Source organism: Micromonospora chokoriensis, assembly GCF_900091505.1.
Classification (GTDB): Bacteria; Actinomycetota; Actinomycetes; order Mycobacteriales; family Micromonosporaceae; genus Micromonospora; species Micromonospora chokoriensis.
The window spans coordinates 4,210,056-4,666,291 of the sequence record NZ_LT607409.1; the positions used below are offsets into that span (position 1 = coordinate 4,210,056).

Consider the following 456,236-nt stretch of genomic DNA (forward strand, 5'->3'; position numbering starts at 1 on the left):
GACGCGTCCGGCGCGCAGCTCGCGCCCGCACCCGGGTGCCCCGGGGTCGGGTGCGCCGGCGCGCCGAGCGCCGGCGCCGCCGCGAGCAGCGAGATCGCCGCCGCGGCGGACGCGACGGCCCGGGCCCTTCGGGAAGTGGTACGCACATTGCCTCCAGCATCGAGTCGACGGCTGTTGCCGCCGGGCCGATGCAAACGGCCGCCGCTCACCACAGTGGAACCCGGACCGGAACGGGGGCTGAACAACCGGTGCACGATCCCGCGAGCCGTCGCCTCAGGGGTGCATGGTCGTGCCCTTGAGCACCGTGTCCACCACGGTGCGGGGCGCGTGCAGCGCCAGGCCCACCAGGTCGAGTTTCTCCCGACCGACCGCCGGCACGGCGGCACGGTTGTCGCGGTCGCTGCCGGTGGCGAACAGCTCGGCGGTGAAGATGGACAGACTCAGCCCACGGGCGAGCGCGCGCGAGCCTGCCCGCGTACCGCCGATTGGTCTTGTACGCCGCACGACGGTCGCGCCGTCACCGCCGACGGCTTCCGCAAACGGGTTCTCTACCTCGACACCTCGGCTCTCGACGCGGAGCTGACCGGCCGGGCGGTCGACCAGCCAGGCATCGTCGACCCCCGGGTGCGCGACCGGAGCCACCTCCTGCACCGGGCGCTGGCCGCGCCCGGGGGACGAGTTCGAGGCCGAGGGTCGACTCGCGCTGATCCTGGACCGGCCGCAGGCCGGCTTCTTCGACCAGGCGCACCTGACCCGCCACTTCCGGCGGTACCTGGGCGTCAGCCCGGCCCGCTACCTCGGCCCGCCTCCCGGGATCAGACCCGCTGGGCCCTTCAGACCCGCTGGGCGCCGATGACGGAGAGCAGCCGCAGCTTCTCGTCGCTCGACGAGCCGGGAACGGCGGTGAAGACCAGCAGCGTCTGGGACTGGTCCGGGTCGACGAGCGTCTGGCAGTGCAACTCCAGCGCACCGACCTCCGGGTGCAGGAAGTGCTTCGCCGGGCAGTAGCCGGCCGGCACCGGATGCTCGCGCCACAGCTGCGCGAACTCCGGGCTCCTGGCCAGCAGGTCGTCGACGAGCGTCGCGGCCCGCGAGCCGCGCCCATCCCGGGTGTACGACGCGTGCAGGTGCCCCACGAGCAGGCGGCTCCGCGTGTGGTGGTCCTCGACCGGGTGCAGCTGCCGGACCGCCGGGTCGGTGAACCAACGGTGATGGGCGCTGCGGGCCAGCCCGGTGTACCGGGTCTCGTCACCGAGCAGGGCGACGGCCGGGGCGGTCTGCGCCAGAGTCTCGCCGAGGTGGTTCACCACCTGGGCCGGGGTGTCGTGCATCCGGTCGAGGATCCGCATCATGCCCGGGTTGACGTGGTCGGCCCGTACGGCGCGGTGCGGAACGGCGTGCCCGGCCAGCCGGAACAGGTGGTCCCGTTCGGCCAGCGAGAGCCGCAGGCCACGGGCCAGCGCGGCGAGCATCTGCTCGGAGGGGCGCGGCCCGCGCTGCTGCTCCATCCGGCTGTAGTAGTCCGTGGACATACCACTCAACGCGGCCACTTCCTCGCGTCGCAGCCCACCGGTGCGCCGGCGTCGACCCCGGGGCAGCCCGACGTCCTCGGGTTGCAGCGCCTCGCGGCGGCTGCGCAGGAAACTCGCGAGTTGGGCGCGGTCCACGGTGTCTCCGTTCGGTGGTCGCCGACGGTGGCCGGCACGTCGAGTGCAACAGTCAAACCAGGTAACGGTGTTCCAGAACCGCCCCGCCGCCCCCCACCCCCGCCTCCCACCCCCCACCCCCGCCCCCACCCCCCACCCCCGCCCCTAGCCCTGTCGATCATGGAGTTGTGGTGGTCGACAAAGTGTCTGAAATGGGTGCTAGTCAGGCACCACAACTCCATGATCGACTGGGCAGGGGGTGGGGGCGGGGGCTGGTGGCGCGGTTAGCGTTGGATGGACTTGGTCTCCAGGAACTCCTCCAGGCCGAAGCGGCCGAACTCCCGACCGTTGCCGGACTGCTTGTAGCCGCCGAAGGGGGCCAGGGGGTTCCAGTGGCCGGCGTTCACGTCGACCTGCCCCACGCGCAGCCGTCGGGCGACCGCCAGTGCGTGCTCCGGCTCGCCGAAGACACCGCTGGTCAGGCCGTACGACGTGCTGTTGGCGATCGCCACGGCCTCGTCCTCGTCGGCGTACGGGATGATCGTCAGCACCGGGCCGAAGATCTCCTCCTGGGCGATGGGTGCTGTCGGGTCGACGTCGGCGAAGATCGTCGGCTGGACGTACGCGCCGGTCGGCAGACCCTCGGGCCGGTCCGGGCCGCCGGCCACGAGCCGGGCGCCGTCGGCGATGCCCCGCTCGATGTACCCCACGACCTTCTCCCGGTGGGCCTCGGACGCCATCGGGCCGATCCGGGTGGCCTCGTCGGTCGGGTCGCCCACTGTGTACTGCTTCGCCGCCTCGACGGCCAGCGCGACCACCTCGTCCTGCCGGGAGGCCGGCACCAGCATCCGCGGCCACGCGCCGCACACCTGACCACCGTTGGAGAACGCCATCATCAGCCCTCGGTTGACCGCCTCGGGCAGGTCCGCGTCGTCCAGGATGATGTTCGCGCCCTTGCCGCCCAGTTCCAGCGCGACCCGCTTGACGGTCTCCGCGGCCACCGCGCCGATGCGCTTTCCGGCGCGGGTGGAGCCGGTGAAGGAGACCATGTCGATGTCCGGGTGGGCGGAGATCGCCTCGCCGACGACCGCCCCGGTGCCGTACACCACGTTGAACACGCCGGCCGGCACGCCCGCGTCGGCAGCGACCTCGGCGAGGATCCGCGCGGTCAGCGGGGCGTTCTCGGAGGGCTTGAAGACCATCGTGTCGCCCGCGAGCAGCGCCGGCGCCAGCTTGGAGACGATCTGCTGCAACGGGAAGTTCCAGGGGGTGATCGCGCCGACGACGCCGATCGGCTCGCGCACGATCAGCGAGTTGCCGATCTCCTCGGTCCAGGCGAAGCCGTCGGCCAGGCCGGCGACGGCTTCGACCACCGCCGCCGGAAAGGCGACCTGGGCGGTGCGGGACATGCCGATCGGCGAGCCCATCTCGGCGGTGATCGCCTGGGCGATCTCCTCCTGTCGGGCGCCGAGGCCGGCGCCGAGGCGACGCAGCACGTCCGCCCGGTGCTGCGGCGTGGTCGCCGCCCAGGCCGGGAAGGCCGCCCGGGCCGCGGCGACGGCGCGATCGACGTCGGCGGCGGTGCCGGCCGGGGTCTCGGCGACGACCTCGCCGGTCGCCGGGTTCACGACGGGAATGGTGCCGGCCGTGCCGGCGACGGTCTCGCCACCGATCCAGTGGCCGGTGACGGTGTACGTGGAAGGTGTCATGCACCGACCGTCGCACCGGCCCGGAACCCCAACCAGGTGCGCCTTGTCCAGGGTTTCGTGGTCCCTGGCTGGGGCCGACCGTCCGGTCCGCATCCGACGGCCGTTCGGACGCGAGGCCCGGCCGTCACGAAAAGCGGCGGCCAATCGTCACATCCTCCGGTTAGTCTTCCTCCGCGCGTCGTCGTCCTGGTACGACGCGCTTCGCGCCTGGTCGGCGCGGCATCGCCGCCACCGCCCACCATCGGCCGGCTCAATCGACTTCAGGAGAGTTTGTGACACAGCAATCCGTCGCGACATCGGACAAACTCGACGCCGCGGTGCTCAAGGTGGCGGGTGTCGTCGTTCTTGGCGCGATCATGTCGATCCTCGACGTGACGGTGGTCAGCGTGGCGCTGCCCAAGTTCCAGAGCGAGTTCGACGCGTCCTACGCCCGGGTGGCGTGGACGATGACCGCGTACACCCTCGCCCTGGCCACCGTGATCCCGCTCAGCGGGTGGGCGGCGGACCGGTTCGGCACCAAGCGCCTCTACATGGTGGCGTTGGCGCTGTTCACCATCGGGTCGGGGCTCTGTGCCACGGCCGACACGATCGGCGAGCTGATCGGCTACCGGGTGCTGCAGGGCCTCGGTGGCGGCATGCTCATGCCGTTGGGCATGACCATCATGACCCGGGCGGCCGGCCCCCACCGGATCGGCCGGCTGATGGCCGTCCTCGGCATCCCGATGCTGCTCGGCCCGATCGGCGGCCCGATCCTCGGTGGCTGGCTGATCGACACCGCGAGCTGGCACTGGATCTTCCTGATCAACCTGCCGATCGGTGTCGTCGGGCTGATCTACGCGCAGCTGGCGCTCCCGAAGGACGCCCCCGAACCGTCGGAGTCGTTCGACTTCGTCGGCATGCTCATGCTCTCGCCCGGTCTCGCCCTGTTCCTCTACGGCGTGTCGTCCCTGCCGGAAACCGGCACCTTCGCCGACGCCAAGGTGTGGGCCCCGATGCTGGTCGGCGGAGCGCTGGTGGTGGCGTTCGTGCTCTACTCGTTCAAGCCCCGGCACCCGCTGCTCGACCTGCGACTGTTCCGCAACCGCAGCCTGACCATCGCGTCGGTGACGATGTTCGTGTTCATCATCGCGTTCATGGGCGCCGGGCTGCTGTTCCCGAGCTACTTCCTCCAGGTGCGCGGTGAGTCGACGCTGGCCGCCGGCCTGCTGATGGCCCCGCAGGGCATCGGCGCGATGATCACCATGCCGATCGCCGGCACGTTGGCCGACCGGGTGCCGATCGGGCGCACCGTCCCGTTCGCGCTGGGGCTCATCGTCGTCGGGTTCTTCGGCTTCACCCAGGTCGACGCGCAGACGCCGTACTGGGTGCTCGGTGGGTCGCTGTTCGTGATGGGTCTGGGCATGGGCGGCACGATGATGCCGATCATGACGTCGGCGCTGCGGACGTTGCAGGCGCAGGAGGTGGCGCGCGGCTCGACGCTGGTCAACATTCTCCAGCAGATCGGCGGGTCGGTCGGCGCCGCCGTGATGTCGGTGATCCTCACCAACGAGCTGAACGGCTCCCGGCCGATCCCCGCCCCGGACGGCACGCAGACCACCGAGGCCGCACTGGCCATCGCCTCCCAGCAGCTGCCGGAGCTGCAACAGCGGCTCGATCCGTCGCTCATCGAGCGTGGGCTCGACTTCGCCGCCCAGTCGTTCGCCAACACGTTCTGGGTGGCGTTCGCGCTGGTCGTGCTCACGATCATCCCGGCGTTGTTCCTGCCGCGCCGACGTCAGCCGGCGCAGCTCGACGACCCGCAGGGCGAGCAGGTCAGGACGCCCGTTCCCATCCACTGAGCGACCCGCCCGCCGCGCCCACCATCCTCCGACGGTGGGCGCGGCGTTGTCGGGCGGTCGTCAGCGCAGCGGGCCGTCGCCGGGCCCGTCCGGGTCCTCGATCACGTGGATCGCGGCCTCCTCGGCGCTGGCGGCGCCCGCGTCGATCCCGGCGTCCCACGCCACCGACTCGGCCTCGTCGTCCTCGCGGACACCCTCGTCGTACGCGACGAGACGGCCGGCGCGCGCCTCGGCCTCGTACCCCCGACGGGTCAGCTCGTCCTCGTCGTCACCGTCCTCGGCGTACGGGTCGACGTCCGGCACCTCCTGGGCGAGGTGCTGCTCCAGGGACTCGCCCGCCCGCTCCTCGGCCGGCGTCGTGCCGAACCGGTTCGCCGCCGTCCAGTGGTCCGCGGCGACGATGCCGGTGTCGAGAGGGTCGCCGACCCGGTCGTCGTCAAGCGTGTCGGAGGCGTCCAGGACCCCGTCGTCCTCGGCAACGTTCCACTCGTCCACGGAATCCATCCGTTCGGTCTGGCTCACGGCGGTCTCCTCCTCGTCAGGGTTCAGCAGGCGGTCAGCCTAAGACCGTGTAACGCGCCAGCGCCCCGAGGCCTGCCCGCTGTGACGAACCGACCTCGGGGCGCGGGCCGAGCCGGGCGCCGGCGCACCGGATCAACGCTTCAGCAGCTCCACCACGGCCTCGGTGAACTCCGCCGGCTGCTCGATGTGCGCGAAGTGCCCGCTGCGCTCCAGCCGGACCAGCCGCGAGTCCTTGAGGCCCGCGTGCAGCTGCTCGGCCCACCGCGGGCCACAGATGAAGTCGTACTCCCCGACGATCACCACGACCGGCACGGTGATCTCCCCGAGGGTGTCCCGCACGTCGAAGGGCGTGGGGTCCTGCGCGCCCGCCGGCGCCGCCGAGACCCGTACCGCGGCCTGGAACGGGGCGAATTCCTCCTGTCGACCCCAGAAGTCCGCGAAGTACACCGGCACGGCGGCGCGCAGGGCGGCGCTCAACGACTCGTCGTCCGTCGCGCCGCCGATCTGCGCGAAGGCAGCCGGGACCGCCGCCGCCTCCGGCCGGTCCGGGTGCCGCTGCGGGTACGCGGCCAGCCCGGCCATCGCCTCGGCCCAGAACTCGGCGCCGGTCACGGGGGAGGTGTCGTAGAGGGCGAGACCGGCGACCCGGTCCGGGTGGTCGAGGGCGTAGCGCTGGGCGACGAAGCCGCCGTGCGAGTGCCCGAGGAGATACACCCGGGGTACGCCGAGGTGCGCGACGACCGCGTCGAGGAACCGGACATACGTGGCGAGACGGTAGTCAGCGGGGTCGTCGAGTCGTCCCGACGCGCCGGTGCCCACCGGTTCGACGTACACCATGGTGAAGTGTTCTTCGAGGCTGGGCGTGCGCAGGTACGCCCAGTCGATGCCGGGGCCGCCGGAGTGCGCCACGCACACCGGGCCGGTGCCGGCGACGTGGTAGACCTGCCGGACGCCGTCGACGGTGAACGTGTGGGCACCCGGTGCGAGGTTGCCGACGTCGTGGCTGGTGGAACCCATGAGCTATCTCCCGATTCGAGATCCGTGCGGCGTCCGCCGGCACGGCACTGAGGTAGGACGCACCACCAGATGCGTGGTGCGACGGGAAAGTTCGCTCGATCGGGAAAGTTTTTCTCAGAGCAGCGCCGGCTGACGGATCTCCCGCGCCGGGACGGGGTGGAAGAGGGTGAGCTGGCGCACCCGTCCCTCGCGCAGCACCTGCAACCACAACGCCGACGGCGGGCAGTGCTCCGGGTCGTCCGGTGGGCTGATCAGGTCGGTCTCCCAGAGCAGCACGTCGCCGCTGGACACGACGTTGCGCAGCCGTTGGCGTACCCCGGCCGCCAGGTCGCAGTTCATGCCCTCGACGGCGGCGTCACGACCGACGCGTGGGCCACCCGGAACGACCAGCTCGGCATCCGGCCACCAACTGTCACGGACCACCCGGTCGAAGTCGCCGTCCATCGCGGTGGCGATCATGTCGCGACCCTCCCGCCACCGCGATGCGTTCGACGCGGTGACGTCGGCGTGTGCCGCGTTCGCCGCCGTCCGTAGCCCGTCGGAGAGCGCCCGGCGGGCGTGGCTGAGGCGGCTGCGGACGGTGCCGACCGGGATGCCGCAGACGGCAGCGATCTGGTCGTACGACGACGCGTCGCTGAAGTACCGCAGCAGGGTGACCAACCGGTCGGGCTCGGACAACTGCCCGATGGCGTGCCACACCCAGTCGCGCATCGCGCCCCGGTCCAGAGCCTCCTCCGGGGTGGGTGTGTCGGCGGGGCGGGCGAACCACTCCGGCTCGGCCACCGGAACGGCTCGGGGCCCGCGTACCGTCGTGCGGCTGTTGTTGCGGACGATGGCCCGCAACCACGGGCCGACGGCGGACGGGTCGCGCAGGTCACCGATGCGACGCAACGCCATCAGCATGGCGTCCTGCACCGCGTCCTCGGCGTCCGGTCCGTAACCGAGGATGCTCACCGCGACGGCCCGCATCCCGGCCTCGTGCCGGGCCAGCAGCGTGCCGAGCGCCGCGGCGTCTCCCGCCTGCGCCAGCGCCACCAGCTCTGCGTCACCGTGCGTCACGCGACTGTCCTCCCGTAACCCCTGGCGCGTCCTGTTCGAGGCGTTTCGGGGTGAAAATCGATGCCGCCTCCGACGCCAAGCCTACGGCGGGTGAGGGGTACGGCCGCCGGGCGGTGGGCGCGCGTGCACCCTGGTCGATCAGCTGGTCGACGTACCCGAACCGGCCACGGGTGCGGAAAGTGACAGACGTCGGTCGTAGCGTGAGCCGCATGAGGACCTGTGCCGCCGACGTCAGGTGCGCGTGCCCGAGCGACCTTGACGGCGCCCCGCGATGACCGAGCTGACCTGGGAGCAGGTGTCCGCCCGGCGTCTTCGCCGGCACCGGCTCGACACACCGGCGGCGGGCGGGGAACCGGACGCGGGACAGGTCGCCGACGTCGTGTCGGCGATGTGCGGCGCGCACGCCCAGATCGCGTCGGCCGCCGAGTTGTCCATCGGGCTGCGGGTGCCGGGCGCGACCCGCGCCCTGGTGCGCCGGGCCCTGTGGAGCGACCGCACGTTGGTCAAGACCCGTGGGCCGCGCGGCACCGTGCACCTGCTCGCCGCCGCGGACCTGCCGATGTGGATCGGCGCGCTGAGCGCGTTGCCGGCTCCGCCGCTGGAGCGGAGCGTGGTCCTGCTGACGCCCCGGCAGACCGAGCAGGTCCTCGCGGCCATCGCCGAAGCGGTTGCCGACGCCGACCTGACCACCGCCGAGTTGACCGAGGAGATCGTCGCCCGCACACCGGCCCGTGGGCGGGTGACCTGGTCATGGAGGCGTTCCAGGACAGGTGGCCCCGGTGGTTCGCCGCGATGGCCGCCGCCACCCGGGCCGGGGTGGTCTGCTTCGGCGCGAATCGTGGCCGGGCCTCGACGTACACCAGCCCGACCCGGTGGCTGCCCGACTTCGCGCCGATGGCCGGGCGCCCCGCCCTGGCCGCCCTCGTCCGCAGCTACCTGTACGGGTACGGTCCGGCCACTCCGGCACAGTTCGCCCGGTGGATGGGTGTGCCCCCGGCATGGGCGACGTGGCTGTTCGACTCGCTCGACCTGACCGAGGTGGCGGTGGAGGGGGCCCGGGCGTGGGTGGCCGCCGACGACACCGAGTTCCCCGACGACCGCCCGTCCGGGGTGCGGCTGCTGCCGTACTTCGACGCGTACGCGGTCGGCTGCCATCCCCGCGAGCGGCTCTTCCCCGGCGCCGCCGCCGAGCGGGCGCTCGCCCGTGGGCAGGCCGGTAACTACCCGGTGCTGCTGGTGGACGGGGTGGTCGCCGGGGTGTGGCACCAACGCCGCTCGGGCCGGGCGATCCACGTCACCGTCGAGCCGCTGCGACCGCTGGACGCCGGGCGGCGGCGGAAGCTGGACGAGCAGGTCGAACGGCTCGGCGAGATAGTGGAAGGCAGGCCCACGTTGACCATCGGCACGGTGAGTGTCGGCCCGCACGCCTGAGCCGGGGTGAGGGCGTGGACATCGAACCCGTCGACCACGAGGTTCGGCCCGTCGGTGGCGGCCCGGCCGCGGGGCGCCGGGCCGCCGGAGCGTCAGTAGCGGCCACCCTCGGGTGCGGGCAGCGCGTCCAGGTCGGCCAGGTCCTCGGCGCCGAGCCGCACATCACCGGCGGCGCAGTTGTCCGCCAGGTACGTCGGGGTCTTCGTGCCGGGGATCGGGATGACCTGGTCACCCCGGGCGATGACCCACGCGAGAGCCACCTGCGCGGGGGTGAGGCCGACCCGGTCGGCGATCTCCCGGACCCGGGCGACGATGGCGAGGTTGGCGCGCAACGCGTCCTGCTGGAACCGCGGCAGGCCACGGCGGAAGTCGTCGGCGGGCAGGTCGTCGAAGGACGTGAACCGCCCGGCGAGGAAGCCGCGACCGAGCGGGGAGAACGGCAGGAAGGCGATGCCCTGCTCCGCGCAGTACGGCAGCACCTCGGCCAGCGGGTCGCGGGTCCACAGCGACAGCTCGGACTGCACCGACGCCACCGGGTGTACCGCCTGCGCCCGCGCGATCTGGTCGACGGTCACCTCGGACAACCCGATCTGCCGCGCCTTGCCCGCCGCGACGACCTCCGCCATCGCACCCCAGGACTCCTCAAGGGGCACGTCGGGGTCGACCCGGTGCAACTGGTAGAGGTCGACGTGGTCGGTGCCGAGCCGGCGCAGGCTCTCGTCGATGGCCGCGCGGATGTGCTCCGGCCGCCCGTTGTTGCCGATCGTCGGGGAGTTGCCGGGGCCGCCGGTGGGGGAGGTGGCGACCAGGCCGACCTTCGTCGCCAGGACGGCCCGCTCCCGGTGGCCGCCGGCCAGCGCCCGCCCGACCAGCTCCTCGTTGGTGTACGGCCCGTACACGTCCGAGGTGTCGATCACTGTGGCGCCGAGGTCGAGGGCCTGGTGGATGACCGAGATCGAGGTGTCGTCGTCGCGGGGGCCGGTGATGTCGTAGCCGTGGCTCATGCCCATGCACCCGAGGCCGATGACGCCGACCTCGGGACCTGCGCTGCCCAGGGTGGTGGTTCGCATGCGCCCCACGCTACGCCGGACGGACCGCGGGATCGGACGGCACGTAGCGTCACGACGGGCAGACCGTTGACCGCCGACCGACGGGGGAGAACAGCCGTGACGCACGTTCGCGCGTTCGCCTGGCCGGACTACGACAGAGTCGCGGCACTGTGGACCGCTACCGGGCGGGACGTGCTGAGCCGGGCCGAGTTGACCGCCAAGCTGACGCGGGATCCGCAGTTGTTCCTGGTCGCCGAGGTCGACCAGACGCTCGCCGGTGTCGTGCTCGGCACGTACGACGGCCGGCGCGGGATGATCCTGCGGCTGGCCGTCGATCCGTTCGGCGACCACCGCCCGGCTCACCCGGCACCTCGCCGTGACCGCGACCACCGTCGGCTGAGGCGCTATCCTGCGCCGGTGGACGTGACGGCGCAGGGCGAGCGGTTGGCCGCCGACCTGGGCCGCTGGCTGACCGACCTGACCTTCGTCGACCTGAACACCGACGAGGTCACCGCGCAGGTGATCGACGCGGTGGCGCGGTGGGCGGAGGCCCAGGGTTGGCGGGTCTACCGGCGCGCGCCCAGCGTCCTGCCGTTGCCGCCGCCACTGGAGAAACGACACTCGGTCCTCGACGTGGCGTGCGCCCGCCCCGACGGCCCACCGGTGGTCGTCGAGGTCGACCACACCGACCGGGCCCGGACGGTGCAGAAGCTGCGCGCGGAGGCGGACGCGGGCCGGATTCCGATCTGGGTGCGCTGGGGTGCCGGGCGTTTCACCGCGCCGCCACCGCCGGTGCGGATGGTGACCGTCGAGGTGACCAGGCGTGCCGGGCCGGCCGGGCAGGGGCGGCTGCACAGCCGCACCGGTGACCGCCCCGCCCCGGCGCACTCGACCGGCGGTGGCACGGCTGCCGCGCAGGCGCTGCCGATCCCGCTTCCGGCCCCGCTTTCGGAGCCGGGCAAGAGCACCTGAAGCGAATCGTAAGCGGGGCCCGGCAGAGTTCTGGGTGTCACCGAGGCACCTGACCAACACCCAGGAGATTCCGATGCGCAAGCTCATCAACTCGACCTACGTCACCCTCGACGGCGTCATCGAGAACCCGATGTGGACCTCGCCGTACTTCGACGAGGAGGCGATGGGCCTCGCCGGCGAGCAGACCGACGAGGCGGACGCCATGCTGATGGGCCGGGCCACCTACGACGGCATGTCCGTCGCCTGGCCGAGCATGGACGAGAGCGACCCGAACACCGGCGCCGCGTACTTCAACAACGTCAAGAAGTACGTCGCCTCGACCACCCTCACCAACCCGACCTGGAGGAACACCGAGGTGCTCCAGGGCGACCTGGTCGAGGCGGTCACCGCGCTCAAGGCCCGGGAGGGCAAGAACATCATCCAGTACGGTTTCGGCTCGGTCACCGCGCAGCTGATCAACGCGGGTCTGGTGGACGAGGTCCGGTTCTGGATCCACCCCGTCCTGGAGGGTGCCGCGAACCTGACGGCACCGCTGACCGACTTCAAGGCGTCGTTCGACCTGGTCGACACCCGGGTGCACAAGAGCGGCGTGATCGTCGCCTCGTACCGGCCGAAGACGACGGCCTGACCGACACACTCAGAGCTGGGCTCGGGCCTCGCCCGGGCTCAGCTTCGCGCCCTCGGCGAGCAACGCGTCGAACCGCTCCGGCCCGAGTTCGGCCCGCAGGCGTCCGGTCACCCGCTCCACGTCGTCGCGTTCGGCCGGCGCGGCCGGGGACTGCGTGGCGAGCCGGGCCGCGGCCGCCGCACCGAGCAGCCGGGCGGCGACCTCGGGGGAGCGCACGGCCGCCGCCATCCCCTCCAGGGGGCCGACCGCGTCGCGCATCGTGGCCATCGCCTCGGCGGCCTCGAACGCCTCGACGTGCAGGGCCAGCGCGGCGTCCGGGTCTCCGCCCAGCTCGACCGCGTAGCCCAGCTCGACCAGCACCATCGGCAGGTAGAGCGCCGGCTGGCTCTCGCCCCGGCCCAGCTCGACGAGGTGGGTGAGATGGGTGACGGCCAGGTCGAGTTTTCCGTCGCGGCGGGCGGCCAGCCCGAGGCTCATCTCCGCGAAGACCAACGCACCGGGCGAACCCTGCTCCGCCGCCAGGCCGTACGCCCGTTCGGCCAGCTCCCGGCCCTGGGTGTAGTCGCGGGTCTGCACCGCGAGCCAGGCCAGCCAGGACAGCTCGGCGCAGACCTGCGGCCACAGCGCCAGCTCCTCGGCCCAGCGCAGCCCCTCCCGGTGCAGCGCGGCGGCGCGCTCGTGCTCGCCGCGCATGTCGGCGAGCCCGCCCACCCACTCGGTCGCCCGGAGTCGGCCCCACCGGTCGCCGATGTCGGCGAACAGCGCCGCGCTGCGAGTCGCGGTGCGTTCCAGGGCGGCCTGGTCACCGTTCGCGTGCGCGATGTGGGCCCGGGAGGTGAGCACCGCGGCCTCGGTCCACCTGTCGACGGGTGCGGTGGGCAGCAGCTCCGACGCCAGGGCCAGGTCGCCGTGCTCGATCACGGCGTTGGCCGCGAACCAGGCGGCGTGGCCGTCCGGGTCGCCGGCCACCGCCGCGCGTACGTCGTCCGGCGCGACCGGCTCACCGAGGGACAGGGCGAAGCCGACGCGCCACGGGGCCGCGCGGGCCTCCTGTTCCGGGTCGCCGGCCACGGCCAGGGCCCGCCGCGCCTCGGTGAGTCGGCCGCGTAGGTGCCAGTACCAGCTCAGGGCGACCGCCAGGCGAAGCCCAGCACCGTGGACCAGTGCCGAGCGCAGGTTCGCCATCTCGGCGTCCAGCAGCGCCAGCCACCGTTGCTGGTCGGCCCCGCGCAGCTCCGGGTCGGCGCGTTCGGCCAGGTCGGTGTAGTAGGCCGCGTGCCGTGCGCGTACCTCGTCGGGGTCGGTCAGGCGGTCCAGGCAGTAGGCGGCGACCGATTCGAGCAGCCGGTAGCGGGGGACGGGGCCGGAGTCGTCGAGCACCACCAGCGACCGGTCCACCAGTCGGGCGAGGGTGTCCAGGTCGGTGCCGCAGACGTGTTCGGCGGCCTCCGGGCTGCCGCCGTCGCGGAACACCGCCAGCCGGGCCAGCACCGCCCGGTCGCTCTCGTCGAGGAGGTCCCAGCTCCAGCCGATCACCGCGGTGAGCGTCCGCTGCCGCAGCGGCACGTCCCGCTGTGCGGTGCTGAGCAGCCGGAACCGGTCGTCGAGCCGGTCCACCACACCCTGCACCCCCAGCGCCCGTACCCGGGTCGCGGCCAACTCCAACGCCAGCGGGAGGCCGTCGAGGCGACGGCAGAGCTGGGCGATCGCCGACGCCGTCCGCTCGTCGAGGCGGAAACCGCGCTGCTGGGAGGCGGCGCGGGCGGCGAACAACCGGGCCGCCGCCGAGCGCCGGACCGCGTCCAGGTCGCCGCCGTTCGGCACCGACAGCGGGGGTACCTCCCAGAGCAGCTCACCGGTCAGCCCGAGGGGCTCCCTGCTGGTGGCCAGCACCCGCAGCCCCGGCACCTCGCGCAGCAGCCGGGCGACCAGCGTGGCTACCGGCTCGATGACGTGTTCGCAGTTGTCCAGCACCAGCAGGAGCTGACGGTGGCGCAGGGCCGCGACCACCCGGTCGGTGGCGGACAGGCTCGTGCCGGCGGTCTCGTGGGCGCCCAGAGCGGCCAGCACCCGCTCGGCGACGAGCGTGTCTCCGGCCGGTAGCGGGGCCAGCTCGACCAGCTGGACGCCGTCCGGAACGGACTGTGCGCGGGCCGTCTCGACGGCCAGTCGGGTCTTTCCGACGCCACCCGGCCCGACCAGCGTGACCAGCCGCTGCCGGGGCAGCAACGCGCCCAACTCGGCCAACGCCTCGCCCCGCCCGACCAACTCGTCGAGCTGGGCCGGCAGGCCGTTGTCGCGAGCGGTCGCGCCTCTCGGCGGCGGGGTCAGGCTGGCGTCCTGTTCGAGGATCCGGCGGTGCAGCGCGGCCAACTCCGGCCCGGGGTCGAGGCCCAACTCGTCGGCGAGCCGGTCGCGCAGATCCGCGTAGCTGTCCAGCGCCTCGGACTGGCGGCCCGCCGCGTACAGCGCGCGCAACTGCACGGCCCGCAGCCCCTCCCGCAGCGGGTGCCGGGCGACCAACTCGGCCAGGTCGGCGGCGGCCAGGTCGTGCTCTCCCCGGGCGACCCGCGCCTCGGCCAGCCGCTCGTGCACGGCGAGGCGCTGTTCGGTCAGGCGGGTCGCCTCGGCCCGGACGAACTCGGCGTCGGCCACGTCGGCGTACGCCTCGCCGCGCCACAACGCCAGGGCCTCGCGCAGCCGGTCGGCGTCGGTGCTGAGCGCCAGCTCGCCGAACCGGTCCGCGTCGACGGCGTCGGCCCGCAGCAGGTAACCGGGCGCCCGGGACTCCACCAGGTCCCGGGCGCCCGGCTCGGCGTCGTTGAGCGCCTTGCGGAGCTGCGACACCCGTACCTGGAGGGCGCCGGCGGGATTGGCGGGGGAGTCCTCGCCCCACAGGTCGTCGATGAGGCGGTCCGCCGAGACCACCTGGTTGCGGTTGGTCAGCAGGTCGGCCAGCAACGCGCGGACCTTGGTGCCGGGCACGACCACCGGCTCGCCGGCGTCCGTGGTCACGGCGAGCGGCCCGAGCACCCCGAACTGCACGGCGGCCATCCTATCGCCGGTCGGGCGGCCGGAGACGCACCGTGAGCGCGGTGGCGGGGACGGTCAGCGTCGTCGTTCGGCGCCGCGGCGGACCGCTGCGAGCATCCGTCGTACGCCGAGCACGTGACCGCCCGACCTGAGGAGCAGCTGTCGGTAGAGGCCACCGGCCAGGCCGGGGAAGACGGCCCGGGTCTCCGCCCGGAGCTGCGATCGGCCGGGCCCGGCCCGTTCGAGTCGGAAGATCAGCGCGTACGTCGAGAACCGGTGGCTGCCCCGCAGTGTCAGCTCCCGCCCGGGGATCGCGGTGGTCACCCGGAACCCGGGGATCGTCGCGCCGTCGGCGAGCGGTCGGGGCCCGGACGCGACGGGGTCGGCGGCGCCGACCAGGCGGGCGTACGCGCCCGTGCCGGGGCCGCCGAACGTGGTCTCGACGACGCGCACGAGGTGCGGCCAGGCTTCCTCGGGTTCGGCCTCGATGACGGTGGCGTGTTCGTCCACGTGCGGCAGTGCGTCGATTCGCATGGGTGCCTCCCCGTTCTGCGCTCCATTCTCACCGACCGACCGACGTTTGCCGGTCCCGGCAATGGCGTGGGGCCGGTTCGCCAGGTAGAAACAGGGGCGAGAGAGCGCTCTCACCGCCCTAGACTGTGCCGGAGTCCACTCCGGCCAGCGGAGAGGACGAACCGCATGTCAACCCCGTCCCGTCGTACCCTCATCCTCGCTCTGGTGGTGGCCACGACCGTCACCGTGAGCGGCACGGCGGCAAGCGCCGGCCGCCCCACGTACGGCGCACCCGACTTCGGCCCGAACGTGACGATCTTCGACCCGTCCATGCCGGTCGGTGCGATCCAGCAGACCCTCGACGCGGCACACGCCCGACAGGTCGACAACGAGATGGGCACCGAGCGGCACGCCTACCTGTTCAAGCCGGGCACGTACGGCACCGCCGAGCAGCCGTTGCAGGCCAAGGTCGGCTACTACACCGAGGTGTCCGGCCTGGGCGCCTCGCCCACCGACGTCACCGTCAACGGCAAGCTGGAGGTCTACAACCGCTGTCTCGCCGACGGGGGCACCGGCAACTGCCTGGCCCTGGTGAACTTCTGGCGCACCCTGTCCAACCTGTCGCTCACCATCAACGCCGCCGGCCAGGACGACTGCCGGTCGTCGGCGAACTTCTGGGCGGTGTCGCAGGCGGTGTCGATGCGCCGGCTGAACATCGGCGGCGGTGGTCTGTCGTTGATGGACTACTGCACCGCCGGCCCGCAGTACGCCAGCGGTGGCTTCATCGCCGACTCCCGGCTGCCCGCCACCACCAACGGCTCGCAGCAGCAGTGGCTGACCCGCAACAGCGAGGTCGGCGGCTGGTCCAACGCGGTGTGGAACCAGGTCTTCGCGGGCGTCGAGGGCGCACCGGACGACGCCGCGTTCCCCGACCCGCCGTACACCACGCTGGAGACCACCCCGCTCAGCCGGGAGAAGCCGTACCTCTTCGTCGACGGCAAGGGTCGCTACCAGGTCCGGGTGCCCGCCGCGCAGCGGAACAGCCGGGGTGTCTCCTGGGCGGACGGCATCACCGCGGGTCGGACCATCCCGATCGGTGACTTCTTCGTCGCCAAGCCCTCCGACCCGGTACGCGTCATCAACGCCCAACTCGCCCGCGGCAAGCACCTGCTGCTCACCCCCGGGGTGTACGACGTCGCGCGCAGCATCGAGATCCGGCGCGCCGACACCGTCGTGCTCGGCATCGGGCACGCCACCCTCACCGCGGTGAACGGCGCCGTCCCGCTGGACGTCGCCGGTGTCCCCGGCGTGATCGTCGCCGGCGTCACCATCGACGCCGGCACCGTCGAGTCGCCCGTCCTGCTGCGCGTGGGTCGAGAGCACGGGCACAACGACAGCAGCCGGAACAACCCGACCACCCTGTCCGACGTGTACTTCCGCGTCGGTGGCCCGCACATCGGCCGGACGGACACGGCGCTGGAGGTCAACAGCGACAACGTGCTCATCGACCACACCTGGGTCTGGCGCGGTGACCACGGCGTCGAGGGCTTCACCGAGGGCGTCAACGGCGACACCGACCGCTGGCGGACCAACACCGGTCGGTACGGCGCCGTCATCAACGGCGACCACGTGACCGCGACCGGCCTGTTCGTCGAGCACTTCCAGCGCTACAACACGGTCTGGAACGGCGAGCACGGCACCACGATCCTCTACCAGAACGAGCTGCCGTACGACCCGCCGACGCAGGCCGACTGGATGAACGGCCCGGTCGAGGGCTGGGCCGGGTACAAGGTGGGTGACCGGGTGCGTCACCACACCCTGCACGGTGGCGGGGTGTACGTCTTCAACCAGAACAACCCGTCGATCCGCACCGAGAACGGCTTCGAGGTGCCGAACCGGCCGGGTGTGCGGCTGCACCACGTCATGACCGTGAACCTCAGCGCCGGGACGATCGACCACGTGGTCAACGGCGTCGGCGAAGCGGCCGACATGACCAGGGTCGGCGCGCCGGTCTACCTCACGCGGTACCCGAGCCCGTAGGGATCCCGGGCGTACCGACGGGGCCGGAGCCGCTGTGGCTCCGGCCCCACCGGTCTCACCGAGGCGTGGTGGAGGTGGGTCGCGAGTGCCGGGAGCGCCCCGACCGGGCGTGCGACGCCGGCTTACTCGTCGGGGCGGTCGGCGTCTGCGCCGTGGCCCGTTCCGGCACTGCCAGGAACGGTATGGCCTCCTCCAGCGTTCGGGGGTTGCTGAGCGTCGCGGTCGCCGTGGTCGGGCTGATCTTCGTCGAACGGCTGTGCCGAGCACCGGCCCTGCGCCGTCCGATGCCGCCCCGGTCCGACCGCGAGCCGCTCTGCGGAACCGTCACCGGGCCGGCGATCGGCAGGGCGCGCGCGGTGGTGGCGCGCTTGGCGAGCCGGTGCCGGGCGCGCATGCTGCCGGTCTTGAAGCCGAGGGCCGGGCGCTCCACCAGGTGCCAGGAGAGCACGGCGAAGACCAGGGCGCCGAGCAGGCTCAACAGGATGTAGCCGATCATCCCGAACCGGGCGCCCCCGAACAGGGCGATCATCTGCTGCACCGGGAAGCCGTAGATGTAGAGGCCGTACGTGTAGTCGTTCGTGCGGCTGATCGTGGACCAGCGCTTCGGCAGCGCGACCGCTGCGAACAGCACGAGGTAGGCGAACGCCGGCAGACCGACGGCGAAGAAGCCGCCCAGCCACAGCGAGCCGACCAGCACGACCGAGGCCAGCACGGCCAGTTCCCTGTTCATGGGTACGCGGTGCGCGTAGAGCCGTGCGGCGGCGCCAAGCAGGAACAGGAAACCGAGCATCAACGTCCAGTCGGCGGCGAACGCGCCGATCAGCGGGAACGGCCCGATCGCGCCGTGCTGCGGCGGGCGGGAGCTCCAGGTCGGCGCCGCGAAGAAGTCCGCCAGGATCAGCGCGTACGAGACGCCGGTCAGGACCAGCACCGCACGCGGTGCCCTGTGCAGGACCGAGGTCACCACGAGGATGCCGACGATCCCGTAGAACGCCAGGTCGTACCGGAGCGTCCACAGTGAGCCGTCGAAGGCGCTGGGTCCGCCGACGACCTGCCCGTACGGGGTGTCGGCCAGCAGGCCGGAGATCGGGAACTGTTCCATCGAGGCGGCGATGTTCGTCAGGACGTAGTCGAACGGACCTTCCGGGTGCCCCCAGAAGCCGTCCAGGTTGCCGTTCTCGTACAGCGCCGCCACGGGGGCGAAGACGAACGCGGTGACCAGGAGGCATGCCCACAGCCCGGGGAAGACCCGCAGGATGCGGGCGCGGACGTACTGGCGCAGTGTGGAGCGCAGGGCGCTGTCGGTGATGAGGTAGCCGGAGATCAGGAAGAATCCGTAGAGGCACATGGTGCCGAGGTCGCTCTGCTGGCCGAACGACGTCGCTCCGACGTTGCCCTCCGCGAAGCCCAGCGGTCCGGCGTGCGCGACGATCACGCCGCACGCCATCGCCAGACGGAGCACGCCGAAGGCGTTGTGCTGGGCCGAGTATCTGCCCTGCAGCGTCGAGGAACGGTGTCCGTTGAACCACGCCTGCACTTGACGACTCCTCTGGTCACTGAGTTGGTGGCATCGACAGGGAAACGCCGCCGATCGATGTGCCAATTATCAGTGGGCTAGAGGAGTTTGTCCTGGTTATTGGATGATTGTCCTAGTTGTCCGAAACGCTGGCTGTCGAGGAGACGACCCGGCGGCGTTGGACCAGACGGCCCGTCGGCAGGTTCAGCAGCCCCGCCATGGCGACAACCGACCGCTCACTGGCCCGCCCGTCGCCGAACGGTGAGGTGGCCACGGCGACGCGCGCCGCGTCGAGGTGCCGAATCCCGGCCGCCACGATCCGTTCGGGATCGGTGCCGACGAGTTCGCCCCCACCCGCCGTCAACGCCTCCGGCCGTTCGGTCGTGTCCCTGGTGACCAGCAACGGAACGCCGAGGGTGGCGGCCTCCTCCTGGAGTCCACCCGAGTCGGTGACGACCAGGTCGGCGGCCCGCAGCAGCCCGACCATCTGCGCGTAGGGCAACGGTGGGACGACCCGGGCGTTGGCGACGCCCGCCAGGCCGGTGGTGACCGCCTCGCGTACCTGCGGGTTGGGATGGGCGACCAGCACGATCTCGACATCCGCGCGGCGGCGTGCCAGGCGGCGCAGCCCCTCCACCGTCGCGGCGACCCCGTGACCCCAGTTCTCGCGCCGATGCACTGTGGACACGACGAGTTTGCGACCCGGGTCGACCCACGTCGGTGGTGGCGCGGTGCCCCGCGCGATGAGGTCGTGCAGAGCGTCCACGACGGTGTTGCCGGTCACCACGATGGCATCGGGGGAGATGCCCTCGCCGACGAGGTTCGCCCGGGCCGTCCGGGTCGGCGCCAGGTGCAGCGCCGCGATCCGCGCGAGCATGGCCCGGTTGGCCTCCTCCGGGAACGGCCGTTCCAGGTCGTTGGTCCGCAGCCCGGCCTCCAGGTGTACGACGGGGACGCGCCGCCAGAACGCGGCCGTCCCGCCGGCCAGGGCGGTCGTGGTGTCCCCCTGCACCACGACCGCCGCTGGACGGTGGTGTGTGAGCAGATCGTCGATCCCCGTGATCAGTGCCGCGGCCAACTCCGCGAGTGAGCCGGTACGCCGTTGGGGGCGCAGACTCAGCTCCGGGTGGAGACCGAACGGGGCGAGTGCCTCAGCGACGCGTCCCGGCTGTTGACCGGTATCCGCCACCCGCACCGTGAACCTCGGATCATCGAGGAGACGGCGGATCAGAGGCGCGGTCTTGACCCCTTCCGGCCTGGTGCCGGCCAGGATCAGGACCTCTCGTGACGTTGACCTGCTCGCACACATGTCGGGTCAGCTCCGGGCAGCCGCGCGGCGACGCCGGTAGAGCGAGAACCCGCCGGTGGTGCCGGCCACGAGCGCGCCGATGCCCAGGGCGATCGGTGCCCCGGCGAGCGGGATCACCGGGATGGGCGGCGCGACCGCGTTGGCGCCGCAGCTCGACGTGCCGACGGTCACCCCGGCCAGCGCCCCGCCGAGCGCCGTCAGGTTCAGCGCGGTGACGGTGAGCTGACCGACGCCCGAGCTGCTCTGGTCGTTGAGGGTCAGGTCGAGCAGACCCGGCACGCTCAGCCCGGTGTTCGGCGGCGGGTTGGCCGGCAGGTTGAGCAGCGTGGTCTCGATGCCGAGCAGCGTGGAGGTGATCCGGGCGTTGACCAGGCTGGTCGTGCCCGTCGCCGACGGGCTGCTGGTCGCCGTGCAGGACGAGGTGATGGCGTCGGCGACCAGGGCGATGGTGGCGAGGCCGTTGGTGCCCAGCACCAGCGACACCCCGGCTCCGGGCGTGACGAGGCAGGAGCCGCCGGGGCCGATGGTCACCGTGCCGCCGACGCCGAGCACGCCGGCGCAGGCCGCCGAGGTGCCGTCGTTGAAGGCCCGGACGTTCTGGACCAGCACCCCGGCGGTGATGACGGTCTGCGCGCCGAGGACGGCGAGTGGGGGATTCTGGTTACCGGAGATCGACTCGGTGGTGCCGTCGTTCGTGGCCGACGCGGTACCGGAGCTGGCCAGGCCACCGCCGAGCAGGCTGATCTGTAGTGCGGAGGCCGAGGACTGGGAGGTGTCGGCCATGGCCGGAGAGGCCGCCAGGACGGCCATGGCGAGGCCGCCGGCCAGCACCGCGGCGGTACGGGCGAGGCCGGATCTAACTCGTGGCATAGATGTCTACTTTCTGACGTGGGCGATTGTGGGGCGGTCTGTGGTGGGGGTGGCGAGGTGCGCCAGGTGGGCGAGGTGCCGGGGTGGCCGGATCGAGCGGGGCCCGTCGGAGCGGCCCGACCTGCGCGGTGGTGGCGCTCTGCGCGGCTGGGCCGGCACGGCCACCCGTCCCACGGCCCGGGTCGGGGCCGGTTGGGGCGGCGGATCGGCGGCGCGAGCGGTCTTCTGCCAGTCGGTGCGGGCGGTCACCATGCGGGCGAAGGCCAGCCAGACCGCCAGCGACTGGGCGTAGCTGTACAGCCAGTGGCAGACGCCGAGCAGCAACGCCCTGGACACCGACAACTGCGGCTCACACCGGGCCCGGTAGACGATGCCCCACAGGGCGAAGGGCCCGATGCCGAAGACGAGCACCAGCGGGGGTACGCCCCAGCCGCCACTGCTCCACCAGCCCGACAGGCCACCAGTGGTGTTGTCGATGTACCAGGTCATCACGATCAGACAGGCGAGATAGACCGGCGTGCCGAGCAGTTGGGTCCACGGGGCGGCCAGGAAGTGCGCGATCTCCAGGGTGGCGGAGTTGCGGATGCGCGGCGAGCGCAGCACCCGACCCAGGTAGCGGCCACACTGCATCGACCCCTGCGCCCAGCGGGTGCGCTGGCGCACCAGCGGACCGATCCGGGTCAGTGCCTCCTGGGCCACCCAGCTCTCCGCGCAGTACTCCGTACGCCCGCCGGCGAGCAGGATGTGCAGACCCAGCTCGAAGTCCTCCAGCAGAGCGCCGTGCCACGGTGTGCCGTGCTGGTCGGCGATCTCGTTGAGCAGGGACAGCCGGGTGAACTGCCCGTTGCCGCCCATCGCGACGCTGCCGGTCCGCCGACGCAGTGACTGCATGGCGGCGATCGGCGCGCGGAACTCCATGTCCTGCAGCCGGATCAGCAGTCGTCCCCAACCGCTGACCTCGGTCGTCGGGGCGTACCGTCGCGGCGCGCACTGGAGCATCCGCACCTCGACCTGCACCGCGCCGACATCCGCCGAGCCGAAGTACTGCCGTCCGGAGAGGGCGACGGGGCCCTGCGGGTCGAGTCGACTGTCCGCGTCCAGGACGCCGACGATGACCCGGGTGCGGTCCACGTGCGCCGGCAGCCACTGCTCGATCCGCCGCCAGGCGGCGTTGAGCGCGGCGCCCTTGCCCTGCCGCGCGTCCGGCAGGTGCCGCTGAATCACGTGCACGCGAGGTTGGTCGGCGAAGGCGGCCAGTTCGGCGAGCGTGCCGTCGTCGGAGGCGTCGTCGACGCACCAGACGGTGACGCTGGGAAAGTCGCTGAGCAGCCGCCGGACCGTGTCGCCGATGACGGAGGCCTCGTTGCGGCAGGGCACGATGATGTGCCAGTCGAAGCCGCTCGGACTTCCGCCCCGGCTACGTCGGGTCTTCAGGTGGAACACCAGGATGCTCAGCACGTACGCGCAGAAGCTGACGCACAGCAGGAATGCCGCGGTGTTGAGCAGCGCGAGGGACTGCGTCTCAGTGGACACCGGCGGCCGCCCCCCGGGTTCGCTTGGTACGGCTGACCAGGACCACGAACAGGATGGTGACGGCGATCAGGCCGGCGGTGGTGATCACCGAGCCGATCAGCACGTGACTGCGTTCGTAGCCGAGCCGGAAGCCCCAGGTCTGCATGGAGACGACCACCGCGGCGAGTCGGAGCTGGTTCACCGTGACCAGCAGCACGACGGCCATCGCCAGGGCGTTCAGTCCACGGGACACGGTGATGCGTCGGAACCCGATCAACGTCGACGCCAGCACGATCGGCGGGATCAGCAGCATGGCGACCGAACAGCCACTGGACACCATGAAGCCGACCCAGCGCTGGTCCAGCGGGAAGATGACGGCCGCGCCGATGGATTTGGTGTCCGCCAGCCCGACGGCGTTGACCAGGTGGGCGTTCAGCCATGCCTCCGCGCTGGCGATGTCGTGCCACCGCCAGAGCGTGGCGACGGCGATGGCGACGCCGACCAGGGCGCCCACTGTGGCGCTCAGCCACGGCCCCCGTCGGGAACCGGTCATCGCTCGCGGCCCAACATGGCCACCAGCCACAGCGCCAGACCGAGCACGACCAGCCCGACGCCGACCAGCAACCAGGACTGGACGGCCACTCCGGTGGCGGCGAGACCGCCGCCGATGTGCGGCCCCTTGGTGGGTACTCCGTACATGTCCAAACCCCCTCGCTAACCCGGAGGCCAGAATGGCACCGCCAAATCGGGCAAAGAGGATAAAAAGCCATAGAGACCCTAAAGAGTGATTAAATACCCACGAGTGAGTGCATCCCTTGCCCCGCAACGGGTGCAGGTGTCCCGACAGGTCGTTCAGAGGTGGTCGAGATGGTGACCGAAAACCCGCGCCGGGTGGCCGCGCCGGCGACGTCGAGGTGGCGGGCCATGGCGGGCTGGAAGAAGGCCATGATCGCCCTGGTGCTGATGGTCGGCGTGCTCTGCGCGGGCCTCGGCGCGGTCGGCTTCGGCCTGAAGCAGCGGTACGAGGGCCGGGTGCAGCGGGAGGACATCCTCGGCAAGGGCACCGTCCCCCACGACGAGCGTCGGTGGGAGTCGGGACCGCTCAACCTCCTGCTGCTCGGATCGGACTCCCGCGACGGCGAGCCGGACCAGGCCCTCTATCCGGGGCAGCGCTCGGACACCATCATGCTGGTGCACCTGAACGCCGGTCGGGACGCGGCCACCGTCGTCTCCATCCCCCGGGACAGCTACGTCGACGTGCCGGCCGCGGGGGAGGTCTGGTCCGGCGGACCCAACAAGATCAACGCGGCGTTCGCGTTCGGCGGTGCCGCGCTGGCCGCCGAGACGGTCGCCAAGCTCACCGGCCTGCCACTGGACGGCGTCCTGGTGGCCAACTTCGCCGCCGTCCGCAAACTCGTGGACGCGGTGGGGGGCATCAACGTCTGCCTGCCCTACACGGTCACGTCCTCGGACACGGGCGTCACCTGGCCCGCCGGCTGCCACGACCTGGACGGCAGGGCGGCCGACGACCTGATCCGGCAGCGTCACGGCGTACCCGGTGGCGACTTCGGCCGTATCCACGACCAGCAGCTGGTGGTGCGGGCGCTGGCCGAGCGGGTCACCGCGACCAGCCTGCTCACCAGTCCGACCCGACTCGACCGGGTGCTCACCACGGCCGCGGAGTCGCTGATCGTCGACCGGGACCTCGATCTGGCCGACCTCGCCCTCGCGCTGCGCCGCGTGCGGCCCGAGACCGTCCAGTTCGTCACCGCCCCCTTCAGCGACCCCAACCTCCAGACTCCGGCCGGGTCGGCGGTGCGGCTGGACGAGGTCCGCGCCCCGGCACTCTTCACCGCCCTGCGCGAGGACCGCGTCGCACAGTGGCTCGCGGCCAACCCGCAGACGCCACCGGCCAACTGACCCGACGTCATCAGACAGCGGGAACACCCGAACGACGACGGCGGGTGGGAGGTCGGTCCGACCTCCCACCCGCCGCTCGTCGCGAACAGGCCTACCGCGACCGCTGCCAGTAGCGGCACGTCCAGTCGACCTGGTGCAGTTCGTCCACAATGCCGTGCTCGGCGCGGAAGTCGTCGACGGCCTGCTTGCAGCCGCGTACGGCGTGGTAGTCGTCGATGATCACGTAGCCGCCGACCGACAGCTTCGGGTAGAGCGAGCGGAGCGCCACCATCGTCGAGTCGTAGAGGTCGCCGTCGAGGCGCATCACCGAGATCTTCTCCACCGGCGCGTCCGGCAGGGTGTCGGAGAACCAGCCCTTGAGGAAGCGGACCTGGTCGTCGAGCAGCCCGTACCGCTGGAAGTTCGCCTTGACCTGCTCCAGGGACACGGCGAGGAAGGGCACCTGCCACAGCGCGTCCTCGACGTCCTCGACGCGACGCGGGTCCGGCTTCGGCAGGCCACGGAACGAGTCGGCGACCCACACGGTCCGCTCCCGGTCACCGTAGGCGCGCAGCATCCCCCTCATGAAGATGACCGCACCGCCCCGCCACACGCCGGTCTCGATCAGGTCACCGGGCACTCCCCGCGCCAGCACGTCCTTGACGCACCGCTCCAGGTTGTCCAACCGGCGCAGCCCGATCATGGTCTCGGCCTCCGGTGGCCAGTCCCGACCGGTGGCCCGTGCCTCCTCGTCGAACGGGAACCGCAGCACCAACTCCAGGCCCTTGCGGTGCAGCAGGTGTCGGCCGCGCTGGTAGAGCCGACCGTGCAGGGACCCCTGGCGGGGGTGGTAGGGCATCCACGTCTCGCGGAAGACGTACCGGGTCAGCGCCTTCTTGAGCAGGTCACAGTAGAGGTCGCGGGGGTCGTCCAACACCGGCGCGGACGCCTGGGTCGGCACCAACATCTCACTCATCGGCAAATCTCCTTGTTCGGTGTCTCGGGTAGTCATGGGGCGGTCGGGCCGCCGTTCGCGGCCGTCGACCGGCCGACGTCAGCTCCAGTGGTCGGCTCGGCCGACGTCAGCTCCACCGCTCGGTGTCGCCCACCGCCACCGCTCGGCGCAGCACGATGGATCCGGAGGAGGGGCGCGGCGTGCTCGCCAGCCCGGAGGAGGGGCGGTCTGTGCCCGCCAGCCCGGGGGACGGGCGGTCCGTGCTCGCCGGCCCCGGGGTCAGGCGCTCCGGCCCGAAGACCGGCCAGCGGTCCGTCAGATCGGACGTGGGAACGTCCGGGGACGGGTTCGGCGTGGCGTCCTCGGCCACGGGCGGCCGGCGGGGCGTTTCGGGCTGGGCCAGCGGTCGTCCGAGGACGCCGACGGTGGTGGGCCCACCCCAGGTGGACGCCGCCCCGGCGGAGTCAGGGTGGACGTTCGGCATCGGCCCGGGATCGGGTTGCTCCGGCACGTCCGTCACCACCGGGTTGGGCTGGGTGATGGCATCCTCGATACGGGTCGACACCGCCGGAGCCTCGACCGGCACGGGCACCTGCTCGACGGGCGCTGTCCGTTCGACGGGCGCTGGACGTTCGACAGCGGTGCCGTCGACGGTCCTGCCGCTACCCGCCCCGCGTCGCGTCGACTCACCCGGTTCCCGGCTCTGGCGGCGGTGCCGACCGGGAGTACCGGAGGAGTCCTCGACGAGGGCGCTGACCAGCTCACGGATGACGGCGCCCTGCGCGCCCGCTCTCGCCGACGGCAGCGCCAGCGCGCTCTGGGCCGGGTCGGGCACCAGAGTCGGCTGCCCACCGCCCGGTCGGTTGTCGGTACGGGCCACCGCGCCGATCACCACGACCCCCGCCAGCGGCAACCCGAGCTGTTGCACGAGCCGGGCCGCCCGCGTGCTGTCGTCGAGGTCCGTCCGACCGGCCCGTACGACCAGCAGCACACCGTCCGCGTGCTGGGCGAACGCCGAGATCTCCCGTCCGGCCAGGATGGGTGGCGCGTGCACGATCACGCAGTCCTCGTCCTCGCCCAGCGCGTTCAGCAACCCGCCCAACTCGTGCAACGCCTGGGTGTCGGCGCCCTCGCGGGGTTCGGCCGGCAGCACGCTCAGGGTGGGGAAGTCGGCCAGGCGCACCGGTGCGCACTTCTGCGCCAGCACCTGCTGCCAGGTGTGCGGCGCCTCCGGGAAGTGCCCCGACAGCACCGGATCGCGGACCGCCCCGTCCACCAGCGTGGCCCGGCAGTGCTCGTCGGCCATGCCGAGACCGAGCAGCGCGGTCACCAACGCCTTGCCGTCGTCGTCGTGGGCGCTGGTCACCAGCAGCCTCCGACGCGGCAGCGGAGCGGTGAGCACGCTGAGGGTCGAGATCACGCTGCGGACGGCGTCGGCGACGTCGGTGCGCGCGTACAGGGCGGCGGCGTGGTGGCGGGCGAATCGGCGGGGCAGCTTCGGCAGCACCCCGAGGACCGGCAGACCCAGGCGGGCCTCGATCTGGCCGACGTCGCGCAGCCGGCTGTCGAACCTGTCGCGCAGGAGGGTCGCGCCCCAACCGGCCAACAGTCCGGCCAGTGCCCCGAGCACGCCGTTCAACAGCGGCTTCGGGAAGGCGGGCGTGGTCGGCGGGCTGGCGGTGTCGAGCACCCGGGCGTTGATGCTCGTCGAGCCGCCCATGTCCAACCGGCTCAGCTGTTGGCTGACCGCGCGGGACGCCGCGTTCGCGATCGCGGCGGCCTGCGTGCCGGTGCCCGCGCTGGCGTGCACGGTGATGATCTGGAGACCGAGTTCGTACTCACCGCTGACATGGCCGAGCACCGCCTTCTCGGGTAGCTGGAGTGCGCGCGCCGCTTCGAGCGCGACCTCCCGCGACCCGACCAGGCGGGCGATCGTGGGTGTGAGGTTCTGCGCGAGAGCCAGATCCGCGGGCCGGTCGTCCTCGGTCTGCTCGGCGCTGACCAGCACCGACGCCTCGGCCTCGTAGCGCGCCGGCAGGAGTTGGGTGACCCCCTGGGCGGCCGCGAGGCCCGCGCACAGACCGATCAGGGGTACGCCGACCCGGCGCCAGGAGACACCGAGCAGACCTTTGACATCTATCGACGCGCTCATCTCGCGTTCGCCTCTCTTGTCGGTTGCCCGGTCTCGGCGGGCGTTGTGCGGGGGAGCCCGGTCGGGGACCGCAGCCCGCGCCAGGTCGTGCAGAGGGTGTCGGCGATGCGGTCCCAACCGAAGTCCAGGCCGGCTCGGCGCAGCCCTCGGTTCGCCAACTGGCCGGCGAGGGCGGGATCGTCGCGCAGCCGCGCGAGGCGGTTCGCCAGCGCGGGGACGTCGCCGGCGGGAAAGACGAGGCCGGCGTCGCCCACCACGTAGGGGATCTCGCCGACGTCGCTGCCCACCACGGGTACGCCGCAGGCCATGGCCTCGACCAGGACCCGGCCGAACTGTTCGCGAAGGGGGATGCCGATCCACGGCAGGGTGTTGCGCTGCACCACCTCGACCGACGGCATCGCCAACGCGTCCATCCGGTTCAGCAGCGCGGGCAGGTCGGCGTGCCCGGCCCAGCCGTGCCGGTGCACCCGGCCGGGGCGACGTGCGGCCGCCCGGTCGATCTCGCCGCTGAGGCTGCCGTCCCCGACCAGCGACACGTCACAGTCGATCAGCTCGGCGGCGCGCAGCAGATCAGCCACGCCCTTGTGCGGCTCGAACCGTCCGACGAACCCGACCGTGAACGGGTGCGCGGCCGGATCGGTGGGCATGGGGCGGAAGACCCGGGTGTCCACGCCGAGCGGCACGATGGTGGCCGGACCCCGGTAACCCTTGACCCGCAGCACCCGCAGCGCCGCGGGGGTGATCGGGAAGGCGTGGTTGACCGACAGGTAGGACTGTCGCTCGATCCGGGGAAACGGGACCGGGAACCGGGTGACCACGTTCTGCGCGGCGTACAACGTGGTGGGTACCCCGGCCCAGCACCGTTGACGCAGCCGCAGCGCCTGCCAGGTGGTGAGGTACGCCGCCTCGCCGATCACGTGCAGGATGTCGGGGCGGGTGGTGGTCACGTCGTGCTGGCCGGGGAGCCGGAACAGCACCGAGGCCATGTGCCCGGTCAGCGACTCGCCGAGCAGGTGCGGGACGACGTGGTACCGCAGCCGGTGGTGTCGGCGGGCCAGAAGGGCCAGCTCGCGTCGTGTCGTCGGTGACACGTCGGCGGCGAGCACGGTCAGGGTGATGTCCGGCTGTTCGCACAGGATGTCGAACAGGTCTGTCCAGTGCTCGGTGCGCTTACCGACGACGGTTGTCAGGACGTGCATCAGGCGCCTCCTCTCGTCTCGAAGCGGGTGGCCGCGATCCGGCCGACGCGGGTCCAGGCCCGCAGTCGCGCCGTCCCGGCCCGGGGTTGGAGGGGCATCCGGACTCCGGCCAGACCGATGCCGATCAGCGCGCGCAGCAGCACAACGCCGCGCACGGCGTGCAGGGTGCCGGCGCGGTGGCGGGCGAAGAACCGCAGCATGCTGCGGTACAGGTGGGGCCAGATCCAGGCCGGGTCGGAACTGCTCGCGCCGCCGGTGTGCACGGCGGTCACCGAGGGCACGTACAGCACCTCGGCGCCGCGTCGGGCAGCCTGCAGGCACAACTCCTCGTCCTCGTAGTACAGGAAGTAGCCCTCGTCGAGGCCGCCGATCGCCGTGAACAGGTCGGTACGCACCGCCAGGCAGGCGCCGGACAACCAGTCCACCGCCACCGGCTGTGCCCCCCGCGTGCAGGCGTCGTAGGCGGCCCTGCGCTGTCGGCCGCTGAGCAGTCGTCGCAGCGCGACCGGCACCAGCGCCCCACCGAACCGGCTGGCCAGCACCGTGACCAGGGACTCGAACCGGTGGGCGCTGATCGCGACCCGGCCGTGCGCGTCGGTGATCCGCGGTCCCACGATGCCGACCGACGGTCGACTGCGCATCACCCGGACCAGCTCGGCCACGGTGCCCGGTGTGACGACGCAGTCCGGGTTGACCAGGAGGACGACGTCGGTGTCGACTCCGGCCGCGCCCCGGTTCACGGCGCTGGCGAATCCGGTGTTCGTCGGGCTGACCAGGACCGTCACCTCGGGGAAGTGGCGTCGGACGAGGTCGACGGTGCCGTCGGAGGAGGCGTTGTCCACCAGCCGGACCGGCAGGCCCTCCTGCCGTAACGCGTTCAGGGCGGCGACGATCTGTCGCTCCGAGTTGTGGGTGACCACGATGGCGGTGGCGGCGGCGTGGCTCATGCCGTGACTCCCGTCCGGGTCAGCGGCCGGCTCGACAGCGCAGGCCGGGCAAGCCGCCGGACCCGTTCACCGCCCTGCCGCACGGTGAGGAGGGTCAGCGCCGGCAGCAGACCCAGCTCCCAGTGCCCGTCGGTGGGCGCCGCGAAGACGGCGGCAGCCAGGAAACCGCAGGACAGCGCGGCGAACGGCAGCGCGATCCCGTTCCGGTCCCGCAGGCCGACGCGGACGCCACGCAGGATCGGCCAGAGCACCAGCAGGAGGCCGACCAGACCGAGGTTGGCCAACACGGTGACGTAGAAGGCGTGGTAGACCGGGCCGACGTCGGTGAAGGTGAAGCCGGACAGGTAGATGTCCGGCGTCGTCTGTCCGAGGCCGGCCCCGACCAGCGGCTGGTCGGCGAACACGTTCAGGCCGACCGAGGACTCCACCCCCCGGTACCCGGCGGACTGCGTCAGCCCCTTGCTGATCTCGCCGGCCCGCTCCCGTACCCCTGGTTGCAGGGCGAGGACCGCTGCCACCGCGACGGCGGCGACGGCGGTGGCGGCGAGCCCCGCGCGGACGGTCCGACCACCGCGAACCAGCATGATCAGGATGGTCAGCGCGGCGGCGAGCCAGATTCCCCGGTACGACGCGAGGAGCACGTCGACGGCGAAGAACCCGCCGAGCAGGAGGACGCCGTTCCGCCGCCAACCCCGCAGTCGCCCGGCGACCCAGATCAGCGCGGGGATCGCCATGAGCGTGATGAGTCCGCCGTGCCGCCCCGGGGCCGAGACGGAGATGGCGGTGAAGACCGCCGCCAGGGCCACGTACAGGATGCCGGCGGCCAGGATCCGACGACCCGAGGTGAGGGTGTACGTGGCGACGAAGAAGTACACCGGGATGGTGGCCACCTGGTAGGCGGCGACCAGCACCTCCTCCGGTTGGTTACCGACGGCCAGCCCGTAGGTGGCCGCGACGACCGTCAAGCCGATCAGGCTCAGCATGCCCACGTCGGCGGCCGTGCGTCGGGGCCGCTCCTCCACCCGCAGCCAGTGGCGTACGGCGAGCGCCGCACCGCCGGCGGCCAGCAGCAGCACCTTCACCGCGATGTACCCGCGCACGTCGCCGCCGCTGAGCACGGCGCCGACCACGGCGCCGCCGATGATGCCGACCGGCAGCACGGTCCAGGGCCAGAGCAGGAACACGCCCCAACTCAGCACTCCGACGGCGGCGGCCAGGCCGATCGGCCCGGGCAGCACGGTGACCACGGTGACCACGGCGCCCAGCCCGGCGCCGCCGATCAGCACCGTGGGCGCGACGATGGGTATCCTCATCGGGGCAACCCCGCGAGCAGGGAGCGCAACTGCACACCCCGGGTCGACCAGCTGTTGCGGGCGGCGACCGCGCGGCGTCGGGTGGCCTGCTCCACGCAACCGCCGCCGTCCAGCGCCACGCTGAGCGCGGCGGCGAAGCTTCGCGGGTCGCCGGCGAGCGTGACGATGTCGGCCAGCGGGCGCAGCGCCGGCAACGGCGTCGCGACGACGGGCTTGCCGAGGGCGAGATACTCGTAGCACTTCTTCGGATGCACGTAGTCCACCAACCCGCCCACCCGGTACGGGATGATGGTGGCGTCGCAGGCCCGCAGGACGGCCGGCACGTCCGCGAAGCCGACAGCGTCGACAAACTCCACGTTGGACAGCCGTGCCAGCGGGGCGCGACCGGCCCGGGTGGACGGACCGATCAGCAGGAAGGTCCACTCCGGGTGGGCCCGGGCGACCTCGGCGACCAGATCCGCGTCGAAGGCTCGGGTGTCGACAGCTCCGCTGTACCCGATCAGTGGTCGGCGCAGCCCGGCCAACCAGGGAGCGACCGGGCCGTCGGGCGAGAAGTGCTCCGGGTCGCATCCGTTGGCCAGCACCACCGGGGCGGGTTCGAGGGCGGGCATCCGTTCCGGCAGCGCGCTGGACGAGGCGAGCACCAGGTCGGCGGCGCCGACGGCGGACCGCAGCGCACGGCGAAGGTGCCGGCGGTTCCAGCGTCGGGTGAACGTCCAGTCCAGGTCGGTGGCGTCGTACACCACGGCGGCCGCGTCCAGCTGGCCGGCGACGGGCGCGGCCAGGTCCTCGTCCAGCCACAGCAGTCGTGGCGACTCGGCCCGCCGCCGGAACCAGCGGCCGAGCAGGAGCGCGGCGAACCAGCGGTTGGCCCGGTTGACCGGCGGCAGGTGGCGACCGAGCGGAAGCAGCGCCGGCCCGGCGCACTGCCACAAACCGTCGGCCACCTGCCGGACGCGGGTACGCCACCGGGGCAGGTGCCCGGTCGGGTCGACGAAGAGCACCCGGTGGTCGACGGTCAGCTCCCGAGCCAGCGCGTGCTGACGGTGCGCGCCGTTCGCCCACGGGGTGCCGCTGAAGACGACCACCCAGTCCCTGTCGTCGGTTGCCGCCGATCCCACCGACGCCGCCACCCGGCGGGCCGAGCGCTCAGCCACGACCCGACCGTTCCAACGGCCGTGGCGCTCCGGCCGGCAGCACCTCGTCCTCACCGAGCCGGCCGAGCACCGGACGGGCGCGCTCGTCGTCGAGCCGCAGCAGGCGCGCGCCGGCCTGCCGGTCCAGCCAGGCCCGCAGCACACCGGCTGCGACCCGACGGTTGATCCAGTTGACCGGCGGCAACCAGTCACCCAGCGGCAACGCGGTCGGCGCGACAGCACGCCAGGCCGTCGAGCCGATCGGGGTCATCTCGGACCGCCAGCGGGGGCGGCGCCCCGGCGGGTCGACGAAGAGCAACCGCTGTCCGGATTCCAGCTGCTCCAGCACCGTCTGGTGCTGTGGCACCGACCAGCGGGTGCGGCTGAACAGCACCACCCAGTCGCGGGTGTCGCCGTCGGGCAGCGGACCGACGTCGCCGCGCAACGCGGCGAGCAGGTCGGCCAGGTCGAGCTGTACGGGTCGCCCGAGGAGTCGCTTGACCAGGTGATCGGCGAGCAGGGCGGCCCGGAACGCCACCATCCGGTGCCGGGGCTGGGTCAACCGCAGGTACTCCACCATGCTGCCCAGCAGGTGTCGGAAGCGGATGGCCGGTCCGAGCAGCCGGCACGACGCGCCGCGGGTGTGCGTCACGACCGCGTCCGGGATCATCCACAGTTCGTGCCCGGCCTGGGCGAGCTGCCGGGCGAGGACCGCGTCGTTCCAGTAGACGGGGAAGGCTTCGTCGAAGATGGTCTGCTGCCCGAGCACCGCACGGCGCAGCAGCATGCAACTGCCGGAGGCCAGTTGCCGGGGACGGCTGAAATCCTCGCCACGCATCTGGAACCGGTGCAGCGCCTGGCGGAAGCCGGGCAGTCGGCGCAGCGCGGTGACCAGCGCGATGGTGGCGGCGAAGCTGGGCTGTTGGACGTAGTGCTGCTGGAAGGTGCCGTCCGGGTTGAGATACAACGGGCTCACCCCGGCGACGTCCGGCCGCTCCCGTAGGTAGCCGATCATCCGCGACAGCGCGCCCGGGTGGAACCTGACGTCACTGTTGAGCAGCAGGACCAACTGCCCGGTCGACCGGCGGTACGCCTGGTTCACCGCGGCGGCGAAACCGGTGTTGTGGCTGTTGCGGATCAGCCGGACGCGGGCCTGGTCGGCGAGCAGGTCGGCGGAACCGTCGGTCGAGCCGTTGTCGACGGCCACCACCTCGTAGTCCAGGTCCGGGTCGGCGGTCGCGGCCAGCGACTCCAGACACTGCCGGGTCTGTTCGCGGGTGTTCCAGCTGACCAGCAGCACCGACAGCTGCGGCGTACCCATCAGGACACCGCCCGGTCGTCACGTCGGGCGAAGATGCGCAGCAGGTCGCCGAGCTGCGGGTGTGTCACCCGGGGTGAGCGGCTCGCGGCCAGGTCGGCGACCAGGAGGTCCCGGGCGTTGCGCAGCCGCCCCGCCGGCCGCCAGTAGAACCGCGAGAAGACGGTGTCGTGCGAGATCACCCGGAATCCGGACTCCACGAGCATCCGGCTCAGCGTGTCCGGGGTGAAGTGCCAGCGGTGGTACGCGGGGGCGATCGCCGGCCAGGCGGTGCCGAGGCGTCGGGCGGCGGCGGAGGCGATGTTGGGTACTTCGAGGGCGAGCCAGCCGCCGGGGGTGAGGGTGGTGTGGGCGGCGTGGAGGAAGGCGCGGGGGTCTTCGACGTGTTCGAGGACGTGGAAGGCGCAGACGACGTCGGCGGTGAGGGTGGGTGCGATGGTTTCGAAGTAGCCCTGGCGTACGGGCATGTGGAGGTGGTCGCGGGCGAATTGGGCGGCGGCGTGGCTGACTTCGATGCCGCTGGCGGTGATGCCGGCGTGGTGGGCGGCTTCGAGGAAGTAGCCGCCGGCGCATCCGGCTTCGAGTAGGACTGTGGGTCGGACGGTGGACAGCAGCCACCGCAGCCGCCGGCTGGCCTCGAAGCGGCGTTGACCCGCGGAGGCGAAGTAGTCCTGGTAGCCGTCGGTCGTGTAGTACGCCTCGTCGTACAACTCCTCCGGCGCCGGGGCGCTGCCGGCGGTCCAGACGAAGCCGCAGTCGGGGCAGCTCCACAGCAGTTCGCCGAGCGTCGGCGTGTGTCCGCCGGCGCGGCCGCAGAGCTGGCAACGGACCAGCTCCATCCCATCGAGTTTCATCAGGTACTCCGTCTGGTGTGTGGCGTCCGGGCGAGCACCCGGAGCAGGTCGCCGAGGCGTGGATGGGTCAACCGCGGTGAGCGGAGGCCGATCAGGTCGGCGGGCAGGAGGTGTCGTGCGTGCCGCAGCCGGTAGCGCCGCGGCATGTAGTAGCGGAAGACGGTGGTGTCCTGCCGGACGACCTCGAAGCCGGCGTCGGTCACCAGCCGGACCAGGCTGTCCGGGGTGAAGTGCCAGCGGTGGTAGCGCGGTTGCAGGCCCGGCCAGGCGGTGCCGAGGCGTCGGGCGGCGGCGGAGGCGATGTTGGGTACTTCGAGGGCGAGCCAGCCGCCGGGGGTGAGGGTGGTGTGGGCGGCGTGGAGGAAGGCGCGGGGGTCTTCGACGTGTTCGAGGACGTGGAAGGCGCAGACGACGTCGGCGGTGAGGGTGGGTGCGATGGTTTCGAAGTGACCCTGGCGTACGGGCATGTGGAGGTGGTCGCGGGCGAATTGGGCGGCGGCGTGGCTGACTTCGATGCCGCTGGCGGTGATGCCGGCGTGGTGGGCGGCTTCGAGGAAGTAGCCGCCGGCGCATCCGGCTTCGAGTAGGACTGTGGGTCGGACGGTGGACAGCAGCCACCGCAGCCGCCGGCTGGCCTCGAAGCGGCGCGGCTCGGCCCGGAAGTAGTCGTCGTAGCCGCCCGACGCGAAGTAGTCCTCGTCGTAGCTGTCGTCCACAGCGGTCTGGTCCGGCGCGGTCCAGCTGAACCCGCACCCCTCGCAGCGGCGCAGCAGCCCGCCGAGGAGGGGCCGGTGAGCCCGCGTGGGTCCGCACACCAGGCACCGCGTGGTGCGGTGGTCGACGCTCATCGCGGGCCTCCGGCGCTCGACGTCAGCAGGGAGGCGCGGGCACGGAGCAGCCGGTGCAGCCGTGTCCGGTCGTTCGCGCCCAGGTGTCCACCGGCGGCCAGCAGCGCACCGGCGACGAGCAGAGTCAGACCGGTCCGGGTGGACACGGCCAGCGCCGCGTCGAGCCGTCCCGGGCCGTCGGGCAGGAACCGGCCGGCCGCCGCGGTGACCATCCCGGCCGCGGTCGCGGCGGCGACCGGTGGCCAGACCGCCCGCACCAACGGGGCCAGCGGCCGGGTCGTGGCCGAATGGAAGTACGCCAGGAAGTAGCCGGTGCTGAGCACGACCGCCAGCGCTGTCGACAGGGGTACGCCGAGCGGCCCGCACAGCAGCAGCGTCGGCACCGTCAGGGCGAGGTTGAGCACGACGGAGAGCAGCACGTAGCGCGTCTCCAGACCGGGTCGTCCCTCGGCGCGGGCGACGATCGTCGCGGCACCGGTGATCAGGTTGAGGGCGTAGGCGGGCGCGAGGACCACGATGTTCGCCGCCGCCCAGGGGACCTGGTGCCCCAGCCACAGTCGGACCAGCGGATCGGCGCTCACCATCAGGGCGGCGGTGGCCGGGGCGAGGAACAGTGCGAGGTACCGGGTGGTGGTCAGGTAGAACTGGTCCAACCAACCGGCGCCCCGGGCGGCGGTGCGGGCGACGGCGGCGGGGAACAGCACGATCAGGGCGAAGCCCGGGGGCAGACGGAGCAGGTTGAGCAGGCGGCTGCCCAGGTCGAAGCCACCGGCGACGGCGGGACCGAAGGCGCCGCCGAGGACGAGGCGGTCGAGTTCCACGTTGACCATGCCGGCGCCGCTGGAGACCTGCACCCGAAGGCCGTAGCCGCCGATGCGGCGGACGTCGCCCAGACCGAGCCGGCCCCATCGAGGGCTGAGGTCGGGGCACTGGCGTCGGGTGGCCGAGGCCAGCAGCAGGGTGCGGATCGTCGCGGTCGTGGCGGCGGACGCGGCCAACGCCACCAGGCCGCCGCCGAGGCGTACCACCAGGATGGACAGCGCGGCCGTGAGGATCGCGGTGCCGGCGGTGATCGCGGCGAGCGATCCGTACCGCTGGGTGCCTTCGAGCACGGCCCGCCACGGCAGTTCGACGGCTCCGGCCACCAGGCCGACGATCAGCCACAGGGTGGCCTGCCAGGCTTCGTCGGCCAGCTCACCGAGGCGTAGCAGCCCGGCGAGCCAGGGCCAGCAGACACCGATCGCGCCGATGGTGAGCAGGCCCAGCAGCACGGCCCACCCCAGCCCCAGCCCGAGCAGCCGTCGGACCAGGTCCCGGTCCGCGGTGCTCTCGGCCCGGGCCACCTCGCGGACGAGGGCGGAGCCGAGCCCGAGGTCGATCAGGGCGGCCATCGCCAGTAGGCCGGCCAGCACGACCCAGATCCCGAACTCCTGCGCCCCGAGGTGCTGGTAGATGACCGGCACCGAGACCAGCCCGGACACAGCCATGATCACCCGCGCGGCCAGCATGCTGGCCGTGTTGCGGGTGACGCGGGTTCCGACCGCGTTGGCGGCACTAGCCACGGGGGAACCCACGGAACAGCTCGACGACGGTGAGCAGGAGCAGGGTCAGGTCGACCCGCATCGAGCGGCAGTTGAGGTAGAGCAGGTCACAGCGGAGCTTGTCCTCGACGGTGGCCGCGTATCCGCCGGTGAGCTGCGCGATGCCGGTCAGTCCTGGCCGGATGAGGTGCCGCAGGTCGTAGTGCGGCAGTTGGCGGAAGTCGACGATGAACTCCGGCCGTTCCGGGCGCGGCCCGACCAGGCTCATGTCGCCGCGCACCACGTTCCACAGCTGGGGGAGCTCGTCGAGGCGTGAGCGTCGGAGCCAGCGGCCGACCCGGGTGATCCGGGCGTCGTTCGGCTGGGCCAGGACCGGGCCGGTGCTCTGTTCGGCGCCGACCCGCATGGTCCGGAACTTGACCACCCGGAACAGCCGGCCACCCGCTCCGACGCGCTGCTGGAGGTAGAACGGCGGGCCGGTGAACGACACGACGGCGGCGATCATCGTGATCAGCGGGATCACCAGGACCGCGCTGAGCAGGACCATGCTGAGGTCGAAGAAGCGCTTCAGCCGTTCCCCGCGGGGGCGACCGACACCGGATCGCAGCCGGATCCACGGCAGTCCACCGAAGCGGGCCATGGCCGGGGCGCGCAGCAGGCCGTAGACAGGTCGGGCCAGCACCATGATCTCGACGTCGGCGCTCAGGCATCTGGTGATGATGCGGTCGTCGATGCTCTCCAGCGAGTGCTTGAGCAACAGCAGCCGGGGGCGTACGCGGCCCAGCAGCCGGGCGAGCTCGTCGGGGCAGCCCGGCACCGGGAGTCGGGCGGCCACGTCGAACTCCTCGTCGAGGCGGTCGGGTGTGGTGGCCGTGTCGTTCGGTTCGAGCACCACGACGCGCTCCCGGCGTCTGTTCTGGTCTGCCCGGCTCGTCCGCACCGGGCGGCCGACGGGTTCGTGGAATCGCACCGGGATGGTCGGGCTGTCGGTGCTCAGCCCCACAGACGTGCCTGCTGTCACGGGGCGCGAGGTCTCTCGCATGCGTCGACCCTCCCTTCTCCGTCAGGTGATTCAGGGCATGCCGACGAGCACCCCGGAGATAAATTAAGGCCCAAAGCTGCCTTACAGGCATGAATCGGACTTTTAACACCTAAGACCCCATTTCCCACCAAACGTTGAGCCAAAAGTCCCTTTCGTGGTGTTTGCCTGCGTTAGGGTCGGCCCGGCCGTCTTGGTTGCCGAAACGGGCCGACAGGCCCGTCGTTCCAAGGAGTTCCGACATGGACCAGCCAGTTACCGCCGTCGGCGTCGCGCCGTCGGCCGACCTGACGCCCCGGCGCGTCCTGGTCACGGGAGGCGCCGGCTTCATCGGCGGTCACGTGGTCGCCCGCCTGATGTTGATGGGCAGTCAGGTGCGGGTGCTCGACAACTTCTCCACGGGCCGGTTGGAGAACCTGGCCGACGCCGCGTACGGCGGGCTGACCGAGGCGGACGTCATCTCGGGCGACATCCGTACGCCCGAGGGGGTCGAGGTCATCCACCAGTGGCAGCCGGACGTCGTGGTCCACCTCGCCGCCCAGCCGAGCCTGCCCGCCGCCCGTCGCTCACCGCTGTACGACGCCGACGTGAACGTCTTCGGCACCGTCAACGTGCTGGACGCCTGCGTCCGCAGCGGCGTACGGCTGGTGATCAACGCCGCCAGCAGCGCCATCTTCGGCAGCGTTCCCGCCCACGACCTGCCGGTTCGCGAGGACCACCCGATCGCGCCGGCGAGCCCGTACGGCGTCAGCAAGGCCGCCGGCGTGCACTACCTCGAGTGGTACGGACGCCAGCACGGCCTGTCGTACACCTCGATGGTCTTCGGCAACGTCTACGGCCCGCGGCAGGAGGGCGGCGACTGCGGCGTCGTGTCCCTGATGGCCGATGCCCTGCTCGGGGGTCGGCAGGTGGTGATCTACGACGACGGCACCCAGACCCGGGACTTCATCCACGTCAGCGACGTCGCCGAGGCGGTGGCGGTGGCCTGTCACCACCCGGGGGCGGGGTTGGTCAACATCGCGTCCGGGCGGCAGACGAGCATCAACGAGGTGTTCGACACCGTCCGGGAGGCGTCCGGCGTCGGCAACGCGGCCCGGTACGAGCCGTTGCCCTGGCCGGGCGAGGTCCGCAACATGGCGCTGGACACCAGGAAGGCGCGGGAGCTGCTCGGGTGGCACCCGAAGCTGGGCTTCACCGAGGGCGTGCGGATGACGGTGCGCGACGCCCGCCGTCGCCAGGCGGGCGGTCAGCTCCTGTCTCCGGTGCGAGCCCTGGACCGGGCTACCGAGGCGCTGGCGGTTAACGCGTAATTCCTGTCACCTGACGCAGAATTTCATCGATCAGTCTGACTCTTGCGGGTCGGCATCCATTGCTGCCACGATGGCCGCCAATGCCTTCCGTCGAAGAAGGAGTGGTCGTCATGGCGGTCTCCCGCCGCAGGTTCGTCACGTCCGTGCTGGCGGGGTCCGCCCTCACCGCCGCCTCCAGCACCGAACTGCTCGTCACCACGTCCAGCCCCGCACACGCCGCCAGCCCTCCCGGGGACGTGGTCGGCAAGGTGACGGTCGGCTACCAGGGCTGGTTCAGCGCCCCCGGCGACTCCGCGCCGATCGGCGGCTGGTGGCACTGGAGCCGCGACAGGTTCCAGCCGCCGTCGCCCGCCAACACCACCATCGTGTCCTGGCCGGACATGCGGGAGTACACCCGCCCCTATCCCACCGCGTACCCCAACCTGGGCAACGGCCAACCGGCGACCCTGTTCTCCTCCTACGACCAGCAGACGGTCGACACCCACTTCCGGTGGATGCAGGAGTATGGCTGCGACACCGCGGCGCTGCAACGGTTCAACCCGACGGGCGACGAGGGCCCGACCCGCGACGCGATGACGCAGAAGGTGCGCTCCGCCGCCGAGCGCTACAACCGCAAGTTCTACATCATGTACGACGTCACCGACTGGTTGACGTTCCAGTCGGACATCAAGACCGACTGGACGACGAAGATGTCCGCGCACACCGCGTCCAGCGCGTACGCCCGGCAGAACGGCAAGCCGGTCGTCTGCATCTGGGGCTTCGGCTTCAGCGAGCCCAGCCGCCCCTTCACCCCGGGCCCCTGCCTGGAGGTCGTCAACTGGTTCAAGGCGCAGGGCTGCTACGTCATCGGTGGTGTCCCCACCTGGTGGCGGCAGGGCATCGAGGACTCCCGCCCCGGCTTCCTCGACGTCTACCACGCGTTCCACGCGATCTCCCCGTGGATGGTCTACCGGACCAACACGCTGGAGGGGCTCGACTCGTACTACCACAACGTCAACATCGGCGACATGGCCGACTGCGTGGCCCACGGCATCGACTACCTGCCCTGCGTCATGCCCGGCGACCTCGCCGGGGGCCACCGTCGGCACGGCGACTTCTACTGGCGGCACATCTACAACATGGTCCGGCTCGGCTCCCAGGGCCTGTACGTGTCCATGTTCGACGAGTACAACGAGGGCAACCAGATCGCCAAGACGTCCGAGACCCAGGCCACCACCCCGGCCGGCGCGAACATCCGCGCCCTGGACGAGGACGGCGTCGCCTGCTCCGCCGACTACTACCTGCGGATCACCGCCGACGGCAGCCGGATGCTCAAGGGCCAGCTCGCGCTCACGGCCGTCCGCCCCACCCCGCCGATGGTCGGCACCCCACCTCCGACCGGCGGCGACCTCGCGGCCGGCCGGCCCACCTCGGCCAGCAGCCAGAACGGCCCCTTCGTCGCGTCCAACGCGGTGGACTCCGACGCCGGCAGCTACTGGGAGAGCGGCGGTGGCGCGTTCCCGCACTGGTGGCAGGTCGACCTCGGCGCCAGCCAGCAGGTCGGCCGGCTCGTGGTGCGGCTCCCCGCCGGCTGGGGCGCGCGTACCCAGACCATCACCGTGCAGGGCAGCGCCGACGGCAGCTCCTTCTCGACCATCGCCGCGGCCTCCGCGTTCACCTTCGACCCGGCCACCGGCAACACCGTCAGCCGCACGCTGACGACCACCACAGCCCGCCACATCCGGCTCAGCATCGCCGGCAACACCGGCTGGCCGGCGGGCCAGCTCGCCGCGGTCGAGGTGTACGCCGGCAGCACCGTCCCGGACAACCCGCCGACCGCCCCGAGCGGCCTCACGGTGACCGGTCGCACGTCGAGCAGCGTGTCCCTGGCCTGGACGGGATCCACCGACGACACCGGAGTGACCGGTTACCAGGTACGCCAGGGCGGCACCGTCGTCGCCACCGTCACCGGCACCACGGCGACGGTGAGCGGGCTCAGCGCCTCTACCGCGTACACGTTCACGGTCACCGCCCGCGACGCCGCCGGCAACACCTCCAGCGCCTCCAACGCGGTCACCGTCACCACTGACGCCCCTGCCAACTCGGACCTCGCCCGGGGCCGACCCACGTCGGAGAGCAGCCACGTGCAGAGCTACGGGTCGGGCAACGTCGTCGACGGTGACCCGAACAGCTACTGGGAGAGCGCCAACAACGCGTTCCCGCAGTGGGTCCAGGTCGACCTGGGTGCGACGCGCACGGTCGGACGGGTGGTGCTGAAGCTGCCGCCGTCGTCGGCGTGGGGCGCTCGGACGCAGACTCTGTCCGTGCAGGGCAGCACGGACGGGGGGAGCTTCGGCACGCTGGTCGGCTCGGCGGGGCGGACGTTCGACCCGGCCAGCGGTAACCAGGTGACGCTGACGTTCAGCGCGGCGCAGGCGCGCTACCTCCGGATCACCGTCACCGGCAACACCGGCTGGCCGGCCGGGCAACTGTCGACACTGGAGGTCTACGCCAGCTGACCGGGGCGCGGGCGGCCGCCGGGGGAGCGGCGGCCGCCCATCCGAAGGGCAGCACACTCCGAGGGCCAGAACTCAAATTGGCTGGGAGTGTACTCCTGCCGCGACGAACATCGCCATGAAAGCCCCTTCGGGAATCCCGGATAGTTCCCTGCCTGCATCGAGAGGTAGGGATTCGAACTGCTGGCCCCTTGGCCCCCTGAGATCGGCGGCCCAGTCGGGTTCGATTCGCGCCGCTGATCGACGGTCCAACGGTGGTCATCGTGTGGTGTGGTCGGTTGCTGTACTTTGCTGCTGTACCTCGCGGCCTGCGGTCATACCCCAACGAACTGCGCATGCCCCGGCTGCCCTGATCCGATCCGAGCTACAGCTAGCCAGCAAGAGGCCTTGCCTCCAGCGCCAACCCGCCGACGCTACGGGGCTGCCCAAGAGATCAGCCAGGACACGGTACCGTGGCTCGTGCTTCCCAGCCTTCAGTTCAGCGAGTTTCACAAGTTCCTCGTGAGCGCTGGCGGCTTGTCTCTAGCCTCCGCCGTTGCGCTCCCCGTGCTGTTGCTGCGGTCTCAAAAAGCCGTCATGGTGACACAAAAACAGCTTGCCGATTTGAGCCCGGATTCCAGGTCTGCTGTCCTTGAGCAACAGGGGCAAGCTTTATGGGTGATCAACCATTGGCCCTACGCCTCGACAGTCCTCGCAGTGGTGGGCCTCCTCCTGATCCTCGTTGGCGGCACCGTATGGAAGAGGCGACAGGACCGCCTGAACGAGCGAGAATCCGCAGACCTGAAGTCAGTGGAGCTAGACCACGAAAAAACTAGACACGAAATTCGAGGTTTGATCCGCCAGAACAAGGAGGCCGACGAAGAGACGGTCGATGCGATCGACCAGTCTCCAGAAGCAGCAGAAATTGCTCCACCAGAGGACAGGCAGCAGGGCAGCGAGGCTGAGGAGGTGCCCAACCAGCGGCAGCCAACCAATACGGAAGCCCATACGATGTCGGGCGGCACTCGCGCAAACATCGAGGCGCTGCAGATCGTCAAAAAGAACGCGGGGACTAGAGAAATCCGCGGCATGGTCGCTTACATTCAAGCGCAGGAAGAAGCTTTGCTGTACTTGGAGCGTCTTTACGAGGGCAAGCTCGACTACGTCCGCGGCGTCCGGATCGGTCGAGATAGGGCAGACTTTATCGTCACCTCCGATACCGATGAAATGCCAAACTTGGCCGTAGATGTCGCCCCCCTCAGCGGCCTGAGCTCCACTGCCGTACGTAGGCGAGTCTCCCAGGCAATCGATTGGGCGCAGGGCGCAAGCTACGCGACTCAGAAGGAGTTCAGCGGGCCCTTCCGCCCGGTTATCTTCTTCATTTCGCCTGACCTGCAGAATTCAAGGCTTCGTAATGTCGCCTTTCAGGAAATCGAACGAGCATTGGATCGACGCGACTTGGCGGATGTAGTCCCACCCATGACGATCATCCTGGTTAGGTCTGATGGGTTCGACACGCTGCCTCTGGACAAGTCCCTGTTCACGGGTCCGACACCAACTTTCTTGCAGTGGACCGCCGCCTCGCAAACTGCCCTCTAATTCCTGTCTCGTAGATCTTGGTGGTCGGTGACGGGGCGTAGCCAGTCAAGGGTTTCGACCAGGTCGAGGATGGCCTGAAAGTGGGAGCCGAGCTTGTCGTAACGGGTGGCGAGGCCGCGCCAGTGTTTGCGTCGGTTGAAGCCCTGTTCGACCTGGTACCTCGTTCCAACAGTAGTACAGCGAGGATCTCGGACCGGGCAGGGAGTCGACGGTCGAGAGTCGGGCGCCTAGGAGCGGTCGTGCGGCCGACATGGACGATCCACGAGGCACTTCCGCGCCTACTTCTTCGCGAACTACGCGAAATCCGCAAATCGGCCGCCGGATGTACCGCGAAACTTGTCCGTAATGCCGGAGAGCACATGCCGGTTATGAAATGCTCAGGCGATGACCAGAACACCGAAGACCCTAGACCTCTGGCTGAACCTCAAGATCACAGACGGCATGGGTGCCCGGGATTCCAACGGCACCAAGCGCAAGGTGATTTAGAATGGAAATTCGGCGTTACCGCGAGGAACTCCGAAACTCCTTCGACGAGACTTTGCGGTCTCTGCGCATGCAGGCGGAAAACCTGAGTGGCCTTGGGGCAGGTCCTCAGCCGGAGGCGGGCATCCGGCTACGGCAAGCATTCCTGCGTTGGCACGACGACGTCGAACAGTTCTTGCTGACGCACGTGGAGAGTGCTCCCGAGCTTCCGATGTCTATGCGCTACCGAGCTCTGCTGGAGGATACTGTACCTGCGGACCAAATGTACCGTGTTATGAACGCTGAAAGGCAGCGCATCCTCATCCAGCTTTCAACGGTGGAACAGCAAGTAGCATCGCAGCTGGCTGAGCAGATCGGACCGCAGGATTCTACTGCGCCGCCCGCGGTGGTACACGCCGACGTGCCGCCGCTTGTTTTCATCAGCCACTCAAGTGAAGACAAGGCACGATTTGTGGTTCCGCTCGCCGAAAAGCTGCGGGCGAGCGGCGTGAACGCATGGCTCGACCGATGGGAGATGCTGCCTGGCGACAGCTTGGTGAATCGGATCTTCGAAGAGGGTATCGGCAGGGCGCGTGCCATTATTGCCGTTATCTCGAAGAATAGTTCGGCAAGCAAGTGGGTCCGCGAGGAACTTAGTGCCGCGACGATTCGCCGAATTGGTGGTACGTCGCGGCTCATCGTCGTTCGCCTCGACCAGGCCGACATGCCTCCGGCACTTCAGGGAATCGTATGGGAGGACATCGACCCCGAAGGCGAATGGGAAGCGGGGCTAGAGAGGGTGCTCCGGGCCATTTTCGAGGTGCCAGCAAGGCCTCCGCTGGGGCCGCCGCCCGCCTTCGTGAGGCAGGCGCTTGGCACTCCGTACAGCGAGAGTCCTGGGACTAGTGTTGATTTGGCCCAGGCCGCAGCCTCGACTGGCCCTACGATTTCGCAGGACTCCGCCCTTGCGATTGTTAAGCTCGGCATTTCTGACGACTCCTATAAGATCCGCATGGAAGAGGCAGTCAAAGGCCTGACTGATGCGACGATCTCAATGCTAAGTCGCGACAACTACCCTTGGTCAATGGAGCAGGTTGCCGAAGACAGAGTGCTGGAACTACTGCAAGAGCGCCTTGCTTCTTTTGATCATGACACCACGGAACTGGCCGCCACTTTGGCAACCGGGATCTACTTCGGCGCTGCCAAGCATGACAACATCTGGAGCCGCTCTATTAGCCGTGTCACCACAGCCATCTGGAACGACCATCCCTCCAGCTGGAACGGCTTCTGGGCTAATGCTGCCAGGTACCCCTCGCTGCGCCTTTTCTATGCCGCTGGGGTCGCAGCGGTAGCCTCTACGCGAGAGCACCTGATCGAAAAGATGATGGGGATGGGCCCCTTCGAAATTGTGGGACGAGAAGAGCAGGAGTTGTGGCAGGTTATATACCCTAACCTCGTAATTCGAGACGAGGAAATGAAACTTCTTCCAAAGTGGGAGGGCACCCGCTACTACCATTCACTGTCGAAGCACCTCCGCACTTCAACTTGTCACGCGTTCGATGAACTGCTTGATGATGCTGAATTTGCAAGAGCCTTCGAACGTTTTGAGTACCTTCGCAGCCTACTTGAGATAGACAAAAGTGGATACTCGGCCCTAGGTGAATACTCGTGGTACGTTGCCCACCGGCGGTCGAAGGTCCACGATCGGGTCCGAAAGGATATTGAGGCCGCAAGGCAGGACTGGCCTCTGGTTAAGGCGGGTGCATTCAAGGGCGACTATAATCAGGCGATTCGAGCCACTGAAATACTCTTTGAGCAGTTGAGTAGCAGAAGCTACTGGGCCTAGAACCGAGGTCGGGGTGGCCCCTGCTACCCAAAGCAAGTGCTACCCCAACCACTCCTTTCCATACTTCGCCTGCCCTCGTATGCTTATCGAGTGTTCACGTTGAGAGAACGAGCAGCGAGAGCCGCAGAGGAGCAACTTGCCGCAAGTCTCCCTCGGCGGTGGCGACATGTTCAGGGTGTCGCTGCCAAAGCGACCTTGATCCGTGCTTTCGTTGGAGAAGACGCTGAACTTCTGGTGGCTGCGGCTTGGCTCCACGACGTCGGCTACGCACCCGATGTCGTTGAAACCGGATTTCACTCCCTGGACGGTGCGCGATGGTTGCTGCGTTCTGGCTTCAGCATTCGTTTAGCTGCGCTGGTGGCCCATCATTCCTGCGCTTCATATGAGGCCAGCGAACGCGGCTTGGGCGACATTCTATCGGCTGAGTTCCCGTTTGAGGAATCTCCGACATCGGATGCGCTCTGGTTCGCGGACATGACGTCCGGCCCAGACGGCCAGGACCTAACCGTCGAGGAACGCCTAATCGAGATCCGTGAACGCTATGGCCCGGAGGATTTGGTGACACGGTTTTGGCTGAGGGCGGAGGCGTCGCTGCTGGCGGCCGTTAATCGGACCCAATCCCGGTTGAGGGCTCACCCGATGTAGGGAGCACTGAACGGCTCAAAACCATGATCAATGCGTAGCCGCATCGAAGGATGGATTGGGAGGCCATCCAACTCATCCCGTCGCGTCCATCGCACAGCCGACGACTCGTCGCTGATTCGCGGCTTTCCTGCGATGTACCGACCCCGGAAGCAGATCGAGAACTGCTGCCGTACCTCACCGTTGCTGTACTCCATCACGTGGCTCGGGTTGGTGTAGATGCCGACCACGCCAGTCACCTCGACCTCGACGCCGGTCTCCTCGCGCGTCTCCCGCATCGCCGTCTCGGAGATGTACTCGCCGAAGTCCTGGGCGCCGCCGGGCAGCGCCCAGAGGCCGTTGTCGGTCCGCTGGATGAGCAACACCCGCCCCTGCTCGTCCTGGACGAAGGCGGTCACAGCTACGACGATGCTGTTCGGCTTTGGGGCATTCGGGTTGTTGAAGTGGTCGATCCGGGCCATGACTCTAGCCTCTCAGCGGCGGGCGGCTCAGTGTTCAGGCCAGACGGCTCGCTTCTTGCCGAGGACTCGGTTGAAGCTGGCGACGTAGCTGTCGAACAGGTCGCCGCCACCGAGGCGGCGCAGGTGCAGCACTGGCGCGTACGCGGCCGGCGTGCCGTAGAGGTGGGTGTTGACCAGCATCTCGTCATCGAAGCGGTAGATGGAGTTGTAGAGGATCGTGTCGTGGTAGTAGATCCCGACGTTGTCCAAGTCCCGTAGGTCCTTGTAGAACGCCAACGCGTTCAGAATCTTGTTGGACATCGCTGGGCCGATGCCCTCGGCGTCCCCCCGCTCGGCGATGTGCTCGCCGTCCGGGTCGCCGAATAGCAACTCCACCTGCGCCCCGGCCAACGCCTTCTCGCGGAGCGTCGCGATCCAGCGGTGGTTGAACTCGGGCAGGAACAGTCCTCCGTAGACCAGGACGCCGACCTGTCGGGTGGCCTGCTCCAGGAGTCGCTGCCAGAGGTCGGTGGGAACCGCTCCGCGGCGAGGGTAGATGTGGACGAGTTCCGACTGGCTGATCTGCACGGCTCGCTGCGTCGGAAGCGCGTCCGGCCAGAGGTACGACTCACTCTCGTTCAGCAAGTCGGCAATGGTGTGGCGATAGCGCGGGTACGGGTTGCGGGTCTGCGTCACCCACCGCTCGACAGTCTTCGGGTCGACACCGAGCTTTTCGGCCAGCGCCGATGCCGTCAGACCGTTCTTGAGCATGCCGTTGCGAAGACGGTCGTTCGGCATCGCGTCTCCTGCTCAGTGGCTTGGGGGACGGCATGGGGACGAATCAGCCTAGCAAGGATGTCCCCAGTCGTCCGTGACTCGCGGTGAAGTTGTCACTACCAATCGGCGGAGCCTGGTTCCGCAGGAGAGGTCATCCAGACAGGACGCGAGAGCCCTCGCCGAAGCTCGGCGAGTCCAAGCGTCGGCACCGGCTGACGGAGGTGGGCATGCAAAACGACGGGTCGACGAACAAGCTTGAGCAGTCCGAGGCGGCCGAGCGGGAGGCTGCCAAACAGCGCCTCCTCGCCCAGGCCGAGTCGGAGCGCGTACCGGTAGAGGAGACGACCCGTGCGGTCCCGGACCGGCGGTGGCGGCGTGAGCAGCGATGACATCCCGATCGGCCGGCGGGTGGCGAGTTGGCGGGTGCGGCGGTCGATGACGCAGCAGATGCTCGCGGACCGGCTGCGGAGGTCGAAGAGTTGGGTGGACAAGGTGGAGCGGGGTGTGCGCGCCCTGGACCGGTACTCGGTGATTCAGGAGCTGGCTCACGTGCTGCGGGTCGACCCGGAGGTGCTGCTTGGCCAGCAGTCCAGCACCCCGGCGGGCGCGCCGGATGGGGTGGACGGCATCCGGGCCGCGCTCGCCCGCTACGACATCCCGCCTGCTCCGAAGCAGACGACGGACGAGCTGAGAAGGCAGGCCGGGTACGCCTGGCTGAGCTATCAGCACGCGCACTACGGGCAGTTGGCGCGAGTCCTTCCGGGCCTGCTCGACGCCGCCCAGGGCGTGCGGTCGGCGGAGATGTTGGTGCAGGCGTACCGAATCACCTCGTCGTTGCTGGTGAAGCTCGGCGAGGCCGACCTAGCCTGGTTGGCCGCCGATCGGGCGATGTCCGCCGCCAGCGACGACCCGATCCTGGCCGCATCGGCGACCATCTCAGTAGCCCAGGCGCTCCGCGCGTCAAACCGCAACCGCCCAGCCCTAACCGCGACCCTAAGGGCGGCGAACCGCATCCTCCCGGCCCTCTCCCACTCGGCTGATCATGAGGTTGGCGGGCTTCGTGGAGATCAAATCGCCCGTCAACCTCATGATCAACGAGGCGAGGGTGAGGACGCGTCCTGGCGACAGCGACCGTTGGGGGAGTGGGCGGTGGGTGGGACGTTGCTGGTGCAGGCCGCTCTCGCCGCCGCTGGCTGCGGTGAGCACCGTCGGGCGGACGCGCTGATCGACAGGGCGGCAGGCGTCGCCGCCAGCCTGAGGGGGTACGACGATCCGCACCGCACCAGCTTCGGCGCAACCGCCGTCGAGTTGGCCCGTGTTCTGGTGGCCGGGCAGCGGGGTGACGCCGTCGAGGCGCTGCGACGGCACTCGACGATCGTGCGACGGGAGGGGTGGCGGCGGTTGCCGGCCCAGTATCGGGGTGCGTACCTGGTCGACGTCGCGCGGGCGTACCTCCAGGTGGGTGACCTGCCCGGGGCTGCTCGCGCGCTTGTGGACGCGGACAGTGTCGCGCCGGGTGAGGTTCGGTGCCGGCCGTTGGCGCGTACCGTGATCGCCGATGTCGCCCGCGTGCAGCCGGCGCCGGCCGGCGTGGCGCGACTGGCCACGGTGGTCGGCCTCACCCGCTGACGGACGAGCGCCGGCGCAGATCGTAGCCGGATGTCAGTGCTCCCAGAGGTTTTCCGAGCGGAAGTACCTGGCGGTGAAGGTCTCTTCCAGGGAGCCGGTGTCCGTCTCGGCTGTCCACCAGCCTGGCCATACGTCGACGCCGGAGGGTGCGCTGATGGCCGTCAGGACGGCGGAGCACAGGTGGCAGCGCCGGGGCGCCGAGTCCCGGAACCGCCCGCCGCAGTCGCAGGGCCGCAGCCGTGCCTCAAGTGCCGCCATCAGCGTCGAGTAGGCGTCGTCCCGGGACGGCAGCGCGTCCGCGATGGTCGTACACGTGCTGTCGTAGTAGCTGATGTCCACCCGCATCGGGCAGCTGTCGCAGTAGAGGAAGTAGCAGTCCAGAAGCGGCGAGTGGTCGAGGCGGTAGAGCCGTTCGTGGCACTCCGGACAGGTGATGTCCTCACCGTTCAGCCAGTTGTCGTCGACGTCGTCCACCTGGTCCATCGGTTGATCATTTCATGGGTCCGACGCCGTGGCGCGTCGGCGATTCGCGTTTCGGCCCGGACGGCGCCGGTCCGCTGTGAGACTGGGCGAGTGCCGGCACCGTCGACGCGTCGGCGCTGTCCGACTCGACGTGACGAGGTGGGGAAGATGTCCAACAACAACGAGGTTCGTCCCTTCCGGCTCGACACACCGGAGGACACGATCGCCGACCTGCGTCGCCGGATCGCCGCCACCCGCTGGCCCACCCGCGAGTTGGTCACCGATCGCTCCCAGGGGGTGCAGCTGGCGACGATCCAGGAGCTGGCCCGCTACTGGCTGGCCGACTACGACTGGCGCGCGTGCGAGACGAAGCTGAACTCGCTGCCGCAGTACACGACGACCATCGACGGCGTCGAGATTCACTTCATCCACGTACGGTCGCCGCACGAGGACGCCCTGCCGCTGATCATGACGCACGGCTGGCCGGGTTCCGTCGTCGAGCTGCTCGGGGTCGTCGGCCCACTGACCGACCCGACAGCGCACGGCGGCGCCCCCGAGGACGCGTTCCACCTGGTGCTGCCGTCGTTGCCGGGCTACGGGTTCTCCGGTGAGCCGACCGAGCCTGGGTGGAGCTCCGCGCGGATGGCACAGGCGTGGGCGAAACTCATGGACCGCCTCGGTTACCCGAGCTACGTCGCGCAGGGCGGCGACGTCGGCGCCGCCGTCACGGACGCCATGGGGCGTCAAGCACCCGAGGGGCTGCTCGGCATCCACGTCAACCTGCTCGCCGGGGCGATCGGCATCAAGGACCGGCTGCCGGCAGACTCCGAGCAGGAGCGCGCCGCGCTCGACGCGCTCAAGTTGTTCTCGATGGACGGGTTCGGCTACTTCCTGGAGCAGTCCACCCGGCCGCAGACGATCGGCTATTCCCTGCTGGACTCACCCGTCGGGTTGGCGGCCTGGATGCTCGACCACGACACGGACAGCTACTACAAGATCTCCCGCGCGTTCCTCGACGACGACCCTGCCGGCGGTCTCACCCGGGACAGCGTCCTCGACAACATCACGTTGTACTGGTTGACGGGCACCGGCGCTTCGTCCGCCCGTTGGTACTGGGAGCAAGGACGGTTTCAGGCCGCTGCCCAGGCAGCCGGTCAGGCCCCGCCGCCGGTCACGGTTCCGGTCGGCTTCACCACCTTTCCCGGCGAGATCTGGGCTGCTCCGCGTAGCTGGGCCGAGGCGGTCTACCCCGGCATCGCGTACTTCAACGAGGCTGATCGCGGCGGGCACTTCGCGGCCTGGGAGGAGCCGGACCTCTTCTCCGCGGAGGTGCGGGCCGCGTTCCGGCCGCTGCGGAAATCCTGACGACCTCACCCGCTGACGGACGGATGCCGACGCCCGTCGTCGGTGGTGGGGTGGGTGGTCGAGCGCTTCGTGGGACCTCCGGTAGCCCGCATATCCGCCGACCCGACGGGAAAGCGCTGACGTCCGACAGCCCGAGACCGGAGCAGGAGTCAAACATGCCTTTCATCACCGTGGGGACGGAAAACTCCGCGCCCATCGACCTGTACTACGAGGACCACGGTTCCGGTAAGCCGGTGGTGTTGATCCACGGCTTCCCGTTCAACGGCGCGACCTGGGAGAAGGTGACCACCCAGTTGCTCAACGCCGGATACCGGACGATCACCTACGATCGGCGCGGTTTCGGTAACTCCGCCCAGCCGACGTTCGGGTACGACTACAACACGTTCGCGGCGGACCTGGACGTGCTGATGACCGAGCTGGACCTCAACGAGGTGACCCTGATCGGTCACTCGATGGGCACCGGTGAGGTGATTCGGTACCTGGGCAACTACGGCTCGCAGCGAGTGAGCCGGGCCGTGGTGCTGAGCCCGCTGCAACCGATGCTGGCCAAGGCGAAGGACAACCCGGAGGGTGTCGACACGAGCCTGTTCAAGGGTTTCCAGGACGCCATCATCAAGGACCGGTTCGCCTACCTGACCCAGTTCTGCGACGCGTTCTTCAACTACAGCGAGAACAAGGGCAAGCTGGTCAGCGAGGAGGCGTACCGGGCGCACTGGCAGATCGGCGCCATGGCCTCCGGCAAGGCCACCCACGACAGCGTGGACGCCTGGCAGGAGGACTTCCGCCCCGACCTGCCGAAGATCAACATTCCGGTGCTGATCGTGCAGGGCGACAAGGACAACGTGCTGCCCTTCCCGGTGACCGGCCAGCGGCTCGGGCCGATGATGCCGACCGGTCAGCTCATCACGCTCAAGGGCGCGCCGCACGGTCTGCCGTGGACCAACGCCGACGAGGTCAACAAGGCCATCATGGACTTCATGAAGCAGCCGGCCAAGGCTCGCGCCTGACCCGTACCGGTAGCCGATCGGACATCGGCGTCGTGACGGCGCCGCGACACCCGGCCCACGGTTCGCACCGGGGCCGGGTGTCGTCCTCGGTCAGGCCCGGCGGGCCACCACCGCACCGTTGGCGCCGGGCGCGTCGAACGGCACCCTCCGTACGTCGACGAAGCCGGCGTCGGTGAGCCAGGTGGCGTACTCGGCGCCCGAGTAGTTCCGGCCGCCCTCGGTCTCGACCAGCATGTTCATGCCCATCAGGGCCGCCTCCGGTGGCCCGGTGCGCTCGTCGTTGAGCAGCAGCTCGCAGACGACGATCGCCCCGCCCGACGGCAGCGCCGCGTGGCAGCGGGCCAACAACGCCCGGTTCGTCGGCTCGTCCCAGTCGTGCAGGATCATGCTGAGCAGGATGACGTCGTGCCCGTCCGGCAGCGCCGGGTCGGCGAGGAAGTCACCGGCCACCGCGTCGATCCGCCCGGTCAGGCCGGCCTCCGCGATCCGCTCCCGGGCCCGTACGCACACGTGCGGCAGGTCCAGGACGGTGGCCCGCAGGTCGGGCAGTCGGCGGCAGAACTCGATCGGGAACGCGCCGGCCCCGCCGCCGACGTCGAGCAGCCGGCGGTGCGCCGAGAAGTCGTACGCGTCGGCCAGCGCGCTGGCGGTGAAGCTGGACGTGGAGAACATCGCGTCCCAGAACTGCGCCAGCATCTCCGGGTCGGCGGTGTCGAACATCGACTGCTGGGCCTCCGGGTCCCAGGTCAACGGCCGATCCGTGCGCAGCGCCTCGCCGATGCGGTGCCAGGGTAGGTAGGTGCGCAGGTCCGAGTAGCGCACCTGCGCACCGAAGTAGTAGGGGCGGCCCTCGACCAGGAACTGCTCGGCCAGCTCGGAGTTGCGGTAGCCGTCGCCGGCCTTCTCCAACAGGCCGAGCGACGCGCTGGCGGCCAGCAGCAGGTCCGCGGGCCGGTCGGGCAGACCGAACTCGGCGGAGGCTTCCTCGACGGTCATCGTCCGCCCGCCGGCCAACCTCGTGAACAGGCCCAGTTCGACGGCGACCGCGAGGGTCTTGAACCCCCACACACCGGCCACCAGGCGCATCAGGGGAGTCGGAGAGATCATGCGGTCATCAGATCACGATTCACCTCCGTCCACGATGGTCGATCACGCCCGCAGCACTGTGACCAGCCCGTCGGCCGGCGGCTTGAGCTAGCCCGTGTTTCGTAAGTGGGCGTGGGCCGGGTGAGGTCACGGCGTGGCGGTGATCGATAACTGAAGAGGTCTCCGGTAAGTGGGTTAGCGACCAAGCAAACCTGAATACCGGAGACCTCGTGGCCAGCCTAGCGGCGGCGGCGCGGCATGACCTGAGCGACATCCAGTGGCAGCATCTGCACCCGTTGCTGCCTGCGGAATCGGCGCGGGGAAGACCGTGCAAGTGGACCAGACGACAGATCATCGACGGCATACGGTGGCGGGTACGCACCGGTGCGCCATGGCGTGACGTGCCCGAGAACTACGCCCCATGGCAAACGCTGTACCGGTGGTTCCGCCGCTGGCAACGTGACGGCACCTGGGCCCGCATCCTGGCCGGGCTCCAAGCCGCCGCCGACACGGCCGGGCGCATCGACTGGAGCGTCAGCGTCGACTCCACGATCAGCCGCGCCCACCAACACGCCGCTGGCGCCCGCCGTGACGGCGACCAGCAGAAAGAACCACCCGGCGGGATCCTCACCGAGCCTGCCGATCACGCGCTGGGCCGCTCGCGAGGCGGATGGAGCACCAAGACTCACCTTGCCTGCGAACAGGGCCGCAAGGTCTTGGCCACCGTCGTCACGGCCGGGCATCGCGGTGACAGCCCGCAATTCACCACGGTCCTCGACCGTATCCGCGTTACCCGGTCCGGGCCCGGTCGGCCCCGGACCCGCCCGCAACAGGTCCTCGCAGACCGGGCCTACACGTCCAGGGCCAACCGCGCCTACCTGCGCCGACGCGGAATCAAGGCCTGCATCCCGAGCAAGCGCGACCAAGACGCACACCGCCGCGCGAAAGGCTCCCGCGGCGGCCGGCCACCCGCCTTCAACCCTGAGACCTACCGCCAGCGCCACGCCGTGGAGTGCGGCATCAACCAACTCAAACAACACCGCGCCATGGCCACCCGCTACGACAAACTGGCCGTCCGCTACGAAGCCACCCTGACCATCGCCGCCATCAACCAGTACCTCCGAGCCTTATGAAACACGGGCTAGGCGGCTCGGCCGGCCGGGCGTCGGCCGACTCGCCGTGCGGCGAGGCTCACCGCCGTGCTGCCGGCCGCCGTCCCGACCAGCACCAGCACCGCCCCGACGGCCCACAGGCCGCTGTCGTCGGTGGACGCCGCCTGCCACGTCCAGGCCGCCGTGAAGGCGACGGTCATCACCGGCACCACCAGCCACGGGCTGAGCCGTCTACCGGCGAGCGCGGCCAGCAGGACGAGCGTCAGCACACAGCCGATCACCTGCCACGCCTCGTACGGGCCGCTCGTCGCACCGGTCTCCGCGTCGACCGTGTGCCCGTTGTCCCAGCCCAGCCAGAGCAGCCAGGCCCCGACCGTGGCCGCCGCCAGGAACAGGACACCGAGCAGTGCGCGCGTACCCCTCGTCGCCGTCATCGGACGATCATGCCCGGCCCGGCGGGGAAGCGGAATGAGCACCGGTACCCAGACGCGGCGGCGATTCGGGCCGGACTGTTGCCCCGGCCGGTGGTGATCCTCTACGGTCGGCTCAGCGGTGGGCGGTGCGGTCCGCATCCGACCGGACACCGCCGGTTGCCCGTCGTGCGGGCCGGGATGGTGGAGTCCCGGGTCGCCCCGTCGGCGGGAGACTCGGCGGTCGTGTGACCCCAGCTCGTACCCCGGGCAATGCTGCCCGGCGCGGCCCCCTGCGGGCCGACGGCGAGCCGGGCACGCCGATCCCACCGGGAGAAGCCCCGTGTTCCTCAGCCCGCACGAGCAGGACCGCCTGCTCGTCCACGTGGCGGCCGATGTCGCCCGCGCCCGCCGCGAACGCGGCCTGCGCCTCAACTACCCCGAAGCCGTCGCGATCATCACCGCGTTCCTGCTCGAAGGGGCCCGCGACGGCCGGTCCGTGGTCGACCTGATGGCGGCCGGCCGGACCGTGCTCGGCCGCGACGACGTCCAGGACGGCATCCCCGAGCTGCTGAGGGAGGTGCAGGTGGAGGCGACGTTCCCGGACGGCACCAAGCTGGTGACGGTGCACCACCCGATCCCGTGATCCCGGGGGAGATCCTGCCGGCGGCCGACCCGGTCGAGATCAACGCGGGCCGGCCGGTGACCACACTGCTCGTGGTCAACACCGCCGACCGGCCGGTGCAGGTGGGCTCGCACTACCACTTCGCCGAGGCCAACCCCGCGTTGTCGTTCGATCGGGACGCCGCCTGGGGGCAGCGGCTCGCCGTGCCGGCGGGCACCTCGGTCCGGTTCGAGCCGGGCATCAGCCGCAGTGTCGAGCTCGTCCCGTTCGGCGGGGCGCGCGTCGTGCCGGGGCTGCGCGGCGAGTGCGCCGGCCCGTTGGACCGGTCACCGGCCGACGGATCGTCGCGGTGAGCGCCGTGCGGCGCGACCGCTACATCGACCTGTACGGGCCAACGACCGGCGACCGGATCCGCCTGGCCGACACCAACCTGCTGATCGAGGTGGAGACCGACCACTGCGTCGGCGGTGACGAGGCGGTCTTCGGCGGCGGGAAGGTGATCCGCGAGTCGATGGGCCAGTCCCGCGCGACCCGCGCCGAGGGGGCGCTGGACACCGTCATCACCGGCGCCGTGGTGCTCGACCACTGGGGCGTGGTCAAGGCCGACGTGGGTCTGCGCGACGGACGGGTCGTGGCGCTCGGCCGGGCCGGCAACCCGGACACCATGCCCGGTGTCCACCCCGACCTGGTGATCGGCCCGTCGACCGAGGTGATCGCCGGCAACGGCCGGATCCTCACCGCCGGCGCGGTGGACACCCACGTGCACTTCATCTGCCCGCAGATCGTCACCGAGGCCCTCGCCAGTGGCATCACCACACTCGTCGGCGGCGGCACCGGGCCGGCCGAGGGGACGCGGGCGACCACCGTCACGCCGAACGGCTGGCACCTGGCCCGGATGCACGAGGCGCTGGACACGATGCCGGTCAACGTGCTGCTGCTCGGCAAGGGCAACACCGTCTCGGAAGAGGCGCTGTGGGAGCAGCTGCGGGCCGGCGCGGGCGGTTTCAAGCTGCACGAGGACTGGGGCACCACGCCGGCGGCGATCGACGCCTGCCTACGGGTGGCGGACGCGTCCGGGGTGCAGGTGTCGATCCACACCGACACCCTCAACGAGGCCGGTTTCGTCGCCGACACCCTGCGGGCTATCGGCGGCCGGGCCATCCACTCGTACCACACCGAGGGGGCCGGCGGCGGGCACGCGCCGGACATCATCACGGTCGCCGGCGAGCCGAACGTGTTGCCCTCGTCGACCAACCCGACCCGGCCGTACACCGCGAACACGCTCGCCGAGCACCTGGACATGCTGATGGTCTGCCACCACCTCAACCCGTCCGTGCCGGAGGACCTGGCCTTCGCCGAGAGCCGGATCCGGCCGTCCACCATGGCCGCCGAGGACCTGCTGCACGACCTCGGCGCGATCTCCATCATCGGCTCGGACGCGCAGGCGATGGGCCGGGTCGGCGAGGTGATCCTGCGGACCTGGCAGAGCGCGCACGTGATGAAGGACCGGGTGGGCGCGCTGCCCGGCGACGGCGCCGCCGACAACCACCGGGCCCGGAGGTACGTGGCGAAGTACACCATCTGCGCGGCCATGGCGAACGGGCTGGACCGGGAGATCGGCTCGGTCGAGCCGGGCAAACTCGCCGATCTGGTGCTGTGGGATCCGGCGTTCTTCGGCGTACGACCACACCTGGTGCTCAAGGGCGGCATGATCGCGTACGCCCAGATGGGTGACGCGAACGCCTCGATCCCCACGCCGCAGCCGATGCTGCCCCGGCCGATGTTCGGGGCGTACGGTGCCGCGGCGGCGGCCACCAGCCTGGCGTTCGTGGCGCCGGCGGCACTGGACGCGGGGCTGCGCCTGGACGTCCGACGCCGGGTCGTGCCGGTCAACGACGTGCGCTCGCGGGGCAAGGCCGACCTGCCGGAGAACAACGCCATGCCGCGCATCGAGGTCGAGCCGGACACCTTCACCGTACGGATCGACGGTGTGGTGGTGGAGCCGGACCCGGTGACCCGGCTCCCGATGGCCCAGCGGTACTTCCTGTTCTGATGGCGACGCCGAGCCTGCTGTTGCTGGTGGCCGACGGGCGCTTCCCGGCCGGGGCGCACGCGCACTCCGGAGGTCTGGAAGCGGCCGTCGCCGCCGGCCGCGTCACCGACCTGGCGACGCTGGAGCAGTTCCTGGCCGGTCGGTTGGCCACCGCGGGGCTGGTCGGTGCGGCGTTCGCCGCCGCCGCGCACCGCGCCGCCGTGGCCGGAAGCGCCGAGGCCTGCCGGTCGAGCGTGTTGGCCCAGCTCGACGCGGAGCTGGACGCGCGTACCGCCGCACCGACCCTGCGGGAGGTCTCCCGCCGGCAGGGTCGGGCGTTGCTGCGCGCCGGCCGGACCATCTGGCCGGACGCACCGTTCGGAGACCTGCCCGCGACACCGTGCGGCGTGCACCAACCGTTGGTGCTCGGGCTGCTCTGCGCCGCGGCCGGGCTGTCCCGCCTCGACAGCGCCACGATCGCCGCCTACGGGGCGGTGACCGGGGCGGCCAGCGCCGGCGTACGTCTGCTCGGCCTCGACCCGTACCGGGTCCAGGCCCTGCTGGTCGCCCTGGCCGACGCCTGCGACGGCACCGCTGCCGACGCGGCGCGGGCCGCCGACGGTCCACCGGAGCGGCTGCCGGCCGCCGCCGCTCCACTCGCCGACATCCATGCCGAAATCCATGCCACCTGGGAGGTGCGTCTCTTTGCGTCCTGACACCGCTGTGCCCACCGCCGAGTCGACCACACTGCTGTCGACCGCCGCGCCGCACGACGAGACCGTTCCACACACCCATCCCGAGCCGGGGGTGGATCCGCACCCGCCGCTGTCGCGTCCGGGCCGTGCCCTGCGGGTCGGCATCGGCGGCCCGGTCGGGTCCGGCAAGACGGCCCTGGTGGCCGCGCTCTGCCGTGCCTTCGCCGACGAGTTGCGGCTCGGGGTGGTGACCAACGACATCTACACCACCGAGGACGCCGACTTCCTCCGACGGGCCGGAGTGCTGGACCCGGCGCGCATCCGCGCGGTGGAGACCGGTTGCTGCCCGCACACGGCGATCCGTGACGACATCGGCGCGAACCTGGACGCCGTCGACGAACTGGCCGAGGCGGTCGGCCCGTTGGACCTGGTCCTGGTGGAGAGCGGCGGCGACAACCTCACCGCTACCTTCAGCCGGGGGCTCGTCGACCGGCAGATCTTCGTGGTGGACGTGGCCGGGGGCGACAAGGTGCCCCGCAAGGGCGGCCCGGGCGTCACCGCCGCCGACCTCCTCGTCATCAACAAGACCGATCTGGCGCCGCTGGTGGGCGCCGACCTCGCCGTCATGGACCGGGACGCGCGGGCGCGGCGCGGCGACCTGCCGACCGTCTTCCTGTCCATCGTGGGCGACCCGACGGCGAGCAGCGTCGCCGACTGGATCCGGCACGAGGTGGCCCACCACGCCGCCCCGCACCCGCTCGTCGCGCCGGCGCAGTCGCTCTGATGCGTGCGCTCGCCCGGCTGGTCGCCCGGGCCGACGGCCGGGGCGGCACGACACTGGTCGAGCTGCGCGGCGAGACGCCGCTCCTGCTGCGTCAGACCCCCGCCGACGGTGGTGTCGCCACGGTGCACCTCGTCGGCGGGGCGGCCGGCCCGCTCGCCGGCGACGATCTGCGGCTGGAGATCGAGGTGGGCCCGGGCGCCGCGGTGCGGGTGCACACCGTCGCCGCGGCGATCGCCCTGCCGGGCCGGCCGGGCGCGGTGTCCCGGATGACGGTACGGGCGGTGGTGCACGCCGGAGCCACCCTGCACTGGCTTCCCGAGCAACTGGTCGCGGCGGCCGGCTGCGCGCACCTCGCCGAATCCCGGGTCGATCTGGCCGCGGGGTCGCGCCTGCGGTGGCGCGACGAGCTGGTCTGCGGCCGGTACGGCGAGTCGCCCGGCGGGGCGGTCGTGCACACGCAGGTCGACTACGCGGATCGGCCGCTGCTGCGTCAGTCCCTCGCGGTGGGGCCGCATGCGCCTGGCTGGGCCGGCCCCGCGGTGCTCGGTGGGGCGCCGGCCACCGGTTCGTTGCTGGTGGTCGACGAATCGCGACCCGTCGAGCCGGCGGCGGTGGACGGGACCGTCGCCCGACTGCCGCTGGCCGGCGGACCGGCGACCCTCTGGACCGCCACAGCCCCGGACGCGCACACCCTGCGCGCCCACCTCAGCCCGTAGGGAACGGCGGTCCCGGGCCCTCGATGTTCGGCATCCTCGCCCGAACCGGGACCGCCGCCCCATATGGTCGAGAACACCCGCGACTGTCGGTCGCGCGCGACGGTGCACAGGAGGCCGTGATGAGTGGAAGTGATCGACCCGAGGGCATCAGTCCGACGGCGGTGGAGGGAGCGCCGGGGCTGTGGCGCGTCGACCTGCAGAGGCACGACCTCAGCATTCCCGGGCGTGAGGTCGTGCAGAGCCGGGTGGAGTTCACGCCGGACTCGCCACCGTTCAAGCACTTCCACCCGGGCGAGGAGATCATCTGCGTGCTCCAGGGATCGCTGGAGTACACGCTCGAGGGTCAGCCACCAGTGGTGTGCAACGTGGGTGACGCCCTCACCGTGCCGTACGGGGTTCACCACCAGGCGAGGAACGTCGGCGACGGTGTCGCCGTCGAGCTGGCCACGTACGTCGTGGAGAAGGGCAAGCCGCTGCTCACCAAGGTCGAGTGAGGCGGCGCGGGTCAGCGGCGTGAGCCCGTCACGCCCGCGCGGTCGCCACGACGCGCCGGGTCGAGGCGGTCGACCAGGTCGTCAAGTCGCTCGACCAGGCCGGCGTCCGTCGGGATGCCCAGCTCGGCCAGGCTCGCCCGGACCCGCTGGTCGAGGCGTTCGTGCTCACGTCGGCCGCGCGCCGTCAGGTACGCGCGGATCCGTCGACGGTCCAGTGGGTCGATCCGGCGGAAGACGAGGTTGCGGTCGACGAGGTGGTCGACCAGTTTGGTGAGGGTGCCCGGAGGCAGCGACGCCTCGGCGGACACCTCGCTCATCGGGTGACCCTGGCCGTCGGCGAGGAGGCAGAGCACCCGCCACGCCTCGATGGTCAACGCGTCGTCGGCCAGCACGGCGCCCAGCCGGCGGGAGAGCAGCCGTTCGGCGCGGGTGAGCGAGCGCAGCAGGTCGGCTGGCGCCCCGGGCACGTCTGACATGCGACTCCCTGGTGCGGTGGCCCCGCCATGGTACCGAGTCGTCCCGGTCCGTGGTGAGCTCTGGCCTTCGGTCGTGGGTCGGGCAATCATGTGCTCATGTCCGCTCCGGCACCGCCGTGGCTGACCGTCGACAGTGCCGTGGTCAGCATCGCGCTGGTCTACCCCATGCGCGGGCCGGGCGGGATGTTCGGCCCCACCTGCGAACTGTGCGCGCAGCTCGCGGTGGAGGAGATCAACAGCTGTGGCGGGGTGCTGGGTCGTGAGCTGCGGCTGGTGCCGGTCGACGGTGGCGCGCCTCCGGCCGAGGTGGCCGCCGAGGTCGAGGCGTTGGTGTCGGTGGGGGCCGTGCAGGGGGTGACGGGGTGGCACATCTCGTCGGTGCGCCAGGCGCTGGCGCCCCGCGTCGCGCACCGGGTGCCGTATGTCTACACCGCACTCTACGAGGGCGGTGAGCGTACCGAAGGGGTCTTCCTGACCAGCGAGACGCCGGACGCCCAACTGTGGCCCGCGATGCGGCTGCTCGCGGGAGAGCAGCGGGTGCGTCGGTGGTTCGTGGTCGGCAACGACTACGTCTGGCCCCGCCGGACGGCACGGGCGGCGGCGCGGTACGCGGTGCGCGGCGGCGGGCAGGTGGTGGGCCGGCACTTCCTGCCGTTGGACGCGCACGACTTCGGCGAGGTGCTGCGGCGCATCGAGCACAGCGACGCGGACGCGGTGCTGATGCTGCTGGTCGGAGCGGACGCGGTGCGGTTCAACCGGGCGTTCGCCCGTTCCGGGTTGGACCAGCGCTGCCTGCGCCTGAGCACGCTGATGGACGAGAACATGCTGCTGGCCAGCGGTGCCGGCGCGACGCGTCGGTTGTACAGCACGGCGGGTTTCTTCGCCGGTCTGGTGACCCAGGAGAACCTGGACTTCCACGGCGACTTCGCCCGTCGCTTCGGGGTGGAGGCGCCGCCGCTGGGCAGCCTGGGGGAGTCGTGCTACGAGGGCGTGATGCTGCTCGCCGCGCTGATCGGCCAGGCCCGCACCCTCGACGTCCGGGCCATCGAGACGGCAGCGGACACGGTCGCGTACCACGGGCCGCGCGGGCGGTTGCAGCTGCGCGGTCGGCACGTACGTCAGCGCATCTATCTGGCCGAGGCCGACGGGCTCGACTTCACGGTGCTCGCCCAGCTCTGAGCCGCCGCGCCGGGAGCGGCCCGGTCCGGGTCGGCCGGACCCTTGACAGCCGCACCCGACCCGGACCTAAGATACTTCCTGCGTGAAGGATCTGCCCTCGGGGTCGGATTCCGCCAATGCGCGTCCCCGGTCGGTGAAATCGTCTCCCGACCTTTCTGGTGACTCCTTTTCTCAGCCTCTCTGAACGGCCGTAACCGTTTCTCCGACGGTGCCGGCCGTTTTTCGGTGTGCGCCCGTCCGGCAGCGCGGAAACAGTCAATTAAGGACCGGGAAACACTCGCGCAATGATGCCGGTCGACGCTTTCGGTGCCCATATCCGAGTCGATGCCCCGGGCCGACGTCCACCCGTCAGCCCGGCATCGCCCACGTCAGCTCCACCGGACCGCACCGACCGTCCTTTCGCCACTTCCTCAGTGCACCGCAGGGAGAGTAGATGTCACTGTTCCCCGGCCGCCGCATCCTGGCGGGTGCCATGACCCTTGTCGCCGCGGCCGCGTTGACCGCGTGCGGCAGTAAGACCGACGACGCGGCCAACGCGGCCGGCGTCACCGCCGACGTCTCCGGCGACACCGTCAAGGTGGGCCTGCTCAACTCGCTCTCCGGCACCATGGCGATCAGCGAGGTCACCGTCCGCGACTCCATCATGCTCGCCGTCGAGGAGATCAACGCGGCCGGCGGCGTCCTCGGCAGGAAGGTCCAGCCGGTCGGTGAGGACGGCGCCTCCGACTGGCCCACCTTCGCCGAGAAGGCCGAGAAGCTCATCTCCGAGGACCGGGTCGCCGCCGTCTTCGGCTGCTGGACGTCGGCCAGCCGCAAGGCCGTCAAGCCGGTGTTCGAGAAGAACAAGGCACTGCTGTTCTACCCCGTGCAGTACGAGGGGCTCGAACAGTCCCCCTACATCTTCTACACCGGAGCGACGACCAACCAGCAGATCGTTCCCGGGCTCGACTACCTGAAGGCGCAGGGTGTCACATCGGTCTATCTGGTCGGCAGTGACTACGTCTTCCCCCGTACCGCCAACAAAATCATCAAGGCGTACGCGACGGCGAACGGGATGACAGTTCTCGGCGAGGACTACGCGCCGCTCGGATCCACCGAGTTCGGCACCATCGTCAACAAGGTCAAGTCGTCCGGGGCAGCCGCCGTGTTCAACACGCTCAACGGCGACAGCAACGTCGCGTTCTTCAAGGAGTACAAGTCCGCCGGCCTGACCGCCGCCACCATGCCCGTGGTGTCGGTGTCGATCGCCGAGGAGGAGGTCAAGGGCATCGGCACCCAGTACCTGGAGGGTCAGCTGACCGCCTGGAACTACTACCAGACCACCCCCGGGGCGGCGAACTCGACGTTCGTGGCCGCGTACAAGGCGAAGTACGGCGCGGACAAGCCCACCAGCGACCCGATGGAGGCCGCGTACGTCGCCGTGCACCTGTGGAAGGCCATGGTCGAGAAGGCCGGCGCCTTCGACGTGGAGAAGGTCCGCGCCGCCTCCGACGGGATCACCTTCGACGCGCCGGAGGGCCTGGTCACGGTGGACGGCAAGACCCAGCACATCGCCAAGACCGCCCGGATCGGCAAGATCGGCGCGGACGGTCTGATCACCGAGGTGTGGAACTCCGGCAAGCCTGTCGTACCGGACCCGTACCTCAAGACCTATCCGTGGGCGAGCGGCCTGAGCTGACGACGCCGGCCCGGGTGGGGCGCGTCGCCGCGCGCCCCACCCGGGCCACCCGACCAGCAGTTCGGAGACCCACAGTGACAGTCCTCTTCGGTCAACTCTTCACCGGTATCAGCATCGGCGCGGTGCTGCTGCTCATCGCGCTCGGCCTCGCACTGACCTTCGGCCAGATGAACGTGATCAACATGGCGCACGGTGAGTTCATCATGGCCGGCGCGTACACCACCTACGTCCTCCAGCAGAGCATCACCGGGGCCGGCTGGTCCCTGGTGGTCGCGCTGCCGGTGGCGTTCGTGGTCGCCGGCACCATGGGCGCGCTCCTGGAGCTGCTGCTCATCCGCCGGCTGTACGCCCGACCGCTGGACACCCTGCTGGTCACCTGGGGCGTGTCGCTGATGCTGCAACAGCTGGCCCGGGACATCTTCGGCAGCCCGAACGTGCAGACCCGCGCGCCCGAGCTGCTGACCGGCAACGTGGCGCTCCCCGGTGGGCTGACCATCGCCAACAACCGGCTGTTCATCCTGGCCCTCGCGGTGGCCGCCGTCGCGGCCCTCACCCTGGGACTGCGGCTCACCCCGCTCGGGCGTCGCATCCGCGCGGTGGTGCAGAACCGGGACCTCGCCGCGGTGTCCGGCATCGCCACCTCCCGGGTCGACCGGACGACCTTCTTCGTCGGGTCCGGGCTGGCCGGGCTCGCCGGGGTGGCGCTGACCCTGCTCGGCCCGATCGGCCCGACGATGGGCACCAACCTGATCATCGATGCCTTCCTGGTGGTCGTGGTCGGCGGGATCGGCCAGCTCAAGGGCAGCGTGATCGTCGCCTTCGCCCTCGGCGTCCTGCAGGCCACCGGGGAGTACCTCACCACCCTCAGCGTCGCCAAGGTGATCGTGTTCGTGGCGATCGTCGCGTTCCTCCAGTGGCGGCCACAGGGCCTGTTCACCCTGCGGACCAGGAGCCTCGCATGACCGCCGTCACCCCCGCGCCGCCCAGCACCGCCGTCCGCCCCGCGCCCGCCGGCGCCGCACCACCGCACCCGCCGCGACAGCGGTCGCGGCTGCGCGCGGCGGCCGGCTTCGCGTTCGGCGCGGCCCTGCTGTTCGCCGTCGCACCCCTGGTGCTGTCGGACTTCCGGCTGTCCCTGCTCGCCAAGTACCTCTGCGTCGCCATGGTCGCCGTCGGCATCGGGATCGCCTGGGGCCGGGGCGGCATGCTCACCCTCGGCCAGGGCGTCTTCTTCGGCCTCGGCGGCTACGCGATGGCCATGCACCTCAAGCTCGCCGACGCGGGCCCGGGCGGGATGCCCGACTTCATGCAGCTGTACGGGCAACTCGACGAACTGCCGCTGTGGTGGCGACCGTTCGCCAGCCCGTGGTTCGCGCTGCCCGCGACGGTGCTGCTGCCGATGGCGGTCGCCTTCGGATTGGGCTCGCTGGTCTTCCGCCGCCGCGTCCGGGGCGCGTACTTCGCCATCCTCAGTCAGGCACTCGCCGCCGCGATGGTGATCCTGCTGATCGGCCAGCAGGGCACCACCGGTGGCACCAACGGCCTCACCGACATCAAGGGCTTCTTCGGGTACGACCTGGACGACCCGGTCAACCAGCGGATGGTCTACTTCGTCATCGCCGGCACCCTGTTGGCGTTGCTCGCGCTGGCCCGTCAGCTCATCCACAGCCGGTACGGCGAACTGCTGGTGGCGGTCCGCGACGCCGAGGAACGGGTCCGCTTCCTCGGCTACGACCCGGCGTCGGTCAAACTCGTGGCGTACGTGGTCGCGGCCGGGATGGCCGGGCTGGCCGGAGCGCTGTTCGTGCCGGCCGTGGGCATCATCTCGCCCGCGTTGATCGGGATCGTCCCGTCGATCGAGTTCGTCATCGGCGTCGCGGTGGGCGGCCGGGCCACCCTGCTCGGCCCGGTGCTCGGCGCGGTGGCGGTGGCGTGGGCGCGTACCGCCCTGTCGGAACGGTTCCCGGGCACCTGGACGTACCTCCAGGGGCTGCTCTTCGTGGTCGTGGTGGCGTTCCTTCCCGGCGGCCTGGCGTCGCTGTGGGCGCTGGCCCGCCGCCGCGACGGCAGCGGGACACCAGCGCGGCGGTGGTGGTCGCCACCGCGCCGACGACGCGTCGAGCGGGAGGTGACGACGGCATGAGCGGTGAACGATTGGACGGGTTGTCCGTCCGTGACGTGCGGGTCAGCTTCGACGGTTTCACCGCCGTGGACGGCGTGTCCCTGGAGGTGCCCGCCGGTGACATCCGGTTCCTGATCGGGCCGAACGGGGCCGGCAAGACCACCCTCGTGGACGCGATCACCGGCCTGGTCCGGGCCACCGGCTCGGTCCGGTTCGGCGCCGACGAGCTGTTGGGCCGCCCGGTGCACCGGATCAGTCGCCTGGGCATCGGACGGACGTTCCAGACGTCGGCGGTCTTCGAGGAGCTGTCGGTGGTGCAGAACCTCGACATCGCGGCGGGCGCCCGGCGCGGCTGGGCGACCCTGGCCCGCCGTCGGCGGGGTGTCCCCGACGACGTGGCCGCCGCGCTGGAGACCATCGGGCTGGTCGACCGGGCCGACCACCTCGCCGGGACGCTCGCGCACGGCCAGAAGCAGTGGCTGGAGATCGGGATGCTGCTGGTGCAGGACGCGCGGCTGCTGCTGCTCGACGAGCCGGTCGCCGGCATGAGCCACGAGGAACGCGACGCCACCGGAACGCTGCTGGAGACGGTGAGCCGGGACCGCACCGTGGTCGTGATCGAGCACGACATGGACTTCCTCCGCCGGTTCGCGCGCAGCGTCACGGTGCTGCACGCCGGACGGGTGCTCAGCGAGGGCACCGTGGCGCAGGTCCAGGCGGATCCGCGCGTGCAGGAGGTCTACCTCGGCCACCCGGTCGACGCCGGGTCGGCCCCCACCGGCCGGGAGGCATGATGCTGACGTTGCGTGCGGTGCACGCCGGGTACGGGCGCAGTCGGGTGCTGCACGGCGTCGACCTGGCCGTCCCGCCGGACGGGGTCGCCGCGGTGCTCGGGCACAACGGCGCCGGGAAGAGCACCCTGCTGCGGGTCGCCGCCGGGCTGCTGCGCCCGAGCGCCGGCACCGTCGAGCTGGACGGTGAGGACGTCACCCGCCTCGGGCCGCACGAGCGGGTGGCCCGGGGGATGGCGTACGTCCCGCAGGGCCAGCAGTGCTTCCCGCACCTGACCGCCGCGGAGAACCTGCGGCTGGTCGCCGACGGTCGGCGCGACGGCGCGGTGGCCACCGCCGAGGTGCTGGACCTGTTCCCGGCGCTGCGTCCGCTGCTGCGGCGGCGGGCCGGGCTGCTCTCCGGAGGTCAGCGTCAGCAACTGGCCATCGCCCGTGCCCTGATCACCCGGCCGAGACTGCTCATGCTTGACGAGCCGACCGAGGGCATCCAACCGTCGGTGGTCGCGGAGATCCAGGAACGGATCGTCGAGCTGACCCGGCAGTCCGGGTTCAGTGTGCTGCTCGTCGAGCAGCACCTGGGTTTCGCGCTGCGCGTGGCGGACCGCTACCAGGTGCTGGAGTCCGGCCGGGTCACCTCGCACGGCGACGGGGGTGTCACGGCGGAACGGGAGGTCCGGGCAGCGCTGGCCGTGTGAGTCGCCACCGGAGCCGACCGCCGACATCCGCGCGGGCACCGGCCGACGCGGCTAGACCGCTCCGTAATGGAGAGACAGCCCGGTGGCGGCCCGGTCGGCGGTGATCTGCAGCATGCTGCCCAGCATCGTCGCCCGGTCCGTCACCAGGGCCGTCCCGTCGGGCGCGTACGTGATCCGGTCGCTGATGAGCACCGGCGCTCTCTCGGCCTCGTCCAGATGCCGGGCCACGTCCGCGCTCAACACCTCCGGCCGGATCGTCTCCGCCGCCCGGGCCACCATCACCCCCAGGTCGGCCAGGGCCGCGTACAACGACGTGCCGGTGAAGTCCACGTCGTGCAACCGGCTCGCGTGCGGCTCGCGTACCCAGGAGATCTGGTGAATGGCGCGGCGGCCCGCGAACGCGCGGACCCGCTCGAGACGCAGGGCCGTCTCATCCTCGCGGACCCGCAACCGGGCCGCGACGCGCGAGGGCACGCGGCGCAGCGAGCGGGAGATCACCGTGGTGTGGACCTCGTGGCCCTGCTCGCGCAGGTCGTCGCCGAAGCTCCGCAGAGATCCCAACTGGTACGCCGCAGGGGACGGTGCGACGTAGGTGCCCTTGCCGGGCTTCTGGACGATCAACCCTTCGGCGCTCAGTTCGCCCAGGGCCTGCCGCAGCGTCATCAGGGTGACGCCGTACGCCGTGCTCAGCTCGCGTTGCGGGGGCAGTGCCTCGCCCGGCGCGTACCGACCCTCGCGGATCCTGGCGGCGAGGTCGGCGGCGATGGCCCGATAGCGTGCCACTGGTCTGCCTCCCGATGCGTCGACTGTCGCTCCCGTCGTCGACGGCCACCGCCGATCATCGCACGGAGGCCCCCCGCGACAGCTCGGCCCGCAGCGCCGCCACGAAGGCCCCGACCTCGGCCGGACCCGCCCCGTCGAGGATGCGCCGCATCACGGCCGCGCCGACGATGACCCCGTCGGCGACCGTCGCCGCCTCGCCCGCCTGCTCCGGGGTGGAGATCCCGAAGCCCACCAGCACGGGGAGGTCCGTGACCTGCTTGAGCCGGGCGGCCAGCGTGACGGCCGACGGTGCGAGCCGATCGCGTTCGCCGGTCGTCCCCATGATCGAGACGGCGTACACGAAACCCTGGCTGCGCCGACCGATCTCGGCGAGCCGGTCGTCCGGTGTGGCGGGCGAGGCGAGCAGGCTGACCTGCACGCCCGGCACGGCCAGTCCGTCCAGCTCGTCGAGGGGCAGGTCGGGCACGATCAGCCCGGTTACCCCGGCCGTCGTGAGCGCGTCGCCGAAGCCCGGCCGCAGCGCGATGTTGGCGTACGTGCTGGCGACGAGGGGGATTCCGACCCGCGCCTCGGCGAGGTCGTGCAGGACCGAGGTGGGGGTCGCGCCCCGGGCGAGCGCCGCGTCCGAGGCCTCCTGGATGGTGGGACCGTCGACAGTGGGATCCGAGAACGGCAACCCGACCTCGATCAGGTCGGCTCCCGCGTCCTCGAAGGCGTCGAGGAACGCGGTCCAGCCCGGTACGACACCGCCGGTGATGTAGGGCATCAGCAGCTTCATCCGAGATCCGCCTCCGCGATCAGGGTGGTCACGTCCTTGTCGCCGCGTCCGGAGAGGGTGACGAGCACCGTCGAGCCGCTGGGCAGCTCCGGGGTGCCGGCGGCGCGAACGACCCAGGCCACCGCGTGGGCCGACTCGATGGCGGGCAGTACGCCCTCCGCCCGCGCCAGGCGGACCGCGGCGCCGACCGCCTCCCCGTCGGAGACGGTGACGTAGCGGGCGCGTCCCAGATCGCGCAGGTACGCGTGTTCGGGGCCGACGCCGGGGTAGTCCAGCCCGGCCGCGATCGAGTGCGCCTCCCTGATCTGCCCGTGCTCGTCCTGGAGGAACAGCGACTGGAAGCCGTGCAGGACGCCGACCTCCCCGTTCGCCGCGCCGGAGCCGCCCTCGGCCTCCACCCCGACGAGCTTCGCCGACGTCTCGACGAAACCGGCGAAGGTGCCCGCCGCGTTGCTGCCGCCACCGACGCAGGCGACCACGTAGTCCGGCGTGGCGGTGGGCAGTTCGGCGGCGCACTGCCGCCGGGCCTCGTCACCGATGACGCGCTGGAACTCGCGGACCATCGTGGGATAGGGGTGTGGACCGATCACCGAGCCCACGCAGTAGTACGCCTCGTCGACGTCCGTCACCCAGTGGCGCAGCGCCTCGCTGGTGGCGTCCTTCAGCGTGCGGCTGCCGGTGGTCACCGCAACGACCTCGGCGCCCAGCAGCCGCATCCGGAAGAGGTTGTGCGCCTGGCGTTCCATGTCGCGTTCGCCCATGAACACCGTCACCGGCAACCCCAGCAGGGCGCCGGCCGTGGCCGTCGCGACGCCGTGCATGCCCGCTCCGGTCTCGGCGATCAGCCGCGTACGCCCCATGCGCCGGGCCAGCAACGCCTGGCCGAGCACGTTGTTGATTTTGTGTGACCCGGTGTGGGTCAGGTCCTCCCGCTTGAGCAGGACCGTCACGCCGAGTTCGGCGGACAGTCGCCGCGCCGGCGTCAGCGGGGTCGGCCGTCCCACGTGCGCCGACAGCAGCGCGGCGAAGCCGCCGCGGAACCCGGGATCGGCCCGCGCCTGCGTGAAGGCCTCGGCGACCGCCTCGCAGGCGGGTATCAGGGATTCCGGCACGTACCGTCCGCCGTAGCTCCCGTACCGACCCACCGTCGCTGTCCGCACTGTTATAGAACTCATGACACTGTTATAGAACAGTGGTGGTCATTCTGGCAATGGCGGATCCTCCGCGACCCGACCCGACCCGACCCGACCCGAGCCGAGCCGAGCCGAGCCGAGCCGAGCCGACCCGGACGGTGCGGTTGGCTTCGTACAATTCCTGCCATGCCGGAGATCGTCGAGTTGCTGGCCTCGCCCGTGCACCGCTTCCTGGGCCGGCCCTCCGACGGCCCGGCGCCGGCACCGCCCGGCGAGCTGGTCGACGCGGTGCGGATCCGGGCCGGTCTCGGCATCGTCGGCGACCGCTACTTCGGCCAGCAGGCGCACCGCGACGCCAGCGTCACGGTCATCGCCCAGGAGTCGCTGCCGGCCGACATCGGCCTGGCCGAGGTCCGCCGCAACATCCTCACCACCGGGATAGCCGTGGACGAGTTGATCGGCAGGGTGCTGGTGCTGGACTCCGGAGACGGCCCGGTCAGCCTGCGGGTCAACCGGGCGGCCCGACCCTGCGCCTGGATGGACGTCACCGTCGGACCGGGCACGTGGAAGGCCCTGCGCAGCACCGGCGGCGTCCGCTGCACCCCACTCAACGACGGCACCCTGCGCGTCGGGCCGATCGAGGCCGTCGTCACCTGACGGGCTGGCCGCGCTCGACGAGCTGGGGGTGACGGCCCGGCTGTCCGAGCAGGTGAGCCGGCCGCTGGTGGGACCGACGTCAGACCGGGCTGATGTGCGCGGCGAGGACCCGCCAGCCGTGCGGGTCGTCGTGGATCCAGGTGCGGGTGTAGCGGAGGCGAGCCGCGAACGGCGCACCGTCGACGGTCCCGGCCACCCGACCCAGGAAGAACGTCACCCCGGTCGTCCCGACGACGAGGAGGTTCAGCTCCTCCTCGACCAGCTCCTGCACCACCGAGCGGCGCTCCCGGTGGGCCGCCAGGTCATCCTGCTTGGTGTACGTACGCCCGTCCGGGCCGACGCAGATCAGCTGGTCGACGAGCAGCTGGTCGAGGGCGTCGGCGTCGCCGGCCCGCTGGGCGGCCTGCAGGGTGCGCTCGGCGTCGAGCAGCTCTGCCTCGCGTGCGCTGTCCGGCATCGTGGCGTCCTCCCGGATCGGGCCGACCCGGTTCCACCGTCGGGCCGGTCTGTCCGCATTGTGGCAGCTCCCCTCGCCGAGAAGGGCATGGATCGCCGCCGGCGTTCACAGGGCCAGGCGAATCCGTACGACGGTCTCCCTGGCCCTGGTGAGCACGGCGACGTCGTCGCAGATCTGCTCCACGATCGCCAGCCCACGACCCCGTACCGCGTCGGTGGCCGGCATGCTGCGCCCGAACGTCCGCGTCGGGCCCTGGTCGACGACGTCGCAGAACAGGTGGCCCGACTCGGCCCAGAGCAGGACCCGGCCGCCGCCGGTGGTGTGCTGCAACGTGTTGGAGGCCAGCTCGCTGACCGCCAGCGTCAGCACCTCCACCCGGTCCGGTGGTAGCCCTCGGGCCAACGCGGCGGCGCTGACGAACGCGCGAAGGGCCCGCACGTCGGTCGCCACCTGGTAGGTCATGGTGTCCGTGAACGGGGCGGGGGCGCTCTGCGCGATCACGGTGTCCCGTCGTTCGGCCGGCATCAGCCCCCCGGTCGCGGGTCGCCGGTCGGCGTCACCACGATCGGGCCGGTCGCCGTGGACGTGCGAGCCCCGAAGTGCGCCATCGGACAGCAGCAACCCTTCCCGTGCCGGAGCCGTTGTCGCCACATCATGTCATCCGCGGCGCCGTGCCCGTTCGTCCGTTCGGCGGTCGATCACCTGCGGGCCGGTCCGAACCACGTCGTCGGTCCGGTACTCAGGGGGCCGCGTCGAAGGCGACGGACTCGCTCACCTCCCGCCACCGCGCGTCGGACGCCGCGAGGGCCTCGGCGGCTGCCGAGGCGCCCGCCACCGCGTCGGTGCCGAGCAGCAACCGCAGGGGCGGGTCGTCGACGGTGGTGATCCGGATGATCGCCTGGGCGGCGCGTGCCGGGTCGCCCGGCTGACGGCCGCTGCCCTCACGCAGTCGCTGCACGGCCGGGTCGATGACCGGGCGGTACGGTTCGCTGATCGGCAGCTCACTCATCGACGAGCCGGCCCAGTCGGTGCGCAGCCCGCCCGGCTCGACGCTGGTGACCCGGATTCCGAACGGCGCGACCTCCCTGGCGAGCACTCCGGAGAAACCGCTGACCGCCCACTTGGCGGCCTGGTATGCCCCCAGGCCGATGCTGGCGACCCGGCTGCCGACGCTGGAGATCTGCACGATGTGCCCCCGACCCTGCTCCCGCATCGTCGGCAGTGCGGCGCGGGTCAGGTTGACCACCCCGTAGAAGTTCGCGTCGATCTGCGCTCGGAAGTCCTCCTCCGAGATGTCCTCGATCGCGGCGACGTCGGCGTACCCGGCGTTGTTCACCAGGACGTCCAGGCGTCCGAACCCGTCCACGGCGGTGCGGACCGCGTCGCGGGCGGCGGCCGGGTCGGTGACGTCGAGGGCTATCGGCCGGACCCGGTCGCCGTACTGGTCGCTGAGGGCATTCAGCTGGCTGGGGTTGCGCGCGGTGGCGACCAGGTGGTCGCCGTCGGCCAGCACGGCCTCGGCGAGGGCCCGGCCGAGACCTCGGGTGCAACCGGTGATGAGCCATACTCGCGGCACGTCGCTTCTCCCGTCGGGTGAAATCCTGCGGCTACGGGCGGATGTCCAGGGCGCCGATCAGGCCGTCGCGCAGTGTGAACCGGTACCGCAGCTCGACCGGGCTGCCGGGGAAGTCGCCGGAGACCCGGGTGAGAGCCAGGTAGGAGTCACCCGCCTGCGATGTCACCCGGACCGGCTCGGCGGTGTACGAGTAGGCGTCCATCGTCTTCTGCCGCCACGCGCGGATCGAGGCTCGCCCGTCGTACAGCCGGTCCTCGTCGGCGACACTCGCGGTGTCCGCGAAGCAGGCGACGAAGGCGTCCAGATCCCGGTCGTTGACGGCCCGGAAGTACCTGTCGATCACCTCGGGCAGGTCGAGGGCCATCTGCTCCTCCTGCGGCACGGGCCGCCGTCGGGCAGCCGTCGGGTTCCCGGTCCGACCTCACCGTACGAGACGTGAACCGCGCCGCGCGGAGCAATCGGCAGAAGGCATCCCGCTTCCGCTGCCGGGTTTGCTGCCGGTGGGCCCGGGTAGCCACGCCTTTCCGAAGGCGAAGGGCGGGGGCATGGCCGAGCTGGCGTTCGTCGACAAGGTTGCGGCACGGGCGGGTCTTCCGCCGGAGCAGGCGCGCCCGCTCACCGAGGCGGTCCTGCGGACCCTCACCGAGCGGCTCAGCGGCGGCGAGGCGGGCGCGTTGGCCCCCCACCTGGCCGACGAGTTGAGCCCGTTGCTGGTGAAGGCCGCCGAGCCACCCGAGACGTTCGGCTACGACGAGTTCCTGAGCCGGGTCGCCGACCGCGCCGGAATCGACCGCCCGGCCGCCGAGCGGGGCACCCGGGCGGTGCTCCAGACGATGCACCGGGTGGTGGGGCACCGGGAGTTCGAGGATGCCCTGGCCCAACTCCCGGCGGACCTGCGGGCACTGGCGCAGCCGCTGCCGCACGGCCCCTGACCGACGCGCCTGATGCGTCGGTGACCGTCCCGGGCCACCTCGTCGGTGCCCGGGGGAAACGGGCCGGTGCTGTTCCGCTGAGCGGAGATCTTGGCGCGGGGTGGACGGGCGGGGCGTGGCCGGACCCGGCGGTCAGACCACGCCCCGTCGTCCGAGGTCAGCCGGTTACCCCGCTACCGACCACCCACTTCTGGTGGGCGCTGCCCGCGTACGTGCCGAGCTGGATCTGGGTGCCGTCGCCGGTGTTACCGCCGGCGGCCTCCATGATCTTGCCGGACTGCGGATTGCGGATCGACCCGTCGCTCTGCGGCTCCCAGACCTGCGCGCCGGTGCCGTTGCAGGTCCAGAGCTGGATCTTCGTGCCGTTCGCGGTACCGGCGTTGTCCACGTCCAGGCACTTGCCCAGCACCCGGTACGTGTTGCCGACCCGCGTCCAGGACTGGGCGGCGGTGCCGTTGCAGGTCCAGAGCTGGATCTTCGTGCCGTCGGCGAAACCGGAGTTGTCGACGTCCAGACACTTGCCGCCGACGCCGGTGATGGTGCCGCCGGTGGGTGGTGGCGGACTGCCCGGGATGGAGTTGAGCGTGTACCACGCCTCCGTGCTCCACAGTGACTGGCCGCTGGTGGAGGTGAACGGGCGCGGCGAGCGCAGGTGCACCACCCGACCGGCCTTACGACCCGCCACCACGAGGCTGACCTTCTTCCCGTCCGCCGACAGGGTGGCCGAGGTGACGGTCAACGTCTCCTCGTCGACCTTCGGCCCGCCGTAGGCCGCCGTCGCCACGTACCGCCATTGCTTGATCTTGTAGTGCGACGCCAGTTCGGCGGCGGTTGCCGCCGAGACGGGCTGGGTGTACTCCACCTCGAAGCCGGTGGTGGTGGCGCGCATGGCGAGCATCTCGAACGTCGTGGTGCTGTTCGGGGTGAGTTTCTGCAGGCCGTACGCCAGCTTGCCGGTCTGACCCCAGTTGCCGCCGGCGCCGAGCCCGCCGACGTAGATCGCGCCGTCCGGGCCGATGTTGACCTCGGAGACGCCCGCCTCCAGGCCCTGGGTGAGTCGGAACAGGGCGCCCTGGTACTCGCCGTTGACCTTCTCCACGGTGGCACGCTGCAGGCCGCCGTACGTCACGTCGCCGATGACGAACTGCCCGGCGTAGCGGCCGCTGGTCAGGTACAGCGGGGTGCTGGGGGAGTTCGCGATCTCGTTCTGCGGCATCCACAGCACCGGCGGGGTGACCAGGGCCCTGTCGAACGGGCCGGCCGGGTTCGTGTAGTGGTTGAAGAACCGGCCCTGCTTGATGTGCACGAGCTTTGACGAGGGCAGCCAACCGCCCTGGTTGTCGGTGACGAAGATGCCGCCCTCCGGGCCCCAGCCGATGCCGTGCGGGGTACGCAGACCGCCGGCGACGTAGCTGATCGCGCCGGTGTCCTTGTTGACCTTGAGGGTGGTGCCCCGGTTGCCGGCGGGCTGCGGGTTGGTGGTGGCGCCGCCGGAGTTGATCGACACTGACAGGTTCAGGTAGAAGAACCCGTCGGCGTAGAGCAGGCCGAAGGCGAACTCGTGGAAGTTGCCCCCGTACGGCCAGGTGGCGACTGTCTCCAGGCGTTCGACCACCTCGTCGCCGCCGGTGTTCACCAGTCGGGTGAGCCGCTGCTTCTCGGTCACGTAGACCACCCCGTCGACGACCTTCAGCCCCATCGGCTCCTTCAGGCCGCCGGCGATCTTCTTGGTGGTCACCGCGCCCGCGGTGGTCGCGCCGCCGGTGTTGCCGAGGATCCAGACCTCACCGTCCTGGGAGGTGCCGGACTGGTCGCTGCCACCCCAGGTGGAGACGACAAGTCGGCCGTCGGCCAGCCAGTCCATCCCGGTGACCTTCGGCTGGAACCCGCTGGGCCGCAGGTTGGTCAGCGTGTACCCGGGGTGCACCCCGGTTAGCGGCAGGCCGTCGCCGGGAGTGTCGGCGACGCCCTCGCACTCCTTGCGGCCCGGCGCGGTCACCCGCACCACGCCGGCGTCGGTGCTCAGCGCCGAGTTCGGTACGACCACGAAGGACGACGAGCCGGGCGTCTTCCACTCCAGGGTGATCTGCTGCCCGCCTCCTCGTTCGAAGTGGTCGATGCGCAGCGGGTGCAGCCCGGCGGTGAGGGTGACGGTGCCCTCCTTGGGCGGGGTCGCGCCGTGCAACCCGTCGTGGTTGATCACCACCGTGTTGTCGATGGCCAGCTTGGACCCGTCGTCGCTGCTGAGCCGGAACGTGTAGCTGCCGGCCTGGGTGGTGGTGATGGTGCCGAGCACCTGCGAGACGAAGTTGTCCTCGAAGCCGAAGTCGGCGGCCGAAGTCCAGTTGATCGTGGACATCAGCTTGTCCACGTTGGGGGTCTGCGCCGGCTTGAGGGTGCAGATCTCGGAGAGTGGCACCTGCACGTCGAAGACGCGCAGTGTGACGCCCGGTTCCTGGGCGGGTGCGGCGGCGGCCGGAGCGGCCCAGGAACCGGCGGTGAGGACGAGCGCGAGCGTACCGAGGGCGGGGGTGCGGAGTCGGCGTAGCAGGGGTGTGCCCATCGTTCCTCCAGGAGGCGGTGGAGTGTCCGGCGGCCGGGCGAGGATCAGCGGTGAGGGGAGGCCGTCGGGCCCGGCGCCGTAACGTCCTCGACGCCGACGAGTGACGTTGCGGAAACACCGGGTGGTGGATCGAGACATTAAGGTGCTTCGATCAAAGTGTCCATGTCTTCGCCTCGATTCATCAAAAGTTGCCGATGTGCGTGCGAAAGTTCGTGGTGGTTGACACGGGATGTCCGCATCCGGTGCCTCCGTCGCGGGCTGGACCCGGCGTCGGGCCGCTGCCGTCCGCGCGCCAGGATGGGCGCGTGGACTCCGACCTCCAGCGCTACCTTGACGACCTGGTCGCCGCCGCCCGGGAGGTGCTCGGGGCCGACCTCATCGGCGCGTACGCCGCCGGCTCGGTCGGGCTCGGCGCCTACCAACCCGGCCGCAGCGACGTGGACGTGGCGCTGGTCAGCGCCGGGCCGCTCGCCCGGGCGACCGGACGGGAGCTGGTGGCGCGGCTGCGACACGAGGCGCTGCCCTGCCCGGCACGGGGACTGGAGCTGGTGGTCTACGACCGGGCGGTGGCCGCGTCCGGAACACCGGAGCCCGGGTTCGAGGTCGAACTGAACACCGGCGCCGCCATGCCGTTCCGGTGCACCCTCGACCCGGCCGACCGACCGGCCGCCGACGGACGCTTCTGGTACGGGTTGGACCGCAGCATCCTGCACCAGAGCGGTCTGCCGCTGCTCGGCCCGCCGGCCGGGGAGGTCTTCGCCGACCTCACGGCGGCCGACCTGCGTCGGCTGCTCGTCGAGGCGCTGTCCTGGTGGCTCGCCCTGCCGACCCCACCGGACGACCGGCCCGCGCCCGGCACCGAGGACGCGGTGCTCGGCGCCTGCCGATCGCTGGTGCGGCACCGCGACGGCGTATGGCTCGCCAAGGTCGCGGCCGGTCGACGGCTGGTCGACGCCGGTGACCGGGCCGAGGTGATCCACCGCGCGATCGCCGCACGCCACGGCGGGCCGCCACCGACCGGCGCGCAGGCCCGCGCCTTCCAGCAACGGGTACGCGACGAGATCGCCGGACAGCCGGTGGTCAGCGGACCGGGCGGGACTGCAACGAGGCGAAGAGCAGGTTGAGACCCTCGGTCATCGTCGGATGGGTGATGACCGCGTCGCGCAGAGCGGTCCACGGCATCCCGGCGAGCATGGCCAGCTGCACCGACGTGATCACCTCGCCGGACTCGGGGCCGAGCAGCGCCGCACCGAGAATCCGGTCGGTGCCGGTGTCGACGACCGCCTTCCACATGCCCTGGGTCTGCCGCAGGGTGCGTGCCCGGGGGATCGCGGCGACCGGTAGGCGGGCGACCTCGACGTCGTACCCGGCGCGACGCGCCTCGGTCTCGGTGAGCCCAACCCGGGCCAGCTCCGGGGTGGTGAAGACGGTGTACGGGACGAGCCGGTCGGCGGTGCTGCGCTGTCCACCCGCGAGGTTCGCCCGGATGATCCGGTAGTCGTCCAACGAGACGTGGGTGAACTGCGGGCTGCCGGCGACGTCTCCGGCCGCCCAGGTGCGCTCGGCGGTGGTGCGCAGGTGTTCGTCGACCTCCACGAAGCCCCGCTCGCTGAGGCGTACACTGGCCACGTCCAGGTCGAGGGAGTCGGTGACCGGTTCCCGGCCGGCGGCCACCAGCACGTCGTCCCCGGTCACCAGGCTGCCGTCGTCGAGCGTCACCCGGATCGTGCCGTCGACGTCCCGGTCGACCCGCGCCACCGCGACACCCACCCGGACGTCGATGCCGTCGTCGACGAAGACCCGCATCACCGCGTCACTGACGTCGGGATCCTCGCGGGTGAGCAGCCGCGGCCCGCCCTCGACCAGCGTCACCGCGCTGCCGAACGACGCGAACATCTGCGCGAACTCCACCCCGACGGTGCCGCCGCCGAGCACCACCAGCCGGGCCGGGAGCCGGGTCAGGCGCAGCAGGGTGTCGCTGGTCAGCACCCCCGCCTCGACCATCCCGGGGACCGAGGGCAGGTGCGGACGCGTACCCGTGTTGATCACCACGTCCGCGCCGCGCAGCAGCCGCTCGCCACCGTCGGCGAGCGACACCCGCACCGTCCGGGGGCCGACGAACCGGGCCTCGCCGATGACCAGGTGCAGGCCGGAGTCGAGGAACTGCTGCCGGTTGGCGGCCACCATCCCCTCGACCACGTCCTGCTTGTGGGCCCGCAGCAGATCGACGTCGACCTGGCCGCCCTGCACCACCAGGCCGAGCGCGCCCGCGTCGCGCAGGTGGCGGGCCGCCCGGGCGCTGGTCACCAGCGCCTTCGTCGGGATGCACGCGACGTTGATGCAGCTGCCGCCGATCATGCCGCGTTCGACCATCGCGACCCGCTGCCCGGAGCGGGCGACGTCCATGCTCAACGTCTTGCCGGCCTTACCGCCGCCCACGACGAGCAGGTCGAACTCCTCCGGTCGGTCGGTCACCGACTGCTCCTCTCGGCGGGCGGGCAGGCTGGCACACGCCGCTGGTACGCGACGGCTAGCCCAGCCTGCCAGCTCCGATGTGTGCGGCGACCCGGTTCTCCGCAGAATCCGCCCCGGCCACCACCCGTCCTTGATCAAGTGATGAAAAGAAGGTCTTCCGGCCCTTTCCGAGCTCCTTTTCATCACTTGATCACCGCTGGTCACCGGGGTGTCCGGGGCCCGGTCCCACCGCCGCGAAGGTCAGTGGCGGGCGGCGCCGTTCTCGCTGACCGGCTGTCCGAAGGCGAGGAACGGTACGGGCGTCGGCGCGTCCGTGCCGATGTGCCGGGGGAAGGTCGGCTCGGGGCGTACCTCCTGGGTCGCCGGGCGGTCCGCGGCCGGTTCGTCCGTCGGCTCCGACGCATCGACAGGTTCGCCGCTGGGCCGCTCGGTGGGCTCGGGTTCGGCCGCGACCTCATCGGAAGAGTGATCGGGGGAGTACGCCGATGCCTGGTCGTGGGACCGGTCGGCCGACGCCGGGTTGGCGCCCGCGTCCTGGTTGGTGGGCCGCTCCGCGACGACCGGCGGCACGCCGTTGCGCTCGACGGTGAGCCGCTCGACCTCCGCCCGCTCGACACCGGGTCGGTCGGTGCCGGACCGGGAGCCCACCATCGGGTACTCGGCGGTCTCCGTCCCGCCGGCAGCCGCGGCCATGACCGCGGCGGCGGCGAGGTCGGCCACCCGCTTCGCCTCCCGTTGCACCCGGGCGCGAACCTCCTTGGCGTGTCGCTCGGCGGAGTCACCGGCCCGTCGGGCCTCCTCCAACCGGGCGCTCTCGGCGGTGAGGTCCCGGCGGACCTCGCTGAGACGCTGCTGCATCCGCGACAGCTCGTCCTCCAGCGTCTCGCCCTCCTGGCGGATCTCGGCGAGCTGCTGACGGGCGGCGTCCAGCTCGGCGTTCAGCTCACTGGACTCCTGCTGGCGCTCCGCGATCTCCTGTTGGAGGGCGGTGAGCTGCTCCTGGTGGATGGCGGCCTGCTCGTCGGCGCGGTTACGCAGCTCGGTCACGTGCTGCTGCGCCTCGGCCAGCAGCGCGGCGATCTGCTGCTCGGTCGCGCTGCTCTGCTCGGCGAGTTCGCGTTCGGCGGCGGCCTGCTGCTCGGCGATGTCCCGTTCGGCGGCGGTCCGCCGTTCGTTGACCTCCCGCTCCACGCTGGCCTGCCACTGGGCCATCTCCTGCTGGTTCTTCGCCCGGGCCGACTGGAGTTCCTGCTGGATCTGGGTGCGGGCCGACTTCATCAGCGCGTCGGCGGCGACCCGGGTCTGGTTGAGCTGCTGAGCGCTCTGCTCGGTGATCCGCTTCGCCTCGTGCTGGGCGCGCTCGTGCGCCGCCTCACCGTCGGCGCGCAACTGCTCCGCGTGCTCGCGGATCGCTGTCAATTCGGCCTCGGCCAGCGTGCGCCGCTCCTCGTGCGCCTGCTCCTGCTCGGCCCGCCGGGTCGCCAACTCCTCGGCCAGGTCCTGACGTGCCTGCGCCGCGCGTTCCCTGGTGTCGGCGAGGATCTGCTCCGCCTCGCTGCGCAACTCGTTCGCGTGGTCGGTGGCCGACTCGGTGATCATGGTGGCCTGCTTGTCGGCGAGTGCCATGATCTCGGCGACCATCGGGCCCAGGTCGTGGATCGTCGCGCGGTCCACCTGCACCGGTTTCTCCTGGAGGTCGGCTAGTTCGGTCCGCAGGCGCTGCACCTCGGCGGTCAGCTCACGGACCCGGACGGCGGAGCGCCCGTGCTCGCCACTGAGCATCGCGATCTGGCTGTCGAGTTGCTCCAGGTGCCGATCCACCTGGCGTTTGTCGTAGCCGCGCAGGGTGACATCGAAGTCCGGCCGTGAGGCCGCATCGTCGCGCCCTGCGCGCGGCTCAGCGCCGATGGACATGCGCCATCCTCCGTACGATTGGGGGGCGTGAGGGTCGGCGGTTGCCTGCCCCGCGGGCCGTCAGTGTGGCGCAACGCTACCGCCGAGCCGACCTGATGCGAAGTCCCGCCCCACCACGTCTCACGTTGTCGCAGCGCGTCCCGCCCGCTCCCGCGCCGATCATGGATGTGTGGTGCCGGAAAGCTGTGGACTCACCACCTTTTGTCATCCCGGGCCACTCCATGATCGACGCAGGTCGCCGGCTATCGGCGGCGAGCCAGGAGGACCGCGTCGTGAATGGTCACGTCGTTGCCGTCCGGGTCGGTGGCCGGGCGGGGACGGGCCTCGGCCGTGAGCACCTTCCAGCGCGACGGGTCCAGGCCGGCGGCCACGTCCTGCGCGGTGTACATCATGTCCGGCATGTGCATCCGACGAGCCGTCGTCCACAGGTCCGACGGGTGGTGCCCGACGATCAGCAGAACGCCGCCGGGGGCCACCGACGCGGCCAACCGGTCGAACAACTCCCGCCGTTGCTCCGGCGGCAGGTGCATGAACTGCGCGGACACCAGGTCGTACGCCTCCTCGGCGGGCGGCTTGTCGCGCAGGTCGGCGTGCGTGAACTCGATCCGGTCGCCGACGCCGACGGTCTCGGCGTTGGCGGCGGCCCGGGTCAGCGCGGTGGCGGAGATGTCCACCGCCGTGACCTGCCAGCCGCGCTCCGCCAGCCACACCGCGTCGGCGCCCTCCCCGCTGCCCACGTCCAGCGCGCGCCCGGGGGCCAGGTCGGCGACCTCGGCGACCAGTTGCGGGTTCGGCCGGCCGCTCCACACCGCCGGTCGGGACTGGTAGCGCTCCTCCCACGCCGGCTCCTCGAACGCGGTGGCCACCACCTGCCGGTACTCGGCGACCGCGACACGGGTGTCCTCGGCGATCAGGTCGGCGTTGATCGCCGCCGCCGCGTTCAGGCCGGCCCCCGCGGACGTGATCACCTGAGCGCGGAGATCGGCCACGTTGCCCGCCACCCAGACACCCGGGACGGTCGTCGCGCCGGTGGCGTCGGCCGGGATCTGGGCACCGATCACGTGCTCACCCATCATCACCTCCTCCGGGGCCAGCCCCAGCCCCACCAGCAGCCCGGCGCGAGGGGTCAGCCGCGTCGCCACCACTACCGCGTCGAGCGCCACCACCCGGCCGTCGGCGAGCCGCACACCGCTCAGCGCGTCGTCGGTCACCTCGACCTCGGCGACCGGCCCCGGCACCACCGCGATGCCCCGGGCGGCGAGCCGCTCGGCGACCTCCGCGCCCGGTGCGGGGGAGCCGTGCAGCAGGAGCAGCACTGTGGGGCTCCACTGTCGCCACATCTCCGCCTGGTGCACTGCCAACGGTCCGGTCGCCAGGACGCCAATGCGCTGGTCCCGGACCTCCCAGCCGTGGCAGTACGGGCAGTGCAGCACGTCGCGACCCCACCGCTGCGCCAGGCCCGGCACGTCGGGCAGCTCGTCGGTCAGGCCGGTGGTCACCAGCAACCGCCGGGCCCGCACCGAATCCCCGCCGTCGAGGCTCAGCCGGAACCCGTCGTCGTCCCGGGTCGCGGCCTCCACCCGCCCGGTGCGGAACTGCCCGCCGTACCCGGCCACCTCGGCCCGACCGATTGCGAGCAGCTCGCCCGGCGGCGTCCCCTCCCGGCCCAGGTAGTTGTGGATCCGGTCGGCGGGCGCGTTGCGTGGCTCACCGGAGTCGACCACCAGCACCGACCGTCGGGCCCGGCTCAGCGCCAGGGCTCCGCTGAGCCCTGCGGCGCCGCCGCCCACCACCACCACGTCGTATGTCTCGTCCACTGGTCTCTCCTCTTGCTTGTCGTCTGGGACCACCATCCGTCGCCACCCGCTCGGTGGCAACTATCCTTGCCGGTATGGCAAAAGACGACGCCGTCGCGCTGGCCGGGGTCGGTCCCCGGCTGCGCGCCCTGCGCACCCGACGAGGGATCACGCTCACCCAGCTCGCCGACCTCACCGGCATCTCGGTGAGCACCCTGTCCCGGCTGGAGTCGGGTAACCGCCGGCCCACCCTGGAGCTGCTGCTCCCGCTGGCCCGGGCGTACCAGGTGGCGCTGGACGAGCTGGTCGACGCACCGGACACCGGCGACCCTCGGGTACGCCCCAAACCGATGGTCAGGCACGGCATCACGTTCCTGCCGCTGACCCGCCGACCGGGGGGTCTCCAGGCGTTCAAGGTGATCTTCCCGCCGGATGCCCCCACCGGCGATCGGAGCCAGCAGACCCACGAGGGGTACGAGTGGCTCTACGTTCTCTCCGGCCGGCTGCGTCTGCTCCTCGGCGAGAACGACCTGATCCTGACGTCGGGCGAGGTGGCCGAGTTCGACACCCGGGTGCCGCACCGCGTCCTCAACCCCGGCCCCGGCCCCGCCGAGGCCCTGATCCTGTTCGGGCCGCAGGGGGAGCGGCTGCACGTCCGGGCGCGACCGTCCGCGCCCGACGCAAGGCCTTGATCAACGCGGGTTCGCCGACATCGGGGTATCCGAGCCAGGACAACCCGACTTCGTCGATCTCGTGTCGGTCGACCGCAGCCCCGGACTGGTGCGAGGATGGGCCGATGACCGATGCGGCATCCCGGCGGTGGCCCGACCGGATCGAGCACCGCGACATCGTCGTCAACGAGGTCCCCGGCTTCCGCCCGCTGACGTTGGACATCGTCGTGCCGGTGGCGGCGTCCGGACCGGTCCCGGTCCTGGTGTGGATCCACGGCGGGGCGTGGCTGTTCGGCTCACCCAAGCAGCCACCGGAGTGGCTCATGGAGGCGGACCCGTTCACCGCCGCCATCGATGCCGGCTTCGCGGTGGCCTCCGCTCAGTACCGGCTCAGCGGGGAGGCGCCTTTTCCCGCCCAACTCGACGACGTCACGGCGGCGGTGCGCTGGCTGCGCCGACACGGCGGCGCGGTGGGCGTGGACGGCGAACGGATCGGGGTGTGGGGCGAGTCGGCCGGCGGACACCTGGCCTCCATGGTCGCGCTGCGGGGGAACGACCAGGACGACAACGTCGTGCAGGCGGCCGTCTGCTGGTACGCGCCGTCGAATTTCTCCACCATGCAGTCGCAGGCACATCCGTCCGGAACGATCGACCACGACGCGGCCGACTCGCCCGAGTCGCTGCTGATCGGCGCCCCGCTGGCCGACAACCCGGAGGTGGGCCGGGCGGCCAGTCCGATCACCTACGTCACCGAGCAGGCCCCACCGATGCTGCTGATCCACGGCGACCAGGACCGGGTCGTACCGGTAGGACAGAGCGAGGAACTCGCCGCAGCGTTGACCAAAGCGGGTGCCGAGGTCGAATTGTCGGTGGTGCGGGGGGCCGACCACTGCTTCGGCGGAGTGCCGCTGGAGCCGCTGATCCGCGACACCCTGGCGTTCTTCAGCCGGGTCCTGACCGCTTAAGGCGTGGAGTCGCGGGCCGCGACGGCTTGCTCTCCGAAGGGATCTACTCGGCGACGAAGACGCCAACGCCGGGAAGCGTCTCGGTCATCCCTTTGATGCGCAGCACCTGCATGGCACGATCGATCACCGGCTCGGTGACACCGTAGTGCTCGATCAACTCTCGCCGGCTGGGCAGCTTGGAGCCAGGCTGGAACTCGCCGGACTTGATGCGGTCGGCGAGGTCGTCGGCAATCTGCTCGTAGCGGTAACGCGGCGGCACGTGGCTCTCCTCGGTTGGCAACACGAGTAGACCACCTATGCCAGCTCTTGACTACCAACGGTACCTGTGGGAGGTTTCCGAGGAGGTCGATTCCCTCGGTTGGCGCTGTGGGCCGTCCTCGTCGGCGTGGATGTTCGGCGCGTCCCCCGCGTCCGGGCATCCACGCCCCCAGACTGCTCCGGCGCAAGGAGACGGCAGTGCACCCTTCTCAACAGGCGGGGCAGACCCTGACCCGAGCGGGCGAGGCGAGCCGGTGAGGCGAGTCTTGTACGACGAGTATTTGCTGGCGGTGGCACTGACTTTGGCTCGCCGGCACCGGGCCGTCTGGTCCTGGCGACACTGGCGGCGCGTCTGCCGCTGCGGAGGCGAGCTGCCATGTCGAAGCCGCCATCGCATTCCGATCAGCCGCGGTCATTGGCCCAGCCAGGACGGCCCGGAGTGACTACTCACAACCCGATCAAGCCAGCGTGGACGTGCGGCGGGTGTGCGGGAGAGTGGCCATGCCACACCCGTCGCCGAGAGCTGCGAGCCGAGTACGACCGTGCCCCGGTGTCACTGGCCCTCTACCTGGCCGCCCAACTGGTCGACGCCGCCCAGGATCTGGTCTACGTTCCCGCCGGCAACCTGTATCACCGCTTCCTCGGCTGGGCGCGATGAGCATCCTGCGGTCGGGTGACGAAAAGTTCCACTACAGCGACGGCTCGCACAGGTGGATCCCGCCGGACCCGGAGTACGACCAGGAGGTCTGGGACGAGCAGGTTCGCCAGCACAAGCACGGCCACCTCAGAAACGAGCGCCCGAAGATTCGCATCCAGCGCCTCGTTTGAAGTCAGCAGTACAGCGGCGAAGTGCAGCGCGAGGGCCGGACCGGTTCCCCTCCGGTCCGACCCTCGCGAACGGTCCGCGCTAGGCGCGGGTCCTGCGCTGCCGGACGATCAGCAGCAGAGTGGCGCCGAGGAGCACCGCCAGCACGCCAGCGCCCATCCATCCGCCGATCGGGAACGACTCACCGATCACCGGCCCGATGGCCTCGTCGACCGCCGCCCAGCACGGGATTGAGCCGGCATCACGCCCCCGTTGGTTCTGATGTGCCAGGGGAGCATATAGGGGCATAAGCACAGTTATGCCCATTTTGTCCGAAATGGAGATCAGTGGGGACGGCTTCGAACCGCGCACACCGTAGCGCCGTGTTTATGATCGACGACCCCGACCGGGGTGGAGACGCCGGACCGTCGGGTCCGGCCGGAGCAGGAGACGAGGTGTGCGACGGTGAACCGCGAGGCGTACGCCTGCTGGGTGCGCGAGCCCGGCGCGGCGGAGATCCGCCGGGTGACGCTGCCCGTCCCCGGGCCCGACGAGGTCCTGGTCCGAGCTCGCTACTCCGGCGTCAGCCGGGGCACCGAGACGTTGGTCTTCGCCGGCCGGGTGCCCCCCGACCAGTACGCCGCGATGCGCGCGCCCTTTCAGGACGGTGACTTCCCCGGCCCGGTGAAGTACGGCTACCTCAGTGTCGGCGTGGTCGAGCAGGGCCCCGCCGACCTGCTCGGTCGCACGGTGTTCTGCCTGCACCCGCACCAGAGCGCGTACGTCGTGCCGGCCACCGCCGTGGTGCCCGTGCCGGACAGCGTGCCTCCCGCCCGGGCGGTGCTCGCCGGCACTGTGGAGACCGCCGTCAACGCGCTGTGGGACGCCGCGCCGCTGATCGGCGACCGCGTCACCGTCATCGGTGCGGGCATGGTGGGCTGCTGTGTCGCCGCGCTGCTCGCCCGGTACCCGGGCGTGGACGTCCAGCTGGTCGACACCGACGCCCGTCGGGCCGGGGTGGCCGGCGCGCTCGGCGTCGAGTTCGCCCAACCGGCCGACGCGCGCGGCGACCGTGACCTCGTCGTGCACGCCAGCGCCACCGGCGCCGGCCTGCAACGGTCGCTGGACCTGCTCGCGCCGGAGGGCACAGTGGTCGAGCTGAGCTGGTACGGCGACCGCCCGGTGCAGGTGTCGCTGGGTGGGTCGTTCCACTCGGGCCGGCTGACCGTACGCAGCAGTCAGGTCGGCATGGTCGCGCCCGCCCGGCGGGGACGACGCAGCTACGCCGACCGGCTGGCGCTGGCCCTGGACCTGCTCGACGACCCGGCCTTCGACGCCCTGATCACCGGGGCGTCCCGGTTCACGGAGCTGCCCGACGTGCTTGCCCGACTGAGCACGGGCGACCTGCCCGCGCTCTGCCACCTCATCACCTACGACGACGGGGAGTGACAGTGTTCAGCGTGACCGTTCGGGATCACATCATGATCGCCCACAGTTTCCGGGGCGAGGTGTTCGGCCCGGCCCAACGTCTGCACGGTGCGACGTTCGTGGTGGACGCGACGTTCCGCCGGCCCGACCTGGACGCCGACGGCATCGTGGTCGACATCGGCCTGGCCACCGAGCAGCTGAGGGCCGTACTGGGCGAGCTGACCTACCGCAACCTGGACGACGAGCCGGCCTTCGCCGGGCTGAACACCACCACCGAGGTGCTGGCCCGCACGATCGCGGACCGGCTGGTCGAGCGCGTGCAGGCCGGCGACCTGGGAGCGGGAGCGCGGGACCTGACCGGCATCACCGTCACCCTGCACGAGTCGCACATCGCCTGGGCCAGCTACGAGCGGTCGCTGTGATCGATGCCGGGCGGGCGGCGCCCGCCGACGGGTCGGACACGACCGGCCGTTCGGTGTACGTCGTCCTGCCCGGCGACATCGACGATCCGGCAGCTCCCAGCGGGGGCAACACCTACGACCGGCGGATCTGCGCCGGGCTCGGCGCGCAGGGCTGGTCGGTGCGCGAGCACCCGGTGCCCGGCGCGTGGCCGGACCCCGACCCGCTCGACCGGGCGAAGCTGGCCGGCGTCCTCGCCGCCCTGCCCGACGACGGCGTGGTGCTGCTCGACGGCCTGATCGCCTCGACGGTGCCGGACCTGCTCGTCCCGCACGCCCGCCGGCTGCGCCTGGTCGTCCTCGTGCACCTGCCCCTCGACGACGAGGCGGAGGCCCGCGCACTGGCCACCGCGCGGGCCGTGGTGACCACCAGCGAGTGGACCCGCCGCCACCTCGTCACCCGCCACCCGACCCTCGCCGACCGCGTCCGGGCCGCGCCGCCCGGGGTGCGACCGGCGGCGGCGGCACCCGGCTCGGTCACCGGCAAACGGTTGCTCTGCGTCGCGGCGGTCACCCACCACAAGGGGTACGACGTGCTCGTCGACGCCTTGTCCACGGTGGTCGGGCTGCCCTGGACGATGGTGTGCGCGGGCACCCTGCACCGGGAGCCGGATCTGGTGCGACGACTGCGCGAGCGGCTCACCGGCGCGGGCCTCACCGAACGGGTGCGATTCGCGGGTCCGCTGACCGGTGCGGCGCTGGACGCCGCGTACGACGACGCCGACCTGCTGGTGCTGCCGTCCAGGGGGGAGACGTACGGCATGGTCGTCACGGAGGCGCTGGCCCGCGGCCTGCCGGTGCTGGCCACCGACGTCGGCGGGCTTCCGGAGGCGCTCGGGTACGCGCCCGACGGGGACCGGCCGGGCCTGCTGGTCGCGCCCGACGACGCGGCCGCGCTGGCCGGGGCGTTGATCAGGTGGTTGACCGACGACGCGCTACGCGTCCGGCTGCGGCGGGCCGCCCTGGCCCGGCGCGACACCCTGACCGACTGGCCGGTGACCACCGCGTTGCTGGCCGCCGCGCTGGAGGAGGTGGCGGGATGACCGTCGAGGAGACCCTGTCGTTCGCCGACTGGCTGCGCCTGCGCGAGCCGGCCGACGCGGCGGCGCGGGCCGAGGACCTGCTGGACGCCGTCCGCCCCCGGCTGGCCGGTGCGACCCCGACGGTGATCCACGACCTGGGCAGCGGCACCGGCTCGATGTGCCGTTGGGTGGCCGCCCGCCTACCCGGCCCACAGCACTGGGTGCTGCACGACCGGGACGCGGAGCTGCTCGCCCGGGTCGCCGAGGGCATGGCCGGGGTGGTCGCCGCCGACGGCGCGCCGGTGACCGTCAGCACCCGCTGCGGTGACCTCACCCGGCTCGACGCCGCCGACCTGGCCGACGCCTCCCTGGTCACCGCGTCCGCTCTGTTGGACATGCTCACCGCCGACGAGATCGAACGGGTGGTGGCCGCCTGTGTCGGCCGGCCCACCCTCTTCGCCGTCTCGGTGACCGGGCGCGTCCTGCTCACCCCGGCGGACCCGCTGGACGCCGAGGTCGAGGCCGCGTTCAACGAGCACCAGCGGCGGACCGTCGACGGTCGACGACTGCTCGGCCCGGACGCCGTGGCCGCCACCGTCGCCGCGTTCGCCCGCCACGGCGTCGACGTGCGGGAACGGCCCAGCCCGTGGCGGCTCGGCCCGGAGCAGGCCGACCTGGCCGCCGAGTGGCTGCGGGGTTGGCTGGGCGCGGCGTGCGAGCAGCGCCCCGAGCTGGCCGGCCCGGCCCGGGCGTACGCCCGTCGTCGGTTGGACGAGGCGGCGGCCGGACAGCTCACCGTGCTGGTCGAGCACAGTGACCTCCTCGCCGGTGGATGAACCGTTCACGCCCTGGGTACGTGGACTAGGGCAAGTGGACGATCTTCAAGGGGAGGGCCGACGCCGATGTTCTGGGCCTGGGCACGAGTGGTCGGTGGGGTGGGTCTGCTCGCCGTCCTGGTGTGGCAGGTGGGCAGCGGCCCGTTCCTCGCCGGGGTGCGGCTGATCGACGCGCCCGCGTTGGGCGCGGCGCTGGCCATCGGGGTGCTCACCACTGTCTGCGCCGCCTGGCGGTGGAGTCTGGTCGCCGGCGGCCTCGGCGTACGGCTGCCGCTGGCGACAGCTGTGGCGCACTGCTACCGGGCGGTGTTCCTCAACGCCACCCTGCCGGGCGGGATGCTCGGCGACGTGCACCGGGCGGTACGCCACGGCCGAGACGCCGGTGACGTGAGCCGGGGCATCCGCGCGGTGGTGTGGGAACGTACCGCCGGGCAGGTGGTCCTGGTCGGCGTCGCGCTGGTGGTGCTCGCGGCCTTCCCGTCGCCCGTGCGGCAGTATCTGCCGCTCGCCGCCGCGGTGCTGGTCGGAGGCGGGCTGGTCGCCGTGCTGGTGGCCCGGGTCGTGCCGAACGCCGGCCCCTCCCGGTGGGCACGGGCGCTGCGTACCGCCGTGGCGGACGTGCGCGCCGGCCTGCTGGCCCGGCGGACCTGGCTCGGCGTGTTGGTCGCCTCCGCGGTGATGGTCGCCGGTCATCTCGCCACCTTCCTGGTGGCGGCACGGACCGCCGGGTCGGACGCCCCCCTGTCGCGGCTGCTGCCGTTGACACTGCTGGCCCTGCTCGCCATGGGCCTGCCGTTGAACGTCGCCGGCTTCGGGCCCCGCGAGGGGGTGGCCGCGTGGGTGTTCGGCGCGGCCGGGCTCAGCGCGGCCGAGGGTGTCGCGACCGCGACCGTCTACGGCGCACTGGTGTTGGTCGCCAGCCTGCCCGGAGCCGCCGTGCTGCTGGCCCGGCGATCCCGGACCCCGGCCCCCGCCCGGGAAGCCGCCTCCGCTGGCGGGTGTTGAGTGGGTGGTGAGACGAACGCGTCACCGTGTGTCGGTGACGCCGGACAGAGGAGTCCCATGCCCGAAGCATTGCCGGTAGCCACGATCCGTACGCAGGTCACGGTGCCGCTGACGTTCCCCAACGGCTACGCCACGACCGCGCGGGTGTTCACCTTCAAGGGTCTGGTGGACGGTCGGGAGCACCTGGCCTTCGGCCTGGGCGACTGGGCGGGCGCACTGGACCGGCTCGCCGGCGGCGGAGAGCCCCCGCTGGTCCGCCCGCACAGCGAGTGCCTGACCGGCGACGTGTTCGGCAGCCAACGCTGCGACTGCGGGCCGCAGTTGCACGAGGCGGTGCAGAGGATCGCCGAGACCGGAGGTTTCCTGCTCTACCTGCGGCAGGAGGGCCGGGGCATCGGCCTGTACGCCAAACTCGACGCGTACGCGTTGCAGGACGCCGGGCTGGACACCTACCAGGCCAACGTGGCGCTGGGGCGCGGCGAGGACGAGCGGGACTACACGGTCGCCGCGCAGATGCTGGCCACGCTGGGCGTGCCGCGGGTCCGACTGCTCAGCAGCAACCCCGACAAGGCCGAGCAGTTGACGCGGTTGGGCGTGGACGTCGCCGAACGGGTGCCCACCAGCGTGTTCCTGTCCCCGGCCAACGCCGGTTACCTGGCGGCCAAGGCGGCCAAGGCCGAGGCGGCGGAAGCGCTCACGACCCGCACCTCCGACCGGCCCGCCTCCCGATGAGCGGCCGGTCGGAGTCCACGCGGCCGTACGTGCTGCTCAGCTGCGCCGCGTCGATCGACGGATACATCGACGACGCCTCCGACCACCGGCTGCTGCTCTCCAACGAGGACGACCTGGACCGGGTCGACGCGGTCCGGGCCAGCTGTGACGCGATCCTGGTCGGCGCCGGCACGGTCCGCCGCGACAACCCTCGGCTGCTGGTGCGCTCGGCGGACCGACGTGCCGAACGGGTCGCGGGTGGCCGACCCGAGTCGCCCGCCAAGGTCACGGTGACCGCCCAGGGTGACCTGGACCCCACCGCGCGCTTCTTCACCGCCGGCGAGGCGACCCGGCTCGTCTACTGCGCCACCGGCGCGGCGGAGAAGACCCGGGAACGCCTCGGCCGCGTGGCCACCGTTGTCGACGCGGGGGAGCCGGTCGACCCCGACTGGATGTTGACCGACCTGGCCGCGCGGGGCGTACGGCGGCTGATGGTGGAGGGCGGCGGGACGGTCCACGCCCAGTTCCTCACCGCCGGTCTCGCCGACGAGCTGCACCTGGTGGTCGCTCCGTTCTTCGTCGGTGACGGGCGGGCGCCCCGGTTCGTCGGCGAGGGTCGTTTCCCCTGGCACCCGGGCCGTCGCGCCCGGCTCGCCGAGGCCCGCCAGATCGGCGACGTGGTCCTGCTCCGCTACGCCCTCTCCGACCGCTGCCCCGCCGCCTGATCGTTCGCGCCGGCTTGCGGGCCGGAGCGGTATTCACCGCGAGCGTGATGCCACTGCGGCATAGTGATGCCACACCGGCATCACGCTCAGCGCGATTATCCTGTCGACGGCGACGCCGTCGCGAGATCTTGGACAGTTTCCGTTACGCGTGGACGGAAACTGTCCAAGATCTGCGGTGTCCGGCAGGATAGCCGGATGTCCGTACCTTCCCTTGCCCTCCTGCGCTGGCAGTTCGACCTGGCCTGGTCGCTGTTCGAGTACCACCTCGACCGACTCGCGCCCGACGACTTCCTCTGGGAGCCTGCCGCGCACTGTTGGTCCGTGCGGTGTGGCGCTGACGGCAGTTGGACCCCGGACTGGGCCGACACCGAACCCGACCCGATTCCGGTGCCGACGATCGGCTGGCTGACCTGGCACCTGGGCTGGTGGTGGACGGTCACCATCGATCATCTCCGGGGCCGACCGCCTCGGGAGCGCGTGGATGTCGCATGGCCGGGCGCGGGGGAGCCGGCCGTCGTCTGGCTGCGGGGGATGCGGACCGAGTGGTTGGGTGTTCTCGACAGTCTCACCGAGACCGACCTCGACAGCGTCGCCCCGTTTCCGTGGCAGAACGACACCGACCACACTGTCACGCACACGATCGGCTGGGTCAACGCCGAGTTGATGAAGAACGTCGCCGAGATCGGTCAGCTCCGGCTGATGCGTGCCGCACAGTCCATCTCTGCTCACCAGACTCCCGGGAGGTTCTGATGGGCGCGGATGGCTTCTCGTTGCGTGGTGGTGTCCGGGTCGTCCCCAGGACTGGTGGTGGTGTACGCGCCGACTCGGGCTGGCCGATGGCCCGACTCCGGGCGGACCGGGACTCCATCGTGCTGCGGGAGATCTGGGCGGGCACGTTGGTGGTCACCGCCGACAACCTGGTCGCCATCCGACGCCACGGAAACACGGGTGTGGAGTTCGAGGTCAATGATCACGATGAGCTGTGGCTGTTCACGGCACTTCGCGTCGATCGATTGACCAGCGGGTTGACGGCGCTCGGATGGCGCGTCGGACCGTCCGGTTGAACGCTGTTCGACATCGGTGACCGGTCAGCGTCCGGGTGGTCGTACCGACAGGTCGTGGTGGAAGACGTCACGGGGATCCCAGCGGGCCTTGACCTGTTGCAGCCGGGGGTAGTTCGCGCCGTGGTAGAGGTCCGCCCAGGGGCGGGCCGCGCCGACGAGGTCCACGTCGGGGTAGTTGATGTAGGCGCCACCCGGGGGTACGCCGTCGGTGTCGGCGTACATCTCGCTGTAGAACTCCCGGATCCAGGCCAGGTGCCGGGAGTCGGCGGTCGGGTCCGCCCAGCCGGCGAGGTAGAACAGCAGCATCGACGCGTCCCGGCGCACGCTGGCGGTGGCGGTCGCAGGCACCGCGTTCGTCGCTCCGCCGTAGGTGTTCAGGCTCAACGAGCCAGCCGGCAGGTCACCGTCGCGGGTGAGGTGCCGGTAGGCGACCTGTAACTGCCGTTCGGTCAGCGGCGCGCGATGGTAGGCGGACTTGACCTTCAGCCGCCAACCCTTGCCGTCGTCGCTCTCACCACCGAGTGTGGCGGCCAGCCAGGGCAGCGTCTCCGACGTGACGGTGGGGGTGACGCCGACGCCGTCACCGCAAGCGGCGACGAGTTCGTCGAACAGGTGTCGGCTGTCGTGCGGCACCTGCCCGGTGAGAGTGTGACCGCCGGCCTGCGGGCGGGCGAGGACGAGCTCCGCGTACAGGTGCCTGCCTCGGGAGCCGGGTGCGCTGTGGTGGGCGCACCAGCGGCCGAAGGTGCCGACGAGCCGGCGGAATCCCCGCTCGGACATGCCGGCCCACGGCCAGGTGACGGTGAAGTCGAGCACCCGCGCGGGTGGTGTGGGCAACGTGCGGAACCAGTACCTGGTGACGACCCCGAAGGTGCCGCCGCCCCCGCCGGTGTGCGCCCACCACAGGTCGCGGTGCGGATCGGTGGGCTCCCGGGTGGCGACCACGGCGCGAGCGGTGCCGGCGCGGTCCACCACGACGACCTCGACCGCGTACAGGTGGTCGACCACGAGTCCGTGCAGCCGGGAGAGCCGACCGTAGCCGCCACCGGCGATGTGACCGCCGACGCCCACTCCCGGGCACGATCCACCCGGGAAGGTCACTCCCCAACCCAGGAAGAGCCGGCGGTACGCCTCACCGAGCGTCGCGCCCGCCTCGACGGCGAAGCCGAACCCGCGCGGATCGTGGTACACGTCGGTCAGGCCCGACATGTCGATCACCATCCGGACCGCCGGATCGTCCACGAACCCCTCGAAGCAGTGCCCGCCGCCGCGTACCGCCACCCGCCGGCCGGTGCGGACCGCGTCCTGCACGGCCGAGACGACCTGGTCGGTCGAGCCGACCACGCGTACCTCGTCGGGTGTGCCGACGAAGCGTCGGTTGCCGCGACGGACGAGGTCGCCGTACCGGGGATCGTCCGGCAGCACCCGGACCGGGCCGAGTGGTGGCGCGCAACCCTTCGACGGTGGAGAGGCGGAGGCCGGGGACGGACAGAGGACGGCGGCGGAGGCGACCGCGCCGGCACGGAGCAGGTCCCTGCGGCTGGGCGGATTCATGCCGTCGATCCTGTCGTCGCAGGCGGACCGGGTGGAGTACTTTCGTCACACGACGTGCCGTGACGAAAAGGGAGGCGGCCACGGGTGAGCGTCCGGTGTGTCGAGTGCGGAGCCGACCTGCCCAGCGGCCCGGGCCGTGGTCGTCCCCGCCGCTACTGCTCCCGGCGTTGTCAGGCCCGCGCGTACCGCAGGCGTCGCGAGCACGGCCCGGCCACGACGCCGCGTCGCATCCCCGACCGGCCCGCTCCCGCCGGGGGCGACCCCCGCGACCGGCTGGTCGGCCTCGCGGTCGAGCTGGCCGACTCCGGCGGCCTGGACGCCGTCTCCATGCGGGTGCTCGCCCAACGGGCCGCCATGCCCGCCCACGCGGTGTACCGGCACGTCCGCAACCGGGCCGAACTGCTCGGCGCGATGGCCGAGCGGATCACCGCCACCAGCGCGCCGAGCGCCACGCCACCGCCTCGGGAACCCCGCCAGCGGCTCGAACGTCTGGCGGACGACGAGTGGGCGATGTACCGCCGCCACCCCTGGCTGCTGGCCGTCCTCGCGACCGACCGGCCACCGACCGGACCGGCGGTCCTCGCCATGGTCGACCGCGTCGTGGCAGCCTTCACCAGCGCCGGATACGACCCCGCCGACGCGTTCCGCGCCTACCTGGCGTTCAGCGGCTACATCCAGGGCATGGCCCTGCTCATCCGCCGGGACCCCGACGACACCACCTACCCGGCGTGGTGGTCGGCGACCCGCCGCCGGCTGGAGCGCACCGGCCGCACCCGGACCCGGCCCTGGCTCGCCGCGGCCGGGCAGACCACCCCCGACACCGACCTCGACGCCTGGTTCCACTTCGGACTAAGTGGGCTGCTCGACGGCCTGCTGGCGGATCCCGCTGGGTATGGTGTCGAGCGTGCCCACACTGGTGACGATCACTGAACACAACGTGGAAGCCGCGTGCCGGCTGACCGTACGACCCGACCAGGAGAAGTACTCGTCTCCGGTCGCCTGGTCCCTCGCCGAGGCGTACGCGCAACCCGAGATCGCCTGGCCACGTCTGATCATGGAGGGTGACGAGATCGTCGGCTTCCTGATGGGCTTCTTCGACATCGAGTGGGACCGACCGGACGACAGGCGCTCGGGCCTGTGGCGGCTGAACATCGCCGCCGAGCAGCAGGGCCGGGGGTACGGCCGCTACGCCGTGGACGCCGTCCGCGCGGAGGCCCGCCGGCGAGGACACGACCGGGTCTACACCACCTGGGAATCGGGAGAGGACGGCCCGGAGGGGTTCTACCTCAAGCTCGGGTTCCGCCCGACGGGGGAGACCAGCGGAGGTCAGATCGTCGCCGCCCGCTCCGCCCACTGAGCCGGGATCACCGGCCTCCCGGACCGAGTGCGCGGTCAGGCGGCGCGGCCTGCGTACGATGCGCTGTCGAATTCCCCTCGTCTCGGCGGAGGTAACGGGCAGATGGCAGGCCAGCACGAGGGTTTCGCCCTCGGCGTCGACCTCGGCACGTCCAACACGGTCGCGGTGCTGCGCTGGCCGGACGGACGGACCCGTCCGCTGCTGATGGACGGTCAACCGCTCAGCCCTTCGGCCGTGTACGCCGACCCGGACGGCACCCTGCACACCGGCTGGGACGCCCGACGGCTGGCGCAGACCGACCCGGCCCGGTTCGAGGCGAACCCGAAGCGTCGGGTGGACGAGCCGACGGTGCTGCTCGGCGACCGCTCGTACCCGCCGGCCGACCTGCTCGCCGCGGTGCTGGCGGCGGTCGGGCGGGCTGCGGTCGGTGCCGTCGGATTCCTGCCCCCGGCCGTCCTCACCTGCCCGGCCGCCTGGGACGCGACGCGACGGCAGGTGCTGGCCGACGCGTTGCTCCTCGCGGGCTGGCCGCAGGTCGCCGAGCACACCCTCGCCGGGCCGACGCCGCCGGGCACCCGGCTGCTGCGGGAGCCGGTGGCCGCCGCCCGCTACTACACGCAGGTGTTGCAGAGGCCGGTGCCGGTGGGCGGCGCGATCGCCGTGTTCGACTTCGGCGGCGGGACGCTCGACGTCGCGGTGCTGCGCAACGAGGGCGCCGACCCGTGGGGCGACTCCGGGTTCCGCGTCGTCGCCGACGGTGGCCTGCCCGACCTGGGCGGTCTCGACCTCGACGCCGCGTTGGTGCGGCGGGTCGGCGAGGTGGTCGGTGCGCGGCACGCCGCGCAGTGGGCGAGGCTTCTCCGACCGGCGGACCCGGCGCAGCGCCGCGACCAGGTGCGGCTCTGGGACGAGGTACGGGGTGCGAAGGAGACGCTGTCCCGGTCCACTGTCGCACCGGTGGCGGTGCCGGGGGTGGCCGAGGCGGTCCAGTTGACCCGGGCCGACGTCGAACGGGTGGCCACGCCGTTGCTGCGCCGGGCGGTCGAGCGTGCCCGGGAGGTGATCGCCGAGGCCGGCCTGCGTCCCGATCAGCTCGCCGGGTTGTTCCTCGTCGGTGGCTCGTCCCGGATCCCGCTGGTGGCCCGGATGCTGCACGCCGAGCTGGGGATAGCGCCGACGGTGCTGGACCAGCCGGAGTTGCCGGTGGCCGAGGGCGCGTTGACCGACCTGCCACTGCGCAAGCCGCTGGCTGTCCCGGCCCACGCGGGACAGCCGCCCGCGCCGAGCCCGCCCGCGCCAGGCTCTGCGAGCCCGCCCGCGCCGAGCCCGCCCGCGCCCGCCGCGCCCGCCGCCGCGCCGGCCGTACCGTCGCCGCCCTGGCCCGGGTCGACCCCTCCGGCGGGCCCTCCGCCCGGGCCGGACCGGGCCGGCGTCACGGTGCCCTCGGCCGGCGGCGCGGCCCGCCGGCCCCGGGCGCGCTGGCTCGTGCTCGGGGCGGTGCTGGCACTGGTCGGGGTGGGTGCCGCGACGGCGCTCTACCTGACCCGGGACCGCTACCCCGACCTGGAGTTCCGGTCGTTGCGCGAGCTGTCCCGGCCGGCGGCCGGCGCGGAGCGACCGACCGACATGTGGACGGCGGTCCTCGGTGACCGGGCCTACCTGGGGTTCCCGCTTCCCGACGACCGCATGGAGGTGGTGGCCGTCGACGCCGCCACCGGCGACGAGGTGTGGCGCGAGCGGACCGACGCCCGGGCGGCCGGCTGGGAGTCGATCATCGCCGTACCGGGAGGGGTCGCCGTGCTCGCCGACGCCCCCGGCGACAGCACCCCGCGCCCGCTGGCCGTGCTCGACGGTCGGGACGGCCGGCAGCGGTGGCAGCGCGCGGTCCGCGGCGACGACGACGTCTTCTTCGCCGACGACACGGCGGTGCTCGTCGACCGGAACGCCGGCCAACTCGTCGGCCTGCGGCTGAGCGACGGCGCGCAGAAGTGGACCCGGGCCAACCCCGGCGACCAGTACGGCGGCAATCGCACCGTGGTCCGGCCGGTCGGCAGTGCGGAGGCGGCGGGAGGGTCGGCCTTCTTCGACGGCACGCCCCGCGATCCGTGGACGGGTCGTGGGCGGCGACTCGTGCAGGTCGGTGCGGACCGGTCGGTGCGACTGGTCGACATGGCCTCCGGTCGGGTGCTGCGCCAGTGGGGGAGCGTCGCCGACCTCGACGACCTGGTGGTCGCCGACGGGGACCGCCTGTATGTGGCCGCCAACGAGGGCGGGTACCAGTTGCTGGCGTACGACCTGGGTTCCGACGCGGCGCCGGTGGTGCTGCACCGGGCCGGCAACGACCGGTACCGCCCGAAGGAGCTGATCGCCTGCGGCGAGCGGCGGGCCTGCCTGTTGCAGGTGCCCGACAACGATGCCGAGCGCACCGAGGTGGTGACGGCAGCCGAGGGCGAGCCGGCGAGGCGCTTCCCGGCGCCGAGCGCAACCGGCCTGGTCGCCGTAGGTGAGCAGCTGCTCGCCCAGCGGGAGCACCCGGAACCGGCCCTCACCCTCTTCGACAGCGACGGCAAGCCGGTGCTGCGGGACCGCGACGGGGTGGGGGTGCGGCTCGACGCGGGCAACCTGCTGGTGTTCGCCGAGGCGCCCAGCACGGTCACTGACGACCGCGCGCTGGCCGGCGTGTGGGCCGAGTCCGGCGAACCCGACGAATTGGGCGAGCTGAAGGACGTCCGGAGCGCGTCCTGCTCGTGGAGCACCCACGTGATCGCCTGCGGCGCGGAGAAGGACTTCGTCCTGTACCGCTTCGCCGACGACTGACGTCGGCGACCGAGGAACCGGCCCGTACGATGCTCCGGTGAATCTTCGGGGTGCGGTCCGGGCCGATCGTCCGCTGGTGGTGCTCGCTGTCGGGGAGGAGGCCCGTTACCTGCCGCCCGACCTGCCGGTCCTGCTCACCGGCATGGGCAAGGTGAACGCCGCCAGCGCGGTGGCCGCGGTGCTCGCCGCCGGGCCGCGTCCCTCCCTGCTGCTCAACCTGGGCACGGCCGGGGCGTTGCGGCCCGGGTTGGCCGGCATCCACGAGGTGGCCACGGTCCTGCAGCACGACCTGGACACCGAGTTGCTGCGGTCGCTGACCGGCGAGACCTACGGGGCGCCGCTGTCGCTGGCCTCCGAGGGCGCGGTGCTGGCCACCGGTGACACGTTCGTGGCCGACGACGCGGCGCGGGACCGGTTGGCGCAGCGCGCCGACCTGGTCGACATGGAGGGGTACGCGGTGGCGTGGGCCGCCGCGCGGGCCGGCGTGCCGTGCCGACTGGTCAAGCAGGTCAGTGACGAGGCGGGCGACGGCGCGGCCCGGACCTGGCGGGAGTCGGTCGACGCCTGCGCCCGGGACCTCGCCGAGTGGGCCGGTCGGCACCTGGGCTGAGGCTCACCCGAGCGGTCGCCGCACCTGGAGGCCCGGCCTGGTCTCCCGGACCGCCCCGGGGATCAGGACGTGACCTGCCAGCCCCAGCGCGACGGCCACGACGACCAGCACCGGCGGCCAGTCACCGGCCCAGGGCAGCATCAGCAGCGGCAGGACCAGGCAGGAGATCCGCCACCACGGCACGTGCATGGACACCAGCAGGGTGAACAACGCGCGGCCCACCACGAACAGCGCCGGGCCGCCCACGAGCAGCACGAGCCACTGGACCGGCGTCGTCCCGGTCGGCCGGGAGACGACCAGGTCGAACGAGGCCGCCGTGGCGACCACGCCGGCCAACATCACCAGATGGGTGTACGGGGCCACCCGCGCCGGACGGCCTGCCCTCGCCCCGGCCTCCAGCAGTTCACCGGCCCGGAAGACGTAGACCTGCCAGAGCAGCAGCATGACGGCGAACGCGCAGAACAGCGAGGTGATCCGGATGCCGTCGAGGTCGGTGCGGCTGACCCGCATGGTGGGCACCAGGATGATGTCGCCGAGGGCCAGGATGACGAACTGCTGGTACCGCTCGCCGAGGTGCCCGGTGGTCCGCTCGTACTGGTCGATCGGCACCCGGCCCAGCCAGGGCGTCGGATAGCGGGCCGCCGCGGACAGCAGGTCGATCACGATGGCGATGCTCCAGAGCGTCCAGTTCACGTCGCCGTCCGCCGCGCCGGTGATCCAGAAGACGCCGGACACCACGAACCAGAACAGGAACCGGGTGGCCCGGATGGTGGCCGCCCGGTGGCGCTGCTGATACAGCGACGTGATCAGGATGATGCCGCGGAGCACGTGCGTGCCGACGTACGCGACGGCGAAGATCAACGCGTGCCCGTCGGTGACCACGGGCAGCGACGCCGCCATCCCCACCGACCCGACCATGGCGATCATCAGGATGGCCTGGATGGGGCGTTGCTGCGGGTCGTAGAACTCGGTGGTCGTGGAGGTGACCGACCAGGTCCACCAGATGGCCGTCAACAACAGCAGCACCTTCGCGCCGCCGGACCAGGAGATGCTCTCGGTCAGCAGCGTCGAGGTCAGCGCGAGGGCGGCCACGAACACCACGTCGAAGAGCAGCTCCAGCAGCGTGGCCCGGGTCGACCCGTCCGGCCGGCGTACCAGCGCCGCGGTTCCTGCGGTGGTCATGCCCGGCCTCCCGCCGCCGTTTCCGAGGATTATCGGCGGCGGCGACGCGGGGTGTCCCCGGATCGACGATTCCCACCGGTCGGGGAAGAGGACGGCCGGAGGTTGCCACGGCGTCGGACGCCGGACGATGCTTGACCGCATCCACCGATCTCGATCTATCCGGAGGTTCGGATGCGCCGCTCCCCGCTCGCCGCCGTCGTCCTGACCGTTCTCCTGCTCGTCGCGCCCGGAGCGGCGCAGGCCGCCGTCCCCGACCGAGCCACCCCCGCCGACCCGGCGGCCGTGCTGGCCCAGGTGCGCACCGCCGGCACCTCCTGGGGCCACGACCCGGCCAGCGGTCGGATGACCCTCACCGTCGACGAGACAGTGGCCCCCGCCGAGCTGACGGCACTGCGGGCGGTGGCCGACCGGGCCGGGGCGCTGCTCCGCCGCGAGCCCGGAACGCTGCGCCCCCTCATCGCGGCCGGCCAGGGCATCTACGGCGGCGGGGCGCGTTGCTCGCTCGGTGCGAACGTGCGCAGCGGCAGCACCTACTACGTGGTCACGGCAGGGCACTGCACCAACGCCGCCAGCACCTGGTACGCCGACAGCGCCCAAACCACAGTGCTCGGCACCCGCACCGCCACCAGCTACCCGACCAACGACTACGGCCTGATCCGCTACACCGGTCGGATCGCCCACCCGAGCGCCGTCTACACCTATCCCGGTCTGCTGACCGTCTACGGTGCCGGCAACGCGTACATCGGGCAGGCGGTGTGCCGCAGTGGTGTCACCACCGGGGTGCGCTGCGGCACTGTCACCGGGCTCAACCAGACCGTCAACTACGCCACCGGCGTGATCTACGGCCTGATCCGCACCAACATCTGCGCCGAGCCGGGAGACAGTGGCGGGCCGCTCTACGTGGCGTCCACCGGCACCATCCTCGGCATCCTCTCCGGCGGCACCGGCAACTGCACCGCCGGCGGCACCACCTTCTACCAGCCGATCTCGGAGGTGCTGGCCGCGTACGGGCTGACGCTGCCCTGACCGGTGACGGGGCGGGTTGCCCGTCTCGCACCTGACACCTAGGCTCGGCGACGCCCAGGACCCCGCCGCGAGGACGTGTGCCCGATGCCGACCGACCCCCGACAGGTTCGCTCGACCGCCCCGGCCGGCCGTACGCCGGTCGAGGTCGCCGCGGTGGGGGAGACGATGGTGGTGCTCTGCCCCGCCCCCGGTGAGCCGTTGGAGGACGCCGACCGGGTCGCCGTCTCGGTGGGCGGCGCGGAGTCCAACGTGGCCGGTTACCTGGCCCGCCTGGGGCATCAGGTCACCTGGGTGAGCCGCGTCGGCGACGACCCCTTCGGCCGGGCCGTGGTCCGGCACGTCGCCGCCGCCGGCGTCCAGGTGGACCAGGTGGTCGTCGACCCCACCGCCCCCACCGGCCTGTACCTCAAGGACCCGGGTCCGGAGGGCACCGCCGTGCACTACTACCGGGCCGGGTCGGCGGCCTCCCGGATGGACCCGGGCACGCTCGCCGACCCGGGGCTGGCCGGTGCCCGTGTGCTGCACCTGTCCGGGATCACCCCGGCGCTCTCCGCGTCCTGCCGGGCGCTCGTCGAGCACGCGGTGACCGCCCGCCCGCTGACCGGCGCACTGGTCAGCTTCGACGTCAACCACCGGGCCCGGCTGTGGTCCGCCGAGCAGGCCGCACCGGTGCTGCGTGACCTCGCCGACCGGTGCGACCTGGTCTTCGTCGGTCAGGACGAGGCACAGACGCTGTGGGGCACCACCGACCCGGCGGCCGTACGCCGGCTGCTGCCCACCCCGGAGACGGTGGTGGTCAAGGACGGCGCGGTGGGCGCCACCACGTTGCGCCGCGACGCCGAGCCGGTCTTCGTACCCGCGCCCCGGGTGACTGTGGTCGAGCTGGTCGGCGCGGGAGACGCGTTCGCCGCCGGCTACCTGGCGGGTCTGCTGCGCGACCTCGACCCCGTGCGGCGGTTGCGCCTCGGTCACCTGATGGCCGCGCAGGCGTTGACCAGCAGCGGCGACAACGCCCCCGTCCCGCCGTGGGCCTGGTTCGAGGATCTGCTCGCCGCCCCCGTCGAGGCCTGGTCACCGCTCGACCTGACCGCCACCCCGGTCTGAGTCGTCGGGATCCGGCCGGACCACCAGGCAACCGTTTCACCGCGACATCGGATGGAGTGCACCATGACCACAGCGGACTTCGACCACATCTTCGGCGGCGCCCGGGTGATGGCCATCCTGCGCGGCCTGCCGGTCGCCGAGACCGTCCGGCTCGCCGAGCGCGCCTGGGACCTCGGCATCGACGTGGTGGAGGTCCCGGTGGCCACCGCCGACGCGGTGCCGGCGCTGCGCGCCGCCGTCGAGGCGGGTGCCGACCGTGGCCGCATCGTCGGCGCGGGCACCGTGCTCGACGTCGAGCAGGTCGCCGCCTCGGCCGACGCGGGTGCCGCGTTCACCGTCGCGCCCGGCCTGGACCTGGCGATCGCCGACGCCGCTGCGGCGCGGGGCCTGCCGCACCTGCCCGGTGTGGCCACCCCCACGGAGGCCCAGCAGGCGCTGCGGCACGGCCTCACCTGGCTCAAGGCGTTCCCCGCGATCACCCTCGGCCCGGCCTGGTTCAAGGCTCTCGCCGGCCCGCTGCCCCAGTTGCGCTTCGTCGCGACCGGCGGCCTCGACGCGGGCAACGCCGCCCCGTTCCTGCAAGCCGGCGTACGGGTGGTGGCGGTCGGGTCGGCCCTGTCCGACCCGACCCAGCTCGACCACCTCGCCGAGCTGGCCCTCAAGCCCCCAACCCCGTAACCCCCAACCCCGGCCCCGGCCCACCCTCGCCCCGTCGATCATGGACTTGTGGTGGGTTCGAAAGCCACATCTGACCTGATCTCGGGCACCACAACTCCATGATCGACGGAGTGGGGGGTGGGGTGGCGGGTTTGTGCCATGGCTCAAACGCGCCGCGGGTTGGTGGGGGACGAGAGGTGGGCGTGGCGTCGATGCTGTGCTGCGTACCACTTCTCGACACAAAGAGGTCATCTTGGCTCTGTCTCGCCGGCGTCGCCGATCCGGGCTGATCGCCCTCGGCGCCGCCCTCACCCTGGCGGCCGGGTTCACCCCACCCGCCGCGGGGGCGTCCGCCGCCCCGCCCACCAGCCCCGAACGCCCGCTCGGGACTCCTCCCGCCGCCGCCGGACGCGCGTCGACCGTCACCCTGATCACCGGTGACACGGTCACCGTCACCACCGGCGCGGACGGCAGCACCGTCTCGACCGTGCGCCGGCCGGACGGCAGCACGCCGAGCTTCCACCGCACCGTGCTCGACGGCGACACCTACGTCTACCCGGACACGGCGCTGTCGTACGTCACGAGCGGTGTGCTGGACCGGCAGCTGTTCAACGTCACCGACCTCATCGCCGACGGGTACGACGACGCGCACACCGACCAGTTGCCGCTGATCGTCACCATGACCGACGCGGCGGCCCGGGCCCGCACCCGACCCACAGTGGACGGTGCCACGCTGGTCCGACCGTTGGACAGCGTGCAGGGCGCGGCGCTGACCCGCGAGCGTTCCACCGCCGGCCGGTTCTGGGCCGCGCTGACGGCCGGTGCCGCCCGCCGCACGGGCGACGCCCCGGTCCTGGCCAACGGCATCGCCAAGGTGTGGCTGGACGGTCGGGTGCACGCCGACCTGGCCGAGTCCACCGCGCAGATCGGCGCGCCGAAGCTGTGGGCCGAGGGGAACACCGCGGCCGGTGTCGACGTCGCGGTGCTCGATTCCGGCGCGGACGCCGAGCACCCGGACCTCGCCGGTCAGATCGCCGCGTCCAGCAGCTTCGTGCCGTCGGAGCCCGACATCCTCGACTACAAGGGCCACGGCACCCACGTCGCCTCGACGATCGCCGGCACCGGCGCGGCCTCCGGCGGTGTCGAGAAGGGCGTCGCCCCCGGCGCCCGGTTGCACGTCGGCAAGGTTCTCAACAGCGAGGGCAGTGGACAGGACTCCTGGATCATCGCGGGCATGGAGTGGGCGGCCCGGGAGCAGAAGGCCCGGGTCGTCAGCATGAGCCTGGGCGGTGAGGCCACCGACGGCAGCGACCCGATGAGCCAGGCGGTCGACCGCCTCAGCGCCGAGACCGGCGCGCTCTTCGTGATCGCGGCCGGCAACAGCGGCCCGGCGAGCATCGGCAGCCCCGGTGCCGCCAATTCCGCGCTGACCGTCGGTGCGGTCGACGCCACCGACCACCTGGCTGACTTCTCCAGCCAGGGCCCGCGTGCGGGCGACGGTGGCCTCAAGCCCGAGGTCACCGCCCCCGGTGTGGACATCCTGGCGGCCCGTTCCCACCTGGTGCGCGGCGGCTCGGGGGACTACACGCTGATGAGCGGCACGTCGATGGCCACTCCGCACGTGGCCGGCACGGCCGCGTTGGTCGCCGCCGCGCACCCCGACTGGACCGGTCAGCGGATCAAGGAGGCGCTGGTCAGCACCGTCAAGGCCACCCCCGGGTACACCCCGTACCAGGCCGGTGCCGGCCGGGTGGACGCGGTCGCCGCCGCGCACGCCACCGTCTTCGCCACCCCGAGCGCCTACTCCGGTTTCCAGGGCTGGCCGCAGCAGCCGGGATCGACCGTCGACCGGACGGTCACCTACACCAACGTCGGCGGCGCGCCGGTCACCCTGAAGCTGGCCGTCGACGCGGCCACCGCACCGGCCGGCCTCTTCGCCCTCTCCGCCGACACGGTCACCGTGCCGGCCGGCGGCACCGCCACCGTGACGGCGACGGCGGCGTACGACAAGCTGCCGGTGGAGAAGCAGGTCAGTGGCATGATCGTCGCCACCGACGACGCCGGGACGGTCCGTGGCCGCACCCTGATCGGGGCGGGCAAGGAGGGCCAGCGGCAGAACCTGACGCTCGTCGCGAAGGACCGCGACGGTAAGCCACTCGCCGGCAAGGTCATCCTCACCACCGACGGTCTGTTCACCGCCGTGGACCTGCCCGAGAGCGGCACCGCCACACTGCGGCTGCCGGTGGCCACCTGGTCCGGCTGGATCTCCGCCGACGTGCGCGGCGTGCACGGGCCGCGTTCCAAGGGCATGGCGATGCTCAGCTTCACCGACGTCACACTGGACCGCGACCGCACCGTCACCCTCGACGGACGGGGTGCCCGGCAGGTGCGGGCCGTCGTGCCGCAGGAGGCCACCGCCACGTCGTTGCGGATGGACATCCACCGGTCCTCCGGGGCCAGTCTCACCGAGAGCCAGGTGCTGCCCGACGACTCGTACGACAGCATGTGGGCGTTGCCGACGGGCCGTAAGGTCACCGACGGCGAGTTCGAGTTCGGTGCCCGGTGGCGCCTCGAACAGCCGGCGTTGACCGTCTCGGCCGGCGGCCGCTCGTACGACGATCTGATGGTGAAGCGTTCGACCCCGGCGCTGCCGGCCGGTCGTCACCAGCTGGACGCGGTCTACGTCGCCGACGCGTCGGCGGCCGGATTGGCGAAGCGGCCGGTCCGGGACCGGGCCGTGGTGGTCCGGCGCAGCGACACAGTGGACATCGCCACCCAGGCGCAGGCCGCCGCCGCGGCCGGAGCCAAGCTGCTGCTGGTCGTCAACGACGGTGTCGGGCGGCTCCAGCCGTGGGACGAGTTCGTGTGGAGCCCGGAGAACCCCGCCCCGGTGACCGTCGCCACCGTGGGCGCCGACGAGGGTGACCAACTCATCGCCTCGGTGCAGCACGGTCCGGTGCGGCTGACCGTCGAGTCGCACCCGGAGACCAGCTACCTGTACGACGTGGCGCACCACTGGACCGGCGCGGTGCCGGGCGACGTCACCTACCGGCCGGCGAAGCGGGACCTGGCCCGGGTGGACGTGGAGTTCCGCAACTACCGGCAGGGCAAGGCGTTGGAGTTCCGCACCGACATCTGGCGGGGTTGGGCGTCGAGCAACCAGGAGACCGCCCCGGCGCAGGGCCGGCGCACCGACTGGGTGAGCGCCGACCAGCGGTGGGTCGACGACGCGTACATCGTCGGTGAGACCGGGCAGCACCTGATGGGGGTGACCGCGTACCCGGCGGGCAAGCCGAGCGCCGTCACCTGGTTCGGCCCGATCCAGCGCCCCCGGATGGGTGGGAGCTACACGCCCGTGCGGTACCTGGACACCGTCTACCTGCCCGCTCCCGGCTGGGGCGACGGTGGTGGTCACATCGGTGACGCGTACGCCAACTTCGACATGGTCAACCGGACCACCCTCTACCAGGGGGACAAGGAGCTGAGGTGGGGCAACGCCGAGTACCTCCAGGTCGCCGGCCTGGCTGAGCAGCGACTGCCGTACCGGCTGGTGGTGGAGAACGACCGCGCCGCCTGGACCAACCCGTACTCGCGGAAGACCCGCACCGAGTGGGGCTTCAGCTCGGCGGTCACCGGGGAGGAGTCGGCGGAGGTGCTGCCGATGATCCAGTTGGACTACCGGGTGGACATCGACCGGGACGGAAAGGCGTCGCGGCGCGCGCCGCTCACCGTTGTCGCGTCGCACCTGCCCGAGGTCTCCGGCACGGTCGGCGCGGTCACCGTCGAGGTGTCCTACGACGACGGCGCGACCTGGCAGAAGCCGCGTCTGACCCGGCACGGCGACGGGTGGCGTCTGTCGCTGGCCGCGCCGGCGAAGGCCGGCTTCGTCAGCCTGCGGACCACCGCGCGCGACGCCGCCGGCAACACCGTGGACCAGAGCATCACCCGGGCGTTCGGCCTGCGCTGACGCCACGGTCACTGGCCGCCGGTCGGACTGCCTCACGCAGCCCGACCGGCGGCCGGCCCGTTTCAGCCCCCCGGTCGGTCCAGGAAGAGTAGGCGGGCGCGCTTCTCCGGCAGGTCGATCAGGGGTCCGGGCCGGAATCCGGTACGCAGGAACCGGTTGATGGCCCGCTCGTTGCGGGCGTCCGGCTCGATCACGACCCGCCGCCGGTCCGGGTCGGCGAGGACGAAGTCGAGGATCGCGCCGAACAGCGCGCCGGTGAACCCGCGTTCGACAGTTGTCGGGGGCCCGACGAGCAGGTGGACCCCGACGTCGCCGGGGCGTACGTCGTAGCACTCGCCGACCGGGTCCGCCTCGGGCTGGTAGGTCTGCGCCAACGCGGCCGGCACCCCGTCGCGGTGCACCAGGTACGCGTGGTGCGTGACCAGCGAGTCCAGGTACGCGTAGATCTCGCGCACCCGTTCGCGGCTCGCCTCCCGCATCCCCCAGAAACGGGCCCGGTCCTGCGTGACCCAGGCGTGCAGCAGGTCGACGTCCTCGTCCGGCCGCACCGGGCGGATGGTGACCGTCCCGAATCCGTCGACCTCGCTGTGGTGGTGGCGATCAGTGCTCATCCGGCTCCTCGACGAGTCGGTCCCAGTCGGTGACGATCGGCAGCAGGTCGCCCGCCAGCCACGCGGGGCTCTGGTCGGCGTGGTGCGTGTCGCCGGGCACCCCGCACGCGCCCAGCGGCACCACCCAGCGGCTGTCGTCGCGCCGCGCCAGATCCCAGACGAAACGCGCCGCCGGCCCCCGGAAACACCAGTGGGTGACCCCGGGGACGCTGGACGTGGACAGCACACAGTCGTGGTCGCCGTCGAGGCGGGGGCCGGGGCCGGCGTCCGGGTCGGGCAGCGCCCGCCAGGCCGCCAACCGGTGCAGGTCCCCCCAGCGCGCCGGCCCGGCCGTCGCCTCGGCGACCTGCTCGGCCGCCGCGCGCACCACCGCCGCCGGGTCCACGCCGGGCAGCGCACGTCCCCCGAGCAGGTGCTCCAGCGCGTAACCGACGCGCGGCGTCACCGCCAACCAGGGCGCTAACACCTCGGGGTACGCGGGCGGCTCGGCCAGCGCGGCCAGCGCCGGGTGCGCGGCGATCCGCCGTACGACAGCTGTCCGCAGTGTGGCGAAGGCCGCCGCGTCGACGCTGTCGGCGGTCATCCGTCGGTCCCAGCGCAGCAGCCGGTCCCGCAGCGCGGCGGCCTCCGGGCTGAGCCCGTCGACCTCGGCCAGCACCGTCAGCAGTGGCCCGGCCGAGCCCAGGTACGTGTCGGTGTGCACGGTGGCCATCCCGTCGGCCGTCCAGCCCTGCCCGGCGTCGAGCAGGTCGGCGATGCGGCGTGCCCGGTGCGGCGCGGCGAACTCCACGCCCAGCGGCGTCGCCAGGCCACGCTCGTTGGCCATCACCGCCCGACCGGTCACCTCGGCGCGGGGCATCGGCGCGTACCACCCCTGCCAGGTGTACGCGTCGTCCCACCCGGGGACGACCCGCCGGCCGTTGTCCGGATGGCGTACCGGGACCGTCCCGGCGACCCGGTGCAGCAGCCCTCCGGCGGTGTCCGCCGCCTGCACCACGTTGACCGGCTCCACCCAGTGCCGCAGCGCGTGGTCCACATCGGTCACGGTGCGGGCGCGCAGCAGCTCCGGCAGCGCCGCGAAACCCAGCTCGGCGCGGACCCTGGGCGGGTAGCGCAGGCTGATCGCCGCCTCGTCGCCGGGTCCGCCGACGATCACCGGACCCCGGTCGGTCTCCAGCACCTCGACCTCGACCGGCTCCGCCCCGGCCACCTCGATCGTCTCGACGTGGCGGTGCACGGACCGCCAGCCGTCCGGGCCGAGCGCCTGCACCTGCCCGTCCTGGCGGCGCAGCCGCTCGGCGTACAGGTCCTGGTAGTCGGCCATCGCGTTGGTGATCGCCCAGGCCGCCGCCCCGGTGTGCCCGAAGTGCGCGATGCCCGGGACACCGGGCACCGCCAGCCCGATGACGTCGTACTCCGGGCAGGCCAGCCGGATCTGCTGGTAGACGCCCGGGTCCTCGATGAACCGGTGCGGGTCGCCGGCGAGCAGCGCGCCCCCGGTGCCGGTGCGGTCGGCGGTGAGCAGCCACCCGTTGCTGCCGGCGACGGTCGGTACGTCGGTGGCGAACGCGTCGACCAGGTCCGGGCCGAGCCGCTGTGCCACGTGTTCGCGCCACAGCTTGCCGGGGAACCCGGCGAACAGGATGTGGTGGCCCAGCCAGACGGCGAGCGGGGTCCACGGCTCCCACCGGCCGGGGCTCAGCCCGGTGGCGGCGAACTCCGGCGCGCGGGCCGCCCCGGCGGCGAGGCCGTCGTTGACCCCGTCGACGTACGCGCCCACCCACTTCGCGGTCGCCGGGTCGAGCGCGGCGTGGCAGCGACGCGCGGTGTCGTCGAGTCGTACCCGTCGGGCGAACCGGTCCCAGTCGAGCGCGTCGATGCCGAGGAACGCCGCGCTGGTGCCCTGGGACCGGTGCCGTTCCACCTCGATCTGCCAGGCTCGGTCGTACGCTGTCACCCGCCCCTGGGCCGCCGCCAGCGCCAGGGGGTCATCGGCCCGCAGGTGCGGAACGCCCCAGGGGTCGCGGAAACGTTCGGCGCTCATGCTGGCCGCCGGGCGGTGGTGGCGGAAGGCAGATCGGCGCGTGCCGCCTGGTGAGGGGGGTGGGCCGGGGTGGGGGCCGTGCCCGAGGTGGGCACCGATGGTGCCGGTCTGGTCACGGTGGGTGTGGCGTCCAGTGTGGGCTCCGGGGATTCGTAGGACTCGGCGAACCGCTGTTGACAATATCGGAGGTTAGGCTAACCTAACTCAGCCCCGCCAAGAAGGTCAGCTGAACGGCGGCACCGCCCCCGAGGCGCGCGAGCGCCCGGGGCGGTCTTTGGCTGCCCTCGTCGAGAACGTGGAAGGACACCCGTGACCGTGCAGACGTACCCCGTCGAGACCACCGCGCCGTCCGCGGTGCCGGCCGCCGCGCGGGCCCACCTGCTGCACGACGGTTCGGTCGAGCAGTACCGGCGGATCATCGCCGACGGCGTCGACCGGGTCGCCCGTCGGGTCGCCACCGTCGACCGTCCCGTCACCGGGATCACCCCGGCCGAGCTGGGCCCAGTGGTCGACCGGGTGGACCTGGACCGGCCGTTGGGCGACGCCGGCGCCGCGCTGGACGAGTTGGAGGACGTCTACCTGCGCGACGCCGTCTGGTTCCACCACCCCCGCTACCTCGCCCACCTCAACTGCCCGGTGGCCATCCCGGCGCTGCTCGGCGAGGCGGTGCTCACCGCCGTGAACTCCTCACTGGACACCTGGGACCAGAGCGCGGGGGCGACCCTCATCGAGCGGCGGCTGATCGACTGGACCGCCGCGCGAATCGGCCTCGGCCCCGACGCCGACGGTGTCTTCACCAGCGGCGGCAGCCAGTCCAACCTCCAGGCGCTGCTGCTGGCCCGCGAGGAGGCGTGCGTCGACGCGGTCGGCCCGGCGGCCCGTGCCGAGCTGCTGCCCCGGCTGCGGGTGCTCACCTCCGCCGCCGGTCACTTCAGCGTGCAGAAGTCGGCCAAGCTGCTGGGGCTCTCCCCGGACGCGGTGGTCGTGGTCCCCACCGACAGCCGGCGCCGGATCCGCTCGGCGGCGGTGCGCGCGGAGATCGCGCGGTGCCGGGAGGCCGGGCTGGTGGTGATGGCGGTGGTCGCCACCGCGGGCACCACCGACTTCGGCTCGATCGACCCGTTGACGGAGCTGGCCGCGATCTGCACGGCGACCGGCGTGTGGCTGCACGTGGACGCCGCGTACGGCTGCGGTCTGCTCGTCTCGCCGACGCGCCGACACCTGCTCGACGGCATCGAACGGGCCGACTCGGTCACCGTCGACTTCCACAAGTCGTTCTTCCAACCGGTCAGCTCCAGCGCGCTGCTCGTCCGCGACCGGCGGACCCTGCGGCACGCCACGTACCACGCCGACTACCTCAACCCGGCCCGGATGGTCGAGCAGCGCATCCCCAACCAGGTCGACAAGAGCCTGCAGACGACCCGCCGCTTCGACGCGTTGAAGCTCTGGCTGACCCTGCGGGTGATGGGCCCGGACGCGCTCGGCGCGCTCTTCGACGAGGTGGTCGACCGGGCCGCCGACGCCTGGCAGCTGGTCAGCGAGGACCCCCGGTTCGAGGTGGTCACCCGCTCGGAGCTGAGCACCGTGGTCTTCCGCTACCTGCCCACCGGCCCCGGCCGGGAGCTGGCCGACGCGGCGAACCTGCACGCCCGCGAGGCCCTCGCGGCGTCCGGCCTCGCCGTGGTCGCTGGGACCCGGGTGGACGGCCACCACTTCCTGAAGTTCACACTGCTCAACCCGGCGACCACCGTCGACGACGTCGACCACGTGCTCGAACTGATCGCCCACCACGCCGGCCGGTACGTGCGCGAGCACACCCCCGCCGACCTGACCTGCACCGTCGGCTGACGCCGACCCGACCTGCACCGTCGGCTGACGCCGAACACGAAACCGCGCCTGGAGACTCGCATGTCCACCCACGACTTCGTCGCCATCGGGCTGGGCCCGTACAACCTGGGCCTGGCCTGCCTCACCGCGCCGATCGACGACCTGGACGGGGTGTTCCTGGAGGCCCGTCCCAGCCTGGCCTGGCACCCCGGCATGCTGCTGGAGTCGGCCCGGTTGCAGACCCCGTTCATCGCCGACCTGGTCAGCCTCGCCGACCCGACGTCGCCGTACTCCTTCCTCAACTACCTCAAGGAGATCGGTCGGCTCTACCCGTTCTACATCCGGGAGAGCTTCTACCCGTTGCGCAGCGAGTACGACGCGTACTGCCGGTGGGCGGCGGCGAAGCTGCCGAACCTGCGCTTCGGCCGGGCCGTGACCACAGTGGAGTTCGACTCCGCCGACGAGCGGTACGTGGTGCGGGCCAGCACCGGCACGGGGGAGACCGTGGAGTACCGGGCCCGGCACCTGGTGCTCGGCACCGGCACCCCGCCCTACCTGCCCGACGCCGTGGCCGCGCTGCCCGGGGACGCCGTGCACAACTCCCGCTACCTGGAGCACCGCGACGCGCTGCGCACCAAGCGCAGTATCACTGTGGTGGGCAGCGGGCAGAGCGCCGCCGAGATCTACCACGACCTGCTCGGCGACATCGACCGGTACGGCTATCAGCTCAACTGGGTGACCCGTTCACCGCGGTTCTTCCCGCTCGAATACACGAAGCTGACGCTGGAGATGACCTCACCGGACTACGTGGACTACTTCCACGCGCTGCCCGAGGCGACCCGCTACCGGTTGGAGTCCGAGCAGAAGGGGCTGTTCAAGGGGATCAACTCGGACCTCATCAACGACATCTTCGACCTGCTGTACGCGCACAGCGTCGACGGGCCGGTGAACACCCGCCTGCTCACCAACACCGAGCTGGTCGGCGCCGACCACCAGGACGGGACGTACACCCTCCGGTTGCGTCAGGTGGAGCAGGAGCGCGACGCCACGCTGCGGACCGAGGGGCTCGTCTTCGCCACCGGCTACCACTACCGGGTGCCGGAGTTCCTCGACCCGGTGCGCGAGCGGATCCGCTGGGACGCGCACGGCCGCTTCGACGTGGCTCGCAACTACAGCATCGACCACAGCGGGCGGGGCATCTTCCTGCAGAACGCGAGCACCCACACGCACAGCATCACGTCGCCGGACCTGGGCATGGGCCCCTACCGCAACTCCTGGATCATCTCCGAGCTGCTCGGCCGGGAGCACTACCCGATCGAGAAGAGCATCACGTTCCAGGAGTTCGGGGTGCCGTCGTGAGCGTCGTCTTCGCCCGCGTCGACGACCGGCTCGGCGAGTTCGCACTGCGGACGCTCGACCCGGACGCGGACGCCGCGCTGCTGCATTCCTGGGTGACCCACCCGAAGGCGGCGTTCTGGCTGATGCAGGACGCCGATGAGGCCCGGGTGGCCGAGGAGTACCAGCGGATCGTCGCGCACCCGCACCACGACGCGTACCTCGGGCTCTGGCGGGGGAGTCCCGTCTTCCTCGCCGAGCGCTACGACCCGGCCCACGTCGAGCTGGTCGGCCTCTACGACCACCACCCCGGTGACGTGGGCATGCACTTCCTCTGCGCCCCGGGCGGCACGCCGGTGCACGGCTTCACCCGGGCGGTGCTGACCACCGTCATGGCGTGGCTCTTCGCCGACCCGACGGCCCGGCGGGTGGTGGTCGAACCGGACGTCCGCAACACCGCCGTGCACGCGTTGAACGCGGCCGTCGGCTTCGAGGTCGTCGGGCCGATCGCCAAGCCGGAGAAGGACGCCCTGCTCAGCGTCTGCACCCGCGCCCAGTTCGAAGCCGCCGTCGACCGTCCCGCCACCACCCGAACCGAAGGAGCCCCGGCGTGACCGTCACCGCCGTCCCCACCCCGACGTCCACCTTCACCGGGCACGCCGCCGGCAGTCCGGTCGATCACCTCACCCCGCAGCGCTGGGCCCGGGCCAACCGGTTGCTGGTCCGCAAGGCGCTCGCCGAGTTCACCCACGAACGCCTGCTCAACCCGGTGCCCGTGCCGGGCACCGACGACCGCCGGTGGTACGAGGTCAGCAGCGACGACGGCACCGTCACCTACCGGTTCGCCGCGCGGGTGCTCGCCCTGGAGCACTGGCAGATCGACGCGGACAGCATCACCCGGCACCGCGACGGCACCTCGACGCCACCCGACGCGGTGGACCTGGTCATCGAGTTGCGCGACACCCTCGGGCTCTCCGCGCGGGTGCTCCCGGTCTACCTGGAGGAGATCACCTCGACGCTGGCCGGCATCGCGTACAAGCTGGCCCAGGCCGCGCCGAGCGCCGTGGAGCTGGCCGAGGCCGACTTCCAGACCATCGAGACGTCGATGACCGAGGGCCACCCCTGTTTCGTGGCCAACAACGGTCGGCTCGGCTTCGGCGTCGACGAGTACCACAGCTACGCCCCGGAGGTCGCCGCACCGATCCGGCTGGAGTGGCTGGCCGCGCACCGGGATTACTCGACGTTCAGCAGCGCCGCCGACCTCGACTACGACACCCTCATCGCGGGTGAGCTGGACGCGCAGACCCGGGCCCGCTTCGCGGCGACGATGGCCGATCTCGGGCTGGACCTGGCCGACTACCACCTGATCCCCGCCCACCCGTGGCAGTGGTGGAACAAGCTGGCGGTCACCTTCGCCGGGGAGTTGGCCGAGCGCCGGCTGGTGCACCTCGGCCCCGGTCCGGACGTGTACCTCGCCCAGCAGTCCATCCGCACGTTCTTCAACGTCAGCGAGCCGAGCCGGCACTACGTGAAGACCGCGCTGTCGGTGCTGAACATGGGCTTCATGCGGGGGTTGTCGGCCGCGTACATGGCGGCGACCCCGGCGATCAACGACTGGCTCGCCGACCTGATCGCGGGCGACGAGGTGCTGACCGGCACCGGGCTGACCGTGATCCGGGAGCGGGCCGCGGTGGGTTACCGGCACCGGCAGTACGAGGCGGCGACCGACCGCACCTCCCCGTACCGCAAGATGTTGGCCGCCCTGTGGCGCGAGAGCCCGGTGCCCGACCTGGCGCCGGGGCGTCGACTGTCCACCATGGCCGCGCTGCTGCACGTGGACAGCGAGGGTGGGTCGCTGGCGGCGGCGCTGATCACCCGGTCCGGGTTGACGCCCGAGGTGTGGCTGCGCCGTTACCTGGACGCCTACCTCACCCCGCTGCTGCACAGCTTCTACGCCCACGACCTGGCGTTCATGCCGCACGGCGAGAACGTCATCCTCGTCCTCGACGAGAACGACACCGTCGAGCGGGTGATCTTCAAGGACATCGCCGAGGAGATCGCGGTGATGAACGCCGACGTCGAGTTGCCGGAGGCGGTCGAGCGGATCCGGGTCGAGGTGCCCGACGACACCAAGCTGCTGACCATCTTCACCGACGTGGTGGACTGCTTCCTGCGCCACCTCAACGCGGTCCTGGTCGAGGCCGGCGTAATCGGTGAGGACGACCTCTGGCGTACGGTCGCGGCCTGCGCCGCCGACTACTTCGACCGGGTGCCGCACCTGGCCGAGCGGGTCCGCCACTACGACCTGTTCGCACCGGAGTTCACGCTCTCCTGCCTCAACCGGCTCCAACTGCGCAACAACCAGCAGATGATCGACCTGGCCGACCCGTCGGCGGCTCTCCAGTTCGTCGGCACCCTCACCAACCCCCTCGCCGCCCACGCCCCGGCCCGCTGACCGTGCCCGGGTCTGGTCAGGGGGCGTGCCAACGGGTGCAATGGGGCCCATGGGATTGTTGAGTACCGTGAGCCTGGTCGCCGCCACCGTCACCACCGGCCTGACCGCCGGGCTGTTCGCCGCCTTCGCGTACGCGGTCATGCCGGGGCTGGGCCGTGCCGATGACCGGACGTTGGTGCTCGCCATGCAACGGATCAACGAGTCGATCCTGAACGGCTGGTTCGCGGTCTGCTTCGGTGGCGCGCTGCTGTTCACGCTGCTGGCGGCGGCGCTGCACCTGGCCGCCGACCGCCGGGCCGCGCTGCCGTGGGTCGTCGCCGGGCTGCTGGCCTACCTGGTCGTGCTCGGCGTCACCGCGGTGGTCAACGTGCCGCTCAACAACGTGCTGGCCCGGGCCGGGGACGTCGACCAGGTCACCGACCTCGCGGCCCTGCGGGAGCGCTTCGAGACCACCTGGGTACGCGCCAACGTGGTCCGGGCCGTCGCGTCGACCGGGGCGTTCGGCCTGCTGGCCTGGGCCCTGGTGGTGGCGGGACGGCACTCCGGCTGAGTCGTTCCCGGCTCAGCCGGTCGTCTCCGCCGCACCGGCCTGCCGGAACGCGCGGGCCAACCGGGCCAGGTCGTGTCCGTCGAAGTGCTGGAGGAACCGGCGGCGTACGGCGGCCAGGTGGCTGGGCCAGGACTCTTCCAGGCGGGCGAAGCCCGCGTCGGTGAGGACGGCGTTCCAGCCCCGGGCGTCCTCCTCGCAACGCTCCCGCTTGACCAGACCCTGCGTCTCCAACCGGATGATCGTCCGGGTCATGCCACTGAGCGAGAGGTAGCAGAGCGCGGCGAGTTCGTGCATGCGCAGCCGGCGGTCCGGTGCCTCGGACAGGTTCATCAGGGCGGTGTACTCGGTGAGTGGTAGCTGACGGTCACCGACCATGTCCGCGTCGATCGTGCGGGGCAGCACGTACATGACCTGGCCCAGGGCACGGACCAAGGCCTCTTCATCAGGGGTGAGGGGTTGCGGAGTCTCTGCGGAGAGGTTGGACATCCTCATATCATACTTGTTTGACTGAGCAAATGGTTACCCTCCGTGTGACAACGACCATAGGCCGAGTATTTGCTTGACCAATCAAGCACCGGTTAGCGTTCTCGCCGTCAGGTAAGGACCCTCTGAAAGGCGCCACACATGACCAGGATCGGGATCATCCTCGGAAGCACCCGTCCGGGGCGTAACGGGGAAGCCGTCGCCCGCTGGGTGCTCGAGATCGCCAAGCAGCGCACCGACGCGGAGTACGAGCTGATCGACCTGCTCGACTACCAGCTGCCGCACCTCGACGAGGCGTACCCGCCCTCGATGGGCCAGTACTCCCAGCCGCACACCAAGCGGTGGGCCGAGACCATCGCCTCGTACGACGGCTTCGTCATCGTCACCCCCGAGTACAACCACTCCACCTCGGGTGCCCTGAAGAACGCCATCGACTTCCTGTACGCCGAGTGGAACAACAAGGCCGTCGGCTTCGTGAGCTACGGCTCGGTGGGCGGCGCGCGCGCCGTGGAGCACCTGCGGCTGATCTCCGGTGAGCTGCAGATGGCGGACGTGCGCTCGCAGGTCGCGCTGTCGCTCTTCACCGACTTCGAGAACTTCAGCACCTTCAAGCCCGGCCCGTTCCAGCAGGACGCGCTGACCACCACGCTCGACCAGGTGGTCGCCTGGAGCGCCGCGCTCGCTCCGCTGCGCAAGGCCTGACCGCTCTGCGTTTCCCGGAAACGGCCGTGGGGGATCCCCCACGGCCGTTTCCGTGCGTTCGGCAGTCGTGCCACCATCCAGTGCCATGAGTACACCGACCGCTGGCGCCGCTGGTAGGGCTCCGCTGTGGCGGGACCGCACCTTTGGCACGTACTGGATCGCGCAGTCGCTCTCGGCGGCCGGCGACTCGTTCGCCTACCTCGCGGTGCCGCTGCTGGTGCTCCAGGCGACCGGGTCGGTGGCGCGGATGGGCCTCCTCACCGCCGTCGCGGGCGCGGCGTCCGTCGCCGCCGGGGTCTTCGGCGGGGTGCTGGTCGACAGGTACGACCGCCGCACCCTGATGATCGTGGCGGACCTGACCCGGCTGGTGCTCTACGGCCTGGTGCCGTTGGTGTGGCTCGCCGGCCCACAGGTGTGGCTGCTCTTCGTCGTGCTGCCGATCTGCGAGGCGGCCGGCATGGTGTTCCAGGTCGCCGCGGTGACCGCCGTGCGCAACCTCGTCGACCGGGATCGGATTACCGAGGCCAACGGCCGGTTGCAGGCGACGTACGCGGCTGCCGCCGTCCTCGGGCCGCTGCTCGCCGGTGTGGTGGCGGCCCGCTTCGGCCCGGCGACCGCCGTCGCCGTCAACGCGGCGAGCTTCGCGCTCTCCGCGGCCGGACTGTGGCTGATCCGTCTGCGACCCGCGCCGGTCGACACCGCCCCGGTGGCCCGGGAGCGCCCGTTGGCCGAGTTCCTCGCTGGGGCGCGGTTCCTGTGGGGACAGCCCGTCCTGCGCGCGCTGACCGTTCTGTTGTCGGTCTTCATCTTCCTGACCTACGGCTTCGTCGACGTGCTGATCTACCACGTCACCCATGACCTGGGCGGCTCCGAGGGCACCGTCGGCACGGTGCTCGGTCTGGCGGCGCTGGGCACTGTCGCCGGCGCGCTGCTGGTGGCCCCGCTGCGCCGGCGACGCGGATTCGGCGCGACCTGGATCGGCGCGCACGCCGTCTGCGGTTTCGCGGTGGCGGGCGTCGGCATCGCGACGAGCGTGCCGGCGGTCACTGCGCTGACAGCGGTGTACCTGTGCTGTCTCAGCATCGGCGGGATCTGTTCGATGTCGCTGCGCCAGGAGATCACCCCCGACCACCTGCTCGGCCGGGTGACGTCGGCGTTCTGGAGCACGCACTACGCCCTCGGTCCCGCCGGCGCTGTCGTGCTGACCTGGGCCGCCGCCCGGTTCGGGGTCGCGGCCGTCACGCTCGCGGCGGGAGCGGGATGCCTGCTGGTGGCGGTCGCTGGCCTGTTCACCCCGGTCCGTCGTGCGGGCGTCTCGCCGGCTGCGGCGCAGCCGGGAGTCCGCGTCGCCCCGGCCGCCGGCACCGCAGGTGGTTGAGGCCCTTTCGAGCTGATGTCGCAAACGAATCACCCGGCGGAGGCGGCTCGCCCGGCTGGCAGCGAGCCGCCGGGCTGGCAGCGAGCCGCCGGGCTGGCAGCGAGCCGCCGGGCTGGCAGCGAGCCGCCGGGCTGGCAGCGAGCCGCCGGGCTGGCAGCGAGCCGCCGGGCTGGCAGCGAGCCGCCGGGCTGGCAGCGAGCCGCCGGGCTGGCAGCGAGCCGCCCGGTCGGCAGCGAGCCGCCTGATCGGACGCGACTCGCCTGGTCCAGCGAACCGCTCGGTCGGCCAGTGACTCGCCTGGTCGGCCAGTGACTCGCCTGGTCGGCCAGTGACTCGCCTGGTCGGCGGCGAGCCGCCTGGTCGGCGGCGAGCCGCCTGGTCGGCGGCGAGCCGCCTGGTCGGCGGCGATTCGGTTGTCGTGAGGGCGACTCGGTCGACGCCGGCGGGCACTGATTCGTTTGCGACATCAGCTCCAAAGGCGCCGACCGGCGCACTGCGGTCCTGAGCGGAGCGCTCCGGTCAGAACTCCTGGTACATGACGTGCAGGCCGACCCGGCCGAGGGTGGGGTGACGGAACGCCCCCGGCACCGTGCCGATCACCGCGAAGCCCTCCCGCCGGTACAGCTCCACCGCCGAGCGGTTGCTCTCCGCGACGGCGTTGAACTGCATGCCCGCGTACCCCTGCTCGCGGGCCCACCTCAGGGTGTCGCGGCACAGCGCGGTACCGACGCCCCGGCCCCGGGCGTCGGCGGCGACCATGAAGCTCGCCGTGGAGACGTGCGCGCCCGGCCCCGGTTTGTTGGTGCCCATCTTCGCGGTGCCGAGCACCCGCCCACCGTCCACCGCGACGACGGTGCGCCCCGGCGGGGCCTCGACCCACACGGCGTACGACTGCTCGGCGGTCATCGCCGGGTCGTAGGTGAAGGTCTCCTGAGCTCCAATCACCTCCTGGATGATCGGCCACACCTGCGACCAGTCCTCGTCGACGAACTCCCGAATCAGCACCGGGGGAGGTTAATCCCGCGACGATCCCTCGACAATCGGTTATCCCCTGCCGCCTACGAGGCGAGCGCGGCGATCTCCTCGTCGAGCAGACCCGCCAGTCGGGCATGCCGCCCCGGGTGGCTCTGTGCCGTCATGCCGCGGCTGGGCATCTCCACTGTCATCAGCAGGTAGAGGTGCAACCGGTACAGACCCAGGCGGGCGCGCGCGGAGGCGTCCAGCAGCAGCGGCTCGGCGGCGGCCGCCCGGTAGCCGCGCAGCAGCGGGTGCTCCGGTTCGTCCTCGACGCGCCGGAAGAGCAGCGGCGAGACCAGGTCCAGCAGCGGATCGCCGTAGAGGAAGCGCTCACCGTCCACCAGGCCCCGCAGCCGCAGCCGGCCGTCCGCGTCGGGCGCAGCCAGCACGTTGCCGTCCCAGCAGTCGAAGTGCAGCAACGCCGGGCGACGCACCTCGTCCAGCACGTCGGCGTGCCGCTGCACGAGCGCGTGCAGGCGCGCGGGCGGGAAGGGCAGCCGGACGTCCCAGTCGGACGCGTCGGCGAGCAGCGCGTCGAGCATCGCCGTGAACGCGGCCCGCCAGGTCGACCCGGAGGGCCGGTCGCCGGTGTAGCCGAACCGGTCGCCGGTGACCCGGTGCAACGCGGCGAGGGCCGCCCCGAGGTCGTGGCGCGCCGGGCCGTCGTCGACAGTGGCCGCGCCCTCGGCCAGGTCGGACAGCGACCGGCCGGGCAGCATCGTGGTGACCAACCATTCGCCGTACGTCGGGTCGACGCCGTGGTGCAGCACGACAGGCGTCGGCACCTCAGGGGCACGCCCGGCGACGATCCGGAAGTAGTCGGCCTCGGCCACGCAGAGCCCACGCTCGTAGCGCAGCAGCGGCGTCCCGGCCGGCGGCGCCAGCTTCAGCACCACCCGGCGGTCGTCGTCGAGCAACGCCCACCAGACCGTCGCGTATCCACCCCCGGTCAGTGGACCGGTGTCCCGCACCCGGGCGTGTGGCCCGAACGACGCGCCGACCAGGTGCCGTACGTCGGCGCTGGTGATGCGTCGTTGGGTCGGGCTGCCCCCGGTCACGTCGTCGTGTCCCCTCGCCGTGGGTGCGGCGTCGAGCCGGCGCTGGCACGGACGGAGGGCGGGACGGGCCCGGCGGTGTCCCGGCGGACCAGCTCGGCGGGGAGCACCTCGACCCGGGGCGTCGGCGCCCCGACGCCGAGCACCAGGGACATCGCGCGTGCCCCCATGTCCACGAGGGGCAGTCGCACAGTGGTCAGCGCCGGTGTCACGTCCCGGGCGATCGGCATGTCGTCGAAGCCCACCACCGAGGTCTGCTGCGGCACGGCCAGCCCGCGCGCTCGCAGGGTGGCGAGCGCGCCGATGGCCATCGAGTCGTTGAGCGCCACGATCGCGGTCAGCTCCGGGTCGGCGTCGAGCAGCCGGGCGGTCGCCTCCGCGCCCCCGTCGCGGTCGAACTCCGCGTACCGGATGCGCTGTTCCGGCAGCTCGCGGCCCTGTTCGGTGAGGGCCTGGCGGAGACCGGCCAACCGGTCGGTCGTGGTGGTCAGGATCCGTGGGCCGGCGACGACGCCGATCGCCCGGTGCCCCAGGCCGCACAGCTCCCGACCCGCCAGGTAGCCGCCGGTCCGGTTGTCCGGCATCACCGCGTCGCCGGAGTGCTCGTGCCGGCCGATCACCGCGACCCGCCCGCCGGTGGCCTCGTACGCGGCGAGCTTCTCGTTGAGCTGCCGGGTGAACGCCTCGTCGTGGTAGCCGGAGCCGGCCAGGATCAACGCCGCCACCTGGTGGCCGCGCAGCAGCTCCACGTACTCCAACTCACGGTCCGGGTCGCGGTAGCTGTTGCAGATCATCAGCAGTCGGCCCTGGTCGGTGGCGACGCGTTGCAGCCCACGGGTGATCTCGGCGAAGTACGGGTCGGAGACGTCGTGCACGATGACGCCCACCGCGCTGCGGTGCGAGCGGGCCAGCAGTTGGGCGTGCGCGTTCGGCACGTACTGCAACTCGGCGACGGCGGCGAGCACCCGCTCGCGCAGCTCGTCGGTGACCGGTTTGCTGCTGCCGTTGATGACGCGGGAGGCGGTGGCGGGTGAGACGCCCGCGCGGCGCGCCACATCGGACAGGGTCGCCATGGCCCGCCCCCTCGATCTGTTGACGGCGTTTCGTCGTGCCGGCTAGCGTCACGGTACCGCAGAGAAAGCCCTTTCCCGCAGGGAGGCCCGGCCGTGTCCGACAGCTTCGCGGTACTCCAACTCGACGAACTACCCGCCCGACGCTGCTCGTGTGGGACCACCCGCCGAGGCTTCATCGCCGAGAGCGACGGCCAGGCCAGCGTGCACCTGCTCCAGGTGCAGGACGCGGTCACCCACCACCACCGGGTCGCCACCGAGTACTACATCGTGCTCGCCGGTGAGGGCGAGGTCGAGTTGGACGGCGTCCGCCATCCCGCCCGACCGATGTCCGCGTTCCTGATCAAGCCGGGTTGCCGGCACCGGGCCATCGGCGACCTGACCGTGCTGCTGGTGTCGCTGCCGGCGGCGGACGACACCGACGAGTACTTCGATGACTGACCGGTCGGCTCCGCTGCCCGGTGGGATCGGGGTTTCCCGGCTGCGCGTCTACGACACGCTCGCCCCGGACGGGCTGGTCGGCGGCACCCCGCACGTGCACCTGTGCTGCACCGAGGGGTACGTGGTGACCGCCGGTGAGGGCACGGTGCAGACACTGACCGCCGCTGGTTTCCGGGAGACGCCACTGCGGCCGGGCGCTGTCGTGTGGTTCGAGCCCGGCACCGTGCACCGCCTGGTCAACGGGGGAGGGCTGACCATCGTGGTGCTCATGCAGAACAGCGGGTTGCCGGAGGCCGGTGACGCGGTCCTGACCTTCCCGCCCGACGTGCTGGCCGATCCGGCCGCGTACGCCGCCGCGGCGGCACTTCCCGACGGGGGAGCGCCGGGGGCGGACGTGCGGGCCGCGTACCGCCGACGTGATCTGGCGGTGACCGGGTTCCAGGCGCTGCGGTCCGGCGGGCCGGCGGCGCTGGCCGCCTTCCACGCCGCAGCGGTCGCGTTGCGCGAGCCGCTGCTGGCGCGGTGGCGGCAGCGTTGGGAGTCCGGCGCGGGTCGGGCCGCCGCCGCCACCGGCGCCCACCTCGACGCCCTGGAGCGGGGGGACCTGCGGCACCTGGGTGAGGCCGGGGTGTACGCGGTGGACGAGCCGGTCGAGCGGGGTCGGCTGGGCATGTGTGGCCTGCTGGACACCTACCCGGCGGCCAGCTGACGCCGTGCTTCGCGACGGTCCGGATCGGACCGCGGGTGCTCCACTCGGCTTCGTTGGAGTCGGGGTGTCCGAAGGCCGCCGACAGCCCGGTCCTCCGGATGCCGAGTCGATCTCGGGCGACGGGCGCCGGCTGGGTCGGCGATCGATGAATACATCGAGGAAAGGCCTTGCCTGGTGTGTGGGTGCCGCCTACGCTCCCAGGAAAGCGTTTGCCTGATCCGCCGACCGGCCCCGCTCCGCGAGCGCGCTGCCGGGACCCGAGGAGGTTCCGCGTGATCGAGAACTCTCTGGACGCGGCGGGCCAGCGGGCCGCCGCCGATCAGGCGGCCGGCGGACGGGAGGCCGGCTCCCCGTCGTCGCCCGGGTCGACCGCCGTACCCAGCGGTCGACCGTCCACGATGGCCGGTACGGCGGATGGCCGCCCGCCCCGCCCGACGCTCGGCCGTCGGGCGGCGGTCTTCGCCGACTCGCTCTGGCGTCCGGCGCTGGTGCTCGCGGTCCTGTTCGCCGCCTGGTGGTTCGTGGCCGCCCAGGAGTACGTCCCGAACTACCTGGTGCCCACACCCGGCCAGGTCGGGGAGACGATGACCGCTCAGTGGTCCGAACTGGCCCGACACACACTGGTCACCCTGTACGAGACGGTGCTCGGCTTCGTGCTGGCCGCCGCGTTGGGCCTCGCGACCGCGGTCGCCATCGCGTACTCCCGCACCCTGGACAAGGCGCTCTACCCGATCGTCCTGTTCGCACAGGTCATCCCGAAGATCGCCATCGCGCCACTGCTGGTGGTCTGGTTCGGCCTCGGCCTCACCCCGAAGATCATCCTGGCGGTGCTCATCGCGTTCTTCCCGGTGGTCATCTCCGGCGTGGCCGGCCTGCGCTCCACCGACCCGGAGCTGCTCGACCTGGCCGCCACCATGGGCGCCGGGCCGTGGCGCACCTTCCGCAAGATCCGCTTCCCGAACGCGTTGCCGCACCTCATGGCCGGTCTCAAGGTGGCGGTCACCCTCGCGGTGGTCGGTGCCGTGGTCGGTGAGTTCGTCGGCGCCAGCGAAGGACTCGGCTACGTCCTGTTGCTGGCCAACGGCAACCTCGACGCCCCGCTGCTGTTCGCCGACCTGATCCTGATGTCCGCCATCGGCATCGTCCTGTTCGTCCTGGTCGAGATCGCCGAGGCACTGCTCATCCCGTGGCACGCCAGTCGCCGGGCCGGCGTGTCCCTGACCACCTCCTGACCGACCCCATCACGGAGGCACCGATGAAACGCACCGCCACCACCATCCTGGTCACCGCCGCCCTCCTGGTCGCCGCCACCGGCTGCGGTGGGGACGACCCCGCCGGCACCACCGGCGCGGACGGCAGGAAGCAGGTCACCCTGACCCTGAACTGGGTGCCCTACGGCGAGCACGCCCCGTTCTACTACGGCCTGCAGAACGGCTACTACTCCGCCGAGGGCATCGACCTGAAGATCCTGCCGGGCAACGGCTCGGGCAACACGGTCAAGCAGGTCGCGCAGAAGCAGACCGACTTCGGCTGGGCCGACAGCCCCGTGCTGCTCAAGTCGGTGGCCACCGGGATGCCGGTGCGCAGCCTCGGCGCGTACCTGGAGAAGGGCCCCTCCTCGGTGGAGTTCTTCTCCGAGAAGACCATCAGGACCCCGGCGGATCTCAAGGGCAAGACCGTCGGGGGCACCCCCGGCGACGCCCTCTACGCGACCTTCCCGGCCTGGCTGGAGAAGAACGGCCTGAAGAAGGACGACGTCAAGGTCGTCAACGTCGACGCCGCCGGCAAGATCGCCGCCCTGGCCGAGGGCAGGGTCGACGCCATCATGGGCTTCTTCCACGACCAGGCGCCCACCATCGAGAGCAAGACCGGTAAGAAGGTCGACGTCCTGCTCTTCGCCGACTACGGGATGAACCTGCTCGGCACCGGTCTGATCGCCAACACCCAGACCCTGCAGAAGGACCCGGAGTTGGCCCGCAAGTTCGTCAGGGCCACCCAGAAGTCCTGGGCCGACGCCGCCCGCGACCCGGCCGGCGCGGTGACCGCGATGGCCGCGCTCGCCGAGAACGAGCCGGCGCCCGAGGTGCTCACCAAGCAACTCACCCTCGTGCTGCCGCTGCTCGGCGGCGAAGGACCGCCCGGGGTGAACACCGAGGCCCAGTGGACCGAGACCATCGACCTGATGTCCCGCTACGCGGAGCTGAAGGACCCGGGCGCGCCCGACGCGTACTGGGACTCCTCGTACGCGAAGCAGGGGTGACCCGGTGACCGCCGCGCCGGCAGCCACCGGCACCGCCATCGGGATGTCCGGGGTGACCGTACGATTCACGTCCCGCTGGTCCCAGACCACCGCCCTGGACGACGTGTCGCTGGACATCGAGCCCGGCGAGTTCGTCACGATCGTCGGCCCGTCCGGCTGCGGCAAGTCGACCCTCCTGAAGATCGTCGCCGGGCTGGTCACCCCGACCAGCGGCGCGGTGTCGCTGTTGCAGCGCCCGGTCCGCGGCCCGCAGAAGGAGATCGGCTTCGTCTTCCAGAAGGCCGCGCTGCTGGAGTGGCGCGGTGCCCGGGCCAACATCCTGCTCCAGGCCGAGATGCGCGGCATGGACCGGGCGCAGGCGTCCCGCCGGGCCGACGAGCTGATCGAGATGACCGGTCTGACCGGCTTCGAGAAGGCACTTCCACACGAGTTGTCCGGCGGCATGCAGCAGCGGGTGGCGCTCTGTCGTGCGCTGCTGCACTCCCCGCCGGTGCTGCTCATGGACGAGCCGTTCGGCGCGCTGGACGCCCTGACCCGGGAGCAGATGAACGCCGAACTGCACCGGATCTGGCGGGAGACCGGCACCACCGTCGTGCTGGTCACCCACTCCATCGCCGAGGCGGTCTTCCTCGGCACCCGGGTCGTGGTGATGAGCCCCCGGCCCGGCCGGATCATCCGCACCTTCCCGGTCGACCTGCCGGCGCACCGCGACTACGCGTCGGTGATGTCGGATCCCCGCTTCGACCGGCTCGCCACCGACCTGCGTGGGTTGCTCGGCAGCGCGGCCGCCAACCACTGAGCGCGGATCGGCACGACCAGCACGACGGAAGGAACACCATGACCCGCAGGTCGATCGGCATCATCGTCAACGGTGTGACCGGAAGGATGGGCTACCGCCAGCACCTCGTCCGGTCCTTGCTGGCCATCCGTGCGTCCGGCGGCGTGACGCTGGCCGACGGCACGACCGCCTGGCCGGAGCCGGTCCTGGTCGGGCGTAACGAGACGAAGCTCCGCGAGATCGCCGAGCGGCACGGGCTCACCGAGTGGACCACGGACCTGACCTCCGCACTGGCCCGCGACGACGTCGAGATCTACTTCGACGCCCAGGTCACCCAGCAGCGCGAGAAGGCGATCCGGCAGGCCATCGAGGCCGGCAAGCACATCTACACGGAGAAGCCCCTCGCCGAGGACACCGCGGCGGCGCTCGACCTGGCCCGGGCGGCGGACGCGGCCGGGGTACGCACCGGCGTCGTGCAGGACAAGCTCTTCCTGCCGGGTCTGCGCAAGCTCAAGCGCCTCGTCGACGGCGGCTTCTTCGGCCGCATCCTCTCGGTGCGCGGCGAGTTCGGCTACTGGGTGTTCGAAGGTGACTGGCAGCCCGCCCAACGGCCGTCGTGGAACTACCGGGCCGAGGACGGCGGCGGCATCGTGGTCGACATGTTCCCGCACTGGCACTACGTGCTGGAGGAACTGTTCGGCCGGGTGCGCGCGGTGTCCTGCGTGACCGCCACCCACATCCCCGAGCGCGTTGACGAGGCCGGTCAGGCGTACCCGGCCACCGCCGACGACGCCGCGTACGCCGTCTTCGAACTCGACGGCGGGATCATCGCGCAGATCAACTCGTCCTGGAACGTGCGGGTGTACCGCGACGAGCTGGTGGAGTTCCAGGTCGACGGCACCGAGGGCAGCGCGGTGGCCGGGCTGCGCAACTGCCGCGCCCAGCACCGGGCGGTCACCCCGAAGCCGGTGTGGAACCCGGACCTGCCCGCCACCGAGGACTTCCGCGCCCAGTGGGCCGAGGTGCCCGACAACGAGGAGTTCGACAACGGCTTCAAGGTGCAGTGGGAGGCGTTCCTGCGGCACGTCGTCGCCGGTGAGCCGTTCCGCTGGGACTTCATGGCCGGCGCGCGCGGCGTCCAACTCGCCGAGGTGGGGCTGCGCTCCGCCCGCGAGGGCGTTCGGGTCGAGGTGCCGGAGCTGCGCTCATGACGGCCGGGGTGGTGCCGTCGGTGACGGCAGAGGTGGTGCTGCCGGGCGGCCGGCGGCACCGGCTCACCGGAGGCGGCGGCTTCGCCCGCCCGGCCGCGCCGGCGACCAGCCGGATCGCGTACGCCGCCGCGCACGTGGTCGCCGACCCGTCGGCGGAGAACGTGCCGGGTGCCCCGGCGGCAGTGGACTGGGACACCACCCTCGCCTTCCGGCGGCACCTCTGGTCGTACGGGCTGGGGGTCGCCGAGGCGATGGACACCGCGCAGCGGGGGATGGGTTTGGACTACCCGGCCACCCGGGAGTTGATCCGCCGCAGCGCCGCCGAGGCCCGCGCGGTGGGAGGCCGGATCGTCGCCGGGGTCGGCACCGACCAGCTGCCGGCCGGTCCGGCGACACTGGCGGCGGTCACCGCCGCGTACCTCGAACAGCTCGGCGACGTCCGCGCGGCCGGCGCCCGCCCGGTGCTGATGTGCAGCCGGCACCTGGCCGCCGCCGCGCGCGGCCCGGAAGACTACCTCCGGGTGTACGACGAGCTGCTGAGCGCCGCCGACGAGCCCGTGGTGCTGCACTGGCTGGGCCCGATGTTCGACCCGGCGTTGACCGGCTACTGGGGTGCCGCCGACCTGGACCTGGCCGCCGACACGGTCGTGCAGCTGATCAAGGCACACCAGTCGACTGTGGACGGCATCAAGGTGTCGCTGCTGGACGCCGACCGGGAGGTCGCGCTGCGCCGCCGGCTCCCCGCCGGGGTGCGCCTCTACACCGGTGACGACTTCCACTACCCGGAGCTGATCCGGGGCGACGAGATGGGGCATTCCGACGCGCTGCTCGGGGTGTTCGCGGCCATCGCGCCGGCCGCCGCCGCCGCGTTCGCCGCCCTGGACCGGGGGGACCTGGCGGCGTACGACGAGATCTTCGCACCGACCGTGCCGCTGGCCCGGCACCTGTTCGCGGCCCCGACCTGGCACTACAAGACGGGGATCGTGTTCCTGGCCTGGTTGGCCGGGCACCAGGACCACTTCACCATGGTCGGCGGCGCGCAGTCCGGCCGGTCCCCGGCGCACCTGGCCACCCTGCTCACCCTGGCCGACGCGGCCGGGCTGTTGCCGGACGCCGACCTGGCGGCGGCCCGCGCGCGGGCGTTCTTCACAGTTGCCGGTGTGGCCCAGTGAGCGCGAGGAGTGAGCCGGGTTTGCGAGCCCCGCAGTCGGGAGCGGAGACCAGCCCAGTGAGTCTCGCGCGCTTCTCGTTCAACCAGGCCACCGCCCAGCGGTGGCCGCTGCCGGACGTGGTGGCCGGTTGCGTGGCGGCCGGGGTGCCGGGCATCGGGTTGTGGCGCGAGCCGGTCGTCGGGTACGGGTTGGCCCGGTCGGCGAAGCTGGTCCGCGACGCGGGTCTCGCCGTCACCTCGCTGTGCCGGGGTGGTTTCTTCTCCGCCGACGACTGGCGTGCGGAGAACCTGCGGGCCATCGAGGAGGCGGCCACACTGGGCGCCCCGGAGCTGGTCCTGGTGTCCGGTGGGTTGCCGTCCGGCAGCCGGGACATCGACGGCGCCCGGCAGCGGGTCGCCGACGCGATCGGGGAGTTGGCCCCGCACGCCGAGGCCGCCGGGGTGCGGCTGGCGATCGAGCCGCTGCACCCGATGTTCGCCGCCGACCGTTGCGTGATCGCCACCCTGGGCCAGGCGCTCGACATCGCCGAGCGGTTCGACCCGTCGGTGGTCGGCGTGGTCGTCGACGCGTACCACGTCTGGTGGGACGACACGGTGTACGCGCAGATCGCGCGGGCCGGCGAGTGGATCGCCGCGTTCCAGGTCTGCGACTGGGTGACGCCACTGCCGGAGGGGGTGTTGCTCGGCCGGGCGCTGCCGGGCGACGGGTGCATCGAGTTGCGCCGGTTGCGCGAGGCGGTGGACGCGGCCGGTTACGTCGGCCCGATCGAGGTGGAGGTCTTCTCCGCCGAGGTGTGGGCGCGCCCGGGTGCCGAGGTGTTGGACGCGGCGGTGGCCGGCTACCTGCGTCACGTTGCCTGAGACTGCCGCGCGGCGTTGGCCGGCGGCGGTCGGCGCGTGGCTGGGGATCGGCACCGCACCCGCCACGCTGGTGCTCGGCGCGGCGATGGCCGCCCGGCACGGCGGGGCGGTGCCGGTGGCGGGTCTGCTGGTCGGCGGGGCGCTGATGGCGGCACTGCTCTGGGGGCAGGGCCGCATCGGCCTGCGTCGGCCGCTCGGTGACGGCGGGACGCTGACCGCGGTGCTGCCCGCGTACCTGGGGACCACCTCGCGGGTGCTGCTGGCGGCGGTGCTGGCCGTGTCGATGGTCGGGTGGAACGGCTTCAACGTCGGGCTCGGCGGTGCGTCGCTGGCCGCGTTGACGCACCTGCCGGGCTGGGCCGGGCCTGCCCTGTTGGAGGTGGCGGTCCTCGTGGTCTCCTGGGCGCCGGCCCGACTCGGCAACCGGATCGCGGTTCTCACCACGCTCAGTGCTGTGGTGCTGGTCGGCTGGTGCCTGGCCGTGCTGCCTCCGCCCGGCGCGCCCGTCCGGCTGGCCTTCGGTGGGTTCGCCGACGCCGCCGCGTTGATCGGCTACGCGGCGGTGTTCGCGTTGCGCGCGCCTGACTTCAGCGTCGGCCTCGCCCGGCGGCGGGACCTGCTGTGGTGCGTGGGGCTGCTGATCGGGCCGGCGCTGCTCGGGGTGGTCGCCGGTGCCGGCCTGTGGCTGCGCACCGGCGAGGCGGACGTGGTCGCGCTCCTCGCCGCCGGATCGGGCCTGGCCGCGTACGCGAATCTGTTCGTCGCGGTGGCGGTCTTCGCCGCCGCGCTGACCACCACGTACTCCGGTTCGTTGGCGTTGCGTGGCCTGACGCCCCGGGTGCCGGCGCGGGCGGCGATGCTCGCCGTCGCGGTGCTCGGCGGGCTGCTGGCGGTGGCACGCTTCGACCGCCTGGTGCTGCCCTGGCTGACGTTGCTGGCCGCCGCGCTGCCGGTGCTGGTGGTGCCGATGGCGACCGAGGCCGCCGCCCGTCGGCGTGGTCGCGTGCCGCGGACCGTGCCGGCCTGGTGTTGGGTGCCGCCGGCGCTGGTGGCGGTGGCCTGCACGATCGCCGGTGTGGGTGTCGCCCCGCTGCTCGGGCTGGCCCTGGCCGGGGTGTGCACGGTGCTCTGGCGGGGCCGGTGCGCGCGGTGATGTCGGTCAGGAGCCGCCGCGGCGGTCAGCCCACTCGTGCTCCAGGATGGACATGTCGTGGGCGTCGACCCAGTCGCCGTCGAAGCACAGGGCGTCGCGGCGAGTGCCCTCGTGGACGAAGCCGATCTTCTCGTAGACGTGTCGGGCGCGGGGATTGAAGTCGAAGACCTCCAACCCCACCCGGTGCATCCCCAACTGGTCGAAGGCGTAGCCGAGCACGAGCCGGGCGGCCTCGGTGCCCAGTCCACGACCGCGGCCCTCCGGCCCGACCATGGTGCGGAAGTTGACGCTGCGGGCGTCGGGGTCCCACGAGTTGAGGACGACCTCGCCGACGACGCGATCTGTTGCGTTGTCCACGACGAGCAGGTCGAGCCGGTCGTCGGCGGCGCCCCGTGAGCCGTACCAGTCGCGGCTGCGCTCCAACGGTGGAGGCACTCCCAGATCCGCGCTGCTGGTCACACTGCCGGTCAGCCGGGCCACGTCGGGATCGGCCATGACCGCGGTCATGGCTTCGGCATCGTCGGCGGTCGGCGGCCGCAGCGTGACCAGGCGTCCGGTCAGGGTCGGCTTGTGGCTGAGATCGGTCATCGGGTTCTCCCCCGTGGACTCCCGGATGTCACGGCCTGGCCGCCTGACCTTAGCCGGTCGGGGGCGGGGGTGGGGGCACGGGCCAGGCGCCACCGGCTCAGGCGGCACCCCGGTTCGTGGCCACCCCGTCGCGGGAAGCGGTGAGCTTCTCCACCGGATCGCCGACGACCTGCCATGGCCACTCGGTGACCATCCGGTCGAGCAACGCGAACGGCGATGGGCGCTGTGCCGGCGGCTTCGGCAAAACATGATCTAGGCGTGGCCCGTAGAACGTGATCTTATACGCACCAGCGATCCGAAACACTCTCCGAACCATCGATTAACCATCGGCGGCTTAGGTGGGGGAGCGCTCCCATGAGCGGGTCGCGATCGGAACAGCGCTCCACAAAGGAGCCATCGAAAGGAGCCTCGTGGCTACCAGCACGAGCGGAACAACGGTGCGAAGACTAGCGATACCGACGCTGGTCCTCGCTCTGGTCACCGGTACCACCGGCGTCGCGGGTTCGGCGTCGGCGGCACCCGCAGGGCCGTCGGGTGGCGGCAGCACCGGCTACTTCACCGCCGGGTCCGACAAGAAGGTCACCCTGACCGACGGCGCCGACCGCCGGCCGGGCGGCCGGAAGGCCGCCGACCAGCAGGCCGCGGCGGACGACACCCGCCCCGGCATGTACATCGTCGAGCTGGCCGAGGAGCCCCTGACCTCGTACGCCGGTGGCTCGGCCGGGCTGGCGCGGACCCGCCCGCAGGCGGGGGACCGGCTGGACGTGACGTCGGCACCGGCCCGGGCCTACCGCGGTCACCTCGACGCCCAGCGCAGCGCCGTCGCCGCCGCCGCGAAGGTACAGGTCACCGCCTCGTACACCACCGCCTTCAACGGGTTCTCCGCGAAGCTGACCACCCAGCAGGTGACCGCGTTGCGGGCGGACAAGCGCGTCCGCGCCGTCACCGCCTCACGGGCGCTCGGCACCCCGACGCCTCCGCCGACCGCGCCGGCCCCCGGCGCCCCGGCCACGCCGGCTCCTGGCGAGCTGGAGCAACCGGCAGGAGCGGATTCCGCCGGCAAGCCGGACAAGCCCGGTAAGCCCGGTAAGCCCGGCCCCGGCACCGGCGCGGGCATGGTCATCGGCGTCCTGGACACCGGCATCTGGCCCGAGAGCGCGTCGTTCGCGAGGAAGATGCCCGCCCCGGCGAACTGGCGCGGCACCTGCCAGATCGGTGTGGCCTTCGTGGCCGAGCACTGCAACGGCAAGATCGTCGGCGCGCGGTACTTCGCCGACTCGTGGCTGGCCTACGGCGGCACCGTGCCCGACGGTGAGATCCTGTCCGCCCGCGACGTGTCCGGGCACGGCACGCACACCGCCTCCACCGCTGCCGGTCTGCCGCAGCCGAACGTCACGATCGACGGCCGCCGCTTCGGCCCGGTCTCCGGGGTTGCCCCGGACGCCCAGATCGCCGTCTACAAGGTGCTCTGGGGTGGCATGGGCTACGACGCCGACATCATCGCCGGCATCGACGCCGCCGTCGCCGACGGCGTGCAGGTCATCAACTTCTCGATCGGCTCCCAGCTCGGCGACTGGGAGGCCAACACCCCCATCGGCATCGCGTTCCTCAACGCCACGCTGGCCGGGGTGTTCGTGGCGGCGTCGGCGGGCAACACCGGCATCGTCAGCGGGGCGATCAGCAACGCGGCGCCGTGGGTGACCACCGTCGGCGCGGCCGTGACGAAGCTCGACGAGGCGACGGTCAAGCTGGGCGACGGCACGAAGCTCGTCGGCGGTTCGCTGGACGCCCTGCCCGGTGGCGACTCGCGGCCGATGGTCTTCGGCGAACAGGCCGGCTCGCCCGACCTGGGTGCGGTCTACTGCGAGCCCGGCAGCCTCGACCCGGCCAAGATCAAGGGCAAGGTCGTCGCCTGCGCGCTGTCCGACATGTTCGGCTCCGCCGCCGAGATCAAGGCCAAGGGCGGCGCGGCGATGGTGGTGTTCGACCCGGTCGGCAACTACCGGATCAACTCCATCTTCAACTTCCCGGTGGTCTACCTGCCGACCGAGAAGCAGGCCGGCACGCTCTTCAACTACCTGATGCGCCACCCCACCGACGCGAAGGTCTCCCTGCGCAGCGGCGGTGACGGCTCCAGCGTCCCCGGCCTGCCCAGCGTGGCGGACTTCTCCTCCACCGGCCCGGACAAGGTGACCCTCGGCGTCTTCAAGCCCGACCTCGTCGCGCCCGGGTCGAACATCATCGCCGCGGTCTCACCGGCCGGCAACTTCGGGCGGAACTACGACGCGTACTCCGGCACCTCGATGGCCTCGCCGTACGTGGCCGGCGCGGCAGCGATCCTGCGCGCCACCCACCCGGAGTGGTCACCCGGCACCGTCGCCTCCGCGCTGCGGACCACCGCCACCGACACCGTCGGCACCAGCGACCCCCTGGAGCAGGGCAGCGGGTTCATCAACCTGGCCAAGGCCACCGACCCCGGCCTGGTCATCCAACCGACGGCTGCGGAACTGGTCACGTTCAGCGAGACGGCCCAGCCCGACGGCAAGGAACTCAACCTGCCGGCCGTCTCGTTGCGCGAGTACGACGGCACCCGCCCGGTGACCGTCACCCGCACCCTGACCAACGTGGGCAAGGCGAAGGAGACCTACCGTTCGTCGGTGTCCGGCCTGCCCGGCATGAAGGTCACCGTGTCCCCGGCATCGGTGACGCTGGAGCCCGGCACGTCCAAGACGGTGACCATCACCGTGCGTCGGGGCAGCGCGCCCTGGGACCGCTACGTGACCGGATCGATCACCTGGCAGGGCAAGGCACACAGCGCCCGGATCCCGGTCGCCGCCCGCCCGTGGGGCATCTCCCCCCGACCGTACGCCGACGACGGCGAGGAGTTCGGCCGGATGACCAACGGTGCGTTCGGCTCGCTCCAGCCCGGCTTCACCGGACCTCTCGTCGGCCGCAGCACCGGTTACACGCCGATGCAGCGGACGTCGTACTCGATGCCGGCCGGCGTCTACGGCGGCGTGTTCGACCCGACGGCCACCGGAGTGAAGACTGTCGACTTCACGGTGCCGGCGAACACCGCGGGCATCGTGGTCGAGACCACCACCGACGACCCGAACACGAACCTCGACCTGTACCTGTACAAGGGCGACAAGCTCGTCTACAGCAGTGACAGGTACTGGACCAGCGCGGAGCAGGCCTACAAGTTCCTGCCCGAGCCGGGGCGCTACACGGCGTACGTGTTCGCACAGTATCCCGGCGGCCCGGTCGTCGACTTCGCACTGAAGCACGCCATCATCGGGCGAAACGGCACCTACGCGGGTGCCACGCTGGAGGCGCCCACCAGTGTGGAGCGTGGTCTGACGTACGGGTTCACGTTGAAGCCGAAGAAGCCGCTCGGCGACGGCGACTTCTGGGCGTACACCGAGTGGAACACCAACGGCACTGTCATTCCCGGCAACCTCGTCTACACCCAGCAGAGTTCCTGGGAGTAGACCGTTGTGAGCTGTGGGGCGGTGCCGTCGCGCACCGCCCCACAGCCCGGTCTGACGATCAGAGTGTCAGTCGTTCGACGAAGGTGCGGCGCGAGGTGACGTCGCTCAGCGGCAGGGCAGTCAGCTCGTAGCCGAGCTGGGTGTAGGCGGCGGCCATGGCGTCGTGGGTGCGTACCGCCTCGGCGAAGTCCTGGTGGCGCTCGCTGTCGTTGGCGTATATCTCCGGCCAGGGCGGTGCGATGAAGACGCGCCGGTGGTAGCGGAACAGCCGTGCCGCCGCCGCCAGGTGGTCCGGAACGGGCCAGCCGAGCAGCAGGTGGTAGCCGACCAGGTCCGGAATGCCGCGATCGAAGAAGACCGGGCCGGTGTGCTGGCCGGCCTGACGGTAGGACCGGATCTCCCAGCTCAGCGTGATCTCGGCGTACAGCCGGGAATCCCCGCCGTGCACCGCCTGACCGCCGATCTGAAGCTGGTCCTGGGTGATCTGTCGCCCCGCCTCCTCGACGCAGACATGGCCGGCAGCGCGCAGGCTGTCGAGCACCGTGGTCTTGCCGGATCCCGGCCCACCGGTGATGACGACGTATCGATTGCTCATGCGGGCTCCCTCAGTCAGGCATGTCAGGTGTCCCGACCTCTCTCCCGGCACGGTCGGCGAGGCTCGCCCGAACAGCTTCACCCACGCCACAGCGTAGATCTTGGACAGTTTCCGTTCTGGCGTAACGGAAACTGTCCAAGATCTACGCTGTCGGCTCGCTGATTGGCGTCACCGGTGCGGTCGGGGACCATCTACCGCGCCGCGCCGCGCCGCGCCGCGCCGCGCCGAGAGGCGCCGCGCCGCGCCGAGAGGCGCCGAGCCCGCGCCGCGCACGCCGCCGGCCGGCCGGCCGGTCAGCGGGACCACCGATGTCTGCGCCCGGGGCACGGCCGGTGGAGTAGATCGTCTGGGCGCGCACCGTTCGGTGAGCAACACCGTCGTGCGACCGCCCGGTCGGTGCGCCCGCGCTGCTCGGCGAGTGCGGGCAACTCGGTGTTGCCGGCGAGCTGCCGACCGGTGGTGGGCGGAGATCGACCCCGCCCACCACCGGTGGACGGTCAGCTGACCGTGACGGTCAGGTTGATCGAGCGGGTTTCCCCGCTGGTGTAGGTGGTCGTCACCCGGGCGGTGAAGGTGCCCTTGCGGGGGTACGTGTGGGCGATCGACCGCAGTGTCGCCCCGTGGGTGATGGCGCTGTTGTCACCGAAGTCCCACGCGTAGTCGGTGATGCTCTGCCCGGACGGCGCTGTCGCGGTGGCGGTGAGCGTGGTGTTCAGCGTCCCGGTGCCGCCGGCCGGGTTCGCGGCCAGAGACAGGGTGCCGCCCGGTTCCTGTTTGACCCCGGCGCCGTTGAACCGCAGCCAGTCCAGCGCGAGCAGGTCGGGGGTGCCGCCGGTCTGGGCGGCGTTGACGAACCTCGCGTACAGGGTGGTGGTGCCGGTCGGCTTGTTGGTCAGCGTGACGGTGGGGGAGACCAGGTTGTCCCACCCGCCGGTCGAGGCGACGGCGGCCGTGCCGATGAGCGTGCCGGTCGGCGATCCGGTGCGTAGCTCGATGGTGCCGCCCAAGCCGCCGTTGGTCAGCCCGAGGGTCACCGAGCCGACGTTGCGCAGGTCCACCGGCCCGTACGCGACCCAGTCGTTGTGGTCGACGTCGCCGAGCCGCTTGCCGGCGCGGGCGGTGGCCCGGTCGTTGACGGTGACGCCGGACTGGGCGCTGAAGTGCTCGGCCTCCTTGCTCTTGGGTTGCAACTGCACGCGGGTCGAGCCGGTCAGCGCCGGTGCGCCGGCCGCGCCCCCGTCGGTGTACTGGGCGGTGATCAGGGTGTAGAGGTTCTGCCCCGGCCCGTGCCCGTCACCGGCGTCCGCCTCCGTGGAGAGCAGCCCCGAGCAGCCGGTGTAGACGTCCAACGGGTGGGCGTGCGAGTCGTGCCCGAGCTGCGTCTGCACCGTCACCCTGCTGCAGTCGACAGTGGTGTCCTCGGGGTCGGTGACCGTAACCGTGAACGGGATCTTGTCGCCGAAGTCGAAGAAGCCGCCGTCGGGCACGCTGAGGGTCACCGTGGGTCGGGTGTTGCCGACCACCACGTCGGTGACCGCGGTCGCGGTCAACCCGTTGCCGCTGTTGCGGACGGTCAACCGCGCCGTGTACGTGCCGGCGGTGCCGTAGGTGAAGCTCGGGTTCGCGGCGGTCGAGTCGGTGGTGCCGTCGTTGGTGAAGTCCCAGGCGTAGCTGAGCGCCGTGCCGTCACCCGCCGTCGTGCCCGCCGAGGAGAAGCTGACGGTGAGCGGCGCGCGTCCGCTGTCCGGCGTGGCGGCGATCTTCGCGGTCGGTGGTCGGCCGTTCGCCACGTAGTCGATCCGGTAGATGCCCGCCCCGGCGTTGCTGCCGCCGCGACCGCTACCGGTGCCCTCGCCGAAGTCGATGACGTAGAGCGACCCGTCCGGGCCGAACTCCGCCTCGAAGGGCTGGATCCAGCTCATGGTGTCGAAGATGCCGTTGATCGACTGGAGGTCGCCGACGGCGGTCGGCCCGAAACGCGCGTTGCCGAACGTCTGCGCCGTCTTGTGGATCGAGAGCGTCTTGAACCACCTGCGCGTCAGCTCATAGGTGATCCACTTGCCCTCGAAGTACTCCGGGAACTTCGTGGTGCGGGTGTTGGCCGGGTCGTAGTCGTAGACCGGGCCGCTCATCGGCCCGCCACCACCGGTGCCCAGCTCCGGGAACTGGGTGGACGCGGAGTACGCGTACCAGACCAGCGCCGACCTCGACGCGGGCAGGTTGGTCAGGCCGGTGTTGTTGGGGGAGTTGTTGACCGGCGCGGCGCAGTTGAACTTGGCGCCGGAGGTGTTGGTGGCGAAGTTGTAGTCGTTGAACGGGATGTTGTTGCCCACGCAGTACGGCCAACCGTAGTTGCCGGCCGCGGTGATCCGGTTGAACTCGACGGTCCCCTCCGGGCCGCGGTTGGCGTCGGCGGCGCGGGCGTCCGGGCCGTAGTCGGCTACGAGCACCGCGTTGGTCTGCGGCTCGACGGTGATCCGGAACGGGTTGCGCATGCCCATCGCGTAGATCTCCGGTCGGGTCCTCGCGGTGCCGGGGGCGAAGAGGTTGCCGCTGGGCACCGTGTACGTCCCGTCGGACTGCGGGGTGATCCGCAGGATCTTGCCGCGCAGGTCGTTGGTGTTGCCGGCGGTGCCCTGGGCGTCCCAGGCGGCGCGGCCGGAGCGCTCGTCGATCGGGGTGTAGCCGCTGGAGGCGAACGGGTCGGTGTTGTCGCCGATCGCCGCGTAGAGCCGCCCGGCCCCGTCCATCGCCAGCGAGCCGCCCATGTGCGAGTTGGCTCGGCCCTCACCCCGGTAGGTGGGGATGGTCAGCAGGCGTTTCTCCGAGGAGAGCGCGACGCTGTTGTTGGCGACCGTGAAGCGGGACAGGTTGAGCTGTTTGAGGGTCTTGTCCGACCAGAGCAGGTAGATCCAGCCGTTGCTGGCGAAGTTGCGGTCCAGGGTCATCCCGAGCAGCCCGTCGGACTGGTCGGTCATCGCCGAGGTGTACGCGAAGTCCAGCAGCGTGGTGACCTGGAGAGTGTCCTGGTTGACCACCTTCAGCGCGCCGGTGCGCTGGATGTAGTAGACCTTCCGGTCCGGGGCGACGGCCAACTCGAACGGGTCGGCCAGGTTCTCGGTGACCAGACCCACCCGTTCGAAGTTGCTGGTCCTGGTGGCCGAGCAGTCGCCGGCGACCGCGCCGGCGGCCCACTCGATGCCGTAGCGCAGGTGCTCCAGGAAGGTCGCGCTGCTGAACTGCGAGCTGGCGTGCCCGCCGGCGGTGAACCAGGACCGGCCGCCGTCGTAGCGCTGGCACCAGGAGTACGCGTGGTCGACGCCCTCGTCCAGCCCGTTGATCCCGTCGCGCACCTTGATCTGCGCGAGGGTGTGCACCTTGCCGGTCGGGTTGGTCCGCCAGTTGTACCACTCCTCGCTCTGCTCCCAGAGCTCCGGCAGGTTGCGGGTGGAGGGGTGCGCCCGGTCGAGCACCTTGACCCGGCCGGGGAAGGTGCCGCCGGTGGACGAGAAGTCCGGGTGGTAGTCGAAGATCGTGCCGACCAGGCCCTCGTACCACGGCCAGTCGCGTTCGCTGGCCGAGGCGGCGTGCAGGCCGGCCCAGCCGCCGCCGTTGCGGATGAAGGTCTGCAACGCGGCCCGCTGGCCGGCGTTGAGCAGGTCACCCGAGGTCGGGAGCGAGTTGGTGTTGTTGAAGACCAAGGCGTCGAAGGTGGCGAGGTTGGCGTCGGTGAACGCGGCGGCGTCGGTGGTGGCGACGACCTCGAAGTTGTGCGCGGCGCCGAGCTGCTGGATGGCGGCGATGCCGGCCGGAATCGAGTCGTGGTAGAAGTTCGTGATCTTGGAGAAGACCAGCACCCGGAAGCGGGGGGCGGCCTCGGCGGGCAGGGCGGTGGTGGTGCTCACCACGGCGACGACGGCGAGCAGGATGAGGCAGAGCGAACGGAGGGTTCGGGGCATAGGGGCGCTCCCTGTTGGACGGTGAGGGGCCGGAAAGCGCTTTCTCGCTGCCCGCACCACGGTACTGACAGCCAGTGACGAGCGTCAATAGCACGGAGGCAAGCGGTTTCCTGGCGAGGGGTCACCGCAGCGCAGTTCTTCCCCTACGATCGGTGGCGGTCGACCTGGGGAGGTCACGTGACGACACCAGCACCGTCGGACCGGATCGACACCAGCGTGGTGCACCCGGCCCGCCGCTACAACTACTGGCTCGGCGGCTGCGTACCCCGGGGTAGACGGGCCGGGCGGTGCGGTTCCTCGCCCGGGAGGCCGGCGTCCGGCAGTTCCTCGACATCGGCACGGGCATCCCGAGCGCCGACAACACCCACGAGGCGGCCCAGTCCGTCGCCCCCGAGTCCCGGGTGGTCTACGTCGACAACGACCCGATGGTGCTGGTCCACGCCCGTGCGCTACTGACCAGCGATCCGTCCGGTGCCACCGCCTACCTCGACGCCGACCTGCGCGACCCGGAGAAGATCCTCGCCGACCCGCAACTGCACGCCACGCTGGACCTGTCCCAGCCGGTGGCCCTGGTGCTGATCGCGGTGACGCACTTTCTCACCGACGACGACCGCCCGCACGAGCGGGTCGCCCGGCTGCTCGACGCGCTGCCGTCGGGGAGTTGGCTCGCCCTGACCCACTTCACCACCGACCACATTCCCGTCGAGATCGTCAGGCGGATGGAAGCCGAGTTCGCCTCCGGCCGGATGAAGCAGGACGCCGTGTCCCGCGACCGGGCCGAGTTCGCCCGCTTCTTCACCGGCCTGGAGGTGGCCGAGCCGGGCATCGTCCCGGTCACCGAGTGGCGGCCGCAGGTGCCGCCGGAGCAACGGCCGCCGCTGGCCGACGCCTCCATCTACGGTGCGGTCGCCCGCAAGCCCTGATCGGGGGGTGCTGTTACCCCTGCTGGAGGCAACACCTACTTCTTCGTCGGCGCGGTGCTGCTGGTCGGAGCAACGATCTCCCACGTCCGCCGCTCGGCGGACCTGGCGACGTGATGAGTGAGGGCCCGACGGCCCTCACTCATGGCCGACGTGCTCCGGCGTTCAGTGCGGGAACGCGCGGGGGATGCGGGTGTTCAGGAACTCCTCGCGGAAGGCTTGGATGCGCGTGATGACCTGCCGTCTGCCGACGGTGTTCTCGATGCGGTCGAGGTACAGGCATCGGGCGGCGAGTTTGTCGAGGTCGACCGTGAAGTACATCGCCATCAGCGGGTTGACGAACAGGTCCCCGCCGCCGGTACGCCGGGTGAACCGGACGTCTCCGAACGCGCCGCTGGTGGCGGCGGCGATCTGTCCCTGCACGATGCTCGGGCGGTCCGGGGTGGCGGCCTGGGCGTCGGCGACCGCATCGCGGTAGAGCGCTGCCTCCCGGCTGGAACCGGGGATGGACAGGGCGCCGAGGTAGCCGCCGTCGCGGTCGAGCGCGGCGAGGTTCTCCAGCACCTCGACGTGGTTGACGCCGTCGTAGGCGTCGATGCCGAAGCCGAGGCTGGTCACCAGCTTGATCGGGACATCCAGCGCGGTCACCGCCGCCAGGCTGGTGATGTCCTCCACCGGCGTGCCGAGATTGCTCTCGTCGCCGTGCAGCAGGATGTCGGTGCCACCGTCGACGAGCACGACCGCGTCGATGTCGAGCTTCTCGACCAGGTGCCGGTACGCGGCCCGGAGCGGTTGGACACCGAGCGGTGGGAAGGCGTACACGGTCGACGGCAGATCCTGGGCGGCCAGCCACCGGGCGAGCGTCCGTTCGGGGAAGTACCAGTCCGGGCTGGTGGTGCCCGGCTGCACGGCAGCGACGTGCTCCGCTCTCCACGCGTCCTGGTCGATCAGTTCGAGTTCCGAGAAGGACAGACTGGCCAGGTGCACCTGCGCGCCGCCGCGCCACAGGGCGAGTGCCAACGGCAGGCCCGCGTACACGTCGAAGCCACCGCCCGCCCCGGCGATGAGGACGTTCCGCGCCGGAGCCAGCGCGGCGAACAGTGGGGGTACGGCCAACGAGAAGACACCGAGATCGGTGGGCGGTGCGGCAGGGGTCGTCACCGCTCAATGATGAGGGGTGTCCAGTCCAGGGAGAGGAGCGCACACGGTGTACGTCAGTCTGTCGACGAGCGCTGGTAGGCCCGGTCGATCGAACGAGGACTTCGTCGGCGCGGTACCCGGTGCCGTCGTCCTGCTGGACGGTGCCGGCATCCCGGGAGCCGAGTCGCTCTGCTCCCATGGTGTCGTTTGGTACACGCGCCGCCTCGGTGCCGCGCTGCTCGCGCACCTGTCGTACGACGACGGGCGAGATCTTGCCGCGGCCCTTGCCAGCGCCATCGACGAAACAGCCGCCGAGCACTGCGACACCTGCGATATCGCGGATCCGCGTAGCCCGCAGGCCACCGTCGCGATGGTCCGCGCCGCCCGTGGCAGTCTGGACTATCTCCTGCTCGCGGACTGCTTCCTCGTCCTCGACGCGGCCGACGGCAGCCCTCAGGTGATCACCGACGAGCGTGAAGGGCTCGCCAGGCGGGAATGCTCAGTGCCCCTGGACGGTCTCGCACCGGGAAACCCGGAGTACGACCGCGTCCGCGACTCCTGCGCCGAAGCACTGCGTGCCCGCCGAAACCAGGTGGGCGGGTACTGGATCGCCAAGGACGACCCGCGCGCGGCCCAGGAAGCGGTGACCGGCAGCGCATCCCTCGCCGACCTGAACGGTTTCGCGCTGCTCAGCAACGGCGCCAGTCGGATCGTCAGCCCGTACGCCGTAACCGACTGGCCCGGCGTACTGGAACTGCTCGCCGCCGAAGGCCCGACCGGTGTCATCCGTCGCGTCCGACAGACCGAAGCCCGCAGCGGTGGACCCGACGTTCGGATGCAAGACGACGACGCCACGGTCGCCCACTGCACGCGTTTGTCGCGCTGAGAGTCGGAGAGCAGGGTCCGTCCCTGGCTTCCACGGCAGGGACGGCCCCTGCTCGGCGGGCCGGCGCATCGACGCCGGCCCGCCGAGCGGTGTCAGCTTCCGGTGCAGGTGGCGGTGGTGCCGCTGCCGTTTCCGGTGCCCTGGAATCCGAAACTGGTGCCCTGACCGGCGGCCAGGCGTCCGTTGTAGCTCTGGTTGGCGACGGTGACGGTGCCGCTGGTGCCGCTGGCGACGCCGTTCCACAGCGAGGTGACCGCCGCCCCGCTCGGCAGGGTCAGGGTGACCCGCCAGCCGGTCAGGGCGGCGGCGCCGGCGGTGACGCTGACGTTGGCGACGAATCCGCCGTTCCACTGGTCCTGGACGGCGTAGACCGCGGTGCAGGCGCCACCGCTGGGCGGCGGGGTCGTCGGCGGAGGCGTCGTCGGCGGCGGGGTGGTGGGCGGAGGCGTCGTGGGCGGCGGGGTGGTGTCGAGCGTCAGGTTCTTCTGTTGGACGGTCCACTGGGTGCGGCACAGCCCGCAGTTGGCGCCGACGAAGGTGGTGCCGGCGGTGTTGTCACCCTTGAGGCGCCACTTGAAGTACAGCGTCGCGACCCGGCCGAACTCGCCGCCGTTGGTCTCGTGGTAGGTGCCACCGTGTCCGACGTTCAGGTTGCCCATGAAGGCGGGCAGCCCGGCCGGCAGTTTGCCCCAGTCGTCCATGGCGTTCGGGTAGGCGATGTCGCTGGGGCCACCGACGAAGTAGGCGATCGGCTTGGTCAGCCTCCGGAGCTGGTAGTCGTCGGCGTCGTTCAGCAGACCGCTGCTGAAGATGCCGGTCGTCGTGACGCGCGGGTCGTTGGAGACGGCGTACGCCTCCAGGCCTCCGCAGGAGAAGCCCGCGACGGCGACCTTCGTGGTGTCGATCTTGTTGTAGTACTTGCTGCCCTGTCGGGAGTTCTCCGCGAACGCCCAGTCGATGGACTGGGTGAGCATCTGCGACGTGGTGGAGCCGGAGCCGTTCGGGGCCCCGTTGGCGATGGCGAGGAAACCGTGGGAGGCGATCTCGCGGAGGAAGTTGCCCTGGGAGAGCCCGTTGCCCGAGCAGCCGCCGTTGCCCCACACGACGATGGGGAGGCGCTCGGTCGGGAGGTTCTGGGGCCGGAAGATGGTGTGGTTCGCCAGGCTGGCCGACGTCTCGTAGTCGGCGGGGTAGGGGCCGGATCCGCCGACCGCGGCGTTGGCCGGCGTCACGCCGACCGCCATGATCATCGAGGTGACCGGGACGAGGATGGCCGCCAGGCCCGCGTAGATCTTCGACGTTCTTCTCATTCGCCCTCCAGCGGATGTCACGACGGTGCTCCCGGCCGCGGCGGACGTCCCGTGCGCGTCCGAGCACGGTGGTGGCGGTGGCCGCGGGCCGGGTGGAGGTGGGCGGGGTCCACCACCCGGCGGTACGACGGGAGCTGTGCAGTTACTATCACTGCCGCAACGAAAAGTGTCAATGTGGGGGGTGTGTGGTCGGCTCGTCCCCCGAAGCCTGGAAGTGCGTGACCCACGAGGCAGCGTCCGGCCAGTGCGGGGTGGCCACCTCGACGAGACGTGCCTGGGCCAGCGAACCGAGCGCGCAGTGGATGTCCAGGAAGGTCTCCCTGGCCCGCCGGCGAGGCCAGGGCTGCGGCAGGAGATGCTCGGGCAGGTCCGGGTCGATGTCCGCGAACCTGCGCCAGGAATCCATGGCCGAGGTCCGCGCCACCAACGCCCCGGTGGGATCCAGCGTCCCGTCGCGGGCGGCCACCCGCAGGTCCGCGTACCGCTCGATGAAATCCGAGTACGCCGAGGCGAGGCTGGTCAGGTCGTACGCGGAGGCCGGACCGTGCGGCCCGGACTCCTCGTCGAACCGGACGTGCATGATCGACCACCGGGCACCCGCGACGTGCTGCAACAGGTCGTCGAGCGCCTCCCGCACCGGTGCGGCGTCGGACCCCGGCCGGATCCACACGCTGTCGTACAGGCCCACGAACCCGAGCGCGCCCAACGATCTGCGGACCGCGTGCCGGGCGGCCTGGCCGGAGCTCGGGATCGAGAAGGACGCCTGCACCCATGCACCGGTCCACTGCGGCGGGTGGGCACCGAAGGTCAGGAAGTGCCGCATCCGGGTGCGGTGCCGGGCGATCGCCCAGGGTGTGAGGTGGTACACCGGTGGCCGTCTGTTCCCCCGGGTCGCGATGAGACCACGCTTGACCAGTCGGGACAGGGCGGAACGGGCACTCGGTTCGCTGATCCCGAACTCCCGCAGGATCGCGATGGCCGCCGCCGACGGCAGGTCGGCGTCCGAGGAGTCGAGGTACTCGCCGAGCACTGTCGCCAGCAGGTGCTGCGGACTGGACCCGACCTGGGCCCGGGGCACCCGGACGTCGTCGGCGGGCTCGTGGACGTTCACCATCCCAGACTGCCTCACCCGGTGGTCAGGACGCGGCCGGCGGGTGTCTGAGAACGTCGGGCGCGGACGGGGGCACTATCGTTCTGGCGTGCACATCCGTTTCGACGTACCCGCCGACCCCGCCTACCCCGGCCGGGTGGCCGCCGCGCTCGGCGGGGTCCGCCTGCGCCGGTTCTTCTACATCGGTGCGGTGCTGGCGGCGCTCGGAGTGATCGGTTTCGCCGTCTCGCGGGGATCCGCGTCCGGTGAGCGAACCACCGGGCTGTGGACGACACTGGTCCTGGCCGGCGTGCTGTCGATGCTGTTCCTGCCGTGGGTGCGGTGGCGCGCCCGCCGCCGGTCCGGCGGTTACGCCGTGGACGGCGCCTACGACATCACCGACGACAACATCATGATGCGCAGCGGCTCGGAGTCCGGCGGCATCGCCTGGGACGGGGTCACCCGCGTGAAGGACACCAGGGACTTCTGGATCGTGTACGTCGACCGGATGCCGGCGACCGTGATCCCCCGCTGGCTGATGTCCCCCGAGGACGCCGAGACGCTGCGTACCCACCTGACGGAGCGCGGCCTGCTCCCACCGCGCTGACGGGTCACTCGTCGCGCGTCGCCGCCCCGGCCAGCGTGTCCCGGCGGCGCAGCAGTGCTGCTCTCGCCCGGCGCGCCGCCCACAGGTTCACCACCGCCACCACGCCCAGCGCGAGCACGACGGCCAGCAGCGACGGTTCGAGCGTGTGTCGCGGCACGGTGATGACCGCCGCGCCGACCGTGAACACCAGCCACGCGCCGAGGCCGAGCCATCCGGCGACGACCCGATCCCGGGCGAACAACGAGGTCCGTCGGGTCACCGCCCAGCCACCGAACACCGCCCAGCACAGACCGATCACCACCAGGACCGCGAAGGCCGCGGCCGTGCGCGGCGGCAACCCGGGCTCGGTCGCCCAGAGCAGGCCGACGAGGGCGCTCCCGGTCAGACCGGCGAGGGCCACGGCCAGGTAACCGACCCTCCTGCGCAGCGACAGCGGCGCGTCGAGTCGTGCCAGCACCTCTTCCGGCGTCATGCCTCGTACCCCTTCCGTGCCAGTTCGTTGCGTAACAACCTGCGGGCCCGGTTGAGCCGCGACTTGACGGTGCCGACGGGCACGGCGCAGATCTGCGCGCAGGCGTCCAGCGGCAGATCCTCCAGGTAGAAGAGGACGAGCACCTCCCGTTCCCGGACGGGTAGCGCCGCGAGCGCTCCGGCCAGCGTCTCCCGGTTGACGATCTCCTCCGCCTCGTCGTCGCCCGGCAGGTCGTCGATCGGCTCGGGATCGGGGCGCGCGTACGCGGCCCGCAGCCGGTTCATCACCGCCCGACGGGCGATGGCGAACAACCACGGGGTGAACCGGTCCGGCTGCCGCAGCTTCGGCAACCCCCGGAACACCGCCAACCAGATCTCCTGCACCACGTCGTCGTCGGATCCGCCGAGCATCCGCCCGACGTACCGCTCGACCGCCGGATGCCAGCCCTGCACCAGCTCGGTGAACGCCTTCCGCTCGCCGAGCTGACAGCGGACCACCAGCAACTCATCGCTCATCGGCCCTCCTTCGCCTGTTCAGTCGGCGTGAGGGCCCGGCAGGTTCACGTCCGGCCACCACCATCGCAGGGCGGCGTGCCGACGACCCGGGTAGGACCGGCCGGAGGCGTACCCCTCGTCAGACCAGCGGCGCCGGTGCGGAGCGGTCACCGTCGTCGGCGGCGCGGACCCCGACGGGTGCCGTGATCGGAGCGGCCACGATGCGACTGGGCAGCACCGGGGCGTCCCGGCCGGTGCCCCGCCGGCCGTCGCCGCCGGCGGATTCCTCGTGGTAGTCCTGCTCCACGTTGACCGACCAGACGTCGTGCGTACTGCCGGTGGCGATGTTCTCGGCGGTGAGCATCGCGGTGAGCATCGAGTGGTCCTGGTTGTTGTAGCGGTGCATGCCGTTGCGGCCCACCGGGTGCACGTTCGGCACCGCCTCGGTCAGCCACTCCCGGATCACGTCCACGTTGTGCTGGTAGCGCTCGTCGTACACCGGGTAGGCCTTGGGCATGCGCACGACGTAGCCGGCCTCCACCACACCGGGCCGGACCAACCCCAACCGCTCCAGCTCCGCGGTCGCCAACGCCACGAGGTCGGCATCGGGGGTACGCCACATCTCGTCGCCCTCGAACACGAAGTACTCCAGGCCCAGACAGGTGCGGCCGTCCTTGACGAGGTACGGCGACCAGGAGCCGAAGTTCTGGATCCGGCCCACCCGTACCCCCGGGTCGTGCACGTAGATCCAGTTGTCCGGGAACGAGAACTCGGCCGGCACCACCAGCGCGACGGTCAGGAAGTCGCGGTAGCGCAGGTCGGCGGCGCAGGCCAGCACCTCCGGGGGCGCCGGCGGGCGCATCGCGGCCACCAGTTCCGAGATCGGCATGGACGAGATCACGTGCTCGGCCGGCCGGGTGCGCTGCCCGCCCATGCCGTCGACGGTCACGCTGACGGCCCGCCGTCGTTCCGGATCGCGGTGCACGGCGGTGACCCAGCTGCCTGTCGACAGGTGACCGCCACGCGTGCGGACCTGCTCGGCGCAGCGTTCCCACATCATGCCCGGCCCGTACTTCGGGTACTGGAACTGCTCGATCAGGCTGGTCACGTCGGTGCGCCGACGGCTGGGCAGCAACGCGTTGCGGATCGCCGTCGCCAGCGACAGGTTCTTGATCCGCTGCGCGGCCCAGTCGGCCTGCAAGCGGTCCGCCGGCATTCCCCAGACCTTCTCGGTGTACGTCTTGAAGAAGATCGAGTACAGCCGCCAGCCGAAGCGGGCCGACACCCAGCCCTCGAAGTGCGACTGGTCCCGGGGCGGGCGCAGTCGGGCCCGCGCGTACGAACCGAGGCAGCGGGCGGCCTCCGGCAGCCCCAGGTTGCGCAGCGCGTTCATGGCGCTGAGCGGGTAGTGGAACAACGCGCCCCGGTAGAAGATCCGGCTCATCCGGGGTCGGGTCAGGAAGTCCTCGTCCGGCAGGATCTCGTGCCAGAACGCCTCCACCCGGGGCACCTTCGTGAAGAACCGGTGCCCGCCGATGTCGAACCGCCACCCGTCGCGTTCCACGGTTCGGCTGATCCCGCCGACCACCTCGTCGGCTTCGAACACCTGGACCGGCAGGCCGTGCCGGAGCAGCTCGTACGCGGCCGTGAGCCCTGCCGGCCCCGCGCCGATGACCACCGTGCCGTGCTGCTCGCTCATGGTGCCGTGCTCCCTGCCCACCGTCATGGTTGAGGTGCGGCGCGTACCCGTTCTGCACCGATTGTCACCCTTGTCCTGGGTGATTTCCGCTTCGGCCTGGCACGCGGCGGCGTACAACGGGAGGGGCGACACCCGCGCGCGACGGGCGGGCCGGCGGACCGGGGGAGCGGGGCGGATGCACCGGTGGCGAGGCGGCGCGGCGACGCTGGCCGCGCGCACCGTCGCGGCCGGCCACGGCGCAGCCCGCCTGGCCCGCCGGGTGCCGACGCCCTGGGCGTACGTGATCGGTCTGTTCGTCGGCGCGAAGCTGCTGCTGACACTGCTCGGTCTGCTGGTCCTGCACGCCTGGGACGGCATCCCCGGCGCGCCCCCGGCGGACGAGGCACTGATGTGGGCCCAGCAGCGGGACATCTCCGGGCACCGGTGGATCTCCTTCTGGTTCGCCTGGGACTCGCTGCTCTACCTCCGCCTGACCGAGCTGCCCCTGACCGGGCCGTGGCGGGACTTCGGCTTCCCCCTGCTGTACCCGTTCCTGGCCCGCCCGGTCGGCGCGCTGCTCGGCGGCGACACCGCGCTCGCCCTGCTGCTGATCAGCAACGTCGCCTTCCTGCTGGCCCTCTGGTACGGCTACCGACTCGCCGAGCTGCTCCTCGGTGACGCGGACTCGGCCCGCCGGTTCACCAGGTACCTGGTGCTGCTGCCGACGGCGTTCCTGTTCCAGGCCGCGCTGACCGAGTCGTTGTTCGTCTGTCTCGCGCTGGCCGCCTTCTACCACGCCGAGCGGAGCCGCTGGCTGCTCGTCGGCGTCATCGGCTACTTCCTGGCGATGAGCCGGTCCGTCGGCCTGCTCGTGGCGCTGCCGTTGGCGCTCGTACTGCTCCGTCAGCACGACTGGCGGCTCGGCCCCCGCGCCCTGCTCGGCTACCTCCGGACCGGCTGGCCGCTGCTGCTCCTGCCCGCCGGATGGTTCACCTTCATGGCCTACTGCCGGTGGCGCGGCGGCGACTGGTTCGCCTACCAGCACGCCCAGGAGACCGGGTGGGGGATCCAGGTGCAGAACCCGCTGCCGGTGCTGTGGCACGGGCTGGTCGGAGAGCCGCGCGACGCCGCCCGGGTCTGGTTCGCCGTGGTCGTCCTGGTCGTGCTGGCCGCCGGGTTCCGCCGTCGGGAACTGCCCTACCTGGTGTACGGCGTCCTCATGGTGCTCGTGCCGCTGTCGATGGGCCCGGCGGTGTACAAGAGCCTGCTGCGCTACCTGCTCGCCGCGTTCCCGGTGGCACTGGTCCTCGCTCGCTGGGCCCGCCACGCCGGCGCCGACGTGTGGCTGACCGCGACGCTCGCCGTGGTGCAGGGGGCGCTGTTCGTGCTCTGGCTCAGCTACTGGACCCACATGATCATCTGATGGCGTCGGTGCTGGCCGGGGCAGCTGGTGCGCGCCGACGACCGGCTCGCCGGCCGGGAGGCTCTGCGGCAGTCGCAGGCACCTGACCCGTCGTACCCGACCGTGGCCCGGTTCGCGCCCTGCGTACCCACCTGCCGCAGTGAGCGGCCCCGGGCCGCGACCGAACGGTGGTCCTGTGCGACTCTGCTACCCGTCGTTGCCCACTCACCTTCGGGGAGGCCCGGTGTTCGCCCTGCCGCTGACCGAGGATGTCGAGCTCCGCCCGCTGGAGCCGTGGCGGGCCGAGGAGTTCCTCGCCCACATGGACCGCGCCCGCGAGCACATCCAGCCCTGAGTGTCGCCGTCCTTCGCCGCCACCGACCTGGCCACGGCCCGAGCCGTGTTGCAGCGGTACGCCGACCGCTGGGCCGGCGACAGCGGAGGCATGTGGGGCCTGTGGTGGCGGGGCACCCTCGTCGGCGGGGTCATCTTCGTGTCGTTCGACGCGGCCAGCGGCGCCTGCGAGGTCGGATGCTGGGTGGAGCCGGCAGCCGAGGGCAGGGGCATGGTCGCGCCGGCGATCCGCCGGATCGTCGACTGGGCGGTCCGCGAGCGCGGCATCCAGCGGGTGGAGTGGCGCACCAACGCCGACAACATCCGCAGCAAGGCCCTCGCCCGTCGACTCGGTCTACGCCTCGACGGCACACTCCGCCAGCTCAGGCCCGGCCCGCAGGGGCGGATCGACCTGGAAATCTGGTCGGTGCTGGCCGACGAGTGGCTGGCCGGGGCGAACGGATCGCCGTCCACCGTCCACTGACGACGGATTTCTGTCGTACCCGGGCGACACCATGCATTCATGGCCGTCCCCGCGCTCACCCCTCATTCCGACCCGCCGCGTTCCGTGCCGCTGCGTGAGGCGCGCACCCGGTTCAGCCAGCTCGTCGCGCTGGCCGAGCTGACCGACGCGGTCACCGTCGTCACCCGCGACGGTGACCCCCGCCCGGTCGCCGCCATCGTCCCCGCCGCGGCAGCCCGCAACGGCGCACAGGCCCGTGCCGACGCCGAACGGCTCGCCGCCGTCACCGCCGGTTGGGCCCGACGCCTCGACGATCAGCACCGACGCAGCAGTCAACGACACGCCGCGGAGTTGAGCGCGGTCCGCGCGGCGCTGGCCGAGGCCTGGGCCGAGCTGGATCGGCGCGTCGTCCCGGGCAGCGACCCCGCGCTGGCCCGACTGCGTGCCGCGCACACCGACCTGCTCGCCGGCTGACCGATTTCCCGCCGTCAGCCGGTGGCCGGGTAGGCGTGCGTCTCGGTGGCCTTCACCGCCACCCACACGCGCTGACCGGGGACCAGCCGCAACTGGGCGACGGCGGCCGGCGTGACGTCAGCGGCCACCTCGATCGGCCCGTCCACCTGCACGCGCAGGTTGTCGCCGTGCCGCTGCACACCGGCCACCGTTCCCGCCCAGGTGTTACGCGGGCTGCCCTCGGGTCGGCTCGGATGCAGGGCCACCGCCGCAGGCCGGAACGCCACGAACGCCTCACCGTCCAGCCGGTCCGCGACGGCGAGGGTCAACTCCGGCGCCACCCGCACCCCGAGACCGTCGGCCCTGCCCCGGTAGAGGTTCAGCCCCACCAGCCTGGCGACGTAGTCCGTGCGCGGACGGGCGGTCACGCTCGGCCCGTCACCCTCCTGGACCACCCGCCCGCCCTCGACGATGACCAGCCGGTCCGCCAGGGCGAGCGCGTCCAGCGGGTCGTGGGTGACCAGCAGCGTCGCGCCCGGGTGCGCGGCCAGATGGCGGTGCAGCTCGGCGCGGGTCTCCAGCCGGGTGCGCGCGTCCAGGGCCGCGAGCGGCTCGTCCAACAGCAACAGTGACGGCGCGAGCGCCAACGCGCGCGCCAGCGCCACCCGTTGTGCCTGGCCACCGGAGAGCTGCCGGGGGCGACGGTGCGCCTGACCGTCGAGCCCCACCCGGTCGAGCCAGTCACGGGCCGTGGCCCGTGCCGTCCTCCGGTCGACGCCGTGCCGACGCGGCCCGAAAGCCACGTTGTCCAGTGCGCTCAGGTGCGGAAAGAGCAGATAGTCCTGGAAGACCACACCGATCGACCGGCGTTCCGTCGGCACCCAACCCCGGGTCGCCGGACGGTCCAGGTCGACGCCGTCGAGCGTGACGTGGCCGTCGGTGAGGGGGTGCAGCCCGGCCAGGGCACGCAGCGCGGTGGTCTTGCCGGCACCGTTCGGGCCGAGCAGAGCGACGACCTCGCCGGGCGCGACCCGTAACGGCACGTCGAGTCGGAACGTACCCCGGTCGACGACGAGCCGGGCGTCGAGCAGCGGACCGGTCATGCGCTGGTCATCCAGCGGTCGCGCAGCGCGACCAGGATGCCGACCGACACGACGAGCAACACCAGGCTGAGCACGATCGCGGACTCCAGGTCGGTCTCCAACGCCAGGTAGACGGCGAGTGGCATGGTCTGCGTCCGGCCGGGATAGTTGCCGGCGAAGGTGATGGTGGCACCGAACTCCCCGAGCGCCCGCGCCCAGCAGAGCACCGCGCCGGCGGCCAGCCCCGGCGCCACCAGCGGCAGCGTCACATGGGTGAAGGTGGTCCACCGGCTGGCACCCAGCGTCGCGGCGGCCTCCTCGAACCGGTGGTCGGCAGCACGGAGGGCGCCCTCCACGGCGATGACCAGGAACGGCATGGCCACGAACGACTCGGCCAGCACGACACCCGTGGTGGTGAAGGGCAGGGTGATGCCGAACGTGGCGTCGAGCCAACCGCCGAGCAGCCCACGCCGACCGAAGACCAGCAACAGCGCCACCCCACCGACCACCGGCGGCAGCACCAGCGGCACCGTGACCAGCGCGCGCACCAGCCGACGGCCGGGGAAGTCGACCCGGGCCAACATCCAGGCCAGCGGCACCCCGAGCGCCAGGCAGAGAACGGTGGCCAGGGTCGCGGTCTGCACCGACAGCCGCAGAGCGGTCAGCGCGCCCGGCTCGGTGAGCCGCCCCGGCAGTGTCGTCCACGGCGCCCGGATGACCAGCCCGGCCAACGGCAGGACGAGGAAGAGCAGCCCCAGCCCGGCGGGGATCAGCAGCGCCGCCGGCACCCGCCCCCGCCGCCGGGACATTGCGTGATCGAGCAGCCGGCTCATGGAGTCTGGAAGCCGGCCTCGACGAGGACCGACTGCGCCGCCGCCGAGCGGACGTACGCGACGAAGGCCCGCGCGGCGGTCCGGTTCGGTGCGTCCTTCAGCGCGACGATCGGGTAGTCGTTGACCGCCCGCGCCGACTCGGGGAACTCCACGCCGGTCACGTCGGCGCTCGCCGCCCGCGCGTCGGTGCGGTAGACCAGGGCCGCGTCGACCTCACCCAGCTTCACCTTGGCGAGCGCGCCCTTGACGTCCCGCTCGAGAGTGGCCGGCGTCAGCGCGACACCCGCCGAGTCCAGCGCGGTGAGCGCCGCCGCGCCGCAGGGCACCTGCGTGGCGCACAGTGCCACCTTCACGCCGGGCTTGCCGAGGTCGGCCAACCCTTCGACCCCTGCCGGGTTGCCCCGGGGCACCGCGATGACCAACTGGTTGCGGGCGAAGACGCGCGGCGTGCCGTCGGCGTTGCCGGCCTCGGTGACGGTGGTCATGGTCGCCGGGGCGGCCGAGGCGAACACGTCGGCCGGCGCACCCTGGTTGATCTGGTTGGCCAGGGCGGAGCTGCCGGCGAAGTTGAGGGTCACCGTGCTGCCCGGGTTGGCGGCCTCGAAGTCCTTCCCGATCCGGGTGAACGACTCGGTCAGCGAGGCGGCCGCGAACACCGTCACCGCGCCGACGCCCCGACCGTCACCGTCACCGCCGGAGGCCCGGCCACCGTCCGCGCCGCAGCCGGCGACAGCCAGTGCCAGCAGGACCGCTGCCACCCGCCGCATCGCCCGCGTGCTGTTCCACGCGTTCTTGTGCGCGTTCGTCTGGGAGGCCTTGCGCATGGTCATCCGCCAGCCCGTCGCGCCGTCCGTCCGGGCGTCCTTCGGCGCGTTCATCCGCCAGCCCTTCCCCTGGTCGTGGTGGGCGCGGCCCGCTCCACCACCACGGTGGTCGACTTGATCACCGCGACGGCCACCGAACCGACGCGCAGGTCGAGCTCGTCGACCGCCTCCCGGCTCATCAGCGACACGACGCGGAACGGGCCGGCCTGGATGTCGACCTGGGCCATCACCGTGTCCTTGCGGACGTCGACGACGATGCCGCGAAGCCGGTTGCGGGCGGAGGAGAACTCCGTACCCGCATCCGGGTCGGCGGCCTGAGCGCGGGCGAACGCGGCCAGGTCGACACCGTCGATCACCCGGTGGCCGTGCTCGTCGCGCCCGGCCGTCAGCCGCCCGGCGTCCACCCAGCGGCGGATGGTGTCGGAGCTGACACCGAGCAGGTCGGCCGCCTCGCCGATCCGGAAGGTCGTCACCGACCGACCCTATCGCCCGCACCTGCAAGCACGAAAGCCCGAAACGGCCCGCACTCACCTCAGGAAGTGGGTGTGCGGGCCAGCAATTGCGCCCCACGGGTCACGCTTTCGGCGCCGCCCACCAAGATCGCGCTACAACCAGGATGTAGTGGTGTCGGCGCGCCGGCGAGGCCCCTACATCCTGGTTCGAGCGCGATCGTGGCGTCGGCCGCGCGCTTGCGGCTGTCCGCGCGAGGTGTTCGTCGTCAAGATCCGCGCAACATCGGGGATGTTGGTGTTTCCCGCGTGTTGGATGCAGCAACATCGCCGATGTTGTGAGGATCTTGGCGCGGGGCGCGGGGCGCGGGGCGCGGGGCGCGGGGCGCGGGGCGCGGGGCGCGGGGCGCGGGGCGCGGGGCGCGGGGCGCGGGGCGCGGGGCGCGGGGCGCGGGGCGCGGGGCGCGGGGCGCGGGGCGCGGGGCGCGGGGCGCGGGGCGCGGGGCGCGGGGCGCGGGGCGCGGGGCGCGGGGCGCGGGGCGCCCGCCCACGGTCGGCGCAGTCCGGGAAAGTGCTGCCTCGGGGCGAGTGGAGGCAGCACTTTTCCTGTTGTTGCGCGGATCGTGGGCGGGCGTCCGGTTCAGGGATCAGCAGTTGCGCAGTTCGGGGGACTGGTTGAGGAGTTGGCCACGGGTCGACACGAAGCGCCGGTAGCGCTCCCCGTCGACGGCCGACGGCCGGAACGCGGCGACGCGGTGGCAGTTCTGGAAGGCGAGGCGTACACCGAAGTGTCGTTCCAGGCCGCCGCGGATCGCGTCGCTCGCCAGCGCCCTGAGCAGTTGCCCCCGGTCGGCGTCGCTGGGTGGCGGGACGACGTTGTCGGCCAGTTCGGCGTCGCCCGACTCAAGCTCGGCCACCACCCGGCTCACGGTGGCCCAAGCGTACGGGAGCGAGTCACGGACGCAGGCGATGAACGCCTCGTCGTCCACGGGGCCGCGTTCGGCGGCGTCGAGCAGGGCGGGCGGGACGGTGAGTGACATGGTTCTCCTCCGTATCGCTAACGAATACCGTTTCCAATAACGGCACGGAGTGAGCAGACCACGTCGTCGGACGCACGTCAACGAGGTGCCGGCGCGCCGCGCCGCCACCCCTTCGAAAACCTCGTTCAACCCAACCGCCACCGCGCAAGAACCGCGCCGCGAAACGCCCGTCACGAAACGCGGCCCGTCACGGAACGCGGCCGGTCACGGGAACGCGGCCGGTCACGGGAACGCGGCCGGCCACGGGAACGCGGCCGGTCACGGGAACGCGGCCCGCCACCAACCGCCGACACCGCCGCCGGCCCTCGAAACGCGGGCGGCCCCGACGAGCGGGACCAGCTCAGACCCGGCGGGGGTGGCCCTTGAGGTGTCGGCCCAGTTCGCGGGCGATCTCCCGGTTGGCGTCCCGCTCGGCCAACGTCTGCCGCTTGTCGTAGGAGCGCTTGCCCTTCGCCAGAGCCAGTTCGACCTTGGCGTAGCCGTTCTCGAAGTACATGGACAGCGGGACCATGGTCACCCCGCCCTCGCGGACCTTGTCGAGGATCCGGTCGATCTCGGCCCGGTGCAGCAGCAGCTTGCGGTTGCGGCGGGGTGCGTGGTTGGTCCACGTGCCGTAGGTGTACTCGGCGATGTGCAGGCCGTACAGCACGATCTCGCCGTCACGTTCGTGGGCGAACGCGTCCACCAGCGAGGCCCGTCCCTCGCGTAGCGACTTCACCTCGGTCCCGACCAGCACGATCCCCGCCTCGTACGTGCGCAGCACCTCGTACTCGTGCCGGGCTTTCTTGTTCGAGGCGATCAGCCGACGTTCGGGTCGCTTGGACGGAGTCACCCCGCGACGATATCCGGCCGCCGGAGCTGTGGCGTCGGTCGGCTCAGCCGCGCGCGAGGGGGGCGCGGCGCAGCCGCGCGATGAGGTCCCGCTCCGCCTCGGTGAACGCGTCCTGCGACTCGCACGGCCAGTGCCCGAGGATCGGGGGCGGCACGCTGTCGCTGGGGGCGGGCACCACGTCCGCCGGGTCGACCAGCCGGCGATCCACGGTCGCCGCCGGCCCGGTCAGTCTCTCCGCCCGTCCGGGCCGGTGGGAGGCGAAGATCCATCCGCCGATCGGGTCGGTGTCGCGCCACAGGTTGAGCCACCGCCAGCCGACGCGCTCGCCGATCTCCCGCATGGCCGGGTCGTCGGTGTACGCCGGGAACAGCCGTGCGTACAGCCGTCCCAACGGGGACCCGTAGGTCAGCAGGGCGACCCGGTCGGTGATCCGGGTGGGCAGTTGCAGCACGGTCGCGGCGAGCAGCACCGAACCGTGGCTGTGCCCGGCGAGCAGCACACCGTGTCCCTGCTCCACCAGGTAGCTGACCCGTTTGGCGAGTTCCGGCACGGCCCGCTCGGCGTAGCAGGGCGGGGCGAACGGGTGCGCGGCCCGCGGCCAGAAGGTGCCCAGGTCCCACAGCACGCCCACGTACCTCCGGAATCCGGCCGTCCGGTAGGCGAAGATGCCGCCGATCACCAGCCCGAGCACGACCGCCGCGATGAGGTAGCTGCCGATCCCGATCAGGAAGTCGACCAGGCTCTCCGGCACCCCGGCGTAGCGCTGCGCCACGTCGCCGGGAAGCAGTTGGAGCAGGCCGAGCAGGCTGGTGGACAGGCCGAGAGCCGCGAGGCCGGCGTACACCACCGAGAGCAGTTCCACCCGTTCGGTGAAGCGCGCTCGGGCCACCGCCTGCTCGACGCGGCGCAGCCGGCTCGCCGCCGACGGCGGCGCGTCCGGGAAGTCGGCGGCCACGATCGCCCGCGCGGCCCGCCGCCGCCCGGGTCTGGTCAGCCGGGTGACCAGGCCGGCGACCAGCAGGGCGGCCATCGCCGCCAGGAAAAACCCGAAGATCGCCCACTTGTACGCCAGGGGAGGGCTGGTTTCCAGGCTGTCCGCCGTGGTGCCGTTGCGGTCGAGCAGGTCCGCCCCCCGGTAGACCAGCTCGGCGGAGAAGGCCACCGCCAGTTCGGCGGCGATGGTGATGAAGACGGGCGCTCCCAGCGCGCGCAGCGGGGCCTTGCGTTGCCCACCGCCGCGCCGCCAGAGCACCAGCGTGGCGAGGCTGACGACCAGCACCGTCTGACTGACGAACACCCAGGCCACGATGGCGCTGTAGCCGGGCAGCACGCCGCCCTGCGGCCACGGCGCCGGGCTGATGGCGACGTGCACGATCACCAGGACCGTGAGGCCGCAGGCGAGGATGCGCAGGCTGCGGAAGAGGGCGTCGACGCGGGGCGACTGATCGGGTCGATCGATGCTCGGCACCGCCGTGACCATGACCAGGCAGGCCAGCAGCAACGCCCCGGTGGCCGTCAGGAGTGTCACCATCACCCACGAGGAGTGCTGGCTGGCCCGGGCGGCCAGCAGGCTGCCGTCCAGCGTGGCGAACGCGGTCGCGACATGGACCGAGCGCAGTCGGCCCACCAGCGGGGCACCGTCCCACTGGCCGACCGCGCTCAACCGGTGCTTCGACACGGGCGTGGACGGGGTCCGGAACGCGTCGAACGAGTGGCTCGGGCGGGAGCCCAGCCGCCAGACGAGCCCGATGGCGGCGACCGGCACCAGCGCCAGGAGAGCGAGGCGCAGCCCGGTCGGTCGCCCACCGAGCCAGGACAACCAGCTCCGGCCGGCCAGGCACGCCGGGGTGCCCATGCAGCGCCAGGCGATGAGGTCCAGGGCCACGCCGACGATGGAGAGCACGTAGAGCATGGTGAGGGTGAGCGCGAGCACCCGGCACAGCGCCATGAAGCCGCTCTTCGAGACGGTGTTCGCCGGGCGCATCCACAACGCCACGTTGCAGAGCATGAACGGCAGCAGGAACACCAGTGACAGCGTCCGGACGGCCGTGCCGGAGGGCAGGTCGCTCCAGCGGTACGCCTCCAGCGTCACCCCGTCGGTCCCGGTCGAGTCCGGGTAGCCGGGACGCGGTCGGTAGAACCCGCCGCTGCGGTCTCCGGCGACCTGGTGCACGTGCGGTCGGTCCAGCACCTGGTCCGCCCCCGCGCCGGAGACACCGTGCACCCGCAGCTCCACGATCGAGCCCGACGTCGGTCCCCGGGTCGGTGTCGCGTCCCCCATAGGCCCCCCGAAGTGTGCGCGGCAACCGGGCGGATGGCCGGGGTGCGGCCCGCGCGGCTCCCCGGCTTACCCGTCCCGAGCCCGGTCAACCGTGCGGTGGACCGCACGCCCCGGTGCGGCGGACCTGCGGCGGATGGTTTCATGACGCCATGGCTAACCCGGTGATCCTGACCGTCGACGACGACCCCGTGGTGTCCCGGGCGGTGGCCCGGGACGTCCGGCGCCGCTACGGCGACCGCTACCGGGTGCTGCGGGCCTCGTCGGGGCCGGAGGCGCTGGACGCGCTGCGGGAGGTCAAGCTGCGCGGCGAACAGGTGGCGCTGCTGCTGGCCGACCACCGGATGCCGGAGATGACCGGCGTGGAGTTCCTCGAGGCGGCCATGGACATCTTCCCGGCGGCGCGCCGGGTGCTCCTCACCGCGTACGCGGACACCGACGCCGCGATCGAGGCGATCAACGTGGTGGACCTGGACCACTACCTGCTCAAGCCGTGGCATCCGCCGGAGGAGAAGCTGTACCCGGTGGTGGACGGGCTGCTGGAGGCGTGGGCGGCCACCCCGGACGCGGCGAGTGCCGAGATCCGGGTGGTGGGGCACCGGTGGTCGGCGCCGTCGTTCAAGGTCCGGGACTTCCTGGCCCGCAACCTGGTGCCGTACCGCTGGTTGCTGTCGGACGACCCGGAGGGCGTGCGGTTGCTCGACGCGGCCGGGGCCACCGAGGCGGACGTACCGCTGGTGGTGACGCCCGAGGGCAAGGCGTTGATCGCCCCCAGTGAGGCCGAGCTGGCCGCGCTGGCCGGGTTGACAGTGGTGCCGGCGTCCGACTTCTACGACCTGGTGGTGATCGGCGGCGGCCCGGCGGGCCTCGGCTCGGCGGTGTACGGGGCGTCGGAGGGGCTGCGGACCGTGCTCGTCGAGCGGCGGGCGACCGGCGGGCAGGCCGGGCAGAGCAGCCGGATCGAGAACTACCTGGGTTTCCCGGACGGCGTCTCCGGCGCGCAGTTGACCGATCGGGCCAGGCGGCAGGCGGTGAAGTTCGGCGCGGAGCTGCTCAGCGCCCGGGAGGTGGTCGGTCTCAGCGAGGCCGGCGGTGCCCGGCTGCTGCGCTTCGGCGACGGCAGCGAGATCGCGGCGCACACAGTGGTGCTGGCGACGGGGGTGTCGTACCGGGTGCTCGACGCTCCCGGGCTGGCGGACCTCACCGGCCGGGGCGTGTTCTACGGCGCCGCCGCCACCGAGGCGCCGAGCTGCGTCGAGCAGGACGTCTACATCGTCGGCGGGGCCAACTCCGCCGGGCAGGCGGCGGTGCACTTCTCCCGGTACGCGTCGAGAGTGCACCTGCTGATCCGTGGCGCGGACCTGACCGCCTCGATGTCGCGGTACCTGATCGACCAGTTGGAACGGATCGACTCGATCACCGTGCACCCGCACACGGCGGTGGTCGGCGGGGCCGGGGATGGTCACCTGGAGCGGCTGTCCCTCTGTGACACCCGCACCGGGGAGGCCCGCTCGGTCGACGCCTCCTGGCTGTTCATCTTCATCGGCGCGGAGCCGCGTACCGACTGGCTGGACGGGGTGCTGGTCCGCGACGAGCGCGGCTTCATCGTCACCGGCCCGGACCTGCTGGCCGGGGGGCGGCGGCCGGCCGGCTGGTCGTTGTCCCGCGACCCGTACCACCTGGAGACCAGCGTGCCGGGTGTGTTCGCCGCCGGCGACGTACGGGCCGAGTCGGTCAAACGGGTCGCCTCGGCCGTCGGCGAGGGCGCGATGGCCGTGTCGCTCGTGCACCGCTACCTGGAGGCACAATGACCACTCAACCGGACCGGCTGACACCCGCGCAGCTGCGTACCCTGTTCCTGTTCGAGGCCCTCGACGACGCGCAGCTCGACTGGCTGGCCGAGCACGGCCGGGTCGAGCAGCGGGCCGGGGGCACCCTCGTGTACGCCGAGGGCGAGCCGGCGACCTGCTTCTTCGTGTTGGTGCGCGGCGCGGTGGCGTTGAGCCGTCTGGTGCACGGCGACGACGTGGAGGTCAGCCGGACCGAGCAGCGCGGGGTGTACGGCGGGGCCACCCAGGCGTACCTGGGTGAGCAGGTCGACCAGGTCTACCGCAACAGCCTGCGGGCGGTGACCGACGCGGACTTCTTCGTGCTGCTGGCGGAGGACTTCGCGTACGCCCTGCGGTCCTGGTTCCCGATGCCCATGCACCTGTTGGAGGGGCTGTTCTTCGGGATGCGGGACTCGCAGGCCATCGTCGGTGAACGGGAGCGGCTGCTGGCCCTCGGCTCGCTGTCGGCGGGGTTGACGCACGAGCTGAACAATCCGGCCGCGGCGGCGGTGCGGGCGACGTCGGTGCTGCGGGACCGGGTCGCCGGGATGCGCCACAAGCTCGCCATGATCGCCGATGGTCGGCTGGACGGCAGCGCTCTGCACGGTCTCGTCGCGTTGCAGGAGGAGGCCGTCGCCCGGGTCGCGACCGCGCCGAAGCTGTCCCCGGTGGCCACCGCGGACGCCGAGGACACCCTCACGGACTGGCTGGAGGAGCACGGCGTCGACGGTGCCTGGGACCTGGCGCCGATCCTGGTCGGTGGTGGCCTGGACACCGCCTGGTTGACGCGGGTGAAGACGGCGGTCGGCCCGGCCGACCTGGAGGCGGCGGTGCGCTGGCTCACCTACACCGTCGACACCGAGTTGTTGATGCGGGAGATCGGCGACGCGGTGACCCGGATCTCGGGCCTGGTGGGCGCCGCCAAGCAGTACTCCCAGCTCGACCGCGCGCCGCACCGGGTGGTGGACGTGCACGACCTGCTCGACGCCACGTTGGTGATGTTCAAGGGGAAGATCCCCGCCGAGGTCACGCTGGTCCGGGAGTACGACCGTGGTCTTCCGCCGGTCCCGGCGTACGCGGCCGAGCTGAACCAGGTGTGGACCAACCTGATCGACAACGCGTTGGGCGCGATGGGCGAGAAGGGTGTGTTGACCGTCCACACCGGGCTTGTCGGCGACCGGTTGGCGGTGGAGATCACCGACACCGGTCCGGGTATCCCGCCGGAGGTGCGGCCGCGCATCTTCGAGCCGTTCTTCACCACCAAGCCGGTGGGCGCGGGGACCGGGTTGGGGCTGGACATCTCGTACCGGATCGTCGTGCACAAGCACCACGGCGACATCCGGGTGGAGACCGAGCCGGGGCGGACCACCTTCCGGGTGCTGCTGCCGATCGCGGAGGGCGCGCCGGAGGAGCCGGGCGACGCGCCGACTACCTAGAGACAGCAGGTGGTTGCCGCCAGTAGTCTCGGGCAGCGTTGGTGATCCCCGCCCCGAGGAGGGTCCGTGGAGTCGATGGCCCGCCAGCGCACCGCCACCGAGGACGACGGCACGCCGGCCGATCCGCCGGCCGGCCCGATGCTGCCGGAGTTGGAGGACCCGGACTGGTTGCACCACGCGCACGACTTCGCCCACACCGGCTTCTGGGCGGTGGCCCGCCGGCTGCCCCGACTGGTCCGCGAGGCGGTCGGCCTGGCCTGGGCCACCAGCCGTCGGGACACCGTCGCCTCCATCGGCCTGAACGTCGCCGCCGGTGTGATGACCACGTTCGGCCTGCTGGCGACGACGAGTGTGCTGAGTGAGTTGTTCGCCGCAGGCCCCACACCGGACCGGGTCCGGGCGGCCCTGCCGGCGCTGGCCGTGGCGGCGGCGGCCGTCTCGGCGCGCGGTGGCCTGGCCATCGCGGCCGGCTGGGCACAGGCCCGGCTGACCCCGCAGATCAACTATCAGGTCGAGTTGCGGCTGTTCGAGGCGACCACCGCAGTGGAGTTGGCGGCGTTCGACGACGCCGGCTTCGCCGAGGAGATGGACCGGGCCCGGGACCGGGGGATGACGGAGGCCGCGTACATCGTCGACCACACCGTCGACCTGGTCACCGGCGTGGTCGGCATGCTGGCCACCGCCGTCGCGGTGACCGTCATCCAACCGCTGTTGCTGCCCTGCCTGCTGCTCGCCGCGGTGCCCCAGGCGATCACCGCGGTACGGATGGCCCGCCGCGAGTACCTGGCGATGCTGGCCCGGATCACCCGACAACGTCGGATGTGGATGCTGGCCCGCCTGATGGCCAATCGGCACACCGCCGCCGAGGTGCGCGCGTACCAGATGCGCGACTTCCTGCTTGCCGAGTATCGCGGCGTGATGGCCGTCGAGACCCGGGCCCAACTGCGGTTGGTCCGCGCGCAGACCGGCACGCGAATTGCCGGCGCGACCGTCGCGGGCCTGGCCACCTTCGGGGTGTACGCGGTGCTCGGCGGCCTGTTGCTGGCCGGGATGGTGGCCCTCGCCGCGGCGGCCACCGCCCTGCTCGCCCTTCAGTCGGCGCGCAGCAGCCTGGGGTTGGCGGTCATCGCCACGAACTCGCTCTACGAGGATGCCCTCTATTACCAGGACTACCGGGACTTCCTGGCCCGCGCCCACGCCCGGGTGCCGGTCGGCGGTGACCGCGTGGTCGACGGCGTCCAGGTGATCGATCTGGACGAGGTGAGCCTGAGCTATCCGGACACCGACACGCCGGCCGTGGATCGGGTGAGTCTGACGGTGCGCCGGGGGGAGGTGGTCGCTCTGGTCGGCGAGAACGGCTCCGGCAAGACCACCCTGGCCAAGCTGATCGCCGGGCTGTACCGGCCGACCGGCGGGGTGATCCGCTGGGACGGCGTCGACGCGGCCGATCTGGACCCGCGCGCCCTGGGCGGCCAGGTGGCCGTGATGACCCAGGAGTGGTGGAAGTTCCCGTTCACCGCCGGGCAGAACATTCGCGTCGGCCGGCACGACCGCCCACCGGAACGGTCCGGACCGAGCGTGCAGGAGGCGGCCGGCGCGGCTGCCGCGCACGACATGATCGTGGGCCTGCCCAACGGCTACGACACGCTGCTCGACCGGGAGTTCAAGGACGGTCACGAGTTGTCCGGTGGGCAGTGGCAGCGGTTGGTCGCCGCGCGCGGCCTGTACCGGGACGCGGCGCTGCTGATCTGTGACGAACCGTCGGCGGCCCTGGACGCCCGCGCCGAACACGCCCTGTTTCAGCACCTCCGTCGCAGCCCCGACCGGGCCGTCGTGCTGATCACCCACCGGCTGGCCAACGTCCGGCACGCCGACCGGATCTTCGTGATGGAACGGGGCCGACTGGTCCAGCAGGGCAACCACGACGAGCTGATGGCGTCCGGTGGCCTCTACCGGGAGCTGTTCGAGTTGCAGGCCAGCGGCTACCTGACCGGCACCGACGACGCCCTGCCCCGCTGACCGTCCACCCCGGCGGCCGATCGGTCAGGCGGTGCGTGCCGCCGCGAGGAACTCGGCCAGCACCCGGGTGTGGGTGGAGAACGCCAGCTCGACCGGGTCGGTGAGCACCAGCCACTCGGTCGCCTCCTCGGTGGGCGCGGACGGTGGCAGGTCCTCGGCCCGCTGCTCGGGCAGCACCCCGAAGACCATCATGGTGCCGCCCGCCGGGGCGCCGTGCACGGCGAACAGCCGGGCGTCCTCGGCCGCCGCGACCAGGCCGGTCTCCTCCCGCAGCTCACGGACGAGCGCGTCGGACCACTCCTCGCCGTACTCGATGAAGCCACCGGGCAGCGCGAGCAGGCCGCGGGCCGGTTCGATGTCCCGGCGGACCACCACCACGCCCAGGCCCTCGGTCGTGCGGACCGGCAGCACCGCGGCCGCCACCGGCAGCGGGTTGCGCCACACGGTCTCGCCGCAGGCCGCGCAGAGCCGGGGCCAGCCGGCGGCCGGCGGGTAGGCGGCGCCACAGGAGGAGCAGTGCGAGTACGGCGTGCCGGTCATGCCGCAGCACGCTACTCCGACGACCCCGACGTCTGCCGCGCCGCCGCCCGCGCTCAGAGCTCCGGGGTGCCGGTGTAGAAGGCGGTGGTGCGTTCGGCGGCGGCCTTCGCCTCGTCGGCGTCGGTGCCGGCGGCGATGCTGGCCTCACCCCACAGGTGGCTGCTCAGCTCCATGGCCCGTCGGCCCTCGGGGGAGGCGGTCCACTCGGCGGCCTGGTCGGGGGTGATCCCGCTGCCGTCGCCGGCCAGGTGCGAGGCGAGCCCGAGCAGGCCCAGGTCCCAGCCGACCCCGACGGCACCCGGCCCGAACTGCGCCCACCGGTCCTGGTCGACGTGCGCGATGTGGTCCAGGTCGAGGCGGGCCCGCTCGTCGCCGACCGCCGTCACGCGCACCTCGATCCAGCTCACCTCGTCGCCGTACTCCCAGGTGGCGGTGAAGCGGTGCGGCGGCTCACAGGTCTCGATGGTGCCGTGGGCGTTGCCCTGGAGCTGGTACGTGCCGCCCAGCCGGAGGTCGCCGGAGATCGGCAGGAACCAGCGGGGGATGCGCTCGGCGCTGGTGCAGGCGTCCCAGAGATCCTCGACCGTCGCCTGGTAGGTCTGGCTGATCGTGGTCACCCGCGCCTCGCCGGCCTCCAGGGTGCGGCTGCCGACCGTGCGCTGGACGGCGTTGATCTGCTCGGTCGCGTCGAACATCAGGTGTTCCTCTCGTCGGGTGAGTCGGCGGGCCCGTTGAGCCGACGTTCGCGTCGACCTCGGGCCAGCTCCGTGGCGAGTGCCGCCAGAGGTGGGGTCCAGAACCGGCGGAAGTGCTCCAGCCAGCCGTCGACCTCGCGCAGTGGGCGGGGGTCGACCGCGTACAGCCGTCGGGTGCCCTCCGGTCGCACGGTGGCGAAGCCGTTGTCCCGTAACACCTTGAGGTGCTGGGACACGGCGGGTTGGGAGATGCCGAACTCGTCGCGGATCACCGCGTTGACCGCGCCGGCGGTCTGCTCGCCGTCGGCGAGCAGCTCCAGGATGCGGCGCCGGACCGGATCGCCCAGCACGTCGAAGGCGTGCACGACGACATTTCTATCACTGCCGGCTTATTTAAGCCAACTCTGATGATCCGATGAGCTTGTCGAGTCGGATCGGCAGCTCCCGGATCCGTACGCCGGTCGCGTGGTGCACCGCGTTGGCGATCGCCGCCGCGGCGCCGACGATGCCGATCTCACCGATGCCCTTCACCCCGGCCGGGTTCAGCTCGTCGTCGTGCTCGTCGAGCCAGTACGCCTCGACGGACTCCACGTCCGCGCAGCCGGTGATGTGGTACGTGGCCAGGTCGTGGTTGACCCAGTCGCCGTACCGCTCGTCGAGCAGCCCCTCCTCGTGCAGCGCCATCGACAGCCCCATCGTCATACCGCCGATGAGTTGGCTGCGCGCCGTCGTCGGGTTGACGACCCGGCCGGCGGCGAACACCCCGAGCATGCGGTTCACGCGTACCTCGCCGGTGTCGGCGTCCACCCGCACCTCGGCGAACTGCGCCCCGTACGCGTACCGGGGCAGCGCGGGCTGTCCGCCCACCTCGTCGGTGGTGTCGGCCTCGGCGGTCACCTCGCCGGGGTTGTCGCGCCGCTTCTCCCGCAACGCCTGGCAGGCGCGGATGACCGCCCAGCTCCAGCTCGCGGTGCCCATCGATCCGCCGGCCAACGGGGCGGTCGGCAACTCGCTGTCCCCGATGTGGATCTCGACCTGCTCGGGCGGCACCCCGAGCGCGTCGGCGGCCACCTGCCAGATCGCCGTACGGGCGCCGGTGCCGATGTCGGTGGCGTTGATCCGGACCAGGAAGCTTCCGTCGGGCCGGGCGGTGGCGGTGGCCGTCGACGGTCGGGCCCGGGCCGGGTAGGCCGACCCGGCCACCCCCGTGCCGAGCAGCCAGCGGCCGTCGCGGCGGGCGCGGGGCGTCGGGTCCCGGTCGGTCCAGCCGAACCGCTCGGCGCCCTCGCGCAGGCAGGCCACCAGGTTGCGACTGGTGAACGGCCGCGCCTGGTCCGGGTCGACAGCGGTGTCGTTGCGGACGCGCAGCTCCACCGGGTCGATGCCGACCGCGATGGCCAACTCGTCCATCGCGGACTCCAGCGCGTACGCGCCCGGGCACTCGCCGGGGGCGCGCATCCAGAACGGCGTGGGCACGTCGAGGCGGACCAGTCGGTGCGTGGTGCGGCGGTGCGGAGCGGCGTACATGCTGCGGGTGTAGACGGCGGTCTGCTCGGCGAACTCCCGGATGGTCGACGTCTGACTGATCGCGTCGTGGCAGATCGCGGTGAGCCGTCCGTCGGTGTCGGCGGCGAGGCGGACCCGCTGGATGGTGGGGGTGCGGTAACCGATCGGCCCGAACAGTTGCTGCCGGGTCAACGCCAGCTTGACCGGCCGGTCCACGTGTCGGGCGGCGAGGGCCGTCAGCACCACCGCGGCCTTGGCGTACCCCTTGCTGCCGAAGCCGCCGCCGACGTGCTCGGCGACGACCCGGATCGACTCCGGGGGCACCTCGAACAGCTCGGCGAGGGTGGCGCGGACCGGCGACGCGCCCTGGGTGGAGTCGTGCACCAGCAGCCGCCCGTCGCGCCACTGCGCCGTCGTGGCGTGCGGCTCCATCGGGTTGTTGTGGTACGCCGGCGTTCGGTACGTGGCGTCCACCCGTACCGGAGCGGCCGCGTACCCGGCGTCGAAGTCACCCTCGGCGGTGTCGGTCGGGTAGCTGGGGTTGACGTGGTCGGGCTGGTACAGGCCGGGGTGGTCGTCGGCGAGCACGGTGCTGTGCGGGCCGGCGTCGTAGTCGATCCGGACCAGCCGGGCGCCCTCGCGGGCCGCCTCCAGGCTGGTGGCCACCACAACGGCGACGTACTGCCCCCGGTAGTGCACCACCGGCTCCTGCAACAGCCACAACTCCCGCTCCGGGCCGGGCGCGAGTCGGGGCGCGTTGCCGTGGTGCAGCACGGCCAGCACGCCCGGCGACGCCAGCGCCTCCGCCGTGTCCACCCGGGTGATCCGGCCCCGGACCACCGCCGACGGCACCGCCCAGCCGTAGGTGACCCCGTCCACCGGGTACTCCACCGCGTACCGGGCCGTGCCGGTGACCTTCGCCGGGCCCTCCAACCGGGGAAACGCGCGCCCGACCGCCCCGCCGCTCACGACACGGCCAGTTCGCTGAGCGCCCGCACGGTGATGGCGCGGGTCAGTGGCAGCTTGAAACCGTTGTGCCGCAGTGGGCGCGCCTCGGCCAGCTCCGCGTCGGCGGCCTGTCGGGCCAGTTCCGGGCTGAACGGGCGCCCCCGCAGCTCCTCCTCGGCCCGGTACGCCCGCCACGGCCGGTGCGCCACCGCCCCGTACGCCAACCGCACGTCGCGGACCGTGTCGCCGTCGAGGTCCAGGACGGCGGCCACCGAGCCGGCGGCGAAGGCGAACGACGCCCGGTCGCGCACCTTGAGGTACGTCGAGCGGCGCGCGGCCGGCAGCGGTGGCACCCGGACGGCGGTGATCAGCGCGCCCCGGTCGAGGGTGGTCTCGCGGTCCGGGTGGGTGCCGGGGGAGCGGTACAGGGCGGTGATCGGGATGTCGCGGGGGCCGTCGGCCTCGTGCACCTCCACGACGGTGTCGAGGGCGGTCAGCGCCACGGCCAGGTCGGACGGGTGGGTGGCGACGCACTGCTCGGACCAGTCCAGCACCGCGAGGTCGCGGTTCTGGCCGTGCAGGGCGGCGCAGCCGCTGCCGGGCTCCCGCTTGTTGCAGGCCTTGCCGGTGTCCTGGAAGTAGACGCACCGGGTGCGCTGCAACAGGTTGCCGCCGGTGGTGGCCATGTTGCGCAGCTGTCCGGAGGCGGCGGCGAGCAGGGCGCGGGCCAGCACCGGGTAGTCCCGCCGCACCACCGGGTGGGCGGCCAGGTCGCTGTTGCGCACCGTGGCGCCGATCCGCAGCCCGCCGTCGGGCAACTCCTCGACGGTGTCCAGCGGGAGGCCTGTCACGTCCACCAGCACGTCCGGGCGTTGCACACCGAGTTTCATCAGGTCCACCAGGTTGGTGCCGCCACCCAGGTACGCGGCCCGGGGCTCGGCCGCCAGCACGGCGACCGCGTCGGCCACGTCGACGGGCCGGTGGTAGCGGAACGCCCTCACGTCGCCGCCGCCGTCTCCCGCACGGCCGCGACGATGTGGGGGTACGCGGCGCAGCGGCACAGGTTGCCGGCCATCCGCTCGCGGATCTCCGCGTCGGTCAGCTCGACCGGCGCGCCGAGGTCGTCGGTGACCGCGCTGGGCCACCCCTCGGCCACCTCGTCGAGCATGCCCCGGGCGGAGCAGAGTTGCCCCGGGGTGCAGTAGCCGCACTGGAACGCGTCGTGCGCGATGAACGCGGCCTGCAACGGGGACAACCCGTCCGGCTCGGCCAGCCCTTCGACGGTGACCACGGACCGGCCGTCCACGGTGACCGCGAGGATCAGGCAGCTCTTCACCCGGCGGCCGTCGAGCAGGACGGTGCAGGAGCCGCACTGACCGTGGTCGCAGCCCTTCTTCGCCCCGGTCAGGCCGAGGTGCTCGCGTAGCGTGTCGAGCAGTGTGGTGCGGTTGTCCAGCGTGAGCGCCCGGGACGAGCCGTTGACCTCGAACGCCACCCGGGACGAGTGCCTCGCGTCCGTGGTCGTCGCGTTCTTCGGTCCGCTCTGCACCGGGACAGACTAGCTTCGTCGGTATATTTCGGGGCGAATAACGCGAACCTATCGTACGGGGGTGGAGCGGTGGTCGCCGGGCTGCTGCTGGCCGCCGGCGCGGGACGGCGCTTCGGCCGACCGAAGGCGCTCGTCGAGCTGGACGGCGAACCACTGGTCCGGCACGGGGTCCGACTGCTGGGCGACGGCGGCTGCGCCCCCGTGCACGTGGTGCTCGGCGCGGGCGCGGATGAGATGCCCGACCTGCCGGGCGCGGTGCCGGTCCGGCACGACCGCTGGGCGGACGGACTGGGCGGGTCGCTGCTGCGCGGGCTGGCGTCGCTGCCGGCCGACACCCTGGCCGCGCTCGTCGTGCTCGTCGACCAGCCACTGCTCAGCCCGGTCGCGGTGCGCCGGGTGCGCCGGGCGCACGCCTCCGGGGCGGTCGTCGCCGTCGCCACCTACGCCGGCCGGCGTGGGCACCCGATCCTGCTCAGCCGGCCGACGTGGCCACTGCTGCACGGGTACGCCGTCGGCGACCGGGGCGCCCGCGACCTGCTGCGCGATTGGCCGGACCTGGTCGTCGAGGTGCCCTGCGACGACGTCGGCTCCCCGGCCGACGTGGACACACCCGCCGACCTGCTCCGGCTGCGGGGGAGTCGGCGCGCCGCCGTGCGGACCGGTCAGTGGCGCAGGAGCCACCGGGGTAGTCCCTGACTGGTCACCGCGTGATAGGTGATCATCACGATGACGGCGATCAGGCCCAGCAGCGGGTTGACGAACCAGCCGAGCAGGCCGCCGAGCCCGTACAGGACGAGGCCGGTGATCGGCCGCAGCCGCTGCGTCCGCACGTACCCCGGGCTGACCCGGCGTTCGAGCAGCGCCGGGTGGCGTCGCAGGTAACCGAAGAACACCAGCCAGGGTGCCGACATCAACGCCGCGGAGAGCGCGTACAGGGCGACCGCCGCGCGCTGGTCGTCGATGTCGCCCTCGGTGAACGCGGACGCCAGCACGGCGGTCGGGAACGGAATGATCACCGCGCCGAAGAGGACGCCGAGATTGATCCAGCTCAGGGCGAGGGTGGTCCGGCGGATCAGCCGCAGCAGCGCGTGGTGGTTGAGCCAGAGCACCCCGACGTAGACGAAGGACACCACGAAGGCGAGGTACGAGGGGCCCTCGTCGAGCAGACCGGTCAGCAGGTCACCCTCGTGGTACTCCGGCACCCGCAGATCGATGACGAGCAGCGTGACGACGATGGCGAAGACACCGTCGCTGAAGGCCGTCATCCGGTCGGTGCCGGAGACCCGCCCGGCGGGCTCGGTATCGTCGACCTCGTCGGGGGCTGCGGACATTGCCGCAGGCTAGCCACCCGGCGCGGTGGTCCGTGGCGGTTTCGCCCGACCGGAACACGAACGGCCGCCCAGGGTCACCCCCCGGGCGGCCGTCGGGCACCCCCCGTGTCTCAGGCCACCGGCGTCGCGGTGTCGGCCGCCCGGGCGAGCGCCCGGTGGGAGCGGACCACCTCGGCGTAGCGCAGACCGCTCGCCTTCATCGTCCGCCGCTGGGTGGCGTAGTCCACGTGCACCAACCCGAAGCGCTTGTCGTAGCCGTACGCCCACTCGAAGTTGTCCAGCAGCGACCAGACGAAGTACCCGTCCAGCGGCACGCCCCGGGCCACCGCCGACGCGCACGCCGCCAGGTGCTGCTCCAGGTGGTCCGTGCGCTCCTTGTCCTCCACCGTGCCGTCCGCGGTGACCTCGTCCGGCCAGGCCGAACCGCTCTCGGTGACGATGATCCGGCCCGGCCGGTACTCCTCGTGCACGTCGACCAGCAGCCGCTCCAGCCCTGCCGGGAACACCTCCCAGCCCATCGCGGTCTCCACCGAGCCGGGCACCGGCACCTGCCGGGCGAACGGCGCCGCGCCGATCGGGTCGTCGACCACCAACTGCCGGAAGTAGTAGTTCACCCCGAGGAAGTCCGTCGGCGTGGCGATCACCGCCAGATCGTCACCGCGTACCGGTGGCTCGACGCCGTAGGTGGCGATCATGTCGGCGGGGTAGCCGCGCCCGTGGATCGGGTCCAGCCACCACCTGTTGACGTGCCCGTCCGCCCGGCGGGCCGCCGCGACGTCCTCCGGCCGGTCGGTCGCCGCCTCGATCGGGCTGAGGTTGAGCACCAGGCCCACCGAGGCCGGTCGGGCGGCGTTGGCGCGGATCGCCTGGGTGGCCAGGCCGTGCCCGAGCAGCACGTGGTGCGAGGCGTGCACCGCGCGGGTGAGGTCGCGCTCGCCGGGGGCCATCCGTCCCTCCAGGTGCCCGATCCAGCACACGCAGAGCGGCTCGTTGACGGTGTTCCAGTCGGCCACCCGGTCACCGAGGCGGCCGGCCACCACCGCCGCGTACTCGGCGAACGCCTCGGCGGTGGCGCGCTCCGGCCAACCGCCGCGGTCCTGGAGGGCCTGCGGCAGATCCCAGTGGTACAGCGTGACGAACGGTCGGATCCCGTCGGCGAGCAGCGTGTCGACGAGCCGGTCGTAGAAGTCCAGCCCGGCCGGGTTGACCCGACCGACACCCTCGGGCACGACCCGCGGCCAGGCCACCGAGAAACGGTACGCGTCCACGCCGAGCCGGCGCAGCAGCGCCACATCCTCCGGCCACCGGTGGTAGTGGTCGCAGGCCACCGCGCCGGTGTCGCCGTTGTCGACGGTGCCGGGGGTCGCCGAGAAGGTGTCCCAGATGGACGGCGCCCGGCCGTCGACGTCGACGGCCCCCTCGATCTGGTACGCCGCCGTGGCGACGCCCCAGAGGAAGTCGGGTGGCAGCTTGGACAGGTCGGGCACGGGATGGTTCTCCTCTGGGATCGGATGACTCACTTGACAGCGCCGGCGGTGAGGCCGGCGACGAAGTACCGCTGCAGGGCCAGGAACCCGACGACGACCGGGATGCTGACCACCAGCGAGGCGGCCATGATCTGGTTCCAGTAGACGTTGAACTGGGTGGAGTAGCCCTGCAGGCCGACGGCCAGGGTGCGGCTGCCCTCGTCGGTCATCACCGACGCAAACAGCACCTCACCCCACGCCGTCATGAACGCGTACACGGTGACCGCGACGACGCCGGGCACGGCAGCCGGCAGGATGACCTGGAACAGGGTGCGCAGCGGCCCCGCGCCGTCGACCTGCGCCGCCTCGTCCAAACCCCGGGGGATCGAGTCGAAGTAGCCGACCAGCATCCAGATCGAGAACGGCAACGAGAACGTCAGGTACGTGATCACCAGGCCGGTGCGACTGGCGTACAGCTCGATGCCGGTGGCGTTGCCCAGGTTGACGTAGATGAGGAACAGCGGCAGCAGGAACAGGATGCCGGGAAACATCTGCGTGGACAGCACCGTCACCGAGAAGACCCCCCGACCCCGGAACCGGTACCGGCTCACCGCGAACGCGGCGAAGATGGCCACCGCCACCGAGCAGACCGCCGCGATGCTCGACACCACCAGGCTGTTCACCAGGTACCGGGCCAGCGGCACGGTGCTCCACATGTCGACGAACGGTTGCAGGGTGGGTCGGCTGGGCCACCAGGTGAAGCCGTTCTGCACGTCCTGCAACGGCTTCGCGGCCGAGGTCACCATCACGTAGAGCGGGATGACGACGAAGAGAGTGAGCAGGGTCAGCACGATGCGTCGGCCCCAGCGCTCACCGGCGGTCTCACGCATGGTCGTCCCTCCGACGGTTGGTGATCAGCAGGTACACGGCCGACACGACGAGCAGGAACAGCAGCAGCGCCACCGACATCGCCGAGCCGGAGCCGAAGTCCCAGGTCTTGAAGGAGCTGCGGTAGATGTGGATGGAGATCAGGTCGGCCTGCTCCGGGGCGGAGCCGCCGAACAGCACGAACGGGGTGTTGAAGTCGTTGAACGTCCACAGGAACAGCACCAGCAGCAGCACCAGGTTCACCGGCCGCAGCAGGGGCAGGGTGACCGAGCGCAGCCGACGCCAGAACCCGGCGCCGTCGATCGCGGCGGCCTCGTACAGCTCGCCGGGCACGTTCTGCAACCCGGCCATCAGGCACAGGAACGCGAACGGCCAGTTGCGCCACACCGACACCACCAGCAGCGAGACGAAGCTGTTGTCGCCGATCAACCAGAACGGTCGCTCGCCCAGCAGCCCGAGCTGGTCGACGAGGACGTGGTTGACCAGGCCGGTGTCGCGTTGCAGCAGGAAACTCCAGGTGATCACCGCGGCGTAGACCGGCAGGGCGTACGGGGTGAGGAACAGCGCCCGCAGGATCGCCCGACCCCGGAACGGCCGTTGCAGCACCACCGCCGCCGAGATGCCGAGCAGCCAGGCGAACCCGACCGACAGCACGCTGTAGGCCAGGGTGATCCAGAACGAGTGCAGCAGTTCCTTGCCGGCGGCGCTGTTCAGGTCGAGCGTCGCCCGGTAGTTCTCCCACCCCACGGACGGTGCGGTGGACCAGTCGCGGATGTGGAACTGGGTCAGCTCCAGCATGCTCATCCAGACCCCGACCACCATCGGGATCACGTGGATGCCGAGTTCCAGCAGGATGGCCGGGGCGAGCAGCAGATACGGCAGGAGCGAGCGGCGCGGGCCGCGGGGCCGGCGGGCCGGCTTCCGCGCCGGTGACCCGGCCCGGGGTTCGCGTCGGTCGGCGTCCGGCGCGGTGGTGCTGGTTGCCATCGGGGTCCTCTCGGAGTCGGTGGCCGTGGCCGGGCTCAGCACCCGACCACGGCCACCGGTGACGCCTGGGTCAGCGCATCTTCTGCTGCGCGTCGGTCAGCTTCGCCTTCACCGACGCCTCGGTGACCGGCTTGCCGCTGGCCGCGTCCGCGAACAGCTCCTTCATCGCGGTGCCGACCAGGGTCTCGAAGGTGCTCTCCTCGGGCACCTGCGGCAGCGGGGCCGCCGTGGTCACCAGGGTCTCCTGGATGGTCTTCTGCTCCGGGGCACTGAACGCCGGGTCGGCGCCCGCGGTCTTCACCGCCGGCAGCGAGCCGTACGTCTTGTTGAGGATCGTCTGCTCCTCGTCGCTGGTCATGAACTTGACGAAGCTCAGCGCGCCGTCCTTGTTCTTGGTGTGCTTGAAGACCGCCATGTTGATCCCGGCGACCATGCTGTTGACCTTCTTGCCGCCGGCCGGCGGGCTGGCCAGGAACGGCACCGGGGCCACGCCGTACGCGTCGGCGGGCATGTTCTGCGTCTTCAGGTTCGCGCCGGCGGACTGCCAGAGCAGCATGGCGGCCTTGCCGTTGGCGAAGTCGGAGACCGACTGGTTCTGCGCGTACTCGGCGTTGCTCGGGTTGGTGATCTTGTCGGCGGCCATGAAGTCGATGTACCGCTTGATCGCCGACACGTTCTGCGGGGTGTCGAAGGTCGGCTTGCCGGCCGAGTCGAACCACTCACCGCCGTACTGCTGGCTGAAGGTGAAGGCGTGGTGCGCGTTCTCCGACGGGTTGGCCCCCTCGATCGCCAGGCCCCACTTGCCTCCGGTGCTCAGCTTCTTGCCGTACTCGACGACCTGCTCCCAGGTGGTCGGCGGCGCGGTGATGCCGGCGTCGGCGAACATCTTCTTGTTGTAGTACAGGCTGTACGCCATGGAGTAGAGCGGCACGGCGGCCGGCGGCTTGCCGGGGGCACCGGCGGCGGCGAGCGCGGCGGGCACGATCCGGTCCTTGCCGCCGACGGCCGTCAGGGTGGCGTCGTCGAACTCGACGAGCGCGCCGGTGACCTGCAACGACGCCGACCAGGTGTTGCCGATGTTGACCACGTCCGGGCCCTTGCCCGAGGTGGCGGCGGCGAGCAGCCGGTTGAGCAGGTCCGACCAGGGGACCACCTCGACGGTGACCTTGATCCCGGTCTGCTTCTCGAACTTGTCCAGCTCCGGCTGGAGGATGGTCTTGTCGGCCTCCAGGCTGGCGCCCTGGTTGCTGGCCCAGTAGGTCAGCGTCTTTGGCGATGAGGCGGAGTCGTCGCCGGAGCCGCCGCAGGCGGTCAGCGAGGCGGCGGCCAGTACGGCGGCGGTGAATATCCCGAGGTGTCGTCTCGACACGGTCAGCCCTTCCGGTGCGTGGTGGGGGTCCGCCGACCGTCGTCGCCGATAGGGGTGGGCGACGGGCGGCCGGCCGCGGACAGGGTTCGGGGTGCGCCGTCGGGGGTCCGTCGGCGTTTCCCGGGAGTTACATCACGGCTTAATTAATGTCGTCATTAAAGTGGTCGGCCGGTGGGTCGTCAAGCACGAGGCGGTTACAGTCGCCTCGAACGGCCGACGGGAACGAGGTGACGAGTGGAGCTGGCGCGTGCCACCAACCGCAGCGTGCGGCTGCGCAACAGGTCCGCCCTGCTGACCAGGCTCTTCCTCGACGGTCCGCTCACCCGGCAGGACCTGGTGCGCAGCACCGGGCTGAGCCAGCCGGCGGTCAGCAACGTGGTGGCCGACCTGATCGACGAGGGGTTGGTCGCCGAGGCGGGAGCCGCCGAGTCCGACGGCGGTCGGCCCAGCATGCTGCTGCGGATCGCGCCCCGCTTCGCCTTCGTGATCGGCGTGGACGTCGGCGAGACCCGGGTCCGGGTCGAGCTGTTCGACTTCGCGATGACCCTGCTCGCCAGCGTCGAGTACCCGCTCGACCCGGCCCGCACCGAGCCCGACCTGGTGGCCGGGCACGTGCTGACCGGCATCGGCGCGGTGACCGCCTCCGCCGGCGTCGCCACCGCCGACGTGCTCGGCGTCGGCATCGGCGTCTCCGGCGTGGTCGAGCAGGGCGACGAGGCCGTCGTGCACGCCCAGGCCCTCGGCTGGGACCGGGTGCCGCTGGAACGCCTGATCGGCGCCGGCACCGACCTGCCACTGCACATCGACAACGGCGCGAAGACCCTCGGCCAGGCCGAGATGTGGTTCGGCGCCGGCCGGGGAGCCCGGCACGCCGTGTTCGCGCTGGTCGGCTCCGGTGTCGGCGCGTCGGTGGTGACCAACGGGGCCACCTACCGGGGCGCGTCCAGCAGCGCGGGGGAGTGGGGGCACACCACCCTCGTGTACGGCGGACGGGGCTGCCGGTGCGGCGCGCGCGGCTGCCTCGAGGCGTACGTGGGCGCGGAGGCGATCATCGACCGCTACCGGGAGGCGCGCCGGGGTCGGCCGGTGCCCGGCGAGGACGAGGAGTCCCAGATCGCCGCCCTGGTCGACGCCGCCGACACCTCGGCCACCGCCCGACGGGTCCTCGACGACACCGCCGGCTACCTGGGCGCCGGGGTGGCCAACCTGATCAACCTGTTCAACCCCGAGCGGGTGGTGCTCGGCGGCTGGGCGGCGATGGCCCTGGGCGACCTGCTCCCGGCCGTCCGGGAGGCCGCCGGCCGGCAGGCGCTGCGCCAGCCGTTCGGCCAGGCGTCGATCGAGCTGTGTCAACTCGGGGTGGACGCGGTGGCGCTCGGCGCGGCCACCCTCCCGATCGCCCGCTTCCTCACCGAGGGCGGCGTCCGGCGCTGACGGGGCGCGACTCCGCAGGCCGACGGCAAATTACACAAACAGAATCCTCGGGATAAATAACGAAGTTATAGATCGATGTCTTGACGCCGTCGCAATCTCGCCGCAACACTCCTACGAGAGCGCTCTCCATCCCGCGGCGTCGCCTCGGCGGCACCATCCCCGGCGCGACGGGCGAGCCCGACCCCCCATCCCTGCGGCAACCCGTAGCCCTCTATCGACAGGCGATGTCATGACATCTCGCGCTACATCCGTACGCCCGCGTCCCCGGGTCGTGCGGCACCTGATCGTCGGGCTCACCGTGGCCCTGGTCGCGGCGCTCATCCCGGCCGTGACCACCGCCCCGGCGCAAGCCGCACCCGTCCTGCTTTCGCAGGGGCGGCCGGTCACCGCGTCGTCCACCGAGAACGCCGGGACCCCGGCCTCCGCCGCGGTCGACGGGAACACCGGCACCCGCTGGTCCAGCGCGTTCAGCGACCCGCAGTGGCTCCAGGTCGACCTGGGCGCCCGCGCCACCATCAGCCAGGTCAACCTGCTCTGGGAGGCCGCGCACGGCCGGGCCTTCCAGGTTCAGACCTCCGACAACGGGTCCAGCTGGACCACGATCTACTCGACCACCACCGGCACCGGCGGCACGCAGAACCTCACCGTCTCCGGCTCCGGCCGCTACGTCCGCATGTACGGCACCGCCCGGGGCACCGGCTACGGCTACTCGCTCTGGGAGTTCCAGGTCTACGGCGAGACCGGCGGCGGCACCAACGAGCCCCCGGTGACGCCCACCGACCCGTACAACCCCAACCTCGGGTCGAACACGTTCGTCTTCGACCCGAGCACGCCCACGTCGACGATCCAGAGTCGACTGAACACCCTCTTCACCCAGCAGGAGACCAACCAGTTCGGCCCGCAGCGCTACGCGGTGCTGTTCAAGCCCGGCACCTACACCGCCGACGTCAACCTCGGCTTCTTCACCCAGGTCGCCGGTCTCGGTATGAGCCCGGACGACGTCAACCTCAACGGGCACGTCCGCACCGAGGCGTTCTGGTTCGGCGGCAACGCCACCCAGAACTTCTGGCGCGCCGCCGAGAACCTCTCCGTCACCCTGCCCGCCGGGCAGACCGTGGAGCGCTGGGCGGTGTCCCAGGCCGCCCCGTACCGGCGGATGCACCTGCGCGGCGCGCAGAACCAGATCCAGCTCTGGAACGGCGGCGACGGTTGGTCCAGCGGCGGCCTGATGGCCGACACCCGCATCGACGGGCTGGTCGTCTCCGGCTCGCAGCAGCAGTGGTACTCCCGCAACAGCGAGTTCGGCAACGGCTGGACCGGCTCGGTGTGGAACATGGTCTTCCAGGGCGTCACCGGTGCCCCCGCGCCGAGTTTCCCCAACCCGTCGCACACCGTCATCGGGCAGACCCCGCAGGTCCGGGAGAAGCCCTTCCTCTACGTGACGAGCAGCGGTGAGTACCGGGTGTTCGTGCCCGCGCTGCGCACCAACTCCACCGGCACCAGCTGGTACAACAAGACCCCGGCCGGTTCGTCGGTGTCGCTGTCGCAGTTCTTCGTCGTCCAGCCCGGCACCAGTGCCGCCACCATCAACGCGGCCCTCGCCCAGGGCAGGCACCTGCTCTTCACCCCCGGCGTGCACCGCATCACCGAGCCGATCCAGGTCAACCGGGCCGACACGGTGATCCTCGGCCTCGGCCTGGCCACCATCCAGGCGGACAACGGCACCGTGGGCATGCGGGTGGCGGACGTGGACGGCGTCAAGGTCGCCGGCATCATGTTCGAGGCCGGCACCACCAACTCGCCGGTGCTCATGGAGGTCGGGCCGTCCGGTTCGTCCGCGAGCCACGCCTCGAACCCGACCTCGCTGCACGACGTGTTCTTCCGCATCGGCGGGCCACACGTCGGCAAGGCCACCAACACGTTGACCGTCAACAGCGACAACGTGATCGGCGACCACATGTGGCTGTGGCGGGCCGACCACGCCGCCAGCGGCGTACCCACCGGGTGGACGCTGAACACCGCCGACACGGGGCTCACCGTCAACGGCGACAACGTCACCATGTACGGCCTCTTCGTCGAGCACTACCAGAAGTACCAGACCATCTGGAACGGTAACGGCGGCCGGACGTACTTCTACCAGAACGAACTGCCGTACGACCCGCCCAACCAGGCCTCCTGGATGAACGGGTCGACCCGGGGCTACGCCGCGTACAAGGTTGCCGACTCGGTGACCAGCCACCAGGCGTTCGGGCTCGGTAGCTACAGCTACTTCAACGTCAACCCCGCGGTGGTCGAGGAACGCTCCTTCGAGGTGCCCACCAACCCGAACGTGCGCTTCACGAACATGGTCACCGTCTCGCTCGGTGGCGTCGGCACCATCAACCGGGTGATCAACAACGCCGGTGGCACCGCGAACGCGGCCAACCAGACGGTGTACCTGACCACCTACCCCTGACCGGGGCACCCGCGCCGACCCGATCGTCTCATCGGACCGGGCCGGCGCGGGTAGCACCCAGGGCCGAGGCCGGCCCGGTCCCGCCGAGACCGGGCCGGCTACGGTCGTGCCAGCACCTCGGCCGCCGCCCGCTCGCCGGCCCGCACCGCGCCCTCCAGGTAGCCGGTCCAGCGGGTCGCCGTCTCGGTGCCCGCCCAGTACACCCGGCCCACCGGGGTCCGCAGGTGCGGGCCGTACGCGCCCCAGGCCCCCGGGGTGAGCGCGCCGGAGAAACAGCCCCGCGTCCACTCCTCGGCCGACCAGTCGTACTCGATCAGGTCCACCGGATCACCGGCCTGCGGCCCGACCACAGTGGCGAACGCGTCCAGCAGGCACCGCCGACGTCGCTCGGGGGACATCTCCCGCAGCGCGGCGGCGTCCGAGGCGTAACTGAACCCGGTCAACACCCCGAGCGGCGAGGTCGGGGTGGAGTTGTCGACCGTCTCGGTGAGCGGACCGGCGCTGCTCGTGGACACCCCGGAGAACCCGTCGGCGCGCCAGAACGGCTCCGCGTAGACGGCGTGGATCTTCAGCGCCGAACCCATCGGCATCCGCTGGGTCAGCCCGTCGCGCAACGGCGGCAGCGGTGGGGCGTACCGGATCCGACCCGCCAGAGCTGGGGCCAGCGCGACCACCAGGGCGTCGCCGTTCACACGCCCGGTGTCGGTCCACGCGGTCACCCCGTCGACGTTCTGTTCCACGGCCCGCACCGGGGCGGCCAGTGTCAGTGCCCCCGGCGGCAGGGCGGCGGCCATCCGCTCGGCCAGCGCCGGTGGCCCGCCCACGATCCGGTCCTGCTGCGCGCCGCCCGCCATCCCCAGCAGTGGCCCGGTCCCACCGGCGCTGCGCAGGTAGAACAGCAGGTGCAACAACGACACCTCGTCCGCGCCGGTGGCCAGCAGCCCGCCGGCGAGCAGTCGCCCCAGGTAGTCGGCAGTGTCGTCGTCCCCGGCCGTGGCGCGCAACCAGCCGCCGAGGAGAGTCCGGTCCCAGTGTGCGGCCTCCGGCGCCTGCCAGGGCGCGGTCGGGTCCAGGCGGGCGGCGTACTCGTCGAGCAGCCCGAGGACCCGGGTGGCCCGCGCCGGAGGCTCGGCCCGACGCTCCCCGGCCCACAGTACGGTGGGCGCGCCGATCGCCGCCGACGCGAACGTGGCCAACCCGTGTTCGGCGACCAGCGCGTACATCCGATCCTGCGTCGGGCCGATCCACTGCGCGCCCAGGTCGAGTTGGGTGACGTCGGGCAGCCAGCGGGTCAGCACGCGACCGCCCACGCGGTCGCGGGCCTCCAGCAGTCGCACCTGGGCGCCGGCACGGGTGAGCGCCAGCGCGGCGGCGAGTCCGGAGAAACCGGCGCCGACCACGACCACCCGCAAGCCGTCGGCCACAGCGGGGTCTACCCACAACCGTCGAAGGCATGACTACCGGCGTGTCGGTCTCGGCTGTCTGTCGCGGCTGCGTGCTCCCCTCGGCTGCGTGCTCCGGTCGCGGCTGCGGCTGCGGCTCGTGCGTCGGCTGCGGCCGCCGACGGACCGTACCCCTGTCCTCCGTCCTTTGCTCTGCACCCGCGGAGGCACCACCCGGATCGGTGCCCCCGTCGCATCCATGGGTGCAGAGCAAAGGGCGCAGCATCACCGTCCGGCCCGGCTGGCCTGGCAGGCCTGGGCGGCCCGGCTGGCCTGGGCAGACACGGTGGCCTGGGCGGCCCGGCTGGCCTGGGCAGACACGGTGGCCTGGGCGGCCCGGCTGGCCTGGGCAGACACGGTGGCCTGGGCGGCCCGGCTGGCCTGGGCGGACACGGTGGCCTGGGCGGCCCGGCTGGCCTGGGCGGTTCGGGTGGTCCCGCTGGCCTGGGCGGGCCATCCCGACCGGCCGCCGAGCATTTTCTGCTGGCCGGGGTGATGCGTCAGCTCGCCGAATTCCGCGACGAGTTGGCGTCTACCGGGTCGTGGGCGTTCGGGCACGGTCTGCACGGTCCGGAGACCGCCAGCGTGCTGCGGGCTGACCGCCGAGGCCCTCGACGCGTACCGGACCGCCGTCGCGCTGACGGGCAACGCGGTGGAGCGGGCCTTCCTCACCGCCCGCGCGGCGGCCCTGGCGCCGCCGTGACCCGGGCGGACGCTACTGGCCCGCCGCCGTCGACCGGCGCGTCGGCTGGCCGGGAACGGTCGGCGGGTCGGCGATGATGCCGCCCATCACGTCCTCGACGTTGGGCACCTGGGCGAGCTCGCCCAGCCCCTCGACGTAACGCAGCAACCGGAGCTGCATCGCCGCCAGCTCCGCGCGGCACTCCGCGTCGTCGGGCCAGGCCGACTCGGGCCCGTCGGGGTTGGCCAGCTCCCACGCCCGCAGGCGCGGATGCCACCGGGAGAGGAAAGGCCGAAGCTCGTTGTTGAGCATGGCGATCCCGAGGTGTTCGACGGTCGGACGACCGGTGGTCCGGATGGTCGGCGCCGCCTGGCTCAGCACCTCCCGGGTGATCGCGAACAGCTGGTAGAGCGACGTCAACGCCTCCCGGACGAGACCCGTACCGGACGCCAGCGGCTGACCGGACACCCGGGTCACCGCCTCCACGAACAGACGCCACGCGGTCTGTTTGTTGTCCCGGGTGACGGCGAACCTCAGCTCGCTGAACTGCGGAACCGAGACGGTCACCTCCGCCAGCTGGAAGAACCGCGAATAGGCCGACGCCACCACGGCCGCCACGCCACCCGCCGTCGTGCCGCAGAGCACGAAGAGGGCGGGTCCGGTCAGCCGACTGGCCAGGTACACCGCCAACCCCACGGCGGCACCCGCCAGCAGACCCAGGGCCATGTGGAACCACCGGGAAGCACGCCACCGCATCAGCATTCCTGCATCGTCCCAGACATTTACCACTGTGTGTCGTCGCTGTCCGGTTCGCGGAGACGGCGTGGCCACACCCGGCGAGCGTGTTTGCCGGCGGACGCGCCGGGAACCCGAGCCGCCCCGGCCACGGGTCCACCCGTGGCCGCAGCAGTGGATGGAGGCGGCCATGGCATACCGTCCGACCGTCGCCGACACAGCGCCCGACCTGTCCACCCTCACGCTCGGGGTGGAGGAGGAGTTCCTGCTGCTCGACCCGGACAGCGGGCGCAACCTACCGGTGGCCGACCAGGTGCTGGACGCGCTGCGCGGCCACGCCCGCGACCAGAGCCGCCAGGAGTTCCGGCACAGCATGGTGGAGATGGTCACGCCGGTCTGCGCCGACCTCAACGAACTGCGCACCCACCTGGTGTCGCTGCGCCACTCCGCCGCCGAGGCCGCCACGGCGGCCGGGGCCCGACTGGTGGCCGTGGGCGCGACCCCCGTGGCCGAGCCGCACCTGACCGTCCCCGACCGGCCCCGCTATCACGCGATGTCGCGCCGGTACGGTCCGGTGGCGCACGACCCGGCGGTCTGCGGCTGTCACGTGCACGTCGGGCTGCCCGACCGGGAACTGGCCGTGCAGGTCTGCAACCACCTGCGCGCATGGCTGCCGGTGATCCAGGCGATCACCACCAACTCGCCGCTGCACGACGGGCGCGACACCGGCCACGCGAGTTGGCGGTCGATGCAGCTGGAACGGTGGCCCAGCATCGGTCCGACGCCGTACTTCGACTCCGCCGCCGACTACGACCGGACCGTGGACGAGCTGATCGCCGCGGGCATCATGCTCGACGCCGCGATGGTCTACTGGTACGCCCGGCCGTCGTCGGCGTACCCGACGGTGGAGGTGCGGGTGGGCGACGTCTGCTCCGACGTGGACGACACGGTGCTGGTCGCCGCGCTGGTCCGGTCCCTCGTCGCCACCCTGGCCGACGACGTACGCGCCGGGGTGACCGCACCGCACACCCGGGACTGTCTGGTCGCCGCCGCGCACTGGCGCGCCGCCCACGACGGCCTCGACGGTGAGTTGATCGACCTGCGCGCCGGCGGCACCCGACCAGCCTGGACGCTGGTCGACGAGCTGATGGCGGTGATCGCCCCGGCCCTGCTGCGCCACGGCGACCTCGGGTACGTGCTGGCGCACCTGGCTCGGCTGCGCCGCGACGGGACCGGCGCGACACGGCAGCGCCGGGTGCTGGACCGTACCGGTGACCTGCGCGCCGTCATCGACGACCTGGCCGACCGCACGGCCGCGACCTGAGGTAACGGGCTCAGCTAATGTCGTGCGTCTGCAGCCACAGCTCCAGCAGGCCGAGCTGCCACAGCTTGTTACTGCCGGCCGCCGCCTCGGCGCGGTCCGGCTCGGCGAGCAGGTGTGCCACGTACTCCGGTCGGAACAGCCCTCGCTCGCGCGCGGCCGGCGCCTGCAACGCCTCGGCGACCAGCTCCCGCACCGGGCCGTCCACGTTGCGCAGTGCCGGCACCGGGAAGTACCCCTTGCGACGGTCGATCACCTCGGCGGACAGCACCTCCCGGGCGACCTCCTTGAGGACGCCCTTGCCGCCCTGCGCGACCTTGTGCTCCGGCGGGCAGTGCGCGGCCAGGGTGACGAGGTCCTGGTCGAGGAAGGGCGTGCGCACCTCCAGGCCCCACGCCATACTCATGCTGTCCACCCGTTTCACCGGGTCGTCGGGGAGCATCAGGTGGGTGTCCAGGCGCAGCACGGCGTCCAGGGCGGTCTGCGCCCCCGGCGCGGCGAGGTGCCCGGCGAGCAGTTCCCGGCTGGCGTCGTGCTCCAGCGCGTACTCCGGGCCGACCAGGTTGCGCAGCTCGTCGTGGTCGCGGTCGAAGAACGCGGCGGCGAACGTCTCGGCGGCGCTGTGCCGGGGCGCCTCGGTGAGCGGCTGGTGGTAGCCGTAGCCGGCGAACACCTCGTCGGCGCCCTGCCCGGACTGCGCCACCTTGACGTGCTGCGCCACCTGCTCGGACAGCAGGTGGAAGGCGACCACGTCGTGGCTGCCCATCGGCTCGGTCATCGCCAGCACGGCCCGCCGTACGGCCGGCACCAGGTCGTCGTCGGCCAGCCGGATCCGGTGGTGGTCGGTGTCGAACGCGCGGGCCACCAGGTCGGAGTAGTGGAACTCGTCGCCGGACTCACCGTCGCGGCTGTCGAAGCCGATGCTGAAGGTCCGCAGGTGCTGCTGGCCGGCTTCGGCGAGGAGCGCCACGATGAGGCTGGAGTCCAGACCACCGGACAGCAGCACCCCGACCGGTACGTCGGCGACCAGCCGTCGGCGTACCGCCGCGCGCAGCGCGTCCCCGATGGCGGCCCGCCAGTCGGCGGCGTCCATCCCCGTGTCGGCGGGTTCCCGCACGTAGTCGGGTCGCCAGTACACCTCCTCGCGGCTGCGCCCGTCGGCCTCGATCACCCGCAGGGTGGCCGGCGGTAGCTTGCGCACACCGCGCAGCACCGTCCGGGGCGCGGGCACGATGGAGTGCCAGGACAGGTAGTGGTGCAGCGCCACCGGGTCGATGCCGGTGTCGACGTCGCCGGCGGCCAGGAGCGCGGGCAGGGTGGAGGCGAACCGGAGCCGTCCGGGGGTCTCGGCGAGGTAGAGCGGCTTGATGCCGAGCCGGTCGCGGGCCAGCACCAACCGCTGCCGGGCCCGGTCCACCAGGCCGATCGCGAACATGCCGACCAGGTGGTCGACGAAACGCTCACCCCAGTGCGCGTACGCCACCAGGATCACTTCGGTGTCGCTGGTGGATCCGAAGGTGTACCCGGCGTTGCGTAGCTCCTCGCGTAGCTCCGGGTAGTTGTAGATGCAGCCGTTGAAGACCAGCGCGAGGCCCAGGTCGTCACGGACCATCGGTTGCCCGCCCGCGTCGGACAGGTCGATGATGGTCAACCGGCGGTGCCCGAGGGTCACCCAGCCGTCGGCGAACAGGCCCTCGTCGTCCGGGCCACGGGAGCGCATCGCCTCGGTCATCCGGGTGACCGCCGCCGCGTCGGGGGACCGGCCGTCGAACCGCGCCTCCCCGCTGATCCCGCACATCAGGCGGGACGGTGCTGGTCCAGGGCAGACATGGCCCCTCCTGTCAGGTCTCCCCGACGGGTGGTGGCGGGGCCCGCGGTGGGAACGGGGCCGCTGGCTACCCGGGCAGCGGGTGGACAAACCCGCAGGTGGTCCCGCGTCCGGCTCAGTCGAGCAGGGTACGCAGGATGCGGGCCAGTTCGGCGCGGTCGGTGTCGTCGAGGTGCCCGAAGAAGCGGTCCGCCTCGGCCCGGCGGGCGGCGCGGATGGCGGTGCCGACCCGGTTGCCCTCGTCGGTGAGGGCGACCAGTGTGGCGCGCCGGTCGGCCGGGTCTGCTCGGCGCTCGACGAGCCCACGGGTCTGCAGGTCGTCGATGACCTCGGTCGCCGAGCGGGGCGCGATCCGTAGGTGTTCGGCGAGTGTGCCGGGGCGTACCTCGCCGTGGCGGCCCAGGACACCGAGCGCGCGGGACTGGCTGGGGGTGATGTCCCAGGGTGCCAACGTCTCCCGGGTGTGCCGCCGCAGACGGGACGCCACCGCCCAGAACGTCTCGGCCAGGCTGTCGTCGACGGTGTCCTCGGTCACCGGAATACGGTAGCAGGAGATGCGGTTGTTCCCTCATGTTGAGGTAACCTCAGTAATGTCGTCGACCGAAAGGCAGTCGCTCCTTGGAACCCACCCCCATGGGCCGCGACCGCGGCCACCGCACCGTCAGCGCCGAAGAGAAGACGCAGGCCCGCCAGGTGTCCCTGCGCCGGATCGGCCGCCTGTTCACCAGTCACCGGCCCGCGCTCGCCGCCGTCACCGCGATCATCGTGCTCTCCTCGATCATCGCGATGGCCAGCCCGTTCCTGCTGCGTGCCGTCATCGACCGGGCTCTACCGCAGGGCGACGTGACACTGCTGGTCTGGCTGGTCCTCGGCATGGTCGCCGTGGCGGCCGTGACCTCCGCCCTCGGCGTCGTGCAGACCTGGATCTCCACCCAGGTCGGCCAGCAGGTCATGCACCGGCTGCGCACCGACGTCTTCAGCCACCTCCAGCGCCAGTCACTGGGCTTCTTCACCCGCACCCGCACCGGCGAGGTGCAGTCCCGGATCACCAACGACATCGGCGGCATGCAGTCGGTGGTCACCTCCACCGCCACCGCCGTCGCGGCCAACCTCACCACCGTGGTCGCCACAGCTGTCGCCATGGTCGCCCTCTCCTGGCAGCTCTCCCTCGTATCGCTCGTGGTGCTGCCGCCGGCCATCTGGCTGACCCGTCGGGTCGCCCGGCTGCGTCGCGAGATCACCGCCCAGCGGCAACGCGAACTCGCCGACCTCAACGTCACGGTCGAGGAAGGGCTCTCGATCAGCGGCGTCCAGCTGGCCAAGACCCTCGGCACCGGGCCGGCGCTCATCGAGCGGTTCAGCGCCTCCTCGGCCCGCCTGGTCGACCTGGAGCTGCGCAGCGAGCTGGCCGGGCGCTGGCGGATGGCCTCGATGAGCATCATCTTCGCCGCCGTACCGGCGGTCATCTACCTCGCCGCCGGCCTGCCCGGCACCGCCGGGACGCTGAGCATCGGCACCCTGGTCGCCTTCACCGCCCTCCAGGGCGGCCTGTTCCGGCCACTGATGGGCCTGCTCAACGTGGGTGTCTCGCTCACCGCGTCACTGGCGCTGTTCGCCCGGATCTTCGAATACCTGGACCTCCCCGTCGACGTGGCCGACCCCGCCGAGCCGGTCCGCCTCGACCCCGCCCGGGTGCGCGGTCACCTGCGCCTGGAGGACGTCACCTTCGGCTACCCGGGCAGCGACACCGCCGCCCTCGCCGGGATCAGCCTGGACGTGCCCGCCGGCACCGGCCTCGCCCTGGTCGGCGAGACCGGATCCGGCAAGAGCACCCTCGCCGGGCTGGTCAGCCGGCTGCACGACCCGACCGCCGGCCGGATCACCGTCGACGGCGTCGACCTGCGCGACCTGCGCCTCGCCGACCTGGCCGCGATCGTCGGCGTGGTCAGCCAGGAGACGTACCTGCTGCACACCACCGTCCGGGAGAACCTGCGCTACGCCCGGCCGGACGCCACCGACGCGGAGATCGAGGACGCCGCCCGCGCGGCCCAGGTCCACGACCTGATCGCCGGGCTGCCCGACGGGTACGACACCACGGTCGGCTCCCGCGGCCACCGCTTCTCCGGTGGCGAGAAGCAGCGGCTCGCCATCGCCCGCACGCTGCTGCGCGACCCGCGCATCCTCGTCCTCGACGAGGCCACCAGCGCGCTGGACACCGAGACCGAGCGGGCTGTGCAACGCGCCTTCGACGTGCTCGCCGAAGGCCGGACCACGATCACCATCGCCCACCGGCTCTCCACCGTCCGGGACGCCGACCAGATCGCGGTGCTCGACCACGGCCGCATCGTCGAGGCCGGCACCCACGACAGCCTGCTGGACCGCAACGGCCGCTACGCCGCGCTGGCGGCCTGAACGCCGGCTCAGAACCTGTCTCACAACAGTCGCTAAAACCGTCTCATTATTCCGCGTCGAGGTGTCGGTAGACGGTGGCCCGCGAGACGCCCAGCGTGGCGGCGATGGCATCCACCGAGTGGGTGCCCGCCGCGTGCATCCGCCGGGCCGTCTCCACCTGCTCCCGACCCAGCGCCCGCGGGCGCCCCGGCCGCCGCCGGCTCCCGCCCGTCGGGGCCGCGTCCGGGGCGGTGCCGCGCGCCGGCGCCGGGGCCGCCGTGGTCCCGTCCCGCCCGGGTACGGCGGCGGCCGGTGTCAGCAGTCGGCGTACGCCGTCGAGCATGTCCGCGCGCAGCACCTCGTCGGACACGTCGACGAAGAAGACGATCGGATCGCTGCACGCCGCCACCGCCTGCGTCGCCAGGACCCGCTCCCGCCGCCCGGCGTCCGGCCCGGCGATGAGGTCGTTGGCCCACATCGCGATCTCCATCAGGCGGTGGTACGTGTCGCCCCGACCGACCAGCGCGATGTCGTGGAACAGCATGCCGAGGGGCCGGCGGTGGGCGAGCATGACGTCCACCCAGCCCTCCAGCACCGTCCACCGCGCCTGCTCGACGGGCTGCGTCCGCGCGGTGTCGAGCAATGCCTCCAGATCGGCCAACAACGGCTCGACCAGCGCGGAGAGCAGGTGTTCCTTGGCCGGGAAGTGGTACAGGATCGCGGCCTTGGTCAGCCGTAACCGCTCGGCGATCTGCCGCAGCGAGGTGCGCTGGTAACCGTGCTCGGCGAACAGGTCGAGCGCGGCGCGCAGGATCCGGGTGCGGGTGTCGTCCCCGGGCTCGGCGGTCATGCCGGCCAGCCTAGCCACGTCCTGACCGGTGGGCACCATCACCGTTGATTCTACTGACCATCGGTCAGTACAGTGGTGGTGGTCGACGCAGCCAACGGCAGGAGGGGCGATGCCCGTCATCTCGATCGGCAACCTGGTCAAGACCTTCGGCGCGATCCGGGCACTCGACGGGCTCGATCTGCGCGTCGAGCAGGGGGAGGTGCACGGCTTCCTCGGGCCCAACGGCTCCGGCAAGTCCACCACCATCCGGATCCTGCTCGGGCTGCTCCACCGCGACTCCGGAGACGCCCAGGTGCTCGGGGCCGACCCGTGGCGCGACGCGGTCCGCCTGCACCGCCGGCTGGCGTACGTGCCGGGCGACGTCAGCCTCTGGCCCAACCTCACCGGCGGAGAAGCCATCGACCTTTTCGGTCGGCTCCGCGGCGGCCTCGACCGGCGACGCCGTGACGAGCTGCTGCAACGCTTCGACCTGGACCCGACCCGCCGCTGCCGCACGTACTCCAAGGGCAACCGGCAGAAGGTCGCCATCGTCGCCGCCTTCGCCTCGGCGGTGGAGCTGTACGTGCTCGACGAGCCCACCTCCGGCCTCGACCCCCTGATGGAGGCGGTGTTCCAGGACGAGGTCCGACGGGTCAAGCAGGCCGGCGCGACAGTGCTGCTCTCCAGCCACGTGCTCGCCGAGGTCGAAGCCCTCTGCGACCGGGTCAGCATCATCCGCGAGGGCCGCACCGTCGAGTCCGGCACCCTCGCCGAGCTGCGCCACCTCACCCGCACGGCGGTCACCGTCGAGACCGCACGTCCGCTCACCGGCCTCGACGCGCTGCCCGGTGTGCACGACGTGCACGAGGTCGACGGGCGTACCCACCTGGAGGTCGAGCCGGCGCACCTCGACGAGCTGCTCGGTCAGCTCGTCCGCTCCGGCGTCCGTGCCCTGACCAGCACGCCGCCCACGCTGGAACAGCTCTTCCTGCGCCACTACGGCGACGACCCCGCCGCCGGTGCTGGGTCGGCCGCCGACGCCGCGTCGGCTGATGCTCCGGCAGCCGGTGCCTCGGACGCCGACGCACCGGCCGGCGCCCCGCAGGCCGGTGCCCGGTGAACGCCCTGACCGGCACGGCCCTGCTGGCCCGGCTCGTGCTGCGCCGAGACCGGATCCGGCTCGCCATCTGGGTCCTCGGCACGCCGCTGCTCGGCTACGCCCTGGCCGGCAGCGTCGCCGGCATCTACCCCGACCAGGCGGCCCGCCAGGGCTACGCCACCACCTCGGCGTCCAGCCTCGTCGCCCGCGCGTTCAACGGCCCGATCGCCGGCACCGACCTCGGCGCCGTGGTGGTCGCCGAGACGTACGTGACGCTGGCCCTGATCGTCGCCCTGCTGAGCACCTTCGCGGTGACCCGGCACACCCGGCAGAACGAGGAGACCGGCCGGGCGGAGCTGCTCGGCGCCTCGGTGGTCGGCCGGTACGCGCCGCTCACCGCCGCGCTGCTCGTCATCGTCGCGGCGAACGCCCTCGCCGCCGTGCTGCTCGCGCTCGCACTGGTCGGCGCCGGCCTGCCGCTCGCCGGCTCCGTCGCCGCCGCCGGCGCGATCGGCGGTGTCGGGGTCGCCTTCACCGCCATTGCCGCGGTCACCGCCCAGCTCTCCGTCACCTCCCGGGGCGCCAACGCGCTCGCCGCCGCCACCGTCGGGATCTCCTTCGTGCTGCGCGCCGCCGGTGACGTCCTCGGCGAACAGAGCGCCGACGGCACCCGGGTGCAGAGCGCCTGGCCCTCGTGGATCTCCCCGCTCGGCTGGGGCAACCAGGTGCGCGCCTTCGGCGGCGAACGCTGGTGGGCGCTCGCCCTCCCGGTCGCGCTGCTGCTCGCCGGCGTGGTCGTGGCATACGCCCTCGCGGAGCGACGCGACCAGGGCGCCGGGCTGATCGCACCCCGACGCGGGCCGGCCACCGCCGCGCCACGACTGCTCAGCCCCGCCGGCGTGGCCTGGCGCATGCAACGCGGCACGCTGCTCGGCTGGGCGGTCGGCCTGGCCGTCCTCGGGTTCTCCATGGGCATCGCCGCCGACGAGTTCAACGCCATGATCGACCAGAACCCGGCCGCCGCCGAGGCCATCAACGCGATGGGCGGCGGCGGGGCGCTGGTCGACGCGTACCTGGCCGCGATGCTCGGGCTCTTCGCGCTGACCATCGGGGCGTACGTGGTGCAGGCCCTCCTGCGGGTACGCGGCGACGAGGCCGACGGAGTCCTCGAAGCCGTGCTCGCCACCGCCGTCAGCCGTACCCGCTGGCTCGGCACCCAGGTGCTCGCCGCGACCCTCGGCGCGGTCGCGCTGCTGCTGCTCGCCGGCCTGACCACCGGCCTCGGCTACGGCCTCGTCACCGACGACCCGCTCGGCCAGGCCCTCGACCTGGGCGGTGCCGCGCTGCTGCGACTGCCCGCCCTGCTGGTGGTGGCCGGGGTGGTGACCGCCCTGTTCGGGCTGCTGCCCCGCTGGTCGGTGGTGCTGTCCTGGACGGTGCTGCTGGTCTTCCTGCTGCTCGGGCAACTCGGCGCGGTGCTGGAGCTGCCCCAGGCCGCGCTCGACCTCTCGCCGTACACCCATGTGCCGTCCGTGCCCGCCGTCGACCCGGCGGCGCTGCCCCTGGTGGTGCTGACGGCGGTCGCCGCGGCGCTCCTCGCCGTCGGAGTGACGGCCTTCCGCCGCCGCGACGTGCCGAGCTGAGGCGCGCCTGGCGCAGCTTCCGGGCAGACGCCCTTCGCCGCGAGGCCGGACATACCCGCGAATGGAGGCTGACGGCCGGGACTGCAAGATTACGGACAGCGAATTGACCCTGCGGGAACTACGGTCCCGGCATGGCATCGTCAATCTCCAGAAGTGTCAGTGCGAAAGACGGTGTCCACACGGTGAGCGACCGTGCCAGCGGGGGGTCGGCGCTACCCTCGGTGCCGAAAGACCTGGCCAGCCGAGAGTTGTGCTGCGCCATGCACCTGCGTCCGCCGCTGGCTGCGCACGTGTTGCTGCATTACAGCATCGACAACCCCAAGGCGTGGTGTCCTCCTTTCGGGGTGGACGCGGTTGCGGTGGTGCGGCACGCACAGGCGGCCGACACCCATTGGCGAAAGCTGTACGGCGCGGTCGCGATGACGCGTTATTCGTTGCTCGGTCTGGTCGCGATCGGCCTCTTCCTCCTCTGGCGCGACGGTCCGGTGACGGCGATGCTCTCGCTGCCTCTCATAGCTGTCGCCTGCGGAGTGGGGTGGCGCACGACGTTCCTCAGTCTGCAGGAAACCCGCGCGGCGGCGATCGGCACCTTGGTGGAGGGAAAGGCTCTGGCCACCCAGGTGCCAGAGGTCGACTCCGACCTGGAAGAGGAGCTCGCCGCCCTGCAGGACGCCAACATGATCGTCTTCGACGGTGCCGCGGGCAGCCCGTTCGTCGGCAGCGGCACCGAGATCGGCCGATGGGCCCTGCCACCCGTCGACGTCAGCCGCAGCCGGGAGGAGGACGACACGAAACCACCTGCGACCTTCTCCATCCGAGAGCTGCACGACGATCTGATCGGGCTCGCTCGGTCACGGCTCGGCCTGAGCGACATCGAGGTGACCAAGCGGATCTATGTGCGGGGGGACGTGCTGCCGGATTGTGAGGGCCTGTTCCATCCCGACGAGGTACGCCCGCCCTCCCGGCTGGACAAGACCTGGGTCGACCTGGGCAGCGACGCGCCCGGGGAGCAGGCCAGGACGTACGTGTGCCTGGCCAAGAGCCTCGTCGGTGGCGAAATCGTCGTCACCCTCTTCGTCCGCTACACCCTCGAACAGGGCATTCTGTCCTGCGAGTTCGCCGCGTTCGTCCTGCCGCCCATCCTCCGCGGCTCAGCGCCCGCCACAGGGTTCCACGGGCTGTTCGACGATGATCTGACCCCGTTGCACGGGCGCTCCACCACGTGGGCCCTCGCCGTCGCGGCGTGGCGCACCTACGTTGCCGAGCTGTTCCTGCGCTCGAACCGGGGCATCGATCTGGACGAGGCGCACGAAGACCGGACCCGGCATCACTACGAGGCTCTCCAGGAGGGTCGACGCTACGACTACGGGGCGGCGTTCAGCGCCCGGGAACTGGCGGCGACCACGAGCATCCAGAACTATTTCGAAGTCGCGGATGTGCGTGACTGTCTGTTGCGGATGCAACGAGGCGTGATCGATTGTCTGGTCGGTTTTCTGCGGGACAAGGGAATCAACACATCCGAGCTGGTCGCCGGACGACAGCGGATCATCAACAACATCACCAACATCGGGGAGGTGTCCGGCCGGGGGAACATCTTCGGAAACCACGGGCGGGTGTCGAATGTCGACCGCATCGACCAGTCGGACTGATCGCTTGTTGTTCTGCTTCTGTTCTGCGGATCCGGCCGGAAGGATGACGAGATGAGCCAGTTCAACTTCAGCGGTGACATCAGCGGCGAGGCGAACGTCTTCGGGGACCACGCGCAGGTGCACAACCGGAGCAACGACTACAGCCGAGGCACGGACCTCGCCGGGCTCGTCGCTGCCCTGATCGAGGAGATCGCGAAGCACCGGACGGAAGTCCACGAGGCCGACCGGCTGACACAGTTGGCGGGCACGGCAGCGGTCTACGCCGCCGAGCCGCTACCCAACGTGGAGGGCATCCGCGGCCTGCTACCGGCTCTGCTGGCCGGTGCCGGAACGGTGACCGCCGTCGCCGATGCCGTCCTGCGCGTCTCCCAAGCCGTCAACAGCCTGTAATGGAAGTGCGCGTTTGGCGGGGCGCCCTCAACCGAAGCTGGACCCGCTGCCAGGCCACCCCCAACTGGGGACCGTCTGAGCACCTGACGGCCACGGGCGAACAGGGGACTCGGACCAGAATCCACATGAAAGCGAGCTACTGAGACACCCGACTGCTTCCCACCTGCCACTCAGTTCCTGCCCCGCATCCCGACGCGGTGTCAGCCTAGATCATCAGTCCCGGCCGCATCGACGCTGCTCGGAATCGGGACGTGCCTGATCTGGACCATCTGGTGAAGGCTGGCGCGGGTTGCCCAGTGATGACAACCTCGGCGTCGTGGGTACGTTTCTGACGCAGCTCCCGGCACTTCTCGGTGTGCTGGTCGGCACCCTGGGCACGATCCTCGCCACTTCCCTGACCGATCGCGCACGATGGCGGCGCAGCCAGAGCACCCGCTGGGACGAGCGGCGGCTCGACGCGTACGTCGACTACGCGCATGCCCTCAAGGAGAGTCACGCGGTAGCACTGCGGATGACGGCTGACCTGCGGCCGGAGTCGCACAGCCACCCGATCGACCGGAAGGACGGCCTGGCCCGGCTGGCCGAGTCCGACGCGCGAAGGACCATCGTCTGGGAGAACCTGTTGCTGCTCGGTGACGAGCCGACGGTCGCCGCCGCGGCCACCTGGCGCGATGCGGTCTGGCAGGTGGAACGGCTCGCCCGGGGGATCGTCGATCCAGCGGCGGACATCTCCGAGATGCTGGCCCGGGTCAACGAGGCCCGCGACGACTACTATCGCGCGGCTCGACGGAGCCTCGGTGTCCGCGGCGGGTCGGTGGAGCAGTCGGCGGCGCTGCGGCAGGCGCTGCTCAGCCGGCCAGTGGGTGCGGCTGCCGCGCTCTCAGTGCCCCTGCATGATGCTCCTGAGGACTGTGGCCGTCGCGACGCGTCCGCTGGTGACCGTTCAGATGGTGGTCTTTAGATCCACTGTGACGCACGCTGTTCGATGTGAAGGCGTTCGTGGGTGTGACTGACGAGAGGTGGTACCGCTTTCTGGCCGAGCGGCCCGCGCTGAACGAGGTCAACTTCTGGCGACCCTCCGGTGGTGCCTTCCGGGCTCTCACGCCCGGTGAGCCCTTCCTGTTCAAGGCGCACTCTCCGCTCAACCGGGTGGTGGGAGGCGGCTTCTTCAGCGGCTTCACCCAGCTGCGGATCTCCGAGGCCTGGGACCTTTTCGGCGAAGCAAATGGCGCTTCGAGTATCGACGAGATGCGCCGCAGTGTGGGGCGTTACCGCAAGCAGGCGATCGGTGCCGGGGATGACCCGATCATCGGCTGTATCTTCGTCCGCGACGTGACCTTCTTCCCTGATGAGTCGACCGCTGATCCACCGCCACGATTCGCGCCGAACGTCGTGCAGGGCAAGACCTACAACCTGGCCGACGCTGATGCTGCGGCGTACTTCGATCTGCTGATCCATCGTCTGATCGGGACGACGGCGGCGGTCGACCTGAGTGGTCCGTGGCATCGCCCCGGTCCCGTCTACGGCGATCCGCGGCTGGTACCCCAACGGCTCGGGCAACAGTCGTTCAAGGCGGTGGTCCTGGGGGCCTACGGCCGGCGTTGTGCGATCACCGGCAACAGAGTCCAGCCCGTGTTGCAGGCTGCGCACATCCGTCCGCTCCCGCTCGGCGGCGAGCATCGGCTGGACAACGGCCTGTTGCTCAAGTCCGACGTGCACATCCTCTTCGACCGTGGCTACCTCGGTGTCGATCCGAAGCATCGCCTACTGGTCAGTCCCCGGCTTCGCAGCGAGTTCGGCAACGGCGACCAGTTCTATGCGAAGGCGGGCGAACAGATCGCGCTGCCGGAACGACGCAGCGATCGGCCACGTGCTGACTTCCTTGAGTGGCATCTCGACACCGTCTACAAGGCGGCTTGATCCGGTCCTACCTGCGCTAAGCGCGGTCCGGTCTCGGCGCCGGGGTGCTGCTCGTGCGGTGGCTGGCACTCCTGGACATGCACGGCCTGTCAGTCGCGCAGCGCCCGTCCGAGCCGGCCGTTCTCCTGACTGAGCAGCCGTACCGTCTCGTTCAGCGTGCTCAGCTCGTCGGCTACACGGCCTGGACCTCGCGTACCTCGTCGGTCGACGCCGCCCCGGTGGGCGGCGAACTCGCGGGTCCGCACCTCGTACGGCGTCAGCCGGTGGGGTAACCGGCCGGCTCGGGTTGGCTTCCTCGACACACCTGGATGCGGGAGCCGTTGCGCGGAGGCCACTTAACACAGGTGACCAAACTTCGGGTGGTCATCCACAGGTGTTTTCGCTGTCCACAGCGGTCGTCGCCGGGGCAGTGCTGGGGGCAGGGTGGGCTCGTGGACGCGCGCCTGCAATCCCTGCTCGACCGATGCGGCGGGCTGGCCACCCGACAGGACGTACTCGGGGTGGCACCGCCGTGGACACTCCAGGGTGCCTGTCGGGCCGGTCGGCTGGTTCGGCTCCTGCCCGAGGTCTACGTCGACACTGCGCTTGTCCGGGATGTCCGCTCGGAGCTGCCGATTCTTGCGCGGATCGAGCCGGGGTTGGCTCGCCGCGCTGCGTTGGCGTACTCGGGCGGGCGTGGCGCGCTCAGTCGCCTGACCGCGCTTGACGTGTGGGGCCTGCGGCGTCAACCACCGGGTGAGCCGGTGCACCTCGACCTGACCGCCGAATCGGGCCTGCGGAGTCTGCCGCATCTCGTGGTGCGGCACCGGCTCGGCTTCGCGATTGAGCCACCGCACGTGGTGATGCGGCGCGGGTTGCCGGTTACCCGGCTCGATCGGACCCTGGTGGACTCTTGGCCGCTGTTGCCGCCGGTCGACCGACCGAGCCTGATCATCCGCGCGGTCAACGACCGGTTGACCACGCCGGAGCGCCTCGTCGCCGCCCTTGCCGAGGTGCCGAGGTTGACCGACCGATCAGCGGTACGCGGGCTTGTCGATCGACTCGCCGTTGGCTGCCGTAGCCCGTTGGAGATCTGGGGTCATGACCACGTCTTCACCGACCCAGGAATGCCCACGTTCACCCGGCAGGCGCGGGTGCGAGTGGGCGCCCGGACGATCTATCTGGACATGTTCGCCGAGGCGGAACGGGTGAATGTCGAGCTGGACGGCGCGACCAGCCACGGCGATCCGGCTGAACGCGAGGTTGATCTCCGCCGCGACGCACTGCTCGCCACCGTTGGCATCCTTGTCGTCCGGTTCAGTCACCGTCGTCTCATGACGAATCCAGTGGCGGTCCGCCAAGAGACCCTCGCCATCCTCGCCAACCGCCGCATCTGCCCATGATCACTTGATGCTCGGTAGTTCTCGGCAGCCCTCACCAACTACTCACCATCATGTGATCGTGGAGCGGATGCGGATGCGGATGCGGATGCGGATGCGGATGCGGGGGCGGGGGCGGGGGCGGGCGGGGGTCAGGGTCACTCGGGGGTACTGGCACTGGCGCGGCGGGCGGCTCTCGCGTACGTCGAGGGGTCGGGGGTGCTCTGCCGGCCGACCGCGCTCGTGGTCCGCCTCACCCACCGTCGTCTCCTGACGAACCCCGCCGATGTCCGACAGCAGACCCTGTCGATCAAGACTTGGTGGCGCGGTGGTGTAGGAGTTCGGTGATCCAGCGGGCGGCTTCCCGTTGCGCGGCGAGGAGGTGCTCGCGGGCGTCCGCCAACTCCTGGTTCGCGTCCTCGTCGAGGTGGTCGCCGAGGATCGTCGTCCACCGCCGGCTCAACTCCTCGGCGTACGTCGCCCGGCGCAGCTGCTCGTCGAACTGGTACTCCATCCGCACCATCGCGTCGACGTGCGGTCGTAGCGCCGGCATGATCCGTTCGTCGAGGCGGACGGCGGCGTCGGGTCGGCAGGTCACCAGGACGTCCCCGCGCCGGTAGGACCACTCCGGGTCCTCGGCGAGCGCCCGCTGCAACGCCATCTCCAGGTCGGCGGCGCGGTGCGGGGGCAGGTCCCGGGCGGCGTCGGCGGCGAGGCGGGTCAGCCGTTGGATCGCGTTGGGCTGGAAGTACTGCACGTACCAGCTCAGCACCTCGGCCCGCAGGCTCGCCGGTGACGACCAGGCGAAGGTGGCGCGGACGTAGAACGAGTACACGTACCCCCGGGCCGGGACGGCGATCAGTCGGGGCGCGTCGCGCTGCTCGACGAGAGGGCCGGACGGTGCCGGCGCGGCAGCGGATCCGACGGGCGCCTCGTCCTGGAGCGCGGCGACCAGTCGATCCCAGTTCCGCGCCCACCACCGCCAACCGCGGACACTGCCGTCGCGGGCGGTGACCAGCGCGCGGGTGCCCCGGCGTCGCCACTGCTGCGGGGGCTTCGGCCTGCCGTCGGGGGCGTCCGTCATGGCACCCCTCCACGGCCTCGGATCCGCGTCTCACGCTAACAACCAATGCCCGAAATGCCCGTAGCCACGCCGTCCGGGTCGCGCCACGCCGTCCGGGTCGAGCCACGCCGTCCGGGTCGAGCCGTGTCGTCCGGGTCGCGCCGGGTCGCGCCGTGTCGTCCGGGTCGCGCCGTGTCGTCTGGGTCGCGCCGCCTCGGATCGCGCCCGGGTGGGTGCGCAGTTCCCGACAGTCGGGGCGGCACCCGGGGGTGGTGACGGTGGCGGTGACGGTCGGGTGACGGGCCTTTCGCGATCCTCGTGCCGAGCCGGGCACTGTGCACCGGCGCGGGCAACCGGGAGGCCGTGCGGTGGACTTCGTCGACGGGGTGCTGGTGCGGTTGGCCGACCCGGGCACCCGCGCGTCGCTCTTCGACGAGGCATCGCTGGCGCACCTGGTCGAGGCCGCGTACGACACCGAGGCGATGCCTGTCGCGCCGCCGTACGCGGCGGTCTTCGACGAGCTGACCCTCGGCTTCGCCGCCGCCCCCGTCACCGTGGCCGAGGGGGAGTGGCTGGGCTCCGGCGGCACGACCCGTACCGAGGTGCGGGTACGCCTGCACGGCCTGGGCGGCTCGGCGCTGCGCATCGACGCGTTGTGGCGGGGCAGTCTCGTGGTGCGCACCAGTGTCGCCCGGGACCGGGTCGAGGACCTGGACGTGGCGGTGCCCGCGTTCGACGTGGACCCGCAGATCATCGCGGACCTGGGCGCGTTGCCGTCCGACCCGGCGCAGTTGGAGACCGAACGCCGCACCCGGCTGGTGACCCGACTGCGGGCCGGGCTGCACCAACCGGCCGCGTTCACCGACGCGCACCTGGACCGGCTGCTCGCGGGGGTCGGCGCCGCGAACGCCGGTGACCTGGTGACACGGATGCGTGGACAGGCCGCCGGAGCCACCGTGAAGCTGCGCTACGCCGCGCCGTCGGCCGCCCCGCCCACTCCGCGCCCACTGCCGTTCGCCGCCGCCGTGCTGGTCCGCGACAAGGGTTTCTCCCTGGCCGACCTGCTCGTCGAAACCCGCCTGGTGCGGGCCCGCGCCGAGGAGTTGGGGCTGGACGTGCCAGCGCCGGACGACGTCCGGCGACGACACCGGGTGGTCGCCGTCTGGGTGGTCCCCGTCGAGACGTTCGACGACGACGGGTGGCCCGGCGGCGACACCGGCACCGACGCACAGAAGCGGGCCGCCCGGTTCGCGAGGGCCGGCCAGTGGCTCGCCCGCAGCGGCATCGGACTCGCCGCCGTCCCGACCTGAGAACTCAGACCAGTAGCGACTTCGTCCGGGAGGACCCGTGGCACCGACAGCAGCATTCCCGTTCATCGAGGTCCGGATCGTGCCACCACCGGCCCCGCTGGCGCAGCGCTCTCCGGGCGTCATCGCCGTGGTGGGCAAGGCACCGTCCACGGCCGACGGGGGCTCGGCTCCGGCGAACACGCCGGTCCGGATCGAGACCCTCGACGACGCGGTCACCAACTTCGCCCGCCGGCAGGCCGGCACCGTCGTCCGCAACGCCCTCTACAACTCGTTGGAGTTGGCGTTCCTTCAGGACCCGCGCCCGGCCAAGCTGTACGGCGTCAAGGTCGCCGGTGACGACTACGCCGCCGCGCTCGGCGGTCTGGAAGCCGCCGACGACGTGACGATGGTGTCGCTGGCCAACGAGTCGAGCGTCGGCAACCCCGCCGGCGCGGGCGCGCCCACCGGACTGCACGCCCTCAAGGCCCACGTGGAGACGATGTCCGCGGCCGGGCAGCGGCGGATCGGCTTCGCCATGGTCAACCCGGCCACCGACAAGAGCCCCACCTACGTCACCGACATCACTACCGCCGCGAACCCGCTCAAGAGCAGCACCAGCCGGATGGTGATGATCGCCGCCCGGGGCGCGGACGGCGACGCGGCCACCGCCGCGATGGCCGCCGTGGCCGGACTTCCCGTGCACCACAGCATCGTGCTCAAGAAGATCCGTGGAGTGGCCATCCCGGTGGCTGAGCAGTACAGCCCGGCCGAGATCAAGGGCCTCTCCGAGGCGAACCTCACCCCGATCATCGACCCCACCCTGATCACCGGGGAGAGCCTGCACTTCGCCGACGGACGGCTGTTCACCTCCGACGCCAGCCTGCTGCACGTCGACCTGGTACGCACCCTCGACCAGATCGAGTTCATGCTGCGCGCCGGGCTGATCGGCCTGGTCGGCGACGCCCGGATCACCAAGCCCGGCATGACGCTGCTGAAGACCCAGGTCGACGGCATCCTCGGCCCCCTCAAGCGGCAGGCGGTGATCGACGACTACACCGTCGAGATCCCGGTGCTGGACATCCTCGCCATCCCCGAGGTCGCGCGTACCGCCACCGACACCTCGATCGTCACCGCCGCCCGGGCCGACCGCACCGTCGACCTGGTCGTCACCGTCACGTACGGCCCGGCCGTGAGCCGCCTGCTGGTCACGCTCGTGGCCAAGTTCTGACCCGGAGGAACCAGACCATGGAGTGGAAGACCCGCCTGGCGGTGCAGTACACCAAGGGCACCGAGACGGTGCTGATCAGCCCCATCGACTCGTTCAGTCCGTCCTTCTCGCTCAACGTCGAGGCGTTGCACTCGTGCGAGGTGACCCACCTGGGTGTCATCCACGCGCCGGTGTCGATGAACTTCACGATGACCGTCAAGGCGATCGGGGACGTCGCCGGCCGGCTCACCAAGCTGGCCCTCGACGGTGAACTGTTCGACATCGCGCTGCTGGAGCACACCGGCGACGACTGGGCGTTCTCGTCCTTCGTGCTGCGGGACTGCCTGATCACCAGCGCCACCCCGACCACCGCCACCATCTCCGGCGCTCCGGCGGCGACCTTCAGCGGCTTCAGCCTGGCCGCCACCGTCGACCCGAAGACCGGCGACCAGTCCGTCCTGCCGTAACCCCACCAGGATCAACCGGAGGTAGCGAATGGCGACCGGTGCTGGCCGTGCCGCCCGGGTCACCCGTACCGGGCTGGCCCTGGTGCACGCGGGTGAGTTGGTGCTGCCGGCGGCCGGCAGCGAGGCCGAGGCCGAGCAGGTCGCCGAGGACGATCGCGCGGTCATCGCGTACCACTTCCCGGTGGAGATCGAGGTGGTCGCGGCCGGCGGCGCCCTCGACGCCGACGCGCTCGCCGACCTGGCGTTGGCCCGCCTCGCCGAGCACCTGGACGGGCGGTTCTGACGGTGGCGATCTCGGTGCACGTGCCGGTGCGGATCCGGCTCGACGCCCGGTCGGTGACCGAGCGGCCGGAGGCCGTGACCGAGGCGCTCGGCGCGGCGGTGGCCCGCGCGTTGGAACGGTCCCGCCGCGAGGTGGTCGCGCCCCGCGGCGGCTACCTGGAGGTACGCCCCGGAGCGCCGGAGTTCGCCTGGACCGGCGCGGGCGTGCAGGGGGTGTCCCCGGACGACCGGCGGGCCTTCGAGGCCCGGCTGCGCCGGCGCATCGACGAGGTGGTCACCGCGGCGCGGCTGGACCCGGGGCTGCCCGCCGGAGTGGCGCTGCCGCTGAGCCGGCCGGCGGCCGAGCTGTTCGATCCGCAGCGGATGCGTCACCTCCTCGCTGTCTACCGGGTGCCGTCCTACGACGACGGCGGGGACGCCGCCGAGGTGCCGGTGGACGGCGACGAACCACCACCGGTGACCTACCGGTGGCTGCTGCGCCCCGCCGCCTACCTGGCCGGTCACTTCGCCGAGCTGGCCCGCGAGGCGGTACGCCAGCACGGCGGCCTCCCGTCCGGCACCCCGCAGGGGATCATCGCGCGGGTGATCGGCTCCGACGGGCGGCCGGTCTGGGCGGTCATGGTGACCACGACTCCACTGTCGGTCCTCACCTTCGAACGGTTCGGCGAGACGGTGTTCCGGGCCACCCCGCAGCCGCACTTCGAGGTGGAGGAGCGAATCCCCAGCCCGCAGCCCGGCACTGTGACGCGGCGGCCGGTGGCCGACCGCAGCGCCCTGGTGTCGATGGTGGACGAGGAGTTGAGCGCCGACATCCGGCACCGGCTGCGGATCGCCCAACCGCGCGGCGAGACCACGAGCGTGGACGAGTACCAGGCGCAGATCGAACGGGCCGTCGACGCCGAGGTGACCCGGCGGGTCGACGCGATCCTCGCCTCGGTGGGTGGTGCGGTGCCGACCTGCCTCGTGGTGGTCAGCATCGGCGGGGTCTCCCTGCTGCTGGTGGGCACCGAGGAGACCGACGACAACCTGCACTGGACCGGCACGGCCAACCTCCTGCCGATCAGCGTCGAGCACCGACCGGCCACCCCACCGGACCCGAACGCGCCGCCCGGCGGAGGAATCGGCGACGGCAGCGGCAACGGGTCCGGCAGCGGCGCGGGCAGCGGATCCGGCACCGGCCCGGGTGGCGCGGGCGGCGGACCGGGCGGCAGCGGATCGGGCGGGTTGGGCACCGGCACCGGGCCCGGCGGGGGTGCCGGTGGCAGCGGCGACGGCACCGGCGGGGCTCGGCGGGGCGGGTTCGTCTTCGACCCGAGCAGCCCCAGCGCCCCGCCCGGCACCGACGGCAGACGGTTCCCCGCCGTCACCGGCGAGCACTCCGAGCTGCGGGCCTGCGCCCCCTTCAACGGCGAGCCGGAGCTGGCCGCCCTCGGCCCGGACGGCGACGAACTGCGCCGACTGATGGACGACATCGCGTTCCGCCTGCAGATGGGCGAGCCGTGCCGCTATCCGGCGAACTTCTGCCTCCAGGCCGCCGCCATGCTGCGCGGTCGGGCCGCGGCGATCAGCCTGCTGGTCGGCTCGGCCGAGCGGGAGGCGTTCACCCGACCCGTACCGGAGGGCAGCGGGCGACTCGGCCCGCTGGACTTCCGGCCGGTCGCCTCGCCCGCCGTGCAGTTCCTGCGCCACCTGGCCGGGGTGGTGCCCCGCCTGGACCGCCTCGCCCAACTCGTGATGGGCCGCTACAGCCGGCCCGAACACTTCGCCCGCATCCAGGGCGGCTGGATCGACACGTCCGCGTCCTGGAACCTGCACTTCGTCCAGGCGTTCAGCCCGGCCGTGAAGGGCGCTGTCGGGCAGCTCTTCGTCGTCGGCAGCCAGGCCATGCTGGTGCAACTGCTGCTCAGCTCGCGTACCGGGATCGACGCCCGGATCACCCACTTCGACAGGTACGCGCCGATCTTCGAGCGGCTGATCGTCTCCCAGCTCACCGACTACGCCGAGTTGCAGGGGTTGCGGGAGCGGCTGCGCCGGCACGAGGCCGCCCGGTGGACGCAGACGCACACCGACCTGGGCGGCGGCACCGTCGCCACGCTGAGCATGGCCAACCCGTCCACCGCCTGGTACGGGGCCGCCCGTGCCGTCTCCAGCGCCTTCCTCGCCACCGAGGCCGCCCTGAGCAGCCCCGGCGCGGCCGGCGAGATCGTCGAACGCGACGGCGCCACCCGCATCCGTGACTCGCACGCGGTGCTCTGGACCCTCGCCGAGATCGAACAGGCGCTGGTCATCCAACGCGGCGAGGCCGAGGGCGTCGACCCGCTGGTCAAGCAGATCACCGACCTGCCCGACGTGCTGGCCCGCTTCGCCGGCAACCGTGCCGCGATCCGCGACGAGCTGTGGCGGGTGCTGCAGGACATGCGGCGCAACAACACCGAGATGCTCGGCCGTGCCCGCACCGACGCCCGGTTCGCGTTCCGGTCCAGCCGGATCAGTGAACACATCCCGTCGGCGACGATCCCCCGGGGACGGTACGCGCTGCAGGGCATCCACCTGGTGACCCACCAGCAGATCGGCGAGTTCTTCGGCGGCAACCTCTACTACGCCACCGGCGTCGACGACCTGTTCAGCACCGAACTGGGCCGGGAGGCGCTGAGCGCCTTCGCCACCATGGTGGGGATCATCGCGCTGTCCGTCCTGTGCCCACCGCTGGGCTTCGTCGTCGGGGTGGCGGTCGCCGCCGTCGACGTGGCGCACGCCCACCAGCGCGAACGCCTCTACTCCTCGATGCTCGACCCGGAGCTGGTGCTCACCCGCACCGAGGTCGAGGTCGAGCTGTTCGCCGCGTACCTCGGGCTGGCGATGTCGTTGATCCCGGAGGCCGGCACCATCGGCGGCGCGGCCGTGCGCGGCGGCCGGGTCGCAGTGCGCTTCGGCGTCCGCGCGGGGCTGCGCGCCGCCCGGGGGTACGTGGTGCGCCGGGTCACCCGGCAGATCGTCGAGGCCGCGTCCCGTGACCTGCTCCAGGCCTTCCTCACCGAGATCCTGCTCAACGAGGTGCTGGAACGGGTCGTGCAGAAGCTGATGGAGCCGATCCTCGCGTACGTGGAACGTGAGGCGATGCTCAGCGGCGCGGTCGGCGGCCCGGAGGGCGCCCGGTTCATCCTCATGGTGCTCGACTCCGCACCCGGTGGTGCCGCCGCCGGGCCGCGCGTACCGGTGGTGCGGCCGTGACCGGGCCCCGCCGGTTCCGCGCCGGCCGGTTCCTCGACGCCGCCGCCGTGCACGCCGCCGCCGACGCGAACCCCCGGCTGCGCCGGTTCATGCGGACAATCGCCGAGCACAGCGAGGCCGGCGAGGTGCGCTCCCGGCGGCTGCTGGAACACCTCATCCGGCGCATCGTCGACGACGTCGGCGACCTGCACCTCGGCAACGCGCTCAACCGGTTGGAGCGCATCGCCGTGCTGCGCGACAACATCGCCGCGATCCTCGACCACGTGCTGGAGGGCGGCACCCTGCCCGAAGGGGTGCGGGTGGCCACCCTCGGTGAGTACTTCGACCAGCTCAGCACCGAGATGCGGGAGCTGAGCCGACCCCGCGACGGCATCGTCGGCGACGCGCCGCTGCGGTTGGCCGACGACGCGGGCGCGTACGCCGACTCGCTGCTGCGCGAGTTCGACGCCGGCAGCGGCGCGGCCGGCCGGCACGTCGAGCCCACCACGATGGTCGGCGACGCGTTCCGGGCCCTGCCCGCGGACCGGCAGGCCGCGCTGCGCCGCGCCGCCGAGCTGGAACCGGCCGCGCTGTGGCGCACGGTGGCCGCCGAGAGCGAGAGCGCCAAGCGGGCCGCCGTCGCGGACCTGGAGACCCGCCTCGGCGGCCGGCTCACGCCCGACGAGGTGGCCCGGCTGCGGACCGCCGTCGACGACCTCGGCCGGGCCCGCTCCCGCGCCCTGCAGGTGAACGACGCCCGGCTCGCCGAGGCCCTCGCCCGGATCGGGGACGCGGACCTGCGGGCCGTGGTGGCCGGCGGCGACATCTGGCTCACCCAGCAGCTCGCCCTGCACAACCCGGAGGCACTGACCACCCTGTGGCGGCGTTTCCGGGACCGGGGCGGACGCGCCGACGACGGCCCCGGCTTCCGTGCCTACCTCCGGCACGACATGGTCACCTACGGTCGGGGGGTCCTCGGCGAGTACAGCGCGGCCTTCTCGCTGAGCAGCATCGAGCTGTTCCTCAAGGGCCCGGACGCCAACGTCAAGGTCGCCGGCACCGACCTGGTCGGCATCGGCCACGACGGCTGGGTGTGGCTGATCGACGACAAGTCGCACCGGGCCACCAGCGTCGCCGGGGTCAGCGCGCTCACCGACAACCTCGTCGCCAACCTGCGCCGCGACGCCGCCGACTTCCGCGACGCCATCGCCCGGCTGCACCGCGACGACCCCGGCTTCACCCCCGACCCGCGGATCCTCGACGCGATCTCCCGGATGGAGGACGCCGCCGCCGAGATCGACCGGATCAACCGGCGCGGCTCCGCGTCCACCCGGCCCGCGCGGATCAGCGCGGCACTGGAGCAGCGCCGGCTGCGGCTGCGCGTCACCAGCGCCGCCGGCGAGGTCCGCGAGATCACCCAGGCCCTGCGCGACCTGGGCCTGGCCGTCGAACCCACCGGTACGCCGGTGCCACTGCCACCCACCGGAGGGCGCTGAGCATGGCCATCACCAGCAGCTTCATGCGGTACGGCACCGTGCCGTCGGCGATCATCAGCGACGGTGTGCTGCCGATCCCCCTGTGGGCGGTCACCGCCATCTCCCTCGCCCAGACGTACCACCTGCCGCCGATCGGCTCCACCGCGCACAAGGCGATCGTGGCCACCCACGACGACACCATCACGCTCACCGGTGTGCTGGTCGGGGCGGAACGCTACGCCTGGAAGTTCGCCCTGGAGACGATGGCCGAGGCGAGCAAACGCGGCACGGCCCTCGCCGCGTACTCCGGGGGGAAGTTCGGCGGGCTGATCCTGGTCACCTCGATGACCATCCGCACCGACATGCAGGTGCAGTCGTTGACCTTCAACGCCTCCGCCGCCCGCCGCGACGTCCTGGACACCACCATCACCCTCGTCCACGTGCCCCGTCCCAGCCTGCTCGGCAAGCTGCTCGACGTGGCCAGCATCGGAGTCGGCGCGCTAGCCGACGGGTTGGGCAATTGATGCCACCGTTCCCGATCGACCGCTACCTGCTGCCGGAGACGCCCGTCGAGGTGCCCGCCGGGTTCACCGAGGTGCGGCAGAGCCTCACCGCCGGCCTCCCGCACCGCGTCGAGCTGGGCGCCGGTGTGCACGGCGTGCTGATCCTGCCCACCGGGCTGGCCCGGCAGTGGCTGGCCACCGACCCGCTCGCCGTGGTGAGCAGCTCCGCCGACGACCTGGCGCCCCGACCAGCGCCGCCGACCGCACCCCCGCCCCCGGCGCTGGTCGGCCGGGCGCCGCTGCGCCTCGTCGTCCGCCAGGGCACCCGGATCCTCGGCTCGGTGCCGTTCGCCGCCGGTCTGCGCCGGGTCTGCCCCGACGCCGGTACGCCCGCCGACACCACCGGCTCCGCCCGGGTCGCCGTCGAGGTGCTGGTGCTCGCCTGGGTGCTGCACGCCGGGACGGTACGCGGCTCCGGCGACTACGGCTCGTCGGTGACGCTGGCCTGGCGGCGCGCCGACCAGGCGGTGGACCAGTTCGGGCCGCCGCCGATCAACGAGTTCGTCTGGCGTCGTCGTCCACCGGCCCAACGGGTCGAATCCGAGCTGGGCCCGGCCCGGCTGCGTTACCGCTACCTGCTCGACAAGAAGCTGCGGAGGGTGCTGCGATGACGCTCACGCCGTTCCAGACCGGTCAGGTCCGCCAGGGCGCGGTCGGCAACGACGCCGGCTGGACCATCACCTTCCACCGGGAGACCCCGACCGGGCTCAGCCCCGACGTGGCGCTCACGCTGACCAGCGCCGACTACTACGCGGCCATCGACGCCGCCCTGCCCGACGGGTTGGGTCCCGGCGCGTACACCGTCACCGTGCAGGGGCTGATCGACGAGCACTTCGCCGCGCTGCGCACCGCCGAGGGGCAACCGCCGCTGGTGGCGAAGCTGCACCTGTACTGGCGCGACGCCAACACCTCGGTCGGCGCGTTCTTCACCAACCTGGTCGGCGTCAACGCCGGCCCCACCCCGGCCGAGCTGACCCAGGCGCTGGTCGCCGTCCTGCGGGTGACGAAGGTGCGCCGGCTCACCGGCGAACGGACGTACGACACCGAGTTGACCCTCGTCGAGCAGGCGTACGCCCGGCTCGGTCAGCGGGTCGCGCAACGGTTCGAGGCGGCCACGTTCAACGCCGCGGTCCAGACCATCGCCCAACGAACCGGAGTGGACATCACCACCTGGGGCGCCAACCCGGACGGCACGATGACCCGGGGCGCCACCGAGGCGGCCGGCGACGAGCGGGCCGCCTTCGGCGCCGGGCTGCTCTACCGTGCCGCGCTGGAGCGGATCGGCGGTGCGGTGCAGCAGTCGCTCAACGCGTACGGGCGGGGGATGCTGCTGATCCGCGACGGCACCGTGCACGTGGGTAAGCGGCCCATCCCGTACCCGGAGGGCGAACCGAAGCCGCTCACCCTCGCCACCGGCCTGCTGGCGTGCACCGAGAACGGCAGCCAGGACACCGACCCGTACGCGGCCACCGAGGCCGGCGGCACCGCCGCGCCCCGCCGTCGGGCGTGGACGCTGACGCTCAAGGGCCGCCCGGACCTGAAGCCCGGTGACCTGGTGCGCTTCGACCCGCCCGCCACCGACGAGGCCACCACGCTGGGTAGCGTCGGCGCGGCGCTGCTCGGCTCGTTCGCCGCGCCGTTCGCCCCGTCGACCGGGGAGTTGGGTGCGGGGGCGAAACTGCTCTACCTCAGCGCCGCCCGGCACACACTGTCGCGTACCGCCGGTTTCGTCACTGTGGTGCAGGGCGTCGAGGTCGCCGCCGCCGCACAGGCCTGGGACAGCTGGAGCGACGCCTCCGGTGTGGCCGCCGCCGAACCGGCCGGCCCGACCTCGTCGCCCGGGGTGGCCGCCGCCGACGCGGTGCGCCGCGCCGCCCGGGCGGCCCGGGGCGAGACCCGCGGCCTGGAGATCGGCGAGGTACGCGCGGCGGCCACCAACGCCAGCGGCGCGGTCGAACCACCGGCGCAGACCGAGACGGTGTGGGAGGGCCTCGTTCGCCCGGACGGCCGACCCAACGGCGCCCGCCGTCTTCCGGTACGCCGGGAACAGCCCGCGCCGCTGCCCGGGGTGACCTACCTGACCCCGTTCGCCTGGGGCGGCTGCGGGCTGATTCTGCCCCGCTACCCGGGCACCCGGGTGGCGCTCGCCTACCGCAACGGCGCGCCGGACGACCCGGTCGACGTCGGCGCGCTCTGGCCCACCGGGCACGCGCCGGTGTCCGAGCCGGGGGACTGGTGGCTCTCCCTGCCGGTGGGGGTGGCCAGCACCAGCCGCTCGTCGATCGGTGACACGGTGACCCCCGCCGACCACGACGGCAAGGTGGCGCACGACCTCACCGACGGCGACGGCAACCGGGTCATCGAGCTGGGCGAGCTGACCGTGCGGGTGGGCCGGGCCCAGCTGAAGGGGCGCGGTCAACGCCCGGCCCGCGCCGACGAAGCCGACAGCATCACCATCGAACACGCCGCCGGCGGGTCGTCGATCGTGATGAAGCAGGACGGCTCGATCACCATCACCGCCACGCAGATCGACCTGGACGCGGGCAACGGCGCGGTGAACATCAGCGGCGGCACGGTCAGCATCGCCGCCGACGACGTCGACGTCCAGGTCGGCAACGCGATGAACGTCCACTGAGGGGAACGACATGGCCTTCGTGCTCACCACGTCGAGCGACGTGCACTGCCCCAACCAGGGGAAGGTCTCTCCGGCCGGGCAGGGCAAGCTGACCGTCGACCACAAGCCGGTGGTCCGGCTCGACGGCATCAGCGGCAAGTCGGTGACCGGCTGCACCATCGCCACCAGCAACTCCACCAAGCAGTGCAGCACCGTGGTCTCGGCGACCGGAGCCGCCGGCAAGCTGACTGTGGGCGGAGCCGGGGTGGCGCTGGGCTCGCTCGGCGGCGCCACCGACGGCAGCACCTCCGGCCTGGCCGCCACCGCCGGGCAGACCAAGCTGAAGGCGGTCTGAGATGGACCGCACCGAACGGGAACGGCAGGCCGCCCAGCGCCGCTACCTCGGCTGGGGCCTCGCCTTCGAACCCACCATGCCCGGTGTGGACCTGGCCCGCGACGTCGTCTTCGACGACGGCCCCGACGGCCGGGTGCTGGCCCTGGTCGCCGGCACCGACAACGTGGCGCAGAGCCTCGCGGTGGCGCTGACCACGCTGCGCGGCTCGAACGTCTTCGACGCCACCTTCGGCTTCGACGGTCTCAACGCCCTCGCCGAGCAGATCGAGCCGAATCTGATCCGCGAACAGGTCCGCATCGGCATCATCACCCTGCTCGACCGCGACCCGCGCGTCCGCAAGATCGTCGACGTGAACCTCGACGACGGCCGGCTCGGCGCGGGCCGTGCCGACGACGCGGCGGCGGCAGCGCTGCGGTCCTCCCGCACCCTCCAGGTCCAGGTCCAGTTCGAAACCATCACCGACGACCGGCTCTCGGTGCATCTCGGGGAGCTGCCAAATGTCTGATCCGACGCTCCCGGCCGAGCTGGCCGACGTCCTGGCCGTCGACGCCGCCGCCCTGCGGTCCACCGGCTCGACCGGCTTCGGCATCGTCGAGAGCGGCTTCGTGCCGAAGTCCTTCGCCCGGCTGCTCGCCGAGAAGCTGGCCACCGCCCGGCTGCTCTTCGGCGACGACATCGACCTGACCAGCGGCGCGGTGCTGCGCAAGGTCCTCGAACTGGCCGCGCTGGAGGACGCCCGACTGTGGGCGGCGCTCGGGGCCGTCTACGACAACTCGTACGTCGTGTCGGCGACCGCCGACGCGCTGACCCGCCTCGGCGAGGAACTCGGCATCCCCCGGCCCTACCTGCCGGCGCGGGGCACGGTGAAGCTGACGCTGACCGCCGCGCTGCCCACCGGCCGCACCCAGCTCACGCTGCCCCGGGGTGCCCGACTGTCCACTCCCGGCGGGCACCACGTCGCCCTGGACGAGACGGTCGTGCTCTCCGCCGCCGTGGCCGAACGCGTACCGGCCGTCGCCGCCTTCTACCCCGGCCCCGCGCACAACCTCGACCCCGCGCAGCCCAACCAGAAGATCGACAGGTGGAACCGGGCCGACACCCTGCTGGCCGACCTGGACGACGCCGAGCAGGCCGCCGGCAAGGAGCTGGTGGAGATCACCCACACCGTCGCGCTGACCGGGGGTGAACAGCAGGTCCCCGACGCCCGCTACCGGCAACTGCTGCTGGCCGCGCCCCGCTCCATCTGGACGGCCGAGGCGATCGGCCTGGCCGTGGCGACCGTGCCCGGCGTACGTCAGGTGCAGGTCTTCGACGGCCGGGGCGGGCTGGACCTCAACCAGTCCATCTTCGGCAACTTCAATTTCATCGAGCGGGTCTTCAGCACCGAACGTGACCTGGGCAACCCGTACTACGTCACGGTCCTCGTCGCGCCCACCGCCGCGGCGATCTGGGACGGCCCGGACGGTCTGCACGCCGCCGTCGAGTCGGTCATCGAGGACCTCCGCCCGGTGGGCATCTTCGCCTCCGTGGACCGCGCCGACGAGGTGGGCATCGGCGTCGAGGCGGACCTGGTGATCCGGGGCCTGCCCCTGCCCACCGGCTCGAAGGAGACGGTGAACGCGTCCACCGCCGCCACCGAGCTGCGCGCCCGCCTGCACGCCCGGCTGCGCCGCTACGTCGACGAGTTGCCCTTCGGCGAGCCGGTCCGCGCCGCCGAGGTGATCTGGACACTGATGAACGAGCCCGGCGTCGCGGACGTCCGCGACCTGCGGCTGGTCCGCTTCCCGGCCGACTCGGCGGTGGTGGTCACCGGCAGCGCACCCACCGGCGACGGCGTCCAGCGACTGCCGGTCGGCGACAACGCGGTGCTCGCCGCGAACCAGGTGCCCGTCTACGTCGACCGGGACGACCCCCGGCCGTTCCGGATCGTCTGAGCGGGGGCCCGATGACCGACATCCGGGTACCGGTGGACGGTGCCGACCCGTCCGTCGAACGTAACCTCGTCGACCAGCTGGAAGGCCCGTACCCCGGCACGGTCCGACGGGTCGTGGTGCCGCTCACCGGCACCGGCGCGGCGGTGGTGGACTGGACCAGCCGACACCCCCTGCTCACCGTCGTGCTGCGCCGCGACCTCACCGAAGAGACGGTACGGGTGACCGTCACCGTCGACCCGGGTGGCACGGGGGAGAGGGCGCTGCCACCGGTGGTCTTCGCCCCCTGGTCGGCCGGCGGGGCGTCGGTGCCCGCGTACGTGCCGGACACCGCCGACGAGCCCCTGGTCGCCTCGTTCGCCGTCGCCGTCACGGCCGAGCGCGCTGTCGACGGCGCGCCCGCCACGGCGGTCACCGGTGCCGCGCTCACCGGGTTGGTCGAGCTGGCCGTGCTGGAGGGCAACCTGGGCCGGCTGCTGTATCTGGTGTCGTACGAGAAGCACCGGCTGCGCCGCGCGGCCCGGGAGGTGCACGCCTACCGCACGCTGGCGCACGCCCGGCGGGACGCGCTGGACCGGATCGGCGCGGACGTCGGGGTGCCCCGCTTCGTCGACGAGCTGGTGCACGAGCCGACCAACGGCGAGGTGTACGCCCGCCGGCTGGCCCCGCCGGCCCGCGAGCCGGACGCCGCGTACGCCCACCGGCTCGGGCTGTACCGGCGGTTCCTGCTGCCCACCCCGGGCGCGGTACGGCGACTGCTCAACGGCCCCGGCGCGGACACCGACCCGAACACCGGGCTCTTCGCCGACCTGCCCGGCGGCGCGCGCTTCACGCTCCGCGAGGACGACGACCGGTTCGCGGTGGCGATCCGGCTGGTCGCCGCCGGCGATCCGCAGCACCGCACGAACTTCCTCGCCCAACTGCGCCGCGACCGTCTCGTGCTGCCCGCGAACACGCCGCCGAACAACACGGTGCACGCCGGCCGGGCGCTACCGGCCAACCGGCTGACCGAGATCACCGCGCTGCGGGCCAGCCTGCGCCAGTCGTACACCTTCGAGAGCACGCACGGCATCGCGCCGCCGCTGGCCGCGGCCCTGGACCGGGCGGGGCGGGTCTGCCGGGCGCTCGGCTCGTCGATCGTGTGGCAGGTGACCCGGGCCCAGGACGACGCCGGCGGCAGCCGCTACGAGTTGGGTCTCGGCGTGGACGTCAGTTGGCCGACCCCGGCGCAGGCGACCGACCTGCGCAACCGGGTGCTGGACACCGGGCGCGCGGTCACCGCCGACCGGACCGCCGAGGCGCTGATCGCCGCCGCCCGCGCCGCCGGTGTGCCCACCGTGGGGGCGGACGGGGAGGTGGCCTGGCTGTGGCGGGTGTGCGGGCTGCCGACCGCGCACCGGATCAGCACCACCCGGATGTACGTGTCGCACCTGCCCACCCGAGGACTGGCGGTGACCGCCCCACTGAACGCGGCTGTCGGTGCGGACACGGCGGTCGAGGCGCAGTTCCACGCACCCGGTGATCCGGGCGGCAACGCGTTGCTGCTGGCCGGGCTCCGCGCGGCCGGTGCGGCCTGGACCAGCTCAGGTGAGACCGCCTGGTCGCCGATGACCGACGCGGCGGCCCGCACCCGGTGGGCGGCCGTGCCGACCCGCCCGGCCGGTCAACCGGTCGACGCGGTCCTGGCCGCCGCCGGGCTGCCGGCGGTACGGGACCCGGCGCCGGTGGTGGCCGCGCTGAACCGCCTCCCCGACGAGCTGGTGGAGACCGTCGAACTGCCGGCCGCGTTGGCCGCCGCGCTGATCGCCGGGCAGCCGGCCGCCGGTGATCGGCTGGCCCGGCTGGTCGGGTTGCTGCGCGACCAGCACCTCGCCGCCGCGCTGCCGCTCGTCGAGACGGGTAACCGGTTGCTGCTGGTGTGCAGCGTGATCGGCCTGCCGCAGGCCGGGCTGAACCTGGCCGAGCGCCGGGCCACCGGGTTCCGTTGGTACACCGTGGGGCTCGGCGGCGGCACCGCGGAGATCAAGGCGGTGGGCGCGCGGACCGTGCTGCGCCCCACCCACGCCGGGTTGGTCGCCGTGGTGGCGCTCTCCTACGTGCGGACCGGTCGGACCGACCCGTACGAGTTCCGGGTGGAACTGCCCGACGGGGTGACGCTGAACCTGGAGCAGTACGAGCGGCTGATGAACGCGCTGTCGCGGGTCTGCCCGCTCGGCGTGGAGGTCAACACGTTCGGCATCCGCCGCGACCACGTCGACCTCGACGACGACGGCACCGCCGAGCCGCTGCGCCCGGCGGTGGCCCGGACCTTCCGCACCTTCCAACAGCGCCGGCACCGCGGCGTGTACGACCAGCTCTGAGAGGGACACCACCATGGCTAGTGAGATCAACTACGACGGGGTGACCGTCACCGAGCTGTACGAGGCGTTCACCAAGCACGGCATTCCGGCCTCCGACGCCAGTGTGCTGGTCTCGTCCTGGATCTACGAGAACGTGGGCACCGCGAAACGGGTGTTCAGCTATGCCGAGGCGTTCCCCGCCGTCGAGCCGGGCTGCGCGCCGCCACCGTTCGCCCGTACCTTCGCGCACACCGACTGGGTCGACGGCGAGGACGTCGTGCAGGCCGGGCAGACCCCGGGCGAGCAGGGCTTCAACGAGCGGTTCCACCGCATCGAACACGACCTGGACCACCTCGGGGCGGACCTGGCCAAGGCGTTCTCCTGCATGGCGGCCATGCGGGTCAGCCTGCGCCGGCTGCTCGACGAGATCCGCGCGGAGATCAACCGGCTGCACTCGACGGTGCACGAGAACAAGATCGTGCCCGGCCCGTACACCTTCGAGCAGATCCCCAACTACATCGGCGCGTTGGACTTCGGGAAGTACATGGGCACCACGATGTTCATGGACAAGAAGGTCAGCATCTGGCAGACCAAGGCCGGCACCATCGTGCTGCCCGCCGTCGAGACCCTCGGGGTGGACGTGGTGGTCGGGCCGAAGGTCCGCGGTGCCGCCCAACTCGCCCGCTACGCCGCCGAGCACGGCGACGTCCGGCAGCGCTTCCCGCGCGAGGTGAAGCTGGTGGAGTTCATCCGGTTCTTCGGCGAGGACGAGGTGGCCGACGGCCGGAGCATCCGCGACGTGCTCAAGGTGTTGCCGGCCGACACCAGCTACCCGAGCCTGGACGCGATGTTCGCCGAGGTCAGCGAGCGGGAGGCCGTCATCGTCCGGACCACCGTCGGCGCCCAGTCGGCGGTCTCCGCCGCGCTCGGCATCGAGGCCGAGCTGGAGAACGTCGCGGACGCCGACATCGCCATGCTCGCCGGGGTGCCCACCAAGGCCCGGGCCGCGCTGGCCCGCGCCGGGATCAGCACCCTCGGCAAGCTGGCCGACGCGCCGGCCGAGCAGGTGCTCGGCATCATGAAGGAGGCCGGGGTACGCGCCGACGTCGGCGACGCCGCCGAGTGGACCGGGTACGCCCAGACGCTGAGCAAGCTGCGCTGAACGGTCGGCACCGACTCCGGCGAACGGTTGATCCACGCCGCTCGCCGGGTCGGTGTGACGACACTGCGCTGGCGCGACGATCGTCCACACCCGACCGTGGAACTCCCACGGGGCGATCGGTGCGAGAGGCGCAAGCATGGCTGTTCACGAGGTGACGCGGGACGATCGCACCGGGACGCCCGAGGCCGGCACGGGGTTGCCTCCCCGGTACGCGCTACGGCTGCTCGGCGGGTTCGGGTTGGAACGCGACGGACGGGCGGTGGCGGTGCCGCAGGGCGCCCGCCGACTGCTGGCCTACCTCGGCGTACGGCAGCACTGTGCCCGGTCCGAGGCCGCCGGCACGCTCTGGCCGGGCTCCCACGAGGAGCGCGCCCGCGCCAACCTGCGCACCATGCTCTGGCGGCTGCACCGGGTGACCCCCGAGCCGCTGGTGCGGGAGGACGATCGGCTGGCCCTGGCCCCCGGGGTGGTCAGCGACGTGGCCACCCTGGGCGCGGCGTCCACCGCGCTCCTGGCCGGCAATTCACCGGCGGTGGGCGTCGGCTTCGGCGTGCCGGCGCTGGCGACCGGCGAGTTGCTGCCCGGCTGGTACGACGACTGGGTGCTGACCGAGCGGGAACGCCTGCGACAGACCCGGTTGTACGCGCTGGAGGCGCTCGCCGAGCGACTCACCACGCAGGGCCGCTACAGCGAGGCGGTGCAGGTGGCGTTGACCGCCGTGCACCTGGAACCGCTGCGGGAGAGCGCCACCCGGGCGTTGATCGCCGTGCACCTCGCGGAGCGCAACATCAACGAGGCGGTACGGCGGTTCGAGCTGTTCCGTGCCGACCTGGGCCGGGAGTTGGGCGTCGCCCCGACACCCTGGCTGGAGCAGCTCGTCCGCGCCGGTGTGACCGGTGTGACCGGTGCGACCGTCCCGTCTCCGTGACCGGCCCGCTGTCGCGGCCCCTCGCCGGCCCCACGCCTTCGCCCTCCTGTACCCTCTTTCGCCCTCTTTGGTCCGTCCACGGCGGCGACCCCCGGACACCTCTCGGCCGTCCTTTGCTCTGCACCCACGGAGGCGACAGTCACCGTCTGTAGCTGGTGCGCCCAGGGGTGCAGAGCAAAGGATGCGCATGAGGTGAGGTGAGGGGAGCGAGGTGAGGGGAGTGAGGCGCGGGGAGCAGGGTGGGGTGAGCGCGGCGCGGCGGGGTGAGGGCGCGGTGGGGCCGGTCAGTGTGTCGCGGGTGGGATGCTCTGCTCGTACTGGAAGACGTTGTGGGGGTCGTACTTCGCCTTGTTGCCGGCGCCGCGTAGCGCCCAGAGCAGGTCCGCGTGGTTCCACGGGTCCACCTCGAGTACCTTCGCGCCGTCCGCGCCCGCCGCTACGACGATCTCCACGCCGATCAGGTTGTCGCAGGCCATCCCGAGGTAGCGGGTGAGGAAGCCGAAGCCGCCGCCGAGGGTCGCGCCGGACAGGCCGACCGTCCCCTCCGTGCCGGTGGTGGCGGCCAGGTCGTGCTCCCCGAGCGCGGTCACCGCCTCCAACTGGTTCAGCCCCGCGCCGACCTTCGCGATGCGACCGGCGGGATCGATGTGGCTGGCCTTCAGTTCGCTGACGTCGATCACGATGCCGTTGTCGACGTTCGACGTTCGACGTTCGACCAGCCCTCAAGGCTGTGGCGTCCACTGCGTACCCGCAGCGCGACGTTGTGCTGCCGTGCCCAGGTGAGGGCGTTGACCACGTCCCGGGTCTCCTGGGCGAAGACGATGACCAGCGGATAGTGCACGAACAACTCGTCCCAGCCGAGGCTCGCGTCCGCGTAGTCGGGGCTCTGGGGACGGACGACGCGTCGCCCTGAGCAGATCGCGGCGGGACAGGACGTGAACGCAGATCCGAGAATGTGTCGCGGAACCCGGGCGGGTGACGCGGCGAGCGTCAGTTCGGGGCCGGCTGGTCCAGGATGGCGCTGAAGCGCTCCTCGGCGAGATCGAGCTGGGCGAAGATGTGCCGCTTCACCGCGGGCGACAGCGGTGTGTCCGGCCGGCCGATCAGGTCCCGGAAGAGCGGCACCAACGGCCGGTACTTCCGGGCCGACGAGACGACCTTCGGCCCGACCGTGTGGATCACTCCCACACCGTTGTCGGTGAAGTCCGACACCTTGATCACTCGAGCCCAGGGCTCCCGGTCCAGGCTGACCGCCAGGTGCTCCCGGTACTGCGTGTTGCGGTCCCGCGCGGGGTCGTACACCGGATTGGTGACGGCGGCGACCAGGGTGGCCACCCGCTGCCCGAACCGGGAGGCGAGCGCGCGCAACGCGGCAGCGGTCGGGTCGCCCCCCGGGTCGGCGTCGGCCAACTCGGACGGGTGGTCCTCGACCGCGTCGTGCAGCAGACCGGCGACGATCACATCCACGTCCCGCACCTGGTAGTGGTGCATCAACCGGATCGCCACCCGCAACAGGTGGTTCAGGTACGGCTCACGGACGCGTCGGTCGTCGCGGTGCAGGTCGGCGGCGAGATCGAGCGCGGCGGTCAACCGCGCCCGGGCGGCGTCGTCGAACTGCTGGACCTCCAACCGGAAGCGCTCCAGCAAGCCCGGTTCGCCGTGGATCTCGGTGATCGCGTGCATCGGCATGCTGCCCAGGTGCGGCGGGAAGTCCATGCGTCACTTATAGCCGATCTTCTCCACGTCGATGAGCCCGTACGTCGTCGACCCGACCACGATTCCCCACCCCCGCCTCGGTCGATCATGGAGTTGTGGTGGGTGACAGAGCACCCCTTATGGGGCCGAACCGGTCACCACAACTCCATGATCGACGTGGCAGGGTGGGGTGGGGTGGGGTGGGTCAGGCTGGTAGGCGGTTGGCGCCGGCTAGCGGATCTATCAGGGTGGGGACCAGCGGGGTGGGGAGGGCCGGGGCGCGGCGCAGGGTCGGTGTCCAGCCTGCGTCTGCGGCGAGGTCGGGATCGTGGCTCGCGTTGTACGCCGCCAGCAGGTCTGCCGGCCGCGCCGGCCCGTCGCCCTGGCGCACCCAGGAGCCGCGCTCGGTCAACGCGGTGCCGCCCCAGTCGTAGAGCAGATCGGCCGGGTCGACCGCCGCGTCCAGGGTGAAAAAGTTGTTCTGCGCGTAGATCGCCGACTGCACGCCGACGCCGAGCGCGTACTGGAAGTCGTCCCCAGCGAGCCGGTAGTGGTTGTTGTAGACGTCGACCTGCCCGAAGCGCACCCTCGGCAGCCGTTGCAGGACACCGTCGAAGAGGTTGTGGTGCAGCGTGACCCTCAGCCGCCCCACGTCCGGTCCGACGGTGTTGGACGAGCCGATCAGCAGCAGCTTGTCCCGGCCGGTGAAACGGTTCCACGACGCGGTGACCAGGCTGGCCGTGTGCGTGACGTCCAGCGAGCCGTCGTGCACCTGGTACGGCCTGCCGAAGTGGACGGGTTGGGCGCTGTCGGGGTTGTCGCCGTCGGTGAACGTGTTGTGGTCGACCCAGACGTTCTCGCTGCGGCGTACCGAGATCTGGTCGTACTGGCTGTTCCAGTTGCCGGCCTCACCGTCGGTCGGTGACCACGCGGGGAAGCAGTCCCGGGCGTCGACGAGGGTCAGGTTGCGGACGATCACGTTCGACGCCCGGTCGATCATCAGCGTCAGGCCGGTCAACAGTGCGCCGCGCAGCCCGACGATCGTGGTGTTCGGGCCGACGTTGATCTGGGTCTGTCGGGTCTGGTTGGCCACCGAACGCACCCGGGCCTCCTCCAGCGGCCCGCTCGGGGCGACCCGACCCCACACCGTCGGGTCGTAGGCCTGCAGATAAGCGTCCAACCGGTACGCCGGGTCGGCCAGATCGGCGCAGCTCAGCGCAGCGCCGTCGGGTCCTTCGAAACCGTCGACGACGCCGTCGACGTAGACGAGCTTCGGCGTCGCGTCGGCGGCGTTGGTGGCGTTGTCGCCGCCCAGCGCGGCGATCAGCTCGGCTCGGCTGTGCACCACTGTGGTCCGCTCCGGGGCCGCCGCCGAACCGCCGGTGGTGCCGGGGCCGTCGGCCGCCCAACCGTCTCGCGCGGGCAGCGCCTGCCGACCGAGCTGGCGGGCCGCCCAGGAGAGCCGGTCGGTGGCCGGAGAGTCGGGGCGGGCAGCGGCGGCGGCCGGTGTCTCCGGGCGGGCAGCGGCGGCCGGGGCGGCACCGAGCAGGAGGGCGACCACCGTCGCGCCGGTGAGGACTCTGCGCATGAGTCTCTCCATTCACTGGAGGTGTGGGGGTGTGGGTTCGTCGTCCGGCTATCTCGTCAACTCGGCGCGGTACGCGGCGACCGCCCAGGGCACCGCCAGCTCACTCGGGAGCGCCACGCGCTCGGCCGCCCGACGCAGCACGTCGACCACGCCCCGCAGGTGACGGACCCGCTCCCCGCCCTCGCCGACCGTGGTCACCAGGTCCCCGTCGAGCAGCCGGGGCTCGGGGGCGGCCCGTAACGCGTCCAGCAGCGCGGTGAACGGCGCGGTACGGGCCAGCGGCGCGATCAGCGGCACCCCGGCCGGGTCGGCCCGGTGCGCGAGCAGGTTCTCCAGCAGTCCCGACCGCCCCGGCACCCGGCGGGTCACCACGTCGCCGGGCAGCCGCAGCCGGTCCGTCGGGTACTCCAGCACCGCCTGTCCGGTCGTGCCGGTCACCACGACCTCGCCCGCCACGAACTCCTCGGCGGCCAGGGTCACCGCCACCAGCACCGGCGGGCCGGCGCGGAACAGGACCCGCAGCACCGCGGTGTCCTCCACCTCGATCGGGCGGACCCGGTAACGCTCCACCTCGATCGCCACCGGCCAGGGTGTCGCACCGCCGAGTGCCTCGGCGACGGCCAAGCACTGCATCACCGCGTGCGCGAGCGGGTTGGCCAGCGCGCCGTCCAGCACCGGTCGGCCGTCCACCGTGCGACGACCGGCCCAGGGGGAGCGGGCGTAGTAGGCGTCCGGCCGTTGCCACGCGGCCACCGTGGAGATGCCGGTGACGGTGCCCAGTCGGCCGGCGGCCAGCGCGTCGGTCAACGCGGTGAGGGCCGCCGAACCGAGCGCCTGGAAGCCGACCTGGGCGACCCGTCCGGCGGCGGCGAGAGCCCAGGTCAGCTCCTCGTGTTCGGCCAGCGACAGCACCGGGGGTTTCTCCACCAGCAGGTCCGCGCCGGTGGCCAGGGCGTCGCGGGCGATCGCCAGGTGGGTGTGCGGCGGCGTGCAGATCACCACCACGTCCGGCCGGGTGGCGGCCAGCATCGCCCGGTGGTCGGTGAACACCTGGACGCCGGGGGGCACCGGCGCCGCCGGGTCGTCCTCCACCGGCCGGACGTCGACCAGGGCGACGAGTCGCAGCCGGCCGTCGGCGTGCAGCGGCGCGATCGCCCGCCGATGCCACCGGCCGTGCCCGTTCGCCCCGATCACCGCCACCCGGGGCGGCGGCGTCGCCCCGTTCACCACCCACCGGCCAGCGTCGGCCCGCTCATCGGGCACCGGCCGGTCTGCGGCCGCTCACCCGGTGCCAGCCGGTTCGCGGCCCGGTCACCGGGCACCGGCCACTGTCGCCTCGACGCCGTGCTGTTGCAGCGCCGTCAACCAGGCGACCACGTCGGCGCGGACCTCGTCGTCCTCGGCGACCTCCACCGGGATGACCTCACGCAGCGCGAAGAGCGCGTCGACAGCGCCCTCCGGGCTCTGCCGGCCGGCGCTGAGCGCGGCGCGGATCGGCCCGGCGAGGGGGTCCTGGAACGGCAACGGCTGGCCGTCGTCGGCGTACCCCAGAGCGAAGCGCAACCAGGACGCCACGACCAGCGCGCCCCAGCGCGCGGACCGACCGGTCGCGCGCAGGTCGACGATGGTGTGCAGGACACGCTGCGGCAGCTTCTGTGAGCCGTCCATCGCGACCTGGAGGGTGCGGTGGCGGATCGCCGGGTTGCCGAACCGGGCGAGGACCTGCTCGCCGTAGTCGACCACCCGGACCCCGTCCGGTGGGGTGAAGCTGGCGGCGACGTCCTCGGCGATCAGCCGGCGCAGCACGTCGCCCAGGTGCGGGATCTCCAGCGCCTCGGCGACAGTCTCCCGACCGGCCAGCGCGCCCAGGTAGGCGGTGGCCGAGTGGACGCCGTTGAGGGCCCGCAGCTTCAACCGCTCCCACGGGCCGGCGTCATCGGTGAGCACCGCCCCGGCGTGTTCCCAGCCCGGCCGGCCACCGGGGAAGTCGTCCTCGATGACCCACTGCGCGTACGGTTCGGCGGCGACCGCCGCCAGGTCGGTGACGCCGAGCGCCTGGCGTACCGCCTCGATCGTCTCCGGGGTGCTGGCCGGGACGATCCGGTCCACCATGGTGCCCGGACAGGAGACGTTGGCGGCCACCCAGTCGACCAGCCCGGTGGGCACCCCGACGGCACGACCGACCGTCTGGTCGAGCATGCCCCGCAATCGACGACCGTTGGCCGGCAGGTTGTCGCAGCTGACCAGCGCCACCGGCCCGGCGTCCGCGGCGGCCCGGGCGGCCAGCCCGCGCAGCAGCAGCCCCGGCACCGTGCGCGGCGGAGCACCGCCGGCCAGGTCCGCGGCGAGCGCCGAGTCCGGGGACAGGTGGCCGGTCACCGGATCGAGGTGGTACGCCTTCTCGGTGACGGTCAGCGTCACCACGCGCACCGCCGGGTCGGCGAGCAACGCCACCACGGCGTCCGGGTCGCTGGCCGCGTGCCGGACGCCGCTCAGCGCACCCACCACCCGGGTGGCGCTGCCGTTCGCGGAGAGGGCGCTGACGGTGAACAGGTTGTCCTGGGCGGTGAGCGCCTCGACCACCGCGGTGCTGCGCGGCGCGACGGCCACGATGCCCCAGTCGCCGCCGGCCGCGCCGACCGCCGCCTCGGTGAAGACCGCCTGGTGGGCGCGGTGGAACGCGCCCAACCCCAGGTGGACGACGCCGGTCGGCACCGTCCCGGGCCGGATCAGGGGGCGGGCCTCGACGGGCAGGTGGCGCACCATGCCCAGGCCGAGCCGGGACGCGCCGACGGTCACCGCCACGCCGGACCGTCCGGGAAGCGGAACTCGGCGATCGACGCCGGTTTCATGGTGGCGCTGTAACCGGGCCGCTCCGGCAGCAGGTAACGGCCACCGCGGGTACGCACCGGGTCGACGAAGTGCTCGTGCAGGTGGTCGACGTACTCGATCATCCGCCCGTCGAGCGCGGTGCCCACCCGCAGGTAGTCGAAGATCGCCAGGTGTTGGACGTACTCGCAGAGGCCGACCCCACCGGCGTGCGGGCAGACCGGCACCCCGAACTTCGCCGCCAGCAGCAGCTCGGCCAGGACCTCGTTGACACCGCCGACCCGGCACGCGTCGATCTGCATCACGCCGATCGCCTCGGCCTGCAACAACTGTTTGAAGATCACCCGGTTGGCGGCCACCTCACCGGTCGCGACCCGGCACCGGCCGCCGGTCACCTCGGTCACCGCGCGGGCGATCCGGGCGTGACCGAGGATGTCGTCGGCGTGGGTCGGCTCCTCGATCCAGTACGGGTCGACCTCCGCGAGGGTGGCCATCGCGGTGATCGCCTCGTCGACGTCCCAGACCTGGTTGGCGTCCATCATCAGCAGCGCGTCCGGGCCGATCTCGGACCGGATGATCCGGGCCCGCCGCAGGTCGTCGGCGAGCGCGCCGCCGACCTTCATCTTCATCGCCCGCCACCCGTCGTCGTACGCCTGCCGGGTCAGCGCCCGCACCTTGTCGTCGGGGTAGCCGAGCCAGCCGACCGAGGTGGTGTACGACGGGAAACCGTCGCGTTCCAGCGTGGCCAGTCGGTTGGTCAGCCCGTCGCGTCCCTTGTCGAGGATGGCCACCGCCTCGTCCGGGGTGAGCGCGTCGCTGATGTGCTTGAAGTCGACGCTGGCGACCAGTTCCTCGGTGGGCAACTCGGCGAGGAACCGCCACATCGGCTTGCCGGCCAGGGTGGCCCGCAGGTCCCACACCGCGTTGACCAGCGCGCCGGTCGCCATGTGGATGACGCCCTTCTCCGGGCCCAACCAGCGCAGCTGCACGTCGGCGCTGAGCGAGCGCCAGAACGCCACCGGCTCGGCGGTGATCTCCTCGATGGTGCGCCCCCGGACGTGGTGGGCCAGCGCGCGGACCGCCGCGCAGGTGATCTCGTTGCCCCGGCCATTGGTGAAGGTGAACCCGGCGCCGATCGCCCCGACGTCGGTGCCTAACTCCACGTACGTCGCCGAGTAGTCGCCGCGGTTGATCGCGTCGGAGCCGTCGCCCCGCGCGGCGGTCGGGAACCGCACGTCGTGCACCTCGACGGAGGTGATGGTGATGCTCACTGGTTGGTGCCTCCAAAGTTGAAGACCCTCTTGGGCAGCCGGTACGCCAGGTCGACGATGGTCTCGGCGGCCTCGTCCATCGGCAGCCGGTGCTCGGCGACCAGCCGGGCCAGGAAGCCGGCGTCGACCCGGCGGGCCACGTCGTGGCGTACCGGGATGGAGCAGAACGCCCGGGTGTCGTCCACGAACCCGGCGGTGTTGTAGAAGCCGGCGCTCTCGGTGACCGTCTCCCGGAACCGGCGCAGCACCTCCGGGGAGTCCAGGAACCACCAGGGCGCACCGAGCAGCAGCGCGGCGTACCCGCCGGCGAGGGGCGCCAACTCGCGGGTGAAGGTGTCCTCGTCCAGTGTGTAGAGCACCACCCGCAGCCGACTGTCGTTGCCGTAGCGCTGCAGCAGCGGGGCGAGCGCGTGCACGTACTCGGTGGCCTGCGGGACGTCGCCGCCGACGTCGCGGCCGTGCCGGGCGTGCAACCACCGGTTGTGGTTGCGCACCGCGCCGGGGTGCAACTGCATGACCAGGCCGTCGTCGAGCGACATCCGGGCGAACTCCACCAGCATGTGCGCCCGGAACGCCTCGGCGTCGGCGGCGTCGGCCTGGCCGCGCCGACCCCGGTCGTACAGCCGCTCGGCCTCGGCCGGCGTCAGGTCCAGGGTGCGCGCGGTGGGGTGGCCGTGGTCGGAGGACGTCGCGCCGGCGGCGATGAACGCCGCCCGTCGGGCCCGCAGCGCGGCCAGATAGCCGGCGTACGTGCCGGTGTCCTCCCCGGCCCGCTCACCGAGCCGCTCCACGTTGGTCGACCAGCCCTCGAACTCCATGTCCACCACGTCGTCCGGACGGAAGGTGGTGACGACCCGACCGCCCGGACCGCCCCAGCCGTCGGCGGCGAGCTTGGCGTGCTGGCCGAGGTCGTCCAGTGGCGACTCGGTGGTGGCGAGGACCTCGATGCCGAACCGCTCGAACAGTGCCCGGGGCCGGAAGTCCGGCTCGGCGAGCCGGGCCGCGATCTCGTCGTAGAGGGCGTCGGCGGTGGCCGGGCCGAGCGGGGTGTGCACACCGAACACGGTGCGGAAGGTCTGCTCCAGCCAGAGCCGCGACGGGGTGCCCCGGAACAGGTGCCAGTGCGCGGCGAAACGTCGCCAGATCACCCGCCCGTCGGTCTCCACCGGGCTGCCGTCGCGGGTGGGCACACCGAGGTCCGACGGGGGTACGCCCTGACTGAGCAGCATCCGGGTCAGGTAGTGGTCGGGAACGATGAGCAGCTGCGCCGGGTCTCCGAAGGGCCGGTCCTCGGCCAGCAGGGCCGGGTCGACGTGCCCGTGCGGCGAGATGATGGGCTGCGTCGCCGCGAGGGCGTACAGCTCCCGGGCCAGCGCGCGCTGGCCCGGTTCGGGCGGCAGGAGCAGGTCGGTGTGGTCGAACGTCGGCACGGGGATGGGCTCCTCGTCTCCTGGTCAGCGGGGGGTGAGCAGGTCGGCGACCCGGACCGGTCGACCGGTCTCGAAGGACCGGTTGGCCGCCAGGCCGGTGAGCAGGGCCAGCGCGCCGTCGTCGGCGGTCGCGGCGCGCTCCAGCGGGTCGGGTTGCCCGCCGAGGAGCACACCTGTCATCCGGGCGTCCGCGCCGCCGTGACCGTGCCGGCTGCGCCTCTCGACGGGGATCTGCCGGGGCGGCTGCCAGAACGGGCGCACCGTGAGGGTCGCGCCACCGCCCTCGGGCGGGGCTTCGACACCGTGCAGGGCGGCGCCCTTGACCGCGCCGGCGGTGCCCCGGTCGACGAAGTCGTTCTCGGTGACCTCCAGCTCCAGCCGGCCCCGACTGCCGTTGACCATCACCCGGTAACCCTCCCAGGGGGCGTACGCGGTGAGGTGGTAGGTCATCGTGGCACCGGTGGAGTAGCGGGCGAGCACCGCCATGTCGTCCTCGATGCTGACCCCGGGGGCGAAGACGTTGCGGTCGCGCTGGTAGCCGTCCTCGGCCTCGGCGTCGAGGTACAACTCACGCAGCCGGGGGTGCGCGTCGAGTCGCAGCGCGAACGGGTCGTCGGCGGCGGCGGGGGAGCCGTACGCCCGGTCGTAGTCGCGGGCGTAGCCGTGCCGGCGGCCGTCCTCGCCGTAGAAGAAGAGCCGCCCGGCCGCGTAGACCTCGACGGGCGTGGCGTCCAGCCACCAGTTGACCAGGTCGAAGTGGTGGCTGGCCTTGTGCACCATCAGCCCACCGGAGCTGGCCTTGTCGCGGTGCCAGCGGCGGAAGTAGTCCGCGCCGTGGCGCACGTCGAGCAGCCACTCGAAGTGCACCGAGCCGATCTCGCCGACCGCGCCCTCGGCGAGCAGTCGGCGGACCTGTTCGTGCAGCGGGTTGTAGCGGTAGTTGAACGCGACGGTCACCTGGCCACCGGTCTCGGTCACCGTGTCCAGGATGCGCTGACAGCGCGGCACGTCCACGGTCATCGGCTTTTCGGTGACGACCTGCCGGCCGGCGCGCAACGCGGCCACCACGTACTCGTCGTGGGTGACGTCGACGCTGGTGACCAGGACGACGTCGACGTGTTCGGCGTCCAGCATGGCCACGAAGTCACCGGCCGGGTAGGTGGGCACCGGAGGGTGGCCCAGCTCGGCCAGCCAGCGGTTGTGCGCGTCCATCCGGGCCTGGTTGACGTCGGCGAAGGCGACCAGCGCGGTGGTGTCGGCGTGGTCGAGCACCAAAGCGCGGACGAACATCTCGGCGCGCGCGCCGGTGCCCACGACGGCGTACCGGACCCGGCCGTCGGCTCTCGGTGACATGCGGGTGCCTCTCCGATGATCCTGCAAAGGTTTGCAATGAAGTAATCACGATCGATGTGATCGCGTCAACGGCGACGATACAAACGGCGGCGAATGTCCGTGTTTGCGAGGCGTTAGTTCACCAAGAGGAGTCCGGATGCAACGAAGCTGTAGCCATTGACCGTTGACACTGGCGCAACCGTTTGCATTAATGGGCCACACCCACGTGACCGCCACCACATCGGACGAAGGGGCCGCCGTGCCAGTCACCATCCGGGACGTCGCCCGGGCGTCCGGTGTGCACATCTCCACCGTGTCCCGCACCTTCTCCGCTCCGCACCTGGTCAACCCGGAGACCCGGGTCCGGGTGCTGGCCTGCGCGGAGGATCTGGGCTACCGGCCGAACCGGGCCGCGCGGGCGCTGATCACCGGGCGTACGCACAACATCGGGCTGATCATCGCGGACATCGCGAACCCGTTCTTCCCGCCGCTGATCAAGGCGGCGGAGAGTCAGGCCCGGCACCGCGACTACCACGTGTTCGTGGCCGACACCAACGAGGACCCGACGGCGGAGGAGGAGCTGGTCCACGCGTTGGCCAAACAGGTCGACGGGGTGCTGCTGTGCAGCCCACGGATGAGCAACAGCCTGATCGAACAGCTCAGCCGTGAGGTGCCGCTGGTGGTCGTGAACCGCCAGGTGACCGGCCTGCCCTGCGTGCTGATGGACGTCGGGCAGGGCGCCCGGTCGGCGATCGAGCACCTGGTCGGCCTCGGGCACCGCAGCATCGCGTTGCTCGGTGGCCCGCGCAGCTCGTGGACCAACCGGGAGATGCGCCGGGCCGCCGGCGCGGCCGCCCGGGCCGGCGGCGCGGAGCTGACGGTGCTCGGCCCGAACGCGCCCACCGAGACCGGCGGCTCCGCCGTCGCCGAGCAGGTGCGGCGCAGCGGTGTGTCGGCCGTGCTCGCCTACAACGACCTGATGGCGATCGGCCTCATCGAAGGGCTGGACGCGCTCGGGGTCCGGGTGCCGCAGGAGGTGAGTGTCGTCGGGGTCGACGACATCACCCTGAGTCGGCTCACCCGACCCAAACTGACGACGGTGGCCACACCCACCGGGGCCGCCGGCCGGACGGCCGTCGACATGTTGCTGCAACAGGACACCGAGTCACCGCGCGGCGCGCGGGGGCTGGGTGCCGGCACCGCGCTCGGCGTCCGTCGTACCACCGCACAGGTAATGCTCCAGACCGACCTGGTCATCCGCGACTCGACCGGCCCGGGCCCGCACGCCCGACCGGCACGTCCCCTGGCCGCGCCGCAGGGCCCGGACCCGCATTGCCCTGCGGGCCCGGGCATCCCGACGGCGGCCACCGGTGACGCCGTCGCCTCCTAATGCCGAGGAGTGAGCGCACATGCACCCCGCAACGCCCCCCACCACTGACGCGCCCGTCGGGCGCGCTCACCGTACCGCGCTGCCCCGGCGGCGCCTGCTGCGTGGCCTGCTCGCCGTGACGGTCGCCGCGCCGCTCATGTTCGGGGCCGCCGCCTGCGGCGGAGACGACGAGCCCTCCGCCGATCCGAACGCCCCGGTCAAGCTCTCCATCTTCTGGTGGGGAGGTGACGCCCGGGCCAAGCTGACCGAGGACGCGCTGGCTCTCTACACCAAGAAGCACCCGAACGTGACCTTCGAGAAGACCTGGCAGGCCAACCAGGGCTACTTCGACAAGCTGGCCACGCTCACCGCCGGCGGCAACCCACCCGACCTGTTCCAGATCGACGACAACTACCTGGCCGAGTACGCGGCCCGTAACACCACGCTGGACCTGACCCCGTACCAGAAGTCCGGCAAGCTGGACACCTCGAAGTTCCCCGAGAGCCTCTGGCAGTACGGCGTCGTCGACGGCAAGTTCGCCGGCCTGGCCGCCGGGGAGAACACCCAGGGTCTGGTCTACAACAAGACGCTGCTGACCAAGAACAACCTGCCCGAGCCGACCACCGGGATGACCTGGGAGCAGCACATCGCCTGGGCCGAGGAGGTGTCGAAGAAGACCGGTGTGCCCGGCACCCAGGACCCGAGCGCCGACTACAAGGCCCTCTGGGTCTGGTTGCGGCAGCAGGGCAAGGACCTCTACAAGGGCAAGGAGCTGGGGTTCACCGCCGAGGACGTGACCAAGTGGTTCGACCTGTGGAAGGGCGCCCGGGACCGCAAGGCCACCCCGACCGCCGACGTGATCCACGAGGGCAACTCCAGCGACGTCACCAAGCAGCTGGTGGTCACCGGCAAGTCGGCGACCTCCTGGGTCTGGGCCAACCAGATGCCGGACCTGAAGAAGAACACCAAGGACGAGCTGGGCGTGATCGCCTACCCCGGTGACCCCAGCGCGCAGTGGGCCCGGGCCTCGATGTACTGGTCGGTGTTCAAGGGCAGCAAGAACAAGGACGTCGCGGTCGACGTGATCAACTTCCTGAACAACGACCTGGAGGCCGTCAAGCTGCTCGGCACCGACCGCGGCCTGCCGTCCAACCTGGACCTGCGCCGGGTGGTCAGCGACGACACCACCGACCCGGCCATGAAACAGTCGATCGCCGTGGAGGCGGAGCTGACCCAGAAGTTCGGCCCGTCGCCGCAGGTGCCGATCAAGGGCCACAGCAAGGTCAAGTCAGAGCTGATCAAGGCGGCCGAGAACGCGCAGTACGGCCGGGCCACCCCCGCCGAGGCCGCCGCCCAGTTCGTCGAGGCGTGCAAGTCCGCCATCGCCTGACCCCAGGGTCTGTGTCGAAGTCCCCCGCCCGGGGACTTCGACACAGACCCACCGCGAGGAGAGGAGCTGTTCGTGGCGTTGACCACGGCGCCCGACCCGACCCGACGCGGTGCCGGCACCGACCGGGCCCACACCGACCGGCGTGGGCCCGGCCGTCTCCGGCACAGCGAAGGTCTGTCGGGGTACGTCTTCCTGTCGCCGTGGCTCATCGGGCTGATGGGTGTCACGGCGGTCCCCATGCTGTTGTCGCTCTACCTGAGCTTCACCAACTACGACATCCTCACCCCGTTCTCCGAGGTGCAGTGGGTGGGGCTGGCCAACTACGAGCGGATGTTCACCGCCGACCCGTCGTACTGGCACGCGGTGCGGGTGACACTGACCTTCGCGCTGATCGCCGTGCCGTTGAAGCTCGCCGCCGCCCTCGGCGTGGCCCTGCTGCTCAACCGCGCCTGGCGCGGCGTCGGGCTGTTCCGCGGGCTGTTCTACCTGCCGTCGCTGCTCGGCGGCAGCGTCGCGCTGGCCATCGTCTGGGTCAACATGTTCAACCGCGACGGCGCGTTCAACTCGTTGCTGAGCCTCTTCGGCATCACCGGCAAACCGTGGGTCAACGACCCGGACTGGGCCCTGGAGACGCTGATGGTGCTCGCCATCTGGCAGTTCGGCGCACCGATGGTGATCTTCCTGGCCGGGCTCAAGCAGGTGCCCACCGAGCTCTACGAGGCCGCCTCGGTCGACGGGGCCGGCCGGTTCCGCCAGTTCCGCAACGTCACACTGCCGATGCTCTCCCCGGTCATCTTCTTCAACCTGGTCCTGGAGACCATCAACGGGTTCCAGGGCTTCACCGCCGCGTTCGTGCTCAGCAACGGCACCGGCGGCCCGGTCGACTCCACCCTGATGTACACGCTGAACCTCTACATCACCGGCTTCACCGAGCTCGACATGGGCTACGCCTCGGCGATGGCCTGGGTGTTCCTGCTCGCCATCGCGGCGATCACCGCGGTCTTCTTCACCACCGGACGGTTCTGGGTGCACTACTCCGACGGGGAGGACCGGTGATGGCGACCCCGACCGCCGTAGCGCCACCGAGCCCACGCCGACGCCCCGGCGGTCGGCCCGTGCTGCGGCTGCTGATCCTGGTGGCGATCGTCGCCGTGGTGCTCTACCCGTTGATCTGGATGATCGGCACCTCGGTGAAGTCCCAGGAGGAGATCGTCAACAACCTCGGGCTGCTGCCCGAGCGGTTCACCCCGGGCAACTACACCGCCGGCTGGTCCAACTTCGACGTCACCTTCGGCCGGTTCTTCCTCAACAGCGCCATGGTCAGCCTGCTCACCGTGGTCGGCAACGGCCTCTCCTGTCTGCTGGCCGCGTACGCCTTCGCCCGGCTGCGGTTCCGGCTGCGCGGCATGTGGTTCGCCGTCATGATCGGCACGCTGCTGCTGCCCCAACACGTCCTGATCGTGCCGCAGTACATCCTGTTCCGGACGCTCGGGCTGGTCGGCGGCGACTGGCCCTACCTGCCGCTGCTCATCCCGCAGTTCCTGGCCACCGAGGCGTTCTTCGTCTTCCTGATGGTGCAGTTCATGCGCGGTGTGCCGCGTGAGCTGGACGAGGCGGCCCGGATCGACGGCGCCGGCCCGTTCGGCATCTTCCGGCACATCATCCTGCCGCTGAGCCGCCCGGCCCTGGTCACCACGGCGATCTTCTCCTTCATCTGGACCTGGAACGACTTCTTCCGACAACTGGTCTTCCTGTCCCAACTGGAGGACTACACGGTGCCGGTCGCGCTGACCCTCTTCATCGACTCGACCAGCCAGAGCGCGGTCGGGCCGATGTTCGCCATGTCGGTGCTGTCGTTGCTGCCGGTCTTCCTGTTCTTCGTCGCCTTCCAGCGGATGCTCGTCGAGGGGATCAACACCAGTGGCATCAAGGGCTGAACCGGCCTCCAGGGCTGAACCTGTCGACGCCGTCGGAGGGCGCGACTGGCGCGACGTCGTCCGCGACGCCGCCGACCTCGCGCTGCTCGGCATCCTGCTGACCCTCGCCGCCCTGCCGATGCTCACCGCCGCCGCGGCGGTGGGCACGGCCAGCGCGGCAGTGCACGACTGGACGCGTACCGGCGGTTGGCCGTCCGCGCGGACCACGCTGCGCCGCTTCGGCCGCGCGCTGCTGCCCGGGGCGCCGGTCAGTCTGCTCGCGCTCGCCGTGGCCGGGCTGCTCGCCGCCGACCTGGTGGCACTGGCCACCGGCCGGGTGCCCGGCGGCCCGGTGGCGCTGCTGGTGACGGCGCTGGTCGCGGCGGGCCTGGCCGGGTACGCCGGGCTGGTCGTCGTCGAGGTGGGCGGTGGCGGACCGTGGCGGGAGGCGGCCCGCTCGGCGGCGCGGGCCTGCCTCGACGCACCCACCCGCTGGGCCGCGCTCACCGGGGTCGTCGCGCTGGCCGGGCTGCTCGCCGTCCTGGTCACCCCGGTCGCGGTGCCGATCCTCGCCGGCTACACGCTGGCCGCCCTGCACGCCGTCGCCAACCGCCGGCAGGCCTCCGTCGGTCAGCCGGTCGCGGCGCATCTGGACGCGCCGTGAGCACCGGAGAGCCGGTGCGGCTGCTGGTCGGCGGGGCCGAGGTGGCCCGGTACGTCGTCGACCCGGCGCTGGACGCGCGGCACGGCCCCCGGCCGTACCTGCATCCGGTCCGCACCCTCGGCGGCACTGTCGTCACCGACGCGCTGCCCGCCGACCACGTGTGGCACCTCGGCGCGTCCCTGGCGGTGCAGGACGTCAACGGCAGCAACCTCTGGGGTGGGCGCACCTACGTGCGCGACGTCGGCTACACCTGGCGCGACGACCATGGCGTCATCGCCCACACCGGGGAGGTCGAGCGGTCCCCGGGCCGGTACGTCCACGACCTCCAGTGGCGCGACCGGGCCGGCGGGGTCCTGTTGACCGAACGGCGGTGGCTCGCCGCGTCGGCGCTGACGCCGGACATCTGGCGGCTCGACCTGGAGACCGTGCTCGTCGCGCCGGACGACCGGGAGGTGCGTCTGGGCAGCCCGGCCACCAACGGACGCCCGGGCGGGGCCGGCTACGGCGGGTTCTTCTGGCGGGCGGTCGCCGACGGCGAGCCGGAGGTGTTCACCGTCGACGCCGCCGGGGAGGAGACGGTCAACGGCAGTTCGGCGCCGTGGCTCGCGCTGACCGGCGTCGGGTCGGACGGCGGGGCGTACACCCTGGTCTTCGCGGGTCTTGGTCGGGGCGACAGGTGGTTCGTGCGGACCGGGATGTATCCGGGGGTCTGTGTGGCGTTCGCGTTCGACCGCCCGGCGGTGCTGCCGGTGGGTGGGAGCCGGCACGGCCGGTACCGGGTGTGGGTGGCCGACGGCACCCTCAACCGGGACGCCGTCGCCGGCCTGGTCGCGCTGGCGCCCTGACCCCGCGCGCGACGATCAGCCCCAGCCTCCGGCGCGCCCTGCGGCCGTCAGCGGCCGGGCAGCGCGGCGGTGACCCGGATGGCTTTGACGATCGCCGGGATCGAGCCGATCAGCAGCACCAGCCCCCAGATGATCGCGATGATCGCGAAGACCAGCGCCGCCACGTCGTCGACGATGCTGACCAGGATCACCGGCACCAGGTTGTGCAGGAACTCCAGCACGACGGTGCACAGCAGGGTGGTGAGGATCAGCAGGACGAGGCCTTTGTTCTGCAGGAACCGGGGCTGGGCCAGCACCAGCAGCCCGGCCCACACGAGCTTGAGCAGCAGCACCAGCCCGAGCACCACCGCCGCGTCGCCGACCGGGAAGAACCCCCACAGGGCGAGGTACGCCAGTGTGCCGAACGGGACGGCCAGGAACAGCGACACCATGATCATCAATTCGACGAACGCGATGAGCAGCGCGATCAGCCCCACGATGATCAGGATGATCGAGAAGATCAGGCCGGCGACGCCCTGCACCCGGCCCTGGACCCGCTCCGGCAGCAGCAGACCCAGGCAGAACAGCCCGGTGCTCCAGACCGCCACCGCGTCGATCAACGCCAGGTAACCGGTGCCCCGGCCGGACGGCTCGCTGACCCCGGACACGTCGTCGATCTCGACGTCCAACGCTCTGGCGCTGTCCGCGAGCGCCGCCCCGGCGTCACCGCCGCCGATCAGCAGCCCGGCGCCCAACTCCACAGCGATCGCCAGGACGATGGCGAGCATGGCCAGCAGCAGGAACGGTTTGCGCAGGTCACCCACGGCGGAACCCTCCACTCAGCTCAGGACGTCGCCACGACGACGGTGCAGGAACCGAGGCCGGGACAGCGCACGCCGACCGACGTGGCCTCGTCGACGGCCACCTTCGCCACGGCTCCGGTGCCGTCGCCGGCCGGTTCGACCTCGTCGCGGATGGTCAGGTCGGCGTCGCCCGGGGCCGGCGCGGTGACCGTGAACCGCGCCGCGCTGCGCAGCACCAGGGTGCGTAACCCACCGGGGTCGGCGATCCGCAGCTCACAGCTACCCGAGAAGACCAGCCGGCCGGGCTCCTCGAAGCAGTCGGCGCTGACCGTGCCCGGGTCCACGGTGGCGCGTTCGCCGCCCAGCGCCCCCAACCGGTCGACCAGGCCGTGTCGGGAGCCCGGGTCACCCCGGTCGTCGCGACCCGCCCCGACCGCGACCACGAACAGCGCCACCAGCAGGACGGCGAGCACGCCCAGCAGCGCCTTCTGCCGGCCGCTCATCGCGCGGCGGCCGGTGACACGACCTCGCTGAACCGGAGCACGTCTACACCGGCGAAGTACCGGCTGGTGCCCTGCGTCTTGCCGACCACCAGCAGGGTGACCTGGTGCGCGCCCCTGGTGAGCTGGACCGTGCCGACGTCCACGAACTCCGTCTTCCGCACCGTCGGCGTGAACCCGAGGAACGTGCCACCGACCTGGTTGCCGTCGACGGCGAAGACGGTGTTGGCGTAGTCGAGCGAGGTGGTGCGGACCGCGGCGAACCGCCAGGTGCCGTCGGCCGGGATCCGCACCGTCACGGTCACCCGGTCGCCGATGGCCAGGCCCTGGAAGAACAGTTGCTCGCCGCCGGACCAGGTCACCCCACAGCAGTCCGGCTGCGCCGCCACCGTCGCCTTGCTCTTGCCCGGTGACTCCACCGTCGCGCCGTCGATGAGGCTCTCCGCTTCGACGGTGACCACCCGCGGCTCGCCCGGACCGTCGTCGCGGGTCAGCAGGACCACGCCCACGGTCACCACCACCAACACCAACGCCGCCGCGGCGGCGATCCACCACCAGGGGGTACGCCGTGGCGGCGCGACCGCCCGCACCTCGTAGGTGACCCGACCGCTGGACCGGGAACTCTCCTCCGGCGCGGTGTTCGCCGAGTACGCGAACCCGGTCATGTCGTAGCGCCGGGGAGCGGTGCCGGCCGGCACCGCCAGTTTGACCAGGAACGACACCGAACCCTGACCGGGTACCACCCGTTGCGGCTCGGCGACGGTGAACCACGCCCGCTGGGAACCGTCACCGGGGGCGACGTCGAACACGACAGTGTCCGGGGCGTTGCCCGGGTTGGAGACGGTGAACGTCAGCTCGCCGCTGTTGCGGGGATCGAGGGTGAACTGTTCGGCGGCGGCGACGACCGCCCACTCGGTGGTCATGGCGACTCCTCTTCCAGGACGATCTCGACGGTCGCCGAGGCGGGCTTCTCCGCCTCGACGATGCGGGTGATCACGGCGAGCTGACCGGCGGCGGCTGCCGGCACCCGCACCACCACGTGGAACGGCTGCTCGGCGGGTTCGTCGATGGCGAAGCCCACCATTCCGGTGGCCAGTTCCAGGGCGCGACGCATCCCGTACGGGGTGCCGCGCCACCGGGCCAGCAGCGCGGCGTCGGCCACCAGGTCACGCAACCGGCCCACCGGCAGCGGCAGCGGGGTGTCCGGCCGGGGTGACGCCACCACGTGGTCCATCGCCACCCAGCCGGTCAACCGCACGACCATCGCGTCCGGCGCCCGGTACGGGTCGAACAGGGCGTCCACCTCGGCGAGGATCGCCTCGTCCGGGGCGTGCAGCGCCTCCATGACGTCCAGCAGCGTCCAGAGCACGCTGCCGGGCACGCAGGCCCGCTGGTAGGCGGCGGGCAGCAGCCGCTCAATCGCCGAGCGTCGCATCCTGGCGCACCACCTCGATGTCGTGCTCGCCGGAGCAGAGCAGCCAGGTATCCGGGACGGTCACCACGTCGGCGGTGGCCTGGTTGGCGCTGGGTGTCCAGTCGACAGCGGTGGCGCTGCGGTACACGCCGCGTTCGCCGCCGGCCAGGATGAGCCGCTCCGCCGCGCCGGACCCGCCGCCGCTCCCGCCGGTTGCGGCACCGCCGCTCCCGCCGGTCGCCGGGCCGTTCACGGCGATGGCGTCGACCGGCACGAACCGGGTCCGGTCCCGCAGCGGCAACCCGCAGTTCACCGACACCGGCTGCCACTGCGGCTGCGCGGCCAGGGTGTCCAGCCGCAGCACCCCGCCGCTCTGCGTGGCCGCCACCGCCAGCGACCCGGCGAACGCCACGTCCCGGCAGGTGCCGCCGATCCACCCGGACTGCGTCGACTGCCACTTCACGTCGGACTCGAACAGCCGGGTGCGATGGCAGCCCTGGCCGGGCTTCCTCGGGTCCGGCTCGCCGGCCCCGCTCCACAGCAGGGTGGCCGGTCCGTCGTACTGCACGGCGAGGACCCGGTTGTCCACGTTCGACAACCCGACGTGGGCGAAGCTGCCGGGCCGGCCGCCGGCGGTCGACAGGTACACCCCGAAACTCGCCTGCGCGGCCACCGCGACGCCCGGCGCGCCCCGCTCCGAGACGAACGTGCGGACCGCGTAGAACCCCCGGTCGGCGTCGGACGGGTCGACCAGGATCTGCAACGGCACCGCCCCCGGCAGCAGCGACACCTCGTACAGGCCGGTGTCGGTCGCCACCAGCAGCGCACCGGCGCCGTCGCGGTCCAGCCAGGCCACGTCGGAGATCCGCGAGTCCAGATCGGTGAGCAGGGACCACGTCTCGCCGAGGTCGCTGCTCAGGTGCACCCGGGAGCCGCCGGAGGCGCGCACCGTCACCACGGCCACCGAGCCGGGACGCGCCACGATGCCCGGCCGTACCGGGGCGGGGGCGGGCGCCACCCGCAACACCGTCTCGCCCTCGAAGCGGCCCGCCGGTTCCCAGCCCGCGCCGCCGTTGCTGGAGCGGAACACCACCGGACCACGCCCGGCATACCAGGTGCGGGGCTGGTACTGGTCCACGGCCAGGGCGCGGACCTCCGCGTCGGGTGCCTCGTCGACCACGAACCGCACCGACTCGACGTAGCGCACACCCGGCTCGGCGTGCTCCAACAACCGGTACACGTTGGACGCCCGCAGCGGCTCACCGAACGGCCACCCGGTCGGGTTGAGCGCGGTCGGCAGCGGACTCAACGTCTGGTGCAGCCGGTCGTGGATGCGACTCCGGACGGCGTCCACGTCCTCCTCCCGGCGGACCACCACCCGGGCCCGCACCGACACCGCCTTGAAACGGGCCCAGGAAGCCCGGGACCGGACACCGACCATCCGGCGTTCCTCCAGGTCCGCCTCGACGCGGTGCCGGGCCTCGGGCACCTCGTGCTCGCGCAGCACCGCGACCGGGAGCCGACCGTTGGGACGAGCGGTCGGCGGCACGTACGGCACCAGCACCACCTCGACCTCACCCGGCCGGGCGAAGCTGTACACCGCCGCGCGGGTGAACGCCCGGGCCCGCGCCACCGCGCCGGAGCTGGTGGCGAGCACCTCGAAGTCGCGGGCGGTCACCGCCCGCTGCTGCGCGAAGAACTCGTACGGGCCGCGCAGCAGCACCGACTCCAGCGCCTCGGTCTCGCGGCCACCGGCGGCCGGCGCGGGGTTGTCCACCCGCACCCCGGGCAGCGGGTCACGCAGGCTGGTCAGGGTGCCCGCCGCCACGTTGCCGGTGGGCCCACCACCGCGGCGGTACCAGAGCCGGACCTGCCGCCCGGCCGGCGGCACCGCCGCGACGGTCACCAGCGTCGGGGTCCCCACCGAGGCCTGCGCGGCGGCGGGCGGTCGCAGGTCCAGGGCCGGGGCGAAGGTGACGGTGCCCGAGCAGCGGTCGACCCGGTACGCCTTCGACTGGGGGCCGAGCCCGGCGAAACTGTCCACCGGTTGCCAGATCTCGAACGTGCGCCCGTCGTGCTCGCGGGCCGCCGCGCCCAACTCGACGGTGCCGGACGGCACCTCCACGCCGAGCAGCAGGTCCAACGGTTCGGCGGTGTGCGCCAACGGCGCGTGGGCGGCCCGCAGCACCTGACCCGGCTGGCCGGTCCCCACACCGAGCAACTCCGCCTCGACCGTCTCGCAGTGGTGCATCCGTACCGTCACCGACGTCTCGTCGGCGGGCAGCACCGCCGGTTCGGTGGTGACGAACACGACCGGCCGGGGGTCCGCGCCGCGAGCCGCCGCGACCCGCAGGCCGGCCGGGATCCGGACCGCCGCGCGGTCGGTGCCGGTACGCGTGAAGAGGACGTCCGCCCACGCGGCGGTGGGTGCGTGCCGGGCGACCCCGAGCAGGTTCAGGAACGAGACGTACGCCTTGTCCGGCAACTGGTTCAGCCGGTAGATCATCACCTCGGTCAGGTGCGCGAACGCCTCCACCAGCGCCATGCCGGGGTCGTGCGCCGACAGGTCGGTCCACGCCGGGCAGGACTGCCGGATCCGTTCCCGGGCCTCGGTGACGAGGTCGAGGAAACCGCGGTCGTCCAGGTGCGGCACGGGCAGTGTCATGAGGATCCTCCCTGGGCGGGGTCGTCGGCCGGGAGCAGGTCCACGGAGAAGACCAGCTGCCCGGGTGTGAGGCTGGTCCGCACCCGGTAGTCCAACCTGATCACCAGTCGCCACGCGTCGTCCGGGTCCGGCCCAGCGTCCACGTCGATCACCTCGACCCGGGGCTCCCAGCGGTTGATCGCCTGCCGGACGTAGTGGATGGCCAGGCCGGCCGTGGTGTCGTCGTTGGGCGCGAAGACCAGGCGGTGCAGCCGGGACCCGTACCCGGGTCGCATCAGCCGCTCGCCCGGCGTGGTCGACAGGAGCAGGAACAGCGCCTGGCGTACGCTCTCGTCGCCCTCGGTCATCGCCAGGCCACCGGCCGCGGTGAGCGCCAACCCGCCGGTCCGGCCGGCGTCGAAGCCGGCGCCGACGAAGCGGAAGGCCCTCACCGGTCCGCCCCCAGGAACTGCTGGCGTGGGTCCCGCACGGTGTGCCTGACCAGCCCCGGCGGGGTGCCGTTGGTGAACCCCGACAGGTGGGAGAGCACCACCCGGTGCCCGTCGACGCGGATCCAGTCGCTGTAGCCGACCCGGACGGTCAGCGTCGTCGTACACGGCTTGATGGTCGGTCCGTAGTTCGGGCAGGCGACGATGTCGCGTCCCTCCGGGTCGTCGTCGACCAGCACGGGTACGCCGGTGACGGTCACCCACTTCCGCGAGGGCCGGTTCTCGACCCGGCCGTCGTGGTCGCAGGTGATCACGGAGTCGCGGTGGATCCAGCGCATCAGCCGCCTCCTTCGTGGGCGCGGGCGAGGGAACGGGCCTGCTCCGCCGCCGTCGTCGGGTCCTCCGCCGACTCGGCGTGCAGGAAGTCCACGCTGCGGGCGCGCACCACCATGGCCCGGCCGGGTGCGGAGATCACCAGGTCGGACGCCGCGTGCAGCGTGGCCAGATCCGGCGTCAGTTCCAGGAAGCTGCCGCCCTCGGTGGCGAGGCGCAAGCTGCGGTTCACGTCGTCGACGACGATCGACTGCCCACCGGCGGTACGCATCGTCCAGCGCCGTGCCCGCCCGTCGTCGATGCCCGCGTCGTACGGTTCGACGGCGCCGAACAATGAACCGAGCACGATGCCCGACGCCGGCTCGCCGCCGGGTAGCACCACCAGCACCGTGTCGTCCGGGTCGGGGAGCGCCACCAGACCCTTACCCCGCCCCGCGCCGGGGCAGAGCACGGCGAGCCAACCGGCGTCCAGGTCCCCGTACGCGGGCAGGGTCAGCCGGACCCGTCCCAGCCCGTCCGGGTCGGCGACGTCGGTGACCGAGCCCAGGGTGACCACCGCCCCGCCGGTCGGGGCCGGTGGGGTGACCGGTGGCACCGTGGAGAACCGGGTCAGGTGCCCGTCGCCGTCCACCGTGTGCACCACCTCGGTCAGCACGTACGCCCCGGCCACCGGGTCCGGCACACCGCCCAGGTCGATCCGCCGGCCCGGTCGCAGCGCCGGGTCGCCCTCGGCCACCCCCTCGGCGGTGACCAGCGCCGCCGCCCGGGTGTCCAGGCGGGCCTGGGCCAACGCCGCCAACTCGTCGTCGCTGCGGCCGGGCTGGTCCACGGCGGTCCGCACCCCGTCGGCGCCCACGTCGGCCGGGTCCGGGCGGTCGTCGGCGGGTCGACCGCAGCGCGCCTCGTCGGCCTGCTGGCTGATCACCTCGGCCCGCTGCGGGTGCCAGCCCAGGGCCACGCTCGCACCGCCGGCCCGGTCGGTGTTCGTGGACAGGCGCACCGTGTGCACGCCCGCGCCGAGGGTCAACGCGACCGGCTCCCCGTAACCGGCGAGGGTGACCAACCGGACGCCGTCACCGTCGGCGGCCAGGTGCAGCCCGGCCCGCCCGGCCACCTCCCGCAGCAACTCCAGATCGCTGTGCCGGTGCTGCGACAACCGGTCCACCCGGGGCCCGTCGACGTCGGCGGTCACCGCCAACCCCACCTCGCCGCACAACTCCCGAGCCACCTCGACGGCGGTCACCGACGTGAACACCCGCAACCCCTGCCGCTTGCGCAACCGGTGCAACGGGTCGTACGCCCGCAGCCGCAGCAGCCCGGCACCGTCGGCGGCGTACTCGACCTCCACCGCGGTGACCTCCCCGTCGAACAGGGCATCGGCGTGGTCGGCCAGCCGTACGCCGAGGGTCGTGCCGGGGCGGACCGCCGGGTCGAACGCGCCGGCGCCGGCGGTGGTGGCGAGCACCAGCTCGGCCTGGGTGGGCTGGTCGAGTCGGGCCGCCACGCGCAGCGAGCGGATCCGCTGACGGGCCGCGCCGGACAGCTCGACGCCGTCGAGCAGCACGGTCAGCGCCCGGGGCGCGACGCTCGTCACGGCGTACCCCCGGGGCCGGTGGGTGTGCTCGTCGGCGCGGGTCCGGTCGCCGCGCCCCAGGCGGCGGGCGCGGTGGCGATCGACGCTCCGACGAACGCCGCGCCGGCACCCACCGCTCCGGCGAGCGCCCGCGCTGCTGCCGTCACCGCACCCGTGGTGGTCGGGCCGGCGGTCGGTGCCGGTGGTGGGACCGCCAGTGTGGTGCCGGCCGGCACGGCGAGGGGGTCGGTGATCCGGTTGTGTTCGGCGAGGAGACGCCAGCGCAACGGCGAGCCGAGCGCGTCGTTGGCCAGCAGGTCGAAGCGCACCCCGGATCGTCCCGGCTCGGCCGCGCCGTCGCCCGCGGCGATCACCGCGCTGCCCGGCGCGGCGGTCGGGGTGCTCGCCGCGGCCAGTTCCTCCTCGAAGCCGGCCTGTGCCTGGTCGGCCGTCTCGGTGGCCCGGACCAGCTTCAGCCGCAACCAGGAGCGTCGCGGCGACCCGGTGCCGGTGAACGCGTCGAACCGCTCCGCCACCGCGACGATCACGCCGGGCACGTTCCAGGTCTTGCCCCACACCAACCGCACCAGCGGAGGTCGGAGCCAGCCATGCTCGACCGCGGAGTTCTCCGCGAGCATCCACAGCGGACGGGTCAGCACCCGCACGTCGGCCGGGCGGACCTGCGCCTCCACGAAGTCGACGTCGAAGAGCAGGTCGAGCACCAGCTCGGTCCGGCCGCCACCGGTGAAGACGAGCGGATCGTCGGCCAGCCCGGACCCGGTGAGCTGACCGCCGGCAACACCCCGTCGGCGTACGCCGGCGAGCCGGGTCACCTGCACGGTCTCCGGGTTGAGTAGGCAGTCCACCCGAACGCCGGACGAGTCGATGAGGAAGGCGACGCGTTCCATCAGTCACCCGCCTGTTCCCGGTCCAGGCGACCCAGGTGGGCGGCGTCCAGCCCGTCGCCGGGCACTGTCCACACCGCCGCGTCGTCCGGCAGCGCCGGCCACGGGTCGCCGGCCGTCACCTGCGGCGGCATCGCCGGGAGGGCCGTGCTCGCCGGCCAGTGTCCACCAGGTACGCGATCCGGACGGCCGACCCGTTCCGCCGCATCAACCTCGGTGCGTTGAACGGGCCGCTGCCCGCCCTGCGGTAGCGCCGCCCGGTCGAGGTGCTGCCCAGGCGACACCCGCTCGCCCGGCAGGGCGGGCCACGGCCCGCCGCCCCCACCACCCCCACCACCCCCACCCCACCCGTCGTCAGCGGCGGGACGTGTAGATCTTGGAAGGAACGTGCCCCTGGAGGGGCCGAAATCCTCCAAGATCTCGCCGACGGTGGGGGCTGGGCGGGGGAGTGGTTGGCGGGGGGATGCCGGCTCTGGGCCCTGCTGGTCGGCGGGCTTCAGGGCGGGGAGGTCGGCGGGCTTCAGGGCGGGGAGGTCGGCGGGCTTCAGGGCGGGGAGGTCGGCGGACTTCAGAGCGGGGGCTGAGACGCTGCCGAACCGCGAGATGTGGCCCGGCCCCGAGTTGCCTTCTCGGGTAGCCACTCTGGGCGTGTCGCTCCACCCCGCCGTCGGCCGCGCGTCCGGCGTGGTGCCCGGCTGCCCGACGTGGCTCAGCAGGCGCGGTCCGGCGACGTCGTACGCCGCGCCGGTCGTACCGAAGCTACCCGCCCTGTCGGGACCACCATGCGCTGGAACGGTCCCTGCCGCGCCGCGCCTTCCGGTGGTGCCGAGGCCGTCGGGCCTGACCGCATGTCCAGGCCGAGCCCCACCTTCCGGCACGCTGACGGTTTCCGCGCCGCCCGCCGCGTCGAGGTCACCCGCCGCAGGGCCGCCGGCCGTGCCAGCGTTGCCCGTCGTGTCGGGGGCCGACAGCCGGGTGGCGTCGCGCTCGACACCGGTGCCGGTGGAGAGGCCGGGGTCGGCGGGGTGCCGGGACAGGTCCGCGACCAGGCTGCCGGCCCGGCCCAGGGTGAACCGTCGCTCGTCAGCCGTCGGGGCCGCGGTAGCGTCGCCGGACCCCCCGTGCTGCTCTTCGGGGCCCCGCGTCTGCTCGGTCTGCGGCGGTGCCGGGTCGAGGTCCAGGTCGCGCAGCAGGCCGGGGGCGTGCGTGGCCACCACGTCCAACCAGTGCTGTGGGGGTTCCCCGAAGCGGCGTGGCGGGTCCGACGGCGGCTCCTGCCGGGGTTGCCCGACCGGCTCGACCCGCCCGGCGAGACGCTCGACCGCCCCGGCGGCCGAGCGCAGCCGGGCGGCCAACCAGTTACGCGGGCGCTGGCGCGGCGGCACCGCCGGTCTCCAGCTCCAAGCCCTCGTAGCGCAGGGTCAACGAGGCGATCGCGATCTCGTGGCTGAGGGTGTTGAGGTGCGCGCCCCGCCACCGGGTCGGCCAGGCGCCGATCAGGTTCCAGCGCAGCACCTCCGTGGAGCCGACCGAGTCGAGCAGCACCACCGAGACGTTGCGGCGGTTGAGGGTGCCCTGCGCGGTGGCGTTCACCCAGTCCCACAGCTCGCGGGAGGCGGTGAGGCCGAAGTGCAACGTCACCGGCTCGTACTCGGCCTGGCCGGGCACCATCCGCATCCGGCCCAGGCCGTGCTCGCGGTACGGCTGCCCGGGGATGTTCACCTCCAGGCCGGTCATCTCGGTGAAGTGGCCGTTGGTGACGCCGTTGATGAGCAGCCGGAAGTTGTACGCCCGGTACGGGTCGACCGGCGCGCCGGGCTGCTGCGGGGTGGCTGGGGTGGCCATGTCAGCCTCCGATCGTCTCGGTCTCGGTGCCGCCGGCCCACTGGCTCAGCTTGAACACCACGAACTCGGCGGGCTTGACGACGGCGATGCCGATGTGGGCGATCACCATGCCGGCGTCACGGACGTCCGGCGGGTTGGTCTCCTCGTCGCACTTGACGAAGAACGCCTCCTCGGGGCTGCGCCCCAGCAACGCGCCGTCGCGCCACACCCGGGTGAGGAACGCCCCGATGTCGCGTCGGATCGAGCGCCAGAGGGTGAAGTCGTTGGGTTCGAACACCATCCACCGGGTGCCGTTGGCGATGGCCTGTTCGATGGCGATGCTGAGCCGCCGCACGTTGAGGTAGCGCCACTCGCTGGCTTCGGCGGCGAGCGTACGGGCGCCCCAGACGCGGATGCCCTCCCCGGCGAAGTACCGGATCACGTTGACGCCCTTGGGGTTGAGCACGTCGTGTTCCGGTCGGGTGACCAGGTAGGCCAGGTCGACGGCCCCGCGTACGGGTTCGTTGGCCGGTGCCTTGTGCACGCCGCGCAGGGCGTCGGTGCGGGCCCAGATGCCCGCCAGGTGCCCGCTGGGCGGGGTGAGTTCCAACTCGCCGCTGATCGGGTCGCGTACCCGCAGCCAGGGGTAGTAGAAGGCCCCGAACTCGGACTGCCGTGGCCGGTAGGCCGCCCCCTCGTGGCCGCCGGAGCCGCCCGGCTGGGCCGAGCCGCCGCCGGGGCCGCCCGAGCCGCCGCCCGTACCCCCATCGGGTTTGGGGGGTTTGCCGGAGGACGGTGTGGCGACGCGGGTCAACGCGGAGATGTCCTCGATGTCCGGTGCCGGGTCGCAGATCGCGACCATGGTGCGGGTGCGTTCGGCCATGCTGAGCAGCGCCTCGTGCGACACCGGGTCGTGGAAGCCGGGGGCGGCGATGATGGAGATCTCGTCGACCGCTTCCAGTAGTTGCAGGCCGCCGCGCCGCTGCCCGGTGCCGCTGATCGCGCCGCCCTCGCCGACGTTGACGACCCAGCAGCGGGCACCCCCGTTGTCCAGGAAACCGAAGACCGCCCGGGCGAGCGGGGTGCTCTCCACCCGCTCACCGCCGGCGAAGAGCCGCAGGAACTCCGTCCAGTTGTTGACCGGCACCGCCGTGCCCAGGTGGGCGGAGCGATCCGGGGCGACGCCGACGAACGCGGCGATGCTGGTGCTCGCCGGGCCGATCGGTCGGGCGCCGCTGGGGACCTCCTCGACATAGATGCCGGGGGAGAAGTAGCTGGGCATCGGTCCTCCTGTGCGGGTGGGCGTCAGTGGGTCGGTGGCGCGCAGACGATGACGAGGTCGGGTTCGGTGGGGTCGACGTCGGCGGTGAGGACGAGCCCCCGACCGGTCAGCCGGAGCCGGACCGGACCCGGGTGGTCGGGGTCGTGCGGGACGCCGACGATCACGAACCGGCCGTCGGGGTCGGTGCGGGTGGCGGACCCGGTGCCGGGTAGCTCGACCCGCATCGCGGCGAGCGGTTGGTCCTCGGGACCGACCACCCGGCCGGCGAGGGCGCGTACCCCGAGTTGCCGCAGCCGCAACGGTTGCAGGACCGGCGGTGCGGCCGGGGTGGGGTGGTCCACCTGCGCGGGCACGTCGATCAGCAGCGCCGGGCGCGGCACCGCGCCGAACGCGGCCCAGAGTGCCGGGTCACCGGCCTCCAGGACGACCGGATACCTGCCGTCGGTGGTCGCGGCGGTGAGCACCCGGTCCAGCCGGGGCAACCCGGCGGGACCGGTCACGCAGAGCAGGTAGCGGACCGTGAACCGGTACGGTTCGCGGACCGCGCCGCTGGAGCGGGTCTGCCGGGCCGGGCGCAACTCCAGCGGCCAGAGGGTGAGGCCGGCGGCGTCGCCGTCGGTGCGGGGCGGACCGACCGGGACGGGTTCCCCCACCGCGCCGGTCAGCCAGGAGGCCAACTCGGCGGTGGCCGTCTCGATCGGGCCGCGCCCATCGGTGGTCATCGCGGCGGAGTCCCCTGGATCCGGTACGCGATGGCCTCGTTCCACACGTGCGGGTAGACGCCGATCTCGAAGTACCTGGTGAACCGGTTGATCGGGGCGTTGGTGTGGTCGTGGTACAGCAACCACACCGGGGCGATGGTGAACAGCACGTAGTTCGCCAGCACCAGCGGGATGTAGAGCGGCCCGAGCAGGCGGCCCTGGAAGATGTGCACGTCCTCGTGCCGTTGGATGCCCGAGCTGGCGCCGGCGCAGACCGTGCCGATGGTGGTGGCGTAGCGGGGCGAGACCCCCTCCACCACGCAGACCCGTCCGCTGCCGGCCGAGGTGGGCCGGTCCAGCGAGTGCCCGAAGACCAGGTGTACGGCCAGGTAGATGGCCCCGACGACGGTGTTGAGCAGGCTCCAGGTGTGGTCGACGACGAAGAGGAAGATGCCGCGCGCGTCCGGCGCGTACACCCCGGCGGAGGTCACCGCCCAGCCGAAGACCGCGCCGACCAGCAGACCGACGACGGCGCCGATCAGCAGGCCGATCGTGCCGCCGGCGAGGAAGCCGAACAGGGCGCCGAGGATGACCTGGACCGCCGCGCTGAGAAGTCCGAAGACCATGACGTCACCCCTCAGACCCAGGAACGGACGAAACGGGGTTCGCGGCCCTGCGCGACCTGGGTCGGCGACGCCTGGGTCGCCTGCCGGTTGCCGGGTGGGATCTGGTTGATGCCGAGCGCGGCGGAGAAGATGACCAGCGCGTTGAAGAACGCGATGACCCACTTCTCGCCGCCGGCCTCGTCGGCGAACGCCGCTGTCACGTAGGACAGCAGGAGCGCGATGCCGATGGCGATCCACTTGCGGGCCTTGTCGCCGCTGGGTCCGATGAGCCCGCCGATGACGTTGGTGGCCAGGAGGGTGGCGGCGCTGGCACCGGCGATGCTGCCCAGGGCTGCCCAGGTGAAGAGATCGTTCACGGCGATCCCCCTTTTCTGCGATGGTGCGACCGGGATGTGGTGGTGGTGAGGTGCGGTGCTCCCGGCGGGGAGCACCGGGGCCGGTCGCCGTCGTCTCGGGGGCGGCCGGAGCCGGGCGCGGCCGGCGGCGCCGGCCACCGGGTGGATCAGCCGGGCCCCGGGCCGCCGGCGGGCGGGCCCGTCGGGGTCGGGCCGGGCGCGGTCGGCACGGTCGGCTGACGGCGGCGCAGCAGGAGTACGCCCACCACAGCGAGCAGCAGCAGAAGGAGTACGCCTCCGCCGACCAGCAACCAGGGGAAGCCACCTCCGTCGTCGCCTGCGGCGGCCGGCGAGGCGGACGGACGAGGCGGTGCCTCGGCCACGGCCCGCAACTCGGTCGGCTTGTCCTGGTTGGCGTCGACCTTCCAGCTCACCGAACGGCCGTTGACAGTGCCATTGCTGTCGATCACACGGCCGGGGAATGTCACCGAGATCTCGAACGACATGAGCTTGAGGAACGCCTGCTGTTGCTGCGGATTCTGCTGCGTGACCTTTCCGCCGTATTTCTTCGGGTCCAGTGGCAGTGTGAAACGGTAGAGATCACCGTCCCGGACCAGCTTCACGCTCTCCGTGTCGAAACCGGCCAGCGGCGCCTTGCGGTAACTGATCTGGGAGCCGTAAAAAGTGTCGTCCTGATAAAGGGTCTCTTCGCCGGCGGGCAGCGCGGGAATGCTCTGCCGCAGCTCCGCGAAGGCGGCCGGGACGTTCTTGTTTCGGGCGCTCAACACCTGCTTCTGGGCCGTCAGCAGCAGTTGACCGTCGACTGTGTCGTCGGCATTGACGGTGAGGCCCATGTTGAGTTGCATGCAACCGCTGAGCGCGGCGAGAAGAATGAGACACACCGCGACGCGGAGTGCCCTACCGCGGTTGACTCTCCTGTTCATGGGCTCAGTGTGTGTGATCGCTTTCACACCAGCAGTCAGCGATCGGTCACAAGACAGTCGCCGATTGTACGAACGAGCTGTCGCCTTCGAACGAGCCCGCAACCAGTTTCGTTAAATACCCTGGAGTGTTGGGACTCCGACGGTCAATTGTCGACCGGGGGAGACCCGAGCTCGACCGGGTGAGGCACCGACCACAGTGCCGAGGGGCCGGCTCAACCCGCCGGGGGTCTCCAGTCCGCGTAGCGGGCCATGCTCCGCAGTGCGGCCCAGACCGGCACCGACCTCGCGCAGCTCGGCGGCGCGTTCCAGCACCGTGACCCGCCAGCCGTGCCGGTGCAGGGCGAGCGCCGCGCTCAGGCCGCCGATGCCGCCGCCCACGATCACCGCGAGCTCGCCGCCGGCATCGCCGAGGTGCTCGACAGGTGGTTGAGCAGCGGGCGTAGCCGGACCCTGGCCCGGTACGCCTGCCTGTGGAGGCGGTACACCGGGCCGAGCTGCGGGGCATCCTGCACCACGGCACCGGTTTGCGGGTGCAGGCCCGGGACCTGCTGGCCCGCGCCGGGGCCGCCGATCCCGACCGGCAGGGCGACCAGTTCGTCGCGTTCGTGGACGGGCTCCTCGTCGACCGTCTGGTCGGCGCGGGCGCGCGCACCGCCCCACCGCCCGGCAGCGCGGCCAGCCGTACCGACCTGAGCGCCGCAGTCCGCACGCTGCTTCGTGCCCTGACCGGGAGCTGACCCCGCCGCCGCCGCGCGGGCGTGGCGGTGCGGGCGTGGCGGGTGCGTGGGGCCGGCCCGGTACGCCCGGCGCGCGGCCGGGTCGCGTGGGCCCGGTGAGAACGTCGGCGTGCTGGCGTCGGCGGGCGCGCCGTGGGGCCCGGTGAGCAGGTCTGACGCGTGCTGGGAGACGATCACTGTGGGCTGTGGGCTGTGGGCTGTGGGCTGTGGGCTGTGGGCTGTGGGCTGTGGGCTGTGGGCGGTGGGCGGTGGGCGGTGGGCGGTGGGCCGTGGGCCTTCGGCCGGGGGTGTGATGCTGCGTTTCGGTCCTTTGGAGCTGAATCGTTTACGACATCGCGCCTGGTGCGTTCACGGCACGGGCCCGATTCGTTTGCGGCATCAGCTCCAAAGGGAGCGGACGGCATGGTGCCGGCGGGCGGCGTGGTGTCGGCGGGCGTGGTGCGGGCGGGCGGCATGGTGCCGGCGGGCGTGGTGCGGGCGGGCGGCATGGTGTCGGCGGGCATGGTGTCGGCGGGCGTGGTGCGGGCGGGCGGCATGGTGCCGGCGGGCGTGGTGCGGGCGGGCGGCGTGGTGTCGGCGGGCATGGTGCGGGCGGGCGGTGTGACGCGGGGCGGGCCGCATGGTGCGGGCGGGCGGTGTGGTGGCGTGCGTTGGCGGTGGTGCCAGGGCTCGACGACACAGTGCCGTTCGGGGGCAACGTGCTGTTCAGGCCGGGGTGCGGCAGGACGGTCGGCGCGGGTAGGAGAGATTGGGTGATGATGCGGTTCAGCGGCTTGCGGACGGCCGGCGGGCGGCTCCGGCACGGCTGGCGGCCGGTGCTGGAGGCCACCGTCGCGGCGACAGTGGCCTGGCTGTTGGCCACCCGGTTGCTCGGGCATCCGCAACCCTTCTTCGCGCCGGCCGCCGCGCTGATCGTCCTCGGACAGACCCGGGGTCAACGCATCCGTCGGGCCGTCGAGGTCGTCCTCGGCGTCGCCGCCGGGGTGCTCGTCGCGGACCTGGTGGTGCAGGCCCTCGGCCCGGGCAGCACCTGGACGGTCTTCACCGTCATCCTGCTCACCGTCCTGCTCGCGGTGGCCTTCGGCGCCACCGGCGTGACGCTGGTGCAGGCGGCGGTCTCGGCGCTCTACCTGGTGGTGGTCGCACCACCGGACGGGACGTTGGTGCCGTTCCGCTTCGTCGACGCCCTCATCGGGGGCGTGGTCGCGCTCGCGGCCAGCCTGCTGGTCGACGCCCGTCGCCCACTGGCTCCGCTGGTCGCCGAGGTACGGCGGACCTTCGACGAGTTGGCCGGGCTGCTCGGCGGGATCGCGCACGCCCTCGACCGCCGTGACGAGGACGCCGCGGTCACCGCGTTGACCCGAGCCCGGGGGATGGACGCCCGCGTGGACGGGTTACGCGACGGAGTGCTCGCCGCCGGCGAGGCGCTGCGGCTCAACGTCCGTCGACGCCGCCACATCGGTCGGCTGCGCTCGGTGGACCAGTCGATCCGGCAGACCGACTACGCCGTCCGCAACGTCCGGGTGCTGGCTCGCGCCGGCGTGACGCTCAGTCGACTGCACACCCCCGTCCCGCCCGAGCTGGGTGTCGCCCTACGGTCGCTGGCCGAGGCGGTCAGCCACGCCGGCGCCGCCCTCGCCGCCGACCTCAACGGCCAGGACGACAACGCCGACCAGCACGCCGCGCGGGCCGACGAGGCGGCGCTGGCTGCCGTGCACACCGCTGGGCAGCTCTTCGGCGCCACCCAGACCCTGCCGCTGGCAATGATCATCGGGCAGGTCCGGGCCACGGCCATCGACCTGCTGCGCGGCGTCAACCCCGAGGACGACGCCGCCGTCCTCGCCCGCGTCGACGAAGCCCTCGGCCTCCCCGCCGTCTGATCGGGCCGTCGGCCCCACCACCACCCACCGACCCGACGGTCAGGCGCTGGCCCGGGCCACCAGAGCGGACGGGAAGAGGGTCACCGGCGCGGCCGGACGTCCGTCCAGCAGGGCGGTGGCCGCGGCGGCGGCGATCCGCCCCACCGGGTGGCTCGCCGTGGTCAACGCCGGGGCGGTCAGCCCGGCCAGCGGGATGTCGTCGAAACCGGCCACCGCGACGTCGCCGGGCACCCGCACCCCGGCGTCGCGCAGGCCGGCGATCACCCCGAGCGCGGTGTCGTCGCTGATCGCGTAGATCGCGTCGACGTCCGGCCACTGACGCAGCACCACGTCGGCCGCCGCCCGGCCGCAGGCCGCCGTGAAGTCGCCGGGCAGCACCCGCTCCGGCATCCCGGCCTGACGCATCAAACGGCGGTACGTCTCCACGGGGCGCTGCGCGCAGGGCAACCACCGAGGGCCGGCCACCATGGCGATGCGGCGGCGACCGGTGGCGTACAGGTGACGCAGCACCGCCTCGGACCCGGTGACGTTGTCGACGTCGAACGACGGCACGCTCGCCGAGCCGACGCCGATCGAGACCACCCGGCCCCGCAGTGACCGGGGCACCGACTCCAGCAGCTCCTCCGTGGTGTTGACCAGGATCACCCCGCACACGCTGCGATCGTCGAGCCGGGCCAGCCCGCCCGGGTCGTCCAGCGGCAGCCAGTGCAACGCCACACCGACACCGGCGGGCGTGCACACCTGGGCCGCCGAACCGACGACCCGGTGCACGTACGGGTCGTCCAGCACCGCCGCGCTGGCCCCCAGCACCGCCACGACCATCCGTACGCCGCCGCCGCGGACCAGCGCGCGGGCGGCCGGGTTGGGCACGTAGCCGAGCTGGTCGACAGCCGCCGCGACCAGTTCCCGGGCCGCCGGCGAGGCGAACCCCGTGCCGGCGATCACCCGCGACGCGGTGGACCGGGACACCCCGGCGACCCGCGCGACGTCCTCGAGAGTTGCCGGTCGGTGTGCCGCTGTCGTCATCGTCGCCTCCCCGCCGAGGCCCGCCCGGTCGGACAAACGCCTGCTCACATCATGCCCCGGCGGACACCTCAGCGGTAAGGGGCGGTCGCCGGTTGCGGTGGTAGCGCTCTCAGGTGTGCGATCGTGCGAGGAGATCACCCCGAGGAAGAGGACCCACCCCGTGAGCGCCCCCACCAGTCGACCCGTAGCCCCGGCCGCCGCGCCGTCCGCGAACGCGGTGCTGCTCGCCAGGAACGGTGTCGCGGTCACCTTCACCCTCAACGGGCTCGCCGTCGGCAGCTGGTTCTCCCGGGTGCCGGCGGTCCGCGAGGCGTTGGACCTCTCCGCCGGCCGGCTCGGGCTGCTGCTGCTGGCGATGAGCGTCGGCGCGCTGCTCGCCATGCCCACCGCCGGGCTGCTCGCCCAGCGCCTCGGTGCGGCCCGCACCGTCACCCTCGCCACCGGGGTGGTCGCGGTCGGTCTGACCGTGGCGGGGCTGGGTGCCACGATGACCGGGTCGTTCGCCGTCGTCGCGGTGGGCCTCGTCGCGTTCGGCTACGGCTCCGGCGCCTGTGACGTGGCGATGAACGTCGAGGGCGCGGCGGTGGAGCGTCGGCTCGGCCGCACGATCATGCCGCGTTTCCACGCGGGGTGGAGCCTCGGTTCGGTGGCCGGGGCGGCGCTCGGCGCCGCGGCGGCCCGGTTCGACGTGGCGGTGGGCGCGCACCTCGTCGCGGTGGCGGTGGTCGTGTTGACCGGCACGGTGCTCGCCGCCCGGACGTACCTGCCCCGGGGCGTCGACTCCACCGGCGACCCGGCGGACGCCACCCCGGCCGCCCGCCGTCGGGCGCAACTCGCCGCCTGGCGGGAGCCGCGCACCCTGCTGATCGGGCTCTTCGTGCTGGTGGCGGCGTTCACCGAGGGAGCCGCCAACGATTGGCTGGCCGTCGCGTTCATCGACGGACGGGACCTCAGCGAGGCTGCCGGCGCGGCCGTGTTCGCGGTCTTCGTCGTGGGCATGACGGTCGGACGCACCGCCGGCACCGTCGCGCTGGACCGGTGGGGTCGGGTGCCGGTGCTCAGCGGCACGATCGGGCTCGCCGTGGTCGGCGCCGGCCTGGCCGTGCTGGCCGGCTCCGGGCCGGTGGCCGTCGTCGGCGTCGCGCTGTGGGGCCTCGGCGCGTCGCTGGGCTTCCCGGTCGGCATGAGCGCGGCTGCCGACGACGAGGCGCACGCGGCGGTGCGGGTGAGCGTCGTCGCGGTGATCGGCTACACCGCGTTCCTCGGTGGCCCTCCGCTGCTGGGGCTGCTCGGCGACGAGGTCGGCACCCTGCGGGCCCTGCTGGTGGTGCCACTGCTGTTGCTGCCGACGCTGCTGCTGGTGCCGGTGCTGCGCCCGCCGCACGCCGTTTCGTCCGCCACTAAAAACTAACCCACCCCGCCGTCGAGCGGTATCGGGTGCGTGGCCGACTGCGTCACGTACCCGAGCTGGTTAGGGTCGCCCGATGCCAACCGACGAGATCACCGCCGCAGCGGCGGGCACCTGGACCCTGGGCGACCGCACCGTGCGCCGGATGGGCTTCGGCTCCATGCGGATCACCGCCGACCCCGACCCGGCCCGGGCCGTCGCCCTGCTGCGCCGCGCCGTCGAGCTGGGCGTCAACCACATCGACACGGCCGCGTTCTACGTCTCGCCCGGCGGAACCCTGCGGGTCGGCACCGGCCCGGCCCGCTACGCCACCGAGCTGATCCGCGCGGCGCTCGCGCCGTACCCCCAGGATCTGGTCGTCACCACCAAGGTCGGCTTCGGGTACGACAGGGAGGCGGGCTTCACCGAGGCGTTCACCCCGGCGCAGTTGCGTGCCCAGGTGGAGGAGAACCTGCGCCGGCTCGGCCGCGACCACCTCGACGTGGTCAACCTGCGCCTCGGCCGAGGGCCCGGCGAGGTGCCGCTGACCGAGCGGTTCGGCGCGCTCGCCGACCTGCGTGCCGCCGGGCTGATCCGGCACCTCGGGCTCTCCAACGTCCGGCCCGAGCAACTCGACGAGGTGGCGGGCATCGCGCCGGTGGTCTGCGTGCAGAACAACTACGGGGTGGACGCCTACCGGGAGCAGGACGCCGTCGTCCGGCTCTGCGGCGAACGGGGCATCGCCTACGTGCCGTTCTTCGCGCTCGCCGGCACCGGCCGGGAGAAGGGCGCGAGCGCCGCGCAGGGCGAGGCCGTCGAGGCCGTCGCCCGCGCGCACGGCGTCACCGGGCACCAGGTACGCCTGGCGTGGACCCTGCACCAGGGCGCTCACGTGCTGGCCATCCCCGGCACGGCAGACCCGCAGCACCTGGAACAGAACATCGCCGCCGGAGCCCTCCGCCTCACCCCCGAAGACCTGACCCGCCTGCACTGACGGGCCGCCGCCGCCCATGGGTCCCTCAGCACGCCCGGCAGCCTAGGCGGCCGGTGCGCTCAGGGCGCGTAGACCAGGTCCATCGTGTCGGTGTGCCCGGACCAGCGCAGGTCCAGACGCCAGCAACCAGCCTGGGGAACGTCGATGATCGACGGACCCGGACCGCCGGCGACCTCCCGGGTGACGGTGGTGTCGGTGCCGTCCAGCGTCGCGGTGATCACCAGCGTGGCCGGTGCCGTCGGGTCGGGCGAGGTCGTGGAGGACTGCGCCACCCACAGGATCTTGTTGTTCGACCCGTCCTTGCGGTGCTGCCGCAGCGGGTGGGCGAACAGCACCGCCACGATGTCACCCTTGGCGCCGAAGACGTGCGGGACCCGAGCGTCCCCGCTGAAACCGGCGTCCGCCCAGTCGGGCAGAGGTCCCGTCTCGACCCGCGCCGCGCAGGCGCTCCCCGTGGTGGCGGCGGCGCTCGTCGGCGCCGTCGACCCGCCGCCGCTCGTGGCCGTGCACCCCGCCAGCAGCACCACGGACATCGCCAGCGTCAGTCGTCCCCGTGAACCCATCTCACCCCTCCAGTGCGCGTCGACTCGTCACGCAGTCAGGACACCGGTCGGGCCGGTTCGGTTCCCTAGCGCAGCGACCTGGCGATCTCGAGCGCCTCGGCCTTGCTGAGGGATCCTTCGAGCCGGTAGCTCACGTCGGCGTCCTGCCAGATCAGCGTCGCCGCGGCCAGCCGGGCGGTCTCCGTGCGAACCTCACCCGCCCGGTCCACGTACGACAACACGTGTGGTCGGTCGACCCAGATGGCGAAGCCACCGTCGACCTGCGTCCACTCCGCCCCCGGCGGGGTGACCTCCTTGTGGAAGGCCAGGTTGAGGCGACCGTCGAACGCGTCGATGCGCAGCGCGCCCCCGTCGTAGAGCAGCGTCGCCACCCGGCAGACGCCCGAGGGGTCGGGGTCGGCGACCAGCACCTGCTCGGGCGGACCCAACGACGCCGGTAGGCGGATCGGGAACCGCACCGCCCGCTGCGCCTCGTCCAGGGCGGCGGTCCGCTGCGCGGGCAACGGCGACGGGGTGCCGGCGGGCGGCGTCGGGGCGGGCGAGGTGGCGATGCTGACACCGGCGAAGCGCAGCAGCCCGGCAACGGCGTCCGCGACGGCGGCCCGCGTCGGCGGCAACACCGCGACCAGGAGGGCGACCAGCGCCGCCGCGGCGAGCGGACGCCACCGGCGCACGGGCTTGTCGAGTCGTACGCGGACACGGGCGGTCACGTCGGGCGGCTCGGGTGTCTCCAGCCAGGCGGACAGGTCGCGTAACTCCCGTTCGAGGTCACCCATGCCGGACCTCCTCCCGGTCGAGAAGGCCGCGGAGTTTCGCCAGCGCCCGGGACGTGCGCGACTTCACCGTCCCCCGGGGCCAACCCAGTGCCGCCACCGTCTCCTCCTCGGTGAGATCGAGGAAGTACCGACAGACGATCACCTCGCGGTCCCGTACCGGCAGTTGCCGCAGGGCCCCGACCAGCGCCTCCCGGCGCTCCCCGGCGAGGACCGCGCCGACCGCCCCGTCCTCGGCGACCTCGGACGTCGGGTCGGCCGTCGCCGCCCGCAGGAGGAGCCCGTCCCGCCGGCCCCGGGACCGGTGCAGGTTGCGGGTCTCGTTGGCGACGATCGCGAGCAGCCACGAGCGGAAGGATGACTCGCCCCGGTAACGGGACAACTTGCGGTACGCCTTGACGAACGCCTCCTGCATGACGTCCTCGGAGTCCGAACCCGCACCGAGCAGCACCGCCGTCCGGTACGCGGACGCGGTGTGCCGGGCGACCAGGAGGTCGTACGCCTCCAGGTCACCGGCCCGGGCGCGGGTGACGAGAGTGTCGTCGTCCAGGGGAGGCCTCCGTTCGGATCACCCTCATGACACCGCCCACGGGTCGCGGGTTCCACCCGGCGCGGGTCAGGTTGCTCCCACCCGGCGTGCAGCGTGTTGCCAGGATTCGGTGGTGCACTGGGAGAGGTGTCGAGGAGAGGGGCTGGTCATGAGCTGGTTCAATCGCCGGGCACGGGGTGCCGAGGCGACCCCGACGAAGCTGGACCGGGAGGCGACCCGCGAGGACCTCGCGGCGCTGGAGGCGTTCGTCGCCAGCCGGCGGGGCGTGGAGTTCTACCTGGAGCCGGAGACCACGGCGACGGACACCACGGTGGTGGCGATTGCCCACGACGGTGAGTGGATCCGCCGGCGCACCGGTACGCCCCGGGCGGCGGGGACCATCGCCCGCAAGCACGCGGTGCCGTTGTACGAGGCGGCCCGCACCGGCTACCCGGAACGGATGCGGGTGTGGAACCGCGCCCACCCGGAACGCCACGCCCGCTGAGACTCGCCTGCTCAGGCGTCCTCGACGGCTGACCGGGCCTGTTCAGCGGTCATCGGCTCGGCGTGGCTGGAGACGTACCAGTGGTAGTCGTCGTGGAGTAGTCGTCGGACCAGGCCCAGGTCGAGGCCGTCCTCGGGTCGGCGCAGGTGGGCCGGCGGTGGGTAGAAGCAGTCGCCCAACACCATGACACCCGAGTCGGGCACCAGGACGACCGTCGAATCCGGGGCGTGCCGACCTCCGACGTGCCGTAGCCCCACGCCGGCGGGCAACTCGTCGGCATCGGTGAAGGTCCGGGTCGGTGGGAGGACCGCGAAGTCCTCCCAGGAGCCGACAGCCCGTGCCCGCGCCCGGAAGCTCGGGCCGAGGCGAGGGTCGGTGCGTACCTGCTCGTCCAGGTAGTGGTGGCTCCACGGCCGGGCGGCCTCGGCGCGCAGCAGCGGCACGGCCGCCTCGTGCCCGACGATCTCGACACCGGGCCAGGCGCAGGCTCCCCAGACGTGGTCCCAGTGGTGGTGGGTGTAGACGAGCCAGCGTGGCTGCGGTAGCCCGGCGGCGGCGAGCGCGATCTGGATCTCGCGGGCGTGCGCGGGGCTCTGCCCGGCGTCGATCATCACACTGCCGCGCTCGTCGACCACGACGGCGACGCCGGCCTGGACGGCCTCCGGGTCGGGATCGCCCGGACAGATCCAGACACGGCCGGCCAGGTGGTGGAACTGCGGGGCGACCAACGTGATCGACCTCCGAGATTGACCGTGGACGTTGCTGTGGCGTGCGCCGATCGTAGGGGACGGTGCCGCCCGGCACCGTCCCGCCGGACGATCGGAGCAGGCCAGAGTAGGTTTACTCATCCTTTGCTCTGCATACCTGTAGGCACCGGTGACGGTCCGTGCCCGGCGCGTATGGGTATGCAGAGCAAAGGGCGTGGGGCATTCATCCGGGGCATTGCCACAGCGCGCATCCGCCGTCGCGGCAATCGCTGAAGCTCGATGGATGGCGGCCGTCGGGCCGGGTCGGAGCGGCGTTGACCCGCGGCGGAAGGGTGTGGCAGCATTCGCGGCCTGACGGCAGTGAAGGAAGTCGGTGCGATTCCGACGCGGTCCCGCCACTGTCACCGGGGAGTGATCCCCCCTCGTGCGCCACGGCCGTGTGTCTGCGGTTGGAAGGCCGGGGGAGAGCGTCGATCCGGAAGCCAGGATACTTCGGCCGTCGGGACGTACCCCAGGGCGTGGACACCCGAGGAGGACCCGATGACGCACGGCGTCTCATTCATCGACGAGCTTCGTCGTCACTCGCACGGTGGGCGATCCACCGTCCCCGCGACCGGTCACGCCCCGCTGAGCTGAGCGCCGCCCGCCGCCGATCGGCCCCGCCGCTCGCGCCCGCGAGCCGTCCGCCCCGCCGTCGTACCGGCTGACGCCGCACCCACCCGCATCGTCGCGGTCACCCTCGTGGTGGCCGGGGCGTCACTCCCCGGAGCCCGCCGTGCGCATCCTGCTGCTGTCCACCGCCGACACCGACCTGCTGGCCGCCCGCGCCAGCGGCGCCGACTACCGGCTGGCCAACCCCTCCCGGGTCGCCGCCGACGAGGTGCCCGCCCTGCTCGACGGGGTGAACCTCGTCGTCGTACGCCTGCTCGGTGGTCGACAGGCCTGGCCGGACGGCCTCGCGGCGGTGCTCGCCACCGGCGTGCCGACCGTCGTGCTCGGCGGTGAGGCGCTGCCCGACGCGGAGCTGATGGCCATCTCCACGGTGCCGTCCGGGGTCGTCACCCAGGCGCTCGCCTACCTGGTCGAGGGCGGGCCGGACAACCTGGGGCAGCTGGCCCGGTTCCTCTCCGACACGGTGCTGCTCACCGGTGAGGGGTTCAATCCGCCCACACCCACCCCGGCGTACGGCGTGCACCGTGAGTACCCGACGAATCCGGAGCAGCCCACCGTCGGGATCGTCTTCTACCGGGCGCACGCCCTGGCCGGTAACACCGGCTTCGTCGACGTGCTCGCGGACGCGGTCCGCGCGGCCGGCGGCAACCCGCTGCCGATCTTCTGCGGCTCGTTGCGGGGGCTGACCACCGGATCCGGCCCGCTCGGGCTCTTCGCCCGCTGCGACGCCCTGCTGGTCACCGTCCTCGCGGCGGGCGGCGCGGTCGCCGCGGACGCCTCCGGGGGCGGCGACGAGGACGCCTGGGACGTCGGCGCCCTGGCCGCCCTGGACGTGCCGATCATCCAGGCGCTCTGCCTGACCAGCACCCGCAAGCAGTGGGCCGACAGCGACGCCGGGCTGTCCCCGTTGGACGCCGCGATGCAGGTGGCCATCCCCGAGTTCGACGGCCGGATCATCACCGTGCCGTTCTCGTTCAAGCAGATCGACTCCGACGGGCTCTCGGTCTACGCCGCCGATCCCGAGCGGGCCGCCCGGGTCGCCGGGATCGCGGTGCGCCACGCCCGGCTGCGGTACCTCCCCAACCCGGACAAGCGGGTCGCCGTGGTGCTCAGCTCGTACCCCACCAAGCACTCCCGGGTCGGCAACGCCGTCGGGCTGGACACTCCGGTCTCGGCGGTCCGGTTGCTCGCCGCGCTGGCCGAGGACGGCTACGACCTGGGCGACGCGCCGCCTCCCGCCGACGGGGACGCGTTGATCCACGCGCTGATCGCCGCCGGTGGGCACGACGTGGAGTGGCTCACCCCGGAGCAGTTGGCCGCGGCCGAGGCCCGGATACCGGGGAACACGTACCGGCGGTGGTTCGACCAGGTCCCGGCCGAGCTGCGTGAGCGGATGCGGGAGCACTGGGGTGAGCCGCCCGGCGAGCTGTACACCGACGGCGGGGACATCGTGCTCGCCGGTCTGCGCTTCGGCAACGTGGTGCTGCTGATCCAGCCGCCACGCGGCTTCGGGGAGAACCCGATCGCCATCTACCACGACCCGGACCTGCCGCCCAGCCATCACTACCTGGCCGCGTACCGCTGGTTGGCCACGCCCGCCTCCGACGGCGGCTTCGACGCGGACGCCGTGGTGCACCTGGGCAAGCACGGCACCCTGGAGTGGTTGCCCGGCAAGGGTCTCGGCCTGGCCGCCGACTGCGCGCCCGACACGGTCCTCGGTGACCTGCCGCTGGTCTACCCGTTCATCGTCAACGACCCGGGCGAGGGCACCCAGGCCAAGCGGCGGGCACACGCCGTGGTCATCGACCACCTGGTGCCGCCGATGGCCCGCGCCGAGACCTACGGCGACCTGGCCAAACTGGAGCAACTGCTCGACGAGTACGCCACCGTGCAGGCCCTCGACCCGGCCAAGGTGCCCACCGTCCGGGCGCAGATCTGGGACCTGGTGCGCGCCGCCGAACTGCACCACGACCTGCACGCCGAGGCGATGCCCGACGCGGACGACTTCGACGACTTCGTGCTGCACCTCGACGGGTACCTGTGCGAGGTCAAGGACGTGCAGATCCGCGACGGCCTGCACATCCTCGCCGACGCGCCCACCGGCGAGCCCCGGGTCAACCTGGTCCTCGCCGTGCTGCGCGCTCCGCAGATCTGGGGTGGCGCACACGCCCTGCCCGGCCTGCGGCAGGCCCTCGCCGTCGCGTACGGCCTCGACGAACAGGAGCTGCTCGCGTCACCGGGGCAACGACTGGCGCTACCCAGCGCGTTGACCGACGTGGTGGACGGTCCGGCCGGCACCGCCGCCGACGCGGTCGACCTGATCGAGGCCCTCGCCCGGCGGCTGGTCGTCGGCATGGAGACGCTCGGCTGGACCGTGGACACCGTCGACGCGGTGGTCGCGGAGGTGACCGGGCAGCCGATCCCGGACGTCGCCGCGGTGCTGCGCTTCGCCGCCACCGAACTGGTGCCCCGGCTGGACCGCACCACCGACGAGCTGACCCACACCCTCGGCGCGCTCGACGGCCGGTTCGTGCCGCCCGGCCCGTCCGGTTCACCCACCCGGGGCCTGGTCAACGTGCTGCCCACCGGCCGTAACTTCTACTCCGTCGACCCGAAGGCCATTCCCAGCCGTAACGCCTGGGACGTCGGGGTGGCCCTCGCCGACTCGCTGCTGGCCCGGCACCTCGCCGACACCGGCGCGTACCCCCGATCGGTGGGTTTGACCGTGTGGGGCACCAGCGCCATGCGGACCCAGGGCGACGACATCGCCGAGGTGCTCGCGCTGCTGGGCTGCCGGCCGGTCTGGGACGACAGGTCGCGGCGGGTCACCGGCGTCGAGGTGGTGCCCACGGCCGAGTTGGGCCGACCCCGCGTCGACGTCACGGTGCGCATCTCCGGCTTCTTCCGCGACGCGTTCCCGCACGTGGTGGCGCTGCTCGACGACGCGGTCCGGCGGGTCGCCGCCCTGGACGAGCCGGCCGAGGAGAACTACCTGCGGGCACACGTCGACGCCGACCTCGCCGAGCACGGAGACGAGCGGCGGGCCACCGCGCGGATCTTCGGGTCGAAGCCCGGGGCGTACGGCGCCGGGCTGCTGCCGCTGATCGACGCCCGGACGTGGCGCAGCGACGCCGACCTCGCCGAGGTGTACGCGGTGTGGGGCGGCTACGCCTACGGCCGGGGCCTGGACGGGCGGGAGGCGCGGGCCGACATGGAACGCTCCTTCGCCCGGATCTCGGTGGCGGTGAAGAACCAGGACACCCGCGAGCACGACATCGTCGACTCCGACGACTACTTCCAGTACCACGGCGGGATGGTGGCGATGGTCCGTCACCTGACCGGCACGTCCCCGCAGGCGTACGTGGGTGACTCGGCGATGCCGCACGACGTGCGGACCCGCACCCTGGGCGAGGAGACCCGGCGGGTGTTCCGGGCCCGGGTGGTCAACCCGAAGTGGATCGCCGCGATGCGCCGGCACGGCTACAAGGGCGCGTTCGAGCTGGCCGCCACAGTGGACTACCTGTTCGGCTACGACGCCACGGCCGGTGTGGTCGACGACTGGATGTACGAGCACCTGGCCGCCGCGTACCTGTTCGACGACACCACCCGGGAGTTCCTGGAGCAGTCCAACCCGTGGGCGTTGCGCGGCATCACCGAGCGGCTGTTGGAGGCCGCCGACCGGGGGCTGTGGGCCGAACCCGAACCGGCCACCCTGGACCGGCTCCGCGACACGTATCTGGCCAGCGAGGGCGATCTGGAGGACCGGCTGTGAGCGCGAGGAGTGAGCCGGTTCTGCGAGCCCCGCAGTCGCGAACGAAAGAAGGCGCTGTGAGCGCGAGGAGTGAGCCGGTTCTGCGAGCCCCGCAGTCGCGAACGAGGGAAGTGCTGTGAGCGCGAGGAGTGAGCCGGTTTTGCGAGCCCCGCAGTCGCGAACGAAAGAAGGCGCAGTGACGTACCCGTTCAGCGCGGTGCTCGGCATGGAGGACATGCGGTTGGCGCTGCTGCTCAACGCGGTGTCCCCGGCGATCGGCGGGGTGCTCGTGCGGGGCGAGAAGGGCACCGCCAAGTCCACCGCCGTACGCGCGCTCGCCGCGCTGCTGCCCCCGGTGCGCCGGGTCGCCGGGTGCCGTTTCGGCTGTGACCCGGCCGAGCCGGACCCGTCCTGCCCGGACGGACCGCACCCGGCCGACGCGGCGGCGGAGACCCGTCCCGCCCGCCTGGTCGAGCTGCCGGTGGGGGCCGCCGAGGACCGGGTGGTCGGCTCACTGGACCTGGAGAAGGCCCTCGGCGAGGGGGTCCGCGCGTTCGAGCCGGGTCTGCTCGCCGCCGCGCACCGGGGGGTGCTCTACGTCGACGAGGTGAACCTGCTGCACGACCACCTCGTGGATCTGCTGCTGGACGCGGCGGCGATGGGTCGCAGCCACGTCGAGCGGGAGGGCGTCTCGGTCAGCCACGCCGCCCGGTTCCTGCTGGTCGGCACGATGAACCCGGAGGAGGGGGAGTTGCGTCCCCAGCTTCTCGACCGGTTCGGGCTGACCGTGGAGGTGGGTGCCAGCCGGGATCCGCAGGTCCGGGTGGAGGTGGTCCGCCGTCGGCTCGCCGCCGACGCCGACCCGGCCGGGTTCGCCGCCCGCTGGGCCGACGCCGACGCGGAGATCGCCGGCCAGGTGGCCGCCGCCCGCCGCCGCCTTTCCGGGGTACGACTTCCCGACGCCGCGTTGCGGCAGATCGCCGAGGTGTGTGCCGCGTTCGACGTGGACGGGATGCGCGCCGACATCGTCACCGCCCGCACCGCCCTCGCCCACGCCGCCTGGCACGGCCGGGACCGGGTCACCATCGACGACGTCCGGGTGGCGGCTCGGCTGGCCCTGCCGCACCGCCGTCGCCGCGACCCGTTCGACACTCCCGGGCTGGACGAGAAGCGCCTGGACGAGGCGTTGCAGCGCGCCCAGGACGCCCACCCCGACGACGACGGTCCGGACGACAGCGGCCCACAGGGCGGCGGCCCGAACGGCGGCGGCCCGGCCGGTCCGGGTGGTCCGAACGGCGGCAACCCGCCGGGCAGCGACGACAGCGGTGGCGGCGGCGGCGTGGACCCAGGTGAAACCGGGCGCTCGGCGGGGCGCGACGACACCGGCCCGGACGGGCGCGGGGACGGCGACGGCTGGCCGCAGCGCCGGCCCGGCGACCACGGCGACGACGGTCGGCCGCCGCACTCAGCGGACGGCAGGGAAGGCACCGGCAGGGAAGGCACCGGCAGGGAAGGCGCGGGCGACCCCGGCCGACCGACCGGTGACGACCCGACGAGCGGCGGCGGGCGAACCCAGCCGGTGGCCGTACCCCGGGGTGGGTTGACCGCGCGGCTGCTCACCGCGCCCGGCGTGGGTGACGGGGTGCCCGGGCGGCGTTCGCGGGCCCGTACCGGGCGGGGGCGCACCACCGGGGCCCGGGTGCCGAACGGTCGGGTGGGTGCGCTGCACCTGCCGGCGACGGTTCGCGCCGCCGCGCCGCACCAGGCGTCACGGGGGCGGCTGTCCGGCCCCCTGCGGTTGCGTCCGGACGACGTGCGTGAGGCGGTCCGGGAGGGGCGCGAGGGCAACCTGGTGCTGTTCGTGGTGGACGCCAGCGGCTCGATGGGTGCCCGGCAGCGGATGACCGCGGTGAAGGACGCGGTACTCGCGCTGCTCACCGACGCGTACCAGCGGCGGGACAAGGTCGCGGTGATCGCCTTCCGGGGCGCCGACGCGCGGACGGTGCTGCCGGCCACCTCGTCGGTGCTGGCCGCCTCGACCCGGCTGACCGAGCTGCCCACCGGTGGGCGTACGCCGCTGGCCGAGGGCCTGTTCGCGGCGGCAGACCTGCTGCGGGTGGAGCGCCTGCGCGACCCGAAGCGGCGTCCCCTCGTCCTCGTCGTCACCGACGGCCGGGCCACCGCCGGCGCCCGCCCGCTGGACCGGGCGGCGGGAGCGGCGGCGGTCCTGGCGGCGACCGGCGCGCCGTGTGTGGTGGTGGACTGCGAGACCGGCCCGGTACGGCTGAACCTGGCGCGTCGGCTGGCCACCCAGTTGGGTGCCCCGCACCGTCCGCTGGCCGCCCTCACCCACCCCGACGCCCGCCACACCGCGTCGCCCGTCGCCGCGTGACGACGAGGCCCCCGATGACCCACCGCAGGACCGCCCGAAGGGGAGATCGCTGATGCCGCAGGGACAGCCGAGTGTGGTGCCCGCCGACGGGTTGACGACCCGGCAGCGGCGGCACCGGCCACTGCTCATGGTCCACACCGGACAGATGAAGGGGAAGTCGACAGCCGCGTTCGGGTTGGCGCTGCGGGCCTGGACCGCTGGCCTGCCGGTCGGCGTGTTCCAGTTCGTCAAGAGCGCCAAGTGGCGGGTGGGGGAGGAGAACGCCTTCCGGGCCCTCGGCGAGGTGCACGAGCGTACCGGCCAGGGCGCACCGGTGGCCTGGCACAAGATGGGTGAGGGCTGGTCCTGGATCCAGCGCGGCGGCGACGCCGACCACGCCGCCGACGCCCTGGAGGGGTGGCGGCAGATCCAGCGTGACCTGGCCGCCGAACGCTACGGGTTGTACGTGCTGGACGAGTTCACCTACCCGATGACGTGGGGCTGGGTGGACGTGGACGAGGTGGTCGCCACGCTGGCCGACCGGCCCGGCTTCCAACACGTCGTCATCACCGGCCGCGACGCCGACCCGCGCCTGGTCGCCGCCGCCGACCTGGTGGCCGAGCTGACCAAGGTCAAGCACCCGATGGACGCCGGCCAGAAGGGCCAGAAGGGCATCGAGTGGTGAGTGCCAGCACCGAACCGTGGTCGCTGCCCCGGGTGGTCGTCGCCGCGCCGGCCAGCGGCCACGGCAAGACGACCATCGCCACCGGGATGCTCGCCGCGCTGCGCCGACGCGGCCTGACGGTCAGCCCGCACAAGGTCGGCCCGGACTACATCGACCCCGGCTACCACGCCCTCGCCGCCGGCCGGGCCGGTCGCAACCTGGACCCGTTCCTGGTCGGCGCCGACCGGATCGCCGGTCTGCTGCGCCACGGCGCGAGCGTCCCCACGCCCGCCGACGTCGCAGTGGTGGAGGGCGTCATGGGTCTGCACGACGGCGCTGTCGGCCGCCGCGACTTCGCCTCCACCGCCCACGTCGCCCGGCTGATCGACGCGCCAGTGCTGCTGGTGCTGGACACCACCGCGCAGGGCCGTTCCGCCGCCGCGCTGACGCTGGGCATGGCCGCCTTCGATCCGGCCGTACGGATCGGCGGGGTGATCCTCAACCGGGTCGGCTCGTCCCGGCACGAGACGCTGCTGCGCGACGCCCTCGCCGAGGTGGGCGTACCGGTGCTCGGGGCTGTCACCCGGGCCGCCGAGGTGACCGCGCCGGCCCGACACCTCGGGTTGGTCCCCGTCGCCGAGCGGGCGCCCGAGTCCGTCGCCATCGTCACCGCGCTCGCCGAGCTGGTCGAGGCCACCGTCGACCTGGACGCCGTGCTCGCCCTGGCCCGCAGCGCCGGACCGCTGACCGCCCTGGCGTGGGATCCGGTCGCGGCCGTCGGTGGGCCGGCCGACGCGGGGCGGCCACGGGTCGCGCTCGCCGGGGGTCCGGCCTTCACCTTCTCGTACGCGGAGAGCACCGAACTGCTCACCGCCGCCGGCGCGGACGTGGTCACCGTCGACCCGCTCCGTGACCCGGCGCTGCCCACCGGCACCCGCGCGGTGGTGATCGGGGGCGGCTTCCCCGAGGCGTACGCGGAGGCGCTGGCCGGGAACACCGCGCTGCGCGCCGAGCTGGCCGACTTCGACGGGCCGATCGTGGCCGAGTGCGCAGGCCTGCTCTACCTCGGGCGGTCCCTGGACGGCGTACCTATGTGCGGCCGGCTGGACCTGACCGCCCGGATGACCGGCCGCCTCACCCTGGGCTACCGCGAGGCGGTGGCCGTCACCGACTCCCCGGTGGCCCGCGCCGGCGAGCCCGTACGCGGACACGAGTTCCACCGGACCACCACCGACCCGGGGCACGGCGACCGGCCGGCGTGGCGGTGGGACGGCACCGCGCAGGGCTTCGTCGCCGGTCGGGTGCACGCCTCCTACCTGCACACCCACTGGGCCGGTCACCCGGAGACGGCCCGTCGGCTGGTCGAGGCCTGCCGATGACCGCCACGCTGACCGGGGTGGGCGTCGGCCCCGGCGACCCGGAACTGCTCACCGTCAAGGCGGTGCGGGTGCTGCGCGAGGCCGACGTGGTCTTCGTACCCGTGATGGCGGACCGACCCGAACCGGACGCCGGGCGGGCCGAGACGACAGTGCGGGACCACGTCCCGGCGGACCGGCTGCGGCGGCTGCCGTTCGCCTTGGACGACCGGGGTGGGGTGACCGCCCGCCGGGAGGCGGCCTGGGACGACGCGGCCCGCGCCGTCGTCGCGGCGGTCGACGCCGGCGCGCTGTCGGTGGCCTTCGCCACCATCGGTGATCCCAACGTCTACTCCACCTTCGGCTACCTGGCCCAGAGCGTGCGGGCCGTGCGCCCGGACGTGCGGGTGGCGACCGTTCCGGGCGTCACCGCGATGCAGGAACTGGCCTCCCGCAGCGGCATCCCGCTCTGTGCGGGACGCGAACCGCTGACCCTGCTCCCGGCCACCGCCGGGTCGGCGCTGTTCGCCGACGCCCTCGCCGGGCCGGGCACCGTCGTCGTCTACAAGGGCTGGCGGCGGCACCCGGAGCTGCTCGCCGAACTGCGCCGACAGGGCCGCCTCGCCGACGCGGTCCTCGGACGCAGCCTCGGGCTGCCCGGCGAACGCGTCGGCCCGGTCGACGCCACCGGGCACGACCTGCCGTACCTGTCGACGCTGCTGGTCCCGGCCCGCCGCGACCACCGAGGAGGAAAACTGTGACCAGCGACGGCAAAGTGTGGTTCGTCGGCGCCGGCCCCGGGGCCGCCGACCTGCTGACCCTGCGGGCCGCCCGGGTGATCGCCGAGGCGGACATCGTGATCTGGGCGGCCAGCCTGGTGCACGCCGACGTGCTCGGCCACGCCCGCCCCGACGCGCAGATCGTCGACTCGTCGCAGCTGCCCATCGAGGGCGTGCTCCCGCTCTACCAGCGGGCCGCCGAGCAGGGGCTGACAGTGGCCCGGATCCACTCCGGCGACCCGGCACTGTGGGGCGCGGTGCAGGAGCAACTGGACCTGTGCCGAGGGCTCGGCCTGACTGTCGAGATCGTGCCCGGGGTGTCGTCGTTCACCGCTGTCGCGGCGATCGTCGGGCGGGAGCTGACAGTGCCCGAGGTGGCCCAGTCGGTGATCCTCACCCGCCTCGAAGGCGGCAAGACCCCGATGCCGCCCGGCGAGCGGGTCCGCGACTTCGCCCGGCACGGCACCACCATGGCGCTGTTCCTCTCCGCCGCCCGCTCCGGGCAGGTGCAGGCCGAGCTGCTGGCCGGCGGCTACCCGGAGGACACCCCGGCCGTGGTGGCGTACCAGGCGACCTGGCCCGACGAGCTGGTGGTGCGCTGCACGGTCGGCACCCTGGAGGCCACCGTCAAGCAGCACAGGCTGTGGAAGCACACCCTGTTCCTGGTCGGCCCGGCCCTCGCCGCCGAGGGCACCCGCTCGCACCTGTACCACCCCGGGCACTTCCACACCTTCCGCCGGGCGGAGCCCGCCGCCCGCGCCGAGCTGCGCCGCCAGAGCGGCACCCGGGCCGGGGGAACCGGCACACCATGACCTACCCCGAGCCGCCGCTGCGCGAGCCGGACCTGCCGCGTACCGCGAAGGTCCGGCCCACCGCGCTGCGGACCGGCTGGACCACCGGCGCGTGCGCGACGGCGGCGGCCAAGGCAGCGGTCACCGCGCTGGTCACCGGGGAGATCCAGCCGGACGTGGAGATCGGGCTGCCCGCCGGACAACGGGTGCGCTTCCCGGTCGAACGTTGCGAGGTGACCGGCAGCCCACCGGTGCGCGCCGAGGCGGTCGTGGTCAAGGACGCCGGGGACGACCCGGACGTCACCCACGGCGCGGAGCTGACCGCCACCGTGGGCTGGACCGACGTGCCCGGTCTGCGGCTCGCGGGCGGCGACGGCGTCGGCACTGTCACCAAGCCCGGCCTCGGCCTCGCGGTCGGCGGCCCGGCGATCAACGACACCCCCCGCCGCATGATCGGCGAGGCGGTGGCCGAGGTGGTCGACCTCGCCGAGGTCGGCGTCCGGGTGGTGATCAGCGTGCCCCGGGGCGAGATCATGGCCCGCAAGACCACCAACCGGCGGCTCGGCATCCTCGGCGGCATCTCGATCCTCGGCACCACCGGGATCGTCCGCCCCTTCTCCACCGCGTCCTGGCGGGCCAGCGTCGTGCAGGCAGTGCACGTGATGGCCGCCCAGGGGGAGCGGACAGTGGTGCTCTGCACCGGTGGGCGTACCGAGCGGGCCGCCCGCGCGCTCCTGCCCGACCTGCCCGAGGTCTGCTTCGTCGAGGTCGGCGACTTCACCGGTGCCGCGGTGACCGCCGCCGTGGGCGACGAGATGACCGGTGTGGTCTTCGTCGGCATGGCCGGCAAACTGGCCAAACTCGCCGCCGGTGTGCTGATGACCCACTACACCCGCTCCACGGTGGACCTCTCGCTGCTCGGCGCGGTCACCGCCGAGGCCGGTGGTGACGAGGCCCTCGTCGCCGCCGTGACCGAGGCCAACACCGGGCGGCACGCGTACGAGCTGTGGGAGGCCGCCGGGCTGCTCGAACCTGCCGGCGACGCGCTCTGCCGGCGGGTCCGTCAGGTGCTGCGCCGCTTCGCCGGACCGACGGTCACCGTCGACGTGGCGATGGTCGACTTCGCGGGGGCGCACGTCGTCGCCTCGTCCGGGCGGTGGCCCCGATGACCCGGCCGGTGCCGGTGGATCCGGTGGTCGGCGTGACAGTCGTCGGCCTCGACGCGGCGGGAGCTCCGCCGCACCCCGCGCTCGCGCCGGTGCTGGCCACCGCCGGGCTGGTCGTCGGGGCCGCGCGGCACCTGGCAGCGGTGCCCGTACCGGCCGGCGCGGACACCGTCACCCTCGGGCCGCTCGCCCCGGCCCTGCACCGGCTCGCCGAGGCTGTCGCCGCCGGGGTGCCGGCCGTCGTGTTGGCCAGCGGTGACCCGGGCCTGTTCGGCATCGTGCGGCGGCTGCGCGCGGCGGGGCTGCCGCTGCGCGTGGTGCCGGCGGTGTCCAGTGTGGCCGCCGCGTTCGCCCGCGCCGGCCTGCCCTGGGACGGCGCCGCCGTGGTCACCGCGCACGGCCGTGACCTCCGACCGGCGCTGAACGCCTGCCGGGCGCTGCCACTGGTCGCGGTGCTCACCGCGCCCGGCGCCGGCGCGGCCGAGCTGGGCGCGGGTCTGGTCGGCTGGCCCCGCCGCCTGCTGGTCGCCGAGCACCTGGGCACCGACGCCGAACGGATCCGCGAGGTGACCCCGGAGCGGGCCGCCACCATGACCTGGGCCGACCCGCACGTGGTGCTCAGCCGCACCGACGGTGCGTCACCTCAGGCGTCCGCCGACGCCGCACCGGACCCGGTCACCGCCGACGGGATGCGCGTCGACAACCAGCCGGCCGCCGCGCCGGCCGGTGGGTGGGCGCTGCCGGAGATCCGGTACGCCCACCGCGACTCCATGATCACCAAGTCGGAGGTACGGGCCCTCGTCGTCGCCCGGCTGCGCCCCCGGCTGGGCCGGCTGGTGTGGGACGTCGGCGCGGGCAGCGGCTCGGTCGGCATCGAGTGCGCGCTGCTCGGCGCGGCCGTGCTCGCCGTCGAACAGGACCCCGGTGCCGCCGCGACAGTCCGGGCCAACGCCGCCGCGCACGCGGTCACCGTCCGGCTCGTCACCGGGCGGGCCCCGGAGGCGCTGGCCGGGTTACCCGAGCCGGACGCCGTCTTCGTCGGCGGTGGCGGCGCGGACGTCCTCGCCGCCGTGGTGGCCCGCCGGCCCGAACGGGTGGTGCTGACCCTGGCCGCGCTGGACCGGGTCGCGCCGGCGGTGGGTCTGCTGCGCGCCGCCGGCTACACGGTCGAGGGCAGTCAACTCTCCGCCGCCCGCCTCGCCGACCTGCCCGGCGGGTCGATCCGCCTCGCGGCCACCAACCCGGTGGTCGTCCTCACCGGGGAGCGCCAGTGCCCGACCTGACAGTGACCACCAGCATCGGACTGGTGGCCGCCACCGCCGCCGGCCGCCGGCACGCCGACACCGTGGCCGCCGCATGGCCGCACGCCCGGCTGGTCGAGGGGGACACCGTGGCCGACGCGCTGCGGTCGGCCTGGGCCGGCTGTGACGCGGTGGTCGCGTTCCTGGCCACCGGAGCGGTGGTACGGATCCTCGCGCCGCTGCTCGGCGACAAGGACAGCGACCCCGCCGTGGTGGTCGTTGACGAGGCGGCCCGACACGCCGTGGCGCTGCTCGGCGGGCACGCCGGCGGCGGCAACGACCTCGCCGAGCGGGTGGGCGCACTGCTGGACGCCCGACCGGTGATCACCACCGCCACCGACGCCGTCGGTCTGCCCGGGCTGGACACCCTCGGCTGGCCGGTGCAGGGCGCGGTCGCCACAGTGTCCCGGGCCATCCTGGACGGTGCGCCCGTCCAGCTGATCGCCGACGCCGACTGGCCGCTGCCCGCCCTCCCACCGAACGTCCAACCCCGAACGGTCGGCACCGACCCCGACGGGGTCGCCGGCGGCGGGTACCGGCTGCTGGTCACCGACCGGGTGGTGCCCCTCGACGAACGGACCGCCGTCCTGCGGCCACCGTCGCTGGTCGCCGGGGTGGGCGCGAGTCGGGGCGTACCCGCCGAGGAGGTGGCCGAGCTGCTGCACCGGGTGCTGGCCGAGGCCGGACTGCACCCGGCGAGCCTACGGTGCCTGGCCAGCGCCGACGTCAAGGCCGACGAGGCAGGCATCCGCAGCACCGCCGACGCGCTCGGCGTACCCCTGGTGACCTGGCCGGCGACGCGCCTGGCGGCGATCGACGTGCCGCACCCCAGCGAGGTGGTCCGCGCCGCCGTCGGCACACCGAGCGTCGCGGAGGCCGCGGCCCTGCTCGGCGCGGACGGCCGGGCCGACGACGCCACGCTGCTGGTCGGCAAGACCGCGACGGCGATGGCCACCGTGGCGGTGGCCCGGCACGCGCCGCGCGGCCGGCTGGCCGTCGTCGGCCTCGGGCCGGGCGCGCCCGACCTGCGCACCCCCCGCGCGGTGGCCGAGCTGCGCCGCGCCGCCGTGGTGGTCGGCCTGGACCAGTACCTCGACCAGGTCCGCGACGTGTTCCGCCCGGGCACCCGGGTCCTGTCCAGCGGGCTGGGCGCGGAGGAGGCGCGGGCCCGCGCCGCCGTCGCCGAGGCCGCCGCCGGACGGGCGGTCGCGCTGGTCGGGTCCGGCGACGCCGGGGTGTACGCGATGGCCAGCCCCGCCCTGGAGTACGCCGACGAACGGATCGACGTGGTGGGCGTGCCCGGGGTGACCGCCGCCCTCGCCGCCGGCGCGTTGCTCGGCGCGCCGCTCGGCCACGACCACGCCTACGTGAGCCTGTCCGACCTGCACACCCCGTGGGAGGTCATCGAGCGTCGGGTGACCGCCGCCGCCGAGGGTGACTTCGTGACGGTGTTCTACAACCCGCGCAGCCGGGCCCGGGACTGGCAGCTCGGCAAGGCGCTCGGCATCCTCGCCGCGCACCGGCCACCGGACACCCCGGTCGGTGTGGTGCGCAACGCCAGCCGCCCCGGCGAACGGGTGCACCTGGCGACGGTGGCCACCCTCGCCCCGGCGGTGGTCGACATGTACAGCGTCGTCGTGGTCGGCAACAGCGACACCAGGCTGGTCGCCGGGCGGATGGTCACCCCCCGGGGGTACCGGTGGCGGTCGTGACGATCGACGCGTGCCAGGGCTGCGGCGCGTGCCTGCTCACCTGCCCCACCCACGCCATCCGGCCCGTCCCCGGCGGCCTGACGGTCCACGCCGAGGCGTGCACCGGCTGCCTGGAATGCCTGGAGATCTGCCCCGTCGACGCGATCAGCGTCGCGTCCGACCCTTCCGAAGGAGCCCGATGAGCCGGGTCGTGCACCCGATCGAGGTCGAGTCGTACCGCATCCTGCGCGAGCGCGTCGACCTGTCGCACCTGCCTCCGCTGACCCGGGCGGTGACCGAACGGGTGGTGCACGCCAGCGCCGACCTCGCGTACGTCGACGAGCTCGTCTGCGACGAGGCCGCCCTCGAATCCGGCCTGGCCGCGCTGCGCGCCGGAGCGCCGGTGGTCACCGACGTGGCGATGGTCGCCGCCGGCATCACCCGAGCCGGCCTGGACCTGGTCTGCCCGGTCGCCGAGCCGGCCGCCGCCGAGCTGGGCCGCTCGGCCGGGATCACCCGCTCGGCGGCGGCCGTACGGATCGCCCTCGACCGGGTCGGCCCCGGCGCGGTCTGGGTGGTCGGCTGCGCGCCGACGGCACTCGTCGAACTGCTCACCCTGGACGCCGCCCCGGCGCTGGTCGTCGGCCTGCCGGTCGGTTTCGTGGGGGCCGCCGAGTCGAAGGCGGCGCTGCGGGCCAGTGGCCTGCCCGGGGTGTCCAACGTGGGCGAGAAGGGTGGTTCGGCGGTCGCCGCCGCCGCCCTCAACGCCCTGCTCTACGTCGAGGAGAAGTCATGACCGGATTGGTCGTCGTCGGGCACGGTACCCGCAGCACGGCCGGGGTCGACCAGTTCGCCGCGCTCGTCGAACGGGTCCGCCGCCGCGGCGACATCGGGGACGTCGAGGGCGGCTTCATCGAGCTGTCCCGCCCGCCGCTGACCGACGCCGTCGGCGCGCTCGTCGCGCGCGGGCACCGCGCGCTGGTGGCGCTGCCGCTGGTGCTCACCGGCGCCGGACACGGCAAGGGCGACATCCCCGCCGCGATGGCCCGGGAGCAGGAACGCCACCCCGGGCTGACCTACCGCTACGGCCGCCCGCTCGGCCCGCACCCGCTGCTGCACACCGCCCTCGAAGAACGCATCGACGCCGCGCTGGCGGGTGCCGACCGGGCCGGCACTGGGCCGGCGGGTGCCGACCGGGCCGGCACGTGGGTCGCGTTGATCGGGCGGGGGTCCACCGACCCGGACGCCAACGCCGAGGTCGCCAAGGTCGCCCGTCTGCTCTGGGAGGGGCGTGGCTACGCCGGCGTCGAGCCGGGGTTCATCTCCCTCGCCCAGCCGTCGGTCCCGGCGGTGCTGGAACGGCTGCGCCGCCTCGGCGCGCGGCGCATCGTCGTCGCCCCCTACTTCCTGTTCGCCGGGGTGCTGCCGGACCGCATCGTCGCCCAGTCGGCCGAGTTCGCCGCCGCCCACCCCGACCTCGACGTGCGGGTGGCCGAGGTGATCGGCGACTGCGACGCCCTGGCCGACCTGGTCCGGGAGCGCTACGCCGAGGCGCTGGGCGGCGACATCCGGATGAACTGCGACACCTGCGCGTACCGGGTGGTGATGCCCGGCTTCGCCGACAAGGTCGGTCGCCCGCAACGCCCGCACGACCACCCCGACGACCCGGTCGGCCACCACCATCACCACGGGCACGACCACCACCATGACCACCACGCGCACGAGCACGGGTCGGTCGCGGTGGTCGGCGGCGGGCCGGGCCCCGACGACCTGATCACGGTACGCGGGAAGGCGCTGCTCGACGCGGCGGACGTCGTGGTGGTCGACCGGTTGGCCCCGCAGGGACTGCTCGCCGGGCTGCGCCCCGACGTGCTGGTGGTCGACGCTGCCAAGGTCCCCCGTGGTCCGTCGATGGCGCAGCAGGCGATCAACGCGGCGCTGGTGTCGCACGCCAAGGCCGGCCGTCGGGTGGTCCGCCTCAAGGGCGGCGACCCGTACGTCTTCGGGCGCGGTCACGAGGAGGTGCAGGCCTGTGCGGCGGCCGGGGTGCCGGTGACGGTCGTGCCGGGGGTGAGCAGCGCGCTCGCCGCACCGGCCCTCGCCGGAGTGCCGGTCACGCACCGGGGGGTGGCGCACGACCTCACCGTCGTGTCCGGGCACCTGCCGCCAGGGCACCCCGACTCGCTCGTGGACTGGGCGGCGCTGGCCCGCGCCCGGGGCACCGTCGTCCTGCTGATGGCCGTCGACACCATCGCCAAGATCGCGGCTGTGCTGATCGAACACGGCCGCGCCCCGGAGACCCCGGTGCTCGCCGTCCAGGACGCCGGGCTGCCCGACCAGCGGTCGGTGTCCGCCCGGCTGGACGAGATCGGTGCCGTGGCAGCCCGGGAGGGCGTCGGCCCGCCCGCCGTCTTCGTCCTCGGCCCGGTGGTCGCGCTCAGCGCCACCGGGCCGACGGGGTGACGACTACTCGCTGCGGGCGGTCTCCGGGCCGGTGATGCGCTCCAGCAGCGGCAGTGTGGAGGCGATGACACCGAGGCAGGCGGCCAACCCGACGACGACGATCAGGTAGAAGCCCGGCTGCGGCGCGACGAGGGTGTAGTCCATCTGCGCCCGAAGGAACAGGTGGGCGGCGAGCAGACCCATCCCGACGGCGACGGCGGCGACGGCGAGCATCGGTACGACGCTCTCCACCGCCACCACCCGACGCAGGACCCGCACCGGCGCGCCGCTGAGACGCAGCAGGCTGAACGGGCGTCGGCGTTCGGTGAGACCGCCGATCACACTGACCGCGAGGCTGCACCCACCGAGCGCGAGGCTGGCGATGATGACGACGTTGGCCAGTTGCTCCCAGCCGCGCAGCGTGTCGGCGAAGTCCGACTCGAAGTCACCGGGCACGTTCGGCCCGACCCAGAAGGTCGGAAAGGCGATCTCCAGCAGGGTGCGGGTGCGCTCGATCGCGGCGGCGGAGCCGTCGGTGCCGACGACCATCGACACCACCGGCAGCCGCTGCAGGTCGTCGACGGTGAGCGACGCGGCGGGCCAGACCGTCGCGGACGACGCCGACTCCCGTGAGCGGCTGAGGCCCAACGGCACCTTGATGACGCTCGCGCCGTCGGCGCACCGGCCGTACGTGCTGGGCAGGTCGGTGCACGCGATCACCCCGACCTCGCCGCCGTCCGTCATGGTCGGGTTCTCGCGGATGGCGGTCGCGGACCGTACGCCGGAAATCGCGCGCAGGTCGGAGACGAGCGCGTCGGGCACCGTCGGCACCTTCTCGTCGAAGACGGTGGTCACCGTGCTCGCGTCGGTCGAGCCGGTGGGCGCCGGGCCGCGGTTGGCGACGATCGTGGTGATCACACCGACGGCCACGCTCGTCACGAAGAGCGCCAGCATGATGCCGCTGATCGCCCGGAAGCCGGCCTTCGGGTTGTCGGCGAGGCGCCGCGCGGCGATGAGCGTGGCCGGGCGGTTGGCGTAGCGGGCCATCACCCGGGCGCCGACCATCGTCAACCAGGGGCCGGCGAAGACCAGGCCGGCCATGATGAGCAGCAGCCCGGGCAGGAACACCGCCGCCTGGCCGTCGGACGTTTCCGGTTTGAAGCCGATGGCGAAGAACAGCACGGCGACACCGAGCAGGGCCGGGATCAACCGGTACGCGCGCGGGGTCCGGGGGGTGACCCGCCGGGTGACGCCGAGCGGCGAGATCCGTACCCGGCGCAGCGAGACCTGGGCCGCCACCGCAGCGCCGGCCGGGACGCCGAGCGCCACCAGCAGGGCGTCCAGCACGCCCAGGGACATGTCGTCGGGGAAGAACGGCATGCCGGTGAACGGGATGCCCGCGAGCGGGTCGCGCAAGGCGTAGAACAGGCCGAAGCCGACGGCGGTGCCGGCGACGGCTGCGGCGGCGGCCTCCACGGCGGCGACCGTCGAGATCTGCCGAGGTGTCGCGCCGACCAGGCGCATCGCGGCGAAACGCTGCTCCCGGCGGGCGGCGCTGAGCCGGGTGGCGGTGCCGATGAAGATCAGCACCGGGAACAACAGCCCACCGGCGACCACGCCCAGGATGAGATTCACCGTGGTCTCGGGGAGGGCGGGGGTGTCGCCGACGCTGGTGACCTGCTTCGCGGCGGGTAGCTTGGCGACCTGGTCGGGGGTGCCGCCCGCGATGACGAGCAGGGTGTCCGGTGAGGTCAGCCCCGCCGGGCCGACGGCACCGAGGTCACGCCCCGGGTAGCGCTCACCCAGTTGGTCGGCCGGGTGGTCGGCCAGCAGGTCCCGCAACGCGGGCGAGGCGTAGTACTCACCCGGCCCCGGAACGGCCGGGACACCGACCGGGGTGGGCGCGCTCGGACCGGTCGCGGCGACGTCGATCCGGATGATCTGCCTGCCCTGGAAGTAATCCTGCCGGGTCGACCACCACAGCTTGTCGGCGTCGCCGGTCGAGGCGTTGGGATACATCGACGCGTACCGGGTGAGTTGCGCGTTCGTGGCGTTGACCCCGGCCAGGGTGGTCAGCAGCAGCCCGCTGCCGACCGCGACGGCGGCGGCGATGACGAGCAGGCGGGTGAGCGCCTCCCGGCCGCCGGCCACGGCGAGACGGAGCCCGAAGCGGATCATGAGGCGACCCGGTCCGGCGCGTTGACCCGCCCGTCGCGGACCATGACCTCGCGGTCGGCGTACGCGGCGATCCTCGGCTCGTGGGTGACCAGGATGACAGTGGTGCCCTGCTCCCGGGCGGCGCCGACGAGCAGGTCCATCACCTGCTCGCCGGTGAGCGAGTCGAGCGCGCCGGTCGGCTCGTCGGCGAAGAGCACCTGCGGCTCGGCGACCAGGCCCCGGGCCAGGGCGACGCGTTGCGCCTGCCCGCCGGAGAGCTCCCCCGAACGCCGCTGCTGCAGGCCGTCCAGGCCGAGCCGCGCGAACCAGTCGTGCGCCCTGGGCAACGCCTGCTTGCGGTGTACGCCGCTGAGCAGCAGCGGCAGCGCGACGTTCTCCACAGCGGTCAGCTCGGGGACGAGTTGACCGAACTGGAACACGAAACCGAACCGGTCCCGGCGCAGGCTGCTGCGCTCGGCCTCGGTCATGGCGTGCACCCGGGCCCCGTCGAAGAGGATCTCGCCGGAGTCGGGCACCAGGATGCCGGCCAGGCAGTGCAACAGGGTGGACTTGCCCGAGCCGCTGGGGCCCATGACGGCGAGGACCTCGCCCGCCTCGACGGCGACGCTGGCACCGCGCAGGGCGGGGGTCTGGTCGAAGGAGAACTCGACGTCGCGCGCTTCGATCACGACACTCACGGCCGTACCTCTTTCCGCAGAACGTCCAGTCGGGCGCTGGTCATCTCGATCCACCGCAGGTCCGCCTCCAGGTGGTAGAGGCCGTGGTCGGCGAGCAGCGCGTCGACCAGGCTGCCGGCGCGCTTGATCTCGGTCAGCTCCCGCATGCGGTGCAGGTGCGCGCTGCGCTGGGTGTCGAGGTAGTCGTCGGCGGGCCGGTCGAGCATCAGCGCGAGCACGACCTTGGCGAAGAGCACCGTCTGCAGGTGCGGCTCCGGCGCGACCGGCTGGGTCAGCCACTGCTCGACCTCGGTCGCGCCCAGGTCGGTGATGATGTACCGCTTGCGGTCCGGGCCGGCGCCGGGGGCGACGTCGCTGATCACCACCTTGCCGTCCCGGGCCAGGCGGCTGAGGGTGGAGTAGACCTGGCCGAACGGCAGCGGCTTGCCGCGGCCGAAGAAGGCGTCGTAGTCGCGTTTCAGGTCGTACCCGTGGCTGGGCTCTCGTTCGAGGAGGCCGAGGAGGGTCAGTGGCACGCTCATGCCAGGAGACTACACCGAGGGTATACCTCGCGTATATACGGTCCGCGTGTTCGTGCTCGGCTCCTGGTCGGGGGGCGATGGTCAGGTCAGGTCGACAGAGCACGGGCCACGGCGTAACCGACGGTGGCCGCGACGAGCCCGGCGGCGACGCTGCCCAGCGCATAGGCGATCGCGAGGAGTCGGTTGCCGCCCCGGACGAGTCGCAGCGTCTCGTAGCTGAAGGTGGAGTAGGTGGTCAGCGCGCCGCAGAACCCGGTGCCGAGCGCCGCGGTGACCGCCGGGCCGACCGGCCGTCCGACGAGCGCGCCGAGCAGCAGCGACCCGATCACGTTCACGGTCAGCGTGCCCCAGGGGAACGCCGAGTCGTGCCGGGACTGCACGGCCCGGTCGGTGAGGTAGCGCAACGGGGCGCCGACGGCCGCGCCCAGGGCGATGAGCAGGACGGTCACCGGGCCGTCCTCCGTCGCAGCGCCCCGGTGGCCACGGCGTCGCCCAGACCCACCGCGGCGAGCGCCCCGAGCAGCGTCGCGGCCAGGTATGCCAGCGCGGTGCCCGGAGCGCCCGTGACCAGCGCCTGCTGGATGTCGACCGTGTACGTCGAGAACGTGGTGAACCCGCCGAGCACCCCGACCCCGAGGAACGGGCGCGCCAGGGGATGTCCGCCGTCGAGGTGCCCGAGCACCGCCATCAGGGCGCCGATCAGGAGGCAGCCCGACGTGTTGATGCCGAAGGTCGCCCACGGAAACCCCGTGGGCGGGTGCGGTGCGGCGTGCTGCAGGCCGGCCCGGGCCAGCGCGCCGAGCACCCCGCCGACCGCGATGGCGGCCAGGACCGTCGCGGGGTGCGCGGTCAGCTCGCCCCGGTCGGCGGAGACCCGGAGGTCGACGTCGGGGTCGGTACGCGGGTCCAGCGGCTCTGCCACGGGTTGTCAGCGTACTGCCGCCCACTGGGGGCCCGGGTGTGCTGCCGCCCACTGTCGGCCCGGGTGCGCTGCCGGGTCAGCGCACCGCCGCGACGGCGGCGTTCGGGCCCGCCGGGTCGAGCACGCGTGGTGGCCGACCGTCGAGGATCGCCTCGACGGTGTCGAGCGTGGCGGTGAACCGGTGTTCCCGGTCCGGCATGAACGCCTCCTGCTGGCGGTCCCAGCTCTCCTGCCACGCCCACGGATCCGCGATGTAAGGACTCATGAAGGGAGGGCTAGTTGCGGCACGTCGGCGTTGGTCAGACCTTGTTGCACATAACTTGCAGTTGCGAGAAGATGGCGGGGCGATGATCAGGGTGACGCCGGGTCGGGCATCCGCCCGGCCCGGCGTACTCCTGTCGGCGGCTCAGGCCGCCGTGTCGACCAGGTCCGCTTCGGTGCGCGCCGGCTCGCCGCGGCGAGCCAGGCGCAGCGCTCCGAGGAGGACGACCAGCCCGGCCAGTGTGAGCGCGGCGCCGGCCCAGATCGGCGAGGTGTAGCCGAGCCCGGCGGCGATGGTCACCCCGCCGATCCAGGCACCCAGCGCGTTGCCGAGGTTGAACGCGGCGATGTTCGCGCCGGACGCCAGCGTCGGTGCCTGCTGCGCGTAGTGCATGATCCGCATCTGCAACGGCGGCACCGTGGCGAAGCCGAACCCGCCCATCAGCACCAGCGAGACGATGGTCAGCACCGGGCTGGTCGCGGTCAGTGCGAAACCGGCGAGCACGAGGGTGAGCACCGCCAGGACGGTGACCAGGGTGCGCGACAGGGACCGGTCGGCGGCCCGGCCGCCGAGCAGGTTGCCGGCGAAGAGTCCCACTCCGAAGAGGACGAGCAGCCACGGCACCGTGCTGCTGGCGAAGCCGCTGACCTCGGTCAGCGTGTAGGCGATGTAGGTGAACGCGCCGAACATGCCGCCGAAGCCCAGGACCGTGATCACCAGGGAGAGCCAGACCTGCGAGTGGGTGAAGGCGCGCAGCTCACCACGGAGTCCGGCGGCCGGACGGTCGGCGCTGGCGGTGTCGCGACCCGGGATGAGCAGGGCCAGCCCGACCAGCGCGACGACGCCGATCGCGGTGATCGCCCAGAACGTCGACCGCCAGCCGAAGTGCTGCCCCAGGAAGGTGCCGAAGGGAACGCCGAGGACGTTCGCGATGGTCAGGCCGGCGAACATCATGGCGATGGCGCCCGCCCGGCGGGCCGGTGCGACCAGGCCGGCGGCCACCACGGCGCCGATGCCGAAGAACGCGCCGTGGCAGAGGGCGGCGACGATCCGGCCGGCCATCATCACGGCGTAGTCGCCGGCGACGGCGGAGAGCAGGTTGCCGATGATGAAGAGCACCATCAGGCCGAGTAGCACCGGCTTGCGGGGCAGTCGGGTGACCGCCGCGGTGAGGGCGACCCCGCCGACGGCCACGCTGAGCGCGTAGCCGGAGATCAGCCAGCCGGCCACCGGCTCGGTGACCGCGAAGTCGGCGGCCACCTCGGGCAGCAGGCCCATGATCACGAATTCGGTGAGCCCGATGCCGAAGGCGCCGACGGCCAGCGCGATCAGGCCGGGTGGCAGGGACTGTGGGCGTACGGACATGGTCTTCCCATCGGGAGGGGTCAGATGTACGGCGCGTGCAACTACACGCGTCAGCAACGAAATACTTGCATGCGCTTTATATCGGCGCAAGCGTGATAGCCTGGGGCCGTCCAGATCACACCCGAGGAGGGCCGGCATGGGCATCGCCGACGACGCCGTCGAGATCCGCGCGCAGGGTTGGCGCACCCTCGCCGCCCTGCACGGGCTGATCGAGGCCTCCCTGGAGCGGGCGTTGCAGGCCGGTCACGAGCTGTCCGTCGTCGAATACACGGTCCTCGACGCGCTCTCGCGTCAGCACGGTTGGCACATGCGGATGAGTCAGCTCGCCCGCGCCGCCGCGCTGTCCGGCAGCGCCACCACCCGCCTGGTCACCCGCCTGGAGCAACGCGGTCTGCTCACCCGCATCCTCTGCGCCGACGACCGGCGCGGCATCTACACCGAGCTGACCCCGGCCGGCTCCGAGCTGCTCGGCCGGGCCCGGCCCACCCACGACCGGGTGCTCGGCGACGCGCTCGCCGAGGCGGAGGCCACCCCCGAGCTGGCCCCGCTGGTCGACGCCCTGCACCGGCTGCCCGCCGCCCGCTGACCGCCGCGGCAGCCTCGCGACGGCGGGCGTACGGTACCCGCAGCCCCACCGGGACCGCGGCACCAAGGAGGCACGCGATGCAGGACCGCACCCCCCGTCCGGAGGAGCTGGAGCCGATCGAGTGCGCCGGCCTCGACGAGCTGCGCGCCCTGCAACGCGAACGGCTGCGCTGGTCGCTGCGGCACGCGTACGACAACGTGCCGCACTACCGCCGGGCGTTCGAGGCGGCCGGGGTGCACCCCGACGACTGTCGTGACCTCGACGACCTGGCCCGCTTCCCGTTCACCGGCAAGGCGGAGCTGCGGGACAACTACCCGTTCGGCATGTTCGCCGTACCCCGGGAACGGGTCTCCCGACTGCACGCCTCCTCCGGCACCACCGGCCGGCCCACAGTGGTCGGCTACACCCGCGACGACCTGCGCACCTGGGCGCGACTGATGGCCCGGTCGATCCGGGCCTCCGGCGGCCGCCCCGGCGACCGGGTGCACGTCGCGTACGGCTACGGGCTCTTCACCGGCGGGCTGGGCGCGCATTACGGCGCCGAGGAACTGGGCTGCACCGTCATCCCGGTCTCCGGTGGCATGACCGAGCGGCAGGTCATGCTGATCCGCGACTTCGAACCCGAGGTCATCATGGTCACGCCCAGCTACATGCTCGCCATCGCCGACGAGATGCAGCGCCAGGGTCTCGACCCGCGCGCCACCTCGCTGCGGGTGGGGATCTTCGGCGCGGAGCCGTGGACCGAGGACATGCGCCGGGAGATGGAGCAACGACTGGACATCCACGCGGTGGACATCTATGGGCTCTCCGAGGTGATGGGTCCCGGCGTGGCCACCGAGTGCGTCGAGACCAAGGACGGGCTGCACGTCTGGGAGGACCACTTCTACCCGGAGATCATCGACCCGGTCACCGGTGCGGTGCTGCCCGACGGTGAACGGGGTGAGCTGGTGCTGACCTCGCTGACCAAGGAGGCGATGCCGGTCGTGCGCTACCGCACCCGCGACCTGACCCGGCTGCTGCCCGGCACCGCCCGCCCGATGCGCCGGATCGAGAAGATCACCGGCCGCACGGACGACATGATGATCGTGCGCGGCGTGAACATCTTCCCCACCCAGATCGAGGAGCTGATCCTGCGGACCCCGCACCTGTCGCCGCACTTCCAGTGCGTACTCGATCGGCAGGGTCGGTTGGACACCCTGACCGTGCGGGTGGAGCGGCGGGCGGAGGTCGCCGCGGACGCGGCCGAGCGGGCCGGCGCGACCCTCGCCGAGCTGGTGAAGAACACCATCGGGGTGAGCGTTGCCGTCGACGTCCTCGCCCCGGACGCGGTGGAGCGGTCGATGGGCAAGATGCGCCGCATCGTCGACCAACGACCGGCGGCCCGCTGACCGCTGGCCACCCCGGTGGGCCGGTGCTGTCCCCTGTAGAGCTGCCCCGGACCTGGGGCGGGTGCTCTGGTCCGCCCGGCCCGGGGTTTTGGGGGCCCGCCCCGACGTCGGTGGAGACATAGGATGCGGCCCATGCGTGTGCTGGTGGTGTCCGCCCCGCTCGTCGGGCACGTCTTCCCACTGGTGCCGCTCGCGGTCGCGCTGCGCGACGCCGGCCACGACGTGCTGCTGGCCACCGGCGGCGGCGGACTGACCGCCGCCGACGCCGGGCTGGCCGTCCACGACATCGCACCGGGCTTCGACTTCGGCCGGATCGCGCTGCGCGTCTTCCCCCGCCACCCGCTGATCGCCCGCGCCGAAATGGCCGGCACCGCCGGCACCCGGGGCGCCGGCCTGCTCTTCGGCGCGCTCAACGACCAGCTCACCGACCCGGTGGTCGCCCTGGCCGCCCGCTGGCAGCCGGACCTGGTGCTGCACGAACCGTTCGCGGTCGCCGGCGCGGTGGCCGCCGCGCGCCTCGACGTGCCGGCCGTACGCCAGGAGAACGCCCTCTTCGACGGCCGCGACCTGGTCCGCGCGACCACCGCCCGGCTCGGCGCCGCTCTGCGCCGACACGGTCTGACCGACCTGCCGCCACCGGCCGCCGCCCTCGCCGTGGCCCCTCCCAGCGTCGCCACCCAGGCCGGTTGGCCGATGCGGTACGACTCCTACGTCGGCGGCGGCGAGCTGCCGGCCTGGCTGCGCGAGCCGGGCGAGCGACAGCGGATCCTGGTCACCCGCAGCACCCTGACCGGCCCCGGCGACCGGGGGCCGATGCCCGCCGTGGTGGCCGCCGCCGCCGAGGTCGACGCCGAGATCGTGCTGGTCCGACCGGACGAGCGGTCGGCGCGTTCGCTGCCCGGCAACGTGCGGGTGGTCGACTGGATCCCGCTCGACGCGGCGCTGCCGGCCAGCGCCGCGCTGGTCCACCACGGTGGGGCGGGCAGCGTCTTCGGCGCCCTCGCCGCAGGTCTGCCCCAGCTCGCCACCATCGGTCCAGGGGACCGGCGGCACAACGCCGAGCTGGTCGCCCGCCGCGGCGCCGGTCTGTCGCTGCGCCCCCGGGACATCACCGCGCAGGCGCTGACCCGCCTGCTCAGCGACGAGGCCCTGCGCGCCGCCGCCGGTCAGGTCAGCCGGGAGATCGCCGCGATGCCGCCGCCGGCCGACCTCGTCGCGCGGCTGGCGGCGGTGGTCTGACCGCTGCCCGCGTGGCCACCGCGGGTACGCGGCCGGTTGCGGCAGGATGACGTGATGAGACACGTCGTGCTGTTCCACTCCGTGTACGGGCTGCGGCCCGCCGTCCGCGCCGCCGCCGACCGGTTGCGCGCCGCCGGGCACCAGGTCAGCACCCCCGACCTGTACGGCGTACCGGCCGCCGACACCGTCGAGGAGGGCTTCGCGCTGCTCGACAAGGTCGGTCAGGAGGTGGTGCTCGACCGGGCCCGGAACGCGCTCGACGACCTGCCACCCGAGACGGTTCTCGCCGGCTTCTCGATGGGCGCCGGCGTGGCCGGGGCGCTGCTGGCCGAGCGACCCGACGCGGGCGGGCTGCTCCTGCTGCACGGCACCGGCGGCGCGCCGGACGCGGTCCGGCCCGGGTTGCCGGTGCAGCTGCACCTCGCCGACCCCGACCCGTACGACACCCCGGACGAGGTCGCCGAGTGGCAGCAGGCGATGACCGACGCCGGCGTCGACCTGACGGTCTTCCGTTACCCCGGCGTGGGTCACCTGTTCACCGACCCGGAAGCCGATGGGTACTCCCCGGACGCCAGCGCGGCGACCTGGCCGCGCGTGCTGGAGTTCCTGGCCACCCCCTGACCAGCCCCACCGCGACCGCGCTGCCCCCACCGCGGCCGCGTCACCCCCGGGTAGGACCGTGCCGCCTCCGGCACGGTCCACCTCGGCACGTCCCCCTACCGGCCCTGGCCGGTTGTCGATCTCGCTCAGCGGGCCCCGGCGCCGATGCGCGGGGGAGTGGCGGTGCCGTGCACCCGCTTGGCGTGACTGGCGAACAGTCGGGGTCCGATGATCGGCATGAGCAGCCGAGCCGGCAGCGGGGCGTGCGCCAGCACCGCCTTGATCACCTCGGGGTCGCCCTCGTACATGGCCAGGCCGAAGGCCAGCGGCAGCTGCTTCTTCGGGGACTTGCTCATGCCGTGCTCGCCGAGCTGCATCCACTCCGCGGCCGTGACGTGCCGTTCCGCCAGGGGCAGGATCTCGGCCTCCTCCACGGCCATGTGCTCGATCAGCGCGACGCGGAGGTGCTCGAACGCGTCCGCGAGCTGCTCACCGCCGCGACCGGTACGACGCCAGGCGGGCAACAGGGCGACCACTGCCCCGTGGGCCTCCTCGATGGCGTGGTGTTGCTTCTCCATGGTGGGCACGATGGCCGCGGCCGCCTCCCCGCCGCGCTCGACGAGCCGTGGCCACAGCAGCAGATCCTCGCCCTCGTGGTGCAGGTGCAGCATGTGGCAGAGCAGCTCGGCGTGGGCGCCGACGGTCTCCGCTCGCTTGGCGTCACCCGGTGTGACGTCGCGGACGAGCTGCGGCAGCAGGGTGAACTCGCGACGGAACGTCGTGTGGGCCATGTACATGTCGCGCACGTCCGCCATGGCTTCGCGGTGGTTCTGGTTCACGGTGACCTTTCCGAGGATCAACTGGCACAGATCTGTTGATCATTCTTGGTGCCACTTGGAACCGGCTTGGAATCCACCAACCGCGACGGTCAGCCGGCCAGCGCCGCCGTGGCCGCGGCCAGCCAGTGCGGCGACTCCCACCGGCGGGCCACCCCGGCCGCCAGCGTGAAGTGCCGCGTCGCCTCCTCGCCGCGTCCCAGCAGCTGAAACAGTTCCCCGAGCGTCAACGCGACCGGGCGCAGCACGGCGGCGGTGGTGGCGAAACCGGCCAGTTGGTCGCGTACCGGCAGCAGGGCGTCGATCACCGGTGGGGCCAGGTCCCGTCGGCCCAGTGCCACGATGACCATTCCGCGTACGCTGAGCAGCGCCGACTCGAAGTAGTCGGGGCGGTAGGTGTGCCTCCCGAGCGGCATGGCCCGCGCCTCGTCCACCCGCCCGCTCCCGATCAGCGCCAGTGCCAGCAGGTCGTCCACGATCGGCCCCAACGACTCGCGGACCCGCCGGGTGGCCTCCACATGCTCGCCGATGCGTCCCTGGCTGATCAGGAGGGTCGCCACGGAGAAGTAGTGGAATGCCTCGGCGTGCAGCGAACCCTGCCGCCGCATCTGCACGGCGACCTCGTCGTAGTGTCGCCGCGCGGCGACGAAGTCACCGGCGACGTGGGCGAGGGCGCCCAGGGCACACAGGTGGATCACCTGCGCCTCGTGGAGCTGGTACGTCCCGGCCAGCCAGCCGTGTCGGGCGACACTGGCACGAAGCTCGTCCGGCTCGTTGAGCGCGGCGGCGCAGTGGCCGAGCACCTGTTCGGCGACCGACCGATAGGTGACCAACCCGTGGTCGTCGGCGAGGTCACGCAGGTGCAGGGCCAGTTCCCGGCGGTGCGTGGCGTCGCGTTCGTAGCTCATGGTGCGGATCCGCGCGGCCAGCCCGAGGGCGCGCAGTTCGGGATCGCCCAGTCGCCGCGACAACGCCAGAGCCTCCCGCCCGGACGCCGCGCCCCGAGGGTCCGCCTCGCCGTCCAACTCGGTGGCCAGCGCGTCGAGCAGTCGGCAGCGGGCGACCGGTTCCAGATCGTCGGTACGCAGGAGCCGGGTCAGCAGCTCCACGACCCGGTGGTCCACCACGCCGTACGCGTGCGTCAACCACGGTGTCGGGACGGTCCACGCGGTGAACGCCGCGACCAGCAGATCGTCCCGACCGGACGCGGCGGCGACGTCGATCGCCCGGGCGCGGGTCGCCCGGGCGGCGGCCACCGCACCGGCGCGAGCCTGGGCACGTAACAACCGGCCGAGCAGGTCGACCCGCAGCGCGTCGCGGTCCCCGGCGACCGTCGCGGCGGCGTCGAGCGCGTTGCCGAGCACCTCGATGGCGGTGTCGTACGCGTACCGCCGCTCGGCCAGCTCCGCGGCGCGGATGGCGTAGTCGACGGCGAGTGGAGCGGTGTCGGCCGACGCGGCGCGGGCGTAGTGGTAGGCCAGCGACGGGTAGTCAGCGGGTGCCAGTCGGCGGGTGGCGTCCGCGACCCGGGCGTGCAGGCGGGTCCGGCGTAGCTGGGACAGGTCGGTGTAGATGGTGTCGCGGACCAGGCCGTGCACGAAGCGCACCCGCCCGGGGGCCGGTTCGGTGAGCAGGCCGGCGGTCAGTCCGACCTCCACGGCTTCGAGGGTGGACGCCTCGTCGACGTCGGCGGCGTCGACAAGTGTCGGTAGGTCCGCCTCCCGCCCCAGCGTGGCGGCGAGACGCAGCACCGAGACCGCGGACGACGGCAGGCGGGCGAGTCGGCGGCGCAACACGTCGCGTACCCCCTCCGGCACGTCGGAGGTGGCGACGAGCGTGCCCTCGGCGGCGAGCAGCCGCGCCGACTCCCGGACGTAGAACGGGTTCCCGCCGGTGCGTTCGGTCAGCGCGGCGACGGTGTCCGAGTCGAGGGTGGTCCGGGCCAGCACGCCGAGCAGCCGTTCGACCTCGGCCGTGCTCAGGCCCCCCAACTGGATCCGGTGCGGTGACCGGCGGGCCAGGACGGCCATCGTGTCCGCGAGCCGCTCGCGGTTGTCCGTGGGCCGCATCGCCGCGACGAACAGCACGGTGCCGGTGGTCAGCTCGGTGACGCTGTTCAGCAGGAGCAGCGTCTCGGCGTCGGCGGCGTGCAGGTCGTCGAGGACGACAGCCACCGGCCGGCGGAGCGCTGTCGCGTCCAACCACGCGCCGACGGCGTGGTGCAACCGGAACCGACCGGCGGCGACGTCACCACCCGACCCGCCGTCGCCGCCGCCGAGCAGCGGGGCGAGCGCCGACGCGAAACCCTCCGGCGGCGCCTCCTCGGCGAGCTGCCGCAGCGCCTCGACCCACGGCCAGGCCGGCGGCGCGCCCTCGACCTCCGGACAGCGACCGACGGCGACCAGCCAGCCGCGTGAGCTGAGTTCGTCCCGGAACCGGCTGAGCACCGTCGTCTTGCCCGCGCCGGCCTCGCCGCTGACGATCGCGACCCGCGGCCCGCTGGTCACGCACTCGGCGGCCGCCTGCCCGAGAGCCGCCAGTTCGGCCTCCCGTCCGACGAACACCTCCTCGGTCGGCGGTGGCGGTGCGACGATCCGTGCGGCCGTCGCGACCACCGGCGGGAGCAGGTCGAGGCGCTGGCCCAGGATCGCGGACTCCAGCTCGACCAGGGCCGGGCCCGGATCCAGACCGAGCTGGTCGGCCAGCGTCGCCCGGGCCCGACGCAGCGCCGCGAGGGCGTCGCCCTGCCGGCCGGTACGCCACAACGCCAGCGCGAGCAGCCGCCAACTCTCCTCCCGCAGCGGCGCCTGCCGGGTCAGCGCCTCCGCCTCCGGCACCGCCTCGGCCGCGTCGCCACCGCGCACTGTCGCGTCGAGCAGCAGCTCCCGGGCGGCGAGGCGCAACTCCTCCAACCGCAGCACCTCCGGCTGCGCCCACGCCTCCTCCACGAACTCGGCGTACGCGGGGCCGCGCCACAGGTCGAGTCCGGTGCCCAACAGCCGGCGTGCCCGGCCCGGGTCGGCGGCGTTGACAGCGCGCGCGTCGGCGAGCAGCGCCTCGAACCGACCGGCGTCGACGGCGTCGGTGGACACCCGGATCGCGTAGCCGGGTGGGGCGGTGACCAGGACCCGCGCCGGCGCCCGCCGTTCGCGGGCCGGTTCCAACAGGCGGCGCAGGTGCGAGACGTACGCCTGGAGAGAGGCGATCGCCCGTGGCGGTGGGTCACCCCGCCACAGATCCTCGATCATCCGACCGACGGAGACGACCTCGCCTCGGGCCGCCAACAGCAGCGCGAGCACGGCGCGTTGGCGGGGGCCACCGAGGTCGACCGGTCCGCCGGTGTCGACCTCGACCTCGAGCGGCCCGAGCACCCGTAGCAGCATGACTGGGCCGATCCTAGTCGCCGGTGTGCGGGCTCACCGGCTGCCGGTGGACAACCGACGCCCAGCTCACCCGGGCCCGCCCGGTGGCGAGTCGGTGCGCGGGGCGTCCGGAACGTGCCTCCTTCGATATCCTGACGCCGACATCATGATCTCCGTCGACGGGGTGGGGCGATGACGACGACTGCCTACGACGAGTACGTGCGGTCGCACTGGTCCGGGCGGGCTGCCGCGTACGACCGCAGCCTCGCCGCGCTCTGCGCCCACCCGGCGTCCTCGTTGTTGGACGCCGCGCACGTCGGCGCGGGCACCCGCGTGCTCGACGTCGGCACCGGTTCCGGGACCGTGGCCGGGTCGGCGAGCGCGCGTGGCGCGGTCGTCGTCGCCGTCGACGCCGAACCCAGCATGGTGGAGTTGACGCGCCGCCGTGTCCCGTCGGCCGAGGAGGTACGACTCGCGGCCCTGCCCCGCCTCCCGTTCACCTCCGGATCCTTCGACGCAGCCGTGGCGAACTTCGTGATCAACCACGTGGGTGATCCGCGCGCGGCGGTCGACGAGCTGCGCCGGGTCGTCCGGCCCGCCGGTCGGATCGCGGTGACCATCTGGCCCGACCCTCCGCCCGAGGCGCAGAGCCTGTGGGGAGAGGTCTTCGACGCCGCCGGGGTCGGCCGTCCGAGCGCGCCGACGGTGGACGCGGACCGGGACTTCCCGCGTACCCCGGATGGCCTTGGCGGGTTGCTCGACGCTGCCGGTCTCGCCGACGTGCGGTGCGAGACGATCACCTGGGCGCACCGCACCGACCCCGAGGCGTGGTGGAACGGCCCGGCCAACGGCATCAGCAAGCCCGGTCTGGTGCTGGTTGCCCAACCTCCGGATGTGCTGGCCCGCATCCGGGCCGCGTACGACGAGGTGACTGCTCCCTACCGGGACGCGGACGGTCTGCTCGCGCTGCCCACGGCGGCGCTGCTGGCCTCGGCTACCGTGCCCTAGCGCCGCCCGGCCCGACCGTGGCGGCTCAGCCGGGAGGGCGCCCGGCGTGTCGAGGCGCTCGGCTGCCGGCGACGTTGCCGACGACCGCTGCCGACGACCGGGAGGCGGAGCCTCAGGCCGAGGCGGCCAGTCCGTCCAGCCAGCGGGTCACCGGAGGGCGTGGCAGGGCGCGCACCACCCCGGGTGGTCTCCCGACGTCGGCAGGCGCGGTGTGTTCGGTTGGCCCCGGCACCGCAGGTGCGACGCGGATCGCCGCCGCGGCCCGGTCCGCACCGGCCGTCCGATGCCCGCCGGCAGAAGTCGGCGTCGTGGACCCTCGGGTCGACGGCACGCCGCTTCGGCGACGAACGGCATCGAGGGACACGACCTCGGCGCGGGGTACGACGTCGGCACGCCGTACGGCGGTGCCGCTGAGCCCGGCACGTCCGGCGCCTGCCGGGTCGGCGCAGGCGCGGTCGACGTCGGAGAGCACGACGTCCGGGTGGACGGTGTCGGTGCCCACGACGGCGGCGACGCGGCGGCCGAAGACGGCCCGCAACGCGCGGGGCAGGCGCTCGGCGGCGACCTGACGCAGCGCGGGCGCGGCGAACGTGTACCCGCCACCGCGGTGGGGGAGCAGGAGCCCGGCGGCGACCATCTTTCGGAGCGCGGGCGCGGACCGGCCGGGCGTCCAGCCGAGGGCCCGGTCGACGGCCGCGCCGGAGATCACACCGCCGAGGGTGCCGGCGGCCATCAGCACGGCCCGTCGCTCGCCGTCGAGGTGGTCCAGCTCCGCCCCGGCGACCCGGCGTAGCGCCTCGGGCAGGGGGAGCGCCGCCGGGTCGGCGCCGTCCACCAGCGACGCGACGTACGCCGCCGCGTGCCCGGGGCGACCCCCCACCAGCGGCAGCAACCTCTCGGCCAGCGCCACCGGTTGCCCGGCCCGGCTGAGCAGGTGGCGCAGCAGTCGACCGGACTCCACCGTGGCGAGTGGCCCGATCGTCATCCGTCGCGCCGGGCTCGGCCGGGTGTCGGCCCACTGCGGTTGGTGCACCGTGATCAGGGCGAGCGGCAACCCGCGCGCCGTCGCCGCGCCGAACAACGCGTGCAGGAAACGGCTCATCGCGGGCGCCGCCCGGTCCACGTCGTCCACGGCGACGACCAGCGGCTGGTCGGCGGCCAGGCGCAACAGGACGTCCCGGCAGATCGCCGCCCCCGCGAGCGCCGCCGACGAGCTGTCCGGTGTGGTGAGGAACCGCTGCAGGGCCGGGATCGCCGCCGCGACGCGCTCCGGCGGGAACAGCGACGTCAGGGTGGCGACCAGTCGGTCGTGGACCACCGCCGGGCCGTCGCCGTGCCGCACGCCCGCGAGGCCGCGGAGCAGGTCGGCGGCCGGGGCCAGGACCTGATCGGGGTACGGCTGGCAGGTCGCCACACACCACCGCACCGACACCCCGTCCACCGTGGTCAGTCCCCGGGTCAACTCGTGCAGCAGTCGGCTGCGGCCACTGCCGGTCGGACCCACCACCGACAGCCACCTCGGGCTGCGCTCGCGGATGGCCCCGCTCACCTGGTCGCGGATGGTGGCCAGTTCGCGGCGACGGCCGATCAGCGGGCCGTCGTGGCAGGCGGTGCCGGGGCGTACCAGGCCGACGGCGTGCCAGACGGGCATCGGAGGCACCCGTCCGGCGACCGGCACCGCCGCCAGCTGACGCTGGTTGATCAGGCCCGCGGTGGCCCGTGCGGTGGCCGCGCAGAGCGCCACCGAGCCGGGCTCCGCGTACTCCTGGAGGCGGGCCGCCGTGGTGATCACCGCGCCGCTGGCCACGCCGTGCCCGCCCCTGACGGCGCCGCCCAGGTCGACCACGACCTCACCGGTGGCGACACCGACGCGGACGCGCAGCCTGATGTCGCCGACCATCGGCCGACGGTCCAGCGCGGCCTGGATCTCGAGCCCGGCGCGCACCGCCCGGTACGCGTCGAAGCCGTCCGAGTGCCGGGCGCCGAAGAGGGCCATCACCGCGTCGCCGACGTACTTCTCCACGACTCCCTGCCAGCGGTGCAGCACGCCGGCGACGGTGTCGAAGTAGGCCCGTTGCAGGGCGCGGACGTCCTCCGGGTCGAGTCGGTCCACCAGACCCGTGGAGCCGACGATGTCGGCGAAGAGGACGGTGACGATGCGTCTCTCCTCCGACACCGGCCAGTGTCCGGTCCCGGTTCGCCGCGGGTCGATGACGACGATGCTGCTGGTCATGGGTATCGCACCGGCCCTTCTTCCCGCTTCTGCCTGATGACTCCGGAGATTGGCATCCCTGGGCCCACGGGGGATCTGCAGAACGACGTATGTCGGCCACCCGCAACCTTTAGTCGCAAAGTCGACGCGAGGAGTACCACAAGCGACGGATGGCCATAGAACGGTGCGGGGCCGTGTGATTAGGCTGCGTGCCATGGCCAGCGATGTGGACACCGCACCGCTCGTGGGTCGGGCCGAACTGGTGCGGACGGTCCGGTCCGCGTTGCTCGGTGACGCGGCGCACGGGCAGACCGCCGCCGTCTTCCTGACCGGCGAGAGCGGTGTGGGCAAGACCCGGTTGCTGGGCGAGATCGGTGACCGGTTGCGTGACCAGGGCGCCGTGGTGCTCACCGGCAGCTGCCTGGACATCGGCGACGCCTCCCCGCTGCACCCGTTGTTGCAGGCGCTGCGCCGCTACGACGCCGACCTGTCCGCCGCTCGCGCGCGCAGCTCGTCGGCGGTGCGCGGGCTGTTGCAGATGGTCGCCGACGAGACCGCCGGTCCGGACGGCGCGGGCGCGTTGCTGGAGCGGGTCTCGCGCGGGCTGCACCTGATCGCCGAGGGCAGACCACTGGTGTTGATCCTCGACGACCTCCAGTGGGTCGACCGCAGCACCCGGCAGCTGCTGCTCTACCTGTTGGCCGGTCTGGGTGACCTGCAGCTCTCGGTGTTGGCAGCGGTACGCGCCGAGTCGTTGCAGGGCGCGCACCCACTGCGCCGGGTGCTCACCGAGCTGCGTCGCCTGCGGACGGTGCGGGTGCTCGACCTGGCGCCGCTGGGACGCACCGAGACCGAGGAGCTCGCCGCCGCGGTGGTCGGCCGACCCCTGTCCGGGGACGCGGCCGACCAGGTGTGGCAGCGCAGCGGCGGCAACCCGTTCGTCATCGAGGAGCTGGCCCGCGACCTCCGCGACGGCCGCGACGGCCTGTCCGAGACGCTGCGGGAGATCTTCCTCGACCGGGTCGACGCGCTGCCGCAGCACGCGCACGCGGTGGTGCACGCGGTGGCCGCCGGCGTCGAGCCGGTGCAGCACTGGCTGCTGGCCGAGGTGCTGCGGTTGCCCGAGGACGAGCTGATCGACGCGGCCCGCGCGGCCGTGGCGCACCGGCTGCTGGTCGGCGCCGACGACGGCTACCGGCTGCGGCACCGCCTCGTCGCCGAGGTGCTGGCGCACGAGCTGCTGCCGGCCGAGCGGTCCGGGCTGCACCGCCGCTACGCCGAGGCGCTGACCTCGGCGCCGGGTGAGCTGCACCAGGCCCGCCTGGCACACCACTGGCGACTGGCCGGTGACCCGGCGCGCGCGTTGCCGGCGGCGGTGGCCGCCGCGCAGGAGGCCGAGCGGCTGGGCGGCTACGCCGAGGCGCACCGGCACTGGTCGGCGGCGTTGCAGCTCGCCGCCGACTCGCGTCCGCTCGCGGTGGACCGGGTCGAGCTGCTCGGCAACGCCGCCGAGGCCGCCCACCACTGTGGGGAGCACGCCCGCGCGTTGGCCCTGCTGGAGGAGCTGGCCACGCTCCAGGGCGGCGAACCGAACTGCGCGCTGCACATCCGCCGGGCCCGTTACCTGGCCGCCGCCGGTCGCTCGGCGCTGGCCGAGGAGGAGTACCAGCGGGCGCTGAAGGCGGCGGACTGCTCCCCGCGCGACCGGGCCGCCGCCGCCGCCCGCCTGGCCGAGTTGTTGCTGCACCTGGGCCGGTACGCCGACGCCGGTGAGCGGGCGCGGGAGGCGCTGGCGCTGGCCGAGAACGTGGAGGGGTCCGCCACGGAGGTCGTGCTGGCCAGCTCGGCGCTGGGCTTCAGTGACGCCTTCCTGGAAGACCCGGACGCCGGTCTCGCGGTCATGCGCGACGCCCTCGACACCGCCGAGCGCGCCGGCCAGCCCGAGGACGTGGCCTGCGCGTACCTGCACCTGGCGGAGTTGCTGACCGGGCCGCTGAACATCCTCGAGGAGGGTGTGGTGGTGGCCCGCCGGGGCGCCGAGCGGGTGGCCGAGCTGGGGCTGGGCCGCACCTGGGGCACCCGGCTGTTGGCGATCGCCATCAACGGGTTGTTCCGGGTGGGCCAGTGGGCCGAGGCGGAGAAGGTGGTCGCGGCGGCGCTGCGGCACCGACCGTCCGGTGCGGACGCCGTCGAGTTGCTGCTCGCCCGGTGCCGGCTCTCGGTGGGCTACGGCGACATCGAGGCCGCCGGCCGGGACCTGGACGCCGTCGCGACCCTGCTCGCCGGTGGTGGGGCGCGGCACGTCATCCCGCTGCTCACCCTGCGCTCGGGGCTGGCCATGTGGGAGGGCCGGCACGACGTGGCGCGGGCGGCGGTGCAGCGTGGCCTCACCGAGGTCCGCTCCGACGACGTGATGATCCTGTCCGCCCTGGTCTGGCACGGTCTGCGCGCCGAGGCGGAGGCGCACGCCAGTCGCAGCGTGGAGGTGGACCCGACGGCGGTGCGCCGACTGCGCGATATCGCCGACCGGATGGCGCGCAAGAGCGCCGGCGCGGCCCGACCGGTGCGCTCGGTGGTGGAGGGGTTCCTGGCGCTCTGCGCCGCCGAGGTGAGCCGCCTCGACGGCAGCGACCCGGAGTTGTGGGCGGCGTCGGTGGCCGAGTGGGACCGGCGGAACCACCCCTATCCGGCGGCGTACTCGCGGCTGCGGCAGGCCGAGGCGCTGCTGGCCCGCCGCAGTCGGCTGGCGACCGCGGGCAAGCTGTTGCGCGAGGCGTACGAGGTGGCGCAGGGGTTGGGCGCGGTGCCGTTGACCTCGGAGATCCGTGAGCTGGCCGGGCGGGCCCGGGTGTCGCTGGAGGAGCGGGAGCCCACCGGCGCGACGCGGGGGGCGTCGACCCCGGCGTCCGACGACGAGCTGGCCGCGCTCACCGCCCGGGAGCGGGAAGTGCTCGCCCTGGTCGCGGAAGGGCTGACCAACAAGGAGATCGGGCAGCGGCTGTTCATCAGCGAGCGGACCATCGGCGTGCACGTCTCGCACATCTTCGACAAGTTGCAGGTCCGTACCCGCGTCCAGGCCAGCGCGATCCAGTTGCGCAACCTTCGGGGCTGACCGACCACCACGTATCCCGGCGCGCGCCTGTGCGTGCCGGGATACGTCGTTCTACTGATTCGGCGGACGGGTGCGGGCTGGAAGGCTGAGCCGCGTCGACGACGGCACGGGGGATGCCGCCGACCACGATGGAGGAGAGATGACCGAACCGGTCTGGGGGCCCGTGCACCGGGACATCGTCGACCTGCTCGCCGACCACCCCGCGGACGTGCCGGCCGTGGTCGATCACCTCACCAAACTCCAGGACCTGTTGGTGCGGCTGCCTCCGCTGGAGGACAGCTGTCCCCTCGCCGACTTCAACAGGCTCTACCTGACCATCACCACCAGCGTGCTCGACGGGCTGTACGAGGACCGCTTCGTCGATCCGGCGTTCCTGTCCCGGCTCGACGTCGAGTTCGCGGCACGGTACTTCGACGCGATGCGGTTGTGGACCGACTCCAGCCCGGGCACCCCGAAGGCCTGGTCGTGCCTCTTCGAGCGGATGCGGGGGCCGGACGCCCGTCCGTTGCCCTCGGCGGCGGCCGGGGTGAACGCGCACATCAACTTCGACCTGCCGTTCGCATTGGTGACGACGTTCGACCACCTGGAGTCGGAGCCGGTCGACGGCAGCGACCAGCACCGCGACTATCTGGAGATCAACAACATCTTCGCCGACAAGATCCCCGGCCTGCGCCGGGGCTATCTGGAGCGGTGGCAGTTGCTCATCGACATGCTCAACGGCGACATCGACGACTGGTACCAGGGGGAACTGGTCGAGTACACCCGCGATGTCGCCTGGCGTAACGCGCAGAAGATCTGGCGGTGCCGGCACGATCCGGACGCCCGCGAGTGTGAGCGCCTGCGGTTGGACGACAACGCCGCAGCGCTCGGCCGGCTGCTGCTCTCGCCCCTGGGGGCGTTCCTGCAGTAGTCGGGACGGGGGGTCCCCGCGCTCCGCCCCGTGGGGGGCGGCGGAGCGCGGGGGCGCGTCCCACCAGCTCCACCCACCCCGCGGGGTCGGCCGAGGTCCGGTCGGCCCGGGGGTACAGCCGGTCGGCCCGGGGGGTGTCGACCGTCTGCCACCGTCGGCCGGCCCGGGGGGTGTCGGCCGGCGGTGGGGCGGGGGCGTCGACGGTGCGGAATCTGCGGGGTGTCGGCGGGCGCGGAACGGGTACGCCCGCGCCATGACCGTCCTGGCCCGGCGGCGGCCCGCCGCCCGACCCCGGCCCGCGCGGCCCGGGCCCCTTCGCCCGGGTGGCCCGGTGTCCCGACCCACCGCCCGGCCGGGTGCCCGGTGACCGACGTCGCGACGCGGTTTCCGTTCCGCTTCGATCCGGTGTTCCGTCCGGTGTTGGCGCTGCTGGGTGTCCGCCCGGCGACGGCCTGGGTCGCCGTGACCGACCGGGACCTGATGATCCGGTACGGGCCGTGGCGGCTGCGCACCGCCCGGGCGAACGTGATCGCCGTCGAGCTGAGCGGCCCGTACCGCTGGTGGCGGGTGATCGGCCCGCACGTGTCGATGGTCGACCGGGGCGCGAGCTTCGGCAGCAGCACGGCGGGCGGCATCTGTCTGCGCTTCGGCGCGCCGGTGCCGGCCCTGGTGCCCGGCGGGCGCGTACGGCACCCGGCGGCGACGGTGACCGTGGCGGACCCGCCGGCGCTGGCCCGACTGCTCGCCGTGCCGGACCTGTCCTGAGCAGCGCGTTCACCTCCCCGGTTCGCCCGGCTGGCCGCCTGGCCACCGCCTACCGTCGGGTCAGGACCGCTGAGGGTGGGGACTGACGATGGGTGAGGAGCACCGGGCGCGAGCCCGACGCTGGGGTGGACGCCGCCACGCGCCGACCGGGCCGGACCCGGCGCTTCGGGCGGCCCGTGACCCGGCCCGCCCGCACCCGGGCGGCCGGCCCGGGGTGGTGGTGCCCGAACGTGTGCCCACCCCGGCCCGTTCGGCGCCACCGGCCAGCCCGCTGCGCCGGTGGCTCTTCCAGCACCAGGTGCAGCCGCCCGGGCCGGAGACGAGCGAGGGGCAGAACCGCCGGCACGCCTGGTGGCAGGTGATGTGCCTGACCGGGGTGGACTACTTCTCCACGCTGTCGTACCTTCCGGGCATCGCCGCGGTGGCGGCCGGCGCGCTCTCCCCGCTGGCGACCCTCCTGATCGTCGCGCTCACCCTGTTCGGCATGCTGCCGATGTACCGGCGGGTGGCCCACGACAGCCCGCACGGTCAGGGTTCGGTGGCGATGTTGGAGCGGCTGCTGCCGTTCTGGCGGGGCAAGATCTTCGTGCTCGTGCTGCTCGGCTTCGTGGCGACCTCCTGGATCATCACGATCACGCTCTCGTCGGCCGACGCGACGGTGCACCTGTTGGAGAACCCGTACCTGCCGGACGCTCCGGAGGGCGCCCTGGTGCCGGTCGTGGTCACCGTCGTGCTGCTGCTCGTCCTCGGCGGGGTGTTCCTGCTCGGGTTCCGCGAGGCGGTGGTGGTCGCCATCCCGCTCGTCGCGATCTTCCTGGCGCTCAACGCGGTGATCGTCGGGGTGGCGGTGGCCCGGATCGTCGGCGACCCCGGCATCGTGTCGGACTGGACGGCCGCGGTGACCACCACCGGCGGCGGCCCGGGTCATGTGCTGCTCACCGCCGTGTTGGCCTTCCCGCTGTTGGTGCTGGGGCTGTCCGGGTTCGAGACCGGGGTCAGCATGATGCCGCTGGTGGCGGCCGACGGGCCGGACAAGCAGGCCCGCCTGGCCGCCCGGATCCGCAACACACGTCGGCTGCTCACCACCGCGGCCCTGATCATGTCGGTGTACCTGATCTCGACGACGTTCGTGACCACGGCGCTCATCCCGGAGGAGGAGTTCCGGCCGGGTGGCGGCGCGAACGGGCGGGCGTTGGCGTTCCTGGCGCACACCTACCTGGGCGAGGCCTTCGGCACCGTCTACGACGTGAGCAGCGTGCTCATCCTCTGGTTCGCCGGCGCGTCGGCGATGGCCGGGTTGATCAACATCGTGCCGCGCTACCTGCCCTCGTACGGCATGGCGCCGGAGTGGGCGAGGGCGGTGCGCCCGGTGGTGGTCGTCTACACCGTCGTCAGCGTCGGTATCACGATCGCCTTCCGAGCCGACGTCAACGCACAGGCCGGGGCGTACGCCACGGGCATCCTGGCGATGATGGTCTCCGGCGCGGTGGCGGTGACCATCGCGGCGGCCCGACGCCACCAGCGCGTCGGCGCGTTCGGCTTCACGGTGCTCACACTGGTGCTGCTGTACGCGCTGGTGGAGAACGTCATCGAGCAGCCGGACGGGATCACCATCTCGGCGTTGTTCATCCTCGGCATCATCGCCGTCTCGCTGGTCTCCCGGGTCACCCGCACCACCGAGCTGCGGGCCGAGCGGATCGAGTTCGACGAACCGGCCCGCCGGTTCATCACCGAGTCGCTGGCCCATGACGGGCAGCTGCACCTGATCGCGAACAAGCGGCAGAAGGGCTCGGTGAAGGAGTACACGGTCAAGGAACGGGCCCAGCGCGGGATGAATCCGGTACCCGGGGCCGCGGACGTGCTGTTCCTGGAGATCGACGTGGTCGATCCGTCGGAGTTCAGTCAGGTGCTGCGGGTGCACGGGATCGAGGTGGGTGGCTTCCGGGTGCTGCGGGCGAGCAGCCCGGCCGCGCCCAACGCGATCGCCGCGATCCTGCTGGCCCTGCGGGACGCGACCGGCGTGCGGCCGCACGCGCACTTCGAGTGGTCGGAGGGGAGCCCGATCGCGCACCTGGCGCGCTATCTCATTCTCGGCCGTGGGGACACCCCTCCGGTGGTACGGGAGATCATCCGTCGGACCGAGCACGACCCGCTACGACGCCCCGGTATCCACGTCGGCGGCTGATCCGCGTGCCCGTTTGGTGGGTACCGAAGATGAATAAGGGCACTATTCACGTTCACACCTTGCTGTCCGTATTGCGGACTTATCGTGACGTCTGGTGGTCGGCGGTACGTCGAGCGCCCCGCGCCCGGATCGGCGCGCGGTCACGGCAGTAGGCAGGAAGGTAGGCATTCTTGATGTCCACGTACCCAGGAGGAGATCGCGCGACCCGACCCAGGCGGCGGTCCCGATGGTTCCTGGCCAGCGGTTTCCTGGCGGGGAGCCTGGTCGTGGGAGCGGCCGGAGCAGCAGGCGTGGCCGCCGCCGCCGACCAGGCCCTCGCCCTTCCCGGTCTGGGCCGGCTCACCGCGGCCGGTAGCGACGACGACCGGCGGGCCGACGACCGGCGCGGCGAGGACCGCGAGCGGGGCGATGGCGAGCGGGACCGCCCGAGCACCCCGGGCACCGGCAGGCGCGGCGTGGTGTCGGTCCCCTGCGACGCCGCGAAGCTGGTGGCCGCGCTGGTGACGGCCAACGCCGAGGGCGGGGCGGAACTGCGCCTCGCGCCCAAGTGCCGCTACGTCCTCACCGAGGCGTTCCACGAGACCGACCAGTACGACGGCGGGATCCGCGACGCCCGGGAGGCCGCCGACGCCGCGGAGACCCCCGGCGACGCCGAGGCGCCCCCGCACAACCCGGCCGACGACACCGCCGGCCTGCCGGTGATCTACCAGCCCATCACCATCGACGGCGCCGGGGCCACCATCGCCCGCGACGCCCAGGCCGCCGCGTTCCGGTTCTTCACCGTGCGCGACGGCGGGGAGCTGACCCTGCGGGACGTGGAGCTGCACAACGGCCGCTCGGCGATCGAGGGCGGCAGCGTGCACGTGGTGCACGGCGCCACGGCCGTGGTGGAGCGGGTGACGGTCTCCCAGAGCACGTCGCTGTCGCCCGAGGGCGGCGGCGGGGGCATCTTCAACGACGGCAACATGGTGGTCACCGACTCCACGTTCATCGGCAACAGCGCATCCGGCGCCGCGGGCAAGGGCGGGGGCCTGCTCAACGGTGGCGTGCTGACGCTGAAGCGCTCCGAGTTCCACCGCAACAGCGCCAACGCGTACGGCGGCGGGCTCGGCAACTACCGGGGCGCGGCCGAGGTGGAGAGCGTCTCCTTCACCCACAACAGCGCCGTGCAGGGTGGTGGGCTGGCCAGCTTCTCGGCCCGGACCAAGGTCTCCGACACCGAACTGTTGAACAACACCGCGCAGGTCGGCGGCGGTGCCGCGAACTCCGACGCGGTGCTGGTGATGCGCAGGATGACCATCCGTGGCAACACGTCCACCGTCAACGGCGGCGGCATCTCGACCGTCAAGGGCCTGACCCCGCTCGACGACAGCGTGGTCGACGGCAACACCACGCACGGCCTGGGCGCCGGCATCTACGCCGAGAAGGCGAACCTGCTGGTCCGCGGCAGTGACGTGACGCGCAACGAGGCGGTCGGCGCCACGTCCACGGGTGGCGGCATCTACGCGACAGCCGGCTCGGTGGCGATCTACACCAGCAAGATCACCCACAACGCGTCGACGCTGAAGCCGGGCGGGGTCTTCGCCTCGCACGCCCAGGTCAAGATCGACGACGAGAGCGTCGTCGTGGAGAACGAGCCCACCAACTGCGAGGGCAGCCAGGTGCCCATCACGCACTGCTTCCGCTGAGGACACCGCGCACCCATCCCGAGCGCGCAGCCGGCCGCCCCGACGACCCGTCGGGGCGGCTCGGCACGTCCGGGTGTCCGCGTGCCGCCGGTGGTCAGCCCACCGCGCGCAGCCGACCGGAGAGGTCGGTGGCGAAGAAGTCCAGGAAGCCGTCCGGGTCGGGACCGGCGTTCTGCAGGACGATGTGGTCGAAGCCGGCGTCGACGTACGACCGGACCTTGGCGACGTGCGGCTCCGGCTCGGGGCCGACGGCGAAGAGTTGACGGATGTGCTTCTCCTCGACGTGCGCGCTGGCCGCGTCGACGTTGACCGGGTTCGGCAGCTCGCTCATCACCTTCCAGCCGGTGAGCCTGACTGACGCGGGGTCGGTTCCCGACCGGGGCACCGACAAACGCCACCGGGGGCGCAAACCAGCCTCCTAGGATGCCGTACGGGGTGTGGCGGCCACGTCTGTCGAAGGAGCGGCCGGGCAGTTCCGGGCTGCCGCCGCGAGGCCCCCCGAACATCTCCGAACTGGCCCGTGACCAGGTCGGACAACCAGCCGGCTGTTCGAAACAGCAGACCCCTCTTCCGACGGTCACCGAGGGGCCAACAGACTTCTCCTCGTCCGGCGGAGCCATCCGACCGAGGGCGGTCAGGAACCGGACGCCACCTCCGATCATGGCCCGCCGGACGAGGTCAGGGGTGGACCAGTGTCGGCGGCCGTACCGGTCGCGGCAGAGCCAGCAGGGGAGTCAGGATGACCAACAGTGTGTTCCGTCGTGCCGCCGCCGTCCTCGTGGCGGCCGTCCTCGGGGGCGGCGCAGCCCTCACCGGCGCGTCGCCGGCCTTCGCGACGGGCTGCCTTACCGGCACCGATTCGGTGCCCAGCCCGAAGGGCGGCCCTGGAGCGACCGCGACCGCGACCCTCTGCGTCAACAGCGCCGGCTACGCGTGGCTGGACACGAACCGGACCAACACCGTCACCGACCAGAACGGCGACGGCTTCGCCGCGCGGGTGTACGTCTACTGGAACCAGGGCTACAGCGGGGCGATCGCCGTCGACGACACCTCATCGTCGGGAAGTACCCGGCTGTACTGGGAGTCCGGCGCGGGCACCCGGTTCACCTGGACCGAGGTCTTCGTCTGCCTGGGTTACTCCAGGCCCGACGACCACAACGGCCGCTGCGCCTCGGTCGTCTACAACAACTGACGTACGCCGGCCCAGGCCCCCCACCGGGGCCTGGGCCGGAAAGCGTCTGTCCTACTTGGACGGCTCGGGCAGCTTGCAGTCGACCTTCGGGTTGGCGCCGATGTAGTTCAAGGGCCCGGCCACGATGGTGACCAGGATCGTACCGGCCTCGGCGCAGTTGGTGTCGTCGCCGCTGTAGTAACCGCGCTGGCCGGCGGCGACCGCGCCGATCAACAACCAGATCACGACGATGACTCCGAGTATCGAGGTGCCGCGCATCGCTGCCTCCTGAGGAATGTGGTGGATTGCTGAGGTGCAGGCGTTGTACCCAATCGGGTCACGCGGCTAACGGTCCCCGGCAACGGCCCCGCGAATCGTCCGTCCGGCCGATGCGGTCCACCGTTGAGTACCGCTCGCGCATCGGCCACCCGCACCCTGTCGCGTGGGCCCGCTATCGGATCGCCGACCGACCTCGCCGCCGTACGGGCCGGTGGACGTAGAACTGCCTCACGGCCCCGCCGAGGAGGACTCATGGACGCCCCGACACCGCCCCTGTACATCGACCGCCCCGAGGACGTCGCGGTCGCGGCCCGCGCGCTCGCCGGCGGTGCGGTCGTCGCGGCGGCGTTCGCCAACTTCTACGCCATCGTCACCCGACCCGACGCGGCCACCGTGCGCCGGGTCAACCTCGCCAAGGGCCGTCCGGCGAACCACGTCGGCAGCATCACCACCGCCGTCGGACGCATCCCGGGGATGTACGACTGGACGCGGATCTCACCGCGCCTGCCGATCGGGCGGGTGCGGGCGTTGATGGACGCCCTCTACGGCGCCGGGCCGTTCGGCTTCCGGGGGCCGGCGGCGGAACGGATCCCCGAGCACCTCGTCCAGGTCGACCAGGGGTTGCGGACCACCCAGGTGATCGCACCCGGTCTCACCTGCCCGTCCAACGCCTTCTTCGAGCGGGCGCTCGCCGAGACCGGGTCGGACCACCTCTACATCACCTCGGCGAACCGGTCCCGGCACCTCACCGGGACGGCCGAGGAACCGGCGCACTGGAAGGCCGGGGCTCTCGCCGCCGACTTCGCCCACCTCGACGACCTGGTGGTGCTCTCGCACCGGGACGAGGCGGCGGCCCGCGCCGCGTACCCGGGCTACCTCACCACCTCGGTCACCCTGCTCTCCTTCCACGCCCCGGAGGGTGAGCTCGAAGAACCCCCTGTTCTCACCGTGGACCGGCACGGATCGCTGCACCTGGACGACGTCCGCCGGGCCGCCGCGCCGCTCGGGCTGCAGGTGCGCCTGGCCGGCACCGCCCGACAGCGGTTGCAGGTGCGGGGGTACGCCGGGGCGCTGGTGTGAGCGGCGGGCGTCCCGCCTCGTCGACCCCACGCTGACCGGGCCGCGCTCGTCCGGCGGCTCAGTGCGGTGGGCTGGGAATCTCCGGCGGCTTGCCGTGGCTTCGTCGGAAGTCCGCGTACGCCACCGCGACCAGCACCAACAGGGCCCCCAGGGACGTGACCATGGGTGGCACGTACAGCGCGGCGGGCGCGATGGTCAGCAGCGCCAGGATGCCTCCCGGCCGGGACCAGGACACCCGGCTGAACACCTCGTACTCGAAGGAGGCCCGGCCGGCCAGGAACAGCGCCGGGCCGCCGAGGATCACCGCCAGCCAGGCCGGCGGGGTCTCCCCGGTGGGTTCGTGCAGCACCAGGTGGAAGCCGGACGCCGTGGTCACCACCCCGGAAATCATCAACAGATGGGTGTACGGCGCGCTGAACAGGAATCTGCTCGGTGACTCGGACGCCTTGATGGCGCTCGGCAGCAGCTCGCCGGACTTGTGTACGTAGATCCGCCAGAGCAGCAGGGTGGTCAGGAACGCCACCGCGAACGCCGCCAGGTTCTCGGCCTCGTTGTGCTTGAGGCTGAACATGGTGCCGATCGTCAGGATGCAGTCGCCGAGCGCGATGATGAAGAACTGCTGGTAACGCTCGGACAGATGCTCCGCCGTGACGTTGCGCTGCGTCTCCGGCACCACCCCGAGCCCCGGCACCGGGTACGCGAGCCGGAAGCCGAGGTAGTCGATGGCGAGCGCGATCGTCCAGCAGATGATCCGGGCATCCCCGCTGACGAACGCGCCGATGAGCCACGGGACCGCCGACACCACGAACCAGACGAAGATGCGCGCCGCCCGACGCTGGGTCTGCGGTTGACGCCGCACCGCCGGCATGAGGAACAGCCCGCGCCCCAGGTGGATCGCCACGTAGGTGCCGGCGAAGACGGACCCACGGTCGTCGAACGCCTCCGGGATCGCCGTCGTCATCAGCAGCGCGCCGAACATCACCGCGCTGATCAGCAGCTTGATCTCGGTGCGTTCCGGGTCGTACAGGTCGGTGACGAGGGTGGTGATCGCCCAGGTCCACCAGACGGCGGCCAGCATGATGAGGGCCTGCCCGGCGCTGTGCCAGTCGAGCCGCTCGACCATCGTCCGGGAGATGAGCGCCAGCGCGACCACGTACACGAGGTCGAAGAAGAGTTCGAGGAGGGTCACCCGGCGCGGGCCCTCCGGGTCTCGCACCGGGGGGCCGACGGCCTGCGGCGAGGCGGGATCCGGCGCGGGAAGGTGCACGGGTTGCTCCTGCGGGACCGGTCGACTCGACGGACCTGTCCGGCCCACCTCAACGGACGGTAACGACCGGTCGGCGGCACGGCCCCGGAATCGCCGGGTCTTCCCCCGACCGGGTCGGTCGGCCCGGGTGCCGGGATTCGGGCGCGTGCGGCCCGGGTCGCTACCGGGGGCTTCGCGCTGTCGCGTGGATCGTCAGGTCGCCACCGACGAGTGAGCCCCCGGCCGGTCGTCGCGGTGGACGGCCGGCCGGGGGCTCCAGGTCAGGCGTCAGGCCTGGTTGCTGTCCGGCAGCGCTGCGGCCATCTGGTCGCTGGCACCGGCGAGCACGCGGGCCTGCTGCGGCCAGCTGGCCAGCCCGGGGGCGGCGCGCAGACCGGCGGCCCGGATCAGGTCGCGCAGCCCCGGCTCGTCCAGGTCACCGAGCTGGCCGTACGTGCGCACGCCGGCGTCCTGCAACGCCGCCGCCATCTTCGGTCCGATCCCCTGGATACGGCGGAAGTCGTCAGCCGGCCCGGTCGGGTCGCCCTCGTAGGTGGCGATCGAGGCGTCGTCGGCCGAACGGACCGGAGGGGTCGCGGTGTCGGTAGGTCGGACCGGAGGGGTCGCCACGGCCGCCCGCTCCGGCTCGGCGTCCACCGGCTCGGCGTCCGTCGCGTCGCTGGTCGCCGATGCCGCGTCGGCGGGCCGGGTGTCCACCGGCTCGGCGTTCGCGGCGTCGGCGGTCGCCGGCTCCGGGTCGACGGCCGAGGCCCTGGTCTCCGCGTCGTCGGCCGGGGTGACGGTGACGGGCTCGTCGGCCGGGGTGACGGTGACGGGCTCGTCGGCCGGGGTGGCGGTGACGGGCTCGTCCACCGGGGTGGTGGCGACCGGCTCCTCAGCCGAAACGGCACGGGCGGGCTCGTCGGCCGGGGTGACGACGGCGGGCTCGTCAGCCGGGGTGACATCGGCCGGAGTGGTGTCGCCCGGGGGGAGGTCGTCCGCCGGCTTGCGGGGGGCGACGACGGTCGTCGGCGCATGCTGCTCGTCGACCGCTACCGGCTCCGGAGTGGACTCCGGCCGCAGCTCGTCCGCATCGGCCTCGGCGACCGGTACGGGCGGCGGGGGCTCGGTCAGCGCCATGTCGGACGGGTCGACGGTGCTCGGGGCCTCCGCCGGTACCGGCGTCGGGGTGGGGGTGTCCGCCTCGGTCACCGAAGCCGGCGCGCTGACCGTGTCCACCGGTACCGGCTCGTCGGCGACGGCGGTCGGTGCCGGGTCGACGGCGGCCGCGGGCCGCGGCTCGTCGGTCGTGGCCGCCGGCGCCGGCGTGGAGATCACGGCCAGTCCGGCGACCGGGTCACCCTCCACGATCGACCTGCCCTGCGCGCCCCGCCGGCCGCGTAGCAGCCACCCGGCGGCCAGTCCCAGCACCAGTGCCAGTACCACTGTCAGCGAGTGTCCGATAGACCACGCCACGGCGAACCTCCCTCTCACCTCGTTGGAAAAGTCACGAGAAAAACTCGCCGCAGCTTCGCACACGCCTGTTACCGATGACAGAGAGGCTCGGTCAGAGGCGTTGTGGGCGGGTTTGTCACGCCAGCCGGTTGCCGGTGGGTGACGCAGCGTCGCCCTGACAGCCAGGAACCCCGCGCGCCGCACTCGCCCGGCCGTACCCACCCGACCGCACCCGCACTGCTACGGCTCGCACGGGGCGGCCCCGGCACGACGAGACCCGGGCCCGGCGGGTGCGCCGGGCCCGGGTCGACGGGCCGTTGCCCGACTCAGTCCCGATCGCCCTCGTAGGTGTGGAAGTCGTCGACGAACCGTTGGCGCAGCCGCGGTACCCGGCTCGTCACTCCGAAGTAGCCACGCGCGCCGAGCAGCGCGAGCCGACCCACCACCGGCCGGTACATCCGGTCGTCGCCGCTGGTGCCGCTGCGGTTCAAGGACTCGGCGACCCGCGCGAAGCCGTACGGCGCCATCGCCGCCTCGTAGTCGGCGACGGCCTGGAGCAGGGTCTTGTCACCGGCGGTGGCGCGGGTGAGCTGCTCGCAGAGCAGGCGGGCGTCGCGCAGCGCGGTGTTCGCGCCGACACCGCGACCGGGGGTCATGGTGTGGATGGCGTCGCCGAGCAACGTGACGGTGCTGCTCTTCCAGGGAGGCACCGGCTCGGAGGTCGACACCTTGATCGGTAGGGCGCTGGCCGGCTCCGCTCGGGTCAGCAACTCGCGCAGGTGGGGGTGCCAGTTGGTGGTGAGGCCCAGGGCGACCTGGACGAGGTCCTCCCCGCGACGCGCCATCACGTCGGTCGGGAACCGGCGGGCCGTACTCCAGATGATCAGGTTGATGTTGTCGGTGGTGGTGTCCTGCGACAGGCCGGGCCAGTTCTTCAACAGGGCGGCGTCCGTGTCGCTGACGCCCGGTTTGACGGCCCGCGTGGCGTCCCACTTGAACTCCATGACGTGCAGGACGCCCATGATGCCGCCGACGCCGAAGATCAGGGAGATGCCCTGGGCGACGCGCTCGGGCACGAGGGCGCGGGTGTGCGCGGTCAACGGGATGCGGGTGGCGATGTTGATGGTGCCGGCGTCGCGGGTGACGGCGTGCGGAAGGTACTGCCGGCGTACCGCCGAGTGGGTGCCGTCGGCCCCGACCAGCAGGTCCCCGGTGGCGGTCGTGCCGTCGGAGAAGTGCGCGGTGACAGTGCCGTCGTCGCGTTGCTCGTACCGGGTGAAGGTCTTGTCGAAGTGCACCACGTCGTCGAGGCCGGTGAGCAGGACGTGGCGCAGCACCATCCGGGCCACCGAGTGCTCGGTGTGCACGGGGTCGGCGTTCGGTCGCAGGGGGAACGACGCGGTCTGACGGAGCCCCTGGGTGACCACGTTGAAGTAGTGCGGCGGTCGGGCGCAGGTCGCGAGGAAGGTGGCGAACAGCTCCGGCGGCAGGCACTCGCGCAGTGCGCGGCTGCCGGTCGGGCCGATGCCGACCCGGTAGCCGAGCAGCCCGTCGGCGCGGTCGCGGTGCCGTTCGTACACGGCGACGGTCATCCCGGCCCGGCGCAGGCCGTGCGCCAGGCACAGCCCTCCGGTGCCGGCCCCGATGATCAGGACGTGCGGTGGCGCGCCGCCCATGTCAACCAGCCGGGTGCGCCGCTGGCGCGTCGGTGTCGGCTGGTCGTGCCGCCGGCACGTCGGTGTTGGCTGGTCGTGCCGCCGGCACGTCGGTGTTGGCTGGTCGTGCCGCCGGCACGTCGGTGGCGTCCCACCGGTAGAAGCAGCTGGCGATCGCGTCGCGCGGGGATCGCCAGGTCGGCAGGTACGGCGACGTGTGCGCGGAGAGCCGTTCGTTGACCTGCTGGAAGAGCGGGTGGTTACGGGCCGCGGCCAGGGCGTCCGGGTCGACGTCCGATGTCTCCATCACGTGTACGCACAGGTCGTGCAGGCAGTAGAGGGACCGGTGCGTGACGCCGGTCAGGCCGGGCAGTTCGGTGGCGTCGGATTCGGCGAAGATCTGCGCGACCCGCCCCTCCGCGCCCGGGATGATCCGGCTGACGATCAGTAGACGACTCATGGGACCCCTTCCGCCGGTGGCCTTCCCGACCCTCGGATCGGCGCCACGTGCTCTGTGCGCCCACCGTGCCGCAGCGACTGTCACATCACCGTCACGCGAACCGGACGGCCGGTGACGGGTGGTGCCGTCACGTACGCCGCCCGGCCGGTGACGGGCGACCGGCGACGGCTTCCCGGCTGGCCTGACGGATCGGGGCGAGCGTGTCGTCGAGCAGGGCGCTCATCGCCGGACTGGGCTCCAGGCGCAACTCCCTGCGCAGCAGGTCCCGGTAGACGTAGAAGGCGTGCACGGCTTCGAAGGCGTTGCCCTCGGCCAGGTGGATGCGGACGACCAGCCGGTGCGGAGTCTCCCGTAACGGCTCGGCCGCCATCGCCTCCAGCGCGGCGTCGAGGGCCTCGCCGTGCCGTCCCGCGGCGAGGTGTTGCCCGGCCACCTGTTCCAGCATGTGCAGGCGGAGTTGCCGCAATCTCTCCCGGTCCAGCAGCACCCAGTCGTCGTACCACCCGGGGAGGAGGTCGTGCCGTCCGGCGGCGAGCGCCCCGGCGGCGGTGCTCGGATCGTCGCCGTCGCGGACCCGGGCGGCGGTACCCACCAGATCGTCGACGTCGAGTCGGACCGTCGGGTCGAGCCGTACGGTGTCGCCGGTCACTGTCATCGGGCAGCACGGGTCCTGGCGGAGCCGCCACAGCGCGGTACGCAGGGACGACAGCGCCCGTTCCTCCGACGCGTCCGGCCAGAGCAGGCCGGCGAGTTGGCTGCGGGTGGCGCCGGGACGCAGCCCGATCAGCGCGATCACCCGTTGCAGCCCGCGTGGCACCACGATCGGCGCGGAGTCGCGCAGCAGCCGGAAGCCGCCGAGCAGGTGGAGCGACACGCCCTCCTCGGGCGGGCCTCCGGCGGTTGGCACGGTCGGATCAGCGGCCACGGCGGCACCCCCTGCGGAACGCTCGTCCCGACTGTCTGCTGCGTCCTGGATCGGCTGCCCGTGACGCCTCTGTCGACCCCACCGGTGGACGCGCGACCCCGGCTGCCGGGCGCGGCCCCCACCGGCCGAGGCCGCCGGGCTGACCACCGTGAAGATTATCAATAGCGGTTACGTTGAGTCAACGTCGACGTGGGCCTTCTATTGGCGACAGTCAACCTGAGATCGGTTCTGAACTGCACAAACATCGGATCGATCGAGGGCTTGGCGCATGGTTGACGCATAGCTGATGCACAGCTTGCGTCAACGCAGCGTCACGACGGCGCGTCCATGGTGGGCCCTGCCCGGTGACGCCGCCGTGACGAGGACTGCCGCATCGTGTGGGCAGTCGTCCAGCGCGTCCGGGGACCACCCGTCGCCGGCCGGACGCCGTGGGGGGAGGCCCAGTATGGACCGATCGCTGATCGTCGCGAAGGTGGATCCGGCCGCCGCGGAGCGGGTCGCCGAGATCTTCGCCGAGTCGGACGCGACGGAGCTGCCGCGCCTGGTCGGCGTCCGGCACCGCTCGCTGTACCGCCTGCATGACCTCTACGTGCACCTGCTGGAGACCGAGCAGCCGACGGAGGGCGCGGTCGAGGCCGCCCGTGGGCACCCCGAGTTCATCCGGGTCAGCGACCGCCTGCGCCCGTACGTCTCGCCGTACCTGTCGACCTGGCGCTCACCGCGTGACGCCATGGCCCAGTGCTTCTACCGGTTCGACGCCCCGGACGTCGGAGAGCGGTCGTGACGGCCACCGCACCGCGTGAGGAGCAGCTCTGGTCCCGCTGCGCCGGCTGCGCCAGCCTGCTCTACCGCAAACGGTTACGTCGCAACCTGGACGTCTGCCCGGAGTGCGGGGAGCACACCCGACTCGGCGCACCGGAGCGCCTGCGCCAACTCGTCGACCCCGGATCGCTGCACCCACTGGCCGACCGGCTGCCGGAGGCGGACCCGATCGACTTCGTCGACGTGCTGCCGTACCCGCACCGGCTCACCGCCGCGCGGGCCAGCACCGGCCTTGTCGAAGCTGTCGTCTGTGCCACGGCCACCATCGGTGGGCACCCGGTCGCGATGGCGGTGATGGACTTCCGGTTCCTCGGCGGCAGCCTGGGTTGCGCCGTCGGTGAGCTGATCACCCGGACCGCCGAACGGGCGCTCGACGAGCGCATCCCGCTCGTCCTGGTGACCGCCTCCGGTGGCGCGCGGATGCAGGAGGGCGTGCTGTCGTTGATGCAGATGGCCACCGTCAGCCAGGCCATCGCCGCGCTGCGCGAGGCGGGTCTGCTCACGGTGAGCGTCCTGACCGACCCGACCTACGGCGGGGTGGCCGCGTCGTTCGCCACCAACACCGATCTGGTGCTCGCCGAGAGCGGCGCGCGGATGGGCTTCGCCGGGCCCCGGGTGATCCGTCAGGTGACCGGCCGGGCGCTGCCGGAGGGCTTCCAGACCGCCGACTTCCTGCTCCGGCACGGGCAGGTCGACATGGTGGTGCAGCGCCGGTCCCTGCGCGGACGGCTGACGGCGCTGCTCGCCGTCACCCGCGCCGGCGCTCCGACCCGCCCGCCCGTACCCCGGCAGGAGCCGGCGCCGGACCGCGAGCGCCTCGCCGCCGACGACACCGCCGCGGCGCGACCGCCGGCATCCCCGGACGCCGACGCAACCCCGGCGGTACGCGACGCGTGGGACACCGTCCGGATGGCCCGGCACCCCGGTCGGCCGACCACGCTGGACTACCTCGACTCCGTCTTCGACGGCTTCGTGGAGCTGCACGGCGACCGCCTCGGCGCGGACTGCCCGGCCATCGTGGGCGGGCTGGCCCGGCTGGCCGGCCGACACGTGATGGTCATCGGACACCAGAAGGGGCACACCACCGCCGAACTGGTGGCCCGCAACTTCGGCATGGCCAGCCCGGCCGGGCACCGCAAGGCGCTGCGGTTGATGCGCCTGGCCGCCCGGCTCGGCCTACCGGTGGTGACCCTGGTGGACACCCCCGGCGCCGACCCCGGGGTGAGCGCCGAGGAGCACGGCCAGGCGGCGGCCATCGCGGAGAACATCCTCGCCCTCACCGTGCTCCCGACCCCCGTGCTCGCGGTCATCACCGGTGAGGGCGGCAGCGGCGGCGCGCTGGCCCTCGCCGTCGCCGACCGGGTGCTGATGCTGGAGAACGCCGTCTACTCGGTGATCAGCCCCGAGGGCTGTGCGGCGATCCTCTGGCCGGACCGTTCGGCGGCACCGCAGGCCGCCCGGGCGCTGCGGCTGAGCGCCCCCGACCTGCGTCGGCTCGGCGTGGTCGACGAGGTCGTACCGGAGCCGCCCGCCGCCGCGCACGACGACCCGGCGGAGACCGCGCTGCGGTTGCGGGCCGCCCTGCTGGCGAATCTGCTGCCGCTGCTCGACGTGCCACCGGCCATGCTGGTCCGCCTCCGCCGGCAACGGTTCCGGCGGTTCGGCGCCACCCGTGCCGGTCAGCGGGCAGGTGTCCGGTGAGCGCCGAGAACGGGGCGGTGTCGACCGTCGAGGCGCCCGAGGACACCGAGGTCGTCGAGGAGGAGGCGCTGGCCGGACTGCGTCGGCAGGCGCAGCACCTCATCGCCGAGCTGACCGGGCCGGTACGCCGGATCCGGCTGCGCAGCGGACCGGCGGTCCTCGAGGTCGAGTGGCACCCGGAGACCGTGACCCGATCCGACGTACCCCCGTCGACGGCCCTGGTGGAGACGCCGCCGGTGCCCGGCCCGCCGGCGGCGTCGCCCCCACCGTCGACGCCCGGACGCGCCGCGGTGCGGGCGCCGATCGTCGGCACGTTCTACCGGTCGCCGGAGCCCGGCGCACGCCCGTTCGTCGCGGTGGGGGACCTGGTCCGGCCGGGCCAGCCGGTCGCCATCGTCGAGGCGATGAAGCTGATGAACGAGGTGACCGCCGACCGCGCCGGTCGGGTGGTCGCGATCCTCGTCGAGGACGGCCAGTCGGTGGAGTACGACCAGCCGTTGGTCGAACTGGACCCGGCGTGACGGCGCGGGGTGCGTGACGATGTTCGAGACCGTGTTGATCGCCAACCGGGGCGAGATCGCGCTGCGGGTGCTGCGCGCCTGCCGCGAACTGGGCGTACGGACGGCCGTCGTCTACTCCGCCGCCGACGCCGACTCGGCGGCGGTCCGGCACGCCGACCAGGCGATCCGGATCGGTCCCGCGTCGAGCCGGCGCAGCTACCTCAACGCCGCGGCCATCGTGGAGGCCGCCCGGCAGGTGGGCGCGCAGGCCGTGCACCCCGGCTACGGTTTCCTCTCCGAGGACGCCGACTTCGCCGAGATCTGCGCGGACAACGGGCTGACCTTCATCGGCCCGCCGCCGGCGGTGATGGCCGCGTTGGCCGACAAGTCCTCGGCGCGGGCCCTGATGAGCCGCGCCGGCCTGCCGCTGTCGCCGGGAAGCGTCGCACCGGTGCCGACCGCCGCCGCGGCCGCCGAGATCGCCGAGGCCGTCGGCTACCCGGTGATCGTGAAGGCCGCCGCCGGTGGCGGCGGTCGGGGAATGACAGTGGTCCGCACCCCGGGCGAGCTGCGTCGGGCGTACACCCGGACCCGGGCCGCCGCGCAGGCCGCCTTCGGCGACGACCGGGTGTACGTCGAGCGGTACCTGACCGAGGCCCGGCACGTCGAGGTGCAGGTGCTGTGCGACTCCCACGGCAACGGGGTGCACCTGGGCACCCGGGACTGCTCGGTGCAGCGCCGACACCAGAAGCTGATCGAGGAGGCGCCCGCCCCGGCGCTGCCCGCCGCCGTCCTCGACACCATCGCCGAGACGGCGCTGCGGGGTGCGCTCGAGGTCGGTTTCGTCGGCGCCGGCACGCTGGAGTTCCTCGTCGACGCCGAGGAGCAGTTCCACTTCCTGGAGATCAACTGTCGGATCCAGGTCGAGCATCCGGTCACCGAGATGGTCACCGGGATCGACCTGGTGCACGAGCAGCTGCACATCGCCGCCGGGGTGCCGCTGCGCTGGCGGCAGGAGGAGATCCGACTGCGTGGTGTCGCGGTGGAGTGCCGGGTCAACACCGAGGACCCCGGGCGCGGCTTCGTGCCCACCCCCGGCCGGTTGGACCGTTTCACCCCACCCGGCGGCCCGTTCACCCGGGTGGACACCCACGCCAGCGCCGGCTACGTGATCGGCCCCTGGTACGACTCGCTGCTGGCGAAGGTCATCGTCTGGGCGCCCGACCGGGAGTTGGCCCTCAACCGGCTGGAACGCGCCCTCGACGAGTTCGACGTCGCCGGCCCGGGGATGCACACCACCATCCCGTTCGTCCGGCGGGTGCTCGACGACGCCGCGTTCCGCAAAGGCCGCTACACCACCGGCCTGGTCGACCGTCTGCTCGGTGTGCCCGGTGCGGCGCCCGCACAGCGGCCGACCGCCACCCCCGCACCGCGCCCCGCGTCCGCCGCGACGCCCGACGTACCCAACAGGAGGACCCGATGACCGTCACCCATGGTCGCCCGATGACCGCCGAGATCACCGACATCCTGGTGGCGCACTGCGGGCTGGACCCCGACGCCGCGGCCCGGGCGCCCGCCGCGTCGCTGGAGGAGCTGGGCATGGACTCGCTCGCCCTGCTGGAACTCTCCGCGGTCGTCGCCGACAGGTGGCAGGTGAGCATCCCCGAGCAGGCCGGGCACCTGAGCATCCCGGCGGTGGCCGACCTGGTCGCCAACCGCGCCGACCCGCCCGGGCACACCGAGAACAGCGTGGTCATCGACGCGCCGCTCGCGGTGGTCTGGGAGGTCACCAACGACGTGGCGAACTGGACCGAGCTGTTCACCGAGTACGCCGTGGTGGAGATCCTGCACCGCGACGGGCACACGGTGCGGTTCCGGCTCACCATGTACCCCGACGAGAACGGGGTGTCCTGGAGCTGGGTCAGTGAACGCACCTCCGACCCGGTGAGCCGCCAGGTGCGGGCGCACCGGGTGGAGACCGGGCCGTTCGAGTACATGCGGATCCACTGGCGCTACACCGAGGAGGACGGCGGCACCCGGATGACCTGGACGCAGGACTTCGCCATGAAGCCCACCGCGCCCGTCGACAACGCCGCGATGACCGAGCGGATCAACACCAACAGCGTCATCCAACTCGCAGTGATCAAGGACCGGGTGGAGCGGATCGCCCGGCAACGCGCCGACCACTGCCACCCGGCGGCCGGCGACGAGTCGACGGAGGCCGACGATGAGTGACCTGAGCACGCGGCCGGTCGCCGCCCGGGACGTCCCCGCCGATCGACGGCGCGGCGGTGAGCTGCGGGTGCTGCTGGGCCCCCGCACCGTCGGCAGCACCTCGGGGTTCCTCGGGGTGGCCACCCTCGCGCCGGGGGAGCGGATCGCCGAGCACTACCACCCGTACAGCGAGGAGTTCCTGTACCTGGTCCGCGGCGCGATCACCGTCGACCTGGACGACCAGCCGACGTTGCTGGCCACCGGCGAGGGCCTGTTCGTCCCGGTGAACGTGCGGCACCGGCTGCGCAACACCGGCGTCGAACCGGCCGAGGTGGTCTTTCACCTGGGCCCGCTCGCCCCGCGCCCCGAGTTGGGACACGTCGACACCGAGCTCGTCGAACAGCGGGGCGGGTCGTGAGCGCGAGGAGTGAGCCGGTGTTGCGAGCCCCGCAGTCGCGAACCATCCGTGGCGTCGTGAGCGCGAGGAGTGAGCCGGTGTTGCGAGCCCCGCAGTCGCGAACCGAGGTGGCGCGATGACCAGGCGCCGCACGGTGGTGACCGGGGTCGGGGTGGTCGCCCCGGGCGGCGCGAGCCGGGACCGGTTCTGGAAGACCATCACCGAGGGGCGGACCGCCACCCGGCGGATCACCTTCTTCGACCCGTCGCCGTTCCGGTCGCAGATCGCCGCCGAGTGTGACTTCGACCCGGTCGCGGCAGGGCTCAGCGAGGCCGAGCGTCGTCGGGCCGACCGGTACGTCCAGTTCGCCTTGGCCTGCTCCGCCGAGGCGCTCGCCGACGCCCAACTGGTGCTCACCGACGCGGAGCGGGACCGGGCCGGGGTGGTGCTGGGCACCGCCGTGGGCGGCACGATGGCGTTGGAGCAGGAGTACGTCACGGTCAGCGAGCACGGCCGGCGGTGGCTGGTCGACGCGGCGCGCGGTGGACCGTACCTCTATCAGGCGTTGGTGCCCAGCAGCCTCGCGGCCGACGTGGCCTGCCGGCACGGGTGGCACGGCCCGGCGCAGGTGGTGTCGACCGGTTGCACCTCCGGCATCGACGCCATCGGGTACGCCCACCAGATGATCGTGGACGGTGAGGCGGACGTGATGCTGGCCGGCGCGTCGGACTCGCCGATCTCGCCGGTGACCGTGGCGTCGTTCGACGCGATCAAGGCGACCAGTCCGGACAACGACGATCCGGCGCACGCCTCGCGTCCGTTCGACGCGGGCCGGCACGGGTTCGTGCTGGCCGAGGGTGGGGCGGTGCTGGTGTTGGAGGAGGCCGGGCACGCCCTGCGGCGGGGGGCGCACATCTACTGCGAGGTGGCCGGGTACGCCAGCCGCAGCAACGGTTACCACATGACCGGGTTGCGGCCGGACGGGCTGGAGATGAGCCTCGCCGTGACCGACGCCCTGAAGCAGGGTCGGATCATCCCGGAGCAGGTGTCCTACATCAGCGCGCACGGTTCGGGCACCCGGCAGAACGACCGGCACGAGACGGCCGCCTTCAAGCGGGCGCTGGGTCAGCGCGCGTACCAGGTGCCGATCAGCTCGATCAAGTCGATGGTCGGGCACTCGTTGGGTGCGATCGGGTCGATCGAGATGGCCGCGTGTGCCCTCGCGATCGAGTTCGGGGTGGTGCCGCCAACGGCGAACTGGAGCACCCGGGACCCGGAGTGCGACCTGGACTACGTGCCGAACGAGGCGCGCGAGGTCCCGGTGGACGTGGCCCTGTCGGTGGGCAGCGGGTTCGGTGGTTTCCAGTCGGCGATGGTGTTCCGCCGACTGGCCGGGAGCGTGGCGGCGTGAGCGCCGAGGAACACGGCGGCGCTCGCGCCGCTGGGCCGGATGGCGGCGCTCGCGCCGCTGGGCCGGGTGAGGGCGTGGGTGCTCCTCGGCAGCGGGACGGGGTCAGCGCCCCGCCGGCCCGGGCGGTGGTGACCGGCATCGGTGTGGTCGCGCCCAGTGGCATCGGCGCGGACGCGCACTGGCGGACGGTGCTGGCCGGCACCCGGCGGACCGGTCCGATCACGTTGTTCGACCCGTCCGGGTACCCGACCCGCAACGGCGGGGAGGTGCCCGGTTTCACCCCGGAGTCCTACGCGGACAGTCGACAGTTGGTGCAGACCGACAGGTGGACGCACCTCGGCTTCGCCGCGACCCGGCTGGCGTTGGCCGACGCCGGCCTGCCCGAGCGGGCACCCGATCCGTACGGGTACGCGGTGACACTGGCCAGCTCGTCGGGCGGCAACCTGTTCGGCCAGCGGGAGCTGCAACGGCTCTGGGGCGGGACGTCGCACACGGTCGGGGCGTACCAGTCGATCGCCTGGTTCTACGCGGCCAGCGTCGGTCAGCTCTCCATCCACCACCAGTTCAAGGGCCCGAGCGGGGTTCTCGTCGCCGAGTCGGCCGGCGGGCTGGACAGCCTCGCGCACGCCGCCCGGGCGGTACGCCGGGGCACCCCGGTGGTGATCGCCGGGGCGACCGAGTGCCCGCTGAGCCCGTACGCGTTGGCGTGCCAGTTGCGCTCCGGTCTGCTCAGTGAGGTGACCGACCCGGAGCGGGCGTACCTGCCGTTCGACGCTTCGGCCAGCGGTTACCTGCCGGCCGAGGGGGGAGCGGTGTTCGTGGTGGAGGAGTTGGGGCACGCCCTGGCCCGGGGCGCCCGGGTGTACGGCGAGGTCAGTGGTTGGGGTTCCACCCACGACGCTGCGCACACCACGGCGGACAGCGCGGGAGACCCGGTCCAGTACGCGCGGGCGATGCGGTTGGCCCTGGACCGGGCCGGCGTCGCGGCGGACGGGATCGACGTGGTGCTGCCCGACGCGCTCGGGGTGCCCCGCTACGACCGCAGCGAGGCCGAGGCGTTGCGGGCGGTGTTCGGCGACCGGCCGCCTCCGGTGACGACGCAGAAGCCGCTGACCGGGCGGGCATACCAGGGTGGGTCGGCGTTGGACGTGGCGACCGCGCTGCTCGCGTTCGCCCACGACACGTTGCCGGCCTCGGCGGGCCCGGACGAGGTGGCCGACGGGTGCGAGCTGGACTTCCTGCGCGAGCACCGCCGGCCGCGCAACCGCCTCGCGCTGGTCTGCGCGCGGGGCTTCGACGGCTTCAACAGCGCGCTGGTCCTGCGGGGGGCCGCGCCGACGAAGGGGGAAACGTCATGAGCGAGCAGCGGGCCCGGGTGGTCTTCCTGGTGCGGGTGCCGGCGCCGCGCACCGAGGCGTTCCTCGCCGCCTACGAGGAGGTGCGGCATCTGGTGGCCGAAGGGGTGCCGGGGCACCTGGTCGACCAGGTGTGCCGGTCGTCGACCGACCCGGAACAGTGGTTGATCACCAGTGAGTGGGCGAGCCTGGCCGACTTCGAGACCTGGGAACGCAGCCCGGAGCACCGGGACCTCGTCCGCCCGATGCGGGAGTGCTTCACCGACGCCCGTTCGCTGCGCTTCCACATCCACGCCCAGACGCCCGCCCTGGCCTGAGGCGGTCCGCGCTCGCCGAACCGCTGCGGCGCTGTGGCGCTGTGGCGCTGTGCCGCTGTGGCGCTGTGCCGCTGTGCCGCTGTGGCGCTGTGCCGCTGTGCCGCTGTGCCGCTGTGCCGCTGTGCCGCTGTGCCGCTGTGCCGCTGTGCCGCTGTGCCGCTGTGCCGCTGTGCCCATGATCAAATGATGGAAAATAGGTTTCAGGACGGTCCCTGAGCTATTTCTCATCATTTGATCATGGGTGTTCAGCGTGCATCGCCGAGCGCGTAGTGTCCCGGACCCATGAAGGCACTGTGTCTGTGCAATCTGGAGGGCCGCCTCGACGCGCCGTTCTGCTGAGCGGCGACGACACCGCCCGTGCGGAGTTCACTGAACCGGTGGGGTCGGCGGTCATCGTCGCCGTCAAGCAGACCCTGGGCTCTGCGTCTGAGGCGGCTCTGCGTCTGAGGCGGCTCTGCATCCGCAGCGGCCCTGCATCCGCAGGAGGCGCGGGCGCGGCTGCCCTACGCTGCCGCCGAGGCCATCGCCTGACGTCGCCGGGGCGTACCGGCTGATCCGGCTGCGTGTGCGACTCGTCAGCAGCAGACCCGGCCGGCGCCGGTGCGGGTGCGCGCGATTCACCCGCTGGTCGAGTGGCCATCGGCCGTCCGGTTGGGGGCGCGCGACGGTGGTACGAGGGGTCATGCCTCGGTGACACTCCGCCGGGGCGCGCGCCTGATCCTGCCCGCCGAACGGGCTGTCGGCAATCCGGCTGGCCGCTTCTTTTGATCCATCCATTTGCATCTAGCAATGGTCCCTGTGTGCGCCGTATGGTTCCCCGCAGCACCCCGACAAGCGTACGTCATGGGCATAAATGCCCCATTTGATGCTGGGCGGTGAACGGCAGTGGTGGCAGAAGATCCTACGGCGACGGACCCCGGATGGGTGGACGAAATCCTGTTCGCCGGCCGCTCTACCGACATTTGTCTCCGTCTGCCCGAACCCATTGATCGGGCCACCCTGCACCAGTTGGTGACCACCGCGCAGGGGCGGCTCGGCGCGGCCGGACTGCGTCCCGGTGGGGCCGCCGCGCTGCGGTTGCCGCCGTCGCTGGCGTACGTGGTGAACCTGCTCGCCACCTGGCGGGCCGGGGCGCAGGCGATCCTGCTCGACCACCGGTTGACCGACCACGAGGTGGACCGCGCCCTGGTTCGGCTCACCCCACAGGTGGTGGTCGCGCCGATCCGCAGCGGCGGTGGCGCGTTGCGGATCTTCGTCGACGTCACCGAGGGCGTCACCCCGTACGCCGACCGCCCGGCGGTCAGCGGCCACGCCGTGATCCAACTCAGCTCCGGCTCCACCGGACCGTCCAAGGTGATCGGTCGCACGGCAGCGGACCTGGTCGCCGAGGTGCACCGCTACACGCAGATCGACGGGGTCGCCCGGCCCGGCGAGCGGATCATCCTGCTGCCCTCGATGGTGCACGTGCTCGGCCTGGTCGGTGGCCTGCTCTACGGGCTGCACGTCGGGGTCGAGCTGGTGCCGCCGCAGCGGCTCAGCGGTGACGCCGTCCTGGCCGCGATCGCCGCCGACGCGACACCGGCGACAGTGCTGGGTGTTCCCTTCCACATCGGACTGCTCGCCTCCACCCGGCCGGCCGGCCCGCTGCCGCAGCTACGGCGGATGACCACCGGTGGCGAGCTGGTGCCGGCCGCGGTCGCCCGTGCCTTCACCGACCGGTACGGCGTGCCGCTGGGCAACATGTACGGGATGACCGAGGTCGGGGTGATCGGCACCGACCTGCACGGGTCACACCGACCGTCGATCGCCCCGGCGCCCGGCATCGAGGTCCGCGAGTCCGGCGGTGAGCTGTGGGTGTCCTGCCCGGCGTCGCCGTACGTCGGGTTGAGCGACCCGACCCGGTGGGCCGACGGCTGGCTGCACACCCGCGACGCCGGCACCGTCGACCCCGACACCGGCCTGGTCACCGTGCGCGGTCGACTCGACTCGCAGGTCTCCGTGGGCGGCATGAAGGTCGACCTGACCGAGGTGGAGACGACAGTCGCCGAGCTGCCCGGGGTGGCCGCCGCGGTGGTCGTCTGGGACGACGGCATCACCGCGTACGTCCAACCCGACGGGCCGCTGTCGGAGGAGACGCTGGACAAGCTCCTCGCCGAGCGGCTGGCCGGCTACAAACGTCCTCGGGTGCTGCGCCTGCTCGATCAGTTGCCCCGCACCACCACCGGCAAGCTGGTCCGTTCGACGGACGCGCTGCGCTCGGCGGCCTCGTCGTGACCGGGCCACTGCGCCACAGCGACCTCGACCTGGGCCGTCGCGCGCACCGCGACGGCGAGGACGACGTCCCCGCCCAGCGGCGGGTGGCCGACCCACAGGGTCTCCGCGCCGGGCACCGGTCGCCACGGCCACCCCGGGGGCGGCATCTCCCGGAGCAGTCCGCCACCGCGCAGCCCTCGTCCGAGCGTCTTGCCCACCGCCTCCTTCGCGGTCCACAACCGCAGGAAGTCCACCGCCCGGGCGGCCTCGGGCCGATTGGCCAACCAGGCCGACTCGGTCGGGGGGAACCAGCGGCGGGCCAGCGCGAGTGCGGGCAGCGGACGGATCCGCTCCACGTCCACCCCGACCGCGCCGGCCGGGCGGGCGGCGACCACCACGATCCCGGCGGTACGGCTGACGCTGACCGGCAGCCGCTCCGACCGTCCGGTGCGGACCACTGGCCGTCCCGCGCTGTCGTGCGTCAGCAGCAGCTCGGCAGCCGGACGGTCGAGCAGCAGAGCGCCCGCCCGACGCAGCAGATCAGCGGCCGGATCCGGCTGACCGCCGGTGTCCCGACCGACCCACACGTAGGCGGTGTCCCGACCGGACGCCGTCAGCTGACCCACCCAGAGAGGTTATCCATGAGAGCCGAGGTCCGCGCCTTCGTCGTCGAGCAGCTCGCCGACATGAACTACGACGTCGAGGAACTCGACGACGACACCACGCTCGGCCCCGCCGGCGTCGACCTGGAGTCGCTCGCCCTGGCCGACCTGTCCGTCCGGGTCGAGGACCGCTACGGCGTGACGTTCGCCGATGACGAGTCGGAGCAGTTGGCCCTGATGACGGTGGGCGAGTTCACCACGATGGTCGCCGACCGCGTCACCCGGGCGGCGAGCGGCTCAGCGGCGGCGAGCCACTCAGCGGCGACGAGCGGCTCAGCGGCGACGAGCGACTCAGCGGCGGCGAGCGGGACAGCGGCGACGTCCGGCACGGCCGCGACGAGCGACACGGCCTGATGGGCGGTCAGCCCGACCTGGGGCGAGCTGACCTGCTGACCATGCTCGCCGAACTCACCGCGAAACCGGCTGCCGAGGTGTCCGACCGGGTCGGCTCGATGGAGCTCGCCTGGCTGGTGCACCTCGTCGAGCAGCGCTACGACCGACGGCTCGACCTCACCGACGACGAGCTGGCCGGAATCCGTACCGTCGACGACGCCCTGGCGGTGTTCCGGGCGTCGCTGTCGACCTCCGCAGATGGTTGAGCGACGGGTCGCTCAGCTCACCGGCGTACACGCGATCAGTGCCCTGGGTCGGGGCGCCGAGGCGCAGCTCGCCGGCGCGCTGGCCGGTGTCGCGGCGTTCGGGGCGGTACGCCGCTTCGACACCGCCGCCCGCCGGGTCACCGTGGCGGCCACCCTGCCCGATGTCGGTGCGCTGCCCGACGAACTGACCGCCGCCGTCGACGCGGCCTGCCACGCGGCCGGTCTCACCGCCGCGCAGCGCGTCGGATGCCCCCTGCTGCTCGCCGTGCACGGCGGGCCGGCGGGGCCGGCTCTCGCCCCGGGCGCGCTCGCCGGCCAGCTCGCGGTCCGCTGTGGACTGTCCGGGCACACCCGCGTCTACACCAGCGCGTGTGTGTCGGCGAGTACGGCGATCGCCGACGCGGCGACGCTGATCGCCCGGGGTGACGTCGACCGGGTGGTGGTCGCCGCCGGATATCTGGTGGAGTCCGACCAGTTCGCGCTCTTCGACGCCGGTCGAGCCCTCGCGGTCGACGGTGCGGTCCGCCCGTTCAGCGCCCACCGGCGGGGGTTGCTGCTCGGTGACGGGGTGGCCGCGGTGGTCCTGGAGTCCAGCGTCGGGCGTCGGCACGGGGTCGAACCGCTGGCCACCGTCGCCGGCTGGGGGCGGGCCGGGGACGCCTTCCACCCGTGCCAGCCGGACCCGACCGGGGCCGGGCTGGCCCGTGCTGTCGACGCCGCGCTGCGCCGGTCCGGGCTGCCGGCCCGGGCCGTCGGCTACGTCAACGCCAACGCCACCGGCACCCCACAGAGCGACGCTGCCGAGGCCGCCGCCCTGCACCGGGCGCTCGGCGACCACGCGGCGCGGGTGCCGGTCAGCTCCACCAAGTCGGTGCACGGGCATGCGCTGGAGGCGTCCGGGCTGCTCGAACTCGTGGTCACCGCGCTCGCGCTCCGCGACGGTGCGCTGCCGGTCAACGCCGGTTGGCTGGCCCCGGACGAGGCCTGCCCGCTGGACGTCGTCGTCGACCGGCCCCGCGCGACGACCGCGACCCACGCGTTGACACTCAACGCGGCGTTCGGCGGCGCCAACACGGCACTCCTGGTCGGCGTGCCATGACCGACCTCGGGTCCGAGCGATCCTCCGACCTCCGCACCCACGAAGCCGGATCGACGACAGGACCAGAGGCGGGCGTGCTGGCGCGGGCGCGGTGGCCGGAGGCCGGCGACGACGGGCCGGCGCCGGGAGTCGCGGGGTTCGTGTCCTCGCCGTTCGCGCCCGTGGTGGTGGCGGTGGCGGAACGGTGCCTGCGACGGCGGTACGGGACGGCGGGGGTGCCCGTCGGGGTGCGGACCGGGATCGTGCTGGTCAGCGCCAGTGGTGACCGCGTCAGCGCGGAGCACGTACGGGCGACCGTCGAGGACGGCGGACGGATCGGGCCGCTGTTCTTCTTCCAGTCCGTGCCCAACAGCGTCGCCGGGCACGTCGCGGCGCGCTGGGGACTGCGCGGGCCGGTGGTCTGCCTGAGCCCGACCGGTGACCCGTACGCCGACGGCGTCGCCGAGGCGGACCTGCTCCGCGACGACGGCGACGCCGACGAGGTGTTGCTGATCCTGATCGAACAGGCACCCGACGCGCCCACCGAGGCGGTCGCGGTGCTGCTGGGGGGAGAGGGACGACCATGAGGAAACGAGGACTACGCGCCGCCCTGGCCGCGGACCCCGAGGTGGGCGCGGGCAACGTCCTGGCCCGGGTGTTGGCGCACGGCGCCGACCCGGACGGCCCCGGGTTGACGTTCGACACCGCCGTCGACGGGCACCCGGCCGAGGCACCGCTCACGCTGGGCCGGCTCGACGAGCGGGTCGCCGCCCGCGCCGCCTGGCTGCACGAGCGCGGGGTACGCCCCCGTGACCCGGTCGCCGTGTGGGCCACCGCCGCCGCCGACATGGTGCTCAGCTACCTGGCGTTGGCCCGGCTCGGCGCCATTGCGGCGTTGATGAACGGCAAGCTCCGCCCGGAGATCGCCGCCGAGTACATCCGCCGGCTGCGGGGCGTCGGGGTGCTCGCCGACGACGAGCACACCGCGCTGCTGGCCGGGCACGACCTCGGCGTACCGCTGCTCGGCACTCCCGCGCAGGCCGGCGGCGGCGACCCGTCCGCCGCCCCGGCGCACTACCGGCACCACCCGGACGACCCGATCGTGATCACCCACACCTCCGGGACGACCGGGGTGCCCAAGGCGGTGCTGCACTCGCACGCCAGCCTCTTCGCCGCCACCCGGCACCTGCTCACCATGCCCCAGGCGCAGGGCACCCACCGGATCCTCAACGCGTTGCCCGCCCCGCACACCGCGACGGTGTTGATGGTCAACCAGGCGCTGGGCAACTCCGCTCAGATGCTTCTGCTGTCCGAACAGGACGGTGAGCGGGTGCTCGACGCCGTCCAACGCTGGCGTCCCGACGGTGTGTTCGGCTTCTCGGTCACCTGGGCCGAGTTGGCCCGCTTCGACCTGTCCGGGTACGACCTGGACTCGGTGCGGCTGTGGTTCAACACCGGCGACGCGTCGCACGAGCCGCACATCCGCCGCCTCGTCGCCGTCGGCTGGCACGACACCGTCACCCGCGACGGCGTGGCGAGGGTGCCCGGGTCGGTCTTCATCGACGGGCTGGGCTCCAGCGAGATGGGGCACTCGATGTTCCACATCACCCACCGCGCCGACACCGACCGGTACGGCCGCTGCATCGGTCGCCCGTACCGGTTCGCCACCGTCGCGGTGCTCGACGCCGACGGCGAACCGGTGCCGACGGGTGAGGTGGGTTTCCTCGGCATCGACTCGCCGTCGCTGTTCCGTGGCTACTGGAACGACTCGGCCACCACGTACCGGTTCCGTCAGCGCGGCTGGTACCTGACCGGCGACCTGGTCCGCGCCGACGCCGACGGCCGTTACTACCACCTCGACCGGGCGGTGGACTCGGTGGAGACCGGTGACGGGCGACGCCTCTACACCGCGTTGAGCGAGGAGCGGATCCTCGCCGCCTGCCCGGACGTCACCGACTGCACAGTGGTGATCGTCGCCGAGGCCGGTGAGGTGGTCACCGACGTGTTGCTGGAGTTGGCCGCCGGCGCCGACGAGGCCGAGGACCGCACCGAGCGGGTCCGCACGGCCCTCGGCCCGGACGTCGGCGCGACGGTGCGTCGGGTCGTGCCGGTGCGTTCCGCCGACATCCCGGTCACCGTGACCGGCAAGGTCCGCAAGGTGGTCCTGCGGGAGCGCTACCTCACCGAGGCTGTCTCGTGAGTGCCCTGATCACCGGGATGGGTCTGTTCACCCCGGTCGGGCGGGGTGTCGAGGAGACCTTCGAGGCGCTGACCACCGGGCGTTCCGGGTTGACCCGCCCGCCCGACGGGCACCCGGCGGCGCAGTCGCTGGACGTCGCCGGTCTGCTGCCCGACGTCGACCCGCGCACCGTCGCCTCCGGGCCGGAGACCCGGGTGCTGGACCGGATCGTGGTGCTCGCCCTGCTCGCCGCCGCCGACGCTCTCGCCGACGCCGGCATCGAGGTGGGCCGCGACGTCGACCCCGAGCGGATCGGGGTGATCGTCGGAGGGGTCGGCGGCATGGCCACGCTGGAGGCGCAGGTGCTGGCCCGCGCCGCCCGGGGGCGGGCGGCCGTCAGCCCGTACCTGCTCACCGGGATCCTGCCGAACATGCCGGCGGCGCGGATCGCCATCGCGCACGGCATCCGGGGTTACAGCTCGTCGGTCGGCACCGCCTGCGCCTCCGGTGCGCAGGCGGTCGCCGACGCGGTGCGGCTGATCGCGACCGGGGAGGCCGACGTGGTGCTCTGCGGGGCCAGTGAGGCGCCGCTGTTCCCGACCTTCGCGGACACCTTCGGCAACGCGCGGGCCCTGGCCCGTGCCGGCACCGACCCGGCCCGCGCCAGCCGGCCGTTCGACACCTCCCGCAGCGGCTTCGTGCTGGCCGAGGGCGCCGCGCTGCTGGTCCTGGAGAACGCCGAGCACGCCGCCGCGCGCGGGGTGAGCGGGTACGCCGAGGTGGCCGGCTTCGGGGCGAGCACCGACGCGTACCACCCGACCGCGCCCCGCCCGGACGGCGCCGGCGCGGCCGCCTGCATCCGCCGGGCGCTGCGCAGCTCCGGTGTGCCGGCGGCGGCCGTCGGTTACGTCAACGCGCACGGCACCGCCACGAAGCGCGGCGACATCGCGGAGACCACCGCCCTCGCGGACGTCTTCGGTGTCGGCGGCGTTCCGGTCAGCTCCACCAAAGCGCTCACCGGCCACCTGCTCGGCGCGTCCGGTGTCCTGGAGACGGCGGCCACCGCGTTGGCGCTCGGCCGAGGGCTGCTGCCGCCGACGTACCACCTCGACGACCCGGACCCGGCCTGCCCGGCGGACCACATTCGTGGCACGCCGCGCAAGGCCGACCCGGAGTACGCGGTGACGAACTCGTTCGGGTTCGGCGGTCAGAACGTGAGCCTGCTGCTCGCGCGTGTCGCCGAGCCGAGGAGGTGATCGACGCGACATCCCGGGCGGGCACGCCCGGACGGCAGGACGGGGGGAATTGTGTGGGAGGGGTTTCAGGGGACATGGACATCCGTGGTATCGACCACATCGAACTCTACGTGGGGGACGCCCGACAGGCGGCCTTCTACTTCAGCACCGCCGTCGGCTTCGACGTCTGCGGCCAGGGTGGCCCGGAGACCGGGCTGGACGGGCAGCGCTCACTGCTGCTCTGCCACGGCGACATCCGGTTGCTGCTCACCTCCGGGCTGAGCGCCGAGCATCCGGCGGCGCGGTACGTGCAGCGTCACGGCGACGGCATCGCTGTCGTCGCGGTCGAGGTCGACGACGTGGCGTCCGCGTACGCCGAGCTGGTGGCTCGCGGCGCGACGGCGGTGACGCCACCGACCACCCGCACCGGCGCGGACGCCGAGGTGGTGTTCGCCGAGGTGGACGGGTTCGCCGACGTGCGGCACCGGTTGGTGCAGCGCCGTGGGGACCGGGCGGACTTCCTGCCCGGGGCCATCACACCGACGCCGCCGTCGGCGCAGGAGCACCCGCCGGTGCTCGCCGAGATCGACCACCTCGCGGTCTGCGTGCCACCCGGTCAGCTCGACGACACGGTGCGCCACTTCGAGTCGCTGTTCGACTTCGCGCAGATCTTCGAGGAGCACATCGAGGTCGACGGGCAGGGGATGAACTCGAAGGTGGTGCAGAGCGGATCCGGTCGGGTGACGGTGGTGCTGCTGGAACCGGACCGGGCCCGGCGCCCGGGGCAGATCGACGCGTTCCTCGACCAGCACGCCGGTGGGGGAGTGCAGCACCTGGGCCTGCGCACCGACGACATCCTCACCGCCGTCGAGGCGCTGGGCCGGCGCGGGGTGCGCTTCGCGGGCACCCCGGGCAGCTACTACGACGCCCTGGAGGCCCGGGTCGGTCGGGTGGACGCGCCGCTGGAGCGGCTGCGTGAGCTGGGCGTCCTCGTCGACTCCGACCACGACGGCCAACTGTTGCAGATCTTCGCCGAGTCGATGCACGTGCGCCGCACCCTGTTCCTGGAGCTGATCGAACGGCGCGGCGCGCGGGGCTTCGGCAGCGGCAACATCAAGGCGCTCTACGAGGCCAAGGAACGGGAACTCGCCACCGTGGCGGCCACCCCGCAGGGGGTGGGCGCATGACCCCGCTCACCGACGAGGAGCGGGCGCTGCTCCCCTCCGACGAGGACGTGCGCCACTACGCCGAGCACGGCTGGTACCTGTCGAAGAAGCTCTTCACCGACGACGAGGTGGACGCCCTCGCCGCCGCCACGCAGCGCTACTACGACGGTGAGCGGGACCGGCGGCTGCCGGTACGACCACCGAAGCTGGCCTACTGGGACCCGTCGAAGGGGCCGGTGCAGCGGCACAACGACTACGTCCACCACGAACACGACGGGCTCGGCGCGATCCTGCGCAAGCCGCTGATCGGCGCGGTCGCCGCCCGGCTCGCCGAGGCCGACGAGATCCGCGTCTTCCAGTCCACGCTGATCTACAAACCGCCGATCGACGGTGAGCCGAGCAACATCGTGCCCTGGCACTTCGACAAGCACTACTGGGCGTCCTCGTCGTCGGAGAAGATGCTCACCGCGTTCATCCCGTTCCACGACTGCGGGGAGGAGATGGGCACCATCACCATGGTCGACGGCTCGCACCGGTGGAAGGAGATCGGCGCGGACGACACGGTGGTGCGGCACTTCGCCGACCGGGACCGCGGCCAGCTGGAGGAGATGCTGGCGGAGAACGCCGCGTACAACGGCGCGGAGATCCGCAAGATCCCGATGGTGATCCCCAAGGGACACGTGAGCTTCCACCACTGCCGCACCTACCACGGCAGCGGACCCAACGTCAGCGGTCGCCCCCGGCAGGCGATCTCGCTGCACCTGCAGGACGGCGACAACGCCTGGCGGGAGTATCCGCTCTCCGACGGCACGCTCGCCGCGTACAACCACGACGTGCTGGTCCGGCGCACCCACGAGGGGCGACCGGACTACGCCGATCCCGACTACTGCCCGGTCATCTGGCGCCACCGCGCCCCGCAGGGAGGCTGACATGTCACGGTACGACTGGGGTAGGACGCACCCGGGCATCGAACGGTTGGAGCGGGCGGTGACCGACCGGCGCGACGCGGTGGTCAGGCACCCCCTCTACGCCAGCCTGGACACCCACGAGGCGCTGGTCACCTTCATGGAGGGACCGGCGTGACCGACGCCGACCCGGTCCGGCTCTACCGCACGGTCCGGCTGATCCGCCGGTTCGAGGAACGGGCGGTGGAGCTGGTCCACGGCGGGCAGATCGTCGGCGGCATCCACCCGTACCTCGGTCAGGAGGGGATCGCCGCCGGCGTCTGCGCCGCCCTGGGCGCCGACGACGTGCTCGCCGGCACCCACCGCGGCCACGGGCACGTGCTGGCCCGGGGCGCGGACCCGGCCCGGATGGTCGCCGAGCTGTGCGGCCGGGTCACCGGCCTCAACGCCGGCCGGGGCGGGTCGATGCACGCCGCCGACCTGAGCCTCGGTGTGCTCGGCGCCAACGCGATAGTGGGGGCCTCCGGCGCGATCGTCACGGGCGCGGTGTGGGCGCACCGCCGCCGAGGCCGTGACACCGTGGGGGTGAGCTTCTTCGGCGACGGCGCGGTCAACGAGGGGATGCTTCTGGAGGCGTTCAACCTGGCCGCGCTGTGGCGGGTGCCGGTGCTGTTCGTGTGCGAGAACAACGGCTACGCCACCACCATGCCGGTCGCCGGCGCGGTGGCCGGCAGCATCACCGACCGGGCCGCCGCGTTCGGCATCCCGGCCGTCGTGGTCGACGGCCAGGACCCCGAGGGGGTACGCGTCGCCGCAGCCGCCGCCGTCGACCGGATGCGCGCCGGGGGCGGCCCCGAGCTGATCGAGGCCCGCACCTACCGCTTCGACGTCCACCACACCTTCGAACACGCGGTACGCCTCGACTACCGCACGCCCGACGAGGTGACCCGCGGTCGGGCCCGCGACCCGGTGGACATCCAGGGTGCGCGGCTCTCCGCCGCCGATCGGGCGGCGGTGGACGCCGAAATCGAGGCGACGCTCGACGCGGCGGTGGACTTCGCCCTGACCAGCCCGCACCCCGACCCGGCCGACGCGACGGCGTACCTGTACGCCAGCGGCCTGACCGCCCGCACCGGAGGTGGTTGAGATGCCCCGACTGTCGTACCGGCGGGCGCTGACCCGGGCCCTCGCCGACGAGTTGGCCCGCGACGAGGCGGTGTTCCTGCTCGGCGAGGACGTCCAGGTCGGGGCGTCGATGGTGACCACCGGCCTGGCCAAGCGGTTCGGCGTCGACCGGGTCCGCGACACCCCGTTGTCCGAGCAGGCGTTCACCAGCTTCGCCACCGGGGCGGCGCTGGCCGGGCTGCGGCCGGTGATCGAGTTCCAGATCCCGTCGCTGCTGTTCCTGGTCTTCGAGCAGATCGTCAACCACGCGCACAAGTTCCCGCTGATGACCGGTGGGCAGTGCGCGGTGCCGGTCACCTACCTGGTGCCCGGTTCCGGGTCGCGGACCGGCTGGGCCGGGCAGCACTCCGACCACCCGTACAGCCTCTTCGCGCACGTCGGCGTCGTCACCGTCGTACCGGCCACCCCGGCCGACGCCTACGGCCTGCTGGTCACCGCGATCCGGCACGACGACCCGGTGGTGGTGTTCGCCCCCGCCGGCGCGATGGACGTACGCGACGACGTCGACGACCTGTCGCCGGTGCCGCTGGGCCGGGGGCGGATCCACCGCGTCGGCGACGACGTGACGGTGGTCGCGATCGGGCACCTGGTGCACGACGCGCTCGCCGTCGCCGACGAGCTGGCCGGCCAGGTCTCGGTGGAGGTGTTCGACCCGCGCACCCTCTACCCGTTCGACATCGACGGTCTCACCGAGTCGGTGGCCCGCACCGGACGTCTCGTCGTGCTCGACGACGGCAACCGGTCCTGCGGGATGGCCGCCGAGATCATCGCCTCGGTGCTGGAGCGGGTGCGACTGCTCGCCCCGCCGCGCCGGGTCACCCGACCGGACGGCGCGGTGCTGCCGTTCGCGCCGGCCCTGGACCGCGCCGTGCAACCTGGCCGGGAGCAGCTCGCCACCGCCATCCACCTGACGATGAAGGACACCTCATGATCGACCCGAACTACGTGTGGCCGGCGGCCGATCGGGCCTGGGCCGAGCTGCCGGAGCTGGCCCGGCGGGCCATGGTGGGCAGTGGGGCGGCGGCCTGGGAGCAGGTCTTCCACGGCCGGGCCACCTACAACAAGCAGTGGCGGCTGGCCCGCCCTCCGGTGCTGGCCGCCGACGCCTGGCGGGAGCTCAACGAGGTCTGCGACCGGCTCGCCCAGCTCATCCTCGACGCCTGCCGCCGTCGGGCGGGCACCGCCGGTGAGCTGCGCCGACTGCTCGGCGTGCCGGCGGGGGAGACCCTGCTGCTGGACGAGTCCGAGCCGCTGACCGAGGCGCTGCTGGCCGCGTACCGCCCGGATGTGATCTTCGCCGGCGGGGTGCCGAAGTTCGTCGAGTACAACATCGACAGCAGCCTCGGCGGCGGGTTCGACGCCGACACCGTCATCCAGCGGTACGCGCGCCTGTACGAGGAGCAGGGCATCCTCGACGGCCTTCCGGTGCGGGCCGCCCCGTCCCTGCTGGACCAGCGGTTCGCGGCGATCCGGGAGGAACTGCGGCTGCCCGACGGTGCCCGGCTGGCGCTGCTGATGGACTTCGACGCGGACTATCCCGGCCTCGACGACCCGGAGACGTTCATCCGGATCCTCGACCCCCTCGCCGTCCGGGCCCGGGACTTCGGCATCGACCTGGTCATCGCGCCCCTCTCCACCGCCACCGTGGACGCCGACAACCGCCTGGTGGTCGACGGCGCGCCGGTCGACGCGTTGTTCCGGTTGTTCGTGCCCAACCGGGTCACCCCGACCGCCGGCCTCGACGCGGTGGCCGACGCCCTCGCGGCGGGCACCCTGCCGATGTTCGTGTCGGCGGCGGCCTGGCTGCTCGGCAACAAGACCACGTTCGCCTGGTTGTGGGAGGACCTGGACGGGCTACCCGCCGACGACCAGACGCTGATCCGGCGGCACGTGCCGTACACCGTGCCGTTGACCGCCGGGGTGCTCGACCGGGCCGTCGCCCAGCAGGCGACGCTGGTGGCCAAACCCGCCGATGGTTCGGCCGGGCACGGCGTGCTGCTCGGCCCGGAGCTGAGCCCGACGGAGTGGGCGGCCGGCGTCCGGGCCGCCGTCGAGCAGGGCGGCGCGATCCTCCAGGAGTACCTGCCGACCGACCGGGTGCCGATGGACTTCGTGCAGATCGAGACGGGTGACACGGTGACGGCCGACGTCCCGTACTCCCTGGCCCCGTACCTGTTCGGCCGGACCGCCTCCGGCGGCCTGGCGAGGGTCGGCTACCCCGGCTGCGACGGCGTCCTCAACCTGGCCCACGGCGTCCTCCTGACGGGAGTCCTCCTGAAGGACTGACCCGGCCCCTCACCCCCGGATGATCATGGGGTTGGGGTGGGCCAACGCGGGAGGGCACTCTAGGGTCTGCCCGTGTACTTCGGACAGCTGCAGGCAGCGGTGCTCGATCTCGTGGCGGACGCGCCGTTGCTGCGTCCGGGAATCCGTGCCGACGTCAGGGACCACATCCGGGCCGGTGAGGTCGGCCTTGCCTTCGAAACCCTCTGTGAATTCCTCTACGAGGACGCCCTGCCGCTGTCGCGGGCCTACTACGACCGACTTGAGGCGATGACGGTGGAGCTGGAGGACGTCACGTCCCTGCACCGCCTCGACGAACTGGTCACCTGACCCCGCAGGTGTCGAGGGCCGGAGGTCAGGCGCGGTGGGCGGACAGGACGCGGAGGGTTTCGGCCGTTGCTACCGCGTCGCTGCGGGCGCTGCCGTGACGGCCGTCGGTGCTGTACAGGGTCGGGTCGGCCGTCAGCGGGTGGTTGGTGAGGTGCACGTGCAGGGTGCCCAGACGCTCGGCGAGTCGGGCGGTGTGCGCGGACAGGCGGCCCATCCGCTCCCGCAGACCGGGGCGCGCCGCCTCCGGCACCGCCGGACTGTGCGAGACGTCGAACATGCCCACCGTGATCACGGCCGCGCCGGCCTGCTGAAGGGCGACGATCATCTCGGTCAGTTCCCCGTCGACGCTGTCCGCGTCGTACCGGGACCGGAAGGCGTCGTTGCCGCCGCACACCACGAGCGCCAGGTCCGGACCGAACGCCAACGCCGGGGCCAGCTGGGTGGCGCGGACCTCGTGCGCGCGCAGCCCGCTGCGCCCCAGATTGAGGTACGACAGACCCGGACCGGCGGCGTCCAGTTCGGCGGCGATCCGATCGGCCCACTGCACGTCCGAGTAGCCTGGCGTCGGCTCGCACAGACCCTCGACGACGCTGTCGCCCAGTGCCACGAACCGCCGCCACGGATGCCCCTGCAACAGTGCCGCGCTCTCGCCCTCCCGCAGGCAGTACGGGTCTGTTGACTCGGTCACCGTCGATGTCATGCCGGCAGGCTAGTCGAGTGGTCCGGCGCTGGACAGCGCACCGCCGCTCCCACCCGCCGGGGTGGGAGCGGCGATGCGTCGCTCAGGGGGTGCTGCCCGCGGGCTTGTTGAACCAGCCGTGCAGGGTCACCACCACGTGGACGGTGCCGCTGCTCGCGTTCAGGATCCTGATCATGCCGGACCGGCCGTCACCGGGCTCGCCGGTGTCCCGGCCGACCCGGGTCACCACCATCGTGGTGCGGGCGAGGTGACCTGCCGCGAAGTTCGACACCGACGTGTCGCCCACCACCGGCCCGCCCGGATTGGTGTACGCGAACCTCCCGTCCTTCTCGACGGTGAGGAATCCGTTCGCGGTGGGGTGGACCGCCGTCACCGAGATGAGAGCGCCGTCCATCGCGTTCTCCGGAATGCCGAGGGCGGTGTTGAGGTTGAGGAACAGTTCGCCCTTCGCCTTGAGCGGGGCCCCGCCGTTGGCCCGGGTGTCCACCACCTGGGTGGGCTGGGTGACACGCAGATCCGCGCCCTGGGTGGGGGAGGCCGCGACGTAACCCTGCGCCCTGATCACCAGATGCACGGCCGGGCCCCGGTTCACGAAGGTGACCTGGCCCGCCGAGGAGAGCTTGACCGACAGGCCCTGCGAGGTGATCCCGGCGGCGTAGTCCATCACGCTGCTCGGGTCGGCGGCGCCACCCGTCGCGTACGCGCTGAGGTAGCCGCCGTGGGCGGCGCCGACGACGACCACGTCGAGTAGTGCGCTGGTCGCTCCGGCCGGGATGACGCCGCCGGTCAGGGTGAACGTGCGACTGCCGTTGGTGGGGATCGTGCCGGTGGTGTTCCGGGTGTCGACCATGTGGGTGTGCTTCACCGCGACGAGGCCGCCGCCCCCGCTGGTGGTGAAGTAGCCGTGCACGTCGACGCGGACGTGGGTGCTGCCGCCCTGGTGGTAGACGGAGAGCCTGCCGTCCGGCCCGACCTTGACCACCTGGGTGGTCGAGATCGTCTCGGCGGGCACGGCGTTGAGTGACGACGTGGCCGGCCGGGGCGAACCCTGCGGGAACACCGTCAGGTAGACGGCGGTGGTGGGGTTGATCGCCGTGACGTCTATGAGAACGGCGGTGACCCCCGTGGAGGGGACACCGCCGACCCCGAGCGCCTGGAAGTCGGTGGTGACCGCACCGGTACGCGGGCCCGTGGTGCCGCCGATGCCGCTGCGAGTGTCCAACAGGGCCGCACCGGGATTGAGCGCCACGTAGCTGTTGCGGGTGTTCTGCGCGATCCAGGAGCCGAGGTCGTCGACCCGGACCTCGGTGGCGGTGCGGCGGGTCTCGGTCTCGGCGAGGCAGCCGCCCTGCCAGGAGCGGTCGTGTAGGGCGACCAGTTGGGGCGCGCCCGCGCCGACCCGCACCAGTGGGCCACCGGCGTCGCCCTTGCACAGGCTGGTGGCGGCGTCGCCGCCGTCGACGGTGACGGAGGTGCCCGCGACGCCAGTGACGGCGAAGGCGCCGGTGTGCAGTCTGTCGGGCACCCACTCGGTGGCGGTGCGGCCGAAGCCGGCAGCCATGAGCTGCTCTCCCACCGTCGCCGGAGCGCCGAGGGAGATCGGCGTGACACCGGTGGCCGGTCGGTCGAGCTGGGCGAGCACCACGTTGCGGGAGGGGTGCGGCACCAGCGAGGTGACGGTCATGACGTGGCCGTCGGTGGCGGTCAGGTCCGTCCGTCCGACCGTGACGCTCGTCGGGCGTGTCGGCGGGCCCGCGACGACGGGTTGACCCGGCGTGGTGAGGCATTCGGCGGTGGTGATCACCCAGGTCGGGTCGACCAGGGCGGCGGAACAGGCCCCCAGGTCGCTCTGGATCTTGGCGGTGAACAGGTAGGTGCCCGCAGGCACCGGACTGACGCCGCTCACCGCCTGCGCGGTGGAACTGACTGTCGCGCCGGCGACGACGGCGATGGCGAGTAACGCCGCCCGCCTGGCCCGACGACTGCGTGTGAGACGCATGCTCCTCTTCCCTGTCAGCTCGGTGCTGGCCGGTGACCCGGTAGGCCTCCGGGCAGCTTCGATCACTTGGTCGGCCGATGCGGCCGTACGGCACCAAGACCCCCGTGAGGTCGAGGAAGTCGGCTGTGGTACGGACGATAGCGGTCGATGCGCTGCGGCGCCGTCCCGTGAATGACGGGCAATGGGGACAGTCCGGTTCAGTCAGTCAACCGGACCCCGTCAGGTACGACCGGGCGCTGTCGGGTTGGCGTCGTCTGCCCGGTCCCGTCGGAGTGCCGCGGCGTGACGGTGGCACCGAACGGCCACGATGGGCGGTGGCCGACACCTGGCCGGAGACCGAGACGGGGAGGGGACGACGGATGCTCGACTCGTTTCTCCAGGCCCTCGCGGCCAAGCTGGTCGAGGAGATCCTCAAGCGGTTGGTCGAGTGGCTGACCCCGAAGGCGTTGCGGTCCGTGCCGCACCGCGCCTCGCCGAACTGCCCCCGCTGCGGCGGGTACGGCGTCCGCCGGTGGATGCCCGCCGGCATGTGGCTGTTCCTGCCGTCCCTGCTGGTCTTCGCGTGGGGCTTCGGGTTCACCCTGCTCGGGGTGCCGGTGGTCGTCCTCACGGTGGTGGCCGTGGTGGTGGCGAACGGTGTCGGCGGGCTGCTGTCCGCCCTGTTCACCGTGCTCGCTCTGCTGGTCCCGGTCACCCTGATGATCCTGGGCGCGTTCGGTCTCGCGCACTACCACAGCTACCCGCCGAAGTGGTGCGCCCGCTGCCACGGCCGGTGGCCCCGCCGCGACCGCGACGAATACCTGCGGGCGTCGGCGCCCGTGGTGACCTGCGGTTGCGGTCAGCGGTTGCGGGTGCCCCGCACGGCCGCCGGAGCGCGCCTGCGCTGCCCCCGCTGCCGGACCGAACACGCCGCGCCGGCCCCGACCGGCTAACCGTCGGTCGGCCCCTGGTCGGCGCGGTGGGCGGCGGCGAGCCGCTTCGGGGCGCGGGCATACCACGCCTCGGTGATCACCTCGGTCAGCTCGGCCCGGCTGATCCGGTCGAGCTGGACCAGCACCGCCGGGTAGCCGTCGAGGTGCGGAGTGGTCAGGTAGACCGACGGGTCGTCGGCGAGCAGGGCCTCCTTGACGCCGAGGTCGATCACCCGGACGCCGAGGATCGGGCCGTCGGGGGCGGCGTCGCCGAGGGCGTCGAGGTCGGTGCGCCGCAGCGGTCGCTCCCAGACGAACATCTTGTCCCTGACCCGCCAGGCGGGCAGCCCGTCGTAGGACGGGCTTTCGGTGGTCTCCGGCAGCGCGAGCGCGATCCGGCGTACGTCCTCCCAACCGGGCATGACCACACCGTACGGGCTCAGTGCGACACGGTGTGCCCGGTGAGCAGTTCGCCGAGGACGTGCCGGGCCCCGTCGGCCCGCTCCGGTTCCGGGTCGTCCAGCGTGATCAGTGCCTTCCACAGCGCCCAGCCACGCCCACGGGCCCAGGTGGCGTCGTCCACGCCCAGCGCGTCGCGGAAGGCGGCCCGGCTGTCGCCGCTCAGCAGGGTCCAGGCGATCACGGTGTCGCAGGCGGGGTCGCCGACGCCGCAGCAGCCGAAGTCGATGACGGCGACGAGCCGGCCGTCGCGGACCAGCAGGTTGCCGTGCGCGATGTCGCCGTGGAACCATACCGGCGGCCCGGCCCAGGTGGCGTCGAGGGCGGCCTGCCACATGGTGGTCACCGTGTCGACGGGCAACCGGTCCCGGTGCGTCTCGATCGCGGCGCGGGTCTCGGCGTCGTAGGTGGACAGCGGGCCTCCCCGCCAGGCGCTGTGCGGGCCGGCGGCCGGGCCGCCGTCGGTGTCGACGGCGCGCAGGGCGCGCAGGAAGGCCGCGAGGTCCGTGGCGAACCGGGTCAGGTCGTCGATCCGGTCGGGGCGGGCGGTCTGCCCGTCGATCCAGCCGTACACCGACCACGGGTACGGGTAGCCGGCACCGGGTGAACCGTGGGCCAGCGGGGTGGGGATCTCCAGCGGCAGCCGCGCCCCGAGCGCCGGCAGGCACCGCTGTTCCTTGGCGACCTGGAGGACGTACCCCTCGTCGCTGGGCAGCCGCACGGTCATCGCGTCGCCCAGGTGGAAGGTGCGGTTGTCCCAGCCGCCGACCTCGACCGGACGGACCGGCAGGTGCGCCCACCGGGGGAACTGCTCGGCGATCAGCTGACGCACCAGGTCGGTGCTGATCTCTGTTACGCCGGTGTCCGGCTGTGCGCTCATTCGCCCGAGCCTGCGGGCGTCGGCCGCGACCCGCAACCGGTTTGCGCTCTACGGCGTGGTGGCGGGGGTGGGGCGCGACGGCGTGGTCGTCCGGGCCAGCAGGGGAGAGGCGGTGACCAGCAGGCAGAACGCGGCCATCAGCAGCAGCGCCGGGGTGAGGTCGAGCGCGTCCACCGACCAGCCGCCGAGCAGCGCGCCGACCGGCAACCCGACGAAGGCCAGGGACCCGGCGATGCCGATCACCCGGGTCTGCAACTCCGCCGGCACGCGTTCGTAGAGCGCCACCCCGAGCAGCGGGTTGACCGCCGCGATGCCGATCCCGGACAGGAAGGTCACCACGAGCACCACCGGCAGGTCGTCGCTGATCGCCAGGGCGACCAGCCGGGGTGTGCCGGCGACCAGCGCGCCGACCAGGAACGTCAACCGGCGGGGCAGCCTCGGCCCGAGCGCGGTGAACACCACGTTGCCCAGCAACGCTCCCGCCGAGAACGCCGCCAGCACCAGGCCCAGCCCGCTCGGCCCGTGCAGCTCCCGAGCCACCCAGACCGGGATGTAGACGGCCACACTGGCGTTGGCCACCATGTTCAGCGCCGAGACGACCACCAGCATGCCGAGCAGCGGCCGGTCCCGAGCCAGGTAGCCGAACCCACCGCGCAGCGCACGAAGGTAGTTCTCCGGCGGGCCCGGTGGCGACGGGGTGGCCGGCGGACGCACCAGGACGCCGATCAGCAGCGCGCAGACCCCGAAGGTGGCCGCGTCGATGAGGATCGCCTCGGTCACCCCGAACGCGGCGATCAGCACACCGCCCACCGCGGCGCCGAACAGGGTCACCACCCGGCTCAGCCCGTCGTACGCCGAGGTCAACCGGATCAGCGGCACCCCGGCGGCCTCGGCGACCGGTCGGAACATCACGTGCTTGACCCGGTCGCCGATGCCGCGCAGCGCGCCGGCCACCGCGACCAGGGCCACCAGCGGCGCGAAGCCCAGCCACGGGGTCAGCGCGACGACCACCATGGCCACCGCGCTGCCCGCGTCGCAGAGGATCGACGTGCGACGCAGACCGAACCGGTCCGCCCACGGCGTGCCCAACGCGCTGGACAGCAGGTACGGCAGGGTCTCGGCGAACGCGACCAGGCCCATCTTGGTCGGGCTGTCGGTGCTGACCAGCACCAGCCACGGGATCGTCACCACCGAGATGCGGGTACCCAGGTTGGAGATCAGGTCCGCGCCGACCAGGACCACCAGTTGCCGGCGGGGCGTCACGTCCCGACCGCCGCCGCCCGTCGCGCCGCGTACCGCTCGCGTAACGCCCGCTTGTCCACCTTCACCGACCGGTTCACCGGCAGCCGGTCGACGATCTCGACAGCGGCCGGCGCCCACATCTCGTTGAGTTCCGCGGTCACCAGGTCGATCAGCTCCGCCCCGCCCACGGTCGCGCCCGGGGCGAGCACCACGTACGCGTACGGGACCTCGCCGACCGTCTCGTCCGGTACGCCGATCACGGCGGCGGCGCGTACCTGGGGGTGCCCGGCCAGCACGTCCTCGATCGGACGGCAGAAGATCGCCCAGTTCCGCCGGTGCGTGACGATCATGTCGTGCGCGCGGTCGACCAGGTAGAGGTAACCGTCGTCGTCCAGGTGACCGATGTCGCGGGTACGCACCCAGCCGTCGACGAGCGTCTGCGCGGTCAACTCCGGCTGACCGTGGTAGCCGGCGAAGCTCAGCCGGGTGTGCACCCACACCTCACCGTCGCGTCCGGTGGGCAGCACCGTGCCGTCGTCGTCGCGGATCTCGATGCGCACGTCGCCGTACGGGCGGCCGCAGGAGCGCAGCCGCTCCGGGTGCTCCGGGTCGTCGGTCAACCCGGGCAGCGCGGTGATCACGACGGCTTCGCTGAGGCCGTACACGATGCGCAGGACCGGGCCGAACCGCGCGATGGCCTGGCGCAGCCGGGCGGGCGCGGCGGGCCCGGCGCCCACATTGAACATGAACATGGTGGAGAAGTCCGCGCCGACCAGCGCCGGGTGGTCCAGCAGCTCGTAGAGCATCGGCGGGGTGACGAAGGTGGAGGTGATGCGCTCCCGCTGGACGGTGTCCACGAAGGCCGCCGGGTCCCAGTCGTCGCGCAGGAACAGCACCCCACCGGTGAACAGGTTGAACAGGGCGGTGATCTGCCCGCTGGCCAGCCACATCGGTGAGTGCGACAGGTGCCGCAGCAGGGGGAACCCGGCGGCACGGAAGTCGGCGGCCAGGGTGAGGATCTGGGCGTAGAAACCCTCGGTGTGGTGCACCAGCTTGGGGCTGCCGGTGGTGCCGCTGGTCTGCAGGAACGACTCCGGCGTCGCCCCGGGCGCCGGTAACTCCGCCACGTCGGCGGGAGCGGTGAGGTCCGGGCCGGCGCCGCCCGCGCCCAGGCAGCACACCGGCGTGCCGGGCAGCGCGGCGGCCAGGGCCGGGCCCAGGCTGCCCGGATCCCGGGCGTCGTAGACCAGGGCGTCCGGGCGGGCCAGGCTGATGAACTCGTCGACCTCCCGGCGGGACGTGACCGGAGCGACCCACATCGTCCGGCAGCCGATCAGGTGCAACGCGAGCTGGAGCAACGGGCCCTCGACCGCGTTCGCGACGGTCACCAGCACCGCCGCGCCGGGGCGTACGCCGTGCCGGGTCAGCGTCGCCGCCATCGTCCGCACCAGCGCGGCGGCCTCGACGTAGGTGAGTCTGCGTCCGCCGCCGACCAGCGCCTCCCGGTCACCGAAGTCGGCGAAGAGATCCAGCGCCCGGTCCACGTAGGTCGTCGTACGCCCAGCTCCGTCAGTCATCCGGTGGCCCCCTTCTTCAGAAAGCGGCGCGCCCGGTGACGACGCGACGGCGGCGCGCGCTCCGGTGGGCCCACCGCCTGCGAGCCTAGGCCGGTAACGGCTGGTCGGAACCGTGCCGACGGGCGGTCCGGCAGACCCGCCGGACATTTGATCGCGTCGATCAGGTTGATTGACGCCCGTCAGCGGCGGCGGCTAGGTTTCTGGACCATCGTCCAGGCGGGAGCCGTCCGTGGACGACCCTGGGCTGCCACACGATGGAGGTTCCATGTCGACCCCGAAGAGATGGCATGTCGTCGCCGCCGCGGCTGTGTTACTGGTCGCCGGGGCACCCGCCGTCGTCGCCAGCGCCGGCCCGTCCGAGGCCGGCGCCGGCCGACCCGACCGCTTCGACTGGGCGGGTAGCTGGGCCACCGCGGTCACCCGCGGCAACTCGGTCGGCCTGACCAACACCGGCCTCAACAACCAGAGTGTCCGGATGGTCGTGCACGTCTCGGTGGGCGGCCCGGCACTGCGGGTCCGGCTGAGCAACCTGTACGGCGAGCAGGCGGTCGCCGTCGGCCGGGCCACCGTCGCCCGCCCCGACACCGCCACCCCCGACGACCTGTCCGACATCGATCCGGCCTCGCTGCGTCCGCTGACCTTCAGCGGCGTCGCCTCGGCGACCATGAACCGGGGCGCCGAGCTGCTCAGCGACCCGTTGACGTTCCCGGTCGCGGACGACAGCGACCTGGTGGTCACCGTGCACTTCCCGACGCCGACCGGCCCGACCACCTTCCACGGGCAGTCCCAGCAGGCCAACTTCATCGGCGCCGGCGACCTGACCGGGGCCGCCGAGGGCACCGGGTTCACCACCCGACCCACCTGCTGCTGGTTCTTCCTCTCCGGCATCGACGTGCACCGCAAGGCGACCCCGGGCGCGTTGGTGGTGCTCAGCGACTCCATCGGTGACGGCAACGGCAGCACCGTCAACGCCAACCGGCGCTGGCCCGACCTGCTGTCCGACCGGCTGCTCGCCGCCCGCCCGGACGCGCGTACCCCCGGTGTGCTCAACCTCAGCCTGGCCGGCAACCGCCTGAACCACGAGGGCACCGAACCGGGTGACGGCAACTACCCGGGCTACTACCAGCTCGGCCCGAACGCGGCGGCCCGGCTCAACGAGGACGTCTTCGCGCAGACCGGTGTGCGTACCGTCGTCACCCACCTGGGCATCAACGACATCTGGATGTCCAACGACTCACCCGAGGCGATCATCGCCACCCTCCGGCAGATCAACCAGCAGGTCCAGCAGCGCGGACTGACCAGCCTGGTGGCCACGCTGACCCCGTACGAGGGGCACGGGGCGCCCGGCGTGTGGACCGCGCAGAAGGAGGCCACCCGCCAGGCGGTCAACACGTACCTGCGGGGCAGCCGGGAGTTCGACGGGCTGCTCGACTTCGACCGGGTGCTGCGTGACCCGGCGCGGCCCAGCGCGCTGCTGCCCGCGTACGACTCGGGGGATCACATCCACCCGAACGACGCCGGCAACCAGGCCCTCGCCGACGCCGTGCCGCTGCGGCTGCTCGGCCTCTGACACCGGCCGGGGGTGGCGGGCGATCCCCGCCGCCCCCGGCGTCGACATCCTGGGGAGGACGACGTCGTGACGGTGCAGGAACTGCTCACCGGCCTGTACAGCGAAGAGGGCCGACAGAACCCCTATCCGTGGTACGCCGAGCTGCACCGGCTCGGCCCGGTCAGCGCGGTGCCGCCCCGCGCCGAGCACAAGACGGTGGCCGCGGTGGCGGTCGGCTACGACGTGATCGACGAGGTGCTGCGCGATCCGGAGTGGACCAAACAACCACCGCCGGGCTGGCAGGAACAGGAGATCCTGCGCACCTTCCAGACCTCGATGATGTTCGTGAACCCGCCCGACCACACGCGGATGCGGCACGTGTTCTCCCGCACCTTCACCCCGCGTCGGCTGGGCGCGCTGGAACCGGTGATCGTACGCGTCGTCGACGACCTGCTGGACCGGATGGCCGACGCCGGGAACAGCGAAGTCGACTTCGTGGCGGACTTCGCGTACCCGATCCCGGCGTTGGTGATGGCCGAGTTCATCGGCATCCCGGCGGGGCAGTTGGCGTGGTACCGCGAACGGGTGGACTGGATCGACGAGTTCCTCGACGTCGCCGGGAAGACCCCGCAGCGGCTGGCCGCCGCCAACACGGCGGCCGAGGAGCTGCGGGTCTTCTACCGGGAGCTGCTGGCGCACCGCCGCAGGACGCCCGGTGACGACCTGCTCAGCGGGCTCGTGGAGGCCCTCGACTCGGGTGAGGTGGAGCTGACCGAGGACGAGCTGATCAGCAACCTGATCGTGCTGTTCAACGCCAGTTTCGTCACCACCGTCTACATGTTCAGCAACGGCCTGCCGCTGCTGCTGGCCCACCCGAAGACGGTCGCCGCGCTGAGCACCGACGAGAAACTGACCCAGGGCTGCGTCGACGAGGTGCTGCGGCTGGAGAGCCCCGTGCACTTCCTGGCCCGGGCCGCGCCGACGGACACGGAACTGGCCGGCGTGCCGGTGGCCCGGGACGACAACGTGCTGATCATCATCGGTGCGGCCAACCGGGATCCGGCACGCTTCCCCGAGCCGGACGTCTTCGACCCGACCCGGCCCGGCCCGCCGTCGCTGGCCTTCGGGGTGGGGTTGCACTTCTGTCTCGGCGCGGCGGTGTCCCGGTTGGAGGGGCGTCTCGCGCTGCCCCGCCTGTTCGCCCGCTTCCCGGGCCTGACGGTCACCGAGACACCCACGTACAGCGGCAGCCTGTTCCTGCGCGGCATCGACAAGCTGCTCGTCAGCACCGGCGGATAGGAGCGACATGTCAGTGCACCCGGAGGTGGCGGCGTACCGGGCGGCCCGCGCCGCGGCCGGCACCCCGCCGCTGTACACGCAGACCCTTGCCGAGGCTCGCGCCGCGGACCTGGCCGCGATCCGCGCCGGCAGCGGGGTGGTCGAGCCGGTGGCCGAGGTACGCGACGAGCGCATTCCCGGCCCGGCCGGTGAGCTGCCGCTGCGGGTGTACCGGCCGGCCGGGGCGGGTCCGCTGCCCACGCTGCTGTACTTCTTCGGCGGCGGCTGGACGCTCGGCAGCATCGACACCGCCGACGGCATCTGCCGGAGGCTGACCAACACGGTGCCCTGCCAGGTGATCACCGTCGGGTACCGGCTCGCGCCCGAGCACCCCTTCCCGGCGGCGGTGCACGACTGTCACGCGGCCACCCGCTGGGTCGCCGAGCACGCCGAGCTGCTGGGCGTGGACCCGGACCGCTTGGCGGTGGGCGGGGACAGCGCGGGTGGGAACCTGGCCGCCGCGGTCACCCTGCTCTGCCGCGCCGGCGGGCCCTCCCTCGCCGCGCAGCTCCTGGTCTACCCGAACACCGACCAGAGCGGCGACCCGGCCGACCCGGCCGACGGCGACCCGACGCTGTTCAACAGCCGGTCGGTGGCCTGGTACCGGAGGCACTACCTCGCCGACCCGGCCCTGGCCCGGGATCCGCTCGCGTCACCGCTGCTCGCCGACGACCTGACCGGCCTGCCCCCGGCGCTGGTGGTCACCGCCGAGGTGGACCCGCTCTGCGCCGAGGGGCAGCGGTACGCGCAGCGCCTGGACGCCGCCGGCGTGCCCACCCGGTCGGCGCACTACCCGGGGATGATCCACGGTTTCTTCGCCATGCCGGGCGTCTTCACCGACGGCCGACGGGCGCAGGCGGACGCGGCGGCGTTCCTGCGGGAACGGTTCGGGCTGCCGTCCGCGCGCGACGAGGTGCCGGGAACCCCGACCGACCCGGCGGTACGCGGTGGGTGAGCCGCTGCCGACCGACCTGCCCGCCGTGTCGCTCGCCGACTACGCCGAACGGGCCCGGACGGTGCTGCCGCCGGACGTGTGGGACTACGTCGACGGCGGCAGCGCCGCCGAGGTGACGGTCGCCGCCAACCGGGGCGCGTTGGACCGGGTCGCCGTCCTGCCCCGGGTGCTGCGCGGGGTGGACACCGTCGACCTCGGCACCCGACTGCTCGGCCGCCCGTACGCCATGCCGGTCGGGGTGGCGCCGATGGCGTACCAGCGGCTGGTGCACCCGGACGGGGAGGTGGGTTTGGCCTCGGCGGCCGGCACGGCCGGGATCCCGTACCTGGCGAGCACGCTGGGCAGCACACCCGTCGAGGAGGTCACCGCCGTCGGGGCGGAGGTGTGGTTCCAGCTCTACTGGCTGCGCGACCGGGCGCTCGTCGGCGACCTGCTGGCCCGGGTCGTCGCGGCCGGGTGCCGGGCGCTGGTGGTCACCGTGGACGTCCCGGTGCTCGGCCGGCGTCCGCGCGACCTGCGCAACGCGTTCCGGCTGCCCGACGACGTGGTGGCCGCGAACCTGCCCGACGGGCGCGACGCTCTGGCGCACTCCGGTGCCCCCGGGGTGTCCGCGATCGCCGCGCACACCGCCGCCTCGTTCGCGCCTGCGCTGCGCTGGGCGGATCTGGCCTGGCTGCGTGAGCGGGTCGACCTGCCGCTGGTGGTCAAGGGGGTGCTGGATCCCCGGGACGCGGTCGAGGCGGTCCGGATCGGCGCGGACGCGGTGGTCGTGTCCAACCACGGCGGCCGGCAACTCGACGGCGCCCCGGCCAGCGTCACCATGCTGCCGGAGGTCGTCGACGCGGTCGGTGACAGGTGTCAGGTGCTGCTGGACAGTGGCATCCGCGGCGGCACCGACGTGCTGCGGGCGCTGGCGTTGGGCGCCGCCGGGGTGCTGCTCGGTCGGCCGTTGCTCTGGGCGCTGGCCGCCGGCGGCGAACGTGGCGCGCGGGACGCGTTGGCGCTGCTCGCCGTCGAGCTGACCGACGCGCTCACCCTGGCCGGCTGCGCCGACCCGGCGGCGGCGGCCGAGCTGCGGACACTCGGCCCGTGACCGCCACCGAACCGGTCGACCTGACCGCCGCCGACCTGACCGCCGCCGACCTGCACCCCGCGCTGGGCGACCCGGCGCTGACCTCGATGAACTTCCTCAACGAGGTGTCCGAGCGCTACCCGGCGGCGGTGTCCCTCGCGGCCGGACGGCCGTACGAGGAGTTCTTCGACGTCGCGGCGGTGCACCGGCACCTCGACACGTTCCACCGGCACCTCACCGACGACCTGGGTCACCCGCCCGAGCAGGCGCGGCGGCTGCTGTTGCAGTACGGCCGGACCAAGGGCATCGTGCACCACCTGGTCGCCCGCAACCTCGCCGTCGACGAGGGCATCACCGTCGACCCGGAGGCCGTCGTGGTGACCGTCGGCTGCCAGGAGGCGATGTTCCTGGTCCTGCGGGCGCTGCGGACCGGGCCGACGGACGTGCTGCTCGCCGTCGCACCGACCTACGTCGGCCTGACCGGGGCGGCCCGCCTGGTGGACCTGCCGGTGTGGCCGGTCGCCGGCGGTCCGTCCGGGGTGGACCTGGCCGACCTGTCGGCCCAGGCGCGGCGGGCCCGGGCGGCGGGGCTACGGCCGCGTGCCTGTTACGTGATGCCGGACTTCGCCAACCCGTCCGGGGTCAGCATCTCCGCGGCGGACCGGCGGCGGTTGCTCACCCTCGCCGCCGAGGAGGACCTGCTGCTGCTGGAGGACAACCCGTACGGGCTGTTCCACGTCGACGACGGGCGGCGCCCGCCCACCCTCAAGGCGGTGGACACCGAGCGGCGGGTCGTCTACCTCGGCTCGTTCGCCAAGACCGTGCTGCCCGGCGCGCGGGTCGGTTACGTGGTCGCCGACCAGCGGGTCGCCGGCCCGGACGGCCGGATCGGCCCGCTCGCGGACCAGCTCGCCATGATCAAGAGCATGGTCACGGTGAACACGTCGCCGATCGCGCAGGCCGTGATCGGTGGCCGGTTGCTGGAGCACGGATGCAGCCTGATCCCGGCGAACACGCGGGAGCGCTCCGCGTACACGAGGAATCTGCGTCACCTGGTGACCGGGCTGCGCCGCCGGTTCCCGGCCGGGACGGACGGTCCGGCGGCGGTGCGCTGGACGGTGCCGGCCGGCGGGTTCTTCGTGGTGGTGACGGTGCCGTTCCCGGTTGACGACGCCCTGCTGGACCGCTCGGCGCGCGACTACGGGGTGCTGTGGACGCCGATGGCGCACTTCTACGACGACACCGCGCCGGTGTGCGCGCTGCGGCTGTCGGTCAGCGCGGTGACGCCGGCGCAGATCGACGTCGGGTTGGACCGCCTCGCGGCGCTGATCACCGACGAGTTGGCCGCTCGGGCGAGTTGACACACCGCGTTCATCGGATGGCAATGCGCGACGGCCCGCGGCCCGTCGTCCTGGGTGGACGGTCATAATAGGCCGCATGGTTGCCTGGGAGTACGCCCTGCTCGTCCGCCGCTATCAGGGACAGGGCCGCAATTTCCATGTCTCGTTCGTCTGGTACGCGCCGGACGGGTCCCGTAAGGACATCACCGCCTACGGGGACACCGCCATCGCGCACCTCAACCGGGCCGGCCGGGAGGGGTGGGAGTTGGTCTCCGCCGCCGAGGACGTCAACAACGTCCAGGGCAGCACCGAAGTCCACCGCTACCACCTAAAACGCCCCCTAGCCTAACTCCCACCCCGCCCCCCCGTCCGGGTCGATCATGGAGTTGTGGTGGTGGACAAATGACACTGTCCACCCTGATTCGGGCACCACAACTCCATGATCGACGCGATCCGGCCGGGGCGGGTCAGGTCACGTCACGCCAGGTCGATGTTGGGATAGAGCGGGTGGGGGGCCAGCAGGTCGGTGGCCTGGCGGGAGATCTTGTCGGCCAGGGCCGGGTCGAGGGTGTACTTCGCCTTCGACGGGGTGCCGTCGGCGTTGGCGCCCGCGGTGGTCTGCGTGAGCACGGTGTGGATCAGCTCCGCGGTCTGGTCCATCTCGGCGGTGCCCAGGCCCCGGGTGGTCAGCGCCGGGGTGCCGATCCGGATGCCGGACGTGTACCACGCCCCGTTCGGGTCCTGCGGGACCGAGTTGCGGTTGGTGACGATGCCCGAGTCGAGCAGCGCCTGCTCGGCCTGCCGACCGGTGAGCCCGTAGCCGGACACGTCGATCAGCACGAGGTGGTTGTCGGTGCCGCCGGTGACGAGCTTCGCGCCGCGGCGCAACAGCCCTTCGGCGAGGGCCTGCGCGTTGTCCACGATCCGAGACGCGTAGTCGGCGAAGTCGGGGCGACGGGCCTCCGCGAGCGCGACCGCCTTGGCGGCCATCACGTGCGGCAGCGGACCGCCGAGCACCATCGGGCAGCCCCGGTCCACCTGGTCGGCCAGCTCCGGCTGGCAGAGCACCATGCCGCCGCGCGGGCCGCGCAGCGACTTGTGCGTGGTGGTCGTGACGATGTGCGCGTGCGGCACCGGGTCGAAGTCGCCGGTGAACACCTTGCCCGCCACCAGGCCGGCGAAGTGCGCCATGTCGACCATGAAGGTCGCGCCGACCGAGTCGGCGATCTCCCGCAGGATCCGGAAGTTCACCTTCCGGGGGTACGCCGAGTAACCGCCGACCAGGATCAGCGGCTTGAACTCACGGGCCGCCTCGGCCACCCGGTCGTAGTCGATCAGGCCGGTCTCCGGGTCGGTGCCGTAGCTGCGCTGGTCGAACATCTTGCCCGAGATGTTCGGCCGGAAGCCGTGCGTGAGGTGGCCGCCCGCGTCCAGCGACATACCGAGCATCCGCTGGTTGCCCAGCTCGCGGCGCAGCGCGAACCAGTCGGCCTCGGTGAGGTCGTTGACCTGCCGGACCTGCGCCTTCTTCAACGCGGGGGACTCCACCCGGTCGGCCAGCACCGCCCAGAACGCGACCAGGTTGGCGTCGATGCCCGAGTGTGGCTGCACGTACGCGTGCGCCGCGCCGAACAGCTCGCGGGCGTGTTCGGCGGCGAGCGCCTCGACGGTGTCGACGTTCTGGCAGCCGGCGTAGAAGCGACGGCCGACGGTGCCCTCGGCGTACTTGTCGCTGAACCAGTTGCCCATGGCCAGCAGGGTCGCCGGGGAGGCGTAGTTCTCGCTGGCGATGAGCTTCAGCGACTCCCGCTGGTCGGTCAGTTCGGCGCCGATGGCGTCGGCCACCCGGGGCTCGACCGCCCGGATCACCTCAAGGGCACTACGGAATGCGGTGGACTCGGCGTTGCGCGACATGCGACCTCCAACAGACGTGCGGGAAGGCCCAGGCGCTCGGCAAACGTCCTCGTGACGGGGCCGCTCCCCGATGGTTCTCCATCCCCACGCGCCAGTAACGGCCCGTCTGAGATCCTACCGGGCCGGCCGGGGCCGCCCCGGGCGACCTCCGGACGCCACCCACCGAGGTACGGCGAGGGCCCGGCGGATCGCCGGGCCCTCGATGCGTGTGGGTGGCTCACGCGGTCATCGCGTCCATCGCCTTCTTGATCGCCTTCGGCTCGGTGGGGGTACGCGGGGCGTCGGCCCGCAGCGCGATCATCTTCTCGCCGATCTCCTGGAGCTGCTTACGCCCCAGCGCGTCGCGGACCTTCGGGAACCACTCCTCCTCTTCCTCCTCGACGTGGTGCGTGACGTTCTCGATGAGGACGGTGGTCTTGGCGTTGAAGCGTTCGTCGGAGGCGTCCATGGCGGCCAGCTCGGCGCAGAGCACGTCGGCGACGTGGTGCTCCTCGTACGACTCGAGGATGTCGTCCTCCAGGTCGGGCAGCAGCCGGCGGACCTCCGGGTACATCACCTCGTTCTCGAGGTAGGTGTGCACGGTGAGGGCCTCGAGGATCTGGTTCACCAGCTTCTGCCGCCTGCTCGCCGGCCCCTCCTCGGCATCCTGGAAGGCCTTGAACAGTCGGCGCATTTCCTTGTGGTCCTCTTTGAGCAGGACGATCGCATCGGTCGACACGGGCCTGACCTCCCTGGATCTCGGCTGGTGTGATTCCGGTACCCAGCGGGCCAAATCCGGAAACAGCGGAAATCGGCTGATCAGACCATGGACAGGGTGCCGGGGATCTCGTCGAGCAGTTCCCGGGCGAGGAAGCCGATCCGGCCGTACCGGGGGATCAGCCGTTGACCGCTCACCGCGTGCGCGAACGATCCCCAGCAGGCGGCCTGCGCCGGATCCGCTCCCCGGGACAGCAGCCCGGCCAACAACCCGGCGAGCACGTCCCCGCTGCCGGAGGTGCCCAACCCGGCGTCCGCGCTCTCCTCCCGCCAGCCCCGCCCGTCGGGGGCGGCCACGTGCCCGTACAGCGACACCACCGCCTCGTAGCGCGTGGCCACCTCGGCCGCCTCGGCGTCGAGGTCCTCGCCCGGATCCCGCCCGAGCAGGTGCCCAGCCTCAGTGACGTTGGGCGTGAGCACCACGGGTCGGCCCGAGCCGACCAGCAGGTCCGGCGCGTGGCTGAGGGCGCCGAGGGCGTACGCGTCGAGCACCAGCGACGTGTGCGGGCGGGCGGCGTCCAGGACGAGCCGCAGCAGGCGGTCGGTCTCGTCGATCGCCTTCAGCCCGGGGCCGAGGGCCACCACGTCGGCCTCGGCCACCAGCTCGCCGAGTTGGCCGCCCCGGTCGGCGGCGACCGCGCCGTCGACGGTCTCCGGCAACCCGACCACCAGCGCCTCGGGCACCTGGATGCTCAGCGTGGCGGCGGTGGACTCGGCGGCGGCGAGCTGGAGCACCCCGGCGCCGGCGCGCAGCGCCGCCACCCCGGCGAGGAGCACCGCGCCCGGAGTGAAGCGGGAACCGCCGACGACCAGGACGGTGCCCCGGCTCTCCTTGCCCCCGGTCGGCACCGGCAGCGCCCACTCCCGCAGCAGCCCCGGCGTGATCACCTGCACCTCAGACCGGTTCGGCATGGATCTCGTCCTCCCTGGTCGGCTGGGCGCCCTGCCGGTGCAGGTGCCCGACCTCGTTGAACCCACCCAGAGTCAGCCGACCCCGTTCGTCGGCGGACCAGTCGGTGACGGAGCAGTTGGCGATCACGTGCTCGCGGGTCAGCGCCATCAGGTCCGCCTCGGTCAGCCCCTCCACCAGGTAACGCAGCAGGAAGACCAGCGCGTCGTGGCCGAACAGCAGGACACGCCGGCCCTCGTGGTCCCGGCGCAGGTCGCCGAGGAGGGTCCGCAGCCGCAGCGCCACGTCGGTCCAGGACTCGCCGCCCGGCGGCCGGTAGTAGAACTTGCCGAGCCGGGTCCGGCGCTCCGCCTCGTCCGGGTACCGACGGCGTACCCCGTGCCCGGTCAGGCCGTCGAGGATGCCCAGCTCCCGGTCGCGCAGCCGCTCGTCGCGGCTGACCGGCACGCCGGTGCCGTCCAGCGCCAACTCGCAGGTCGTGACCGCCCGCAGGTACGGCGAGACCACCGCCACGTCCGGCCGGCGGTCCGGCGGCAACTCGGCCAGCCAACGGCCGGTGGCCCGGGCCTGCTCCTCGCCGGTGGGGGAGAGCGGCACGTCGGCGTCGCGGTGACGGAGCCCGATCAGCTCCTCGCCGGACGCCTCGGCCCGGGTGGCCGCCACGTTCGCGGTGCTCTCACCGTGTCGGATGATCCAGAGAGTCGCCAGTTCCGCCATGCCGACCCCCTACCCGGGCGTCGACGGCGGTAACCGTGCCCGCTCAGCCCCGCCGTTGCAGCAGCGCGACGGTCAGCCCGGTCACCGTGGTCACCCGGACCACTGCGTACCGCTCGGTGAGCGCCGCCGCCTGCTTCTTCGGCAGCGCCTTCAACGGCTCGTCGGTGTGCACCGGCAGCAGCACCCAGATGCGTGGCTCGTCCCGCAGGCACTTCGCCGGGTTACCGCAGTCGGTGGCGAACAGCTCGTTGCTCCTGGCCGCCGACCGCTGTTGGAAGACGTTGCGCGGCGAGACGTCCGCCGGGAGGTAGTAGCGCACGCCGACCTCGTGCATCCACCACCACGGTGCGCCGGCGACGAGCCCGTCGCCGGGTTGGTAGCCCGCCTCGATGACCTCGGCGGCCTCGGTGTAGGACAGCGGGTCGAACGCCCGCTTCTGCGGGTACGTGTACCAGCCGTGTGAGTACTCGCCGCGCATGGCGAGCTGGCCGGGCACGGACAGGGCGGCGACCACGACGAGCGCCACCGCGACCAGCGGGGGACGACGCAGCGCGGCGAGCCCCGCGCCGGCGAGCACCGCCCAGGCCGGCATCAGGAACAGCAGGTACTTGGAGAAGAAGTAGTTGATGTCGCCGGTGGCGGCCACCAGGATCACCGGCACCGGCAGCGCGGCGATCAGCGCCGCGCTCAGCGTCCGGGCCACGGTGTCGCGGCGCAGGTGGGCCAGCAGGCCCACCACGGCCAGCGCGGTCACCGCGACGGCGATCAACGTCGAACCGTAGACCTGCTCCCAGACCGTCCAGGGCGAGCTGTCCGGGATCCAGCTGATCTGTCGGCCCGCCTGCTTCATCCCGCGCAGGATCACCGGCGCGGCGATGGCCGCCCCGGCGGCGGTGGCGAGCGTGAACCAGGCCAGCGACCACCAGCGCCGCTCCCGCCAGCAGTGGATCAGGACGGCCACCCCGTGCCCGAGCAGCATGGTCAGCGCGACGACGTTGACCAGGCCGGTGCCGGCCACCGCGAGCGCGTACGCCGCCCACCGCAGGACCCCCGGCCGCTCCAGCGCGCGGAGCAGGAACAGCGTGGCGGCGGCGGCGCCGAGGACGACGAACGCGTACGACCGGGTCTCCTGCCCGAATCGGGTGACGGTGGGCAGCAGGGCGAAGACGAACCCGGCGGCGACACCCGTCCGGTGGTCGAACAGTCGCCGCCCGGCCAGCGCCACGCACGCGGTGGCCAGGACCATCGCCAGCGCCGACGGCAGCCGCACCGCGGCCGGCCCGGTGCCGAAGAGCGTCGTCCAGCCGTGCATGAAGAGGTAGTAGGCCCCGTGCACGGCGTCGACGTTCGCCAGCATGCCGAGGATCTGCCCGGTGGACCGGGTCGCCACGTCGATGGTGACCAGCTCGTCGTGCCACATCTCCGGGCTGCCGAGTCGCCAGCCGACCGCCAGCGCGGCGAACGCCGTCGGCCAGAACCAGACGCTCCGGGCCACCCGGCGGGCGAGCCGCAGCGGCCGAGGCTCGGGCGCGGTGGCGGGTGGGGGCGGGCCCCCGGCGTTGGTCTGCGCGGGCTGCGCGTCAGTGGCGACGGCGCGGTCTGACATCGGCGTCCGATCCGGGGGGCAGGGCGGTACGGGGCGCGACGATGATAGCGCCCGCCCGTGTCGGTGTCGGACCGTCGTCGGTGTGGTCGCGGTGTCCGGTTCGGCGGTGCTCGATCGTGGGTGGGAGCCTGATAATGTGGCCGCGCCTCTCGAGCACCTCCACCACGCACAGTTAGGTTCGCCGACCTGATGATTGTTGACATCATGCTGCCGTACTACGGGAGTGTGCCCCTCATGCAGGCGGCGGTACGCAGCGTGATGGCGCAGAGTGACCCCGGTTGGCGCCTGACAGTGGTCGACGACGGCACCGAGCCGGGCGTGCCCGAGTGGTTCGCCGGGATCGACGACGAGCGGGTCCGCTACCAGCGCAACGAGCACAACCTCGGGGTCACCGGCAACTACCGCAAGTGCGTCGGCCTCGCCGAGCACGAGTACCTGGTGATGATGGGCACCGACGACATCATGCACCCCAACTACGTCGCCACCGTGCGATCGGTGATCGAGCAGTACCCGGGCGTGTGCATGATCCAGCCGGGCGTCGAGGTCATCGACGCCGACGGCACGGTGGTCAACACGATGGTCGACGAGGCCAAGCGGCGGCTCTACGCCCCCCGCGTCGAGTCCCGCGAGCTGATGGGCGGTGAGGACCTCGCGGCCAGCCTGCTGCGCGGCTGCTGGTTCTACTTCCCGTCGATCTGCTGGCGCACCGACGCGCTCAAGGCCGTCGACTTCCGCGACGAGTTCCAGGTCATCCAGGACCTGGCCCTGGTGATCGACCTGATCCAGCGGGGCGAGCAGATGGCCGTCGACAACACCCTCTGCTTCCAGTACCGGCGGCACGCGGTCAGCAAGTCCGCCGCCGACGCGGTCACCGGCTCCCGGTTCACCGAGGCGCGGGCGTACTTCGTCGACGTCGCGCGGCGGATGGACGAACACGGCTGGCCCCGCGCGGCCCGGGCCGCCCGGCGCTACACCTCGTCGCGCCTGCACGCGATCACCCTGCTGCCGACCGCGGTCCTCTCGGGCAAGATGGCCGGCGTACGCAGCCTGTCCCGGCACGCGTTCGGGCCGGGCCGATGACCCACGACAGCCCGGGAGGCGGCATGATCATCGCTCCACGAGGTCCGGCGGACGACGCCGGGCAGCCCCTGCGGGTGACAGTGCTGGGCGGCACCGGCTTCCTCGGCGACCCGATCTGCCGGGCCCTGGCCGACCAGGGCCACACGGTGGTCGCCGTCGCGCGCACCCCGAAGGTCATCGGCGCGGGTGTGCAGGTCCGGGCCCTGGACCTGGCCGAGGCCGACGTCGACGAGATCACCGAGATGCTGCGTGACCTCGACCCGCACGTGGTGATCAACGCGGCGGGCGGGATGTGGGGTCTGACCGATGCGCAGATGCTCGCCGTCAACGTCACACTGGTCGAGCGACTGATCGAGGCCGCCGGTCGACTGCCGCGGCGGGTCCGCGTGGTCCAGTTGGGCAGCGTGCACGAGTACGGGCTGGTCCCGGTCGGCACCTCGATGCCCGAGCAGCTGACCCCGGCCCCCGTGATGCCGTACGGCGAGTTCAAGGTGCGCTGCACCACCGCGCTCACCGAGGCGCACCGGCAGGGCCTGGTCGAGAGCGTCACGCTGCGGGTCGGCAACGTCATCGGCGCCGGTCAGCCCGGGCACAGCCTGCTCGGCGTGGTCGCGGCCCGGCTGCGCGACGCGCAACGCACCGGTGAGCGGGCCCGGTTGGAGTTGGCCCCGCTCGGCTCCCAGCGCGACTTCGTCGGCCTCAGTGACGTCGTCGCCGCCGTGCTGCTGGCCGTGACCCGCCGCGACGCGGCCGGCCGCGTGATCAACATCGGTCGGGGGGTGGCGGCCAGCGCGCGTGATATGGTCCAGCTCCTCATCAATGCCAGCGAGGTGCCGACCGACCTGGTCGAGGCCGAGCGCACCGGCCCCGCCGAGACCACCTGGCAGCGGCTCGACGTCGGGTTGGCCGCCGAGGTGCTCGGTTGGTCGCCGAGCGATGATCTGCACACCGAGATGAAGCAGTTGTGGGAGCACGCCGGCGCCGAGGTGCCCGCCTGATGGTCGAGAGGTTCCTGGCCGCATGACTACCCCCGCCCTCATCCGATCCCGTGGCACGCTGGCCGACCTGCTCTCCGGCCGCAGCAACGGCATCGGCCTGATCCGACTCTGCCTCGCCGTCGGCGTCGTGCTGTCGCACTCCAAGCCCCTCGGCTTCGGGGCCAACGACCTCGGCTACCACCTCACCGGTCGGCAGACCAACGTCGGCACCATGGCCGTCTACGGCTTCTTCGTCCTCTCCGGCCTGCTGATCACCCGCAGCGCCCGGCGTACCGGCCTGATCCGCTACGCCTGGCACCGGGCCCTGCGCATCTTCCCCGGGCTCTGGGTCTGCCTGCTGATCACCGCGCTGGTCGTCGCCCCGCTGGTCGCGCTGCGCGAACACGGCAGCACCGACGGCTTCTTCGACAACGCCTGGGAGCCCGGCGGTCCGCTGGCCTACCTACAGGCCAACTGGTGGACCGGCGTCCGCCAGTACGGCATCCACGACCTGCTCAGGGACACCACCCCCTGGGGCGACAAGAGCAACTCCAGCGTCTTCAACGGTGCCCTGTGGTCGCTGAAGTACGAGATGTTCTGCTACGTCGTGGTGGGAGTGCTCGCCGCGACGGCGGTGCTGCGCAACGCCCGCCGGTTCGTGCTGTTCCTGACCGTCGCGCTCTACCTGAGCATCCTGCACGACTGGGTGAGCTCCGGTCAGTTCAGCGGCCCGGTGTCCACGGCGAGCTGGTCGTTCAACTCGCCCCTGGTCGGCGGGATGAGCTTCCACTACATCGTCTATCTGGGCTTCCTCTTCGCCTTCGGCGCGACCCTGGACCTCTACCGGGAGCGGGTGCCGATCAACGACGCGCTGGGCATCGGCTCGGCGGTGGCGCTCGGGCTGTCGCTGCTGTTCGGCGGGTTCTTCGTCATCGGTCTGCCGGCGTTCGCGTACCTGCTGGTCTGGCTGTCGGTGCGGATGCCGCGCCAGCTGCACTGGGTGGGCCGCAAGAACGACTACTCGTACGGCATCTACATCTACGGGTTCGTCTTCCAGCAGGTGATGGCGAGCCTCGGTTGGAGCCGGTGGGGCTACGTGCCGTTCGCCGCGATGTCGGTGGCCGCCGCCTTCGCCGCCGCGTTCCTGTCCTGGAAGCTGGTCGAACGGCCGGCGCTGCGGTTGAAGGACTGGACGCCGGGCTTCGTGGCCCGCCGGTCCACTCCGGCGGTGCCGCCCGAGCAGCAGACCGCCGTGGCCGAGGAACCACCCGGGACGCCGCCCACGCAGGTCGGCGGCCCGACGCAGGAACTCCCGCAGCAGCCCGCCACGCTCGTCCCCGGCCGCTAGCCCGGCCGGGGCAGCCCGCCCGCCACGCTGGTCTCCGGGCGGCAGCCCGCCCGCCACGCCCCCGCGTCGTACTCTCGGGGGCGTGGCCACGGCGGCGGAGGAGATCCGGGTGGGGGAGCGGCTGGTCCGCGTCTCCAGCCCCGACAAGCCCTACTTCCCGGAGCGGGGGCTGACCAAGCTGGACGTGGTCCGCTACTTCCTGGCGGTCGGCGACGGCATCCTGCGCGCGTTGCGGGACCGGCCGACGATGCTGGAGCGCTGGCCGCGCGGTGTCTTCGAGGGAGCGACGATCGCCACCCGGCAGACCAACCGGGGCGACGCGTTCTACCAGAAACGGTTGCCGGCGGGCGCGCCCGAGTGGGTGCGCACCGCACACATCACCTTCCCCAGTGGCCGCACCGCCGACGAGATCGCGCCGAGTGAGCTGGCCGTGGTGATCTGGGCCGCCAACCTGGGCACCCTGCGTTTCCACCCGTGGCCGGTCAGCGCCACCGACGTGGAACGCCCCGACCAGCTCCGCATCGACCTCGACCCGTTGCCCGGCGTCGGCTTCGAGCAGGTGGTGCCGGTGGCCCGGGAGGTCTGCGCCTTCCTCGCCGAGCTGGGGATGACCGGCTATCCGAAGACCACCGGCGGGCGGGGCCTGCACATCTACCTGTCGATCGAGCCGCGGTGGGGCTTCGGTGAGTGCCGGCGCGCGGTGCTCGCGTTGGGCCGGGAGATGCAGCGCCGATTGCCGGAGCTGGTCACCACCACCTGGTGGCGCGACCAGCGGGACCGTCCGGTCTTCGTGGACTACAACCAGATGTCCCGGGACCACACGATGGCCTCGGCGTACTCCATCCGCCCGACGCCCCGGGCGCTGGTGTCGGCGCCGCTGGAGTGGGCGGAGCTGGACGACGCCCGCCCGGAGGACTTCGACGTCCTGTCCATGCCGGCGCGCTTCGCCGAGCGCGGCGACCCGCACGCCGGTCTGGACGGTGACCGGCACTCGCTGGAGCCGCTGTTGGAGTTGGCCGACCGGGAAGGGCTGGAGGCCCCACCCGAGCGGTGAGCCGGGTCAGGCCCACGGGCTGCCCGCACCGTCGAACTCCTCGAACACCAGCCAGGTGCGGGTGGACAGCACCCCCGGGATGCTCTGCACCCGGCCCAGCACCACGTCCCGCAGCGCGGCGTTGTCCGGCGCGCGGACCAGCGCGAGGACGTCGTGGTCGCCGCCGAGCAGCGCGGCGTGCGCGATGTAGCGCACCCGGGCCAGCTCGGCCGACACCTCCCGCCAGGTGTTCTGCTCGATCGTCAACGCGATGTACGCCGAGGTGCCCAACCCGGCCGCCTCGGGCGCCACCTGGGCCCGGAACCCGGTGATCACCCCGTCGCGCAGCAGCCGCTCCACCCGGGCGTACGCGTTGGTGCGGGAGATGTGGATCCGTTCGGCGAGGGTACGCACCGACGTGCGACCGTCGCGGACCAGCTCGTCGAGGATCCGCCGGTCCACCTCGTCCAGAGCTCGGGCCGATCGTCCCGATCCTGCCGCCCGGCCCGCTTCGTCGGCGGTCTCCTGGCTCACTGTCGGCCTCCTCGCATGCCAATCGTCCCGCCTTCCGCGTGGATCTTGAGTCAATCATCCGACAGGCGGAAGCATAGGCACACCACACGTCCCAGGAGGTTCCGCCGTGACGACCACTCCCCAGGCGGTCCGCAGGGCATCCCCGCGCACCCGTCGAGCGGCCACCCCGCCCGACCCGGCGCGTCCGCTGCTGCCGAACACCGAGCCGGTCCGCCTGCTCGACCCGACCGGCACGCCGCTGCCCGCCCGCACCGACTACCCGGAGCCGCCCGTCGAGGTGCTGCGCGAGCTGTACCGCCGGATGGTGCTCGGCCGCCGCTTCGACACCCAGGCCACCGCCCTGACCAAGCAGGGTCGCCTGGCCGTGTACCCGTCCTCGCGGGGTCAGGAGGCGTGCCAGGTCGGCGCGGTCCTCGCGGTCCGCGACACCGACTGGGTCTTCCCCACCTACCGCGAGTCGATGGCTCTGGTTGCCCGGGGCATCGACCCGGTCGAGGTGCTCACCCTGCTGCGCGGCGACTGGCACTGCGGGTACGACCCGGGCGAGGTACGCACCGCTCCGCAGTGCACCCCGCTCGCCACCCAGTGCGTGCACGCCGCCGGGCTGGCGCACGGCGAGGCGTACCAGGGTCGCGACACCGTGGCGCTGGCCTTCATCGGTGACGGCGCGACCAGCGAGGGCGACTTCCACGAGGGGATCAACTTCGCCGCCGTGTTCAAGGCGCCGGTGGTCTACTTCGTGCAGAACAACAGGTACGCGATCAGCGTCCCGCTGTCCCGGCAGACCGCCGCGCCGTCGCTGGCCTACAAGGGCGTCGGCTACGGCGTACCGAGCGAGCAGGTCGACGGCAACGACCCGGTGGCGGTGCTCGCCGTGCTCACCCGCGCGGTCGCACACGCCCGCGCCGGCAACGGGCCGTTCCTGGTCGAGGCGCACACCTACCGGATGGAACCCCACACCAACGCCGACGACGCCAGCCGCTACCGGGACGGCGCCGAGGTCGACGCCTGGCGTGACCGGGACCCGGTCGCCCGCCTGGAGACCTACCTGCGCGCCCGTGGCGTCCTCGACGACGCGGCCGTCGCCGAGGTCGCCGAGCAGGCCGAGGCGTACGCGGCGGACCTGCGGGCGCGGATGAACGAGCAGCCCACCGTCGACCCGCTGAGCCTCTTCGACCACGTGTACGCCCAGCCCACCCCGCAGCTCGTCGAACAGCGCGAGCAGGTCCGTGCCGAACTGGCCGCCGCCCGCGACGAGGAGGGGAACGCCTGATGGCCACCACCATGGCGAAGGCGCTCAACACCGCGCTCGCCGACGCCCTCGCCGCCGACGACCGGGTCGTCGTCTTCGGTGAGGACGTCGGTCAACTCGGTGGCGTCTTCCGGATCACCGACGGCCTCCAGGCCCGCTTCGGCGAGAACCGCTGCTTCGACACCCCCCTCGCCGAGGCCGGCATCGTCGGCTTCGCCGTCGGCCTGGCCATGTCCGGGCTGCGGCCGGTGGTCGAGATGCAGTTCGACGCGTTCGCGTACCCGGCGTTCGAGCAGATCGCCTCGCACGTCGCGAAGCTGCGCAACCGCACCCGGGGCGCGTTGAGCGTGCCGATCGTCATCCGCGTGCCGTACGCCGGCGGCATCGGCGGGGTCGAGCACCACTGCGACTCGTCCGAGGCGTACTACGCGCACACCCCCGGACTGAAGGTGGTCACCCCGGCGACCGTCGAGGACGCGTACTCCCTGCTGCGCGAGGCGATCGACGACCCCGACCCGGTGGTCTTCATGGAGCCCAAGAAGCTCTACTTCGCCAGCGCCGACGCGGCGCTGCCCGCGCGTGCCGAGCCGTTCGGGAAGGCCGTGGTGCGTCGGCCCGGACGCGACGCCACCCTCGTGGCGTACGGGCCGGCGGTGCCGGTCGCGCTGGAGGCCGCCGAGGCCGCCCGCGAGGAGGGCTGGGACCTGGAGGTGGTGGACGTCCGCACCATCGTGCCGTTCGACGACGCCACGATCACCGCCTCGGTCCGGCGTACCGGCCGGTGCGTGGTGATCCAGGAGGCCCCCGGCTTCGCGGGTGTCGGCGCGGAGATCGCCGCCCGGGTGCAGGAACGGTGCTTCCACGCGTTGCACGCCCCGGTGCTGCGGGTGGCCGGGCTGGACATCCCGTACCCGGCGCCGATGCTGGAGCACACCCACCTGCCCGGTGTGGACCGGGTCCTCGACGCGGTGGCCCGCCTGCAGTGGGACGACCAGCCCGACGCGCGCTGGGCGGCGGCATGACCACCGTCGAACGGACCCAGGTCTTCCTTTTGCCCGACCTGGGCGAGGGGCTGAGCGAGGCCGAGATCGTCGAGTGGCGGGTCGCCGTGGGCGACGTGGTCACCGTCGACCAGAGCGTGGTCGAGGTGGAGACCGCCAAGGCGGTCGTGGACGTGCCCTGCCCGTACGCCGGTCGGGTGGTCACCCTGCACGGCGCGGCCGGTGAGGTACGCCCGGTCGGCCAGCCGTTGATCACCATCGCGCCGCTGGACGGTGGCGACGAGCCGGCCGGGCACGCCACCTACCGCGAGGAGGAACGGGCCGGCTCCGGCAACGTCCTGATCGGGTACGGCACCGGGCACGGCGGCGCCACCCGGCGTCGACGTCGACCCCGGCTCGCCCTCGCCCCGGAACCGGCCGACACCGGGCCGGCCGACGCTGCCCGCGGCGCCGGCCCGGCGGGTGGGACAGCCCCGGCCGTGGGTTCCGTGCCCGCCGATCCGGCGCGGTCACCGGCCGCCCTGGTCATCTCGCCGATCGTCCGGCGGCTGGCCCGTGACCACGGCCTCGACCTGACGACGGTCCGCGGCACCGGGCCCGGCGGCGTGATCCGTCGTGCCGACGTGGAGGCGGCGGCGACCGCCCCCGCCGCCCGGCTCGCCGCCGTCCCGGACCCGCACGTCGCCCTCGCGCCGGCCGGGGACGGCGACGTGATCGTCCCCCTCACCGGTGTGCGCAAGGCGATCGCCGACAAGCTCTCCCGCAGCCGGCGGGAGATCCCGGAGGTGACCATCTGGGTCGACGTGGACGCCACCGGCCTGCTGGAGACCCGTGCGGCGATCAACGCGGCGACCCCCGACGCGCCGGTGAGCATCCTGGCCCTGCTGGCCCGGATCTGCCTCAGCGGACTACGCCGGTTCCCGCAGCTCAACGCCCGCGTCGACACGGAGGCGCAGCGGATCGTCCAGTCCGCCGGGGTGCACCTGGGCATCGCCGCGCAGACCGACCGGGGTCTGCTGGTGCCGGTGCTGCGCGACGCCCAACGCCTCACCACCGCCGAGCTGGCCGCCGAACTGGCGGCGACCACCGCCGCCGCGCGGGCCGGGAACCTGCCGCCGGCCCGGCTGACCGGCGGGACGTTCACGCTGAACAACTACGGGGTGTTCGGCGTCGACGGCTCCACGCCGATCATCAATCACCCCGAGGCGGCCCTGCTCGGAGTGGGCCGGATCGTGGACAAGCCGTGGGTGGTCGACGGGCAGCTCGCCGTCCGCAAGGTCACCCAGCTCAGCCTCACCTTCGACCACCGGGTCTGCGACGGCGGGGTGGCCGGTGGTTTCCTGCGGCACGTGGCCGACTGCGTGGAGCGACCGGCGATGCTGATCGCCGCCGTCTGACGGCGTACCCCGTCGGCCCCGGCGCTGCCCTCGCGGCGTCGGGGCCGACGCCGGTCCGGGGGTTTCCCGAGCCGGTGACCGGGAAGTCGGCCCCGCCGGAGCGCACCGAACGCGTCGAAGGGAGCCGGCCCGTGGCGAACGAGCTGATACTCAACTCGGTCCGGGTGCGTCGGCCCGCCGCGGCCGGCGCGCCGCTCTACTGCGACGCGCTGGAGTACGGGCTGACCGGCGACGGCTCGACCAACGACCAGCCGGCGTTGGCCGCCCTCGTGGATCGCCTCGGCGCCGGTTACGCCTCGGACGGGCGGGCCCGGGTCATCTACTGCCCGCCGGGCATCTACTCGATCCGGGACGCCGGCACGGTGTGGCGCAGCGGCGTGTCGCTGATCGGGGCCGGTCCCGCGGCGACCCGGTTCATGCTCAGCAACGAGGGCAACCGCGCCGACCCGACCCCGCTGGCGTTCTGGACCGCCGTGCAGCACGGCGCCGACCGGGACCGGCACATCGCCGACTGCACCTTCGCCGACTTCCAGATCGACGGCTCGGGCGTGGCGATGGCCGAGTACAACTACCTGGCCAAGGGCCTCGGCCTGCAGTACGTGGTGCGCGGCGTGTTCCGCAACCTCTACATCCACCACACCGCCGCCACCGGGTTGGGCTGCGACTTCCTCCAGGACACGCTCATCGACGGTGTGGTGGTGGTCGGCTGCGGCCGCCTGGACAACGGCGAGCAGATCGGCGGCGCCGGCATCGGAATCGGCATCGGCGGGTGGGGCACGACGGAACGCCTGACCATCGCCAACTGCACCGCCCTGGCCAACGGCACGAACGGCATCTTCCTGGAGTTGCAGAAGGACTACTGGGAACCGCCGCGCGGCTATCGCATCGTCGGCTGCCACAGTCAGGGCAACCGGTTCGGCATCTCCGACTGGGGCGCCGACGGTCTGATCGTCTCCGCCTGCACGATGACCGGCAACCTGGAGACCGGCTTCGACGTGTCGGCGCAGGGAACGGCGGGCATCGCCGGACGGGGTGGACTGCTCACCGACTGCGTCATCGACGCGAACCTGCGCGACGGCGTGAGCATCGGCAACAGCCCCGGCCCGTACACCGTGCGGGGCAACCGGATCAGCGGCAACGGTCAGCACGGCTACCACGCGTACGACCTGGGGCGCGGTTACCAGGGCACGATCCGGGACGTGGTGATCGAGAGCAACGAGTTCTGGGGCAACGGGTTGGACGCGGTCCGCATCGACCACCAGATGAGCGACGCGGTGCTGCTCAACAACCGGATCCGGAACAACGGCCGGCAGTACGCGCGGGGCGCGGGCGGTGCCGGCGACGCCGTGCGCTACGACGAGCGGACGCTGGTGGACCGGTCGGCCGACTGGCCGCACGACGGCCACCGGGGCAAGGTCCTGCGGGTCGGGCGGGCCGTCGCCATGGTCGCCGCCAACAGCGGCGACGAACTCATGCTCGCCCCGGTCCGTCCGGACGCGTTCAGCGCGTGGAGCGGGGACGTGCCACCGCCCGGATGCGGGTACGAGTTGGCCCCCGCCCCGGAACGGCGTGCCGGTGTCACGATCAACGCGCCGTTCGACTCGGCGACCATCCGCGGCAACCGGGTCTGGGACAACCACGACAACCAGACCCAGACCCACGGGCTCTGGATCACCGAGCGCGGCAGTTGCGTGGACTGCCGGGTCGAGGACAACGACCTCGCCGGCAACGCCGAGGAGGGGATGCGGTTGGACACCCCGCCGGTGGGCGGACGCTGGCGGGACAACCACGTCGACAGCGACTGGAGCTGAGCGGCCGATCTGCGCGACGGCCGAGGCCGCCGGGGGAACGGGTGCGGCGGCGGCCGGATCACTCCGGCCGCCGCCGCTGTCGTCGGCTACCCGTCAGCCGGCCAGGCCGGCCACCGGGTCCGGGTCCAGCACGACGGTGGCCGAAGCGGACTGCGGCGGTACGCCCGGCTCGGTCGGCGCGTCGGTGTACTCGGCGACGAACACCGCGGTCAGGTTGTCCGCGCCGGCGTGCCCACCGTCCACGAAGGTCGGGATGCTGCCGGAGCAGCCGGTCGACGTGGACAACGGGTGACCGTGCTCGTCGTGCCCGAGCACGTAGGTGACCTTCACCCGGGAGCAGTCCACCGGCAGGTCGTCGGTGACCTTCACCTCGTACGCGACGGTCTGACCGAACTGGAAGGGCTGCCCGGCGACCGGGGCGACGAACTCGATGACCGGCGCGGTCGGCCCGACCACCAGCGGCAGCGTCGCCGAGGCGGACCGGCCGGTGCGGTCGGTCACCTTCACCGTCGGCGTGTACGAGCCGTTCTCCGGGAACGTCCAGCTCGGGTTCGGATCGGTGCTGTCCACCGAACCGTCCGCGTTGAAGTCCCACGCGTAGCTCAGCTTGTCACCGTCCGGGTCGACGGTGCCGGCGCTGGAGAACGCCACGGTCAGCGGGGCCTGCCCGACGGTCGGCGTACCGCTGATCTTCGGGATCGGCGTGCGGTTGCCGCGAACGAAGTCGATCCGGGACAGCTGGGCGTCCGGGTTCTCGGCGAAGTAGCCGTCGCCGTACTCCAGCACGTAGAGCGAACCGTCCGGGCCGAACTCCATGTCCATCGGGTTGTCCACCACGATGGAGGGGACCACCGCGCGGATGTCCGCGACGGTCCCGTTGGCGTCGAGGCGGAACTCCTTGATGTAGTCCCGGGTCCACTCGTAGAACAGCGGCACCCCGTCGTAGTAGACCGGCCAGCGGGTCCGCGACGTGCTGGTCCCGTCGTAGTCGTACGCCGGGCCGCCCATCGGGCCGATACCACCGGTGCCCAACTGCGGGAACTCACCGGATGCCGCGGACGGGTACCAGACCTCCGGCTGCTCGACCGGCGGCAGCACGCGTTTGCCGGTGTTGTGCGGGGAGTCGTTGACCGGGCGCTTGCAGTTGAACTTCGCGCCCGACTCGCCGGTGGCGAAGTCGTAGTCGCGGTAGGCGATGGTCGGCGTCACGCAGTACGGCCAGCCGTAGTTCGCCGGCTTGTCGATCAGCATCCACCGACCGTGCCCGGCCGGACCGCGCTCCGGGTTCGGCGACGACGCGTCCGGTGAGTAGTCGGCCAGGTAGACGTTGTCGGTGCGCTTGTCGACGGCGAACCGGAACGCGTTGCGCAGCCCCATCGCGTAGATCTCCGGGCGCGTCTGCGCCGTGCCGGGCTTGAACAGGTTGCCGGCCGGCACCGTGTAACCACCACCGGCCTTCGGCTTGATGCGCAGCAGCTTGCCGCGCAGGTCGTTGGTGTTGGCCGAGGTGCGCTGCGCGTCGTACGCCGGGTTGCGGTCGGCCCGCTCGTCGATCGGGATGTAGCCGTCGGAGGCGAACGGGTTGGTGTCGTCACCGGTCGACAGGTACAGGTTGCCCTTGCTGTCGAAGTCGATCTGCCCACCGACGTGGCAGCAGATGCCTCGGTCGGTCGGCACGTCGATGATCTGCTGCTCGCTGGCGAGGTTGAGCTTCATCCCCTCCAGCTTGAACCGGGACAGCCGCAGCGCGCCCTTGAACCGCTGCCAGTCCGCCTCGGTGCCGGTCTCCGGCGCGTCGCCCTCGTTGACGTCCGGGGTCGCCGGGTCGTCCACCGGGGTGTCCATCGGCGGCGAGTAGTAGAGGTACACCCACCTGTTCTGGGCGAAGTTCGGGTCGATCGCGACCCCCTGCAAGCCCTCCTCGTCGTGCTCGTACACCGGGATGTCGGCGGCGAGGGTGTTCAGCCCGGTGCGCGGGTCGTGGATGCGGACCTCGCCGGTGCGCGAGGTGTGCAGCACCCGCAGGTCGGGCAGGACGGCGAGGCTGATCGGCTCGCCCGGGAAGTCGTTCAGTGTCACTTTCTGGAAGCTGCTGTCCGGCGGCGCGGCCGGCGCTGCGGCCGCTGCCGACGGTGGTACGACCAGACCGGCCGTCACCAGCAGCAGGGCGGACGCGAATGCGGTCCTGTTCATCAGGTGTGTCCCCCGGGGTGGTGTCAGTACCGAAGTGAAGCGAGATAGTCGAAGCCGACCCGGGCGGTGTCCAGGGCGTCGGCGGGGGAGCGCGGCGGCGTGCCCGCGTCGTCACGCTCCACGATGTACTCCTCGATGCCGGCCTCCCGCTCGTGGGCGAAGATCCGACCGAAGTCGATGACGCCGTCGCCGAGGTCGGCGAACCCGCCCTCGACGTCGAGGTCCTTCACGTGCACCTGGCGGATCCGGCCCCGGTTGGCCCGGATCACGTCGACCGGGTCGTGCGCGCCGCGCCAGGTCCAGTAGAGGTCCAGTTCGAAGTGGACAAGCCGCGGGTCGGTCTGCGTGGCGAGGATGTCGAACCCGGTCGAGCCGCCGGTCAGGGGCACGAACTCGAGCTGGTGGTTGTGGTAGCCGAACTCGAGCCCCGCCCGCTCGGCGAGCCGCCCGGCCTTGTTCAGGTCCCGGGCGAGGGCCCGGTAGACGGCGGGGTCCCGGATCGGCTGGCCGGCCGCGTCCCGACCGAAGTACGGGTGGACGATCTTCTTGCAGCCCACGACCTTGGCGTCGGCGAGGGCCTGTTCCCAGGTCGCGGCGTCGAACGGCTGCGGAATTCCGACGTGCCCGGAGGTGGAGCGCAGCCCCGCCTCGTCGAGCGCGGCCCGGAACTGGGCGGCGGTGCGTCCGACGAAACCGGCGTGCTCCACCCGTCGGTAGCCGATCCGACGCAGCGCGTCCAGGGTGCCGGGCAGGTCGGCGGCGAGCTGGTCGCGCAGCGTGTAGAGCTGGATGCTGATCCGGTCCACCGGCACTCGGCGCCGGCCCTGCGCCGATGCGGCGGGCGCGGCGGCGGCCGGCCCGGCGAGCAGACCGGCGGCGCCGACGGCAGCAGCGGAGACGGTCGCGGCGCGCAACACTCCACGCCGGCTGAACCCCTCCGACGTCGGTGTCGGCTCCGGTCGGTTGATCTGTCGATCCATGGTGGTGGTCCCTTCCTGACGGCTGGCACACCGTCGGCTGCGGTCGACCGGTCCGCCGTCGCCCGGGCGCGCCGAACCGGCCGGAGGTGGGCTCCGGCGGGACGGTGAGGGACGGCGCTCGGGTGCGGCCCGGCCCCGTCAGGAGCGGAGCACGGCGACCCGGCAGGGGTGGCGGCAGGCTGATCGACTAATGGGCAACCCTCTATCTAGATCGAGACCCTACCCTTGCCTCCGGACGAAGGCAAAGCTTCGTCGCGTTTGGCAGAAGTTTCGCTTCAGATGACAAAAGCGCGCTCTCGAGGTGCGCCGGCGCGGATGACCTCCTCCTTTCCGCGCCCTCCGGAGCGCCCCGGCCCCCAGCTCATGCATGATCCACTCGTCTTCCCGAAAGTCGGGGTGTCCGAGCGCGGTTGATGCACCGCTCTCAGGAGAGCCGAGTCGATCACGAGGGTCGGGCTCGGTGGGGTCGCCGAAGCCGCATGCGCATGCTCGACCGTGCGTCGGGCCGTACGCCTCCTTCGGCGCGGTTCACCTCAGCCGCCCCGGTAGGGCGTCATCCGGACAGCTTGCGTCGCCCTGCGCCGAAGGGGAGCAAACGGCACGAGAGATGCCGGCTGAGCTCCTATTCCACCAAGCGGAACATAAATGGAAACTGTGTCGACAAATGCGCCGACAATTATTTCTGAATGCCGCAATCGTGCATGCCCGGGAAGCGAGAATGTCGGCATAGGGAAGTCGAATACGGGGGGACTGAACATGACGTGTAGGCGGCGATTGACGCTGTTGGCGGTAACCATCGCAGCCGCACCACTCGTCCTGGGTGGGTGCACCGCCGACCGGGGGTCCGCGACCGGTTCGGCCAAGAAGCACGCCGCCCCGCCGGAGCTCGCCGTCACGCCGGGGGACAAGGCCCGCGACGTGCCGGTCAGCGCCGAGGTGGGCACCGTGGTCAAGGGGGGCCGGGTGACCGGCGTACGTCTGACCGACGACAAGGGCAAGCAGGTCGACGCCGAGCCGCGCGAGGACGGTTCGGGCTGGGTGCCGAGCGCTCCGTTGCAGCCGAGACGGACCTACACCGCCGAGGTGACAGCCACCGGTGACTCCGGTGCCACCACGACCCGCACCACCACCTTCACCACGATGGCTACATCGACCAAACCGCAGATCACCAGCACCCTCTATTTCGTCGGCAAACGGACGTACGGCACGGCGATGCCGGTTACCGTCGCGTTCGACCCGGGAATTCCGAAAGAGGCCAGAGCGGATGTTCAGCGACGGTTGTTCGTGAAGACGAATCCTCCGCAGCCGGGCACCTGGTCATGGCTCGAGGACGGGACCCAGGTCTATTATCGGGCACCCGATTTCTGGAAACCGGGGACGACGATCAGCGTCCGGGCCGGCCTGGAGGGCCTGCCGATCGGCAAGGACCGGGTCGGTGACGCCGAGCGCACCGCGACGTCCACGATCGGACGGCAGGTCTCGCTGGAGATCGACAACGCCACCAAGCAGATGACGGTCCTGCGGGACGGCAAGCAGATCCGCCGGATCCCGGTCAGTCTGGGCAAGCCGAGCACGCCGAGTTCCAGCGGCAAAATGGTGATCATGGAGAAGCACGAACGGACCACCTTCGACACCCGGGGTGAGCCCAACGGCGGCTACGTGGTGGACGTCGACGACGCCCAGCGCTACACCTGGGGCGGTGAGTTCATCCACTCCGCCCCGTGGTCGGAGGGGGACCAGGGCAACACGAACGTCTCCCACGGTTGTGCCAACGTCTCCGCCGCCGCGGCCGACTGGTTGATGGGGGTGACGCAGGTCGGGGACCTGGTGACCGTGAAGGGCACCGAGGTCGAACTGCAACCGGGTAACGGCTGGACCGCGTGGAACGTCAGCTGGGACGAGTTCGTCCGAGGTAGCGCGCTGCCGGTGCCTCCCGGGCTCAAGCCCGCCCCCGTCGCGCCGGCCCACCCGGGCGCGGTGGCCGGCGGGTCGCCGGCCCCGGCGCCCTCGGTCAGCGGTCGCTGAGGAAACGGCGTCACGACGGGCCGGTCCGCTGCGGCGAACCGGCCCGTCGCCGCGCGCCTGCTCCGGCGGTCACCACAGGGGTACGCGGGCCACCCCTGGCCCGGTCAGGCTGCCCAGCCAGAGGTGGTCGCCGTGCCGGCGTACCCCGGTGATCATCCGGTAGCGCCCGTTGGGGCCGTGCAGCCCGTCGGCCACCACGGTGCCGGCTGCCGTCGACCGTCGTCGGTGGGTCGCGCCGACCACCGCGTGCCGACGTGGTGGCGGGAGCCGGCGGCCCGGCCGGTCGACCTGGAGGTGGTCACGTCCGGGCGGAGCAGGGCGGGAGGGGCCCCGAGCCTCGTCCCTCAGGCGGAGGGGGCTCGCCTCGGGGTATGACCCTGGGCGTACCCGGAATCACTCCGCCGAGGGGCGAAACTGTCGGAGGTGGCGGCTAGATTTCTAGCCATGGGAGAGGACAGCGACCGGCTCGACGTGCAGGTCAGCATGGGTGACCAGGTGGTCGTCATGCGGGTGTCGGGTGAGATCGACATCGCCACCGTGGCGGCTTTCCGGTCCGCGTTGTGGTCCGCTCCGGCTCGCCGGGTGCTTCAGCTTGATCTGTCCGATCTGCGGCTGCTCTCCGCCGCTGGCGTCCGCACGCTGCTCGCCGCGCATCTGCGCGTCCGGGCCTGCGGTGGCGAGCTTGTCCTCGTCGACCCGAGCCCGGTGGTGGCACGGGTGCTCCGGGCCAGCGGTCTGCACCGCGTGATGCCGATCCTGGAGCCGGCCACGGTGGTCGACGCCGCGCGCCTCACCGGAGACACGACCGCACACCTGCAGCTGGCCGCCTGACCGGCGCGGGGTCGCCAGCGTGAACCGGCGACCCCGGAAGTCGGTCAGCGCACGCCGAGCAGGTCCACGACGAAGATCAGCGTCTCGCCGGGCTTGATGACACCGGCCGCGCCCCGGTCGCCGTACCCGAGGTGTGGCGGGATGGTCAGCCGGCGACGGCCGCCGACGCGCATACCGACGACGCCCTGGTCCCAGCCGGCGATGACCTGACCGCCGCCGAGCGGGAACTCGAACGCCTGGCCCCGGTTCCACGACGAGTCGAACTCGCCGCCGGTGGAGTGGGACACGCCGACGTAGTGCACGCTGACCAGCTGGCCCGCCTCCGCCTGCGGGCCGTCGCCCACGGTGATGTCCTCGATCACGAGGTCGGCGGGCGGTGCACCCTCGATCGGACCCACCTCGGGCTTGCCGGATCGGGCGCCTGCTGCCTGGTTCATGCGGGGATCTCCTGCCGTTGCGGGTGATGTGTCCGGTCACCGTCGATCCTGCCGGATAGCACCTCACCGATGTGCGGCGGACCCGCCACCTGCTCGAATCCACACCCGCGCCGCCGTCGACAGCCAGTGCGACGAGGGCCGCGCGACAGGCCGGGCGGCGCCCGGGAACGGGCCGGCGGGCGTCACCGGGGATGGTGACGCCCGCTCAGGGTGACGCCTCGTGGTCAACGCAGCCAGGGCAGTCGCTGGACGACGGGCAGCTGCGCCCACACCCGGCCGAGGCCCCAGGTGTCGCCGGCGTCGACCAGCGCGAGGACCGCCAGCACCGCGGCGTAGATCAGGTGGTCGTCCATGAAGGGGTTGTTCTCCGGAGGTAGGACGGCGGTCCACATCAGGACCAGCAGCAGCCCACCGGTCACGGCGGCGACCCGCACGCCGATGCCGAGCAGCAGGGCGACACCGATTCCGGCCAGGCCGACCATGAACAGCCAGTCCGCCCAGGCGGCACCGGCGATCGCGGTGTACACGTCCGTGAACGGGCCCGTCACCCCGAAGGTGAGGAAGCCCTTGGTGGGGCTGCCCCCGTTGATCCAGGCGTTCGTCGACTCGGTGGCCATCCCGAGCCCGAACATCTTGTCGACGAACGCCCAGAGGAAGATCCAGCCGAGCGCCAGTCGGAGGCTGGCCAGGATGTACCGGACGGCCCGCCCTCCAGTGGTGCCGGCCGTCGGAGCGGTGTTCTCGACGGTGACCCGGTCGGTCGTCGCGGTCATGGTCCCCACGTCCCTTCTCAGTCTCGCACCGCACTCCCGGTGGCATCTCCAGTGGACGCTCATCGCGCCGTCGGCGGCAGGGCCGACGGACCGCATCGGCACGGGACGTTGGACCCGTCCGGTCCGTCCGGCCGAGTTCGCGGGACCGCCGACGTCGGGTCGGCCGTTCGCCTAGGCTCGGGAACGTCCGGCCGGCGGGCGGGGTGACGGGCGCACCGGGGCCGATGCGGGAGGCTTCGGTGACGGAGGTGGCGGTCACGGTCCCGCTGTGGGCCTGGGCGGCAGTCGGCGCGGTGATCGCCGTGATGCTCGCGGTGGACGTGCTCCTGCACCGGGACAACCACGTCATCGACCTACGCGAGGCGCTGCTGTGGAGCGCCGTCTGGATCGGCGCGGGTCTGCTGTTCGGGTTGGTCGTCTGGTGGGGGCTCGGCGGCGACCCGGCCATCGCGTACTTCTCCGGGTACCTGCTGGAGAAGGCGCTCTCGGTGGACAACGTGTTCGTCTTCGCCCTGCTCTTCGGCTACTTCCAGGTGCCGGCCGGCTACCAGCACAAGGTGCTGTTCTGGGGGGTCGTCGGGGCGCTCGTCTTCCGTCTGCTGTTCATCCTCGCCGGTGCCGAGCTGCTGGAACGGCTGACCTGGGCCGGGTTCGTGCTCGGCGCGTTCCTGATCTGGACCGGCTGGCGGCTCGCCGTACGCGGGAAACCGGACGTCGACCCGGAACGCAACGTCGTGGTCCGGCTGTTCCGGAAGCTCGTGCCCACCGACGCGCGCTACCACGGCGACCGGTTCACGGCCCGGGTGGCCGGCCGGCGGACGGCGACACTGCTGCTGGTGGCGCTCGTCGCCATCGAGGCCACCGACGTGGTGTTCGCCATCGACTCGGTGGCGGCGATCCTCGCCATCACCACCAACACCTTCCTGGTCTGGACGGCCACCGCGTTCGCCGTGCTGGGGCTGCGCAGCCTCTACTTCTGCCTCGCCGGCCTGCTCCGACACTTCGGCTACCTGCGCTACGGACTCGCGTTCCTGCTGGCCTTCGCCGGGCTGAAACTCGTCCTCGCCGAGACGCCGATGGGCAAACTGCCGGTCTGGTTGACCCTCGCGGTGGTGGTGCTGACCCTGGCGATCTCCATCGGCGCCAGCCTCCTGGCCGCGCGGCGTGCCCCGGCCGGGTGACCTGTCCCGCCAGTGGCCGGCACGTGTCGGGTCACCCGGCTGGCACCGGCCGGGACAGCTGGTCGGCCAGGAGCGCGGGCGCCTCGGCGAGCGAGGGGCCGTACCAGGTGAGGTGCCGACCGGAGAGCAGGGCGCAGGGTACGCCGGGGAACGCTTCGGGCCCGTCGTCGGCGGTGAACGTGTACGGCTCGTCGGGCAGCACCACCAGGTCGGGCTGCTGCCCGCGCAGCTCGGCGAGGGTGGGCCGGGGATAGCGCTCCGGGTGCTCGTCGTAGGCGTTGACCACGCCGAGCCGACGCAGCACGTCGCCGGCGAACGTGTCGCCGCCGAGCACCACCCACGGCCGACGCCACACCGGCACCACCGCCCGGCGGGTCGGCGTCAGCAGGGGCGGGTCGGCCCAGGCCCGCCGTGCCGCGCGCAGCCAGGTCGGCTCCGTCGACGCGCCCAGCTCGGCGAGCAGGTCGCCCAGCTCGGTCAACGCGCCCGCGACGGTGCGCGGATAGGTGACCCGCACCGGTACGCCGGCAGCCCGCAGCGCCTCGGCGTCGGCCCGGCGGTTCTCCTCCACGTTCAGGAGCACCACGTCCGGCCGCAGCGCGCGGACCCGGTCCAGGTCCGGGTACTTGCTGCCACCGACCCGTGCGACGTCGAGCCCGACCGGGTGGCTGCACCAGTCGGTGGCCCCGACCAGCACTCCCGGCACTGTCAACGCCACCGCCTCGGTCAGCGACGGCACCAGCGACACCACCCGCATCCGCGTACCTCCCGTCCCCGGCACCGATCATGCCCGTCCGGGTGGCGCGACGCGGGTCAGGGCGGGCCGGGCTCCATACGGGCGGTCACGTCGAGGTGCGCGGGTGCGCAGCCGGCGGTCGTCGCGAACCGGCGGACCGCGGCGTCCACGTGCGCGCGTACACCGTCGGCTGCCACGCCGGCCGCCAGATCCACCCGGATCCACACGTCGGGCCGTTGCGGCGCGCCGGTGAGCACCACCCGTGCGCGGCGCACCCCGTGGTCGCCGGTCGTCAGGTCCCGCTCCAGCGCGCCGATGAGCACGTCGGTGGCCAGGCGGGTACGGCCGGGACGGTGGCCGTGGTGGCTCAGCATGCCGCGTAGCGCCTCGCGGGGTCGGCGCAGCCCGCCTGCCAACAGGCGCTGCCCGGCGAGGGCGGCGAGCACTCCGGTGGCGGCCGCGGCCAGGGTGCTCCACGGCGCGGCCAGTCGCCACGCGTCGAGCAGGCCGGCGCCGAGCACCGCCGCCCCCGTCTCGTCGTCGGCCGGGGCGCTGACGCCGGCCCACATCGCTGTCGCCCCGGCCGCCACCAGCACCAGCGCGACGATCGTCCACAGCAGGCGGTGGGCGGCGTCGGTCATGCCGGCCTCCGGTGCGGCAGCAGCCGAATCTCGATCCGGCCGGTGCGGGGCGCGGCGAGCCGCCGCAGCTCCTGGCGCACGGCGAACTCGACCTCCGCGTGCGCCGCGGGGTCGCCGGTGGCGCGCACCCGGGGCCGCCACTGGTCACCGCGCCGCCGCACGCGCACCCGTGCCCGACGAACACCCGGCACGGTCCCGGCCGCGTCGGTCAGCCGGCGTTCCACGCACCGTCTGCGCAGGTGCCAGCCGTCCCGCTCGTCGACGCGCAGCCGGGACGGTGTCCAGCGGCGCAGTTGGGCGACCAGGATGACCAGGCCCGACAGGATGGCCGCGCCGGCGCCGGTGCGGACGTCCGGGTCGTGCCACCGGGCGTTGGTCAACGCGTCGTACCAACCGGTGCGGGCGAGCAGCGACGCCGGGCGGCCCAGCGTGACCAGCAGCGCCTGAACGGCCAGCAGCACCCCGCCGACCAGCAGCACGACGGCCAGCAGCGCCGAGGCGGCCCGGTTGACCATGCGCATGCCGGCCTCGGGTCGCCGGGCCGGTGGTCCTGGGTCGGCGTGGTACGCCCCGGGGACGATCAGGTCGTCCACCGTGATGGTCACCGCGGCCACGGTGAGGCCGGTTTCGGCGGCCACCCGGTCGGCGACGGCGATCCGGACCGCCTCGGTGACGGCGGGCACGCTGTACCCGTACGTGGTGACCAGGTGCAGGTCGAGCCCCACGGTGGTGTCGGCCAGCCGGACGGTGGCCGGGTGGGCGTCGGTGACGCCGGGCACCTGGCGGGCCGCGTGGGCAGCGATCCGGGCGACGTCCGCCGTCTCGGCGGTGCTCCGCCGCGGGGCGGTCCCGGTGGTGCGGGGGTTCGCGTCGACGGTGTCGGCGCTCGCTGCGACGCCGACCGGCGGGGCGGACGGACGGGCGGCCACGGGTCGCGGTGGAAGTCGGTGGTGCCGTCCCGCTCGATCGGTGCGCGGGCGACGGCGGATGGTCGGATCACCGGCCAGGCGAGGTCGACGGGCGCGCGGGTCGTCCCGACCGTTGCCGGCGCGGCTGCCGAGCTGCTGTCGCGACATGCTGACCTCCCGGCCGGTCCGCGACCGGCGACTCCGCTGGATACACCCCAACCGAGTCTTCGGAACGCGGTTCATCTGTGAGTTAGGCCACATGCCGCCTGCTCGGCGCTGCCCTGGAGCGTGATCCACACCAGGTCCCCCGATGTGGCGGTATCCGCCCCCAGATGATCGCCCCACTTCACCGATCTCGGGTTGACCTTGCTCGGCGGGCGCGGAGCCTTCGTGTGCATTTCGAGGGCCGGTGATCGGCGCCGGCGAGTAGCGGCCGGGCGGCGCGTCCGAAGCGGGCGTGCCGCCGAGGCCTACCCCATGATCGACCGCCTAGACTCGGCCCGGCTCGACCGACCGGCGGATGGATCAGGCAGATGACGAGCATCGGCAGCGACGACCGCGGCTGGCTGCGGACGGTGTCCGCCGAGAGCGGACGCGACACGCTGCTCAGCCGCGCCGGCCAGCGGATCCAGACGAACCGCAGGCTCAGTGACCTGGTCCAGGGGCGGCCGCCCGGCGTCACCGGCAGCCAGTGGAGTTCGGCCAGCCGCGCCAGCTTCGACTTCGTGGTCTGCTCGGCTGACACCGGCCGCGCGGTCGTCGCTGTGGAGATCGGCCCGGTCGCGGCCGCCGGCTCGGCGGAGCAGCGCGTCGAGCGGCTGAAGGACGCGGTGAGCGAGGCCGCCGGCCTGCCCGTGCTGCGAATCGGTTCTCCGACGTTGACGGCGACCGAGCACGGGCGTCGCCTCGTGGAGTACGTGATCGACGCGCGCGCCTACGCCGCCGGTAGCGCCGCGCTGGCCACCTCCGACGACGAACCGGTCCCGACGGGTTTCCGGGACATCCTCGGCCGGTTGCCGGACGGCCGTACCGGAGCGGTCAACGACCTCGGCGCGCTGACCCGCGCGGCGGTGGTGGAGGCGTACGTGGCCGGGCGGGTGGCCGATCCGATCGTGCGGGGACTGCACGTCCGCTGGGCGGACGGGCCGGCGCAGGGGTGGAGTTGGGTGCAGGTCCGCCCCGACGCGTGCCTCGTCGAGCGGGTCTCGGTGATCGAGCACCGCTTCTCCTGCGGGATCGACCCGGCCCGGCTGGCCGAGGATCTCGCCACGGTCGCGGTCGGGGAGCGACTGCGGGACGACGCCGTCGCCGAGCTGGTGCCACGCGCCGAGTTGACCGCGCAGATCGTCGCGCTGAGTCGACGTCGCGACGAACTGGTCGGCGGGTTCGCCTTCGACCACCTCTGCGCCGACTGACGCCGTACCCGTTCCACCTGCTGATTCACTGCTCCGCCCCGCCTCCGGGTCGGGTCGCGGCAATTTCCTGTGAACTGGTTGAACCATCTCGCTCGCCGCCCCGTACTCCTGCGCGAATGAACAGGATCTCCCCACTCGCGTCGTCGGGACCCGGGGGACGGTGTGGAAAGGGCATCGTCGGCCATCGACGCATTACCGGGTAGGTCACGGTGCTCGCCGCCGTGGCGTGCCATCTCACATCCGTCGGTCCGCCGAGGGCAGGAATCCACAACCGGATCGAGAAGGAGAGCAATTCGATGCGCAGGTCCACTCGGGCGCGCCGGTCACCCGGCAACGCGCGGAGCAAGCGTCTGTTGGCCGTTGTCGGCACGCTCGCGGTGTTCGGCGGAGTCGTCGCCGTGACCCAGATTTCGTCGGCCCAGGACCGGCGGACCAATAAGCCCCGCCCGGCCGCTGGGCAGTGCGTGGAACCGAGCCCGGGCGCGACCGCGCCGAGCGGCGGCGGTTCCACCAGCCGAACCTGGCAGAACGGTCGGTGGGTGCGCAACCACTGGGGTGACGGGCAGCAGTCGGTCCCCGAGTGCGAGGATGGAAAGGACGGCACGGTCGGCACCGGCACGGCCATCGCCTGCCCGGACGTGACGGCCAAGCTGCCGCAGGTGCCGGACCGGGCGCGGGCCGAGGTGGACCGCAACCTGGCTCAGCTGCAGGCGCAGATCGCCGAGGCGGACCGCCGGCTCGCCGCCGAGGGCAACAAGGGTGAGGCGTTCATCCGTAACGCGATCCTGCAACCGCTGGCCGGCAAGCGGCGCGCGGTGCTGGACCGGATCACGACCGCCATCGACCGCGTCGGCCCCCGACCGCAGGGTCTCGCCGAACTCGCCACCTGCACGGTGCAGCCGACCAACAACGGTGGCGGCAACAACGGCAGCGGCAGCAGCCCCACCACGACGCCCGGTGGCGGCAACAACGGTGGCGGCAACAACGGTGGCGGCAACGCCCCCGGCGCCGGTCTCGGCGTGCTGGCCAACGACTGCGACGAGAGCCGGCTCCAGCCGCACGACGGCTTCCAGAACGGCAACCGGTGCGTGAGCACCGAGTTCGGTGAGGTCGGCGCCGCCGCGAACAACCCGTCGCTGCTCATCACCCAGTTCCCCCAGCAGGTCGGCCAGAATCAGGCCTTCACCCTGCGGGTCAGCACCCGCAACCTGGTCCGCGACCGCTTCCTGGCGGCCGGTCAGGGCGGCTACTACGTGGAGAGCTCGCTGCTCAACGCCCAGGGCCTGGTCCGGGGTCACTTCCACACCGCGTGCCGGATGCTGGACAGCCTGACCACCCCGCCGGAGCCGCAGGAGGTGCCTGCGTTCTTCGTCGCGACCGAGGACGGTCGCGGTGGGGCCCAGCCCGACGAGGTGACCATCCAGGTTCCGGGCCTGCCGGAGTCGGGCACCGCGCAGTGCTCCGTCTGGGCCGGTGACGGCTCGCACCGTCTGCCGATGATGGAACGGGCGAACCAGACCCCCGCGTTCGACTCGGTGCGCATCACCGTCAACTGACCGGACGCACCAACGACGGCCGGTCACCCGGGGCGACAACCCCCGGGTGACCGGCCGTCGCGCTGTCGGGATCACCCGGACAAGCCGACGGGGCCCCGCCGTTTCCGGCGGGGCCCCGTCGTCGACTCGCGCGTCAGCGGCTCTTGTACGCCTCGACGACCTCGACCGGGATCCGGCCCCGTTCGGAAATCTTGTAGCCGTTCTTCACGGCCCATTCCCGGATTGCGCGGTTCTGCTCGCGATCCATTCCCGCGCCGGCGGGTCGCCCCGGACGCCGGACCGAGCGCGCGCTCTCGACCGGGCCGCGCCCGATCCGCCGACCCGCATTGATGTACGGATCCAGCGCCTTGCGAAGGACGCCGGCATTCTCGTCCGAGACATCGATCGTGTAGGCGACGCCGTCGAGACTGAACTCGACCGTCCGATCGGCCTTCCCACCGTCGAGGTCGTCGGTCAGGACCGTGATTACTTTTCTCGCCATTGCCGATTACTCCCTGTGTGCGGCGGGATGTGTCCAAAGTCTGACCTATCACCCCCGGAATCCGCAACAATACGCGTCCTATTCATTCGGCGCGTCGCGATTCCGTTACCGAGCAAAACCGTGAATCGGGGCGGATGAAGTCGCCTCATTCGCCGAGAAGGCCGGCGTGCCCGGCGACGGCGGCCGCCTCCGCCCGGTTGGAAACCCGCAACTTGCGCAGCAACGCGGCGGTCATTCGTTTCACCGTCCGCTCGGAGACATGCAGTTCGTCGGCGATGTCGACGGTGTGGCGGCCGGAGGCGATCGCCCGCAGCAGCCGGCGTTCCTCGCCGTCCAGGTCGACGGGCGTCGCGTGGGTGGGGCGCAGCATCGCGTGCAGCAGTGCGGCCGGGAGGACCGCCCACCCGTCGAGGACGGCCCGCAGCGGGGTCAGCAGTGCCTCCGGCTCGCTGGTCTTCGGCAGGAACCCCTCGGCACCGGCCCGCAGCGCCTCCATCGCCGCTGCCGGGTCGGTGGCACCGGACATCGCGACCACGCGTATCCGGGGGGTGGTCCGTCGGATCGCTGCCACCGCCCGGATGCCGCCCGGCGGCGGCATGTGCAGGTCGACCAGGGCCAGGTCGGGTCGGCAGCGGCTGACCAGCGCCGCCGCGGCGGCGGCGTCGCCGGTGGAGGCGACCACCTCGGCCCGGCCGTCGGTGCTGACGGGGAGCAGCAGTTCGAGGCCGCGGACGAAGAGGGGGTGATCGTCCACGACGACGATTCGCATGGTGGAGGCTCCCGGCATGTCTGCGCCGTTCCCCAGCGGGTACCGATCATGCGGGTACGCACCGAACGAGGGGAGTCGGGTGGATGCGCGCACGCCACGGTTTGCAGGGCCTGCTGCGAGGGTTGCGCCGGATCGAGCCCACTTCGGGTGACCTGCGAGCACCGGTGGCCGATCCGGAGTTGCTGCTGCGGGTGTTGTGCCACGAGTTCCGTACACCGATCAGCACCCTGACCTCGCTGACCCGCGCGTTGGCCGACGAGCACCGCGAGCTGAGCGGAACCGACCGGCGGGCGATCACCGCGCTGGCCCGCGACCAGGCCGCCCACCTGCAGAGCCTGCTGCGCGACGCCACGGCCGGCACCGGCGCGCTGGCGCCGGCCCCCGCACCGGAGCCGACCGTCGCGCTGGCGGGCATCCTGCGGGAGGCCGCCGCGCTGGTGCCGGTCGGCCGGCGGCGGGTGCGGGCCACCCGGTCGGCCGGATCGTGCCCGGTGCCGGCCGGGAGGACCCGTCAGGTGCTCGTCAACCTGGTGGAGAACGCGCTGCGGCACGGGCCGTCGCAGGGGCAGGTCGGGCTCTACGCCACGGTGCGCGGCCCCGGCCTGAGCATGTTGGTCACCGACGAGGGCCGCGTCGACGACGCGCTGCTCGCCGCACTGCGCCGCCCGGTGCCGGCGCCCGGGATGTCCGGGTTGGGGCTGTGGATCGTCCGGCAGCTCGTCGCAGTGGATGGGGGAACGCTACGGGCGCACCGGTTGCAGCCGCGCGGCGCGGCGCTGGAGGTGCTGCTTCCGGTGCGCTGACCCCGCCGGGACACGGGTTGGCCCGGCCGGGTCACCGGTACGGGAACGGCTGCACTGCCAATTCCCGTACCGAGGGGGTCAGATGTTCAGTCACGTCAAGGATCTGCAGTTCGAGGCCAAACCGGACGGCCCGGACGCCGCGTTCGCCCGCCGCCTGCAGGAGGTGCTGGGCGGCAAGTGGGGTGAGATGACCGTCGCCAACCAGTACCTCTTCCAGGGGTGGAACTGCCGCCTGCCCGGCAGGTACAAGGATCTGCTGCTCGACGTCGGCACCGAGGAGATGGGCCACGTCGAGATGATCTGCACGATGATCACCCGGTTGTTGGACAGCGCGCCGTTGTCGCTGTCGGAGGGGATCGCGGAGGATCCCGGCGGGGCGGCGATCTACGCCGGCTCGAATCCGGCGCACTTCATTCACGCCGGGGCCGGAGCCTTGCCCGCTGATTCCAACGGGGTGCCGTGGAACGGCGCGTACGTCACCGCCAGCGGCAACCTGCTGGCCGACTTCCAGCTCAACGTGACAGCGGAGGCGCAGGGTCGGCTCCAGGTCGCCCGGTTGTTCCACATGACCGACGACCCGGGCGTCAAGCAGATGCTGCGCTTCCTGCTGGCCCGCGACACGATGCACCAGAACATGTGGCTGGCCGCCATCGAACAGCTCAAGGAGGACGGGCTGGAGGACATGCCGGTGCCGGAGGCGTTCCCGGACTCCGGCGACCTCACCGAGGAGTACGGCTACACGTACCTCGGGTTCTCCTCGGGCACGGACGCGGCGCAGAGCCGCTGGGCGTCCGGACCGTCGCCGGACGGCAAGGGCGAGTTCCGGTACGACGACGACCCGCGTGCGAACGCCCCGGAGCCGGTGCTGCCCCCGGGAGATCCCCGGCTGTACGCCACCATCCCGGGGGTGACCGGCTCGATCGCGAACACGGTCGAGAGCACGCTCACCTGAGGTGTCAGGTCGGGTCGCCACGCTGGTCGGGGCGACCCGGCGGGCCGGCGGTGGAGTGGCCTGGGTCACAAGCCGGAACAAGGGGAACGCTTCGTTACTTGAGCCAGGCACGCTCAAGTCAACGTGATGGCAGGTGTTCCATGGCAACTCTTCCGGTACTTCCCCTGACCGACGCCGTGCTGCTGCCCGGGATGGTCATCCCGGTGACCCTCGACCCGTCCACCCAGGCCGCCGTCGACGCCGCCCGCGCGACCGGCGACCGCAAGCTGCTCGCCGTGCCCCGCATCGACGGCGAGTACGGCCCGGTCGGCGTGATCGCCACCATCGAGAAGGTCGGCCGGCTGCCCGAGGGTGAGCCCGCCGCCGTCATCCGTGGCCTGTCCCGGGCCCGGATCGGCTCCGGCGTCCCCGGCCCCGGCGCCGCACTCTGGGTCGAGGCGTCCGAACTCGACGAGCCCGCGTACGCCGGCAGGGCCCGCGAACTCGCCCGCGAGTACCGCGCCCTGGTGACCTCGGTCCTGCAACAGCGGGGTGCCTGGCAGGTCATCGACGCGGTGGAGCGGATGACCGACCTCTCCGAGTTGGCCGACTCGGCCGGCTACGCGCCCTGGCTGACCCTGGAGCAGAAGACCGAGCTGCTCGCCGCGCCGGACGTGACCGCCCGCCTGGAGCTGCTGGTCGGCTGGGTGAAGGACTACCTGGCCGAGCAGGAGGTCACCGAGCAGATCAACAGTGACGTCCGCGAGGGGCTGGAGAAGTCCCAGCGCGAGTTCCTGCTGCGTCAGCAGCTCGCCGCGATCCGCAAGGAGCTGGGCGAGGACGAGCCGGACGGTTCGGCCGACTACCGCTCCCGGGTCGAGTCCGCCGACCTGCCGGAGAAGGTCCGCGAGGCGGCCATGCGCGAGGTCGGCAAGCTGGAGCGGGCCAGCGACGCCTCCCCGGAGGCGGGTTGGATCCGCACCTGGCTCGACACCGTGCTCGAAATGCCGTGGGGCACGCGTACCGAGGACAACACCGACCTGGCCGCGGCCCGGGCGGTGCTCGACGCCGACCACGCCGGCCTGGCCGACGTGAAGGACCGCATCCTGGAGTACCTGGCCGTGCGCAACCGGCGGGCCGAGCGCAACCTCGGCGTGGTCGGCGGACGCGGCTCCGGCGCGGTCCTCGCCCTCGCCGGCCCTCCCGGGGTCGGCAAGACCAGCCTCGGCGAGTCCGTGGCGCGGGCGCTCGGCCGCACCTTCGTCCGGGTGTCCCTCGGCGGTGTCCGCGACGAGGCGGAGATCCGCGGTCACCGGCGCACCTACGTGGGCGCACTGCCCGGCCGGATCGTCCGCGCGCTGCGCGAGGCCGGCTCGATGAACCCCGTCGTGCTCCTCGACGAGGTGGACAAGCTGGCCGCCGGCTACGCCGGTGACCCCGCCGCCGCCCTGCTGGAGGTGCTCGACCCGGCGCAGAACCACACGTTCCGGGACCACTACCTGGAGGTCGACCTCGACCTGTCCGACGTGCTCTTCCTGGCCACCGCAAACGTGGTGGAGTCCATCCCCGGCCCGCTGCTGGACCGGATGGAACTGGTCATGCTGGACGGCTACACCGAGGACGAGAAGGTCGCCATCGCCCGCGACCACCTGCTGCCCCGGCAGCGGGAGCGGGCCGGGTTGACCGCCGACGAGGTGCAGATCGCCGACGAGGCGCTCGCGCTGATCGCCGGGGAGTACACCCGGGAGGCCGGCGTCCGGCAGCTCGAACGGGGCTTGGCGAAGATCCTGCGCAAGGTGGCGGTGACGTTGGCGACCGACCCGTCGCCGGTACGCGTCGACACCGACAACCTCACCGGCTACCTGGGGCGACCGAAGTTCACCCCGGAGTCGGCCGAGCGCACCGCGGTGCCCGGCGTGGCGACCGGCCTCGCCGTCACCGGCGCCGGCGGGGACGTGCTCTTCATCGAGGCGACCAGCATGGAGGGCGAGCCGGGGCTGACCCTGACCGGCCAGCTCGGCGACGTGATGAAGGAGTCGGCGCACATCGCGCTGTCGTACCTGCGCTCCAACGGGCGACGGTTCGGCATCGACCCGAACGCCCTGGCCGGGCGGCGGATCCACGTCCACTTCCCGGCGGGCGCGGTGCCCAAGGACGGCCCGAGCGCCGGCATCACCATGGTCACGGCCCTGGCGTCGCTGGTCACCGGCCGCCCGGTCCGCCCCGAGTTCGGGATGACCGGCGAGGTGACGCTCTCCGGTCGGGTGCTGCCGATCGGCGGGGTGAAGCAGAAGCTGCTCGCCGCGCACCGGGCCGGCCTCACCGAGGTGATCATCCCGGCGCGCAACGAGCCCGACCTGGACGACCTGCCGACCGAGGTGCGTGAGGCGCTGACCGTGCACACCCTGGCCGACGTGGCCGACGTGCTCGCCCTGGCACTGACCCCGGCCGACGTCCCGGCCCTGGACGGACCGGCGCTCTTCGTCTCCTGACTCTCCGACCGCGACGACCCCCGCCGTTCCCGTGACGGCGGGGGTCGTCGCTGTCCGCGCGTCGAGCGCTACTGTCTCGCTCGAAGCGTCAACCACCTCTCCGCCGCGAGGCGGTGCCCCCGGAGGTAAACCCCGTGAACCTGGTGCTCTGGATCCTCCAGATCATTCTCGCCGCTGTCTTCGCCGGCGCCGGCCTGGCCAAGCTGACCCAACCCAAGGACAAGCTGCGCGAGATGATGCGATGGGTGGATCCGGTCCCGCCGTCGCAGGTCAAGGCCCTCGGCTTCGTCGAGGTGCTGGCCGCCGTCGGGCTCGTGCTGCCACCACTCACCGGCGTCGCCACCGTGCTCACCCCACTCGCCGCCGTGGGCCTGGTCATCGTCATGATCGGCGGCATCCTGGTGCACCTTCGTGACACGAAGAAGCAGGACACCCAGGAGGGGCGTCGCACGGAGGTCCAGGGCGCGATCACCTGCGCGGTGCTGCTGGTGCTCGCCGCCGTGGTGGCCTGGGGTCGCTTCGGGCCGTACTCCTTCTGACCGCGCCTCGTTCCACCGCTTGGGCGAGGGGCATCGGGCCGTCCCACGCGCGTCCCCAGCCGACGGTGATCCGCTGTAGAGTCTGCCCGCTGCTCGACGCGGCACCCGACGGAAGAGAGGCGTGATCCGATCGTGAGTGCACCTGGTGCGGTACCGCCGGCAGTGCCACAACGGTCAGATCCGGCGGGGCGGCGGTTGGGCCGGCGGGTGTTCTTCGCTGGCGGAGCGGGCGCTGCGGTGGCGACGACGGTGGCTACTCTCGCGGTCGCGGGGCAGACCGGTGCGCCTTCGGTCGCGACCGTGCGGGAGGCCCCCCTCAGCCTGCGGGACCCCCGGGTCGGTTGCCTGCTCGACGGCAGAGACGAATCAGCCAAGATCATCGCTGCGCTCGGCCTGCTGCCGTCCGATGGTGGGGAGATCCACCAGCCGGTGGGGAGGCTCGGCCTCGGATCCGAGGTGGCATTTCCGGCGAACGTGACCTGGACCGGAGAGAACATCGGCTCGGCGATCATCCAGCCGGCTCCGGGCTACACCGGCCGCCTGATCTCAACGGGCAAGTACAACCAGATCTCCAACGTGCACTTCCACGGCATGCGGACCTCGAACGTGTTGCTGACTGTCCGTGGCCCCCGCTCCACCTTCCACCACCTGCACCTCAGTAACTCGGGTAGTCACGGGATGGAATTCGTCGGCACGGACGAGAACGCCAGCGCCCACGCCAACAAGATCACCGACATCAACATCGAGGACTGCCTCGGCGTCGGCATCTTCGTCAACGCCGTGGCGTACGACAACGAGTTCCTCAACGTCTGGGTCGGGGAGTGCCGGACGGGCGTGCGGCTGCACGACGGCGCCTGTTTCTTCGACAACCTCCACGTCTGGGGATGCGTCGGCAACGGTGTCGAGCTAGGCGACAGCGCCCATCGGAACATCTTCCAGAACATCTACGTGGAATCGAACGGCACGGGTGGCGCCGGCAGCGGAGTCGTCCTTTGGCAGGTCTGGGGGAACCAGTTTGTCGGCGGCCGGCTGTGGCGTAACGCCTCCAACGGCATCGAGCTCTACTCGTCCGGACGTACCCGGATCATGGGTCTCGACATCCACGACAACGGGGAGAACGGCATCCGCGGCCGCGATTCCGCAATGTGTCAGGTGATCGGTAACCAGTTCTACGACGACACGACGCCACGCCGGCAGGACCGACCGATCGTCACCGTTGGCACGAGCAACAACTGGATCGTCAGCAACAACGTGATGCGGGCCTACGACCACGCGTCCGGTGGCATGTCGTTGGCTGGGGGCAACAACGTGGTAAGCGGAAACATCGAGTAGCGCTTACCGGTGGGGCGGCACCGTCTCCGCCCCACCGGTCGCACGTGTCAGCAGCGTCTCGCCGGCGGCGTGCTCAGCGCTCGTCGCCCCCGCGGTCGCGGCGCACCGTGGCCTTGCGGCCCTTGATCGTGCTCTGCCGCAGCCCGGAGATCACCTCGTCGGCCACCCCCTGCGGCACCTCCACCAGGGAGAACCGGTCGGCGATCTCGATCGAGCCGATGTCCCGGCCGCGGATCCCGGTCTCCCCGGTGATCGCGCCGACCAGGTCCTGGGGGCGCACCCCCGCGCGCCGGCCCAGGCCGACGAAGACCTGGACGGTGTTGCCGCCGCCGGATCGGGAACGGCCCCCGCCACGACGGTCACCGCCCCGGCCACCGCTCTCCGGCCGACCCTCGCGCGGGCCGCGCACCGGCACCTGCGGGATCTCCTCCTCGTCGTCGGAACCGGGCGAGGTCACCTCATGGGCCAGCTTCACGGCGGCGAGGGCGACCTCCATCAGATCGAACTCGTCGGTGAGCGTCTCCACGATCACCCGGTACGGGTCGAGGTCGTCCTCCAGCAGGCTCTCCCGCAGCGCCGCCTGGGTCAGCTCCAACCGGCGGGTCCGCATGTCCGCCACGGTGGGGATCTTGTCGATGGTGATCCGCTGGCCGGTCACCCGCTCGATGGTCTTGAGCATCCGGTGCTCGCGCGGCTCGGCCAGGGTGATCGCCACGCCCTCGCGGCCGGCCCGGCCCACCCGGCCGATCCGGTGCACGTACGACTCCGGGGCGGACGGCACGTCGTAGTTGACGACGTGGGTGAGCTGCTCGACGTCCAACCCCCGGGCCGCGACGTCGGTGGCCACCAGCAGGTCCGCGGTGCCCGCCCGCAGCCGGCCCATGACCCGGTCGCGCTGCTCCTGGCTCATGCCACCGTGCAACGCCTCGGAGCGGTAGCCCCGGCCGTTCATCGTCTCGGTCAGCCGGTCGACCTCCTCCCGGCTGCGGCAGAACACGATCGCTGCGGTGGGCGACTCGACGTCCAGCACCCGACCCAGCGCAGCCGGCTTGTGCGCCCGGGTCACGATGTACGCGCTCTGCCGTACGCGGGGCGCCTCGCCGGCGACCGGCTGCTCCCGACCGATCTCGATCCGGACCGGGTCGCTGAGGTGCTGCCGGGCCATCCCGTCGATGCGCGACGGCATGGTGGCGGAGAAGAGAACCGTCTGCCGCTGCGCCGGAGCGTGTTCCAGGATCGCCTCGATGTCCTCGGCGAAGCCCATGTCGAGCATCTCGTCGGCCTCGTCGAGCACCACCGTGGTCAACCCACCGAGGCGCAGGGTGCCCCGGGCGATGTGGTCGAGGGCGCGTCCCGGGGTGGCGACCACCACGTCCACGCCGCTGTCGAGCGCCCGCAGCTGCCGTCCGATCGGCTGCCCACCGTAGATCGGCAGCACCCGGGCACCCAGATCCTTGCCGTAGCGGTGGAACGCCTCGGAGACCTGCACCGCCAGCTCACGCGTCGGCACCAATACCAGCGCCACCGGGTCACCGCCACGACGGTGGGCCGTCATGAGGTTCAGCAGCGGGAGCGCGAACGCCGCCGTCTTGCCGGTGCCGGTGGCCGCCTGACCCAGCAGGTCCCGACCCTCCAGCAGTGGTGGGATCGCCTCCCGCTGGATCGGTGTGGGCTCCTCGTAGCCGAGGGCGGACAGCGCGCCCAGCAGCTCGGCGCGCAGCCCGAGCTCGGTGAAGGCGTTCACCTCGTCGGTGCCGGCGGGGGTGGCGTCGGACGGTGCGTCGTGCTGTGCAGGTGCGGAACTCATGTGCCAAGCCTTTCATCACGCCGTCCGGGCCGCTGCGCCGACCGGCACATGACCGCGACAGGTGCCCCGTCAGCGGCGGTCCCGGTCAGGCGGAGGTGCTCAGGATCGCCAGGATCATCACCGCGGCGAGGATCGCGTCGAGCACCCCGCAGAACTCGGTGTAGCCGCGCGGCACCACCCGGCCGGACCGATGGTGCGCCAGGTCCCACCCGGCGTGCGCCAGCCAGCCGAGGGCCACCAGCCACTCGGCGGTCCGGCCGCCGGCGGCCACCGCGACCAGCGCCAGGGCGCCCCAGACGGCGAGACCGACGAATTGGGTGGCGAGCACGCCCGGGCCGCGCAGCGTGCGCCGGAACAGGCCGATCAGCAGGTAGCCGCCGGGCAGCACCAGCATCGTCCACGGGCTGAGCACCCCCGGGTCGAGCCACATGTCCGCCGTCACCAGCAGCGCCAGCCCGGTCGGCCAGCGGCGGGCGAGCGCCACCACGGCCGGGTGTCGACGGATCACCGCCGGCGACTCGTGCCGATGCCGTACCGCCACCAGCACCATCGCCGGCACCATCAGCAGGTGGCCGCCGAGCAGCAGGCCGTCGGCGTCGAGCAGGCCGGTCCAGTACGGCACGAAGAGCAGCAGGAACGGCACGTACATGGCGGCGGCCATCTCGGCGACCCCACGCCAGTGGTGCGCCCGGTAGCGCATCCACACCGTCATCCCGACGGTCATGGTGGTGGCCATCACCAGCGCGGCCACCTCCGGGCGGGCCAGCGCGCCGGTCGCCCCCAGCGCGGCGCCGACCATCTCGACCAGCGGCCCGAGCAGCAGCATCCCGGCGACCATCGCCAGCGCCATCTCGCCGAGATGCCACAGCAGCCGTCGCGTACCGCCGGCCGGCGGCACGTCGGTCCGCGTCGCGTCCGTGGGTGCCGGCTGGGGGGTCGTCAGCGGCCCGGGCGACGGTACGCGGGCGGCGGGGTCGGCGTACATCCGTGTGTTCTCCATGCCTTGACAGTGCCGGCACTCCGGTGCGGTGGGCAGATGCGTCCGTCACCGGAAATTCGTGCGCTTCGCACGGTCGGACCGTGACGATTCGCAGGGGTGGACCGGGCGACGCGCGGTCCTAGGATCGACGCGTGACGAGCGAGGCGGCGACTCCCCGGGCGGACCGCCGGCTGCTCCGGGCCCGGCGGGCGACGTTGCTGTCGCTGGCCCTCGGGATGTGGGCGACCGTCCTGCTGCCGGCGGCCGGCCTGAGCCGTGAGCCGGACGTCGGCCGCGTCGCGCTCGGCGCCGTCGGCATCCTCGCCTTCGCGGCCACCCAGACCGCCGTGTTGTACGCGGCGGTCACCCCCTGGCTCGCGCAGCGGTGGCGGCGGCGCGCCCATGTCGGCCTGGCCGTCGTGGCGGTACTGACCGTGCCGTTGGTGGCCCCGGTCGCGGCCGGGGCCTGGCCGACCTGGGCGTGGCTCGGCGCCTCCCTGGTCGGGATGGCCCCGCTGGTGGTCCGCCTTCCCGCAGCGCTGGCGGTCACCGCCGGCGCCCTCCTGGTGTCGGCGGCGGTGGCCTGGTGGACCGGTGGATCGGTGGGGCGTTCCCTGGCCGTGACGGGCGGGGTCGGGGTGGGCGTGGCGGCGGTCAACAGGTTCCAGGTGTGGTTCTGGGACCTGCTGGTGGAGGCCCGGCAGGGACAGGCCGCCCAGGGCAGGCTGGCCGCCGCCGAGGAGCGGCTGCGCTTCGCCCGCGACGTGCACGACCTGCTGGGGCACAGTCTGACGGTGATCGCGCTGAAGGCCGAACTCGCCGCGCGGCTCGCACCCGTCGACCCGGTTCGGGCCGGCCGGGAGGCCGCCGAGGTGCAGCGGCTCGCCGCGTCCGCGCTCGCCGAGGTCCGCGAGAGCGTGCACGGCTACCGCGCGGTCGACCTCGGCGAGCAGGTGGCCGCCGTGGCGGAGGTGCTCCGGTCGTGCGGAGTGCGCTGCACGGTGCCGTCACCACCCGTGGACCTGCCGCAGCCGGCCGCTACCGAACTGGCGGCGGTGCTGCGCGAGGCGGGCACCAACGTGCTGCGGCACAGCCGGGCCGACTGGTGCCGGATCCACATCGACCGGGAGGGGAACGTGGCCAGGATGACGGTGGCCAACGACGGCGCCGACGAGAGCGGCCCGGACGAGCACAGCCACGGCCTGCGGGGTCTGGCCGACCGGTTGGCCGCGGCCGGGGGAGAGCTGCGAACACGTCGCCAGGACGCGGTGTTCACGGTCGAGGCAACAGTGCCGGTGTCGTCGTGATCCGCGTCCTGCTGGCCGACGACGAGGACCTGATCCGGGTGGCGGTCGCCGCGCTGCTCGGCCTCGAACCGGACATCGACGTGGTCGCCCACGCCGCCGACGGGCCGACGGCGGTCACCGCGACGATCGCCCACCGCCCGGACGTCGCCGTGGTGGACCTGGAGATGCCCGGCCTGGACGGCATCGCCGTCGCCGCCGAGCTGGCCCGCGTCCGTCCGGAGTGCGCGGTGGTCGTGTTGACCGGGCACGGCCGCCCGGGGCACCTCCGCCAGGCGTTGACCGCCGGGGCGCGGGGCTTCGTGCCCAAGGGCTCGCCCGGCGGGGCGCTCGCCGACGTGATCCGCCGGGTGCACGCCGGCGGCCGGTACGTCGACCCGTCGCTGGCCGCCGACGCGCTGACCCTGCCGGCGTGCCCGCTCACGCCTCGGGAGCTGGAGACGCTGCGGCTGGCCGAGTTCGGCGCACCGGTGGCGGTGATCGCCCGCCGGGTGCACCTGTCCACCGGCACGGTCCGCAACCACCTGTCGGCGGCCGTCCAGAAACTCGGTGCCGCCGACCGGGCCGAGGCGGTCCGTGCCGCCCGGGACAACGGCTGGCTCTGATCCGCTCGATCCTCTGGTCGTCCGACACGTAGATCGTGGACAGTATCCGTTCCGAGCGAATGGAAACTGTCCACGATTGCTCCGGGAGACCGGTCTGTCGTTCGGCTGGTTTCCCGTCCCGTTAGCGTGGGCGCGTGCGTACGGTGGAACTGGTCTGCTCGCCCGGATTGGAGACCGCGATCCGGTCGACCTGGGTGCGGCTGGCGGCGGCGGGTCTGCCCAGCCTGGCCCGCAACATCCACCCGACCAACCGGCCGCACCTCACCCTCGCCGCGGTGGACGAGATTCCGCCCGGCGTCGCGCGCCGGCTGGCCGAGCTGTTCGACGACGCGCTGCCGGTGCCGGTCACCCTCGACCGCGTCGTGGTTCTCGACGGCAGCGCTCCGTTGGTCTGGCTCGTCCGACCCACGCCCGCGCTGACCGCGCTGCACACCGCCGTCTGGGACGTCCTCGCCGACACCGAGGGGCAGCGCCCGTGGCACGCGCCGGGTGCCTGGGTGCCGCACCTGAGCCTGGCGCTCCGATTCCGCAACGCGGACCTACGGCTGGCCCGGGCCGTCGCGGGCGGGCAGCGCCCGGTCGGCTCGTTCGACGGCGCGCGCAGCTACGACGGCACCGACCGGACGGTGTCCCCACTGACCCGGCTCCGCTGCGGGCGTCGCGGCGCCGGGGGTTGATGATGGCGTCATGAGTGCTACCGAGGGCCGGACGATGGCTGAGTTGGCCGCGCTGCTGGCCGACGGCACCCGGGCCGGCATCTGCGTCGCGCTGCTCGACGGTCGGGCGTGGACCGCCGGGGAACTCGCCCGCCGTGCCGGGGTCGCGCCGTCCACGGCCAGCGACCACCTCACCCTGCTGGTGCGGGGCGGGCTGCTCGTCGAGGAACGGCAGGGCCGGCACCGCTACCTGCGGCTGGCCGGCCCGTCGGTGGCCCAGCTGATCGAGCGACTGGCCGGCCACGCCCCGGCCCCACCCGCGCCCACCGGCTCGCTGCGCGCGGCGAGCACCGGCGCCGCCCTGGCGTACGCCCGGACCTGCTACGACCACCTGGCCGGGCGGCTCGGCGTGCTGATGTACGACGCGCTGGTGGCCGACGGGCGGTTGGACCGGTCCAGCGGGTTGGCGTTGACCGCGCACGGGTGGGCGTGGGCGACCGACCTGGGCGTACCCGTGCCGGCGCTGCGTGCCGCTCGACGCCCCGTGGTCCGCGACTGCCTGGACTGGACCGAACGTCGTCCGCACCTGGCCGGAGCGCTCGGCGCGGCGCTGCGCCGCCGCTTCGCCGAGCTGGGTTGGATCACCCAGGGGACCGGACGGGCGGTCCGCCTGACGCCGACCGGCCGCACCGCCCTGGCCGCGACCCTGTCCGTCCCCGAGCACACCCTCGCCCCCACTGCGACCCCCGCACCGGCGAGCGGCCGCGCCTGACCGCCCGAGGCCCGACTGTTCGGCGGGCGGCGAAGTGTTCCGGTCCTACGGTCGTGCGGTGACTGACAACTGGCCCCACATCGCCCCCGCGCCGGAAACGCCGGACTGCGGTCCGCCCTCGTTCGTGCCGGGGCACGGCTGGTCGGTGACGAGGCACGTCGACGTGCGGGCAGCGCTCACCGACCCGAACCTGCGGGTGCCGCCCGTCGAGAGCGGTCCGCCCGGCACACTCGACTGGCTGCGCGCCTCGGTCAGCCGGTTCAGCGCACCGCACCGGCACGCCCGGCATCGGGCCACGGTGGTGGGCGCGTTGGCCGAGCTGGACCCGGACGCGCTGCGGCGCGAGGCCGCCCGGCGGACCGTCGCCGTCCTGGACCGGGCCGGTGACCGCCTCGACGTGATGCCTGCACTGGCCCGGGCGGTGCCGCTGCGGGTGCTGGCCGAAGGACTCGGTCTCGCTGACCCGGCAGCCGCCGGGACGGCGGTCGCGGTCGTCGCGGCCGCGTACCACCCGGGGGCCGACCCGGCGTCGACCCGGCGGGCCGACGCGGCGGTGCAGACGGTGCTGGCTCTCGTGCCGCCGGGCCCGCCGGAGGTCCGGGCGAACCTGGTCGGTCTGCTCATCCAGGCCTGCGACGCGACGGCCGGTCTGATCGGTGCCGCCGCCCACCACCTGCTGCCGCCGGTCGACGGCCGTCCCGACGGGGACGCGCCCGGGTCGGCGGGGACCACCGCGCTGCTGGCGGAGGTGCTGCGGCTCGACCCGCCGGTGCGGGCGACCCGGCGCGTCACCACCACCGGGGTACGACTGGGTGGACAGGACCTGCCGGCGGGAAGCCCGGTGCTGCTGCGCTTCGACGCGGCCAACCGCGATCCGCTGGTGTTCACCGAGCCGGCGGCGTTCCGACCCGGTCGCCCCGGCGGCGGGCTGCTGACGTTCGGGGCGGGGGAGCGCGGCTGCCCCGGCGACCGGCACGCCCTGGCCCTCGCCGCCGGGGTGCTCGACGTGCTGCGCGCCCGCTGCCGGCGCATCCACGCCGACCTGCGGCACGAGCCGCACCCCACCCTGCGTGTCCCGACCGACCTGGAGGTGAGCGTCAGATGATCGACCGTTGTGCCGCGTTCCACGCTCTGCACCGCCGTAACCGGCCCCTGCTGCTGCCCAACGCCTGGGACCACGCCTCGGCGGCGGCACTCGCCGCGCGTGGCCATCCGGCGGTCGGCACCACCAGCCTCGGCGTGGCCGCCGCCGCGGGCCTTCCCGACGGCACGGCCGCCACCGCGCGGGAGACGGTGGCCCTGGCCCGCCGGGTGGCGCGGTTGCCGGTGCTGCTCAGCGTCGACGTGGAGGCCGGGTTCAGCGACGACCCGGCGGAGGTCGCCGGGTACGTGGCGGAGTTGGCCGGCCTCGGTGTGGTCGGGATCAACCTGGAGGACGGGCGCGCCGACGGCACCCTCGCCGCCCCGGAGCACCTCGCCGACAAGGTCGCGGCGGTGAAGGCGGCCGTGCCGGACCTGTTCGTCAACGCCCGCGTCGACACCTGGTGGCTCGGGGTCGACGACCCGCTGCCGCAGACCCTCGCCCGGGCTCGCGCCTACCGGGCGGCGGGCGCCGACGGGATCTTCGTGCCCGGCGTCGTGGCCCCGGCCACGCTGCGCGGGCTCACCGAGCGGATCGACGCTCCGGTGAACGCGCTGTACCAACCCGGCGGCCCGGGGCTGAACGAGTTCGGTCGGGTCGGGATCGCGCGGGTCAGCACCGGCTCGCTGCTGTTCCGCGCGGCGCTGGCCGCCGCGCTCGCCGCCGCCGACGGGGTACGCGTCGACGGGCTCGCGGCCCCGGCGGGGCTGCCGTCGTACGCCGAGGTGCAGCGGCTGGCACCGACACAACCGGACGGTTCGCTCCCTTAGGGGTAGATAGGAGGATTGTTCGGTCCGCTCGGGTCGCGGCGATTACGGTGTGTTACAGGGCGAAGTACCCAGTGTGGGACCGGAGGAAAGGGACCCCGTCATGCGAGTGCCCAGCCGTAGTCCGGGACAGCAACCCGGCCCTCCCGCGTCACCCACCGCCCCGGCCCGACGCCGACCCTCCGGCACGACGCCCCGCCGCCTCCCCACCGCCGAGCCCGACCTGGCCGCCTACCGGGCCGCCGTGGCCGAACTCCTGGTCGAGGTGGGCGCCCTGGCCGACGCGACCAGCACCCGGGCCCGACAGGTGCTCATCGACGAGCGGCTGCGGGAGCCGGCGCTCGCCGCCGTCCTCGACGCCACCCCGCAGGGGCTGATCGGCGCCCGCGAGACGCTGCTGCTGGAGATGGCCCGCTACCAGCCGAACGAGCGCACCTCGGCACGCGACCTGACCGCGCTGGTCCGGATCTACCTGCTCTCGCGCATCGACGTGCTCTGGTGGCAGGACGCGCCGACGTTCCTCACCGACGACCAGGTCAACGGCAGCGCCGAACTCGTCGACCTGGAGTGGCTGCGCCGCCGTGACCTGCTGCGCTTCCGCTACCAGGAGCAGCCCGCCACCATGCTCGGCCGGGCGGCGCGCGGACTGCGCCGGCGGCTCCGCCCGGACGTCACCCCCCGTACGGCGGGGCTGCTGTTCCGCCGGGCCCGCCGGGAGGTGGTGGCGCTGCTCAACGACATCGGACGGGAGTTCGCCGCCGCCGCACCGCCGGCCACCCCGCCGCTGTGGGTCACCAGCCTGGTCCGCAGCGCCGAGCACCAGTACCGGCTGCGCCGGCTGGGGTACGCCGCGATGCTGCCCAGCGGGCACTGCCTCGGCTACTCCGTCGACGTCGAGCTGGCCTGGTTCGAGCGTTTCGGAGCGCGGGAAACCCTGGCGGAACTGCTGCTCAACCGGCAGAAGGCCGGTGAGCTGAACGTGATCGACGAGGGGCAGGCGTGGCACCTGTGTCTCGCGCCCACCGCCCGGCGTCGTCTCCGCCGGGCCTACGAGGCCGAGATGGGGGTCTGATCCGGTGTGCGGCATCGCGTTGAGCATCGGCCCCGAGGCCGACCCGGCGACGTTCCGGCGGATGCTCGCCGCCCTGGCCCCGCGCGGTGAGGTCACCGAGACCCGGTCGGAGAACGGTCTGCTCGCCGGCACCCGTCGGCTTCGGATCGTCGACCGGGACCGGGCGGTGCAGCCGTGGACCTCCACCGACGAACGCTGGCTGCTCTGCTTCAACGGCGAGATCTTCAACTACCGGGAGCTGCGGGCGCAGCTGACCCGCCTCGGGCAGGCCTTCCGCACCGACAGCGACACCGAGGTGCTGCTCGCCGCGTTCCAGCAGTGGGGCGAGGCGGCGGTGACCCGGCTCCGCGGCGAGTACGCCTTCGCGGCCGTCGAGCGGGCCACCGGCCGGACCTACCTGGCCCGCGACCCGGTGGGGGTGAAGCCGCTGTACTGGTCTCGCCGCCCCGGCTGCCTGCACCTCGCCTCCGAGGTCAAGGCGCTCGTCGGGCACGGCGCCCCGATCTGCGAGGTGCCGCCCGGGCACCACGGTTGGGCGGAGGCGGACGGGCACGTGCGACTGAGGCCGCACGTCGACCTGCTCACCATCGGCGCGGGCCTGCCGGTCATCGACGACCCGGACGAGGCCGCCCTGCTCGTCCGTGCCGCGTTGAGCGACGCGATCCGGATGCGGGTGGAGACCGACCTGACCGTCGGGGTGGTGCTCTCCGGTGGGTTGGACAGCTCGTTGACACTGCGGCAGGTCCGCGACATCCACCCCGACTGCGTCGCGGTGACGGTCGGCGTGGCGGACAGCCCCGACGTGGCGTACGCCCGGCGGCTCGCCGCCGACCTCGACGTGCCGCACGTGGTGGTCGAGCTGCGTCCGCGCGACATCCGGCTCGCCGACGTCCGGGAGGCGATCCGGATCTCCGAGCTGACCGAGTACGGCGACATCATCAACGCGGTGGTCTCGGTGCCGATCTTCCGGCGGTTGCGCGACCTGGGCATCAAGGTGGTGCTCACCGGCGACGGCTCCGACGAGTTGTTCGGCGGCTACCCGATGTACCACCGAGTCGGTCCCGCCGCGGCGCGCAGGCTGTTCCTGCACCGCATCCGCAACCTGTGCCGTACGGAGTTGCAGCGGGTCGACCGGGCCGCCATGGGGCACGGGGTGGAGGCACGGCTGCCGTTCCTCGACCTCAGCGTGGTGGAACTGGCGATGCGGCTGCCGCTGAATCTGAAGATCCGCCACGGACAGGAGAAGTGGATCGTCCGGCGGGCGTTCGCGGACGTGCTGCCCGACTACATCCTGCGTCGGCCCAAGAACCCGATGTCCTACTCGTCCGGGTTGCACGAGCGGGTCCGGCTGTACAAGCCGCTGTTCGCCCGGCTGCACCGCTCGTTCGGCTACGACCTGCAGGAGCCGGTCCGGCGGGACTTCGACAGTGTCCTCAGCCGCTGCGGCAACGACCTGGACCGGGCGATCGCGGACGGGCTGAGCCGGTCCGACTACACCGTCCTGGAGCATGCCCGTGACCTGGTCGGCGCGGCCAGGTGGAACGCCGCGCCGATGGTCCGTCGACTGGTCGGCCCGCGCCCGGCCCGCCGCTGACCAGCGGTCACCCGGCGGCGTCGGGTCGGCCGGCGTTCAGCTCACCAGCAGCAGCGCCCCGACCGCGGTGAGCGTGCCGGTGACCGCGAGCAGCGCGCTGGTGAGCACGAACCGGGTCACCGGCACCGCCACTCCGGCGGCGCGACACCGCTCGAACCAGAGCAGCGTGGCCAGCGACGCCCAGGGGGCGGCCAGCGGGCCGACGTTGGTGCCGATCAGCAGGGCCAGCAGGCGGGTGTGGTCGGCGCTCGGCAGCACCGACTCGCCGGCCAGGTAGGCCGGTAGGTTGTTCACCCCGTTGGCCAGCAGCGCTCCGGTGCCTCCGGCGCGCAGGGCGCCCAGCGCCCCGCCGTCGGCGCCGAGCAGGGTGCCGACCAGGTCGTCCAGCCCGTGCCGGCCGAGGGTCTGCACCACCAGGAACAGGCCGGTGACGAAGAACAGCAGGCGCACCGGGACCAGCCCCGGGCGCAGCGTCGCGGGGGAGCGGACGACGAACCCGACCAGCACCAGCGCGAGCGCGACGGTGGAGGCCAGACCGATCTCCACTCCGGCGAGGATGCCGGCGACGAACAGCAGACAACCGGCCAGCGCCGTGCGGTGCAGCACCGGATCGGCGGGCACGTGGGGGGCCGGCGCAACGAACCGTCCGCCGACGGGTCGGTCCCGCCGCCACCACCCGAACCAGAGCACGGCCATGGTGACCGCGACGGCGGCGACCTGCGGCAACGCCATCCGGGCCGCGTACGTCAGGGGTGCCAGGTCGACCCGGTCGGCCGCCAGCAGGTTCGTCAGGTTCGACACCGGCAACAGCAGGCTGGCGGTGTTGGCCAACCAGACCGTGGTGACGGCGAGCGGGGCGGCGGGAATCCGCAGGTTGCGGGCCAGCGCGAGCAGGACCGGGGTGAGCAGCACCGCGGTGGTGTCGAGGTTGAGCACGAGGGTGGTGAGTGTGGCAAGACCGCCGCAGAGCAGGAACAGCGCCGCCCAGCGGCCCCGGGAGGCCCGGGCCAGTCGACTGGCCAGCACGTCGAAGACACCGGCCACGGCGGTCAGCTCGGCCAGCACGATCACGGTGCCGAGGAACAGCAGCAGCGGCAGGATCCGGTGCAGGGTCTGGGTGGTCTCCGCGCGGGGGAGCAGCCCGCTCAGCGCGCAGGCCGCGCCGAGCACGGCGAGCACGGCCGCCACCACGTCCAGCGGGTGGGGCCGCCGGCGCGTGGTCGGTTCGGGCGGGGCGGCGACTGTCACATCGGGTCACGTTGGCACAGGCCCTGACCTCGCGCTCGGCAACCCCGGGAGAGGGTGACCGGTCCCACGGCGTCGCTCTCCCCGGACGTGGCCGGGCCCGGCCCCCGAAGATCGGGGACCGGGCCCGGCCGCGTGCTCGGTGCCGACCAGCCTCGGTGCCTACCAGCCGAGGTAGCTCGGCTGGGTCTGCACGTTGAGCTCCTGGTAGCGGGTCAGCTTGGCCGTCCAGGTGCGCCAGTCGTTCAGCTCCAGGACGTCCAGGCCCTTCACCATGTCGTTCGAGTAGATGTAGCCGTTGTAGTAGTACGCGGACCAGGTGCCGCCGCCGACGGGCCGGTCGGCCGAGAGCGGACCGCGCTCCCAGAAGGCGATCTCCTTCGGCTTGGCCGAGTCGGTGAAGTCCCAGACCGAGATGCCGCCCTGGTACCACGCCTGGACCATGATGTCCTTACCGATCACCGGGATCAGCGAGCCGTTGTGCGCCACGCAGTTCTCGGTGTCGGCGTTCGCCCGGGGGATCTTGTAGTAACTGCGGAAGGTCATCGTCCGCGCGTTGCCGCGGCCGGAGATGTCGTAGATGGCGTCCGCGCCCCGGTTCGGGCCGACGGTCTCGTTGCAGGTCGCCGCCCCGCCGCCACCCAGCTCGTCGGTGAAGATCACCTTGGTGCCGGCGTTGTTGAAGGTGGCCGAGTGCCAGAACGCGAAGTTGACCTCGTCCCGGACCCGGTTGATGACCCGGGGTGCCTCCCGGTTCTTGATGTCGAGCAGGATGCCGTCACCCATGCACGCGCCGGCGGCCAGGTCCTTGGCCGGGTAGACGGTGATGTCGTGGCAGCCGGTGGTCGCCGAGCCGGTCTCACTGCCCGGGAAACCGCCGTCCGGGAAGAGGTTCGGCGCCGCGATCACCGCGGCGTCGGTCGGCTTCTTCAGCGGCACCTTGACGATGGAGATGGAGTCGTGCGGCGGCTGGCAGTCCGGGAATTCGGCCCGCGGGCTGTACGAGGAGACGTACAGGTAGACGGCCTTGCGGTCCTTGCCCGGCACCAGGGTGTGGGTGTGCGAGCCGCACGCCGTCTCGACGGACTTGATGTAGCGCGGGTTGGCCTTGTCCTTGATGTCGAAGATCTTGATGCCCTCCCACGAGCCCTTCACGTCCGCCCCCTGCGTGGTGCTGTTGCAGGAGTCGTCGCTGCGCGACGAGTCGGTGGAGAGGAAGAGCAGGTCGCCGTGGACGGAGATGTCGTTCTGCGACCCCGGGCAGAGCACCCGGGCCTTGACCGTCGGCGCGCTGGGCCGCGAGATGTCGTAGATGACGAAGCCGTTGTAGTTGCCGGCGAACGCGTACTTGCCCTGGAAGGCGATGTCGCTGTTGGTGGCGTCCAGCGGAGCGACCTTGGGCACGTTGGCGATCTGGCGCAGGTTGGGGCTGCTCACGATCTCGTCGACGCCGGGGATCGTGTTGGTGAGGGCGGGGGCCGGGGCGGCCTGCGGCACCGTCTGTGCGTTGCTCGCCGGGGCGATGAGGGCGCTGGCGACGAGGAGGCCGGTTGTGGCGACCGCAACGACGCGCAGGTGTCGTAACCGTGGCTTGTGGAGTCTGATCATCGGCGGGGCCCTTCGCAAGGGGGAGACGATGGTCGACACGTTACCGCCCGACGAAGAACGTCGATGTGAGCTGGATCACATGAAAGTGAGTTCTTCAATGGATAGCATCGCGGTGACCTCGACCTCAGGGAGTGGCCCATGACCAATCGGCGCGCGCGCACCCTGGCAGTCGTCACACTGGCGCTCGTGTTGCCACTGGTGGCGTTCCTGGTGATCCGTCTCGGCGACGACACCGGCACGGGCACCGGGCGACCGGTCTCCGCCCCCGCCGCCTCCACCGCGCCGCCGACGGTCAGCCCCGTCCCCACCGACCTGACCGTCATCGCGCCCGGCCGCCCCGGGGAGACGGCGGCCACCCGCCCCGCGCACGAGGTCCGTGACGTCGGCCCCGCCCCGCACAACTCGCTGGACGTCGCGTTCGTCCAGATGATGATCCCGCACCACGCGCAGGCCCTGGCGATGGCGGAGCTCGCCCCGGACCGGGCCGCCGACCCCGACGTCCGTGCGATCGCCGAGCGCATCCGCGCCAGTCAGGGGCCGGAGATGGGCATGATGCGCGGTTGGCTGCAGACCCGCGGCCTCCCGGCGGAGGTCCAGGGGCACGACCACGGCACCATGCGCGGCATGCAGTCGCCCGAGGCGATGCGGCAGCTCGCCGCCACCCGGGGCGCCGACTTCGACCGGCTCTTCGTCCGGATGATGACCGAGCATCACCAGGGCGCCATCGAGATGGCCACCAAACTGCTCACGGTGGGCGCCGACCTGACGCTCAACGAGTTCGCCAACGCCGTCGCCACCGAGCAGACCGTCGAGATCGACCGCATGCGCGAGATCCTCGACTCCTGAGCCCGGACGCGGGGCCCGAGGGCGGGCAGCGCCGGAGCACGTACCCTGGGTGACCGTGAGACGCACCCTGTTCGGTCGCCCGCTGCGCGGCGTCGCCTTCGACGTGGCCGTCGCGGCCCTGGTGGTGCTCGTCTCCGTGGCCTCGGCGGTCGCCCAGCCCGGCGGGTGGGCGGCCACCCTGGTCGGCGTGGGGATGGCGGTGGCGCTGCTGTTCCGCCGTACCCACCCGAGACCGGTGACCGTGGTGGTCGCGGCGCTCGCCCTCGTCCAGGTGGTCGCCGAGTGGGGCCCCCTCGTCTACGACGTCGCCGTCCTGATCGCCCTCTACAGCATGGTGAAGTACGGCGAGCGGCTCCGCGACGGGGTCCTGGCCGGCGCGGTCGCCGCCGTGGGCGTGCTGCTGGCCACCGCGCAGACCCCCGGCGTCATCCAGTGGTGGGTCACCGCGCTGTGGTACGCCCTGGTCACCGGCGCGGTGTGGCTGGTAGCGCTGAACGTGCGCACCCGCCGGCTCTACGTGCTCAGCCTGGAGGAACGGGCCACCACCCTGGAACGCGAACGGGAGGCCGAGTCCCGGGCGGCGGTCGCCGAGGAACGCACCCGGATCGCACGGGAGCTGCACGACGTGGTCGCCCACAGCATGGCGGTGATGATCGTGCAGGCGGACGGCGCGCGGTTCATGCTCGACCGTGACCCCGACCAGGCGCGTACCGCGGTGAAGGTGGTGGCGGACACCGGCCGGCAGGCCCTGGAGGAGATGCGTCGGCTGGTCGGCGTCCTGCGCGACGCCGGACCGGGCGGCACCGACGGGTCCGTCGTGGCCGCCGACCCGGAGCACCGCCGCCTGGCCCTGGCCGAGCTGCCCGACCTGCTGGCGAGGTTCGACGACGCCGGCCTGCGGATCCGCAGCACCGTCACCGGGGCGCCCCCGGCACTGCCCCCGGGCTTGGAGCTGACCGTCTACCGGGTCGTGCAGGAGGCGCTGACCAACGCGCTCAAGCACGCCGGGGTCGGCGCCCGCGTCGAGGTCGCGCTGACCTACGGCGACGAGGCCGTCGTGGTCCGGGTCCTCGACAACGGTCTGGGCCGCCCCCTGGTCAGCCCGGCGCCGTCGGGCGGTCACGGCCTGCTCGGCATGCGGGAGCGGGTGACGGTGTACGACGGCAGCCTCACCGCCGGCCCCCGGCCGGTCGGGGGCTGGCAGGTCGAGGTGCGGCTACCGCTACCGTCGGAGCCGGCAACGGAGGTGATCGCGGCATGACGATCCGAGTGGTGATCGTGGACGACCAGGCGCTGGTCCGCGCCGGGTTCCGCATGGTGCTGGACTCCCAGCCCGACCTGGAGGTGGTCGGCGAGGCGATCGACGGCGCCGACGCCCTGCGGGTGCTCGCCCGCACCGAGGCCGACGTCGTCGTGATGGACATCCGGATGCCGACCATGGACGGGGTGGAGGCGACCCGGCGGCTCTGCGCCGACCGGCCCGCCGGTCCACCCCGGGTGCTGGTGTTGACCACCTTCGACACCGAGGCCGACGCGTTCGCGGCCCTGCAGGCCGGTGCGAGTGGGTTCCTGCTCAAGAACGTCCCACCGGAGGAGCTGCTGGCCGCGATCCGGGTGGTGGCCCAGGGCGACTCCGTGGTCGCCCCGTCGATCACCCGACGGCTGCTGGACCGTTTCGCCGGGCAACTCGGCACCCCGCCGACCGCCGACCCTCGACTGGCGCAGCTCACCGAACGGGAACGGGAGGTGCTGCTGCTGGTCGCCCAGGGGCTGTCCAACGTGGAGATCGCCAACCGGGTGCACGTGGCCGAGGCGACGGTGAAGACACACGTCGGGCGGATCCTGGCGAAGCTCCAGCTCCGCGACCGGGTGCAGGCGGTGGTCCTGGCGTACGAGAGCGGGCTGGTCACGCCCGGCGGATGACGCCGCGTACGACCTGGGTCGTAGGCACCGGCGGGAGCACCGCGACCCGGGGCGCACACAGGTCGAGCGCGCAGGTGGAGATCGACGGGCAGGTGTCGGTCCTAGCGTCGGAAGGGTCCGATCCGCCACCTGCACCGGGAGCCCCGCTTGATCCGCCTGACCCTGCGCTCGCTGCGTGCCGAGGCGCTGCGCATGCTGCTCTCCGCGCTGGCCGTCGTGCTCGGCGTCGCGTTCGTCGCCGGCACCATGATCTTCGTCGACGGGATGCGCGCCGGGACGTACGAGCGGGCCGGCACGTTCGACCGCCACACCGACCTGGGTGTCTACTCGGCCGGGCGGGAGGCGCTGCCGCCGACCCTGGTCGACCGGGTGCGCGCGGTCGACGGGGTGGCCGCGGCGGGCGGTGAGCTGACCAACACGGCGGGGGTGCTCGGCGTCGACGGCCGACCGGTCCTCGGCTTCACCATGCTCGCCGCGATCCCCACCGAGGACGCCCTGCGCTCGTACGACGTGGTCGCCGGACGGTTGCCCGACCGCGCCGGAGAGGTGGTGCTCGACGCGAAGACGGTCGCCGCGGAGGGCTTCGCGCTCGGCGCCGCGGTCCGCGTCGGTGGTTCCAGCGGTCCGGCCCGGCCGTACACCCTGGTCGGCACGGTCGACGTGGCGGGCACCGCCCGTGATGTCGGCGGCCCGTTCGTCGGGATGGTCGGGCCGGACGCCCTGGCCCTCACCGGCGAGCGTGGGTACGGCCGGATCCTGGTGGCGGCCCGACCGGGTGCTTCCGTCGCGGCGCTGACCGACCGGCTGCGCGCCGTGGTCGACGGCGAGGCCGTGGTGAAGAGCCGTCAGCAGATCCTCGACGAGGCCGTGGAGGACGCGGTCCGCAACCTGGACCAGTTCCGGATGCTGTTGTTGATCTTCGTCGGGGTCGCCGTGGTGGTGGCCGGCTTCGTCATCGCCAACACGTTCGCGATCGTGTTGGCGCAGCGCACCCGGCGTACCGCCCTGCTGCGCCTGGTCGGGGCCACGCGCGGTCAGGTCTTCCGGGCCGCCGTGCTGGAGTCGGCGGTGCTGGGGCTGGTGGCCTCCGCGTGCGGTGTGCTGCTCGGGGTGGTCCTCGCCGGCGGGATGCGACTGGTGATGTCCCGACTGGACGCGCCGGTCGCCGGCGGCCTGACCGTGACCGGCTCGACAGTCCTCACCGGACTGCTCCTGGGCACCGCGTTGACAGTGTGCGCCGCTCTGCTCCCGGCCTGGCGGGGGACCCGGGTCGCCCCGGTGGCCGCGCTGACCGACGCCGCGGTGCAGCCCGCGCGCGCCGCTGGTCGGGTGCGGCTGGCTGCCGGCGCAGTGGTCCTGGCCGTCGGTGTGGCGGCGCTGATCGGCGCCGCCGGCGCGGGCCAACTGCTGCTGGTGGCGGCCGGCGGGGTGCTGACCTTCTTCGGGATCGTCCTGTTCGGGCCGGTGCTCGTCCCGGCCCTGGCCCGGGTCTTCGGCTGGCCGGCCCGCCGCGTGCTCGGGACGATCGGCGACCTGGCGGTGGCCAACACGACCCGCAACCCGCGGCGGGTCGCCGCGAGCGCCACCGCCCTGGTGATCGGGATCGGGCTGGTGTCGGCGTTCATGGTCGGCGCCCGCAGCACCAAGGACGGCATCGAACGCAGCGTGGACGCCCAGATCGGCACCGACTTCGTGATCAGCGGTATCGGTCAGAACCTGCCGGCCGCGCTCGCCGGCGAGCTCACCGCCCGACCCGAGTTGGGCGTCGTGCACGAGCAGCGCAGCACCGTCGTCGGTGACGTCGAGATCCGCGCGGCCCACCCGGCGCTGGTCGGCCGGACCCTGGGTGCGGTGCTCACCGGCGACGCCGGTCGGGTCGGGCCGGGGCAGGTGCTGGTACACCGGGAGTTGGCGCAGGCCCGCGGCTGGCAGGTCGGGTCACCGGTGACGGTGCGGGGCCACTCGTTCCAGGTGGCCGCCGTGGTCACCGACGACACGGCCGGCGACGGCGCGCCCACCGGACACGTCATCGACATGGCCGACGCCGACTTCGCCACGCTCTTCCCCGACCAGCGTGGTTTCCTCGCCGAGGTCGACCCCGCCGCCGGGGTGAGCGCCGAGCAGGCCCGGGCGGTGATCGAGACGGTGCTGGGCCGCTACCCGACGGTGAACCTGTTGGACCAGGGCGCGTACAAGAAGATGCTGACCGGCACCGTCGACATGCTGCTCGTCTTCGTCACCGCGCTGCTCGGCCTGGCGGTGGTGATCGCACTGGTCGGCGTGGCGAACACGCTGAGCCTGTCGGTGGTCGAACGGACCAGGGAGAACGCGGTGCTGCGGGCGGTCGGGCTCACCCGGGGTCGCATGCGGGCCGTACTCGCCGTGGAGGCGGTGCTGATGGCGCTGGTCGGCGCGGTGCTCGGCGTGGCGCTGGGCACCGGCGTCAGCGCCTCCGCGATGGCCCTGCTGGCCCGCCTCGGCGGGGACTTCCACGTGGTGCTGCCGCTCGGTCAGCTCGGTCTGACCCTCGCGGTCGCGGTGGTGGCCGCCCTGCTCGCCTCCGTGCTGCCGGCCCGCCGGGCGCTGTCCCGTCCGGTCGTCGAGGCGCTGGCCGACCAGTGACCGGAGACGGCTGCTCGGACGGACATCCGCCGGCCGGTCCCGCGAACTGTCGCAGGCGGGACCGGCCAGCGGTGCCGGGTCTAGAGGCGCTCGACCAGCGGGCCGACGCACCGGTTGCGGGTGTCGAACACGTAGCGGGCGTGCCGGACCACGAGGTCGTAGTCGAAGCTGTCGTGGTCGGTGACCACCACCACCCCGTCGGCGGCGCTCACCTCCCGCTCGGACAGCCCGACCACGGTGACCCCGGCCGGGATCTGGTGCGACTCGGCGTACGGCTCCACCGCGTGGACCTCGGCCCCGAGCGCCTGCAACCGGCGGGCCACGTCGACCGCCGGGGAGTCCCGCATGTCGCCGGTGTTCTTCTTGTACGCCAGTCCGAGCAGCAACAGCCGGGCGCCGCTGACGGATCGGCCCTTCCGGTTCAGTCCCGCCATGACCCGCTGCGCGACGTGCTCGGGCATCTCGTGGTTCACGTCGTTGGCCAACTCGATGAACCGGAACTGTCGGCCGAGGCGGCGCTTGACCTGCCACGACAGGTAACACGGGTCGATCGGCAGGCAGTGCCCGCCCACTCCGGGGCCGGGGCGGAACGGCAGGAACCCGAACGGCTTGGTCTCGGCGGCGTCGATCGCCTGCCAGACGTCGATGTCGAGATGGTGCGACAGCATCGTCAGTTCGTTGATCAACGCGATGTTGACCTGGCGGAACGTGTTCTCGATCAGCTTGGTCAACTCGGCGACCCGGGTGGAGTCCACCGGGACGGTGCGGTGCACGAGCCGCTGGTAGAACTCGTCCACGCGGGTCAGCGACGCCGAGTCCACACCGGAGACGACCTTCGGGGTGTTCTCCAACTTCCAGGTCGGGTTGCCCGGGTCGATCCGTTCCGGGCTGTAACCGAGGTGGAAGTCGCCCGGGCTGGTCAACCCACTGGCCGACTCCAGCAGCGGGCGCAGCAGCTCCTCCGTCGTGCCCGGGTACGTGGTCGACTCCAGGACGACGGTGCAACCCGGCCGGACGTACGGACCGATACCGATACCGGCCTGCTCGACGAAGCTCAGGTCGGGAGTGCCGTCGCGCAACGGGGTCGGCACGGTGATGACGCAGATGTCGAAGCCCTCGGCGTCGGAGTACTCCGTGCTGGGGTGGTAGCGGCCGCTGCCCAACGCCCGGCCCAGCCGATCGGTCGGGATGTCCTCGATGAACGACTCGCCGGAGGCGAGACGCTTCACCCGGTCGGCGTCGACGTCGAGGCCCACCACGTCCAGCCCCGCTTCGACGGCACGCAGGGCCAGCGGCAGCCCGACGTACCCCTGACCGATCACGACCAGCTTTTCAACGCTCACCCAGCGCTCCTGCGGCAGTTGGTGGAAATGGCCTGCAGAGAGCCTAGAGGCGTTTTCAGCGACGTAAGTCCGTTTTGGGGATATCGGTGCTGGTGGGACTGCGCCGGCGGGCAGCGCGGGGCGGACTACCCGCCGCCCGCGCCCTCCGGAATGGTCGGCGTGCTCTCCGTCTCCGTGGGCGTGGCCGACGTCGGCGGGGTGCTCGGTTCGCCGGTCGGACCGCCGGTGGGCCCGGTCGTCCCGGTCGGCGTCCCCGTCGGGGTGGGTGAACTGGTCGTCTGGCTGGGCTGCGTGCTCGGCGTGGTGGAGACCGAGGCGGACGGGGAGTTGCCCGGGACCGGCGGCCGATCAGGTCGAACGGGGTCACCGGTGGTGACCTGCTCGTTCGCGGCCGGCAGCTCCTGCGGGCCGCTCGGCGCGACCGTCGGCGAGGTGGTGGGTAGTTTGACCGCCGGGCTCTCGCCGGTGTGGCGCGCCGCGCCCAGGGCGGCACCGAGCCCGACCAGCGCGACCAGGACGGCCGCGGCCGCGCCGACCAGCGGCCCCCGCCGCCGCTGACGCCCGGCCTGCGCCGCGCTCGCCACCGCCGCGCCGGCCGGCACGTCGGTGCGGGTGCCCGGGCCGGCGTCGCGCAGGGCAACCGGTGTGGCCATCGCCGTCGGAGGCTCGCCGCCGGTGACCGCGGTACGCGCGGCCTCGGCCATCGCCGCCCCGCTGCTGAACCTGTCCTGCGGGTCCTTCGCCAGTGCCCGGGACACCAGGGCGCGGACCGCCTCCGGGATGTCGTGCGGCAGCTCGGGTGGTTCGTCGTCCAGGTGGCGCACGGCGACCTGGAGCGGGTTGTCGCCGGTGAACGGCGGACTGCCGGTGAGGCAGCAGTAGGTGACCGCGCCCAGCGCGTAGATGTCGGTGGCACCACTCACCGGCCGACCGGCCGCCTGCTCGGGTGCCATGTAGAGGGCGGTGCCGGGCACCGCGTTGGTACTGGTGATGCTGGTGATGTCGGTGGAGCGGGCCACACCGAAGTCCACCAGGACGACCGTGCCGTCCTCCTGCACCAGCAGGTTGCTGGGCTTGACGTCCCGGTGCACGATGCCACCGCGGTGCGCGGCGTTGAGCGCGGCGGCCGCCTGGGCCACGATCGACATCGTCTCGGCCACGTCGAGCCGGCCAGCCGTCTCGATCCGCTTGGACAGCGGCTCACCGGCGACGAACTCCATCACGAGGTAGTCCGCTCGCCCGCCGTCGTCGGGCAGGTCGTCGGCGCCGCAGTCGAAGACCTGCACGATGCCCGGGTGACGCAACGCCGCCATGATCCGGGCCTCGGCCCGGAACCGGGCGATGAAATCCGGGTCGGAGACCAGTGCGGGCAGCAGGACCTTGACCGCGACCTGCCGGCCGAGGATCAGGTCGGAGGCACGCCAGACGTCGCCCATACCGCCGGTGGCGACACGTTCGTCCAAGCGGTAGCGACCGCTGAGCACGACCTCCGATGACAACACCGCATTACCGTACCCAGGTTGGCGTTGTACGGCGTACCGCGGCCTGTCGTCCGTGCGGGTGACACGATTCGCGGCGGCACCGCAACCGGTGTGGACGCCACGTTCCCGTGACGCGGTGATCGACGTGCGGTGACGAAACCTCACATCCCCGCGAGTGTGGACGCCCGAAGGGCGACCCGAGGGCCGCGACCGAGCACGGATCGCCACCCCGGGTCACGGATTGTTACGCCGACATGCCGTTCGGCAGGGTTGATAATTGTCACTCTTCCGTGACGCGGCGCCGACTTGTCGCGTCGTCGGTCCCCTCCTAGCGTTAGCCCGGCTCGGGTCCCCGGCGACGTCGGCGCGCGCCGCCGACCACCGTGGCGGTGGCCCGCACATCCGGCCGGACCACCCGGGTCGCGGGCGCGATCAGAGCGGCGAGGGGCGGTACGAGTGCGGCGACTGGTCGGTTCGGCGTCTCGTTCCCCCTGGTCTGCCTCGCTGTGGCAGCTGAGGTCGGTATTCGCCGAGCAGCTCACGGATCGCGGATGACCGGCGACCTGTCGGAGGCGGTCAGCGCGGCGCAGAGTGGCGACGAGGACGCGTTCCGCCTCCTCTACCGCACCCTCCAGCCGGGACTCCTGCGGTACCTCACCGCCCTCGTCGGCGCGGACGCCGAGGACGTCGCCTCGGAGTCCTGGCTGCAGATATCGCGCGATCTGCCGACGTTCAGCGGTGGCGAGTTCCGCGCGTGGGTCGTCACCATCGCCCGTAACCGGGCGATGGACCACCTGCGCCGGCTGCGCCGCCGCCCGGCCCTCCCCGTCCCGGTGCAGGCGCTCGTCCACCTGGCCAGCGACGCGGACACCGCCGAGGGGGCCAGCGAGACGATCGGCACCGAGACGGCCCTCGCGCTGATCGCCACCCTCCCTCCCCGGGAGGCCGAAGCGGTGCTGTTGAGGGCCGTGGTCGGGCTCGACGCGGGATCCGCCGGCCGGGTGCTGGGCCGTCGGGCCGGTGCCGTCCGGACCGCCGCCCACCGGGGCCTGCGACGGCTCGCGGCCCTGCTGGAGCGTGAGGATTCGGTCGAACGGCCGGTCGGGGTCGACGGGGCGCCGCCACCCCGGTCGGGCAGCAGTTCCGCCGTGCGGGCGTCGCACACCGAGCCGGTGGACGGCTGACATGAGGGGATTTCCGATGAACCCGTTCCGGCGGGCCGACCACGCCGACACCGAACGGCTGCTCGACTCCGCCCAGCCCGACGGGGGCACCCGGCCGGTTTCGGACGCCACCCCGGTGGACACCGACGTGCCGTCCGCCCCGGTCCCGGGGTCCACGCCGGCCGAGCCGGTTGCCCGGTTGCTCGCTGCGGCCGCCGGCCCGGTCCGGCCCGGGGAACTGGCCGGCGAGGAGGCCGCGCTGGCCGCGTTCCGGGCCGCCCGGGCCGAACCGTCGCCGTCGGTGCCGCACCGGGCGCGTCGTCGACGCCTGACCACCGGTGCGGCGGCCTGGATCGGCGCGGTCGCGGTCACCGCCACCGCCGGCGCCGCCTTCGCCGCGGTCCGGCAGGACTGGATACCGGTACCTGTCGCACCGGAGCCGCCCCGAGCCACGCCGACGCCGGATTCGCCCCGGTCCGGCGACACCGCCCCGCCACCGACGGAGACGCCGTCGCGCGACACCGCGTCGCCCCGCCCACCGTCGCCCGGCACGCCGTCGGCGGCAGCGCCACCGGCGCACAGCCCGCCCGCCGGCCCGTTGCACGGCCAGTGCCGTTCGTGGCTGGACAAGAAGCCCGACCAACGGGAGAGGGCATTGCGGACGCCGGGCTTCGAGCGGCTGGTGACCGCCGCCGGTGGTGCCGAGCGGGTCGAGGAGTACTGCCGCCGGCTGGTTGCCGAGGCGAAGCCCTCCGCACCGGCGAAGTCCGCCGCGCCGCGCCCTCCGTCGGGTCGCCCCTCTCCGAAGTGAGCGGTGCCCGCCCGGGCGGTTAGTTCCGCCCGGCATGGGAAATTCGTCTGTCGGACAGAGGTTGGTGACTCCGTGCACGCCCTCCGACGGTGTCGGTGGGTGGGTCTACCGTGACACGGTGTCGCTGAGCCGGCACCTGAGGAGGGGATCCGACCGTTGGTGACGTCACCCGAGCTGGAGCGCAGCGCCATCCTGCGTGAGTCAGCAGCCGCAGGCCGGCATCTTGCCCGGATCTGCTTCAAGACCGGTCCGCCGACCCACACCGGCGTCGAACTGGAATGGACCGTGCACGACGCCGCTGATCCCGTCCGTCCGGTCGACCCGGCGCGGCTGCGGGCGGCGCTGGGGCGGCACAGCCCCGCCACGTTGGATCCCACCAGCCCGGCCGAGCCGCTGCGAGACGGCGGCGTGGTGACCCTGGAGCCGGGCGGCCAGTTGGAGATCTCCACCCCGCCCCGACCCTCGACCGCCGCGTTGATCCAGGCCACCGAGGCCGACATCGCCCAGGTCACCGACCTGCTGGCCGCCGCCGGTCTGGTCCTTGGCCGCAGCGGCATCGACCCACACCGACGGCCCCGCCCGGTGGTGGAAACCCCCCGTTACCGCGCGATGCGCGCCGCCTTCGACCAGCGTGGTCCGGCCGGCCGCGTCATGATGTACAGCACCGCCGGCCTTCAGGTCTGTCTCGACGCCGGCGAGCCGGACCAGGTCGCCGGCCGGTGGGCCGCGGCTCACGCCGTCGGTCCGCCGCTGCTCGCGGCGTTCGCCTCCGCCAACCGGCACGCCGGGCGTCGCACCGGTTGGGCCAGTGCCCGGATGGCCGCCTGGCTGGCCATCGACCCGGCCCGCACCCGAGCGGTCTGGACACCCGGCGACGCCGCCGCGGATCCGCGGGACACCTGGATCCGGTACGTGCTCGCCGCGCCGTTGCTCTGTCGGCGCCGGCCCGGCCCGGACTGGACCGTGCCGCCCGGTGTGACCTTCGCCGACTGGCTCGACGGCGCTCTGCCGCAGCCGCCCACCACCGATGACCTCGACTACCACGTCAGCACGCTCTTCCCGCCGGTGCGGCCGCGCGGATACCTGGAGCTGCGCTACCTGGACGCCCAGCCCGAGCGGGACTGGCGGCTCCCGCTGGCGGTGCTGGGTGCCCTCTTCCACGACCCGGACACGGTGCGGGGCGCGTACGCCATCTCGGCCTCGGTGGCGCACCGCTGGTCGACCGCCGCCCGCAGGGGCCTGGCCGACCCCGCGTTGGCCGCCGCCGCGACGGGCCTGCTCGACCTGGCCCTGACCGTCCTGCCCCGGCTGGGTCTGCCGGTCGACACCCGGAAGGAGGTCGAGCGAGGGGTACGACGGCGGCTGACCGCCGCCACCAGGCAGGGCGACCGGTGAGTACGCAGTCGCGAGCGGCAGGGGGACCGGTGAGGGCGAGGAGTGAGCCGGGGTCGCGAGCCCCGCAGTCGCGAGCGGCAGGGGGACCGGTGAGGGCGAGGAGTGAGCCGGGGTTGCGAGCCCCGCAGTCGCGAACGGCAGGAGGTTCGATGGGTTCGAGCAGTGAGCAGTTGCGTGACCGGATCGCGGTGGAGTTGGCCCGGGCCCGCTCCCGTACGTCGTTGTTGACCGAGGTGGTGGACGACGGTGAGTTGATGCGTCAGCACTCGCCTCTGATGTCGCCGCTGGTCTGGGACCTCGCCCACGTGGGCAACCAGGAGGAGCTGTGGTTGGTCCGTGACGTCGGCGGGCGTGAGCCGGTGCGGTGTGACATCGACGAGTTGTACGACGCGTTCAAGCAGCCGCGGCGGGACCGCCCGGCGTTGCCTCTGTTGCCGCCCGCCGAGGCGCGTGCCTACCTGGGCACGGTGCGGGACAAGGTGCACGACCTGCTGGACACGGTGGCGTTCGGCGAGCGGCCGTTGGTCGCCGACGGGTTCGCCTTCGGCATGATCGTGCAGCACGAGCAGCAGCACGACGAGACGATGCTCGCCACCCACCAACTGCGCGCCGGGTCGGCGGTGCTGCACGCCCCGCCGCCGCCCGAGCCTACGGTTCGGGTCGGCGGGGAGGTGCTGGTGCCGGCGGGGGAGTTCACGATGGGCACCGACACCGACCCGTGGGCGTTGGACAACGAACGTCCCGCGCATCGTGTCGACCTCCCGGCGTACGCCATCGACGCGGCACCGGTCACCAACGGGCAGTACGAGGCCTTCATCGCCGACGGCGGTTACGACGATCAGCGGTGGTGGAGTCCGGAGGGTTGGGCGCATCGGCTCCGGGAGGGGCTGGTGGCGCCGATGCACTGGCGGCGGGACGGCGACGAGTGGTCGTACCGGCGTTTCGGCCGGTGGGATCGGGTGCGTGGGGACGAGCCGGTGGTGCACGTGTGCTTCTACGAGGCGCAGGCGTACGCGGCGTGGGCCGGTAAACGGCTGCCGACCGAGGCGGAGTGGGAGAAGGCGGCCCGGTGGGATCCGTCGACGGGACGGTCGCGGCGGTATCCGTGGGGCGACGAGGACCCGACCGGGGCGCACGCGAACCTCGGTCAGCGGCATCTGTGGCCGGCGCCGGTGGGCGCGTACCCGGCCGGTGTGTCGCCGTTGGGTGTGCATCAGCTCATCGGTGACGTCTGGGAGTGGACGTCGAGCGCGTTCGGCGGGCATCCGGGCTTCACCGCGTTTCCCTATCGCGAATACTCGGAGGTCTTCTTCGGCGACGACTACCGGGTGTTGCGTGGTGGTTCGTTCGGCACCGACCGTTCGGCGTGCCGGGGCACCTTCCGTAACTGGGACTATCCGATCCGCCGGCAGATCTTCAGCGGTTTCCGCTGTGCCCGCGACGCCCGACCGGACGAGTCGTACCGGTGATCGGCGGTCCGGCGGGCGGGGCCCGCTGATGTGTCGTCACCTGGTCTATCTGGGACCGCCGGTGACCCTGGCCGAGGTGCTGTTCGACCCGCCGCACTCGTTGGTGCGGCAGTCCTGGGCTCCTCGGGACATGCGCGGCGGCGGCACCGTCAACGCCGACGGGTTCGGCGTCGGCTGGTACCCGGGCGAGGGTGAGCCGGTGCGGTATCGGCGGGCGCAGCCGATCTGGAGCGACCCGACCATCGCCCAACTGGCGGCGGTGACCCGCGCCGGGGCGGTGCTCGCGGCGGTGCGGTCGGCCACTGTCGGGATGGCGGTGCTCGACGGCGCCGCCGCGCCCTTCGCCGAGGGGCGGTGGCTGTTCAGCCACAACGGTGTGGTCCGCGGCTGGCCGGACGCCGTGGTGCCGCTCGCCGCCGGTCTGCCGGTTCGTGACCTGCTCACGTTGGACGCCGCCACCGACTCGGCGTTGCTGTGGGCGTTGGTGCGGCAGCGGCTGCGCGCCGGGGACGACCCGGGGGACGCGGTCGGGAGCACGGTGGCCGACGTCGCCGCGGCCGCCCCCGGGTCGCGGCTGAACCTGCTGCTCACCGACGGCCGGCGGGCGGTGGCGAGTGTGGCCGGGCATGCGTTGTCGGTACGCGAGTCGCCGGGTTCGGTGCTGCTCGCCTCCGAGCCGCACGACGACGGCCCCGGGTGGCGGGCGGTGCCGGAGGGGCACCTGGTCCTCGCCACCGCTGACGAGGTGCGGGTACGTCCACTTCCCACCCGGTGAGCAGCGCCGGGCGGCACACGATTGTCGATCGAGCAGAGGGGCGAGTTGATGACGGCGGAACCGCTGGAGGTCTACCTCGAGGAGCGCGATCTGGAGCGTGGTCTGCGCGACGACGTTCGGGCCGGGCTGAGCGCCGAGCAGAAGTGGCTGCCGCCGAAGTGGTTCTACGACGCCCGGGGCAGCGAGTTGTTCGAGGAGATCACCCGCCTTCCCGAGTACTACCCGACCCGGGCGGAGCGGGAGGTGTTGGCCGAGCGGGCACCGGACATCGCGGCGTTGACCGAGGCCAAGACGTTGATCGAGTTGGGGTCCGGGTCGTCGGAGAAGACCCGCCTGTTGTTGGACGCGTTCACCCGCCGGGGTGGGCTGGGCACGTTCGTCCCGCTCGACGTGTCGGTCAGCGCCCTGCAGGGGTCCACCGCCCAGATCGCCGCCGACTACCCGGGCCTGCGGGTGCGGGGCATCGTGGGGGACTTCACCCGACAGTTGGACCGGCTGCCGACCGGAGGCCGACGGCTCGTGGTCTTCCTCGGCGGCACCATCGGCAACCTGCTGCCCGCCGAGCGGGCCGGGTTCCTCACGGCGATGCGCGCGACGCTGGAGGTTGGCGACTGGCTGTTGCTCGGTACGGATCTGGTGAAGGATCCGTCGGTGATCGTGCCCGCCTACGACGACGCGGCCGGGGTCACCGCCGAGTTCAACCGCAACGTGCTCCAGGTGATCAATCGGGAGTTGGGCGCCGACTTCGACCCGGGGGCGTTCGACCATGTCGCTCTCTGGAATCCGGAGCACGAGTGGATCGAGATGCGGTTGCGGGCGACCCGGCCGATGCGGGTGCGGGTGTTGGGCATGACCGTCGACTTCGCGGCGGGGGAGGACCTGCGTACCGAGGTCTCGGCGAAGTTCCACAGGGAGGGGATCGCCGCGGAGGTGGCCGCGGCGGGCTTCGGGACGGCGGAGTTCTGGACCGATCCGGATGGGCTCTTCGGGGTCACGTTGGCGCGGGCCCGGTGAGCCTGTTCACCCGCCTCGAACCGGGCCGCTGGTGATCGGTTAGGCTGAGCGGGCGAAGGGGAGTAGCCCCCAATGTCGTGGTCGACATACTGGTGTGTTCCGCATCCGGCCACGCGGCCCCGGTCTCCGGGGCGGGCGAGACCTTCGACTCAGGCTGTTGCAGCCGGGTCGAGGGCGCCCCTGTACCTCCTCCCGGCATGAGCGGGAAGGACGTCATGGAGGGATTTTTCGCCGCGCTGGTCGTCAGCTTCGGCGTCATCTTCGTCGCGGAGCTGGGAGACAAGTCCCAGTTGATGGCGTTGACCTTCGCCACGCGGTTCAAGCCGATCCCGGTGCTGATCGGCATCACTGTCGCCACGGCGGTGGTGCACCTGGCGTCGGTGGCGATCGGCGCGGGCCTCGGGGCGGTGTTGCCGACCGAGTGGATCTCCCTGGTGGCCGGTGTGGCGTTCCTCGGCTTCGGCGCGTGGACCCTGCGCGGGGACAAGCTCACCGAGGAGGAGAAGCGGAAGGCGGAGAAGACGAACAAGACCGCGCTGATCGCGGTGTCGGTGGCGTTCTTCCTGGCCGAGCTGGGTGACAAGACGATGCTCGCCACGATCACGCTGGCCACCAAGTACGGCTGGTTCGGCACCTGGCTCGGTTCCACCATCGGCATGGTGGCGGCGGACGCGTTGGCCATCCTGGTCGGTCGGATGCTCGGTCGTCGGTTGCCGGAGAAGACCATCAAGTACGGGGCGGCGATCCTGTTCGCCATCTCCGGTCTGTGGCTGATCCTGGAGGCGGTGAACGAGCTGACCTGAGGCCTCAGGCCTGTTTCATACGCCAGTGAGAAACAGGCCTTAGCTGCCCCGAGGGCGGGTAACGGCCCGGGGTGGAGCCGGCCGAGCTGTTGCGACACGGCGACCAGGTGTTGGTGGCCGTGGTGGAGGTGGCCGGCGCCCTGGTGATCTTCGTGGGCGCCGTCTGGGCGGCGGTGCGGTTCGTGGTCGAGGGGCTGCGACACCGCACCGCCGCCCGTTTCACGCCGATCCGGCTGTCGCTGGGCCGGTTCCTGACGCTCGGCCTGGAATTCCAGTTGGCGGCGGACGTGCTGCGGACCGCGGTGTCCCCGTCGTTCGAGCAGATCGGCCAACTGGCCGCGATCGCGACGATCCGGACGGCGTTGAACTACTTCCTGGGCCGGGAGATCCGCCAGGAGCAGCGCCAGGTGGCCGAGGGGGAGCGTCACGGGTGATGGAAGTCCTGGTCACCGCGGTGACCGCTCTGGCCCTGGTCGTCGCCGTGGTGACAGTGCTCAGCACCGGTGCGCTGAAGACCGGCGTCCGACTGCTGCTGGACCTGCTGACGGCGGCCGGGCTGATCCGGCTGGCCGGCGATCCGGGCTGGAACGGTCTGCTCGGCGCGCTGGCGATCATCGCCCTGCGGCAACTGCTCGGCGCGGCACTGAGCGCTCCGACGCCGTGGTCCGGGCGACAATCCCCGGCCCCCTGCGCCGACGACGATTGCCACCTACCGTTGGCGCTAGGACGCGACACCGGGAAATCGGGAGGATGACCAGATGAGCCGGCACGACGAACCGAACGAGTACGGCTTCTCCGGCGCTGGCACCGCTCCCGAGCCGCCGCCCGGCGGGAAGCCCGACGAGCAGGATCGTGCCGAGGAGGTGGCGGTGCCGGGCGACGACCTCACCGCCCCCGCCGCCGAGGCGGTGGTCGAGGAGACCGAGGACCTGCCGCCCGCCGACCGTCGACGCTGACCGGAGTCGCCGATCAGCCCTCGGCGGGCCGCTGGTAGATGTCGGGCACGCCGTCGCCGTCGGCGTCGAGCCGTTCCCGCTCCGCCACCCGGCGGTACGCCGCGTTGCGCCGGACGAGCACCGCCGCGGCCAGCCCGGCGGAGATCACCGAACCGAGCAGCACGGCCGCCTTGACCCGGCCGTCGGTGGTGCTGTCGACGCCGAAGGCGAGGTCACCGATGAGCAGCGAGACCGTGAAGCCGATGCCGCCGAGCATCGCGATACCGAGCAGGTCGGACCAGGTGACGTCCTGGTCCAGTTCGGCCCGGGTGAACCGGGCCAGCAGGTAGGTCGAGCCGAAGATGCCGACGCTCTTGCCGAGCACCAGAGCGGCGACGACGGCGATCACCACCGGGTCGGTCAGCAGGGCCGTCAGGTCGCTGCCGCGCAGTGTGACCCCGGCGGCGAACAGGGCGAAGACCGGTACGGCGAAGCCGGCCGACACCGGGCGCCAGCGGTGCTCCAGGCGCGCGGCGAGCCCACCCTCGGCGTCGGAGGCCGATCGGTCACCGGTCGCCGTCCGGGGACCCGCCAGCACCGGGACCGTGAAGCCGAGCAGGACGCCGGCCACCGTGGCGTGCACACCGGAGGCGTGCATCAGCGCCCAGGCGGTGATCGCCAGGGGGATGAGCGCCCACTTCCAGGCACCTCCGCGCCGCACCAGAATCGCGAAGATCCCGATCGACGCCAGTGCGGCGAACAGTGCGGCGGGCTGTAGGTCGGCGGTGTAGAAGACCGCGATGATGGTGATCGCGAACAGATCGTCGACCACGGCGAGGGTGAGCAGGAATGCGCGGAGGCCGTGGGGCAGATGTGTGCTGACCACCGCGAGTACGGCGAGCGCGAAGGCGATGTCGGTGGCGGTCGGAACGGCCCAACCGCGTAGCCCCTCTCCACCCGCGCTCAGGACGACCGCCACGTAGATCAGCGCGGGCAGCAGCATTCCGCCGAGCGCGGCGACCACCGGCAGCGCGGCCCGGCGTGGGTCGCGCAGGTCCCCGGCGACGAACTCCCGCTTGAGTTCCAGGCCCACCACGAAGAAGAAGACGGCCAACAGGCCGTCGGCCGCCCACGCGGCGACGTCCAGGTCCAGGTGCCAGGACGCGCCGCCGGGCCAGGGGACCCAGTGGGCCAGCCGGGTGTACGAGTCGGACCACGGGGAGTTGGCCCAGACGAGCGCGACAGCGGCACCGAGCAGCAGCAGCGCGCCGCCCACGGTCTCGGTCCGCAGCACGTCGGCCAGGTGTCGGGCCTGCGGCCAGGACGACCGGGTGAACAGTCGCATCGTCCGCGGGCGCTGGTCGGATGGCGGGGTGGTCATCTGCGGGGGTCACCTCGGACGTCAGGACGGCATGATTCCACTCGCCGACCAGGCTTCCCGGCACACCACTACGGACCCTATCCGGCTTCGCGTCCGACGGCGACCACTGGGCCGATCGGACCTCGCCTGACCGGCTTTCGACTTTTTCCTCGTTGTCGCCGCTGCCGAATGGACCGTTGTCGGGTTGGTCATCCGGATGCATGTCGCACTGCGGAAAACACTTAACTCCGGACATAAGCCTCATGAAGCGCTTTAATGGTTTCACGAGTTTAGAAACGACCTTGGGGGTTTTCGTGAAGTTCTTTGGCGTAACCGGACCGGCACGGAGGCGCGCCTGATGGATCTGCTCCGCCAATTGCGTCACGTGCGTAGGCACTGGTGGGTCGCGCTGGTCACGGTCATGGTGGCCCTGGGCGTCTCGGCCTTCCTGACGGTGCGCGCCCAACCCCGGTACGTCGCGTCGGTGACGTTCTTCGTCACCACCCCCAACACCGGCGTCACGGATGCCTACCAGGGTGGACTCTTCCTCCAACAGCGCGTCAAGTCGTACGCGGACCTGCTCACCAGCGACCGACTGGCACAGAGCGTGGTGGCCGAGACCCCGGTCGGCCTCACCGCGGACGAGGTGCAGCGGCGGGTGACCACCTCCACGGAGACCGGCACGGTCATGCTCCAGGCGTCGGTTACCGACACCGACCAGACCCGGGCGTTGCGCGTGACGGAGAGCCTGTCGGCGAAGTTCGTCGAACTCGTCCAGAAGGTCGAGACGACGCCCGAGGGCAAGGCGCCGATCAAGATCGAGGTGGTCAGTGGTCCCCGGGTGAGCGCCAACCCCGTGTCGCCGCAGCCGGTTCGGAACCTCACCCTCGGTGGCCTGATCGGTCTGCTCCTCGGTATCGGCCTGGCGATCCTGCGCGGTGTGGCCGACGTCCGGCTGCGCGACGCCGCCGGTCTGCAACGGGCCACCGGCAGCCCCCTGCTCGGCGAGATTCCGTTCGAGGGCAACGCCCGCAGCGCGCCGCTGATCGTGGGTGACGCCGCAACATCCGCGCGGGCCGAGGCGGTGCGCAAGTTGCGTACCAATCTGCGTTTCGTGGATGTCCACGAGCCGGCTCGGGTCATCGCCGTGACCAGCGCCCTGCAGGGTGAGGGGAAGACCACCCTGTCCTGCAACCTGGCCATCGCCCTGGCCGAGGCGGGCTGGCGGGTGCTGCTGGTCGACGCGGATCTGCGCCGCCCGAAGGTCGACGACTACCTGGGCCTGGACGCGGGCGTCGGCCTCACCGACGTGCTCGTCGGCGACGTGCAGGTCGGCGACGTGGTCCAGCGCTGGGGAGACAAGTCGCTGCTGGTGCTGCCCAGCGGTTCCGCCCCGCCGAACCCGAGCGAGCTGCTCGGTTCCAAGGCGATGTCAGACCTGCTGCTGGCGCTCCGGGAGTCGGCGGACATCGTGATCATCGACACCGCGCCGCTGCTCGCGGTGACCGACGGCGTGGTCGTCGCCGTACAGGCGGACGGGGCGCTGCTGGTGACCCAGCAGGGTCGTACCTCGCGGACCCAGGTCGCCGCCGCCGCCCGTTCACTGCACTCGGTCTCGGTGCGTCTACTCGGCTGCGTGCTCAACATGGCGAAGGTGGCCAAGGCCGAGGCGTACCAGTACGAGGCCTACCGGGTGGTCGCCTCGACGCCCACGCAGTCGGTGCCGGCCGAACGGACCGCGTCCGGTCGGCATGTCGCGACCACCGACGGAGTCAACGGCGTCACCGATCACACCCAGGAACTCACCCGGCTGCCCCGATGAGCGCGGCGAGGGGTCGCAGCGACCGTTCGATCTCCTCGGCGCAGCGTCGGAAGTCGGCGGCGGTGCCGCCGATCGGGTCCGGGAGGTCGTCCGCGTCCGGGGCGGCGGGTTGCAGCCGTCCCCGGGCCAGGGCGGCGGCGGCGATCGCCGCCGGCAAGGAGTCGTCGGCCGATCCGGCGGGCGGTTCGGCCGCCGCGGCCAGCCGGCCGAACTGGCGCACGGTGAACGTCCGGTGCAGCGCGGCCGGCGCCAGCGCGGTGCAGACCGAACGCTGGCGTCGGGTCGCGGTCAGCACCAGCGTCGCGTCGGCGAGGTATTCGGGGCGCAACGCCCGGGTCCGGAACGCCGCCGGGTCCGCGCCGCTGTCGGTCGCGACCTCCATGGCGTACGGGTGCATGCCCAGCCCGTCGATCGCGTCGGTGCCGGCACTGGCCACCGTGACGGGCCGACCGGCCAGCAGTCGGCGGGCCAGGAACTCGGCCATCGGCGACCGGCACAGGTTGGCGTGGCAGACGAACAACACACGATCAGCCATCGGGGCTCCTCTCATCGACGCGGACTCGCCTGGCCGCACCGTGGGGGCGGTGCGTCGACGCCGGTGCTCGCGTGGGGAGGGGTTGCCGGCATCGTACGCGCGCGCGACGCCCGCAGGTCGTCGTGCCGCGCCGGCCGACGCTGATCCGTGCCGGACGGGGGTGTGCCAGTGAGGATCGGCATCCTGTCGTACCACTTTCCGCCCGAGCCGGCGTTCATCCCCGGGAGTCTCGCGGAGGAGTTGGCCGCGCGTGGGCACGAGGTTCGGGTGCTCACCGGATTCCCGGACTACCCGGGCGGCCACGTCTATCCCGGCTGGCGACAGCGATGGCACCACGAGACGCACAGTAGGCAGCTGACCGTCCGACGGGTGCCGCGCTACCCCGGGCGGGTGACGTCCGCCAAGGGCCGGACGGCCAGCTACCTGTCCTTCGCGGGCAGCGCGACGTGGGTGGCCCGGCGGTACTTCAGCGATCTGGACGCGCTCTACGTCTTCCAACTACCGGCGACGACGTTCGCCGCCGCCGGTGTGCTCCGGTTGCTCGGACAGGTCCCGGCGGTGCTGCACGTGCAGGACGTCTGGACCCGTGACGGCGCCGAGGAGACCGGCGAGGACCGCTGGGCGGCGCGGATGGGCGGCGCGATGACCCGGATCTTTCGGACCGCGGCGCGGATCGCGGTGGCCGCGCCGTCGATGCGGGATCTGGTGGTCGCCGCGGGCGCCGACCCGACCCGGGTACGAACGGTTCTCAACTGGACCGACGAGCGGATCTTCCACCCGGTGACGCCCGGCGTGGCTGCCCGCCACCTGATTCGCCGGGACGGTCGGTGCGTGGTGATGCACGCCGGGACCATCGGCGCGCGGCAGGGACTGGAGACCGCGGTCCGGGCGGCGGCGGCGCTGGACCGGACGATGGACCTGGTCCTCGTCGGTTCGGGCGCGGACGAGCGGCGGGTGCGGGGGCTCGCCGCCGAGCTGGGCGCGGACAATGTCCGCTTCGTGGAGCGACGGTCACCTGTCGATATGCCCGAGCTGTACGCCGCCGCCGACTACCAACTGGTCATGCTGCGCGACCTCCCGGAGTTGCGCGGCACGGTGCCGGGCAAGCTCCAGGCCGCGCTCTCGTGTGCTGCCCCGGTGGTCGCGTCGGCCGGCGGGGATACGGCCGAGCTGGTCGAACGGGCCAGGGCCGGCCTCTCCTGCCCGCCGGAGGACTGGGCGGCGCTGGCCGACCGGTTCTGGCTGGCCGCCACCATTCCGCCGCCCGCCCGGACCGAGATGGGCCGCCGAGGGCGGTCGGCCTACCTGCGGGAGATGTCGCTGCCCGCCGGGGTGGACCGGATCGAGCGACTGCTGCACGAGGCAGCGGGGCGGGCCACCGCACCGGCCACCGAACCGCGAGGAAAACTCGCTTAAACGGTAATCATGTCGATACCGGCACGAACTTCCCTGATACATGCTAAGAACGTCAGGGAATCGACCATCTGTCCGATTCCCCGGTTGGGAGTGTGGTGTGACGGAAAGCGAACGGCCGACCCGGCGGCGGAGCCGGTCCCGGCGCCGTCGGCGTGCCCGACTGCGACGCGCCCTCCTCAGCGCCCTGGTCGTCGGCTCGCTGCTGCTGGCGGTCGGCGGTTGGGTCGGCTTCCGCGGCTGGCAGGCGCGCGCCCACCTGCTCAACGCCGCCGGCCTTGCCCGGGAGCTCAGCGCCCAGGTCGTCAGCGGAGACACCGACCGCGCCCTGCGGACGCTCGGCGCTCTTCAGGAGCAGTCCCGCGCGGCCCGGTCCGCCACCAACGACCCGAGCTGGCAGGTCGGCCGGCGCACCCCAATGGTGGGTGACGACCTCGACGCCGTTCGGCAGATCGCCGCCGCCATCGACTCGTTGGCGCGTCAGGCGTTCCCGACCCTGCTCCGGATGGACCTGACCAGCCTCGTCCCGACCGGCGGTCGACTGGACCTGGCCCGGCTCAGCGGAGTCTCCGCCGAGCTGGCCCGGGTCAACGAGTCGGTGCAGGGTACGCGCCGGGACCTCGCGATGGTGCCGGCCGGCAGGCTGGTCAGCCAGGTCCGGCAGGCGCTCGTCGACCTGCGTGGCGAGATCGACCGCCTGGCCGGTCTCACCAAGGCGGTGGACCAGGGCGCCCGCCTGCTGCCGCCACTGCTCGGCGCGAGTGGACCGCGGCGATACCTGCTGGTCTCGCAGAACCTTGCCGAGCTGCGCGCCACCGGCGGCATGTTCGGCGCGTACGCGGTGATCGAGGCGGAGAACGGCGCTGTGAAGATGGGTAAGCAGGGCAGCACGTCCTCGCTCGGCCGCTTCACCCCACCGCTGAAGGTGCCCGCCGAGACCCGCGCGCTCTGGACCGACCTCCCCGGCATCTACCCGGCCGACGTCAACCTGTCTCCGCACTTCCCGACCGCCGCGGCGCTGTACCGCGAGATGTTCCGTCGGAAGACGGGCACCACCGTCGACGGCGTGCTCGCCGTCGACCCGGTGGTGCTGTCCTATCTGCTGAAGGCGACCGGCCCGGTGCTGGTGCCCGGCGGTGTCCCGCTGGCCAGCGAGAAGGTCGTGCAGACACTGCTCAACGACAGTTACCGACGGCTCGACGTCAAACAGCAGGACGACTTCTTCGCGGCGTCGGCGGCTGCCGTCTTCGACGCCTTCTTCAAGAAGAATGTCAACCCACGGGTGTTGTTGTCCGCATTTGACCGTGCTATCACCGAACGCCGGATATTGTTCTGGAGTGCCCGACCTGAGGAACAGCGGACGTTCGGCGACAGCCGGATGGCCGGGACGCTTCCGGAACAGGACACCGTGCCGACGGTCGGCGTGTTCCTCAACGACGGCAGCGGCGCGAAGCTCGGCTACTACCTACGGCAGACGGCGAACGTGACGGTCGGCGAATGCCGCCCCGACGGCCGCCGCGAGCTGCGGCTCCGCGTGACCCTGCGCTCCACGGCACCGAAGTCCGGACTCACCGAGTCCGTCCTCGGTCTCGGTATGGCTGGTGATCCGTACACCGTCCGAACGTTGGTGTCGATCTTCAGCCCAGCAGGCGGAGCGGTGCTCGAGGCCCGGCTCGACGGGGTCGAGACCGCCGTTGGTAGCGGCACCGAACGTCGCCGTCAGGTGGCGACCGCCAGCGTCGACGTCGCCCCCGGCGCCGAGAGGGCGTTGGAGGTGACCGTGTTGACGGCCAAGACCGGCGTCGGGCAGGCCGAGCTGTGGCTGACCCCCACCGCCAGCCCCTGGACCACCCAAGTTCATTCCGCACCAAGCTGTGAACAGTAGGAGGGAACCAATCATGCGGCTATCCCGCATCATCATGGCGCTCACGGTCGGCCTGGCCGTGGTTGCCGTGCCGACGGCAGCGGGGGCGGCACAGCCGCAGCCGACGCCCAGCACCGGCCCGACCCAGCCGCCGCCGTACCCGCCGACCGCCGCATCGCTGACCGTCAACCGGCCGACGATCTACCTCGGCGAGACGGTGGTGCTGACCGGCACCAACTTCGGCCCGAACGAGACCGTCGACATCGCGGTGACGGTCACCCCGCTGGCCGCTCCGGCCGGCGGTCAGGCTCCGGCTCGCCGCAGCGACGGCAGCACCGTGGCCATGGCCCCGGTGGCCTACCAGGCGAGCGCGCCGCTGAACTTCACGGCGTACACCAACGCCCAGGGACGCTTCACCAAGAGCTACAAGCCGTCGGTGACAGGGCTGCTGACCTTCACCGCGACCGGCCGGGAGTCCGGCCGTACCGCCTCCACCGAGCTGCGGGTGCTGCCCAAGAAGCAGCCGCTGCCCGTCACGGGTGACAGCCTCGGCACGCCCATGAAGCTCGGCGGTGGCCTGGTCGGCGCCGGAGCGATCATGTTGCTGCTGACCATGGCCTGGCGTCGCCGCCAGCGCCTCGGTGGCGCCGCGCACTGATCCGCACCACCGGGCTAAGCCCGGACCGCACTGAAGCTGACGCCCGTCGGAGAACTCCGGCGGGCGTCAGCCCTGTGCCCGCCCTATCGGGTTCTGGCCCGACTGTGCCCGTCTTGTCGCGTTCTGCGCGGTTCGTCGGGCCGATCGGTGCGCGGGCCGTTCTGTGCGACGTCGCAGGCCGATCGGTGCATGGGCCGTTCGCCCCCCATCGTGATCGACTCGGTTTCGGTGAAGTCGCGGTATCAATCCCTCGCGGATACCCCGACTTCAGCGAAGTCGTGTGGATCATGCGTGAGTCGGAGTGTTCTGCCTGCCGGTCGGGGTGGTTTGGTGCCTCGGTCAGGTGGGGCCGTGCGTTTTGTCCGGCGTGGGTGGTATCGGCGTGTGGTCGGGGGCACGTGTCGGCCGGAATCATGGCCGGGTCGGGGTCGTTACACACCCTGACGATGGCAGGACCGCGGCCTGTCGGCGCGATGGTCCGCCCCCGGGGAATGACCCCTGGTCCCGGGTGGTTACACCTGGACCCCGGCCCGACCGGCGCCCCGTTTCACCGGCGGATGGGCCGACCCCGGAATGACCCCCGGTCCCGGGTGGTTACATCTGGACCCCGGCCCGACCGGCATCCCGCTTCACCGGCGGATGGGCCGACCCCGGAATGATCCCGACCCCCGGGTCGTTTCACAGGGACCCGGCGCCGCGAGCCCACTGCTGGTCGGCTGCCGATGATCCCCCTCTTCAAGGCTTTTGTTGCAGCGCCGGACGAGGTGCTCTCACCCGTGTCCCCTTGGGCGGGTGTCTTTACCCCCGAAGGAGCTTCCCTCATGAACACGATCATGCGTAAGAGTGTGCTGTCCGTTGCGGGTCTGGCGTTCGCCGGTGGTGTGTTCGCCGGTCCGATCGCCGCCCACGCTAACCCCGTGGATGCCAAGCCCGCCGCCGCCGTGCAGGCGGGTGTGTCGAAGCCGCAGGGCGAGCAGTCGCGCATCTCCCTGGACGGTGAGCAGACTGCGAACGTGAAGGCGATCATCGCCGCGACGAAGAAGGCCGGTCTGCCGGAGCGGGCCGCGGTGATCTCGATCGCGACGAGTCTGCAGGAGTCGAAGTTGGAGAACCTGGGCCACCTCGGCGACGCCAACGACCACGACTCGTTGGGCCTGTTCCAGCAGCGCCCGAGCTCGGGTTGGGGTACGCCGGAGCAGATCACCGACCCGGCCTACTCGACGACGGCGTTCCTGAAGGGTCTGAAGCAGGTCGACGGGTGGCAGGACATGCCGCTGACCGAGGCCGCGCAGACCGTGCAGGTCTCGGCTTACCCGGACGCGTACGCGCAGTGGGAGCAGCAGGCCACCGACCTGGTCGCCCAGTACTGGAACAGCTGACCCCCACCGAAACCATCCGACCGCTGGCCGGCACCCCCACCCGGGGTGCCGGCCAGCGGCGTACCCGAATCAGTGGTTGTGGTTGCGGACGATGTCGACCAGGGCGCAGATCAGCGCGAGCCCGATGATGCCGGTGGCCAGGACGAGGGACCGCTCGAAGGCGGTGGTCCAGTCGCCCCGGGTGTCGGCCAGCGACGAGAAGAACATCGAGCCGACGGCGGCGATACCGGCCGCCGCGCCGATCCGCTGGCCGGTCTGGAGCATGCCCGCGCCGCTGCCGGCCTGCGCCACCGGCACTTCGGAGAGGGTGATCGTCTGGTTGGGGGCGATGACCAGCCCGCTGCCGATGCCCGCGACGAGTAGTGGGCCGGCGGCCACCCAGGGTGCCGGGGCGTCCGGCGCGAGGCGCAGCGCGACCACGGTCGCGGCCAGCCCGACCACGACTGTGAGCAGGCCGATGGCGACCAACGGTCGGCCGAGGCGGTTGACGATGCGGCCACCGAGGACGGCGGCGGCCGCCGAGCCGAGGGCGAACGGGGTGATGGCCAGGCCGGCGACGAGCGCGCTGTAGCCGAGACCCATCTGGAGGAACAGCGTGAAGATGAAGAAGATGGCGGTGAAGCCGCCGAAGTAGACCAGCGCCAACAGTGCGCCCAGGGTGTACGACTGGAGGCTGAACAGCCGAAGGTCGAACAGGGGTTGGTGGTGGTGTTCGTACCGCCGCTCCCACAGCCCGAAGACGACCAGCACGGCCAGGCCGATCGGGATGAGCGCCCACTTCCAGGGGGTCTCCCACTGCTGTTCCTGCACGAGTGGGAGCAGGACCAGCACCACGCCCACCCCGAGGAGGAGGACACCGACGGGGTCGAGTTGACGCCAGCCGGGTTGACCGGCGGGGCGACCGGGCAGCAGCCGCCAGCCGAGGATCACCGCGAGGATGCCGACCGGCACGTTGACGAAGAAGACCCAGCGCCACCCGTGTTCCTCACCGCCGATGGCGATGAGCAGCCCGCCGAGCAACGGCCCGACCGCTGTGGAGATGCCGATGGTGGCGCCGAGCAGCCCGAAGGGGCGGGCCCGCTCCGGGCCGCGGAACAGTTGCTGGATGAGCCCGATGACCTGCGGGTTGACGATGCCGGCGGCGGCGCCCTGGAGCAGTCGGGTGACCACCAGCCAGGTCGGTGAGGTGGCGAGGCCGGCGAGTGCGCTGGTGATCGTGAACAGGGCGATGCCGAAGACGAACGCGTTGCGGCGGCCTCGGGCGTCGCCGAAGCGGCCGGCGGGGACCAGCGCCAGGCCGAAGGTGAGCGCGTACCCGGAGAGGACCCACTGCAGGTCGCTCGGGGAGGCGTGCAGCGCTCGGTCGATGGACGGCACCGCGACGTTGACGATGCTGACGTCGAGCAGCGTCATGAACGCGGCGACCAGGCCGACGCCGACGGCCTGCCAGCGCCGCCGGTTCTCGGTCGCCGTGACCGGCTGCGCCGCGCTCATCGTGCCCCCCGGTGACCGTTGATCGCGCATCTCTGAGCGCTACCCGGGTCAGCGGGGGGCGAACCGTCTCGTGGGGTTCCGCCGGTCACGCCATCTGGCGGGCGCAGAACCGGGGGCCGAAGTCGAGACCCGCCATCGGTGAGTCCTCGCGGTGCAGCAGGCCCTTCTCGGTGAGCAGGTGCAGGGGACTGCCAACCTGCTCCTCGGTCAACCCGGACTCCTCGGCGATCAGGTCCGGGTACGGCACCTGTCCGCGTGCCTCCAGGGTGGTGACCGCCTGGTACACCCGTTGCTCGGCCTCCGACAGTTGCACCTGCTGCATGGTTCCTCCTCCGTTCGTCCGCCATCGCGGGGCGGCTGCCGTGCGCCGGTTACCCCCTCGCTGACCGAAGATGCACACCCGATCGGGCGGTCGGCGGGTCCGACGGTGGCGGCCCGGCGTGCCGAAGCCGTGTGTCGACGTCCCGGGCCGGCCTGCGGCGGGCCCGGACGACGACCGGACGCGTCGGGGATCCGCCCGGCTACAACCCGGTAGCCGGACGAATCCCCGCCGTGCCGGACCGCCGCCTGGACTCCGCCTCGGCTCGACCGAGGACGTCGACACACGGCTAGGCTGCTGTCGTGATCGTCTGGGACCTCGTCGTCGTCGGCGCCGGCCCCGCCGGGCTGTCCGCGGCACACGCCGCTGCCCGTGCCGGTGTCTGCACACTCGTCGTCGAGCGGGCCGCGCACCCGCGGTACAAGACCTGCGGCGGTGGCCTGATCGGCACCTCCCTCGCGGCCGTCGCGGATCGGATCGAGGTGCCCGCGCACGACCGGGTGGACCGTGTCACGTTCACCCGCGAGGGTCGCCGGGAGTTCACCCGCCGCAACGACGGTCCGGTCGTGACGATGGTGCGTCGCGAGGAGTTCGACGACCGGCTGCGCGAGGCGGCGGTCGCCGCCGGCGCGCAGATGCGGGAGCGGGTCGCGGTCCGCGCGATCGAGCAGGGCCCCGAGGGGGTACGCCTGCGGCTGGCCGACGGTACGACGATCGCGGCGCGGACGGTGATCGGCGCCGATGGGTCGTCGGGGGTGACCGCCCGACACGTCGGGGTCCGCTACCGGCAGGTGGACCTGGGGCTGGAGTTGGAGATCCCGGTGCCTCCGGCGGAGCAGGAGCGGTGGCGGGGGCGGTTGCTGCTGGACTGGGGCGACATGCCGGGCTCGTACGCCTGGGTCTTCCCGAAGGGTGACCGCCTGACGGTCGGCGTGATCGCCGGTCGGGGAGCGGGGGAGGGGACCCGGGAGTACCTGCGGCGGTTCGTCGACCGGTTGGGGTTGACCGGGTTGCCGGCGGAGCACGATTCCGGTCACCTGACCCGGTGCCGCGCGGACGATTCACCGTTGCGCAACGGCCGGGTGCTGGTGGTCGGGGATGCGGCGGGGTTGTTGGAGCCGTGGAGCCGGGAGGGCATCAGCTTCGCGTTGCGGTCCGGCGGGTTGGCCGGCGCGGCGGTCGCCGACGGTGACCTGGCCGGGTACGAACGGGCGGTCGCCGCGCGGTTGGTGCCGGAGATGCGGGCGGGGTTCCGGCTGTTGGACGTGTTCACCCGCCGCCCGGACGTGTTCCACGCCCTGTTGGCGACTCCGCCCGGCTGGCGGATGTTCGTGCAGTTCTGCCAGGGGCGGGCGAGCTTCGACGAGATGCTGCGCCGTCGGTCCATCCGGGCCGCCCTCGCCGTGCTGGACCGACTGCCCGCACCGCGCCGTCCCACAGCTGTTCTCCCAGGATCCTAGGACGGCTGACAGGGTGTGCGCGCTGTCGGTCCTGAACGACCGGCTCGGTGGACAATGACAGGGGAAGCTGGAGGTGCCGATGGCCGAGCAGCCGTTCACCGACGACGAGTACGCGTTCCTGCGCCACCTCCGGTTCGGGGAGTTGCCGCCCGCTGTGCGTCCCGACGAACGGGTGGCCCTGACCGAGACCGACCCCGGGCGGGACCGCCCGGAGGGGTCCGAGGACCCGGTCCGCTGGAACGTGCAGGGCTGACAACAGCAGACGGGCCGTGGGTGTCGCCACCCACGGCCCGTCTGTGCCGCGCGATCAGAAGACCGGCACGCCCTCGCGTACCAGTCGCCAGTTCGGCTGGAAGAAGTCGGCCGGGTCGATCGTCCCCTTGGCCTGCGCCCAGTCGATGAGCAGCTGACGGATCTCCTGCTGCGCGTTGTAGACCTGGGTCTTCACGATGCCGGGGAAGTTGCCGCCGCCGCTGCGGCGGTAGTTGTTGACCGCCACGACGAACTGCGCGCCGTCGGCCACCGGGGTGTCGGTGCCGGCCAGCACCAGCCGGGTGATCCGCTGCCCGACCGGCCGGGAGATGTCGATGTCGTAGTCCACGCCGGAGAAGACGTCGTAGTTGTAGTCCGGCACCGCCGGGTCGCTGATCTGCTCCGGGTCGACCGGGGCACCCGGCGCGACGGTGCGGAAGTACTTGGCCGAGTACTCCAGGTACGCGCGCACCTCGGCGCCGCTGAGCACGACCGCCTCGAGGGTGTTGTCGTACACGTACAGGCCGGCCACGTCGCGGATCTTGACGTCGCCGGCGGGGAAGACGGCGGTACGGCTGAACGGCGCCGCGATCGACAGCACCGGCAGGTCCGCGTACGCGGTGCCGGCCAGCGCCGCGCCGACCACCTCGGTCTGCACATGGTTGATGAAGTCCAGGATCGGCGTGTCCTTGTACCGCGACTCCGCCGCCGACAGCTCGACAGTGGACTGCGCGACCACCTGGTTGACGTACGCGATGGTCTTGGCGTGCTGGGCCCGCACGGCCGCGAGGACCTTCGGGTCCTCGACCACCGTGTTGGTGTTCAGCATGCTGGCGGCCTTCTTGGTGATCGCCCACCGGCCGCGCTCGCGGGTCAGGGTGAAGTCCATCCGGGTGAGCCGCTGGCCCCACTTCGACGGCTCGGAGAGCAGCACCTGGGCGCCGGTGCGCTCGTTGGTGACGAACCGCTCGACCACCTCGTTGTGCGCGTGACCGAACAGGATCGCGTCGATACCCGGCACCTGCTGGGCGATCAAGGCCACCGGGTTCTCGTTCGGCAGCTCGGGGCCGTAGCTGGAGGTGCCGCTGTCACCGCCGTGCGCGGAGATCAGCACGAGGTCCGCGCCGCGGGCCCGCATGACCGGCACCCACTTCGCGGCGGTCGCGACCATGTCGTCGAAACGCAGCCGGCCCTCGACGTTGCCCTTGTCCCAGATGGCTACCCCGGGGTTGGTCAGGCCCAGGATGCCGACCCGCAGGGTGGGCGCGCCGAGACCGAGGGAGACCTTCTTGATGATGTACGGCAGGAAGGCCGGCTTGCCGGTCTTCGCGTTGACGGCGTTCGCCGCCAGCGCCGGGAAGCCGAGCTGACGGATCCACAGGTCCAGCAACGGCAGCCCGTAGTTGAACTCGTGGTTGCCCAGCGTCACCGCGTCGTAGTCGATGACGTTCATCGCCCGGGCCATCGGGTGCTTCTCCCCGGTGGCGGTGATCGGTTCCTGCTTGGCGTAGTACGTCGCCAGGGGAGTGCCCTGGATGGTGTCGCCGGCGTCGAGCACCAGCGTCGCCTTGCCGCGCCGCTCCCGACGGATCTGGTTGATCAGGGTCGCCAGCTTGGCGACGCCGACGTCGTTCTGCTTGCTGTCGTCGTACTCGGCGTCGCGGTAGTAGTCCCAGTTGTAGACGTTGCCGTGGGTGTCCGACGTGCCCAGGAGGGTGAGGTCCCAGGTGCGTGACCGGGCCGCGCCGGCCGCCTGCGCGGGCGCGGCGGCGATCAGCGGGGCGGTCGCCGCCGCCGCGGCGGCGACGAGCACCTGGCGACGCGACGGACCGGAGGGAGAGGTCATGACGTGCCTTTCCATGGGTGGACGCGCTTCGTGGGCGCCTCGCGCACCATAACCACCAGCCGACACTCCCGCCACGGCAGCCCCGACGGGTGCAGCGGTTTCCACAGGCCGGCCCGGGGTAGGGCGATCGGGGACGGATTTCGCGGGAGCGCCATCGCCTCCCGCGACGGCGCGAGGAGACTTCGGAGACATCGGTGACCGAGGATCAGCACACCCAGCAGGACCCGACCAGCCAGTACGGCGGGCAGTCGGGTCAGCCCGCACAGCAGCAGTCCGCGCCCGGCTCGACCGCGCGGATGAACCCGAAGCCGGACCACGGGGAGGAGTCGTACCGGGGCAGCGGCAAGCTCGACGGCAAACGGGCGCTGATCACCGGCGGTGACTCCGGGATCGGCCGGGCGGTCGCCATCGCCTTCGCCCGGGAGGGTGCCGACGTGCTCATCTCCTATCTCGACGAGGGGGAGGACGCCGACGCCCGGGAGACCGTTCGCCTGGTCGAGCAGGCCGGCCGGCGGGGCGTCGCGGTACGCGGTGACGTCACCGACGAGGCGCACTGTCAGGAGCTGGTCGATCGGGCGGTACGCGACCTGGGCGGCCTGGACATCCTGGTCAACAACGCGGCCTACCAGATGTCGCAGGACAAGGGGATCCTCGGCATCACCACCGAGCAGTTCGACCGCGTGCTCAAGACCAACCTGTACGCGATGTTCTGGCTCTGCAAGGCGGCCATTCCCCACCTCGGCGAGGGTGCGGCGATCATCAACACCGCGTCGATCCAGGCGTTCGACCCGTCGCCGCAACTGCTGGACTACGCGACCACCAAGGCGGGCATCGCCAACTTCACCAAGGCGCTCGCCGCCGACCTCGCCGAGCAGGGCATCCGGGTCAACGCTGTCGCACCCGGCCCGGTGTGGACGCCGTTGATCCCGGCCACCATGCCCGAGGAGAAGGTGAAGCAGTTCGGCACCGACACCCCCGAGGGTCGCCCCGGGCAGCCCGCGGAGCTCGCACCCGCGTACGTCTTCTTCGCCTCGCAGGAGTCCAGCTACGTGACCGGCGAGATCCTTGGCGTCACGGGCGGTCGGCCGACGAAGTGATCCGCGACCGGGGCGGTGCTGCTTCGGTGCCCGCTCCGGGCGCGGCTCGTTCCGCGTGCGTCGGTGTTCGGCTTGGGGCGACGCTTCTGTGCGGTCGGTGTTGCGGTGTGTACGTCGGCGGTCAGCGCGGCCAGGTGGCGAAGCGCCGCCGGACGTGATCGACGTCGGCGGCGCTCAGACCGTACCGACCGAACCGCTGCTCCGACAGCCGGTCCAGGTAACGCCCGGCGGCACGTACGTCCGCCGGATCCAGGGCCGGGTCGACCTGCCGTGCCAGCATCAGCAACTCGGTCACGTCGTAGTGCTCCAACGCCGCCGCCACGTCGATGAAGTCCCGGACCTCCCGCCGGTTGACCAACGCCGCGATCTTGTTCGCCACCAGGTCGCGTACGTCCATCACCGGGCCGAGGTCCATCACCACCGGGCTCTGCTGGCGGTCCAACCGGGCGAGGCTCAACCGGATCTGCCGGCCGTCGCGGCTCACCACGAAGTCCTTCATGTCCTGCTCGTACCCGTCGAACAGCTCAGCGAGATCCCCGTCGGGGTCGGCGTCGCTGACCAGGAAGCCGGCCCGCTCCAACGCCACCCGTACACCTGTGGACGCCGCCGCCGCGGCACCCTCCACGTCCGCGAAGAGGTCGACGTCCTCCGTCGGGCGGGCCACCAACCCGTGCGCCGCCCAGGCGACCCCGCCCCCCAACACGAACCGGTACGGTCCGGCGGCGGTGAGCGCCACCCGGGCGACCTCCCGGTAGAACTCGTGCAGATGCGGCTCGGTCACGCCGCGCGCAGGCCGCGGTGGCGGCTCTCCCATGCCTGGCGTACGCCACGGGGCAGGTTGAGCAGTCGCCACACCCGCCGAAGCGTGCGACCGTTGATGAGGACGCGCAGGTCCTCGGCGCGGGTGGTCTCGCGGAGCACGTTCTCGTACATCCAGAGCAGTTGGTCCGGGTCGTTGAGGTCGAAGGTGCGTTCGGCGTTCCACATCAACCGCACCGGCAACTCGACCACCCCGCGCGTGGGGCCGGCCAACTCGGCAAGCGTCCTCGCCACCACGGCAGGACGACCGGGCCGGGCCAGGAAGGCCACGCCGGTCGCAGTGGGGGAGACGGCCTGCATGGTGTCAGGGTAACGCCCACCGAAGCCGGTGTCGCTCAGGACGATCCCTACACGCTCCAGGGACGGTCGCCGGACCCGCTCGCGGGGGCACTGACCGGCCCCGTTGCAGCGGCGCTGTTCATGGCTAGCGTCGTCTATGGGCTGGGTTGTGCGGTGGGCTGGGTTGTGCGGTGGGCGGCCTTGTCGGTGGGCTGCCTTGTCGGTGGGCGGCGCTGTCGGTGGGCTGCCTTGTCGGTGGGCGGCGCTGTCGGTGGGCTGCCTTGTCGGTGGGCTGGGTTGTTCGGGGGTTGCGTTGTCCGGTGGGTCGCGTTGTCCGACGGGCCGCACTCTTCGCTGGGCCGTGCTGTTGGGAGGGCCGCGCTTTCCGTGCGTCCCTTGGCGGGCATGGCGTCAGCCCTGCGCGTGGTGCTTCGTCCGAGCGGCGACTGCCGGTCTGCATCTGACCGTTGCCCAGGTCCGATTTGTCGGCGTTGGCCCGCCCGCGTGCCTTGATCGACTCCGTTTCGGCGAAGTCGCGGTATCAAACCCTCACGGATACCGCGATATCGGCGAGGTCGTGTGGATCATGCGCGAGTTGGGGTGTTCTGCCCGCCAGTCTGGGTGGTCTGGCACCTGGGGTAAGGCTTGACCGTCGGTTTTGTTCCGTGTGGGTGGTATCGGCGTGTGCTCGGGGGCACGTGCCGGGCGGAATGATGGCCGGGTCGGGGTCGTTGCACACCCTGACGGTCGCAGGACCACGCCCCTGCCGGGGGCGATGGTCCGCCCCGGGAATGGCCCCCGGCCCCGGGTCGTTACACCTGGACCCCGGCCCGACCGGCACCCGGCTTCACCGGGTGCCAACGGAACCGGCCGACCCCGGGAATGACCCCGGTCCCCGGGTCGTTGCACACGGACCCGGCGCCGCGAGCCCTCCGCTCGCAGGCCGCCGACCCCGGTGCGACACGCCCCCGATTGTCGGTCACCGAATCCCAAACTTTCCCGTTTGTTGCAGCGCCGGACGAGGTGCTCACACCCGCGCGATCTGGGCGGGTGTCTTTACCCCCGAAGGAGCTTCCCCCATGAACACGATCATGCGTAAGAGTGTGCTGTCTGTTGCTGGTCTGGCGTTCGCCGGTGGTGTGTTCGCCGGTCCGATCGCCGCCCACGCCGCTACTGCGACTGTGGACGCCAAGCCTGTTGCCGCTGCGGTGCAGGCGGCGCCGAAGCCGCAGGGCGAGCAGTCGCACATCACCCTCAACGATGAGCAGACCGCGAATGTGAAGGCGATCATCGCCGCCACGAAGAAGGCCGGTCTCCCGGAGCGGGCTGCGGTGATCTCGATCGCGACGAGCCTGCAGGAGTCGAAGCTGGAGAACCTGGGCCATCTCGGCGACGCCAACGACCACGACTCGCTGGGCCTGTTCCAGCAGCGCCCGAGCAGTGGTTGGGGCACGCCGGAGCAGATCACCGACCCGGCCTACTCCACCACCGCGTTCCTCAAGGGCCTCAAGCAGGTCGACGAGTGGCAGGACATGCCGCTGACCGAGGCCGCGCAGACCGTGCAGGTCTCCGCCTACCCCGACGCGTACGCCCAGTGGGAGCAGCAGGCCACCGACCTGGTCGCCCAGCACTGGAACAGTTGACCCACCGCAACACCGCAACATCGATTGCTGGCCGGCACCCACACCCGGGTGCCGGCCAGCGGCATATCCACCACCGCGCACCGCCAACACGCAAAGGCGGTGGCACCGCCGCCGCCGCGCACCGCCACCGCCGCGCGGGCGCGGGGGGCGGCACATCCACTCCGAGATCTTGGACAGTTTCCGTTCTCGCTGAACGGAAACTGTCCAAGATCTCGCGGTTCTGGGTGCTGGAACCGTGCGGCTGCCGCGCTTCGGCCCGGCCCGGCCCGGCCCGGCCCGGCCCCGGGCCGGATGGTCGTGCGGTGATACGGCGGCGGTCAGACAGTTCGGGGCGCTCGGTCGTGTGGCGTCAGGTGGCTGCCAGGCAGCGACAGGCAGGCGGCCAAACGGCGGGCCCGCGCTGCCCGGCGAGCAAAGCGCGCCCGGTGGGCAAAGCGCGCCCGGTGGGCAAAGCGCGCCCGGTGGGCAAAGCGCGCCCAGCGAGCCTGCGCCCGGCCGGCGACAAAGCACGAACGGTGGGCCCGCGCCGCCCGGTGGGCCCGCGCCGCCCGGTGGGCCCGCGCCGCCCGGTGGGCCCGCGCCGCCCGGTGGGCCCGCGCCGCCCGGTGGGCCCGCGCCGCCCGGTGGGCCCGCGCCGCCCGGCGGGCAAAGCACGCCCGGCCGGTCCCGCCCCCCGTCGCAGCCAGGGCGGCATGTCGGGAACAAGGTCGGGGTCGGGCTGGTTGTGGAGGGTGTCGGTGTGACTCAGTGTCCCCGGGCCTCACCTATATTGCCCTCGCGGAATACCGTTCGGCTGGAGCCGCGTCGTGCCACTCGCCGAGAGGCGACCTGCACACCGACACCAGCGCCGCCCCCGGTCCGCAAGGCCGGGGGCGGCGCTGTCTGGCAAGGGCCCTAACTCGCGAACATGTCTCAACTGGCCTATGTTCATGTGGTCGCTCGCGTGGGAGGGGGTGTCGGGTATGGGGCTGCGGACCTTCATCGAGGGTTGGCCGGTCTACCGGCAGCTCACCGGCACCGATCCGCTGGGCCGGGGCGCGGCGGCGAAGTCGGCCGGGTCCCGTGCGCTCACCGCTCGTACCGAGGACGCCGACAGTGTGGCTCGTTCGATCTGTCCGTACTGCGCTGTGGGTTGTGGGCAGCGGGTGTTCGTCAAGGACGGGCAGGTCAGTCAGATCGAGGGGGACCCGGACAGCCCGATCTCGCGGGGTCGGCTCTGCCCGAAGGGTTCGGCCAGTAAGAGTCTGGTGACGAGCCCGTTGCGGCAGACGACGGTTCGTTACCGCCGTCCGTACTCGACGCAGTGGGAGGATCTGGAGCTCGACACCGCGCTCGACATGATCGCCGACCGGATGCTCGCCGCGCGCGAGCAGACGTGGGAGGACGTCGACACGCAGGGCCGGCCGCTCAACCGTACGCTGGGTTTCTCCAGTCTGGGTGGGGCGACGCTGGACAACGAGGAGAACTACCTCATCAAGAAGTTGTTCACCGCGATGGGGGCGCTCCAGATCGAGAACCAGGCCCGTATTTGACACTCCGCCACCGTCCCCGGTCTGGGGGCCAGCTTCGGTCGTGGCGGTGCGACGGATTTCCAGCAGGACATCGCCAACGCTGACGTCATCGTCATCCAGGGTTCGAACATGGCCGAGGCGCACCCGGTGGGTTTCCAGTGGGTGATGGAGGCCAAGCGTCGCGGCGCGAAGGTGTTCCACGTCGACCCGCGCTTCACCCGGACCAGTGCTGTCGCTGACGCGTACCTGCCGATCCGGGCGGGCACCGACATCGCGCTGCTCGGTGGGGTGGTGCGGTACATCCTGGACAACGAGTTGGACTTCCGGGAGTACGTGCTGTCGTACACCAACGCGGCGACGATCGTCAGTGAGGAGTTCAGCGACACCGAGGACGGTGACGGTTTCTTCTCCGGCTTCGACCCGGAGACCGGCACGTACGTGCAGGACAGCTGGCAGTACGAGGGGCACGAGGACTCGTCGGGCAGTGGGCACACCGCGAAGGAGCGGGACACCGCCGCCGGCCTGGAGCACGAGTCGCACGGCGCGGAGGTCGGCGGGCGGACCCGGCGGGACGAGACGTTGCAGCATCCGCGCTGCGTCTACCAGATCCTGAAGCGCCACTTCGCCCGTTACACCCCGGAGATGGTGGCGCGGGTCTGCGGCATCCCGCAGCAGCAGTTTCTGGAGTTGGCCCGGGCGTGGACGGCGAACTCCGGTCGGGAGCGCACCGGCATGCTGATCTATTCGGTGGGGTGGACGCAGCACAGTGTGGGTGTGCAGTACATCCGCACGGGCGCGATCATCCAGTTGTTGTTGGGCAACATGGGTCGCCCGGGTGGTGGGGTGATGGCCCTGCGGGGGCATGCCAGCATCCAGGGTTCCACCGACATCCCGACGTTGTTCAACCTGCTGCCGGGTTACCTGCCGATGCCGCACCACGCCGAGCACCCGAGTTTCGACGAGTGGGTGGACAGCATCCGGCACCCGGGGCAGAAGGGTTTATGGGGCAACGCGCGGTCGTTCGCCGCCAGCCTGCTGAAGGCGTACTGGGGTGACGCGGCGACGCCGGAGAACGACTTCTGCTACGGCTACCTGCCCCGGTTGACCGGGGATCACGGCACGTACCAGCAGGTGCTCAACATGATCGACGGGAAGATCAAGGGGTACTTCCTGCTCGGTCAGAACCCTGCTGTCGGCTCCGCGCACGGCCGAGCGCAGCGGCTGGGCATGGCCAACCTGGACTGGTTGGTCGTCCGCGACCTGTTCATGATCGAGAGTGCCACGTTCTGGCAGAACGGCCCCGAGGTCGCCACCGGTGAGATCGTGCCGGAGGAGTGCCGCACGGAGGTGTTCTTCCTGCCCGCCGCCTCGCACGTGGAGAAGGAGGGCACGTTCACCCAGACGCAGCGGTTGTTGCAGTGGCGGGAGAAGGCCGTCGAGCCGCCGGGCGACGCCCGCTCCGAGCTGTGGTTCTTTTACCACCTCGGCCGCAAGCTGCGGGAGAAGCTGGCCGGCTCACCGCTGCCGCGCGACCGGGCGTTGCTCGACCTCACCTGGGACTACCCGACGCACGGTCCGCTCGCGGAGCCGAGCGCCGAGGCGGTGCTGCGCGAGATCAACGGGTACGACGTGGCGACCGGCCGCCCGCTGTCCAGCTTCGCGGAGGCCCGCGCGGACGGTTCCACCGCCGTCGGCTGCTGGATCTACAGCGGGGTGTACGCGGACGGCGTCAACCAGGCGGCCCGGCGCAGGTCCCGGCACGAACAGGACTGGGTGGCCGCCGAGTGGGGTTGGGCGTGGCCGGCGAACCGGCGCATCCTCTACAACCGTGCCTCGGCCGACCCGGACGGCAACCCGTGGTCCGAGCGCAAGCGCTACGTGTGGTGGGACGCGGACAAGGGCGAGTGGACCGGCTACGACGTGCCGGACTTCGAGAAGACCAAACCGCCGTCCTACCGGCCACCACCGGGTGCGTCCGGGCCGGAGGGCATCGCCGGTGACGATCCGTTCGTCATGCAGGGCGACGGCAAGGGCTGGTTGTACGCGCCGAGCGGTGTCCTGGACGGCCCGTTGCCCACGCACTACGAGCCGGTGGAGTCGCCGGTGCGCAACCCGCTCTACGGGCAGCAGGCCAACCCGACCCGCAAGATGTACGCGCATCCGGTGAACTCGGTGAACCCGAGCCCACCGCAGGAGCACGATCAGGTGTTCCCGTACGTGTTCACGGTCAGCCGGCTCACCGAGCACCACACCGCTGGTGCGATGAGCCGGATGGTGTCGCCGCTGGCCGAGTTGCAGCCGGAGATGTTCGTCGAGGTGTCCCCGGCCCTGGCGACCGAGGCCGGTCTGACGCATCTGGGCTGGGCGCACCTGGTCAGCGGTCGGGCGGTGATCGAGGCGAGGGTGTTGGTGACGGACCGGCTCACCCCGTTGCGGGTGGACGGCCGGGTCATCCATCAGGTGTGGTTGCCGTACCACTTCGGTTTCGAGGGTCTGGTGACCGGTGATTCGGCCAACGACCTGTTCGGCATCAGCCTGGATCCGAACGTGCTGATCCAGGAGAGCAAGGTCGGCACCTGCGACGTGCGGCCCGGCCGTCGTCCGACCGGCCCGGCGTTGCTGGACCTGGTCGCCGACTACCAGCGGCGCGCCGGGATCACTCCGGGCCATAATGCCCCGGCGGTCACCACCGACGACGAGGGGAAGGAGTGCGGTGCTTCCTGACCCGAACAGCCTGTACGGCCCGTTGGATCCGGCGCCCGACGCGGGCTATGTGGACGCGCCGCCGCGGATGGGGTTCTTCACCGACACGAGTGTGTGTATCGGTTGCAAGGCGTGTGAGGTGGCCTGCAAGGAGTGGAACGGTGTGCCGGAGAGCGGCCTGGACCTGCTCGGCATGTCCTACGACAACACGGGTGCGTTGACCGCGAACTCGTGGCGGCACGTGGCGTTCGTCGAGCAGCCCGGCCCGGCCCGGCAGCACCCGTCGTCGGCGGACGTGCTCGGCGAGCCGGTCGACGGTGGCCCGCAGCGGTCGGTCGACGCGGGGCCGCAGTTCCTGGGGATGCCGGGTGCGCAGCCGCCGGGTCGGGGCACCGGTGTCGAGGGGCGGACGGATTTCCGGTGGTTGATGATGTCGGACGTGTGCAAGCACTGCACGCATGCGGCGTGTCTGGATGTGTGTCCGACGGGGTCGTTGTTCCGGACGGAGTTCGGGACGGTGGTGGTGCAGGAGGACATCTGCAACGGGTGTGGGTACTGCATTTCCGCGTGTCCGTACGGGGTGATCGATCAGCGTAGGGGTGATGGTCGGGCGTGGAAGTGCACGTTGTGTTACGACCGGTTGGGTGCGGGGATGACGCCGGCGTGTGCGCAGGCGTGTCCGACGGAGTCGATCCAGTACGGGCCCCTGGATGAGTTGCGGGAGCGGGCTGCGGCCCGGGTGAGCACCCTGCACGAGCGGGGTGTGCCGGAGGCGCGGCTGTACGGGCACGACCCGAACGACGGCGTCGGCGGTGACGGGGCGTTCTTCCTGCTGCTCGACGAGCCCGAGGTGTACGGGTTGCCGCCGGACCCGGTCGTGACCACCCGGGACCTGCCGGCCATGTGGAAACGCGCGGGTCTCGCGGCCCTCGCGATGGCGGCGGCCACCGTCGCCGCGTTCGTCGGAGGTTCCTCGTGAGTCCCCAGCACCCCGAGGTGGGTGACCTGTTCCGGCGCTTCCGGGACCGGCTGGCCGCCGAGGGTTCCGACCGACCGGGCGTCTCGGCGCGGCCGGAGACCGGGGCCGACGGGGCGCCGACGGGTGCCGACGACCACCGTCCGCACGCGAGCACCCCGCAGCACGCGACCACCCCGCAGCAGGACATCGCCGCGCGGCACCGGGCCGCCCGACCGCAGGGGACCTCCGCCGACCAGCCCGGTCGACGCGCTCGCCGCCGACGCGGCGGGCGCGGCGGCGAGGAACTGCGGGTACCGGAGGCGGAGTTCACGTCGTACTACGGTCGGCCCATCCTCAAGGGGCCGGTCTGGAAGTGGGACATCGCCGCGTACCTGTTCACCGGCGGGCTGGCCGCCGGGTCGTCGCTGCTCGCGGCCGGTGGGCAGCTCACCGGGCGGCCGGCGTTGCGTCGCGCCGGACGGGTCACCGCGCTGGCCGCCGTCAGCGCCAGCGCCGTCTTCCTCGTCAAGGACCTGGGCCGCCCGGCCCGGTTCCACCACATGCTGCGCGTGGCCAAGCCGACCTCGCCGATGTCGATGGGCACCTGGATCCTCACCGCGTACGGGCCGGCGGCCGGTGTCGCCGCGGTCGCCGAGGCCGCCGGAGTGCTGCCACGCCACGGCCTGCTCGGGCTGGCCGGTAGGGCCCTGCCGTCGGTCGGGCACGCCGCTGGGCTGCTCGCCGCCGGCACCGCGCCCGCGCTGGCCACGTACACCGGGGTGTTGCTGGCCGACACGGCGGTGCCGTCGTGGCATGAGGCGTACCCCGAGTTGCCGGTCATCTTCGCGGGCAGCGCGCTGGCCAGCGGCGCGGCCGTGGGTCTGCTCGCCGCGCCGCCGGCCCAGGCCGGGCCGGCCCGGCGGATGGCGGTGGCCGGCGCGGCCCTGGAGCTGTACGGGACCCACCGGGTGGAGAGCCGTCTCGGCCTGCTCAGCGAGCCCTACCGGTTGGGCCGCCCCGGTCGGCTGCTGCGCGCCGCCCGGTTGCTCACCACCGGCGGCGTCGCCGGTGCGCTGCTCGGCCGGCGCAGTCGGGTGGTCAGCGGACTGTCCGGTGTGGCGTTGCTGGCCGCGTCGGTCGCGACCCGGTTCGGCATCTTCTACGGCGGTGTCGCCTCGGCCCGCGACCCCCGGTACACGGTGGTGCCGCAACGCGAGCGGGTGGAAGGCCGCCGAACCGACGGCGGAACTTCCACCTGACCGGGCGGCCCCGCCCGCGCTGTGATCGAATGTCCGGTGGAGGCGTTCAGGCGGCTGGTGCCCCTCCCGGTCTTCAAAACCGGTGTGGTCCGGGACCCGGGCCAGGCGGGTTCGATTCCCGTCCGTCTCCGCCAAACCAGTGCAGGAGATGACGTCATGGGCGACGGGCCGACGGACCCGCGACGGCGGGTGCCCCGCACCGACACGCTGCTCGCCGATCCCCGGCTGGCCGCCGCCAGCGCGACGTTCGGCCGGGACCGGGTCAAGGCGGTCGTCGCCCGCGCCCAGGAGCGGGTCCGCCGTGGTGAGCTGCGCCCCGACGAGGCACGCGACGCGGCGGTCGCCGCGCTGCCCGCGCCCGGGCCCCGGGTGGTGCTCAACGCGACGGGGGTCGTGCTGCACACCAACCTGGGCCGGGCGCCGCTGTCCGCCGCCGCGGTCGCCGCGGTGGTCGCCGCTGCCGGGCACACCGACGTGGAGCTGGACCTGACCACCGGCCGGCGGGCCCGTCGCGGCCGCGACGCCCTCGACGCGCTGGCAGCCGCCGTGCCCGACGCGGGCGCCGTGCACGTGGTCAACAACGGCGCCGCCGCGTTGGTGCTGGCCGCCACCGCGTTGGCCGCCGGCCGGGAGATCGTCGTCAGCCGGGGTGAGCTGGTCGAGATCGGCGACGGGTTCCGGCTGCCCGACCTGCTGGAGAGCACCGGGGCGCGACTGCGGGAGGTGGGCACCACCAACCGCACGACACTCGCCGACTACGCCGCGGCGCTCGGCCCGCAGACCGGCTTCGTGCTCAAGGTGCACCCGTCGAACTTCCAGGTCACCGGCTTCACCTCGGCGACCCCGGTGCGACAACTCGCCACCCTCGGCGTGCCCGTCGTGGCCGACATCGGCTCCGGCCTGCTCACCGCGGATCCGCTGCTGCCTGACGAACCGGACGCGGCCACCACCCTGCGCGCCGGCGCCGCGCTGGTCACGGCCAGCGGCGACAAGCTGCTCGGCGGCCCGCAGGCGGGCCTGCTGCTCGGTGACGTCGACCTGGTCGCGAAGCTGCGCCGGCACCCGCTGGCCCGGGCGTTGCGGGTGGACAAGCTCACCCTGGCCGCGCTGGCCGCGACAGTGCACCAGCCGGACACACCGACCCGGGCCGCGCTGCACGCCGACCCGGGTGCGCTGCGCAACCGGGTGGAGCGGCTCCGCGACCGGCTCGGCGCGGACGGCCGCAAGGCGGAGGTGGTGCCGGCCGTCGCGGTGGTCGGCGGCGGCGGAGCACCGGGTGTCGAGCTGGACTCGTGGGCGCTGAGCCTACCCGAACGGTACGCGGGGCCGCTGCGCACCGGCGAGCAGCCGGTGCTCGGGCGGGTGGTCCGGGGTCGGCTCCTGCTCGACCTACGGTGCGTGCCGGCCGAGGCCGACGAGGTGGTCCGGGCGGCAGTGCTACGCGTACCCGGGGACGACTGACAGTGTTCGTCGTCGCCACCGCCGGACACGTCGACCACGGCAAGTCGACACTGGTCCGGGCGTTGACCGGGATGGAACCCGACCGGTGGGCCGAGGAGCGCCGCCGGGGGATGACCATCGACCTGGGTTTCGCCTGGACGACGCTGCCGTCCGGGGGCACCGTCGCCTTCGTCGACGTACCCGGGCACGAGCGGTTCGTGCCGAACATGCTCGCCGGCGTCGGCCCGGTGCCGGCGGCGCTGATCGTGGTGGCCGCCGACGAGGGGTGGATGCCGCAGTCCGCCGAGCACCTGGCCGCGCTCGACGCGCTCGGTGTCGCGTACGGCCTGCTGGCGGTGACCCGCGCGGACCTCGCCGACCCGGGGCCGGCCACGGCCCGCGCCCGGGCCGAGATCGCGGCCACCAGCCTCGGCGCGGTGCCCGCGGTGGCCGTCAGTGGTCTGACCGGCGCGGGCCTGCCGGAGCTGCGGACCGCGCTGGACGGTCTCGCCGCCCGGGTGCCCGCCCCCGCGGTGGACGACCCGGTGCGTCTCTGGGTCGACCGCAGCTTCACCGTGCGGGGCAGCGGCACCGTGGTCACCGGCACCCTCGGCGGTGGCCGGCTGCGGGTGGGCGACGAGTTGGAGGTGGCCGGGACCGACGAACCGGTCCGGGTACGCGGCCTGCACTCCCTGGGCGAGGCCCGACCGGAGGTGCCGGCGGTGGCCCGGGTGGCCGTCAACCTGCGCGGTACGCCCCGCGACCGGCTCGGCCGTGGCGACGCCCTGCTGACCCCCGGCCGGTTCCACCGCACCGACCTCGTCGACGTGCGACTCACCGGCGACCCCGCGGCCGACCTGCCGGCCACCCTCACCCTGCACGTCGGGTCGGCGGCGGTGCCGGTGCGGGTCCGGCCGCTCGGCCCGGACACCGTACGGCTGCGGTTGGCCCGCCCGTTGCCGCTGCTGGTCGGTGACCGGGCACTGCTGCGTGACCCGGGCCGCCACCACGTGACAGGGGGGGTGCGGGTGCTGGACGTGGCGCCGCCACCGCTGGCCCGCCGGGGTGCCGCCGCCGCCCGCGCGCAGGTCCTGGCGGAGCTGGACGGTCGTCCGGACCTGGCCGGGGAGTTGCGCCGCCGCCGGCTGGTCCGGGCCGGCACGTTGCTCCGGATGGGTGTGCCGGTGCCCACCGGGCGGGACGGCCCGGCATGGGCGGCGTCGGTGGCCGGTGACTGGTTGGCCGACCCGGAGCACTGGCGGCGCCTCGGCGAGCGGGTGACCGAGGAGGTCGCCCGCTACGCCCGGGACCACCCGTTGGAGCCCGGGATGCCGGTGGACGCGCTGCGCCAGCGCCTCGCCCTGCCCGACCGGGTGCTGGTCGAGGCGCTGGTCCGGCCGCCGCTGCGGATCCACGCCGGTCGGGTCGGGACGGCGAGCGTCGACGCGTTGCCGGAGCCGGTGGCCCGGGCCGTGCAGCGGGTCCGCGCCGAGTACGGCGACCGGCCGTTCCGGGCCCCCGAGGCGGACCGTCTCGTCGACCTGGGTCTGGGCCCCCGGGAGATCGGCGCCGCGGTGCGGGCCGGCGCCCTGCTGCGGCTGGCCGACAACGTGGTGCTGCTGCCCGACGCGCTCGACGGAGCGGTCCGGGTGTTGGCCGGGCTGCCGCAGCCGTTCACCCTGTCCGCGGCGCGGCAGGCGTTGGACACGACCCGTCGGGTGGCCGTGCCCCTGCTGGAGTTGCTGGACCGCCGCGGCGCGACCCGACGACTGCCCGACGACGCCCGGATCGTCGTCACCTGAGCAACCGGCCCCCGGGCCCGCGCCGGTCGCCTACGGTGACGGCATGGACCCTTCGGCGGTCTGGCGGGACCGGCAGCACCAGTGGCGGATCGAGGCGTACCGCGCGCCGGACCTGCGCTTCGCCATCTACGCCACCAACGGGCCCACCGAGTCGGTGCCGCTGTGGCTGTTCGGGATGTCGGCGCTGGCCCGGTGGCTGATGACCCACTCCATCTCGCTGGACGATCTGGAGGTCGACTGAGCGGGGGCGCGGTCGCAAACCGGGCCCGCGCCGCGCCGCGCTGCGGTTGAGTGACAGCAGGCGGCGGACGGGGATACGCGATGGGTGGTCAGCTCGGGCAGGTGGCGCTGGTGGCCGTTCTGGTGCTGGTCAACGCCGCGCTCTCCGGCAGTGAGATGGCGCTGGTGACGTTGCGCGAGGGCCAGTTGCGGCGGTTGGGTCGGCGCAGCCGCTCCGGCGACCGGTTGGTGCGGCTGTCGCGTGACCCGAACCGCTACCTGGCCACCATCCAGCTCGGTATCACCCTGGCGGGTTTCCTCGCCTCGGCGGCGGCCGCGGTGTCGTTGTCCGAGCCGCTGGTCGGCCTGCTGGGGTTCCTCGGCGGCGCGGCCCGTCCCGCCGCGGTGCTGCTGGTGACGGTGCTGTTGACGTTCGTCACGCTGGTGTTCGGCGAGTTGGCCCCGAAGCGGCTGGCCATGCAGCGGGCGGAGCGGTGGGCGTTGCTGAGCGCCGGTCCGCTGGATCTGCTCGGCCGCGTGTCCCGACCGGCGGTGTGGCTGCTCAGTCGGGCCACCGACGCTGTCGTCCGGTTGGCCGGGGGTGACCCGCGGGCCAACCGGGAGGAGATGACCGAGGAGGAGTTGCGGGAGGTGCTGGCCAGCCAGCGCGGGTTGTCCGCCCAGCAGCGGGAGATCCTGACCGGGGCGTTCGACATCGCCGGTCGCACGCTGCGCGAGATCCTGGTGCCCCGGCGGGCGGTGACGACGTTGCCGGCCGACCTCGGCGCGGACGAGGGGGTTCGCCGGCTCGCCGCCGCCGGGCGGTCCCGCGCCCCGGTCACCGGTCCCGGCGGGCTGGACGAGGTGCTCGGCGTGGTGCACATCCGTGACCTGGTGCGGGCCGGCACCGCTCGGCTCGGCGAGCGGGTGCGATCGCCCCTGCTGCTGCCGGTAACCCTGCCGGTCGCCGACGCGCTGCGGCAGCTCCGGCTCGACCACCAGCAACTGGCCCTGGTGGTCGACGAACACGGCGGCGTCGACGGCATGGTCACCATGGAGGACCTGCTGGCCGAGGTGGTCGGCGAGTTGTACGACGAGACCGACCGGGACGTGCACGGCGTCGTCCGGGAACCGGACGGGTCTCTGCTGGTGCCCGGCGACTTCCCCCTGCACGACCTGCCGGACCTGGGGGTGCGGCTGAGTTTCCCGTTGTCCCGCGACTACACGACGGTGGCGGGGTTGGTGCTGGCCCGGCTGCGGCACCTGCCCGGCGAGCCGGGGGAGACGGTGCGCCTGCCCGGGTTGACCCTGGAGGTCGTGGAGGTTGCCGACCGGGCCGTCCGTCGGGTGCGGTTGCGCGGGTTCGTCAGCGACCGGTGACCGTCACCCGACCAGGGGACAAAAACCTCGAATACGGACGAAAGTCGGATGAGCCCGGCTAGCGTGCGACACGTGAAGGACCGAGGATTGCGGACGTTCGTCACGGTGCTGGCCGGGCTCGCGGTGATCTACTTCGGTAGCGCCGGCCGCAGCCCCGAGGAGGGTCGTGGCATCTCCGGCGGCGTGGTGGTCCTGGCACTGCTCGCCGCCCTGCTGGTGTGGCACCTGACCCGCCCCGGAGACAAGACGGTGAAGTGAACGCTCAGCGGGCGGCGACGCGGGTGACCTCGCCGGCCGACTCCTCACCGAGCGCCACCCGGACCAGCGCCGAGGCGAGACGGCCGAAGTCCGGTTCGTCGACGAGCCCGGCCAGCCGGTCCGGGGAACCCGGCAGACCCAACCGCTTCGCCCCGGCCAGGGCCCGACGGTCGGCGTACGGGCGCACGTCCGACCAGACTGTCTGGGCTTCGCGCAGGTAGATGTCCGCGCCGGTGGGACCGATGCCGGGGAACTCGGTGAGCCGCCGGCGCAGGCCGGCCGGGTCACCCTCGGCCTCGCGGTGCAGCCGTCGCAGGTCACCGTGCCAGCGGTCCAGGCACAGCCGGGCCCCGGTGCCGAGCATGGTGGCCGTGCGCTCGTCGTAGCGACGGTAGTGACCTCGACCCAGCGCGTCGACGCGCTGCTGCCAACTGGCCGCCTCCATCGCCTGGGGTGTGCGGTAGCCCGCCGCGAACAGTTCCCGCGCGGCGTCCACCGCCACGCACGCCCGGATCCGGGTGCTCAGCAGGGTGGTCAGCACCAGCAGTTGGTACAGCGGTCCAGGTCGGTCGGAGAGCCGGATCCCGGCCTCCTGCGCGTACGTGCGGCCGCGCCGGTCCAGCAGGACCCGCACCACTGTTCGGTCGTTGCCCACCCCGACCTGATACCCGGTCTGGAACCGGTTAGCCGTCCCGCCGACGCCCCGGGCCGGAATGCCCCCGGGGCGGGCGGGTATGCCGACGGTGGAGGCGGTCGATGCCGCCTGCCGTACCCGGAAGGGAGACACCCCGTGACGAACCCGCAGCAGCAGGAACTCCGCCGCAACGCGCTGGGCGCGACCAGCCAGGACAACAAGGGCCCGGCCCCGGGCGGGCACCCGGCCAACCGTGGCACGTCGCGCGGCGACGCCGGTCGACCGGTGCCCAGGGGGCAGGTGTCGCCGTACGGCCCGGCCGGTGAGCCGGTGGCCGAGGACGACAGCGACACCCGCTGATCAGCGACCGCGGGACGGCCGCCGCAACCTGTTCCAGGTGGCGGCGGCCGTCAGTCCGTACGCGAGGTGCGGAACGATGTCGGAGAGCCAGTCGGAGCGCCGCCAGGTGCGCGGGTCACTGAGCCCCAGCGCAGTGATCGACCCGTCCGTCATGGTCATCACACCCGCGCCGAGCACGCCGGCGGCCACCGGCAGTGGTTGACGCCGATCATTGGCGTAGAGCGCGAACGCGACACCCGCCGCGATCCCCAGCCCGTAACCGATCAGGGGCCCGAGGCCGGAACGGCGGTTGGCCCTCCGGTCCCCGGACCCCAGGTCCAGGTGGGCGAACCCGGCCAGCTTGTCGACGGTCTCCTGCGGGACATCGCTCTCCGGTCGACCCCGAAGCGCCATGTCGAGGTAGCTCACCACGTTCAACGCGGTGGTCCCGACGGCGCCCGCGATGGCGCCGTCGGCCACGTCGACCCCTCTCACTTCGGGTCGCCCGGTTCGCGCTCACTCTTCGGCCCGTACGTGCGGTCGCCCCGGACCACGCCTCGTTGGCCGCGATCCTCCTGCAGGATCCGGTTCGCTACCTGGTTGGCCTTGCCGTCGGGCACCCGGCGTCCGGAGTCGTCGATCGCGTTGCGCAACCGCGCCCGCTGCTTGTCGTACGCGTTGCTGCCCGGCCGTGGTCCTGGCATCTGCTGCCTCCTTCGTCGGCGGTCTGGGCGTACCGCGGCCGTCTACCCGTCTGTCGGCGGGCCAACCCCGGGTCACCGGGGCGCGCGGACCACGGCGACCGGGCACTGCGCGTGGTGCAGCAGCGACTGGCTCACCGACCCCAGCAGCAACCCGGTCACCTCGCCGCGCCCCTGCCCACCCACCACCACCAGTTGCGCGGAGCGGGACGCGTCGGCGAGCACACCGCCCGTTCGTCCGCGTACCGCCCGGGAGGTCAGCCGTACCGTCGGGTGGCGCTCGGTCAGGCCGGTCAGCCAGCCGGCGAGCAGCCGCTCCTGTTCGCCGTGCAGTTTCGCCTCGTCGTACACCAGGGGTTGCATGTCGCCGGGGCCGCTGCTGCCGGGATGCCGGTAGGCGTGCATCGCCACCAGTGGCACACCGCGGGACACGGCGGTCTCCGCGGCGAAGTCGGCCGCCACGAGGGAGGCCTCCGAGCCGTCCACCGCGACCAGCACCGGCTCGTCGGGCCGTTGCGCGCCGCGGGCCACCAGCACCGGACAGTCGGCGTACGCGGCGACCTGCACGGCGACCGAGCCGACCAGCAGCGCCGAGAAACCGCCCAGGCCACGGTCACCGAGCACGATGAGCGCGGCGGTGGTGGACTCACCCACCAGCACGGCGGCTGCCTCACCGTCGATGATCTCACCGGAGATCGACAGGCCGGGCGCTGTCGCCTCGGCCTCGGCCACCGCCGCCCTGACCAGTTCCTCGGCCCGGTGGCGTAGTCCACCCCCGGGGGGCGCGCCCGGGGCGGGGGAGACCGGCACACGCAGCAGCGGCCAGATGAACCCGTGCACGACCCGCAGCGGTCGGCGTCGCCGCGCGGCCTCGGTGGCGGCGAGGCGGACGGCCCGCAGCGCCGGCTCCGAGCCGTCCACGCCGACCACCACCGCAGCGTTGTTCGCCGAGTTCACCGCCCACCTCCCGCCCGCGGTCAGTATCGCGGGCTCAGGCGCCTCCGCGTCGCGATACCGCAGAGCGCGTCGCTGTCGGTACGCTGGCGACGACCGGCCGGGGAGGGGGCGTCGTCGATGGGTGAACCGGACCAGCCGAGCACCGCGCGGATGATCGACTTTTGGCTCGGTGGGGAGCACCACTTCCCGGTCGACGTGACCGCCGCGAGTGCGTTCGAGCAGGCGTACGGGCCGTGCGCGCCGGTGTTCCGGGAGCTGCGGGCGTTCCTGGGCCGGGCGGTGCGGGCGATGGCCGAGCAGGGGGTGGACGGTTTCCTGGTGTTCGGCGCCGGGGTGCCCACGCGGGGCAACGTGCACGAGGTCGTCACCGACGCGACGGTGCTCTACACCGACGTCGACCCGGTCACCATCCGGTTGGGGCAGAGCATCCTCGCCGGCAGCGACCGGGCCGGCTACGGCTTCGGTGACGCGACCGACATCGGCACGATCGACCCGGCACAGTTGCACCGGTTCGTGCCCGGCTGGGGTCGACGGCCCGTCGGGGTGGTCTTCCTGGGGCTCGCCGCGTTCCTCGACGACGAGACGTTGACCCGTACGCTCGACGAGTTGTACGCCGCCGCGGCGCCGGGCAGCCTGCTCGCCGTGGACTTCGACACCGAGGAGCTGGCGGGGTATCCGCAGGCCCTGGCGATGATGGGCCCGCAGTTCCGGATGCGTCCACCGGAGGCGTTCGCGCCCCTGCTGGGTCGGTGGGCCCCGACGGCGGACGGGATCGTGCCCGTCACCGAGTGGCGGCCGGAGGGTCCGCCGGCGCGGGTGCCCGACGCGTTCCACGGCGTGCTCGCGGCCCGGGGCGGCGACTGACCGCGCGGATGTGGCGTCCGGGGGCGTCCGTATGATGCTTGCCCTGTAGCAAGCTTCTCGAGAGGACGACCATGGTGGACGTGCCGGACGTGGTGTCGCGCGCGCTGCGCGACGCCCCGCCCGACCAACTGGCGGAGGCGGCGGACCGGGTGATCCGGTCGACGATGGGTGCCCTGCGCACCGACGTGTTCGTCGCCGACTACCGGATCAGCGGGCTGTGGCCGCTGCTGGATCCGGACCTGCCGGCGGCGGGTTTCCTGGCCTGTCGCACCATGGCACAGCGCTGTTTCAGCAGCCAGCAGCCGGTGCGCGATGGTGAGGGCCCCTGCCGGCTGTACCTGCCGTTGACGGTGTGGGGAGAGCGGCTGGGCGTGCTGTTGATCGAGCTGCCCGACGTACCGGGTCCGGCGGTCACCGGCCGCGCCACGGACGTCGCCGGCACCCTCGCGGTGGCGATGCGCGCGGCCGACCGGGAGACCGACCGTTACCGGCGGGCACGCCGCCGCGAGCGACTCACGATGGCCGCCGAGATGCAGTGGGACCTGCTGCCCGGTCGCAGTGTGGCGCACCAGGCGTTCGACCTGGCCGGCCAGCTGGAGCCGGCGTACACCGTGGGTGGTGACCACTTCGACTGGTCTCTGGACGGTGACCGTCTCACGCTGACGGTGCTCAACGGCGAGGGCAATGGTCTGGCCGCGTCGATGCTGACCTCGGTCACCGTCAACGCGATGCGCAACGCGCGACGGTCCGGCGGCGGCCTGGTGGAGCAGGCCGAGTTGGCCTCGGACACGGTCTTCTACCAGCACCGGGGCCAGCGGTACGTGGCCACTGTGCTGCTCCAGGTGGACACCCGCACCGGGCAGGTGCGGGCGGTCGACGCCGGTTCCCCGCACCTGCTGCGGATGCGGGGGTCCGTGGTGGAACAGATCAAGCTGGACCAGCAGCTGCCGTTGGGGATGTTCGCGGAGACCCGCTACGAGGTGCAGGAGTTGCGTCTCGAACCGGGTGACCGCCTCTTCGTGGTCAGCGACGGGGTGTGGGCCGCCGAACCGCCGGGTCAGGAGCCGTACGGGCAGCGCGTGATGGCGCGTTCCCTGCGCGCCACACGGTTGCAGCCGGCGGCCGAGGCGGTTGGTACGGTGATGCGCGAGCTGCACGCCTACCACGCGGAGTCCGATCTGCGGGACGACGCCGTCGTGGTCTGTCTGGACTGGCGGGGTCCGCGTGAGCGGGGCAGCGGGTGAGGGCCGCCGCTGCGCCGGGCGGCCAGCAGCGCGACGACGGCAGGGGGCAGCGGGTGGAGCGACCTGCGGATCTCGCCGCGGCGATCGCCGCGGCTGCCGAGACGCTGATCGCCGTCCTCGATTCGGCCGCGTCGCGGCACCAGTTGCCGCCCACCCAGTTGCGGGTGCTGATGCTGATCAGCAACCGGCAGGAGACCAACGTCAACGGGTTGGCCGAGTTGCTGGACGTGGTGCCCTCGTCGGCGAGCCGTCTGTGCGACCGGCTGGAGGCGACCGGATTGTTGCGCCGGGTGGCCGATCCCCGTGACCGTCGCGAGGTGCGGCTGCGGCCGACCCCGGCCGCGCTGACCCTGTTGGAGGAGTTGGCGGAGCGGCGGCAGAGTGCGGTGCAGGCGGTGTTGGATCGGATGCCGACACGGATGCAGCACGATCTGTTGCTGGCGTTGGTCGGGTTCGCCCGAGCGGCGACGCAGCCGGTGCCCGAGCAGCAGACCGATCCGGCGGCGCAGACGGCATGAGCGGCGAGCGGCCCCACTAGTGTCGATGAGCCTTCACTAGTGTCCTAGGACGCTCTACGCGTGGTGATCCCCACCACAGTGCGGCAACGCCGCACCAGACGCCGCGCGGCAGCACCCCAAAGGTCAGGCGGAAGCCCGATATAGTGACAGCGCACTGAGCCGGCCCGCGATCATCGAGATCGCGGGCCGTGTCAGGGGAGGGGCCCCGCCCGGGGCCGCAGGGGAGCCGGCGGTGGCCGGCCCGACAACGCGTACGCCCCTCAGCCACGCCCGCCGTCGGCTGGGGGAAACGTGCCGTGGAGGAGGATCGGTGTCGCGTCGGCCGGCTCGGGCAGAGCAACCGCCGGACACCGGTGACCAGACTCCCGGCAACCAGGTGCTCACCCTGCCCAACCTGATCAGCTTCGGGCGGCTGCTGGGCGTACCGCTCTTCCTCTACCTGTTCCTGGTCAGCCGGGCCGACGTGGCGGCGATCGTCGTGCTCGCCATCGGCGGCACCACCGACTGGGTCGACGGGTGGATAGCCCGCCGCCTGCGCCAGGTGAGCCGACTCGGCGAGCTGCTCGACCCCCTCGCCGACCGGCTCTACATTCTCGCCACCCTGATCGCCTTCACCGCGCGCGAGGTGGTGCCGTGGCAGTTCACCGCGGCACTGCTGGCCCGGGAACTGCTCCTGCTCGGCTCCCTGACGGTGCTGCGTCGCTACGGGTACGGGCCGCCGCCGGTGCACTACGTGGGTAAGACCGCGACGTTCCTGCTCCTCGCGGCGTTCCCGGTGCTGCTGCTGGCGACCGAGTGGAGCGCGGCGGCGACGGCGACCGCCGCGATCGGCTGGGGGCTGGCCTGGTGGGGGCTGGTGCTCTACTGGGTGGCCGGCGCGATGTACGTCGTACAGGCGGCTCGGTTGGTGCGCGCGGCCCGCGGCCCGGGAGCGGCGGCGTGAGCGCGCCGCGGCTCGGGAAGCCCGGCCAGGATCGGGTGTACGCGCCGGACTTCCTCACCGAGTTGTTCCGCAACCCGTTGGATCCGGGGTACGCGGACGCGGCGGCCGCCCGTCGGCGGTCGGCGGAGTCCGGTCCGGTGCGGGGTTGGCGGGCGCGGTCGTCGCGGACGGTCAGCCTCGTCGTGGTGGTGATGCTCGGTTTCCTGTTCGCGGTCGCGTACCGGCAGACTATGGCGGACGAGCCGGGGCGCAGCCAGGCGCGTTCCGGTCTGGTGACGCAGATCAAGGAGCGGGAGAGTCAGACCGACCGGCTGTCGACGCGGGCCGACCAGCTGCGTGAGGAGGTCAGTCGGCAGCGGGACGCGGCGTTGAGCGGGTCGGCGGCGGCGCGGCTGCGCAACCTGGAGGCGAGCACGGGCCTGGGCCGGGTGCGCGGTGACGGTGTGGTGGTGCGGTTGGCGGACGCTCCGGACAACGCGGATGCGGTGACCGGCGCCGGCGCCGGTCCGCCGCGGGTGCTGTACAGCGACCTGCAGGGGGTGGCCAACGCGTTGTGGAGTGCCGGCGCGGAGGCGATCGCCATCAACGGGCAGCGGTTGACGTCGACGTCGACGATCAGGTCGGCGGGTGAGGCGATGTTGGTGGACTTCCGGCCGGTGACCGGGCCGTACGAGGTGTCGGCGATCGGTCCGGGTTCGATGCGGCGCAAGTTCGAGGCCAGTCGGAACGCGGCGTTGATGCGGGCGGTCGCGCAGAAGACCGGGTTGTCGTTCGGTGTGCGGGAGTCGGACGACCTCACCCTGCCGGCGGCTGCGGAGCCGCAGCTACGCTACGCCAAGCCGTCGGTCAGTCCGAGCCCTTCCGCGTCGGGTGTCCGGTCCGGCAGTCCCGGGTCGTCCGGTCCGACGACGACAGCTAGCCCTCCCGGAGGTGGCCGATGATCGCGGTGCTGGCGTTGCTCGCCGGTGTGGTGCTCGGTGTGGTGCTCGATCCCGCGGTGCCGGCGGCGTTGCAGCCGTACCTGCCGATCGCGGTGGTGGCCGCGCTGGACGCGGTGTTCGGTGGTGTGCGGGCGCGGTTGGACCGCATCTTCGACGACAAGCAGTTCGTGGTGTCGTTCATCTCGAACGTGCTGGTCGCCGGTCTGATCGTGTATCTGGGCGACCAGTTGGGGGTGGGCGGGCAGTTGTCCACCGGTGTGGTCGTCGTGTTGGGTGTTCGTATCTTCGGCAACGTGGCGGCGATCCGCCGGCACCTGTTCCGGGCGTAGGTTGGTTGCGATGAGTGACGAGCAGACCGACACGGGGACGGGGTGGCCGCAGCCGGCGGGTCCGGCGCGGCCGGGTGGGCCGGCGGGTGAGCCTGATCCGCGGCCGGATGCGCCGGATCCGGATGAGCTGAGCCCGTTGGCGCCGCAGGGGGAGCCTGCGGTGCCGGAGTCGGGTGATGATCCTGCGGTGGAGCCGGTCGACGACGGTGCGACGGTGGACCTGAGGGCCGTGTCGCGGCCGGGGGAGCCGGTGGAGGGTTCCGACGGGTCGGCTGAGCCGGTGGGGAGCTCTGACGGGCTGGCCGAGCCGGTCGGGGCGTCGACGCCGGCGGTGGGTGGTCGGTCCCGGTTGAGTGCTGCCGGTGTGATGATCGTGGCGTTGTTGGTGTTGTTGGGTTTCACGTTGGTCGTGCAGTTGAAGACGACGTCGAAGGATCCGACGTTGGCGGCGACGCGGCAGGAGGACCTGGTCCGGATTCTGTCGGATCTGGATGCGCGGGAGAGTCGTCTTCAGCAGGACATCCGTGCTCTGGAGGACAGCCAGCGGCAGTTGCAGTCGGGTGAGCAGGGTCGTCAGGCGGCGTTGGACGAGGCGACGCGGCGGGCCGACGAGTTGGGGATCCTGGCGGGTACGTTGCCGGCGGTGGGCCCGGGTCTGACGGTGCAGTTCGATTCCGGTGTCAAGCCGATCACGGCGAACCGGGTGTTGGACGCGGTGCAGGAGTTGCGGGGTGCGGGCGCCGAGGCGATGCAGATCTCCGGCGGTGACCGGGCGACGGTGCGGATCATCGCGTCGACGTATTTCCTCGATGGGGACAACGGGTCGTTGGTGGTGGAGGGGCGTCGGTTGACGGGGCCGTACACGATCACGGTGATCGGTGATCCGGCGACGATGCGTACGGCGTTGAACATTCCTGGTGGGGTGGTGGCGTCGGTCCGGGGTGGCGGCGGTAACGTGACGTTTGGGGAGCGTGAGGTTGCCGAGGTTTCGGCGCTGCACGCGCCGATCAAGTTGGAACACGCCCGTCCGGTCTCCTGACCGGCGCGGCCGCGCCGGACCCGGGTGGTCCGGGGCACGATGGATGAAGGACGCGTCTGGTGATTCCTGAGGATCTGCGATACACCGCCGAGCATGAGTGGGTGGCGGGTGACGGCACGGGTGTGATCCGGGTCGGCATCACGCACTTCGCGCAGGACGCGCTGGGTGACATCGTGTACGTGCAGTTGCCTGAGGCGGGTTCGGTGGTCGCGGCCGGTGACTCGTTGGGTGAGATCGAGTCGACCAAGAGCGTGTCGGAGATCTACGCGCCGGTCGCGGGCACGGTTGCGGCCCGTAACGAGGCGTTGGGTGACACGCCTGAGCTGATCAACACTGATCCGTACGGTGAGGGTTGGTTGGTGGAGATCACGCCGAATGATCCGACGGCGACGGATGGGTTGCTGACGGCGGGCGCGTATCAGAAGATCACCGAAGGCTGAGTGAGCTTGTTCCGGCGCGTGGGCTGTGTGCGCGCGTCCGGTTGCCCTGCATTTCGGCGCTGGCTAGGCTCGCCCAGTCGACCGAGAACCCAAATAGTTGAGCGTTGCGGAATTGCCTTCCCGGGCACGGGGAGCCAGCCGCCGGGTGTTTACCTGCCCGGCGGCCAGACCCGCCATTACCCGACGCCGACCGAACAGATCCGTGAGGTGGTCCCATGACGCGGCCAGACGACGAGTTCCCCCCGCTCGACGTCACTTCGACGCTCAATCTCGGTTCGCTCGACGAAGTGCTGGAGGGGCCGGACACCGATGTGGTGCCGAGCCGGATGTCCGGTTCGTTGCCGCCGGGTATGGCGCTGCTGGTGGTTCGTCGAGGTCCGAATGCGGGTGCCCGGTTCTTGTTGGACCACGATGTGACGACCAGTGGCCGGCATCCGGACAGTGACATCTTCCTCGATGACGTGACGGTGTCGCGTCGGCACGCGGAGTTCCACCGTGACGGTGGCACGTTCACGGTGCGGGACGTGGGTAGTTTGAATGGCACGTACGTGAATCGTGAGCGTGTCGAGGCGGCCACGTTGAGCAATGGTGACGAGGTTCAGATCGGTAAGTTCCGGGTGGTGTTCATCGCCGGTCCGCGCCCGGAGGAGGAGGCCGGCCGGGGGTGAACGAGCCTGCGGCCTCCACGTCACCCGGTGCGGCCCGGTCTCAGCCGCTGATGAGCATCGGTGAGGTGCTCGGGCAGTTGCGGGTGGATTTCCCGGACACCACGATTTCGAAGTTGCGGTTCCTCGAGGCCGAAGGGCTGGTGGAACCGCAGCGGACGGCGGCGGGTTACCGGAAGTACAGCTGGGACGATGTGGCGCGGCTGCGGTTCGTGTTGACCGCGCAGCGGGACCGGTATCTGCCGTTGCGGGTGATCCGTGAGCAGTTGGCGCAGTGGGATTCGTCCGGTGAGCAGCCGGAGCGGTCGCGGCCGGCGTTGGTGGCGGTTGGTCCTGATGGTGCGGTGCCGGGTCGTGAGTCGGAGCCGGCCGAGTCGTCGCAGGTGCGGCTCGGCCGGGCGGATCTGGTGGCGCGTAGTGGGATCGACGAGTCGACGTTGGTGGAGTTGGAGCGGCTCGGTGTGTTGGTGTCGGATCCGCCGGGTTGGTATGACGGGGATGCTCTGATCATCGCGTCGGCGGTGGCGGGGTTGGCGTCGTACGGGTTGGAGCCGCGGCACCTGCGGGGTTATCGGACGGCGGCGGACCGTGAGGTTGGTTTGTTCGCGCAGTTGGTGGCGCCGTTGGCGCGGCAGAGTGATCCGGCGGCGCGGGCGCGGGCTGCGGAGACGGCGCGGGAGTTGGTGGCGTTGTCGGAGCAGTTGCACGCGGCGTTGGTGCGGGTGGGTCTGCGGTCGACGTTGGGTCGTTGATGGTGCCCGGTGGGTGGTGGCTGAGCGGAAAGATCTCTTCCGGGAAGCGTGCCGTAGGCTTGCCGGGGTAACCCCTTCCTGGCGCGGGCGTGGTGCTGTAGCGCATGGGACGGCCGTGTCGCGGTCCGTGTACCGTGCAGGGAAGGGCGCGGTGCGGCGTAGGTGACAACGACACGGAGGCGGCGGTGCGCGAGCTGAGCGTGGTCGGAGTTCGGGTGGAGTTGCCTAGCAACCAGCCGATCGTCCTGCTCAGGGAGGTCGAGGGGGACCGCTATCTGCCGATCTGGATCGGTGCGGTCGAGGCGACGGCTATCGCTTACGAGCAGCAGGGGGTCAAGCCGGCCCGGCCGCTGACTCATGATCTTCTGCGGGATGTGTTGGCGGCGTTGAAGGCGCCCTTGCAGGCGGTGGAGATCACCGAGCTCAAGGAGAACGTGTTCTACGCGGATCTGTTGATCGGTGATGGGGTGCGGGTGTCGGCGCGGCCGAGCGATTCGATCGCGTTGGCGTTGCGTGTCGGTGCGCCGATTCGTTGTTCGGAGCAGGTCCTCAGCGAGGCGGGGATCGTTATCCCTGATGAGCAGGAGGACGAGGTGGAGAAGTTCCGCGAGTTCCTGGACCAGGTGCGTCCGGAGGATTTCGCGGGCTGAGGTGTCCGTGGGCTCTGCGCCCGGGGTGTCACGGTCGGTGATGACCCGGTGCGGTTGGTGATCTTTCCTGGTGACTGCGCGGCGTGTCGCGTCGGTTCCTCCGTGGTAACCCCTGGCGGTGGCTATAGGGTTGCCGTGTCGAGGGGTGCGCGTCGGAGGAAACGACGCGTCACCGCACTGACGGGGAGGTTGTCCGGATGCACGAGCCGCGGGATTCCGATCCGGGTCGAGAGTGGGTTGAGCCGGGCGCCTCGTCGCCGCAGGTGGCGGTCGAGGGTGAGGGTTCGGTTGGCTACCGGGGTGTGACGGCCTGCCACGCGGTGGGTATCAGTTACCGGCAGTTGGATTACTGGGCGCGGACGACGCTTGTGGTGCCGAGCGTTCGCGACGCTTCGGGTTCGGGGACGCAGCGGTTGTATTCGTTCCGGGACCTGGTGGTGTTGAAGGTCGTGAAGCGGTTGTTGGATGCGGGGGTGTCCCTGCAGAACATCCGTAAGGCGATCGAGGCGTTGCGGTCGCGTGGTGTGGAAGATCTGGCGGGGATCACGCTGATTTCCGATGGGACGACGGTGTATGAGTGCCGGTCTCCGGAGGAAGTGGTCGACCTGTTGCAGGGGGGCCAGGGCGTTTTCGGGATCGCGATCGGTGGGGCTTTCAAGGAGATCCAGGGGTCGTTGTCGCATCTGCCGGCGGAGCCGGCGACGAGCGGTCCGGTGGAGCCTGCGGTGGCGTCTGAGGCGGATCCGGTCGGTGACGAGTTGGCGGCGCGGCGGGCGCGGCGGCGGGCCGGCTGAGCGTTCCCATTTCCCGGGCTTTTTGCGGTTGGTTTTCTCGCGACCCTCGGTAACGGTGGTGGGTGCCGGTGGGGCGGTGCGGTCCATTGTGGATACGGTGGGTGTCGTCGCGGTGGCCGATTGTGGATCTACCTGTCGGTAGTGGTGACGCAGCGTGTGTTCTGGTTGTCGGGAATCCGATACGGGGGCGCTGACCGGAGGCGTTCGACGCGCTATGGTCCCTGACGGTTCTGGACCCTTCACCCCCCGGAAGGAACGACCGTGACGGTTACGGAAGAGACCGCTCCCGCTTCGCACTACGACCGAATTGGTGGTGCCAGTTCGGTCAAGGCGGCGGTTGAGCTGTTCTACGACAAGGTGCTCGTGGATCCCGAGCTGGCGGGTTACTTCTCCGATGTGGACATGGTGGGTCAGCGGCGGCATCTGGCGTTGATGTTGACCACGGTCCTGGGTGGCCCCGACGGGTACACGGGGCGTGGGTTGGCCGAGGCGCACCAGCCGTTGAACATTCCGGTGGAGCACTACGCGAAGGTGGGTGAGCACCTGACGGTGACGCTGGCCGAGTTGGGTGTTCCGGCGGACATCCTGGCTGATGTGCAGGCGGTGCTGGGTCAGGTGCAGGACCAGGTGGTGGCCCGCGAGAACAGGTCGGGCGCCTGAGCGTGGACGCGGCCCGACTCAAGCAGAGCTGGTCCCTGGTCGCCGCGCACGGCGACCAGGTGCCGCTCTACTTCTACTCGACGTTGTTCCTGTCTCATCCCGAGACGCGGCAGATGTTCCCCACGAACATGGCCGGGCAACGGGACCGCCTGGTGACCGCGTTGGGTCACATCGTGTCCAATGTGGACCAGGTGGAGCACCTGGTGGGTTTCCTTCAGGACCTCGGTGCGGATCACCGTAAGTTCGCGGTCCGCGCGGAGCATTACCCGGCCGTCGGTGAGGCGCTGGTGGCGACGTTGCAGCATTTCCTCGCCGAGCAGTGGACCGATGAGCTGGCGGCGGACTGGACGGCCGCGTACGGGTTGGTCGCGCAGGTGATGACCGAGGCCGCGCAGGCCGCCGAGGCGGTGAATCCGCCGTGGTGGGTGGCGGAGATCGTGGCGCACGAGCGGCGGGCGTTCGACGTGGCGGTGTTGACGGTGCGTCCGCAGTACCTGTTGCCGTTCACCCCCGGTCAGTCGGTGGGGGTGTCGCATCCGTCGGTGCGGTCGTGGCGGTACTACTCGCCGGCGAACGCGCCCCGCGCGGACGGCACGTTGGAGTTCCACGTGCGGGCCGCGCCGGGTGGGGCGGTGTCGTCGCGGTTGGTGTACGGGTCGGCGGTGGGTGATCGGATCCACCTGGCGGCGCCGGTGGGGGAGCGGCTGGCGTTGTGGTCGGCGGGTTCGAGTGACCTGTTGTTGTTGGTGGCGGGTACGGGCTGGGCGCCGGTGAAGGCGTTGGTGGAGCAGGTGGCGGCGGAGGGTTCCCGCCGACGGGTGGACCTGTACGTGGCGGCGCGTTCCCGCAGTGAGCTCTACGACAGCGAGGCGATCGACAAGTTGGCGTCGTCGCACTCGTGGTTGACGGTGACGTACGTGGTGGGTGCCGATGTGCACCGGCCGGGGGAGTTCGTGCACGCGGTGGATCGGGCGTTGGCCGACGGTGACTGGCGTTCGCGGCACGTGTTCGTGTGTGGGTCGGACGAGATGGTTTCGCACGCGGTGCAGACGTTGGTCCAGGCGGGTTTCCATCCGGGTCAGGTGCACCACGAGGGCCTGGGTTCGCAGTGGTACGGCTCGGCCTGGCGGACGGCGGTGCAGGGGACGACCGCCGGTGACACTTCGGGAGGCGGGAACAGGTGAGCGCGACCCCGATCAGTCGGTATGACGGGATACAGGTCTCCGGCGGTGTGCAGGTGCGGATGACCGCCGATCGGGTGCGGCGGTGGGAGTTCGGGTCCGCGTCGTTCGCCCGGCGTGGGTACGACAACGCGGACGTGGACCGGTTCCGGGTGCAGGTGGCCGACGAGTTGGACCTGTTGGCGACGCAGATCGCGACGTTGCGGGCGGAGAACGAGCGGCTCAACGACCGGGTGGAGTTGCACCGGCACGGGGTGATCCCGAGCACGGGTGCGGCGGCGAAGGTCCCGGCGGCGCGGGAGGTTAATCTGCTGTCCGCGGCGCAGCGTGAGGCGGAGCAGATCATCGCGCAGGCGCACGACTACGCGCGGCGGGTCGCCGAGTACGCCCGGGTGCAGTACGAGAGTTACCTGCACGCGGCGGAGGCGGAGGCGAAGCAGGAGGCGGAGCGGGCGGTGGCGGAGTACCGCAGCGCGGCGGGGTCGAGTTTCGACGACACGGTGGCCACCCGGGAGGCGTTGCGGATCTTCGGCGAGATGATGGTGTCGCACATGCAGGCGGCGGCGCGGCATCTCGACGACGGCAGTGAGCATCTGGCGCGCACGATGGACCGGATCGCGGCGGAGACGCCGGGCGCGCCGTTCGCCGCCGGTGCGGCGGCGGGCCGGTCGGCGTTGCCCCGGCACCAGCAGCGCTGACCTGGCCGGGCACCGCCCCGGTGGCGCTGCGGCCGGGTCGCTCAGGTGGTGGCGGCGCGGACGGCGTCGGTGACCGGGGTGTTTCCGGCGACGAGTTCCAGGGTCGCGCCGGTGGTGCCGGGTTCGTCGAGGAGCGCGGCGAGGACGTGGGCGACGTCGGCGCGGCTGACGGCGCCGGATCCGGCGTGCCGGGTGAGGGTGACGGTGCCGGTGGGTGGGTCGTCGGTGAGACGTCCGGGCCGCAGCACCGTCCAGTCCAGGTCGCGGTCGCGGAGGTCGTCCTCGGCGGCGCGTTTGGCGCGGAGGTACGCCGCCCACACGTCGTCGGTGCCGGCGGAGGGTGGGTCGTCCACGCCCATCGAGGAGACGAGCAGGTAGCGGCGGACACCGGCGGCGGTGGCGGCGTCAGCGAGGAGCGCGGCGGCGGCCCGGTCGACGGTGTCCTTGCGGGCGGCACCGCTGCCGGGGCCGGCGCCCGCGGCGAAGATCACCGCGCCGGCGTCGGTGAGGTGCGCGGCGAGGTCGGCGACCGTGGTGTGTTCGAGGTCGCAGACGACGGGTGCGGCGCCGGCGGCGCGTACCGTCGGGGCCTGCGCGGGGTTGCGGATCAGACCGACCGGTGTGTCGCCGCGTGCGGTGAGGCGGCGGTGTAGCAGCAGGGCGATCTTGCCGTGGCCTCCGGCGATGACGACGCGCATCCGTCCAACCTACCGGCGGTGTGGGGCCCTCGCAGTGGACGAGCCGACGGGCTTGACCTTGACCTTCGGGGAAGGCCCACCCTGGGGTGTGCCGGTCGCCGTGGCCGGCCCGGGGAGGGTGGCGACGTGGGGCTCATGACCATCGGGGTGTTCGCGCAGGCGACGGGGTTGACGCCGAAGGCGCTGCGCCTGTACGACCAGGTGGGGCTCGTGTCGCCGGCCGCTGTGGACGCGGAGTCCGGGTATCGGCTCTACGATCCGGCGCAGGTGCCGTCGGCCCGGTTGGTCGCCCAGCTGCGGGGCATCGGTATGCCGTTGGCGACGATTGGCGTCGTGTGCGGGTTGGATCCGGTGGCGGCGGCCGAGGCGGTCACCGCGTACTGGCGGCGGGTCACCGCCGACACGGCTGCCCGCGCGCGGCTCGCGACCATCCTCGTGGACCACCTGTCCGAAGGGGGTACCACCATGTCCGACCCGGGTACGACCGTCGCTGTGCGTTCCGCCGCCCGTTGTGACACGGGGTTGGTGCGCGACAGCAACGAGGACGCCGCGTACGCCGGCGACCGGTTGCTGGTCGTCGCCGACGGTATGCGGGGGCCCGGCGGTGCTGCCGCCAGCGCCGCCGCGATCGACGCTCTCACCCCGTTGGCGTTGGTGGACGCGTCGGCCGTCGACCTGCTGACGATGCTCGCCGCCGCGGTCGCGGACGCCGACCGGAGTGTGCGGGCGTTGGCGACCGACGAGCACCAGCCGGGTACCACGGTGACGGCGGTGCTGCGCAGCGGTACCCAGTTGGCCCTCGCGCATGTCGGTGACACCCGCGCCTACCTGCTGCGCGATGGCGAGTTGTCGCTGCTCACCCGGGATCACACCTGGGTGCAGGCGCAGGTGGATCAGGGCCGGCTCGACGCTGACGTGGCCGCCGCGCATCCGCAGCGCGCGTTGTTGGTCCGTGCCCTCGGCGCGGGGACGCAGGTCGAGGTGGACCTGGCGTTGCGGACCGCCCGGCCGGGTGACCGGTATCTGCTGTGCTCGGACGGGTTGTCGGCGGTCGTCGACCGGGCGGCGGTGCGCTCGGCGGTGGCCGCGCCGACCGGCCCGGCGGAGACGGTACGGGCGTTGGTCGAGCTGGCGTTGGCGCAGGGGGCGCCGGACAACATCGCCTGCGTCGTCGCCGACGTCGTCGCGGTATAGCGGTCCCACGTCCGCCGTCGGACCAGGCTGGTGCGGGGTTCGGCGGCGGGTGGCGGGTTGAGGCAGCATGGAGGGGTGATGGAGAGCCTCGACGCGTTGACCTCGCTGGTGGCCGGGGGTGGGGTGGTGGTGCTCAGCGGCGCCGGCCTGTCCACCGAGTCGGGCATCCCGGACTACCGGGGTCCGAGTGGGGTGGCGCGGCGGCACACGCCGATGACGTACCAGGTGTTCACCCGGGATCCGGTGGCCCGGCGGCGGTACTGGGCGCGCAGCCACCTGGGGTGGCGGCTGATCGCCGGTGCGGCGCCCAACGACGGGCACCGGGCGGTGGCGGGGTTGCAGCGGGCCGGTCTGGTCGACGCGGTGATCACCCAGAACGTCGACGGGTTGCACGGTGCGGCCGGCAGCACGTCGGTGATCGAGTTGCACGGTCGCCTGGACGAGGTGATCTGCCTGGACTGCGGCAACCTGACCTCCCGGGAGGAGCTGGACCGGCGGTTGCGGGAGGCGAACCCGGATTTCACGGCCCGGGTCGCCGCGGTGAACCCGGACGGTGATGTGGATCTCCCCGAGGAGCAGGTGGCGGCGTTCCGGACGGTGGACTGCGGGATCTGCGGCACCGGCATGCTGAAACCGGATGTGGTGTTCTTCGGCGAGACGGTGCCGGCGCAGCGGGTGGCGCGGTGCTTCGCGGCGGTGCAGCGGGCCCGGTCGTTGCTGGTGCTGGGGTCGTCGTTGACGGTGATGTCCGGGCGACGTTTCGTGATTCGGGCGGCGAAACAGGGCATCCCGGTGGCGATCGTGAACCAGGGGCCGACCCGAGGTGACGGGCACGCCAGTGTGTGCGTCGACGCGCCGTTGGGTGCGGTGTTGCCGGAGTTGGCGGCGCGGGTGAGCGGCAGCGCGGCCCCCGTGGGCGTGTGACCCGCGGCCAGGTGACCGGCGCCCGCCGGGGGTAGGACATCTGGCGGTAACACCGTCGCTGGTAGCGTTGTCGGTGCCGGTAACACCCACGTGGGAGAGACCGCCCGACAGCACGCAGGGCGGCGCCGAAGGGGCAAATCCTCCCCGGAACCTCTCAGGCAAAAGGACCTCGTGGGCAGGCACTGTGGAGCGCCGCACCTGGGTGTGACAGAGGGGGAGGCCGACATGTCGACCTCGCCCCGGGAGCGCCACCCATGACCGTAGAGCAGTTCGCCACCCGTCACATCGGTCCCGGCCCCGACGACGAGCGTCGGATGTTGGAGGTCGTCGGGCACGACTCGATCGACGAGCTGATGGACGCCGCGATCCCCGAGGTGATCCGCTGGCACGGCACCCTCGACCTGCCGGACCCGGCCACCGAGGCCGAGACGATCGCCGAGCTGCGGGCCCTGGCGGGCCGCAACACCGTGGCCGTCTCCATGATCGGTCTGGGGTACCACGGCACGCACACCCCTGCGGTGATCCGCCGCAACGTCCTGGAAGACCCGGCCTGGTACACGGCGTACACGCCGTACCAGCCGGAGATCAGCCAGGGCCGCCTGGAGGCGCTGCTGAACTTCCAGACGATGGTCACCGACCTGACCGGGTTGGCCACCGCGAACGCCTCGATGCTCGACGAGGGCACGGCGGCGGCGGAGGCGATGACCCTGGCCCGGCGGGCGTCCAAGACCAAGAGCCCGGTGTACGTCGTCGACGCCGACGCCCTGCCGCAGACCATCGCGGTCATCACCAGCCGGGCCGTGCCGCTCGGCATCGACGTGCGGGTCGTCGACGTCGAGCGCGACGAGTTGCCGGCGGAGTTCTTCGGTCTGCATCTGCAGTACCCGGGGGCGTCCGGGGCGGTCCGCGACCACGCGAGGCTCGTCGAGGCCGCGCACACCGTCGGTGCCCTCGTCACCGTCGCCGCTGACCTGCTGGCGTTGACGCTGCTGCGCGCGCCCGGGGAGATCGGGGCGGACATCGCCGCGGGCACCACCCAGCGTTTCGGCGTACCCATGGGATTCGGTGGGCCGCACGCCGGTTACCTGGCGGTGCGTTCGGGCCTGGAGCGGATGCTGCCCGGGCGTCTGGTCGGGGTGTCGCGCGACGCGGACGGCAACCCGGCCTACCGGTTGGCGTTGCAGACCCGCGAGCAGCACATCCGGCGGGAGAGGGCGACCAGCAACATCTGCACCGCGCAGGTGCTCCTCGCGGTGATGGCCGGCATGTACGCCGTCTACCACGGCCCGGACGGGTTGCGGGACATCGCGTCGCGTACCCACGAGATGGCGGCGCGGCTCGCGACCGGGCTGCGCGCCGGTGGCGTCAACGTC

The 456,236-nt window shown here is 72.3% G+C and carries 421 protein-coding genes, 1 tRNA gene, 6 pseudogenes and 3 riboswitches (2 of these 431 cut by a window edge); of the genes and pseudogenes, 250 read left to right on the forward strand and 178 right to left on the reverse strand.

All coding sequences use genetic code 11. The annotated features are described in order from the left end of the window. The 4 genes from GA0070612_RS19390 to GA0070612_RS19405 all read right to left on the reverse strand — a co-directional run. Nucleotides 1-146: the beginning of an esterase-like activity of phytase family protein gene (locus GA0070612_RS19390; RefSeq protein WP_088989199.1), read on the reverse strand. Its footprint begins 2,113 nt before the window's first position; 146 of the gene's 2,259 nt are visible here — the first part of the coding sequence; the start codon lies at nt 144-146; its stop codon lies off the left edge, out of view. A 127-nt stretch (nt 147-273) separates the two neighbouring features. Next, a complete protein-coding gene (locus tag GA0070612_RS19395) occupies nt 274-642 on the reverse strand; it encodes a DUF2000 family protein (RefSeq protein ID WP_231924258.1) in 369 nt (122 codons plus the stop codon). 191 nt (nt 643-833) lie between these two features. Continuing rightward, on the reverse strand, nt 834-1,667 hold the full coding sequence (locus GA0070612_RS19400; protein ID WP_088989200.1) for a helix-turn-helix transcriptional regulator: 834 nt from the start codon (nt 1,665-1,667) through the stop codon (nt 834-836). 263 nt (nt 1,668-1,930) lie between these two features. Continuing rightward, nucleotides 1,931-3,355, reverse strand: coding sequence for an aldehyde dehydrogenase family protein (locus tag GA0070612_RS19405; RefSeq protein WP_088989201.1), 1,425 nt, complete (start codon nt 3,353-3,355; stop codon nt 1,931-1,933). Between the two features lie 272 nt (nt 3,356-3,627). Here GA0070612_RS19405 and GA0070612_RS19410 point away from each other — a divergent pair, with 272 nt between their 5' ends. Next, complete coding sequence (locus tag GA0070612_RS19410; RefSeq protein WP_088989202.1) at nt 3,628-5,193, forward strand: DHA2 family efflux MFS transporter permease subunit; 1,566 nt, start codon at nt 3,628-3,630, stop codon at nt 5,191-5,193. Nucleotides 5,194-5,253: 60 nt separating this feature from the next. Here the strand turns inward: GA0070612_RS19410 and GA0070612_RS19415 are convergent, their stop codons facing one another. From GA0070612_RS19415 to GA0070612_RS19425, 3 genes are all read right to left on the reverse strand, one after another. Next, nucleotides 5,254-5,715, reverse strand: coding sequence for a DUF5709 domain-containing protein (locus GA0070612_RS19415; protein ID WP_088989203.1), 462 nt, complete (start codon nt 5,713-5,715; stop codon nt 5,254-5,256). A gap of 132 nt (nt 5,716-5,847) precedes the next feature. Further along, nucleotides 5,848-6,732 carry an alpha/beta fold hydrolase gene (locus GA0070612_RS19420; protein ID WP_088989204.1) on the reverse strand — a complete coding sequence of 295 codons (885 nt, stop codon included), beginning with the start codon at nt 6,730-6,732 and terminating at the stop codon, nt 5,848-5,850. Nucleotides 6,733-6,846: 114 nt separating this feature from the next. Then, nucleotides 6,847-7,791, reverse strand: coding sequence for an RNA polymerase sigma factor (locus GA0070612_RS19425; protein WP_088989205.1), 945 nt, complete (start codon nt 7,789-7,791; stop codon nt 6,847-6,849). A gap of 388 nt (nt 7,792-8,179) precedes the next feature. Here GA0070612_RS19425 and GA0070612_RS32830 point away from each other — a divergent pair. After that, nucleotides 8,180-8,428: pseudogene (locus tag GA0070612_RS32830) on the forward strand (DNA glycosylase AlkZ-like family protein); the annotation flags it as partial. 113 nt (nt 8,429-8,541) lie between these two features. Then, the gene (locus GA0070612_RS19430) at nt 8,542-9,222 is read left to right on the forward strand and encodes a DNA glycosylase AlkZ-like family protein (protein WP_231924259.1); all 681 of its coding nucleotides are present in this window, start codon (nt 8,542-8,544) and stop codon (nt 9,220-9,222) included. A gap of 92 nt (nt 9,223-9,314) precedes the next feature. Here the strand turns inward: GA0070612_RS19430 and GA0070612_RS19435 are convergent, their stop codons facing one another. Continuing rightward, on the reverse strand, nt 9,315-10,292 hold the full coding sequence (locus GA0070612_RS19435) for an aldo/keto reductase (protein ID WP_088989206.1): 978 nt from the start codon (nt 10,290-10,292) through the stop codon (nt 9,315-9,317). A 96-nt stretch (nt 10,293-10,388) separates the two neighbouring features. Here GA0070612_RS19435 and GA0070612_RS33070 point away from each other — a divergent pair, with 96 nt between their 5' ends. Both GA0070612_RS33070 and GA0070612_RS19445 read left to right on the forward strand, forming a co-directional pair. After that, the gene (locus GA0070612_RS33070; RefSeq protein WP_408630506.1) at nt 10,389-11,243 is read left to right on the forward strand and encodes a GNAT family N-acetyltransferase; all 855 of its coding nucleotides are present in this window, start codon (nt 10,389-10,391) and stop codon (nt 11,241-11,243) included. Nucleotides 11,244-11,316: 73 nt separating this feature from the next. After that, complete coding sequence (locus GA0070612_RS19445) at nt 11,317-11,871, forward strand: dihydrofolate reductase family protein (protein ID WP_088989207.1); 555 nt, start codon at nt 11,317-11,319, stop codon at nt 11,869-11,871. Nucleotides 11,872-11,880: 9 nt separating this feature from the next. On the opposite strand, the gene GA0070612_RS19450 is transcribed toward GA0070612_RS19445, so the two are convergent. Together GA0070612_RS19450 and GA0070612_RS19455 are read right to left on the reverse strand one after the other, a co-directional pair. Continuing rightward, nucleotides 11,881-14,916, reverse strand: coding sequence for a BTAD domain-containing putative transcriptional regulator (locus GA0070612_RS19450; protein ID WP_088991616.1), 3,036 nt, complete (start codon nt 14,914-14,916; stop codon nt 11,881-11,883). Between the two features lie 63 nt (nt 14,917-14,979). Beyond that, nucleotides 14,980-15,438 carry a hypothetical protein gene (locus GA0070612_RS19455; RefSeq protein ID WP_088989208.1) on the reverse strand — a complete coding sequence of 153 codons (459 nt, stop codon included), beginning with the start codon at nt 15,436-15,438 and terminating at the stop codon, nt 14,980-14,982. A 165-nt stretch (nt 15,439-15,603) separates the two neighbouring features. On the opposite strand from GA0070612_RS19455, the gene GA0070612_RS19460 reads away from it, so the two are divergent. Next, on the forward strand, nt 15,604-17,457 hold the full coding sequence (locus GA0070612_RS19460; protein WP_088989209.1) for an adenylyl cyclase: 1,854 nt from the start codon (nt 15,604-15,606) through the stop codon (nt 17,455-17,457). A gap of 55 nt (nt 17,458-17,512) precedes the next feature. On the opposite strand, the gene GA0070612_RS19465 is transcribed toward GA0070612_RS19460, so the two are convergent. From GA0070612_RS19465 to GA0070612_RS19490, 6 genes are all read right to left on the reverse strand, one after another. Then, entirely contained in the window at nt 17,513-18,994 is a 1,482-nt protein-coding gene (locus GA0070612_RS19465) for an acyltransferase family protein (RefSeq protein WP_088989210.1), read from the reverse strand. 112 nt (nt 18,995-19,106) lie between these two features. After that, nucleotides 19,107-20,282, reverse strand: a complete 1,176-nt coding sequence (gene wecB, locus GA0070612_RS19470; RefSeq protein WP_088989211.1) for a non-hydrolyzing UDP-N-acetylglucosamine 2-epimerase — start codon at nt 20,280-20,282, stop codon at nt 19,107-19,109. A gap of 6 nt (nt 20,283-20,288) precedes the next feature. Beyond that, nucleotides 20,289-21,152, reverse strand: coding sequence for a choice-of-anchor P family protein (locus GA0070612_RS19475; RefSeq protein WP_157742548.1), 864 nt, complete (start codon nt 21,150-21,152; stop codon nt 20,289-20,291). Nucleotides 21,153-21,158: 6 nt separating this feature from the next. Further along, on the reverse strand, nt 21,159-22,685 hold the full coding sequence (locus GA0070612_RS19480) for a glycosyltransferase family 2 protein (protein WP_088989213.1): 1,527 nt from the start codon (nt 22,683-22,685) through the stop codon (nt 21,159-21,161). Next, nucleotides 22,675-23,217: a hypothetical protein gene (locus GA0070612_RS19485; RefSeq protein ID WP_157742549.1), complete on the reverse strand. Its 543-nt coding sequence runs from the start codon at nt 23,215-23,217 to the stop codon at nt 22,675-22,677. The genes GA0070612_RS19480 and GA0070612_RS19485 overlap by 11 nt, the downstream gene beginning before the upstream one ends. Beyond that, nucleotides 23,214-23,363, reverse strand: coding sequence for a peptidase (locus tag GA0070612_RS19490; protein ID WP_088989215.1), 150 nt, complete (start codon nt 23,361-23,363; stop codon nt 23,214-23,216). Before GA0070612_RS19490 ends, GA0070612_RS19485 begins: the two co-directional genes overlap by 4 nt. 168 nt (nt 23,364-23,531) lie before the next feature. On the opposite strand from GA0070612_RS19490, the gene GA0070612_RS19495 reads away from it, so the two are divergent. Continuing rightward, on the forward strand, nt 23,532-24,584 hold the full coding sequence (locus GA0070612_RS19495; protein ID WP_088991617.1) for an LCP family protein: 1,053 nt from the start codon (nt 23,532-23,534) through the stop codon (nt 24,582-24,584). 91 nt (nt 24,585-24,675) lie between these two features. On the opposite strand, the gene GA0070612_RS19500 is transcribed toward GA0070612_RS19495, so the two are convergent. The 11 genes from GA0070612_RS19500 to GA0070612_RS19550 all read right to left on the reverse strand — a co-directional run bounded on the left by GA0070612_RS19500 (nt 24,676) and on the right by GA0070612_RS19550 (nt 37,721). Beyond that, the gene (locus tag GA0070612_RS19500; protein WP_197699195.1) at nt 24,676-25,539 is read right to left on the reverse strand and encodes a TylF/MycF family methyltransferase; all 864 of its coding nucleotides are present in this window, start codon (nt 25,537-25,539) and stop codon (nt 24,676-24,678) included. 106 nt (nt 25,540-25,645) lie between these two features. Beyond that, nucleotides 25,646-27,670, reverse strand: a complete 2,025-nt coding sequence (locus tag GA0070612_RS19505) for a hypothetical protein (protein ID WP_088989216.1) — start codon at nt 27,668-27,670, stop codon at nt 25,646-25,648. Beyond that, complete coding sequence (locus GA0070612_RS19510; protein WP_088989217.1) at nt 27,667-28,869, reverse strand: glycosyltransferase family 4 protein; 1,203 nt, start codon at nt 28,867-28,869, stop codon at nt 27,667-27,669. The genes GA0070612_RS19505 and GA0070612_RS19510 overlap by 4 nt, the downstream gene beginning before the upstream one ends. Beyond that, nucleotides 28,869-29,816, reverse strand: a complete 948-nt coding sequence (locus tag GA0070612_RS19515) for a glycosyltransferase family 2 protein (RefSeq protein ID WP_088989218.1) — start codon at nt 29,814-29,816, stop codon at nt 28,869-28,871. Before GA0070612_RS19515 ends, GA0070612_RS19510 begins: the two co-directional genes overlap by 1 nt. After that, nucleotides 29,813-31,129 (reverse strand): O-antigen ligase family protein, encoded by a 1,317-nt coding sequence (locus GA0070612_RS19520; protein WP_088989219.1) that lies wholly within the window; start codon nt 31,127-31,129, stop codon nt 29,813-29,815. The genes GA0070612_RS19515 and GA0070612_RS19520 overlap by 4 nt, the downstream gene beginning before the upstream one ends. Further along, entirely contained in the window at nt 31,126-32,286 is a 1,161-nt protein-coding gene (locus GA0070612_RS19525) for a glycosyltransferase (protein ID WP_088989220.1), read from the reverse strand. Before GA0070612_RS19525 ends, GA0070612_RS19520 begins: the two co-directional genes overlap by 4 nt. Further along, entirely contained in the window at nt 32,279-33,586 is a 1,308-nt protein-coding gene (locus GA0070612_RS19530) for a glycosyltransferase family 2 protein (protein WP_088989221.1), read from the reverse strand. Before GA0070612_RS19530 ends, GA0070612_RS19525 begins: the two co-directional genes overlap by 8 nt. After that, nucleotides 33,586-34,437 carry a class I SAM-dependent methyltransferase gene (locus tag GA0070612_RS19535; protein ID WP_088989222.1) on the reverse strand — a complete coding sequence of 284 codons (852 nt, stop codon included), beginning with the start codon at nt 34,435-34,437 and terminating at the stop codon, nt 33,586-33,588. The genes GA0070612_RS19530 and GA0070612_RS19535 overlap by 1 nt, the downstream gene beginning before the upstream one ends. After that, nucleotides 34,437-35,285: a class I SAM-dependent methyltransferase gene (locus tag GA0070612_RS19540; protein ID WP_088989223.1), complete on the reverse strand. Its 849-nt coding sequence runs from the start codon at nt 35,283-35,285 to the stop codon at nt 34,437-34,439. Before GA0070612_RS19540 ends, GA0070612_RS19535 begins: the two co-directional genes overlap by 1 nt. Then, a complete protein-coding gene (locus GA0070612_RS19545) occupies nt 35,282-36,847 on the reverse strand; it encodes a lipopolysaccharide biosynthesis protein (protein WP_157742550.1) in 1,566 nt (521 codons plus the stop codon). The genes GA0070612_RS19540 and GA0070612_RS19545 overlap by 4 nt, the downstream gene beginning before the upstream one ends. Next, on the reverse strand, nt 36,840-37,721 hold the full coding sequence (locus GA0070612_RS19550; protein WP_157742551.1) for a sugar transferase: 882 nt from the start codon (nt 37,719-37,721) through the stop codon (nt 36,840-36,842). Before GA0070612_RS19550 ends, GA0070612_RS19545 begins: the two co-directional genes overlap by 8 nt. Nucleotides 37,722-38,107: 386 nt before the next feature. Between GA0070612_RS19550 and GA0070612_RS19555 the strand changes: the two genes are divergently transcribed. The 5 genes from GA0070612_RS19555 to GA0070612_RS19575 all read left to right on the forward strand — a co-directional run bounded on the left by GA0070612_RS19555 (nt 38,108) and on the right by GA0070612_RS19575 (nt 46,201). Further along, nucleotides 38,108-39,175 (forward strand): NAD-dependent epimerase/dehydratase family protein, encoded by a 1,068-nt coding sequence (locus GA0070612_RS19555; RefSeq protein ID WP_088989226.1) that lies wholly within the window; start codon nt 38,108-38,110, stop codon nt 39,173-39,175. Nucleotides 39,176-39,285: 110 nt separating this feature from the next. Beyond that, nucleotides 39,286-41,673, forward strand: a complete 2,388-nt coding sequence (locus GA0070612_RS19560) for a galactose-binding domain-containing protein (RefSeq protein ID WP_088991619.1) — start codon at nt 39,286-39,288, stop codon at nt 41,671-41,673. A 456-nt stretch (nt 41,674-42,129) separates the two neighbouring features. Beyond that, the gene (locus tag GA0070612_RS19565) at nt 42,130-43,248 is read left to right on the forward strand and encodes a hypothetical protein (RefSeq protein ID WP_088989227.1); all 1,119 of its coding nucleotides are present in this window, start codon (nt 42,130-42,132) and stop codon (nt 43,246-43,248) included. A 487-nt stretch (nt 43,249-43,735) separates the two neighbouring features. After that, nucleotides 43,736-45,556: a toll/interleukin-1 receptor domain-containing protein gene (locus GA0070612_RS19570; protein ID WP_088989228.1), complete on the forward strand. Its 1,821-nt coding sequence runs from the start codon at nt 43,736-43,738 to the stop codon at nt 45,554-45,556. Nucleotides 45,557-45,646: 90 nt separating this feature from the next. Then, nucleotides 45,647-46,201, forward strand: coding sequence for an HD domain-containing protein (locus GA0070612_RS19575; RefSeq protein WP_088989229.1), 555 nt, complete (start codon nt 45,647-45,649; stop codon nt 46,199-46,201). Here GA0070612_RS19575 and GA0070612_RS19580 read toward each other — a convergent pair. Further along, the gene (locus tag GA0070612_RS19580; RefSeq protein WP_088989230.1) at nt 46,189-46,659 is read right to left on the reverse strand and encodes an NUDIX domain-containing protein; all 471 of its coding nucleotides are present in this window, start codon (nt 46,657-46,659) and stop codon (nt 46,189-46,191) included. The two genes, GA0070612_RS19575 and GA0070612_RS19580, sit on opposite strands and share 13 nt — an antisense overlap. Before the next feature lie 27 nt (nt 46,660-46,686). After that, nucleotides 46,687-47,436 (reverse strand): helix-turn-helix domain-containing protein, encoded by a 750-nt coding sequence (locus GA0070612_RS19585; protein WP_167393649.1) that lies wholly within the window; start codon nt 47,434-47,436, stop codon nt 46,687-46,689. A 206-nt stretch (nt 47,437-47,642) separates the two neighbouring features. Here GA0070612_RS19585 and GA0070612_RS31905 point away from each other — a divergent pair, with 206 nt between their 5' ends. After that, nucleotides 47,643-47,804 carry a hypothetical protein gene (locus tag GA0070612_RS31905; protein ID WP_167393650.1) on the forward strand — a complete coding sequence of 54 codons (162 nt, stop codon included), beginning with the start codon at nt 47,643-47,645 and terminating at the stop codon, nt 47,802-47,804. Further along, a complete protein-coding gene (locus tag GA0070612_RS19590) occupies nt 47,791-49,044 on the forward strand; it encodes a helix-turn-helix domain-containing protein (RefSeq protein WP_088989231.1) in 1,254 nt (417 codons plus the stop codon). The genes GA0070612_RS31905 and GA0070612_RS19590 overlap by 14 nt, the downstream gene beginning before the upstream one ends. 33 nt (nt 49,045-49,077) lie before the next feature. Here the strand turns inward: GA0070612_RS19590 and GA0070612_RS19595 are convergent, their stop codons facing one another. Further along, nucleotides 49,078-49,527, reverse strand: a complete 450-nt coding sequence (locus GA0070612_RS19595) for a hypothetical protein (RefSeq protein WP_088989232.1) — start codon at nt 49,525-49,527, stop codon at nt 49,078-49,080. 147 nt (nt 49,528-49,674) lie between these two features. Between GA0070612_RS19595 and GA0070612_RS19600 the strand changes: the two genes are divergently transcribed. Both GA0070612_RS19600 and GA0070612_RS19605 read left to right on the forward strand, forming a co-directional pair. Next, nucleotides 49,675-50,871, forward strand: coding sequence for an epoxide hydrolase family protein (locus tag GA0070612_RS19600; protein WP_088991621.1), 1,197 nt, complete (start codon nt 49,675-49,677; stop codon nt 50,869-50,871). Between the two features lie 155 nt (nt 50,872-51,026). Continuing rightward, a complete protein-coding gene (locus tag GA0070612_RS19605) occupies nt 51,027-51,878 on the forward strand; it encodes an alpha/beta fold hydrolase (protein WP_088989233.1) in 852 nt (283 codons plus the stop codon). A 90-nt stretch (nt 51,879-51,968) separates the two neighbouring features. Here GA0070612_RS19605 and GA0070612_RS19610 read toward each other — a convergent pair whose 3' ends face one another. Further along, nucleotides 51,969-52,985, reverse strand: a complete 1,017-nt coding sequence (locus GA0070612_RS19610) for a methyltransferase (RefSeq protein WP_088989234.1) — start codon at nt 52,983-52,985, stop codon at nt 51,969-51,971. A gap of 209 nt (nt 52,986-53,194) precedes the next feature. On the opposite strand from GA0070612_RS19610, the gene GA0070612_RS19615 reads away from it, so the two are divergent. Then, nucleotides 53,195-54,097, forward strand: a complete 903-nt coding sequence (locus GA0070612_RS19615; RefSeq protein ID WP_088988737.1) for an IS5 family transposase — start codon at nt 53,195-53,197, stop codon at nt 54,095-54,097. 8 nt (nt 54,098-54,105) lie between these two features. Here the strand turns inward: GA0070612_RS19615 and GA0070612_RS19620 are convergent, their stop codons facing one another. Then, complete coding sequence (locus GA0070612_RS19620; RefSeq protein ID WP_088989235.1) at nt 54,106-54,510, reverse strand: hypothetical protein; 405 nt, start codon at nt 54,508-54,510, stop codon at nt 54,106-54,108. 319 nt (nt 54,511-54,829) lie between these two features. Between GA0070612_RS19620 and GA0070612_RS19630 the strand changes: the two genes are divergently transcribed. From GA0070612_RS19630 to GA0070612_RS19660, 7 genes are all read left to right on the forward strand, one after another. Continuing rightward, entirely contained in the window at nt 54,830-55,132 is a 303-nt protein-coding gene (locus GA0070612_RS19630; RefSeq protein ID WP_088989237.1) for an urease subunit gamma, read from the forward strand. Further along, nucleotides 55,129-55,464, forward strand: a complete 336-nt coding sequence (locus tag GA0070612_RS19635) for an urease subunit beta (protein ID WP_088989238.1) — start codon at nt 55,129-55,131, stop codon at nt 55,462-55,464. Before GA0070612_RS19630 ends, GA0070612_RS19635 begins: the two co-directional genes overlap by 4 nt. After that, nucleotides 55,461-57,164 (forward strand): urease subunit alpha, encoded by a 1,704-nt coding sequence (locus tag GA0070612_RS19640; RefSeq protein ID WP_088989239.1) that lies wholly within the window; start codon nt 55,461-55,463, stop codon nt 57,162-57,164. The genes GA0070612_RS19635 and GA0070612_RS19640 overlap by 4 nt, the downstream gene beginning before the upstream one ends. Beyond that, nucleotides 57,164-57,859, forward strand: a complete 696-nt coding sequence (locus tag GA0070612_RS19645) for an urease accessory protein UreF (protein ID WP_088989240.1) — start codon at nt 57,164-57,166, stop codon at nt 57,857-57,859. The genes GA0070612_RS19640 and GA0070612_RS19645 overlap by 1 nt, the downstream gene beginning before the upstream one ends. A 34-nt stretch (nt 57,860-57,893) precedes the next feature. Beyond that, complete coding sequence (gene ureG, locus GA0070612_RS19650) at nt 57,894-58,622, forward strand: urease accessory protein UreG (RefSeq protein WP_197699455.1); 729 nt, start codon at nt 57,894-57,896, stop codon at nt 58,620-58,622. Further along, nucleotides 58,622-59,338, forward strand: a complete 717-nt coding sequence (locus GA0070612_RS19655) for an urease accessory protein UreD (protein WP_088989241.1) — start codon at nt 58,622-58,624, stop codon at nt 59,336-59,338. Before ureG ends, GA0070612_RS19655 begins: the two co-directional genes overlap by 1 nt. Before the next feature lie 119 nt (nt 59,339-59,457). Next, on the forward strand, nt 59,458-59,832 hold the full coding sequence (locus tag GA0070612_RS19660) for a cupin domain-containing protein (RefSeq protein WP_088991623.1): 375 nt from the start codon (nt 59,458-59,460) through the stop codon (nt 59,830-59,832). Nucleotides 59,833-59,843: 11 nt separating this feature from the next. Here GA0070612_RS19660 and GA0070612_RS19665 read toward each other — a convergent pair whose 3' ends face one another. Next, nucleotides 59,844-60,308: a MarR family winged helix-turn-helix transcriptional regulator gene (locus tag GA0070612_RS19665; RefSeq protein ID WP_088989242.1), complete on the reverse strand. Its 465-nt coding sequence runs from the start codon at nt 60,306-60,308 to the stop codon at nt 59,844-59,846. A gap of 96 nt (nt 60,309-60,404) precedes the next feature. Here GA0070612_RS19665 and GA0070612_RS19670 point away from each other — a divergent pair, with 96 nt between their 5' ends. The 6 genes from GA0070612_RS19670 (at nt 60,405) to urtE (ending at nt 66,773) form a co-directional block, all read left to right on the forward strand. After that, the gene (locus tag GA0070612_RS19670) at nt 60,405-61,487 is read left to right on the forward strand and encodes a substrate-binding domain-containing protein (protein WP_088989243.1); all 1,083 of its coding nucleotides are present in this window, start codon (nt 60,405-60,407) and stop codon (nt 61,485-61,487) included. A 433-nt stretch (nt 61,488-61,920) separates the two neighbouring features. After that, nucleotides 61,921-63,165, forward strand: coding sequence for an urea ABC transporter substrate-binding protein (gene urtA / locus GA0070612_RS19675; RefSeq protein WP_088989244.1), 1,245 nt, complete (start codon nt 61,921-61,923; stop codon nt 63,163-63,165). A 74-nt stretch (nt 63,166-63,239) separates the two neighbouring features. Beyond that, on the forward strand, nt 63,240-64,127 hold the full coding sequence (gene urtB / locus GA0070612_RS19680; protein ID WP_088989245.1) for an urea ABC transporter permease subunit UrtB: 888 nt from the start codon (nt 63,240-63,242) through the stop codon (nt 64,125-64,127). After that, nucleotides 64,124-65,308: an urea ABC transporter permease subunit UrtC gene (gene urtC / locus GA0070612_RS19685; RefSeq protein ID WP_088989246.1), complete on the forward strand. Its 1,185-nt coding sequence runs from the start codon at nt 64,124-64,126 to the stop codon at nt 65,306-65,308. The genes urtB and urtC overlap by 4 nt, the downstream gene beginning before the upstream one ends. Further along, nucleotides 65,305-66,081 (forward strand): urea ABC transporter ATP-binding protein UrtD, encoded by a 777-nt coding sequence (gene urtD / locus GA0070612_RS19690; protein WP_088991624.1) that lies wholly within the window; start codon nt 65,305-65,307, stop codon nt 66,079-66,081. Before urtC ends, urtD begins: the two co-directional genes overlap by 4 nt. After that, the gene (urtE, locus tag GA0070612_RS19695) at nt 66,081-66,773 is read left to right on the forward strand and encodes an urea ABC transporter ATP-binding subunit UrtE (protein WP_088989247.1); all 693 of its coding nucleotides are present in this window, start codon (nt 66,081-66,083) and stop codon (nt 66,771-66,773) included. Before urtD ends, urtE begins: the two co-directional genes overlap by 1 nt. A gap of 51 nt (nt 66,774-66,824) precedes the next feature. On the opposite strand, the gene GA0070612_RS19700 is transcribed toward urtE, so the two are convergent. The 3 genes from GA0070612_RS19700 to trpB are packed head-to-tail and all read right to left on the reverse strand — an operon-like array spanning nt 66,825 to nt 69,509. Beyond that, nucleotides 66,825-67,556 (reverse strand): GntR family transcriptional regulator, encoded by a 732-nt coding sequence (locus tag GA0070612_RS19700; protein ID WP_088989248.1) that lies wholly within the window; start codon nt 67,554-67,556, stop codon nt 66,825-66,827. Nucleotides 67,557-67,611: 55 nt separating this feature from the next. Beyond that, nucleotides 67,612-68,334: a tryptophan synthase subunit alpha gene (gene trpA, locus GA0070612_RS19705; protein WP_088989249.1), complete on the reverse strand. Its 723-nt coding sequence runs from the start codon at nt 68,332-68,334 to the stop codon at nt 67,612-67,614. Beyond that, complete coding sequence (gene trpB / locus GA0070612_RS19710) at nt 68,331-69,509, reverse strand: tryptophan synthase subunit beta (RefSeq protein ID WP_088989250.1); 1,179 nt, start codon at nt 69,507-69,509, stop codon at nt 68,331-68,333. Before trpB ends, trpA begins: the two co-directional genes overlap by 4 nt. Before the next feature lie 144 nt (nt 69,510-69,653). Here trpB and GA0070612_RS19715 point away from each other — a divergent pair, with 144 nt between their 5' ends. After that, the gene (locus GA0070612_RS19715; RefSeq protein ID WP_088989251.1) at nt 69,654-70,124 is read left to right on the forward strand and encodes a molybdenum cofactor biosysynthesis protein; all 471 of its coding nucleotides are present in this window, start codon (nt 69,654-69,656) and stop codon (nt 70,122-70,124) included. A gap of 79 nt (nt 70,125-70,203) precedes the next feature. Here GA0070612_RS19715 and GA0070612_RS19720 read toward each other — a convergent pair whose 3' ends face one another. From GA0070612_RS19720 to GA0070612_RS19735, 4 genes are all read right to left on the reverse strand, one after another. Further along, on the reverse strand, nt 70,204-70,581 hold the full coding sequence (locus GA0070612_RS19720) for a nuclear transport factor 2 family protein (RefSeq protein ID WP_088989252.1): 378 nt from the start codon (nt 70,579-70,581) through the stop codon (nt 70,204-70,206). A 105-nt stretch (nt 70,582-70,686) separates the two neighbouring features. Further along, nucleotides 70,687-71,106, reverse strand: coding sequence for an ATP-binding protein (locus GA0070612_RS19725; RefSeq protein ID WP_088991625.1), 420 nt, complete (start codon nt 71,104-71,106; stop codon nt 70,687-70,689). A gap of 214 nt (nt 71,107-71,320) precedes the next feature. Continuing rightward, nucleotides 71,321-72,157, reverse strand: a complete 837-nt coding sequence (locus tag GA0070612_RS19730) for an oxidoreductase (RefSeq protein ID WP_088989253.1) — start codon at nt 72,155-72,157, stop codon at nt 71,321-71,323. Between the two features lie 31 nt (nt 72,158-72,188). Further along, nucleotides 72,189-72,521, reverse strand: coding sequence for a nuclear transport factor 2 family protein (locus GA0070612_RS19735; protein ID WP_088991626.1), 333 nt, complete (start codon nt 72,519-72,521; stop codon nt 72,189-72,191). Nucleotides 72,522-72,702: 181 nt separating this feature from the next. Here GA0070612_RS19735 and GA0070612_RS19740 point away from each other — a divergent pair, with 181 nt between their 5' ends. Continuing rightward, nucleotides 72,703-73,089, forward strand: coding sequence for a DUF2267 domain-containing protein (locus GA0070612_RS19740; RefSeq protein WP_088989254.1), 387 nt, complete (start codon nt 72,703-72,705; stop codon nt 73,087-73,089). 157 nt (nt 73,090-73,246) lie between these two features. On the opposite strand, the gene GA0070612_RS19745 is transcribed toward GA0070612_RS19740, so the two are convergent. After that, nucleotides 73,247-75,652, reverse strand: a complete 2,406-nt coding sequence (locus tag GA0070612_RS19745; RefSeq protein ID WP_088989255.1) for a ricin-type beta-trefoil lectin domain protein — start codon at nt 75,650-75,652, stop codon at nt 73,247-73,249. A gap of 305 nt (nt 75,653-75,957) precedes the next feature. Here GA0070612_RS19745 and GA0070612_RS19750 point away from each other — a divergent pair, with 305 nt between their 5' ends. Continuing rightward, nucleotides 75,958-76,776 carry a nucleotidyltransferase gene (locus GA0070612_RS19750; RefSeq protein ID WP_088989256.1) on the forward strand — a complete coding sequence of 273 codons (819 nt, stop codon included), beginning with the start codon at nt 75,958-75,960 and terminating at the stop codon, nt 76,774-76,776. Here GA0070612_RS19750 and GA0070612_RS19755 read toward each other — a convergent pair. The 3 genes from GA0070612_RS19755 to GA0070612_RS19765 all read right to left on the reverse strand — a co-directional run bounded on the left by GA0070612_RS19755 (nt 76,733) and on the right by GA0070612_RS19765 (nt 81,858). Continuing rightward, complete coding sequence (locus GA0070612_RS19755) at nt 76,733-78,127, reverse strand: FAD-dependent oxidoreductase (RefSeq protein ID WP_088989257.1); 1,395 nt, start codon at nt 78,125-78,127, stop codon at nt 76,733-76,735. The two genes, GA0070612_RS19750 and GA0070612_RS19755, sit on opposite strands and share 44 nt — an antisense overlap. 240 nt (nt 78,128-78,367) lie before the next feature. Beyond that, a complete protein-coding gene (locus tag GA0070612_RS19760; protein ID WP_088989258.1) occupies nt 78,368-80,041 on the reverse strand; it encodes a DivIVA domain-containing protein in 1,674 nt (557 codons plus the stop codon). 242 nt (nt 80,042-80,283) lie between these two features. Continuing rightward, nucleotides 80,284-81,858: a bifunctional NAD(P)/FAD-dependent oxidoreductase/class I SAM-dependent methyltransferase gene (locus GA0070612_RS19765; protein ID WP_231924260.1), complete on the reverse strand. Its 1,575-nt coding sequence runs from the start codon at nt 81,856-81,858 to the stop codon at nt 80,284-80,286. A gap of 74 nt (nt 81,859-81,932) precedes the next feature. On the opposite strand from GA0070612_RS19765, the gene GA0070612_RS19770 reads away from it, so the two are divergent. Together GA0070612_RS19770 and GA0070612_RS19775 are read left to right on the forward strand one after the other, a co-directional pair. Next, nucleotides 81,933-82,529, forward strand: a complete 597-nt coding sequence (locus GA0070612_RS19770; RefSeq protein ID WP_088989260.1) for a helix-turn-helix domain-containing protein — start codon at nt 81,933-81,935, stop codon at nt 82,527-82,529. A gap of 104 nt (nt 82,530-82,633) precedes the next feature. After that, nucleotides 82,634-83,473, forward strand: coding sequence for an alpha/beta hydrolase (locus GA0070612_RS19775; protein ID WP_088989261.1), 840 nt, complete (start codon nt 82,634-82,636; stop codon nt 83,471-83,473). A gap of 43 nt (nt 83,474-83,516) precedes the next feature. On the opposite strand, the gene GA0070612_RS19780 is transcribed toward GA0070612_RS19775, so the two are convergent. Then, entirely contained in the window at nt 83,517-83,732 is a 216-nt protein-coding gene (locus GA0070612_RS19780; RefSeq protein ID WP_231924261.1) for a winged helix-turn-helix domain-containing protein, read from the reverse strand. Between the two features lie 438 nt (nt 83,733-84,170). On the opposite strand from GA0070612_RS19780, the gene GA0070612_RS32935 reads away from it, so the two are divergent. The 11 genes from GA0070612_RS32935 to GA0070612_RS19835 all read left to right on the forward strand — a co-directional run bounded on the left by GA0070612_RS32935 (nt 84,171) and on the right by GA0070612_RS19835 (nt 91,785). Beyond that, a complete protein-coding gene (locus GA0070612_RS32935) occupies nt 84,171-84,389 on the forward strand; it encodes a flavin reductase (protein ID WP_088989264.1) in 219 nt (72 codons plus the stop codon). Beyond that, on the forward strand, nt 84,386-84,559 hold the full coding sequence (locus GA0070612_RS31910; protein WP_167393651.1) for a hypothetical protein: 174 nt from the start codon (nt 84,386-84,388) through the stop codon (nt 84,557-84,559). The genes GA0070612_RS32935 and GA0070612_RS31910 overlap by 4 nt, the downstream gene beginning before the upstream one ends. 442 nt (nt 84,560-85,001) lie before the next feature. Beyond that, on the forward strand, nt 85,002-85,985 hold the full coding sequence (locus GA0070612_RS19795) for a zinc-dependent alcohol dehydrogenase (protein ID WP_088991627.1): 984 nt from the start codon (nt 85,002-85,004) through the stop codon (nt 85,983-85,985). A 2-nt stretch (nt 85,986-85,987) separates the two neighbouring features. Further along, a complete protein-coding gene (locus GA0070612_RS19800) occupies nt 85,988-86,386 on the forward strand; it encodes a 6-pyruvoyl trahydropterin synthase family protein (protein ID WP_088989265.1) in 399 nt (132 codons plus the stop codon). Continuing rightward, nucleotides 86,386-87,465: a glycosyltransferase family 4 protein gene (locus tag GA0070612_RS19805; RefSeq protein ID WP_231924673.1), complete on the forward strand. Its 1,080-nt coding sequence runs from the start codon at nt 86,386-86,388 to the stop codon at nt 87,463-87,465. The genes GA0070612_RS19800 and GA0070612_RS19805 overlap by 1 nt, the downstream gene beginning before the upstream one ends. After that, nucleotides 87,462-88,280, forward strand: coding sequence for a class I SAM-dependent methyltransferase (locus tag GA0070612_RS19810; RefSeq protein WP_088989266.1), 819 nt, complete (start codon nt 87,462-87,464; stop codon nt 88,278-88,280). The genes GA0070612_RS19805 and GA0070612_RS19810 overlap by 4 nt, the downstream gene beginning before the upstream one ends. Before the next feature lie 66 nt (nt 88,281-88,346). After that, nucleotides 88,347-89,285, forward strand: coding sequence for a lysylphosphatidylglycerol synthase transmembrane domain-containing protein (locus GA0070612_RS19815; RefSeq protein ID WP_088989267.1), 939 nt, complete (start codon nt 88,347-88,349; stop codon nt 89,283-89,285). Nucleotides 89,286-89,342: 57 nt separating this feature from the next. Then, nucleotides 89,343-90,017, forward strand: coding sequence for a GTP cyclohydrolase II (locus GA0070612_RS19820; RefSeq protein ID WP_088989268.1), 675 nt, complete (start codon nt 89,343-89,345; stop codon nt 90,015-90,017). Next, complete coding sequence (locus GA0070612_RS19825) at nt 90,014-90,721, forward strand: RibD family protein (RefSeq protein WP_088989269.1); 708 nt, start codon at nt 90,014-90,016, stop codon at nt 90,719-90,721. Before GA0070612_RS19820 ends, GA0070612_RS19825 begins: the two co-directional genes overlap by 4 nt. Before the next feature lie 195 nt (nt 90,722-90,916). Beyond that, nucleotides 90,917-91,471: a DinB family protein gene (locus tag GA0070612_RS19830; protein WP_088989270.1), complete on the forward strand. Its 555-nt coding sequence runs from the start codon at nt 90,917-90,919 to the stop codon at nt 91,469-91,471. Then, on the forward strand, nt 91,471-91,785 hold the full coding sequence (locus tag GA0070612_RS19835) for a hypothetical protein (RefSeq protein ID WP_157742552.1): 315 nt from the start codon (nt 91,471-91,473) through the stop codon (nt 91,783-91,785). Before GA0070612_RS19830 ends, GA0070612_RS19835 begins: the two co-directional genes overlap by 1 nt. Nucleotides 91,786-91,809: 24 nt before the next feature. Here the strand turns inward: GA0070612_RS19835 and GA0070612_RS19840 are convergent, their stop codons facing one another. Then, a complete protein-coding gene (locus GA0070612_RS19840; RefSeq protein WP_088989272.1) occupies nt 91,810-93,339 on the reverse strand; it encodes an FAD-binding oxidoreductase in 1,530 nt (509 codons plus the stop codon). Nucleotides 93,340-93,423: 84 nt separating this feature from the next. Between GA0070612_RS19840 and GA0070612_RS19845 the strand changes: the two genes are divergently transcribed. The 4 genes from GA0070612_RS19845 to GA0070612_RS19860 all read left to right on the forward strand — a co-directional run bounded on the left by GA0070612_RS19845 (nt 93,424) and on the right by GA0070612_RS19860 (nt 98,123). Further along, entirely contained in the window at nt 93,424-94,269 is an 846-nt protein-coding gene (locus tag GA0070612_RS19845) for a TetR/AcrR family transcriptional regulator (protein ID WP_088989273.1), read from the forward strand. Continuing rightward, entirely contained in the window at nt 94,244-94,696 is a 453-nt protein-coding gene (locus tag GA0070612_RS19850) for a GNAT family N-acetyltransferase (protein ID WP_231924262.1), read from the forward strand. The genes GA0070612_RS19845 and GA0070612_RS19850 overlap by 26 nt, the downstream gene beginning before the upstream one ends. Before the next feature lie 102 nt (nt 94,697-94,798). Beyond that, on the forward strand, nt 94,799-97,513 hold the full coding sequence (locus tag GA0070612_RS19855) for an Hsp70 family protein (protein WP_088989274.1): 2,715 nt from the start codon (nt 94,799-94,801) through the stop codon (nt 97,511-97,513). 37 nt (nt 97,514-97,550) lie between these two features. Further along, nucleotides 97,551-98,123, forward strand: a complete 573-nt coding sequence (locus GA0070612_RS19860; RefSeq protein WP_088989275.1) for a nucleosidase — start codon at nt 97,551-97,553, stop codon at nt 98,121-98,123. A gap of 3 nt (nt 98,124-98,126) precedes the next feature. On the opposite strand, the gene GA0070612_RS19865 is transcribed toward GA0070612_RS19860, so the two are convergent. Beyond that, nucleotides 98,127-99,305 carry a low temperature requirement protein A gene (locus tag GA0070612_RS19865; protein WP_157742553.1) on the reverse strand — a complete coding sequence of 393 codons (1,179 nt, stop codon included), beginning with the start codon at nt 99,303-99,305 and terminating at the stop codon, nt 98,127-98,129. A 171-nt stretch (nt 99,306-99,476) separates the two neighbouring features. Between GA0070612_RS19865 and GA0070612_RS19870 the strand changes: the two genes are divergently transcribed. The 4 genes from GA0070612_RS19870 (at nt 99,477) to GA0070612_RS19885 (ending at nt 106,059) form a co-directional block, all read left to right on the forward strand. Further along, a complete protein-coding gene (locus GA0070612_RS19870; RefSeq protein ID WP_088989277.1) occupies nt 99,477-100,331 on the forward strand; it encodes a S1 family peptidase in 855 nt (284 codons plus the stop codon). Nucleotides 100,332-100,415: 84 nt separating this feature from the next. Next, nucleotides 100,416-101,435, forward strand: coding sequence for a sugar kinase (locus GA0070612_RS19875; RefSeq protein WP_088989278.1), 1,020 nt, complete (start codon nt 100,416-100,418; stop codon nt 101,433-101,435). A 63-nt stretch (nt 101,436-101,498) separates the two neighbouring features. Next, on the forward strand, nt 101,499-102,113 hold the full coding sequence (locus GA0070612_RS19880; RefSeq protein WP_088991630.1) for a bifunctional 4-hydroxy-2-oxoglutarate aldolase/2-dehydro-3-deoxy-phosphogluconate aldolase: 615 nt from the start codon (nt 101,499-101,501) through the stop codon (nt 102,111-102,113). 232 nt (nt 102,114-102,345) lie between these two features. Continuing rightward, nucleotides 102,346-106,059 carry a S8 family serine peptidase gene (locus GA0070612_RS19885; protein WP_088989279.1) on the forward strand — a complete coding sequence of 1,238 codons (3,714 nt, stop codon included), beginning with the start codon at nt 102,346-102,348 and terminating at the stop codon, nt 106,057-106,059. A gap of 62 nt (nt 106,060-106,121) precedes the next feature. On the opposite strand, the gene GA0070612_RS19890 is transcribed toward GA0070612_RS19885, so the two are convergent. Next, on the reverse strand, nt 106,122-106,670 hold the full coding sequence (locus GA0070612_RS19890; RefSeq protein WP_088989280.1) for a GNAT family N-acetyltransferase: 549 nt from the start codon (nt 106,668-106,670) through the stop codon (nt 106,122-106,124). Beyond that, nucleotides 106,660-108,714 carry a penicillin acylase family protein gene (locus tag GA0070612_RS19895; protein ID WP_088989281.1) on the reverse strand — a complete coding sequence of 685 codons (2,055 nt, stop codon included), beginning with the start codon at nt 108,712-108,714 and terminating at the stop codon, nt 106,660-106,662. Before GA0070612_RS19895 ends, GA0070612_RS19890 begins: the two co-directional genes overlap by 11 nt. Before the next feature lie 309 nt (nt 108,715-109,023). Here GA0070612_RS19895 and GA0070612_RS19900 point away from each other — a divergent pair, with 309 nt between their 5' ends. Genes GA0070612_RS19900 through GA0070612_RS19920 form a run of 5 tightly spaced genes read left to right on the forward strand, consistent with a single transcriptional unit; the run spans nt 109,024 to nt 114,881 of the window. Continuing rightward, entirely contained in the window at nt 109,024-110,562 is a 1,539-nt protein-coding gene (locus tag GA0070612_RS19900; RefSeq protein ID WP_231924263.1) for a pyridoxal phosphate-dependent decarboxylase family protein, read from the forward strand. Nucleotides 110,563-110,622: 60 nt separating this feature from the next. Beyond that, nucleotides 110,623-111,900, forward strand: coding sequence for a lysine N(6)-hydroxylase/L-ornithine N(5)-oxygenase family protein (locus tag GA0070612_RS19905; RefSeq protein WP_088989282.1), 1,278 nt, complete (start codon nt 110,623-110,625; stop codon nt 111,898-111,900). Beyond that, on the forward strand, nt 111,897-112,490 hold the full coding sequence (locus GA0070612_RS19910) for a GNAT family N-acetyltransferase (protein ID WP_088989283.1): 594 nt from the start codon (nt 111,897-111,899) through the stop codon (nt 112,488-112,490). The genes GA0070612_RS19905 and GA0070612_RS19910 overlap by 4 nt, the downstream gene beginning before the upstream one ends. Then, nucleotides 112,487-114,331, forward strand: a complete 1,845-nt coding sequence (locus tag GA0070612_RS19915; protein WP_088989284.1) for an IucA/IucC family protein — start codon at nt 112,487-112,489, stop codon at nt 114,329-114,331. The genes GA0070612_RS19910 and GA0070612_RS19915 overlap by 4 nt, the downstream gene beginning before the upstream one ends. A gap of 49 nt (nt 114,332-114,380) precedes the next feature. Further along, nucleotides 114,381-114,881 (forward strand): anthrone oxygenase family protein, encoded by a 501-nt coding sequence (locus GA0070612_RS19920; RefSeq protein ID WP_231924264.1) that lies wholly within the window; start codon nt 114,381-114,383, stop codon nt 114,879-114,881. Nucleotides 114,882-114,893: 12 nt separating this feature from the next. On the opposite strand, the gene GA0070612_RS19925 is transcribed toward GA0070612_RS19920, so the two are convergent. Next, nucleotides 114,894-115,367, reverse strand: a complete 474-nt coding sequence (locus GA0070612_RS19925; RefSeq protein WP_088989286.1) for a MarR family winged helix-turn-helix transcriptional regulator — start codon at nt 115,365-115,367, stop codon at nt 114,894-114,896. 138 nt (nt 115,368-115,505) lie between these two features. Between GA0070612_RS19925 and GA0070612_RS19930 the strand changes: the two genes are divergently transcribed. Together GA0070612_RS19930 and GA0070612_RS19935 are read left to right on the forward strand one after the other, a co-directional pair. Then, nucleotides 115,506-116,066, forward strand: a complete 561-nt coding sequence (locus tag GA0070612_RS19930; RefSeq protein WP_088989287.1) for an NADPH-dependent FMN reductase — start codon at nt 115,506-115,508, stop codon at nt 116,064-116,066. A gap of 85 nt (nt 116,067-116,151) precedes the next feature. Then, the gene (locus tag GA0070612_RS19935; RefSeq protein WP_088989288.1) at nt 116,152-117,444 is read left to right on the forward strand and encodes an MFS transporter; all 1,293 of its coding nucleotides are present in this window, start codon (nt 116,152-116,154) and stop codon (nt 117,442-117,444) included. 519 nt (nt 117,445-117,963) lie between these two features. Here the strand turns inward: GA0070612_RS19935 and GA0070612_RS19940 are convergent. Genes GA0070612_RS19940 through GA0070612_RS19950 form a run of 3 tightly spaced genes read right to left on the reverse strand, consistent with a single transcriptional unit; the run spans nt 117,964 to nt 120,589 of the window. After that, nucleotides 117,964-118,449: a GNAT family N-acetyltransferase gene (locus tag GA0070612_RS19940; RefSeq protein WP_088989289.1), complete on the reverse strand. Its 486-nt coding sequence runs from the start codon at nt 118,447-118,449 to the stop codon at nt 117,964-117,966. 53 nt (nt 118,450-118,502) lie between these two features. Beyond that, nucleotides 118,503-119,519, reverse strand: coding sequence for a phosphotransferase family protein (locus tag GA0070612_RS19945; RefSeq protein ID WP_088989290.1), 1,017 nt, complete (start codon nt 119,517-119,519; stop codon nt 118,503-118,505). Beyond that, nucleotides 119,516-120,589 (reverse strand): LacI family DNA-binding transcriptional regulator, encoded by a 1,074-nt coding sequence (locus GA0070612_RS19950; protein ID WP_088989291.1) that lies wholly within the window; start codon nt 120,587-120,589, stop codon nt 119,516-119,518. The genes GA0070612_RS19945 and GA0070612_RS19950 overlap by 4 nt, the downstream gene beginning before the upstream one ends. 93 nt (nt 120,590-120,682) lie before the next feature. On the opposite strand from GA0070612_RS19950, the gene GA0070612_RS19955 reads away from it, so the two are divergent. From GA0070612_RS19955 to GA0070612_RS19995, 9 genes are all read left to right on the forward strand, one after another. Beyond that, on the forward strand, nt 120,683-121,027 hold the full coding sequence (locus GA0070612_RS19955) for a cupin domain-containing protein (RefSeq protein ID WP_088989292.1): 345 nt from the start codon (nt 120,683-120,685) through the stop codon (nt 121,025-121,027). Then, complete coding sequence (locus tag GA0070612_RS19960; protein ID WP_088989293.1) at nt 121,020-121,736, forward strand: cupin domain-containing protein; 717 nt, start codon at nt 121,020-121,022, stop codon at nt 121,734-121,736. The genes GA0070612_RS19955 and GA0070612_RS19960 overlap by 8 nt, the downstream gene beginning before the upstream one ends. A 272-nt stretch (nt 121,737-122,008) precedes the next feature. After that, nucleotides 122,009-122,968, forward strand: a complete 960-nt coding sequence (locus GA0070612_RS19965) for an ABC transporter permease (RefSeq protein WP_197699196.1) — start codon at nt 122,009-122,011, stop codon at nt 122,966-122,968. Nucleotides 122,969-122,991: 23 nt separating this feature from the next. Then, nucleotides 122,992-123,996: an ABC transporter substrate-binding protein gene (locus tag GA0070612_RS19970; RefSeq protein ID WP_088991633.1), complete on the forward strand. Its 1,005-nt coding sequence runs from the start codon at nt 122,992-122,994 to the stop codon at nt 123,994-123,996. Between the two features lie 43 nt (nt 123,997-124,039). After that, nucleotides 124,040-124,795: an ABC transporter ATP-binding protein gene (locus GA0070612_RS19975; protein WP_408630574.1), complete on the forward strand. Its 756-nt coding sequence runs from the start codon at nt 124,040-124,042 to the stop codon at nt 124,793-124,795. 38 nt (nt 124,796-124,833) lie between these two features. Continuing rightward, nucleotides 124,834-125,985: a Gfo/Idh/MocA family protein gene (locus tag GA0070612_RS19980; RefSeq protein ID WP_088989295.1), complete on the forward strand. Its 1,152-nt coding sequence runs from the start codon at nt 124,834-124,836 to the stop codon at nt 125,983-125,985. Then, the gene (locus GA0070612_RS19985) at nt 125,982-127,157 is read left to right on the forward strand and encodes a dihydrodipicolinate synthase family protein (protein ID WP_088989296.1); all 1,176 of its coding nucleotides are present in this window, start codon (nt 125,982-125,984) and stop codon (nt 127,155-127,157) included. Before GA0070612_RS19980 ends, GA0070612_RS19985 begins: the two co-directional genes overlap by 4 nt. A 56-nt stretch (nt 127,158-127,213) precedes the next feature. Beyond that, on the forward strand, nt 127,214-128,017 hold the full coding sequence (locus tag GA0070612_RS19990) for a sugar phosphate isomerase/epimerase family protein (protein ID WP_088989297.1): 804 nt from the start codon (nt 127,214-127,216) through the stop codon (nt 128,015-128,017). Continuing rightward, a complete protein-coding gene (locus tag GA0070612_RS19995; protein WP_088989298.1) occupies nt 128,010-129,170 on the forward strand; it encodes an SLC5/6 family protein in 1,161 nt (386 codons plus the stop codon). Before GA0070612_RS19990 ends, GA0070612_RS19995 begins: the two co-directional genes overlap by 8 nt. Nucleotides 129,171-129,176: 6 nt before the next feature. Here GA0070612_RS19995 and GA0070612_RS20000 read toward each other — a convergent pair whose 3' ends face one another. Together GA0070612_RS20000 and GA0070612_RS31535 are read right to left on the reverse strand one after the other, a co-directional pair. Beyond that, entirely contained in the window at nt 129,177-129,758 is a 582-nt protein-coding gene (locus GA0070612_RS20000) for a GNAT family N-acetyltransferase (protein WP_088989299.1), read from the reverse strand. Nucleotides 129,759-129,855: 97 nt separating this feature from the next. Next, nucleotides 129,856-130,002 (reverse strand): hypothetical protein, encoded by a 147-nt coding sequence (locus tag GA0070612_RS31535; protein WP_157742554.1) that lies wholly within the window; start codon nt 130,000-130,002, stop codon nt 129,856-129,858. Nucleotides 130,003-130,195: 193 nt separating this feature from the next. On the opposite strand from GA0070612_RS31535, the gene GA0070612_RS32835 reads away from it, so the two are divergent. Beyond that, nucleotides 130,196-133,249, forward strand: a complete 3,054-nt coding sequence (locus tag GA0070612_RS32835) for a S8 family serine peptidase (RefSeq protein WP_269458265.1) — start codon at nt 130,196-130,198, stop codon at nt 133,247-133,249. A 58-nt stretch (nt 133,250-133,307) separates the two neighbouring features. Here the strand turns inward: GA0070612_RS32835 and GA0070612_RS20010 are convergent, their stop codons facing one another. Both GA0070612_RS20010 and GA0070612_RS20015 read right to left on the reverse strand, forming a co-directional pair. Next, a complete protein-coding gene (locus GA0070612_RS20010; RefSeq protein WP_088989301.1) occupies nt 133,308-133,844 on the reverse strand; it encodes an AAA family ATPase in 537 nt (178 codons plus the stop codon). 497 nt (nt 133,845-134,341) lie between these two features. Further along, nucleotides 134,342-137,803 carry a ThuA domain-containing protein gene (locus tag GA0070612_RS20015; RefSeq protein WP_088989302.1) on the reverse strand — a complete coding sequence of 1,154 codons (3,462 nt, stop codon included), beginning with the start codon at nt 137,801-137,803 and terminating at the stop codon, nt 134,342-134,344. 287 nt (nt 137,804-138,090) lie between these two features. Here GA0070612_RS20015 and GA0070612_RS20020 point away from each other — a divergent pair, with 287 nt between their 5' ends. Continuing rightward, complete coding sequence (locus GA0070612_RS20020; RefSeq protein ID WP_331716376.1) at nt 138,091-138,726, forward strand: SAM-dependent methyltransferase; 636 nt, start codon at nt 138,091-138,093, stop codon at nt 138,724-138,726. Between the two features lie 162 nt (nt 138,727-138,888). Here GA0070612_RS20020 and GA0070612_RS20025 read toward each other — a convergent pair whose 3' ends face one another. Then, nucleotides 138,889-139,884 (reverse strand): DUF1152 domain-containing protein, encoded by a 996-nt coding sequence (locus tag GA0070612_RS20025; protein ID WP_088989303.1) that lies wholly within the window; start codon nt 139,882-139,884, stop codon nt 138,889-138,891. Between the two features lie 46 nt (nt 139,885-139,930). Here GA0070612_RS20025 and GA0070612_RS20030 point away from each other — a divergent pair, with 46 nt between their 5' ends. Beyond that, on the forward strand, nt 139,931-140,749 hold the full coding sequence (locus GA0070612_RS20030) for a protein phosphatase 2C domain-containing protein (protein WP_197699197.1): 819 nt from the start codon (nt 139,931-139,933) through the stop codon (nt 140,747-140,749). A 92-nt stretch (nt 140,750-140,841) separates the two neighbouring features. On the opposite strand, the gene GA0070612_RS20035 is transcribed toward GA0070612_RS20030, so the two are convergent. Together GA0070612_RS20035 and GA0070612_RS20040 are read right to left on the reverse strand one after the other, a co-directional pair. Next, nucleotides 140,842-142,059: a cellulose binding domain-containing protein gene (locus GA0070612_RS20035; RefSeq protein ID WP_088989304.1), complete on the reverse strand. Its 1,218-nt coding sequence runs from the start codon at nt 142,057-142,059 to the stop codon at nt 140,842-140,844. Nucleotides 142,060-142,228: 169 nt separating this feature from the next. Further along, nucleotides 142,229-143,173 (reverse strand): PaaX family transcriptional regulator, encoded by a 945-nt coding sequence (locus GA0070612_RS20040; RefSeq protein WP_088989305.1) that lies wholly within the window; start codon nt 143,171-143,173, stop codon nt 142,229-142,231. An 85-nt stretch (nt 143,174-143,258) separates the two neighbouring features. Here GA0070612_RS20040 and GA0070612_RS20045 point away from each other — a divergent pair, with 85 nt between their 5' ends. Further along, nucleotides 143,259-143,756: a YcxB family protein gene (locus tag GA0070612_RS20045; RefSeq protein WP_088989306.1), complete on the forward strand. Its 498-nt coding sequence runs from the start codon at nt 143,259-143,261 to the stop codon at nt 143,754-143,756. Between the two features lie 4 nt (nt 143,757-143,760). Here GA0070612_RS20045 and GA0070612_RS20050 read toward each other — a convergent pair whose 3' ends face one another. The 3 genes from GA0070612_RS20050 to GA0070612_RS20060 form a co-directional block, all read right to left on the reverse strand. Next, nucleotides 143,761-144,228, reverse strand: a complete 468-nt coding sequence (locus GA0070612_RS20050) for a hypothetical protein (RefSeq protein ID WP_088989307.1) — start codon at nt 144,226-144,228, stop codon at nt 143,761-143,763. Beyond that, on the reverse strand, nt 144,225-144,743 hold the full coding sequence (locus GA0070612_RS20055; protein WP_088989308.1) for an RNA polymerase sigma factor: 519 nt from the start codon (nt 144,741-144,743) through the stop codon (nt 144,225-144,227). The genes GA0070612_RS20050 and GA0070612_RS20055 overlap by 4 nt, the downstream gene beginning before the upstream one ends. A gap of 118 nt (nt 144,744-144,861) precedes the next feature. Beyond that, entirely contained in the window at nt 144,862-146,421 is a 1,560-nt protein-coding gene (locus GA0070612_RS20060) for an NAD(P)/FAD-dependent oxidoreductase (RefSeq protein WP_088989309.1), read from the reverse strand. A 175-nt stretch (nt 146,422-146,596) separates the two neighbouring features. Between GA0070612_RS20060 and GA0070612_RS20065 the strand changes: the two genes are divergently transcribed. From GA0070612_RS20065 to GA0070612_RS20075, 3 genes and pseudogenes are all read left to right on the forward strand, one after another. After that, nucleotides 146,597-147,823, forward strand: coding sequence for a hypothetical protein (locus GA0070612_RS20065; RefSeq protein ID WP_231924265.1), 1,227 nt, complete (start codon nt 146,597-146,599; stop codon nt 147,821-147,823). 223 nt (nt 147,824-148,046) lie between these two features. Continuing rightward, nucleotides 148,047-148,619: pseudogene (locus GA0070612_RS20070) on the forward strand (GNAT family N-acetyltransferase). 39 nt (nt 148,620-148,658) lie between these two features. Next, on the forward strand, nt 148,659-149,072 hold the full coding sequence (locus GA0070612_RS20075) for a hypothetical protein (protein WP_088989310.1): 414 nt from the start codon (nt 148,659-148,661) through the stop codon (nt 149,070-149,072). A gap of 14 nt (nt 149,073-149,086) precedes the next feature. Here the strand turns inward: GA0070612_RS20075 and GA0070612_RS20080 are convergent, their stop codons facing one another. From GA0070612_RS20080 to GA0070612_RS20115, 7 genes are all read right to left on the reverse strand, one after another. Further along, nucleotides 149,087-150,154 carry an ABC transporter ATP-binding protein gene (locus GA0070612_RS20080; RefSeq protein ID WP_088989311.1) on the reverse strand — a complete coding sequence of 356 codons (1,068 nt, stop codon included), beginning with the start codon at nt 150,152-150,154 and terminating at the stop codon, nt 149,087-149,089. After that, nucleotides 150,151-150,942 carry a molybdate ABC transporter permease subunit gene (modB, locus tag GA0070612_RS20085; RefSeq protein ID WP_088989312.1) on the reverse strand — a complete coding sequence of 264 codons (792 nt, stop codon included), beginning with the start codon at nt 150,940-150,942 and terminating at the stop codon, nt 150,151-150,153. The genes GA0070612_RS20080 and modB overlap by 4 nt, the downstream gene beginning before the upstream one ends. Nucleotides 150,943-150,962: 20 nt before the next feature. Further along, nucleotides 150,963-151,733, reverse strand: coding sequence for a molybdate ABC transporter substrate-binding protein (gene modA / locus GA0070612_RS20090; protein ID WP_088991635.1), 771 nt, complete (start codon nt 151,731-151,733; stop codon nt 150,963-150,965). Between the two features lie 107 nt (nt 151,734-151,840). After that, a complete protein-coding gene (locus GA0070612_RS20095) occupies nt 151,841-152,263 on the reverse strand; it encodes a TOBE domain-containing protein (protein WP_088989313.1) in 423 nt (140 codons plus the stop codon). A gap of 623 nt (nt 152,264-152,886) precedes the next feature. Next, nucleotides 152,887-153,279 (reverse strand): SCO5389 family protein, encoded by a 393-nt coding sequence (locus GA0070612_RS20105; protein ID WP_088989315.1) that lies wholly within the window; start codon nt 153,277-153,279, stop codon nt 152,887-152,889. 340 nt (nt 153,280-153,619) lie between these two features. After that, nucleotides 153,620-154,111 (reverse strand): SsrA-binding protein SmpB, encoded by a 492-nt coding sequence (gene smpB / locus GA0070612_RS20110; protein ID WP_088989316.1) that lies wholly within the window; start codon nt 154,109-154,111, stop codon nt 153,620-153,622. Between the two features lie 43 nt (nt 154,112-154,154). Next, nucleotides 154,155-156,392 (reverse strand): hypothetical protein, encoded by a 2,238-nt coding sequence (locus GA0070612_RS20115; RefSeq protein ID WP_088989317.1) that lies wholly within the window; start codon nt 156,390-156,392, stop codon nt 154,155-154,157. 149 nt (nt 156,393-156,541) lie between these two features. On the opposite strand from GA0070612_RS20115, the gene GA0070612_RS20120 reads away from it, so the two are divergent. The 3 genes from GA0070612_RS20120 to GA0070612_RS20130 all read left to right on the forward strand — a co-directional run bounded on the left by GA0070612_RS20120 (nt 156,542) and on the right by GA0070612_RS20130 (nt 161,673). Further along, nucleotides 156,542-158,200 (forward strand): FAD-dependent oxidoreductase, encoded by a 1,659-nt coding sequence (locus tag GA0070612_RS20120; RefSeq protein ID WP_197699198.1) that lies wholly within the window; start codon nt 156,542-156,544, stop codon nt 158,198-158,200. Further along, entirely contained in the window at nt 158,197-159,654 is a 1,458-nt protein-coding gene (locus GA0070612_RS20125) for an ATP-binding protein (protein ID WP_088989319.1), read from the forward strand. The genes GA0070612_RS20120 and GA0070612_RS20125 overlap by 4 nt, the downstream gene beginning before the upstream one ends. 75 nt (nt 159,655-159,729) lie before the next feature. Continuing rightward, on the forward strand, nt 159,730-161,673 hold the full coding sequence (locus GA0070612_RS20130; RefSeq protein WP_088991636.1) for an ABC transporter ATP-binding protein: 1,944 nt from the start codon (nt 159,730-159,732) through the stop codon (nt 161,671-161,673). Nucleotides 161,674-161,697: 24 nt separating this feature from the next. Here GA0070612_RS20130 and GA0070612_RS20135 read toward each other — a convergent pair whose 3' ends face one another. From GA0070612_RS20135 to GA0070612_RS20160, 6 genes are read right to left on the reverse strand one after another with little or no spacing between them, the layout of a single operon-like run. Further along, nucleotides 161,698-162,213: an NUDIX domain-containing protein gene (locus GA0070612_RS20135; RefSeq protein ID WP_088989320.1), complete on the reverse strand. Its 516-nt coding sequence runs from the start codon at nt 162,211-162,213 to the stop codon at nt 161,698-161,700. A gap of 53 nt (nt 162,214-162,266) precedes the next feature. Beyond that, nucleotides 162,267-162,908 (reverse strand): SRPBCC family protein, encoded by a 642-nt coding sequence (locus tag GA0070612_RS20140; protein WP_088989321.1) that lies wholly within the window; start codon nt 162,906-162,908, stop codon nt 162,267-162,269. Continuing rightward, nucleotides 162,908-163,273: an ArsR/SmtB family transcription factor gene (locus tag GA0070612_RS20145; RefSeq protein ID WP_088989322.1), complete on the reverse strand. Its 366-nt coding sequence runs from the start codon at nt 163,271-163,273 to the stop codon at nt 162,908-162,910. The genes GA0070612_RS20140 and GA0070612_RS20145 overlap by 1 nt, the downstream gene beginning before the upstream one ends. 28 nt (nt 163,274-163,301) lie before the next feature. Beyond that, the gene (locus tag GA0070612_RS20150; RefSeq protein ID WP_088989323.1) at nt 163,302-165,383 is read right to left on the reverse strand and encodes a xanthine dehydrogenase family protein molybdopterin-binding subunit; all 2,082 of its coding nucleotides are present in this window, start codon (nt 165,381-165,383) and stop codon (nt 163,302-163,304) included. Then, a complete protein-coding gene (locus GA0070612_RS20155) occupies nt 165,380-166,363 on the reverse strand; it encodes an FAD binding domain-containing protein (RefSeq protein ID WP_088989324.1) in 984 nt (327 codons plus the stop codon). The genes GA0070612_RS20150 and GA0070612_RS20155 overlap by 4 nt, the downstream gene beginning before the upstream one ends. After that, nucleotides 166,360-166,857 carry a 2Fe-2S iron-sulfur cluster-binding protein gene (locus GA0070612_RS20160; protein ID WP_197699457.1) on the reverse strand — a complete coding sequence of 166 codons (498 nt, stop codon included), beginning with the start codon at nt 166,855-166,857 and terminating at the stop codon, nt 166,360-166,362. Before GA0070612_RS20160 ends, GA0070612_RS20155 begins: the two co-directional genes overlap by 4 nt. Before the next feature lie 123 nt (nt 166,858-166,980). Between GA0070612_RS20160 and GA0070612_RS20165 the strand changes: the two genes are divergently transcribed. Next, nucleotides 166,981-167,607, forward strand: coding sequence for a nucleotidyltransferase family protein (locus tag GA0070612_RS20165; RefSeq protein ID WP_231924266.1), 627 nt, complete (start codon nt 166,981-166,983; stop codon nt 167,605-167,607). On the opposite strand, the gene GA0070612_RS20170 is transcribed toward GA0070612_RS20165, so the two are convergent. The 5 genes from GA0070612_RS20170 to GA0070612_RS20190 all read right to left on the reverse strand — a co-directional run bounded on the left by GA0070612_RS20170 (nt 167,574) and on the right by GA0070612_RS20190 (nt 172,952). Continuing rightward, on the reverse strand, nt 167,574-168,242 hold the full coding sequence (locus GA0070612_RS20170; RefSeq protein ID WP_088989326.1) for a TMEM175 family protein: 669 nt from the start codon (nt 168,240-168,242) through the stop codon (nt 167,574-167,576). The two genes, GA0070612_RS20165 and GA0070612_RS20170, sit on opposite strands and share 34 nt — an antisense overlap. 110 nt (nt 168,243-168,352) lie before the next feature. Beyond that, nucleotides 168,353-169,729 (reverse strand): GH1 family beta-glucosidase, encoded by a 1,377-nt coding sequence (locus GA0070612_RS20175; protein WP_088989327.1) that lies wholly within the window; start codon nt 169,727-169,729, stop codon nt 168,353-168,355. Nucleotides 169,730-169,758: 29 nt separating this feature from the next. Continuing rightward, a complete protein-coding gene (locus GA0070612_RS20180; protein ID WP_088989328.1) occupies nt 169,759-170,598 on the reverse strand; it encodes a carbohydrate ABC transporter permease in 840 nt (279 codons plus the stop codon). Continuing rightward, nucleotides 170,591-171,583 carry a carbohydrate ABC transporter permease gene (locus GA0070612_RS20185; protein WP_088991638.1) on the reverse strand — a complete coding sequence of 331 codons (993 nt, stop codon included), beginning with the start codon at nt 171,581-171,583 and terminating at the stop codon, nt 170,591-170,593. The genes GA0070612_RS20180 and GA0070612_RS20185 overlap by 8 nt, the downstream gene beginning before the upstream one ends. 70 nt (nt 171,584-171,653) lie before the next feature. Further along, nucleotides 171,654-172,952: an ABC transporter substrate-binding protein gene (locus GA0070612_RS20190; RefSeq protein WP_088989329.1), complete on the reverse strand. Its 1,299-nt coding sequence runs from the start codon at nt 172,950-172,952 to the stop codon at nt 171,654-171,656. Nucleotides 172,953-173,186: 234 nt separating this feature from the next. On the opposite strand from GA0070612_RS20190, the gene GA0070612_RS20195 reads away from it, so the two are divergent. After that, nucleotides 173,187-174,386, forward strand: coding sequence for an ROK family transcriptional regulator (locus GA0070612_RS20195; protein ID WP_088989330.1), 1,200 nt, complete (start codon nt 173,187-173,189; stop codon nt 174,384-174,386). Between the two features lie 229 nt (nt 174,387-174,615). After that, nucleotides 174,616-176,841: a discoidin domain-containing protein gene (locus GA0070612_RS20200; RefSeq protein ID WP_088989331.1), complete on the forward strand. Its 2,226-nt coding sequence runs from the start codon at nt 174,616-174,618 to the stop codon at nt 176,839-176,841. A gap of 98 nt (nt 176,842-176,939) precedes the next feature. Here GA0070612_RS20200 and GA0070612_RS20205 read toward each other — a convergent pair whose 3' ends face one another. Beyond that, on the reverse strand, nt 176,940-178,265 hold the full coding sequence (locus tag GA0070612_RS20205; RefSeq protein WP_088989332.1) for a flavin monoamine oxidase family protein: 1,326 nt from the start codon (nt 178,263-178,265) through the stop codon (nt 176,940-176,942). 217 nt (nt 178,266-178,482) lie between these two features. On the opposite strand from GA0070612_RS20205, the gene GA0070612_RS31540 reads away from it, so the two are divergent. Further along, entirely contained in the window at nt 178,483-178,779 is a 297-nt protein-coding gene (locus GA0070612_RS31540) for a hypothetical protein (RefSeq protein WP_157742555.1), read from the forward strand. Nucleotides 178,780-178,998: 219 nt separating this feature from the next. Here the strand turns inward: GA0070612_RS31540 and GA0070612_RS20215 are convergent, their stop codons facing one another. Next, entirely contained in the window at nt 178,999-179,721 is a 723-nt protein-coding gene (locus tag GA0070612_RS20215) for a hypothetical protein (RefSeq protein ID WP_157742556.1), read from the reverse strand. Between the two features lie 169 nt (nt 179,722-179,890). On the opposite strand from GA0070612_RS20215, the gene GA0070612_RS20220 reads away from it, so the two are divergent. Next, nucleotides 179,891-181,024 (forward strand): carboxylate-amine ligase, encoded by a 1,134-nt coding sequence (locus GA0070612_RS20220; RefSeq protein WP_088989335.1) that lies wholly within the window; start codon nt 179,891-179,893, stop codon nt 181,022-181,024. A 10-nt stretch (nt 181,025-181,034) separates the two neighbouring features. On the opposite strand, the gene GA0070612_RS20225 is transcribed toward GA0070612_RS20220, so the two are convergent. Together GA0070612_RS20225 and GA0070612_RS20230 are read right to left on the reverse strand one after the other, a co-directional pair. Next, nucleotides 181,035-182,819, reverse strand: coding sequence for an N-acetylglutaminylglutamine amidotransferase (locus GA0070612_RS20225; protein ID WP_088989336.1), 1,785 nt, complete (start codon nt 182,817-182,819; stop codon nt 181,035-181,037). A 145-nt stretch (nt 182,820-182,964) separates the two neighbouring features. Beyond that, on the reverse strand, nt 182,965-183,384 hold the full coding sequence (locus GA0070612_RS20230) for a MarR family winged helix-turn-helix transcriptional regulator (RefSeq protein WP_088989337.1): 420 nt from the start codon (nt 183,382-183,384) through the stop codon (nt 182,965-182,967). 98 nt (nt 183,385-183,482) lie between these two features. Between GA0070612_RS20230 and GA0070612_RS20235 the strand changes: the two genes are divergently transcribed. Further along, nucleotides 183,483-185,261, forward strand: coding sequence for an ABC transporter ATP-binding protein (locus GA0070612_RS20235; protein ID WP_197699199.1), 1,779 nt, complete (start codon nt 183,483-183,485; stop codon nt 185,259-185,261). Nucleotides 185,262-185,307: 46 nt separating this feature from the next. Here the strand turns inward: GA0070612_RS20235 and GA0070612_RS20240 are convergent, their stop codons facing one another. Then, complete coding sequence (locus GA0070612_RS20240; RefSeq protein ID WP_167393653.1) at nt 185,308-186,090, reverse strand: TetR family transcriptional regulator; 783 nt, start codon at nt 186,088-186,090, stop codon at nt 185,308-185,310. 109 nt (nt 186,091-186,199) lie between these two features. Here GA0070612_RS20240 and GA0070612_RS20245 point away from each other — a divergent pair. From GA0070612_RS20245 to GA0070612_RS20270, 6 genes and pseudogenes are all read left to right on the forward strand, one after another. Then, nucleotides 186,200-187,114, forward strand: a pseudogene (locus tag GA0070612_RS20245) (ABC transporter ATP-binding protein); the annotation flags it as partial. A 71-nt stretch (nt 187,115-187,185) separates the two neighbouring features. Further along, complete coding sequence (locus GA0070612_RS20250) at nt 187,186-188,811, forward strand: ABC transporter permease (protein WP_088989341.1); 1,626 nt, start codon at nt 187,186-187,188, stop codon at nt 188,809-188,811. A 131-nt stretch (nt 188,812-188,942) separates the two neighbouring features. Then, nucleotides 188,943-190,460 (forward strand): hypothetical protein, encoded by a 1,518-nt coding sequence (locus GA0070612_RS20255; protein WP_167393654.1) that lies wholly within the window; start codon nt 188,943-188,945, stop codon nt 190,458-190,460. Between the two features lie 51 nt (nt 190,461-190,511). Beyond that, on the forward strand, nt 190,512-190,850 hold the full coding sequence (locus GA0070612_RS20260) for a hypothetical protein (protein ID WP_088989343.1): 339 nt from the start codon (nt 190,512-190,514) through the stop codon (nt 190,848-190,850). A gap of 316 nt (nt 190,851-191,166) precedes the next feature. Next, nucleotides 191,167-191,811, forward strand: coding sequence for a hypothetical protein (locus GA0070612_RS20265; protein WP_197699200.1), 645 nt, complete (start codon nt 191,167-191,169; stop codon nt 191,809-191,811). A gap of 26 nt (nt 191,812-191,837) precedes the next feature. Next, complete coding sequence (locus GA0070612_RS20270) at nt 191,838-192,770, forward strand: HNH endonuclease (protein ID WP_088989344.1); 933 nt, start codon at nt 191,838-191,840, stop codon at nt 192,768-192,770. Nucleotides 192,771-192,859: 89 nt separating this feature from the next. Here GA0070612_RS20270 and GA0070612_RS20275 read toward each other — a convergent pair whose 3' ends face one another. Next, nucleotides 192,860-193,072 carry a cell division protein DivIVA gene (locus GA0070612_RS20275; protein ID WP_088991639.1) on the reverse strand — a complete coding sequence of 71 codons (213 nt, stop codon included), beginning with the start codon at nt 193,070-193,072 and terminating at the stop codon, nt 192,860-192,862. A 6-nt stretch (nt 193,073-193,078) separates the two neighbouring features. Between GA0070612_RS20275 and GA0070612_RS20280 the strand changes: the two genes are divergently transcribed. Then, a complete protein-coding gene (locus GA0070612_RS20280; protein WP_231924267.1) occupies nt 193,079-194,152 on the forward strand; it encodes a DUF559 domain-containing protein in 1,074 nt (357 codons plus the stop codon). 48 nt (nt 194,153-194,200) lie between these two features. On the opposite strand, the gene GA0070612_RS31545 is transcribed toward GA0070612_RS20280, so the two are convergent. Together GA0070612_RS31545 and GA0070612_RS20285 are read right to left on the reverse strand one after the other, a co-directional pair. After that, nucleotides 194,201-194,389, reverse strand: a complete 189-nt coding sequence (locus GA0070612_RS31545) for a hypothetical protein (protein ID WP_157742558.1) — start codon at nt 194,387-194,389, stop codon at nt 194,201-194,203. A 49-nt stretch (nt 194,390-194,438) separates the two neighbouring features. After that, nucleotides 194,439-195,212, reverse strand: coding sequence for a hypothetical protein (locus tag GA0070612_RS20285; RefSeq protein ID WP_088989346.1), 774 nt, complete (start codon nt 195,210-195,212; stop codon nt 194,439-194,441). A gap of 347 nt (nt 195,213-195,559) precedes the next feature. Here GA0070612_RS20285 and GA0070612_RS20290 point away from each other — a divergent pair, with 347 nt between their 5' ends. The 15 genes from GA0070612_RS20290 to GA0070612_RS20360 all read left to right on the forward strand — a co-directional run bounded on the left by GA0070612_RS20290 (nt 195,560) and on the right by GA0070612_RS20360 (nt 213,013). After that, the gene (locus tag GA0070612_RS20290; protein ID WP_088989347.1) at nt 195,560-196,501 is read left to right on the forward strand and encodes a hypothetical protein; all 942 of its coding nucleotides are present in this window, start codon (nt 195,560-195,562) and stop codon (nt 196,499-196,501) included. A 37-nt stretch (nt 196,502-196,538) separates the two neighbouring features. Continuing rightward, nucleotides 196,539-197,708 (forward strand): hypothetical protein, encoded by a 1,170-nt coding sequence (locus GA0070612_RS20295; protein ID WP_088989348.1) that lies wholly within the window; start codon nt 196,539-196,541, stop codon nt 197,706-197,708. 17 nt (nt 197,709-197,725) lie between these two features. Then, nucleotides 197,726-198,154, forward strand: a complete 429-nt coding sequence (locus tag GA0070612_RS20300) for a hypothetical protein (protein ID WP_088989349.1) — start codon at nt 197,726-197,728, stop codon at nt 198,152-198,154. A 28-nt stretch (nt 198,155-198,182) separates the two neighbouring features. Further along, nucleotides 198,183-198,437 (forward strand): hypothetical protein, encoded by a 255-nt coding sequence (locus tag GA0070612_RS20305; protein WP_088989350.1) that lies wholly within the window; start codon nt 198,183-198,185, stop codon nt 198,435-198,437. Nucleotides 198,438-198,439: 2 nt separating this feature from the next. Beyond that, nucleotides 198,440-201,667 (forward strand): hypothetical protein, encoded by a 3,228-nt coding sequence (locus GA0070612_RS20310; RefSeq protein WP_088989351.1) that lies wholly within the window; start codon nt 198,440-198,442, stop codon nt 201,665-201,667. Continuing rightward, entirely contained in the window at nt 201,664-203,142 is a 1,479-nt protein-coding gene (locus GA0070612_RS20315; RefSeq protein WP_088989352.1) for a hypothetical protein, read from the forward strand. The genes GA0070612_RS20310 and GA0070612_RS20315 overlap by 4 nt, the downstream gene beginning before the upstream one ends. Nucleotides 203,143-203,144: 2 nt before the next feature. Next, nucleotides 203,145-203,645, forward strand: a complete 501-nt coding sequence (locus GA0070612_RS20320) for a hypothetical protein (RefSeq protein WP_053659787.1) — start codon at nt 203,145-203,147, stop codon at nt 203,643-203,645. Then, a complete protein-coding gene (locus GA0070612_RS20325) occupies nt 203,645-204,295 on the forward strand; it encodes a hypothetical protein (RefSeq protein ID WP_088989353.1) in 651 nt (216 codons plus the stop codon). Before GA0070612_RS20320 ends, GA0070612_RS20325 begins: the two co-directional genes overlap by 1 nt. Continuing rightward, nucleotides 204,292-206,319 (forward strand): hypothetical protein, encoded by a 2,028-nt coding sequence (locus GA0070612_RS20330; protein WP_088989354.1) that lies wholly within the window; start codon nt 204,292-204,294, stop codon nt 206,317-206,319. The genes GA0070612_RS20325 and GA0070612_RS20330 overlap by 4 nt, the downstream gene beginning before the upstream one ends. Nucleotides 206,320-206,329: 10 nt before the next feature. Next, complete coding sequence (locus GA0070612_RS20335; RefSeq protein ID WP_088989355.1) at nt 206,330-206,653, forward strand: hypothetical protein; 324 nt, start codon at nt 206,330-206,332, stop codon at nt 206,651-206,653. A gap of 1 nt (nt 206,654) precedes the next feature. Then, nucleotides 206,655-207,158 (forward strand): GPW/gp25 family protein, encoded by a 504-nt coding sequence (locus GA0070612_RS20340; RefSeq protein ID WP_088989356.1) that lies wholly within the window; start codon nt 206,655-206,657, stop codon nt 207,156-207,158. Continuing rightward, nucleotides 207,151-208,587, forward strand: a complete 1,437-nt coding sequence (locus GA0070612_RS20345) for a baseplate J/gp47 family protein (RefSeq protein WP_088989357.1) — start codon at nt 207,151-207,153, stop codon at nt 208,585-208,587. Before GA0070612_RS20340 ends, GA0070612_RS20345 begins: the two co-directional genes overlap by 8 nt. 11 nt (nt 208,588-208,598) lie before the next feature. Beyond that, nucleotides 208,599-210,944: a hypothetical protein gene (locus tag GA0070612_RS20350; RefSeq protein ID WP_088989358.1), complete on the forward strand. Its 2,346-nt coding sequence runs from the start codon at nt 208,599-208,601 to the stop codon at nt 210,942-210,944. Between the two features lie 13 nt (nt 210,945-210,957). Continuing rightward, nucleotides 210,958-212,085 (forward strand): hypothetical protein, encoded by a 1,128-nt coding sequence (locus GA0070612_RS20355; RefSeq protein WP_088989359.1) that lies wholly within the window; start codon nt 210,958-210,960, stop codon nt 212,083-212,085. A gap of 136 nt (nt 212,086-212,221) precedes the next feature. Next, the gene (locus GA0070612_RS20360; protein WP_088989360.1) at nt 212,222-213,013 is read left to right on the forward strand and encodes an AfsR/SARP family transcriptional regulator; all 792 of its coding nucleotides are present in this window, start codon (nt 212,222-212,224) and stop codon (nt 213,011-213,013) included. Nucleotides 213,014-213,297: 284 nt separating this feature from the next. Here GA0070612_RS20360 and GA0070612_RS32145 read toward each other — a convergent pair whose 3' ends face one another. The 9 genes from GA0070612_RS32145 to GA0070612_RS20400 all read right to left on the reverse strand — a co-directional run bounded on the left by GA0070612_RS32145 (nt 213,298) and on the right by GA0070612_RS20400 (nt 223,179). Continuing rightward, a complete protein-coding gene (locus GA0070612_RS32145; protein WP_197699201.1) occupies nt 213,298-213,693 on the reverse strand; it encodes an FAD-binding protein in 396 nt (131 codons plus the stop codon). Continuing rightward, a complete protein-coding gene (locus GA0070612_RS32150; RefSeq protein WP_197699202.1) occupies nt 213,690-213,854 on the reverse strand; it encodes an FAD-binding protein in 165 nt (54 codons plus the stop codon). The genes GA0070612_RS32145 and GA0070612_RS32150 overlap by 4 nt, the downstream gene beginning before the upstream one ends. Nucleotides 213,855-214,003: 149 nt before the next feature. Further along, a complete protein-coding gene (locus GA0070612_RS20370; protein WP_088989361.1) occupies nt 214,004-214,729 on the reverse strand; it encodes an HD domain-containing protein in 726 nt (241 codons plus the stop codon). A gap of 184 nt (nt 214,730-214,913) precedes the next feature. Further along, complete coding sequence (locus GA0070612_RS20375) at nt 214,914-216,296, reverse strand: pectate lyase family protein (RefSeq protein ID WP_088989362.1); 1,383 nt, start codon at nt 216,294-216,296, stop codon at nt 214,914-214,916. A gap of 48 nt (nt 216,297-216,344) precedes the next feature. After that, nucleotides 216,345-217,559: a Gfo/Idh/MocA family protein gene (locus GA0070612_RS20380; RefSeq protein ID WP_231924268.1), complete on the reverse strand. Its 1,215-nt coding sequence runs from the start codon at nt 217,557-217,559 to the stop codon at nt 216,345-216,347. A gap of 48 nt (nt 217,560-217,607) precedes the next feature. Beyond that, nucleotides 217,608-219,101 carry a mannitol dehydrogenase family protein gene (locus GA0070612_RS20385; protein ID WP_231924269.1) on the reverse strand — a complete coding sequence of 498 codons (1,494 nt, stop codon included), beginning with the start codon at nt 219,099-219,101 and terminating at the stop codon, nt 217,608-217,610. After that, a complete protein-coding gene (locus GA0070612_RS20390) occupies nt 219,092-220,396 on the reverse strand; it encodes an enolase C-terminal domain-like protein (RefSeq protein WP_088989363.1) in 1,305 nt (434 codons plus the stop codon). Before GA0070612_RS20390 ends, GA0070612_RS20385 begins: the two co-directional genes overlap by 10 nt. Next, on the reverse strand, nt 220,393-221,826 hold the full coding sequence (gene uxaC / locus GA0070612_RS20395) for a glucuronate isomerase (RefSeq protein WP_088989364.1): 1,434 nt from the start codon (nt 221,824-221,826) through the stop codon (nt 220,393-220,395). The genes GA0070612_RS20390 and uxaC overlap by 4 nt, the downstream gene beginning before the upstream one ends. 24 nt (nt 221,827-221,850) lie before the next feature. Beyond that, complete coding sequence (locus tag GA0070612_RS20400; protein ID WP_088989365.1) at nt 221,851-223,179, reverse strand: Gfo/Idh/MocA family protein; 1,329 nt, start codon at nt 223,177-223,179, stop codon at nt 221,851-221,853. 238 nt (nt 223,180-223,417) lie between these two features. Between GA0070612_RS20400 and GA0070612_RS20405 the strand changes: the two genes are divergently transcribed. The 6 genes from GA0070612_RS20405 (at nt 223,418) to GA0070612_RS20430 (ending at nt 229,342) form a co-directional block, all read left to right on the forward strand. Then, nucleotides 223,418-224,548 (forward strand): LacI family DNA-binding transcriptional regulator, encoded by a 1,131-nt coding sequence (locus tag GA0070612_RS20405; protein ID WP_088991642.1) that lies wholly within the window; start codon nt 223,418-223,420, stop codon nt 224,546-224,548. Nucleotides 224,549-224,567: 19 nt separating this feature from the next. Then, nucleotides 224,568-225,917, forward strand: a complete 1,350-nt coding sequence (locus GA0070612_RS20410; RefSeq protein WP_088989366.1) for an ABC transporter substrate-binding protein — start codon at nt 224,568-224,570, stop codon at nt 225,915-225,917. A gap of 72 nt (nt 225,918-225,989) precedes the next feature. Beyond that, on the forward strand, nt 225,990-226,973 hold the full coding sequence (locus GA0070612_RS20415) for a carbohydrate ABC transporter permease (protein WP_088989367.1): 984 nt from the start codon (nt 225,990-225,992) through the stop codon (nt 226,971-226,973). Then, nucleotides 226,973-227,854: a carbohydrate ABC transporter permease gene (locus GA0070612_RS20420; RefSeq protein ID WP_088989368.1), complete on the forward strand. Its 882-nt coding sequence runs from the start codon at nt 226,973-226,975 to the stop codon at nt 227,852-227,854. The genes GA0070612_RS20415 and GA0070612_RS20420 overlap by 1 nt, the downstream gene beginning before the upstream one ends. Beyond that, on the forward strand, nt 227,838-228,497 hold the full coding sequence (locus GA0070612_RS20425) for a hypothetical protein (RefSeq protein ID WP_088989369.1): 660 nt from the start codon (nt 227,838-227,840) through the stop codon (nt 228,495-228,497). The genes GA0070612_RS20420 and GA0070612_RS20425 overlap by 17 nt, the downstream gene beginning before the upstream one ends. After that, on the forward strand, nt 228,494-229,342 hold the full coding sequence (locus GA0070612_RS20430) for a DUF6807 domain-containing protein (RefSeq protein WP_088989370.1): 849 nt from the start codon (nt 228,494-228,496) through the stop codon (nt 229,340-229,342). The genes GA0070612_RS20425 and GA0070612_RS20430 overlap by 4 nt, the downstream gene beginning before the upstream one ends. A 47-nt stretch (nt 229,343-229,389) precedes the next feature. On the opposite strand, the gene GA0070612_RS20435 is transcribed toward GA0070612_RS20430, so the two are convergent. From GA0070612_RS20435 to GA0070612_RS32585, 17 genes are all read right to left on the reverse strand, one after another. Next, entirely contained in the window at nt 229,390-230,145 is a 756-nt protein-coding gene (locus GA0070612_RS20435) for a hypothetical protein (RefSeq protein WP_088991643.1), read from the reverse strand. Nucleotides 230,146-230,165: 20 nt separating this feature from the next. Further along, nucleotides 230,166-230,627 carry a hypothetical protein gene (locus GA0070612_RS20440; protein ID WP_088989371.1) on the reverse strand — a complete coding sequence of 154 codons (462 nt, stop codon included), beginning with the start codon at nt 230,625-230,627 and terminating at the stop codon, nt 230,166-230,168. Beyond that, the gene (locus GA0070612_RS20445) at nt 230,624-231,547 is read right to left on the reverse strand and encodes a carbohydrate-binding protein (RefSeq protein ID WP_088989372.1); all 924 of its coding nucleotides are present in this window, start codon (nt 231,545-231,547) and stop codon (nt 230,624-230,626) included. Before GA0070612_RS20445 ends, GA0070612_RS20440 begins: the two co-directional genes overlap by 4 nt. Next, the gene (locus tag GA0070612_RS20450) at nt 231,544-232,059 is read right to left on the reverse strand and encodes a phage tail protein (RefSeq protein ID WP_088989373.1); all 516 of its coding nucleotides are present in this window, start codon (nt 232,057-232,059) and stop codon (nt 231,544-231,546) included. Before GA0070612_RS20450 ends, GA0070612_RS20445 begins: the two co-directional genes overlap by 4 nt. Further along, nucleotides 232,040-234,703 carry a putative baseplate assembly protein gene (locus GA0070612_RS20455; protein WP_088989374.1) on the reverse strand — a complete coding sequence of 888 codons (2,664 nt, stop codon included), beginning with the start codon at nt 234,701-234,703 and terminating at the stop codon, nt 232,040-232,042. The genes GA0070612_RS20450 and GA0070612_RS20455 overlap by 20 nt, the downstream gene beginning before the upstream one ends. Continuing rightward, on the reverse strand, nt 234,700-235,134 hold the full coding sequence (locus GA0070612_RS20460; protein WP_088989375.1) for a GPW/gp25 family protein: 435 nt from the start codon (nt 235,132-235,134) through the stop codon (nt 234,700-234,702). The genes GA0070612_RS20455 and GA0070612_RS20460 overlap by 4 nt, the downstream gene beginning before the upstream one ends. Further along, entirely contained in the window at nt 235,131-235,469 is a 339-nt protein-coding gene (locus tag GA0070612_RS20465) for a hypothetical protein (protein ID WP_088989376.1), read from the reverse strand. Before GA0070612_RS20465 ends, GA0070612_RS20460 begins: the two co-directional genes overlap by 4 nt. Beyond that, nucleotides 235,469-237,058, reverse strand: a complete 1,590-nt coding sequence (locus GA0070612_RS20470; protein ID WP_088989377.1) for a phage baseplate assembly protein V — start codon at nt 237,056-237,058, stop codon at nt 235,469-235,471. The genes GA0070612_RS20465 and GA0070612_RS20470 overlap by 1 nt, the downstream gene beginning before the upstream one ends. Then, the gene (locus tag GA0070612_RS20475; protein ID WP_088989378.1) at nt 237,055-237,945 is read right to left on the reverse strand and encodes a CIS tube protein; all 891 of its coding nucleotides are present in this window, start codon (nt 237,943-237,945) and stop codon (nt 237,055-237,057) included. Before GA0070612_RS20475 ends, GA0070612_RS20470 begins: the two co-directional genes overlap by 4 nt. Next, nucleotides 237,945-239,327, reverse strand: a complete 1,383-nt coding sequence (locus GA0070612_RS20480; RefSeq protein WP_088989379.1) for a hypothetical protein — start codon at nt 239,325-239,327, stop codon at nt 237,945-237,947. The genes GA0070612_RS20475 and GA0070612_RS20480 overlap by 1 nt, the downstream gene beginning before the upstream one ends. After that, on the reverse strand, nt 239,302-239,787 hold the full coding sequence (locus GA0070612_RS20485; RefSeq protein ID WP_088989380.1) for a phage tail protein: 486 nt from the start codon (nt 239,785-239,787) through the stop codon (nt 239,302-239,304). Before GA0070612_RS20485 ends, GA0070612_RS20480 begins: the two co-directional genes overlap by 26 nt. A 1-nt stretch (nt 239,788) precedes the next feature. Further along, entirely contained in the window at nt 239,789-241,048 is a 1,260-nt protein-coding gene (locus GA0070612_RS20490; protein ID WP_088989381.1) for a phage tail sheath family protein, read from the reverse strand. A gap of 23 nt (nt 241,049-241,071) precedes the next feature. Continuing rightward, entirely contained in the window at nt 241,072-241,770 is a 699-nt protein-coding gene (locus tag GA0070612_RS20495) for a carboxypeptidase-like regulatory domain-containing protein (RefSeq protein WP_088989382.1), read from the reverse strand. After that, the gene (locus GA0070612_RS20500; RefSeq protein ID WP_088989383.1) at nt 241,767-242,375 is read right to left on the reverse strand and encodes a glycine zipper family protein; all 609 of its coding nucleotides are present in this window, start codon (nt 242,373-242,375) and stop codon (nt 241,767-241,769) included. Before GA0070612_RS20500 ends, GA0070612_RS20495 begins: the two co-directional genes overlap by 4 nt. Before the next feature lie 11 nt (nt 242,376-242,386). Then, nucleotides 242,387-242,731, reverse strand: a complete 345-nt coding sequence (locus GA0070612_RS20505) for a hypothetical protein (protein ID WP_088989384.1) — start codon at nt 242,729-242,731, stop codon at nt 242,387-242,389. 146 nt (nt 242,732-242,877) lie between these two features. Then, nucleotides 242,878-243,654, reverse strand: coding sequence for an LppM family (lipo)protein (locus GA0070612_RS20510; RefSeq protein WP_088989385.1), 777 nt, complete (start codon nt 243,652-243,654; stop codon nt 242,878-242,880). Between the two features lie 111 nt (nt 243,655-243,765). Continuing rightward, on the reverse strand, nt 243,766-244,038 hold the full coding sequence (locus GA0070612_RS32585) for an FAD-dependent oxidoreductase (RefSeq protein ID WP_231924270.1): 273 nt from the start codon (nt 244,036-244,038) through the stop codon (nt 243,766-243,768). A gap of 86 nt (nt 244,039-244,124) precedes the next feature. Between GA0070612_RS32585 and GA0070612_RS20520 the strand changes: the two genes are divergently transcribed. Then, nucleotides 244,125-244,391, forward strand: coding sequence for a hypothetical protein (locus GA0070612_RS20520; RefSeq protein WP_231924271.1), 267 nt, complete (start codon nt 244,125-244,127; stop codon nt 244,389-244,391). Between the two features lie 755 nt (nt 244,392-245,146). Next, a complete protein-coding gene (locus GA0070612_RS20530; RefSeq protein ID WP_088989387.1) occupies nt 245,147-246,271 on the forward strand; it encodes an FUSC family protein in 1,125 nt (374 codons plus the stop codon). Between the two features lie 39 nt (nt 246,272-246,310). On the opposite strand, the gene GA0070612_RS20535 is transcribed toward GA0070612_RS20530, so the two are convergent. Continuing rightward, nucleotides 246,311-247,297: a LacI family DNA-binding transcriptional regulator gene (locus GA0070612_RS20535; RefSeq protein ID WP_088991644.1), complete on the reverse strand. Its 987-nt coding sequence runs from the start codon at nt 247,295-247,297 to the stop codon at nt 246,311-246,313. A gap of 160 nt (nt 247,298-247,457) precedes the next feature. Between GA0070612_RS20535 and GA0070612_RS20540 the strand changes: the two genes are divergently transcribed. Further along, nucleotides 247,458-248,708, forward strand: a complete 1,251-nt coding sequence (locus GA0070612_RS20540) for an MFS transporter (RefSeq protein WP_088989388.1) — start codon at nt 247,458-247,460, stop codon at nt 248,706-248,708. Between the two features lie 73 nt (nt 248,709-248,781). Beyond that, a complete protein-coding gene (locus GA0070612_RS20545; protein WP_088989389.1) occupies nt 248,782-249,678 on the forward strand; it encodes an aldo/keto reductase in 897 nt (298 codons plus the stop codon). A gap of 59 nt (nt 249,679-249,737) precedes the next feature. Here GA0070612_RS20545 and GA0070612_RS20550 read toward each other — a convergent pair whose 3' ends face one another. The 3 genes from GA0070612_RS20550 to GA0070612_RS20560 form a co-directional block, all read right to left on the reverse strand. Further along, the gene (locus tag GA0070612_RS20550) at nt 249,738-250,241 is read right to left on the reverse strand and encodes a hypothetical protein (RefSeq protein WP_088989390.1); all 504 of its coding nucleotides are present in this window, start codon (nt 250,239-250,241) and stop codon (nt 249,738-249,740) included. A gap of 65 nt (nt 250,242-250,306) precedes the next feature. Beyond that, a complete protein-coding gene (locus tag GA0070612_RS20555) occupies nt 250,307-251,017 on the reverse strand; it encodes a hypothetical protein (RefSeq protein WP_088989391.1) in 711 nt (236 codons plus the stop codon). Continuing rightward, nucleotides 251,010-251,465 (reverse strand): RNA polymerase sigma factor, encoded by a 456-nt coding sequence (locus tag GA0070612_RS20560; protein WP_231924272.1) that lies wholly within the window; start codon nt 251,463-251,465, stop codon nt 251,010-251,012. The genes GA0070612_RS20555 and GA0070612_RS20560 overlap by 8 nt, the downstream gene beginning before the upstream one ends. 247 nt (nt 251,466-251,712) lie before the next feature. Here GA0070612_RS20560 and GA0070612_RS20565 point away from each other — a divergent pair, with 247 nt between their 5' ends. Beyond that, nucleotides 251,713-252,048: a hypothetical protein gene (locus GA0070612_RS20565; protein ID WP_088989393.1), complete on the forward strand. Its 336-nt coding sequence runs from the start codon at nt 251,713-251,715 to the stop codon at nt 252,046-252,048. Nucleotides 252,049-252,059: 11 nt separating this feature from the next. Here the strand turns inward: GA0070612_RS20565 and GA0070612_RS20570 are convergent, their stop codons facing one another. Then, nucleotides 252,060-252,776, reverse strand: a complete 717-nt coding sequence (locus tag GA0070612_RS20570) for an MBL fold metallo-hydrolase (protein WP_231924273.1) — start codon at nt 252,774-252,776, stop codon at nt 252,060-252,062. Between the two features lie 317 nt (nt 252,777-253,093). Then, nucleotides 253,094-253,270, forward strand: a riboswitch (cobalamin riboswitch). A gap of 260 nt (nt 253,271-253,530) precedes the next feature. On the opposite strand from GA0070612_RS20570, the gene cobN reads away from it, so the two are divergent. From cobN to cobA, 12 genes are all read left to right on the forward strand, one after another. Continuing rightward, on the forward strand, nt 253,531-257,199 hold the full coding sequence (gene cobN, locus GA0070612_RS20575; protein ID WP_088989395.1) for a cobaltochelatase subunit CobN: 3,669 nt from the start codon (nt 253,531-253,533) through the stop codon (nt 257,197-257,199). Nucleotides 257,200-257,314: 115 nt separating this feature from the next. After that, entirely contained in the window at nt 257,315-259,570 is a 2,256-nt protein-coding gene (locus GA0070612_RS20580) for a VWA domain-containing protein (protein WP_088989396.1), read from the forward strand. A 52-nt stretch (nt 259,571-259,622) separates the two neighbouring features. Beyond that, a complete protein-coding gene (gene cobO / locus GA0070612_RS20585) occupies nt 259,623-260,234 on the forward strand; it encodes a cob(I)yrinic acid a,c-diamide adenosyltransferase (protein ID WP_088989397.1) in 612 nt (203 codons plus the stop codon). After that, on the forward strand, nt 260,231-261,592 hold the full coding sequence (locus GA0070612_RS20590; protein ID WP_408630507.1) for a cobyrinate a,c-diamide synthase: 1,362 nt from the start codon (nt 260,231-260,233) through the stop codon (nt 261,590-261,592). Before cobO ends, GA0070612_RS20590 begins: the two co-directional genes overlap by 4 nt. After that, nucleotides 261,589-262,329 carry a precorrin-2 C(20)-methyltransferase gene (gene cobI, locus GA0070612_RS20595; RefSeq protein WP_088989399.1) on the forward strand — a complete coding sequence of 247 codons (741 nt, stop codon included), beginning with the start codon at nt 261,589-261,591 and terminating at the stop codon, nt 262,327-262,329. The genes GA0070612_RS20590 and cobI overlap by 4 nt, the downstream gene beginning before the upstream one ends. Beyond that, nucleotides 262,326-263,159 carry a precorrin-4 C(11)-methyltransferase gene (gene cobM, locus GA0070612_RS20600; protein WP_197699203.1) on the forward strand — a complete coding sequence of 278 codons (834 nt, stop codon included), beginning with the start codon at nt 262,326-262,328 and terminating at the stop codon, nt 263,157-263,159. The genes cobI and cobM overlap by 4 nt, the downstream gene beginning before the upstream one ends. Then, entirely contained in the window at nt 263,156-264,307 is a 1,152-nt protein-coding gene (locus GA0070612_RS20605) for a cobalt-precorrin-5B (C(1))-methyltransferase (protein ID WP_088989400.1), read from the forward strand. Before cobM ends, GA0070612_RS20605 begins: the two co-directional genes overlap by 4 nt. Next, complete coding sequence (cbiE, locus tag GA0070612_RS20610) at nt 264,304-265,587, forward strand: precorrin-6y C5,15-methyltransferase (decarboxylating) subunit CbiE (RefSeq protein ID WP_088991646.1); 1,284 nt, start codon at nt 264,304-264,306, stop codon at nt 265,585-265,587. Before GA0070612_RS20605 ends, cbiE begins: the two co-directional genes overlap by 4 nt. Then, nucleotides 265,575-267,317 carry a precorrin-3B C(17)-methyltransferase gene (gene cobJ, locus GA0070612_RS20615; protein WP_088989401.1) on the forward strand — a complete coding sequence of 581 codons (1,743 nt, stop codon included), beginning with the start codon at nt 265,575-265,577 and terminating at the stop codon, nt 267,315-267,317. The genes cbiE and cobJ overlap by 13 nt, the downstream gene beginning before the upstream one ends. After that, nucleotides 267,305-267,499 carry a DUF362 domain-containing protein gene (locus GA0070612_RS20620; RefSeq protein WP_088989402.1) on the forward strand — a complete coding sequence of 65 codons (195 nt, stop codon included), beginning with the start codon at nt 267,305-267,307 and terminating at the stop codon, nt 267,497-267,499. The genes cobJ and GA0070612_RS20620 overlap by 13 nt, the downstream gene beginning before the upstream one ends. Beyond that, nucleotides 267,496-268,092: a precorrin-8X methylmutase gene (locus GA0070612_RS20625; RefSeq protein WP_088989403.1), complete on the forward strand. Its 597-nt coding sequence runs from the start codon at nt 267,496-267,498 to the stop codon at nt 268,090-268,092. The genes GA0070612_RS20620 and GA0070612_RS20625 overlap by 4 nt, the downstream gene beginning before the upstream one ends. Then, a complete protein-coding gene (gene cobA, locus GA0070612_RS20630; protein ID WP_088989404.1) occupies nt 268,089-269,759 on the forward strand; it encodes a uroporphyrinogen-III C-methyltransferase in 1,671 nt (556 codons plus the stop codon). The genes GA0070612_RS20625 and cobA overlap by 4 nt, the downstream gene beginning before the upstream one ends. A 3-nt stretch (nt 269,760-269,762) precedes the next feature. On the opposite strand, the gene GA0070612_RS20635 is transcribed toward cobA, so the two are convergent. The 7 genes from GA0070612_RS20635 to GA0070612_RS20665 all read right to left on the reverse strand — a co-directional run bounded on the left by GA0070612_RS20635 (nt 269,763) and on the right by GA0070612_RS20665 (nt 275,663). Further along, entirely contained in the window at nt 269,763-271,916 is a 2,154-nt protein-coding gene (locus GA0070612_RS20635; protein WP_088989405.1) for an ABC transporter permease, read from the reverse strand. After that, entirely contained in the window at nt 271,913-272,593 is a 681-nt protein-coding gene (locus GA0070612_RS20640; RefSeq protein ID WP_088989406.1) for an ABC transporter ATP-binding protein, read from the reverse strand. The genes GA0070612_RS20635 and GA0070612_RS20640 overlap by 4 nt, the downstream gene beginning before the upstream one ends. Further along, entirely contained in the window at nt 272,590-273,114 is a 525-nt protein-coding gene (locus GA0070612_RS20645; RefSeq protein ID WP_088989407.1) for a PadR family transcriptional regulator, read from the reverse strand. Before GA0070612_RS20645 ends, GA0070612_RS20640 begins: the two co-directional genes overlap by 4 nt. A gap of 86 nt (nt 273,115-273,200) precedes the next feature. Continuing rightward, nucleotides 273,201-273,563 (reverse strand): fluoride efflux transporter CrcB, encoded by a 363-nt coding sequence (gene crcB / locus GA0070612_RS20650; protein WP_088989408.1) that lies wholly within the window; start codon nt 273,561-273,563, stop codon nt 273,201-273,203. Continuing rightward, nucleotides 273,560-274,036 (reverse strand): fluoride efflux transporter FluC, encoded by a 477-nt coding sequence (locus GA0070612_RS20655; RefSeq protein WP_088989409.1) that lies wholly within the window; start codon nt 274,034-274,036, stop codon nt 273,560-273,562. The genes crcB and GA0070612_RS20655 overlap by 4 nt, the downstream gene beginning before the upstream one ends. 76 nt (nt 274,037-274,112) lie before the next feature. Next, nucleotides 274,113-274,301, reverse strand: a complete 189-nt coding sequence (locus GA0070612_RS20660; protein ID WP_231924274.1) for a hypothetical protein — start codon at nt 274,299-274,301, stop codon at nt 274,113-274,115. 141 nt (nt 274,302-274,442) lie between these two features. Continuing rightward, on the reverse strand, nt 274,443-275,663 hold the full coding sequence (locus GA0070612_RS20665) for an MFS transporter (protein WP_231924275.1): 1,221 nt from the start codon (nt 275,661-275,663) through the stop codon (nt 274,443-274,445). Between the two features lie 136 nt (nt 275,664-275,799). Here GA0070612_RS20665 and GA0070612_RS20670 point away from each other — a divergent pair, with 136 nt between their 5' ends. From GA0070612_RS20670 to GA0070612_RS20685, 4 genes are all read left to right on the forward strand, one after another. Beyond that, complete coding sequence (locus GA0070612_RS20670) at nt 275,800-276,249, forward strand: MarR family winged helix-turn-helix transcriptional regulator (protein WP_088989410.1); 450 nt, start codon at nt 275,800-275,802, stop codon at nt 276,247-276,249. A gap of 77 nt (nt 276,250-276,326) precedes the next feature. After that, entirely contained in the window at nt 276,327-277,637 is a 1,311-nt protein-coding gene (gene paaK, locus GA0070612_RS20675; protein ID WP_088989411.1) for a phenylacetate--CoA ligase PaaK, read from the forward strand. A 132-nt stretch (nt 277,638-277,769) separates the two neighbouring features. Further along, complete coding sequence (locus GA0070612_RS20680; RefSeq protein ID WP_088989412.1) at nt 277,770-278,876, forward strand: nucleotide disphospho-sugar-binding domain-containing protein; 1,107 nt, start codon at nt 277,770-277,772, stop codon at nt 278,874-278,876. Between the two features lie 54 nt (nt 278,877-278,930). Continuing rightward, nucleotides 278,931-279,497, forward strand: coding sequence for a dienelactone hydrolase family protein (locus tag GA0070612_RS20685; RefSeq protein WP_088989413.1), 567 nt, complete (start codon nt 278,931-278,933; stop codon nt 279,495-279,497). A gap of 125 nt (nt 279,498-279,622) precedes the next feature. Here GA0070612_RS20685 and GA0070612_RS20690 read toward each other — a convergent pair whose 3' ends face one another. Then, the gene (locus GA0070612_RS20690; RefSeq protein WP_088991648.1) at nt 279,623-280,315 is read right to left on the reverse strand and encodes a hemerythrin domain-containing protein; all 693 of its coding nucleotides are present in this window, start codon (nt 280,313-280,315) and stop codon (nt 279,623-279,625) included. 89 nt (nt 280,316-280,404) lie between these two features. Further along, on the reverse strand, nt 280,405-283,695 hold the full coding sequence (locus GA0070612_RS20695; RefSeq protein ID WP_197699204.1) for an ATP-binding protein: 3,291 nt from the start codon (nt 283,693-283,695) through the stop codon (nt 280,405-280,407). A 171-nt stretch (nt 283,696-283,866) separates the two neighbouring features. Here GA0070612_RS20695 and GA0070612_RS20700 point away from each other — a divergent pair, with 171 nt between their 5' ends. Continuing rightward, nucleotides 283,867-284,682 carry a class I SAM-dependent methyltransferase gene (locus tag GA0070612_RS20700; RefSeq protein WP_088989414.1) on the forward strand — a complete coding sequence of 272 codons (816 nt, stop codon included), beginning with the start codon at nt 283,867-283,869 and terminating at the stop codon, nt 284,680-284,682. 112 nt (nt 284,683-284,794) lie between these two features. Here the strand turns inward: GA0070612_RS20700 and GA0070612_RS20705 are convergent, their stop codons facing one another. Beyond that, nucleotides 284,795-286,858 carry an adenylate/guanylate cyclase domain-containing protein gene (locus GA0070612_RS20705; protein WP_231924276.1) on the reverse strand — a complete coding sequence of 688 codons (2,064 nt, stop codon included), beginning with the start codon at nt 286,856-286,858 and terminating at the stop codon, nt 284,795-284,797. A gap of 250 nt (nt 286,859-287,108) precedes the next feature. Here GA0070612_RS20705 and GA0070612_RS20710 point away from each other — a divergent pair, with 250 nt between their 5' ends. From GA0070612_RS20710 to GA0070612_RS20730, 5 genes are all read left to right on the forward strand, one after another. Continuing rightward, on the forward strand, nt 287,109-290,006 hold the full coding sequence (locus tag GA0070612_RS20710) for a helix-turn-helix transcriptional regulator (protein WP_088989416.1): 2,898 nt from the start codon (nt 287,109-287,111) through the stop codon (nt 290,004-290,006). Between the two features lie 139 nt (nt 290,007-290,145). Next, on the forward strand, nt 290,146-290,916 hold the full coding sequence (locus tag GA0070612_RS20715) for a DUF5995 family protein (RefSeq protein WP_088989417.1): 771 nt from the start codon (nt 290,146-290,148) through the stop codon (nt 290,914-290,916). A gap of 363 nt (nt 290,917-291,279) precedes the next feature. Further along, nucleotides 291,280-291,681: a hypothetical protein gene (locus GA0070612_RS20720; RefSeq protein WP_088989418.1), complete on the forward strand. Its 402-nt coding sequence runs from the start codon at nt 291,280-291,282 to the stop codon at nt 291,679-291,681. An 88-nt stretch (nt 291,682-291,769) separates the two neighbouring features. Further along, entirely contained in the window at nt 291,770-293,866 is a 2,097-nt protein-coding gene (locus GA0070612_RS20725) for an APC family permease (RefSeq protein ID WP_088989419.1), read from the forward strand. 173 nt (nt 293,867-294,039) lie between these two features. After that, nucleotides 294,040-295,554 (forward strand): right-handed parallel beta-helix repeat-containing protein, encoded by a 1,515-nt coding sequence (locus GA0070612_RS20730; protein ID WP_088989420.1) that lies wholly within the window; start codon nt 294,040-294,042, stop codon nt 295,552-295,554. A 94-nt stretch (nt 295,555-295,648) separates the two neighbouring features. On the opposite strand, the gene GA0070612_RS20735 is transcribed toward GA0070612_RS20730, so the two are convergent. Then, complete coding sequence (locus GA0070612_RS20735) at nt 295,649-295,885, reverse strand: LLM class oxidoreductase (RefSeq protein WP_231924277.1); 237 nt, start codon at nt 295,883-295,885, stop codon at nt 295,649-295,651. 408 nt (nt 295,886-296,293) lie between these two features. Between GA0070612_RS20735 and GA0070612_RS20740 the strand changes: the two genes are divergently transcribed. Next, entirely contained in the window at nt 296,294-296,746 is a 453-nt protein-coding gene (locus tag GA0070612_RS20740) for a hypothetical protein (RefSeq protein WP_157742559.1), read from the forward strand. Between the two features lie 51 nt (nt 296,747-296,797). Here the strand turns inward: GA0070612_RS20740 and GA0070612_RS20745 are convergent, their stop codons facing one another. Continuing rightward, a complete protein-coding gene (locus GA0070612_RS20745) occupies nt 296,798-297,004 on the reverse strand; it encodes a hypothetical protein (protein ID WP_088989422.1) in 207 nt (68 codons plus the stop codon). Between the two features lie 252 nt (nt 297,005-297,256). Here GA0070612_RS20745 and GA0070612_RS20750 point away from each other — a divergent pair, with 252 nt between their 5' ends. Further along, the gene (locus GA0070612_RS20750) at nt 297,257-298,084 is read left to right on the forward strand and encodes a hypothetical protein (RefSeq protein WP_088989423.1); all 828 of its coding nucleotides are present in this window, start codon (nt 297,257-297,259) and stop codon (nt 298,082-298,084) included. Between the two features lie 58 nt (nt 298,085-298,142). On the opposite strand, the gene GA0070612_RS20755 is transcribed toward GA0070612_RS20750, so the two are convergent. The 5 genes and pseudogenes from GA0070612_RS20755 to GA0070612_RS20775 all read right to left on the reverse strand — a co-directional run bounded on the left by GA0070612_RS20755 (nt 298,143) and on the right by GA0070612_RS20775 (nt 303,825). Continuing rightward, nucleotides 298,143-299,351 (reverse strand): low temperature requirement protein A, encoded by a 1,209-nt coding sequence (locus tag GA0070612_RS20755; RefSeq protein WP_088989424.1) that lies wholly within the window; start codon nt 299,349-299,351, stop codon nt 298,143-298,145. Nucleotides 299,352-299,618: 267 nt separating this feature from the next. Continuing rightward, a complete protein-coding gene (locus GA0070612_RS20760) occupies nt 299,619-300,806 on the reverse strand; it encodes a hypothetical protein (RefSeq protein ID WP_088989425.1) in 1,188 nt (395 codons plus the stop codon). A 305-nt stretch (nt 300,807-301,111) separates the two neighbouring features. After that, nucleotides 301,112-302,461 carry an FAD-dependent oxidoreductase gene (locus tag GA0070612_RS20765; RefSeq protein WP_088989426.1) on the reverse strand — a complete coding sequence of 450 codons (1,350 nt, stop codon included), beginning with the start codon at nt 302,459-302,461 and terminating at the stop codon, nt 301,112-301,114. A gap of 97 nt (nt 302,462-302,558) precedes the next feature. Further along, nucleotides 302,559-302,900 (reverse strand): annotated as a pseudogene (locus GA0070612_RS20770) (TcmI family type II polyketide cyclase); the annotation flags it as partial. 127 nt (nt 302,901-303,027) lie between these two features. Further along, a complete protein-coding gene (locus GA0070612_RS20775) occupies nt 303,028-303,825 on the reverse strand; it encodes an AfsR/SARP family transcriptional regulator (protein WP_088989427.1) in 798 nt (265 codons plus the stop codon). Nucleotides 303,826-304,270: 445 nt separating this feature from the next. Between GA0070612_RS20775 and GA0070612_RS20780 the strand changes: the two genes are divergently transcribed. The 10 genes from GA0070612_RS20780 to GA0070612_RS20825 all read left to right on the forward strand — a co-directional run bounded on the left by GA0070612_RS20780 (nt 304,271) and on the right by GA0070612_RS20825 (nt 314,816). Then, nucleotides 304,271-304,609 carry a TcmI family type II polyketide cyclase gene (locus GA0070612_RS20780; RefSeq protein ID WP_088989428.1) on the forward strand — a complete coding sequence of 113 codons (339 nt, stop codon included), beginning with the start codon at nt 304,271-304,273 and terminating at the stop codon, nt 304,607-304,609. Then, the gene (locus tag GA0070612_RS20785; RefSeq protein WP_088989429.1) at nt 304,606-306,348 is read left to right on the forward strand and encodes an acetyl-CoA carboxylase carboxyltransferase subunit alpha; all 1,743 of its coding nucleotides are present in this window, start codon (nt 304,606-304,608) and stop codon (nt 306,346-306,348) included. Before GA0070612_RS20780 ends, GA0070612_RS20785 begins: the two co-directional genes overlap by 4 nt. Continuing rightward, nucleotides 306,345-306,869, forward strand: a complete 525-nt coding sequence (gene accB, locus GA0070612_RS20790; protein WP_088989430.1) for an acetyl-CoA carboxylase biotin carboxyl carrier protein — start codon at nt 306,345-306,347, stop codon at nt 306,867-306,869. Before GA0070612_RS20785 ends, accB begins: the two co-directional genes overlap by 4 nt. Nucleotides 306,870-306,888: 19 nt before the next feature. Beyond that, nucleotides 306,889-308,331: an acetyl-CoA carboxylase biotin carboxylase subunit gene (locus GA0070612_RS20795; protein WP_088989431.1), complete on the forward strand. Its 1,443-nt coding sequence runs from the start codon at nt 306,889-306,891 to the stop codon at nt 308,329-308,331. After that, complete coding sequence (locus tag GA0070612_RS20800; RefSeq protein WP_088989432.1) at nt 308,328-309,083, forward strand: SRPBCC family protein; 756 nt, start codon at nt 308,328-308,330, stop codon at nt 309,081-309,083. Before GA0070612_RS20795 ends, GA0070612_RS20800 begins: the two co-directional genes overlap by 4 nt. Next, nucleotides 309,076-309,480, forward strand: coding sequence for a cupin domain-containing protein (locus GA0070612_RS20805; protein WP_088989433.1), 405 nt, complete (start codon nt 309,076-309,078; stop codon nt 309,478-309,480). Before GA0070612_RS20800 ends, GA0070612_RS20805 begins: the two co-directional genes overlap by 8 nt. Before the next feature lie 115 nt (nt 309,481-309,595). Then, the gene (locus GA0070612_RS20810; RefSeq protein ID WP_088989434.1) at nt 309,596-310,870 is read left to right on the forward strand and encodes a beta-ketoacyl-[acyl-carrier-protein] synthase family protein; all 1,275 of its coding nucleotides are present in this window, start codon (nt 309,596-309,598) and stop codon (nt 310,868-310,870) included. Between the two features lie 74 nt (nt 310,871-310,944). Continuing rightward, nucleotides 310,945-312,228 (forward strand): beta-ketoacyl synthase N-terminal-like domain-containing protein, encoded by a 1,284-nt coding sequence (locus tag GA0070612_RS20815; RefSeq protein WP_088989435.1) that lies wholly within the window; start codon nt 310,945-310,947, stop codon nt 312,226-312,228. Beyond that, complete coding sequence (locus tag GA0070612_RS20820) at nt 312,225-312,542, forward strand: antibiotic biosynthesis monooxygenase family protein (RefSeq protein WP_088989436.1); 318 nt, start codon at nt 312,225-312,227, stop codon at nt 312,540-312,542. The genes GA0070612_RS20815 and GA0070612_RS20820 overlap by 4 nt, the downstream gene beginning before the upstream one ends. Nucleotides 312,543-313,466: 924 nt before the next feature. After that, a complete protein-coding gene (locus GA0070612_RS20825) occupies nt 313,467-314,816 on the forward strand; it encodes a class I adenylate-forming enzyme family protein (protein WP_088989437.1) in 1,350 nt (449 codons plus the stop codon). Here GA0070612_RS20825 and GA0070612_RS20830 read toward each other — a convergent pair. After that, a complete protein-coding gene (locus tag GA0070612_RS20830; protein WP_088989438.1) occupies nt 314,744-315,421 on the reverse strand; it encodes a 4'-phosphopantetheinyl transferase family protein in 678 nt (225 codons plus the stop codon). The genes GA0070612_RS20825 and GA0070612_RS20830 overlap by 73 nt on opposite strands. A gap of 15 nt (nt 315,422-315,436) precedes the next feature. Here GA0070612_RS20830 and GA0070612_RS20835 point away from each other — a divergent pair. From GA0070612_RS20835 to GA0070612_RS20895, 13 genes and pseudogenes are all read left to right on the forward strand, one after another. Further along, nucleotides 315,437-315,691 (forward strand): annotated as a pseudogene (locus GA0070612_RS20835) (acyl carrier protein); the annotation flags it as partial. Between the two features lie 119 nt (nt 315,692-315,810). Beyond that, nucleotides 315,811-316,056: a hypothetical protein gene (locus GA0070612_RS20840; protein WP_088989439.1), complete on the forward strand. Its 246-nt coding sequence runs from the start codon at nt 315,811-315,813 to the stop codon at nt 316,054-316,056. Further along, complete coding sequence (locus GA0070612_RS20845) at nt 316,049-317,155, forward strand: beta-ketoacyl-[acyl-carrier-protein] synthase family protein (protein WP_088989440.1); 1,107 nt, start codon at nt 316,049-316,051, stop codon at nt 317,153-317,155. The genes GA0070612_RS20840 and GA0070612_RS20845 overlap by 8 nt, the downstream gene beginning before the upstream one ends. Continuing rightward, nucleotides 317,152-317,721, forward strand: a complete 570-nt coding sequence (locus GA0070612_RS20850; protein WP_408630508.1) for a beta-ketoacyl synthase chain length factor — start codon at nt 317,152-317,154, stop codon at nt 317,719-317,721. Before GA0070612_RS20845 ends, GA0070612_RS20850 begins: the two co-directional genes overlap by 4 nt. Beyond that, nucleotides 317,718-319,334, forward strand: a complete 1,617-nt coding sequence (locus GA0070612_RS20855; protein WP_088989442.1) for a class I adenylate-forming enzyme family protein — start codon at nt 317,718-317,720, stop codon at nt 319,332-319,334. The genes GA0070612_RS20850 and GA0070612_RS20855 overlap by 4 nt, the downstream gene beginning before the upstream one ends. Then, nucleotides 319,331-320,569, forward strand: coding sequence for a beta-ketoacyl-[acyl-carrier-protein] synthase family protein (locus GA0070612_RS20860; RefSeq protein WP_088989443.1), 1,239 nt, complete (start codon nt 319,331-319,333; stop codon nt 320,567-320,569). Before GA0070612_RS20855 ends, GA0070612_RS20860 begins: the two co-directional genes overlap by 4 nt. Before the next feature lie 74 nt (nt 320,570-320,643). After that, complete coding sequence (gene hppD, locus GA0070612_RS20865; RefSeq protein WP_088989444.1) at nt 320,644-321,735, forward strand: 4-hydroxyphenylpyruvate dioxygenase; 1,092 nt, start codon at nt 320,644-320,646, stop codon at nt 321,733-321,735. After that, a complete protein-coding gene (locus GA0070612_RS20870) occupies nt 321,732-322,643 on the forward strand; it encodes a phytanoyl-CoA dioxygenase family protein (protein ID WP_088989445.1) in 912 nt (303 codons plus the stop codon). The genes hppD and GA0070612_RS20870 overlap by 4 nt, the downstream gene beginning before the upstream one ends. Nucleotide 322,644: 1 nt before the next feature. Next, a pseudogene (locus GA0070612_RS20875) lies at nt 322,645-322,785 on the forward strand (DUF3050 domain-containing protein); the annotation flags it as partial. Between the two features lie 8 nt (nt 322,786-322,793). Then, entirely contained in the window at nt 322,794-323,765 is a 972-nt protein-coding gene (locus GA0070612_RS20880) for a thiamine pyrophosphate-dependent dehydrogenase E1 component subunit alpha (protein WP_088989446.1), read from the forward strand. A gap of 1 nt (nt 323,766) precedes the next feature. Next, the gene (locus GA0070612_RS20885; RefSeq protein WP_088989447.1) at nt 323,767-324,735 is read left to right on the forward strand and encodes an alpha-ketoacid dehydrogenase subunit beta; all 969 of its coding nucleotides are present in this window, start codon (nt 323,767-323,769) and stop codon (nt 324,733-324,735) included. Beyond that, the gene (locus GA0070612_RS20890) at nt 324,732-326,090 is read left to right on the forward strand and encodes a hypothetical protein (protein ID WP_167393655.1); all 1,359 of its coding nucleotides are present in this window, start codon (nt 324,732-324,734) and stop codon (nt 326,088-326,090) included. The genes GA0070612_RS20885 and GA0070612_RS20890 overlap by 4 nt, the downstream gene beginning before the upstream one ends. Nucleotides 326,091-326,162: 72 nt before the next feature. Continuing rightward, complete coding sequence (locus GA0070612_RS20895) at nt 326,163-326,417, forward strand: MafI family immunity protein (RefSeq protein WP_088989448.1); 255 nt, start codon at nt 326,163-326,165, stop codon at nt 326,415-326,417. 25 nt (nt 326,418-326,442) lie between these two features. Here the strand turns inward: GA0070612_RS20895 and GA0070612_RS20900 are convergent, their stop codons facing one another. Next, nucleotides 326,443-327,117, reverse strand: a complete 675-nt coding sequence (locus GA0070612_RS20900; RefSeq protein WP_088989449.1) for an SGNH/GDSL hydrolase family protein — start codon at nt 327,115-327,117, stop codon at nt 326,443-326,445. Nucleotides 327,118-327,199: 82 nt separating this feature from the next. Then, the gene (locus tag GA0070612_RS20905) at nt 327,200-329,116 is read right to left on the reverse strand and encodes a S1 family peptidase (RefSeq protein ID WP_088989450.1); all 1,917 of its coding nucleotides are present in this window, start codon (nt 329,114-329,116) and stop codon (nt 327,200-327,202) included. 314 nt (nt 329,117-329,430) lie between these two features. Here GA0070612_RS20905 and GA0070612_RS20910 point away from each other — a divergent pair, with 314 nt between their 5' ends. Continuing rightward, complete coding sequence (locus tag GA0070612_RS20910) at nt 329,431-330,048, forward strand: hypothetical protein (RefSeq protein WP_088989451.1); 618 nt, start codon at nt 329,431-329,433, stop codon at nt 330,046-330,048. Here GA0070612_RS20910 and GA0070612_RS20915 read toward each other — a convergent pair. Genes GA0070612_RS20915 through GA0070612_RS20930 form a run of 4 tightly spaced genes read right to left on the reverse strand, consistent with a single transcriptional unit; the run spans nt 330,045 to nt 334,185 of the window. Further along, nucleotides 330,045-330,449 carry an MmcQ/YjbR family DNA-binding protein gene (locus GA0070612_RS20915; RefSeq protein ID WP_088991651.1) on the reverse strand — a complete coding sequence of 135 codons (405 nt, stop codon included), beginning with the start codon at nt 330,447-330,449 and terminating at the stop codon, nt 330,045-330,047. The two genes, GA0070612_RS20910 and GA0070612_RS20915, sit on opposite strands and share 4 nt — an antisense overlap. Nucleotides 330,450-330,466: 17 nt before the next feature. Then, a complete protein-coding gene (locus tag GA0070612_RS20920) occupies nt 330,467-331,366 on the reverse strand; it encodes an aminoglycoside phosphotransferase family protein (protein WP_167393656.1) in 900 nt (299 codons plus the stop codon). Nucleotides 331,367-331,414: 48 nt separating this feature from the next. Next, the gene (locus GA0070612_RS20925) at nt 331,415-332,629 is read right to left on the reverse strand and encodes an MFS transporter (RefSeq protein WP_088989453.1); all 1,215 of its coding nucleotides are present in this window, start codon (nt 332,627-332,629) and stop codon (nt 331,415-331,417) included. Next, the gene (locus GA0070612_RS20930) at nt 332,626-334,185 is read right to left on the reverse strand and encodes an AMP-binding protein (protein ID WP_088989454.1); all 1,560 of its coding nucleotides are present in this window, start codon (nt 334,183-334,185) and stop codon (nt 332,626-332,628) included. The genes GA0070612_RS20925 and GA0070612_RS20930 overlap by 4 nt, the downstream gene beginning before the upstream one ends. 265 nt (nt 334,186-334,450) lie before the next feature. Here GA0070612_RS20930 and GA0070612_RS20935 point away from each other — a divergent pair, with 265 nt between their 5' ends. The 6 genes from GA0070612_RS20935 (at nt 334,451) to GA0070612_RS20960 (ending at nt 340,788) form a co-directional block, all read left to right on the forward strand. After that, nucleotides 334,451-335,755, forward strand: a complete 1,305-nt coding sequence (locus GA0070612_RS20935) for an SGNH/GDSL hydrolase family protein (RefSeq protein ID WP_088989455.1) — start codon at nt 334,451-334,453, stop codon at nt 335,753-335,755. A 66-nt stretch (nt 335,756-335,821) separates the two neighbouring features. Further along, a complete protein-coding gene (locus GA0070612_RS20940) occupies nt 335,822-337,033 on the forward strand; it encodes a cytochrome P450 (RefSeq protein ID WP_088989456.1) in 1,212 nt (403 codons plus the stop codon). A 7-nt stretch (nt 337,034-337,040) separates the two neighbouring features. Further along, nucleotides 337,041-338,027 carry an alpha/beta hydrolase gene (locus tag GA0070612_RS20945; protein WP_088989457.1) on the forward strand — a complete coding sequence of 329 codons (987 nt, stop codon included), beginning with the start codon at nt 337,041-337,043 and terminating at the stop codon, nt 338,025-338,027. After that, complete coding sequence (locus tag GA0070612_RS20950; RefSeq protein WP_088989458.1) at nt 338,020-339,120, forward strand: alpha-hydroxy acid oxidase; 1,101 nt, start codon at nt 338,020-338,022, stop codon at nt 339,118-339,120. The genes GA0070612_RS20945 and GA0070612_RS20950 overlap by 8 nt, the downstream gene beginning before the upstream one ends. After that, nucleotides 339,072-340,460: an aminotransferase class I/II-fold pyridoxal phosphate-dependent enzyme gene (locus tag GA0070612_RS20955; protein WP_408630575.1), complete on the forward strand. Its 1,389-nt coding sequence runs from the start codon at nt 339,072-339,074 to the stop codon at nt 340,458-340,460. The genes GA0070612_RS20950 and GA0070612_RS20955 overlap by 49 nt, the downstream gene beginning before the upstream one ends. 67 nt (nt 340,461-340,527) lie before the next feature. Beyond that, entirely contained in the window at nt 340,528-340,788 is a 261-nt protein-coding gene (locus tag GA0070612_RS20960) for a hypothetical protein (protein WP_088989459.1), read from the forward strand. A 128-nt stretch (nt 340,789-340,916) separates the two neighbouring features. Here GA0070612_RS20960 and GA0070612_RS20965 read toward each other — a convergent pair whose 3' ends face one another. From GA0070612_RS20965 to GA0070612_RS20985, 5 genes are all read right to left on the reverse strand, one after another. Then, complete coding sequence (locus GA0070612_RS20965; protein ID WP_088989460.1) at nt 340,917-342,353, reverse strand: glycine hydroxymethyltransferase; 1,437 nt, start codon at nt 342,351-342,353, stop codon at nt 340,917-340,919. A 19-nt stretch (nt 342,354-342,372) separates the two neighbouring features. Then, a riboswitch (ZMP/ZTP riboswitch) is annotated at nt 342,373-342,462 on the reverse strand. Between the two features lie 108 nt (nt 342,463-342,570). Beyond that, nucleotides 342,571-343,071 (reverse strand): hemerythrin domain-containing protein, encoded by a 501-nt coding sequence (locus GA0070612_RS20970; protein ID WP_088989461.1) that lies wholly within the window; start codon nt 343,069-343,071, stop codon nt 342,571-342,573. A gap of 80 nt (nt 343,072-343,151) precedes the next feature. Continuing rightward, entirely contained in the window at nt 343,152-344,021 is an 870-nt protein-coding gene (locus GA0070612_RS20975) for an NAD(P)H-hydrate dehydratase (RefSeq protein ID WP_088989462.1), read from the reverse strand. Then, complete coding sequence (locus GA0070612_RS20980) at nt 344,005-344,736, reverse strand: histidine phosphatase family protein (RefSeq protein ID WP_088989463.1); 732 nt, start codon at nt 344,734-344,736, stop codon at nt 344,005-344,007. Before GA0070612_RS20980 ends, GA0070612_RS20975 begins: the two co-directional genes overlap by 17 nt. A gap of 43 nt (nt 344,737-344,779) precedes the next feature. Further along, nucleotides 344,780-346,342 carry a glycosyltransferase family 39 protein gene (locus GA0070612_RS20985; protein ID WP_088989464.1) on the reverse strand — a complete coding sequence of 521 codons (1,563 nt, stop codon included), beginning with the start codon at nt 346,340-346,342 and terminating at the stop codon, nt 344,780-344,782. 189 nt (nt 346,343-346,531) lie between these two features. On the opposite strand from GA0070612_RS20985, the gene GA0070612_RS20990 reads away from it, so the two are divergent. From GA0070612_RS20990 to GA0070612_RS21005, 4 genes are all read left to right on the forward strand, one after another. Next, nucleotides 346,532-347,422 (forward strand): glycosyltransferase family 2 protein, encoded by an 891-nt coding sequence (locus GA0070612_RS20990; RefSeq protein ID WP_088989465.1) that lies wholly within the window; start codon nt 346,532-346,534, stop codon nt 347,420-347,422. A 23-nt stretch (nt 347,423-347,445) separates the two neighbouring features. Continuing rightward, nucleotides 347,446-348,420, forward strand: coding sequence for an NAD-dependent epimerase/dehydratase family protein (locus GA0070612_RS20995; protein WP_157742560.1), 975 nt, complete (start codon nt 347,446-347,448; stop codon nt 348,418-348,420). 22 nt (nt 348,421-348,442) lie between these two features. After that, nucleotides 348,443-349,747 carry an acyltransferase family protein gene (locus GA0070612_RS21000; RefSeq protein WP_088989467.1) on the forward strand — a complete coding sequence of 435 codons (1,305 nt, stop codon included), beginning with the start codon at nt 348,443-348,445 and terminating at the stop codon, nt 349,745-349,747. An 82-nt stretch (nt 349,748-349,829) separates the two neighbouring features. Further along, complete coding sequence (locus tag GA0070612_RS21005; protein ID WP_088989468.1) at nt 349,830-350,801, forward strand: DNA polymerase domain-containing protein; 972 nt, start codon at nt 349,830-349,832, stop codon at nt 350,799-350,801. 6 nt (nt 350,802-350,807) lie between these two features. Here GA0070612_RS21005 and GA0070612_RS21010 read toward each other — a convergent pair whose 3' ends face one another. Further along, nucleotides 350,808-351,314 (reverse strand): Lrp/AsnC family transcriptional regulator, encoded by a 507-nt coding sequence (locus tag GA0070612_RS21010; RefSeq protein ID WP_088989469.1) that lies wholly within the window; start codon nt 351,312-351,314, stop codon nt 350,808-350,810. A 106-nt stretch (nt 351,315-351,420) separates the two neighbouring features. Between GA0070612_RS21010 and pdhA the strand changes: the two genes are divergently transcribed. The 4 genes from pdhA to GA0070612_RS21030 all read left to right on the forward strand — a co-directional run bounded on the left by pdhA (nt 351,421) and on the right by GA0070612_RS21030 (nt 356,775). Next, entirely contained in the window at nt 351,421-352,587 is a 1,167-nt protein-coding gene (gene pdhA / locus GA0070612_RS21015; protein ID WP_088989470.1) for a pyruvate dehydrogenase (acetyl-transferring) E1 component subunit alpha, read from the forward strand. Continuing rightward, on the forward strand, nt 352,584-353,588 hold the full coding sequence (locus tag GA0070612_RS21020) for an alpha-ketoacid dehydrogenase subunit beta (RefSeq protein WP_197699459.1): 1,005 nt from the start codon (nt 352,584-352,586) through the stop codon (nt 353,586-353,588). Before pdhA ends, GA0070612_RS21020 begins: the two co-directional genes overlap by 4 nt. Further along, nucleotides 353,573-354,964, forward strand: a complete 1,392-nt coding sequence (locus GA0070612_RS21025; RefSeq protein WP_088991653.1) for a dihydrolipoamide acetyltransferase family protein — start codon at nt 353,573-353,575, stop codon at nt 354,962-354,964. Before GA0070612_RS21020 ends, GA0070612_RS21025 begins: the two co-directional genes overlap by 16 nt. Before the next feature lie 131 nt (nt 354,965-355,095). Further along, nucleotides 355,096-356,775 (forward strand): right-handed parallel beta-helix repeat-containing protein, encoded by a 1,680-nt coding sequence (locus tag GA0070612_RS21030; RefSeq protein ID WP_088991654.1) that lies wholly within the window; start codon nt 355,096-355,098, stop codon nt 356,773-356,775. A 93-nt stretch (nt 356,776-356,868) separates the two neighbouring features. Here GA0070612_RS21030 and GA0070612_RS21035 read toward each other — a convergent pair whose 3' ends face one another. Both GA0070612_RS21035 and GA0070612_RS21040 read right to left on the reverse strand, forming a co-directional pair. Further along, complete coding sequence (locus GA0070612_RS21035) at nt 356,869-358,968, reverse strand: PQQ-dependent sugar dehydrogenase (RefSeq protein WP_088989472.1); 2,100 nt, start codon at nt 358,966-358,968, stop codon at nt 356,869-356,871. Nucleotides 358,969-358,991: 23 nt separating this feature from the next. Continuing rightward, on the reverse strand, nt 358,992-359,948 hold the full coding sequence (locus tag GA0070612_RS21040; RefSeq protein WP_088989473.1) for a sugar phosphate isomerase/epimerase family protein: 957 nt from the start codon (nt 359,946-359,948) through the stop codon (nt 358,992-358,994). 756 nt (nt 359,949-360,704) lie between these two features. Between GA0070612_RS21040 and GA0070612_RS21045 the strand changes: the two genes are divergently transcribed. Beyond that, nucleotides 360,705-361,973, forward strand: coding sequence for a L,D-transpeptidase (locus tag GA0070612_RS21045; protein ID WP_088989474.1), 1,269 nt, complete (start codon nt 360,705-360,707; stop codon nt 361,971-361,973). 69 nt (nt 361,974-362,042) lie between these two features. Here GA0070612_RS21045 and GA0070612_RS31550 read toward each other — a convergent pair whose 3' ends face one another. After that, on the reverse strand, nt 362,043-362,216 hold the full coding sequence (locus GA0070612_RS31550; protein WP_231924280.1) for a hypothetical protein: 174 nt from the start codon (nt 362,214-362,216) through the stop codon (nt 362,043-362,045). A 201-nt stretch (nt 362,217-362,417) separates the two neighbouring features. On the opposite strand from GA0070612_RS31550, the gene GA0070612_RS21050 reads away from it, so the two are divergent. Further along, a complete protein-coding gene (locus GA0070612_RS21050) occupies nt 362,418-362,804 on the forward strand; it encodes an STAS domain-containing protein (RefSeq protein WP_088989475.1) in 387 nt (128 codons plus the stop codon). Between the two features lie 44 nt (nt 362,805-362,848). Here the strand turns inward: GA0070612_RS21050 and GA0070612_RS21055 are convergent, their stop codons facing one another. Together GA0070612_RS21055 and GA0070612_RS21060 are read right to left on the reverse strand one after the other, a co-directional pair. Continuing rightward, a complete protein-coding gene (locus GA0070612_RS21055) occupies nt 362,849-363,241 on the reverse strand; it encodes an FKBP-type peptidyl-prolyl cis-trans isomerase (RefSeq protein ID WP_088989476.1) in 393 nt (130 codons plus the stop codon). Between the two features lie 224 nt (nt 363,242-363,465). Next, a complete protein-coding gene (locus GA0070612_RS21060) occupies nt 363,466-364,023 on the reverse strand; it encodes a hypothetical protein (RefSeq protein ID WP_231924281.1) in 558 nt (185 codons plus the stop codon). A gap of 215 nt (nt 364,024-364,238) precedes the next feature. On the opposite strand from GA0070612_RS21060, the gene GA0070612_RS21070 reads away from it, so the two are divergent. After that, nucleotides 364,239-365,195 carry a TerC family protein gene (locus GA0070612_RS21070; protein WP_197699205.1) on the forward strand — a complete coding sequence of 319 codons (957 nt, stop codon included), beginning with the start codon at nt 364,239-364,241 and terminating at the stop codon, nt 365,193-365,195. Nucleotides 365,196-365,226: 31 nt separating this feature from the next. On the opposite strand, the gene GA0070612_RS21075 is transcribed toward GA0070612_RS21070, so the two are convergent. Genes GA0070612_RS21075 through GA0070612_RS21085 form a run of 3 tightly spaced genes read right to left on the reverse strand, consistent with a single transcriptional unit; the run spans nt 365,227 to nt 367,648 of the window. After that, the gene (locus GA0070612_RS21075; protein WP_088989480.1) at nt 365,227-365,952 is read right to left on the reverse strand and encodes a helical backbone metal receptor; all 726 of its coding nucleotides are present in this window, start codon (nt 365,950-365,952) and stop codon (nt 365,227-365,229) included. 56 nt (nt 365,953-366,008) lie between these two features. Continuing rightward, nucleotides 366,009-366,572 (reverse strand): hypothetical protein, encoded by a 564-nt coding sequence (locus GA0070612_RS21080; protein ID WP_088989481.1) that lies wholly within the window; start codon nt 366,570-366,572, stop codon nt 366,009-366,011. Next, on the reverse strand, nt 366,569-367,648 hold the full coding sequence (locus tag GA0070612_RS21085) for an Asp23/Gls24 family envelope stress response protein (protein WP_167393657.1): 1,080 nt from the start codon (nt 367,646-367,648) through the stop codon (nt 366,569-366,571). Before GA0070612_RS21085 ends, GA0070612_RS21080 begins: the two co-directional genes overlap by 4 nt. A gap of 365 nt (nt 367,649-368,013) precedes the next feature. On the opposite strand from GA0070612_RS21085, the gene GA0070612_RS21090 reads away from it, so the two are divergent. Together GA0070612_RS21090 and GA0070612_RS21095 are read left to right on the forward strand one after the other, a co-directional pair. Continuing rightward, a complete protein-coding gene (locus GA0070612_RS21090) occupies nt 368,014-368,895 on the forward strand; it encodes a DUF2726 domain-containing protein (protein ID WP_088989483.1) in 882 nt (293 codons plus the stop codon). A 296-nt stretch (nt 368,896-369,191) separates the two neighbouring features. After that, a complete protein-coding gene (locus GA0070612_RS21095; protein ID WP_088989484.1) occupies nt 369,192-370,451 on the forward strand; it encodes a hypothetical protein in 1,260 nt (419 codons plus the stop codon). A gap of 133 nt (nt 370,452-370,584) precedes the next feature. Here the strand turns inward: GA0070612_RS21095 and GA0070612_RS21100 are convergent, their stop codons facing one another. Both GA0070612_RS21100 and GA0070612_RS21105 read right to left on the reverse strand, forming a co-directional pair. Further along, complete coding sequence (locus GA0070612_RS21100) at nt 370,585-370,932, reverse strand: histone-like nucleoid-structuring protein Lsr2 (RefSeq protein WP_088989485.1); 348 nt, start codon at nt 370,930-370,932, stop codon at nt 370,585-370,587. 145 nt (nt 370,933-371,077) lie between these two features. Further along, nucleotides 371,078-371,701, reverse strand: a complete 624-nt coding sequence (locus GA0070612_RS21105) for a response regulator (protein WP_231924282.1) — start codon at nt 371,699-371,701, stop codon at nt 371,078-371,080. 83 nt (nt 371,702-371,784) lie between these two features. On the opposite strand from GA0070612_RS21105, the gene GA0070612_RS21110 reads away from it, so the two are divergent. The 5 genes from GA0070612_RS21110 (at nt 371,785) to GA0070612_RS21130 (ending at nt 377,798) form a co-directional block, all read left to right on the forward strand. After that, on the forward strand, nt 371,785-372,504 hold the full coding sequence (locus GA0070612_RS21110; protein ID WP_088989487.1) for a sensor histidine kinase: 720 nt from the start codon (nt 371,785-371,787) through the stop codon (nt 372,502-372,504). An 82-nt stretch (nt 372,505-372,586) separates the two neighbouring features. Beyond that, nucleotides 372,587-373,456, forward strand: a complete 870-nt coding sequence (locus GA0070612_RS21115; RefSeq protein WP_088989488.1) for a manganese catalase family protein — start codon at nt 372,587-372,589, stop codon at nt 373,454-373,456. 140 nt (nt 373,457-373,596) lie between these two features. Continuing rightward, entirely contained in the window at nt 373,597-375,927 is a 2,331-nt protein-coding gene (gene lon / locus GA0070612_RS21120) for an endopeptidase La (protein WP_088989489.1), read from the forward strand. A 134-nt stretch (nt 375,928-376,061) separates the two neighbouring features. Beyond that, a complete protein-coding gene (locus tag GA0070612_RS21125; protein ID WP_088989490.1) occupies nt 376,062-376,466 on the forward strand; it encodes a DoxX family protein in 405 nt (134 codons plus the stop codon). A 237-nt stretch (nt 376,467-376,703) separates the two neighbouring features. Beyond that, nucleotides 376,704-377,798, forward strand: coding sequence for a right-handed parallel beta-helix repeat-containing protein (locus tag GA0070612_RS21130; protein WP_088989491.1), 1,095 nt, complete (start codon nt 376,704-376,706; stop codon nt 377,796-377,798). A 73-nt stretch (nt 377,799-377,871) separates the two neighbouring features. On the opposite strand, the gene GA0070612_RS21135 is transcribed toward GA0070612_RS21130, so the two are convergent. Beyond that, entirely contained in the window at nt 377,872-379,605 is a 1,734-nt protein-coding gene (locus GA0070612_RS21135; protein WP_088989492.1) for a DEAD/DEAH box helicase, read from the reverse strand. Nucleotides 379,606-379,690: 85 nt separating this feature from the next. Next, nucleotides 379,691-380,605 (reverse strand): hypothetical protein, encoded by a 915-nt coding sequence (locus tag GA0070612_RS21140; RefSeq protein ID WP_197699206.1) that lies wholly within the window; start codon nt 380,603-380,605, stop codon nt 379,691-379,693. A 131-nt stretch (nt 380,606-380,736) separates the two neighbouring features. Between GA0070612_RS21140 and GA0070612_RS21145 the strand changes: the two genes are divergently transcribed. The 8 genes from GA0070612_RS21145 to GA0070612_RS21180 all read left to right on the forward strand — a co-directional run bounded on the left by GA0070612_RS21145 (nt 380,737) and on the right by GA0070612_RS21180 (nt 388,495). Beyond that, nucleotides 380,737-381,891 (forward strand): sensor histidine kinase, encoded by a 1,155-nt coding sequence (locus tag GA0070612_RS21145; protein ID WP_197699207.1) that lies wholly within the window; start codon nt 380,737-380,739, stop codon nt 381,889-381,891. Further along, nucleotides 381,888-382,493, forward strand: a complete 606-nt coding sequence (locus tag GA0070612_RS21150) for a response regulator transcription factor (protein ID WP_088989493.1) — start codon at nt 381,888-381,890, stop codon at nt 382,491-382,493. Before GA0070612_RS21145 ends, GA0070612_RS21150 begins: the two co-directional genes overlap by 4 nt. A gap of 134 nt (nt 382,494-382,627) precedes the next feature. Further along, complete coding sequence (locus tag GA0070612_RS21155; protein ID WP_088989494.1) at nt 382,628-383,170, forward strand: 2'-5' RNA ligase family protein; 543 nt, start codon at nt 382,628-382,630, stop codon at nt 383,168-383,170. 10 nt (nt 383,171-383,180) lie between these two features. Beyond that, nucleotides 383,181-383,921 (forward strand): ArsR/SmtB family transcription factor, encoded by a 741-nt coding sequence (locus GA0070612_RS21160; RefSeq protein ID WP_088989495.1) that lies wholly within the window; start codon nt 383,181-383,183, stop codon nt 383,919-383,921. 58 nt (nt 383,922-383,979) lie between these two features. Further along, nucleotides 383,980-385,026, forward strand: coding sequence for a cytochrome P450 (locus GA0070612_RS21165; RefSeq protein ID WP_231924283.1), 1,047 nt, complete (start codon nt 383,980-383,982; stop codon nt 385,024-385,026). Continuing rightward, the gene (locus GA0070612_RS21170) at nt 385,023-385,832 is read left to right on the forward strand and encodes an isocitrate lyase/PEP mutase family protein (RefSeq protein WP_088989496.1); all 810 of its coding nucleotides are present in this window, start codon (nt 385,023-385,025) and stop codon (nt 385,830-385,832) included. The genes GA0070612_RS21165 and GA0070612_RS21170 overlap by 4 nt, the downstream gene beginning before the upstream one ends. A gap of 100 nt (nt 385,833-385,932) precedes the next feature. Next, nucleotides 385,933-386,901: a DUF5715 family protein gene (locus GA0070612_RS21175; protein WP_088989497.1), complete on the forward strand. Its 969-nt coding sequence runs from the start codon at nt 385,933-385,935 to the stop codon at nt 386,899-386,901. 4 nt (nt 386,902-386,905) lie between these two features. Further along, entirely contained in the window at nt 386,906-388,495 is a 1,590-nt protein-coding gene (locus GA0070612_RS21180) for an asparagine synthetase B family protein (RefSeq protein WP_088989498.1), read from the forward strand. 36 nt (nt 388,496-388,531) lie between these two features. On the opposite strand, the gene GA0070612_RS21185 is transcribed toward GA0070612_RS21180, so the two are convergent. Together GA0070612_RS21185 and GA0070612_RS21190 are read right to left on the reverse strand one after the other, a co-directional pair. Beyond that, on the reverse strand, nt 388,532-389,743 hold the full coding sequence (locus GA0070612_RS21185) for an ArsB/NhaD family transporter (RefSeq protein ID WP_088989499.1): 1,212 nt from the start codon (nt 389,741-389,743) through the stop codon (nt 388,532-388,534). A gap of 159 nt (nt 389,744-389,902) precedes the next feature. Continuing rightward, complete coding sequence (locus GA0070612_RS21190) at nt 389,903-391,348, reverse strand: LVIVD repeat-containing protein (RefSeq protein WP_088989500.1); 1,446 nt, start codon at nt 391,346-391,348, stop codon at nt 389,903-389,905. Nucleotides 391,349-391,486: 138 nt separating this feature from the next. On the opposite strand from GA0070612_RS21190, the gene GA0070612_RS21195 reads away from it, so the two are divergent. From GA0070612_RS21195 to GA0070612_RS21210, 4 genes are all read left to right on the forward strand, one after another. Continuing rightward, nucleotides 391,487-392,194 carry a DUF305 domain-containing protein gene (locus tag GA0070612_RS21195; protein WP_088989501.1) on the forward strand — a complete coding sequence of 236 codons (708 nt, stop codon included), beginning with the start codon at nt 391,487-391,489 and terminating at the stop codon, nt 392,192-392,194. 49 nt (nt 392,195-392,243) lie between these two features. Next, nucleotides 392,244-393,455 carry a sensor histidine kinase gene (locus GA0070612_RS21200; protein WP_088989502.1) on the forward strand — a complete coding sequence of 404 codons (1,212 nt, stop codon included), beginning with the start codon at nt 392,244-392,246 and terminating at the stop codon, nt 393,453-393,455. Next, nucleotides 393,452-394,117: a response regulator gene (locus GA0070612_RS21205; protein WP_088989503.1), complete on the forward strand. Its 666-nt coding sequence runs from the start codon at nt 393,452-393,454 to the stop codon at nt 394,115-394,117. Before GA0070612_RS21200 ends, GA0070612_RS21205 begins: the two co-directional genes overlap by 4 nt. A 147-nt stretch (nt 394,118-394,264) precedes the next feature. Further along, on the forward strand, nt 394,265-396,739 hold the full coding sequence (locus tag GA0070612_RS21210) for an ABC transporter permease (protein ID WP_088989504.1): 2,475 nt from the start codon (nt 394,265-394,267) through the stop codon (nt 396,737-396,739). A gap of 80 nt (nt 396,740-396,819) precedes the next feature. On the opposite strand, the gene GA0070612_RS21215 is transcribed toward GA0070612_RS21210, so the two are convergent. Continuing rightward, complete coding sequence (locus GA0070612_RS21215; RefSeq protein ID WP_088989505.1) at nt 396,820-398,082, reverse strand: nucleotide sugar dehydrogenase; 1,263 nt, start codon at nt 398,080-398,082, stop codon at nt 396,820-396,822. Between the two features lie 125 nt (nt 398,083-398,207). Continuing rightward, complete coding sequence (locus GA0070612_RS21220; RefSeq protein ID WP_088989506.1) at nt 398,208-399,584, reverse strand: serine/threonine-protein kinase; 1,377 nt, start codon at nt 399,582-399,584, stop codon at nt 398,208-398,210. A 530-nt stretch (nt 399,585-400,114) separates the two neighbouring features. Between GA0070612_RS21220 and GA0070612_RS21225 the strand changes: the two genes are divergently transcribed. The 10 genes from GA0070612_RS21225 to GA0070612_RS21270 all read left to right on the forward strand — a co-directional run bounded on the left by GA0070612_RS21225 (nt 400,115) and on the right by GA0070612_RS21270 (nt 407,949). Further along, nucleotides 400,115-400,747 (forward strand): RNA polymerase sigma factor, encoded by a 633-nt coding sequence (locus tag GA0070612_RS21225; RefSeq protein ID WP_088989507.1) that lies wholly within the window; start codon nt 400,115-400,117, stop codon nt 400,745-400,747. Nucleotides 400,748-400,763: 16 nt separating this feature from the next. After that, nucleotides 400,764-401,537, forward strand: coding sequence for a hypothetical protein (locus GA0070612_RS21230; RefSeq protein ID WP_088989508.1), 774 nt, complete (start codon nt 400,764-400,766; stop codon nt 401,535-401,537). Between the two features lie 156 nt (nt 401,538-401,693). Further along, nucleotides 401,694-402,932 carry an ergothioneine biosynthesis glutamate--cysteine ligase EgtA gene (egtA, locus tag GA0070612_RS21235; protein WP_088989509.1) on the forward strand — a complete coding sequence of 413 codons (1,239 nt, stop codon included), beginning with the start codon at nt 401,694-401,696 and terminating at the stop codon, nt 402,930-402,932. Nucleotides 402,933-403,081: 149 nt separating this feature from the next. Next, nucleotides 403,082-404,401: an ergothioneine biosynthesis protein EgtB gene (gene egtB, locus GA0070612_RS21240; protein WP_088989510.1), complete on the forward strand. Its 1,320-nt coding sequence runs from the start codon at nt 403,082-403,084 to the stop codon at nt 404,399-404,401. A gap of 28 nt (nt 404,402-404,429) precedes the next feature. Further along, on the forward strand, nt 404,430-405,176 hold the full coding sequence (gene egtC / locus GA0070612_RS21245; protein WP_088991658.1) for an ergothioneine biosynthesis protein EgtC: 747 nt from the start codon (nt 404,430-404,432) through the stop codon (nt 405,174-405,176). Between the two features lie 48 nt (nt 405,177-405,224). Then, nucleotides 405,225-406,190: an L-histidine N(alpha)-methyltransferase gene (egtD, locus tag GA0070612_RS21250; protein ID WP_088989511.1), complete on the forward strand. Its 966-nt coding sequence runs from the start codon at nt 405,225-405,227 to the stop codon at nt 406,188-406,190. A 215-nt stretch (nt 406,191-406,405) separates the two neighbouring features. After that, nucleotides 406,406-406,993 carry a TMEM165/GDT1 family protein gene (locus GA0070612_RS21255; RefSeq protein WP_088989512.1) on the forward strand — a complete coding sequence of 196 codons (588 nt, stop codon included), beginning with the start codon at nt 406,406-406,408 and terminating at the stop codon, nt 406,991-406,993. 71 nt (nt 406,994-407,064) lie between these two features. Continuing rightward, nucleotides 407,065-407,427, forward strand: coding sequence for a DUF1622 domain-containing protein (locus GA0070612_RS21260; protein ID WP_088989513.1), 363 nt, complete (start codon nt 407,065-407,067; stop codon nt 407,425-407,427). Then, a complete protein-coding gene (locus tag GA0070612_RS21265) occupies nt 407,427-407,747 on the forward strand; it encodes a hypothetical protein (protein ID WP_088989514.1) in 321 nt (106 codons plus the stop codon). The genes GA0070612_RS21260 and GA0070612_RS21265 overlap by 1 nt, the downstream gene beginning before the upstream one ends. Before the next feature lie 4 nt (nt 407,748-407,751). Beyond that, nucleotides 407,752-407,949 (forward strand): hypothetical protein, encoded by a 198-nt coding sequence (locus GA0070612_RS21270; protein WP_088989515.1) that lies wholly within the window; start codon nt 407,752-407,754, stop codon nt 407,947-407,949. Nucleotides 407,950-407,962: 13 nt separating this feature from the next. Here the strand turns inward: GA0070612_RS21270 and nhaA are convergent, their stop codons facing one another. Further along, entirely contained in the window at nt 407,963-409,309 is a 1,347-nt protein-coding gene (gene nhaA / locus GA0070612_RS21275; protein ID WP_088989516.1) for a Na+/H+ antiporter NhaA, read from the reverse strand. Between the two features lie 337 nt (nt 409,310-409,646). Between nhaA and GA0070612_RS21280 the strand changes: the two genes are divergently transcribed. Then, nucleotides 409,647-411,110, forward strand: coding sequence for a polysaccharide biosynthesis tyrosine autokinase (locus tag GA0070612_RS21280; protein ID WP_088989517.1), 1,464 nt, complete (start codon nt 409,647-409,649; stop codon nt 411,108-411,110). Here the strand turns inward: GA0070612_RS21280 and GA0070612_RS21285 are convergent. Next, a complete protein-coding gene (locus tag GA0070612_RS21285; RefSeq protein WP_088989518.1) occupies nt 411,091-411,645 on the reverse strand; it encodes an arsenate reductase/protein-tyrosine-phosphatase family protein in 555 nt (184 codons plus the stop codon). The two genes, GA0070612_RS21280 and GA0070612_RS21285, sit on opposite strands and share 20 nt — an antisense overlap. A gap of 168 nt (nt 411,646-411,813) precedes the next feature. On the opposite strand from GA0070612_RS21285, the gene GA0070612_RS21290 reads away from it, so the two are divergent. The 4 genes from GA0070612_RS21290 to GA0070612_RS21305 all read left to right on the forward strand — a co-directional run bounded on the left by GA0070612_RS21290 (nt 411,814) and on the right by GA0070612_RS21305 (nt 416,959). Then, nucleotides 411,814-413,061 carry a glycosyltransferase family 4 protein gene (locus GA0070612_RS21290; protein WP_088989519.1) on the forward strand — a complete coding sequence of 416 codons (1,248 nt, stop codon included), beginning with the start codon at nt 411,814-411,816 and terminating at the stop codon, nt 413,059-413,061. A gap of 97 nt (nt 413,062-413,158) precedes the next feature. Continuing rightward, entirely contained in the window at nt 413,159-414,943 is a 1,785-nt protein-coding gene (locus tag GA0070612_RS21295) for a DUF4012 domain-containing protein (RefSeq protein ID WP_231924284.1), read from the forward strand. 13 nt (nt 414,944-414,956) lie between these two features. Continuing rightward, nucleotides 414,957-415,580: a hypothetical protein gene (locus GA0070612_RS21300; RefSeq protein ID WP_088989521.1), complete on the forward strand. Its 624-nt coding sequence runs from the start codon at nt 414,957-414,959 to the stop codon at nt 415,578-415,580. Nucleotides 415,581-416,401: 821 nt separating this feature from the next. Next, the gene (locus GA0070612_RS21305; RefSeq protein WP_088989522.1) at nt 416,402-416,959 is read left to right on the forward strand and encodes a hypothetical protein; all 558 of its coding nucleotides are present in this window, start codon (nt 416,402-416,404) and stop codon (nt 416,957-416,959) included. Nucleotides 416,960-417,028: 69 nt separating this feature from the next. Here GA0070612_RS21305 and GA0070612_RS21310 read toward each other — a convergent pair whose 3' ends face one another. Both GA0070612_RS21310 and GA0070612_RS21315 read right to left on the reverse strand, forming a co-directional pair. Further along, on the reverse strand, nt 417,029-418,453 hold the full coding sequence (locus GA0070612_RS21310; RefSeq protein WP_088989523.1) for an MFS transporter: 1,425 nt from the start codon (nt 418,451-418,453) through the stop codon (nt 417,029-417,031). Nucleotides 418,454-418,538: 85 nt separating this feature from the next. Beyond that, nucleotides 418,539-418,775, reverse strand: coding sequence for a hypothetical protein (locus GA0070612_RS21315; RefSeq protein ID WP_030491902.1), 237 nt, complete (start codon nt 418,773-418,775; stop codon nt 418,539-418,541). 299 nt (nt 418,776-419,074) lie between these two features. Here GA0070612_RS21315 and GA0070612_RS21320 point away from each other — a divergent pair, with 299 nt between their 5' ends. Together GA0070612_RS21320 and GA0070612_RS31915 are read left to right on the forward strand one after the other, a co-directional pair. Beyond that, nucleotides 419,075-420,232: a geranylgeranyl reductase family protein gene (locus tag GA0070612_RS21320; protein ID WP_088989524.1), complete on the forward strand. Its 1,158-nt coding sequence runs from the start codon at nt 419,075-419,077 to the stop codon at nt 420,230-420,232. Nucleotides 420,233-420,311: 79 nt separating this feature from the next. After that, nucleotides 420,312-420,485 (forward strand): hypothetical protein, encoded by a 174-nt coding sequence (locus tag GA0070612_RS31915; RefSeq protein WP_167393658.1) that lies wholly within the window; start codon nt 420,312-420,314, stop codon nt 420,483-420,485. Nucleotides 420,486-420,539: 54 nt separating this feature from the next. Here GA0070612_RS31915 and GA0070612_RS21330 read toward each other — a convergent pair whose 3' ends face one another. After that, on the reverse strand, nt 420,540-422,330 hold the full coding sequence (locus GA0070612_RS21330; RefSeq protein ID WP_088989526.1) for a bifunctional metallophosphatase/5'-nucleotidase: 1,791 nt from the start codon (nt 422,328-422,330) through the stop codon (nt 420,540-420,542). Between the two features lie 194 nt (nt 422,331-422,524). Here GA0070612_RS21330 and GA0070612_RS21335 point away from each other — a divergent pair, with 194 nt between their 5' ends. Next, nucleotides 422,525-423,427, forward strand: a complete 903-nt coding sequence (locus tag GA0070612_RS21335; protein ID WP_088989527.1) for an SDR family oxidoreductase — start codon at nt 422,525-422,527, stop codon at nt 423,425-423,427. Between the two features lie 121 nt (nt 423,428-423,548). Here GA0070612_RS21335 and GA0070612_RS21340 read toward each other — a convergent pair whose 3' ends face one another. Continuing rightward, a complete protein-coding gene (locus tag GA0070612_RS21340; RefSeq protein WP_088989528.1) occupies nt 423,549-424,241 on the reverse strand; it encodes a nucleotidyl transferase AbiEii/AbiGii toxin family protein in 693 nt (230 codons plus the stop codon). Continuing rightward, nucleotides 424,205-424,546, reverse strand: a complete 342-nt coding sequence (locus GA0070612_RS21345) for a hypothetical protein (protein WP_088989529.1) — start codon at nt 424,544-424,546, stop codon at nt 424,205-424,207. The genes GA0070612_RS21340 and GA0070612_RS21345 overlap by 37 nt, the downstream gene beginning before the upstream one ends. A 1,058-nt stretch (nt 424,547-425,604) precedes the next feature. Here GA0070612_RS21345 and GA0070612_RS21350 point away from each other — a divergent pair. The 10 genes from GA0070612_RS21350 to GA0070612_RS21400 all read left to right on the forward strand — a co-directional run bounded on the left by GA0070612_RS21350 (nt 425,605) and on the right by GA0070612_RS21400 (nt 437,698). Then, a complete protein-coding gene (locus tag GA0070612_RS21350; protein ID WP_088989530.1) occupies nt 425,605-426,168 on the forward strand; it encodes a hypothetical protein in 564 nt (187 codons plus the stop codon). 962 nt (nt 426,169-427,130) lie between these two features. Next, nucleotides 427,131-430,403 carry a formate dehydrogenase gene (gene fdh / locus GA0070612_RS21365; RefSeq protein WP_269458291.1) on the forward strand — a complete coding sequence of 1,091 codons (3,273 nt, stop codon included), beginning with the start codon at nt 427,131-427,133 and terminating at the stop codon, nt 430,401-430,403. Beyond that, nucleotides 430,351-431,361, forward strand: coding sequence for a 4Fe-4S dicluster domain-containing protein (locus tag GA0070612_RS21370; protein ID WP_088989533.1), 1,011 nt, complete (start codon nt 430,351-430,353; stop codon nt 431,359-431,361). The genes fdh and GA0070612_RS21370 overlap by 53 nt, the downstream gene beginning before the upstream one ends. Continuing rightward, nucleotides 431,358-432,599, forward strand: coding sequence for an NrfD/PsrC family molybdoenzyme membrane anchor subunit (nrfD, locus tag GA0070612_RS21375; RefSeq protein WP_197699209.1), 1,242 nt, complete (start codon nt 431,358-431,360; stop codon nt 432,597-432,599). Before GA0070612_RS21370 ends, nrfD begins: the two co-directional genes overlap by 4 nt. 38 nt (nt 432,600-432,637) lie before the next feature. Beyond that, a tRNA-Sec gene (locus GA0070612_RS31555) sits at nt 432,638-432,733 on the forward strand. A gap of 22 nt (nt 432,734-432,755) precedes the next feature. Next, entirely contained in the window at nt 432,756-434,060 is a 1,305-nt protein-coding gene (gene selA / locus GA0070612_RS21380; protein ID WP_088989534.1) for an L-seryl-tRNA(Sec) selenium transferase, read from the forward strand. Nucleotides 434,061-434,062: 2 nt separating this feature from the next. Continuing rightward, complete coding sequence (gene selB / locus GA0070612_RS21385) at nt 434,063-435,841, forward strand: selenocysteine-specific translation elongation factor (RefSeq protein ID WP_088989535.1); 1,779 nt, start codon at nt 434,063-434,065, stop codon at nt 435,839-435,841. Between the two features lie 43 nt (nt 435,842-435,884). Then, entirely contained in the window at nt 435,885-436,082 is a 198-nt protein-coding gene (locus GA0070612_RS21390; protein WP_088989536.1) for a hypothetical protein, read from the forward strand. Nucleotides 436,083-436,162: 80 nt separating this feature from the next. Further along, nucleotides 436,163-437,440: a hemolysin family protein gene (locus GA0070612_RS21395; protein ID WP_088989537.1), complete on the forward strand. Its 1,278-nt coding sequence runs from the start codon at nt 436,163-436,165 to the stop codon at nt 437,438-437,440. A 72-nt stretch (nt 437,441-437,512) separates the two neighbouring features. Continuing rightward, the gene (locus GA0070612_RS21400; RefSeq protein ID WP_036410487.1) at nt 437,513-437,698 is read left to right on the forward strand and encodes a hypothetical protein; all 186 of its coding nucleotides are present in this window, start codon (nt 437,513-437,515) and stop codon (nt 437,696-437,698) included. Nucleotides 437,699-437,702: 4 nt separating this feature from the next. Here the strand turns inward: GA0070612_RS21400 and GA0070612_RS21405 are convergent, their stop codons facing one another. Beyond that, complete coding sequence (locus GA0070612_RS21405) at nt 437,703-438,353, reverse strand: hypothetical protein (protein ID WP_088989538.1); 651 nt, start codon at nt 438,351-438,353, stop codon at nt 437,703-437,705. Nucleotides 438,354-438,488: 135 nt separating this feature from the next. On the opposite strand from GA0070612_RS21405, the gene GA0070612_RS21410 reads away from it, so the two are divergent. Beyond that, nucleotides 438,489-438,692, forward strand: coding sequence for a hypothetical protein (locus GA0070612_RS21410; RefSeq protein WP_088989539.1), 204 nt, complete (start codon nt 438,489-438,491; stop codon nt 438,690-438,692). Here GA0070612_RS21410 and GA0070612_RS21415 read toward each other — a convergent pair whose 3' ends face one another. The 3 genes from GA0070612_RS21415 to GA0070612_RS21425 all read right to left on the reverse strand — a co-directional run bounded on the left by GA0070612_RS21415 (nt 438,693) and on the right by GA0070612_RS21425 (nt 440,329). Further along, nucleotides 438,693-439,166, reverse strand: a complete 474-nt coding sequence (locus tag GA0070612_RS21415) for a hypothetical protein (protein ID WP_088989540.1) — start codon at nt 439,164-439,166, stop codon at nt 438,693-438,695. Further along, a complete protein-coding gene (locus GA0070612_RS21420; RefSeq protein WP_088989541.1) occupies nt 439,163-439,375 on the reverse strand; it encodes a phosphatidylethanolamine-binding protein in 213 nt (70 codons plus the stop codon). The genes GA0070612_RS21415 and GA0070612_RS21420 overlap by 4 nt, the downstream gene beginning before the upstream one ends. Before the next feature lie 72 nt (nt 439,376-439,447). Beyond that, nucleotides 439,448-440,329 carry a universal stress protein gene (locus GA0070612_RS21425; RefSeq protein ID WP_088989542.1) on the reverse strand — a complete coding sequence of 294 codons (882 nt, stop codon included), beginning with the start codon at nt 440,327-440,329 and terminating at the stop codon, nt 439,448-439,450. A gap of 117 nt (nt 440,330-440,446) precedes the next feature. Between GA0070612_RS21425 and GA0070612_RS21430 the strand changes: the two genes are divergently transcribed. The 15 genes from GA0070612_RS21430 (at nt 440,447) to GA0070612_RS21500 (ending at nt 452,047) form a co-directional block, all read left to right on the forward strand. Beyond that, nucleotides 440,447-441,193, forward strand: coding sequence for an SAM-dependent methyltransferase (locus GA0070612_RS21430; protein WP_088989543.1), 747 nt, complete (start codon nt 440,447-440,449; stop codon nt 441,191-441,193). Nucleotides 441,194-441,264: 71 nt separating this feature from the next. After that, complete coding sequence (locus GA0070612_RS21435; RefSeq protein WP_088989544.1) at nt 441,265-442,437, forward strand: PP2C family protein-serine/threonine phosphatase; 1,173 nt, start codon at nt 441,265-441,267, stop codon at nt 442,435-442,437. Nucleotides 442,438-442,490: 53 nt separating this feature from the next. Beyond that, complete coding sequence (locus tag GA0070612_RS21440; RefSeq protein ID WP_088989545.1) at nt 442,491-442,955, forward strand: MarR family transcriptional regulator; 465 nt, start codon at nt 442,491-442,493, stop codon at nt 442,953-442,955. Nucleotides 442,956-443,265: 310 nt separating this feature from the next. After that, the gene (locus GA0070612_RS21445; protein WP_088989546.1) at nt 443,266-443,898 is read left to right on the forward strand and encodes a CDP-alcohol phosphatidyltransferase family protein; all 633 of its coding nucleotides are present in this window, start codon (nt 443,266-443,268) and stop codon (nt 443,896-443,898) included. Continuing rightward, nucleotides 443,895-444,839, forward strand: coding sequence for a DUF881 domain-containing protein (locus GA0070612_RS21450; RefSeq protein WP_088989547.1), 945 nt, complete (start codon nt 443,895-443,897; stop codon nt 444,837-444,839). The genes GA0070612_RS21445 and GA0070612_RS21450 overlap by 4 nt, the downstream gene beginning before the upstream one ends. Further along, on the forward strand, nt 444,836-445,168 hold the full coding sequence (locus GA0070612_RS21455; protein ID WP_088989548.1) for a small basic family protein: 333 nt from the start codon (nt 444,836-444,838) through the stop codon (nt 445,166-445,168). The genes GA0070612_RS21450 and GA0070612_RS21455 overlap by 4 nt, the downstream gene beginning before the upstream one ends. 10 nt (nt 445,169-445,178) lie before the next feature. After that, nucleotides 445,179-446,207, forward strand: coding sequence for a DUF881 domain-containing protein (locus tag GA0070612_RS21460; RefSeq protein WP_088989549.1), 1,029 nt, complete (start codon nt 445,179-445,181; stop codon nt 446,205-446,207). Between the two features lie 59 nt (nt 446,208-446,266). Continuing rightward, nucleotides 446,267-446,647, forward strand: coding sequence for a glycine cleavage system protein GcvH (gene gcvH / locus GA0070612_RS21465; RefSeq protein ID WP_088989550.1), 381 nt, complete (start codon nt 446,267-446,269; stop codon nt 446,645-446,647). 215 nt (nt 446,648-446,862) lie between these two features. Next, the gene (gene odhI, locus GA0070612_RS21470; protein WP_007071101.1) at nt 446,863-447,315 is read left to right on the forward strand and encodes an oxoglutarate dehydrogenase inhibitor Odhl; all 453 of its coding nucleotides are present in this window, start codon (nt 446,863-446,865) and stop codon (nt 447,313-447,315) included. A gap of 50 nt (nt 447,316-447,365) precedes the next feature. Next, complete coding sequence (gene ftsR, locus GA0070612_RS21475) at nt 447,366-448,064, forward strand: transcriptional regulator FtsR (protein ID WP_197699460.1); 699 nt, start codon at nt 447,366-447,368, stop codon at nt 448,062-448,064. A gap of 185 nt (nt 448,065-448,249) precedes the next feature. Further along, nucleotides 448,250-448,714, forward strand: a complete 465-nt coding sequence (locus GA0070612_RS21480) for a bifunctional nuclease family protein (protein ID WP_088989552.1) — start codon at nt 448,250-448,252, stop codon at nt 448,712-448,714. Between the two features lie 197 nt (nt 448,715-448,911). Further along, on the forward strand, nt 448,912-449,508 hold the full coding sequence (locus tag GA0070612_RS21485) for a MerR family transcriptional regulator (protein ID WP_088989553.1): 597 nt from the start codon (nt 448,912-448,914) through the stop codon (nt 449,506-449,508). 261 nt (nt 449,509-449,769) lie between these two features. Continuing rightward, nucleotides 449,770-450,168 (forward strand): group I truncated hemoglobin, encoded by a 399-nt coding sequence (locus GA0070612_RS21490; protein WP_088989554.1) that lies wholly within the window; start codon nt 449,770-449,772, stop codon nt 450,166-450,168. A 2-nt stretch (nt 450,169-450,170) separates the two neighbouring features. After that, nucleotides 450,171-451,352 (forward strand): globin domain-containing protein, encoded by a 1,182-nt coding sequence (locus tag GA0070612_RS32840; RefSeq protein ID WP_088989555.1) that lies wholly within the window; start codon nt 450,171-450,173, stop codon nt 451,350-451,352. Then, complete coding sequence (locus GA0070612_RS21500; RefSeq protein WP_088989556.1) at nt 451,349-452,047, forward strand: DivIVA domain-containing protein; 699 nt, start codon at nt 451,349-451,351, stop codon at nt 452,045-452,047. Before GA0070612_RS32840 ends, GA0070612_RS21500 begins: the two co-directional genes overlap by 4 nt. Nucleotides 452,048-452,088: 41 nt before the next feature. Here GA0070612_RS21500 and GA0070612_RS21505 read toward each other — a convergent pair whose 3' ends face one another. Next, nucleotides 452,089-452,745, reverse strand: a complete 657-nt coding sequence (locus tag GA0070612_RS21505) for an NAD(P)H-binding protein (protein WP_088989557.1) — start codon at nt 452,743-452,745, stop codon at nt 452,089-452,091. Between the two features lie 126 nt (nt 452,746-452,871). Between GA0070612_RS21505 and GA0070612_RS21510 the strand changes: the two genes are divergently transcribed. The 3 genes from GA0070612_RS21510 to gcvP all read left to right on the forward strand — a co-directional run. After that, entirely contained in the window at nt 452,872-453,939 is a 1,068-nt protein-coding gene (locus GA0070612_RS21510; RefSeq protein WP_167393660.1) for a MerR family transcriptional regulator, read from the forward strand. 78 nt (nt 453,940-454,017) lie between these two features. Then, complete coding sequence (locus GA0070612_RS21515) at nt 454,018-454,863, forward strand: NAD-dependent protein deacetylase (RefSeq protein ID WP_088989559.1); 846 nt, start codon at nt 454,018-454,020, stop codon at nt 454,861-454,863. 81 nt (nt 454,864-454,944) lie between these two features. Further along, nucleotides 454,945-455,043: riboswitch (glycine riboswitch) on the forward strand. 74 nt (nt 455,044-455,117) lie between these two features. Next, nucleotides 455,118-456,236, forward strand: partial view of an aminomethyl-transferring glycine dehydrogenase gene (gcvP, locus tag GA0070612_RS21520; RefSeq protein WP_088989560.1) — the 5' portion only. It continues 1,704 nt past the right edge of the window; only the first 1,119 of its 2,823 coding nucleotides appear in the window; it begins with the start codon at nt 455,118-455,120; the stop codon falls past the right edge of the window.

Excerpts from the sequence above, each read along its gene's own strand:
- GA0070612_RS19405 (WP_088989201.1), bottom strand. The coding sequence starts at position 3,355 with ATGACACCTTCCACGTACACCGTCACCGGCCACTGGATCGGTGGCGAG.
- GA0070612_RS19420 (WP_088989204.1), bottom strand. The coding sequence starts at position 6,732 with ATGGGTTCCACCAGCCACGACGTCGGCAACCTCGCACCGGGTGCCCAC.
- GA0070612_RS19430 (WP_231924259.1), top strand. The coding sequence starts at position 8,542 with ATGGAGGCGTTCCAGGACAGGTGGCCCCGGTGGTTCGCCGCGATGGCC.
- GA0070612_RS19435 (WP_088989206.1), bottom strand. The coding sequence starts at position 10,292 with ATGCGAACCACCACCCTGGGCAGCGCAGGTCCCGAGGTCGGCGTCATC.
- GA0070612_RS19445 (WP_088989207.1), top strand. The coding sequence starts at position 11,317 with ATGCGCAAGCTCATCAACTCGACCTACGTCACCCTCGACGGCGTCATC.
- GA0070612_RS19455 (WP_088989208.1), bottom strand. The coding sequence starts at position 15,438 with ATGCGAATCGACGCACTGCCGCACGTGGACGAACACGCCACCGTCATC.
- GA0070612_RS19460 (WP_088989209.1), top strand. The coding sequence starts at position 15,604 with ATGTCAACCCCGTCCCGTCGTACCCTCATCCTCGCTCTGGTGGTGGCC.
- wecB (WP_088989211.1), bottom strand. The coding sequence starts at position 20,282 with ATGTGTGCGAGCAGGTCAACGTCACGAGAGGTCCTGATCCTGGCCGGC.
- GA0070612_RS19475 (WP_157742548.1), bottom strand. The coding sequence starts at position 21,152 with ATGCCACGAGTTAGATCCGGCCTCGCCCGTACCGCCGCGGTGCTGGCC.
- GA0070612_RS19485 (WP_157742549.1), bottom strand. The coding sequence starts at position 23,217 with ATGACCGGTTCCCGACGGGGGCCGTGGCTGAGCGCCACAGTGGGCGCC.
- GA0070612_RS19490 (WP_088989215.1), bottom strand. The coding sequence starts at position 23,363 with ATGTACGGAGTACCCACCAAGGGGCCGCACATCGGCGGCGGTCTCGCC.
- GA0070612_RS19495 (WP_088991617.1), top strand. The coding sequence starts at position 23,532 with ATGGTGACCGAAAACCCGCGCCGGGTGGCCGCGCCGGCGACGTCGAGG.
- GA0070612_RS19500 (WP_197699195.1), bottom strand. The coding sequence starts at position 25,539 with ATGAGTGAGATGTTGGTGCCGACCCAGGCGTCCGCGCCGGTGTTGGAC.
- GA0070612_RS19505 (WP_088989216.1), bottom strand. The coding sequence starts at position 27,670 with ATGAGCGCGTCGATAGATGTCAAAGGTCTGCTCGGTGTCTCCTGGCGC.
- GA0070612_RS19510 (WP_088989217.1), bottom strand. The coding sequence starts at position 28,869 with ATGCACGTCCTGACAACCGTCGTCGGTAAGCGCACCGAGCACTGGACA.
- GA0070612_RS19515 (WP_088989218.1), bottom strand. The coding sequence starts at position 29,816 with ATGAGCCACGCCGCCGCCACCGCCATCGTGGTCACCCACAACTCGGAG.
- GA0070612_RS19520 (WP_088989219.1), bottom strand. The coding sequence starts at position 31,129 with ATGAGGATACCCATCGTCGCGCCCACGGTGCTGATCGGCGGCGCCGGG.
- GA0070612_RS19530 (WP_088989221.1), bottom strand. The coding sequence starts at position 33,586 with ATGGGTACGCCGCAGCTGTCGGTGCTGCTGGTCAGCTGGAACACCCGC.
- GA0070612_RS19535 (WP_088989222.1), bottom strand. The coding sequence starts at position 34,437 with ATGAAACTCGATGGGATGGAGCTGGTCCGTTGCCAGCTCTGCGGCCGC.
- GA0070612_RS19540 (WP_088989223.1), bottom strand. The coding sequence starts at position 35,285 with ATGAGCGTCGACCACCGCACCACGCGGTGCCTGGTGTGCGGACCCACG.
- GA0070612_RS19555 (WP_088989226.1), top strand. The coding sequence starts at position 38,108 with ATGGACCAGCCAGTTACCGCCGTCGGCGTCGCGCCGTCGGCCGACCTG.
- GA0070612_RS19560 (WP_088991619.1), top strand. The coding sequence starts at position 39,286 with ATGGCGGTCTCCCGCCGCAGGTTCGTCACGTCCGTGCTGGCGGGGTCC.
- GA0070612_RS19570 (WP_088989228.1), top strand. The coding sequence starts at position 43,736 with ATGGAAATTCGGCGTTACCGCGAGGAACTCCGAAACTCCTTCGACGAG.
- GA0070612_RS19580 (WP_088989230.1), bottom strand. The coding sequence starts at position 46,659 with ATGGCCCGGATCGACCACTTCAACAACCCGAATGCCCCAAAGCCGAAC.
- GA0070612_RS19585 (WP_167393649.1), bottom strand. The coding sequence starts at position 47,436 with ATGCCGAACGACCGTCTTCGCAACGGCATGCTCAAGAACGGTCTGACG.
- GA0070612_RS31905 (WP_167393650.1), top strand. The coding sequence starts at position 47,643 with ATGCAAAACGACGGGTCGACGAACAAGCTTGAGCAGTCCGAGGCGGCC.
- GA0070612_RS19595 (WP_088989232.1), bottom strand. The coding sequence starts at position 49,527 with ATGGACCAGGTGGACGACGTCGACGACAACTGGCTGAACGGTGAGGAC.
- GA0070612_RS19600 (WP_088991621.1), top strand. The coding sequence starts at position 49,675 with ATGTCCAACAACAACGAGGTTCGTCCCTTCCGGCTCGACACACCGGAG.
- GA0070612_RS19605 (WP_088989233.1), top strand. The coding sequence starts at position 51,027 with ATGCCTTTCATCACCGTGGGGACGGAAAACTCCGCGCCCATCGACCTG.
- GA0070612_RS19610 (WP_088989234.1), bottom strand. The coding sequence starts at position 52,985 with ATGATCTCTCCGACTCCCCTGATGCGCCTGGTGGCCGGTGTGTGGGGG.
- GA0070612_RS19620 (WP_088989235.1), bottom strand. The coding sequence starts at position 54,510 with ATGACGGCGACGAGGGGTACGCGCGCACTGCTCGGTGTCCTGTTCCTG.
- GA0070612_RS19645 (WP_088989240.1), top strand. The coding sequence starts at position 57,164 with ATGGCGACGCCGAGCCTGCTGTTGCTGGTGGCCGACGGGCGCTTCCCG.
- GA0070612_RS19655 (WP_088989241.1), top strand. The coding sequence starts at position 58,622 with ATGCGTGCGCTCGCCCGGCTGGTCGCCCGGGCCGACGGCCGGGGCGGC.
- GA0070612_RS19660 (WP_088991623.1), top strand. The coding sequence starts at position 59,458 with ATGAGTGGAAGTGATCGACCCGAGGGCATCAGTCCGACGGCGGTGGAG.
- GA0070612_RS19665 (WP_088989242.1), bottom strand. The coding sequence starts at position 60,308 with ATGTCAGACGTGCCCGGGGCGCCAGCCGACCTGCTGCGCTCGCTCACC.
- GA0070612_RS19670 (WP_088989243.1), top strand. The coding sequence starts at position 60,405 with ATGTCCGCTCCGGCACCGCCGTGGCTGACCGTCGACAGTGCCGTGGTC.
- urtA (WP_088989244.1), top strand. The coding sequence starts at position 61,921 with ATGTCACTGTTCCCCGGCCGCCGCATCCTGGCGGGTGCCATGACCCTT.
- urtC (WP_088989246.1), top strand. The coding sequence starts at position 64,124 with ATGACCGCCGTCACCCCCGCGCCGCCCAGCACCGCCGTCCGCCCCGCG.
- urtD (WP_088991624.1), top strand. The coding sequence starts at position 65,305 with ATGAGCGGTGAACGATTGGACGGGTTGTCCGTCCGTGACGTGCGGGTC.
- urtE (WP_088989247.1), top strand. The coding sequence starts at position 66,081 with ATGCTGACGTTGCGTGCGGTGCACGCCGGGTACGGGCGCAGTCGGGTG.
- trpA (WP_088989249.1), bottom strand. The coding sequence starts at position 68,334 with ATGAAGCTGCTGATGCCCTACATCACCGGCGGTGTCGTACCGGGCTGG.
- trpB (WP_088989250.1), bottom strand. The coding sequence starts at position 69,509 with ATGAGTTCTATAACAGTGCGGACAGCGACGGTGGGTCGGTACGGGAGC.
- GA0070612_RS19715 (WP_088989251.1), top strand. The coding sequence starts at position 69,654 with ATGCCGGAGATCGTCGAGTTGCTGGCCTCGCCCGTGCACCGCTTCCTG.
- GA0070612_RS19720 (WP_088989252.1), bottom strand. The coding sequence starts at position 70,581 with ATGCCGGACAGCGCACGCGAGGCAGAGCTGCTCGACGCCGAGCGCACC.
- GA0070612_RS19725 (WP_088991625.1), bottom strand. The coding sequence starts at position 71,106 with ATGCCGGCCGAACGACGGGACACCGTGATCGCGCAGAGCGCCCCCGCC.
- GA0070612_RS19735 (WP_088991626.1), bottom strand. The coding sequence starts at position 72,521 with ATGGCCCTCGACCTGCCCGAGGTGATCGACAGGTACTTCCGGGCCGTC.
- GA0070612_RS19740 (WP_088989254.1), top strand. The coding sequence starts at position 72,703 with ATGGCCGAGCTGGCGTTCGTCGACAAGGTTGCGGCACGGGCGGGTCTT.
- GA0070612_RS19745 (WP_088989255.1), bottom strand. The coding sequence starts at position 75,652 with ATGGGCACACCCCTGCTACGCCGACTCCGCACCCCCGCCCTCGGTACG.
- GA0070612_RS19760 (WP_088989258.1), bottom strand. The coding sequence starts at position 80,041 with ATGTCCATCGGCGCTGAGCCGCGCGCAGGGCGCGACGATGCGGCCTCA.
- GA0070612_RS19770 (WP_088989260.1), top strand. The coding sequence starts at position 81,933 with ATGGCAAAAGACGACGCCGTCGCGCTGGCCGGGGTCGGTCCCCGGCTG.
- GA0070612_RS19775 (WP_088989261.1), top strand. The coding sequence starts at position 82,634 with ATGACCGATGCGGCATCCCGGCGGTGGCCCGACCGGATCGAGCACCGC.
- GA0070612_RS31910 (WP_167393651.1), top strand. The coding sequence starts at position 84,386 with ATGAGCATCCTGCGGTCGGGTGACGAAAAGTTCCACTACAGCGACGGC.
- GA0070612_RS19810 (WP_088989266.1), top strand. The coding sequence starts at position 87,462 with ATGACCGTCGAGGAGACCCTGTCGTTCGCCGACTGGCTGCGCCTGCGC.
- GA0070612_RS19815 (WP_088989267.1), top strand. The coding sequence starts at position 88,347 with ATGTTCTGGGCCTGGGCACGAGTGGTCGGTGGGGTGGGTCTGCTCGCC.
- GA0070612_RS19820 (WP_088989268.1), top strand. The coding sequence starts at position 89,343 with ATGCCCGAAGCATTGCCGGTAGCCACGATCCGTACGCAGGTCACGGTG.
- GA0070612_RS19825 (WP_088989269.1), top strand. The coding sequence starts at position 90,014 with ATGAGCGGCCGGTCGGAGTCCACGCGGCCGTACGTGCTGCTCAGCTGC.
- GA0070612_RS19830 (WP_088989270.1), top strand. The coding sequence starts at position 90,917 with ATGTCCGTACCTTCCCTTGCCCTCCTGCGCTGGCAGTTCGACCTGGCC.
- GA0070612_RS19835 (WP_157742552.1), top strand. The coding sequence starts at position 91,471 with ATGGGCGCGGATGGCTTCTCGTTGCGTGGTGGTGTCCGGGTCGTCCCC.
- GA0070612_RS19840 (WP_088989272.1), bottom strand. The coding sequence starts at position 93,339 with ATGAATCCGCCCAGCCGCAGGGACCTGCTCCGTGCCGGCGCGGTCGCC.
- GA0070612_RS19855 (WP_088989274.1), top strand. The coding sequence starts at position 94,799 with ATGGCAGGCCAGCACGAGGGTTTCGCCCTCGGCGTCGACCTCGGCACG.
- GA0070612_RS19865 (WP_157742553.1), bottom strand. The coding sequence starts at position 99,305 with ATGACCACCGCAGGAACCGCGGCGCTGGTACGCCGGCCGGACGGGTCG.
- GA0070612_RS19870 (WP_088989277.1), top strand. The coding sequence starts at position 99,477 with ATGCGCCGCTCCCCGCTCGCCGCCGTCGTCCTGACCGTTCTCCTGCTC.
- GA0070612_RS19875 (WP_088989278.1), top strand. The coding sequence starts at position 100,416 with ATGCCGACCGACCCCCGACAGGTTCGCTCGACCGCCCCGGCCGGCCGT.
- GA0070612_RS19880 (WP_088991630.1), top strand. The coding sequence starts at position 101,499 with ATGACCACAGCGGACTTCGACCACATCTTCGGCGGCGCCCGGGTGATG.
- GA0070612_RS19890 (WP_088989280.1), bottom strand. The coding sequence starts at position 106,670 with ATGAGCACTGATCGCCACCACCACAGCGAGGTCGACGGATTCGGGACG.
- GA0070612_RS19895 (WP_088989281.1), bottom strand. The coding sequence starts at position 108,714 with ATGAGCGCCGAACGTTTCCGCGACCCCTGGGGCGTTCCGCACCTGCGG.
- GA0070612_RS19905 (WP_088989282.1), top strand. The coding sequence starts at position 110,623 with ATGTCCACCCACGACTTCGTCGCCATCGGGCTGGGCCCGTACAACCTG.
- GA0070612_RS19920 (WP_231924264.1), top strand. The coding sequence starts at position 114,381 with ATGGGATTGTTGAGTACCGTGAGCCTGGTCGCCGCCACCGTCACCACC.
- GA0070612_RS19925 (WP_088989286.1), bottom strand. The coding sequence starts at position 115,367 with ATGTCCAACCTCTCCGCAGAGACTCCGCAACCCCTCACCCCTGATGAA.
- GA0070612_RS19930 (WP_088989287.1), top strand. The coding sequence starts at position 115,506 with ATGACCAGGATCGGGATCATCCTCGGAAGCACCCGTCCGGGGCGTAAC.
- GA0070612_RS19935 (WP_088989288.1), top strand. The coding sequence starts at position 116,152 with ATGAGTACACCGACCGCTGGCGCCGCTGGTAGGGCTCCGCTGTGGCGG.
- GA0070612_RS19950 (WP_088989291.1), bottom strand. The coding sequence starts at position 120,589 with ATGGCGACCCTGTCCGATGTGGCGCGCCGCGCGGGCGTCTCACCCGCC.
- GA0070612_RS19960 (WP_088989293.1), top strand. The coding sequence starts at position 121,020 with ATGACTGACCGGTCGGCTCCGCTGCCCGGTGGGATCGGGGTTTCCCGG.
- GA0070612_RS19970 (WP_088991633.1), top strand. The coding sequence starts at position 122,992 with ATGAAACGCACCGCCACCACCATCCTGGTCACCGCCGCCCTCCTGGTC.
- GA0070612_RS19975 (WP_408630574.1), top strand. The coding sequence starts at position 124,040 with ATGTCCGGGGTGACCGTACGATTCACGTCCCGCTGGTCCCAGACCACC.
- GA0070612_RS19980 (WP_088989295.1), top strand. The coding sequence starts at position 124,834 with ATGACCCGCAGGTCGATCGGCATCATCGTCAACGGTGTGACCGGAAGG.
- GA0070612_RS19985 (WP_088989296.1), top strand. The coding sequence starts at position 125,982 with ATGACGGCCGGGGTGGTGCCGTCGGTGACGGCAGAGGTGGTGCTGCCG.
- GA0070612_RS20000 (WP_088989299.1), bottom strand. The coding sequence starts at position 129,758 with ATGACCGATCTCAGCCACAAGCCGACCCTGACCGGACGCCTGGTCACG.
- GA0070612_RS20010 (WP_088989301.1), bottom strand. The coding sequence starts at position 133,844 with ATGAGCAATCGATACGTCGTCATCACCGGTGGGCCGGGATCCGGCAAG.
- GA0070612_RS20015 (WP_088989302.1), bottom strand. The coding sequence starts at position 137,803 with ATGCCCCGAACCCTCCGTTCGCTCTGCCTCATCCTGCTCGCCGTCGTC.
- GA0070612_RS20035 (WP_088989304.1), bottom strand. The coding sequence starts at position 142,059 with ATGAGAAGAACGTCGAAGATCTACGCGGGCCTGGCGGCCATCCTCGTC.
- GA0070612_RS20040 (WP_088989305.1), bottom strand. The coding sequence starts at position 143,173 with ATGGTGAACGTCCACGAGCCCGCCGACGACGTCCGGGTGCCCCGGGCC.
- GA0070612_RS20050 (WP_088989307.1), bottom strand. The coding sequence starts at position 144,228 with ATGACGCCGGAAGAGGTGCTGGCACGACTCGACGCGCCGCTGTCGCTG.
- GA0070612_RS20055 (WP_088989308.1), bottom strand. The coding sequence starts at position 144,743 with ATGAGCGATGAGTTGCTGGTGGTCCGCTGTCAGCTCGGCGAGCGGAAG.
- GA0070612_RS20060 (WP_088989309.1), bottom strand. The coding sequence starts at position 146,421 with ATGAGCGAGCAGCACGGCACGGTGGTCATCGGCGCGGGGCCGGCAGGG.
- GA0070612_RS20065 (WP_231924265.1), top strand. The coding sequence starts at position 146,597 with ATGCACCGGTGGCGAGGCGGCGCGGCGACGCTGGCCGCGCGCACCGTC.
- GA0070612_RS20075 (WP_088989310.1), top strand. The coding sequence starts at position 148,659 with ATGGCCGTCCCCGCGCTCACCCCTCATTCCGACCCGCCGCGTTCCGTG.
- GA0070612_RS20080 (WP_088989311.1), bottom strand. The coding sequence starts at position 150,154 with ATGACCGGTCCGCTGCTCGACGCCCGGCTCGTCGTCGACCGGGGTACG.
- modB (WP_088989312.1), bottom strand. The coding sequence starts at position 150,942 with ATGTCCCGGCGGCGGGGGCGGGTGCCGGCGGCGCTGCTGATCCCCGCC.
- modA (WP_088991635.1), bottom strand. The coding sequence starts at position 151,733 with ATGCGGCGGGTGGCAGCGGTCCTGCTGGCACTGGCTGTCGCCGGCTGC.
- GA0070612_RS20105 (WP_088989315.1), bottom strand. The coding sequence starts at position 153,279 with ATGTCACTCACCGTCCCGCCCGCCCTGCTCGACGCCGCCGAACGCGGC.
- GA0070612_RS20115 (WP_088989317.1), bottom strand. The coding sequence starts at position 156,392 with ATGGGGGACGCGACACCGACCCGGGGACCGACGTCGGGCTCGATCGTG.
- GA0070612_RS20120 (WP_197699198.1), top strand. The coding sequence starts at position 156,542 with ATGGCTAACCCGGTGATCCTGACCGTCGACGACGACCCCGTGGTGTCC.
- GA0070612_RS20125 (WP_088989319.1), top strand. The coding sequence starts at position 158,197 with ATGACCACTCAACCGGACCGGCTGACACCCGCGCAGCTGCGTACCCTG.
- GA0070612_RS20130 (WP_088991636.1), top strand. The coding sequence starts at position 159,730 with ATGGCCCGCCAGCGCACCGCCACCGAGGACGACGGCACGCCGGCCGAT.
- GA0070612_RS20135 (WP_088989320.1), bottom strand. The coding sequence starts at position 162,213 with ATGACCGGCACGCCGTACTCGCACTGCTCCTCCTGTGGCGCCGCCTAC.
- GA0070612_RS20140 (WP_088989321.1), bottom strand. The coding sequence starts at position 162,908 with ATGTTCGACGCGACCGAGCAGATCAACGCCGTCCAGCGCACGGTCGGC.
- GA0070612_RS20170 (WP_088989326.1), bottom strand. The coding sequence starts at position 168,242 with ATGTCCGCAGCCCCCGACGAGGTCGACGATACCGAGCCCGCCGGGCGG.
- GA0070612_RS20180 (WP_088989328.1), bottom strand. The coding sequence starts at position 170,598 with ATGCGTGAGACCGCCGGTGAGCGCTGGGGCCGACGCATCGTGCTGACC.
- GA0070612_RS20185 (WP_088991638.1), bottom strand. The coding sequence starts at position 171,583 with ATGGCAACCAGCACCACCGCGCCGGACGCCGACCGACGCGAACCCCGG.
- GA0070612_RS20200 (WP_088989331.1), top strand. The coding sequence starts at position 174,616 with ATGACATCTCGCGCTACATCCGTACGCCCGCGTCCCCGGGTCGTGCGG.
- GA0070612_RS31540 (WP_157742555.1), top strand. The coding sequence starts at position 178,483 with ATGGGTGCAGAGCAAAGGGCGCAGCATCACCGTCCGGCCCGGCTGGCC.
- GA0070612_RS20215 (WP_157742556.1), bottom strand. The coding sequence starts at position 179,721 with ATGCGGTGGCGTGCTTCCCGGTGGTTCCACATGGCCCTGGGTCTGCTG.
- GA0070612_RS20220 (WP_088989335.1), top strand. The coding sequence starts at position 179,891 with ATGGCATACCGTCCGACCGTCGCCGACACAGCGCCCGACCTGTCCACC.
- GA0070612_RS20225 (WP_088989336.1), bottom strand. The coding sequence starts at position 182,819 with ATGTGCGGGATCAGCGGGGAGGCGCGGTTCGACGGCCGGTCCCCCGAC.
- GA0070612_RS20235 (WP_197699199.1), top strand. The coding sequence starts at position 183,483 with ATGGGCCGCGACCGCGGCCACCGCACCGTCAGCGCCGAAGAGAAGACG.
- GA0070612_RS20240 (WP_167393653.1), bottom strand. The coding sequence starts at position 186,090 with ATGACCGCCGAGCCCGGGGACGACACCCGCACCCGGATCCTGCGCGCC.
- GA0070612_RS20255 (WP_167393654.1), top strand. The coding sequence starts at position 188,943 with ATGGCATCGTCAATCTCCAGAAGTGTCAGTGCGAAAGACGGTGTCCAC.
- GA0070612_RS20260 (WP_088989343.1), top strand. The coding sequence starts at position 190,512 with ATGAGCCAGTTCAACTTCAGCGGTGACATCAGCGGCGAGGCGAACGTC.
- GA0070612_RS20280 (WP_231924267.1), top strand. The coding sequence starts at position 193,079 with ATGCGGGAGCCGTTGCGCGGAGGCCACTTAACACAGGTGACCAAACTT.
- GA0070612_RS20285 (WP_088989346.1), bottom strand. The coding sequence starts at position 195,212 with ATGACGGACGCCCCCGACGGCAGGCCGAAGCCCCCGCAGCAGTGGCGA.
- GA0070612_RS20300 (WP_088989349.1), top strand. The coding sequence starts at position 197,726 with ATGGAGTGGAAGACCCGCCTGGCGGTGCAGTACACCAAGGGCACCGAG.
- GA0070612_RS20305 (WP_088989350.1), top strand. The coding sequence starts at position 198,183 with ATGGCGACCGGTGCTGGCCGTGCCGCCCGGGTCACCCGTACCGGGCTG.
- GA0070612_RS20320 (WP_053659787.1), top strand. The coding sequence starts at position 203,145 with ATGGCCATCACCAGCAGCTTCATGCGGTACGGCACCGTGCCGTCGGCG.
- GA0070612_RS20325 (WP_088989353.1), top strand. The coding sequence starts at position 203,645 with ATGCCACCGTTCCCGATCGACCGCTACCTGCTGCCGGAGACGCCCGTC.
- GA0070612_RS20330 (WP_088989354.1), top strand. The coding sequence starts at position 204,292 with ATGACGCTCACGCCGTTCCAGACCGGTCAGGTCCGCCAGGGCGCGGTC.
- GA0070612_RS20335 (WP_088989355.1), top strand. The coding sequence starts at position 206,330 with ATGGCCTTCGTGCTCACCACGTCGAGCGACGTGCACTGCCCCAACCAG.
- GA0070612_RS20340 (WP_088989356.1), top strand. The coding sequence starts at position 206,655 with ATGGACCGCACCGAACGGGAACGGCAGGCCGCCCAGCGCCGCTACCTC.
- GA0070612_RS20345 (WP_088989357.1), top strand. The coding sequence starts at position 207,151 with ATGTCTGATCCGACGCTCCCGGCCGAGCTGGCCGACGTCCTGGCCGTC.
- GA0070612_RS20350 (WP_088989358.1), top strand. The coding sequence starts at position 208,599 with ATGACCGACATCCGGGTACCGGTGGACGGTGCCGACCCGTCCGTCGAA.
- GA0070612_RS20355 (WP_088989359.1), top strand. The coding sequence starts at position 210,958 with ATGGCTAGTGAGATCAACTACGACGGGGTGACCGTCACCGAGCTGTAC.
- GA0070612_RS20360 (WP_088989360.1), top strand. The coding sequence starts at position 212,222 with ATGGCTGTTCACGAGGTGACGCGGGACGATCGCACCGGGACGCCCGAG.
- GA0070612_RS20370 (WP_088989361.1), bottom strand. The coding sequence starts at position 214,729 with ATGGACTTCCCGCCGCACCTGGGCAGCATGCCGATGCACGCGATCACC.
- GA0070612_RS20375 (WP_088989362.1), bottom strand. The coding sequence starts at position 216,296 with ATGCGCAGAGTCCTCACCGGCGCGACGGTGGTCGCCCTCCTGCTCGGT.
- GA0070612_RS20400 (WP_088989365.1), bottom strand. The coding sequence starts at position 223,179 with ATGTCACCGAGAGCCGACGGCCGGGTCCGGTACGCCGTCGTGGGCACC.
- GA0070612_RS20410 (WP_088989366.1), top strand. The coding sequence starts at position 224,568 with ATGCACCCCGCAACGCCCCCCACCACTGACGCGCCCGTCGGGCGCGCT.
- GA0070612_RS20420 (WP_088989368.1), top strand. The coding sequence starts at position 226,973 with ATGGCGACCCCGACCGCCGTAGCGCCACCGAGCCCACGCCGACGCCCC.
- GA0070612_RS20440 (WP_088989371.1), bottom strand. The coding sequence starts at position 230,627 with ATGAGCGGCCGGCAGAAGGCGCTGCTGGGCGTGCTCGCCGTCCTGCTG.
- GA0070612_RS20445 (WP_088989372.1), bottom strand. The coding sequence starts at position 231,547 with ATGACCACCGAGTGGGCGGTCGTCGCCGCCGCCGAACAGTTCACCCTC.
- GA0070612_RS20450 (WP_088989373.1), bottom strand. The coding sequence starts at position 232,059 with ATGCGACGCTCGGCGATTGAGCGGCTGCTGCCCGCCGCCTACCAGCGG.
- GA0070612_RS20455 (WP_088989374.1), bottom strand. The coding sequence starts at position 234,703 with ATGACACTGCCCGTGCCGCACCTGGACGACCGCGGTTTCCTCGACCTC.
- GA0070612_RS20465 (WP_088989376.1), bottom strand. The coding sequence starts at position 235,469 with ATGCGCTGGATCCACCGCGACTCCGTGATCACCTGCGACCACGACGGC.
- GA0070612_RS20475 (WP_088989378.1), bottom strand. The coding sequence starts at position 237,945 with ATGGAACGCGTCGCCTTCCTCATCGACTCGTCCGGCGTTCGGGTGGAC.
- GA0070612_RS20485 (WP_088989380.1), bottom strand. The coding sequence starts at position 239,787 with ATGGCCACCCCAGCCACCCCGCAGCAGCCCGGCGCGCCGGTCGACCCG.
- GA0070612_RS20490 (WP_088989381.1), bottom strand. The coding sequence starts at position 241,048 with ATGCCCAGCTACTTCTCCCCCGGCATCTATGTCGAGGAGGTCCCCAGC.
- GA0070612_RS20495 (WP_088989382.1), bottom strand. The coding sequence starts at position 241,770 with ATGACCACCGATGGGCGCGGCCCGATCGAGACGGCCACCGCCGAGTTG.
- GA0070612_RS20500 (WP_088989383.1), bottom strand. The coding sequence starts at position 242,375 with ATGGTCTTCGGACTTCTCAGCGCGGCGGTCCAGGTCATCCTCGGCGCC.
- GA0070612_RS20510 (WP_088989385.1), bottom strand. The coding sequence starts at position 243,654 with ATGAACAGGAGAGTCAACCGCGGTAGGGCACTCCGCGTCGCGGTGTGT.
- GA0070612_RS20530 (WP_088989387.1), top strand. The coding sequence starts at position 245,147 with ATGATGCGGTTCAGCGGCTTGCGGACGGCCGGCGGGCGGCTCCGGCAC.
- GA0070612_RS20535 (WP_088991644.1), bottom strand. The coding sequence starts at position 247,297 with ATGACGACAGCGGCACACCGACCGGCAACTCTCGAGGACGTCGCGCGG.
- GA0070612_RS20545 (WP_088989389.1), top strand. The coding sequence starts at position 248,782 with ATGCCAACCGACGAGATCACCGCCGCAGCGGCGGGCACCTGGACCCTG.
- GA0070612_RS20550 (WP_088989390.1), bottom strand. The coding sequence starts at position 250,241 with ATGGGTTCACGGGGACGACTGACGCTGGCGATGTCCGTGGTGCTGCTG.
- GA0070612_RS20555 (WP_088989391.1), bottom strand. The coding sequence starts at position 251,017 with ATGGGTGACCTCGAACGGGAGTTACGCGACCTGTCCGCCTGGCTGGAG.
- GA0070612_RS20565 (WP_088989393.1), top strand. The coding sequence starts at position 251,713 with ATGAGCTGGTTCAATCGCCGGGCACGGGGTGCCGAGGCGACCCCGACG.
- cobO (WP_088989397.1), top strand. The coding sequence starts at position 259,623 with ATGCCGCAGGGACAGCCGAGTGTGGTGCCCGCCGACGGGTTGACGACC.
- cobI (WP_088989399.1), top strand. The coding sequence starts at position 261,589 with ATGACCGCCACGCTGACCGGGGTGGGCGTCGGCCCCGGCGACCCGGAA.
- GA0070612_RS20605 (WP_088989400.1), top strand. The coding sequence starts at position 263,156 with ATGACCTACCCCGAGCCGCCGCTGCGCGAGCCGGACCTGCCGCGTACC.
- cbiE (WP_088991646.1), top strand. The coding sequence starts at position 264,304 with ATGACCCGGCCGGTGCCGGTGGATCCGGTGGTCGGCGTGACAGTCGTC.
- GA0070612_RS20625 (WP_088989403.1), top strand. The coding sequence starts at position 267,496 with ATGAGCCGGGTCGTGCACCCGATCGAGGTCGAGTCGTACCGCATCCTG.
- cobA (WP_088989404.1), top strand. The coding sequence starts at position 268,089 with ATGACCGGATTGGTCGTCGTCGGGCACGGTACCCGCAGCACGGCCGGG.
- GA0070612_RS20635 (WP_088989405.1), bottom strand. The coding sequence starts at position 271,916 with ATGATCCGCTTCGGGCTCCGTCTCGCCGTGGCCGGCGGCCGGGAGGCG.
- GA0070612_RS20645 (WP_088989407.1), bottom strand. The coding sequence starts at position 273,114 with ATGAGCGTGCCACTGACCCTCCTCGGCCTCCTCGAACGAGAGCCCAGC.
- GA0070612_RS20660 (WP_231924274.1), bottom strand. The coding sequence starts at position 274,301 with ATGAGTCCTTACATCGCGGATCCGTGGGCGTGGCAGGAGAGCTGGGAC.
- GA0070612_RS20665 (WP_231924275.1), bottom strand. The coding sequence starts at position 275,663 with ATGTCCGTACGCCCACAGTCCCTGCCACCCGGCCTGATCGCGCTGGCC.
- GA0070612_RS20670 (WP_088989410.1), top strand. The coding sequence starts at position 275,800 with ATGGGCATCGCCGACGACGCCGTCGAGATCCGCGCGCAGGGTTGGCGC.
- paaK (WP_088989411.1), top strand. The coding sequence starts at position 276,327 with ATGCAGGACCGCACCCCCCGTCCGGAGGAGCTGGAGCCGATCGAGTGC.
- GA0070612_RS20680 (WP_088989412.1), top strand. The coding sequence starts at position 277,770 with ATGCGTGTGCTGGTGGTGTCCGCCCCGCTCGTCGGGCACGTCTTCCCA.
- GA0070612_RS20685 (WP_088989413.1), top strand. The coding sequence starts at position 278,931 with ATGAGACACGTCGTGCTGTTCCACTCCGTGTACGGGCTGCGGCCCGCC.
- GA0070612_RS20695 (WP_197699204.1), bottom strand. The coding sequence starts at position 283,695 with ATGCTGCTACGGGTGCTCGGGCCGCTCGAGGTCGAGGTCGACACCGGC.
- GA0070612_RS20700 (WP_088989414.1), top strand. The coding sequence starts at position 283,867 with ATGACGACGACTGCCTACGACGAGTACGTGCGGTCGCACTGGTCCGGG.
- GA0070612_RS20710 (WP_088989416.1), top strand. The coding sequence starts at position 287,109 with ATGGCCAGCGATGTGGACACCGCACCGCTCGTGGGTCGGGCCGAACTG.
- GA0070612_RS20715 (WP_088989417.1), top strand. The coding sequence starts at position 290,146 with ATGACCGAACCGGTCTGGGGGCCCGTGCACCGGGACATCGTCGACCTG.
- GA0070612_RS20725 (WP_088989419.1), top strand. The coding sequence starts at position 291,770 with ATGGGTGAGGAGCACCGGGCGCGAGCCCGACGCTGGGGTGGACGCCGC.
- GA0070612_RS20730 (WP_088989420.1), top strand. The coding sequence starts at position 294,040 with ATGTCCACGTACCCAGGAGGAGATCGCGCGACCCGACCCAGGCGGCGG.
- GA0070612_RS20735 (WP_231924277.1), bottom strand. The coding sequence starts at position 295,885 with ATGAGCGAGCTGCCGAACCCGGTCAACGTCGACGCGGCCAGCGCGCAC.
- GA0070612_RS20740 (WP_157742559.1), top strand. The coding sequence starts at position 296,294 with ATGACCAACAGTGTGTTCCGTCGTGCCGCCGCCGTCCTCGTGGCGGCC.
- GA0070612_RS20745 (WP_088989422.1), bottom strand. The coding sequence starts at position 297,004 with ATGCGCGGCACCTCGATACTCGGAGTCATCGTCGTGATCTGGTTGTTG.
- GA0070612_RS20750 (WP_088989423.1), top strand. The coding sequence starts at position 297,257 with ATGGACGCCCCGACACCGCCCCTGTACATCGACCGCCCCGAGGACGTC.
- GA0070612_RS20765 (WP_088989426.1), bottom strand. The coding sequence starts at position 302,461 with ATGGGCGGCGCGCCACCGCACGTCCTGATCATCGGGGCCGGCACCGGA.
- GA0070612_RS20780 (WP_088989428.1), top strand. The coding sequence starts at position 304,271 with ATGGACCGATCGCTGATCGTCGCGAAGGTGGATCCGGCCGCCGCGGAG.
- GA0070612_RS20795 (WP_088989431.1), top strand. The coding sequence starts at position 306,889 with ATGTTCGAGACCGTGTTGATCGCCAACCGGGGCGAGATCGCGCTGCGG.
- GA0070612_RS20800 (WP_088989432.1), top strand. The coding sequence starts at position 308,328 with ATGACCGTCACCCATGGTCGCCCGATGACCGCCGAGATCACCGACATC.
- GA0070612_RS20805 (WP_088989433.1), top strand. The coding sequence starts at position 309,076 with ATGAGTGACCTGAGCACGCGGCCGGTCGCCGCCCGGGACGTCCCCGCC.
- GA0070612_RS20810 (WP_088989434.1), top strand. The coding sequence starts at position 309,596 with ATGACCAGGCGCCGCACGGTGGTGACCGGGGTCGGGGTGGTCGCCCCG.
- GA0070612_RS20820 (WP_088989436.1), top strand. The coding sequence starts at position 312,225 with ATGAGCGAGCAGCGGGCCCGGGTGGTCTTCCTGGTGCGGGTGCCGGCG.
- GA0070612_RS20840 (WP_088989439.1), top strand. The coding sequence starts at position 315,811 with ATGGGCGGTCAGCCCGACCTGGGGCGAGCTGACCTGCTGACCATGCTC.
- GA0070612_RS20845 (WP_088989440.1), top strand. The coding sequence starts at position 316,049 with ATGGTTGAGCGACGGGTCGCTCAGCTCACCGGCGTACACGCGATCAGT.
- GA0070612_RS20850 (WP_408630508.1), top strand. The coding sequence starts at position 317,152 with ATGACCGACCTCGGGTCCGAGCGATCCTCCGACCTCCGCACCCACGAA.
- GA0070612_RS20855 (WP_088989442.1), top strand. The coding sequence starts at position 317,718 with ATGAGGAAACGAGGACTACGCGCCGCCCTGGCCGCGGACCCCGAGGTG.
- hppD (WP_088989444.1), top strand. The coding sequence starts at position 320,644 with ATGGACATCCGTGGTATCGACCACATCGAACTCTACGTGGGGGACGCC.
- GA0070612_RS20870 (WP_088989445.1), top strand. The coding sequence starts at position 321,732 with ATGACCCCGCTCACCGACGAGGAGCGGGCGCTGCTCCCCTCCGACGAG.
- GA0070612_RS20885 (WP_088989447.1), top strand. The coding sequence starts at position 323,767 with ATGCCCCGACTGTCGTACCGGCGGGCGCTGACCCGGGCCCTCGCCGAC.
- GA0070612_RS20890 (WP_167393655.1), top strand. The coding sequence starts at position 324,732 with ATGATCGACCCGAACTACGTGTGGCCGGCGGCCGATCGGGCCTGGGCC.
- GA0070612_RS20900 (WP_088989449.1), bottom strand. The coding sequence starts at position 327,117 with ATGACATCGACGGTGACCGAGTCAACAGACCCGTACTGCCTGCGGGAG.
- GA0070612_RS20905 (WP_088989450.1), bottom strand. The coding sequence starts at position 329,116 with ATGCGTCTCACACGCAGTCGTCGGGCCAGGCGGGCGGCGTTACTCGCC.
- GA0070612_RS20915 (WP_088991651.1), bottom strand. The coding sequence starts at position 330,449 with ATGCCCGGTTGGGAGGACGTACGCCGGATCGCGCTCGCGCTGCCGGAG.
- GA0070612_RS20920 (WP_167393656.1), bottom strand. The coding sequence starts at position 331,366 with ATGAGCGCACAGCCGGACACCGGCGTAACAGAGATCAGCACCGACCTG.
- GA0070612_RS20930 (WP_088989454.1), bottom strand. The coding sequence starts at position 334,185 with ATGACTGACGGAGCTGGGCGTACGACGACCTACGTGGACCGGGCGCTG.
- GA0070612_RS20935 (WP_088989455.1), top strand. The coding sequence starts at position 334,451 with ATGTCGACCCCGAAGAGATGGCATGTCGTCGCCGCCGCGGCTGTGTTA.
- GA0070612_RS20945 (WP_088989457.1), top strand. The coding sequence starts at position 337,041 with ATGTCAGTGCACCCGGAGGTGGCGGCGTACCGGGCGGCCCGCGCCGCG.
- GA0070612_RS20965 (WP_088989460.1), bottom strand. The coding sequence starts at position 342,353 with ATGTCGCGCAACGCCGAGTCCACCGCATTCCGTAGTGCCCTTGAGGTG.
- GA0070612_RS20975 (WP_088989462.1), bottom strand. The coding sequence starts at position 344,021 with ATGCCGAACCGGTCTGAGGTGCAGGTGATCACGCCGGGGCTGCTGCGG.
- GA0070612_RS20980 (WP_088989463.1), bottom strand. The coding sequence starts at position 344,736 with ATGGCGGAACTGGCGACTCTCTGGATCATCCGACACGGTGAGAGCACC.
- GA0070612_RS20985 (WP_088989464.1), bottom strand. The coding sequence starts at position 346,342 with ATGTCAGACCGCGCCGTCGCCACTGACGCGCAGCCCGCGCAGACCAAC.
- GA0070612_RS20990 (WP_088989465.1), top strand. The coding sequence starts at position 346,532 with ATGATTGTTGACATCATGCTGCCGTACTACGGGAGTGTGCCCCTCATG.
- GA0070612_RS20995 (WP_157742560.1), top strand. The coding sequence starts at position 347,446 with ATGATCATCGCTCCACGAGGTCCGGCGGACGACGCCGGGCAGCCCCTG.
- GA0070612_RS21000 (WP_088989467.1), top strand. The coding sequence starts at position 348,443 with ATGACTACCCCCGCCCTCATCCGATCCCGTGGCACGCTGGCCGACCTG.
- GA0070612_RS21035 (WP_088989472.1), bottom strand. The coding sequence starts at position 358,968 with ATGAACAGGACCGCATTCGCGTCCGCCCTGCTGCTGGTGACGGCCGGT.
- GA0070612_RS21040 (WP_088989473.1), bottom strand. The coding sequence starts at position 359,948 with ATGGATCGACAGATCAACCGACCGGAGCCGACACCGACGTCGGAGGGG.
- GA0070612_RS21045 (WP_088989474.1), top strand. The coding sequence starts at position 360,705 with ATGACGTGTAGGCGGCGATTGACGCTGTTGGCGGTAACCATCGCAGCC.
- GA0070612_RS21050 (WP_088989475.1), top strand. The coding sequence starts at position 362,418 with ATGGGAGAGGACAGCGACCGGCTCGACGTGCAGGTCAGCATGGGTGAC.
- GA0070612_RS21055 (WP_088989476.1), bottom strand. The coding sequence starts at position 363,241 with ATGAACCAGGCAGCAGGCGCCCGATCCGGCAAGCCCGAGGTGGGTCCG.
- GA0070612_RS21070 (WP_197699205.1), top strand. The coding sequence starts at position 364,239 with ATGCGGGAGGCTTCGGTGACGGAGGTGGCGGTCACGGTCCCGCTGTGG.
- GA0070612_RS21075 (WP_088989480.1), bottom strand. The coding sequence starts at position 365,952 with ATGCGGGTGGTGTCGCTGGTGCCGTCGCTGACCGAGGCGGTGGCGTTG.
- GA0070612_RS21080 (WP_088989481.1), bottom strand. The coding sequence starts at position 366,572 with ATGACCGACGCCGCCCACCGCCTGCTGTGGACGATCGTCGCGCTGGTG.
- GA0070612_RS21085 (WP_167393657.1), bottom strand. The coding sequence starts at position 367,648 with ATGTCGCGACAGCAGCTCGGCAGCCGCGCCGGCAACGGTCGGGACGAC.
- GA0070612_RS21090 (WP_088989483.1), top strand. The coding sequence starts at position 368,014 with ATGACGAGCATCGGCAGCGACGACCGCGGCTGGCTGCGGACGGTGTCC.
- GA0070612_RS21095 (WP_088989484.1), top strand. The coding sequence starts at position 369,192 with ATGCGCAGGTCCACTCGGGCGCGCCGGTCACCCGGCAACGCGCGGAGC.
- GA0070612_RS21100 (WP_088989485.1), bottom strand. The coding sequence starts at position 370,932 with ATGGCGAGAAAAGTAATCACGGTCCTGACCGACGACCTCGACGGTGGG.
- GA0070612_RS21105 (WP_231924282.1), bottom strand. The coding sequence starts at position 371,701 with ATGCGAATCGTCGTCGTGGACGATCACCCCCTCTTCGTCCGCGGCCTC.
- GA0070612_RS21110 (WP_088989487.1), top strand. The coding sequence starts at position 371,785 with ATGCGCGCACGCCACGGTTTGCAGGGCCTGCTGCGAGGGTTGCGCCGG.
- GA0070612_RS21115 (WP_088989488.1), top strand. The coding sequence starts at position 372,587 with ATGTTCAGTCACGTCAAGGATCTGCAGTTCGAGGCCAAACCGGACGGC.
- lon (WP_088989489.1), top strand. The coding sequence starts at position 373,597 with ATGGCAACTCTTCCGGTACTTCCCCTGACCGACGCCGTGCTGCTGCCC.
- GA0070612_RS21135 (WP_088989492.1), bottom strand. The coding sequence starts at position 379,605 with ATGAGTTCCGCACCTGCACAGCACGACGCACCGTCCGACGCCACCCCC.
- GA0070612_RS21140 (WP_197699206.1), bottom strand. The coding sequence starts at position 380,605 with ATGGAGAACACACGGATGTACGCCGACCCCGCCGCCCGCGTACCGTCG.
- GA0070612_RS21160 (WP_088989495.1), top strand. The coding sequence starts at position 383,181 with ATGAGTGCTACCGAGGGCCGGACGATGGCTGAGTTGGCCGCGCTGCTG.
- GA0070612_RS21170 (WP_088989496.1), top strand. The coding sequence starts at position 385,023 with ATGATCGACCGTTGTGCCGCGTTCCACGCTCTGCACCGCCGTAACCGG.
- GA0070612_RS21175 (WP_088989497.1), top strand. The coding sequence starts at position 385,933 with ATGCGAGTGCCCAGCCGTAGTCCGGGACAGCAACCCGGCCCTCCCGCG.
- GA0070612_RS21190 (WP_088989500.1), bottom strand. The coding sequence starts at position 391,348 with ATGATCAGACTCCACAAGCCACGGTTACGACACCTGCGCGTCGTTGCG.
- GA0070612_RS21195 (WP_088989501.1), top strand. The coding sequence starts at position 391,487 with ATGACCAATCGGCGCGCGCGCACCCTGGCAGTCGTCACACTGGCGCTC.
- GA0070612_RS21205 (WP_088989503.1), top strand. The coding sequence starts at position 393,452 with ATGACGATCCGAGTGGTGATCGTGGACGACCAGGCGCTGGTCCGCGCC.
- GA0070612_RS21225 (WP_088989507.1), top strand. The coding sequence starts at position 400,115 with ATGACCGGCGACCTGTCGGAGGCGGTCAGCGCGGCGCAGAGTGGCGAC.
- GA0070612_RS21230 (WP_088989508.1), top strand. The coding sequence starts at position 400,764 with ATGAACCCGTTCCGGCGGGCCGACCACGCCGACACCGAACGGCTGCTC.
- egtB (WP_088989510.1), top strand. The coding sequence starts at position 403,082 with ATGGGTTCGAGCAGTGAGCAGTTGCGTGACCGGATCGCGGTGGAGTTG.
- egtC (WP_088991658.1), top strand. The coding sequence starts at position 404,430 with ATGTGTCGTCACCTGGTCTATCTGGGACCGCCGGTGACCCTGGCCGAG.
- egtD (WP_088989511.1), top strand. The coding sequence starts at position 405,225 with ATGACGGCGGAACCGCTGGAGGTCTACCTCGAGGAGCGCGATCTGGAG.
- GA0070612_RS21255 (WP_088989512.1), top strand. The coding sequence starts at position 406,406 with ATGGAGGGATTTTTCGCCGCGCTGGTCGTCAGCTTCGGCGTCATCTTC.
- GA0070612_RS21265 (WP_088989514.1), top strand. The coding sequence starts at position 407,427 with ATGGAAGTCCTGGTCACCGCGGTGACCGCTCTGGCCCTGGTCGTCGCC.
- GA0070612_RS21270 (WP_088989515.1), top strand. The coding sequence starts at position 407,752 with ATGAGCCGGCACGACGAACCGAACGAGTACGGCTTCTCCGGCGCTGGC.
- nhaA (WP_088989516.1), bottom strand. The coding sequence starts at position 409,309 with ATGACCACCCCGCCATCCGACCAGCGCCCGCGGACGATGCGACTGTTC.
- GA0070612_RS21280 (WP_088989517.1), top strand. The coding sequence starts at position 409,647 with ATGGATCTGCTCCGCCAATTGCGTCACGTGCGTAGGCACTGGTGGGTC.
- GA0070612_RS21285 (WP_088989518.1), bottom strand. The coding sequence starts at position 411,645 with ATGGCTGATCGTGTGTTGTTCGTCTGCCACGCCAACCTGTGCCGGTCG.
- GA0070612_RS21300 (WP_088989521.1), top strand. The coding sequence starts at position 414,957 with ATGCGGCTATCCCGCATCATCATGGCGCTCACGGTCGGCCTGGCCGTG.
- GA0070612_RS21305 (WP_088989522.1), top strand. The coding sequence starts at position 416,402 with ATGAACACGATCATGCGTAAGAGTGTGCTGTCCGTTGCGGGTCTGGCG.
- GA0070612_RS21310 (WP_088989523.1), bottom strand. The coding sequence starts at position 418,453 with ATGAGCGCGGCGCAGCCGGTCACGGCGACCGAGAACCGGCGGCGCTGG.
- GA0070612_RS21315 (WP_030491902.1), bottom strand. The coding sequence starts at position 418,775 with ATGCAGCAGGTGCAACTGTCGGAGGCCGAGCAACGGGTGTACCAGGCG.
- GA0070612_RS31915 (WP_167393658.1), top strand. The coding sequence starts at position 420,312 with ATGGCCGAGCAGCCGTTCACCGACGACGAGTACGCGTTCCTGCGCCAC.
- GA0070612_RS21330 (WP_088989526.1), bottom strand. The coding sequence starts at position 422,330 with ATGACCTCTCCCTCCGGTCCGTCGCGTCGCCAGGTGCTCGTCGCCGCC.
- GA0070612_RS21340 (WP_088989528.1), bottom strand. The coding sequence starts at position 424,241 with ATGGGAGAGCCGCCACCGCGGCCTGCGCGCGGCGTGACCGAGCCGCAT.
- GA0070612_RS21345 (WP_088989529.1), bottom strand. The coding sequence starts at position 424,546 with ATGCAGGCCGTCTCCCCCACTGCGACCGGCGTGGCCTTCCTGGCCCGG.
- GA0070612_RS21350 (WP_088989530.1), top strand. The coding sequence starts at position 425,605 with ATGAACACGATCATGCGTAAGAGTGTGCTGTCTGTTGCTGGTCTGGCG.
- GA0070612_RS21370 (WP_088989533.1), top strand. The coding sequence starts at position 430,351 with ATGCCCCGGCGGTCACCACCGACGACGAGGGGAAGGAGTGCGGTGCTT.
- selA (WP_088989534.1), top strand. The coding sequence starts at position 432,756 with ATGGGCGACGGGCCGACGGACCCGCGACGGCGGGTGCCCCGCACCGAC.
- GA0070612_RS21390 (WP_088989536.1), top strand. The coding sequence starts at position 435,885 with ATGGACCCTTCGGCGGTCTGGCGGGACCGGCAGCACCAGTGGCGGATC.
- GA0070612_RS21395 (WP_088989537.1), top strand. The coding sequence starts at position 436,163 with ATGGGTGGTCAGCTCGGGCAGGTGGCGCTGGTGGCCGTTCTGGTGCTG.
- GA0070612_RS21420 (WP_088989541.1), bottom strand. The coding sequence starts at position 439,375 with ATGCCAGGACCACGGCCGGGCAGCAACGCGTACGACAAGCAGCGGGCG.
- GA0070612_RS21430 (WP_088989543.1), top strand. The coding sequence starts at position 440,447 with ATGGGTGAACCGGACCAGCCGAGCACCGCGCGGATGATCGACTTTTGG.
- GA0070612_RS21435 (WP_088989544.1), top strand. The coding sequence starts at position 441,265 with ATGGTGGACGTGCCGGACGTGGTGTCGCGCGCGCTGCGCGACGCCCCG.
- GA0070612_RS21455 (WP_088989548.1), top strand. The coding sequence starts at position 444,836 with ATGATCGCGGTGCTGGCGTTGCTCGCCGGTGTGGTGCTCGGTGTGGTG.
- GA0070612_RS21460 (WP_088989549.1), top strand. The coding sequence starts at position 445,179 with ATGAGTGACGAGCAGACCGACACGGGGACGGGGTGGCCGCAGCCGGCG.
- odhI (WP_007071101.1), top strand. The coding sequence starts at position 446,863 with ATGACGCGGCCAGACGACGAGTTCCCCCCGCTCGACGTCACTTCGACG.
- ftsR (WP_197699460.1), top strand. The coding sequence starts at position 447,366 with ATGAGCATCGGTGAGGTGCTCGGGCAGTTGCGGGTGGATTTCCCGGAC.
- GA0070612_RS21485 (WP_088989553.1), top strand. The coding sequence starts at position 448,912 with ATGCACGAGCCGCGGGATTCCGATCCGGGTCGAGAGTGGGTTGAGCCG.
- GA0070612_RS21505 (WP_088989557.1), bottom strand. The coding sequence starts at position 452,745 with ATGCGCGTCGTCATCGCCGGAGGCCACGGCAAGATCGCCCTGCTGCTA.
- GA0070612_RS21515 (WP_088989559.1), top strand. The coding sequence starts at position 454,018 with ATGGAGAGCCTCGACGCGTTGACCTCGCTGGTGGCCGGGGGTGGGGTG.